This window comes from Pectobacterium polaris (assembly GCF_002307355.1).
GTDB lineage: Bacteria > Pseudomonadota > Gammaproteobacteria > Enterobacterales > Enterobacteriaceae > Pectobacterium > Pectobacterium polare.
This window is the reverse complement of sequence record NZ_CP017481.1, coordinates 1,324,407-1,785,779: the sequence shown is the minus strand read 5'-3', so window position 1 is coordinate 1,785,779 and position 461,373 is coordinate 1,324,407. Positions and strand designations below refer to the sequence as shown.

The 461,373-nt window shown below is 52.7% G+C and carries 409 protein-coding genes, 9 tRNA genes, 6 rRNA genes, 2 other RNA genes, 6 pseudogenes and 2 riboswitches (2 of these 434 running past the window's edge); of the genes and pseudogenes, 208 read left to right on the top strand and 224 right to left on the bottom strand.

From position 1 onward, the window contains the following. Positions 1-1,134, bottom strand: the 5' portion of a protein-coding gene (locus tag BJJ97_RS08135; RefSeq protein ID WP_095993600.1) for a tagaturonate reductase. Its footprint begins 333 nt before the window's first position; the window shows 1,134 of its 1,467 coding nt (coding positions 1-1,134); it begins with the start codon at positions 1,132-1,134; its stop codon lies off the left edge, out of view. A gap of 202 nt (positions 1,135-1,336) precedes the next feature. Then, positions 1,337-2,746, bottom strand: a complete 1,410-nt coding sequence (gene uxaC, locus BJJ97_RS08130; protein ID WP_095993599.1) for a glucuronate isomerase — start codon at positions 2,744-2,746, stop codon at positions 1,337-1,339. A gap of 415 nt (positions 2,747-3,161) precedes the next feature. Here uxaC and BJJ97_RS08125 point away from each other — a divergent pair, with 415 nt between their 5' ends. The 10 genes from BJJ97_RS08125 (at position 3,162) to BJJ97_RS08080 (ending at position 10,349) form a co-directional block, all read left to right on the top strand. Beyond that, positions 3,162-4,463, top strand: a complete 1,302-nt coding sequence (locus BJJ97_RS08125; RefSeq protein ID WP_095701525.1) for an MFS transporter — start codon at positions 3,162-3,164, stop codon at positions 4,461-4,463. A gap of 209 nt (positions 4,464-4,672) precedes the next feature. Then, entirely contained in the window at positions 4,673-5,449 is a 777-nt protein-coding gene (exuR, locus tag BJJ97_RS08120) for a transcriptional regulator ExuR (protein WP_039303063.1), read from the top strand. A 458-nt stretch (positions 5,450-5,907) separates the two neighbouring features. Next, on the top strand, positions 5,908-6,591 hold the full coding sequence (locus BJJ97_RS08115; protein WP_095701524.1) for a DedA family protein: 684 nt from the start codon (positions 5,908-5,910) through the stop codon (positions 6,589-6,591). A 2-nt stretch (positions 6,592-6,593) separates the two neighbouring features. Beyond that, a complete protein-coding gene (mzrA, locus tag BJJ97_RS08110; protein WP_095701523.1) occupies positions 6,594-6,989 on the top strand; it encodes an EnvZ/OmpR regulon moderator MzrA in 396 nt (131 codons plus the stop codon). 5 nt (positions 6,990-6,994) lie between these two features. After that, the gene (locus BJJ97_RS08105) at positions 6,995-7,399 is read left to right on the top strand and encodes a DUF1090 domain-containing protein (RefSeq protein WP_095993598.1); all 405 of its coding nucleotides are present in this window, start codon (positions 6,995-6,997) and stop codon (positions 7,397-7,399) included. Positions 7,400-7,574: 175 nt separating this feature from the next. Further along, positions 7,575-7,880: a DUF883 family protein gene (locus BJJ97_RS08100; protein WP_005971326.1), complete on the top strand. Its 306-nt coding sequence runs from the start codon at positions 7,575-7,577 to the stop codon at positions 7,878-7,880. A gap of 13 nt (positions 7,881-7,893) precedes the next feature. Beyond that, on the top strand, positions 7,894-8,289 hold the full coding sequence (locus BJJ97_RS08095; protein ID WP_010298856.1) for a phage holin family protein: 396 nt from the start codon (positions 7,894-7,896) through the stop codon (positions 8,287-8,289). Continuing rightward, on the top strand, positions 8,286-8,576 hold the full coding sequence (locus BJJ97_RS08090) for a YqjK-like family protein (RefSeq protein WP_095701521.1): 291 nt from the start codon (positions 8,286-8,288) through the stop codon (positions 8,574-8,576). Before BJJ97_RS08095 ends, BJJ97_RS08090 begins: the two co-directional genes overlap by 4 nt. 273 nt (positions 8,577-8,849) lie before the next feature. Next, positions 8,850-9,245 (top strand): DoxX family protein, encoded by a 396-nt coding sequence (locus BJJ97_RS08085; RefSeq protein WP_010282928.1) that lies wholly within the window; start codon positions 8,850-8,852, stop codon positions 9,243-9,245. Between the two features lie 108 nt (positions 9,246-9,353). After that, the gene (locus tag BJJ97_RS08080) at positions 9,354-10,349 is read left to right on the top strand and encodes a glutathione S-transferase family protein (RefSeq protein WP_095993597.1); all 996 of its coding nucleotides are present in this window, start codon (positions 9,354-9,356) and stop codon (positions 10,347-10,349) included. Between the two features lie 88 nt (positions 10,350-10,437). Here BJJ97_RS08080 and BJJ97_RS08075 read toward each other — a convergent pair whose 3' ends face one another. Further along, on the bottom strand, positions 10,438-11,334 hold the full coding sequence (locus BJJ97_RS08075; protein WP_039481961.1) for a LysR family transcriptional regulator: 897 nt from the start codon (positions 11,332-11,334) through the stop codon (positions 10,438-10,440). Between the two features lie 112 nt (positions 11,335-11,446). Here BJJ97_RS08075 and BJJ97_RS08070 point away from each other — a divergent pair, with 112 nt between their 5' ends. After that, the gene (locus BJJ97_RS08070; RefSeq protein WP_095993596.1) at positions 11,447-12,145 is read left to right on the top strand and encodes a pirin family protein; all 699 of its coding nucleotides are present in this window, start codon (positions 11,447-11,449) and stop codon (positions 12,143-12,145) included. Positions 12,146-12,267: 122 nt separating this feature from the next. Continuing rightward, the gene (gene zur / locus BJJ97_RS08065) at positions 12,268-12,777 is read left to right on the top strand and encodes a zinc uptake transcriptional repressor Zur (RefSeq protein ID WP_010298842.1); all 510 of its coding nucleotides are present in this window, start codon (positions 12,268-12,270) and stop codon (positions 12,775-12,777) included. Between the two features lie 55 nt (positions 12,778-12,832). On the opposite strand, the gene BJJ97_RS08060 is transcribed toward zur, so the two are convergent. From BJJ97_RS08060 to BJJ97_RS08050, 3 genes are all read right to left on the bottom strand, one after another. Further along, complete coding sequence (locus BJJ97_RS08060) at positions 12,833-13,042, bottom strand: CsbD family protein (RefSeq protein ID WP_039289892.1); 210 nt, start codon at positions 13,040-13,042, stop codon at positions 12,833-12,835. Between the two features lie 446 nt (positions 13,043-13,488). Further along, complete coding sequence (lexA, locus tag BJJ97_RS08055) at positions 13,489-14,097, bottom strand: transcriptional repressor LexA (protein WP_005971310.1); 609 nt, start codon at positions 14,095-14,097, stop codon at positions 13,489-13,491. Between the two features lie 110 nt (positions 14,098-14,207). Then, positions 14,208-14,573, bottom strand: coding sequence for a diacylglycerol kinase (locus BJJ97_RS08050; protein ID WP_095993595.1), 366 nt, complete (start codon positions 14,571-14,573; stop codon positions 14,208-14,210). A gap of 127 nt (positions 14,574-14,700) precedes the next feature. Between BJJ97_RS08050 and plsB the strand changes: the two genes are divergently transcribed. After that, positions 14,701-17,286 carry a glycerol-3-phosphate 1-O-acyltransferase PlsB gene (gene plsB, locus BJJ97_RS08045; RefSeq protein WP_376765224.1) on the top strand — a complete coding sequence of 862 codons (2,586 nt, stop codon included), beginning with the start codon at positions 14,701-14,703 and terminating at the stop codon, positions 17,284-17,286. 139 nt (positions 17,287-17,425) lie between these two features. Here plsB and ubiA read toward each other — a convergent pair whose 3' ends face one another. The 5 genes from ubiA to BJJ97_RS08020 all read right to left on the bottom strand — a co-directional run bounded on the left by ubiA (position 17,426) and on the right by BJJ97_RS08020 (position 21,819). Continuing rightward, positions 17,426-18,289, bottom strand: a complete 864-nt coding sequence (gene ubiA, locus BJJ97_RS08040; protein WP_095993594.1) for a 4-hydroxybenzoate octaprenyltransferase — start codon at positions 18,287-18,289, stop codon at positions 17,426-17,428. Positions 18,290-18,323: 34 nt separating this feature from the next. Continuing rightward, the gene (ubiC, locus tag BJJ97_RS08035) at positions 18,324-18,833 is read right to left on the bottom strand and encodes a chorismate lyase (RefSeq protein WP_039282400.1); all 510 of its coding nucleotides are present in this window, start codon (positions 18,831-18,833) and stop codon (positions 18,324-18,326) included. Positions 18,834-19,097: 264 nt separating this feature from the next. Continuing rightward, complete coding sequence (groL, locus tag BJJ97_RS08030; RefSeq protein ID WP_095701514.1) at positions 19,098-20,744, bottom strand: chaperonin GroEL; 1,647 nt, start codon at positions 20,742-20,744, stop codon at positions 19,098-19,100. 45 nt (positions 20,745-20,789) lie between these two features. Further along, positions 20,790-21,083 carry a co-chaperone GroES gene (locus BJJ97_RS08025; protein WP_005971295.1) on the bottom strand — a complete coding sequence of 98 codons (294 nt, stop codon included), beginning with the start codon at positions 21,081-21,083 and terminating at the stop codon, positions 20,790-20,792. A gap of 253 nt (positions 21,084-21,336) precedes the next feature. Next, positions 21,337-21,819, bottom strand: coding sequence for an FxsA family protein (locus BJJ97_RS08020; RefSeq protein ID WP_095993593.1), 483 nt, complete (start codon positions 21,817-21,819; stop codon positions 21,337-21,339). A 506-nt stretch (positions 21,820-22,325) separates the two neighbouring features. Between BJJ97_RS08020 and aspA (BJJ97_RS08015) the strand changes: the two genes are divergently transcribed. The 5 genes from aspA (BJJ97_RS08015) to BJJ97_RS07995 all read left to right on the top strand — a co-directional run bounded on the left by aspA (BJJ97_RS08015) (position 22,326) and on the right by BJJ97_RS07995 (position 28,093). Next, positions 22,326-23,765, top strand: a complete 1,440-nt coding sequence (aspA, locus tag BJJ97_RS08015) for an aspartate ammonia-lyase (protein WP_095993592.1) — start codon at positions 22,326-22,328, stop codon at positions 23,763-23,765. 246 nt (positions 23,766-24,011) lie between these two features. Continuing rightward, positions 24,012-25,313: an anaerobic C4-dicarboxylate transporter gene (locus BJJ97_RS08010; RefSeq protein ID WP_095701512.1), complete on the top strand. Its 1,302-nt coding sequence runs from the start codon at positions 24,012-24,014 to the stop codon at positions 25,311-25,313. Between the two features lie 131 nt (positions 25,314-25,444). Beyond that, positions 25,445-25,777: a divalent cation tolerance protein CutA gene (gene cutA / locus BJJ97_RS08005; protein WP_014914061.1), complete on the top strand. Its 333-nt coding sequence runs from the start codon at positions 25,445-25,447 to the stop codon at positions 25,775-25,777. Then, positions 25,753-27,483, top strand: coding sequence for a protein-disulfide reductase DsbD (locus tag BJJ97_RS08000; RefSeq protein WP_095993591.1), 1,731 nt, complete (start codon positions 25,753-25,755; stop codon positions 27,481-27,483). The genes cutA and BJJ97_RS08000 overlap by 25 nt, the downstream gene beginning before the upstream one ends. 34 nt (positions 27,484-27,517) lie before the next feature. Next, positions 27,518-28,093 carry a transcriptional regulator gene (locus BJJ97_RS07995; RefSeq protein WP_014914059.1) on the top strand — a complete coding sequence of 192 codons (576 nt, stop codon included), beginning with the start codon at positions 27,518-27,520 and terminating at the stop codon, positions 28,091-28,093. Here BJJ97_RS07995 and BJJ97_RS07990 read toward each other — a convergent pair. Together BJJ97_RS07990 and BJJ97_RS07985 are read right to left on the bottom strand one after the other, a co-directional pair. Continuing rightward, positions 28,090-28,680 (bottom strand): LysE family translocator, encoded by a 591-nt coding sequence (locus tag BJJ97_RS07990; RefSeq protein WP_095701510.1) that lies wholly within the window; start codon positions 28,678-28,680, stop codon positions 28,090-28,092. The two genes, BJJ97_RS07995 and BJJ97_RS07990, sit on opposite strands and share 4 nt — an antisense overlap. A gap of 35 nt (positions 28,681-28,715) precedes the next feature. Beyond that, a complete protein-coding gene (locus BJJ97_RS07985) occupies positions 28,716-29,561 on the bottom strand; it encodes an AraC family transcriptional regulator (RefSeq protein ID WP_095993590.1) in 846 nt (281 codons plus the stop codon). Positions 29,562-29,733: 172 nt separating this feature from the next. Between BJJ97_RS07985 and BJJ97_RS07980 the strand changes: the two genes are divergently transcribed. Continuing rightward, positions 29,734-29,809: transfer RNA gene (locus BJJ97_RS07980), tRNA-Phe, on the top strand. A 247-nt stretch (positions 29,810-30,056) separates the two neighbouring features. Here BJJ97_RS07980 and BJJ97_RS07970 read toward each other — a convergent pair. Further along, positions 30,057-30,182, bottom strand: a pseudogene (locus BJJ97_RS07970) (helix-turn-helix domain-containing protein); the annotation flags it as partial. Positions 30,183-30,331: 149 nt separating this feature from the next. Between BJJ97_RS07970 and BJJ97_RS07965 the strand changes: the two are divergent. Next, positions 30,332-31,114 (top strand): type IV toxin-antitoxin system AbiEi family antitoxin domain-containing protein, encoded by a 783-nt coding sequence (locus BJJ97_RS07965; RefSeq protein ID WP_095993589.1) that lies wholly within the window; start codon positions 30,332-30,334, stop codon positions 31,112-31,114. Next, a complete protein-coding gene (locus tag BJJ97_RS07960) occupies positions 31,101-32,030 on the top strand; it encodes a nucleotidyl transferase AbiEii/AbiGii toxin family protein (protein ID WP_095993588.1) in 930 nt (309 codons plus the stop codon). Before BJJ97_RS07965 ends, BJJ97_RS07960 begins: the two co-directional genes overlap by 14 nt. A gap of 293 nt (positions 32,031-32,323) precedes the next feature. On the opposite strand, the gene BJJ97_RS07955 is transcribed toward BJJ97_RS07960, so the two are convergent. Next, positions 32,324-33,226: a LysR family transcriptional regulator gene (locus BJJ97_RS07955; protein WP_095993587.1), complete on the bottom strand. Its 903-nt coding sequence runs from the start codon at positions 33,224-33,226 to the stop codon at positions 32,324-32,326. Positions 33,227-33,354: 128 nt separating this feature from the next. On the opposite strand from BJJ97_RS07955, the gene BJJ97_RS07950 reads away from it, so the two are divergent. After that, the gene (locus tag BJJ97_RS07950) at positions 33,355-33,618 is read left to right on the top strand and encodes a DUF2798 domain-containing protein (RefSeq protein WP_039355139.1); all 264 of its coding nucleotides are present in this window, start codon (positions 33,355-33,357) and stop codon (positions 33,616-33,618) included. A 38-nt stretch (positions 33,619-33,656) separates the two neighbouring features. Here BJJ97_RS07950 and phnP read toward each other — a convergent pair whose 3' ends face one another. From phnP to aepX, 12 genes are all read right to left on the bottom strand, one after another. Beyond that, entirely contained in the window at positions 33,657-34,442 is a 786-nt protein-coding gene (gene phnP, locus BJJ97_RS07945) for a phosphonate metabolism protein PhnP (RefSeq protein ID WP_193438352.1), read from the bottom strand. 38 nt (positions 34,443-34,480) lie between these two features. Further along, entirely contained in the window at positions 34,481-35,050 is a 570-nt protein-coding gene (gene phnN / locus BJJ97_RS07940) for a ribose 1,5-bisphosphokinase (RefSeq protein WP_095993586.1), read from the bottom strand. A gap of 2 nt (positions 35,051-35,052) precedes the next feature. Beyond that, positions 35,053-36,189: an alpha-D-ribose 1-methylphosphonate 5-triphosphate diphosphatase gene (gene phnM / locus BJJ97_RS07935; RefSeq protein WP_095993585.1), complete on the bottom strand. Its 1,137-nt coding sequence runs from the start codon at positions 36,187-36,189 to the stop codon at positions 35,053-35,055. Continuing rightward, positions 36,179-36,925: a phosphonate C-P lyase system protein PhnL gene (phnL, locus tag BJJ97_RS07930; protein WP_095993584.1), complete on the bottom strand. Its 747-nt coding sequence runs from the start codon at positions 36,923-36,925 to the stop codon at positions 36,179-36,181. The genes phnM and phnL overlap by 11 nt, the downstream gene beginning before the upstream one ends. Positions 36,926-36,946: 21 nt before the next feature. Continuing rightward, on the bottom strand, positions 36,947-37,735 hold the full coding sequence (phnK, locus tag BJJ97_RS07925; protein WP_095993583.1) for a phosphonate C-P lyase system protein PhnK: 789 nt from the start codon (positions 37,733-37,735) through the stop codon (positions 36,947-36,949). Next, complete coding sequence (locus tag BJJ97_RS07920; protein WP_233966824.1) at positions 37,732-38,529, bottom strand: alpha-D-ribose 1-methylphosphonate 5-phosphate C-P-lyase PhnJ; 798 nt, start codon at positions 38,527-38,529, stop codon at positions 37,732-37,734. Before BJJ97_RS07920 ends, phnK begins: the two co-directional genes overlap by 4 nt. Before the next feature lie 107 nt (positions 38,530-38,636). Further along, on the bottom strand, positions 38,637-39,740 hold the full coding sequence (locus BJJ97_RS07915; protein ID WP_095701502.1) for a carbon-phosphorus lyase complex subunit PhnI: 1,104 nt from the start codon (positions 39,738-39,740) through the stop codon (positions 38,637-38,639). Then, entirely contained in the window at positions 39,740-40,321 is a 582-nt protein-coding gene (gene phnH / locus BJJ97_RS07910; RefSeq protein WP_095993581.1) for a phosphonate C-P lyase system protein PhnH, read from the bottom strand. The genes BJJ97_RS07915 and phnH overlap by 1 nt, the downstream gene beginning before the upstream one ends. 6 nt (positions 40,322-40,327) lie before the next feature. Beyond that, positions 40,328-40,771 (bottom strand): phosphonate C-P lyase system protein PhnG, encoded by a 444-nt coding sequence (gene phnG / locus BJJ97_RS07905; RefSeq protein ID WP_095993580.1) that lies wholly within the window; start codon positions 40,769-40,771, stop codon positions 40,328-40,330. After that, entirely contained in the window at positions 40,772-41,665 is an 894-nt protein-coding gene (locus tag BJJ97_RS07900) for an NAD(P)-dependent oxidoreductase (RefSeq protein WP_095993579.1), read from the bottom strand. 53 nt (positions 41,666-41,718) lie between these two features. After that, positions 41,719-42,873 (bottom strand): phosphonopyruvate decarboxylase, encoded by a 1,155-nt coding sequence (gene aepY / locus BJJ97_RS07895; RefSeq protein WP_095993578.1) that lies wholly within the window; start codon positions 42,871-42,873, stop codon positions 41,719-41,721. Positions 42,874-43,053: 180 nt separating this feature from the next. Further along, entirely contained in the window at positions 43,054-43,986 is a 933-nt protein-coding gene (gene aepX / locus BJJ97_RS07890) for a phosphoenolpyruvate mutase (RefSeq protein WP_095993577.1), read from the bottom strand. Between the two features lie 789 nt (positions 43,987-44,775). Here aepX and BJJ97_RS07885 point away from each other — a divergent pair. After that, complete coding sequence (locus tag BJJ97_RS07885) at positions 44,776-46,857, top strand: DUF4034 domain-containing protein (RefSeq protein WP_095993576.1); 2,082 nt, start codon at positions 44,776-44,778, stop codon at positions 46,855-46,857. 395 nt (positions 46,858-47,252) lie between these two features. On the opposite strand, the gene BJJ97_RS07875 is transcribed toward BJJ97_RS07885, so the two are convergent. Genes BJJ97_RS07875 through BJJ97_RS07845 form a run of 7 tightly spaced genes read right to left on the bottom strand, consistent with a single transcriptional unit; the run spans position 47,253 to position 63,387 of the window. Then, positions 47,253-49,367, bottom strand: coding sequence for an amino acid adenylation domain-containing protein (locus BJJ97_RS07875; protein ID WP_095993574.1), 2,115 nt, complete (start codon positions 49,365-49,367; stop codon positions 47,253-47,255). Next, entirely contained in the window at positions 49,364-55,726 is a 6,363-nt protein-coding gene (locus BJJ97_RS07870) for a non-ribosomal peptide synthetase (protein WP_095993573.1), read from the bottom strand. Before BJJ97_RS07870 ends, BJJ97_RS07875 begins: the two co-directional genes overlap by 4 nt. 22 nt (positions 55,727-55,748) lie before the next feature. Next, positions 55,749-56,519: a 2,3-dihydro-2,3-dihydroxybenzoate dehydrogenase gene (gene dhbA / locus BJJ97_RS07865; protein ID WP_095993572.1), complete on the bottom strand. Its 771-nt coding sequence runs from the start codon at positions 56,517-56,519 to the stop codon at positions 55,749-55,751. Between the two features lie 5 nt (positions 56,520-56,524). Further along, on the bottom strand, positions 56,525-59,668 hold the full coding sequence (locus BJJ97_RS07860) for a non-ribosomal peptide synthetase (RefSeq protein ID WP_095993571.1): 3,144 nt from the start codon (positions 59,666-59,668) through the stop codon (positions 56,525-56,527). Beyond that, positions 59,665-60,540, bottom strand: a complete 876-nt coding sequence (locus BJJ97_RS07855; protein WP_095993570.1) for an isochorismatase — start codon at positions 60,538-60,540, stop codon at positions 59,665-59,667. The genes BJJ97_RS07860 and BJJ97_RS07855 overlap by 4 nt, the downstream gene beginning before the upstream one ends. A 10-nt stretch (positions 60,541-60,550) precedes the next feature. Beyond that, positions 60,551-62,194, bottom strand: a complete 1,644-nt coding sequence (locus BJJ97_RS07850) for a (2,3-dihydroxybenzoyl)adenylate synthase (RefSeq protein WP_095993569.1) — start codon at positions 62,192-62,194, stop codon at positions 60,551-60,553. Beyond that, positions 62,191-63,387, bottom strand: a complete 1,197-nt coding sequence (locus tag BJJ97_RS07845) for an isochorismate synthase (RefSeq protein WP_014914032.1) — start codon at positions 63,385-63,387, stop codon at positions 62,191-62,193. Before BJJ97_RS07845 ends, BJJ97_RS07850 begins: the two co-directional genes overlap by 4 nt. A 343-nt stretch (positions 63,388-63,730) precedes the next feature. Between BJJ97_RS07845 and BJJ97_RS07840 the strand changes: the two genes are divergently transcribed. Together BJJ97_RS07840 and BJJ97_RS07835 are read left to right on the top strand one after the other, a co-directional pair. Beyond that, positions 63,731-64,978, top strand: a complete 1,248-nt coding sequence (locus BJJ97_RS07840) for an MFS transporter (RefSeq protein ID WP_095993568.1) — start codon at positions 63,731-63,733, stop codon at positions 64,976-64,978. A gap of 223 nt (positions 64,979-65,201) precedes the next feature. Continuing rightward, a complete protein-coding gene (locus BJJ97_RS07835; RefSeq protein WP_095993567.1) occupies positions 65,202-67,163 on the top strand; it encodes a TonB-dependent receptor domain-containing protein in 1,962 nt (653 codons plus the stop codon). Positions 67,164-67,195: 32 nt separating this feature from the next. On the opposite strand, the gene BJJ97_RS07830 is transcribed toward BJJ97_RS07835, so the two are convergent. The 7 genes from BJJ97_RS07830 to prfC all read right to left on the bottom strand — a co-directional run bounded on the left by BJJ97_RS07830 (position 67,196) and on the right by prfC (position 73,951). Then, complete coding sequence (locus tag BJJ97_RS07830) at positions 67,196-67,912, bottom strand: 4'-phosphopantetheinyl transferase family protein (protein ID WP_095993566.1); 717 nt, start codon at positions 67,910-67,912, stop codon at positions 67,196-67,198. Between the two features lie 150 nt (positions 67,913-68,062). Next, complete coding sequence (locus BJJ97_RS07825; protein ID WP_095701486.1) at positions 68,063-69,340, bottom strand: NupC/NupG family nucleoside CNT transporter; 1,278 nt, start codon at positions 69,338-69,340, stop codon at positions 68,063-68,065. A gap of 316 nt (positions 69,341-69,656) precedes the next feature. Next, positions 69,657-70,454 (bottom strand): TatD family hydrolase, encoded by a 798-nt coding sequence (locus tag BJJ97_RS07820; protein WP_095993565.1) that lies wholly within the window; start codon positions 70,452-70,454, stop codon positions 69,657-69,659. Positions 70,455-70,568: 114 nt separating this feature from the next. Beyond that, entirely contained in the window at positions 70,569-70,757 is a 189-nt protein-coding gene (locus BJJ97_RS07815; RefSeq protein WP_010284712.1) for a CsbD family protein, read from the bottom strand. 154 nt (positions 70,758-70,911) lie between these two features. Next, a complete protein-coding gene (locus BJJ97_RS07810; protein WP_003019081.1) occupies positions 70,912-71,073 on the bottom strand; it encodes a DUF1328 domain-containing protein in 162 nt (53 codons plus the stop codon). A 155-nt stretch (positions 71,074-71,228) separates the two neighbouring features. Beyond that, entirely contained in the window at positions 71,229-71,837 is a 609-nt protein-coding gene (osmY, locus tag BJJ97_RS07805; protein ID WP_039481770.1) for a molecular chaperone OsmY, read from the bottom strand. 524 nt (positions 71,838-72,361) lie between these two features. Beyond that, positions 72,362-73,951 (bottom strand): peptide chain release factor 3, encoded by a 1,590-nt coding sequence (gene prfC, locus BJJ97_RS07800; RefSeq protein ID WP_039481772.1) that lies wholly within the window; start codon positions 73,949-73,951, stop codon positions 72,362-72,364. A 291-nt stretch (positions 73,952-74,242) separates the two neighbouring features. On the opposite strand from prfC, the gene BJJ97_RS07795 reads away from it, so the two are divergent. Beyond that, positions 74,243-75,163 carry a hypothetical protein gene (locus tag BJJ97_RS07795; protein WP_095993564.1) on the top strand — a complete coding sequence of 307 codons (921 nt, stop codon included), beginning with the start codon at positions 74,243-74,245 and terminating at the stop codon, positions 75,161-75,163. A gap of 54 nt (positions 75,164-75,217) precedes the next feature. Here the strand turns inward: BJJ97_RS07795 and BJJ97_RS07790 are convergent, their stop codons facing one another. Beyond that, positions 75,218-75,916 (bottom strand): YtjB family periplasmic protein, encoded by a 699-nt coding sequence (locus BJJ97_RS07790; RefSeq protein ID WP_095993563.1) that lies wholly within the window; start codon positions 75,914-75,916, stop codon positions 75,218-75,220. A gap of 156 nt (positions 75,917-76,072) precedes the next feature. Here BJJ97_RS07790 and serB point away from each other — a divergent pair, with 156 nt between their 5' ends. The 3 genes and pseudogenes from serB (at position 76,073) to nadR (ending at position 79,822) form a co-directional block, all read left to right on the top strand. Next, positions 76,073-77,050 (top strand): phosphoserine phosphatase, encoded by a 978-nt coding sequence (serB, locus tag BJJ97_RS07785; protein ID WP_095701482.1) that lies wholly within the window; start codon positions 76,073-76,075, stop codon positions 77,048-77,050. Between the two features lie 17 nt (positions 77,051-77,067). Beyond that, positions 77,068-78,449, top strand: a pseudogene (gene radA, locus BJJ97_RS07780) (DNA repair protein RadA). A 119-nt stretch (positions 78,450-78,568) separates the two neighbouring features. Further along, the gene (gene nadR / locus BJJ97_RS07775; protein ID WP_095993562.1) at positions 78,569-79,822 is read left to right on the top strand and encodes a multifunctional transcriptional regulator/nicotinamide-nucleotide adenylyltransferase/ribosylnicotinamide kinase NadR; all 1,254 of its coding nucleotides are present in this window, start codon (positions 78,569-78,571) and stop codon (positions 79,820-79,822) included. Here nadR and BJJ97_RS07770 read toward each other — a convergent pair. The 3 genes from BJJ97_RS07770 to zapA form a co-directional block, all read right to left on the bottom strand. Beyond that, positions 79,819-80,466 carry a 5-formyltetrahydrofolate cyclo-ligase gene (locus BJJ97_RS07770; RefSeq protein ID WP_095993561.1) on the bottom strand — a complete coding sequence of 216 codons (648 nt, stop codon included), beginning with the start codon at positions 80,464-80,466 and terminating at the stop codon, positions 79,819-79,821. The two genes, nadR and BJJ97_RS07770, sit on opposite strands and share 4 nt — an antisense overlap. 39 nt (positions 80,467-80,505) lie before the next feature. Continuing rightward, positions 80,506-80,689, bottom strand: a non-coding RNA gene (ssrS, locus tag BJJ97_RS07765) — 6S RNA. Positions 80,690-80,763: 74 nt separating this feature from the next. Continuing rightward, positions 80,764-81,093, bottom strand: a complete 330-nt coding sequence (gene zapA, locus BJJ97_RS07760; RefSeq protein ID WP_010284667.1) for a cell division protein ZapA — start codon at positions 81,091-81,093, stop codon at positions 80,764-80,766. A 192-nt stretch (positions 81,094-81,285) separates the two neighbouring features. Between zapA and BJJ97_RS07755 the strand changes: the two genes are divergently transcribed. From BJJ97_RS07755 to BJJ97_RS22255, 9 genes and pseudogenes are all read left to right on the top strand, one after another. Further along, positions 81,286-81,873, top strand: coding sequence for a YecA/YgfB family protein (locus BJJ97_RS07755; RefSeq protein ID WP_095701479.1), 588 nt, complete (start codon positions 81,286-81,288; stop codon positions 81,871-81,873). A 57-nt stretch (positions 81,874-81,930) separates the two neighbouring features. Next, complete coding sequence (gene pepP, locus BJJ97_RS07750) at positions 81,931-83,256, top strand: Xaa-Pro aminopeptidase (protein WP_095993560.1); 1,326 nt, start codon at positions 81,931-81,933, stop codon at positions 83,254-83,256. 45 nt (positions 83,257-83,301) lie between these two features. Beyond that, a complete protein-coding gene (gene ubiH / locus BJJ97_RS07745; RefSeq protein ID WP_095701477.1) occupies positions 83,302-84,480 on the top strand; it encodes a 2-octaprenyl-6-methoxyphenyl hydroxylase in 1,179 nt (392 codons plus the stop codon). A gap of 28 nt (positions 84,481-84,508) precedes the next feature. Further along, on the top strand, positions 84,509-85,720 hold the full coding sequence (gene ubiI / locus BJJ97_RS07740) for an FAD-dependent 2-octaprenylphenol hydroxylase (protein WP_095993559.1): 1,212 nt from the start codon (positions 84,509-84,511) through the stop codon (positions 85,718-85,720). 348 nt (positions 85,721-86,068) lie between these two features. Beyond that, complete coding sequence (locus BJJ97_RS07735; protein ID WP_095701475.1) at positions 86,069-86,548, top strand: Hcp family type VI secretion system effector; 480 nt, start codon at positions 86,069-86,071, stop codon at positions 86,546-86,548. A gap of 51 nt (positions 86,549-86,599) precedes the next feature. Further along, a complete protein-coding gene (locus BJJ97_RS07730; protein ID WP_095993558.1) occupies positions 86,600-87,286 on the top strand; it encodes a hypothetical protein in 687 nt (228 codons plus the stop codon). Between the two features lie 142 nt (positions 87,287-87,428). Next, entirely contained in the window at positions 87,429-87,692 is a 264-nt protein-coding gene (locus BJJ97_RS07725) for a hypothetical protein (RefSeq protein ID WP_095993557.1), read from the top strand. A gap of 53 nt (positions 87,693-87,745) precedes the next feature. Then, a complete protein-coding gene (locus BJJ97_RS07720; protein ID WP_319424412.1) occupies positions 87,746-88,030 on the top strand; it encodes a DUF2645 family protein in 285 nt (94 codons plus the stop codon). Positions 88,031-88,235: 205 nt separating this feature from the next. Further along, a pseudogene (locus BJJ97_RS22255) lies at positions 88,236-88,370 on the top strand (hypothetical protein); the annotation flags it as partial. Positions 88,371-88,420: 50 nt separating this feature from the next. Here the strand turns inward: BJJ97_RS22255 and BJJ97_RS07710 are convergent. Next, the gene (locus tag BJJ97_RS07710; protein ID WP_095993556.1) at positions 88,421-89,458 is read right to left on the bottom strand and encodes an NADP-dependent oxidoreductase; all 1,038 of its coding nucleotides are present in this window, start codon (positions 89,456-89,458) and stop codon (positions 88,421-88,423) included. Positions 89,459-89,552: 94 nt separating this feature from the next. After that, on the bottom strand, positions 89,553-90,059 hold the full coding sequence (locus BJJ97_RS07705) for a TIGR00645 family protein (protein ID WP_012822286.1): 507 nt from the start codon (positions 90,057-90,059) through the stop codon (positions 89,553-89,555). 324 nt (positions 90,060-90,383) lie between these two features. Here BJJ97_RS07705 and rhaT point away from each other — a divergent pair, with 324 nt between their 5' ends. The 4 genes from rhaT to BJJ97_RS07685 all read left to right on the top strand — a co-directional run bounded on the left by rhaT (position 90,384) and on the right by BJJ97_RS07685 (position 92,983). Next, the gene (gene rhaT, locus BJJ97_RS07700) at positions 90,384-91,418 is read left to right on the top strand and encodes an L-rhamnose/proton symporter RhaT (RefSeq protein ID WP_095993555.1); all 1,035 of its coding nucleotides are present in this window, start codon (positions 90,384-90,386) and stop codon (positions 91,416-91,418) included. 201 nt (positions 91,419-91,619) lie between these two features. After that, positions 91,620-92,135: a hypothetical protein gene (locus tag BJJ97_RS07695; RefSeq protein WP_095993554.1), complete on the top strand. Its 516-nt coding sequence runs from the start codon at positions 91,620-91,622 to the stop codon at positions 92,133-92,135. A gap of 16 nt (positions 92,136-92,151) precedes the next feature. Beyond that, the gene (locus BJJ97_RS07690; RefSeq protein ID WP_227003573.1) at positions 92,152-92,538 is read left to right on the top strand and encodes a DUF2750 domain-containing protein; all 387 of its coding nucleotides are present in this window, start codon (positions 92,152-92,154) and stop codon (positions 92,536-92,538) included. A gap of 118 nt (positions 92,539-92,656) precedes the next feature. Continuing rightward, on the top strand, positions 92,657-92,983 hold the full coding sequence (locus BJJ97_RS07685) for a hypothetical protein (RefSeq protein WP_095993553.1): 327 nt from the start codon (positions 92,657-92,659) through the stop codon (positions 92,981-92,983). Between the two features lie 114 nt (positions 92,984-93,097). On the opposite strand, the gene BJJ97_RS07680 is transcribed toward BJJ97_RS07685, so the two are convergent. Both BJJ97_RS07680 and BJJ97_RS07675 read right to left on the bottom strand, forming a co-directional pair. Beyond that, positions 93,098-93,526, bottom strand: a complete 429-nt coding sequence (locus tag BJJ97_RS07680; protein ID WP_095993552.1) for an SMI1/KNR4 family protein — start codon at positions 93,524-93,526, stop codon at positions 93,098-93,100. Positions 93,527-93,568: 42 nt separating this feature from the next. Next, complete coding sequence (locus BJJ97_RS07675; protein WP_095995339.1) at positions 93,569-94,165, bottom strand: hypothetical protein; 597 nt, start codon at positions 94,163-94,165, stop codon at positions 93,569-93,571. A gap of 397 nt (positions 94,166-94,562) precedes the next feature. On the opposite strand from BJJ97_RS07675, the gene BJJ97_RS07670 reads away from it, so the two are divergent. The 3 genes from BJJ97_RS07670 to BJJ97_RS07660 all read left to right on the top strand — a co-directional run bounded on the left by BJJ97_RS07670 (position 94,563) and on the right by BJJ97_RS07660 (position 95,955). After that, a complete protein-coding gene (locus BJJ97_RS07670; RefSeq protein WP_095993551.1) occupies positions 94,563-94,949 on the top strand; it encodes an Imm10 family immunity protein in 387 nt (128 codons plus the stop codon). 154 nt (positions 94,950-95,103) lie between these two features. After that, on the top strand, positions 95,104-95,526 hold the full coding sequence (locus BJJ97_RS07665) for a DUF4265 domain-containing protein (RefSeq protein ID WP_227003572.1): 423 nt from the start codon (positions 95,104-95,106) through the stop codon (positions 95,524-95,526). 81 nt (positions 95,527-95,607) lie between these two features. Further along, the gene (locus BJJ97_RS07660; protein ID WP_095993549.1) at positions 95,608-95,955 is read left to right on the top strand and encodes an immunity protein Imm33 domain-containing protein; all 348 of its coding nucleotides are present in this window, start codon (positions 95,608-95,610) and stop codon (positions 95,953-95,955) included. 192 nt (positions 95,956-96,147) lie between these two features. On the opposite strand, the gene BJJ97_RS07655 is transcribed toward BJJ97_RS07660, so the two are convergent. From BJJ97_RS07655 to BJJ97_RS07645, 3 genes are all read right to left on the bottom strand, one after another. Next, complete coding sequence (locus BJJ97_RS07655; RefSeq protein WP_095701459.1) at positions 96,148-96,762, bottom strand: YagU family protein; 615 nt, start codon at positions 96,760-96,762, stop codon at positions 96,148-96,150. A 448-nt stretch (positions 96,763-97,210) separates the two neighbouring features. Next, on the bottom strand, positions 97,211-97,675 hold the full coding sequence (locus tag BJJ97_RS07650) for an MEKHLA domain-containing protein (protein WP_095993548.1): 465 nt from the start codon (positions 97,673-97,675) through the stop codon (positions 97,211-97,213). Between the two features lie 9 nt (positions 97,676-97,684). Next, a complete protein-coding gene (locus BJJ97_RS07645) occupies positions 97,685-99,412 on the bottom strand; it encodes a thiamine pyrophosphate-dependent enzyme (RefSeq protein ID WP_095993547.1) in 1,728 nt (575 codons plus the stop codon). 257 nt (positions 99,413-99,669) lie between these two features. On the opposite strand from BJJ97_RS07645, the gene BJJ97_RS07640 reads away from it, so the two are divergent. Genes BJJ97_RS07640 through BJJ97_RS07625 form a run of 4 tightly spaced genes read left to right on the top strand, consistent with a single transcriptional unit; the run spans position 99,670 to position 104,785 of the window. Then, on the top strand, positions 99,670-101,283 hold the full coding sequence (locus tag BJJ97_RS07640) for an ABC transporter substrate-binding protein (RefSeq protein ID WP_095701456.1): 1,614 nt from the start codon (positions 99,670-99,672) through the stop codon (positions 101,281-101,283). Beyond that, positions 101,261-102,220 carry an ABC transporter permease gene (locus tag BJJ97_RS07635; protein ID WP_095993546.1) on the top strand — a complete coding sequence of 320 codons (960 nt, stop codon included), beginning with the start codon at positions 101,261-101,263 and terminating at the stop codon, positions 102,218-102,220. Before BJJ97_RS07640 ends, BJJ97_RS07635 begins: the two co-directional genes overlap by 23 nt. Next, positions 102,213-103,079 carry an ABC transporter permease gene (locus BJJ97_RS07630; RefSeq protein ID WP_039482013.1) on the top strand — a complete coding sequence of 289 codons (867 nt, stop codon included), beginning with the start codon at positions 102,213-102,215 and terminating at the stop codon, positions 103,077-103,079. The genes BJJ97_RS07635 and BJJ97_RS07630 overlap by 8 nt, the downstream gene beginning before the upstream one ends. Continuing rightward, a complete protein-coding gene (locus tag BJJ97_RS07625; RefSeq protein ID WP_095993545.1) occupies positions 103,076-104,785 on the top strand; it encodes a dipeptide ABC transporter ATP-binding protein in 1,710 nt (569 codons plus the stop codon). The genes BJJ97_RS07630 and BJJ97_RS07625 overlap by 4 nt, the downstream gene beginning before the upstream one ends. A 59-nt stretch (positions 104,786-104,844) precedes the next feature. Here BJJ97_RS07625 and BJJ97_RS07620 read toward each other — a convergent pair whose 3' ends face one another. The 4 genes from BJJ97_RS07620 to rhaS all read right to left on the bottom strand — a co-directional run bounded on the left by BJJ97_RS07620 (position 104,845) and on the right by rhaS (position 107,208). Beyond that, the gene (locus tag BJJ97_RS07620; protein WP_012822278.1) at positions 104,845-105,150 is read right to left on the bottom strand and encodes a type II toxin-antitoxin system RelE/ParE family toxin; all 306 of its coding nucleotides are present in this window, start codon (positions 105,148-105,150) and stop codon (positions 104,845-104,847) included. Further along, complete coding sequence (locus tag BJJ97_RS07615) at positions 105,138-105,428, bottom strand: CopG family ribbon-helix-helix protein (RefSeq protein ID WP_095993544.1); 291 nt, start codon at positions 105,426-105,428, stop codon at positions 105,138-105,140. Before BJJ97_RS07615 ends, BJJ97_RS07620 begins: the two co-directional genes overlap by 13 nt. 61 nt (positions 105,429-105,489) lie before the next feature. Then, positions 105,490-106,344, bottom strand: coding sequence for a helix-turn-helix domain-containing protein (locus tag BJJ97_RS07610; RefSeq protein WP_095701452.1), 855 nt, complete (start codon positions 106,342-106,344; stop codon positions 105,490-105,492). A gap of 24 nt (positions 106,345-106,368) precedes the next feature. Continuing rightward, on the bottom strand, positions 106,369-107,208 hold the full coding sequence (gene rhaS, locus BJJ97_RS07605; RefSeq protein ID WP_095993543.1) for an HTH-type transcriptional activator RhaS: 840 nt from the start codon (positions 107,206-107,208) through the stop codon (positions 106,369-106,371). A 336-nt stretch (positions 107,209-107,544) separates the two neighbouring features. On the opposite strand from rhaS, the gene rhaB reads away from it, so the two are divergent. The 9 genes and pseudogenes from rhaB to BJJ97_RS07555 all read left to right on the top strand — a co-directional run bounded on the left by rhaB (position 107,545) and on the right by BJJ97_RS07555 (position 121,910). Further along, a complete protein-coding gene (gene rhaB / locus BJJ97_RS07600; protein ID WP_095993542.1) occupies positions 107,545-109,035 on the top strand; it encodes a rhamnulokinase in 1,491 nt (496 codons plus the stop codon). Next, positions 109,032-110,293, top strand: a pseudogene (locus BJJ97_RS07595) (L-rhamnose isomerase). Before rhaB ends, BJJ97_RS07595 begins: the two are co-directional and overlap by 4 nt. A gap of 4 nt (positions 110,294-110,297) precedes the next feature. After that, on the top strand, positions 110,298-111,122 hold the full coding sequence (rhaD, locus tag BJJ97_RS07590) for a rhamnulose-1-phosphate aldolase (protein WP_010285281.1): 825 nt from the start codon (positions 110,298-110,300) through the stop codon (positions 111,120-111,122). 68 nt (positions 111,123-111,190) lie between these two features. After that, complete coding sequence (gene rhaM, locus BJJ97_RS07585) at positions 111,191-111,505, top strand: L-rhamnose mutarotase (protein ID WP_039482034.1); 315 nt, start codon at positions 111,191-111,193, stop codon at positions 111,503-111,505. A 430-nt stretch (positions 111,506-111,935) separates the two neighbouring features. Next, on the top strand, positions 111,936-113,513 hold the full coding sequence (locus BJJ97_RS07580) for a methyl-accepting chemotaxis protein (RefSeq protein ID WP_095993541.1): 1,578 nt from the start codon (positions 111,936-111,938) through the stop codon (positions 113,511-113,513). Positions 113,514-114,017: 504 nt separating this feature from the next. After that, on the top strand, positions 114,018-116,729 hold the full coding sequence (gene mgtA, locus BJJ97_RS07575) for a magnesium-translocating P-type ATPase (RefSeq protein ID WP_095993540.1): 2,712 nt from the start codon (positions 114,018-114,020) through the stop codon (positions 116,727-116,729). A gap of 438 nt (positions 116,730-117,167) precedes the next feature. Continuing rightward, on the top strand, positions 117,168-119,117 hold the full coding sequence (locus tag BJJ97_RS07570; RefSeq protein WP_095993539.1) for a methyl-accepting chemotaxis protein: 1,950 nt from the start codon (positions 117,168-117,170) through the stop codon (positions 119,115-119,117). A gap of 691 nt (positions 119,118-119,808) precedes the next feature. Further along, on the top strand, positions 119,809-120,444 hold the full coding sequence (locus tag BJJ97_RS07560; protein WP_010285276.1) for a carbonic anhydrase: 636 nt from the start codon (positions 119,809-119,811) through the stop codon (positions 120,442-120,444). Continuing rightward, a complete protein-coding gene (locus tag BJJ97_RS07555) occupies positions 120,441-121,910 on the top strand; it encodes a SulP family inorganic anion transporter (RefSeq protein ID WP_095993537.1) in 1,470 nt (489 codons plus the stop codon). Before BJJ97_RS07560 ends, BJJ97_RS07555 begins: the two co-directional genes overlap by 4 nt. Positions 121,911-121,959: 49 nt before the next feature. Here BJJ97_RS07555 and BJJ97_RS07550 read toward each other — a convergent pair whose 3' ends face one another. Continuing rightward, entirely contained in the window at positions 121,960-123,057 is a 1,098-nt protein-coding gene (locus tag BJJ97_RS07550) for a DUF1615 domain-containing protein (protein WP_095993536.1), read from the bottom strand. Between the two features lie 152 nt (positions 123,058-123,209). Here BJJ97_RS07550 and BJJ97_RS07545 point away from each other — a divergent pair, with 152 nt between their 5' ends. After that, positions 123,210-124,001, top strand: a complete 792-nt coding sequence (locus tag BJJ97_RS07545) for an HNH endonuclease (RefSeq protein ID WP_095993535.1) — start codon at positions 123,210-123,212, stop codon at positions 123,999-124,001. An 11-nt stretch (positions 124,002-124,012) separates the two neighbouring features. Here the strand turns inward: BJJ97_RS07545 and BJJ97_RS07540 are convergent, their stop codons facing one another. From BJJ97_RS07540 to BJJ97_RS07530, 3 genes are read right to left on the bottom strand one after another with little or no spacing between them, the layout of a single operon-like run. Then, complete coding sequence (locus tag BJJ97_RS07540) at positions 124,013-125,356, bottom strand: HEAT repeat domain-containing protein (protein ID WP_095993534.1); 1,344 nt, start codon at positions 125,354-125,356, stop codon at positions 124,013-124,015. 38 nt (positions 125,357-125,394) lie between these two features. After that, the gene (locus tag BJJ97_RS07535; RefSeq protein ID WP_095993533.1) at positions 125,395-126,186 is read right to left on the bottom strand and encodes a nucleotidyltransferase domain-containing protein; all 792 of its coding nucleotides are present in this window, start codon (positions 126,184-126,186) and stop codon (positions 125,395-125,397) included. Between the two features lie 4 nt (positions 126,187-126,190). Continuing rightward, the gene (locus tag BJJ97_RS07530; protein WP_095993532.1) at positions 126,191-127,426 is read right to left on the bottom strand and encodes an RtcB family protein; all 1,236 of its coding nucleotides are present in this window, start codon (positions 127,424-127,426) and stop codon (positions 126,191-126,193) included. Positions 127,427-127,617: 191 nt separating this feature from the next. Here BJJ97_RS07530 and rtcR point away from each other — a divergent pair, with 191 nt between their 5' ends. The 9 genes from rtcR (at position 127,618) to BJJ97_RS07480 (ending at position 139,018) form a co-directional block, all read left to right on the top strand. Beyond that, positions 127,618-129,204 (top strand): RNA repair transcriptional activator RtcR, encoded by a 1,587-nt coding sequence (rtcR, locus tag BJJ97_RS07525; protein ID WP_095993531.1) that lies wholly within the window; start codon positions 127,618-127,620, stop codon positions 129,202-129,204. A gap of 160 nt (positions 129,205-129,364) precedes the next feature. Further along, a complete protein-coding gene (locus BJJ97_RS07520) occupies positions 129,365-129,634 on the top strand; it encodes a hypothetical protein (RefSeq protein ID WP_039462890.1) in 270 nt (89 codons plus the stop codon). An 838-nt stretch (positions 129,635-130,472) separates the two neighbouring features. Then, a complete protein-coding gene (locus tag BJJ97_RS07510; protein WP_095993530.1) occupies positions 130,473-130,787 on the top strand; it encodes a hypothetical protein in 315 nt (104 codons plus the stop codon). A gap of 329 nt (positions 130,788-131,116) precedes the next feature. Continuing rightward, entirely contained in the window at positions 131,117-132,112 is a 996-nt protein-coding gene (locus BJJ97_RS07505; RefSeq protein ID WP_039470483.1) for a LysR family transcriptional regulator, read from the top strand. 374 nt (positions 132,113-132,486) lie between these two features. Then, on the top strand, positions 132,487-133,926 hold the full coding sequence (gene aspA, locus BJJ97_RS07500; RefSeq protein ID WP_010298348.1) for an aspartate ammonia-lyase: 1,440 nt from the start codon (positions 132,487-132,489) through the stop codon (positions 133,924-133,926). A 373-nt stretch (positions 133,927-134,299) separates the two neighbouring features. After that, positions 134,300-135,721: a TolC family protein gene (locus BJJ97_RS07495; RefSeq protein ID WP_095993529.1), complete on the top strand. Its 1,422-nt coding sequence runs from the start codon at positions 134,300-134,302 to the stop codon at positions 135,719-135,721. After that, a complete protein-coding gene (locus BJJ97_RS07490; RefSeq protein ID WP_095993528.1) occupies positions 135,718-136,716 on the top strand; it encodes an HlyD family secretion protein in 999 nt (332 codons plus the stop codon). Before BJJ97_RS07495 ends, BJJ97_RS07490 begins: the two co-directional genes overlap by 4 nt. Next, complete coding sequence (locus tag BJJ97_RS07485; RefSeq protein WP_095993527.1) at positions 136,716-137,831, top strand: ABC transporter permease; 1,116 nt, start codon at positions 136,716-136,718, stop codon at positions 137,829-137,831. Before BJJ97_RS07490 ends, BJJ97_RS07485 begins: the two co-directional genes overlap by 1 nt. Continuing rightward, positions 137,825-139,018 (top strand): ABC transporter permease, encoded by a 1,194-nt coding sequence (locus BJJ97_RS07480; RefSeq protein WP_095993526.1) that lies wholly within the window; start codon positions 137,825-137,827, stop codon positions 139,016-139,018. The genes BJJ97_RS07485 and BJJ97_RS07480 overlap by 7 nt, the downstream gene beginning before the upstream one ends. Positions 139,019-139,094: 76 nt before the next feature. Here BJJ97_RS07480 and BJJ97_RS07475 read toward each other — a convergent pair whose 3' ends face one another. The 6 genes from BJJ97_RS07475 to lptF all read right to left on the bottom strand — a co-directional run bounded on the left by BJJ97_RS07475 (position 139,095) and on the right by lptF (position 144,869). Beyond that, complete coding sequence (locus BJJ97_RS07475) at positions 139,095-140,255, bottom strand: lipase family protein (protein WP_095993525.1); 1,161 nt, start codon at positions 140,253-140,255, stop codon at positions 139,095-139,097. 174 nt (positions 140,256-140,429) lie between these two features. Beyond that, positions 140,430-141,551 carry a ribosomal protein uL16 3-hydroxylase gene (locus tag BJJ97_RS07470; protein WP_095993524.1) on the bottom strand — a complete coding sequence of 374 codons (1,122 nt, stop codon included), beginning with the start codon at positions 141,549-141,551 and terminating at the stop codon, positions 140,430-140,432. Between the two features lie 90 nt (positions 141,552-141,641). Next, the gene (locus BJJ97_RS07465) at positions 141,642-142,070 is read right to left on the bottom strand and encodes a GNAT family N-acetyltransferase (protein ID WP_095993523.1); all 429 of its coding nucleotides are present in this window, start codon (positions 142,068-142,070) and stop codon (positions 141,642-141,644) included. A 304-nt stretch (positions 142,071-142,374) separates the two neighbouring features. Further along, a tRNA-Leu gene (locus BJJ97_RS07460) sits at positions 142,375-142,459 on the bottom strand. A gap of 218 nt (positions 142,460-142,677) precedes the next feature. Further along, on the bottom strand, positions 142,678-143,754 hold the full coding sequence (lptG, locus tag BJJ97_RS07455; RefSeq protein WP_095701394.1) for an LPS export ABC transporter permease LptG: 1,077 nt from the start codon (positions 143,752-143,754) through the stop codon (positions 142,678-142,680). Further along, on the bottom strand, positions 143,754-144,869 hold the full coding sequence (gene lptF / locus BJJ97_RS07450) for an LPS export ABC transporter permease LptF (RefSeq protein ID WP_095701393.1): 1,116 nt from the start codon (positions 144,867-144,869) through the stop codon (positions 143,754-143,756). The genes lptG and lptF overlap by 1 nt, the downstream gene beginning before the upstream one ends. A gap of 281 nt (positions 144,870-145,150) precedes the next feature. On the opposite strand from lptF, the gene pepA reads away from it, so the two are divergent. From pepA to BJJ97_RS07430, 4 genes are all read left to right on the top strand, one after another. Continuing rightward, positions 145,151-146,662, top strand: coding sequence for a leucyl aminopeptidase (gene pepA / locus BJJ97_RS07445; RefSeq protein ID WP_010284628.1), 1,512 nt, complete (start codon positions 145,151-145,153; stop codon positions 146,660-146,662). Positions 146,663-146,766: 104 nt separating this feature from the next. Continuing rightward, on the top strand, positions 146,767-147,216 hold the full coding sequence (locus BJJ97_RS07440; protein WP_010284626.1) for a DNA polymerase III subunit chi: 450 nt from the start codon (positions 146,767-146,769) through the stop codon (positions 147,214-147,216). Between the two features lie 12 nt (positions 147,217-147,228). Continuing rightward, positions 147,229-150,084: a valine--tRNA ligase gene (locus BJJ97_RS07435; RefSeq protein ID WP_095993522.1), complete on the top strand. Its 2,856-nt coding sequence runs from the start codon at positions 147,229-147,231 to the stop codon at positions 150,082-150,084. 120 nt (positions 150,085-150,204) lie between these two features. Next, the gene (locus tag BJJ97_RS07430; protein ID WP_095993521.1) at positions 150,205-150,765 is read left to right on the top strand and encodes an RNA 2'-phosphotransferase; all 561 of its coding nucleotides are present in this window, start codon (positions 150,205-150,207) and stop codon (positions 150,763-150,765) included. Positions 150,766-150,841: 76 nt separating this feature from the next. Here the strand turns inward: BJJ97_RS07430 and BJJ97_RS07425 are convergent, their stop codons facing one another. The 4 genes from BJJ97_RS07425 to BJJ97_RS07410 all read right to left on the bottom strand — a co-directional run bounded on the left by BJJ97_RS07425 (position 150,842) and on the right by BJJ97_RS07410 (position 156,327). Then, positions 150,842-152,461, bottom strand: coding sequence for a methyl-accepting chemotaxis protein (locus BJJ97_RS07425; RefSeq protein WP_095993520.1), 1,620 nt, complete (start codon positions 152,459-152,461; stop codon positions 150,842-150,844). A gap of 211 nt (positions 152,462-152,672) precedes the next feature. Next, on the bottom strand, positions 152,673-153,752 hold the full coding sequence (locus BJJ97_RS07420; RefSeq protein ID WP_095995337.1) for an alpha/beta fold hydrolase: 1,080 nt from the start codon (positions 153,750-153,752) through the stop codon (positions 152,673-152,675). 349 nt (positions 153,753-154,101) lie between these two features. Beyond that, on the bottom strand, positions 154,102-155,139 hold the full coding sequence (locus tag BJJ97_RS07415; RefSeq protein WP_095993519.1) for a M48 family metallopeptidase: 1,038 nt from the start codon (positions 155,137-155,139) through the stop codon (positions 154,102-154,104). A gap of 9 nt (positions 155,140-155,148) precedes the next feature. Further along, positions 155,149-156,327 carry a YjgN family protein gene (locus tag BJJ97_RS07410; RefSeq protein ID WP_095993518.1) on the bottom strand — a complete coding sequence of 393 codons (1,179 nt, stop codon included), beginning with the start codon at positions 156,325-156,327 and terminating at the stop codon, positions 155,149-155,151. A gap of 296 nt (positions 156,328-156,623) precedes the next feature. On the opposite strand from BJJ97_RS07410, the gene BJJ97_RS07405 reads away from it, so the two are divergent. Next, a complete protein-coding gene (locus BJJ97_RS07405) occupies positions 156,624-157,127 on the top strand; it encodes a GNAT family N-acetyltransferase (protein WP_095993517.1) in 504 nt (167 codons plus the stop codon). A 102-nt stretch (positions 157,128-157,229) separates the two neighbouring features. Here BJJ97_RS07405 and rraB read toward each other — a convergent pair whose 3' ends face one another. Next, complete coding sequence (gene rraB / locus BJJ97_RS07400; protein ID WP_095701383.1) at positions 157,230-157,655, bottom strand: ribonuclease E inhibitor RraB; 426 nt, start codon at positions 157,653-157,655, stop codon at positions 157,230-157,232. 91 nt (positions 157,656-157,746) lie between these two features. Here rraB and argL point away from each other — a divergent pair. Both argL and argF read left to right on the top strand, forming a co-directional pair. Then, positions 157,747-157,794, top strand: a pseudogene (gene argL / locus BJJ97_RS22455) (putative translational regulatory protein ArgL); the annotation flags it as partial. Between the two features lie 22 nt (positions 157,795-157,816). After that, entirely contained in the window at positions 157,817-158,824 is a 1,008-nt protein-coding gene (gene argF, locus BJJ97_RS07395; RefSeq protein WP_095993516.1) for an ornithine carbamoyltransferase, read from the top strand. Between the two features lie 47 nt (positions 158,825-158,871). Here the strand turns inward: argF and BJJ97_RS07390 are convergent, their stop codons facing one another. After that, on the bottom strand, positions 158,872-159,339 hold the full coding sequence (locus tag BJJ97_RS07390; protein WP_095993515.1) for a YhcH/YjgK/YiaL family protein: 468 nt from the start codon (positions 159,337-159,339) through the stop codon (positions 158,872-158,874). A 252-nt stretch (positions 159,340-159,591) separates the two neighbouring features. Between BJJ97_RS07390 and BJJ97_RS22130 the strand changes: the two genes are divergently transcribed. The 6 genes from BJJ97_RS22130 to nrdG all read left to right on the top strand — a co-directional run bounded on the left by BJJ97_RS22130 (position 159,592) and on the right by nrdG (position 164,773). Then, positions 159,592-159,828 carry a hypothetical protein gene (locus tag BJJ97_RS22130; protein WP_167385193.1) on the top strand — a complete coding sequence of 79 codons (237 nt, stop codon included), beginning with the start codon at positions 159,592-159,594 and terminating at the stop codon, positions 159,826-159,828. After that, entirely contained in the window at positions 159,788-160,723 is a 936-nt protein-coding gene (gene pyrB, locus BJJ97_RS07385; RefSeq protein ID WP_095993514.1) for an aspartate carbamoyltransferase, read from the top strand. Before BJJ97_RS22130 ends, pyrB begins: the two co-directional genes overlap by 41 nt. A gap of 15 nt (positions 160,724-160,738) precedes the next feature. Next, complete coding sequence (gene pyrI / locus BJJ97_RS07380; RefSeq protein WP_039482089.1) at positions 160,739-161,203, top strand: aspartate carbamoyltransferase regulatory subunit; 465 nt, start codon at positions 160,739-160,741, stop codon at positions 161,201-161,203. A gap of 98 nt (positions 161,204-161,301) precedes the next feature. Beyond that, complete coding sequence (gene ridA / locus BJJ97_RS07375) at positions 161,302-161,688, top strand: 2-iminobutanoate/2-iminopropanoate deaminase (RefSeq protein WP_039354809.1); 387 nt, start codon at positions 161,302-161,304, stop codon at positions 161,686-161,688. 400 nt (positions 161,689-162,088) lie between these two features. After that, positions 162,089-164,227 (top strand): anaerobic ribonucleoside-triphosphate reductase, encoded by a 2,139-nt coding sequence (gene nrdD / locus BJJ97_RS07370; protein ID WP_095993513.1) that lies wholly within the window; start codon positions 162,089-162,091, stop codon positions 164,225-164,227. 81 nt (positions 164,228-164,308) lie between these two features. Further along, positions 164,309-164,773 carry an anaerobic ribonucleoside-triphosphate reductase-activating protein gene (nrdG, locus tag BJJ97_RS07365; RefSeq protein ID WP_039470412.1) on the top strand — a complete coding sequence of 155 codons (465 nt, stop codon included), beginning with the start codon at positions 164,309-164,311 and terminating at the stop codon, positions 164,771-164,773. A gap of 11 nt (positions 164,774-164,784) precedes the next feature. Here the strand turns inward: nrdG and BJJ97_RS07360 are convergent, their stop codons facing one another. The 3 genes from BJJ97_RS07360 to BJJ97_RS07350 all read right to left on the bottom strand — a co-directional run bounded on the left by BJJ97_RS07360 (position 164,785) and on the right by BJJ97_RS07350 (position 166,478). Further along, positions 164,785-165,438: a Rossmann-fold NAD(P)-binding domain-containing protein gene (locus BJJ97_RS07360; RefSeq protein WP_095993512.1), complete on the bottom strand. Its 654-nt coding sequence runs from the start codon at positions 165,436-165,438 to the stop codon at positions 164,785-164,787. A gap of 137 nt (positions 165,439-165,575) precedes the next feature. Continuing rightward, entirely contained in the window at positions 165,576-166,022 is a 447-nt protein-coding gene (locus BJJ97_RS07355) for a YhbP family protein (RefSeq protein ID WP_095993511.1), read from the bottom strand. A 9-nt stretch (positions 166,023-166,031) separates the two neighbouring features. Beyond that, positions 166,032-166,478 (bottom strand): winged helix-turn-helix transcriptional regulator, encoded by a 447-nt coding sequence (locus BJJ97_RS07350; protein ID WP_095701372.1) that lies wholly within the window; start codon positions 166,476-166,478, stop codon positions 166,032-166,034. Between the two features lie 153 nt (positions 166,479-166,631). Between BJJ97_RS07350 and BJJ97_RS07345 the strand changes: the two genes are divergently transcribed. Both BJJ97_RS07345 and BJJ97_RS07340 read left to right on the top strand, forming a co-directional pair. Next, positions 166,632-167,900 carry an MFS transporter gene (locus BJJ97_RS07345; protein WP_095993510.1) on the top strand — a complete coding sequence of 423 codons (1,269 nt, stop codon included), beginning with the start codon at positions 166,632-166,634 and terminating at the stop codon, positions 167,898-167,900. A 54-nt stretch (positions 167,901-167,954) separates the two neighbouring features. Continuing rightward, positions 167,955-169,307: a pyridoxal phosphate-dependent decarboxylase family protein gene (locus tag BJJ97_RS07340; protein ID WP_095993509.1), complete on the top strand. Its 1,353-nt coding sequence runs from the start codon at positions 167,955-167,957 to the stop codon at positions 169,305-169,307. A gap of 92 nt (positions 169,308-169,399) precedes the next feature. Here BJJ97_RS07340 and BJJ97_RS07335 read toward each other — a convergent pair whose 3' ends face one another. The 4 genes from BJJ97_RS07335 to BJJ97_RS07320 all read right to left on the bottom strand — a co-directional run bounded on the left by BJJ97_RS07335 (position 169,400) and on the right by BJJ97_RS07320 (position 171,500). Beyond that, complete coding sequence (locus tag BJJ97_RS07335; protein ID WP_095993508.1) at positions 169,400-169,858, bottom strand: hypothetical protein; 459 nt, start codon at positions 169,856-169,858, stop codon at positions 169,400-169,402. A gap of 207 nt (positions 169,859-170,065) precedes the next feature. After that, the gene (locus BJJ97_RS07330) at positions 170,066-170,482 is read right to left on the bottom strand and encodes a helix-turn-helix domain-containing protein (protein WP_095993507.1); all 417 of its coding nucleotides are present in this window, start codon (positions 170,480-170,482) and stop codon (positions 170,066-170,068) included. Further along, positions 170,479-170,790: a type II toxin-antitoxin system HigB family toxin gene (locus BJJ97_RS07325; RefSeq protein WP_095993506.1), complete on the bottom strand. Its 312-nt coding sequence runs from the start codon at positions 170,788-170,790 to the stop codon at positions 170,479-170,481. The genes BJJ97_RS07330 and BJJ97_RS07325 overlap by 4 nt, the downstream gene beginning before the upstream one ends. Before the next feature lie 158 nt (positions 170,791-170,948). Beyond that, positions 170,949-171,500: a bactofilin family protein gene (locus BJJ97_RS07320; RefSeq protein ID WP_095993505.1), complete on the bottom strand. Its 552-nt coding sequence runs from the start codon at positions 171,498-171,500 to the stop codon at positions 170,949-170,951. Positions 171,501-172,106: 606 nt separating this feature from the next. Between BJJ97_RS07320 and BJJ97_RS07315 the strand changes: the two genes are divergently transcribed. The 5 genes from BJJ97_RS07315 (at position 172,107) to BJJ97_RS07295 (ending at position 178,675) form a co-directional block, all read left to right on the top strand. Next, positions 172,107-173,030 carry an aminoimidazole riboside kinase gene (locus tag BJJ97_RS07315; protein WP_095993504.1) on the top strand — a complete coding sequence of 308 codons (924 nt, stop codon included), beginning with the start codon at positions 172,107-172,109 and terminating at the stop codon, positions 173,028-173,030. Positions 173,031-173,229: 199 nt separating this feature from the next. Beyond that, positions 173,230-174,765 carry a carbohydrate porin gene (locus BJJ97_RS07310; RefSeq protein ID WP_095993503.1) on the top strand — a complete coding sequence of 512 codons (1,536 nt, stop codon included), beginning with the start codon at positions 173,230-173,232 and terminating at the stop codon, positions 174,763-174,765. Between the two features lie 80 nt (positions 174,766-174,845). Next, complete coding sequence (locus BJJ97_RS07305) at positions 174,846-176,216, top strand: sucrose-specific PTS transporter subunit IIBC (RefSeq protein ID WP_095993502.1); 1,371 nt, start codon at positions 174,846-174,848, stop codon at positions 176,214-176,216. Beyond that, positions 176,216-177,625, top strand: coding sequence for a glycoside hydrolase family 32 protein (locus tag BJJ97_RS07300; protein WP_095993501.1), 1,410 nt, complete (start codon positions 176,216-176,218; stop codon positions 177,623-177,625). Before BJJ97_RS07305 ends, BJJ97_RS07300 begins: the two co-directional genes overlap by 1 nt. A 30-nt stretch (positions 177,626-177,655) precedes the next feature. Then, entirely contained in the window at positions 177,656-178,675 is a 1,020-nt protein-coding gene (locus tag BJJ97_RS07295; RefSeq protein ID WP_095701355.1) for a substrate-binding domain-containing protein, read from the top strand. Between the two features lie 110 nt (positions 178,676-178,785). Here BJJ97_RS07295 and exbD read toward each other — a convergent pair whose 3' ends face one another. Together exbD and exbB are read right to left on the bottom strand one after the other, a co-directional pair. Further along, positions 178,786-179,211 (bottom strand): TonB system transport protein ExbD, encoded by a 426-nt coding sequence (gene exbD, locus BJJ97_RS07290; RefSeq protein WP_095701354.1) that lies wholly within the window; start codon positions 179,209-179,211, stop codon positions 178,786-178,788. A gap of 3 nt (positions 179,212-179,214) precedes the next feature. Beyond that, on the bottom strand, positions 179,215-180,225 hold the full coding sequence (gene exbB, locus BJJ97_RS07285; protein WP_095701353.1) for a tol-pal system-associated acyl-CoA thioesterase: 1,011 nt from the start codon (positions 180,223-180,225) through the stop codon (positions 179,215-179,217). A 704-nt stretch (positions 180,226-180,929) separates the two neighbouring features. On the opposite strand from exbB, the gene BJJ97_RS07280 reads away from it, so the two are divergent. From BJJ97_RS07280 to BJJ97_RS07260, 5 genes are all read left to right on the top strand, one after another. After that, on the top strand, positions 180,930-181,907 hold the full coding sequence (locus BJJ97_RS07280; RefSeq protein WP_039482146.1) for a TRAP transporter substrate-binding protein: 978 nt from the start codon (positions 180,930-180,932) through the stop codon (positions 181,905-181,907). A gap of 114 nt (positions 181,908-182,021) precedes the next feature. Beyond that, entirely contained in the window at positions 182,022-182,528 is a 507-nt protein-coding gene (locus BJJ97_RS07275; protein ID WP_039482148.1) for a TRAP transporter small permease, read from the top strand. 15 nt (positions 182,529-182,543) lie between these two features. Further along, positions 182,544-183,836 carry a TRAP transporter large permease gene (locus BJJ97_RS07270; RefSeq protein WP_039482152.1) on the top strand — a complete coding sequence of 431 codons (1,293 nt, stop codon included), beginning with the start codon at positions 182,544-182,546 and terminating at the stop codon, positions 183,834-183,836. A 339-nt stretch (positions 183,837-184,175) separates the two neighbouring features. Beyond that, positions 184,176-185,366, top strand: a complete 1,191-nt coding sequence (gene metC / locus BJJ97_RS07265; protein ID WP_095993500.1) for a cystathionine beta-lyase — start codon at positions 184,176-184,178, stop codon at positions 185,364-185,366. Between the two features lie 339 nt (positions 185,367-185,705). After that, on the top strand, positions 185,706-186,365 hold the full coding sequence (locus BJJ97_RS07260; protein ID WP_039482158.1) for a DedA family protein: 660 nt from the start codon (positions 185,706-185,708) through the stop codon (positions 186,363-186,365). A gap of 29 nt (positions 186,366-186,394) precedes the next feature. On the opposite strand, the gene BJJ97_RS07255 is transcribed toward BJJ97_RS07260, so the two are convergent. Continuing rightward, complete coding sequence (locus tag BJJ97_RS07255) at positions 186,395-187,384, bottom strand: AraC family transcriptional regulator (protein ID WP_095993499.1); 990 nt, start codon at positions 187,382-187,384, stop codon at positions 186,395-186,397. 232 nt (positions 187,385-187,616) lie between these two features. Between BJJ97_RS07255 and BJJ97_RS07250 the strand changes: the two genes are divergently transcribed. The 3 genes from BJJ97_RS07250 (at position 187,617) to dkgA (ending at position 190,634) form a co-directional block, all read left to right on the top strand. Then, positions 187,617-188,357, top strand: a complete 741-nt coding sequence (locus BJJ97_RS07250) for an NADPH-dependent oxidoreductase (RefSeq protein ID WP_095993498.1) — start codon at positions 187,617-187,619, stop codon at positions 188,355-188,357. 3 nt (positions 188,358-188,360) lie between these two features. Continuing rightward, positions 188,361-189,524, top strand: coding sequence for an alcohol dehydrogenase (yqhD, locus tag BJJ97_RS07245; RefSeq protein WP_095993497.1), 1,164 nt, complete (start codon positions 188,361-188,363; stop codon positions 189,522-189,524). A gap of 282 nt (positions 189,525-189,806) precedes the next feature. Then, complete coding sequence (dkgA, locus tag BJJ97_RS07240) at positions 189,807-190,634, top strand: 2,5-didehydrogluconate reductase DkgA (RefSeq protein ID WP_039279210.1); 828 nt, start codon at positions 189,807-189,809, stop codon at positions 190,632-190,634. A 54-nt stretch (positions 190,635-190,688) separates the two neighbouring features. Here the strand turns inward: dkgA and BJJ97_RS07235 are convergent, their stop codons facing one another. The 4 genes from BJJ97_RS07235 to parC form a co-directional block, all read right to left on the bottom strand. Continuing rightward, on the bottom strand, positions 190,689-191,426 hold the full coding sequence (locus BJJ97_RS07235; RefSeq protein WP_095993496.1) for a GntR family transcriptional regulator: 738 nt from the start codon (positions 191,424-191,426) through the stop codon (positions 190,689-190,691). Positions 191,427-191,812: 386 nt separating this feature from the next. Beyond that, positions 191,813-193,228, bottom strand: coding sequence for a cell division protein FtsP (gene ftsP / locus BJJ97_RS07230; RefSeq protein ID WP_095993495.1), 1,416 nt, complete (start codon positions 193,226-193,228; stop codon positions 191,813-191,815). Between the two features lie 102 nt (positions 193,229-193,330). Next, positions 193,331-194,068 carry a 1-acylglycerol-3-phosphate O-acyltransferase gene (locus BJJ97_RS07225; RefSeq protein WP_039482176.1) on the bottom strand — a complete coding sequence of 246 codons (738 nt, stop codon included), beginning with the start codon at positions 194,066-194,068 and terminating at the stop codon, positions 193,331-193,333. A gap of 150 nt (positions 194,069-194,218) precedes the next feature. After that, entirely contained in the window at positions 194,219-196,489 is a 2,271-nt protein-coding gene (gene parC, locus BJJ97_RS07220) for a DNA topoisomerase IV subunit A (protein WP_095993494.1), read from the bottom strand. On the opposite strand from parC, the gene BJJ97_RS21975 reads away from it, so the two are divergent. Next, the gene (locus BJJ97_RS21975; RefSeq protein ID WP_125460900.1) at positions 196,472-196,705 is read left to right on the top strand and encodes a hypothetical protein; all 234 of its coding nucleotides are present in this window, start codon (positions 196,472-196,474) and stop codon (positions 196,703-196,705) included. The genes parC and BJJ97_RS21975 overlap by 18 nt on opposite strands. Positions 196,706-196,767: 62 nt before the next feature. Here the strand turns inward: BJJ97_RS21975 and BJJ97_RS07215 are convergent, their stop codons facing one another. Then, on the bottom strand, positions 196,768-197,205 hold the full coding sequence (locus BJJ97_RS07215) for an SUKH-3 domain-containing protein (RefSeq protein WP_167385192.1): 438 nt from the start codon (positions 197,203-197,205) through the stop codon (positions 196,768-196,770). Positions 197,206-197,241: 36 nt separating this feature from the next. Continuing rightward, positions 197,242-197,892, bottom strand: coding sequence for a hypothetical protein (locus tag BJJ97_RS07210; protein ID WP_095993493.1), 651 nt, complete (start codon positions 197,890-197,892; stop codon positions 197,242-197,244). A 420-nt stretch (positions 197,893-198,312) separates the two neighbouring features. Here BJJ97_RS07210 and BJJ97_RS07205 point away from each other — a divergent pair, with 420 nt between their 5' ends. The 9 genes from BJJ97_RS07205 to BJJ97_RS07165 all read left to right on the top strand — a co-directional run bounded on the left by BJJ97_RS07205 (position 198,313) and on the right by BJJ97_RS07165 (position 206,906). Beyond that, positions 198,313-200,124: an S-type pyocin domain-containing protein gene (locus BJJ97_RS07205; RefSeq protein WP_095993492.1), complete on the top strand. Its 1,812-nt coding sequence runs from the start codon at positions 198,313-198,315 to the stop codon at positions 200,122-200,124. Further along, the gene (locus tag BJJ97_RS07200) at positions 200,121-200,387 is read left to right on the top strand and encodes a bacteriocin immunity protein (protein ID WP_095993491.1); all 267 of its coding nucleotides are present in this window, start codon (positions 200,121-200,123) and stop codon (positions 200,385-200,387) included. The genes BJJ97_RS07205 and BJJ97_RS07200 overlap by 4 nt, the downstream gene beginning before the upstream one ends. 396 nt (positions 200,388-200,783) lie before the next feature. Further along, positions 200,784-202,334, top strand: a complete 1,551-nt coding sequence (locus BJJ97_RS07195; RefSeq protein WP_095993490.1) for a BglG family transcription antiterminator — start codon at positions 200,784-200,786, stop codon at positions 202,332-202,334. Between the two features lie 48 nt (positions 202,335-202,382). Continuing rightward, the gene (locus tag BJJ97_RS07190) at positions 202,383-202,862 is read left to right on the top strand and encodes a PTS sugar transporter subunit IIA (protein WP_010280230.1); all 480 of its coding nucleotides are present in this window, start codon (positions 202,383-202,385) and stop codon (positions 202,860-202,862) included. A 13-nt stretch (positions 202,863-202,875) separates the two neighbouring features. Then, on the top strand, positions 202,876-203,190 hold the full coding sequence (locus BJJ97_RS07185; RefSeq protein ID WP_010280229.1) for a PTS fructose transporter subunit IIB: 315 nt from the start codon (positions 202,876-202,878) through the stop codon (positions 203,188-203,190). 26 nt (positions 203,191-203,216) lie between these two features. Next, positions 203,217-204,308 (top strand): PTS fructose transporter subunit IIC, encoded by a 1,092-nt coding sequence (locus BJJ97_RS07180; RefSeq protein ID WP_010280227.1) that lies wholly within the window; start codon positions 203,217-203,219, stop codon positions 204,306-204,308. An 11-nt stretch (positions 204,309-204,319) separates the two neighbouring features. Next, complete coding sequence (locus BJJ97_RS07175; RefSeq protein ID WP_095993489.1) at positions 204,320-205,171, top strand: class II fructose-bisphosphate aldolase; 852 nt, start codon at positions 204,320-204,322, stop codon at positions 205,169-205,171. Between the two features lie 89 nt (positions 205,172-205,260). Next, positions 205,261-206,121 carry a ketose-bisphosphate aldolase gene (locus BJJ97_RS07170; protein WP_095993488.1) on the top strand — a complete coding sequence of 287 codons (861 nt, stop codon included), beginning with the start codon at positions 205,261-205,263 and terminating at the stop codon, positions 206,119-206,121. 203 nt (positions 206,122-206,324) lie between these two features. Continuing rightward, on the top strand, positions 206,325-206,906 hold the full coding sequence (locus tag BJJ97_RS07165; protein ID WP_095993487.1) for an NAD(P)H-dependent oxidoreductase: 582 nt from the start codon (positions 206,325-206,327) through the stop codon (positions 206,904-206,906). A 40-nt stretch (positions 206,907-206,946) separates the two neighbouring features. On the opposite strand, the gene BJJ97_RS07160 is transcribed toward BJJ97_RS07165, so the two are convergent. Both BJJ97_RS07160 and BJJ97_RS07155 read right to left on the bottom strand, forming a co-directional pair. Further along, positions 206,947-207,843: a LysR family transcriptional regulator gene (locus tag BJJ97_RS07160; protein ID WP_095993486.1), complete on the bottom strand. Its 897-nt coding sequence runs from the start codon at positions 207,841-207,843 to the stop codon at positions 206,947-206,949. Between the two features lie 155 nt (positions 207,844-207,998). After that, positions 207,999-208,739, bottom strand: coding sequence for a 3-oxoacyl-ACP reductase family protein (locus tag BJJ97_RS07155; protein ID WP_095993485.1), 741 nt, complete (start codon positions 208,737-208,739; stop codon positions 207,999-208,001). 82 nt (positions 208,740-208,821) lie between these two features. Between BJJ97_RS07155 and BJJ97_RS07150 the strand changes: the two genes are divergently transcribed. Further along, positions 208,822-209,475: a TetR/AcrR family transcriptional regulator gene (locus BJJ97_RS07150; protein ID WP_095993484.1), complete on the top strand. Its 654-nt coding sequence runs from the start codon at positions 208,822-208,824 to the stop codon at positions 209,473-209,475. Positions 209,476-209,549: 74 nt separating this feature from the next. Here BJJ97_RS07150 and BJJ97_RS07145 read toward each other — a convergent pair whose 3' ends face one another. From BJJ97_RS07145 to BJJ97_RS22050, 5 genes are all read right to left on the bottom strand, one after another. Continuing rightward, entirely contained in the window at positions 209,550-210,521 is a 972-nt protein-coding gene (locus BJJ97_RS07145; RefSeq protein ID WP_095993483.1) for a quinone oxidoreductase family protein, read from the bottom strand. 65 nt (positions 210,522-210,586) lie between these two features. Beyond that, positions 210,587-211,711 (bottom strand): MBL fold metallo-hydrolase, encoded by a 1,125-nt coding sequence (locus BJJ97_RS07140; RefSeq protein ID WP_227003571.1) that lies wholly within the window; start codon positions 211,709-211,711, stop codon positions 210,587-210,589. Between the two features lie 114 nt (positions 211,712-211,825). Further along, entirely contained in the window at positions 211,826-212,548 is a 723-nt protein-coding gene (locus tag BJJ97_RS07135; RefSeq protein ID WP_227003570.1) for a dihydrofolate reductase family protein, read from the bottom strand. A 31-nt stretch (positions 212,549-212,579) separates the two neighbouring features. After that, entirely contained in the window at positions 212,580-213,800 is a 1,221-nt protein-coding gene (locus BJJ97_RS07130; RefSeq protein ID WP_095993482.1) for an MFS transporter, read from the bottom strand. A 375-nt stretch (positions 213,801-214,175) separates the two neighbouring features. Next, complete coding sequence (locus tag BJJ97_RS22050) at positions 214,176-214,427, bottom strand: YdgH/BhsA/McbA-like domain containing protein (protein WP_157910743.1); 252 nt, start codon at positions 214,425-214,427, stop codon at positions 214,176-214,178. 668 nt (positions 214,428-215,095) lie between these two features. Here BJJ97_RS22050 and BJJ97_RS07120 point away from each other — a divergent pair. Both BJJ97_RS07120 and BJJ97_RS07115 read left to right on the top strand, forming a co-directional pair. Continuing rightward, the gene (locus BJJ97_RS07120) at positions 215,096-215,995 is read left to right on the top strand and encodes an AraC family transcriptional regulator (RefSeq protein WP_095993480.1); all 900 of its coding nucleotides are present in this window, start codon (positions 215,096-215,098) and stop codon (positions 215,993-215,995) included. A gap of 142 nt (positions 215,996-216,137) precedes the next feature. Then, positions 216,138-217,022 (top strand): LysR family transcriptional regulator, encoded by an 885-nt coding sequence (locus tag BJJ97_RS07115; protein WP_095993479.1) that lies wholly within the window; start codon positions 216,138-216,140, stop codon positions 217,020-217,022. 84 nt (positions 217,023-217,106) lie between these two features. Here BJJ97_RS07115 and BJJ97_RS07110 read toward each other — a convergent pair whose 3' ends face one another. The 4 genes from BJJ97_RS07110 to BJJ97_RS07100 all read right to left on the bottom strand — a co-directional run bounded on the left by BJJ97_RS07110 (position 217,107) and on the right by BJJ97_RS07100 (position 220,726). Further along, complete coding sequence (locus tag BJJ97_RS07110; protein ID WP_264372066.1) at positions 217,107-217,658, bottom strand: NADPH-dependent F420 reductase; 552 nt, start codon at positions 217,656-217,658, stop codon at positions 217,107-217,109. A 17-nt stretch (positions 217,659-217,675) separates the two neighbouring features. Continuing rightward, complete coding sequence (locus BJJ97_RS22250; protein WP_227003568.1) at positions 217,676-217,825, bottom strand: hypothetical protein; 150 nt, start codon at positions 217,823-217,825, stop codon at positions 217,676-217,678. 69 nt (positions 217,826-217,894) lie between these two features. Beyond that, positions 217,895-219,241, bottom strand: coding sequence for an NTP/NDP exchange transporter (locus BJJ97_RS07105; protein ID WP_095993478.1), 1,347 nt, complete (start codon positions 219,239-219,241; stop codon positions 217,895-217,897). Between the two features lie 351 nt (positions 219,242-219,592). Further along, positions 219,593-220,726: an alpha/beta hydrolase gene (locus BJJ97_RS07100; RefSeq protein ID WP_095993477.1), complete on the bottom strand. Its 1,134-nt coding sequence runs from the start codon at positions 220,724-220,726 to the stop codon at positions 219,593-219,595. Between the two features lie 631 nt (positions 220,727-221,357). On the opposite strand from BJJ97_RS07100, the gene BJJ97_RS07095 reads away from it, so the two are divergent. Both BJJ97_RS07095 and BJJ97_RS07090 read left to right on the top strand, forming a co-directional pair. Then, on the top strand, positions 221,358-221,873 hold the full coding sequence (locus tag BJJ97_RS07095; protein ID WP_095995334.1) for a YbhB/YbcL family Raf kinase inhibitor-like protein: 516 nt from the start codon (positions 221,358-221,360) through the stop codon (positions 221,871-221,873). Between the two features lie 539 nt (positions 221,874-222,412). After that, positions 222,413-223,423 carry an alpha/beta hydrolase gene (locus tag BJJ97_RS07090; RefSeq protein ID WP_095993476.1) on the top strand — a complete coding sequence of 337 codons (1,011 nt, stop codon included), beginning with the start codon at positions 222,413-222,415 and terminating at the stop codon, positions 223,421-223,423. 210 nt (positions 223,424-223,633) lie between these two features. Here the strand turns inward: BJJ97_RS07090 and parE are convergent, their stop codons facing one another. The 5 genes from parE to nudF form a co-directional block, all read right to left on the bottom strand. Next, positions 223,634-225,529: a DNA topoisomerase IV subunit B gene (gene parE / locus BJJ97_RS07085; protein ID WP_095993475.1), complete on the bottom strand. Its 1,896-nt coding sequence runs from the start codon at positions 225,527-225,529 to the stop codon at positions 223,634-223,636. 86 nt (positions 225,530-225,615) lie between these two features. Then, entirely contained in the window at positions 225,616-226,197 is a 582-nt protein-coding gene (gene yqiA, locus BJJ97_RS07080) for an esterase YqiA (RefSeq protein ID WP_039482239.1), read from the bottom strand. Further along, positions 226,197-227,024: a 3',5'-cyclic-AMP phosphodiesterase gene (gene cpdA / locus BJJ97_RS07075; RefSeq protein WP_095701323.1), complete on the bottom strand. Its 828-nt coding sequence runs from the start codon at positions 227,022-227,024 to the stop codon at positions 226,197-226,199. Before cpdA ends, yqiA begins: the two co-directional genes overlap by 1 nt. A gap of 107 nt (positions 227,025-227,131) precedes the next feature. Beyond that, entirely contained in the window at positions 227,132-227,563 is a 432-nt protein-coding gene (locus BJJ97_RS07070) for a DUF1249 family protein (RefSeq protein WP_039482244.1), read from the bottom strand. A 4-nt stretch (positions 227,564-227,567) separates the two neighbouring features. Further along, positions 227,568-228,200 carry an ADP-ribose diphosphatase gene (gene nudF / locus BJJ97_RS07065; protein WP_039493025.1) on the bottom strand — a complete coding sequence of 211 codons (633 nt, stop codon included), beginning with the start codon at positions 228,198-228,200 and terminating at the stop codon, positions 227,568-227,570. Between the two features lie 337 nt (positions 228,201-228,537). Here nudF and tolC point away from each other — a divergent pair, with 337 nt between their 5' ends. The 3 genes from tolC (at position 228,538) to BJJ97_RS07050 (ending at position 232,050) form a co-directional block, all read left to right on the top strand. Further along, on the top strand, positions 228,538-229,932 hold the full coding sequence (gene tolC / locus BJJ97_RS07060; protein ID WP_095993474.1) for an outer membrane channel protein TolC: 1,395 nt from the start codon (positions 228,538-228,540) through the stop codon (positions 229,930-229,932). A 271-nt stretch (positions 229,933-230,203) separates the two neighbouring features. Next, positions 230,204-230,878 carry a DUF1190 family protein gene (locus BJJ97_RS07055; protein ID WP_095701321.1) on the top strand — a complete coding sequence of 225 codons (675 nt, stop codon included), beginning with the start codon at positions 230,204-230,206 and terminating at the stop codon, positions 230,876-230,878. An 11-nt stretch (positions 230,879-230,889) separates the two neighbouring features. Next, the gene (locus tag BJJ97_RS07050) at positions 230,890-232,050 is read left to right on the top strand and encodes a glutathionylspermidine synthase family protein (protein ID WP_095701320.1); all 1,161 of its coding nucleotides are present in this window, start codon (positions 230,890-230,892) and stop codon (positions 232,048-232,050) included. 185 nt (positions 232,051-232,235) lie between these two features. Here BJJ97_RS07050 and ygiD read toward each other — a convergent pair whose 3' ends face one another. The 5 genes from ygiD to rsmI all read right to left on the bottom strand — a co-directional run bounded on the left by ygiD (position 232,236) and on the right by rsmI (position 235,292). After that, on the bottom strand, positions 232,236-233,021 hold the full coding sequence (gene ygiD / locus BJJ97_RS07045; RefSeq protein WP_095993473.1) for a 4,5-DOPA-extradiol-dioxygenase: 786 nt from the start codon (positions 233,019-233,021) through the stop codon (positions 232,236-232,238). Between the two features lie 176 nt (positions 233,022-233,197). Beyond that, positions 233,198-233,485, bottom strand: a complete 288-nt coding sequence (locus BJJ97_RS07040; RefSeq protein WP_039493031.1) for a type II toxin-antitoxin system RelE family toxin — start codon at positions 233,483-233,485, stop codon at positions 233,198-233,200. Then, positions 233,475-233,729 (bottom strand): type II toxin-antitoxin system Phd/YefM family antitoxin, encoded by a 255-nt coding sequence (locus tag BJJ97_RS07035; RefSeq protein WP_095993472.1) that lies wholly within the window; start codon positions 233,727-233,729, stop codon positions 233,475-233,477. The genes BJJ97_RS07040 and BJJ97_RS07035 overlap by 11 nt, the downstream gene beginning before the upstream one ends. Before the next feature lie 271 nt (positions 233,730-234,000). Beyond that, positions 234,001-234,379: RNase P RNA component class A (gene rnpB / locus BJJ97_RS07030), an RNA gene on the bottom strand. 25 nt (positions 234,380-234,404) lie between these two features. Further along, on the bottom strand, positions 234,405-235,292 hold the full coding sequence (gene rsmI / locus BJJ97_RS07025) for a 16S rRNA (cytidine(1402)-2'-O)-methyltransferase (RefSeq protein ID WP_095993471.1): 888 nt from the start codon (positions 235,290-235,292) through the stop codon (positions 234,405-234,407). Between the two features lie 61 nt (positions 235,293-235,353). On the opposite strand from rsmI, the gene BJJ97_RS07020 reads away from it, so the two are divergent. From BJJ97_RS07020 to dolP, 4 genes are all read left to right on the top strand, one after another. Continuing rightward, the gene (locus BJJ97_RS07020) at positions 235,354-237,372 is read left to right on the top strand and encodes a penicillin-binding protein activator (protein WP_095993470.1); all 2,019 of its coding nucleotides are present in this window, start codon (positions 235,354-235,356) and stop codon (positions 237,370-237,372) included. After that, positions 237,369-237,725: a YraN family protein gene (locus tag BJJ97_RS07015; protein ID WP_039279491.1), complete on the top strand. Its 357-nt coding sequence runs from the start codon at positions 237,369-237,371 to the stop codon at positions 237,723-237,725. Before BJJ97_RS07020 ends, BJJ97_RS07015 begins: the two co-directional genes overlap by 4 nt. A gap of 63 nt (positions 237,726-237,788) precedes the next feature. Next, positions 237,789-238,379: a DnaA initiator-associating protein DiaA gene (gene diaA, locus BJJ97_RS07010; RefSeq protein ID WP_011091952.1), complete on the top strand. Its 591-nt coding sequence runs from the start codon at positions 237,789-237,791 to the stop codon at positions 238,377-238,379. Positions 238,380-238,390: 11 nt separating this feature from the next. Next, positions 238,391-238,963, top strand: a complete 573-nt coding sequence (gene dolP / locus BJJ97_RS07005) for a division/outer membrane stress-associated lipid-binding lipoprotein (protein ID WP_095701315.1) — start codon at positions 238,391-238,393, stop codon at positions 238,961-238,963. 124 nt (positions 238,964-239,087) lie between these two features. Here the strand turns inward: dolP and BJJ97_RS07000 are convergent, their stop codons facing one another. The 5 genes from BJJ97_RS07000 to BJJ97_RS06980 form a co-directional block, all read right to left on the bottom strand. Continuing rightward, complete coding sequence (locus BJJ97_RS07000; RefSeq protein WP_095993469.1) at positions 239,088-240,383, bottom strand: alginate lyase family protein; 1,296 nt, start codon at positions 240,381-240,383, stop codon at positions 239,088-239,090. A gap of 89 nt (positions 240,384-240,472) precedes the next feature. Beyond that, positions 240,473-241,207, bottom strand: a complete 735-nt coding sequence (gene mtgA / locus BJJ97_RS06995) for a monofunctional biosynthetic peptidoglycan transglycosylase (RefSeq protein ID WP_095993468.1) — start codon at positions 241,205-241,207, stop codon at positions 240,473-240,475. Beyond that, the gene (elbB, locus tag BJJ97_RS06990; protein WP_095993467.1) at positions 241,204-241,857 is read right to left on the bottom strand and encodes an isoprenoid biosynthesis glyoxalase ElbB; all 654 of its coding nucleotides are present in this window, start codon (positions 241,855-241,857) and stop codon (positions 241,204-241,206) included. The genes mtgA and elbB overlap by 4 nt, the downstream gene beginning before the upstream one ends. A 504-nt stretch (positions 241,858-242,361) precedes the next feature. After that, on the bottom strand, positions 242,362-244,731 hold the full coding sequence (arcB, locus tag BJJ97_RS06985; protein ID WP_095993466.1) for an aerobic respiration two-component sensor histidine kinase ArcB: 2,370 nt from the start codon (positions 244,729-244,731) through the stop codon (positions 242,362-242,364). 119 nt (positions 244,732-244,850) lie between these two features. Next, entirely contained in the window at positions 244,851-245,780 is a 930-nt protein-coding gene (locus BJJ97_RS06980; RefSeq protein ID WP_095993465.1) for a TIGR01212 family radical SAM protein, read from the bottom strand. Positions 245,781-246,431: 651 nt separating this feature from the next. On the opposite strand from BJJ97_RS06980, the gene gltB reads away from it, so the two are divergent. Continuing rightward, positions 246,432-250,892 (top strand): glutamate synthase large subunit, encoded by a 4,461-nt coding sequence (gene gltB / locus BJJ97_RS06975; RefSeq protein ID WP_039482282.1) that lies wholly within the window; start codon positions 246,432-246,434, stop codon positions 250,890-250,892. 9 nt (positions 250,893-250,901) lie between these two features. Then, positions 250,902-252,320 carry a glutamate synthase small subunit gene (locus BJJ97_RS06970; RefSeq protein WP_039482283.1) on the top strand — a complete coding sequence of 473 codons (1,419 nt, stop codon included), beginning with the start codon at positions 250,902-250,904 and terminating at the stop codon, positions 252,318-252,320. A gap of 82 nt (positions 252,321-252,402) precedes the next feature. Here BJJ97_RS06970 and BJJ97_RS06965 read toward each other — a convergent pair whose 3' ends face one another. Continuing rightward, on the bottom strand, positions 252,403-252,816 hold the full coding sequence (locus BJJ97_RS06965) for a GFA family protein (protein WP_095993464.1): 414 nt from the start codon (positions 252,814-252,816) through the stop codon (positions 252,403-252,405). Positions 252,817-253,192: 376 nt separating this feature from the next. Here BJJ97_RS06965 and BJJ97_RS06960 point away from each other — a divergent pair, with 376 nt between their 5' ends. Beyond that, positions 253,193-253,966, top strand: coding sequence for a (S)-acetoin forming diacetyl reductase (locus tag BJJ97_RS06960; RefSeq protein WP_095993463.1), 774 nt, complete (start codon positions 253,193-253,195; stop codon positions 253,964-253,966). A 58-nt stretch (positions 253,967-254,024) separates the two neighbouring features. Here the strand turns inward: BJJ97_RS06960 and sspB are convergent, their stop codons facing one another. The 4 genes from sspB to BJJ97_RS06940 form a co-directional block, all read right to left on the bottom strand. Continuing rightward, positions 254,025-254,528: a ClpXP protease specificity-enhancing factor gene (gene sspB, locus BJJ97_RS06955; protein ID WP_010296690.1), complete on the bottom strand. Its 504-nt coding sequence runs from the start codon at positions 254,526-254,528 to the stop codon at positions 254,025-254,027. 5 nt (positions 254,529-254,533) lie between these two features. Beyond that, positions 254,534-255,175 carry a stringent starvation protein SspA gene (gene sspA, locus BJJ97_RS06950; protein ID WP_005975503.1) on the bottom strand — a complete coding sequence of 214 codons (642 nt, stop codon included), beginning with the start codon at positions 255,173-255,175 and terminating at the stop codon, positions 254,534-254,536. Between the two features lie 418 nt (positions 255,176-255,593). Further along, a complete protein-coding gene (locus BJJ97_RS06945) occupies positions 255,594-256,838 on the bottom strand; it encodes an enolase C-terminal domain-like protein (RefSeq protein ID WP_095993462.1) in 1,245 nt (414 codons plus the stop codon). 356 nt (positions 256,839-257,194) lie between these two features. Next, the gene (locus BJJ97_RS06940; RefSeq protein ID WP_039482295.1) at positions 257,195-257,899 is read right to left on the bottom strand and encodes a FadR/GntR family transcriptional regulator; all 705 of its coding nucleotides are present in this window, start codon (positions 257,897-257,899) and stop codon (positions 257,195-257,197) included. A 180-nt stretch (positions 257,900-258,079) separates the two neighbouring features. On the opposite strand from BJJ97_RS06940, the gene BJJ97_RS06935 reads away from it, so the two are divergent. The 3 genes from BJJ97_RS06935 (at position 258,080) to BJJ97_RS06925 (ending at position 261,551) form a co-directional block, all read left to right on the top strand. Next, entirely contained in the window at positions 258,080-258,853 is a 774-nt protein-coding gene (locus BJJ97_RS06935) for an SDR family oxidoreductase (RefSeq protein ID WP_095993461.1), read from the top strand. A gap of 109 nt (positions 258,854-258,962) precedes the next feature. After that, entirely contained in the window at positions 258,963-260,009 is a 1,047-nt protein-coding gene (gene idnD / locus BJJ97_RS06930; protein WP_095993460.1) for an L-idonate 5-dehydrogenase, read from the top strand. Positions 260,010-260,222: 213 nt separating this feature from the next. Continuing rightward, on the top strand, positions 260,223-261,551 hold the full coding sequence (locus BJJ97_RS06925; RefSeq protein WP_095993459.1) for an MFS transporter: 1,329 nt from the start codon (positions 260,223-260,225) through the stop codon (positions 261,549-261,551). Between the two features lie 163 nt (positions 261,552-261,714). On the opposite strand, the gene rpsI is transcribed toward BJJ97_RS06925, so the two are convergent. From rpsI to zapE, 3 genes are all read right to left on the bottom strand, one after another. Then, the gene (gene rpsI / locus BJJ97_RS06920) at positions 261,715-262,107 is read right to left on the bottom strand and encodes a 30S ribosomal protein S9 (RefSeq protein WP_010280182.1); all 393 of its coding nucleotides are present in this window, start codon (positions 262,105-262,107) and stop codon (positions 261,715-261,717) included. 15 nt (positions 262,108-262,122) lie between these two features. Further along, entirely contained in the window at positions 262,123-262,551 is a 429-nt protein-coding gene (rplM, locus tag BJJ97_RS06915) for a 50S ribosomal protein L13 (protein WP_005975488.1), read from the bottom strand. Between the two features lie 236 nt (positions 262,552-262,787). Beyond that, entirely contained in the window at positions 262,788-263,939 is a 1,152-nt protein-coding gene (zapE, locus tag BJJ97_RS06910) for a cell division protein ZapE (protein ID WP_095995333.1), read from the bottom strand. Between the two features lie 221 nt (positions 263,940-264,160). Here zapE and zapG point away from each other — a divergent pair, with 221 nt between their 5' ends. From zapG to degS, 3 genes are all read left to right on the top strand, one after another. After that, positions 264,161-264,565, top strand: coding sequence for a Z-ring associated protein ZapG (zapG, locus tag BJJ97_RS06905; protein ID WP_010296674.1), 405 nt, complete (start codon positions 264,161-264,163; stop codon positions 264,563-264,565). Positions 264,566-264,823: 258 nt separating this feature from the next. Continuing rightward, positions 264,824-266,194 (top strand): serine endoprotease DegQ, encoded by a 1,371-nt coding sequence (degQ, locus tag BJJ97_RS06900; protein WP_095701302.1) that lies wholly within the window; start codon positions 264,824-264,826, stop codon positions 266,192-266,194. Between the two features lie 137 nt (positions 266,195-266,331). Further along, positions 266,332-267,429, top strand: a complete 1,098-nt coding sequence (gene degS / locus BJJ97_RS06895) for an outer membrane-stress sensor serine endopeptidase DegS (RefSeq protein WP_095993458.1) — start codon at positions 266,332-266,334, stop codon at positions 267,427-267,429. 108 nt (positions 267,430-267,537) lie between these two features. Here degS and murA read toward each other — a convergent pair whose 3' ends face one another. From murA to mlaF, 7 genes are all read right to left on the bottom strand, one after another. Beyond that, positions 267,538-268,800, bottom strand: a complete 1,263-nt coding sequence (gene murA / locus BJJ97_RS06890) for a UDP-N-acetylglucosamine 1-carboxyvinyltransferase (RefSeq protein WP_095993457.1) — start codon at positions 268,798-268,800, stop codon at positions 267,538-267,540. An 83-nt stretch (positions 268,801-268,883) separates the two neighbouring features. Next, the gene (gene ibaG, locus BJJ97_RS06885; RefSeq protein ID WP_039304057.1) at positions 268,884-269,138 is read right to left on the bottom strand and encodes a BolA family iron metabolism protein IbaG; all 255 of its coding nucleotides are present in this window, start codon (positions 269,136-269,138) and stop codon (positions 268,884-268,886) included. Between the two features lie 134 nt (positions 269,139-269,272). Next, on the bottom strand, positions 269,273-269,563 hold the full coding sequence (gene mlaB / locus BJJ97_RS06880; RefSeq protein WP_095995332.1) for a lipid asymmetry maintenance protein MlaB: 291 nt from the start codon (positions 269,561-269,563) through the stop codon (positions 269,273-269,275). Between the two features lie 13 nt (positions 269,564-269,576). Then, positions 269,577-270,206 carry a phospholipid-binding protein MlaC gene (mlaC, locus tag BJJ97_RS06875; RefSeq protein WP_095993456.1) on the bottom strand — a complete coding sequence of 210 codons (630 nt, stop codon included), beginning with the start codon at positions 270,204-270,206 and terminating at the stop codon, positions 269,577-269,579. A 12-nt stretch (positions 270,207-270,218) separates the two neighbouring features. After that, positions 270,219-270,785, bottom strand: coding sequence for an outer membrane lipid asymmetry maintenance protein MlaD (gene mlaD / locus BJJ97_RS06870; protein ID WP_095993455.1), 567 nt, complete (start codon positions 270,783-270,785; stop codon positions 270,219-270,221). A 4-nt stretch (positions 270,786-270,789) separates the two neighbouring features. Continuing rightward, complete coding sequence (mlaE, locus tag BJJ97_RS06865; protein WP_010296655.1) at positions 270,790-271,572, bottom strand: lipid asymmetry maintenance ABC transporter permease subunit MlaE; 783 nt, start codon at positions 271,570-271,572, stop codon at positions 270,790-270,792. Between the two features lie 7 nt (positions 271,573-271,579). After that, positions 271,580-272,392, bottom strand: coding sequence for a phospholipid ABC transporter ATP-binding protein MlaF (gene mlaF, locus BJJ97_RS06860; RefSeq protein WP_095701297.1), 813 nt, complete (start codon positions 272,390-272,392; stop codon positions 271,580-271,582). 414 nt (positions 272,393-272,806) lie between these two features. On the opposite strand from mlaF, the gene BJJ97_RS06855 reads away from it, so the two are divergent. The 12 genes from BJJ97_RS06855 to rnk all read left to right on the top strand — a co-directional run bounded on the left by BJJ97_RS06855 (position 272,807) and on the right by rnk (position 281,712). Further along, the gene (locus BJJ97_RS06855; RefSeq protein WP_095993454.1) at positions 272,807-273,772 is read left to right on the top strand and encodes a calcium/sodium antiporter; all 966 of its coding nucleotides are present in this window, start codon (positions 272,807-272,809) and stop codon (positions 273,770-273,772) included. 55 nt (positions 273,773-273,827) lie between these two features. Beyond that, entirely contained in the window at positions 273,828-274,901 is a 1,074-nt protein-coding gene (gene kdsD, locus BJJ97_RS06850) for an arabinose-5-phosphate isomerase KdsD (protein WP_095993453.1), read from the top strand. Between the two features lie 19 nt (positions 274,902-274,920). Then, positions 274,921-275,487, top strand: a complete 567-nt coding sequence (gene kdsC, locus BJJ97_RS06845; protein ID WP_010296644.1) for a 3-deoxy-manno-octulosonate-8-phosphatase KdsC — start codon at positions 274,921-274,923, stop codon at positions 275,485-275,487. Then, positions 275,484-276,050, top strand: a complete 567-nt coding sequence (lptC, locus tag BJJ97_RS06840; RefSeq protein ID WP_039482324.1) for an LPS export ABC transporter periplasmic protein LptC — start codon at positions 275,484-275,486, stop codon at positions 276,048-276,050. The genes kdsC and lptC overlap by 4 nt, the downstream gene beginning before the upstream one ends. After that, positions 276,031-276,603 (top strand): lipopolysaccharide ABC transporter substrate-binding protein LptA, encoded by a 573-nt coding sequence (lptA, locus tag BJJ97_RS06835; protein WP_039517816.1) that lies wholly within the window; start codon positions 276,031-276,033, stop codon positions 276,601-276,603. Before lptC ends, lptA begins: the two co-directional genes overlap by 20 nt. Before the next feature lie 3 nt (positions 276,604-276,606). After that, positions 276,607-277,332, top strand: a complete 726-nt coding sequence (gene lptB, locus BJJ97_RS06830) for an LPS export ABC transporter ATP-binding protein (RefSeq protein WP_010296638.1) — start codon at positions 276,607-276,609, stop codon at positions 277,330-277,332. Positions 277,333-277,381: 49 nt separating this feature from the next. Further along, positions 277,382-278,815, top strand: coding sequence for an RNA polymerase factor sigma-54 (gene rpoN / locus BJJ97_RS06825; RefSeq protein ID WP_095701293.1), 1,434 nt, complete (start codon positions 277,382-277,384; stop codon positions 278,813-278,815). A 23-nt stretch (positions 278,816-278,838) separates the two neighbouring features. Next, entirely contained in the window at positions 278,839-279,126 is a 288-nt protein-coding gene (hpf, locus tag BJJ97_RS06820) for a ribosome hibernation promoting factor (protein WP_005975449.1), read from the top strand. A 95-nt stretch (positions 279,127-279,221) separates the two neighbouring features. After that, a complete protein-coding gene (gene ptsN, locus BJJ97_RS06815; RefSeq protein WP_029367653.1) occupies positions 279,222-279,695 on the top strand; it encodes a PTS IIA-like nitrogen regulatory protein PtsN in 474 nt (157 codons plus the stop codon). A 160-nt stretch (positions 279,696-279,855) separates the two neighbouring features. Further along, on the top strand, positions 279,856-280,713 hold the full coding sequence (rapZ, locus tag BJJ97_RS06810) for an RNase adapter RapZ (RefSeq protein ID WP_010296630.1): 858 nt from the start codon (positions 279,856-279,858) through the stop codon (positions 280,711-280,713). A 22-nt stretch (positions 280,714-280,735) separates the two neighbouring features. Beyond that, positions 280,736-281,008, top strand: coding sequence for a PTS phosphocarrier protein NPr (gene npr, locus BJJ97_RS06805; RefSeq protein WP_010296626.1), 273 nt, complete (start codon positions 280,736-280,738; stop codon positions 281,006-281,008). Between the two features lie 293 nt (positions 281,009-281,301). Continuing rightward, a complete protein-coding gene (gene rnk / locus BJJ97_RS06800) occupies positions 281,302-281,712 on the top strand; it encodes a nucleoside diphosphate kinase regulator (protein ID WP_095701292.1) in 411 nt (136 codons plus the stop codon). 101 nt (positions 281,713-281,813) lie between these two features. On the opposite strand, the gene pmbA is transcribed toward rnk, so the two are convergent. Continuing rightward, positions 281,814-283,154, bottom strand: a complete 1,341-nt coding sequence (gene pmbA, locus BJJ97_RS06795; RefSeq protein ID WP_095701291.1) for a metalloprotease PmbA — start codon at positions 283,152-283,154, stop codon at positions 281,814-281,816. 296 nt (positions 283,155-283,450) lie between these two features. On the opposite strand from pmbA, the gene yjgA reads away from it, so the two are divergent. Further along, positions 283,451-284,002 (top strand): ribosome biogenesis factor YjgA, encoded by a 552-nt coding sequence (gene yjgA / locus BJJ97_RS06790; RefSeq protein ID WP_095993452.1) that lies wholly within the window; start codon positions 283,451-283,453, stop codon positions 284,000-284,002. Between the two features lie 125 nt (positions 284,003-284,127). Here the strand turns inward: yjgA and BJJ97_RS06785 are convergent, their stop codons facing one another. From BJJ97_RS06785 to aaeX, 4 genes are all read right to left on the bottom strand, one after another. Next, on the bottom strand, positions 284,128-285,582 hold the full coding sequence (locus tag BJJ97_RS06785; protein ID WP_095993451.1) for an NAD-dependent succinate-semialdehyde dehydrogenase: 1,455 nt from the start codon (positions 285,580-285,582) through the stop codon (positions 284,128-284,130). Between the two features lie 139 nt (positions 285,583-285,721). Beyond that, on the bottom strand, positions 285,722-287,683 hold the full coding sequence (aaeB, locus tag BJJ97_RS06780; RefSeq protein WP_455906632.1) for a p-hydroxybenzoic acid efflux pump subunit AaeB: 1,962 nt from the start codon (positions 287,681-287,683) through the stop codon (positions 285,722-285,724). Positions 287,684-287,721: 38 nt separating this feature from the next. Further along, a complete protein-coding gene (gene aaeA, locus BJJ97_RS06775) occupies positions 287,722-288,687 on the bottom strand; it encodes a p-hydroxybenzoic acid efflux pump subunit AaeA (RefSeq protein WP_095995331.1) in 966 nt (321 codons plus the stop codon). Positions 288,688-288,694: 7 nt separating this feature from the next. Continuing rightward, the gene (aaeX, locus tag BJJ97_RS06770) at positions 288,695-288,898 is read right to left on the bottom strand and encodes a p-hydroxybenzoic acid efflux pump operon protein AaeX (protein WP_005975424.1); all 204 of its coding nucleotides are present in this window, start codon (positions 288,896-288,898) and stop codon (positions 288,695-288,697) included. A gap of 332 nt (positions 288,899-289,230) precedes the next feature. On the opposite strand from aaeX, the gene aaeR reads away from it, so the two are divergent. From aaeR to BJJ97_RS06755, 3 genes are all read left to right on the top strand, one after another. Further along, positions 289,231-290,166 carry an HTH-type transcriptional activator AaeR gene (gene aaeR, locus BJJ97_RS06765; RefSeq protein WP_039482347.1) on the top strand — a complete coding sequence of 312 codons (936 nt, stop codon included), beginning with the start codon at positions 289,231-289,233 and terminating at the stop codon, positions 290,164-290,166. Between the two features lie 150 nt (positions 290,167-290,316). Then, positions 290,317-290,613 carry a hypothetical protein gene (locus BJJ97_RS06760; protein ID WP_095993449.1) on the top strand — a complete coding sequence of 99 codons (297 nt, stop codon included), beginning with the start codon at positions 290,317-290,319 and terminating at the stop codon, positions 290,611-290,613. Positions 290,614-290,622: 9 nt separating this feature from the next. Next, positions 290,623-291,216, top strand: a complete 594-nt coding sequence (locus BJJ97_RS06755) for a hypothetical protein (RefSeq protein WP_095993448.1) — start codon at positions 290,623-290,625, stop codon at positions 291,214-291,216. A gap of 75 nt (positions 291,217-291,291) precedes the next feature. Here BJJ97_RS06755 and tldD read toward each other — a convergent pair whose 3' ends face one another. The 9 genes from tldD to csrD all read right to left on the bottom strand — a co-directional run bounded on the left by tldD (position 291,292) and on the right by csrD (position 303,666). Further along, positions 291,292-292,737: a metalloprotease TldD gene (gene tldD, locus BJJ97_RS06750; RefSeq protein WP_095993447.1), complete on the bottom strand. Its 1,446-nt coding sequence runs from the start codon at positions 292,735-292,737 to the stop codon at positions 291,292-291,294. Positions 292,738-292,793: 56 nt separating this feature from the next. Continuing rightward, a complete protein-coding gene (gene yhdP / locus BJJ97_RS06745; protein WP_095993446.1) occupies positions 292,794-296,624 on the bottom strand; it encodes an AsmA2 domain-containing protein YhdP in 3,831 nt (1,276 codons plus the stop codon). Positions 296,625-296,665: 41 nt separating this feature from the next. Beyond that, positions 296,666-298,135, bottom strand: coding sequence for a ribonuclease G (rng, locus tag BJJ97_RS06740; protein ID WP_095701285.1), 1,470 nt, complete (start codon positions 298,133-298,135; stop codon positions 296,666-296,668). Beyond that, the gene (locus BJJ97_RS06735; RefSeq protein WP_095993445.1) at positions 298,125-298,718 is read right to left on the bottom strand and encodes a Maf family protein; all 594 of its coding nucleotides are present in this window, start codon (positions 298,716-298,718) and stop codon (positions 298,125-298,127) included. The genes rng and BJJ97_RS06735 overlap by 11 nt, the downstream gene beginning before the upstream one ends. 8 nt (positions 298,719-298,726) lie before the next feature. After that, positions 298,727-299,215, bottom strand: coding sequence for a rod shape-determining protein MreD (gene mreD / locus BJJ97_RS06730; protein ID WP_039482366.1), 489 nt, complete (start codon positions 299,213-299,215; stop codon positions 298,727-298,729). Further along, positions 299,212-300,195: a rod shape-determining protein MreC gene (gene mreC, locus BJJ97_RS06725; RefSeq protein ID WP_039482369.1), complete on the bottom strand. Its 984-nt coding sequence runs from the start codon at positions 300,193-300,195 to the stop codon at positions 299,212-299,214. The genes mreD and mreC overlap by 4 nt, the downstream gene beginning before the upstream one ends. A gap of 173 nt (positions 300,196-300,368) precedes the next feature. Continuing rightward, complete coding sequence (gene mreB, locus BJJ97_RS06720) at positions 300,369-301,412, bottom strand: rod shape-determining protein MreB (protein WP_010300322.1); 1,044 nt, start codon at positions 301,410-301,412, stop codon at positions 300,369-300,371. Then, on the bottom strand, positions 301,405-301,563 hold the full coding sequence (locus BJJ97_RS22045; protein WP_156890158.1) for a hypothetical protein: 159 nt from the start codon (positions 301,561-301,563) through the stop codon (positions 301,405-301,407). The genes mreB and BJJ97_RS22045 overlap by 8 nt, the downstream gene beginning before the upstream one ends. 165 nt (positions 301,564-301,728) lie before the next feature. Beyond that, positions 301,729-303,666, bottom strand: a complete 1,938-nt coding sequence (gene csrD / locus BJJ97_RS06715) for an RNase E specificity factor CsrD (RefSeq protein ID WP_095993444.1) — start codon at positions 303,664-303,666, stop codon at positions 301,729-301,731. Between the two features lie 177 nt (positions 303,667-303,843). Here csrD and acuI point away from each other — a divergent pair, with 177 nt between their 5' ends. The 7 genes from acuI (at position 303,844) to BJJ97_RS06680 (ending at position 310,113) form a co-directional block, all read left to right on the top strand. Beyond that, positions 303,844-304,821 (top strand): acrylyl-CoA reductase (NADPH), encoded by a 978-nt coding sequence (gene acuI / locus BJJ97_RS06710; protein ID WP_095993443.1) that lies wholly within the window; start codon positions 303,844-303,846, stop codon positions 304,819-304,821. Between the two features lie 170 nt (positions 304,822-304,991). Continuing rightward, complete coding sequence (msrP, locus tag BJJ97_RS06705) at positions 304,992-305,993, top strand: protein-methionine-sulfoxide reductase catalytic subunit MsrP (RefSeq protein ID WP_095993442.1); 1,002 nt, start codon at positions 304,992-304,994, stop codon at positions 305,991-305,993. Between the two features lie 47 nt (positions 305,994-306,040). After that, positions 306,041-306,640 (top strand): protein-methionine-sulfoxide reductase heme-binding subunit MsrQ, encoded by a 600-nt coding sequence (msrQ, locus tag BJJ97_RS06700; RefSeq protein ID WP_095993441.1) that lies wholly within the window; start codon positions 306,041-306,043, stop codon positions 306,638-306,640. A 254-nt stretch (positions 306,641-306,894) separates the two neighbouring features. Next, positions 306,895-307,347, top strand: coding sequence for a type II 3-dehydroquinate dehydratase (gene aroQ, locus BJJ97_RS06695; RefSeq protein ID WP_039482384.1), 453 nt, complete (start codon positions 306,895-306,897; stop codon positions 307,345-307,347). A gap of 24 nt (positions 307,348-307,371) precedes the next feature. Next, positions 307,372-307,839, top strand: coding sequence for an acetyl-CoA carboxylase biotin carboxyl carrier protein (gene accB, locus BJJ97_RS06690; protein WP_039482387.1), 468 nt, complete (start codon positions 307,372-307,374; stop codon positions 307,837-307,839). 11 nt (positions 307,840-307,850) lie between these two features. Then, a complete protein-coding gene (gene accC / locus BJJ97_RS06685; protein WP_095701277.1) occupies positions 307,851-309,194 on the top strand; it encodes an acetyl-CoA carboxylase biotin carboxylase subunit in 1,344 nt (447 codons plus the stop codon). A 157-nt stretch (positions 309,195-309,351) separates the two neighbouring features. After that, positions 309,352-310,113, top strand: coding sequence for an AraC family transcriptional regulator (locus BJJ97_RS06680; RefSeq protein ID WP_095993440.1), 762 nt, complete (start codon positions 309,352-309,354; stop codon positions 310,111-310,113). Here the strand turns inward: BJJ97_RS06680 and leuA are convergent. Then, entirely contained in the window at positions 310,103-311,773 is a 1,671-nt protein-coding gene (gene leuA, locus BJJ97_RS06675) for a 2-isopropylmalate synthase (RefSeq protein ID WP_095993439.1), read from the bottom strand. The two genes, BJJ97_RS06680 and leuA, sit on opposite strands and share 11 nt — an antisense overlap. 472 nt (positions 311,774-312,245) lie before the next feature. Beyond that, positions 312,246-312,674 carry a TOBE domain-containing protein gene (locus BJJ97_RS06670; protein ID WP_095993438.1) on the bottom strand — a complete coding sequence of 143 codons (429 nt, stop codon included), beginning with the start codon at positions 312,672-312,674 and terminating at the stop codon, positions 312,246-312,248. 651 nt (positions 312,675-313,325) lie between these two features. Between BJJ97_RS06670 and BJJ97_RS06665 the strand changes: the two genes are divergently transcribed. The 6 genes from BJJ97_RS06665 (at position 313,326) to fis (ending at position 318,468) form a co-directional block, all read left to right on the top strand. Next, positions 313,326-313,568: a YhdT family protein gene (locus BJJ97_RS06665; protein ID WP_039482401.1), complete on the top strand. Its 243-nt coding sequence runs from the start codon at positions 313,326-313,328 to the stop codon at positions 313,566-313,568. Next, entirely contained in the window at positions 313,558-315,009 is a 1,452-nt protein-coding gene (gene panF, locus BJJ97_RS06660) for a sodium/pantothenate symporter (RefSeq protein ID WP_095993437.1), read from the top strand. The genes BJJ97_RS06665 and panF overlap by 11 nt, the downstream gene beginning before the upstream one ends. Before the next feature lie 17 nt (positions 315,010-315,026). Further along, positions 315,027-315,911, top strand: a complete 885-nt coding sequence (gene prmA, locus BJJ97_RS06655) for a 50S ribosomal protein L11 methyltransferase (RefSeq protein ID WP_095993436.1) — start codon at positions 315,027-315,029, stop codon at positions 315,909-315,911. Positions 315,912-316,089: 178 nt separating this feature from the next. Beyond that, positions 316,090-316,824: a carbonic anhydrase gene (locus BJJ97_RS06650; RefSeq protein WP_095993435.1), complete on the top strand. Its 735-nt coding sequence runs from the start codon at positions 316,090-316,092 to the stop codon at positions 316,822-316,824. Between the two features lie 358 nt (positions 316,825-317,182). Continuing rightward, positions 317,183-318,148 (top strand): tRNA dihydrouridine synthase DusB, encoded by a 966-nt coding sequence (gene dusB, locus BJJ97_RS06645; protein WP_039482411.1) that lies wholly within the window; start codon positions 317,183-317,185, stop codon positions 318,146-318,148. A gap of 23 nt (positions 318,149-318,171) precedes the next feature. Continuing rightward, complete coding sequence (gene fis, locus BJJ97_RS06640; protein WP_005975342.1) at positions 318,172-318,468, top strand: DNA-binding transcriptional regulator Fis; 297 nt, start codon at positions 318,172-318,174, stop codon at positions 318,466-318,468. 133 nt (positions 318,469-318,601) lie between these two features. On the opposite strand, the gene BJJ97_RS06635 is transcribed toward fis, so the two are convergent. Both BJJ97_RS06635 and BJJ97_RS06630 read right to left on the bottom strand, forming a co-directional pair. Continuing rightward, a complete protein-coding gene (locus BJJ97_RS06635) occupies positions 318,602-318,793 on the bottom strand; it encodes a hypothetical protein (RefSeq protein ID WP_095993434.1) in 192 nt (63 codons plus the stop codon). Continuing rightward, complete coding sequence (locus BJJ97_RS06630) at positions 318,786-318,974, bottom strand: host cell division inhibitor Icd-like protein (protein ID WP_095993433.1); 189 nt, start codon at positions 318,972-318,974, stop codon at positions 318,786-318,788. The genes BJJ97_RS06635 and BJJ97_RS06630 overlap by 8 nt, the downstream gene beginning before the upstream one ends. 186 nt (positions 318,975-319,160) lie before the next feature. Between BJJ97_RS06630 and BJJ97_RS22040 the strand changes: the two genes are divergently transcribed. The 3 genes from BJJ97_RS22040 (at position 319,161) to BJJ97_RS06615 (ending at position 321,170) form a co-directional block, all read left to right on the top strand. Continuing rightward, positions 319,161-319,346: a YlcI/YnfO family protein gene (locus BJJ97_RS22040; protein WP_157910772.1), complete on the top strand. Its 186-nt coding sequence runs from the start codon at positions 319,161-319,163 to the stop codon at positions 319,344-319,346. A 461-nt stretch (positions 319,347-319,807) separates the two neighbouring features. Beyond that, positions 319,808-320,746, top strand: coding sequence for an endonuclease/exonuclease/phosphatase family protein (locus BJJ97_RS06620; RefSeq protein WP_095993431.1), 939 nt, complete (start codon positions 319,808-319,810; stop codon positions 320,744-320,746). Further along, on the top strand, positions 320,727-321,170 hold the full coding sequence (locus tag BJJ97_RS06615) for a hypothetical protein (protein WP_095993430.1): 444 nt from the start codon (positions 320,727-320,729) through the stop codon (positions 321,168-321,170). Before BJJ97_RS06620 ends, BJJ97_RS06615 begins: the two co-directional genes overlap by 20 nt. Positions 321,171-321,478: 308 nt before the next feature. On the opposite strand, the gene BJJ97_RS06610 is transcribed toward BJJ97_RS06615, so the two are convergent. From BJJ97_RS06610 to BJJ97_RS06595, 5 genes are all read right to left on the bottom strand, one after another. Then, positions 321,479-321,883 carry an ASCH domain-containing protein gene (locus BJJ97_RS06610; RefSeq protein WP_095993429.1) on the bottom strand — a complete coding sequence of 135 codons (405 nt, stop codon included), beginning with the start codon at positions 321,881-321,883 and terminating at the stop codon, positions 321,479-321,481. A gap of 69 nt (positions 321,884-321,952) precedes the next feature. After that, entirely contained in the window at positions 321,953-323,098 is a 1,146-nt protein-coding gene (locus BJJ97_RS06605; protein WP_095993428.1) for an endonuclease/exonuclease/phosphatase family protein, read from the bottom strand. Positions 323,099-323,357: 259 nt separating this feature from the next. Next, positions 323,358-323,543, bottom strand: coding sequence for a hypothetical protein (locus tag BJJ97_RS22360; protein WP_264372088.1), 186 nt, complete (start codon positions 323,541-323,543; stop codon positions 323,358-323,360). Positions 323,544-323,572: 29 nt separating this feature from the next. Further along, entirely contained in the window at positions 323,573-324,547 is a 975-nt protein-coding gene (locus tag BJJ97_RS06600) for an aldo/keto reductase (protein ID WP_264372065.1), read from the bottom strand. Between the two features lie 84 nt (positions 324,548-324,631). After that, the gene (locus BJJ97_RS06595) at positions 324,632-325,144 is read right to left on the bottom strand and encodes a nuclear transport factor 2 family protein (RefSeq protein WP_181374396.1); all 513 of its coding nucleotides are present in this window, start codon (positions 325,142-325,144) and stop codon (positions 324,632-324,634) included. Between the two features lie 136 nt (positions 325,145-325,280). Here BJJ97_RS06595 and BJJ97_RS06590 point away from each other — a divergent pair. The 7 genes and pseudogenes from BJJ97_RS06590 (at position 325,281) to BJJ97_RS06560 (ending at position 331,877) form a co-directional block, all read left to right on the top strand. Beyond that, positions 325,281-325,678 (top strand): annotated as a pseudogene (locus BJJ97_RS06590) (winged helix-turn-helix transcriptional regulator). Between the two features lie 156 nt (positions 325,679-325,834). Further along, positions 325,835-326,602 (top strand): amino acid ABC transporter substrate-binding protein, encoded by a 768-nt coding sequence (locus BJJ97_RS06585; RefSeq protein WP_095701262.1) that lies wholly within the window; start codon positions 325,835-325,837, stop codon positions 326,600-326,602. Positions 326,603-326,691: 89 nt separating this feature from the next. Continuing rightward, on the top strand, positions 326,692-327,357 hold the full coding sequence (locus tag BJJ97_RS06580) for an amino acid ABC transporter permease (RefSeq protein WP_095993427.1): 666 nt from the start codon (positions 326,692-326,694) through the stop codon (positions 327,355-327,357). Positions 327,358-327,732: 375 nt separating this feature from the next. Further along, positions 327,733-328,758: an amino acid ABC transporter substrate-binding protein gene (locus tag BJJ97_RS06575; RefSeq protein WP_095701260.1), complete on the top strand. Its 1,026-nt coding sequence runs from the start codon at positions 327,733-327,735 to the stop codon at positions 328,756-328,758. A 66-nt stretch (positions 328,759-328,824) separates the two neighbouring features. Further along, positions 328,825-330,003: an amino acid ABC transporter permease gene (locus BJJ97_RS06570; protein ID WP_095993426.1), complete on the top strand. Its 1,179-nt coding sequence runs from the start codon at positions 328,825-328,827 to the stop codon at positions 330,001-330,003. 9 nt (positions 330,004-330,012) lie between these two features. Next, complete coding sequence (locus BJJ97_RS06565) at positions 330,013-331,107, top strand: amino acid ABC transporter permease (protein WP_095993425.1); 1,095 nt, start codon at positions 330,013-330,015, stop codon at positions 331,105-331,107. Positions 331,108-331,115: 8 nt separating this feature from the next. Then, positions 331,116-331,877 (top strand): amino acid ABC transporter ATP-binding protein, encoded by a 762-nt coding sequence (locus tag BJJ97_RS06560; RefSeq protein ID WP_095993424.1) that lies wholly within the window; start codon positions 331,116-331,118, stop codon positions 331,875-331,877. A gap of 280 nt (positions 331,878-332,157) precedes the next feature. Here the strand turns inward: BJJ97_RS06560 and rrf (BJJ97_RS06555) are convergent. The 4 genes from rrf (BJJ97_RS06555) to BJJ97_RS06540 all read right to left on the bottom strand — a co-directional run bounded on the left by rrf (BJJ97_RS06555) (position 332,158) and on the right by BJJ97_RS06540 (position 337,292). Further along, positions 332,158-332,273, bottom strand: a 5S ribosomal RNA gene (gene rrf / locus BJJ97_RS06555). Between the two features lie 120 nt (positions 332,274-332,393). Continuing rightward, positions 332,394-335,302: ribosomal RNA gene (locus BJJ97_RS06550) — 23S ribosomal RNA — on the bottom strand. Positions 335,303-335,534: 232 nt separating this feature from the next. Beyond that, a tRNA-Glu gene (locus tag BJJ97_RS06545) sits at positions 335,535-335,610 on the bottom strand. A gap of 140 nt (positions 335,611-335,750) precedes the next feature. Beyond that, positions 335,751-337,292 (bottom strand): 16S ribosomal RNA (locus BJJ97_RS06540). The 16S, 23S and 5S rRNA genes sit together here with 1 tRNA gene alongside, the layout of an rRNA operon. A 604-nt stretch (positions 337,293-337,896) precedes the next feature. Here BJJ97_RS06540 and purH point away from each other — a divergent pair. Continuing rightward, the gene (gene purH / locus BJJ97_RS06530; protein WP_095995329.1) at positions 337,897-339,486 is read left to right on the top strand and encodes a bifunctional phosphoribosylaminoimidazolecarboxamide formyltransferase/IMP cyclohydrolase; all 1,590 of its coding nucleotides are present in this window, start codon (positions 337,897-337,899) and stop codon (positions 339,484-339,486) included. A gap of 17 nt (positions 339,487-339,503) precedes the next feature. Continuing rightward, positions 339,504-340,790, top strand: coding sequence for a phosphoribosylamine--glycine ligase (purD, locus tag BJJ97_RS06525; RefSeq protein WP_095993423.1), 1,287 nt, complete (start codon positions 339,504-339,506; stop codon positions 340,788-340,790). Between the two features lie 71 nt (positions 340,791-340,861). On the opposite strand, the gene BJJ97_RS06520 is transcribed toward purD, so the two are convergent. The 6 genes from BJJ97_RS06520 to nudC form a co-directional block, all read right to left on the bottom strand. Beyond that, the gene (locus BJJ97_RS06520) at positions 340,862-341,548 is read right to left on the bottom strand and encodes a DUF1481 domain-containing protein (protein WP_095993422.1); all 687 of its coding nucleotides are present in this window, start codon (positions 341,546-341,548) and stop codon (positions 340,862-340,864) included. 4 nt (positions 341,549-341,552) lie between these two features. Continuing rightward, on the bottom strand, positions 341,553-341,825 hold the full coding sequence (hupA, locus tag BJJ97_RS06515; protein ID WP_005970302.1) for a nucleoid-associated protein HU-alpha: 273 nt from the start codon (positions 341,823-341,825) through the stop codon (positions 341,553-341,555). A gap of 204 nt (positions 341,826-342,029) precedes the next feature. Beyond that, the gene (locus BJJ97_RS06510; RefSeq protein ID WP_039487688.1) at positions 342,030-342,620 is read right to left on the bottom strand and encodes a YjaG family protein; all 591 of its coding nucleotides are present in this window, start codon (positions 342,618-342,620) and stop codon (positions 342,030-342,032) included. Between the two features lie 77 nt (positions 342,621-342,697). Then, a complete protein-coding gene (gene nfi / locus BJJ97_RS06505; RefSeq protein WP_095993421.1) occupies positions 342,698-343,387 on the bottom strand; it encodes a deoxyribonuclease V in 690 nt (229 codons plus the stop codon). A gap of 15 nt (positions 343,388-343,402) precedes the next feature. Continuing rightward, complete coding sequence (gene hemE, locus BJJ97_RS06500; protein WP_095993420.1) at positions 343,403-344,467, bottom strand: uroporphyrinogen decarboxylase; 1,065 nt, start codon at positions 344,465-344,467, stop codon at positions 343,403-343,405. A 148-nt stretch (positions 344,468-344,615) separates the two neighbouring features. Continuing rightward, a complete protein-coding gene (nudC, locus tag BJJ97_RS06495; protein ID WP_095993419.1) occupies positions 344,616-345,398 on the bottom strand; it encodes an NAD(+) diphosphatase in 783 nt (260 codons plus the stop codon). 108 nt (positions 345,399-345,506) lie between these two features. Here nudC and rsd point away from each other — a divergent pair, with 108 nt between their 5' ends. The 7 genes from rsd (at position 345,507) to thiH (ending at position 351,889) form a co-directional block, all read left to right on the top strand. Then, positions 345,507-345,968: a sigma D regulator gene (gene rsd, locus BJJ97_RS06490; RefSeq protein WP_095701251.1), complete on the top strand. Its 462-nt coding sequence runs from the start codon at positions 345,507-345,509 to the stop codon at positions 345,966-345,968. Between the two features lie 122 nt (positions 345,969-346,090). Next, positions 346,091-346,245, top strand: a riboswitch (TPP riboswitch). A gap of 158 nt (positions 346,246-346,403) precedes the next feature. Continuing rightward, on the top strand, positions 346,404-348,368 hold the full coding sequence (thiC, locus tag BJJ97_RS06485; protein ID WP_095995328.1) for a phosphomethylpyrimidine synthase ThiC: 1,965 nt from the start codon (positions 346,404-346,406) through the stop codon (positions 348,366-348,368). After that, positions 348,365-349,006: a thiamine phosphate synthase gene (thiE, locus tag BJJ97_RS06480; RefSeq protein ID WP_095993418.1), complete on the top strand. Its 642-nt coding sequence runs from the start codon at positions 348,365-348,367 to the stop codon at positions 349,004-349,006. Before thiC ends, thiE begins: the two co-directional genes overlap by 4 nt. 1 nt (position 349,007) lies before the next feature. After that, entirely contained in the window at positions 349,008-349,787 is a 780-nt protein-coding gene (locus tag BJJ97_RS06475) for a HesA/MoeB/ThiF family protein (RefSeq protein WP_095993417.1), read from the top strand. Next, positions 349,784-349,984, top strand: a complete 201-nt coding sequence (gene thiS / locus BJJ97_RS06470; protein WP_095993416.1) for a sulfur carrier protein ThiS — start codon at positions 349,784-349,786, stop codon at positions 349,982-349,984. The genes BJJ97_RS06475 and thiS overlap by 4 nt, the downstream gene beginning before the upstream one ends. 1 nt (position 349,985) lies before the next feature. Then, positions 349,986-350,771 (top strand): thiazole synthase, encoded by a 786-nt coding sequence (locus tag BJJ97_RS06465; RefSeq protein WP_095993415.1) that lies wholly within the window; start codon positions 349,986-349,988, stop codon positions 350,769-350,771. Then, complete coding sequence (thiH, locus tag BJJ97_RS06460) at positions 350,768-351,889, top strand: 2-iminoacetate synthase ThiH (RefSeq protein ID WP_095993414.1); 1,122 nt, start codon at positions 350,768-350,770, stop codon at positions 351,887-351,889. The genes BJJ97_RS06465 and thiH overlap by 4 nt, the downstream gene beginning before the upstream one ends. A gap of 269 nt (positions 351,890-352,158) precedes the next feature. Here thiH and BJJ97_RS06455 read toward each other — a convergent pair whose 3' ends face one another. Beyond that, on the bottom strand, positions 352,159-353,595 hold the full coding sequence (locus BJJ97_RS06455) for an aminotransferase-like domain-containing protein (protein WP_039514148.1): 1,437 nt from the start codon (positions 353,593-353,595) through the stop codon (positions 352,159-352,161). 173 nt (positions 353,596-353,768) lie between these two features. Between BJJ97_RS06455 and BJJ97_RS06450 the strand changes: the two genes are divergently transcribed. Further along, entirely contained in the window at positions 353,769-353,960 is a 192-nt protein-coding gene (locus tag BJJ97_RS06450; protein WP_095701244.1) for a DUF1127 domain-containing protein, read from the top strand. Positions 353,961-354,058: 98 nt separating this feature from the next. On the opposite strand, the gene shiA is transcribed toward BJJ97_RS06450, so the two are convergent. The 14 genes from shiA to BJJ97_RS06380 all read right to left on the bottom strand — a co-directional run bounded on the left by shiA (position 354,059) and on the right by BJJ97_RS06380 (position 369,931). Next, positions 354,059-355,456, bottom strand: coding sequence for a shikimate transporter (gene shiA, locus BJJ97_RS06445; RefSeq protein WP_095993413.1), 1,398 nt, complete (start codon positions 355,454-355,456; stop codon positions 354,059-354,061). A 318-nt stretch (positions 355,457-355,774) separates the two neighbouring features. Continuing rightward, entirely contained in the window at positions 355,775-359,998 is a 4,224-nt protein-coding gene (rpoC, locus tag BJJ97_RS06440) for a DNA-directed RNA polymerase subunit beta' (RefSeq protein WP_095701242.1), read from the bottom strand. Positions 359,999-360,104: 106 nt separating this feature from the next. After that, positions 360,105-364,133 carry a DNA-directed RNA polymerase subunit beta gene (gene rpoB / locus BJJ97_RS06435; protein WP_095701241.1) on the bottom strand — a complete coding sequence of 1,343 codons (4,029 nt, stop codon included), beginning with the start codon at positions 364,131-364,133 and terminating at the stop codon, positions 360,105-360,107. 327 nt (positions 364,134-364,460) lie between these two features. Continuing rightward, positions 364,461-364,826 carry a 50S ribosomal protein L7/L12 gene (rplL, locus tag BJJ97_RS06430; protein WP_005970331.1) on the bottom strand — a complete coding sequence of 122 codons (366 nt, stop codon included), beginning with the start codon at positions 364,824-364,826 and terminating at the stop codon, positions 364,461-364,463. Between the two features lie 66 nt (positions 364,827-364,892). Next, a complete protein-coding gene (gene rplJ, locus BJJ97_RS06425) occupies positions 364,893-365,390 on the bottom strand; it encodes a 50S ribosomal protein L10 (protein ID WP_012772934.1) in 498 nt (165 codons plus the stop codon). 317 nt (positions 365,391-365,707) lie between these two features. Continuing rightward, positions 365,708-366,412, bottom strand: a complete 705-nt coding sequence (gene rplA, locus BJJ97_RS06420) for a 50S ribosomal protein L1 (RefSeq protein ID WP_095701240.1) — start codon at positions 366,410-366,412, stop codon at positions 365,708-365,710. Positions 366,413-366,415: 3 nt separating this feature from the next. Continuing rightward, positions 366,416-366,844, bottom strand: coding sequence for a 50S ribosomal protein L11 (gene rplK / locus BJJ97_RS06415; RefSeq protein ID WP_005970337.1), 429 nt, complete (start codon positions 366,842-366,844; stop codon positions 366,416-366,418). Positions 366,845-367,006: 162 nt separating this feature from the next. Further along, positions 367,007-367,552, bottom strand: coding sequence for a transcription termination/antitermination protein NusG (nusG, locus tag BJJ97_RS06410; RefSeq protein ID WP_005970339.1), 546 nt, complete (start codon positions 367,550-367,552; stop codon positions 367,007-367,009). A 3-nt stretch (positions 367,553-367,555) separates the two neighbouring features. After that, positions 367,556-367,939, bottom strand: coding sequence for a preprotein translocase subunit SecE (gene secE, locus BJJ97_RS06405; RefSeq protein ID WP_095701239.1), 384 nt, complete (start codon positions 367,937-367,939; stop codon positions 367,556-367,558). 237 nt (positions 367,940-368,176) lie between these two features. Further along, positions 368,177-369,361, bottom strand: coding sequence for an elongation factor Tu (gene tuf / locus BJJ97_RS06400; protein ID WP_095700750.1), 1,185 nt, complete (start codon positions 369,359-369,361; stop codon positions 368,177-368,179). A gap of 107 nt (positions 369,362-369,468) precedes the next feature. After that, a tRNA-Thr gene (locus tag BJJ97_RS06395) sits at positions 369,469-369,544 on the bottom strand. 6 nt (positions 369,545-369,550) lie between these two features. Beyond that, a tRNA-Gly gene (locus tag BJJ97_RS06390) sits at positions 369,551-369,625 on the bottom strand. A 130-nt stretch (positions 369,626-369,755) separates the two neighbouring features. Beyond that, a tRNA-Tyr gene (locus BJJ97_RS06385) sits at positions 369,756-369,840 on the bottom strand. Between the two features lie 15 nt (positions 369,841-369,855). Continuing rightward, a tRNA-Thr gene (locus tag BJJ97_RS06380) sits at positions 369,856-369,931 on the bottom strand. A 331-nt stretch (positions 369,932-370,262) separates the two neighbouring features. Here BJJ97_RS06380 and BJJ97_RS06375 point away from each other — a divergent pair. Further along, positions 370,263-370,811 carry a GNAT family N-acetyltransferase gene (locus BJJ97_RS06375; RefSeq protein WP_095993412.1) on the top strand — a complete coding sequence of 183 codons (549 nt, stop codon included), beginning with the start codon at positions 370,263-370,265 and terminating at the stop codon, positions 370,809-370,811. 211 nt (positions 370,812-371,022) lie between these two features. Then, positions 371,023-371,973 carry a type I pantothenate kinase gene (gene coaA / locus BJJ97_RS06370; RefSeq protein WP_012772929.1) on the top strand — a complete coding sequence of 317 codons (951 nt, stop codon included), beginning with the start codon at positions 371,023-371,025 and terminating at the stop codon, positions 371,971-371,973. 30 nt (positions 371,974-372,003) lie between these two features. Here the strand turns inward: coaA and birA are convergent, their stop codons facing one another. The 9 genes from birA to btuB all read right to left on the bottom strand — a co-directional run bounded on the left by birA (position 372,004) and on the right by btuB (position 382,395). Then, positions 372,004-372,963: a bifunctional biotin--[acetyl-CoA-carboxylase] ligase/biotin operon repressor BirA gene (gene birA / locus BJJ97_RS06365; RefSeq protein ID WP_095993411.1), complete on the bottom strand. Its 960-nt coding sequence runs from the start codon at positions 372,961-372,963 to the stop codon at positions 372,004-372,006. Beyond that, positions 372,960-373,997 (bottom strand): UDP-N-acetylmuramate dehydrogenase, encoded by a 1,038-nt coding sequence (gene murB / locus BJJ97_RS06360; RefSeq protein WP_095993410.1) that lies wholly within the window; start codon positions 373,995-373,997, stop codon positions 372,960-372,962. Before murB ends, birA begins: the two co-directional genes overlap by 4 nt. Before the next feature lie 158 nt (positions 373,998-374,155). Further along, positions 374,156-374,271, bottom strand: a 5S ribosomal RNA gene (rrf, locus tag BJJ97_RS06355). A 120-nt stretch (positions 374,272-374,391) separates the two neighbouring features. After that, positions 374,392-377,301: ribosomal RNA gene (locus tag BJJ97_RS06350) — 23S ribosomal RNA — on the bottom strand. A gap of 220 nt (positions 377,302-377,521) precedes the next feature. Further along, positions 377,522-377,597, bottom strand: a tRNA-Ala gene (locus BJJ97_RS06345). A 42-nt stretch (positions 377,598-377,639) separates the two neighbouring features. After that, a tRNA-Ile gene (locus tag BJJ97_RS06340) sits at positions 377,640-377,716 on the bottom strand. 74 nt (positions 377,717-377,790) lie between these two features. Then, a 16S ribosomal RNA gene (locus BJJ97_RS06335) occupies positions 377,791-379,332 on the bottom strand. Positions 379,333-379,712: 380 nt separating this feature from the next. Continuing rightward, entirely contained in the window at positions 379,713-380,573 is an 861-nt protein-coding gene (murI, locus tag BJJ97_RS06330) for a glutamate racemase (protein WP_095700901.1), read from the bottom strand. After that, positions 380,518-382,395, bottom strand: a complete 1,878-nt coding sequence (gene btuB, locus BJJ97_RS06325) for a TonB-dependent vitamin B12 receptor BtuB (protein ID WP_095993409.1) — start codon at positions 382,393-382,395, stop codon at positions 380,518-380,520. The genes murI and btuB overlap by 56 nt, the downstream gene beginning before the upstream one ends. 66 nt (positions 382,396-382,461) lie before the next feature. Beyond that, positions 382,462-382,686, bottom strand: a riboswitch (cobalamin riboswitch). A 133-nt stretch (positions 382,687-382,819) separates the two neighbouring features. Here btuB and trmA point away from each other — a divergent pair. Beyond that, the gene (gene trmA / locus BJJ97_RS06320) at positions 382,820-383,923 is read left to right on the top strand and encodes a tRNA (uridine(54)-C5)-methyltransferase TrmA (RefSeq protein WP_095993408.1); all 1,104 of its coding nucleotides are present in this window, start codon (positions 382,820-382,822) and stop codon (positions 383,921-383,923) included. Positions 383,924-383,963: 40 nt separating this feature from the next. On the opposite strand, the gene BJJ97_RS06315 is transcribed toward trmA, so the two are convergent. Then, positions 383,964-384,350: a YijD family membrane protein gene (locus BJJ97_RS06315; protein WP_095993407.1), complete on the bottom strand. Its 387-nt coding sequence runs from the start codon at positions 384,348-384,350 to the stop codon at positions 383,964-383,966. A gap of 32 nt (positions 384,351-384,382) precedes the next feature. After that, positions 384,383-385,012 (bottom strand): HTH-type transcriptional repressor FabR, encoded by a 630-nt coding sequence (gene fabR / locus BJJ97_RS06310; protein WP_039486831.1) that lies wholly within the window; start codon positions 385,010-385,012, stop codon positions 384,383-384,385. A 211-nt stretch (positions 385,013-385,223) separates the two neighbouring features. Between fabR and sthA the strand changes: the two genes are divergently transcribed. Continuing rightward, entirely contained in the window at positions 385,224-386,630 is a 1,407-nt protein-coding gene (sthA, locus tag BJJ97_RS06305; RefSeq protein WP_014916982.1) for a Si-specific NAD(P)(+) transhydrogenase, read from the top strand. On the opposite strand, the gene oxyR is transcribed toward sthA, so the two are convergent. The 10 genes from oxyR to metB all read right to left on the bottom strand — a co-directional run bounded on the left by oxyR (position 386,622) and on the right by metB (position 399,293). Continuing rightward, the gene (gene oxyR / locus BJJ97_RS06300) at positions 386,622-387,530 is read right to left on the bottom strand and encodes a DNA-binding transcriptional regulator OxyR (RefSeq protein WP_010308165.1); all 909 of its coding nucleotides are present in this window, start codon (positions 387,528-387,530) and stop codon (positions 386,622-386,624) included. The genes sthA and oxyR overlap by 9 nt on opposite strands. 634 nt (positions 387,531-388,164) lie before the next feature. Continuing rightward, positions 388,165-389,061, bottom strand: a complete 897-nt coding sequence (gene metF / locus BJJ97_RS06295; RefSeq protein WP_095993406.1) for a methylenetetrahydrofolate reductase — start codon at positions 389,059-389,061, stop codon at positions 388,165-388,167. A 577-nt stretch (positions 389,062-389,638) separates the two neighbouring features. Then, positions 389,639-390,496 carry a phosphodiesterase gene (locus BJJ97_RS06290; RefSeq protein ID WP_227003567.1) on the bottom strand — a complete coding sequence of 286 codons (858 nt, stop codon included), beginning with the start codon at positions 390,494-390,496 and terminating at the stop codon, positions 389,639-389,641. Further along, positions 390,448-391,452 carry a LacI family DNA-binding transcriptional regulator gene (locus BJJ97_RS06285; protein WP_095993404.1) on the bottom strand — a complete coding sequence of 335 codons (1,005 nt, stop codon included), beginning with the start codon at positions 391,450-391,452 and terminating at the stop codon, positions 390,448-390,450. The genes BJJ97_RS06290 and BJJ97_RS06285 overlap by 49 nt, the downstream gene beginning before the upstream one ends. Further along, positions 391,449-392,255, bottom strand: coding sequence for an ABC transporter permease (locus BJJ97_RS06280; protein ID WP_095700908.1), 807 nt, complete (start codon positions 392,253-392,255; stop codon positions 391,449-391,451). The genes BJJ97_RS06285 and BJJ97_RS06280 overlap by 4 nt, the downstream gene beginning before the upstream one ends. Continuing rightward, positions 392,252-393,091: an ABC transporter permease gene (locus BJJ97_RS06275; RefSeq protein ID WP_039486819.1), complete on the bottom strand. Its 840-nt coding sequence runs from the start codon at positions 393,089-393,091 to the stop codon at positions 392,252-392,254. Before BJJ97_RS06275 ends, BJJ97_RS06280 begins: the two co-directional genes overlap by 4 nt. Positions 393,092-393,153: 62 nt before the next feature. Beyond that, entirely contained in the window at positions 393,154-394,287 is a 1,134-nt protein-coding gene (locus BJJ97_RS06270; RefSeq protein WP_095993403.1) for an extracellular solute-binding protein, read from the bottom strand. 22 nt (positions 394,288-394,309) lie between these two features. Beyond that, entirely contained in the window at positions 394,310-395,476 is a 1,167-nt protein-coding gene (locus BJJ97_RS06265; RefSeq protein WP_095993402.1) for an ABC transporter ATP-binding protein, read from the bottom strand. A gap of 218 nt (positions 395,477-395,694) precedes the next feature. Then, entirely contained in the window at positions 395,695-398,130 is a 2,436-nt protein-coding gene (locus BJJ97_RS06260) for a bifunctional aspartate kinase/homoserine dehydrogenase II (protein WP_095993401.1), read from the bottom strand. A gap of 2 nt (positions 398,131-398,132) precedes the next feature. Beyond that, a complete protein-coding gene (gene metB, locus BJJ97_RS06255) occupies positions 398,133-399,293 on the bottom strand; it encodes a cystathionine gamma-synthase (protein ID WP_039281157.1) in 1,161 nt (386 codons plus the stop codon). Positions 399,294-399,480: 187 nt separating this feature from the next. Between metB and metJ the strand changes: the two genes are divergently transcribed. From metJ to BJJ97_RS06225, 6 genes are all read left to right on the top strand, one after another. Further along, complete coding sequence (gene metJ, locus BJJ97_RS06250; protein WP_005973355.1) at positions 399,481-399,798, top strand: met regulon transcriptional regulator MetJ; 318 nt, start codon at positions 399,481-399,483, stop codon at positions 399,796-399,798. A gap of 234 nt (positions 399,799-400,032) precedes the next feature. Continuing rightward, a complete protein-coding gene (locus BJJ97_RS06245; protein ID WP_095993400.1) occupies positions 400,033-400,830 on the top strand; it encodes an ABC transporter ATP-binding protein in 798 nt (265 codons plus the stop codon). Positions 400,831-400,839: 9 nt separating this feature from the next. Beyond that, positions 400,840-401,802, top strand: a complete 963-nt coding sequence (locus BJJ97_RS06240) for an ABC transporter substrate-binding protein (protein ID WP_095993399.1) — start codon at positions 400,840-400,842, stop codon at positions 401,800-401,802. Then, positions 401,799-402,809: a FecCD family ABC transporter permease gene (locus BJJ97_RS06235; protein WP_095993398.1), complete on the top strand. Its 1,011-nt coding sequence runs from the start codon at positions 401,799-401,801 to the stop codon at positions 402,807-402,809. Before BJJ97_RS06240 ends, BJJ97_RS06235 begins: the two co-directional genes overlap by 4 nt. A 98-nt stretch (positions 402,810-402,907) precedes the next feature. Continuing rightward, a complete protein-coding gene (locus BJJ97_RS06230; RefSeq protein WP_095700916.1) occupies positions 402,908-403,087 on the top strand; it encodes a type II toxin-antitoxin system HicA family toxin in 180 nt (59 codons plus the stop codon). A 27-nt stretch (positions 403,088-403,114) separates the two neighbouring features. Further along, entirely contained in the window at positions 403,115-403,525 is a 411-nt protein-coding gene (locus BJJ97_RS06225) for a type II toxin-antitoxin system HicB family antitoxin (protein WP_095700917.1), read from the top strand. Positions 403,526-403,606: 81 nt separating this feature from the next. Here the strand turns inward: BJJ97_RS06225 and rpmE are convergent, their stop codons facing one another. Continuing rightward, on the bottom strand, positions 403,607-403,822 hold the full coding sequence (gene rpmE / locus BJJ97_RS06220) for a 50S ribosomal protein L31 (protein WP_010281510.1): 216 nt from the start codon (positions 403,820-403,822) through the stop codon (positions 403,607-403,609). Between the two features lie 293 nt (positions 403,823-404,115). Here rpmE and priA point away from each other — a divergent pair, with 293 nt between their 5' ends. From priA to rraA, 7 genes are all read left to right on the top strand, one after another. Then, on the top strand, positions 404,116-406,314 hold the full coding sequence (priA, locus tag BJJ97_RS06215) for a primosomal protein N' (RefSeq protein ID WP_095993397.1): 2,199 nt from the start codon (positions 404,116-404,118) through the stop codon (positions 406,312-406,314). Between the two features lie 294 nt (positions 406,315-406,608). After that, on the top strand, positions 406,609-407,652 hold the full coding sequence (cytR, locus tag BJJ97_RS06210; RefSeq protein WP_095700919.1) for a DNA-binding transcriptional regulator CytR: 1,044 nt from the start codon (positions 406,609-406,611) through the stop codon (positions 407,650-407,652). A gap of 88 nt (positions 407,653-407,740) precedes the next feature. Further along, positions 407,741-408,616 carry a cell division protein FtsN gene (gene ftsN, locus BJJ97_RS06205; protein WP_095993396.1) on the top strand — a complete coding sequence of 292 codons (876 nt, stop codon included), beginning with the start codon at positions 407,741-407,743 and terminating at the stop codon, positions 408,614-408,616. An 83-nt stretch (positions 408,617-408,699) separates the two neighbouring features. Further along, positions 408,700-409,230, top strand: coding sequence for an ATP-dependent protease subunit HslV (hslV, locus tag BJJ97_RS06200; protein WP_039486803.1), 531 nt, complete (start codon positions 408,700-408,702; stop codon positions 409,228-409,230). Between the two features lie 9 nt (positions 409,231-409,239). Further along, a complete protein-coding gene (hslU, locus tag BJJ97_RS06195; RefSeq protein WP_039486802.1) occupies positions 409,240-410,571 on the top strand; it encodes an HslU--HslV peptidase ATPase subunit in 1,332 nt (443 codons plus the stop codon). Positions 410,572-410,715: 144 nt separating this feature from the next. Beyond that, positions 410,716-411,633, top strand: a complete 918-nt coding sequence (locus BJJ97_RS06190) for a 1,4-dihydroxy-2-naphthoate polyprenyltransferase (protein ID WP_095700921.1) — start codon at positions 410,716-410,718, stop codon at positions 411,631-411,633. A gap of 134 nt (positions 411,634-411,767) precedes the next feature. Beyond that, positions 411,768-412,253, top strand: a complete 486-nt coding sequence (rraA, locus tag BJJ97_RS06185) for a ribonuclease E activity regulator RraA (protein WP_039486799.1) — start codon at positions 411,768-411,770, stop codon at positions 412,251-412,253. A gap of 183 nt (positions 412,254-412,436) precedes the next feature. Here the strand turns inward: rraA and zapB are convergent, their stop codons facing one another. Continuing rightward, entirely contained in the window at positions 412,437-412,676 is a 240-nt protein-coding gene (gene zapB, locus BJJ97_RS06180) for a septal ring assembly protein ZapB (protein ID WP_010281529.1), read from the bottom strand. Positions 412,677-413,204: 528 nt separating this feature from the next. Between zapB and BJJ97_RS06175 the strand changes: the two genes are divergently transcribed. The 4 genes from BJJ97_RS06175 (at position 413,205) to fpr (ending at position 417,622) form a co-directional block, all read left to right on the top strand. Continuing rightward, on the top strand, positions 413,205-414,044 hold the full coding sequence (locus BJJ97_RS06175; RefSeq protein ID WP_095700922.1) for an MIP/aquaporin family protein: 840 nt from the start codon (positions 413,205-413,207) through the stop codon (positions 414,042-414,044). 53 nt (positions 414,045-414,097) lie between these two features. Further along, positions 414,098-415,609 (top strand): glycerol kinase GlpK, encoded by a 1,512-nt coding sequence (gene glpK / locus BJJ97_RS06170; protein ID WP_039486795.1) that lies wholly within the window; start codon positions 414,098-414,100, stop codon positions 415,607-415,609. A 138-nt stretch (positions 415,610-415,747) separates the two neighbouring features. Then, complete coding sequence (glpX, locus tag BJJ97_RS06165; protein WP_095993395.1) at positions 415,748-416,758, top strand: class II fructose-bisphosphatase; 1,011 nt, start codon at positions 415,748-415,750, stop codon at positions 416,756-416,758. 117 nt (positions 416,759-416,875) lie between these two features. Next, complete coding sequence (fpr, locus tag BJJ97_RS06160; protein ID WP_010281538.1) at positions 416,876-417,622, top strand: ferredoxin--NADP(+) reductase; 747 nt, start codon at positions 416,876-416,878, stop codon at positions 417,620-417,622. 17 nt (positions 417,623-417,639) lie between these two features. Here the strand turns inward: fpr and BJJ97_RS06155 are convergent, their stop codons facing one another. Further along, on the bottom strand, positions 417,640-418,062 hold the full coding sequence (locus BJJ97_RS06155) for a DUF805 domain-containing protein (RefSeq protein ID WP_095993394.1): 423 nt from the start codon (positions 418,060-418,062) through the stop codon (positions 417,640-417,642). Positions 418,063-418,299: 237 nt separating this feature from the next. Between BJJ97_RS06155 and BJJ97_RS06150 the strand changes: the two genes are divergently transcribed. Beyond that, positions 418,300-418,899, top strand: coding sequence for a YiiQ family protein (locus tag BJJ97_RS06150; protein ID WP_095993393.1), 600 nt, complete (start codon positions 418,300-418,302; stop codon positions 418,897-418,899). A 157-nt stretch (positions 418,900-419,056) separates the two neighbouring features. Continuing rightward, positions 419,057-419,824, top strand: coding sequence for a triose-phosphate isomerase (tpiA, locus tag BJJ97_RS06145; protein WP_012822001.1), 768 nt, complete (start codon positions 419,057-419,059; stop codon positions 419,822-419,824). A 135-nt stretch (positions 419,825-419,959) separates the two neighbouring features. On the opposite strand, the gene aguA is transcribed toward tpiA, so the two are convergent. From aguA to BJJ97_RS06110, 7 genes are all read right to left on the bottom strand, one after another. Next, positions 419,960-421,063 (bottom strand): agmatine deiminase, encoded by a 1,104-nt coding sequence (gene aguA, locus BJJ97_RS06140; protein WP_095993392.1) that lies wholly within the window; start codon positions 421,061-421,063, stop codon positions 419,960-419,962. Between the two features lie 3 nt (positions 421,064-421,066). Then, a complete protein-coding gene (gene aguB / locus BJJ97_RS06135; protein ID WP_095993391.1) occupies positions 421,067-421,951 on the bottom strand; it encodes an N-carbamoylputrescine amidase in 885 nt (294 codons plus the stop codon). Positions 421,952-422,276: 325 nt separating this feature from the next. After that, positions 422,277-423,035, bottom strand: coding sequence for an ABC transporter ATP-binding protein (locus tag BJJ97_RS06130; protein ID WP_095993390.1), 759 nt, complete (start codon positions 423,033-423,035; stop codon positions 422,277-422,279). A 17-nt stretch (positions 423,036-423,052) separates the two neighbouring features. After that, positions 423,053-424,660, bottom strand: a complete 1,608-nt coding sequence (locus BJJ97_RS06125) for an ABC transporter permease (RefSeq protein WP_095993389.1) — start codon at positions 424,658-424,660, stop codon at positions 423,053-423,055. Between the two features lie 21 nt (positions 424,661-424,681). Continuing rightward, positions 424,682-425,083 (bottom strand): ExbD/TolR family protein, encoded by a 402-nt coding sequence (locus tag BJJ97_RS06120; RefSeq protein ID WP_094370192.1) that lies wholly within the window; start codon positions 425,081-425,083, stop codon positions 424,682-424,684. Position 425,084: 1 nt separating this feature from the next. Next, the gene (locus BJJ97_RS06115; RefSeq protein WP_095993388.1) at positions 425,085-425,801 is read right to left on the bottom strand and encodes a MotA/TolQ/ExbB proton channel family protein; all 717 of its coding nucleotides are present in this window, start codon (positions 425,799-425,801) and stop codon (positions 425,085-425,087) included. A gap of 10 nt (positions 425,802-425,811) precedes the next feature. After that, entirely contained in the window at positions 425,812-426,690 is an 879-nt protein-coding gene (locus tag BJJ97_RS06110) for an energy transducer TonB (RefSeq protein WP_095993387.1), read from the bottom strand. 445 nt (positions 426,691-427,135) lie between these two features. Between BJJ97_RS06110 and BJJ97_RS06105 the strand changes: the two genes are divergently transcribed. The 4 genes from BJJ97_RS06105 (at position 427,136) to BJJ97_RS06090 (ending at position 434,064) form a co-directional block, all read left to right on the top strand. Then, positions 427,136-428,143, top strand: coding sequence for an ABC transporter substrate-binding protein (locus BJJ97_RS06105; protein WP_095993386.1), 1,008 nt, complete (start codon positions 427,136-427,138; stop codon positions 428,141-428,143). A 173-nt stretch (positions 428,144-428,316) separates the two neighbouring features. Next, positions 428,317-430,536: a TonB-dependent receptor gene (locus tag BJJ97_RS06100; protein ID WP_095995327.1), complete on the top strand. Its 2,220-nt coding sequence runs from the start codon at positions 428,317-428,319 to the stop codon at positions 430,534-430,536. A 4-nt stretch (positions 430,537-430,540) separates the two neighbouring features. Continuing rightward, positions 430,541-433,336, top strand: a complete 2,796-nt coding sequence (locus BJJ97_RS06095) for an exo-rhamnogalacturonan lyase family protein (RefSeq protein WP_095993385.1) — start codon at positions 430,541-430,543, stop codon at positions 433,334-433,336. After that, entirely contained in the window at positions 433,336-434,064 is a 729-nt protein-coding gene (locus BJJ97_RS06090) for a DUF6250 domain-containing protein (RefSeq protein WP_095993384.1), read from the top strand. The genes BJJ97_RS06095 and BJJ97_RS06090 overlap by 1 nt, the downstream gene beginning before the upstream one ends. Here the strand turns inward: BJJ97_RS06090 and BJJ97_RS06085 are convergent. The 11 genes from BJJ97_RS06085 to cpxP form a co-directional block, all read right to left on the bottom strand. Next, positions 434,051-434,980, bottom strand: a complete 930-nt coding sequence (locus tag BJJ97_RS06085) for a LysR family transcriptional regulator (RefSeq protein ID WP_095993383.1) — start codon at positions 434,978-434,980, stop codon at positions 434,051-434,053. The two genes, BJJ97_RS06090 and BJJ97_RS06085, sit on opposite strands and share 14 nt — an antisense overlap. A gap of 202 nt (positions 434,981-435,182) precedes the next feature. After that, complete coding sequence (pfkA, locus tag BJJ97_RS06080; RefSeq protein WP_039486786.1) at positions 435,183-436,145, bottom strand: 6-phosphofructokinase; 963 nt, start codon at positions 436,143-436,145, stop codon at positions 435,183-435,185. A gap of 207 nt (positions 436,146-436,352) precedes the next feature. Continuing rightward, complete coding sequence (fieF, locus tag BJJ97_RS06075; RefSeq protein WP_095700936.1) at positions 436,353-437,255, bottom strand: CDF family cation-efflux transporter FieF; 903 nt, start codon at positions 437,253-437,255, stop codon at positions 436,353-436,355. Between the two features lie 82 nt (positions 437,256-437,337). Continuing rightward, on the bottom strand, positions 437,338-438,525 hold the full coding sequence (locus tag BJJ97_RS06070; protein ID WP_039514095.1) for a sugar transporter: 1,188 nt from the start codon (positions 438,523-438,525) through the stop codon (positions 437,338-437,340). 291 nt (positions 438,526-438,816) lie between these two features. Next, complete coding sequence (locus tag BJJ97_RS06065) at positions 438,817-440,889, bottom strand: SWIM zinc finger family protein (RefSeq protein ID WP_095993382.1); 2,073 nt, start codon at positions 440,887-440,889, stop codon at positions 438,817-438,819. Further along, on the bottom strand, positions 440,886-442,037 hold the full coding sequence (locus BJJ97_RS06060) for a VWA domain-containing protein (protein WP_039486783.1): 1,152 nt from the start codon (positions 442,035-442,037) through the stop codon (positions 440,886-440,888). Before BJJ97_RS06060 ends, BJJ97_RS06065 begins: the two co-directional genes overlap by 4 nt. Then, positions 442,034-444,595 carry a DUF5682 family protein gene (locus tag BJJ97_RS06055; protein WP_095993381.1) on the bottom strand — a complete coding sequence of 854 codons (2,562 nt, stop codon included), beginning with the start codon at positions 444,593-444,595 and terminating at the stop codon, positions 442,034-442,036. The genes BJJ97_RS06060 and BJJ97_RS06055 overlap by 4 nt, the downstream gene beginning before the upstream one ends. Positions 444,596-444,654: 59 nt before the next feature. Next, on the bottom strand, positions 444,655-445,764 hold the full coding sequence (locus tag BJJ97_RS06050) for an AAA family ATPase (protein WP_095993380.1): 1,110 nt from the start codon (positions 445,762-445,764) through the stop codon (positions 444,655-444,657). Positions 445,765-445,833: 69 nt separating this feature from the next. Next, entirely contained in the window at positions 445,834-449,583 is a 3,750-nt protein-coding gene (locus BJJ97_RS06045) for a DUF4132 domain-containing protein (RefSeq protein WP_095993379.1), read from the bottom strand. Positions 449,584-449,851: 268 nt separating this feature from the next. Then, positions 449,852-450,220, bottom strand: coding sequence for a helix-turn-helix domain-containing protein (locus BJJ97_RS06040; RefSeq protein ID WP_095993378.1), 369 nt, complete (start codon positions 450,218-450,220; stop codon positions 449,852-449,854). A 418-nt stretch (positions 450,221-450,638) separates the two neighbouring features. After that, positions 450,639-451,163: a cell-envelope stress modulator CpxP gene (gene cpxP, locus BJJ97_RS06035; protein ID WP_095993377.1), complete on the bottom strand. Its 525-nt coding sequence runs from the start codon at positions 451,161-451,163 to the stop codon at positions 450,639-450,641. A gap of 153 nt (positions 451,164-451,316) precedes the next feature. On the opposite strand from cpxP, the gene cpxR reads away from it, so the two are divergent. The 4 genes from cpxR to BJJ97_RS06015 all read left to right on the top strand — a co-directional run bounded on the left by cpxR (position 451,317) and on the right by BJJ97_RS06015 (position 456,520). Further along, positions 451,317-452,015, top strand: coding sequence for an envelope stress response regulator transcription factor CpxR (gene cpxR, locus BJJ97_RS06030; protein ID WP_010308725.1), 699 nt, complete (start codon positions 451,317-451,319; stop codon positions 452,013-452,015). Next, positions 452,012-453,382, top strand: coding sequence for an envelope stress sensor histidine kinase CpxA (cpxA, locus tag BJJ97_RS06025; protein ID WP_039363412.1), 1,371 nt, complete (start codon positions 452,012-452,014; stop codon positions 453,380-453,382). The genes cpxR and cpxA overlap by 4 nt, the downstream gene beginning before the upstream one ends. A gap of 193 nt (positions 453,383-453,575) precedes the next feature. Further along, complete coding sequence (locus BJJ97_RS06020) at positions 453,576-455,750, top strand: PgaA family protein (protein ID WP_095993376.1); 2,175 nt, start codon at positions 453,576-453,578, stop codon at positions 455,748-455,750. Next, positions 455,720-456,520 (top strand): DUF3142 domain-containing protein, encoded by an 801-nt coding sequence (locus BJJ97_RS06015; RefSeq protein ID WP_095993375.1) that lies wholly within the window; start codon positions 455,720-455,722, stop codon positions 456,518-456,520. The genes BJJ97_RS06020 and BJJ97_RS06015 overlap by 31 nt, the downstream gene beginning before the upstream one ends. A 10-nt stretch (positions 456,521-456,530) precedes the next feature. Here the strand turns inward: BJJ97_RS06015 and BJJ97_RS06010 are convergent, their stop codons facing one another. Next, entirely contained in the window at positions 456,531-456,995 is a 465-nt protein-coding gene (locus BJJ97_RS06010) for a tRNA (cytidine(34)-2'-O)-methyltransferase (protein ID WP_010308737.1), read from the bottom strand. Between the two features lie 194 nt (positions 456,996-457,189). Between BJJ97_RS06010 and BJJ97_RS06005 the strand changes: the two genes are divergently transcribed. Next, positions 457,190-457,486, top strand: a complete 297-nt coding sequence (locus BJJ97_RS06005; protein ID WP_095993374.1) for a hypothetical protein — start codon at positions 457,190-457,192, stop codon at positions 457,484-457,486. A 13-nt stretch (positions 457,487-457,499) separates the two neighbouring features. Here BJJ97_RS06005 and BJJ97_RS06000 read toward each other — a convergent pair whose 3' ends face one another. From BJJ97_RS06000 to ugpE, 4 genes are all read right to left on the bottom strand, one after another. Further along, positions 457,500-458,456, bottom strand: coding sequence for an AEC family transporter (locus tag BJJ97_RS06000; RefSeq protein ID WP_095993373.1), 957 nt, complete (start codon positions 458,454-458,456; stop codon positions 457,500-457,502). 193 nt (positions 458,457-458,649) lie between these two features. Beyond that, complete coding sequence (ugpQ, locus tag BJJ97_RS05995) at positions 458,650-459,399, bottom strand: glycerophosphodiester phosphodiesterase (RefSeq protein WP_095993372.1); 750 nt, start codon at positions 459,397-459,399, stop codon at positions 458,650-458,652. Next, positions 459,399-460,472, bottom strand: a complete 1,074-nt coding sequence (locus BJJ97_RS05990; RefSeq protein WP_095993371.1) for a sn-glycerol-3-phosphate import ATP-binding protein UgpC — start codon at positions 460,470-460,472, stop codon at positions 459,399-459,401. The genes ugpQ and BJJ97_RS05990 overlap by 1 nt, the downstream gene beginning before the upstream one ends. Positions 460,473-460,670: 198 nt before the next feature. Further along, on the bottom strand, positions 460,671-461,373 hold the 3' portion of the coding sequence (gene ugpE, locus BJJ97_RS05985) for a sn-glycerol-3-phosphate ABC transporter permease UgpE (protein WP_095995326.1). 143 nt of this gene lie beyond the right edge of the window; the window shows 703 of its 846 coding nt (coding positions 144-846); its start codon lies beyond the right edge, outside the window; the stop codon is at positions 460,671-460,673.

Below are 461,373 nucleotides of genomic sequence, written 5' to 3'. Positions count from 1 at the left end.
GTAGGTCAGCAACTGCGGCAGAATACGGGTGCGGAATTTGGTCATGCCATTCAGCGAGATAGATAACAGCTGATGCTGAATGAACGGGTTACGGAAGCGGCTTAGCACAGCCTGAGCAAACGACGTCAGTTCGTCATGCGGCAAATCCAATACCGGCACAATCTCTTCGGCAATGGTCTTTTCCACGAATTTGCCAATCAGCGCATCATTCATTGATTCGCCAACGGTATCCAGACCTGCCAGGAATGCGACCGGCACCAGCGCAGTATGAGCACCGTTGAGAATCGCGACTTTACGTTCTTTGTACGGCTTGATGTCATCAACGATACGAACGTTCAGATCCAGCTTGTTCAGACGCAATTCTTCCGCCAGCCACTGTGGCCCCTGAATGACGAACAGGTAGAAGTGTTCCGCCGTATCCCAAAACGTATCCTGATAGCCCATTTCCTGCTGTAGTTCTTCCACTTCGGCACGCGGGTAACCTGTCACAATGCGGTCTACCAGCGTCGAGCAGAAGGTGTTGTGATCGTTCAGCCAGGCGGTAAACGTTGGCGTCAGTTTCCACTGTGCGGCATAGCGCAACACCAGTTCTTTCAGCGCCACGCCGTTATAATCAATCAGCTCGCACGGCAGCAGTACCCAGCCTTTATCCGCCGCGCCGTCAAAATGACAGAAGCGCTCATACAGCAGACGGGTTAATTTCGCAGGGAAGCTGACAGGCGGCGCATCGTTCAGACGGTCATCTGCGTGATAACTGATACCGGCTTCCGTGGTATTGGAGAACACGAAGCGGATATTCGGATCGTGCGCCAGCGCCAGATATTCATCGAACTGACGGTACACGTTAATTTCACGGTTGACCGAACGGATCAGGCGGGGTTCGCGAACCGCCTCGCCCTGCTCGTTCAGACCACGAATAATAGTGGTGTACAACCCATCCTGCGTGTCCAGCGCGGGCGGGAAATCGGAATCGATCGGGCGAACCACGACAATACCCGCATCCAGATCGGTGTGCTCATTCAGCAAATCCAACTGCCAGTCGATGAAAGCGCGCAGGAAGTTGCCTTCACCAAACTGGATAACACGATCTGGGTGCTGACGACCGGGGAAGTTACGACGATTTAACGTTTGCATTAACAGGCTACCTTAGGACGAATCTCACATTCAGGGCACGACCGATCAATCACCGTCATCCTTGCCCTATATTCATATTCACCCGCACCACATAACTACGCGTGCCGATGACAAAAGACCGAGACACCGAGAGCCGCGGCGTAAGCCCCTTTAGGAATCTTACTGCCGCGTCCCTCGCGCAACTCACACCTACGCGGTGGAATTACAGCTCGATGGCAAAATAGTTTTTAGCGTTATCGAAACTGATGTTTTTCACCATTTCGCCCAGCAACGGCAGGTCGGCTGGCGCTTCTCCATCTTCCACCCAGCGGCCAATCATCTGGCACAGGATGCGGCGGAAATATTCATGGCGGGTGTAAGACAGGAAGCTGCGGCTATCGGTCAGCATGCCGACGAAGCGGCTCAGCAGACCAAGCTGTGCTAACTGGGTCATCTGACGTTGCATGCCGTCCTTCTGATCGTTGAACCACCAGCCGGAACCGAACTGCATCTTGCCCGGCATCCCTTCGCCCTGGAAGTTACCGATCATGGTGCCAAGCACTTCGTTATCACGCGGATTCAGGCAGTAAAGGATGGTTTTCGGCAGCAGGTTTTCTTCATTCTGCTTGCTGAGCAGGCGAGACAGTTCCTGAGCCAGCGGACGGTCATTGATGGAATCGAAGCCCACATCCGGCCCCAACAGCTTGAACTGACGCAGGTTGTTGTTGCGCAGTGCGCCAATGTGGTACTGCTGAACCCAGCCGCGACGGGCATATTCCGCACCCAGCCAGACCAGAACGCCAGTCTTGAACTGTGCCACTTCATGTTCACTTAGCGTTTCGCCAGCAAGGCGACGCGCCAGAATTTTATCCAGCGCGGCGTCATCGGCTTCGGCAAACATCACCACATCCAGCGCATGGTCAGACACTTTACAGCCGTGTGCGGCGAAGTGATCCAGACGCTTGGTGAGCGCCGTTTGCAGATCGCTGAAACGACGAATATCGGTGTCAGAGACTTCACCCAGTTTCGCCATGTAGTCGTTGAAGGTTGCCAGCTCAATGTTGAACGCTTTATCCGGGCGCCAGCTCGGCAACACTTTGATAGAGAAGCTTGAATCCTGAGCAACGGTCTTATGGTGGCGCAGATCGTCAATCGGATCGTCTGTCGTACCAACCATTTTCACGTTCATCTGCTGCATGATGCCGCGCGCGGTAAAGTCATCGCGCTCCAGCATGGTATTACAGCGATCCCAAATGTCTTTTGCCGTGCTTGGCGACAGCAGCGTGCCGGTGATGCCGAACGGACGACGCAGTTCCAGATGTGTCCAGTGGTAAAGCGGGTTGCCGATGGTGTGCGGCACGGTAGCGGCCCAGGCTTCAAATTTTTCCCAATCGCTGGCATCACCCGTACACAAACGCTCAGGCACGCCATTGGTGCGCATCGCACGCCACTTGTAGTGATCGCCTTTCAGCCAGATGTCATACAAATTTTTGAAGCGATAGTTTTCCGCGATCTGCTCAGGCGGCAAATGGCAGTGATAGTCAAATATCGGTTGGTCGACGGCATACTCATGATAAAGACGACGGGCAAATTCACTGTCTAACAGAAAATCTTCACTCATAAACTGGGGCATGTTCTCTTCCTTACCGTGCTTCTTGTGCACCAAATTAGTTAACCGTTAAAAGATATCACACCAATTATGCGCGATATCTCACAGTATTTGTGAGGTCATGATCGCAAAAATGTAACAAATAGTACAATAACCCAGCATTTATTGCCGTAAACGGCCTGTCTCTCTCGGTTTAAACGAGGAATTCGCTATTCCATATAAAAATAATGGTTTTGTGATGTCACTCAACTTTTAAAGTTGTATGACAAATTATTGTAGCGCTGCCTTAAGCAGGGATTCAATCGCTATCTCACAAAGAGAAGGGTTTTCCTGTTCAGCACAACAACAAAACGTGTCGCACGACATCACAAGACACATCACACCCTGAGGCCACTCAAGAGCCATTACGGTGTTTTTTATTGACTCGGAGAGAAAGTAAATGCGTAAAATCAAAGGATTACGCTGGTATATGATCGGCCTGGTGACCATTGGCACCGTGCTGGGATATCTGACGCGTAATGCAATGTCTGTTGCCGCACCGACGCTACAAGATCAGTTGCACATCACGACACAGCAGTATTCTTACATCGTTGCTGCCTACTCAGCTTGTTATACCATTATGCAGCCCATCGCTGGCTATGTACTGGATTTGCTTGGCACAAAAATCGGCTATGCCATGTTCGCCATTCTGTGGGCCATCTGCTGTATGGGTACCGCGCTGGCAAACAGCTGGGGGGGTTTAGCGATCGCCCGTGGCGCTGTCGGTATGGCAGAAGCGGCCATGATCCCTGCTGGCCTGAAAGCCAGTAGCGAATGGTTTCCGGCAAAAGAGCGCTCTGTTGCAGTGGGTTACTTCAACGTGGGGTCATCCATCGGCGCCATGATCGCGCCACCGCTGGTCGTGTGGGCGATTGTGGCGCACAGCTGGGAAATGGCCTTTATCATTACCGGTGTGCTGAGCCTGATCTGGGCTCTCTGCTGGCTCGTTTTCTATAAGCACCCAAAAGATCAGAAAAAACTCAGCGACGAAGAGCGCGACTACATTCTTAGCGGGCAGGAAGCACAGCACCAAACCAATAACGCGAAAAAAATGTCCGCCTTGCAGATCCTGCGTAACCGTCAATTCTGGGGTATCGCACTGCCGCGTTTTCTGGCTGAACCCGCCTGGGGAACGTTCAACGCGTGGATCCCGCTGTTCATGTTCAAAGCCTACGGCTTTAACCTGAAAGAAATCGCCATGTTCGCCTGGATGCCGATGCTGTTCGCCGATATCGGCTGCATTCTGGGCGGTTACTTGCCAATGCTGTTCCAAAAACACTTCAAAGTGAACCTGATCGTTTCTCGCAAAATGGTCGTCACGATGGGCGCGGTACTGATGATTGCACCGGGTATGATCGGGCTGTTCTCCAGTCCTTATGTCGCCATCGCTCTGCTGTGCGTCGGTGGTTTTGCGCACCAGTCGCTGTCCGGCGCGCTGATTACGCTGTCGTCTGACGTATTTGGCCGTAATGAAGTGGCCACAGCGAACGGTTTAACCGGGATGGCAGCCTGGATGGCAAGCACCATGTTTGCTCTGGTTGTGGGCGCACTGGCCGACACGATGGGCTTCAGCCCGCTGTTCGCGGCACTGGCCGTCTTTGACCTGTTGGGTGCTATCGTCATCTGGACCGTGTTGAAAAACCAACCGGCATCAGAAGTCGCCGCCGCAGCTGAAACATTGAAAGAAGCCAACCAACACTGATAATCCCTGCATTATCCTGGCTCATCCGGTATGATCTGCGACTGGGTGAGCCACCTCCCTCCGATAACACACCGCGCTAACTGTGACCACAACATTGGTTGCTGCTATGATTAAGTGGTATAACAAATCATCCCTGAAAGATTAACGAGATAGACACTCAGGCCCTGACGTGGCACATGGACCGTCATCTATCGAGAGTAGACATCATCATGGCACTCACTGAACCCCGACGGCTATACCAGCAGTTAGCCGCAGAATTAAAACAGCGCATTGAAAGCGGTATGTATCAGGTCGGCGAAAAATTACCGGCAGAGCGCTATATTTCTGAAGAAATGAACGTCAGCCGCACTGTGGTGCGCGAAGCCATCATTATGCTGGAAGTCGAAGGGTACGTTGAAGTACGCAAGGGTTCAGGCATTCACGTTATTTCCAACCAGCAGAAGAATCCGTTCATTAATAGCGGCGATATTGAATTCGTTGCAGCGGGTCCATTTGAGCTGCTTCAGGCTCGCCAACTCATTGAAAGCAACATTGCTGAATTTGCGGCCACGCAGGTGACCCGTCAGGACATCATCCAACTGATGGAGATTCAGGAATACGCGCGACAAGAAGATCGCTTCCGTGATTCTCAGTGGGACCTCAAATTCCACGTTCAGGTCGCGCTGGCAACACAGAACTCCGCTATGGCGACCATCGTCGAGAAAATGTGGAGCCAACGGATTCATAATCCTTACTGGCGCAAACTGCATGAGCACATTGACGACAAGTCGATTGAAAGCTGGTGCGAGGAACACGACCGCATCCTTAAGGCACTGATTCGCAAAGATCCTTATGCAGCCAAACTGGCAATGTGGCAACATCTGGAAAACACCAAACAGATGCTATTTCGCGCCACAACGGATGATTTCGAGTTTAACGTCGACCGTTATATGTTCGCCGAGAATCCGGTCGTCCACCTCGACCAGATACACACGGGCAAGTCCTAAATGTGCATCCTCCCCTTCGTTTTACGCGAAGGGGAAAAATTTTGAACCAGGGGGAAAAAGTCAGAAAACGTTGATTTCTGTCAGCGAGTGTAAAATATCGCAGAAATCCCCACTCTTCTTCGAAAAATCCCCCTAAACCGCCCCAGTTGTCGTAATATTTTTCTGTCTCAGGAACACCTATTTTGTTACAGTTAACGCGTCTTTCTTACGCTTAATCCGCCGGTTTGGATGCAAAGTCTGCCAAGACCAAACAATCCCCAAGCTGCCTGTTTATCGGGCTCGCAGCGAAAAGCGAGCATCAAGTCAGACGCCAGCTCCACTATCAGGCAGAAAAAACAGAGATCATCAAAAAATCATAATCCTGTGCCCTGATAACACTGTATTCACTCTTATCATGTCCAGAAGCGTGCGTGATTGTCGCCAAGGCTAAAATGCAACAGCAGTATTAGGAATACCGGATGGAATTAATCAAAGAACTGTTAAACGCACTCTGGCATCAGGATTTCGATATTTTAGCCGACCCAAAGTTGGTATGGACCATCTACATATTACTGTTTCTGATTATCTTTCTGGAAAATGGCCTGCTCCCAGCGGCTTTCCTGCCCGGCGATAGCCTGCTCATTTTGGTCGGCGTCCTCGTCGCCAAGGGCACAATGAATTACCCTTTTACGATATTTCTCCTGACGACGGCGGCCAGCCTCGGCTGTTGGGCCAGCTATATTCAGGGGAAATGGCTTGGCAATACGGGAGTGGTTCAGGGCTGGCTATCACATTTGCCCGCGCACTATCACCAACGCGCCCACCAGCTCTTCCATCGTCATGGTCTGTCCGCGCTTTTAGTGGGCCGTTTTCTGGCTTTTGTCAGAACGTTACTCCCAACCATCGCAGGCTTGTCTGGCCTGAATAACGCACGCTTTCAGTTCTTTAACTGGATGAGCGGGTTCCTGTGGGTATTTATTCTGGTTACGCTGGGCTATGCCTTAGGGAAAACAACCGTCTTCCTGAAATATGAAGACGAGCTGATGCTCTGCCTGATGATACTGCCGCTGGCCCTGCTGTTTATCGGCCTGTTTGGATCGCTTTTTGTCTTGTGGCGTAAAAAACGTGACGATAAAACAAATAATGCAGAAAAGGGGAGCTAACCGTGTCAATTCGCGGGTTATTCTCTAGGCTCTTCTCCAGAAAAGCAGGTCGCATACTGCTACTGCTTGCTCTACCGATGATTGCATTGACGCAGTCCCAGTCACTACGCCGTTCCCAGGACGATGCTATGCTACACATCAAGCCTTATGACGGTGCCGCGTTGCCCGATGGCTTTTACGTGTATCAGCGTCTCAACGAAAAAGGGATTGCGATCAAAAGCATTACGCCAGAGCAAGATAGCCTGATCGTCCGTCTTGCCTCGCCAGAACAGAGTATCGCTGCCAGAGATGTCCTGCGTTTGTCTCTACCCAAAGTCACGATTACCGCGCAGCAAGTGACAACCCCGACACCGTTCTGGCAGCAGAAACTGACACAGAAACAATCCAAACTGGGGTGACGACTATGAAATTATTTCCATCGAAACTATCTCCATCCATTATTGCATTATCTGTCCTGCTTTCCGGTCATGCACTGGCGAATACCGCCAATCAGGTAGAGACCTGTCAGCAGAAAGCACAAGATATTCAGCGCCAAATCGATGAAGCGCGTAAGCATGGCAATCAGAACCGTATCAACGGGTTAGAGAAGGCGTTGGACGGCGTGAAAACCCACTGTACGGATGCTGGACTGGCAGAGAAACGTCAAGAAGCGATTGCGGAAAAACGCAAAGACGTTGCTGAACGGCAGCAGGAACTGAATGAAAGCCGCCAGAAAGGGGATGACGCCGAGAAAATCCTCAAGCGCGAAAGAAAGCTGGCTGAAGCCGAGCAGGAATTGCATGCAGCGGAACGTGGCACGTCGCAATAACCCATCGCCACATTGTCCCTACAAAACACACGTCAACTGTTCATTTTATATTCAAAAACCAAATCACTAAAATTTACAGCGAGTTATCAGAATTGTCCGTACCCGTTTGGGGCGGCATAAATCTCAGCTTCAGCTATAGTTAACGTTCAGGTTTATAACATGAAGGGTTATTAATATGGCTAAAGATCAAAATTCTGAGTACCTACGCGCCGAATTGAAATCACTGGCGGACACGCTGGAAGAAGTATTAAGCACCTCCAGCGATAAATCTAAAGCGGAACTCGACAAGCTGCGTAATAAGGCAGAAAGCGCGCTGAAAGAAACTCGCAGTCGCCTGAGCGATACGGGTGAGCGCATCGCTTCCCAAACCAAAGAAGCGGTTGAATCGGCGGACGATTATGTACGCCAGAATCCGTGGACCGGTGTCGGCATTGGCGCAGCAGTCGGTGTCGTGCTTGGCGTCCTGCTGTCTCGTCGCTAATTAGCGGATTGCTATGACGGATAAATCACAACAAGGCCCCGCAAGCGGGGTCATGGCTTCTGCTCAGCGCATCATCTCTATTATTGTCAGCATGGTGGAAAGCCGCGTTCGACTGGCCGTTATTGAATTAGAGGAAGAGAAAGCCAATCTGATTCAATTGCTGATTATGGTCGGCCTGACGCTGCTTTTTGCCGCTTTTGGCATTATGAGCCTGATTGCGCTGATCATCTGGGGTATCGATCCACAATATCGTCTCTTTGCGCTGGGGTGTATTACCGCCACATTGCTCGGACTGGCGCTGATAGGCGGCATATGGACACTCGTGAAGGTACGTCGTTCCACCTTGCTCAAAGCGACGCGTAAGGAGCTGGCGACCGACAGATCGCTGCTGGAGGAAGATCCCAAGTGAACCAGCGTCAGCAGCGAGACAGAGAAAAAGCCCAGCTACTGCGCCAGATACAGCAGCAGCGGCTGGACTTATCGGCAGGTAAGAAGCATTGGTTGGATACCACCGTCCGTTATGATCGCGGCTGGCAAAGCCTGATGCAGTGGCGTAAATACTGGATCGTGGGCTCCAGCCTCGTAGCACTCTATGGCGTGCGCCATCCCAGCCGCATGATTCGTTGGGGACGCCGCCTTGTCGGGCTGTGGGGCACAGTCAGACTCGTCCGCAAAACGTTTGAGCCACGTCCGTAATCCTTACTATCGCTTCGACTATCTGTCTTATCTATACACTACTTTTCATCTGACTTTTACCTAACGCGCTCATGTTATTACAGCGCGTTCTTGCACAGTTCACTGAACATCAATTTTTCTGAAATACAGCAACAATTATACTCGCTGGCAGAGCAAATCATCTCTCTATACTATCTGCCCATAACCTGATGGCGGGCCAGGTTTTCAGACCACACCTGCTACAACAAACAAAACAGGGCAATATAGCCCACAACAAAATTAATTGGAGAGATGATGAAAAATTTAGAAAGCACTGCACTGCTGGTTGCACGTATCTTAATGCCAATTCTGTTTATCGTTGCAGGTTACGGTAAGCTGGGTGATGCCTATGCAGGCACACAACAATACATGCAGGCGATGGGCGTTCCGTCCTTCCTGCTGCCGCTGACCATTCTGCTGGAACTGGGTGGTGGTCTGGCGGTTCTGTTCGGTCTGCTGACGCGTACCGTCGCGCTGTTCACTGCCGGCTTTACGCTGCTGACTGCACTGATTTTCCACTCTAACTTTGCGGAAGGCATGAACCAACTGATGTTCATGAAAAACCTGACCATCGCTGGCGGCTACCTCCTGCTGGCTGTCACTGGCCCAGGCGCATTCAGTATCGACCGCCTGCTGGGCAAAAAGTGGTAAGACGAGCCTCTTCCGGCCTGTACTACACTTAATAGTCGAATAACGAATGAGACGGCAAGCAGATAAGGCTTGCCGTTGTTTTATCATCACTCACTAACGGGAGGATTTATGGGACAACTGGTTGACGGCGTATGGCACGATACCTGGTATGAAACCAAATCTACCGGCGGCCATTTTAAGCGTTCAGAATCCGCATTCCGCAACTGGGTAACGCCCGATGGCGCACCCGGCCTCACCGGCAAAGGTGGCTTTCCTGCCCAGTCCGGCCGTTATCATCTCTATGTTTCTCTCGCCTGCCCGTGGGCACACCGCACGCTGCTCATGCGGCAGTTGAAAGGGTTAACAGATCACATCGCGGTTTCGGTGGTTCATCCACTCATGCTCGATCACGGCTGGACGTTCGATACCGATTTTGAAGCCGCGACAGGTGACTCACTCTATCAGCACGAATTCCTCTACCAGCTCTACCTGCACGCTATGCCAGACTACAGCGGCCGGGTGACCGTGCCTGTCCTGTGGGATACCGAGCAGCACACCATCGTCAGTAACGAATCCGCCGATATCATCCGCATGCTGAACAGTGCTTTTGATGGCGTGGGAGCAACGGCGGGCGATTATTACCCAGAAGCGCTACGCGCGCAGATTGACGAATTGAACGGCTGGATTTACGACAAGGTCAACAACGGTGTGTACAAAGCTGGTTTTGCGACAAGCCAGTCAGCCTATGATGAATCCGCCACAACCGTTTTTGCCGCGCTCTCCGATCTGGAAAGCATTCTGGCAAAACAACGCTATCTGACAGGTAAGCAGTTAACCGAAGCCGACCTGCGGTTGTGGACGACGTTGATCCGTTTCGATCCGGTCTATCACACGCATTTTAAATGCGATAAATATCGCCTGAGCGATTATCCCAATCTGTTCGGTTTTCTGCGTGATATTTATCAGATGCCCGGCATCGCCGATACCGTCGATATGGCGCATATTCGTCACCACTACTATCGTAGCCATGGCACGATTAATCCGCATGGCGTGATTTCGCTGGGTCCAGAGCAAGATCTGAATCAGCCTCATCAGCGTGATAAGACGTTTGTCGATTTATACTAGGTTTTTGTCGATTTTCGCTACGCAGTAGTGAACTAGTGAATAGTGCGGCAAGGTGTGGAGCCACACCTTGCCGCAAAAAGCGCGGGATTTAAGGCTGGTTCAATAGTTTCGGAATCTCACGCAGGAACCAGGATTTCGCCTCGCCCATGCTGTCTCGCCGCCACGCCATAATTATCTGACTTTCCATCTGATGCTCCGGCCCAATCACCAGCAAACGCCCTTCGGCAATATCTTGCGCAACCATCGGATAAGGCATGGTCGCGACGCCTAATCCCGCCAGCAGCGCACGCCGTTTATCATCCAGCGAACTCACCGTCAGACGTTGCTGTTTATCCAACAGCTGCACGGTCAGTACCGGGCGTTCGCGCGCGGTGTCTGCCATCGCAATCCCACGGTATTTCACCCGGATCGCATCCGACAGCGGTTCAGGTTCCTGATGAATCGGATGTTCTGGGCTGGCGACATAAACGTTATTCATCGTGTACAGCTTGCGGGTATTCATTTCAGAAGACGCGCGAAAATGCATGTCTGGCGCAATCACGATATCGGCGCGCCCTTGCTCAAGACGCTCCCACGCCCCGGCCAGCACTTCCGTCAGAATCGATACCTGCGTATTGGCTTTGAGCGCCAGTTTATCGATTAATGGGAAAATTCGCTGAGTCGGAATTAGTGCTTCCGTCACAATCGTCAGGTGCGTTTCCCAACCGCGTGCCAGTGCTTCTGCGTCCGTCGTGAGCTTATCCGCGGCCTCCAACAGGATGCGTCCGCGTTCCAGCAGCATCCGCCCGACATTCGTGAATTTAGTACGATGCCCGGAACGATCGAACAGCACCACATCTAACTCTTCTTCCAATTTCTGCATGGTATAGCTCAGCGCCGAAGGCACCCTACCCAGCTCGTCTGCCGCAGCGGCAAAGCTGCCACGACGATCGATCGCATCCATCACCCTCAAGGCTTCCAGCGTCAGTGCTCGTTCTCTCGCCATCTTCGTACTCATTCAGGAATTTTGAATATACCCACCAGATTAACTAGCTAACAATCCAACGTCCACACAATTACTATCAGTTCAATAAATAATTCTCTGGGGGATAAAAATTATGATCACACGAAGAGCAGCAGGGCAATGCGGCCAGGCCGACTATGGCTGGTTACAGGCGCGCTATACCTTTTCTTTTGGTCACTATTTTGACCCACAGTTGCTGGGCTACGCATCTCTGCGCGTGCTCAATCAGGAAGTATTGGCACCGGGGGCATCATTCCAGCCGCGAACCTACCCACGGGTTGATATTCTGAACATTATTCTTCAGGGCGAAGCGGAATATCGCGACAGCAACGGCGGCCACATTCAGGCCAAAGCCGGAGATGTGCTGCTGCTCTCCACGCAGCCAAACGTCAGCTATAGCGAACATAATACCAGCGCTAACAAGCCACTGACGCGGCTGCAATTATGGCTGAATGCTTGCCAAACGCGAGAGAACAGCCCGTTGCAGCGCATGGGGCTGAGTTCAGTAAACCATACGCTGCTTGCCTCACCGGAAGGTGAACATAATAGCCTGCAACTGCGCCAGCAGGTTTGGGTTCATCATGTCGACCTCCAGCAGAATGAGCAAAGCACCATCGCACTACAGGGAAATCAGGCGTACCTCCAATTGATCCACGGCTCGATGGCGGTAAAAGGCAATCAGAACAGTGAAACACTACACTGCGGCGACGGAGCCTTCATTAAGGAAGAAACGGCGTTGACGCTACAGGCAGAGTCGCCTTTGCGGGCGCTGCTCATCGATCTGGTCGTGTAGCGCGTCTGTCCGTTGCTTTTGTAGGGAGTTGTTTTTGCAGGAAAACGCCGCCAGTTCGGCGTTTTTATTCAGTCGTGGTAAGATATCCGTCTTGTTCCTCAACGCGTCAGGGTGATATGACAATGGATTCAACCAAACAGGACAAACTTCTTGCCCAGGCTGAACAGATTTGTCAGCAGCGCGCTGTGCGTCTCACGCCACAGCGGTTAGAGGTTTTACGCCTTATGGCACAGCAGTCCGGTGCTATCAGCGCTTATGACCTGCTGGACCTGCTGCGCGTTTCAGAACCTCAAGCGAAACCGCCAACCGTCTATCGCGCGCTGGATTTTCTGCTGGAACAAGGCTTCATTCATCGCGTCGAATCAAACAACAGCTACGTGCTGTGTCACCATATTGAAGACCACAGCCACACGTCCGCCCTTTTCATCTGCGATCGCTGCGGGCAAGTCACCGAACGTCAAACCGAAGGTGTGGAAGAAACGCTGCGTAGTCTGGCACAGCAGTCAGGGTTTACGCTGCGTCACAGCGTGGTGGAAGCACACGGGTTGTGCGGAGGCTGTCAGGAAGTTGCATCATGCAAACAGCCGGATCATTGCGATCACGATCATACTGTTCCCATTAAAAAACGATAGCCCAAGGGCTATCGTTTTTTCTGTGGAGAGACATAACTGTTGTGACCAGTGATAGCTACCAGTGATATTTGTGGTGATCTTCCCAGTGTTTCACTTCTTTCTCTGCCGCTTCTTTTTCGTACCCGTAACGTTCCTGGATTCTACCCACCAGTTGGTCACGTTTACCTTCGATGACCGTCAGATCGTCATCCGTTAATTTGCCCCATTGCTCTTTCGCTTTACCTTTAAACTGTTTCCAGTTACCGCTGGCTTGGTCTTTATTCATAAGAATCTCCGTACCTTAGGTGAATTGCGCATAAAAAATCGTGACTACCGACTTATGCGTCAGTTTCAGATAAATAGATTTATTCAGTAAGCAGCATCATAACTCTGTGAACCATGACGGTGCTCTTCGCCACTGTCTCCCTTGATTACCGGGCTATCTAAATGTGATGGCTAATGATCAATCGGCAAACGATCAATCAAGATAAAAATGCTTACCTTGATAAAAATTATAGTCGAATATTTCACTTAATATGGAAAACCAGGAATCTGTGACTGGAATGAACGTTGAGAAAGGGAAAATCACCGCAAAAATCAGTGAAAAAACAGAAGGATAATGGGGATCGTAGAAACGCGCGCGAAATGTAACTAAATATATATGGTTAGCAGATTAACAGACGAACATGATGCACTGACCCAGACAGACGAGCAGTGCATCTCTGCGAATGGTTAGCTCCAGTCGCTGTTACGAATCACGCCAACCGCTAAGCCTTCTATCGAAAAGCTTTGCTGACGCAGATCGACAACAATCGGGGCAAACTCTTCATTTTCAGCGAGGAGGTGTACCGTATTACCCTGCTTTTTCAAGCGCTTCACCGTCACTTCATCGTCAATACGTGCGACGACAATCTGACCGTTGCGCACATCTTCTGTTTTATGCACGGCCAGTAAATCGCCATCCATAATACCGATATTTTTCATCGACATGCCGCTCACCCGCAGCAAGAAATCAGCGCTGGGTTTGAACATCGCAGGGTCAACCTGATAGCGACACTCGATATGTTCCTGTGCCAGCAGAGGTTCACCTGCGGCCACACGACCAACCAGAGGAATACCCGTCTCTTCTTCCATCAGCAGACGAATACCACGAGACGCGCCCGATACAATTTCAATCACACCTTTACGCGCCAGCGCTTTCAGATGTTCTTCAGCCGCATTAGGAGAGCGAAACCCCAGTTGTTGAGCAATTTCCGCACGCGTTGGCGGCATTCCGGTTTGCGCAATATGATCGCGGATCAGGTCATAAACCTGCTGCTGCCTTGCTGTTAATACTTTCATTCCGCCCCCTGGTTGTTTATACAGTCTTGCTGTGAGTATATACAGGTAAGCCACAATTGGGAATGACGATATCGGCAAAGCCCCTGACTTTTACTCATTTATGCGTGCCGTCAGGCAAAATGTTGCCAGAGGATGCTGCCCCAGACGACAGCGGCTAACAGGATGGCAACAAAGACAGCGGCCGACCCAATATCTTTCGCCCGACCGGATAATTCGTGGTGCTCAAGTCCAATGCGATCGACTACCGCTTCAATGGCGCTATTGGCCAGCTCAAACAGCATAATCAGTACCACAGACCCAATCAGCAGCAGTTTTTCGACCAGCGTAACTGGCAGTAAACACGCGATAACCACGCCGACAAGGGTCAGTATCGTTTCCTGACGAAACGCTGCTTCATGCTGCCACGCCTGCTTCAGCCCCCTAAAGGAATAACCGGTCGCCTTAATAATCCGGGTCATCCCCGTTGCTTTATTCATTTATCCTCCATTATTTACGCAAAATAGTTGGCATTTTAACGCGCTTACGTTGTCTCATCACCACAGATCTCCGGCGCAGTTTCTGGTATCCTTGCGGCGCATTGCTAACAAGAGGCTCCATGTTGTTATGTCAGGTTGGCGTAAAATTTACTATAAATTATTGAATCTCCCACTGAAACTGCTGGTGAAGAGCAAAGTTATTCCCGCAGATCCGGTGGTCGAGCTGGGGTTAGATCCCTCACGTCCTATACTCTATGTTCTGCCTTATAACTCTCAGGCAGATCTCTTGACGCTACGCGCGAAATGCCTGGCATTGGGGCTACCCGATCCCTCGCAGTCGTTCGAATTCAATGGCGTCGAACTTCCTAGCCACGTCTTTATTAATGATGGGCCGCGCGTCTTCCGCTATTACGTTCCCAAGCAGAAATCCGTCAAACTGTTCCACGACTATCTGGATTTGCATCGTGCCAATCCAGATTTAGACGTACAGATGGTGCCGGTTTCCGTGATGTTTGGGCGTTCTCCAGGTCGGGAAGGCCACTCTCAGGCCGCACCACACCTGCGCCTGCTCAACGGTATCGAGAAATTCTTTGCCGTCCTGTGGCTAGGCCGCGACAGCTTTGTCCGCTTCTCCAGCCCGGTGTCGCTACGTTATATGGCAACCGAGCATGGTACTGACAAAACCATAGCCCACAAACTGGCGCGCGTCGCGCGTATGCACTTCTCCCGCCAGCGTTTGGCGGCAGTTGGGCCGCGCTTGCCGGTGCGTCAGGAGCTATTTAACAAGCTGTTGGATTCCAAAGCGATCAAGAAAGCCGTAGACGATGAAGCGCGCAGTAAGAAGATTTCTACTGAGAAAGCGCAGCAGAACGCTATTGCTCTGATGGAAGAAATCGCCGCTGACTTCTCCTACGAAGCCGTGCGTCTGTCGGATCGCGTATTAAGCTGGACGTGGAACCGCCTTTATCAGGGGATTAACGTCCACAACGCCGAACGCGTTCGCCAACTGGCGCAGGATGGCCACGGCATTGTCTATGTGCCCTGCCACCGCAGCCACATGGATTATCTGCTGCTGTCCTACGTCCTGTACCATCAAGGCTTAGTACCGCCGCACATCGCCGCTGGCATCAACCTTAATTTCTGGCCTGCGGGACCGATCTTCCGCCGTCTTGGCGCGTTCTTTATTCGCCGTACCTTCAAAGGCAACAAGCTGTATTCCACGATTTTCCGTGAATATCTGGGTGAGCTGTTTGCCCGCGGTTATTCGGTTGAATACTTCATGGAAGGCGGACGTTCACGCACGGGCCGGCTGTTAGAGCCAAAAACCGGTACGCTAGCGATGACCATTCAGGCCATGCTGAGAGGCGGTACGCGCCCTATCACGCTGGTGCCGATTTATGTCGGCTACGAGCATGTGATGGAAGTCGGCACCTATGCGAAAGAGCTGCGCGGTGCGGTGAAGGAAAAAGAAGGCTTTATGCAGATGGTGCGCGGTTTGCGCAAACTGCGTAATTTGGGTCAGGGTTATGTGAACTTCGGCGAACCACTCCCGCTGACAACCTACCTGAACCAGCATGTACCGCAATGGCGTGATGCGATCGATCCCATCGAGGCACAGCGTCCAAGCTGGCTCACGCCGACGGTGCAGGATATCTCTATGGATATCATGGTGCGCATCAACAATTCTGCGGCAGCAAACGCAATGAACCTGTGCTCTACGGCTTTATTAGCCTCACGCCAGCGCTCGCTGACGCGCGAACAAATGCACGAACAGCTGGATTGCTACCTCCAGCTGCTGCGCCAGGTTCCTTATCATAAAGATATTACGGCACCGAAGAAGACAGCAGATGAACTGCTGGAACACGCGCTGGGCATGAACAAGTTTGAAGTCGAGAAGGATAGTATTGGCGATATCATCATTCTGCCGCGCGAGCAGGCGGTACTGATGACGTACTACCGCAATAATATCCAGCATCTGTTGGTCTTGCCGTCGCTGATCGCCAGCATCGTCATCCATCACCGCCGGATTTCGCTTGCCGAAGTCGTGCGACAGATCGCGCTGATCTATCCGCTGCTGCAAGCTGAACTGTTCTTGCATTATTCCAAAGAGCAGTTGCCGAGCGTGCTGGAAACGTTGGCTAATGAACTGATTCGACAAGAGCTACTGTGCAGCCGTGATGGTCAATTAGCTATCAACCCGCCACGTATCCGTACGCTGCAACTGCTGTCAGCTGGCGTGCGTGAAACCCTGCAACGCTATGCGATTACGCTGTCCTTGCTGTGTGCGAACCCAGAAATAAACCGTGGAACGTTGGAGAAAGAAAGCCGGAATATGGCACAACGCCTGTCCGTCCTGCACGGCATCAACGCGCCGGAATTCTTTGATAAAGCAGTGTTCTCAACGCTGGTCGCAACCTTACGCACAGAAGGGTATATCACCGACAGTGCGGAAGCGGCACAAGGCGATATCCTGGAAATCTACAACATCCTCGGCGATCTGATCACCCCGGAAGTTCGGTTGACTATCGAAAGCGCCAGCTCATCCGCTGAAATGGAAGCCAATAGTCAGATGGGAACCGCCAGTCAGGTAGAAACCAATAGTCAGATAGAAACCGCCAGTCAGGTAGAAACCAATAGTCAGATAGAAACCGCCAGTCAGGTAGAAACCAATAGTCAGGCAGTAGAAAAAGTAGAAGAGACAAAGCAGACGTAGCCGGACAGTAACGGGAAAATGGCGGATAACACCCCGCCATCAAGCCGTGGAGGCGTTTGGCATAACAAACACGTCTGAGCATTCCGCCATAAAAAAAGCAGCGAGAAATCGCTGCTTTTTTTGTTTATGTCGGTTCAAGCTATAGACCAAACAGCACACCAATAAATATCGCCATACCCGCGTATTTATTATTGTGAAAGGCTTTGAAACAGGCATCACGTTCGCGCTCAGCGGTCAGGATTTGCTGATAAACAAACATCCCCGCAGCCACCAGCAGCGAAATATAGTATGGAGTTCCTAATCCGGTGGCGATTCCCAAAGCCAGCAGCAACGCCAGCATACTGAGCTGCAGCAACCCAATGATGATATTGTCAAAACGGCCAAATAGGATCGCGGTGGATTTCACGCCGATCTTCAGGTCGTCATCACGATCCACCATTGCATATTGCGTATCGTAGGCAACCGTCCAACAAATGTACGCCAAAAACATCATCCAGCAGCTTGCTGGCAGGCTTTCACTCACCGCCGCATAAGCCATCGGGATTGACCAGCCAAACGCCGCGCCCAACACAAACTGAGGAAGATGGCTGACCCGCTTCATGAACGGGTAGACCCACGCCAGAACCAGCCCCGCAACGGACAGCCAGATCGTCATCTTATTCAGTGTCAGCACCAGACCAAACGCCAGCAAGACCAACACGACAAACAGCACTTTGGCAGCTCGCTCGCTCACTTCGCCGCTAGGCAATGGGCGAGAAGCGGTACGTTTTACGTGGCCGTCAAAATGGCGGTCGGCATAATCATTGATGACGCAGCCTGCTGCACGCATCAAGAAAACGCCAGCGACAAAAACAAACAGCGTCCACGGTGCAGGTGTTCCCCCTCCCGCTAGCCACAGCGCCCATAGCGTTGGCCACAGCAGCAACAGAGAACCTATCGGTTTATCAATTCGCATCAAGCGACAATAAGCCAGCCATTTCCCTGCTGTAACACTTCTTTCCAAGGATTTATCTCCTCAAATTACCTGCCAACCTTCATCACCGGCTGAAATAAATCGGTGATTCCGGTAAGAAAAGCTCAGTCAACAGTAACGGATAACCAGAGACACACAGGCGGGAACGCCGCGCCCATAAGCCTTCACTGCATCCGGTATGGATATAGTCACGCGTCAGCGCCTTTTGTCCAAACAGGTAGCGGCCTAGCGGCTGATTGCCTATTTTCGTCAGGGCTGAATCCGTGCCGTCGAGCGTCTGTTGCGGAACAATGGTACGGCCAAAAAGCCAGGGACGATCGTCACCATACAGCACCACTTCACGCAGCCAGTAACGCTCACTGTAAGGTAGCTGTTCGCGCTCTTCGCCCAGCGCCTGTGGCGTAATGAATTTCTCACTGCACAGGATGGTCTTCAGTTGGGCACAATATTTTTCAAGTCGCCGCGTCATGGAGCCGGTTTCCATCAGCCAGTCACCAATGTGCTCAGGTAATACCGAAGGGGGCTCAGTAAACCAGGAAATAGAGCGCAGAAGCGTAGACGCATCGTCAGACATTGTCCCTACTCCGAACAGGGTTGTTTTGAATAAAAAGGTATTCGTAAATAAAGTAACGCCGCCATTGTAGCGCAGAATGCTTCCCCGATAACAGGCTATAAACGCATTCATCAACGATACGGCAACATTTCAGCAATGCCGCGCATAAAAAAAGCACCACCCAGTCTCGCGACCAGATAGTGCTCTTTAAAGGACAGAAAGACGTGCTTCTGTAACCTGACTCCTTGTCACCAGAAAATGGCTTCCGGCGACAATGGCGTCATATTACATCATGCCGCCCATACCACCCATGCCGCCCATACCACCAGCGCCACCTAAGTCAGGTGCATCGCCTTTCGGCAGGTCGGTAACCATACATTCGGTAGTGATCATCAGACCAGCAACAGAAGCCGCGAACTGCAGAGCAGAACGTGTGACTTTGGTTGGGTCCAGAATACCGAAGTCGATCATGTTGCCGTATTCTTCAGTTGCTGCGTTGTAACCGTAGTTACCGTCACCAGCTTTAACGTTGTTCGCAACCACAGATGGCTCTTCGCCAGCGTTGGAAACGATCTGACGCAGTGGAGCTTCCATCGCGCGCAGCGCAACTTTGATACCCACGTTCTGGTCTTCGTTTTGAGCAGTCAGAGAAGCCAGTTTGGCTGCAACGCGAACCAGCGCAACACCACCACCAGCAACCACACCTTCTTCTACCGCAGCGCGAGTTGCAGCCAGGGCATCTTCAACGCGTGCTTTCTTCTCTTTCATTTCAACTTCAGTTGCTGCGCCAACTTTGATAACGGCTACGCCGCCAGCCAGTTTAGCCACACGCTCTTGCAGTTTTTCTTTGTCGTAATCAGACGTTGCTTCTTCAACCTGCTGACGGATCTGAGCAACACGGCCCTGAATCGCAGCTTCTTCACCCGTACCATCGATGATGGTAGTGGTGTCTTTGTTGATCACAACGCGTTTCGCCTGACCCAGATCTTCCAGCGTCGCTTTTTCCAGCTCCAGACCGATCTCTTCAGAGATAACGGTACCGCCAGTCAGCGTCGCGATATCTTGCAGCATCGCTTTACGACGGTCGCCGAAGCCCGGTGCTTTCACCGCAGCAACTTTCACGATTCCACGCATGGTGTTAACCACCAGCGTTGCCAGCGCTTCGCCTTCAACATCTTCAGCAACGATAACCAGCGGTTTGCCGGCTTTCGCTACTGCTTCCAGTACTGGCAGCATTTCGCGGATGTTGGAGATTTTTTTGTCAGCCAGCAGGATGAACGGGCTTTCCAGTTCTACAGCACCGGTTTCCGGCTTGTTGATGAAGTACGGAGACAGGTAGCCACGGTCGAATTGCATACCTTCAACCACGTCCAGCTCGTCTTGCAGACCGGTACCTTCTTCAACGGTGATAACACCTTCTTTACCGACTTTGTCCATTGCTTCGGCAATCATTTTGCCTACGGTTTCGTCGGAGTTAGCAGAGATGGTACCAACCTGAGCGATAGCTTTAGAGTCAGAGCACGGTACAGACAGTGCTTTCAGCTCTTCAACAGCGGCGATAACGGCTTTATCGATACCGCGCTTCAGATCCATCGGGTTCATGCCCGCTGCAACAGCTTTCAGGCCTTCAGTGATGATAGCCTGCGCCAATACGGTTGCGGTCGTGGTGCCGTCGCCTGCTGCGTCATTCGCTTTAGAGGCAACTTCTTTCACCATCTGTGCGCCCATGTTCTCGAACTTGTCTTCCAGCTCGATTTCACGCGCAACAGATACGCCGTCTTTAGTAATGGTCGGTGCACCGAAGGATTTATCCAACACGACATTACGGCCTTTCGGGCCCAGGGTAACCTTCACTGCATCAGCCAGTACATTTACGCCGCGCAGCATTTTTACGCGAGCGTCATTACCGAATTTTACGTCTTTAGCTGCCATGGTCTATTTCCCTCAAATTCTTTCAGTTCAGATGATTACGCGCAATTACGCTTCAACAATTGCCAGAATGTCGCTTTCAGACATGATCAACACTTCTTCGTTATCAATCTTCTCTGCTTTCACGCCATAGCCATCATTGAAAATAACGATGTCGCCAACTTTCACATCCAGCGGCTTCACTTCGCCATTTTCCAGGATACGTCCGTGACCTACGGCCAGAACTTCACCGCGGGTAGATTTACCAGCAGCGGAACCAGTCAGTACGATACCGCCAGCAGATTTTGACTCAACTTCTTTGCGCTTGACGATCACGCGGTCATGCAATGGACGAATATTCATTGATAGCTCTCCTTTGAGAAAGTCCATATCGGTTTAGGATAAACGCCGACTATGTCTTCATAACAACTATGTTTCATAACGATTATGCTTTTCATAATCGGCCTTGTGGTGTTCTAAGTGGGGGCGTTTCACCGCCCTTCAAGGGAAAAAATTCATTTTTTTTGCGTTAGGCGTCTGCCTATCGCTGACATCTGATAAAAAATAAGGATTATCAATATGATAATCCTTATCTGCTTTTCAATTCGTCTTGACGTTAACGGTTGTCACTATCGTCACGGTGTTCAATATTTCCGCGCCCGCCATCCTTGCGCTGGTATTCACCTTCAAAGGTGTTACCGCCGGGAGACGATGCACCTGGGCCTGCTTCAGGGCCAGAACGCCAGACGTGCAGGTGAGGCATCAGTTTGAGCGTCAGTCTTTTCTGCACTGGCGGCAGCAGTAACAGCAGCCCCAGAAAGTCAGTCAGGAAGCCCGGAATCAGGAGCAGGAAGCCCGCCAGCACCAGTGACACGCTTTTTACCATCTCGGCCGCCGGGCTTTCACCTGCCGCCATTTTCTGCTGCATCTGCACCAGCGTTTTCATCCCCTGATTACGCACCAGCGAGACGCCCACGCAGGACGTGAAGACAACCAGCAGCAGAGTCATGGCGACGCCAAGCACCTCAGCCACCTGAATAAACAGCGATATCTCGATGTAAGCCAAAAGAAAAATAAGTAATAACGGTAACCAGCGCACCCGGTACTCCTGTGTGTTTTACGCGTACTGTTCTAATAAAACGTCTGTTAATAAGAACGTGTTAAGCCATCGCTATTGAAAATCCAGTACGCCTTACTACCCATCGGATTTACTACCAATGGATTAGGTAAAGTGCGCGCCTGTTCTGCGATCCGGCACATCATGATTTACTAAAATGGGTACGGCTTTGCGCATTTTCAAGCCGCCGCCCTACGATTATTGTTCTAAAATAGTGACTCGTGACTACAGTCACAGTTCATTTACCGTCGTGGTAGAGAACGCCAGTATAGTGATCTAAACACCTGTTTTTCGCTGTCGTAACGACATATCCTCACGGCAATGGATACCTGGTTGGTCAAACATCCCGAGACTATTGCCGAGATAAGACGGTTTATTCGAGACCACATTGTTTTTAAAGATAATGACTTTTCGAGATAACGCCGCCCGACACACCAGCCCACAACGTCTAGTTGCATCACTAGTCGCACAACAGGATAAGCACTCTCATGTCAGAAAACATCCGTATTGAAGAAGACCTGTTAGGCACCCGAGAAGTTCCCGCAGACGCGTATTATGGCGTTCACACGCTGCGCGCTGTCGAAAACTTCTATATCAGTAACAATAAAATCAGTGACATACCCGAGTTCGTGCGCGGCATGGTGATGGTGAAGAAAGCCGCGGCGCTGGCGAACAGAGAGCTGCAAACTATCCCGAAAAAAATCGCTGACGTCATCATCCGCGCCTGCGATGAAGTGCTGAATAACGGCAAATGCATGGATCAGTTCCCAGTTGATGTCTATCAAGGGGGGGCTGGCACGTCGGTCAATATGAATACCAACGAAGTATTAGCCAATATAGGTCTGGAGTTAATGGGCCACCAGAAAGGCGAATACCAGTATCTGAACCCCAACGATCACCTGAACAAATGCCAGTCCACCAATGACGCCTACCCCACCGGATTTCGTATTGCGGTCTACGCGGCCGTCCTGAAACTGACGGAGGCGATAGCGAAGTTGAGCGATGGCTTCGAACGCAAAGCCAAAGAATTTGAAGACGTGCTGAAAATGGGTCGCACCCAGTTGCAGGACGCCGTGCCGATGACACTCGGTCAGGAATTTCATGCATTTAACGTGCTGTTGCAGGAAGAAATCAAAAACCTGCTGCGCACGTCGGAACTGCTGCTTGAGGTCAATCTGGGCGCGACCGCAATCGGTACGCGCCTGAATACGCCGGACGGCTATCAGCAACTGGCGGTGCAGCGTCTGGCAGAAGTCAGCGGCCTGCCGTGTGTGCCAGCAGAAGATTTGATCGAAGCCACGTCAGACTGCGGTGCCTATGTGATGGTACACAGTTCGCTGAAGCGTCTGGCCGTGAAGCTGTCGAAGATCTGTAATGACCTGCGCCTGCTCTCTTCCGGCCCTCGCGCTGGCCTGAATGAAATCAACCTGCCGGAACTGCAAGCAGGTTCCTCGATCATGCCCGCCAAGGTGAATCCGGTCGTGCCGGAAGTCGTCAATCAGGTGTGCTTCAAGGTCATCGGTAACGACACTTGCGTCACGATGGCGTCAGAGGCCGGGCAATTACAGTTAAACGTGATGGAGCCAGTTATCGGTCAGGCGATGTTTGAATCGACCCACATTCTGACCAACGCCTGCTACAACCTGCTGGAGAAATGCGTCAACGGCATCACCGCCAATAAGGCCGTCTGCGAAGCTTATGTCTTCAATTCCATCGGGATTGTGACGTACCTGAACCCGTTCATCGGCCACCACAACGGCGATATCGTCGGCAGAATCTGCGCGGAAACGGGGAAAAGCGTGCGTGAAGTTGTCCTGGAACGCGGCCTACTGACGGAAGCTGAGTTAGATGACATTTTCTCTATCCAGAACCTGATGCATCCGGCGTACAAAGCCAAACGCTACACTGACGAAAACGAGCTTCCCTAACACCAACACCTAATCCCCACAGGCACGTCCGTTCACGAAGAACAGCGTGCCTTTATTTTTTGCCGTCTACGGCCATAAGAATAAGTTATGTACTCTAAATAATTCGAGTTGCGTGAAGGCGGCAACCGCACGAATCCCCAGGAGCTTACACAAGTAAGTGACTGGGGTGAGTAAGGGCAGCCAACGCACAAGCAGCTTGAAGTATGACGAGTAGATTGAATTTTTTATTAATTAAGGAGCATAGTCATGCTTGGTCTTGAGTTACTGATCGTTCTGCTCGCCATCTATTTGGGGGCGCGGCTAGGAGGCATCGGCATTGGTTTCGCCGGTGGCCTGGGGGTGCTTGTTCTTACGCTGGGGTTTCAGATAAAGCCCGGCGTAATCCCCTTTGATGTCATTGAAATTATCATGGCCGTTATCGCCGCCATCGCCGCGATGCAGGTGGCGGGCGGAATGGATTATCTGGTCAGTCTGGCGGAGAAACTGCTGCGTAAGCATCCGAAATACGTCACCTTTCTCGCGCCACTGGTCACCTATTTCATGACGATTCTGGCTGGAACCGGACACACCGCGTTTTCCACCCTGCCGGTTATCGCCGAAGTCGCCAAAGAGCAGGGTATTCGCCCTTCTCGCCCGCTATCTATCGCCGTCGTTGCCTCACAAATCGCCATTACTGCTTCGCCAATCTCGGCGGCGGTGGTATTTGTTGCCGGTATTCTTGAGCCGCACGGGGTCAGCTATCTGCTGCTGTTAGGCATCTGTATTCCTACCACACTTGCCGCGATCATGTTGACGGCAATTGTGACCAACTTCCTGGGTAAGGAGCTGAAAGACGACCCGATTTATCAGGAACGTCTGAAGAAAGGCGAAACCACGCTGCGCGGTAATAGCCAGCATGAGATCAAACCGGGTGCCAAACTTTCCGTGATGTTGTTTCTGATCGGCATCGTCGCTGTCGTGCTGTATGCCACGGCGATCAGCGGCACGGTGGGGCTGATTCAGAATCCGGTTCTGCCACGCAACGAAGCGATTGTGGTCTTTATGCTGACGATCGCCACGCTGATTTGCATCACCTGCAAAATCGACACCTCGCGCATCCTCTCTGCCAGCACGTTTAAGTCCGGCATGAGCGCCTGTATCTGCGTGATGGGCGTGGCCTGGCTGGGCGATACCTTTGTTAAAGCACACATTTCCGATATTCAGGATACCGCTGGCGCGCTGCTGCAAAGCTACCCGTGGATGCTGGCCGTCGTGCTGTTCTTCGCTGCCACGCTGCTTTACTCGCAGGCGGCAACGGCAAAAGCGCTGATGCCTGCTGCGCTGCTGTTGGGCGTGTCTCCGGTCACGGCCGTGGCATCTTTCGCTGCCGTTTCCGCTCTGTTCGTTCTGCCGACTTATCCGACTCTGTTGGCCGCCGTGGAGATGGATGACACCGGCTCAACGCGCATCGGCAAGTTTGTGTTTAACCACTCCTTCCTGATTCCGGGCGTGATGGCGATTACGCTGTCGGTGATATTTGGCTTTATCCTCGGCAGCATCCTGATCTAAACATTGCCTGTCAGACAGTCCCTCGCGGATCGGCGTAACTCGTCGATCCGCCTCATTCCCTTCAAACAATAAAGCAAGGTATAGTGTGGCTCTGGTTGTCTGGGATTTGTTCATCTGACACGGAGGATGTGATGTCTGACCGCCCGCTCTGCGATGCTGTCGTCATATTATGTACCGCACCTGACGACGCCTGTGCGCAACGGCTTGCTAACTCGCTACTGGAAACGCGGCTTGCTGCCTGCGTCACCCTGCTACCCGGCGCACGTTCGCTCTATTACTGGGAAGGCAAGCTCGAACAGCAATCAGAAGTACAAATGCTGATAAAAAGCGATACCTCACATCAGCAAGCGCTGCTGACTCACCTGAAACAACAACACCCTTACGATACGCCGGAGCTGTTAGTCCTGCCGGTATCCGGGGGCGATAGCGATTATCTGACATGGCTCAACGCATCTTTACGCTGATTTTCCTGTTATGGACGGCTTTCGGCACACCCAGTGTGGCCGCTTCTTCTTTCGGTCAGAAACTGTTTGGCAACAGCACGACGTCACGCTTTCTGCCGGTCGACGGCGCTTTCGCCTTTGAGTTTCAGCAGCAGGATAACCAGCTCAACCTGCGCTGGGATATCCATCCTGATTACTACCTGTACCGCGCACAAATCAAGATCGAAGGAAACGGTGCCACGCTTGGCAAGGTGGATCTGCCACAGGGCGAAAGCCATAACGACGAGTTCTTCGGTCAGGTCTTTATCTTGCGGGATCGGCTGGCGCTAGCGGTTCCGATTCAACAGGCCGACAACGGCGCGACGGTTAAAGTCACCTATCAAGGCTGCGCCGATGCGGGTTTCTGCTATCCGCCGGAAACGCGAGTTGTTCCTCTCAGTCAGGTGATTGCTAACACAGGCACGGATACCTCGAATACTGCATCAGCCCAGACGGCACCGCCGCAGACCACGCCGATGCCGTTCTCGCCGTGGTGGGCCCTGTTGATTGGTATCGGCGTCGCCTTCACACCTTGCGTCCTGCCGATGTACCCGCTGATTGCCAGCCTGGTGCTGGGCAGAAAAGAACAGCTGACGCCGCGCCGCACGCTGCTGCTGTCGATGACCTACGTTCAGGGCATGGCGCTGACCTACACGCTGCTCGGGCTGGTTGTCGCCGCCGCCGGATTACGCTTTCAGGCCGCGCTCCAGCATCCTTATATTCTGATTGGCCTGTCGGTGATGTTTGCCGTTCTGGCGTTATCCATGTTTGGCCTGTATACGCTCCAGCTCCCGTCATCGGTACAAACCCGACTGACAGAGTGGAGCAACCGTCAGCAGGGCGGCTCCGTCACTGGTGTATTCTGCATGGGCGCGCTGGCTGGACTAATTTGTTCCCCCTGCACCACCGCCCCGCTCAGCGCCATCCTGCTTTACATCGCCCAGAGCGGCAACATGCTGGCAGGCGGCGGCACGCTTTATCTCTACGCGCTCGGCATGGGCTTACCGCTCATTCTGCTCACGCTGTTCGGCAACAAACTGCTGCCGCGCAGCGGCCCGTGGATGCAGTACGTTAAGGAAGCATTTGGCTTCATCATTCTGGCACTGCCCGTCTTCCTGCTGGAACGCATTCTGGGTGAAACGTGGGGAATGCGCCTGTGGAGCGCGCTCGGCATCGCCTTCTTCGGCTGGGCGCTCATGCTGACGCTGCGCAGCAGCAAAGGCTGGATGCGTGGCGTACAACTGCTGCTGTTGGCAGGCGTGGTGATCAGCGCCAAACCGCTGCAAGACTGGGTATTTCCTCCGGCTGGCGTGGCACAGGCTCATACCTCAGCACTGAACTTCGCCCCTGTCGCCAATATTGCCGATCTCAACAGTTCGCTGGCAAAGAGCGCTCAGCCTGTTATGCTCGATCTTTACGCTGACTGGTGCGTTGCCTGCAAAGAGTTCGAGAAATACACGTTCAGCGACCCAGCGGTGCAAAACCATCTGTCGCGCATCACGCTGCTACAGGCGGACGTCACCGCTAACCGCGAAGAACAAAACGCGCTGCTGAAAAAGCTGCAGGTTTTAGGGCTGCCGACCATCGTATTTTTTGACGCTCAGGGGAAAGAGATCCCCGGCTCACGCGTCACCGGCTTTATGAATGCTGAACAATTTAAGGCGCATTTACAGAAGTTCAGCCCATAAACAACACGAGATATGTGCTTCTGGAGGAGACCTAATGCAACGGGAAGATGTTCTTGAACATGCGCTTACTCTGCTGGAGCAGCACGGCTTTGCCATGACAACGCTGGATATGCTGGCGGAGAGACTGGGGGTTCCGGTAGAGGAACTGACGCCATTCTGGCCGGATCGGGAGGCGCTGCTGTACGACGGCCTGCGTCACCATAGCCAGCAGGTCGATACCTGGCGGCGTCAGCTTCTCTTGGACGACGAGAAAAGCATCGAGCAGAAGCTGCTGGCACGCTATCAGGTGCTGCATGAGTCTGTGAACAAACAGCGCTATCCGGGCTGCTTGTTTATTGCGGCGTGCAGCTTCTTCCCTGATATCAATCACCCTATCCACCAGATTGCGGAACAGCAGAAGCTGGCGTCTTACCAGTACACCCGCGATTTGCTGGAAGAGCTGGAAACCGACGATCCTGAGATGGTGGCACAGCAGATGGAATTGATTCTGGAAGGCTGCCTGAGCAACCTGCTGGTCAAGCATCAGGCCGCCAGCATCGCTACTGCACAGCGGCTGGCAGAAGATGTCTTACGCTTTGCGCTGTGCCGCAAAAATGGCGCGTTGACCTAAGCGAGCATGCCTGCCCAGGCGGAAACGAACAGACACAGCGCCATCAGGCGCTGAAAGCGCACCATTGCAACGGTGGTGCGAAACACCCTGTTCACGGCCTTCCCCAGCCCTGCCCAGCACACCAGACAGGCCATCGAGATAATCAAAAACCACAGCGCCATTATCGATACCTCCCGCAACGCATGCTCCCCCGCAGGGGCGAACAAGCTGACGACGGCCAATGCCATCATCCACGTTTTCGGGTTAATCACCTGTAACAACGCCGCAGCGCGAGCCGTAAAACGGTTGTGCGATTCGCCAGAGAGAGTAGCCGCAGGTGCCCTGAATAATTGCCAGCTCATCCAGCTTAGCCACAGCACGCCCGCCCAGCTCATCACCTGACGAACCACCGGATACTGACGCAGCATCTCTCCCGCACCGGCACCGGAAATAAGGACGATAGCGCTTGCCGCCACACAGGCACCGACCACTGCGGGTAGCGTGTTTCTCACGCCATGACGCTGGCTGTTGGTTAAAATCAGGATATTCGTTGGCCCCGGCGTTATCGAGGCGACAAATGCAAACAGTAGAAACGGCATCAAACTCACAGGTCACTCCTTTTTTAAGAGCCCTGACTGTGCCGCTATTTTCTGGAAACGTCTGGAAGGTTTGTGCACAACCGACGGTAATGGGAAGGCGAGATCCGATACGCCCGCTGAAACCAACGGCCAAGATGGCTTTGATCGGCGAAACCTAGGGTCGCAGCCACGTCGGCAGGCTGATCGCCGCATGCCAGTAGCTGCCGTGCTTTCGCCAAACGAAGCTGGATAAGCCAAGCGTGCGGAGCAAGATGAAATTCACGTTTAAAGCAACGTGTCAGCGTGAAGCGATCGGTGCCCGTCTCCCGCGCGAGGTCAGACAGACCGATATTTTCGCCCAGATGCGCATAAAGATAGTCGCGGGCGCGATGGGCCACCGCCGTGCTTTGCAGCTGCGAGGGTAACCTTTTTCGCCAGTGACAATGTGCGGTAATCTGCGAGAGCAGGTTATCCATGGCGCTCTGCTGCACAATTTTCATTTCATCGTTGTGAAGCGTGGCGAACGTGTCGCCAATCGAACGAACCAGCAGTGGATCACGCGTGAGTGTTTGCGCAAAATGAAGCGAGTAACTTCCTGGCGTGGAAGCATATAAGCCGTGCAGCGCACTAGTTAGCCACTGCTCATCGAGGTAAAACGTCAGATAGGTAAACCCGCCATCGACCGGCGCGTCACCGTCGTGGATTTCACCCGGCTCCAGCAAAAAGGCATCACCAGGACGACTATGATGCCGTTCACGGCGGCAATGAAACTGCTGCGTACCGGAAAGCGTCACGCCCACGAGGTAGCTGTCGTGCCAGTGTGGATCGTAGGCGTGCCCTTCAAAATGCGCCTTGATCGTTTCAATCCCCGTATCTGCATGCTGACGTAGCTCAAGCCAGTCGTTCGCCATCTCGCTCCCCTCTTTTCGCTATCAGCATTACCCGTTCATAGGCATCAATTCTGGAAGATTTGTGCAAAATCGACGCCTACCCGATCAGATTGCCGTAAAGTTAAGCAGTTGAACAGCTTTTCCCTAAATAGGGTTGACGATAATACGGGATTAAGGTTTAATGCGCCCCGTTGCCCGGATAGCTCAGTCGGTAGAGCAGAGGATTGAAAATCCTCGTGTCCTTGGTTCGATTCCGAGTCCGGGCACCACTAATTCTTAACCCTCGCCTTTGGCGGGGGTTTTTCGTTTCTGGCGTGTGGACTCTCCATCGAACTCCATTCGATTATTCGCCGCAAGCGGCTCACCCTTTCAGGGCCAGCGCGACAAGCGCGCTGTTCAACGCCTCCGGCGTTTGTCCGAGTCCGGGCACCACTAATTTAAAGAAACCAGCCTAACGGCTGGTTTTTTGCTTTTGGGGATTGGGTTCTGAACTGGGTTCGGTTCTCTACGAGCGTGCTATCCCGTCTCCCCTTCCCCATGATTCGGGTTCATACCTTGATAGCGTGACGGCCAGATCTCTTCCGGCTGTTTTCCCAATGCACCAGCAATTAATCTCTCACCTTTCGGCCAATGTCTTGTTAAAAATTAATTACCCCGAGGTTTATATTTTTCAAGATATGTCGATTTAAAATCGACATATTGTTAAATAATTAAACTCAACCTTGTTATGCAGAACGGATGAACCTAAGATGGTTTAATAATTTTCAAAATTGTCTATTCAGAGGCGACATTTGACAAATTATCTAAACTGGCTGATGCAAAACACCCTGCCCGGTCAGGTATTGCTCCAATCATGGCTTACCCGCAACGGCATAGATCGTAAGCTTTCTTACGTCTATGTCCAAAACGGTTGGCTCAGGCGGATCGCTCACGGCGTTTACTGCCGAGCGGGTCGTGAACCGGACTGGGTGGATGCAGTTTACTGCCTGCAAACCCAATGGGAAAAGCCTGTGCGGGTGGCAGGGCTGACCAGCCTTGCGCTACAGGGCTATTCCCATTATACCGAACTGAGCAAGCCTCAAATTTGGCTCACGCTCCCGGCTTACATAAAGCTGCCGGGATGGTTCGCCGCCTTTGAGCCATCCGCCACCTTTGTCGTGCTCTATACATCAGGCCTGTCGGTTGATGTGATGCCATTCATGACAGAACTGAGAATCGGCGATCGGCGACTGACTGGCAGTGTTCCAGAACTTGCCGCATATGAAATCGCCAGCGGTGTTCCCACACAAATATCATTTGAGCATGCCGATGCATTGTTTCAGGGTCTACACCTTCTCAGCCCGCGTAAATTACAGGCACTGCTCTGCGCCAGTCATTCAGTAAAAACCAACCGGGTGATGCTCTACCTTGCCCAGCGTAATGGGCATCCTTATTTTCAGTATCTAGATAAAAGTGGTATAGAAACAGGCGCTGGAAAGCGGCAAATTGTCCCAGGCGGCTGGCTGGAACCGGATTACCAGATCACTGTTCCCAGGGAGTTTAAATCGGAAGGAGTCGAAGATGGATCAGCGTGATATTTATGCCCGACAGGTCAAGCTGTTAATGACCGCCTTGCCGTATGTGGCGAAAGAACCCTGTTTCGCACTGAAAGGCGGCACAGCAATTAATTTATTTGTGCAGGATTTTCCTCGTCTATCGGTAGATATCGATCTGGTTTATCAAACCTTCATAGATCGTGATACCGATCTGGCGGCCATCAATAACGCCTTGATGCGTATTACGGAATCGCTGAACGGCAGGCCGGGGATCACAGCGATCCGGCAGGAGAATAAAGCCGATGAAAAACGCATCATCGTTAACACCGTTGATGCGCAGATAAAGATTGAAGTCAGCCCGGTTTGGCGTGGATTGCTGTTACCTCCAGCAGAAATGCCGGTATGCGAGCAGGTGGAAATGGAATTCGGCTTTACCACCATGAACGTCGTTTCACTGGCAGATCTTTACGGCGGTAAAATCTGCGCCGCGCTCGATCGCCAGCATCCACGCGATCTGTTTGACGTGCTAAATATGCTGGAGAAACCGGGTCTCACACGCGAGATCTTTGATGGCTTTCTTTGTTATCTGGCTGGTCATCCCCGCCCCATCGCTGAACTACTGGCACCAAACTGGGACATTGCACGGATCGCTACACTGTACCAACAGGAATTTTCGGGTATGACGCAGCATGAAACGTCTCTGGAATCACTTTTGTCAGTAACGACTTTACTGCCGCAAGCATTGAAATCCCATTTTACCGCTCAGGATAAACAGTTTTTACTGAGCTATAAGCACAACACCCCTGACTGGTCGCTATATCGCTATCCTGACATTCAACATCTTCCCGCTATTCGTTGGAAACAGCATAATTTATCGGCCTTACATGCTAAAAATCCGGCCAAATTTAGTGCGGCGGTAGGCAAGCTTGAGAAGGTTCTGGAACAGCGCTTTTAGTTCGGGCCCAGAGGAACTAGATTTAGCCGTGATGTTTAATTATCTCAACTGACGTCTGGACGATATCTCAAAAAACAATAAAAAACGTCAGTTAAATCAATGTATTCATCACAATCATTTCAATCCATTATCTCGAAAAACCTATTCCAAAATGTGGATTTTTAGCCCTGTTATGTGTGGAACTACTCCACACATAACGACACTACAGGCCACTAATTCAAAAAAACCAGCCTAGCACTGAGCCTACCTTTAACTGTATTTACGCAGAAAAGCGCTGCGTCTGCGTCTTCGTCTTAAATCTCAGCTTCTAAAAACGCAATAAATGCCCTTACCTTTGAATTCAGTGCCGAACGTTCATTGACACAGGCATAAATATTCATCGGTAAAGACTCTACGCGGTTACCGTTACTGTGGTCTGAACAGAACAAAGGCGTGAGTTGGCCACTGTCTATCAACGGCTGGGCAACAAAGCTTGCCAGACGCGTAACGCCGCCTCCGTTTTCTGCTATTTTTGCAATGATATCAATATCATCACTGATGAATTTGGGGTTGAGCTTCACGTTAACAGGTTGTCCATTAACCATAAATGTCCAGGGAAGAAAACGTCCATCTGTGGGATAGCGGAAAACCAGGCAGGCGTGCTGGCTGAGTTCTTCGGGAGTCTGAGGGGTGCCCGCCCGATCCAGATAAGCCTGAGCCGCACAGAAGATAAATGGCATTGATGCGATTTTTCTGGCAATCAGTTGATCGTTCAGCTGTGCCTCGATGCGGATACTGACGTCAACGCCTTCCAACCGATGGTTGACGTTGCGATCGGTACTAATCAGTTCGATATCAATATCGGGGAAAGACGCTTTGAAAGCAGGCATTAGTGGAGCGATAACGTACCGACCAAACGCGGCAGTCGTCGCGATGCAAAGCGGACCTTGCAGTTTGGTTTCACTCGCAGCAGCCTGCGAGGCGAGCTCGATATCATGTGGAATATGACGTACTTTCTCGAAATAACGTTTACCGTTTTCGGTTAATGTCATGCTACGGGTGGTGCGCGATATCAGGCGCACGCCCAAATGTGTCTCAAGCCGGGAAAGGCTCTGGCTTACCGCCGCCGGACTCATACCTTTAGCTCGTGCCGCCGCGGCGATACTGCCGTTCTCCACCACGCGGATAAAATTGCTAATCAGCCCTAACACATCCATATTATCCCCAACGCTTGATTCGTCACTTTTATTTAATAATGATTAAAGCATAGCTGCTCTACTACCATCCTAGTTAGCTTGATAGGTTAGCAACCGTTTCACTAACCATTGTTAGCCAGGATAACTTGATGACTAATGCTGTTACTAAAAATACCCCGAAATTCCGCTTCCCTAAGCACACTTCACCCTACGTATTTGCTCTTTATATGGCGACCATCATGGCATTTCTGATGTGTCTGGTCATCATTCTGGCCGAATTTGGAATGGGGCCACATTACATGGAGAATGTGATGAATGCCTATCAGGTTGCCATGCCCGCCGCTTTTGTTTGCATACTGATTGTCCGTCCTATTGTTACCCGGTTGGTAGGACTGACTGTTCACGGTCACTGAGTCATTCAATACGTTATTTCGCCGCTCGCCGACGATCCCTACAGCCCCAACACCAGCCCGTCATACGCCGCATGGACGTTCTCAGGTAGCAGCGTTTGCGTTTGGAGCCAGCGATCCAGTTCGTGGCCGATGTGGGTCAGGTACAGTTGTTTGGGGTTCAGTTGGGTGAAGATTTCCAGCGCACGGGTGATGTCATTGTGGTTGCGCGGTGGCGTCGTCTGGGGAGGGTGGCTGCAATCGACCACCGCATAGTCCAGCGTGTACGCGGAGAGAAACTGGGCGGTTTCAGGCGGTAAGCCGATGGTGTCGGTCAGGTAGGCCAGCGTATGCGTCGGCGTCTGGATGAGGTAACCGTAGGTTAATTTGGAGTGGATTAAGGGAACCGGCGTGATGCTTATGCCATCCAGTTCGAAGGGCTGGAAAGGCACCAGAGGCGGCTGAAAATGCAGAATCCCTGGGTGCTTAAAGAGATCGTCGCAGCCCGCTTCATCCGGCGGCCCAAAGACCGGAATGGGATCGCCGTAACCCCAGCGCAGGGGAAATAATCCCTGAACGTGATCCATATGATAGTGGGTCAGCAGAATATGCCGAGTCGGATAGGGAAGCAGATACGGCGCTAGCTCAGGTAATCCGGCATCAATCAGGATGATCCGATCTTGTGTTGTGATTGCCGCACAGCAGGCACGACGCCGTTTTTTTTCATCGCGCTGTGCCTGCTGGCAAACCTCACATTCACAGCCAAAGGCGGGAACCTGCTGTGCGCCGCCGGTTCCCAGAAAGTGAAAAACGCTCCCGTCACTATTTGCTGCCATATTTGCTGCCATCGGTTTTCCCCTGCTCTCCGGTGCGTTTGCCACTCGGCCTATTGTTCGCTGTGTGTCGCACAGGCGCTATCGAACGGCAGCAGCGACCGAAAGGTAGATAAGGTACGTTGCAGATCGCCGTCGTTATTCAGTAAAACACAGTCGTTTGCCAAGCGGCTTTGCTCTTCTTCGGCACGCTGCAAACGCGTGGCAATTTGCTGTTCGCTCTCCCGCCCTCTGGCGCGTAGCCGCTCTCGCAGTGCCGATGCAGAGACGGTCAGGCATATCGGAAACAGCGTGTTGCCATAACGTTCACGCGCCTGAGTCAGGTAAGCCCGCGAGCCATTCACGATGACGTCATTCCCCCGCTGTAGCCAGTCATCAATCTCTATCCCGATGCCATAATGGCACTGATGCGCCTGCCAATGGAGCGCGAAGAGGCCAAGCTGCTGGCGGTTCGTGAACTCCTCCGGGGTCAGCGCAATGTGGTTCTCTCCTTGTATTTCAGCGGGACGAGTAATGTACCGGTGCGCCACCAGCAGGCGTGGCAGCGACAGCTGACGAATCGCCCGCAGCAGGCTGTCTTTGCCTGCGCCGGAAGGGCCCATGAGGTAGATGAGTTTCGTCATGATCAGAATACCCGGACGCCCTGACGCCACACGCGCAGCAGCTTCATTTGCGGAGCGTGCCGTTTGACGAGCAGCAGGTCGGCTCGTCGTCCTTCTTCAATGCAGCCACGATCGTCAAATTGCAGCGCCTGAGCGGGGTTGCGGCTAACCAGCGCCATCGCGCGCGGCAAGTCGTAATCATTGCGCGCATCCTCTGCGATCATGAACGCCGCCTCCAGCAGGCTGGCCGGATAATAGTCCGAAGATAAAATGTGAAGCACGCCAAGCGTCGCCAGATTATGTGCCGATACATTGCCGGAATGCGAACCGCCGCAGATGACATTCGGTGCGCCCATGAGCACGTTCATGCCAACGCCATTTGCCTGCTGCGCTGCGATCTCAGTAGTTGGGAATTCGGCAATAGCGACACGATGCTGATGGGCTTCGCTGATATGTTCCGGCGTCGCATCGTCATGGCTGGCCAGCGTGATTCCTCTGTCGTGACAAAGACGGACAATCGCCTCGCGGTTAGGCTGCGACCAGCGGCGTGAACCCGCCAGTTGCTCCTCCTCAAACGCGGCCATCTGTTCATCATTCAGGTGATACTTGCCTTTGTAATACTGATGATATTTCTCCTGAGAGGAAAATTGCCGCTGCCCCGGAGAGTGATCCATCAATGACGCGAGCGCGACCAGCGAAATATCCGCCAGTTGCTCAAAAAGGGGGAACGTATCCTGATGTGGCAGTTCGCAGCGCAGGTGCAAATGGTGATCCGCCCGATTGGTGCCGTGCTGCTGGCTGTGCAATACCGCATCCGTCATGCGCCGCAGGTTCTCAAGCCGATGCCCGCCATCGCGAACATCTCCCACCGCGACGGCATCCAGCACGGTGGTGATCCCGCTGGCGATAATCAACGCATCGTGATTGCGCATCGCCGCTTCAGCAGGCCAGTTAACGCCGGGGCGCGGCGTGAAACACTTATCGAGGTTATCCGTATGTAGCTCGACAAGCCCCGGCAGGAGCCAGGCCTGTTCGCCATCCAGCGCACCGGGATGACGGCTGGGCCTGTCGCTGATGTGGTGAATCACGCCGTTGCGCACTTCCAGTGAGCCATGAATGATTTCCCGTGAGAGCACCATATTGACGTTATTAATGATCATTTGCGGTCTCCTGAGCGTTGGAAGCGATCGGCAGCGTGTTCATCGACATGGCGTTCACTGACATCGTGTAAAGGCGATCGGCCACCTCCTGACGCACTTCGTCATCGTGAAAGATGCCGACGATGGCACACCCTTTGTCTTTCGCATTGTTAATGAGCTGTGTGACAGCCAGTCGGTTTTTAGCATCCAGCGAGGCTGTCGGTTCGTCTAACAGCAGGATCGGGTAATCGCCAATAAACCCGCGAGCAATGTTGATGCGCTGCTGTTCACCACCGGAAAAGGTGGCGGGCGCGAGCGACCAAAGCCGTTCAGGGACGTTCAGATGCGTCAGCAGCTCACCGGCGCGAATCTCGCTTTCCTGACGAGACATGCCGCGTTCCAGCAACGGCTGGATGACCACGTTCAGCGTGCTAATGCGCGGGATAACGCGCAGAAACTGGCTGACCCAGCCCACGGTTTCACGGCGGATTTCCAGCACATGGCGGGCGTCCGCGTTGACGATATCGACCCAACGTTCGCGATGACGTACCCAAATGTGGCCGCCGTCAGGCTGATAGTTGCCGTACAGGGAACGCAGCAGCGTGGATTTTCCACTTCCTGAATGCCCGTGCAGCGCCACACACTCACCGCCTTTTACGGACAGGCTAACGTCTTGGAAAACCGGCAATTTTGTACCCTGCTGGTTATATAACACGAACGTTTTATCAACGTTCTCGATGCGTAATTGCGTATCCATCAAGCGTCCTTTTGTCTGGATTTACAGAATGGAAGAAACGAGCAACTGGGTGTAAGGGTGGCTCGGATCGTCCAGCACCCTGTCCGTCAGTCCCTGCTCGACAACTCGCCCACGCTGCATCACCAGCAGACGGTGCGACAACAGGCGGGCGACGCCGAGATCGTGCGTCACGATGACGACAGAAAGCTGCATCTCTACAACCAGCGTTCTGAGCAGATCGAGCAGCCGCGCCTGCACCGATACATCTAACCCGCCAGTGGGTTCATCCATAAAGATCAGCCGCGGTGCCGTCACCAAATTGCGTGCGATCTGGAGGCGTTGCTGCATCCCGCCGGAAAACGTGGTCGGCAAATCGTCCAGACGGTTTTCGGGCAGCTCGACGTTTTCCATCCACTGCGCCGCCTTGCTGCGGATGTCGCCATAGTGCCGATTGCCGATAGCCATGAGCCGCTCGCCGATATTGCCGCCCGCAGACACCGTGGGGCGTAATCCCGCCAGCGGATGCTGCCAGACAATCCCCCACTCGGTACGCACCAGCGCGCGCCGCTGCCGTTCGCTGATGTCATAGATCGAGAGCGCCTGCTGCTCGGCGTTGCGGTAGATAACTTCACCTTCCTGCGGTGCCAACCGTGCAGAGATCGCGTTCAACAGCGTGGTCTTCCCTGAACCCGATTCGCCGACAATCCCCAAAACTTCCCCCGGCCACAGCTGAAACGACACGTCGCGGAAGCCTTTTTCCGGCGCATACAGGTGCGTGAGGTGTCGCACATCGAGCAGTGGGCTGTCGGATGCGTGATGTTCTGTCGTCATGACGGTTCTCCTCCCTGGCTTTGGCGCTGCTGGCAATAGTCGGTATCGGAGCAGACGAACATACGTGTGCCGTCATCGTCCATCACCACTTCATCAAGGAAGCTGTCTCGCGCGCCACACAGCTCACACGGCTTGTCCCACTGTTGTATTGTGAAAGGGTGATCGTCGAAATCGAGGCTTTCTACCGAGGTATAGGGCGGAACGGCATAGACCCGCTTCTCACGCCCGGCACCAAAGAGTTGCAGCGCAGGCATCATGTCCATCTTCGGGTTGTCGAATTTCGGGATGGGGGACGGATCCATCACGTAGCGATGATTCACCTTCACCGGATAGGCGTAAGTCGTGGCGATGTGCCCAAAACGCGCGATATCCTCATAGAGCTTCACCTGCATCACGCCGTATTCTTCCAGCGCATGCATTTTGCACGTCTCGGTTTCGCGCGGTTCAATAAAGCGCAGCGGCTCAGGGATCGGCACCTGAAAGATCAGGATCTGATCCTCTTTAAGCGGCGTTTCAGGAATGCGGTGTCGCGTTTGGATCAGCGTCGCTTCACTGGTTTTTTCCGTGGTTGATACCTGTGCCACCTTGCGGAAAAAGGCGCGGATCGACACTGCATTGGTCGTATCGTCGGATCCCTGATCGATCACTTTGAGCGTATCATCCGGCCCAATAATGCTGGCGGTAATTTGAATGCCGCCGGTGCCCCAGCCGTAAGGCATGGGCATTTCCCGGCTGCCAAACGGCACCTGATGCCCAGGGATGGCGATCGCTTTCAGGATCGCACGTCGTATCATGCCCTTCGTGCTTTCATCCAGATAGGCATAGTTGTATTCCGTATCTGAACCGCTACATTCCGTTTCTGGCTGGCTGTCTTTCTGGCGGAAGATCGTTGTCTGGCCCATTACGCGTTACTCCTTGGCACAGACGCGAGGTATTCCTCACGTAGTCGTTTTAATAGCTCCAGCTCTGACTGGAAATCGACGTAATGCGGCAATTTGAGATGCGAGACAAACCCCGCCGCCTCCACATTGTCAGCATGAGAAAGAACAAATTCCTCATCCTGAGCCGGGCCGCGAATTTCCTCTTGATAATCGGCGGCCTGAAGGGCGCGATCGGCTAACGCCACCGTGATAGCCTTGCGCTCCGAGCGGCCAAATGCCAGCCCATAGCCACGGGTAAAGTGCGGCGCGTCATTATCGGGTTTCACAAAGCCGTTCACGGTTTCGCATTCGGTCAGCAAGATCTCACCAATATCGATGGCAAAGCCGACCTCTTCGGCGACGATGCTCACCGTGATATAGCCCGTGCGGATCTCTCCGACAAACGGATGGTTGCGGCCATAGCCGCGCTGGGTTGAATACCCAAGCGAGAGAAGAAACCCCTCGTCACCGCGAAACAGCTGCTGGAGACGCGATGCCCGCGTGCCGGGGTAGCTCGGTGGATCCATCGTGATATCTGGCGGATCGCGATCGTCACTCCTGTCTCGTTCAGGCGCGAAGCCCTGCTGCGAAAGGAACTGAAACGCGTGAGGAATGTGTTCACGCATCGCGTCATCCTCATCAACGGCGTCAGGCTGCGGTGCGACAGGATCCTCACCGTTGGCCAGCAGAGAGAAATCCAGCAGGCGATGGGTATAGTCATAGGTCGGGCCGAGTAGCTGCCCGCCCGGTAAATCTTTGAAAATGGCCGACACACGGCGTTCAAGACGCATATCCGGCGTATTAAGCGGCTGACTAATTCCCCAGCGTGGCAGCGTGGAACGGTAGGCTCGTAAGAGAAAGATACTCTCCACCAGATCGCCGCTGGCCTGTTTAATGGCGAGCGCAGCGAGTTGGCGGTCGTAAATATTGCCTTCGGTCATGACGCGATCGACGGCTAAATTAAGCTGCTGTTCTATTTGTGAACAGTCTAATTCTGGTACATCCGTGCACCCGCGGCGGCGGCAGGCTTGTAGCTGGTGGGCGGCCTCAATGGCCTTTTCCCCACCTTTGACGGCAACGTACATTAGCATTCCTCCACGTGGGTACTTCTGGGGATCGCAAAGAGCTTTTTCCCAGACGTAAAGAGAAAATCCAGTCCTGTCGGGAAGGCATGGGGGCGGTTGCACAGGTAGTCCCTGACGCTAACGGGCAGACGGGGGGAGATAATGCGATGTGTCTTGATACCCGGCCCGGTCAGTTTCAGGCAAGGCCCGTCATGCATCCCTTCCACTTCGACAATAACGGTGGTGGATTTTTCTGGTTCGACTTCGCTGCCGCAGGAGAGCGCCATCAGGTCATAAGAAAAACGGTTTCCGCTCAGCAGCACAAAGTCAGCATCGTCGAGCGTCGTGGCGATCGGCACGTTCGTATGCAGGCAAAGCGTGCGCAGCAGCAGCGGGTTACCGATTTTGGGATCGATAAACAGCGGCGTGGTGTGGCTGGTCAGCGTAAGCAGCGTGGCCGCCGTGGCGGACGACATCGATTCCAGACCGGAAACATTCGGAACCGTGACCAGAGAACCCGGCTCGCTCATGGCCTTCACGATTTTGCGAAAGCAGAGCTGTGTGCCAAATACGGGGTGGGCGAAGCCCGTCATCGTTGTCATGACAAATCATTCCCCCCTGACCAAAGTAAAGAAATTCACTCGGCTGGCCGCGACGTCATGCTGTTGCTGTTCACGACGCGCACGCTGCTGGTCTGCTAACGGTGTGATGATGCGCTCCCATATTTCATGGAAATAGGATCGGGTTTGCAGGAGTGCATCGATCCAGGCGCACAGCTCGGCATGCGGCTTGTTTCTGCCCGCTATATAGCTGTAGCCGCACGTTCCATCTTCCAGTTGCACCGCCGCGCGCGTCACCGTCATGTCACCCACAATAAAGCGCGGCCCATCGACCTCCATTCTCCCTTGCAGCTGGATCAAACCGATCTGCGTCGGGCGTAAGAGCTGGTAGTCCGTTGGAAAATGCAGCGTGTCCCAGTGCGCTTCCAGCGCGGCAGGATCGCTGTGAGCGAGAATCGACATCCAGCGTTGTCGCTGTGTTAGCTCTGACATCTAGTCCCTCCCCGCTGGCAACGTCCGTGAGAGGTAAGAAAAGCAGGCCGTTTGATCCTGAGGCTCGGCCGAGAGATCCGCCGTGTTTTGATAGCACTGCCGCGCCGTATCGAAGAATTCGCTTTGAATCGTCGAGCGCTGGAAAAGCGTCTGTGCCAGATCGAGATCTTTCAGGCGAATGGATAACGGGACAGACACGGCTTCACGCGGGTTCAGATAGCGATCCAGCATCACTTCCATGTAGGTCGAGCGTCCGCGCCCCAACGTCAACGCGTTTGCCAGCACCTCCGGGGCGATGTCGTGGGCTTCCGCCAGCAATAGTGCTTCCGCCGCCACCAGCAGATGCACCGCCTCACAATAGTTATTAATCACCTTCATGGTCTGTGCGCAGTGGTTACTCGCCATCAGCACGTAGTGATCCGACAGGCTGGTGATGACGTCGTTAACCGCGCTGGCAACGTCATCCTCACAAGGCCCGACCCAGGCAGCAAGCTTGCCCTGCCGCGCGCCCTCTGGCCCGCCCGACACCGGACATTCCACATAATGCGCGCCGTGCTGGTGAAAAAAGGCCTCCATACAGCGGCTCTCTTCCGGCCCTATCGTGCTGATATTGAGTAACACAGGACGATAGCGGGTCAGCTTCTGTATGACCTCTTCAGACTGAAAAACGTCACGTATCGCCTCCGCATCCTTCAGGCAGATGAGCACAATTTGTTTTTCCTGCGTGAACAGCTGGTGCAGTTCGGGGACAGCTTGAGCACCTTCGGCAGCAATCTCGTTCGCTTTGCGGTGAGTCCGGTTGAACACGCTAAGCGAAAAATGCCGCTGTAATAGTCTGAGCGAGATCGCTTTTCCTAATACACCAACACCAACTAAAGAAACAGAATGAGTCATATCGGCAATCCTTGTCGCTAAGGGGTGGGCAATACTCAGGGTATTGCCACTCATCAAGAGGTCTGAGGGAGCGTATTAAGAAACTGCATAAATGCATCGCGGTTTTGCGCGGGCGAGGTCGCTGGCCGCCCCAGATCGCTGCGATGACCCACGCGGCATTGCACCTCAATGAATTGACTATGTTGCGCCTGCAACGCCTGTTGCAGCGCAGCCTGTAAGGCCTCTTCTGTCTCGGCGTAGTACGTTGCGCCATAGCCGCTGGCGGCAGCGATAGGTGCCAGCGGTAAGCGAGACGCCGCCGTGGGCTGTCCTCCTACGGAGTCATGGGCACCGTTGTTGATAACGATATGTATCAGGTTGCTTGCCTGGGCGGTGTTCGTCAGCCCGCCCATGTGCATCAGCAATGCCCCATCGCCATCCAGACACACGACTTTCCGCTGCGGCTGCGCATCACACAGGCCCAGTGCGATCTGGCTGGCAAGGCCCATTCCACCGACGGTCAAAAAATCTCGCTGATGTCCTTCCCCGCGCTGTTCGCGCAGTTCATAGAGTTCACGGGACAACATGCCCGTGGTGCTGACGATAGGGAGATGAGATGGCAGTACGTTCAGGCAGGCCGCGACGATGGCTTCTCGCCGCATCAGCGTCGTCTCAGCCGTTGGGTTGACGGGGGCTTCTGGCGAGGAAAAGGTATTTTTTCTCACCACCAGCGCCACAGGCCGGTGTTCGTCATGCGCACGCTGGAGCAACGCCTGAATATCATCCCACGGCGGCCTGTTATGGCTATCCAGCACGATATACGGAATATCCAGCACATTGAGCTGAGGCAATGTGACTCGCCCCTGCATGACATGCTGCGGCTCATCGTGCAGTTGCTTACCGCTCTCATCGACTTCGCCACGCCAGCCAATAATGAGTAACAGCGGAATGCCATAAACATCCGGCGTAGCTAGAGAGCAGAGGGGATTGATCGCATTGCCCAATCCCGAGTTTTGCATATAGACCACGGGCAGCGTTCGCGTCGACAGATAATGCCCCATCGCCATGCCCACCGCGCAACCTTCATTACTCGCGATACGGTGTGCAAGCCCGCTATTATTACTTCCAATCGCCAGACAAAATGCTTTTAATAATGAATCAGGGACGCCACTGAAGAAATGCACGCCACGTTGAACAAGAAATTCGATAAGCTTATTCGGGTCAATCACAATAAACCTCCCCTTCGCATCACGCTGTATTTAATAGCGATGATAACGCCTTGGATTTTTCATTATGTGGTGCGGATAATTAGGGGCAATATAATGGCTTTCTCTTAAAAACAGAAATAAGCCTACAGCGCTAAATAATAGCGTTATAAAATAATTATACTGACACCCTAATATAGCGCGTTATCGCGTACCGGGTATAAGATCCAGAATGTCTTTTATCGACATGCATTTATCCTCAACTTCCAACGTTCGACCATGCTTGAGGATTTCTGGCAGAATGGATTTCATGGCAGGATAAGCCGCACGTAACATATGGTTGGCGTAAATAACGATATTGAATCCACCATCAATCAGCTGATCGAAAGTAATATCGTTAAAACTGGTTGGAACACAAACTAACGGTAAATGGGGGTAGCTATCGCGGAATTGTCTGGCGAACGTTAAAATTTCAGAAGGGTTCTTATGCCGACTGTGGATCATAATGCCATCAGCACCGGCATCAGCATAATGCAAGGCACGGTTTAGCGCATCCTCCATACCGACGTCCAGAATCAGGCTCTCAATACGCGCGATCAGCATAAACTCAGGTGTCAGCTGTGCCTTTTTGGCCGTCGTAATTTTTTCGCAAAAATCCTCTATAGAAGCCTGCGTTTGCTTTACATCGTTACCAAATAAAGAGTTCTTCTTCAGGCCCGTTTTATCTTCGATAATCATGGCGGAAATACCCAGATTTTCGGCAGCCCGGATGCGGTGGGCCAAATGCTCCGTTTGTCCGCCAGTATCGCCGTCAAAAATTAATGGCCGAGTGGTGACATCAAATATTTCCGTAATGGCATGGAAACGATGGCTGATATCCACCAGTTCGGTATCGGGTTTCCCCCGCAGAGTCGAATCCGTGAGTGAACTCGACCAAAACGCATCAAATTGATAATGAATATCGCCATCTTCATAAGCGGCTTGTTCTATTAATAAAGCAGAAAGCGGACTGTGAGCCTCCATCACACGAATGCCTTTTTGCTGCTGTAATAATTCACGGAGCGCACTGCGGCGTGAACCCGGCGTGCACCCCTTATAGGAATCCGTTGGGGTATGATTAGATAAAATGATAGACATGGTTATCTCCTATGTACCATAGAGTTGGGGGTATACTTTCCCTAGTAAACCAAGTGCAACAATCAAAAGACCACACGCTATATTTATTTCAATTAAATAGACCAACAGCTCGATTCTATTCGTTGAAGACAACTCTTCAATAGGGGTGAAAATTTTTTGTTTATTTTTTAATTTCGCCTACCTTATTGAAATAGCATCAATTTTAAACGAGAAGAAAACATTAGAAACAGGACGTTAATTACAATACACATCGTTATTCATGTTAAAAAACTAAAAAAATAGTTATTTTTGGTTATTTAATTCGATAAATATCTACTACGCAATGAGGAAGTACAGAGAGGAAATACGATTGGGATGGATATTCACTACTGAGAGTATAATTAGAAGATAAATTATTAGCATAGAAATTCGATAATATTGATAGACTATCATGGTTTTATGACAATTTTATTTATGCCTCATCAATGTGGAAGTATTGAATACCAAAGTATGGCGTTAGCGCGGCAGTTTAAAAATTTTGCCATTTGTCCACCCAGAGTCGACTTTCAGGCAACGATCTAAACCAGCAACGTCCTGCCGTCTCCGCTTCCCCCGCCCTCATTCACACATTTTTAAACGGTTATTTACATTTATGTAAATATCGATGTCTGAAAACCGGTTTGTTGGTATAACTGTAATCATTATCAAGTAGATACAACACAGTCACCCCCGAAATCCTGCCTGCACATGTTGCTGATGAAGCACCGTGTGCTGGCATTATGACTCAACAACAGGCTAAGAATTTACGCTATGACATTAATTTCTGAATCACTCACCGCATTGGTGAAGCGCCGCGCGCAGCTGCGCGAGATGTTCGCGACGCATCAATTCGATGCACTTGATACCCTGCTGGAACAAGAACATCAGGTTTGGCTGGACGGCCCGAACCTGCCTTATACCTATCTCTGGCACATCAATTCGCTCTTTGACCCAGCGGTATCTGATGCCGATACCCTGCCGCACTTGCAGGCATGGGTTGCCGCACGCCCTGAGAGCTATCACGCCACTTATCTGACAGGGCAATATTGGGAGAACGCCGCTGCGCGGATTCGTACCTCAAGTGGCGGAGAATATGTCGAAAACGATCGCTGGATGGGAGCGGAACTGGCTCGCGATCTGGGCGTCGCGGCATACCTGCGCGCCAGTGCTTTACATCAGCGGCCTGCTCTGACCTTTTCACGCCTGTTTCGTTTGACCTGCTATTTAGGGGAACCACAGTGGCTCGGCGTCTTACTACAAGGTGGTGAGCCACTGACCTACGCACAGCGTCAGGCGCAGATTGAGCCCGAGCTGTGGGAAGCGGGTCTACAGCACCTGCGTAATGAAGGTGCACAAGAACTTGTTGAGCTTCCTGTTGCTCTGCCCGCTTCACTGCCGGCAAGAGAGGAACACGAATGGGAAGAGCCTATGCACTACTGGCTGCGTGCCACCTTAGCCGTTCGTCCACAGGACGTAGAAGTGCGCAAAGAGTGCGTTTACTTCCTGTACCCACGCTGGGGCGGCAGCCATGAGGTCATGACACAATTTATTGATGGGCCACTGTGTGAAGCACTGACAGAGCAGGAACGTAACAGCCTGCGTGTGACGCAGTGTTGGGACTACCTTGGCTATGCTGGACTTATTCCAGACATGGGCGATACCGAAAGCATCACGTACTGTCGGGAAACATTCGACTGGCTGCTTAGTCTGGAACTCTTTCCAGAAACCCGCGCGCGTGTTTTACGCCAGTACGCCTGGTTCCTCAGCCACTATGCACGCATTGAGGATGAAAACGGCATTCGCTGGAATATCGCGGATATGCAACGGGCCTACGATCTGATGGTGGAAGCGTGGCAGGTTGATCCGCCAGAATCCGATCCCGAAAGCGATGCCTTCAGCACGTTAATCAGCTGTCTGGATTTTGCCCACATCGAAGATACTTTTGGCCTAATGCCGAAATGGCTGGAGCGCAGCCAATACTGGGGCGATACACACTATGAAACCACCATTGCGGCGCTCGCCAGTAAATTTGGTTTCTACGGTATCTCAAAAGGCCAATTTGATAGCGATGCGCTGCTTGCCCGTTGCCGCGTAATGAAATCAGATACGAACTTTGGTCAAGCGGCCACAAACCTGTTCGAGTTCGTTTCTGAAGAAGCGGGCGTATTCCTGCTGCACGAAGCCGCCAACTGGGGCGAAGCTTCCTCAATGGCCGCGCTGTCGGATCTCTATTCCGGTCATCTTTCCCGCCGTAACGGCCGCGATCCTTCACCTTACGAAGATCAGGAAAAATCAAGCTACTGGCAGGAACGGGCAGCGGATGCAGGCAACGAGATTTGCCAGTACAACATTGCCTATTGCCTGACCAGAGATAATGAAACGCTGTCGCCAGAGCAATACCAGCGCGTGCGCGAACTGATGTTCAGCGTACTGCGTCACCCGAATGTGGGGAAAACGGTGTGGACGCGAGCAGCCAGAGAACTCAGCACGCTGCTGCTGTTTAGCAACATTGCGGAAGATCAGACTGTCTGTGTGGATGTCGTCCTGCCCGAATTATGGAACGACGATGATGATGATAACCGCGACTATGCGGCAGGTTATTACTCGTATGCTTTCCGTAACGGCGCGGGCGTCGCCCAGAATAGCTATCTGGCCAAAGTGTGGATCGACCGCGCGTTGGAAATCAGCCCTGATAGCCAGTACAACCACGATCGTGCGAACGAAATCTATCAACGCAGCGGCATGCTGGGCGGCGTTCGCGCCAAAATGGGCTTTAGCCGCGATAAAGCGCAAATGGATGCGCGTGGACGTGCGATCACGTTTGGCGATGACGCCGATCAGGATCACCAGTAAGCTTCACCCCGCTCATCGTGCTGTCTCCTAGTCACATTTATGTGAACGCGGAGACAGTTTCGTGCGCAACAATACCGTCATTTTCATGCTACCTCGTAGCACGCGCCCGACACAGGGCGGCTCAGCGCCGTCGCCCTGTGAACCCTGGCTTTTGGCTAAATTATGTCGCTGCGCGATGCCTTCGTCGGTATCAGGCTTAACGGACCGCTTGCGACACGTTCCCGACGTGGCGCAAGCTTTCGCCGCATCCATGCGGCTCATCCTAAGCCTGCTATCTCCTCTGCATAATTTCTTACGCCGGATAACGACCAACCCCAATTTCGCTCCCTATATTATTTGTATATAAGGAAACCGCTCATCGCAGTGAAATAGCAGCACCGCTGCCCCACTGACTATCAGACGTCCGTCAAACGCTTGCGATCGACCTTACCGCTGCCGGTTTTGGGCAGCTTGTCGAGCACCACAATGCGTCCAGGCACCATGTAAGCTGGTAAGAACTGATGCAGCTGTTTGCGCAGCGCCAGCTTGGTCATCTCCGAGCCGGGTTTATATTCCACGTAACCGACCAGCACCGCCTCATCTCCTTCCCCCTGAAGTTTGACAGCCGCATCCTGCACCTGTTCGATCCGCTTCAATTGCGCCTCGATCTCCCCTAACTCGATGCGAAATCCTCGTAATTTAACCTGATCGTCGAAACGCCCCAGATACTGATAGCGATCGTCCGCCAACAGCCGGACTTTATCGCCGGTGCGGTACATTCGCTGCCCGGATTCCTCCTGCTGAATAAAACGATCCTGCGTCAGATCGTCACGCTGCCAGTATCCGCTGCTCAGCGCGTCACCGAGAATGCACAGTTCGCCGACCATCCCTTCCGCCAGCGGATGACGATCGTCATCGATCACCAGATGCTGATAACCCGCCAGCGTGTTGCCCAGCGCGACCGTGTGCTGGTTCTCCAACGCCGCGCCATCAATCTGCGCCATCTGCGACCAAATTGTCGCTTCGGTTGGCCCATAGCAATTCCACAGCGTCCTGCAACGGCTGACCAGACGCTGTGCCAAGCGCAGATCCAGTGCTTCACCACCGCATAGCGCCACCAAGTCGGGTTTACCCTGCCAGCCCGCCTTGAACATCATGCGCCAAAACGCAGGCGTGGCCTGCAAGATGTTGATCTCCGGCCGAGTCTGCAAATACGCTGCGACCGCCTGCGGATCTTTGTACTCCTCATGCGTGGTCAGGTGCTGCACACCGCCGACCCACAGCGGCGCAAACACTTCCAGCATGGAGATATCAAACGCCAGCGTGGTAATCAGCAGCCAGTTGGCTTTATCCGTTAAAGCCAGCCGATCGACGCTGGCATGAATAAAGGTTTGCAGCGCCCGCTGACCAATCACCACGCCTTTTGGTTTCCCCGTCGAGCCGGAGGTAAACATCATGTAGGCCGCGGTTTCCGGCCCACCAGTCCGCGCCAGCTGTACGCTCGCCGTGGAATCACTGGCGGCGTACGGTAAATCGCAGAGGTTCAGTATCGGACAGTCAAACGCCAGCGAGCCGCCGGTATAACCGTCCTGCAAGACCGCTGCCAACGCCGCTTCCTGCTGAATCGCCTGTAGACGCTCCCCCGGAAAATCCGGCTCCAGCGGCACAAACGTCACCTGAGAAAACAGACAGGCCAACAGCGCCGCAACGGTGTCAGGCTGGCGGCTAAGGTGCAGCCCCACGCGCTGACCAGCCGTCACGCCCTGTGCAACCAGCGCCTGTTGAATCAGCGCCACGCGTTGCAACAGCTCCCGATAGGGTATTTCGCGCTCCTGAAAGACGATCGCCACGCGATCCTGACGCGCTTCCTGAGCAAGGCGTGCCAGCAATTCATCATGTAGCGCGTGCGTCGTCGTCCCGTCTGGTAGCGGCACCACCTGTGGGCTGAGGCGAATCTGTTCCAGCCGTTCCCAGCGCGGTGCCAGCAGGCCATCAAGTAGCTGCGTCAGATCGCGGGCAATACGCTGTAGCTGCCGATTGTCGAACTGCCCGTCAGGTGCCGTCAGAATTAACCGATCGTTCTGAACCTGTACGATCAGCGCCACGTTTTGCGCCGCTTTTTGTACTACCACAGGTAACGATGCACTCTCCCCCACGATCAGCAGGCTGCTAAACAGCGCATGCTGGGTATCTGCGGCCAGCATCTCTGGTGCAGACTGCGGATCGCACGACGATCCCACAGCGGCGATCCACTCGCTGACGAGACGATCGCGCTGGTGAAAATGCACGATCAGCGGCCTTACGTTGTCAGGAAGATCGGCCGTGACGAACGCGGCGCACACCTGCTCTTCACCGCTATATTTGTACAGCAGCCAGCTCCATGCTGCGCTCACCAGCGAAGCAGGATAGTGCTGAATCAGCTCACTGCTGTGCCGCTGTTCACCGTGCGCGGCACCCACCCGCTGCCCGAAGGCCGTGGGCTGTTGGATATCCGCCAGCGGGTTCCCTACGGCTTCATCGTTCCCTGTCATGACAGCGTTTCCTCATTGGCGGTAACCCTCGATTGTGCCAGATACCCGCTCAGCGCCTGCGGTGAAGGGTAGCGTTGTAATAACGCCACGCTCACCGGCTGCGCTAACGCCCGGCTCAATGCCTGTGCCAGTGCAATACGCTGGAGCGAATCGACACCGCTTTCACACAGCGTCTGCGACCAGAGGCCGGATTCACTGACGATAGATTCACTGAGATGTAGCGCCTGCGCCCACACGCGCAACAGCGACTGGGCAGACGGCGAATCAGGCAAGCCAGCGTGATTCGCCAGCGCAGTTTCCTGCGTTGTGTCGCATGCCGCCACGGCGGTGGCCGTCTTATGATGTCCAATAATCTCGGCTGGCTGCTGCGGTGAACTATTCACCAGCGCCACCACTTCGTCATGCCAGCGCATCAGCACCCGACGCGCCTGCGCACTGTCCAGCACATCGGCATCAAACTCGAAGCGCAACAGCATGCAGCCCGCTTGCTCACGCACCACCAGATTTAGCGGCATCTCGACTTTTTCATAAGCAGCTGAAAATTCGGGAGATAACCGATGCGGCTCATCAGCGCGTTGGCTCTGTTCTGCTTTCGCTCCTGGATAATTTTCATAAATAAACAGGCTGTTGAACAGACGCGAGCGTCCGGCCGTCAGCGCAATCAGCGACTGCGTAGCATGCTGATTCATCGCCATCAGCTCATTCTGCAACTGCACCAGATGCTGTTGCAGCGATACCGGCTGCTGCCAGCTCAGCGCCAGCGGCAGGCTGTTGATGTACAGACCCACGCTGCTCGCCACGCCCTCCACCGGACTTTCCCTGCCCGACAGCACGTTCCCGACAATGCTGACCGCATCGCCAGTCGACCGCGCCAGCAGCCGGTGCCAGGCGTATTGCGCGATAATGCTGTGCGTGACGCCCACCTCGCGGGCAAAGGCAATGAGTGCCGCCTGATCCTGCTCATTCAGGCTCACGCCGGTGACCTGCGGTTCAACCTGCGTCAGATGCTGGCTGAGATCGGCGCGTTTCCCCGCCGCCGCAAACAGCATCGCCACATCGTTCGTCTGCGCCAGCAGCGGCTGCCGCTGCTGCCAGAAAGCATCGACAGCGGGCTGCTGCGCCACCGCGTGCTGTGCATGATCCACATAGGCACGATCCACCTGAATTGCGGGTGTTTCACCATTCATCAGCATTTGGCTGTTCATCAACAGAAGATAATCACGATGTACCGCGCCCAGCAGCTGTGGGCCACTCCAGCCATCAATCACGCTGTGGTGACAGCTCAGGAGCACCCGATAATCCTGCTCACCCAAACGGAAACAGGCAATGCGCAACAGCGGCGGCTGCGACAAGTTAAATCCGGTGCGTAAATCCTGCTGGCGATAGCGCTCGATGACCACGTGCGGCTCGGCCTCCTGCGCCACATCCTGATAGTAGAAAGGCAGGTCTGTCTGCGTCACAATCACCTGCACGCTGGCACACTCGCTTTCCAGCGCGGCACGCAGCGCCGGGAAACGCTGAATTTGACGCTGCCATGCCTGACGATAACCTTCCACATCCAGCGCCTGCGCATAGCGAACCGGCGTTTGCAGATGGTAAGCATCGTCCTGCGGACAGCGCAGGCGGTGATACAACATCGACTGCTGGAGCGATGACAGCGGCAGCAGCGTGTCGATGTCATAACGCTGCGACAGGCTGTCGAGCTGCGTCTGGCTCAGCGTCACCGCTGGGAAGTCGCTAGGGGTAAAGGCGGTTCCGTGATTCATCTGTGCCAGACAGGCTGCCGTCAGCGCACGCAGATTTTCCGTCAGTCGCGCCATCAGGCGTTCGCTGTCACGCGGGTTGAGGCAACCGACCTGACGCAGCGTCAGCTGTCCGCCCGCAATACCGCCGTGAAGGCTGATAACCTCTGCCGGTTTATTCTCCGGCGCGACGCAGCCTCCCGGTGCGACATCCACCGGACGCCACACGCCAGCCGCCTGAACCGACAGCCCGAGATAGTTGAACACAATCGGTGACAGCGTTAGCGAGCTACCCTGCGGGTGATGGTAGCGCAGCGGATTAAACCCGACGCCTTTATCCGGCACCTGACGCAGCTGTTCCTTGCTGGATTGAATCAGGGAAGCCCAGTCGGGCCGATCTTGCAGACACACCGGATAGGTGCTGGTAAACCACCCCACCGTGCGGCTGACATCCAGCATCGGATCAATCGCTTCTCGGCCGTGCCCTTCCAGCATGATGCGTGCTTTGTCGCCCCAGCCGAGATCGTTTAGCGTACGGGTCAGCGCTGCCAGCAACAGATCGCTGACTTCGGTATTAAAGGCACGGTTGGCCTCGCTCACCAGCTGGCCTGTGGTTTCCGCATCCAGCGTCAGAATCGCCGCACTGGCCTGGCCCTGCGGATCTTTCGCCGCCAGCAGCGCTGTCTGATCCACGCCGTCTTCCTGCGCCTGCCAGTACGCCAACTGTTCCGCATGCTGTGTAGCATAGTTACTCAGCGCCGTGCCCCACTGGCGATAGCTCGATGTTTTCGGCAACAGCGGTTCACCGAGGTACAGCCGTTCCAGATCGTCGACCAGAATGCGCCAGGACACGGCATCGATCACCAGATGGTGGAAAGCGAGGAACACCGCCGTGTCCGCCTGCGGATGGTGGCGTACCAGTGCGGCAGCCATCGTTCTTCCCTGAGCGGGATCGAATTCACTCTGCAATGCGGTAAACGCCTGTTGCAGGCCGTCGTCACCGAGCTGGCGATAATCCAGCGTCGATACAGTAGGGCAAGGCACATCCGTCAGATAGCGTTGTCCGTCGGCATCACAAGCCAGACGCAGCGCGTCATGCTGCGCCATCAGCGCCTGCAACATCGTCGTCAGCCGTTCCGTATCCACGTCCGGCAATTGGATCATCGCCGCCTGATTCCAGTGTTCAGGACGTGCCAGCGGCTGTTCCATAAACCAGCGCTGAATCGGCAGCAGCGCGAATTCGCCTTCCAGCGTGCCCTGCTCCGCCACAATCCCTGTGTCACGGTTATTCTGCGCCAGCACGCGGCACAGACGCCGCACGCTTTTTGCTTCGAAAACGTCTTTCACCGTGCAGACATAGCCCGCGCTGCGCAGACGGGTGGTCAGTTGAATACTAAGGATGGAATCGCCGCCTAAGCGGAAGAAATCATCCTCAACGCCCAGCGGCGTATTCAGCACGCTGCGCCAAATCGCCAGTACGTCCGCTTCCAGCGGATTATCGGCTTCACCGTCGCCCTCGCTGGCTTCCAGCACCGGCGGCAGCTGTTTCGTATCGAGTTTGCCGTTCGGCGTCAGCGGCATGTCTTCCAGCAGAATCAGTCGGAAAGGCACCATGTATTCCGGCAGGTGCTTCGCGACATCAATCAGCACAGCGGCAGGCTCTGGGCTGTTGCTACCGGCTTTCACTGTGCCATAGGCGACCAGCGCCGGACGGTTCCCGATCTGTGCCACAATGACTTTAACCTGCTTCAGCGACGGACAGACCGCCGCCAGCTGTGCCTCGATTTCACCTGGTTCGATGCGGTAGCCGCGCAGCTTGATCTGCTCATCGATTCGGCCACAGTATTCATAGTCGCCGTTGTTTAGCAGCCTGGCCTTATCACCCGTGCGATAAATGCGCAACGTCGCCGTGCCGTGTTCGACATTATTCACATCATGCAGCGTGATGTGTTCAAAGCGGCTGGCCGTCATCTGTGGCTGATTGAGGTAGCCACGCGCCAGCCCAAGCCCGGCAAGACACAGTTCGCCCGGTACGCCCGCCGGACACAGTTGCCCAGCCGTATCCAGAATCAGCGCCTGAATATGCGTGATGGGTTTACCGATGGTGACAGGCTGACCTTTACGCAGGCGGGTGCTCAACGCGGTGACGGTACACTCCGTCGGCCCGTACATGTTGTACAGCGCGACCTTATCGGCCCAGCTTTCCACCACGGCGTTCGGGCAGGCTTCACCGCCCATGCCAATTGCCTGAATGCCATTAACGTGCTGTGGATCGAGAATCGACATTAGCGCCGTCGGCAGGATCAGATGCGTCGCGCCCGCCTGTTCGGCCTGCACAATCGCCCGATCGTTAGGCTCGCCAAACGCCAGCGTGCCACCGCTGCTCAGCGGCAGCAGCGTCGTCATGTTACCGGCGTCAAACGAGAGCGACATGCAGTTGAACATGGTGCTTTGCGGCGTGAAATCGATACGATCGCGATGATCGTCCAGCAGATTGATCAGCGAACCGTGTTCGATCATGACGCCTTTCGGCAGACCGGTCGATCCCGAGGTGTAGATCACCTGCGCCAGCTGTTGTGCATGGCGCGGAATGGCAGGCGGTTCATCGCCCGGCAGATCGTGCCACTGTGCGACAACATTAGGATCGGTCAGATCGATGCACTGTTCGGCAGACCACTGCGCCAGCTGTTGCCCATCACCGCCGAGAATGACGGCAAGATTGGCATCGGTAATGATGTGGCGCAGCCGCTCAGGCGGATAGTCGGGATCCAGCGGAACATAGGCGGCACCCGCTTTCCAGACGGCCAGCAGCGCAATGACAAAGTAGCGATCGCGTTTCGCCAGCACGCCAACCAGCGACTGTTCACCCAGCCCCTGACGGTGCAGCCAGTGCGCCAGTTGATTCGCCTGCCTGTTCAGCTCAGCGTACGTCAGCGTGTCGGTGCGCTGTTCGCCATCAAAGGCTATCGCCAGCTGCTGGGGATCGCGCTGGGCGATGGCTTCAATCACGTCGGTTACCGTCAGCTGCGGCTGCGGATAGCTACGCGGCAGTTGCTGACTTTCCCCCAGCACGGCAGCAAATCGCTCCGCTTCCATCAGCGGCAGATGCCAGACATCGGTTTCCGGTGCCTCAACCACGGCCTCAATCAGCCGGATAAAGCGGTCAGCGTAATACTGAATCGTCTGGCGCTCAAACAGCGCGGTGGCAAATAGCCAGTCCAATCGCACCTCGCCCATCAGCTCCGTCACCTTGACCGAAATATCGGTCTTGGCAGGCAACACGGGCGACGTTTCTTCCGCCGCATCACAGCCGGGGATCAGATCGTTGAAATCCACTTTGGCCTGATACACCAGCATCACCTGGAAGATCGGGTTGATCGCGGTGGTGCGATCGGAGCCGATCGCCTCGCTCAGCGCTTCAAAACGGTAAAGTTGATGATCGAAAGCCGACAAATCCTGCTCGCGACAATATTGCAGGTAATCGACGAAGCTCTGGCTGTCCTGCAACTGGGTGCGCAGCACGATAGTGTTAACGAAAAAGCCGACGACGTCTTCGATATCCGGCCGCTCGCGGTAGGCCAGCGGCGAACCAATGACGATATCTTTCTCGCCGCTGATGCGCGCCAGCATCAGGGAGAACACCGCATGCAGGCCAATGAAGTTAGACGTATTGTAGCGCTGACACAGGCGTTTGAATTTATCCCACAGATCGTTGTTGATCGCGGAGAAGATCACCTCACCGCCGCTGTTCTGGTGCGCCGGACGCGGTTTATCCAGCGGCAGGCTGTGCACCTCGGGGATCCCCGTCAGTCGCTCAACCCAGAACGGCTTGAACTCGTTGTGATAATCCAGAAACGAGGCGGAATTGAACCAGTGTGCGTAGTCGATATAGTTAAGCTGAGTCGGTTCGACGGGATGAGGTTGACGGTTTTGACAGGCCAGAAAAGCCGGTTTGAAGTCCGCAAACATATTCTTCACCGACCAGCCATCGGAAATAATATGGTGCTGGGTGATCATCAACACATGCACCCGTTCACTCATCTTCACCAGCCGCACGCGGGTGAGATCGCCTGCCGTGAGCTCGAACGGGCGGCTGATTTCCGCTTTTACCTGCTGTTGCAAGCGCACTTCCCGTTCAGCTTCCGGCAGCAGCGAGAAGTCATCATGCTGTATCACAAACGGTTGATAGGCATCGATACGCTGTTCACCCTTGCCCTGTTCATTGACCACAAAGCGGGTACGCAGGCTGGCATGGCGCTGCGCCAGCGCGTCAAAGGCAAACTCCAGCGCGCCCACATCCAGCGTGCCGGTCAGGCGAAAATAGACCGGCATATTGTAGAGGTGTGACTGCTCTTCGTACTGTTCAATAAACCACAGTCCGCTTTGCGATGATGACAGCGGGCCAGACGTCGCATTCTGCGGCGTGATGGGGCGCTCAAACGCCTGCTGCGCCGTCAGGCAGCGCACAATGGCGTCTTTGTTTTCCTTAATCGTGCGCCCAATGTCTGCCGTGATCGCGTCTTTGTTGGACTGCGAAATCAGCTGTCCCTGTGCATTCAACGCCAGACGAACGCCCTGCCGTTCCAGCTGCTTTAACAGCGTTACGATATCCTTCATGACTTGTCACTCTCTCAGCAAATCAGGCCGTCAGCGTTGCCCCGCCATCCACCACCACGTCCTGCATGGTGATGTGGCTGGCCAGATCGGAAGCCAGAAAAACCACGGTATTGGCAATCTCTTCCGGCTGAGCAATCTTGCCCAGCGGGATTCCCAGTTTGTACTGGTCAGGAAAGCCCGCGATAGTGCGCTGTTCGGCATCGGCGCTGTGCCACATGCCGCGCTGCATCGGCGTATCCGTCGATCCCGGCGACACCAGATTGCAGCGCACGCCGTAAGGCGCTAACTCAAGACCCGCGCAGTGAGACAGGCTGGTAAGCGCCGCTTTCGAAGCGCAGTACGCCGCCATCTGTAGACGTGGCACATGCGCGGCATTGGAGCCGACGCAGACAATCGTGCCACGGCGCTGCTGCTTGAAATGCGGAACCAGTGCGTTTAGCAGGTAAAACGCACCGGAGGCATTGACGTTAATACACTGATGCCAGTCATCGACGCTCAACGCGTCGATATCACCCAGACGCAGAATCCCGGCCGCGTTGACCAGAACGTCGAGTCCCGTTTCCGCCAGCTGCTGGCGACAGACCGCCGTCACGCTGTCCGGCTCGCTGATATCCAGCGTCACACAGGTAAACGGATGATCCTGATGTCGGAATGCGCGGTCGAAGCCGATCACGTTCGCGCCCAGCGCGACAAACTGGCGGGCAATGCTTTCGCCAATGCCGCTCGCCGCACCCGTAACCCAGACGGTCTGGCCGCTGAAATCAAACTGAAGAGGTTGTGCCTTGTTCATCATTTTCCCTACCACACCATTTCCACGCTGTTTTCATCCTGTGACAGCCTGTCGTCCAGATAGCGGCAGAAGTCGCTGAGCTGAGGATGATCGAACACATCAGACACCTTGATGCTGACGGAAAATTCGGCAGCCAGACGGTTGACGATCTGGATGGTCTGCAACGACTGTCCACCCAGTTCGAAGAAGTTATCCCGCGATTGGATCCCCGACACGCCGAGGATCTGCTGCCAGATGGCACTGACCCGGTTCTCGGTTTCGTTGGCTAATGCCTGCGCCGGTGCTTCGTCGCGGTATTCCGCTAATAGACGCTTGCGATCGACCTTGTTGGAACCGGTTTTCGGCAACTGGCGGAAGGCGCGATAATCGGTCGGGATCATTGCTGGCGGCAGAACGCTGCCCAGACGCTGCTTCAGCGCACGCGCATCAATCTCGCCTGCTTTCGTGGCAACAAACGCCACCAGACGCCGCACGCCGTTGGGGTAAACAATGCCCTGTACGCAGGCTTCATCGACGTCCGGCTGCGCCAGCAGATGGGCTTCAACTTCGCCTGGCTGGATCCGGTAGCCGCTGATTTTAAACTCGTTGTCCATGCGCCCGAGGTACAGCAACTGTCCTTTCTCCAGCCGTACTCTGTCACCGGTGCGGTAAGCAGGAAGCGCCTGATCGCCCACCGCTATTTGCGTAAACGCCGTGTGTTCTGTACCGATATAACCCGCTGCCAGCGTTGGCCCCAGCAGCACCAGCTCGCCTTCCGCCGCAGGGCGGTCACCTGCCGCCAGAATCAGCGCGTTGACACCCGCCAGCGGCAGACCGATAGGAAGCTGTGCCACTTCGGCAGACTGTGTTTGCAGATCGCAGCTGGTCGCTACCACCGTGGTTTCGGTTGGGCCATAGGTGTTGATTAAGCGCAGCGTGTTCGGCGCATGGCGTTGCCACTGCGCCAGCTGTTCGGGGTACACCGCCTCACCGCCGATGATGATGGCGCGCAGTGCGGAAGGCATGGTCAACGTGCCGGTTTTCAGCCCTACCACCCATTCGTTCCAAAATGCGGTCGGCAGATCGAGCAGCGTAATCGCCTGTTCTTCTACCTGTTCGACAAAGGTCGGAATCGATTCCAGCATCTCGTCGGTACGCAGCACCAGCGTTGCACCGCTGGTCAGCGTGGCGAAAATTTCTTCAATGCTGGCATCGAAATTGAACGGGGCAAATTGCAGCACGCGATCCGTTGCACGCAGGCCGTAGCGCTGGCGTGCCGCTGCCGTGAAGTGATCCAGCGCGCTGGCGCCGATCTCCACACCCTTCGGCAATCCAGTCGATCCCGAGGTGAACATGACATAGGCAATCTGCCCGTCTCTCGCTTCCACAGGCGGCAGCGCGGCAGCCTGTGCGCTGGATGACAGAAGATGCCCCGCCAGAACGATCTCGCCGGAAAAGACCGACGCCAGCCGATGCTGGTAATCCGCCTGCGTCACAATCGTGCGTAGCCCGGCAATCTGGATGATGTGCTGCTGACGTTCGTGCGGCTGTTCAGGATCGAGCGGCACATATACCGCGCCGCACTGCATCACGGACAGCAGGCAAATAATGGTTTCCGGGCTGCGGTTCAGCATAATGCCGATGCGCTCACCGGGCTGAACGCCGCGCTCATGCAGCGCCGCAGCGGCCTGACCGCTCAGATCCAGCAACTGCTGGTAGCTGTACTGCCGGTCACGCTGCGTCAGCGCTGGATGATGCGGGTTTTTACGCGCCTGCTTGGCAATCGCCGTCAGAACCGGTTCGACAAACGGTTCAGGCTCGCGGCTGGTGATCAGCGCCAGTTCACGTTCTTCACGCAGCCAGCGTCCCAGCAGCTCGCCGCTGGTTTGCTGCGGCTGTGCCAGCCAGCGTTGAAGCAGCGTAAACAGTGTTTCTTGCAGGCTGGCGAGCGCTTCCGCGCTGTAACAAGCCGGGTTGGCATCAAAATCCAATACCGGTGTGCCATCGGGTTTGAAATGGATCTCGATCGTCAGATCTTCTACCGGTCCGGCGCTGAGATTCAGCGTGCTGGACGACAGCGATCCGTAGTTGAGCGGATGATCGAACGGCATGATATTGATCAGCGGGCCGAAAAGTCGCTGCTCGCCGCCGACACGGTTCAGATCGCGCCGTAAATGCTCATAGCGATAATGCTGATGACGACGCAGCGTGCGTTTGGTGCGGGCAACCTGCTGCGCCAATGTGACAAAGTCCGCCTGTTCATCCACCTGAATGCACAGCGGCACGATATTCATCTGCATGCTCGGCACCGTCAGCGAGGCGGAGCCGATACGGTTCATCACCATCATGCCGAACGTCAATCTGTCGCTGCCGGACACCAGCTTGAGGTGCGTCGCCAGCATCGCCAGAAACAGATCCGGCCAGCTGATTTTGTTACCTTCACACAGCGCCGTCAGCGGCTGCCAAATATCCGTCGGCAACACGCTGCTCTGGCGCAAAAAACGCGCCGCAATCGGTGCTTTCTTCTCGCTGAAACTGGCCGGTTCCGGCATCGCATTCAGCGTTTCCAGCCAGAAATCACGCGCCTGCGCCGTCTGCCCGCTGGCATCACGCTGCTGTTCTTCTTCCAGCACCTCGCTGAACGGGCCGAACTCCGCCACCGCCACGGGTTGCCCCGCCGTCAGCGCGGTATAGATCTGGGCGATACGTTGAAACAGCATCGTCGTGCCAAAGCCGTCCAGCGCAATGTGGTGAACGCAACTGTAGAGAAAATCACGTTTTTCACCACACAGCAGCGCAAAGCGGCAGGGTAAGCCGTTCAGCAAATCCAGCGGCCGAGCAATTTCCTCACGCGCCCACTGGCGTATCGTCTGCTCTTCATCCTTCATCGGCGCAGGCAACAGTTCAATAATCGGCAGCACGCCAATCGGCACTGGCAGTTGTGAAGCTACAAAGCCGATTTCCGGCTGGTCGGCATGTTCACCGGCAACCTCAACAAACTGGCAGTACAGGCACTCACACTCCATGACCGCCTGACGGATCGCGCTCAGCATGGCTTCAATATCGACCTTGCCATCAAACGCGATGCACTCTGCCGTGTTGAACGTCGCCTTATCATCGTTCAGGGCATGACCTAACCACAGTCCGCGCTGCGCAACGCTCAAAGGCTTCATGATGCGGCTCCCTGCTGTTTTTCGATCAGCGCCCACCAGGCATTCAGGCTAGGGTTACGCGCCAGATCGACAAAGCTCAGCGTGACGCCCTGATTACGCCATTCAGTCAGCAGTGACATCATGCGCACCGAATCCAAACCGTAGTCGATCAGATTTTCATCTTCATCGAACTGATCCTCTTCTTCGTCGATCAAGGTCAGCAGGTGCGCTCTCAGTCCTTGTTTCGTCAGTGCCTGTGCCATTTTTGCTCCTGTGAGTTCTGCCGTGCTAACCACCCGTCCGACGCGCGTCGCCACATATTTCAGCGCCATCTGGTGTTCCTGAAGTGAGAAATCCGCCACTGCATCGCCGACCATGAACGGCTTGATGTCGCGCATAAAGGCATCCGTCGCGGTAATCATGCAGCCGATATGCCCGTAAACGCCGCAGATAATCAGCTGATCTTTGCCCATCTCTTTCATCATCGGTTCCAGCGGTGAACGGTGGAATGCGCTGTAGCGCCACTTCACCAGCACCGTGTCGTGCTCATCCGGTGTCAGCGCGTTCACGACGCGCTGTTTTTCAGGATGATTGTTCAGCCCTGCGCCCCACATGTCGTTCAGCAGCGCACGGTCGGCCGCACTTTGCTCGTTCGGCTGCGCGGTATACACCACCGGAATCCCCTGTGCTTTGCAGTAGGTTCGCAACGCCACAATGTTCTCAATCAACTGCTGCGCCAGCGGGCTGTCCGCACCATAGAAATTCACGAAATAGTCCTGCATGTCGTGAATCAGCAGCACCGCGCGCTCGGGTTCAAACGCCCAGGAAACTTTATTCTCAGGGAAATCCTGTGCGCGCGGCAGGGGATAAGAAGCAATAGAAGGGATTGCCATCACAAAATCCTTATTGGTTTTGAATACTACGTTCGGCTTGAGTGCTAAGTTGGGTCTGGATGCGCTGACGGAGTGATTTCTTATCAATCTTGCCGACCGGCGTAACGGGTAAGGTGTCGATCATCTCGAAGCGGTCCGGCAGTTTGAATTCAGCAATACCCTGATTGCGAAGATATTTTCTTAACGTGATGGCTTTCAGCGAGGAATCGCTGACCACCAGAAAAGCGCAGCTCTTTTCGCCCATAATCGGATCGGGCATGGACACCAGCGCGGCATGGAGAATGCCGTCATGCTTGAGCAGCAGATTTTCGATCTCTTCCGCGGCAATCTTTTCACCGCCTCGGTTAATCTGATCTTTCTCCCGTCCGACCACGCATAAATAGCCATCTTCGGTCATCTGCACCACATCGCCCGAATGGTAGAAACCTTCACTGTCGAAGGCGCGGGCATTGTGTTCCGGGCTGCGGTAATAGCCGCGGAAAGTATACGGGCCGCGCGTCGCCAGCAGACCCGCTTCGCCTCTCGGCACCGGATTACCGTCGATGTCCAACACTTTCACTTCATCGTCCGGGCTCATCGGATAGCCTTGCGTCGTGAAGGTGTGCTCATCGCTGTCGTCCAGTCGGGTGTAGTTCACCAGCCCTTCCGCCATACCGAGCACCTGCTGTAGCTGGCAGCCCAACACCGCTGGAATACGGCGTGCGACGGTTTCACTCAGCTTCGCACCGCCCACCTGCAAGATTTTCAGGCTACGCAGCGCGCCACCAAACTGTTCGGCCGCTTGGATCCACAGCGCAGCAGCGGGCGGCACCAGCGAGGTAATATCGATCTGATGGCGTTCGATCAGCGGGAAGCAGGTCATCGCCCCCGGATCTGGCGCCAGTACGACGCGTCCACCGGCGTAAAACACGCCGAGCGAACCGGGCGAACTTAACGGGAAGTTATGCGGCGCGGGCAAGGCACACAGGTAGCGGGTTTGCGGCGTAAGCTCGCAAATTTCCACGCTGCGGCGCACGCTGTAGTAATAGTCGTCATGGGTGCGGGGAATCAGCTTCGGCGTGCCGGTACTGCCGCCAGAAAGCTGGAAGAAAGCCACCTGCCCCGGCGCAGAAGGCTGATACTGGCTGGTTGACGCGCGCGGCTGCAACCAGTCTGACAGACTGTGCCCCAGCGGGCTGTCGCCGAGCATCACCACCGTTTGCAGACGGGGAACCTGCGTCTGTAGCCGATCCAGAAATTCACCGTTGCCAAACAGTGAATGTTCAGCCGAGGCGATCAACAAGCGCGGTTCGATCTGCGTGGCGTACGACAGCAGCTCCAGCTTGTTATGGCTGAACAGTGCGTTAACTGGCGCGACGCCCATTTTCAGCAACGCAAAAAAGGTCAGGTAGAACTCGGCCACGTTCGGCAACTGTACCAGCGCGGTGTCGCCACAGCGCAGGCCGCTTTCCGTCAGGCGCGATGCCAGTGCGGAAGACTGTCGATCCAGTTCCCGATAGCTCCACTGCCGCTCGCCGCACACCACCGCAATGGCGTCGGGCTGCGTCGCCAGATGGCGCTCCCAGGCATCCGTCAACGGCAGGCCGGTCCAGTATCCCTTGTCGCGATAACGCTGTGCCAGTTCCTCTGGCCAGGGCGTAAATTCAATGCTCATAGTCCATCCACACCTGAGTTAAGCCCAAACGCATTCAGCATCGTGTTTAATTTGGCGGCGGTTTCAGCCCATTCATCCTCGGGGACGGATGCCTCAACAATGCCCGCGCCAGCAAACAGACGGACTTTGTTGTGTTTAATGGTGCCGCAGCGAATCGCTATCGCCCATTCACCATCGCCGTTGGCATCACACCAGCCGACGATGCCGCTGAATACGCCACGATCGTGCGGTTCCAGCTCGGCGATCAGTTGACGTGCTTCCTGCGTTGGGAAGCCGCACAGTGCGGGGGTCGGATGGAGCTGGCAGGCGACCTGAAGCGCCGTCATCTCTGGGTTCGCCAGTTCACCGCGAATAGCGGTAGACAGGTGCCACATGGAGGCGGTGTGCATCAGCGAAGGGACCGATGGAATCGTTAACGACGCGCACAGCGGCATCAAGCGTTGGCGAATGTCGTCCACCACCAGCTTATGTTCGTGCTTGTCTTTGCCCGATTTCAGCAGGCGCTGACTGTTGAGGTAATCCAGATGTTCATCGTTCATTCGTCGCGCCGATCCCGCCAGCGGATTAGAAACAATGACGTTCCCCTGCTTACGCAGCAGCAGTTCCGGGCTCGCCCCCAGCAAGACCGAACCATCCGGCAGCGGCAGTGAGAAGTGATAGCCACCCGCGTTCTGCACCATCAGGTTATTGAGGATCGTTTGCGCCTTAACGGGGCTCGCCAGCTCAATGTCCAGAATACGTGACAGCACCGCTTTGCTAAGTTCACCACGGCGGAAGCGCTCAACGGCCTCTGCCACGATGGACTTGAACTGACATTCGTCCGGGACGCTGTTTAACGTTAACGCGGTAGGACCCGCAGCCGTGTGCTTACGGGCACGGCTGACGAGTTCAGACTTCGTCGTAACGGTATAACTATCAGGGATATAGAGACAAGACGGTTGCGTGGTATCAAAGGGAATCGCCCCCACAACAATAGGCAGCGACTGCCCTGCCTGACGCGCTCGCTGGAATGCCTGCGCGATTGCAGGGCTAAGCCTGTCATCGTGCGAGCCCGGAACACAAACAGGGGAAGAAATACGTTCAAATAAGCCAGAAGTAGAAAGGCTTCGGTGTTCCGATGCATATAAAAAAGCGGTTTGTTCCGAATAGGTTAGCCCGCTAGATGCTTCAGTTTCTGTAATCAGTGTATCCACAAGACAGCTCCTGCGCTCGCAAATTAAATACCAATGATTATTAAAATCATTATCATTTATATTAAGCGCAGTTAAATTACACTGAAGTAACGTGTTCGGTCAATCCTTCCACAGAATGGTAATTCACGCCCAGTAATTAGGGGTTAAATTGATGTTAATCAATTTTTTTGTGTATGTTTCAGAATGGATAATGATTAGCAAATGGAATGTATTGATTATAAAACCCACATCACAGATGATAATGAAAATACTTATCATTCATTGTCAGGAAAATTAAGCTGCGCTAGACTGCGCAAATATTTTACTAACTGTGTCTAAATGTGAGCCTGTCATGGATGAAAGCATGTACCGCCCGCACACCCGATCTGTTGTGCATCTGGCGCTGCTAATTAACATGCTTTCCCTCGGTAGCCTGATGATGGTGATGCCGTTAGGCCCCGACTTCATCAGCGCACTGTCCATGGATGCCAAGAACATCGGCTACATTAGCGGTGGCGCAACGTTTGCCTCTGCCATTGTCGGCTTCCTCGCCGCTCCCTATCTGGACAGATTTAACCGTAAACATGCTCTGATTGTGCTGCTAACACTACGCTTCGGCCTAACGGCCGCCTGCATGTTTGCCACCAGTCAAACCCATCTTTTACTGCTGTTTATTCTGGCAGGCTGCGTGGCCGGGCCGGCATCTGGCGTCCTGATGGCGGCGGTTGTCGACATTGTGCCTGCCAACGAGCGCGGAAAGCAGTTGGCGTATGTCGGCATGAGTTTTTCGCTCGCGGCGATTGTCATCATGCCGCTGTCGCTGGAACTGGCGCACCGTATTAACTGGCAGGCGCCATTTTATACTTTCGGCCTTGGCGGCCTGTTGCTGGTGTTGTTGGTGCTGTGGCGCTTTCCGTCAATGCCGCCGACGCACCGCGCTCAGCAAGGGTCTTCGACCACGACAGCACCCGCTTCGGTATTACATGAACTGCTAGCATCCCCGCTTTTCCTGTTGGGGCTGACAATCATGTCGCTGCAAATGTTCGGTCATTTCCTGCTGATCCCCCACTTTTCCAACTACTTTCAGTTCAATCTGGCTTTCCCGCGAGATGATATTTCCCTGCTCTATCTCTGCGGCGGACTGGCAAGCATGGTGACCATGCAGCTGTGCGGCAATCTGTTAGATCGAGGATATGCCAGCCGGACGATTGTCGTCACGACGCTGCTGCTGGCCGTTGTGATTCTCTGCGGTTTCGTTTTGCCGTTTTCACTTTCCCTGTATCTGGTGTTCACCCTGTTCATGGCGCTCAGCGCAGCCCGCTCCAGCAGCACGCTGGCGATTACTGCGGGTATTCCGCTACCGCATCAGCGCGCCGCATTTATGTCCTATCAGGGAACCGCGGCCAACGTGGCGTCGGGGCTTGCCAGCGTCGCGTCTGCCGCTTATCTGAGCACCTCCGTTGAGGGGAAAATTGACGGCTTCTCACAGCTCGCTATCGCCAGCGCCGTATTTGCGCTGGCCGCCATGCTGCTGACCATGCGCCTGATTCCGCAGTTGGCTGAACGCAGCCGAAAGATGGCCGCACGACAGCCTGCGCAGACAATACCCTAAATAATTCGAGTTTCAGGAAGGCGGCAAGAGAAGGAATCCCGATGAGCTTACTCAGGTAAGTGATTCGGGTGAGTGAACGTAGCCAACGCACATGCAACTTGAAGTATGACGGGTATACAGGGCAATAAACCGATCGATTCACGTACGAGTGGGTCGGCAATATACGCAATACAACACGCTATTTACGGGGATATTTTTTCCACTCTTTGATGGGGTCTTTGACATGCAGCTAAAACCGGAAAGTCGTTTTTCATATCATCATTTTCCACACAGCAAGGTGTATCGCGCCCTGCTGGTGACTGGGTTACTGGCACTGCCTGCACTCGCACAGGCAGAAAACGCGGCAGATGAAAAAATCGTCGTGACAGCAACACAGACGAAACATACCACGCTAAGCGCCCCCGCTAGCGTTTCTGTCATCACCCGCGCCGAGCTGGAAAAGATGTCGGTGAACAACGTTACCGACGCGGTGAAAAAGCTGCCGGGCATTAACATCAATCCGTCATCTACCTATGGCCGTAACGAAATCAAGATCCGTGGCATGAAAGCGGACTACACCTTACTGCTGATCAACGGTCGTCGGGTTAACTCACGCGAAGCATTGATCAGCGACTACGCTAACGATTTTGATCTTGCTTCCCTCCCCGTTTCCGCCATCGATCGCGTTGAAGTCATCCGTGGCCCCATGTCTTCTTTGTACGGAGCCGATGCGCTGGGTGGTGTGGTAAACGTGATTCTGCGTCAGCCGGGAGAGAAAGCAACGGGTGAGATCGGCTATAACTTTGAAGCACCGACCGAAGGTTCCGGTGGCGACCACAACCGCCTAAGCGGCTACGTCAGCGGCCCATTGATAGAGAATACGCTGTTGGGTAGCTTGATTATTGATGGCGGAAAGCGTGATGCCTGGCGTACCGAACTATCGAAAAATCCGAATACTGACGCACTTGAAGAGCGTGACAACCTCAACCTGTTAGGGAATCTAAGTTGGTTGATTGATGATCGACAAAGCCTGGACTTTGATGTCACCTATACCAAAGATGACCGAGATGTAGACTGGAACAACTACGGTGTAGCAAAACGTAATATCCAAAAAATGGATCGTCTTGGCCTAGGGTTAACACACAACGGTAGTTGGGAGAATATCGACACGCGACTGCGCTACTACTATGAAAACGTCAAGCTAATGGATAACTCAGAGCTCAAAGGCGGCAGAGCAGATACGACACAGGATAACCATACTATCGATGGCCAAATTTCTGGCTATCTGGGCGATCACCTGCTGACTGGGGGTGGCGAGTATCGTCTCACGTCGCTAAAACACACGATGAACCTACCCGGCGGAGGCGTTGATGTCAGCCAAGGGGCTATTTTCCTACAAGACGAATTTAAACTTGGCGATTTGGCATTAACTTTTGCAGGCCGCGTCGACCAACATGAGGTCTATGGAACTGAGTTAAGTCCACGCGCTTACGCAACCTACAGCCTGACGGACAACTGGGTAATAAAAGGGGGGGTCAGCAAAGCCTACAAAGCACCAACGCTGGCCCAATCAACAAAAGGTTACTCAATAGTTGACTGCCGTGGTGGTTGCCAGAAAGTCGGAAATCCCGATCTTAAACCAGAGACTGCGGTAAGTTATGAACTTGGTACCGCCTATGAAGCAGAGCGCTTCGGGGCAGGCGTTACTCTGTTTAACAACGACATAAAAGATATGATCCAGACAGAAACACGACTGCCTGGAATGACAAGAATAAGCTACATCAATGTGAATAAGGCGAGAATTCAGGGGATTGAAACTTCGTTCTGGGTCGATGTGACAGATGATTTAAATTGGACCACCAACTGGACCATCGTCGATGCCGAAGACCGCACAACCAAAATGCGCTTGAAGCAAACACCGAAAAATACGGTTAACACGCAGTTGAACTGGCAAGCACTGGATAACTTATCAACCTATATTTCTTACCAGTACACGGGTAACCAGTATCTGTTTGATAAAGAAGGCAGCAAGACACGCGGCTTCAATACCGTGGATATCGGTGCTACCTATACGCCGGTTAAAAATGTGGACCTGAAACTGGGCCTCACAAACCTGACCAACGAAAAACGGGATTACGTCGCTACCAACAACGACTACTTCCTGTCTGGACGTACGGTGTACGGCGGCGTGAGCTATAAGTTCTGATGAATGACTCTAGCCCGCTAACGCGGGCTTTTTTAGCAGCAGAGAAACGTGGTGACGTCGTACTCTCTTAACAGATACGCGCCTTTAAAACGGCGTCCGGCGTAAAACGTCGGTGTCAGATCCGTCAGCAGTTCTAGCTCGAACTCGCGTTTGGTGATATCCAGCGCCACCAGCCGAGCATCCAGAAAATCAAAATAGTGCCGCACCTGTGGGTAAAGCGCCTTGAACAGGCTCTCCTTCGCCGAGAAGCTGATCGTTAGCAAACAGCTAAATGCCTCATCCCGCTCATGAAACCATTGGAATTCCTCGTCGCCAATGATGCCGGGCCACAGCGACTGCGCACGCTCGTCGGACATAAACCCTTCGATATCAACGCCCACGCACGATAGCGCATCGCTCCGTAAATGGGCGGCGCAGAGTACGCTGTCTTTGTTATGGCTCAGCGAACCGGCAATATTGCCCGGCCACTGCGGCGAGCGGTCTTCCCCGCTATGCAGAACAAAACCAGGGTGTTCAAGCTTGTTCAACACGTGTTTGGCCACACAGCGTCCAGCCAGAAATTCGGCACGTCGTTTCGGTACGGCGCGCTCTAGCGCGTCGGAGAAAGGAATGTTCGCCTCGGCAAAAAGCGCGTCGTCGTAGGCGGACAAATGGAAATGGCAGCGAGCAGTAATACCTGGGTAGGCGGCACCGTCCGTTGCCCGTGGAAAAGTAATCCATTCAACATCATCAATAAAAGCAGAAAGCATGTTGCTCCACTCAGGCAAGCATATCGCACCCGCATTCGGTAAATGCTGCATAGGCCACGTTTAAACCCTGAAAAAAATAGGGGGATTAAACGAACAATGGGCGACTTTCGCCGCCCATCATCTCGCTACTGCAAGAATGCCTGGTTACATTTACAGGGCCAGGAAGAACCCTGCGATGCAGGCGCTCATCAGGTTAGAAAGCGTACCTGCCGCAACCGCTTTCAAACCAAAGCGGGCAATATCCTGGCGCCGAGTCGGTGCCATACTGCCCAAACCTCCAATAAGGATAGCAATAGACGAAAGGTTAGCAAAGCCGCACAGCGCGAACGAAATCACAGCTTTGGTATGATCCGACAGAACCTGCAAACCTGCGGCCTGTACCACGTCATCCGCTTTCAGATATTCACTGAAATTCATGTAAGCGACGAACTCATTGACGATCAGTTTCTGCCCAATGAACGAGCCCGCAACGCTTGCTTCACTCCACGGAATACCAATCAGGAACGCAACAGGCGCAAAGCACCAGCCCAGAATCAGTTCCAGTGACAGCTGCGGATAGTCAAACCAGCCACCGATGCCGCCCAGAATGCCGTTCAACACGGCGATCAACGCGATAAACGCCAGCAGCATCGCGCCCACATTCAGCGCCAACTGCATACCGGAAGCCGCACCGCTTGCCGCGGCATCAATGACGTTAGCTGGGCGATCGTCTTCATCGACAAAGCCAACCATCTCATCGTGGTCGTGCGTTTTTTCCGTTTCCGGCACCATCAGTTTCGCGAACAGTAACCCGCCCGGTGCAGCCATGAAGGAGGCCGCAATCAGATATTCCAACGGCACGCCCATCTGGGCATAGCCCGCCATCACCGCACCTGCAATCGAGGCCAACCCGCCACACATCACCGCAAACAGCTCTGACTGCGTCATGTTGGCAATATACGGACGGACCACCAGCGGTGCTTCCGTTTGGCCGACAAAGATATTGGCCGTCGCAGAAAGGGATTCGGTACGGGAGGTTCCCAACAGTTTCTGCAATCCGCCACCGAGTATCTTGATGACTATCTGCATAATGCCCATGTAGTACAACACGGCGATAAGGGAAGAGAAAAAGACAATAATCGGCAATACGCGGAGTGCGAAAACAAATCCGCCACCGCCAAATACTTCGAACATTTTGTCGGATACCAGACCGCCAAACATGAACGAAACGCCTTGATTTCCGTAGGCGATAACGTTTGCTACACCGCCCGTCAAACCTTCCAGAATCTTGCGGCCTACTGGTACATACAGCACCAGCGCACCAATACCGATCTGAAGAATGAAAGCACCGGCTACGGTGCGCAATCTGATAGCTTTACGGTTATTGGACAGCATAACCGCGCACAGTATCAGAACAATCATGCCGACGAGACTCATAACGAGTTGCATGTGCAGTTCCCTATAACGCGTGAAAAAAGTGAGAGCATAATAAAAATCGTTTCGCCAGAACGGTAAGCACGCGCTGGCGAGCCGATTATAAAGACAGGCCCGTAAAGGTCGCTAATTTATGTCACAAATACACACAACATCGAACAGTCCAAAACACTGAAAAGTGATATTCATCACAATTTTATGGTTGGTATATGAAATCGAAATGGCTGTTCTGTTCGTTATTGCACAGAAATAAGAGAAAAGCGGAAGCAAAGATTCTTCCACTTGGGGGACTGGCTGTGGTGTAACGGGTAGCGTCGTAACACTCTCAGCGTTATGACGGGGTAAGCCGTCCAAACAGCCTGAACGAATTCTGCAACAGCGCCTCGGCAATTTCTTCAGGCGATTCTGTACGTAACTCACACAGCGTTTGAAACGCGCACGAAATACGCTCGGGTCGGTTTGGCTGCCCCTGATAACCACTCATCGGCATATCAGGTGCATCAGTTTCCAACAGCAGCCGATCTAACGGCAGCTGTGCGATCGCCTGACGCGTTTTATTCGCTCTGTCATAGGTAATGGTTCCCCCTACGCCGATGTAATAGCCCAGCCGGATAAAGGCCTGCGCCTGCGCTAGGCTGCCTGCAAACCCGTGAACCACGCCAGTACGTGGCACGTCGATACGGCGGAGTAATTGCGCCAGCCTGTCGTGACTGCGGCGTGAGTGCAGGATCGTCGGGAGATCGTATTTTTTCGCCAGCCGAAGCTGAGCCTCAAGGAAGGTAAGCTGCCGCTCAAACTGCGGTTCCGGCATATAGAGATCCAACCCAATCTCCCCCACCGCCACCAGCTTTACAGGTAGCTGGCGCAGTTCCTCTTCCAGACGGAGCAGGTCGCTTTCCTGATGTTCAGCGATATAAAGCGGGTGAAGGCCCAATGCGGCATAAAGCGGAGAGTAGGTGCGAGAGAGCGTCAACACGCGCTCAAAATGCTGAGAAGCCACAGCCGGAATAATGATGCGCTCAACGCCAGCGTCTTGCGCCAGCCGCAAGCTTTCCGGTGCATCATCATAGAATAGGGGGAAATCAAAATGACAGTGGGTATCGATAAAGCGGTGTTGTTCAGAAAGCACGTTGCTTCTCTCCGTCAAAATTAGGCCCGTCAAGACGAGGCGACCTAATCTACGCCCAAGAACTATCCTGCCAAAGCCTCATGGCAGAATCGGACTTGTCGTTACGGTGAGGCCTCAGTGTAACGTGGTTTTTTCTGAGGATACCTCTTCGTGCGCTTTTCCGTAACCCTCTTGCAAGACGCCGGACAGGTAATCGTTACTCCCTTCCAGCCAGGCGCAGTCGCTGTCAAACCAGTCGGCCCACAGCGCCAGGAAATTCCCTTTCCACTGTTTCCATTTGCCAACAACGATATCGCTATTCATCATAACCCTCCTGATAAACTGTCGAAATGCAGCAAATACGCGGGTAGTGTCAGTAGAAGATAGTGTGCCGGTAAAATGTGACAGCCGCGTGGCGCGGCTGTGTGCTCTGTATGACATTTCTTTCTATGGAGAAAGAATGAAGGAATGTGCTGTGCTACGGCCGTTTTCGACCCGTAAACAAGCTAACCAGAAACAGAATAATACCGACCACAAAGACGATTTTCGCCGCGCCAGCTGCTGTACCGGCCAATCCGCCGAAACCCAGTGCTGCCGCGATCAGTGCGATGACTAAAAATATAATGCCCCAACGAAACATACGCTCTCCTTACCAGACAAAAATGAAAAATAATCATGGTGGTCATCCTGACGCGCTTCTTGCGTCCTGACTGCGTATCCACAAGTGGTGTTTTATTGTGCGGATTAGGTAGGGTTATCCGCGACTACGGATAACCCTGTACGGTATGGCGATGGTTATTTCACTGCCAGGTCGTTCTTAACGCTTTTCACGCCGTCAACGGCCTTCGCAATACTTTCAGCCCGGTCGGACTGCGCTTTGCTGTCCACCTCGCCGCTCAGCTGCACGACGCCAGCCTGCGTTTCGACTTTCACTTTACGAGACGGAACAATGTCATCTGCCAACAGTTTGGCTTTAATCGTGCTGGTAATCACTGCATCATCGGCATAAGCACCAACCGATTGTGATTGGGAATCTTTCACCTGCAATTTGTCGCTGACAGACTGCACATCCTCAACCTGCGTAGCGATTTGCACCGCACGGGTGCTCAATTCCTGACTACCGACAAAGCCGCTCAGCGTAACGACGCCATTTGATGTTTCAACGGAAATGTCGCTGCTGGTAATCGATTTGTCTTCCAACAACGCACTCTTCACTTTTGCTGTGATAGCGCTGTCACTGACGTAGCCAGATGCTTTATTAGCGGAGCTATCGATTTTTGCACCAGTTGTGTCCGCGATACGTTCTACTTTCTGCCCTAACGTTTCCTCAGCCATGGCACCGCCGGCCAGAATCGAACCCAGAGCAACTACGATCAGCGATTGTGTCAATTTGGTCTTTTTCATCGATGTCTTCCTTCTTATGCTCTTCTATAAACCCGAAATAACCGATTTGGGTCACGTTAACGCCTGCACCGTCATCAGCAAATCAAGGTGATAATGACGTTATCAACACTCAGATGATTTCCTCTACTTGCATAAAAAAATCAGAGTATTGAATTGCAAAGGCGAAACAAATCAAAATAATGAACCAACTTAAATTGCACTAACAGTTGAACAAGCTAAATCAGTTAACACGCTGTTAACTATAGCCCACAGAATGGAAAATCACAGGGGAACAAAGGAATATGCACAGCAATTCAGATTTGTCTGTTGCACCGAGACGAGAAATTACAGCAGGGGAAAAATCAGACTAATGCATTGTTTTTTAATACATTTTAAAATAAAAACACCCGGCATTTTTGGCCTAAAGCCAAGCATAACCGGGTGATGATTATTTTAACAACATGGTCACGATTTAAACGCTACAGTCACGATGATTTTCATGAAACCGTAGCGCAACCAATCCATGTCATTATAAAAATAAAAAATTAATGCTCGCGCGTTTGGTGGAACTTCACTTCTGGATAGCGTTCCCGCGTCAGGTTCAGGTTCACCATCGTCGGTGCGATATAGGCCAGATTATCGCCGCCATCCAGCGCCAGATGCTGTTCGTTCTTACGCTTAAACTCTTCGAATTTCTTCACATCGCTGCATTCAACCCAGCGCGCGGTAGAAACGTTCACCGACTCGTAAATCGCCTCAACGTTGTATTCCGTTTTCAGACGAGCAACCACCACATCAAACTGCAGCACACCGACCGCACCCACGATAAGGTCGTTATTGGTCAATGGACGGAAGACCTGCACTGCGCCTTCTTCAGACAGCTGTACCAGCCCTTTAAGCAGCTGTTTCTGCTTGAGCGGGTCACGCAGGCGGATACGACGGAACAGTTCCGGCGCAAAGTTGGGGATACCGGTGAATTTCATGTCTTCACCCTGCGTAAACGTATCACCAATCTGGATAGTGCCGTGGTTGTGTAACCCGATGATATCGCCGGGGTAGGCTTCTTCAATGTGGGAACGGTCGCCCGCCATAAAGGTCAGCGCGTCTGAAATCACCACGTCTTTGCCCGTACGCACCTGACGCAGCTTCATGCTTTTTTCATATCTCCCGGACACGACGCGCATAAACGCCACGCGGTCACGGTGTTTCGGATCCATATTGGCCTGAATCTTGAACACAAAGCCGGTGAATTTCTCTTCCGCCGCCGTCACTTCACGGGTATCCGTTTTACGCGGCATCGGCGCAGGAGCCCAGGCGATGAGCCCATCCAACATATGGTCAACGCCGAAGTTCCCCAGCGCCGTACCAAAGAAGACCGGCGTCAGTTCACCTGCCAGAAACGCGTCCAGCTCAAATTCGTGCGATGCCCCTTGCACCAGCTCCAGCTCTTCACGCAGCTGCGCAGCCAGCTCTTCGCCAACGGCGGTATCCAGTTCCGGGTTATCCAGCCCTTTAACGATGCGCACTTCCTGAATCGTATGGCCTTTACCGGTCTGATACAGGTAGGTTTCGTCTTTATAAAGGTGGTACACGCCTTTGAACAATTTGCCGCAGCCAATCGGCCAGGTAATCGGCGCGCAGGCAATCTTAAGCTCGCTCTCGACTTCATCCAGCACTTCCATCGGATCGCGGATGTCACGGTCAAGTTTGTTCATGAACGTCAGAATCGGGGTGTCACGCAGACGAGTGACTTCCATCAGCTTACGCGTACGATCTTCGACCCCTTTTGCGGCGTCGATCACCATCAGGCAGCAGTCCACCGCCGTCAGCGTACGATAGGTATCTTCGGAGAAGTCTTCGTGCCCTGGGGTATCCAGCAGGTTAACCAGACATTCGCGGTAGGGAAACTGCATCACGGACGTGGTGATGGAGATACCACGCTGCTTTTCCATCTCCATCCAGTCGGATTTCGCATGCTGGTTCGAACCACGCCCTTTTACCGTACCGGCAGTCTGGATCGCCTGTCCGAACAGCAGGACCTTTTCGGTAATTGTGGTTTTACCGGCATCGGGGTGAGAAATGATAGCGAACGTTCTTCTTTTGGAGACTTCGCGGGCGTATTCACTTGGAGACATGATTTTCAGGTTTCTTTTGTTAGCCACCCGGCGTCAGCATCAAGTCAACAACACACCGATGTCAGATCGTCAGGCAAAGCGGAAATAAACTGTAGCCGAGTATTTTCCCTGATTTAACGTGCAGACACAATCGGTGATGGCATAAACAGCGCGGAGACATCATGCCCGCCGTCACTGTTCTGATACCGCCGTCAACAATTACGCCATAAATCATTTATAAAGTTATCATTTATCTTTGCCGATAACATTTTGGCCAATATTTAACCACGTGATCGCACTTAAGGAGAGAGTATGAGCTTGTCTGTAAATAATACGGGTTATGGCAATTCTCAGGCCCAAAGCAACGCGACATCATCGAACACCGCACGATCCACGACAACAGAGCCCACCACGGCCAGCAGCGACATCACACGCATCATCGATCCGATTACCGGGAAAACGGCGCTCACCTTTCCCAGCAATATAAAAATCTCTGCGGAAGCGATGGCGCGATTGAAAGAAAATGTCGACAAGCCCTTGCATCCAGGTGTGACCAAGATAGATGAAAATGCGCAGCGGACGGAGGCCCAAGCCCAAGATCTCGCGCGACAAAGAAACGCCACGGGACCCACCTTGGGCATCAATCTATCTGTTAATGATGTCGAGACCAATAAAATGGCGCTCGAAGACTGGTCAAATCACCTCAAAGCAGACAGCGATATCAGCAAGGAAGAGTTTGTCGGCTTGGTTAATCAGGCACTGTCGAGACCGTCCAGCGTGACATTATGGAACTACACCACCGATAGCATGGAAATCACCATAAAAGCGGCAAAGCTGGAAGAACTCAAAAACCGCTATGTGGATAGCAGCGCGCACCAGCAAGCCGATAAGGATATTCAGGACTTCATCCAGTACCAGTCTGATGCGCTGAGTAATGTGGAAAAACATATTCTGCAAGATGAGTATCAGCGCAGCGTCGACGCGGGAGACACCGATAAGGCGAACGCGACTTTCCAGGAACTACAGAAAAACGCGGAAGGCACATCAGCCACGCAGGCTCAACGCCAGCAAATCTTTTCTCTGGCTGCATCAAGCGACAACGACGCCATGTTCAGCAGTTTTCGTAACTATATTTCCGCTACGGCATCCGATCGCTACACCAAAAGCGAATACACCTCGATACTCAATCAATTCCATAGCCACTGGCTGGAGTTTCAACTCGCGTTGAAATAACTCGCTGCACCCTCCGTACAAACAGACCGTTTGTACGGGGTGGCCGTCCGCGTGTCAGAGGCTTTTCTCTTCTCCGTCTTTTTTCACTACCGTGTCGCCGTCCAGCCGCGTGTCGCTTTCAGCCTCATCCCCTTCTTCTTTCACTGGCGTACTCGCAGTGAGAAGATAAGGCGACTGCTGCCAGCGGGTACGGCGATTCTGCAAGAGCGTGCGGGTCAGGATGATGCCGATAGCCAGCGAAAGCAAAATCATCAGACGTAGAATATTGGTAGTGTTATCGACCTGCCTAGCTTCGGTCGCCAGCACATGGGTATCTAAGGTAATCCGCAGGAAGCCAATCGGCCCTTCTTTTCCCTCAATCGGCTGAACCAGTTGATGGTTAAAGTAGCTACCGACCCGATTGCCATCCAGCGCCAGCCTGTCTCTCAGTTGCACTTGCTCACCGATATGCGCCACCAGCGAGCCGTCCTGCTGATATACGCCGGCATCCAGAATGCGGCTGTGATCGGTAAGCTGTTTGAGGATGGTATTAATTTTTTGACTATTATCATCCACGCTGCCCATCAACGGAGAAAGGCTGTAAGCCACCTGTCTGGAGAGCGTACGTGCCAGATCTTCAACCTGTTCAGATCGTGCCATCTGGTGGCTCAAACTGAAATAGGACGCACCTTGCATTAATACCACTAGCAGAGCGAGGCAAATCAGCACAATTGCCGTGCGGTGTAGACGAAATTTCACCCGGGCGCGAACCATGATAATCCTTACACGATTTGGATACTTTCATGTTGCCAGAAGCGCCGACGATAGGATAGCTTGTTGCCCAGTTTTTGGAGGGATATGTTTGGTCGACGCCGCATCCCTCTTTATCGCACGACTTTATCGCACTACTGCCAGCAGAGGATTTACCCCATGTCGAATAGTCTGACCTATCGTGATCTCCCTGATGAGATCAACTGTTGGCCGGGACTGCCACTATCACTGAGCGGTGACGAAGTGATGCCGCTTGACTACCGCGCTGGCGACACTGGCTGGCTGATTTACAGCGACGTCCTCGATAAGAACCTGATTTCCCGCTACCAGCGTAAGCTGGGGAGCGCGATGGTGATCGTGAGCGCCTGGAACGTGGGCGATTATCAGGTCGTACGTTTAGCGGGCACGTTGACGCCACGCGCAACCAAGCTGGCCCACGAACTGGGCATCGATGTCGCGGCTATGCGTAACGCGCCAACGCTGCGTTCGCCGGGTTTACTGGTGATGGATATGGATTCCACCGCGATTCAGATCGAATGTATTGATGAAATCGCCAAACTGGCGGGTACAGGCGAACTGGTCGCTGAAGTTACCGAACGCGCGATGCGCGGCGAGCTGGATTTCGCTGACAGCCTGCGCCAGCGCGTAGGGACATTAAAAGGTGCCGACGCCAATATTTTACAGACGGTGCGTAAAACGCTGCCGCTGATGCCGGGCCTGCGTAATATGGTTAGCCAGCTTCAGGAAGCAGGCTGGCACGTCGCGATTGCATCGGGCGGGTTTACCTACTTTGCCGATTATTTGCGTGATGAGTTAGGTCTGGTCGCCGCCGTTGCCAACGAATTAGGCATGCAAGACGGCAAGCTGACCGGCGACGTCATCGGCACGATTGTCGATGCAAAATATAAAGCGACCACGCTGCAACAGCTGGCGGAAAAGCTGGAAATTCCAATGCATCAGACCGTTGCGATTGGCGACGGCGCGAACGATCTGCCGATGATCAAGGTAGCCAGCTTAGGTATTGCCTATCACGCCAAGCCAAAGGTCAATGAGCAGTCTGCGGTGACCATCCGTCATGCCGATCTGACTGGCGTGCTGTGCATCCTTAGCGGCAGTATGAGACACGAAAAGCGTTAATCAGTTGGAGGTGATACGTGGCAAAAGCTGTCAAACGGGCGTTTGTATGTAATGAATGCGGGGCTGACTACCCGCGCTGGCAAGGGCAGTGCAGTGCCTGCCATGCCTGGAACACCATTACCGAAGTCCGCCTGGCCTCGGCGTCAGTATCACGTTCCGACCGTCTCACCGGCTATGCGGGCGAAAGCGCTGGCGTCAGCCGGGTACAGAAGCTCTCGGAAATCAGTCTTGAAGCCCTGCCGCGCTTTTCTACCGGCTTTCAGGAGTTTGACCGCGTTCTGGGCGGCGGCGTCGTTCCCGGCAGCGCCATTCTGATCGGCGGTAGCCCCGGCGCGGGTAAAAGTACCCTGCTGTTGCAAACGCTCTGCAAGCTGTCAGAGAACATGAAAACCCTGTACGTCACCGGTGAAGAATCACTACAGCAGGTGGCAATGCGGGCGCATCGTCTCAACCTGCCGACCCAGAATCTCAACATGCTGTCGGAAACCAGCATCGAACAGATTTGCCTGATCGCCGAACAGGAACAGCCGAAGCTGATGGTGATCGACTCCATTCAGGTCATGCATCTCGCCGATATTCAATCATCTCCCGGCAGCGTGGCGCAGGTGCGTGAAACCGCCGCCTACCTGACCCGCTTCGCCAAAACGCGCGGCGTTGCTATCGTGATGGTCGGCCACGTCACCAAAGACGGTTCCCTCGCTGGGCCAAAAGTATTGGAACACTGCATCGACTGCTCCGTGCTGCTGGATGGCGATGCCGATTCTCGCTTCCGTACCCTGCGCAGCCATAAAAACCGTTTCGGTGCCGTTAACGAACTGGGCGTGTTCGCAATGACGGAACAGGGTCTACGCGAGATCAGCAATCCGTCAGCAATTTTCCTCAGCCGCGGGACGAAATCACGTCCGGCAGTTCGGTCATGGTGGTGTGGGAAGGTACGCGTCCGCTGCTGGTCGAGATTCAAGCGCTAGTGGATCAGTCGATGATGGCCAACCCGCGTCGCGTCGCCGTCGGGCTGGAGCAAAACCGCTTGGCGATCCTGCTGGCAGTGCTGCATCGCCACGGCGGCTTGCAGATGTCGGATCAGGATGTATTCGTGAATGTCGTCGGCGGCGTTAAAGTCACCGAAACCAGTGCCGACCTGGCGCTGCTGCTATCGCTGGTTTCCAGCTTCCGCGACCGCCCGTTGCCGCAGGATCTTGTCATTTTCGGTGAAGTCGGTCTGGCGGGCGAAATCCGCCCGGTTCCAAGCGGACAAGAGCGGATTACCGAAGCCGCCAAGCACGGCTTCAAACGCGCCATCGTTCCCCATGCCAATATGCCGAAGAAAGCCCCTGCCAGCATGCAGGTGTTCGGCGTGAAAAAGCTAGCCGACGCGCTGGCGATCCTCGACGATCTCTAAACAGACCACAGAAAGCCATCCGCCCCTTCCATCCTGAGCTAAACAGGGGATGAAAGCGTAGCGGATGTTGTCCTGTTCTGTGGTACTTTGTTTAGTAAGCTAAACAAGAGTGCTGCACCATGTCATCATTTGATTACCTGAAATCCGCCATCCGGCAGAAGGGTTGCACCCTACAGCAGGTTGCCGACGCGACCGATATGACCAAGGGCTATCTCAGTCAATTACTTAATGCCAAAATCAAAAGCCCTAGCGCACAGAAGCTGGAAGCGCTGCATCGCTTTCTTGAACTGGAATTCCCACGCTACGAAAAGAACATTGGCGTCGTCTTCGGCAAGTTCTATCCGCTACACACTGGCCACATTTATCTGATTCAGCGTGCCTGCAGCCAGATCGATGAACTGCATATCATTTTAGGTTACGACGAACCGCGCGACCGTCTGCTGTTTGAGAACAGCTCGATGTCACAGCAGCCTACCGTCAGCGACCGACTGCGCTGGCTGCTACAGACCTTTAAGTATCAGAAAAATATTCATATTCACGCCTTCAATGAGCAAGGAATGGAGCCTTACCCGCACGGCTGGGATGTGTGGAGCAAAGGGATTCAGGCGTTTATGCAGGAAAAAAGCATCACGCCGAATTTCGTCTACACCAGCGAAGAGCAGGATGCCGCACAATACCGCGAGCACCTGGGCATTGAGGCTGTCCTGATCGACCCGCAGCGCTCCTTTATGAACATCAGCGGTTCGCAGATTCGCCACGATCCCTTCCGTTACTGGGACTATATCCCGACCGAAGTGAAGCCATTCTTTGTGCGTACCGTTGCCATTCTTGGCGGAGAATCCAGCGGTAAATCCACGCTGGTGAATAAGCTGGCGAATATCTTCAACACCACCAGCGCCTGGGAATATGGTCGCGATTACGTGTTCTCCCATCTGGGTGGCGACGAGATGGCGTTGCAGTATTCCGACTACGACAAAATTGCGCTGGGTCAGGCGCAGTACATTGATTTTGCAGTGAAATATGCCAATAAAGTGGCTTTCATCGACACCGACTTCGTCACCACACAGGCGTTCTGCAAGAAATACGAGGGTCGTGAGCACCCGTTCGTTCAGGCGCTGATCGATGAATACCGCTTCGATCTGGTGATTTTGCTGGAAAACAACACGCCGTGGGTCGCCGATGGGTTGCGTAGCTTAGGCAGCACCACCGCTCGTTCGGAGTTCCAGGATCTGCTGAAAACGATGCTGGCTAACAATAATATCCCGTACGTTTACATCAAAGAGTCGGACTACGATTCGCGCTTCCTGCACTGCGTGGAATTGGTACAGCAGATGTTGGGCCACGATCGTTCGCCTGAGCAGATTAAAAGCTAGCGCGAGTTCCACTGCCAATGGCGGGAGGGGGTAATAATTTCCGGCAGCGGAATGTCCCAGCTTTCCACTGGCAGTGCGTCAACCTGCTGACAATCGTGAGCCAGACCGATCGGGTAAGGCCCACGTGACATCTGGTTGCGATACTGCAACGTACGGTCGTAAAACCCGCCTCCCATACCAAGCCGCTGTCCCAGATGATCAAACGCCACCAGCGGCGTCAGCAGGACGTCCAACTGCGGTAACGGCAGCACCTGACGCACATCCAGACGCGGCTCCATAATCTTCAGACGATTGCGTACCAGCTCAGTGTCCGGCGCATAGCGCAGGAACAACAGATGCCCGGCGCGAAACGGATGCAGAACCGGCAAGTAAACACGTTTCTCCTGCTGCCACAGCTGTTGAATCAGCGGGGTCGTATCCAGCTCGCCATCAAATGACAGAAATACCGCCACACTCTCTGCCTGTATGATTTTCGGGTGCGCCATGACGCGCTCACACGCCTGTTGCGCAAAACGCGACTGCTGATCTGGCGTCAGTAAACGCCGACTTTGCCGCACAGCCTGACGAATCTGCTGACGCGATGCTGCCGTAGAGGAGAGTGACGTATCGGGAAGTGCCAAGGAAGATGGATCAGAAGATGACATGGGCTGCATTCGCCACGGGTCAAGAATAATAAAAGAAAGGGAATCTCCGAGATGCCGCCGCAGGCTGTAACCCTTGAACCCTTGGTTCAAGGTGAACATAACGTCGCAGTCTTAAGGCTTCTCGGACGAACCGAGCGTGCTCACCAACCGCAGAGCATTACATTCTGTTGGTATGAAATATCGGCTCAGGGGACTGGCCCGCTGACAAACATCTCAGAGAAATTTTATTCGTTACTTGCGATAAACCTTAGCACGTCTTATCGCGTAAAAACACCGTACTTTTGTCAAAATACGACGTTATTCAAATTGTGCACCCTGACGTTCGGTGATCTTGCCCTGCTCCAGCAACGCCTGTTCGATGGTCTGCTGCAACATACGAATACGCTGTTCCATATTCGACGCATAATCACGAGTCTTACCCCGTTCCTGCGCCAGCTCATGGCACACGTTCAGTGCGGCAATAAACACCAGTTGCTCAGTGTTTGTGACTCTAGTGCGAACTTTAAGATCTTGCAACCGCTGGTTAAGATCTTCCGCTGCCTGATTCAACGCATCTTGTTGTTCTGGCGGGCAATTCACTCTTAACGAACGGCCAAAAATTTGAATATCTACTGGTTGTGCAGACATACCACCTTCCTGCCTTTTGTCGTTCTTGCGCCCGCGTGCCGCATAGCATGAGCATTACCCGTTACATCGGGCTCGTTAAAGCGGGCGCAACTATATATAGCCGAGATCTAAGATACAAGCGCTTTCTGGTATCGAAAGGGAGCTTGGTGGTAGCATAGCACGAACCAATCCAGCCAACGATGACGAATCCGCATGTCTATAGAGAATACGTTTCCCGCCTATGAAGGCCTTGACCAACTGCTTCACCAACAGCAAGTCGCGCTGACCGCAGCAGAAATGCACGGTTTGATCAGCGGGATGCTGTGTGGTGGAAACCATGATGACAGTTGGAGAACGCTGGTTTTTGAACTGACTAACGAAGGCATGGCGTTTACCCAGACGCTGTCGCAGCCGCTTCAGGACCTGTATCAGGCCACGCGTGAAGCGCTAGAAGATGATGGTTTTCTGTTCCAGCTTTTCCTGCCGGACGACTCGCTGGATGACGTAAGCGTATTCGATCGCGCCGACGCGTTGGCAGGCTGGGTCAATCACTTCCTGCTCGGGCTGGGCGTGGCTCAACCGCAATTGAACAAAGCCAAAGGCGAGCTGAAAGAAGCCATCGAAGATTTACGCAACATCGCACAGCTTGGCTACGACGAAGATGAAGATCAGGAAGAGCTGGAGCAATCACTGGAAGAAGTGATTGAGTATGTTCGCGTTTCTGCCATTTTGTGTCATACCGAATTTACCAACCAGCGCGTTGTGACTGCGCCCGAGCAGCAAAAGCCGACGCTGCATTGATTTTTATGCAAGGCGGAAGGGAAAGGTAACCGCACGGACTATTTTCAGGAGCAGGTGATGAATCCACAAGAATTTCTTCGTCGTCGTCAGGGTCTGTTAGAAAAAATGGCACCGGGCAGCGCGGCGATTATTTTTTCTGCGCCGGAAGCGCAGCGCAATGCCGACAGTGACTATCCTTATCGTCAAAATAGCGATTTCTGGTATTTCACCGGCTTCAACGAACCGGAAGCCGTGCTGCTGCTGGTAAAAAGCGATGTAAAACATCATCACAGCGTAATCTTCAACCGCGTACGCGATCTGACAGCCGAAATCTGGTTTGGTCGTCGTCTCGGTCAGGAAGCGGCACCAGCCAAACTCGGCGTTGACCGCGCACTGCCGTTTGGCGAAATCGGCGCACAGCTGCATCTCTTATTGAATGGGCTGGACGTGGTATACCACGCGCAAGGGCAGTACGATTATGCCGACAAGCTGGTCTTCGCCGCGCTGGACACCTTGCGCAACGGTACGCGTCAGGGCTTTGCTGCCCCTGCTACGCTGACCGACTGGCGCCCTTGGGTGCATGAAATGCGCCTGTTCAAATCGCCTGCTGAAATCAGCATGATGCGCCGTGCCTGTGAAATTACCGCACTGGCCCACACCCGCGCGATGCAGAAATGCCGCCCCGGCATGTATGAATATCAGTTGGAAGGCGAAATTCACCACGAATTTACCCGTCACGGCGCGCGCTATCCTTCTTATAACACCATCGTCGGCAGCGGTGAGAACGCCTGTATCCTGCATTACACCGAAAATGAAACGCAAATGCGCGACGGCGATCTGGTGCTGATTGACGCAGGTTGTGAATACAAAAGCTATGCTGGCGACATTACCCGCACTTTCCCCGTCAACGGTAAATTTACCGCACCGCAGCGTGCCATTTACGACATCGTGCTGCGTTCACAACTGCGCGCGCTGGAACTGTTTGGTCCGGGTCGCAGCATCCGTGAAGTGAACGAAGAAGTAGTGCGCATCATGGTCAGCGGGCTTATCAAGCTCGGCGTGCTGAAAGGTGAAGTGGAAGAGTTAATTGCCGAGCAGGCACATCGCCAGTTCTTCATGCACGGACTTAGCCACTGGCTGGGTCTGGACGTGCATGATGTAGGCAATTACGGCACCACCGACCGGGGCCGCCCACTTGAGCCGGGTATGGTACTGACCATCGAGCCGGGTCTTTACATTGCGCCCGATGCCAAAGTGCCGCAGCAGTACCGGGGAATCGGCGTCCGTATCGAAGATAACATCGTGATCACCGAAAACGGCAACGAAAACCTGACGGCTGGCGTGATCAAAGACGCAGATGCCATCGAAGCGCTCATGGCGCAACAGCATGACAAGCAACACTAAGCAGCCCTTTCACAGGGCAATGGCATAATTGCAAAGGACAACAGCATGGCGGTCATGATTGTCGGTGGCGGGATGGCGGGCGCAACGCTGGCGCTGGCAATATCGCGGCTTTCGCAGGGCGCAATCCCGGTTGACCTGATCGAGGCACACTCGCCACTCGACAAGGAACACCCAGGTTTTGACGCACGCGCCCTCGCGCTGTCTGATGGCACACGTCAGCAGCTAGCAGCGTTGGGCATCTGGCAAGCGCTGTCGGGTAATGCAACGGCGATAACCGACATTCACGTCAGCGAACGCGGGCACGCCAGCGTGGTGAATCTGAAGGCCTCGGACTATCACGTTCAGGCATTAGGCCATGTGGTTGAACTGCACGACGTCGGACAACGCCTGTTTTCCCTGCTGCAACAGGCTCCGGGCGTGCGCCTGCACTGCCCGGCCAAAGTGGTTGCCGTCACGCGGACGCAGGATAATGCGACGCTAACGCTGGACGATGGCACCGAGCTAACGGGTCAACTGCTGGTCGCTGCCGATGGCTCGCGCTCCATGCTGTCGCAGTCCTGCGGGATTCAATGGCAGCAGCATGATTATGACCAGATCGCGACCATCGCCAATGTAACAACCGCAGAACCCCATCGCGGCCGCGCGTTCGAGCGATTTACCCCGCACGGCCCGCTGGCGCTCTTGCCGATGAGCAACGGTCGCTGTTCGCTCGTCTGGTGCCATGATAAGCACCGTCAACATGCGGTCGATGGATGGAGCGAAGCCGAATTTCGCCAGCAATTACAGCAGGCTTTTGGCTGGCGTCTGGGCCAATTCACCCACATCGGCGAACGCCACAGCTATCCACTGCGCTTACTCACGGCTAGCCAGCATATTAGCCATCGGCTGGCGCTGGTGGGTAATGCGGCGCAAACGTTGCACCCGATTGCCGGACAGGGCTTTAATCTGGGGATTCGCGATGTGATGTCGCTAGCGGAAACCCTCGTCGACGCAGCAAAAAATCAACAGGATATCGGCCAGTACACGGTACTCAACCGCTATCAACAACGGCGCACGCCCGATCAACACACCACGGTGGCGATCACCGATGGACTGGTCAGGCTGTTCGCTAACCGCTATGCCGCACTGGCCGTCAGCCGTAATCTGGGCCTGATCGCCATGAATAACCTGCCGCTGATGCGCGACGCCTTTGCTCGTCGCACGCTGGGCTGGGTAGAACGTTAATTAAGCTCGCCAACAGGAAAAGACGGAAATGCAATCATTCGACGTGGTTATTGCCGGTGGCGGTATGGTCGGTCTGGCGCTAGCCTGCGGCTTACAGGGCAGCGGCCTGCGTATCGCCGTGCTGGAGAAACAGGCAGCCGAACCTCAGCCGCTCGGGAAAGACCATGCCCTGCGCGTCTCCGCCATCAATGCCGCCAGCGAATGCCTCCTGCGCCATATCGGCGTCTGGGAAAGTCTCGTGGCGCAACGCGTCAGCCCTTACAACGATATGCAGGTTTGGGACAAAGACAGCTTCGGCAAAATCAGTTTTAGCGGCGAAGAATTCGGCTTTTCCCACCTTGGACATATCATTGAAAATCCGGTGATTCAGCAGGTGCTGTGGCAACGCGCCTCTCAGTTAAGCGACATCACCCTGCTCTCCCCCGCATCATTAAAACAGGTCGCCTGGGGCGAGAACGAAGCCTTCATTACGTTGCAGGACGACAGCATGCTGACTGCCAGGCTGGTAGTCGGTGCAGACGGCGCCCATTCGTGGCTGCGTCAGCATGCGGATATTCCACTGACCTTTTGGGACTACGGCCACCACGCGCTGGTCGCCAATATTCGTACAGAACACCCTCATCAGTCCGTTGCGCGTCAGACGTTTCACGGCGACGGTATTCTGGCGTTCTTGCCGCTGGACGAGCCTCACCTTTGTTCAATTGTCTGGTCGCTTTCGCCGGAACAGGCTCAGGCGATGCAAAGCCTGTCAGCAGAAGAGTTCAATCGTCAGGTCGCTATGGCCTTTGATATGCGCCTGGGGCTGTGTGAACTGGAAAGCGAACGTCAGACTTTCCCACTGACCGGACGCTACGCTCGCAGCTTTGCGGCACACCGGCTGGTGCTGGTCGGCGACGCGGCGCACACCATTCATCCGCTGGCGGGGCAAGGCGTCAACCTGGGCTTCATGGATGTCGCCGAACTGATTGCGGAAGTGAAGCGCTTACAGGCGCAGGGCAAAGACATCGGCCAACACCTTTATCTGCGACGCTATGAACGCCGCCGCAAACACAGCGCCGCGGTGATGCTCGCCAGTATGCAGGGATTCCGAGAACTGTTTGACGGCGATAACCCGGCGAAAAAGCTGCTGCGCGATGTCGGTCTGGTGCTGGCGGATAAACTGCCCGGCATTAAACCCACGCTGGTACGTCAGGCAATGGGATTACACGATCTGCCAGACTGGCTTAGCGTCGGGAAATAATAAAACCAGAATAGATCATAAAGCTCGCCGCTTAAGCGGCGAGTTATCAATAACGCTTCCTTCTTAATTAAAACACTAATTTCCTCAGCCATCCCCCTTGTTATTTAAGCGACTAATCTGTTTTTATTTATATAACAAATTCACCATAAAAACATAATTAGCAGAGTAATAAAAAACCTACCATTCACAGTTAATTACCATTAAAAACAATCAATTATAGAATTTTGGAAAGGACATCTTTCTGATAGGAATCATATTTCTTATTAAATAGTCGAGTTCTTCTTTTGTTCAATCAAGATTTACGTTATAACTTTCCCAACAAGGATTGTTTAACAGGGAGTTACACGAATGGCTAATTCTATTTTCATGAAGATCACCGGAAAAATTCAGGGACTGATCTCTGAAGGGTGTTTAAGTATCGATTCTGTAGGAAATAAACATATTTCTGGTCACGAGGATGAAATTTTTGTTTATGCAACGAATTACGAATTATCAAGAGATCGACACGTCAATCATCATCCCTTTTCCGTAACCAAAGTCGTTGATAAATCCACACCACTCTTGCTAACCAGCATCGCCAACAATGAGCTAATGGAAGTTGAATTGAGGTATTACCGTACCTCCGCCAGCGGGACGCAAGAGAACTACATGACAATCACATTAAGGGATGCCTCTATTGTCAATCTCTCTAATCAGAATCCCAATTCATTGACACATAGCGATATGCAGCCATTTGAAATCCTAAGCCTGCGCTATGAAAGCATTACCTGCCAACACAATATTGCAGGTACATCGGGATACAGCATATTAACTGAAAATATGTACTGAATTGTCACAAAAAACTACCTAGTTAACTTTACAGTAAATTATAGGTTTTTTATGAGCAAAAGAAGTGATATAGAAAAAGGAACATTAGTGTACACTGAGGTACTAGGATGGGTAGACTTAGCTCATGCCAAAGGAAATGATGCTAGGGCATTAATGGCTGCAATAAATTCAGGTGAAGAGAGAATAGAAGACCATTTTGTTGTCATATACTCACAGTACATGGGAAAAGGATTCAAATACGGAACATCAAAAACCACAAGATGGAAAATAAGGAAAGGGCTATCTTCACATGATAAAAAAAGAGTTGCTCTCACTATTATTATGTATACAAGCCATCTATTCGAATCCTATCAAGGTTCGCCGCTATTCAGTTGGTACAGTGATAGTGGATATAGTGGTGAAGATTTAGTATCTAATCTACTCGGATTTTATCGGGCAGTAGATAACATCAATTATTTACTTCAACTCAGGGTTGCTAGTCAAGCCGACACATTTACAAGATGGGATTACTATGGCCCTATAGGACAATATAAAAACAAAGAGTTTAGACCCTTACTTTTCCCACACCCAGAGAAATATCCAAATAATGCCAGACCTTATTACTCTGTTCTTCCTGAATTTATGAAATCTGTATCACCTATAAATAATATTGAAAAGAGTGATATGTTAACACATCTTAACGATAAGACCGGGTATAATATCGGAGTAGAAAGCCGTGTCACTATTCAAATCGAATAATATTATTAAAATCATTGTATTTTTCATTACTTGCATAGGGTTTACTCTACTGCTGCCGTACTTGTTCGTTAATGCAAGTTATTCTTATACAAAAAGTGACTATATAAAGTATCATTTACTCACTTTTAAAGAAGTAAAGGAAATGCCTTTTATTTCAAAAAACTACTCGATTGAATATGATTCCCCAGATGGTACATCTGGGTTAACTAACAGTGTTTTTTTTTCAAATGTTAACCTTGAAAAAAAATCAGAACTAATCGATTACCTCAATAAACTGGGATTTAAAAAACATGAAGATATGTTTTGGATTAAGGACGGGGAAATTTGGAAAAAAGGAGATGAGATAGTTAATTTAATACAAGATAATGAAAGGAAAATCATTATCATTTCATTTGAGAAAAAATAATTATACTTTCCTAATAGCCATTATAAGAGATATAAAATCAGGCAATTAAAAAAATGTTAAGAAAAAATAGCTATATCTACAACATCTATTTTTATGCCTATTCCGCCTTATGCTTTTTTCTAATCAACGCTTTTTCTACCATCGAATATGAATGGATGATAGATGGCGACTCAGTTGCAAACTTCTGTGAAGTGCCAAAATCCGATGCAGATGGTTTCTTAAGTATTATTATCTTTCCTTTATCTATACCTTTTCTTCTGGTTAGAAGAACTCCGCTTAGAATCGTCACCTATCTTGCTATCCTGATGTCACTCATACCGTTTCTATACACGCATTAGTGTTTGTTCAATAGTTGACTAAACAAGATCTAACAAAATGCTGAAAAAAAACTATACCTATAACGTCTATTTTTACGCTTATTCGATCTTGTGTTTTTTCTTAATTAATATCTTTTCATCAATCGAGTCTGAGTGACTATTTGGTGACAGCTCACTTAACAATTTTTGTGAAAACCCGAGAAGCTATGCTGATAGTTTTTCAAATTTTATTATCATCCCTTTGTCTATCCCTTTTCTTTTGGTTAAACGAACACCGCCAAGAATAATTACTTACCTTGTTATTCTCATGTATTACTCAGGCAGTTTCTATACACGTGTGACTATCTGCCCGTACTGGTAACATACTCTGTCGAGTGCAAAACTCGCAGACGCAGCGGCGAGTCTGGTGTATCAGGCGTCGGGTCCGACTCTGACCACTAATTTACCGAAGTTGCGACCGTGCAGCAGGCCGATAAAGGCTTCAGGAGCGTTTTCCAGCCCGTCGACGATCTCTTCCCGATATTTGATCTTACCTTCCGCCACCCACGGCGAAACGTCCTTCCAGAACTCATCGAAGCGATGACCATAATCATCAAAGATAATGAATCCCTGCATCCGAATACGTTTCTTCAGGATCGTCCCCATCAGCAGCGGTAAACGATCCGGCCCATCCGGCAGCCCTGTCGCATTGTAGCCGGAGACTAATCCGCACACCGGAATACGCGCCGAGGTATTCAGCAGCGGCAGCACGGCGTCAAAGACTTTCCCGCCGACGTTTTCAAAGTAGATATCGATTCCCTGTGGGCAGGCTTGTTTCAGCTGTTCTGCAAAATCATCCGCCCGGTGGTCGAGGCAAGCATCAAATCCCAGCACTTCAACCGCATAGCGACATTTCTCTGCGCCCCCCGCCACGCCAACAACCCGACAGCCTTTCAATTTACCGAGCTGCCCAACCGTCGCGCCGACCGGGCCGGTCGCGGCAGCCACCACCAGCGTTTCACCCGCTTTAGGCTGGCCGATATCCGTTAGCCCCATATACGCGGTAAAGCCCGGCATACCCAGCACGCCCAGCGCGTAGGAAGGATTCGTCGGCGACTGACCCAGATTCGTTAAGCCTTTCCCGTCGGAAATCGCATAATCCTGCCAGCCGCTGAAGGACAGCACCCAATCACCGGTCTGATAATCCGGGTGTTTTGACGCCACCACGCGGCTGATTGTCCCGCCGACCATCACGTCATTCAGTTCGACGGCTTTAGCATAAGAAGGGGCGTCGCTCATGCGGCCACGCATATAAGGGTCAAGGGAGAGGAAAACCGTACGTAGCAGGATATGTCCTGAATCGACCTGTGGGACAGGCTGCTGTTCCAGACGGAAGGTCTCTTGTGTTGGCGCGCCGTGCGGGCGCTGAGCCAGAACCACACGGCGGTTAATTTGATCGGTTTGCAGCATAATATCCTCCGTTAAACAAAGCGTATTGATAAAATCACTTCGTTAACAATAGGATCTGTTCTTTCATCTGGCTACGCAAACCGTGCGGCGTTCGTTATGCCGTTTTGCTTTTTTCGTAACGCGACATGCGATCCAGATACCCCATGACAAGTGCAGACAGCACAAACGTCAAATGGATAATCACGTACCACATCAGCTTGTTATCCGGGATATTACGGGCATCCATGAACACGCGCAGCAGGTGGATCGACGAGATAGCGACAATCGAGGCGGCAACTTTATTTTTCAGCGAGCCGGAGTCCATCTTACCAAGCCAGCTCAGTTTTTCTCTGCCTTCGGTGATATCCAATGCCGAAACAAAGTTTTCGTAACCGGACAGCATCACCATCACCAGCAATCCACCGACCAGCGTCATATCGATCAGTGACAGCAGCACCAGCACCAAATCAGCTTCAGCGATATCCAGGATATTGGGCAGGACGTGGAACACTTCCTGGAAAAATTTGATCGCCAGCGCCAGTAATCCCAGCGATAGCCCAAGGTAAACAGGGGCAAGCAGCCAGCGTGATGAGTACATCAGATTCTCAATAAAACGTTCCATAACTCACTATATGCAGGTGGAAAAGAGGGAAATAATAGCGAAAAGTCCTGCTGTGGTGTTAATCAATTCTTGAGCAGAACGCACCATTTACAGAAGCTCTGCCCTGTCTTGCTCTCAGCGAGGATTTCCGTGTTTTGTGATCGGACCGGCCCTCACCTTCAAACCGATGCCGTCCTCCCGCTGCTCGTGGCACGCATCTGAAGGCTCACCCTTTTTCACCTTCCTACACTGTCTAGCGCCAGCAGGTCTGGCAACAATCATACACTGCACTCTACATTCAGAGCCGAATACAGGCTTACCACAAAATAAAACAAGGGGTTACGCATGAGCAATCCTATTTTGCTTGGTATTTTCTGGCACTTCATCGGTGCGGCCAGCGCGGCCTGCTTCTATGCGCCGTTTAAGCAGGTCAAAAACTGGTCGTGGGAAACCATGTGGTCACTGGGCGGATTTTTCTCGTGGATTATCCTGCCCTGGAGCATCAGTTGGTGGCTACTTCCTGATTTCTGGCGTTATTACGCTTCGTTCGATATGGCGACCCTACTCCCCGTCTTTCTCTTCGGCGCGATGTGGGGGATCGGCAATATCAACTACGGCCTGACGATGCGTTATCTTGGCATGTCGATGGGCATTGGTATCGCCATCGGCGTGACGCTGATTATCGGCACGCTGATGACGCCCGTCCTGCAAGGCAAGTTCTCCATTCTATTTGGCTCGGCGGGCGGCCAAATGACGCTACTGGGCGTGCTGGTCGCAGTCATTGGCGTCGCCATTGTCAGCTATGCCGGTTTACTGAAAGAGCGTGCGCTCGGTATTCGTGCCGAGGAATTCAACCTGAAAAAAGGGCTGATTCTGGCCGTGATGTGCGGCATCTTCTCCGCAGGCATGTCCTTTGCGATGGATGCCGCGAAACCCATGCACACCGCAGCACAAACACTGGGGATCAATGCACTGTATGTAGCACTTCCCAGCTACGTGGTGATTATGGGCGGCGGTGCCATCGTCAATCTGGGCTTCTGTTTCATCCGTCTGGCGACCTGCAAGGGGATTTCATTAAAAGCCGATCTGGCACAGGCCAAACCGTTACTGATTGCCAACGCACTCTTCGCCATTCTGGGCGGCGTCATGTGGTATTTGCAGTTCTTCTTTTATGCCTGGGGACACGCCAATATTCCGGCGGATTACACCTATATCAGTTGGATGTTGCACATGAGTTTCTACGTACTGTGTGGCGGCATCGTCGGCCTACTGTTTAAGGAGTGGAAAGCTGTTGGCCAGAAACCGGTGCGTATGCTGATTCTCGGCTGCGTGGTCATTATTCTGGCGGCGAACATTGTCGGATTAGGAATGGCCGCGTAAGCGTCTTATCATCGCGTTCGGTGCCATCAAAGCGAGTACCGAACGCGGTGACAATAGCGTCAATCAGCTAGCGGAAAAAATACGTTGAGTCGTTGATATTACTGTATTCCTCCCTATATCCTGCCCTTGTAAAGACGCCATTATTAATCATGGTGTGAATCCAATTTCATCGGTTAAACACCCAAAAAATAAGGATTAGTAATGGGAAATGCAGAAAAAGGCGCTTTCTTCGTACGATTAAAAGCGTTTGACAGATTGGCCGATGTCCTTCAATCGATGGACATGACTTTACCGAAAGAAGTTGTTGTACTTACGGACGATCTCTGGGGCTACCTTGCCTCAGAGACGCAAGACATAAACATCACCCCAGCGCTTGAGGCTATCGATGCTACCGTGGTGGATGAACAGGGTGCGAATAGCGAAGAGATTTTAAAAAATCTGTATCTGTACGCCTTTTCTGATTTCCTGATGTTTTTCTCCGAGGGAAAGGCAAGCTTAGAGGCAGCAGAGTCATCAATTATTGACGCTTATGACTACATAGCGGCTCAACAATTTTTACTCAACGAGAAAGAAGGGAAAGCGGTCATGTTGAGTGATGATGACGAAGAAAAGATAAAAAATGATCCACTTTATGTGAACGAACTGACCGCTCTGAGAACAGACAGGATTTTCGCTGAAAACATCGTTCTGTGGGACAACGTAGTGGCATTCCGATGAGGATATTATTTAAAGAATGATGAGAGCACACCCTAAAAAAATTGAAAATATTTATCGTTTAGACTCGCAAGAAAGGTGTGATTACTTTATCCGTAAGATTACTGATTTTGAAATTGTCTGGGGATTATTTAATGAGGGGTGGGCAACGGCGACATCCGGTCAAAAAGTAGCTATTCCCTTCTGGCCTGAGGAAAACTTCGCCACACTGTGCGCTCATGGTGAATGGGCAGGATTCACAGCAAAAGCGATTGAGCTAAACGCATTTCTATCACATTGGCTCCTTGGAATGCAGAACGACGGTAAAATATGTCAAATTTTCCTCACGCCAAGTGAACACGGTTTTTTCATTCCCCCCACAGCCTTACTGCACGCCATTAAAGAAGAGCTTGAACAATATGAATGACCGAACGTTAGCGAGGAATGGCCATTGATGTTAATCGGGCGGATTTTCGATACTCGAAAAATATTGAGATGTGGTTCGAGTGAAGCAGTTGAAAATTAGTGAACAGGTCAATTAGAACATGAGCTATGAGTACAAATTAGTCTTTGATGATGCCTCGATTGCCCAACAGGTCATCAGCACGATTAAACTCAGTGAGGCCTGCATTCGTGCCGAAAACGGTGATGTCTATTTGAAAGACAAATCCCTAGCCAATAGCGCTGAGTACGACATCCGTCTGATCGATGAATACGATGGCTCACTGTGGCTACAGGTTAACGTTAAATCTGTCGATTTGTACGCACTCATGCGAGAAACACTCAGCGGGAAACCTTTCAAATGCTTTGAAGATGGGGATACCGAAGACGAAGTAGAACTGAGCGAGGCTTTTCGTTTAAAACACAGTTAACCTGTTTACTATTTTATACGGTTTTCTCCCCACTCCGAGATATCACTTTTGATTCACACCCTGAATGTAAAAAAAGGCGAGAACCTAACTATAAAAGGATTTCGCCTCAACACATTACCCAATCCGCTCTGACATCGTCAGAAACGCGCCAAAATTATCTGCCTGCTGGGTTGCTTCTCCCGTTTCATGTGACCATAAAACAATAATCGGCTCTCGTGCTTTCCCTAATACAGCGTAATCAAAACAGTAATAATCTCCCGTACCACACTCCGCAAAAGGCAGAAGGGTCGAAAAATCCTGCGTTGTATCGGAAAAATTGCTCAGCCACGCCTGCCAGCCCTCTTTAAAATGACGAACGATTGATTCCCATGTTTTTCTCGGGTCGCGAGAATCAAATACCGGGAATATCGTTAATGCTCCAAGCGCTCTTCCATTATTCACCAGAAGCCAGTCCGAAAAAGAGAGAGGTAACTTACGGCCTAGATCACGTTCTGCGGCTTGAATCGCCTCTATCGATGTGCCAATGACACGTATTCTGCCCATCGTTCCTCGCTTATTAAAACGTCTCGTATTTTGGTCAGGGCGTTAGCCAAGTTGTAGAAAAAATCTGCCACACACATTTGCTGTTTTATCCCAGAAACGCTCATCTAAAAAGAGATAGCCCATGCCATCTGAAAGTATTCCTTTATAACAGGGTAGCGCTACATCTAAATCTCCCCCATAAATGGAGATTCTTCTCCGCCCTGTATTTGGTGTGATAGGCCCTTGTAACCAGGCATCAACGCCGTCCAATTTGGAGGCTAAATTTTCTTCATCATCTGAATCAGCACCTCTTGATATATGGATGCTTCCGCGATCGATAATTGGATTAGAAGCTTCGTTTCGCTCTTCTTCAGATCGAATATAGCCCAATACAATCGCCTCAGAATTACCATCAATCACACGAAGCTTGCGGTAATGAAAAACTTCCCCCGGCAAGTAGGGGATAAATACAGATATCCAATAGTGCTTCGGGACGAATGACGGTGAAAACCACGCTCCGGGAAAAGATGCCAGATGGGTGAGGGAGACTCCATCAGCAGAGAATGGCCAGGATATATCACTGGGCAAATAAGCCCCGCCGCCGACATAGGCATCATGAGGCGCATGGGATTCATGGGTAAAAATCAATTCATCGTACATCAGCATTTCTCGTCTTCATTATCGATAGCAACAGCCCATTTAAAATGGCTTACTTTTTCCGCCAAACGGATGAATCACCTGACGTTATCTCGGCAAGCTGCCCGCCATTATCGTAGTGACATAAAAGTGAGTATGATAAGTCGGCCATGGAAGAAGCCCCCTTAGATGTCTGGTTCGACGTTCTTAAAAAATATCCAGGTTATGGAAAGTGGGTGGCACATAATAAAACGGTGCCGTTGGAGATCCTCGAGACTTTATGCTCGTTTGATGAAATAACACGGGCATGTGTTGCGAGTAAAAGAAAATTGTCGCCAGCCTTGTTCGAACGTCTTTCGCGTGATGAAAGTCGTACGGTACGAGTAGCGAGATTTCACGGACAAAACAGTAGGAGAAAATCATGAGCGTTAAATTTCCAGCAACCTATTACCATTCATCCTTTGAAGAGGACGTTTTGACAGTTGGATTTGCCGATAGTGAAGATGACCCGCAGAGCTTTCTTATTCTGCAACGGGCTGAAGATCCTGACGAGCAAGATGAAGAACTGGGTCAGGATACCTACTATGTTGAGATAGGCGATCCAGGCATGGCCGGATATGGTGGGATTGATGATGTTTCGATTACGGAAGAAAAAATAATCTTTACCTATTCCGACACCACGAACTGGTGCAAAAAGATAAAAACGCTTGAGATAGACATATCGCCTCAGTTGGCAGCCATTGACGACATTGAAGCATCACTTCGAGAAATATTTACCGGCACGCCAACAAACCTCTCCCGGTCATAGCAGCAGCCTGCGGTACGTAAAAAACCACGGAAAACAAGATACGCCAGCGTATTTTGGGCTAACATCGGGACATCGTTTTACTTCACTGACTCAAATATTGGTAATTACCCAGCCTATGTTAGTTAATGTCTATGTCGCACATGGCAATAAGCCCGTGTTTGAAGAGTTGCCTGTCCGAGAAATCGAGAAGGACACTTACGAATTGCTGTCTTCTCCCGGCCTTGCATTAAACCTGGCGCGTGGAGATATCTTCCGAATTAAAGATAAGCATGCACACCCGGAAGTCTTAAAAAGAGGCGGCAATTTTTGCATTCATATTTATGCCGATGAGCTTCCCTCTGAAGACATCGCCAGTTTAGAAAACGACGTAGCCAAGCAGCTGAATGGAACGTTAGACGGCGTATTTAAGGGAAATTTGACATTGGCCGTTCCAGCCAGGAATGGGATGGATAAAATTGCTGACGTTTTCGACGCCTTTCGCGAAAAAACAGGCGTTCAATGGTACTTCGCGAACATTTATAAGAATATCGATGACGATGAAGACGAAACGCTTTTAAATTGGTGGCTGGATAGCTAGGTGCCCACGGCTAGCCCCCTCAGCTGAAATAACGTATCTCGAGCATCCCGACATGCACGAAAAGCGACAGCGGACTTAACCATGCAAAACGCAGCTCGAACCCTACCCAATGCGCGACAGAAACAGACCTGCGATAAGTACCAATTACCACAGCATCCGCCAGAAGACATGGTCGCAATTGCTTTAGATACCTTACAAAGCTCGCCCATTTACGGAACCCGGATCGCATTGCCAGAAAACGGCACGATAAGCTGGTTTATACACTGTGGCGAACATTCATCCGAGAGCGGATTTTATCAGGCCCTTCACACCAGTCACTTAGAGGACACGTTGCCTGAAGTCGTACCATATCTCTTTTTACCCGAAGGGACGAAATTCATTATCGATCGAGCAGGATATGAGGACGTTTGGACGGACGAAACAGAATAGATGACACTTTATGTTTCTACCTATGCCTCTGCCTGAATCCATCGTTTCCCCGTCGAATATACCTTTCTCGTCGTCATACACTGTGAGAGGCGATTGTTCGTGGGTAAGAGCGGAGGCGTTGATTTATTAATAGTGCGATACTTAAATAATAAGCATCGCACTCTTTCACATTATCTAAAATAAAATCACAGCCTATCGTGAAGCACTCAAAGGAATCTCTGGATCAGGTTCATGAGTCATTCGATTACGTAAATCACGACGAATAATCTCAATAGACCAGAACCAAATGAGGTGGCCTACGATTTCTGATACATGCTCATACCAAGGGAGAACAAACAGAGATGGCGTAAGCCCCATCAATGGGAAGGAAATCATATGAACAAACAGCTGAGCCAGAGCACCAGCAAACAGACCCTGCCATAATTTTATTTTAGGAAATACTTCTGCAACAACGCAGTAACCTAAAGCAAAAACAATAGAGAAAATAATATGCGTTACACCAACCCAATTGAATACGTGGCCGGCAAAGGTATAAACCGCCGCATTAGGGTCAACAACCCCAAGCCAATCGCGTAAAAAGATGTAGGGAGGGTTAAGAAAATTACGAGAGCAATCAATTTGCTCGGCAGCTCTGATCAGTGATTCAGGTGCACAAGCACCGGTAAACATATCAGTAGGGCTACGTGGAGGAAGCGGATTTTCTGCGCCCCACTTAACGAAAGATGAAACAATACCTGCGATCAAACCAATAAAAGCAGCCAATCCATAGCGTCTCCGAGATGGAGGTGTTTGTTCAAAAAAGTTCATTTTTTTACCAATCTAACCATTAAAGGTTATAGTCTTACATAGACATCATGTACTTATAAAGAGGTTAATTGATATATCGAACAATCTCTCTAGTATATTTTGTTATTAGGAACGCAGTTTTAAATTTTATAAAAATAAAAAGAAGAAATTATTCGTTTATTTTTTGTGAAACTTTTATCCAATAATTGAAAAACCAGATTCTCTAATATGTCAGAAATGTATATCCCAAATGATGAGAAAGAATAATAATTCACCAATAATATTATCAATAAGAAATAGCCTGGTTATTTTTTTGTGAAACGATCACAGTTTAGTCACTCATATTCTCCCTTTGCATCACGCACGAATCCGATCCCGCGTTTTCACTTACTTCACTGAGCGCTGATATTCAGTTGCAATAGATCGACGGGATAAGGCGTTCCATAAAGCCTCATTCCATGCTTATTTCTTAATCAGGTTTGAACCAATCTGGCCGCTGATGCTCCTCGCGCCAGAATAGCGAGGCCATTCCCCATGACGTCCCATCCGGATGGCGTAACTGCCAGACCACGCCGCCATAAATCGGAAATGTCTGCCCGTTTTTCTTGACCCGGATTCCTTCGTAGTTATTGGCGATCCCTTGCTGAGACACGCTTTCCAGAAACTGCTGCCGTGCTGACCGTAAAGAGGTCTCGACACACAGTCGAGAAGGCAATGCCAGCATTTCTGCTTCGCTATACCCGAAGCAGTCGAGTGCAAAGCGATTGGCATAAATAAAGTGAGGATCGTCCCCCACTCCTTGCGCCAACACGCTATAAGGTGCCTGTTCATGCAGCCATCTGTTGCGTTCAGCCACGCCAGCAGGCGAAGGCAATACAGCACCGCTCAATGCCAGATAGCACGCATCAATCTTCTCAAGCAACACGAGTGACATGGAGCCTCCTTAAAGATTCCGTATACGTGGATTGCTCCCCAGCCGTTGATGCGCATCAACAGGCACTTCAATCAGTAGAGAAGGACGCCCAATTTCGCCCGCCCTGACCAGCACATCCTCTAAATTGGCGAGGTCGGGCTGAAGCTGCTTCACATCCCAGCCACAGGCCTTAGCAATGGCGCAATAGTCGAGAGCACACACGCCAGCGTGATAGTGTTCTGGCGCGACCTCCGGCAGGATCTTGGGCAACCCTTGCGCCACGATAGCCAGGCTCTCATTATTTAACAGGAAGATGACAATACCGAGTTCCCGAACTTCTCCTAACGCGCCAGAAAACTGGCGAAAGCAGCCATCACCGGTGAATAAAAAGACCGCGTGTTCCGGCCGAGCCAGCTTCGCACCCACAGCTGCGCCAAATGCGCCGCCCATCGCCGAACCCCGGTAAAACGAATAGAAACGAATATGGGGATGCGGCCGCTGCGTCACGTACTGGCGATCTTTATACGCAAGGCAAATATCATCAAACCCAATCGAGTCCGCAGGCCACCAGCTATCCAGACGCTGATATAGCGTCGCCATGTTGACGTAACCCTGACGCGGAGAAGCGAAGGCATGATGATTTAGGTTGTGCGGTGCAGGTTCGGCTCCCGTGTTAGCAAAGGGGCACGCTTTCGCAGCCGCAATCAACCTGAGCAGCGATTGATCGAGCGGCCCATGAAGATGGTGATAGTACCCCGAAGCCCGGTGCTGAAAGCCGCCCTCAATCTGGCCGTAGGCCTGTGTAATATTGCTTAGGTAGAACGTTTCGCCAGCGGTAAAAGGCTGTAAATTTACCGAATATTCATCAGGGCTCGCCCCCAGAACCAGCAGAACATCATCGCCATTCAGTAAGGCATAAAGCACCGTCGCACAGTCGTTTCCACCAAATCCGATATAGCCGTAACCATACGGATTATCTCGGCTGACGGCATTCGCACCGTTGATCGTCCACACCGTTGCGGCATGCAGTTGCATAGCGAGCTGGGTCGTCAACGCTGGCGCATTGGGATACCGCGCCATCTCCTCGCCAACCAACATCACCACGCGCTTCCCCTGCACCGCCTGACGAAAGCGATCGACAACGCCGCCGAGATCGTCACAGGCAGAAGCGGGTCGTGAATCTGGAGGAAGAGCATTCTCACTGGTGGCTTCAGCCAGCGCATGGTGCATCAACACAAGTACCACTGGCTTCGCGTTTCCCAACTGCGCCCTTGCCAATGCCAATGTTTCATTCAGCGCCTGCGGGTTGTCGAGCACAAAAACCGAATCAGGCAGCTCGGCCCGCAGTTGTTGCACAATATTGCTACCGTGCTCCCACGTATCCTGTAACGGTAAGAGGCCTTCCGTATGCTTCCCCGATAGCGCGACCAGATAAACCGCAGGAATATCATGCAGCTTGGCATCGCTAAGCCCACAGCCTAACAGCTTCGTAGCCGCTCCCGTGGTAGCCACCGCCGCCGCGTATTTTCCACTGGCGAGATAGTAGCCCAGCGGAACAAAGCCCGCGCTGTACTCACACAGCGTTAAAAACCCGGTTTTATCCTGAATCGACCAGTCAACGGGATGAATGTCTTTAACAAAATGAATCACCCCGCCACCTGTCACACCCGTGTAGAGCGTCACGCCAACCTCAGAGAGAAAATCAAACAAACGCGCATATCCATTTGATTTAACGTCACAAACCTCTGGTGTCTCCATGCAGCCCTCCGTCTGGAGCCGTAGGCCATGAAATAAGCGTAGTTGCCGTTATGGAGGGAATACATCGCGAACGAATAAAAAGAGGCCTGAATCATAAGGTTGCTGAGACACCTGAATCGTGGCAGCCAGCGTTCGTATATATATTTTTATGGAATTGAAAATCCATTTTTATTATTTTACATGCATAAGCACGCCCTCTAGAGTAGCGAAAAACACCGCCGTGTATGGCCTCATGTCATTTGTAAGGGACACAGGGAATGGAAAAAAATCATCCGCAAGTTACGACTCTCGCCGCAGGGTTACTCTCGTTACTTTTCGCATTCAATCCCGGTGCGTATGCTGCGGAAACCGGTGAAAAACCGGTGTCTGGCGGCATTCTGAATGTCGGATTGGGCAGCGATACGCCGATTATCGACCCGCACATTACGGCCTATGGCGTCACAGCGCTGATTGCGCGTAACGTGGTGGATTCACTGGTCGGACAGGCGGAAGATAACCGCTTTACGCCCTGGCTGGCGGAAAGCTGGAAAATTAACGACAACAACACCGAGTACACCTTCCACCTGCGCAAGGACGTGACGTTCAGCGACGGCACCAAGCTGGATGCGGAAGCGGTGAAATACAACATCGAGCGTATTCTCGATCCGAAAACCACCTCCAGCTACGCGAAATCGCTGTTAGGTCCTATCGACAAGATCTCAACGCCGGATGACTATACGATTGTGCTCCATTACAGCTCACCATTTGCGGCGCTGTTACAAGGGCTGAGCCTGCCGTATCTGGGCATTCAATCACCGACGTACCTGAAGAAAACACCAAATACCAGCACCACCGTGGTGGGTTCCGGTCCGTTTATTCTCGATTCCTTTGTGAAAGGCAGCGGCAGCAAGCTGACAAAACGCCCTGATTACAACTGGGGACCGGGTTATGCCAAACACACGGGCCCAGCCTATCTGGACGGTCTGGTGTTCAAATACCTGCCGGAAGCGTCGGTTCGCCTTGGCGCACTGAGCAGCGGCCAGATTCAGGCGATTGACGCCGTGCCGCCTGCCAATTTCCCGACGGTGAAACGCAATCCGAAGCTGGAAGTGATCACCTATGAGAACCCAGGCGTTAACCGCGTACTCTATCTCAACACCACCAAAGGCCCTTTCCAGGATGTCGCGGTGCGTAAGGCATTCCAGAGCGCGGTAGATACCAACGCGGCAGTGAAAGTCGCCTTCTTCGGTACGTTGAAAGCCGCCGATAACGTTCTCGGCCCGGCCACGCTGTACTACGATCCGAGCGTCGCGTCCCGCTGGGGCTTTGATGCGAAAAAAGCCAACGAACTGTTGGATAACGCAGGCTGGAAACAGAAAGACGGCGAAGGCTTCCGAACCAAAGATGGCCAACGCCTGAGCGTCAGCTTCGTCTATGCTTCGACTAACGTTGAAGCTGCGGATGTCGCGCTGTTCCAGGCGGTGCAATATCAGGTGAAGCAGGCAGGCTTCGAAGTCAAACTGACGCCAGTTGATGCGGGTGAATTCACCACACGCACCAATGCCAACGAGTACGATATCGCCTCTAACTTCTTCGTGCGCGCAGAGCCAGATATTCTGCGTACCGTGTTCGATTCGGCCTATGCGCCACCGAACGGTAACGGCTTTACTCGCATCAGCGCGCTGGACGGTAAACTGAGAAAAGCCATCGGTGCCGGCGAAGCGGAACGTAAACAGCTCTATAGCGAGATACAGCGTGAGGTCATCGATCAGGCGTATGTTGTTCCACTGTACATTCCCGCCTATCAACTCGGCCTGTCCAAACAGGTACAGGGCATAAGCTGGGCCACCAACGCAAAACCGAACTTCTATGATGTCTGGATTAAACGTTAATCTGTACGCGATAGGTAAACGTCTTTTCACCATTCTGGCTGTGCTCTGGGGCGCAGCCACATTGACGTTTATTGCCGTCAAACTGATCCCCGGCGATCCGGTCGCCATTCTTAGCGGCGGCGATAACGTGGTGGATGAAGCCTATCGCGCCGTACTCATCAAACAATTTGGGCTCGACCAGCCGCTGTGGGTGCAATATCTGCGTTACTGCGGGCAGGCGCTACAGGGCGATTTTGGCGTCAGCTATCTCTACCGTCTGCCTGTCGGCAGCGTGATTAGCGATGCGATGCATGAAACCTTACCGCTGGCGCTCGGCGGCCTGATTCTGGCGTTGCTCCTTGCCATCACCAGCGCACTGCTGACCGCAGGCCGCTATGGCGCGCTGCGTACCGCCGTTTCCTGGCTGGAGCTCACGCTGCTTAGCACGCCGGTCTACTGGATTGGTATCGTCCTGTTAAGCCTGTTCAGTTTTCGTCTGCAATGGTTTCCGGTCACCGGCAACGACGGCGTCATGTCGCTAGTGCTGCCAGTTATCACGCTAGGCCTGCCGATTGCCGCCATTCTGAGTCAGGTGCTGCGCGACGGTCTGGAAGATGCGCTCTCTCAGCCGTTCTCGCTCACCGTGCGTACGCGCGGCGTCAGTGAAATCCGACTGCGTTTCCGCCACGGTTTACGCCACGCGGCGCTGGCCGCCTCAACGCTGACCGGCACACTGCTGGCAAGCGTACTCGGCGGCTCCGTGCTGACCGAAACCGTCTTTGGCCGCGCGGGGATTGGACAGGTCACGCTGAGCGCGATTGAAAACCGCGACATGCCGCTGGTGCTGGGCGTCGTCATGCTGTCCGCGTTCCTGTTCGTCGTTATCAACCTGCTGGTGGATGCGCTGTACCTCATTATCGATCCCCGCTTACGCAAGAAGGCGAGCGCCCATGAGTAGTGAACCTATGCCCTTTGCGCAAACGCCCTCAAGAAAAACCTATCGTAGCCCGTGGCTGAGCACGGCGACGTTGCTGCCTGCCGCTATCGTTTTCCTGCTGGCGCTGGCGGTCTTTTTCCCCTCGCTGTTTACCAGCCGTACCGCCGATGAAATGGATATGGGCGCGGTATTTCAGTCGCCAAATTCCACCTATTGGTTCGGCACCGATCAACTGGGACGCGACATTTTTTCCCGTATCGTTCACGGCACTTCGCTGTCGCTGGGGATTGGCGTCGGCGCGATGCTGATCGCCTGCGTCGGCGGTGTGCTGTTTGGCACGCTGTCGGTGCTCGCGCCGCTGCGCATCCGTCAGGTTCTGGTACGTCTGCTGGACATCATGCTGGCGTTTCCCGATCTGCTGCTGGCGCTACTGGTCATCGCCGTCCTGGGGCGCGGCCCGGAAAATACCATGCTGGCCGTCGGTCTGGCGGGGATTGCTGGCTATGCACGTTTAATTCGCTCTCAGGTGCTGCAAGTCAGGCTATCCGGCTACGTTGAGCATGCGATTGCGCTGGGTGAACACCCGCTGTATATCGTCTTCCGCCATATCATTCCCAATACGCTGCGCCCGCTGCTGATTGTCGCCACTATCGGCGTCGGCCACGCGGTGCTGTCCGCCTCGGCGCTGAGCTTTCTGGGGCTAGGCGTCGTCCCACCGACCGCCGAATGGGGCGCGCTACTGGCCGACGGACGCAACTTCCTTGATATCGCACCGTGGGTCAGCCTGCTGCCCGCCAGCGTCGTCGCGCTGTCGGTGATTTCCATCACGCTGCTGGGACGTCGTTTACAGGCCATTTTGGCAAAAGGAGAGGCACGATGAGCCTGAACACACATTCTCACCCCTCTCATTCATCTTCAGAAACGTCCGCAAAGACGCCGCTGCTGCGCGTAGACGGCCTGAGCGTGACTTTTCCCAGCCCTTTCGGCCCCGTTCGTTCGGTTAAAAACCTTTCATTTCAGGTGAATGCCGGAGAAATTCTGGCGCTGGTCGGCGAATCGGGTTCAGGGAAATCCGTCACCGCTCGCACGCTGGTGGGTCTGGCTGGTGAAAATGTTGACGTACAGGCAAACGCGATTGAGCTCACGCGCCATGACGGCAGCCTGTGTGATTTACGCTATCTGACCGACCGGGACTGGCGGGCGATTCGCGGCCGTGAAATCGGCTTTGTTTTGCAGGATGCGCTAGTGTCTCTCGACCCGCTGCGTAAGATCGGGCAGGAAGTCGCCGAGCCGATTCTGACCCATCGCCTATTGCCTCGCCAACAGGTTCCCGCACGCGTTGCCGAACTCCTGGCAAAGGCGGGCATTCCCGATCCAGAGAATCGCGCGGCGCAGTATCCGCATGAACTGTCCGGCGGGCTGCGTCAGCGTGCGCTTATCGCTTCCGCGTTGGCTGCGGGCCCACAGCTGCTGATTGCCGATGAACCCACCACCGCGCTGGATGCCACGGTGCAAAAGCAGGTGTTGAAAGTCTTCACGGCATTGGCGCAGGCAGGGCACGGCGTTTTACTGATCACTCACGATCTTGCTGTCGTCGCAGAGGTGGCCGATCGCGTTATCGTGATGCAGCAAGGATCGCTGGTAGAAGGCGGTGAGGCGCGGCAGATCCTATCAGCGCCAACACATCCCTATACCCGCAAGCTGCTGGCGGCGATCCCGACCGCATCTACACGTGGAAAATGGCTGGCTGGTGCCGACCCGTTACAGAACGGCATTGCACCGTCACCCGCTTCTTTGGCAGCCGATCACACCAACACCGACGACGCCATTGCACTCACGGCGGATCGCATTGCCGTGTCGTTCAAGCGCCCGGACGGCAGCCGAATGCAGGCCGTCAATCAGGTTTCTCTCCAGATCAAACGCGGCGAAACGCTGGGCATCGTCGGGGAATCCGGTTCGGGGAAAACCACGCTGGGCAAAGTCATTCTGGCGCTGCAAAAGCCGGACAGCGGCGAAGTCCGACTCGCGGACAATGCCTGGAGCACATTAACGGAACGCGAGCGCCGACCGCTACGCGCGCGTATTCAGACGATCACACAGGATCCGCTTAGCTCGTTCGATCCGCAATTTACCGTCGCCCAGATTCTGAATCAGCCGCTGCGCTTGCGCCGCGATTTGAGCGACGATGAGAAACAGCGGCGCATTCTGACGCTGCTCGAGTATGTCGGCTTGACGCCCGACCTACTGAGCCGCCGCCCAACGGCGCTGTCCGGCGGGCAACGTCAGCGCGTCTCCATCGCACAGGCGCTGGCTTCAGAACCCGAGATTCTGATCTGCGACGAACCGGTATCGGCACTGGACGTCACCACACAGGCACAGGTGTTGGATTTGCTGGTGGCGTTACAGCGCCAACTGGGGCTGACGATGCTGTTCATCTCCCACGATCTAGGCGTGGTACAGCATATGAGCCACCGCATCGCGGTCATGAAAGACGGGGATATCGTAGAAACAGGGCCGGTCGAGCAGATCTTCAATCAGCCGCAGCACCCTTACACGCGCCTGCTGCTCTCGACCGTAGCGGAATAGCGCTATTGACGTGTAGTGGCCCGCTGAATTTGGCGAATGGGTAATCTCAGAGGACAGTATTAAGGGTTTTGGTAACCCGCTTCTTTTTGATGCTTGACGGTTAGTATCACCACTCTGTCTGTCAGTTCATCATGGCGGTAAAGCATCACGTACCCGCTGCTGCCGAATTCGATCACCAGTTCCTGATATTCAAGAGGGAGATGTTCAACTGGTCGCCCGATATTCGGCAGCGCTTCTAACTGACGAATGCCCCGAATCAAAACTTCAGCGGCCTTTTTCGCAGCCAGCGCATTTTTGTTTTTTAGAAAATCCTGCAGACGCTGCAAATCACGCCTCGCGCGTTCTGAAACAATCACTTGTGGCATGCAGGCGCATCCTGTTCATGCCCAGAACCCCAGGATTCTAACCAGGTGACAGTCTCATCTGCGGTGATGTGTTCGCCAGTGTTCTGGTATTCCTCCCACGCGGCCAGCGCCTCTTTACGGTACTGACTGCGTTTTTCTTCGCGCTCCACGTATTCGGCAATGGCTTCCAGCATCAGCGCATGGGCTGAGCTATGGAGGTCATCGGCCAACGTTTTCAGTCGTTCTTTAATGTCCTGATCGATGCGCAGCGTCGTGGTTTGGCGTGGCGTGTCAGCCATGATGTGCTCCGGTTAATATCATTGGTGTCACCAATGATATTAACTCTGAACGATGCGGGTGTCACTCCACATTCAGGAAGCGCTGGCGGTAGGCGCTGGGTGAGACGCCGAACGCCTGATGGAACACCACGGAGAAGTAGTTGCTGTCTTCAAAACCGCACAGCGCGGCGACGTCGCCAATGGTTTGCAGGTCATAACGCAGCAGTTCCATCGCCTTGCATAGCCGTAGCTGGCGCAGGTAGTGCGGCACGCTCATGCCAGTTTGTTCTTTAAAGCGCGAACGTAAACTGCGGGCGCTAAAGTGGTGCTGTTCGCAGAAGGCTTCAAAGCGGAACGGGGCCGCGATGCTGGCACGTAGGGCATTCATCAACATATCCAACTGATGCGCATCGGCCAGTTGCGGACTATCCGGCGTGTGACGATAGCGCGCCGCCAGCAGAGCAATCTGTAACAGCAGCGCCTCACTCAGTTGCAGCGACAGCGCATCTGACTTCATACACTCCTGCGTCAGCGCATCCACCTTCTCGCGGATGGTATCCATGCCTTCCGAGCCTAAACACCAGTGGCGCTGGCTTTGTGGAAGCTCCCCGCCCGGCAGCAACGCTTGCCAATCGGCAGATAGCGTCAGACGATTGCGGATATAGAGAATGTTGTCCAGTTCGAGCCCGTGGACGGATTCATAGCTGTGGCGATCGTTCGCGGAGACATAGAACATATCGCCGCGAGTAATGCGGTAAGGCACATCGTTCCAGAGGTGCAGGCCATTGCCACGCCAGACAATCACCAGCTCGTCGAAATCATGATGATGTAGCGGAAACACGGGCTGCGGATGCCGTTCGGCAACCATCACGGCATTCTTGTCGGTGAGGAAATAGTCTTCAGTCTGTAATTTCAAACCCCGTATTACTGTCGTCATTCCCTCACCCGCAGTTGCCGTTACCTACTCTTCACGAGAAAACGCCTGATGGCGCAGTGACTTAGGTGCCTGCGAGAATGCCTTGCGGAATTGCGTCGAGAAGTGATTGCTGTCGCTAAATCCACAGGCGTGCGCAATAGTGGTGATAGAATCATCACTCTGCTGCAACCGCCGACGAGCCTCCAGTAATCTTAACCGATTCAGATAGCGTTGTGGCGTCATACCGGTGTGTTGTTTGAGCTGACGGTGCAGCGTACGCAGCGGCAGCGAGAACTGATCGGCCAGATTGCCCCAGTTCACCTCTTCGCTGTAGTTATTTTGCAGCCAGCCCAACAGCGCCTGTACCCCCTGACGCTCGGGGCCGTTGGCCTGCGTCTGGAAACAGTGCTGGCGCAACTGCACCAGAATGTGCAGAAACAGGCTCTCGCTGGCGGCAATCGCTTCCGGTGCATCACTCTGCGCCAGTTCCGCCAGACTGTTCATCGACTGCTTCAGTTGCTGCATCCCCGCCGCATTCACCTGCCACTGCCCTTGCCACTCGCCGTTCGGGCCATAAGGCAAAAAGGCGGCGATATCGGAAAGGAAGCGGAATCCGCGCGGCGAGCGGTACAGCATGTTGGTCAGGCACAGCCCTTCCACGTCTTCAAACAGATGCCGATCGTTATCGCGAACGAAGAATACCGAGCCGCTGCACAGGGCATAGGGCTGATCGTTAAATACATGGACGCCAGCGCCCTGCTCCACCAGCACAATTTCCCAGAAATCGTGATAATGCTCAGGAAACGCCGCTTGTGGGGTGCGCGGCTCCACCGCAACTGTTACGGCACGCGAAGTAAAAAAATCATCACCACGAAGTAACGTCATTTCAGTTCTCCATTCAGCCTCTGGCAAAAGTGCAGCCTTTGAAAAAGGGTAGCCAGAAGCCACAAGACCGGCCTTCAAATACCGTCGCCCACGCGCCATCTGGCTGCTCTTTTTTTAAGATCGCACCGCCTAATTGATTGAAGTGTGGTAAGGATCACACCGCCTTTTCCCTGATTTTTTCATGGTTATTCCCTAAATAATTTCCCAGATTGTGAGCCCTTTCACGGTCAGCTTTGTCATTTTGCCAACCGCCTGTTGTAGATGGCACTCATCGGAAGGTGGCTTCTGTTACCGCTCCTTACACTGCAACACATCTAACAATTAAGGAGTGCGGCTATGGCGGTGAAGAATATCGTGGCGGTGGATTTAGGTGCATCCAGTGGTCGGGTCATGCTGGCAACCTTGCACACCGCAACGCAGCATCTGACGCTGAAAGAAATTCACCGTTTCAGCAATACGCTGGTGTTTCAGGACAACCATCACCAGTGGGATCTGGCCGCGCTGGAAGGCGACATCCTCACCGGATTACACCAAATCGATGCCATGGGTATCACCCCCGATAGCATCGGGATCGACAGCTGGGGCGTGGACTATGTGCTGCTGGATAAGGACGGGCAGCGTGTTGGCCTGCCGTATTCCTATCGCGACCACCGCACCGACGGCGTGATGGCGACCGTTACTGCCGAACTGGGGCGTGAAGCGATCTATCAGCGTACCGGCATTCAGTTCCTGCCATTTAATACGCTGTACCAGCTTAAAGCGCTGTGTGACACATCATCTGACGATCTGAATCAGGTGGCACACCTGCTGCTGATTCCCGACTATTTTCACTATCGCCTTACGGGGAATCGGGTCTGCGAATACACCAATGCCAGCACGACCCAACTGCTTAATCTGGAAAAGAAAACCTGGGACAGCGAACTGCTGGACTATCTGGGCATCCCGCACCGTTGGTTGAGCGATCTGGTGCAGCCGGGGCACGCGGTAGGGAACTGGACAGCGCCGAGCGGACGGCAAATTCCCGTCACCGCCGTCGCCACGCACGACACCGCCAGCGCGGTGGTCGGCGCGCCGTTGCAGAGCCGCGAAAGCGCCTACCTTAGCTCCGGTACCTGGTCACTAATGGGCATCGAGAGCGACACGCCGTTTAACAGCCCGCAGGCGCTGGCCGCCAATATCACCAACGAAGGTGGCGTGGATGGCACCTATCGGGTACTGAAAAACATCATGGGCCTGTGGCTGCTACAGCGCGTTTGTCAGGAGCGTGACATCAAGGACTTAGGCGCGCTGATTCAGTCCGCCGCCGCCCTGCCCGCTTTCGTCAGTCTGATTAACCCGAATGACGATCGCTTTATCAATCCGCCGTCCATGCATCAGGCGATCCGTGACTATTGCCGTGAGCACGGCCAGCCCGTGCCCCAAAGCGATGCCGAACTGGCACGCTGCATCTTCGACAGCCTCGCACTGCTCTACCGACAGGTGGTACTGGAACTGGGCGAACTGCGCCACGCGCCAATCCGCCAACTGCATATTGTCGGCGGCGGCAGCCAGAACGCCTTCCTGAACCAACTGTGCGCCGATGTGTGCCAGATTCCGGTTCTGGCCGGGCCGGTCGAAGCCTCGACGCTTGGCAATATCGGCTGCCAACTGATGGCGCTGGACGCCGTCGCCGACCTTGCCGCATTCCGGCACATACTGACTCATAACTTCCCTCTGCATCGCTATACCCCGCGTGCGGAGAGTGATTTTGCCGGGCACTGGCGTCGTTTTCAGGCGCTCAGCCAGCCAGAAACCGCCCCACAGGGCAAAAAGGAGACTACGCAATGAGCACACCAATTGAAGCTGCCTGGCAGTTGGCAAAAGCACGTTATGCCAGCCTAAATGTTGACGTAGAGGCCGTGCTGGAACAGCTCGACCAGATTCCGGTGTCAATGCACTGCTGGCAGGGCGATGATGTAGCCGGATTCGAGAACACTGGCGGGCCATTAACCGGCGGTATTCAGGCCACTGGCAATTACCCCGGTAAGGCGAGCACGCCGAATGAACTGCGTGCCGATCTGGAACAGGCCTTTGCGCTGATCCCAGGTCCTAAACGGCTGAACCTGCACGCCATCTATCTGGAATCTGCACAGCCCGTCGCCCGTAACGAGATTGCCCCGAGCATTTCAGCACCTGGGTTGCATGGGCCAAACGCCACCAGCTCGGACTGGATTTTAACCCGACCTGCTTTTCTCATCCGCTGAGCGCGGACGGCTTTACCCTGTCGCATCCAGACGAAAAAGTACGCCGTTTCTGGATTGAACACTGTCAGGCTAGCCGCCGGATTTCCGCCTACTTCGGGCGCGAACTCGGCACGCCGTCCGTAATGAATATCTGGGTGCCGGACGGCATGAAAGACTTGACCATCGATCGTCTGGCATTCCGCCAGCGGCTGCTGAGCGCGCTGGATGAAGTCATCGCCGAACCGCTCGATCAGGCACATCATATCGACGCGGTGGAAAGTAAGCTGTTCGGGATCGGCGCGGAAAGTTTTACCGTCGGCTCCAGCGAATTCTGCCTTGGCTACGCAGCCAGCCGCGGCACCGCGCTCTGTCTGGATGCCGGACACTTCCACCCAACCGAAGTGATTTCCGACAAGATTTCCAGCGCGATTCTGTACGTCCCGCGCCTGCTGCTGCACGTTAGCCGCCCGGTACGCTGGGACAGCGACCATGTGGTGTTGCTGGACGACGAAACGCAGGCCATCGCACACGAAATCGTGCGCCATAAGCTGCTTAACCGCGTGCATATCGGGCTCGATTTCTTTGATGCCTCGATCAACCGTATCGCCGCCTGGGTCATCGGCACCCGCAATATGAAGAAAGCCCTGCTGCGCGCGCTGCTGGAACCTACGGAAACGCTGCGCACACTGGAACAAAACGGCGATTACACCGCGCGTCTGGCTCTGCTGGAAGAGCAAAAATCACTGCCGTGGCAGGCCGTGTGGGAACACTACTGCCAGCGTCATGACGTCATCCCGGGCAGCGAATGGCTGCAACAGGTGCGTCAGTATGAAGAAACCATCCTCACTCAACGTCAAGGGTAAGACTATGCAAGCAATTCTCTCTTCCTGGTTTGTACAGGGAATGATTAAAGCCACCAGCGACATGTGGCTCAAAGGCTGGGACGAACGTAACGGCGGTAACGTCAGCCTGCGCCTGACGGCTGAGGATGTGACGCCTTATGAAAGCGATTTCTATCCACAGCCGCGCCATGAAGCACTTTCACAACCAATGCCTGCGCTGGCAGACTGCTGGTTTATCGTCACCGGCTCCGGCAAATTTTTTCGCAACGTGCAGTTGGATCCAGCTGATTCACTGGTGGTGTTGCAGGTCGATAGCGACGGTAAAGGCTATCGCATTTTCTGGGGGCTCACCAACGGCGGCCTGCCGACTTCTGAACTGGCTTCGCATTTCCAGTCGCACATTGTCCGTATGGGCGTCACTCACGGGCGCGACCGCGTCATCATGCACTGCCACGCGACCAACCTGATCGCCTTGAGCTATGTGCTGGAGCTGGATACCGCTAAATTCACCCGTGAACTGTGGGAAGGCAGCACGGAGTGTCTGGTCGTCTTCCCGGACGGCGTGGGGATTGTGCCGTGGATGGTGCCGGGCACCGATGCCATTGGCGATGCCACCTCCGAACAAATGAAGCGCCATTCGCTGGTACTATGGCCATTCCACGGCATCTTCGGCACCGGCCCGACGCTGGATGAAGCCTTCGGCCTGATCGATACCGCAGAGAAATCCGCCGAAGTGATGGTGAAAGTGATATCAATGGGCGGTAAGAAACAAACGATCTCGACCGAAGAGCTGATCGCATTGGGTAAACGTTTCGGCGTCACGCCAATGGAAGCCGCGCTGCGCGTGTAGTGCACGCCTCAAATAGCCACGGCCTCACCGCCGTGGCGTTCTGCCAACGACTACGGGGGATTTCATCCATGTTGCGTAAGGCTTTTGTGATGTCAGTTTTTCCTGGCAGTCACGATGAATATCAGCGTCGCCACAATCCTATCTGGCCGGAACTGGCCGAGGTACTCAAGAACCACGGGGCGCACCACTACAGCATTTTTCTGGATAAGCAGCGCAATCTGCTGTTCGGCTATGTCGAGGTCGAATCCGAAGCACGCTGGGAAGCGATTGCACAAACGGATGTCTGTCAGCGCTGGTGGAAACACATGAGCGACGTCATGCCCGCCAATCCAGATAACAGCCCGGTTAGCGATGCACTGGAACCGGTGTTCTATCTGGACTAAGGCATCCTCTGAGCCAAGCATCATCGCGTAGCGGTAATAACATTACCGCTGCGTCATTATTTTGAAGAGATAAAAAAGAAATATCTTGTCATTTAATTAATGAATCCTGTTACATACAAGTATTGTTAACCATATAAATAATTATCGATTATTGATGGCTATCACATTTTATTTTCCCTATTTGTGAAATATAGTTTTCTCACATTAAAAATAAAAACATTTATTAAAACAATATTTAACAACCCGCTTTCACTTAAAACAATCCATTACCAGTTTAAAAATAAACAGAATTTAGTCTCGCCATGACGAGTCTGATTATTATTAAATGCCGTTTATTCACCAACCTCTCTTTATCGAATTACGTATTATAAAGATCTTATTTTATTTGCCGTTATCACTACTACCTTCTCTATAATCAATAAGAATAACGATGAAATTTTCTCAGCTCACAGTGTTCTCCAAATTATTGCTCGGTTTTTCGGTCCTGATAGCGATGATGTTGTTATTAGGTGTGGTTTCACTACTCCAACTTAGCGTTAATAATAGTCGCATTGATGAATTAAGCAGCAGCAGCCTACCCGGCGTGCGATATAGCCTGGAAATGCGCGGCTCGTTGTCTGAAACGCGTTTGCAGCAAATACAATATATCGATTCCAAAACCCCAGAAGAGCGCGAAGGCCATCGCAAAGAATTACTGCAAAACGCCGATGCCTTCCTTACCGCGTTTAAGAACTACCAAGCCATTGCTAACAGCGAGGATAAAAAAGCGCTGATTAAGGTGATTGGCGAAAACTTCTCCGGCTTTAACTCAGTCAATTCCACGCTGGTTGATACCGTCAATCGGGGCGATCTGGCAGAAGCGAGTAAAATCAGCGGCGCAAGCTCTTCCAAGTATCGTAGTCAGCTGATGAAAGATCTGGCTAAGCTGGTGGATATGGAATTGGCGACGGCAAAAAATATCGTCGTCAGTGCCGATTCAACTTACCGGACCTCCCAGTACTATGTTTGGGGATTGCTGCTGCTCGCCCTGCTGGCAACCGCAATTATCGCGACCGTTATCTCACGTAATATTTCACGCCAGCTCGGCGGCGACCCACATTACGCCCAAGAAATCATGACTGAGATTGCCTCCGGTAATCTGACGGCGCAAATCCAGCTGCGCCAAGGGGACAACAGCAGCCTGCTGGCCTCAATCCACTACATGAACCAGCAGTTGATGAGCATCGTGCACACCATCATGAGCGGCAGTGAATCCATCTCGCTGGCGTCCAACGAGATTGCTCAGGGCAACAGCGACCTGTCGCAGCGTACTGAAGAGCAGGCGGCTTCGCTGATTCAGGCATCGGCTAATATGCAGCAGTTGACTCACACCGTGCGCCAGAATGCAGATAACGCCAAGGAAGCGAGCCAGTTGGCGCAGCAAACCTCGGAAACGGCCTCTCAGGGCGGGCTTATCGTAGACGACATGCTCAAGCGTATGCATGAGATCTCCGACAGTTCACAGAAGATCGTCGATATTATCGCCGTGATCGAAGGCATTGCCTTCCAGACCAATATCCTTGCACTGAACGCGGCGGTAGAAGCTGCCAGAGCAGGCAGCGAAGGGAAAGGCTTTGCCGTTGTAGCAGGCGAAGTCCGGACGCTGGCACAGAAGAGCGCCAACGCCGCCAAAGAGATCAAAACGCTGATCGAAGGCACCGTCGAGAAGATTACCGACGGCTCCGCGCGGGCAGACAAAGCCAGCCAGGCGATGTCGGAAATTGTGCAGTCGGTGAAAAAAGTCACGGATATCGTGGCGGAGATTTCTCAGGCCTCCAACGAGCAGCATATCGGTATCAAAGAAATCAGCCTGGCGGTAGAACAAATGGATCGGGTCACTCAGCAAAACGCCGCGCTGGTTGAAGAATCCGCCACGGCGGCACACGCCATGACGGAACAGGGTGCGCAGTTGCGTGATGCGGTTCGTTTCTTCAAAGTTAATCAGGACCACACGCTGAGAATTCATTAATGCTCCTCTGCCCCGCCAGCGACTCGGCGGGGCAGTCCCCTATTTCTGAGCACTGTTTTTTCTGATAACTATTGCTTCTGATAACGGCCCTTCCAAGCCTCACCGCTATAACGACACAATACGCGCAGCGACGCCTGCTGGCTCGCCCTGTTTGATTCATGAAAAAACGTTGACGTCCGGTTTAGGCAAACGGGGTTATCGTTGCACCACTACACTACGTGCTGTGTTTTTACGTACCCGTTTTCTACGCAATCTGCTTCGTCAGCTGACGACTATTTTTACATCTCGCCGCACGGCGATAAGGAGACAACATGGACGAGCACCCTCGATGGCCCGGTAAACCGCATCCGTTAGAATAAGGACCGTCTTCTTCCTCGACCTCTCTGTTCTCTCCGTCTGCGCCGTTTACCTCCCTTAATACCTTCATTTTTTTCCGCTTTACGTCCCTTTATCCGGGATGCGCGCCCGTGCGCGGCGGACAGGCAACATTAAGAGAGCAGCATCATGACCGATATGATCACGCAAACGGGGTATCGCCGCGCCCGTAAGACACCCACGGCCACCTTTGCGATTGCCCGCGAGGCACAAAACAGCCTCGATCAAACACTGGCTAACCTGAATACCCATCTGCACGGCTTAAGCCATGATGACGTCATTGAGCGCCAGCAAACCTATGGCGAAAACCGCGTCGCCCATGAGAAAGCGCCGCACGCGCTGGTGCAATTGGCCGCCGCGTTTAATAACCCGTTTATTTACGTACTGATGGCGCTGGCCGCTATCAGTTTTTTCACCGACTACTGGCTACCGCTGCGCCATAACGAAGAGACATCGCTCACTGGCGTGCTCATCATTCTGGTGATGGTGAGCCTGAGCGGCCTGCTGCGCTTCTGGCAGGAGTTTCGGACCAATAAAGCCGCCGAAGCACTGAAATCGATGGTGCGGACAACGGCCACCGTGCTGCGCCGCCCTCACACCAGCGCCACCGCCGTCATGCAGGAAATTCCGCTTCAGCAGTTGGTTCCCGGCGATATTCTGACGCTCTCCGCTGGCGATATGGTGCCAGCGGATGTTCGACTGGTGGAATCTCGCGATCTGTTCGTCAGTCAAGCCGTCCTGACCGGTGAGTCGCTGCCGATCGAAAAATATGACGTATTCAGCGATATCAGCGCCAAAGGCTGTCAGCCCGCAAGCTGCGGCGGCGAAAGCGATCTACTGGCACTCTCCAACATTTGCCTGATGGGAACCAACATTTCCAGCGGCACGGCAACGGCCATCGTCGTGGCGACGGGTAGCCACACCTACTTTGGAGCGCTGGCAAAATCGATTGTCGGCACCCGTTCCCAAACCGCCTTCGATCGCGGCGTGAACAGCGTAAGCTGGCTGCTGATCCGCTTTATGATTGTAATGGTGCCTGTCGTACTGCTGATTAACGGCTTCACCAAAGGCGACTGGATGGAGGCTAGCCTGTTTGCACTGGCGGTCGCCGTCGGCCTGACGCCGGAAATGCTGCCGATGATTGTCTCTTCCAATCTGGCAAAAGGCGCGATTGCCATGGCGCGGCGTAAAGTGGTGGTCAAACGCCTGAACGCGATTCAGAACTTTGGAGCGATGGACGTCCTGTGCACCGACAAAACTGGCACGCTAACGCAGGATCGCATCATCCTTGAACATCACCTGAATACGCAGGGTCAGGTCGATGCGAACGTACTCCAGCTCGCCTGGCTCAACAGCGCGCACCAGAGCGGCATGAAAAACCTGATGGATCAGGCCATCATGCATTTTGGTCGTCATAATCCTGCCATCGCCGCACTGGGTCGCTATCGCAAAATCGATGAGCTGCCGTTTGATTTTATTCGCCGTCGTCTATCCATCATCGTTGCCGATGAACACAACCAGCAACGCCTGATTTGCAAAGGCGCGGTAGAAGAAATGCTGGCGGTCGCCACGCACGTGAGTGAAAACGGGCAGCGGTATGAACTGGGCGACGAGCGCCGCAGCACGCTAAAAGCGCTGGCGGAAAGCTACAACCAGCAAGGGTTCCGCGTGCTGATGATCGGCACCCGTGAACTGAGTCCGGTGGGCAGCACGCTGCCGCTGAGCGCCGCGGATGAACGTGACCTGACAATTTGCGGTCTGCTGACGTTCCTCGATCCACCAAAGGAAAGTGCTTCTGCTGCCATTCGCGCCCTGCATGAAAATGGCGTGACGGTTAAAGTCCTGACGGGCGATAACGCGATTATTACCAGCAAGATCTGCCGCGATGTCGGGCTGGAACCGGGCGAGGTGCTGGAAGGCAACGCTATCGATGCGCTCAGCGATGAACAACTCGGCGTTCTGGTAGAACAGCGCACCATTTTTGCCCGACTGACGCCGCTACAAAAATCCCGCGTGCTGAAAGCGCTGCAAGGCAATAGTCATACGGTCGGTTTTTTGGGCGACGGTATCAACGATGCCCCCGCCCTGCGCGATGCCGATATCGGGATTTCTGTCGATACGGGTACAGATATTGCCAAAGAATCAGCCGATATCATTCTGCTGGAAAAGAACCTGATGGTGCTGGAAGAAGGGATCATCAAAGGGCGCGAGACGTTCGGTAATATCATCAAATACCTGAACATGACCGCCAGTTCCAACTTCGGTAACGTGTTTTCCGTGCTGGTCGCCAGCGCCTTTATTCCGTTCCTGCCGATGCTGGCGATCCACCTGCTGATTCAGAACCTGATGTACGACATCTCTCAGCTGTCGTTGCCGTGGGACAAAATGGATAAGGAGTTCCTGCGTAAACCGCGTAAATGGGATGCCAAAAATATCGGTCGCTTCATGCTGTGTATCGGGCCGACGTCATCGATTTTTGACATCACCACCTACGCACTGATGTGGTTTGTGTTTGCCGCCAACAGCGTAGAGCATCAGGCCCTGTTTCAGTCAGGCTGGTTCGTTGAGGGGTTGCTGTCACAAACGCTGGTAGTGCACATGCTGCGTACCCAGAAGATCCCGTTCATTCAGAGTACAGCGGCACTGCCGGTGATGCTGATGACCGGTCTGGTGATGGCGCTGGGTATCTATCTGCCGTTCTCCCCGCTGGGGCCGCTGGTCGGTTTGCAGCCGCTGCCGTGGGAATATTTCCCGTGGCTGGCCGCCACGCTGATTGGCTACTGCACCGTCGCTCAACTGGTCAAACGCGCCTATATTCGCCGCTTCGGCCAATGGTTCTGATCCCTTCTTTATCCCTTCACGGCGGGTGCGCTGTTGCCCGCCAAATCAGGAGCCTCTATGAAACCTTCTCGCCATGCATTCAGGATCGTTGTCTTCTTTCTTACCCTGATTTCACTGATTAACGTCACGATGCTGCTTACCGTAATTTAGACTGTAAAAATACCGATACAGTGGCAAAAATACATACCACTTTGGATGTATTACAAGTTAACAATATCATTGTAAAAAAAAGAGAAAAAATAACATAATCAATTAAATAATAAGGATTATATTTCATACCACGTAGTGGTAATAAAAATAGACATAGCTTTTTTAAGGGAATGAGGGGATCAACGCTAAACCATTCCCTTATTAGGCCGAAACTAAAATAAACCCCTGTCTACTTTTGCAAACTGCACATGTCAGGAACGGACTACTTGCAGGCTATGGAGCACACCTATGAAATCCCTTCATCACATCTCGATCCGTAGTAAGTTCATTCTTGCCCTTCTCCCGCCTATCCTCGCACTCCTCTGGTTCAGTTTTTCCGGCGTGATGGAACGCCGCAATACAGAAAATGAAATGATCCGTATGGAGAAACTCATCACGCTGGCGCGCGATGCAGGCGAGTACGCTCACCAGTTACAGCGTGAGCGCGGCTTGAGCGCGGGCTATTTTGGCAGTCAGGGGAAAAATTTTGGCCCAGAGCTCACCACGCAGCGGCAAGCCACCGATCGGGCACAGCAGGTGCTTGAGCAAACCGCCGCAAACCTGAGTCGCGCCGAACTTGGGGATGCCGTCAGCGAAGAACTCGGTCGCATCACGCAGAAAACACAACAGCTTGGGGAACATCGCCGCAGTGTCGATAGCATATCGATACCCGTCGCCCAAGCCATTGGCTACTATTCCGACTCGGTCAGCAATCTGCTGAATATCGTCGGGGATATGGCCCATCTGGTCAGCGATGGCGGTATCGCCCAGCGGCTGGCGGCCTATTACAACCTGCTGAACGTCAAAGAGCAGGCTGGGCTTGAACGCGCCGTGCTCTCCAACGCGTTCTCTGCCAACAGCTTTGCTACTGGTATGTTCGAACGTCTGAACCAGATGGTTGGCCGGGGAGATGCCTACACCACGGCCTATAACATGTTCGCCAATCCCGAGCTGCGCAGGGCTTTTGAACAGGCCCTCAGCAATCCTTCTGCACAGAGCGCACTTCAGATGCGTAATAAGGCCATTACCTCTCCTGGCGGCAATTTTGATATCGATGCTACCCAGTGGTTTAACCAACAAACGGCAAAAATCGATGAGTTGAAAAAGGTTGAACAGCTCGCCACCAACGACCTGACGGCACAGGTGAATACCTTAGCCGCCAAGGCACGCCAGTCATGGATTAGCTATCTGGCCGGTGCGCTGGTTTCTCTGCTCATGGCGCTCGGCCTTGCTTCCATGGTCATGCGCAGCATCAACGAACAGCTTCAACAAACACTGACGACCATTCGCGAGATGGGCGGGGATCTTACCCGTCGCCTGCGCGTGCCGGGAACCGACGAACTGTCGCAACTGAATCAGGCGTATAACGCCTCACTGGAAAATATCGCCGATATGGTGGTGAGTATTAAGCGCAGCTCGCAGACGATCGGACAAGCCAGCAGCGAGATCGCCAACGGCAATCAGGATCTGGCGCAGCGTACCGAAGAGCAATCCGCTTCGCTGGTGCAAACCGCCAGCAGCATGGAGGAGATTACCGTTACGGTAAAACAAACCGCTGACTTTGCCGGACAGGCACGCCAGTTGACGACAGAGGTAGACGATCAGGCTCACCGTGTCGGCACCATTACCGAATCGGCCAGCGGTGCGATGGAAAGAATTCAGGACGCCAGCCAGCGCGTGAACGCCGTAGTGTCCGCCATTGATGCCATTGCCTTTCAGACCAACCTGCTGGCGCTGAACGCGGCAGTTGAAGCCGCACGAGCAGGACAGCATGGCCGCGGGTTCTCTGTCGTCGCAGCAGAAGTGCGTCAGCTGTCGCAGCGCAGTGCAGACGAAGCGGGCAAAATCCGCGCGCTCATCGCCGACAGCATTGCCAGCGTCAGCGAAGGGACGAAGCTGGTGAACCAATCGAACCGGGGAATTAACGATATCGTCACTGGCACTCGTAAAGTGCGCGATTTGGTAAATGAAATCGCGGTCGCCGCCGATGAGCAATCGCTGGGCATCGCACAAATTAACGAAGCGCTCAGCCAGTTAGAAATGGTCACGCAGCAGAATGCGACGCTGGTTTCTCAGGCTTCCGTTGCCAGCCAGTTACTGGATGAACAGGCGATTGAAATGGAATCGCTGGTCAGCCGCTTCAAGGTTGAGGACAACGCACCGCAGCAGACTTTGCGGCAAGCGCTGTTAGCAAGGTAAAGCATAGACCGGCAGTAACGCTTTCTGCTCTCTTAGCCGGGCGATAGCCCGGCTCCATCTCATTATTTAGACGATACCCGTCATACTTCGAGTTGCATGTGCGTTGGCTGCGTTCACTCACCCGAATCACTTACCTGAGTAAGCTCATCGGGATTCACTCTCTTGCCGTCTTCCTGAAACTCGAATTATTTAGGGTATATATATTCCGTATTATCCTCATCGCTCCCTCTATTTATTTCCACACTTTATATTGGGTTAATTTGGATAAAATATATTTTATATTTCCAAACGTAATTATAATTGGTACCCTCGTCACTTTAATTAACTAATTAAACTGGATATCGGTAATGCATTACTTTATACAAACAGGCCTGACGACAAGGATATAAATTGCAATATCAATGCAACATTAAATACCTAACCTCAAAGAAGGTTAAGTAAAATAGCTTTTTCTTATCATAAGGATATCAATCATAAATTATTGTTTTAAAAGGAATTAAAAATAGCTTATTTATATAAATAACAAATGAAAATATAAGAAAAGTCTCAATAAGCATCACGATTTAGAAAACACCAGAACTAAATTTAATTATGCCTAACTTAATTAAGTGAAGGCTAATAATTAATGATCCCGTTTCCCTTCCCAACTGGGCGGGAAATACCCCTGTGTTTTCTAAAGAGAGTGTTTAATTTGACGACATTAAAACCCCTATTAGCCAAAAACCGCAGTTGGGCTACGTTGCGTCGCCAACGCCATCCCCACTATTTCAGAAAGCACACGCAGGGCCAGACGCCCCACTCACTCTGGATCGGCTGTTCAGACAGTCGTGTCCCTGCCGAAGTGCTGACGGGTTCCGCTCCCGGCGAGCTTTTTGTTCACCGCAACATCGCGAATATGGTGGTGGCAGACGACGATAATTTCATGAGCGTGCTGCAATATGCCCTCGAATACCTGCATGTTTCCCGCATCGTACTCTGCGGCCACTATGGCTGTGGCGGTGTTCAGGCGGCGGTGAACCTGCCCGAAATGGGACTCGCTCAGGAAGATTCCGCCCTTTCCCGCCGCATCACGGATCTTCGTCAGGCGCTTTCGCCGCATATTGCCGCCTCGCAAGATAGCGATGCCGATGAAAGCACGCGACAGAATCAACTGGTGGAAGCCAACGTGCTGGCACAGTTCGCCCACCTGATCGCCTGTGAACCGGTGCAAAAAGCCTGGCGAAATGGCGTCGAGCTTGATGTTTTCGGCTGTGTCTACGACCTGCATAGCGGTCACCTGAAAGAACTCATCCACCGTCACGCCCAGAAACAGGAGGCATCCCCATGAATCTGAGCACACTCCGACATGATATCCCCGCGGGGCTCGTCGTCTTCCTTGTTGCCCTGCCACTGAGCCTCGGTATCGCGCAGGCCAGTGGTCTTCCTCCTTTTGTCGGTCTGCTGACCGGCGTCGTCGGCGGTATCGTCGTCACCCTGTTCAGTCCATCTCGCTACGCCGTCAGCGGCCCTGCCGCTGGTCTGGTTACTATCGTCTCCGGCTCTATCGCCAGCCTGGGATCGTTTTCGGCATTGCTATTGGCGATCATGCTCGCAGGCGTGCTGCAATGCATTATGGGCCTGCTGCGCGCTGGGCGTTTTATTACGCTTATCCCCGGCACCGTGATTAAAGGCATGCTGTCTGCTATCGGCATCCTGCTGATTATTCAGCAAATCCCGCTCGCCTTCGGCTCGAACGGTGAGGACGACCTGAAATCGCTCTTCGACGCCTCCGAACCTGGATTCTCCGCCAGCGCGCTGACTGTCTGTCTGGTCGGGCTGGCGATTCTTTGGCTCTGGACCACCAAGCCCGTGCAGAAAATCAGCGCCTTTAGCTGGCTTCCCGGCCCGCTGGTCGCCGTGCTCTTTGGTGGACTCTTTACCGTCTACGGCGAGCGCCTGTCTACCGAGATGGTCGACAACCTGCCGCGTATTGTCCTGCCGGAATTTGGCAGTCTGGAACAACTGATGGGGGAGATGACACGTCCTGACTGGCAGGCGTGGAAGAACCCAGCGGTTTATGTCGTCGCGGTGACCTTAGCGCTGGTGGCTAGCCTGGAAACGTTGTTAAGTCAGGAAGCGCTGAAGAAAATTCGCCCGCAGCACCCTGCGCCTTCGCCGGATAAAGAGATGCGTGCGCAAGGTATCGGGAACATGCTCAGCGGTTTTCTGGGCGGATTGCCAATCACTGCCGTGATCGTGCGCAGCTCCGTGAACGTCAACGCTGGCGCGCGGACCAAATTTTCCATCCTGCTGCACGGCGTGCTGCTGCTCCTGTGCGGCCTGTTCATGACCGACTTGCTCAACGTCATCCCGCTTGCCAGTCTGGCAGCCGTGTTGCTGTATACCGGCTATAAGCTGGCTTCTCCGCAACAGTTCCTGCTGCTGTGGCGTCAGGGTTTACAACAGTTCGTACCTTTCGCCGCGACCGTTGTCGGGATCATCGTGTTTGGGATGCTGGCAGGCATCGGGATTGGCATCGTGACCCAGTTGGCCTTCAGCATTTACAAAAGCCACCGCAACGCAATGCAGCTCACACGCTACGGCGATCACTTTGTCCTGAGCTTTCAGCAGAACCTGACGTTTGTGCACAACCCGCGCCTGCAAGGCTTGCTCAACAAGATCCCCGCCAACAGCGTCGTGATTGTCGAACACGACAATGCCGACTACATCGACCCTGATGTCCGCACGATGCTGGAAGATTTCCGCGAGAATGCGCAAGAACGCGGCATCAAACTCAGCCAGTGGCCGGTTTGACACACTAATCGCCGCACATGACAGCAACGCCCTCGGTCGAGGGCGTTGCCTATTTAGCCCTTGCCAAACACCGCTGCCGACGCTCGTCGACCCGATTGGCAAACCACGCCGTGGTGAGTTTACGGGTGATTTTCGGACTTTCCAGCGTGATGCCCGGCAGGATGGCGCGTGGCGCCTTCGTACCCGATTTATCCGCCAGCGCAAAGACACGCTCATACAGGTTGGTGTCTTCAAAATCGAGGCTATTGCCTTTCTCCAACGCACGACGAATGGCGCTGTCACTCATCTCCAACCGTTTCCCCAATGCGCGAACAGCCTGTTCCGTAGCGCTGGCTTTATCCGAACCGTAGTTGATTAAATCACCGTCCAGCGCCAGCTTGATCCCTGTCAGACGGCTCACGGCACGCTGGAACGCTGCATTTCGGCTGGCATACCACCCTGCATTAAAATCCGCGAATCGGTATATAGACTGCGGATAATTCGCCGGATAGCCCAGCAGGTGTTTGATGCCAAAGTACATCCCACCACGACGGCTAAACACCGCCTGACGAATCGTGCCGTCCACGGTATACGGATAGCCCTTCGCGTTAGCTTCCGCAAACGCGATGCTCACCTGCATCGGCCCGCCGGTATGCACCGGATTCAGCCGACCGAACAGCGTCTGCCCCATCGGCACCATGTCGATAAAATCATCAAAGATCGCGCTAAGCTCTTTTTCTGTGCGTACCTTATCAAGCCGCTCGCTGTAGCTTTTTCCGTTAGGGGATTTGATGAGCAGTGCGGTACGCACCAGAAATGCCGGAACATGAACCTGCTCCGCGCGGCGGTCGATCTCCTGCCAGGCGATTTTCGACAAATTCGGCACCTGCGGATCGGCATTAAACGTCGATTCCTGCTCGGTGACGGCCAGTACCGAACACAGGTTTTCATGACTGGGATCGAGTCCCTGCGTGGTGAACGCTGTGGCGATATCGGTCGCCCAGCCCTGACGATCTTTCACGTTGTCTGGTAACAGCTTGAGTAGCTGAGCACGAACATCCGCAGGCCGCGATTCCGGCGTCGTCGCAGTCTTGCTGGCACAGCCCGCGAGCACCAGCAGAGCCAAGGCGCACAGGGGACGAAACAAGGGAATGGAAGAACGGGACATAGTCTCTCGCATCATGATAGGAAGGCTGTCAGAACGTTAGCGCAGCCCGCACCAATTATCCAGCCGGAGGCAAGCACATGCATTTTATCAACTGACCTGGCATAGTTAGCGCTATCACTAACCGAATGCGCTAACGAACGGACGACACACGCATGGCTGCCACCAACCATTGGACGCGAGATCAGCTACTGATCGCCTTCACCCTGTACAGTCAGCTACCGTTTGGCAGGCTACATTCGCGTAACCCCGACATCATTCGCTACGCCGAGTTAATTAATCGCACACCTTCTGCACTGGCGATGAAGCTAGTCAACCTGGCTAGCCTCGATCCATTTATTATCGATTCCGGTCGTACTGGCTTGCGTGGCGCATCCAACGCTGACCGCGCGCTATGGCAGGAGATGGACAGCAACCCCGAGTTATTTGAACAGCAGTGCCAACAAGCGATGGTATCGCTCGAAGCAGGAGTGGTGGAAGCGACAACAGTCCCCTCTCCGTTCCAAGCCAACGACAGCGAAATCCCTGATTATCACGGCGGCGAGCGCCTTACACAGGTAAAAACGCGCATCGGTCAGCAGCTGTTCCGCAAACGCGTGCTCAGCAACTACGGCGAACGCTGCTGCGTTACCGGATTGGAAGAACCCGCGCTACTGGTCGCCAGCCATATTCAACCGTGGAAAACGGCAGCAGAATATCGCCTCGATCCCAGCAACGGCCTCTGCCTGTCCAACCTGCACGACAAAGCCTTTGATATGGGACTCATCAGCTTCAATGATTCGCTGGAAATGCTGCTTTCTCCACGCATCAAAAAGCTGAAAAGCGCCATCATCGACGTCAATTTCGCCCAGTACGAAGGCAAACAAATCCACGTGCCAGACACCTACCCGCCAAACCTGTCGCAGATGGCATACCATCGTGAGCATATTTTTTTGGGACGGGGGTAAAAAGCGACAAATCAACTATACAAAAACAGGGCGATATACGGGCTATCGCGCGAGATGACGTGTGGGTTTTCATCAAGCAGCGTCCGTAAACGTGCCTGCTGCCGGGTATTCGGTAATATGCCAGAACGGTTGAACCGCTGTACCCAGCTCGCCACGCTAGCCTGCGTTGGTGCCGTATTCTCTGGTTTAGCGTTATCCAGCAGGAAAATCAGCCAATCCCATTTATTCAGCTTGTGCGCTAGAAAGTAGTACACCTCAGCGTGTTCTCTGGAAGACGCACTGTCCACACAACATTGAAGCTCAGACAGCGACAGATAAATTTTCTGCTGGTAAAACAGCTTCCGCGCAACCTTCGCAATAGCCAGCGAGGGGTGACGCAGAGAGGCCAACAGCCGCTCACGCGCGTCATCACCGGTACGCAGAATGAGAATGCGTAACGCACTGTAGTAAAGGCTGGGATAGCACTCGTCCAGATTGCGCTCCGCCAGCGCCACAATGCCGTCATAGCGATGTTCATCCAGCCCCCAGAGCGTGATTTTGCGCACTGTAACGGTACTCGCCCGATCCAGTGCCGCAAGATAATGCGCAACCGGATCGTCGTTTCGTTCGCGCAGCAGCGCTGAGGCACGTTGACGCACCAATGCGTTCTTATCAAACAGTAAGGCAATCAGTTGAGGTTCAGGCACGGGGAACGCATTGTCTATCACATACTGCAACGCCACCTGCTTGATGGGGGCGAACGTGTCTTTCAACAGAATGGTCAACACGTCGTGACCGACATCCTTGTCCGCACTGAGCAGATACCGCGCCGCGTTCGCTTTGACTAACGGATCGCGATGCAACATCGCCTGACCAAAGATCTGCTTCAACGGGAATCGCTCACGCTCAGCCAGAATATCCAGTGATAATCGGGCGACGGTTTTGTCTTCCGAACACAACCCCGCGAATAGCGACGGCGCGTGCGCCTCCTCGGCCAGAAAGTTCACGATCTCCTCCACCAACAGCTGATGATCTTCCCGCTGACACTGCAACAGCCAGAAAATAGCAGGCAAATTGGCGACAAAAAACGCAGTGTTATTCGGCGTTAACAGCAGTCGCACACTCTGTTTAGCCGCGCGGCGTACCGGTTCAGCCCAATCATTCACCCGTTCAATCAGCGCTGGCAATGCCGAGAGCTCGTCCATGAAGCCCAGACACAGCACCGCACGCTGCCGAATATGCCCGTTATAGTGGCGTGTTAGCGTTATCAGGTGTGACGCTGAACCCAGTGCATCAGCCTGCGCGGGCCGATAATAGTTATCTGGTGAGGCCACCAGCTTTTCCAACTGTTGCAGGAGCAAATTGTACGATGCCATATCCCTCACCTTCTCTTTTTTCGCTTCCATATCAATGCTTACGCCATCACCGTCCGATACAGCAGTGCATCCAGCATCGTATCGTCAACAGACTGACTGTCTGGTAAAACAGCAGGGTTATCAGCATCATTCAGCATTTGCGTGATGAACGCGTGGATCGCCTCCCGCCGCGGGCCGTATTCCGCCTCACCCGAACGCTGTTTGATCTCCAGCAACTGATGGATTTCAGCCAGCAGATATGGGTCGTCTACCGTTCCTGCAAGCAACTGCGAAAAACGCATGGGCGGCATACCCTTGCCTGCCTCTATCCAGCGTACCGCCAGCAGCGGACGCAGGACGTAAAAATACTTTTTGAGGCGCACCATTTCGTCTTGCAGATAACCACGAAAGTTCTTGCGCGCCATCGACAGATAGTGCCAGCGCGCCTTGGACGGAGAGAACCACGTCGGCACCGCTTCCCGTAGAGCGGACGTCGTTTCTCGATCCTCCTGATAGACAACGGGCGAATCTAGCCACTCGATCAGCGTCGGGTTAGCCCGCTTGAGCAGGCCAAGCGCTTTACGCCATTCCCAACCGCAAACGTCCAGTTCATCGTCGATGGGCAGCTCTATCACATCGCGCTGCGGCTCAACGCGCAGATACCACTCTGGCCGATGCACGTAGAGAAAACGCACATCATAATCGCTATCTGGGGACGAAAATCCCCAGCCACGACTACCGGATTCACAGGCATACAGCACCTTCACCTGATAGCGCTCTTCTACATCCTGCAAGACTAATTTGATCCGCGTCCGCATGGCTGCATCGACGCGATAATCGTGTTCCATCATGATCTTATCCTTTCACACACACCACCTGACGCAGCGTATGCACAATTTCCACCAGCGATGACTGTGCCGCCATCACCTTATCGATATCTTTGTACGCCATCGGAATTTCATCGATAACGTCGCTGTCTTTTCTGCATTCGACGTGTGCAGTCGCGCGAATCTGATCTTCCACCGTGAAGCGTTTTTTCGCGGCGGTACGGCTCATGGTTCTCCCCGCGCCGTGGCTACAGGAACAGAAGCTCTCTTCGTTCCCCAATCCACGCACGATAAAGCTCTTCGCGCCCATCGACCCCGGAATAATCCCCATCTGGCCTTTCTGCGCCGATACCGCCCCTTTACGGGTGATCAGCACCGATTCACCAAAGTGCGTTTCACGCTGCACGTAGTTATGGTGGCAGTTCACGCCTTCCTGCTGGGTGGTAAACGGCTTCGTCACAATACGGGACAGCGCCGCCAGCGTATGCGACATCATCACTTCACGGTTATGACGGGCAAAATCCTGCGCCCAGTCAACTGCTTCTATGTAATCGTCAAAGTGCAGGCTTCCTTCCTCGAAATACGCCAGATTACGGTCCGGCAGATTCGCAATGTGCTGCTGCATATCTTCCTGCGCCAGCTTGATGAACAGCGACCCAATCGCGTTCCCTACACCACGCGACCCGCTATGCAACATCACCCACACGCGATCCACTTCATCCAGACAGATTTCGATAAAGTGGTTACCCGTCCCTAACGTTCCCAGATGCTGATAGTTATTGGTTTTCAGCAACTGCGGATATTTATCCGTCAAACGTTTAAAACGCGGTTCCAGCAGTGACCAGTGCGCATCCACCGTCTGCGGCGGATTCTGCCAGGAACCAACATCACGTTTGGAACGCGTTACGCTACGTCCGTGCGGCACCGCCTGTTCAATCGCGCTACGCAGCCCCATCAGGTTATCCGGCAGGTCGCTGGCAACCAGTGACGTACGCACCGCGATCATCCCACAGCCGATATCCACGCCTACCGCGGCGGGGATAATCGCGCCACGTGTTGGGATCACGCTACCAATCGTCGACCCTTTTCCCAGATGCACATCCGGCATCACCGCCAGATGTTTAAAAATGAACGGCATTTTGGCCGTATTCAACAGTTGGTCACGGGCTTCCGGCTCCACAGGCACACCCTGCGTCCACATTTTTACCGGCGCACTATTCGCTGGTGACATCATGTCGTAAGCCTGCGTTTTCATTTCTTCCATTTTTCATTCTCTTTGTTTGTCATTGTTCACCTGAGATATAGCGAAAGACGTGCCAGCTTTCTGAAAACAACAAAATAAAAATATAATTAATTGATAATTAACAAATAAAAAACCCACCGCGTGAACTAGCAATGAAATAAAAGAACAGATAAATTTATCCCATAGGATAATAATTTATATAAAGGTATCGCATGAAGCGTCGCGTCGTCATTGGTGTGTTGGGCACCACGCTGGACAAACGGGGTAAGCGGGAAAATCGCTGGACGAAATGGCGACCCACCGTCGGCCTGTGCCAGCAGCCAGATTTTCCGGTCGACCGTCTGGAACTGCTGCACCAGTCTCGCAACGAGGGGATGGCACAGCAGGTGGCAGAGGATATCGCCGTGGTGTCACCCGCCACGCGGGTCACGCTTCAGGCCGTTGAACTGCGCGACCCGTGGAATCTGGAAGAGGTCTACAGCGCCTTTCTGGACTTTGCGAGCCGCTACCCGTTCGATACCGAAAACGAAGAGTATTTCGTTCACATCACCACCGGCACCCATGTCGTACAGATTTGCTGGTTCCTGCTGACCGAAGCCCGCTACCTGCCCGCCAAGCTGCTGCAAACCGCACCGGGGGAGAAGGCGGATCGACCGGCACCGCAGGGCATCTACTCCGTAATCGATCTGGATCTCAGCCGCTATGCTACCCTCACCAGCCGCTTCCAACATGAGCAGGAGCGCTCGGTCTCGTTCCTGAAATCAGGCATCGAGACGCGTAATACCACGTTCAATGCGCTGATCGACCAGATTGAACGCGTCGCGCTGCGTTCCACCGCACCGATGCTCTTAACCGGCCCAACCGGTGCGGGGAAATCCTTTCTGGCACAGCGTATCTATCAGCTACGCCAGTCCCGCCATCTGGTCAGCGGTCGATTTGTCGCGGTTAACTGCGCCACGCTGCGCGGCGACAACGCGATGTCGACACTGTTCGGCCACGTAAAAGGCGCGTTTACCGGCGCGTTGCAGGCCAGAACCGGACTCTTACGTGAAGCAGACGGCGGGATGTTATTTCTGGATGAAATTGCCGAACTCGGGCTGGATGAACAGGCCATGCTGCTCAAGGCCATCGAAGAAAAACGCTTTTTACCCTTTGGCTCAGATAAAGAAGTCAGCAGCGATTTCCAGCTGATCGCTGGCACACACCGCAACCTGCACGAATGGATCGCACAGGGCAAATTTCGTGAAGATCTCTACGCCCGTATCAACATGTGGACTTTCCCTCTACCGGGGCTGGCGGAACGTCGGGAAGATATCGAACCGAACATTGAGTATGAACTCCAGCGCTTCACACGAGATCACCAAACACAGATCCGCTTCGATAAAGACGCCCGACAGCACTACCTCGCCTTTGCTAGCTCGTCACAGGCAGCATGGCGCGGAAACTTCCGCGAACTCGGTTCCTCCATTGCCCGCATGGCGACACTGGCGGAACAAGGGCGCATCACCGTGGCACTAGCAGAGGAAGAAATCACTCGCCTGCGGGCCAGTTGGCAGAGCGATGCCCCGACAACCGCGCTATCCGAGCTGCCGCCTGAACTCGCCGACATCGACCTCTTCGAACAGCGCCAGCTTGAAACCGTGCTTGATGTCTGCCGCACCGCCAATTCGCTCTCCGAAGCTGGCCGCCGCCTGTTCGCCGTCTCACGCCAGCAAAAACAGAAGCCCAACGACGCCGATCGGCTGCGTAAATATCTGGCACGTTTTGGGCTGAGCTGGGAGGGGTTGAAGCGGGTATAAATTTATCATAAATTTACACTTTAACACGTAGGCTACGATATCATTACTCTGTTACCCTCGGGCAATAGCAAGATGGAAGTGCTCGCTATACCACATGGCAGGGGTCTATCGCCTATAGCTAAATTCACAATAAGATATTGTTTTAATTAAGGTATGTGATATGAAGACCACAATGTCTCAGAAGTCGGCCCGTGAAGGCCTTGGCAACCCTGAACTGTTTCAGGGGGGCGTTTATGTAACGAAAAACGGCTCCGCAGAACTCTTCGTGCAAACAGCGGCGGAACGGGAAGCAGAACTGCTGGAGAGAGAAAGAGAAAGACAATCTAACGCACTCTTGAAGCTGGTGATGACGGCCAAGAAAGAAATTAAAAACGGTCAGGGAATGTCCGCAGAGGAAGCCCTACAAAAATTACGTGAAGCGAGAACGTAAAGCAAGGAGTCAATTTGGCCAGTTCGTACACCATTAAAGTCGCTCCCGCGGCTGTCTGGTCTTTGCAGGATGCTGAGTCTTATAAATCTCACTATATTGGCATTGAACAAGCTGCTCGTGGTCGGAATCCCTGTTCTTATCATCCATACAGGCCATTTCTCAAGATCCTGCCCGCTACAGACACAACGCAATATTATCTGATAAGGGAATCGCACTACGTGAACGCCTCTCGATAGAAGATGATTTTCGCTGTTTATATGATGTTGATGAAGAGCATCGCGTCATCGAGATCCTGCTTTTTGTCAGCATGAAACAGGACCTTGAGAAAATGCTTTATCGCTATCATGTGTTGAGCTGATGGGTTCCATAAAATACCGCTCAATAAACAGAACACGTTTCCGCCCCCACAGGCAGCATAGTCGTCTCATTTTAGGGGAAACACAGGGGGAGGTTCCCGCAGGGATGCCTCACCCCTGTGTTTCCCCGTGTATCGCGGTTTGCCAGCGACAAGCCTTTCAGCCATTTCTGCGAACACCATTCCAAAACGCACTGTAATTCCACTGTAAATCCATCCACCCTATTTCACGTTTTTCGTCGTTGGAATAGAGTCTCTGTGCTGCGGAAACATCCGCAACCGGGCTTGGAACCCCGACTATCTAGAACTGAAAACGCTTTGTTTTTTCAGGGGCTACGTGCACACTCTAATCAGTGGCTCAGGCAGGGCAACCGCAAGGTTGGCCGGTCGCTAGGTCCGGGTTCCAACCCTGTCTGGGTCACACCTTTAGTTTGGAACCTGAAGGCGTGATGAAATAACTATCTAGCAATGGAAGATTCAATCATGACGGACACTCACGCCACACCCGCTGACAGCACCATCACTATTTTCCGCGACCTGATCGCTAGCCTGCCTTTCGCGCAGCTAGATGACGTTCAGCTCTGCGATCTCGGCGCAATTGCCGCCGAATCAGTTGAAGGCCTGTGCCACGGCCTGCACTACCTCGGCGACACACTGCAAAATGACGTTGAACTGCCACAAGAAAGCCTCAGCCAGCTCGGCGTGTGCCTCAACGCCACCGCGCACCTGATTCCCGCACTGCTGGAAATGTGTGAACAGGCAGAACGCCACGTTCGAACAGTAACACCAGTAGCGTGACTTGCCTCACTACGCAGTAAAAACAATACGTTAAGACATTTAGGGTTATAGTTTTTTACCCTACTTCAGCCCTCCCCTACACAAGGGGAGGAAATAGCATCAGCAAAGCAGAATCACTCTGGCAGGCAGTGTTCAGCCTCTCTTCACGCGTCATCTTCAGATCCGCTAAAGCTAGAAATAAGAAAAAATTAATCAGTGACGCGACCTGTATTTTTTCTGAAGTTAGCCGACTATTCTGACATCAGTTAGCGAGGTCGTAGTCAGCGAGATGAGATAGACTAACGCTTCATATTTCGACGACATTCACCTTGCAGCGTAGGCAAACTCACATGGTTAAACGCACAGTGTCCGCCAATAAATCGATCGATATGTACGCCGTCTATGTTTTTGTGACGATGGCGGAAGCAGGAAGCATGACGGCAGCCGCCACGCGGCTAGGTCTGACGCCTTCAGCGATTTCGCAAACGATCCGGTTATTGGAAGAAGATTTCGGCGTCAAATTGGTTAACCGGGCTCGTCGCCCTTTTGTCCTGACGCCCTACGGCATTGCGTTGAAAAACCGGGGAGAAATCCTGACGGAAGAGATCGCGAACCTCAAGGCACAGGTGCTAGAAGCAGGAAAAGGGATTAAGCCCGACCTGCGTATCGGCCTGGTGGATTCGTTTGCCATCACCTGCGGTTCGGTGTTTACCAAGAGTTTGATGAAGAGTTCGTCGCAATTGCTGATTCGTACTGGGCTTAGCCCGCAGCAGGGTGAAGCGTTAATGCGGCGCGAGCTGGATTTGATCGTCACCAGCGACCCGTTGATCGACAGCGATAGCGTGGTGCGTCATCAGCTGTTTTCCGAAGGCTATTTCATTATCACGCCGCCGGATTATCGTAAACGCATCAAAACGGTCGAGGACATCCGCGAGCTTTCCTCAGCACTGCCGCTGGTGCGCTTTAACCGGAACTCGCAGATTGGCATGCAGATTGAGCGCTACCTGCGCCGCATCGATGTCCGCGTGCCGAACATGCTCGAATTTGATAATGCGGATACCTTAACGTCGATGGTGGCGGCTGGTATCGGTTGGGCGGTAACCACTCCGCTTAGTTTCCTGCAATCCGTTGCGCACTCCAGAGAAGTGCTAACGCATATGCCAGAACAGCTAAATATCAAGCGCTCGCTTTATATTGTCGGGCACCGTGATGAATACAGCGCGTTTTTTGAAGAAGCGTGTGATGTCACACATGACATTATTAAAACCGTATTTATTCCAAAATTGAAAACGCTGAACCGCGGAATAGAAAAGCTGGTTGAGATCAACCCAGATAATACGGAATAAACTATTAGGGATATACCCTAAATAATTCGAGTTGCAGGAAGGCGGCAAGAGAGAGAATCCCGATGAGCTTACTCAGGTAAGTGATTCGGGTGAATGAACGTAGCCAACGCACATGCGGCTTGAAGTATGACGGGTATAACTATTAACGATTGGGAGACAGAATAATGGAGGAACATATCCACCACTAGCCATTTAACGATGCTAATTCAATGTTCGTCTCCCCGAGAACGCTTTTTAGTCATGATTTTATACAAATCGTGATGGGTTCGTGTTACCTGAAAATCAAAAAGCAGGAAAGACAAACCCTAAAAGATCATAGTCTTAATATTGAAAACGATGCTATGTACATCGAACAAGAAAAAGGAAGAAGAACCATGTCAACGAATATCCGTATTGAAGAAGACCTGTTAGGTACCCGTGAAGTCCCTGCCGATGCCTATTATGGTATCCATACGCTGCGTGCGATTGAGAATTTTTATATCAGCAATAGCACCATCAGCGATATTCCAGAATTTGTCCGCGCCATGGTAATGGTAAAAAAAGCAGCTGCGCTGGCGAATAAAGAACTGCAAACCATCCCACGTAAAATTGCCGATACCATTCTGCAAGCCTGTGATGAAGTACTGAATAACGGTAAGTGCCTGGACCAATTCCCTGTCGATGTCTATCAGGGTGGCGCGGGCACGTCAGTCAACATGAACACCAACGAAGTGCTGGCGAATATCGGTCTGGAACTGATGGGTCACCAGAAAGGTGAATACCAATACCTGAACCCGAACGACCACCTGAACAAATGCCAGTCCACCAACGATGCCTACCCGACTGGCTTCCGTATCGCGGTGTACACCTCCATCCTGAAACTGGTCGAAGCGATTACCCAGTTGAGCGATGGCTTTGAGCGCAAAGCGAAAGAGTTCGAAAACATCCTGAAAATGGGCCGTACCCAGCTGCAGGACGCCGTGCCGATGACGCTCGGTCAGGAATTCCACGCATTCAACGTACTGCTGAAAGAAGAAAACCGTAACCTGCTGCGCACCGCAGAATTGCTGCTGGAAGTGAACCTTGGCGCAACTGCCATCGGTACGCGCCTGAACACGCCGGATGAGTACCAAAAGCTGGCCGTTCAACATCTGGCAAAAGTCAGCGGCCTGCCTTGCGTACCAGCTGAAGACCTGATCGAAGCGACCTCCGACTGCGGTGCTTACGTGATGATGCACAGCGCCCTGAAACGCGTTGCGGTTAAAATGTCGAAGATCTGTAACGACCTGCGCCTGCTGTCTTCCGGTCCGCGCACTGGCCTGAACGAAATCAACCTGCCGGAACTGCAGGCAGGCTCGTCCATCATGCCAGCCAAAGTTAACCCGGTCGTACCGGAAGTGGTCAATCAGGTGTGCTTCAAAGTCATCGGCAACGATACCTGCGTCACCATGGCGGCAGAAGCCGGTCAGCTACAGCTGAACGTGATGGAACCGGTTATCGGACAAGCGATGTTCGAATCCATCCAGATTCTGTCTAACGCCTGCTACAACCTGCTGGAAAAATGTGTCGACGGCATTACCGCCAACAAAGAAGTGTGTGAAGCCTACGTCTTCAACTCTATCGGTATCGTGACTTACCTGAACCCGTTCATCGGCCACCACAACGGCGATATCGTTGGGAAAATCTGTGCCGAAACCGGTAAGAGCGTGCGTGAAGTGGTGCTGGAGCGCGGCCTGCTGACCGAAGAACAGCTGGACGACATTTTCTCCATCCAGAACCTGATGCACCCGGCCTACAAAGCCAAACGCTACACCGACGAAAACGAAGCCGTTTAATTTTCGTTTTCCGTCACGCTTTTCGCTTGTTTTTACGCTGGCCCGAAGGAACCGTCGGGCCTTTTCTTTGCTTATTATTTACAGTATGACGATATTATTTTCGCGCTTACATACTGGCATCACAGATATACCGTGACTTATTTCCCGCTGCACCGCTCCCCTAAAAATAAATTTCCAATTCAATCTCTTATATTATTTGAATAATTGGGAATTTAGACCAAAACTAAATCATCTCCGAAAATAATAGGGAATAACGCGGTTTGTTTGCCTCAGCGTTAGTCTTGTTTCTTTATCCTACACAGGCCTCGCCTTTGCAGCAGGCTGATTCCTATCAATTTGGCAGTATTTGGGTAAAAGGATGATTTCACCTGGCATGCCTCAAATAACACATGGAAAAATCCGGCTTCTGACTTATTTCCCCGTCGCACTGCTGCTGTTGCAGTGCTGGTCGTCCACGGCATTTGGGCAAACCATCTCGTTTAATCAGGCCTGGGCTCGCCTGCTGCAAAGTGATGACGGTATTGCCGCCGAACACGCTGGGGTCGATCGTGCGCAGTTCCTGAAAGAAGCCGCCAAAGGACTCTACTGGCCGCAGGTCAACGTGGGCGCAAGCTATACGCGCCTCGATAAACCTGTCGAGCTGGACGCGCGCGACTTAAATCCGCTGTCGAACCACCGAGACATCTTTGCCGCGCTAAATCAGTTGATTAATACCAGCGGCAATCCCTTCGTCACCCGCTTCACAGAACAAAATGTGGTAACCAGTTCCGTTCAGGTCGTCTGGCCGCTATTTACCGGAGGCCGGATTGATGCGGCACAATCGATTCGTTCTGCGCAGGTCAATGAAGCGGAACAGATGCTGATCGTCCGCACGCTGGCGCAGTTTGAGGCACTGGCACAGACTTACTACGGCGTGGTGATGGCACATCAGGTGATGAAGACGCGTCAGGGTATAGAGAAAGGCATGGCACAGCACTATGACCACGCCCGCAAGCTGGAGGCGCAAGGCCAAATCGCCCGAGTCGAGGTGCTGTCCGCCCAGTCCGCTTATGACATGGCGCGTATCGAAACCCAAAAGGCGCGGCGCAGTATGGAGACCACCGAAATGGTCTTCGCAAAGCTGATCAAGACAGAAGACGCAACCCCTTCGTCTTCACTGTTCGTCAATAAAACTCTCCCCGAACTGCCTGCGCTGGTGAAACAAACGCTCAACACGCATCCCGGCCTAAAGGTGCTCTCTGCCAAGCGCGATCAGGCTAAGGATCTCATCCGTATTGAACGCGCCAAATACGCTCCTGACGTCTTTCTGTTCGGCAATTATCAACTCTATGAGCAGGATACGCTGGCGGCCAGAACCACGCCGGACTGGATGGTCGGCGTCGGCGTTTCCGTCCCGCTTATCAGCCGAGAAGGTCGTTCCGACACTATCGCCGCCGCGAAAAGCGCAGAAATGCAGGTTAACTATCTGGAAGCCGATATGCGGCAGAACCTTGAAATAGTGGTCGAGAGTACGTGGCGAGAAGCCCGGCTGGCTCTGGAAGAGTTCAATTCCCTGTCTTCAACGGAGAAACTGGCCGAAGAGAACGTCCAGCTACGCAACAAGGCATTTATGCAAGGCATGTCTACCTCGCTGGACGTCGTGGATGCGCTAAACCAACTGGCCGGAGCCAAAACGCAGCGAGCCTCCGCGGCCTATCGTTACATAGTTTCTATCGCCAGATTGATGGCTATTTCCGGCCAGGTAAACCGTTTCTCTGACTACCAGACCCAACACGCCATACAGGTGACGCCATGACACAACCGCAGCCCTCTTCACGTTCAAAACGAAAATGGCTCCTTCAGGCCGCTCTGCTGATTGTGGTTGTCTGGATAGCCTATCGCTTCTGGCTCGCCTATCAGCCCGAACCGGTTCGGCTACAGGGACAAATCGAAGCACAGCAGTATTCAGTCTCGTCAAAAGTAGCTGGCCGTATTGCAGAGGTGCAGGTACAAAAAGGCCAGCAGCTTGACGTCGGCGATCTCGTCTTTACGCTCCTGACACCAGAGCTGGACGCGAAGCTGAAACAGGCAAAAGCGGGGGAAGCTGCGGCAGGCGCCGTGGCGCTGGAGGCCAAAAAAGGGGCTCGTGAGCAGCAAATCGCCGCCGCCAAAGATCAGTGGCAAAAAGCCAAAGCGGGTTCGGAGCTAAGCCATAAGACCTATCTGCGCGTGCAGAATCTCTATCAGGAAGGTGTGCTACCGCTGCAAAAGCGGGACGAAGCCAAAGCCTCATGGGATGCCGCACGCTATACCGAGGGGATGGCGTGGCAGGAATATCAAATGGCGCAGGAAGGCACGCGGAAAGAAACACAGGCAGCCGCAGAGGAAAAAGTCCGCATGGCAGCTGGCTCCGTCGCTGAAGTGGAAGCCTATCTGGCAGAGGCGCGTGTCGTCAGCCCGCACACAGGAGAAGTCAGCAATGTGTTACTGCACAGCGGCGAAATTGCGCCACAGGGCTTTCCTGTGGTCACGTTGCTGGACATGAGCGACATCTGGATTCAGTTGGCGGTGCGCGAGGATCTCCTTGAACGCTTTGCGATGGGCACCGAATTTGAGGCAAGAATTCCGGCGCTGAACAACCAGACATTTCGGTTTAAGGTGTCTTACGTTTCCGTCATGGGCGACTTCGCCACGTGGCGCGCAACGGATACCCGACAAGGATTCGATATGCGGACGTTCGAAGTGGAGGCGCGTCCGATTCAACCCATTAGCGGACTGCGTGTTGGCATGAGCGCACTGGTAGAAATGTGATGATGCACGAATGGAGGGCGCTGTGGCGTGACCGCTGGGGGATGGCTTTAGCACTCTGGTTGCCGCTAATCACCATGCTGATTGCCTGGTGGACGTTATCCGGCGCGATTGTGCGCGAGCTCCCCATCGGCCTGATCGATCTGGATAACAGCACGATGTCGCGCCAATTTGCCAGAGAGCTGCATGCTTCGCCGTCTTTCAACCTGAACCATCAATTCTCGACAGTAGCAGAAGGCGCAACGTCATTGCGCGGCGGCGAGATCTACGCGCTGGTGGTGATTCCACGCCACTTTGAGCGTGATATTCGCCTGAGAACCTCACCCACCATCACCGCATGGAATAACGGGCAGTTCGTCCTGATTGCAAAGGTCATCAACAGTTCGCTGGCACTGGTGGCAGGGACGTTCAACGGGCAGATCGCCGTAGTGCAGGCGCTGGCTCAGGGCGCAGCCGTTCCCGAAGCCAAAGGACTGGCAGTACCGATTGGCGGACAGATTACCGCGCTGTTTAATCAAAATGCTAACTACGCCCAATTTTTGCTGAACGCGATTATTCCCTCGATCTGGTCGATTTTACTCGCGCTATATGGCCTAAATACGCTGGCTCGGGAGGATCGGTTCGGGGCACATTGGCTGCCAGAGAACCGCGCTGCTATCGGTGCTAAATTCCTGACGCACTGGCTGATCGGCTGGGCATGGGGTGGCGTCTGGAGCTATGCGCTGTATAGCCTGCTTAATTACCCGCTCAACGGTTCAGCGCTGCTGCTATTCGCCTCGCTCGGCGTGACGGCGGGTGCCTGCGTTGCGCTGGGCATGGCCTTCTATGCGCTGATCCGCGACCCAGCACGTGCCGTTTCGATTGTCGGGGCGTTAATGGCCCCCGGATTGGCGTTCATGGGTATCACCTTTCCGGCCGCAGCAATGGAGACATTCGCCACGTTCTGGCGGCAGTTGCTGCCCGTCGCCCACTACGGCGATATCGCGATTGCCATCACCAGCTACGGTGCCGGACTCATTCAGATCGCACCCGCGCTGGCAGCGCTCGCTCTATTCTGGCTGCTGCTACCGCTCACGCTGTGGCGCTATCGGTCAGGTGACAAGGAGGCAGCATGCTGACCTTCGCCAAACTCATTCGGTTTGAGCTGCGCAGTTTACTGCGCGATCCGACGATCTTGCTCACCCTGTTCGGCGGTATTCTGCTCTATTCTTTTCTCTATCCGCGCCCTTACCTCGCCCAAACGCCACGTGAACTGCCGGTGGTGCTGGTTGATGAAGATGGCACCCAGCTCTCGCGTCGTCTGGCGTTTATGGCCGATTCCACGCCGGAAGTAAGGCTGGTAGCGCAGCGCAATACGCTGGATGACGCAAAAACGTTGCTTCTGGATGGCGAAGCAAAAGGGATCCTCTACATTCCGCGCCACTTCTACCGCGATATCATGCAAGGGAAAAGCGTCACGGTCAGCTACTCGGCAGATGCCAGCTACTTCCTGATCTACGGCGCGATCGCGCAGTCTCTGGCGACCGTCGGCGGCACTGCGGGCGCACAGGTTAAAGTCGCCCGGCTGCTGGCTCAAGGGGAAAGCATACCCGCCGCCAGCTCACAGTGGCAGGCCACCTCTCTGAATGCCGTGCCGGTATTTAACCCGACCATGGGCTATGTCGATTACGTGGTTCCCGGTGTTTTCATGTTGATACTGCACCAGATTTTGCTGATGGGATGCGGCCTGCTCGGTGCCGGACAAAATCAGCGCACGCAGTCTGGTGAGGTTCGCTACTGGCAATATGCAGCACCGTGGCGTTTGCTGCTGGCCCGTACGCTGGTCGTTGGCGGTGCCTACCTGCTCTCATTGCTCTACATGCTCGGCTTTTGTCTCGATGCGTACGGCATTGCACGCGAAGCCAGCATGAGCCAACTGCTGCTGTTTGCGCTGCCCTTTTTGCTCTCAACGCTGTGGCTTGGCGTGGTACTGGGAGCCGCTTTTACGCGCAAAGATCTCCCCAGTCAGGCGGTGCTGCTGTCTTCCATCCCCATCGTGTTTCTTTCTGGCTTTATCTGGCCCGTGGAAATGATCCCCGCGCCTCTGAACTGGCTCGCACAGTGGATACCTGCTGTCTTTACGATTCAGGGAATATTGCGTCTTAATCAGATGGGCGCTGACTTTGCCCAAATCGGCGCATTTTGGTGGCATTTGTGGATGCTGGCCGCGCTGTACGGCCTGCTAGCGTGGATCACGTTAGCGTATCGGCAGCGGCAATACCGTCGAGAAAGCCAAGCCGCACGCCGATGGCTGGAACATTATTGATGATGAGAAGAATCACCGATAACGGGAAGAATGACGTCCCAGCAGTCATGCCGGGACGTTAGTGTGAAAGCGTCGCTTAATGTTTTTTCGCGTCAGCGTGCAAATTTTTCAGTACGAAAGGAACCGAGTCACGCAGTGAAACATTAACGGTTTCACTATGGTTCATTCCTTTATATTCATGCACATCAACCGACGTTCCTGCTTTAGCCACATCACGCGCGAATGCGCGCTGCATGATGGCGGGTACGTCAATATCCTGCGTCCCAGTACCAATAAATACCGGATGGGCGATTTTCAGGGTGTTATAGCGCAAACTGGCCGTCTGACTTTCCAGTAATTCCTGTGCTGCAGGCTTCAAGCTATTGCCCGCATTCAGGCCATCATCCATCACTTTTTTCGTTAACGCATCGATACACATTTCACGCGCGGCGGACACATCAGCAGCCGCTTTCGGCGTGAAATAATCATCGATATTCAGCCCTTTTTCCGTATCAGTTGCTGACAGATAGATGTACATCGCATAGGGAATTTTGGGATCGCCGCCCTCTTTCTCCCCACCGCCCCCGGCGAAAAGTGCCGCCGCAGAGGTCTTGTCATCAAAATAAGGTGTGCCGGTCAAGACGGTTGAGACAACATGCAGATCCGGCGCATAGTCAGGCTGGTAGCCCGCGCTCGCAAAAGCCGCATGTGCCCCTTGCGACTGCCCTACAATGGTTAACTGATTGCGTAGCGGAAATGCGCCAAGTGCGGCTTTCACACCGTCCAACACGCTCCACGCTTCTCCGCGTGCATTGAGGTAGTGATGCAATCCGGAAGATCCGAGCCCCGCATAGTCGGGGGCCACAATGGCAAACCCCAGAGACAGCCATGTATTCAGGTACTGCGCATCACGCGCTGAGCGCGGGTTAAGAGAAGGCGCGCAGGTTGTCTGCACGCCAACTGTCCCATGCGCCCATACCACGACGGGCCAGCCCCCTTTTGGCGTTTCACCTTTCGGGATGAACACGGCGCCAGTGTCTTCCCGCGGGCTTTTTCCATCCACGCCGCTCAACGAACGGTATCGAATCAGATACTGTTCTGCTGCTTCCTGTAAGCCATTTTTCGCATCCAGCGTCGTTTTTTCTATCAACGTGCCGGGCGTTGTCACCTCTGCTGAAGAAAGCAAAGGCATCATACCGACCGATATGGCAAAAAATAACGTTAAGAACCTTCGCAGTAGCTGAGATAAAGGGAACATGGCATCTCTCCGGGTGATTGATTTCACATCACCCTAAAAGATAGCTCACTTACCCATTGCCAATTAATTCAATCAATAACTAATTGCTAGCCATAGCGGACCATTCGTAGGCTAAGACGCGGCTTTGAGCCAAACCATGCCATGTGTTCTCATAAGCCACCAGCGAGAAGCCTGTTATTCGTCGAAGAACCAGTAGCCCTGATTAACCAGCGCGGTTAATTCAGCCACAAAGGCCGGATTCTCCAGCGCCGCACCCAGTTCTTTTTTACCGAGAACGGTATAACGACACAGCGCATCCGCCGCTTTCGGATCGACCGTGTCCAGCGGTTCGCTGTTGATGAAGTAGCTACCGCCGACTTCCAGAACGCGCAACCCGCTTAAACGGGTCAACACACTGCCGTCCATCAGCGCACCCACAATTTCATCCTGCTCGTAAGGTGGCTCTGCCGGAGCGATATCCAGCTCGTGGCGCGGCGTCGTCACAAAGCGACCGAACCATGCTTTCAGCGCTTCTGGCTGATTAATCACGTCGATCATCATCTCGCGCAGACGGTCAAACTCATACGCCTCAACCCGCCCCGTATGCTCCCGACAGGTCAAATCCGGGTCGCTATAGTGCTCACCGCCGAGATCGTTCTCCAGTACATAGTCAGCAAAGCTGCTGATTAAATCTCTACCGTTCGGCCCACGGAACCCCACGGAGTAGTTGAGCGCGGTTTCATGCGTGAAGCCATCGTGCGGGAAGCCTGGCGGAATATAGAGAATGTCGCCCGGTTCAAGATCCTCATCAATGATCGGCGGGAAAGGGTCGACATGCAGCAACGCAGGATGCGAGCAAAACTGACGCATCGGCAGCTTGTCGCCCACTCGCCAACGGCGGCTGCCCATTCCCTGAATGATGAAGACATCATACTGATCGATATGCGGGCCCACGCCACCGCCCGGTACGGAAAAGGAGATCATCAGGTCATCTAAACGCCAGTCCGGCAACACGCGGAACGGGCTCACAAGTTCAGCAGACGGCGCATGCCAGTGGTTCACCGCCTGCGCCAGCAGCGACCAACCGGTTTCACCCAGATTATCAAAATGCTCAAACGGCCCGTTGCTGGCCTGCCACTGACCATTCTTATGGCTGACTAAACGACTATCGACCTCCGCCTCCATCGCCAGACCCGCCAGCTCATCCGGCGTAATCGGATCAACGAAATTCGGGAAAGCGTTCTTCAATACAACAGGTTGTTTTTGCCAGTATTTTTCTAAGAATTCAGGCCAGTTAAGATTAAGTTGGTAAGCCATGCGTCCACACCAGTGAGAAGAGAAACGGGCCTGATTATAAAGAAGGTGGTGCCAGCACGACTTTGTCATTGGTCAATGGGCGGGTAACTATCATGCAGCCTGCATATTTTTCTTTATTAGATAGTGCCTTAACATGCCTTCCTCAGGAAAATCAGGTAAAGACATTTGCAGCTGATAACCTTGCTTTTCATAGAAGGGAAGTGCCTGAAAACTAAACGTATCCACAAGCGCATGACGACATCCAAGACGCATAGCCTCCTGTTCCGCTTCTTTCACCAACGCGCTACCGAGCTTCGGGCCTCTGGATTCCTCATCAACCCACAAATAATCAATACACAGCCATAGTCCTTTACGGGTTGCGATCAGCCCGCCAAGCATAGTCCCGGCACTATTTCGGTGAAAAATACCGATTTGCCCAAAGGAGGCAGGATTAATAAACCGATGGTTGTAGCTTCTCAGACCCGCAAAAAGCTCTTCCCGATCGCTATCGGTAATGTCGTACGTCACGATTAATTCCACTCGTTCCCCCAGCTACCATTTATTAAAAATCATGAGGTTGCATGAATAACGCGCCGCTGAAAATGTGTTTTCAGGGATTCCTGTACTTCTGCACGTAACCCAACGCAGGTAATACGTTTCAGCATAAGCACAATCCGCCTTTCGGCATATGATTCTTTTTCATGGCGATTGTGGCTATCTGTGTGGTTAAGGGAAGATTGGATGATTTGAGAAGGTTGAGGGAAAAAATATTAAGGAAAAGGTATAACCATCTGAATTTCAGACATAAAAAAAGCCACCCTAAGGTGACTTGATTTTCATACTATGGTGCCGAAGGCCGGACTCGAACCGGCACATCTTTCGATGGTTGATTTTGAATCAACTGCGTCTACCGATTTCGCCACTTCGGCACAGAAGTAGTATGCGGAAAACGGGTGCATTATACCGTTTGACGGCCCACACGCAACGTTAATCCACTCCGTGTTCGGTTAAGTGCTGAAAAAATCATCTCTAGCAACGTGTTATGACTTTTTTACCTTCACGATGGTGTGGCAATGAACGTTATTGAGAGCAATAAAAAAGCGCCGAGGGGTTAACCCACTCGGCGCTTTTTCGGGATTGCTGGGTTCTATCGGCGTTTTAGCAGCAGCGCTACGCTGATGAACAGAAACACCGAGCTCGGCAAGATAGCGCCCAGGATTGGCGGAATGCCATAGACCAGACTAAGTGGGCGGAAAATCTCATTCAGCAGGTAAAAGAGGAAACCGAAGCTGATGCCTATCACGATGCGTGAACCCGCCGACACGCTGCGCAGCGGGCCGAAGATGAAAGAGACCGCCATGAGCATCATCACCGCCACCGAGACCGGTGCAAAGATTTTGCTCCACATGTTCAGTTGGTAGCGATTCGACTCTTGCCCACTTTGTTTCAGGTATTTGGAGTAATTATGTAGCCCACGGATCGACAGCGCGTCCGGCTCCAGCGCCACAACGCCGAGCTTATCCGGCGTCAGGTTGGTTTTCCATTCTCCGCTGAACGTCTGGCTGCCGCCAATCTGCTTACCGTCGCTCAAATCAGACTCATCAACCTGCGAGAGCTTCCAGACATTCCTGTCCTCTTCAAACTCGGCGGAGGCCGCATAGCGCACAGATAGCAGCTTGTTCTTATCATCGAAGTGATAGATGTTGACGCCAGACAGCTCTTTATCGCCCGTCACTCGTTCGATATAGATAAAGTCATTGCCGTCTTTTGCCCACAGTCCGCCCTGCGTAGAGATCATCGACCCACCGGAGATCATCTGAGAGCGGTAGTTGCGCGCCATCTGTTCCCCTTGCGGAGACACCCATTCGCCAATCGCCATCGTCAGCAGCACCAGCGGGATTGCCGTTTTCATCACGGCCGTCGCAATCTGCAAGCGGGTAAAGCCAGAGGCCTGCATCACCACCAGTTCGCTGCGGGTCGCAAGCTGGCCCAACCCGAGCAATGCGCCGAGTAGCGCCGCCATCGGGAAGAAGATCTCAATATCTTTGGGTACGCTGAGCAGCGTGTACAGCCCTGCGCCCAGCGCAGAATACTCGCCCTGCCCAACTTTACGCAGTTGGTCGACAAACTTGATGATGCCGGAGAGCGACACCAGCATGAACAGCGTCGTCATGATGGTGGTAAAAATCGTTTTGCCGATATAGCGGTCTAATACACCAAACATCAGGCCGCTCCTTGTGTTCTAAGAGTACGAGGCTTAAAGCGGGCGCGCATCTTGCGCATCGGCACGGTATCCCAAAGGTTAAGCATCACTGCGATACCGAAGTACATCAGGTTGGTCAGCCAAACCCATACCATCGGATCGATTTTTCCTTTACTGGCATTAGAACGCAGCGAGCTTTGCAGCAGGAAGAAAATCAGGTACAGCAGCATCGCAGGCAGCATGCTCAACACCCTACCCTGACGCGGATTCACCACACTCAGCGGCACCACCATCAGCGCCATGATCAGCACCGAAACAATCAACGTCAGCCGCCAGTGGAACTCGGCACGCGCATCGTGCGCATCCGAATGCCAGAGGGTCTGCATACCCATTTGCTGCACGTCGCTATTATTTAGCGTCACGCTCTGGTGACCAATCACAGCCTGATAGTTGGTGAAATCCGTGATTCGAAAATCACGCAGCAGCGCCGTGCCTTCGTAACGCGAACCGTTATCCAACGTCACGACCTGCGCACCGTCTTCGTTTTGCTTGATATGACCGCGATCGGCGACGACGACAGAAGGCCGTGCGTTACCGCTGGGGCGCAGCTGTGCCAGAAAGACGTGCTCAAACTCCGACCCTTTGACATTGCCGACAAACAGCACCGCGTTGCCGCCCTGTGCGGACTGGAACTGCCCTTCTACCAGCGTTGCCATGCCGGGGTTCGCCTTCGCTTCCGCCAGCACTTCTTCCTGATGCCGCGACGACCACGGGCTAAGCCACATGACGTTAATGGTAGCGACGATGGCAGTGAACACCGCCAGGACCAGCGCGGCTTTCAGCAACACGCGTTTACCCAGCCCGCAGGCGTGCATGACGGTGATCTCGCTTTCCGCATAGAGGCGGCCAAACGTCATCAATACGCCAAGAAATAGACTTAATGGCAGGATGAGCTGCACCATTTCTGGCACGCCCAATCCCAACAGGGAGATAACCAAATTTGTCGGGATTTCACCATCAACAGCGGCGCCCAGTATCCGCACTAATTTCTGGCAAAAGAAAATCAGTAACAGAATGAAAAGGATGGCCAGTTGACTCTTAAAGGTTTCCCGTACCAGATATCGAATGATGATCACGCTTAATTACGCCTGTGAAAACTTGTCTTTTTGCAGGAAAATCGATAGTTTCTTCGCTAACGCGCCATTTATACTCATTTTTGGCTGCCCTCTTAGCTAAAACTGTATTACAACACACTGCGTTTGAGCTGTTGTATCAGAACCTGCTTATTAGTCACTAAAACAGGTTCGTTACGTCGTTAAGATTAACACAGGTTATGTTAACGCAACGCCGGGAAGTATTACGGAGTGTCACATTCTAGCCGTTGCCCCGCCGTTGTCTTTAAGATTCAGGAGAGTACATGGAGTTCAGCGTAAAAAGCGGTAGCCCGGAAAAACAACGCAGTGCCTGCATTGTCGTCGGCGTGTTTGAACCGCGTCGTCTGTCCCCTATTGCCGAACAACTCGATAAAATCAGCGACGGCTACATCAGCGCGTTGCTTCGCCGTGGTGAATTAGAAGGCAAAGTGGGGCAATCACTGCTTTTGCACCATGTACCTAACATTCTTTCTGAGCGCATTCTGCTGATTGGTTGCGGTAAAGAGCGCGAACTTGATGAACGCCAGTACAAACAGGTGATTCAGAAAACGATCAACGCGCTGAACGAAACCGGTTCGATGGAAGCGGTCTGCTTCCTGACCGAGCTGCACGTGAAAGGCCGTAACACGTACTGGAAAGTGCGTCAGGCCGTCGAGACCGCAAAAGAGACGCTGTACACCTTCGATCAGCTTAAGAGCAATAAGGTCGAACTGCGCCGTCCGCTGCGCAAAATGGTATTCAATGTACCAACGCGCCGTGAGCTGACCAGCGGCGAGCGCGCCATTCAGCACGGTCTGGCGATTGCTGCGGGCATCAAAGCTGCGAAAGATCTCGGCAACATGCCGCCGAATATCTGTAATGCCGCATATCTGGCTTCGCAGGCGCGTCAACTGGCCGATACCTACAGCCAGAACATCATCACGCGCGTGATTGGTGAGCAGCAAATGAAAGAGCTGGGCATGAATGCCTATCTGGCCGTGGGTCAGGGCTCGCAGAATGAATCGCTGATGTCCGTGATCGAATATAAAGGCGATCCGAACCCGGAAACTCGCCCGATTGTGCTGGTCGGTAAAGGGCTGACGTTCGATTCCGGCGGCATCTCCATCAAACCTGCCGACAGCATGGACGAAATGAAGTACGACATGTGCGGCGCGGCCACGGTCTACGGCGTGATGCGCATGGCTGCCGAACTAGCGCTACCGTTGAATATCATCGGCGTGCTGGCGGGTTGTGAAAACATGGTCGATGGGCGCGCCTACCGTCCGGGCGACGTGCTGACCACGATGTCCGGCCAAACGGTAGAAGTACTGAACACCGATGCGGAAGGCCGTCTGGTCTTGTGTGATACGCTGACCTACGTTGAGCGTTATGAGCCGGACGTGGTGATTGACGTCGCGACGCTGACCGGCGCGTGCGTGATTGCGCTGGGGCACCACATTACAGGGCTAATGGCGAACCACAATCCGCTGGCGCACGAGCTGTTGAGCGCGTCCGAGCAGTCTGGCGACCGCGCATGGCGTCTGCCGCTGACCGACGAATTCCAGGAACAGCTGGAATCCAATTTTGCCGATATGGCGAATATTGGCGGTCGTCCGGGCGGCGCCATTACCGCAGGCTGCTTCCTGTCGCGCTTTACGCGTAAGTACAGCTGGGCGCATCTGGATATCGCAGGCACGGCCTGGCGTTCTGGTAAAGCCAAAGGCGCAACGGGTCGCCCGGTCGCGCTGTTATCACAGTTCCTGCTTAACCGCGCCGGACAGAACGACGTAGAATAAGACTTTCACGTCAACGGCGATGACCAAAGCCAGCGATTGCCTTATCCTTATAAGGTAATTGTCTATCGGGCCGGATATTCCGGCCCTTATCAATAGTGTAAACAATGAAAAACGCAACGTTCTATCTTCTCGAACACGACAGCAAAAGCGGTGAGCTCAGCGCCCATGAGGCACTGGCATGCGATCTGGCGGCAGAACGTTGGCGAGCAGGAAAGCGCGTGCTGATTGCCTGTGAGGACGAACAGCAGGCCATCAGACTGGACGAGGCACTGTGGCAGCGCGATCCCAACGCCTTCGTGCCGCACAATCTGGCAGGCGAAGGGCCGCGCCACGGTGCGCCGGTCGAACTGGCCTGGCCGCAGCGGCGTGGCAACGCGCCACGGGATCTACTGATCAGCCTATTGCCGCAGTTCGCAGATTTTGCCACCGCTTTCCATGAAGTGATAGACTTTGTCCCTTACGAAGACTCCTTGAAACAGTTGGCGCGCGACCGCTATAAAACTTATCGCAGCGTCGGCTTCCAATTGACCACGGCTACGCCGCCAACTCACTGAATTTTGAGCATAATGGAAACGAAATATAACCCGCAAGATATCGAGCAGCCGCTCTACGAACACTGGGAAAAGCAAGGCTACTTCAAGCCGCACGGCGACACGAGTAAAGAAAGCTTCAGCATTATGATCCCGCCGCCCAACGTCACCGGCAGCTTGCATATGGGTCACGCTTTCCAGCAAACCATTATGGATACGTTGATCCGCTATCAGCGTATGCAGGGTAAAAATACCCTGTGGCAGGCAGGTACTGACCACGCAGGTATCGCCACGCAAATGGTCGTTGAGCGCAAGATCGCCGCAGAAGAAGGCAAAACTCGCCACGATTACGGCCGCGAAGCATTCATCGACAAAATCTGGCAGTGGAAAGGCGAATCCGGTGGCAACATCACCAATCAGATGCGCCGTCTGGGCAACTCCGTTGACTGGGAACGTGAGCGCTTCACCATGGATGAAGGCCTGTCCAACGCGGTGAAAGAAGTTTTCGTCCGTCTGTATAAAGAAGACCTGATTTACCGCGGCAAGCGTCTGGTGAACTGGGATCCAAAACTGCGCACCGCGATTTCCGATCTGGAAGTCGAAAACCGCGAAGTGAAAGGGTCAATGTGGCACCTGCGCTATCCGCTGGCCGATGGCGTGAAAACCGCTGAAGGGAAAGACTATCTGGTCGTCGCGACCACTCGCCCTGAAACCATGCTGGGTGATACCGGCGTCGCCGTTAACCCGGAAGATCCGCGTTATAAGGATCTGATCGGCAAAGAAGTGATCCTGCCACTGATTGGCCGTCGTATTCCGATCGTGGGCGACGAACATGCCGATATGGAAAAAGGCACTGGCTGCGTGAAGATCACGCCAGCGCACGACTTCAACGACTACGAAGTCGGTAAACGCCACCAGTTGCCGATGGTCAATATCCTGACGTTCGACGGTGATATCCGCCAGAGCGCTGAAATTTTTGATACCAATGGCGAAGCCAGCACCGCTTGCAGCAGCGACATTCCCGAAGCCTTCCAGGGTCTGGAGCGTTTTGCCGCGCGTAAAGCCCTCGTTGCCGCATTCGATGAGCTTGGCCTGCTGGAAGAGATCAAAGCGCACGATCTGACCGTTCCGTACGGTGACCGTGGCGGCGTTGTCATTGAGCCGATGCTGACCGACCAGTGGTACGTGCGGGCTGCCGTGCTGGCTAAACCAGCAGTGGAAGCGGTGGAAGATGGCCGCATCCAGTTCGTACCAAAACAGTACGAAAACATGTACTTCAGCTGGATGCGCGACATTCAGGACTGGTGTATCTCTCGCCAATTGTGGTGGGGCCACCGCATTCCGGCCTGGTACGATGCCAATGGCAACGTCTATGTCGGTCGCACCGAAGCAGAAGTACGCAGTGAAAACAACCTCGCTGACGATGTCGTTCTGAATCAGGACGAAGACGTACTGGATACCTGGTTCTCATCCGGGCTGTGGACGTTCTCTACGCTGGGTTGGCCAGAACAAACGCCCGATCTGAAAGCCTTCCACCCAAGCAGCGTGATGGTCAGCGGCTTCGACATCATCTTCTTCTGGATTGCCCGCATGATCATGCTGACCATGCACTTCATCAAAGATGAAGACGGCAAACCACAGGTGCCATTCCATACCGTCTACATGACCGGCCTGATCCGTGATGATGAAGGCCAGAAGATGTCCAAATCCAAAGGGAACGTGATCGACCCGCTGGATATGGTCGACGGCATCTCGCTGGAAGCACTGCTGGAAAAACGTACTGGCAACATGATGCAGCCGCAGCTGGCGGAAAAAATCCGCAAACGCACGGAGAAACAGTTCCCGAACGGCATCGAGCCACACGGTACGGACGCTCTGCGCTTCACGCTGGCGGCGTTGGCCTCTACTGGCCGCGACATCAACTGGGACATGAAGCGTCTGGAAGGTTACCGCAACTTCTGTAACAAGCTGTGGAACGCCAGCCGTTTTGTGCTGATGAACACCGAAGATCAGGATTGTGGCTTTGGCGCAGGCGAGAAAGTGCTGTCACTGGCTGACCGCTGGATTCTGGCGGAATTCAACCGCACGGTGAAAGCCTACCGCGAGGCGCTGGACGGCTATCGCTTTGATATTGCGGCCAACATTCTGTACGAATTCACCTGGAACCAGTTCTGCGACTGGTATCTGGAGCTGACGAAGCCTGTGATGAATGGCGGTTCAGAAGCGGAACTGCGCGGTACGCGTCATACGCTGGTTACCGTACTGGAAGCGTTGCTGCGTCTGGCGCATCCGATTATTCCGTTCATTACCGAAACCATCTGGCTACGCGTTAAAGCGCTGAAAGGCATTAGCGCCGACACGATCATGTTGCAGCCTTTCCCTGAGTTCGATGCCGCGCAGGAAGATACGCTGGCGCTGAACGATCTGGAGTGGATCAAGCAGGCGATTATCGCTGTGCGTAACATTCGTGCAGAAATGAACATCGCGCCGGGCAAGCCGCTGGAAGTCTTACTGCGTGATGTCACTGCTGAAGCACAGCGTCGCGTGGAAGAGAACCGCAGCTTTATCCAAACGCTGGCGCGTCTGGAAAGCATTACACTACTGCCTGCGGGCGATAAAGGTCCGGTTTCCGTCACTAAACTCATCGAGGGTGCCGAACTGTTAATTCCGATGGCAGGCCTGATCGATAAAGCGGCAGAGCTGGATCGTCTGACGAAAGAAGTGGCGAAAATCGAAGCCGAGATTGAGCGCATCGAAAGCAAGCTGTCCAACGAAGGCTTTGTGGCACGTGCACCGGAAGCGGTCGTAGCCAAAGAGCGTGAGAAGCTGGATGGTTACGCCGTAGCGAAAGCCAAACTGCTGGAGCAACACGCGGTCATCGCTGCGCTGTAACGCTCACCGATTTTCTAGCGGTAGAACGGCAAGTACGAAAGCCTCGTTGCAAAACGAGGCTTTTTATTTTATTCGCTTCACACTTATTCACCTCACAAAATGCATAAATGGAGTAACACAATGAGCGACACGAATCATGCTGAGGTCAGCAAGTTTCTTAGCTACGTTTTACGACACAAGCCCGAAGCCATTGGGCTAACGCTGAGCAGCGAAGGCTGGGCAAACATAGCGGAACTGATTAGCGGTGCGGCAAAAAATGGACGCCTTCTTACCAGAGAAGTGATTCAGTCTGTCGTCGACAGCAGCGACAAAAAGCGTTTTTCTATTTCGGCGAATGGGTTATCGATCCGCGCAGCGCAGGGGCACTCGTCATCGCAGGTCGATATGCGTTACGAGCCTAAAGTGCCGCCCGAGTTGCTTTACCACGGCACCGCAACCCGATTTGTCGACTCGATAAATCAGCAGGGTTTGCTTCCTGGTTCACGTCAGTATGTGCACTTGTCTGCCGACGAAGCCACAGCGATAAATGTCGGCCAACGGCACGGCAAGCCCGTGGTATTAACAATAAAGACGCGGGAAATGCATCAGCAGGGGTTTGTTTTTTATCAGGCGGATAACGGCGTCTGGTTAACGCTGACGGTTCCTGTGCCGTTTATCGCTTCCACACCATTTATTGATTGATGAATGCGCGCATGAGTCACCTGTCTTCGCTACCCACATAACAGTAGCGAAAACAGGTGATAAGCTCATTTAACGATTAGCGAGCATCGGCCAGCGCAATGTTCCGGCGCAAACCGGGCAGCACGTTGTCCATTTCCATGTTTTCTCTTGCGATCTGGAAACGGGAAACGGACTGTTGCAGATTAATAACTTGCTCCTGAAGTGAATTCGCCGAGGTCGCCACTTCTGATACCAAGGACGCATTCTGCTGAGTCACACCATCCATCTGATTGATGGCGATATTGATCTGCGAAATACCGCGGCTCTGCTCGCTGGAAGCCAGCGTGATCTCATCCATGATGTCGACCACTTTTTTCACATCCATCAGCACTTCGTCCATGGTGTTACCCGCAACTTCAACCAGCCCCGCGCCCTTCTCAATGCGGCTGAGAGAATCGTCGATCATAGTGCCGATCTCTTTCGCGGCCGTCGCACTGCGCGCAGCCAGCATCCGCACTTCGGAAGCCACCACCGCAAAGCCTTTACCGTATTGACCCGCACGCGCAGATTCCACCGCAGCGTTCAACGCCAGCAGGTTGGTCTGGAAGGCAATACCGTCGATTACACCCACAATATCGGAGATCTTGGCAGAACTCTGCTTGATGGAACGCATGGTATCCACCACTTCGGAGACAACATTCCCGCCGCGAGATGCGGAATTAGAGGCTTTCAGCGCCAGATCGTTGGCTTTACGCGTGTTGTCTTCGTTGTTTTTCACCGTCGACATGATCTCTTCCATGCTTGAAGCGGTTTCATCCAACGAGGCTGCCTGCTGTTCGGTACGGCTTGAGAGATCGATGTTGCCGGATGCGATTTCCTCGACACCCACGCTGATCGCATCGGTTCCGTTACGCACTACACGCACCATGTTTTCCAGCCCGTCACGCATACGTTGAACCGCGGCAAACAGCTGTGCGATTTCATTTTTTCCGCTGCTATCAATCTGCGCCCGCAGGTCGCCTTCGGCGATCCGGTCAAAGACGGAAATCGCCTGATTCAGCGGTTTCACGATCATGTTAGTCATCACGGACCAGGCCAGCGCCGCCAGCAGCAGAGCACAGGCGATCGCACCGTACAGGATGGTTTCCATCTGCGCCACACGCCCATTCGAATCCGCGTAGGCTTCATCAATGCTCTTCAGCTTGAAGGCAACCAAGGCTTTAGAGGATTTATCAAACGCGGCATACAGCACCGTCGATTTCCCGGCACGCTGGCGATATTCATCCAGATTCCCTGCATTAAGCGCAGCAAATGCCGGATCGATAAACTCCTGCATCAGCGTATTGCGTTTCTCGGCCATGTCTGAAGAAATGACTTTTTCCGCTTCGGACTGCGGATATTTCAGGTATTCCTGCCACTTTTCACTGGCACCGTCGACCTTGCCTCTGGCGCGCCCTAGCGCGACTTTAGCGGCTTCGACATCCCCTTTCCCCATTAATGATTCGTACAGACGCAAATCCAACCGACCACGCAACAGCAGTTCTGAGCTGTCATTCAGCGCAACCAGCCCTGGCAGCACTTCCATATCGACACGAGCAAATGATTTATTCCCTGACTGAACGGCAACCAACCCTAACACGCCGACGAAAAGCAGTAACGCCGCTAACGAAAACACCATCATGCTGAGTGCAGTACGGATCTTTATCTTACGAAACATAAATTATCCCTGTGGCCTAAAAATAAGAAAGGATGAGCGCCAGCTCTAAAGCAGAGCCGTTCCGTTATTTACGTAATAGTCGTTATTCAATTTCCAGACGTGTGAATTTCCACGAACTGAAATAAATTCGTTATAAAACCGTAATAAAATAAAGAAACGTATAAAGAAAACGATGACCGACAGAAAGAGATTTTCTGTCGGTCATGCATTTTTATTTTTTATTATTTTTCTGATCCTGATTTTTTTCTAAGAAACGCTGTAGCTCATCTTTATAAAACTTCGCCGACATCATGGTGCCATGTCCGCTGGTATCTTTACTGGCGGGAATAAGGAACAACGTCGCCTGCTTAATTTTCTTAAGCTCATTCTCCAGGATGCCTGTTTCAATAGGATTACGCTCATCATCCGCAGAGTTAATCACCAGAACAGGTGCCTTAATTTTATTCAGTTCCGGTGCCGCATTATAATTTGCAGACGAGCCCCAGATATAAATAAAGTCATTCGCATCGCTGGTCGACGGTGCCGCAAGGCGATCTTCTACCAGTTTGTCCGCCTGTGCGCGCGTCGGCGCTTTGCTCTGATACGCGAGCGTGCCGCCAGTGGTGGCAATGCTGAACATAATGCTGGCCGTTTTCAGCGTTGGCGGCTGCTGCGTGTAGTCGCCGTTATTCCACGTTGGATCGTTCTTGATGGATTCAATCAAGATGCGGCGCATCATCCAGTTACGACCAGACAGCTCATTTGGCAGCGATGCCATTGGCACCAGCGCATCCATCATGTCTGGGTATTTTTCACCCCAGAGCCAGGTTTGCATGCCGCCCATGGAATATCCCATCACCAGGCTCAGGTGGTTAATGCCCAGCCCTTCTTTGATTAAGCGATATTGTGCCTGCACCATATCGTTATAATCGTACTGCGGGAATTTCATCCGTAAGCCGTCTGACGGTTTGGACGATTTTCCAGAACCGATGCTCTCCGGCATGATAATAAAGTATTTGCTGCTATCCAGCGCCTGACCTGGCCCGAAAAGCTCTCCGCCAAAGCCATTTGCTAGCAGTGATTTAATCGGCTGGTTCGTTCCATGTAGCAGTAAGACAGCGGGTTTGGTTTTATCACCGATCGTGTAGTAGTGAATACGCAGATCTTTTAATTTTTCGCCGCTGTTGAAGGTAAATTCTGGCGCAATCCAGTCGCCTTCTTTGGGCTCTGGGAAATTGGCCTGTGCATGCGTTAATGGTGACAGCATTAACAGAAATGCGCCCACCACCCCTGATAGAATTCGATTAATCATAAATAACTCTTCGGTAATCATGAAGTCGCGAAGCCGCGATTTTAATGTCTATTAGGAAAAATCCCAATAAACATAAGCGAACTAATAATAAAAAGAGATTATTGTCTGGTTTTTTTATTTATCGCGAGAGATTCTACAGATAGTTTTTAATAGGATGATATTTAACGCATTCCTGTTAATCGTCCGGCTACGTAGCTCATGTTTTTCACTCGACATTCGCGTTTATAAAAACAGCAAAGCGCGCTTTTTTTGTTCAAATATCTAACAGGAAGGGGATCGTGTGCGGTGACACCACACACGATCGACATAAGGCAGGGTTAGGTCGGAGTTGAGAATCGAGCGCTGAGGATTAGCGCTTATTCATCTCGCTTTCAATGGCTCTCAGCCGCTCATCCATATCCGGGTGCGTACTCAGCCAGTCCGGTAAATCCAGCGAATCAATTTCATCCTGACTGCGGTCGTTAGCGATCAAGGCTCGGTACATTGCCTGCATCGACTGAAGCGAACGCCCTTGCTGCTGCATTTCTGCTATTGCCCATGCGTCGGCTTCCCGTTCCATATCGCGGGAAAACTGCATCTCATTGATAAAAGCGGCAGACTGCAACAAGGTATCCCCGACTCCGCTGACATCTCCCGTCATCCACATGAAGGTCAGCGATACCAGCGATGAACGCACCACCATGCGCATTGGGTGGCGATAAGCGTGATGTCCCATTTCATGCAGCATCACCGCGGCCAGCTCGTTGTCATCTTTCGCCAGCTTCACCAGGTCGTCACTGATAATCAGCGTACCATCTGCCAGCATAAAAGCATTCGGCCCGATAGGCGCAGACATGATCTCCAGGCGCAGTGGCGTTTTGTCTTCCCGCATGTCAGCGGGCATAACCTGTTGAAACAGCGCTTGCATCGCTTGCTGGCGTTCAACAGGCAATTTAGAAGGCTTAAAATCACTGTGCCGTAACAGCTTTAGCGTATTTTGCCCAAGCTGCTGTTCGATAGCGGTTGGCATCCGTAGTGCCAGCGCAGAACTTGCCCACGGCAGTACCACGTAAACATAGTTTATGACGAGCAAGATTGTGGCGAGTAGCGTGAGAATGACGCCACGCTTATGGCGTTCTAAACGATGGACAAGCCCCGGGCGACGTCGTGCGGAATACCACCCGCGAAAAGTGGGATCGTCGGCAGGAACAAAGCGACCGCCGTCAGGAAATGTGAGCGTTAGAGGAATCGAGCCCAGCGCATCGGAAACCGTGACCTGCTCCAACGCAAATGTCGTATTCGATGATCCGGTGTTCAGCACCATCATCGAACCGTTGTCCGATAAATGAAGAGAAGCGGCCACGCGGGCCGCCAATCCGGGGTATTGATAATGCCCCTTAATATTCATATTCCTGCCTTAGAGACCGACACCCAAATCGAGCGCCTGCACGGCTTCTTCGGCCAGTGCGCTGTTTGCTGTGTCCTGATGAGCCTGAACATGCAGCAGTTCCAGATCGCCTTCAACCGCTGTCGCATTCGCGATATAGCGTGCGTGACGAATCTCTGCCACCGGTGCAGCCCAACCCAAAGAGAAAATAGTGATCAGGCTATTGGTTATCAGCAGCCCCATGTAAGACAGCGTTTGCATGGAAGAGTGCAATTTCACACCACCATTCAGCGACGTCTGGTTAAACAGATAATTACGCTGTGCGACAACCAGATAACTGCTGGAAACCAGCACACCCAGCAGCGCCACAACGAACATCATGACCATATTGAAGACGTTGCTCAGCATCATCATGGCAATGGTTTCAGAATCTGCGCCCATCATAATAATCTGATACAGCGTGAACAAGAACGACCCCATGAATGACAGCGCGGCGATCAAGAAAGGAACAAAAATCAGCAGGCTAATCAGGGCGAATTTAATAAACGCCGCTTTCGTCAACTCCGCTTTAAACGCCGTTTTACCGAAGAACAGGTTATTAACATAGAGATCAAGCTGCATCATTTTCATGATGCCATTGACCGCTGCAAACCCTGGAACCACCAGCGCCAGCACGATGAGTGTAATGATAATCGGGCTATCGCTCTGCATACCAATGAACATCGCAACCGCTAAAACAGCATAAAAAGCCAGCAGCAGCAGAATAGGGCAAAGCAGCAACACCCAATACGCGCGACCAGTCTGGCAATGATAATTAAAGCGAATACCACGATAGCTGGACATAATAGCGTCATAACGCCAGTTGCGGATCACGATAATCGGAATCAATGCCGCAAATGCCAATGCGAGAATAGTTCCCAACGTCGGTGACATCGCCAATACGACATAAAACAGAATCAGACCAGCGATAACCAGCAAACGTCCTTTGAGAATCTGAATCGGATCCGCATGGTAATCAAAACGATCACCGTTAATTTCCGTGTTGCCGTAAAAATAACGGCGGCGGCGCACTGTCGCCCAAGCAGAATAAATACCCAAAGTGACGATCGTTAATAATGCATTCACCAGCCAAATTGCAAAATATTCCCCAGCCTTACCATGAAACTGCACGCGATGCTGCGTGCTATTTTTTGAAGTATTGATAGTCATAGACCTTTCATCCTAAAAGAAATAAGCCTTATAAACGCTTCATTCGATACGTTATTGGCATACAAAAAGCGGCTTATTTAAGCATGTCCTGTTAATGACAACAATAAAAGTTAACAGCAATTAAACAAGTTCATATACTTATGAATTACAAGGAATAGAGAAACTCATAGAGAAATCGCCCCCAGACAACGTGAAGTATGGTGGGTATAGACGTTGCATCAATGTGGTCTGAAATGGTATTACAATCGGCTAGGATCATTCCCCCCTCGTAAACCGTAAGAACAAGAGTACGTATTATGACAACCGCGACCTCCGCCAATCTTCAGGTACGCCCAATTACCGCGCAAGACGATGCCGCTATCGCTCAGGTCATCCGTCAGGTTTCTGCTGAGTTTGGTTTGACAGCCGATAAAGGCTATACCGTTTCCGATCCGAATTTGGATGCGCTATTTGCCCTGTATAACCAGCCGAAAAGCGCCTACTGGGTGGTTGAATATGACGGCCGCGTGGTTGGCGGTGGCGGCATTGCCCCGCTGGTCGCAGGCGAAGAAGATGTGTGTGAATTACAGAAAATGTATTTCTTACCCATCGTGCGGGGCAAAGGGCTAGCACGTCAGTTGGCAATACAAGCACTTGATTTTGCTCGTCAGCACGGCTTTCGCCGCTGCTATCTGGAAACAACCGGACACCTGACCAGCGCGATCCGACTGTATGAATCGCTGGGCTTCGAGTCGATTCCCCACGCAATGGGCAACACGGGCCACACCGACTGTGAAGTGACGATGTTGAAGGCACTGTAATCGGCTTACGGTGCAGTCACCGCGCGCGGTCATACAGAGTAAAAAAACGCCGCAGGGTGTTCCTGCGGCATTCAGTGAGGCGTGTTCTTCGAGATTAATGACTTAGTGGCGCTTGCCGTCATCATCTTCGTCAAAAAAATCTTCATCATCCCCGTCTTCTTCACCTTCACCATCTGGATCTTCGAAGTAGGTACCCCAACCGTCGTAATTCACGCCGTGGCGTTCTGCCAGCGCCAGCAGCTGTTCTACCTGCGTGTCGATCAGTTCCGCCTTCAGCGCAACTTCACTGATAGCATCGCAGCACATCAGCAGCACGCCATCTTCCACTTCCAGTTCTTCCGCATCCGTCACTTCATAACCCAGCTTGAAGGCTTCTACAGCGACTTTTTCCAACACTTCAAACTTCTCAGCAGAGAAATGGTGTTCAATGGTATAGAGCGCGTCAGGATCGCTGCCATCATCCAGCAGTTCTTCAATGATCAGGCGTGTCTCTTCCCGTTGCTCTTCCAGTAATTCGCGGTTTGCCATGCCTCAGTCCTCATTAAACGACGTAATATTACTTATTGTCCCACAGCCCTGCGGCTTGCTCCACCACAAAGTTTGATATCACCACTTGAATTTGAATAATTACACATATAAAGTGAATTTTAATTCAACCAATGGTGTTGAGCCACATGGAGAGGTACATCATGCAACCGTTCTATAAGCGTCACTTTTTAAGGTTAATGGATTTTACACCCGCAGAAATTGCCAAGCTTTTAGCCCTGTCAACGAAACTGAAAGCCGACAAAAAAAACGGGACAGAAGCCCGCCGTCTGCAAGGCAAAAACATCGCACTCATCTTCGAAAAAGATTCGACTCGTACTCGCTGCTCTTTCGAAGTTGCTGCATACGATCAGGGCGCGCAAGTGACCTATCTCGGCCCAAGCGGTAGCCAAATCGGCCATAAAGAATCCATTAAGGATACTGCACGCGTGCTGGGAAGAATGTACGACGGCATTCAATATCGCGGCTACGGTCAGCAAATTGTCGAAACGCTGGCGCAATACGCGGGCGTCCCGGTCTGGAACGGACTGACGAACGAATTCCACCCTACGCAGCTGCTGGCGGATCTGCTGACGATGCAGGAACATTTGCCGGGTAAATCGCTGTCAGAAATGACGCTCGTCTATGTCGGTGATGCGCGCAACAACATGGGTAACACCATGCTGGAAGCGGCGGCATTGACCGGGCTGGATTTACGTCTTGTTGCGCCAAAAGCCTGCTGGCCGGATGCCGGTCTGGTGGCTGAATGTCAGGCGGCGGCAGAACAAACCGGCGGCAGCATCACACTGACGGAAGATATCGCCGCAGGCGTCGCGGGCGCAGATTTCATTTATACCGACGTCTGGGTTTCCATGGGGGAACCGAAAGAGACCTGGAAAGAGCGTATCGCGCTGCTGAAACCGTATCAGGTGAACATGGCGATGATCGCCGCGACGGGTAATCCGCAGGTGAAGTTCCTGCATTGCCTGCCCGCGTTCCACGACGATCAGACGACAATGGGCCAACAAATGGCGGAGCAGTATGGTCTGCACGGTGGAATGGAAGTCACGGATGAGGTCTTTGAATCCGCGCACAGCATCGTGTTCGATCAGGCGGAAAATCGCATGCATACCATCAAAGCGGTGATGGTTGCCACGCTGGTACAGGATTAAGATTGACGTCCCTCCCCAGAGCGGGGAGGGATAGGCTTTCCGGCGGTTTACACCACCAGTGACGCGTCGATTTTCACCACGGCTTTACGCACGTGCGCAGGTTCACCAACGGCACACAGCGGTTTGTGTACTTCACCTGGGAAGAAGACGACAAAATCCCCTTCCTGCATCACAAACTGTTTTTCCTGCTCGCCCGCAGGCAGGAAAGCAATGTCTTTATCCGCCAGCCAATCGGTATCCGGCGTGCCCGCAGGCAGGTTACTGAACGTCATCCCTTCCACACCGGACAGCACAATCTGAATGTCCAGATATTTGGCGTGATACTCAGCGCGGCGCTTTTCCAGCAGATCGGTGCTGTCGTTGGAGATCAACACAAACACGCTGTTGCCTTCGATATCATGCTTGCCCAACGGCGTGTCTGCCGTAATGTTTTGCTTCACGTATTCAATCGCTTCGCGCAGTTTGGCAGGCAGATAAGGAACCAGTTCAAGGTGGTGGACGTTGCCAGTAATCATAAAAACCCTCGTTGATATAAAAATGAAACCCTGTTTTACAATCCTTATACTCTCCAAATGTGACGCCCGCCAGCGTGTTAATACGAAAAAGTGAACTGCCCACCACTCTTCTCTATCGGCCTTCTCCCGCTCACGAACGTTATGCATACAGCACGCGACCCGCAACCGATTGCGATGCGTAAAAAACCACGTTTTCTGCTTGAAATAGCCTAGTCGGCGCGTATAATTCCCGACAGTTTTCCGGGAGGGGTCATGCACCGTTACACCAAAAAATCCGCTGCTTATGTTGGTTCTCAACCACAACTGCCATCCGGCAGCCAGCTAGCGTTTTCCTTTCCGTTGCTCAATGATTCAATGAAGAAGCCCCTCAATGAGGGGCTTTTTTTTGGCCCACAATCCGGGCAACCAGATACGACATTTCCTGTGTACACGTTAGGAGAAAGACAACATGGTCAATCCGCTCTATCAAAAACATATTATTTCGATTAACGACCTCAGTCGGGAAGATTTGGAACTGACGCTGCGTGTCGCTGCCAGCCTGAAAGCCAATCCTCAGCCTGAGTTGTTGAAACATAAAGTGATTGCCAGTTGCTTCTTCGAAGCCTCCACCCGGACGCGTTTATCCTTTGAAACCGCGATGCATCGCCTCGGCGCCTCCGTCGTCGGTTTCGCTGACAGCAACAACACATCGCTGGGGAAAAAGGGCGAAACGCTGGCCGACACCATTTCCGTCATCAGCCAATACGTGGATGCCATCGTGATGCGTCACCCGCAGGAAGGCGCTTCACGCCTGGCGACCGAGTTCTCCGGCGGTATTCCGATTCTGAACGCTGGCGACGGTGCGAACCAACACCCGACGCAGACGCTGCTCGATTTGTTCACCATTCAGGAAACGCAGGGCCGACTGAATAACATCAATATCGCGATGGTTGGTGATTTGAAATATGGCCGCACCGTGCATTCACTCACGCAGGCGCTGGCTAAGTTTGAAGGCAACCGCTTCTACTTCATCGCACCGGACGCGCTGGCGATGCCGGACTACATTCTGAGCATGCTGAAAGAGAAGAATATTGCTTACAGCCTGCACAACAGCATTGATGAGGTCGTCGGCGAGCTGGATATTCTGTACATGACGCGCGTGCAGAAAGAGCGTCTGGATCCGTCCGAATACATCAACATCAAATCCCAGTTTGTCCTGCGCGCCGCCGACCTGCACAGCGCCCGCCCGAATTTGAAAGTGCTGCACCCGCTGCCGCGCGTTGATGAGATCACCATTGATGTGGATGCCACGCCTTACGCCTATTATTTCCAGCAGGCGGGCAACGGTATTTACGCCCGTCAGGCGCTGCTGGCGCTGGTCCTGAATCGCGAACTGGTTCTGTAAGAGGAAGAAGCCATCATGACACACGATAATAAATTACAGGTTGAAGCGATCAAACGTGGCACGGTGATCGACCACATTCCCGCACAGGTGGGTTTTAAGCTGCTGACGCTATTTAAACTGACCGCGACAGACCAGCGCATCACCATCGGCCTGAATTTGCCGTCCAACCACCTTGGGCGCAAAGATCTGATCAAGATCGAGAACATCTTCCTGACCGAGCAGCAGGCGAATCAGCTGGCGATCTACGCACCGCAGGCGACCGTCAATCAGATCGATGATTATGACGTGGTGCGCAAGCTGGTGCCGACGCTGCCAGACCACATTACCGGCGTGCTCACTTGCCCAAACAGCAACTGCATCAGCCGCAGCGAACCGGTTTCGTCGTCATTCAGCGTGAAGCAGCGTGACGGCGACGTGCACCTGAAGTGTAAGTACTGCGAGAAAGAGTTTGAGCGTCAGGCAGTGCTGCAAGATCGCTAGTTTTCTGCATTGCCCCGCAATGGACATTGCCTGTCGCGGGGCTTTTTTGAATAATGGCGGCGTCCGCGTTCCTTTTACGCCCCCATCAAGGAGATACCATGTCACGAATTATCAGCACTGAGCACGCCCCAGCCGCCATCGGCCCTTATGTTCAGGGCGTCGACCTTGGCAGCATGATCTTCACATCCGGCCAGATCCCCGTGAACCCGAAAAGCGGTCTGGTGGCAGATAACATCACCGCTCAGACGCGTCAGTCACTGGAAAATGTTCAGGCGATTGTGGAAGCTGCTGGCCTGAAAGTTTCCGATATCGTGAAAATGACCGTATTCGTGAAAGACCTGCACGATTTCGCTCTGGTCAACACCGCGTATGAAGCCTTCTTCAACGAACATAGCGCACCGTTCCCGGCTCGCTCTTGCGTTGAAGTCGCACGCCTGCCAAAAGACGTGAAGATCGAGATCGAAGCGATCGCCGTTCGTCGCTAAATATCACCGCAATATCCCTAAAAAGCGCACGGTAACCGTTGCGCTTTTTTTCTGTTCTTTCTTTCACCACAACAACATTATTGACATTCCCAGCACACATCACGGTCAAAAAACAAACAAAATTCCGCCAAGCCGCGCGTAGCAAGCCTTCCCACTCTCATCGCCTTTTTTGACTATTTTTTGTTCAGGCTCAAATACCCCGCGACATGAGGATTTCTTTGCTCTACATCAATTTTACAGCGATAAAAGCGCAAACACCCCTACGCAATTTCAATATATAGTGCCTATCCTGTAAACATGAACTACATATAGTGTTTATCCACAGTGTCATCCACAGCCCCCTGTAACCCTTGTCAGTTACGGTTTTCGCCTGTGGATAACCTTTCCAGAGGAAGAAAACGTGAAACCAGTAGTGATTAAACGGGACGGTTGCCAGGTGCCTTTTGATGAAGTGCGAATCAAAGAGGCGGTCGAACGCGCGGCACATGCAGCCGGTGTCAATGATGCAGACTACTGCGCAACTGTGGCCTGTGCGGTCGCTCAACAAATGCAGGATAAATCGCGCGTAGATATCCGCGATATTCAGGATGCAGTCGAAAACCTGCTGATGTCCGGCAATTACAAAAAACTGGCGCGTACCTACATCGAATACCGCCATGACCGCGATATCGCGCGTGAACGCCACGGTCGTCTGAATCAGGAAATTCGCGGTCTGGTTGAACAGAGCAACATGGCGCTGTTGAACGAGAACGCCAACAAAGACAGTAAAGTGATTCCCACCCAGCGCGATCTGCTGGCTGGTATTGTCGCCAAGCATTACGCCAAACAGTACATCCTGCCGCGTGATGTGGTGCTGGCGCACGAGCGCGGTGAGATTCACTATCACGACCTCGACTACTCGCCCTTTTTCCCCATGTTTAACTGCATGCTGATCGATCTGGATGGCATGCTGACCAACGGCTTCAAAATGGGGAATGCGGAGATTGAGCCACCGAAGTCGATCTCAACCGCTACCGCCGTCACCGCGCAGATTATCGCGCAGGTCGCCAGCCACATTTATGGCGGCACCACGATTAACCGTATTGATGAGATTCTGGCGCCGTTCGTCACCGCCAGCCATGCGAAACATAAATCCGTGGCAGAAGAGTGGCAGATTCCCGATGCGGAAAACTATGCCTTAACCCGCACGCAAAAAGAGTGCTACGACGCCTTCCAGTCACTGGAATACGAAGTCAACACGCTGCACACCGCTAACGGCCAGACCCCGTTCGTGACCTTTGGCTTTGGGCTCGGCATCAGCTGGGAATCGCGTCTGATTCAGGAATCGATTCTGCGCAACCGCATTGCCGGGCTGGGTAAAAACCACAAAACGGCGGTTTTCCCGAAACTGGTTTTTGCGATTCGCGACGGTCTGAACCACAAAGCAGGCGATCCGAATTACGATATCAAACAGCTCGCGCTGGAGTGCGCCAGCAAGCGCATGTACCCAGATATTCTGAACTACGATCAGGTCGTGAACGTCACCGGTTCGTTCAAAACGCCAATGGGCTGCCGCAGCTTCCTCGGCGTTTATGAAGAGAACGGCCAGCAGATTCACGACGGCCGCAATAATTTGGGCGTAATCAGCCTGAACCTGCCACGCATCGCGCTGGAAGCCGAAGGCAATGAAGACCGCTTCTGGACGCTGCTGGATCAACGTCTGACGCTGGCGAAGAAAGCGCTGATGACGCGCATTGCGCGGCTGGAAAGCGTGAAAGCTCGTGTCGCGCCCATCCTGTATATGGAAGGGGCTTGCGGCGTGCGCTTAAAAGCGGACGACAGCATCGCGGATATCTTCAAGAACGGACGCGCCTCGATTTCGCTGGGTTACATCGGCCTGCATGAAACGATTAACGCTCTCTTCGGTAGCCAAACGCACGTGTTTGATGACGAAGCGCTGCGTGCCAAAGCCGTGGCCGTTATCACTCGCCTGAAAGCCGCCACCGAGCAGTGGAAAGACGAAACGGGTTACGGCTTCAGCCTGTACAGCACGCCGAGCGAAAACCTGTGTGACCGCTTCTGCCGTCTGGATACCGCCGAGTTTGGCGTCGTGCAGGGCGTGACGGACAAAGGGTATTACACCAACAGCTTCCACCTCGATGTGGAGAAGAAGGTGAACCCTTACCAGAAAATCGACTTCGAGCTGCCCTATCCACCGCTGGCTAACGGTGGGTTCATTTGCTACGGCGAATACCCGAATCTGCAACACAACCTCAAAGCGCTGGAAGACGTGTGGGATTACAGCTACAGCCGCGTGCCTTACTACGGCACCAACACGCCGATCGACGAATGCTACGAGTGCGGTTTCACTGGTGAATTCGAGTGCACCAGCAAAGGCTTCACCTGTCCGAAATGCGGTAACCACGATTCGGCCCGCGTTTCCGTCACGCGCCGCGTGTGCGGCTACCTCGGCAGCCCGGATGCACGCCCGTTCAACGCCGGTAAGCAGGAAGAAGTGAAGCGTCGAATCAAGCACTTAGGCAACGGTCAACTGGGGTAATCCCTTCAGGGCCGCAGCAATGCGGCCCACCTTTCGCGGCACCGTCAACACGCGCCCGCTTCATAACATGGGCTCTACAGCATGAATTACCACCAGTATTATCCCGTTGATGTCGTCAACGGCCCCGGCACCCGCTGCACGCTGTTTGTCGCGGGCTGCGTGCATGAGTGTGTGGGGTGCTACAACAAAAGCACCTGGCGACTCAACTCTGGTCAACCGTTTACGCAGGAACAGGAAGATCGGATCATCGCCGATCTCCAGGATACAGCGATCCCCCGGCAGGGAATTTCGCTGTCTGGCGGCGATCCGCTTCACCCACAGAACGTGCCTGACATCCTGCGGCTAGTCGAACGGATACGCGCGGAATGCCCAGGCAAAGATATCTGGGTCTGGACGGGCTACGTGCTGGCGGAACTGACGCCGGAGCAACAGCGGGTGGTCGATCTCATCAACGTGTTAGTCGATGGAAAATTTGTGCAAGATCTGAAAGATCCCGCACTGATCTGGCGCGGCAGCAGCAATCAGGTTGTCCACCGCCTGCGCTGATCGACAAGCGGCTACTGAAGCGCCTGCTGCTTACCCAGTGAACGTAATTGATCGGATTCCAGCACGGTGACCCGCGCTTTGGGCTCGGGTGAGAACGCCTGATTCAGCAACGCCTGCGCGACCGTTTTCCCTTCAATGGCTCGCCATTTTGCCGGGAACAGACGAAACAGCGGCGCGGCCAGACTTTCTAGCGGACGGCTGTCTTCTCTTTCCCCCAGCAGCATCGACGGCTGTGCCAGTGTCAGATGCTGCCAGCCTTGCTGACGCAGCGATTTTTCCGCTTCTCCCTTCACTCGCGAATAGAAGAAAGGCGACGTCGCACTCGCGCTCAGCGAACTGACAACCAATAGGTGCGTCGCGCCTAGCGCCAGCGCCACCTTTGATCCTTCCACTACCAGCGTGTAATCCACATAGCGGAACGCCTGCTTACTGCCTGCCGTCTTGAGCGTCGATCCCAGACAGCAAAACGCGATATCGACAGGATCGGTCAATTGCGCCAGCGCGGCAGAAAGATCGGGATCGTACGGATTGACCACTTTCTCCGACGGTGCCAGCGGCTTACGCGTCGGCGCATAGATCGTTTCTACCCGATTATTGGCTTTCAACAGCTCTAACAACTCGTGCCCCACTAACCCCGTTGCACCTAATAACAGTACTCGGCTCATCGGTTTTCCCCCTTGCTCAGCGTCTTTCACTATCCCAATTTTTTTATGTTTCTGTTGTTAGTTATGACAAATGTTAGTTATGACAAATGTTAGTTATGACAAATGATCTCTGTAACGACGGTTATCTCTGAAGAACGTTAGCGCTGCCAGTGGCGTTTCTTACCAAAGCCCAGCGTATTGTCTGTCATTTTGATTTCTGTCAGATCGAGCCGCCAGATCGGCGCTTGCGATGCCCGGGCAATAGGGAAACGCGCGTTGTACCGTGCTCTGGCCTGCTGCGCGTCATCGCCTTCCAACTGCACCGCCTGCGCCCGAAACTGCACGCCCTTAATCAGCATGACGCTCTTCGGCTGGCCGCTCACCGTACCGGCCACCTGCGGCAGCCTTGCCATTATTTCACCGTGACGCGTCTGCAACTCCGTCATTAGATAGAAGGCTATCTGTTGATCGTCATAAGTATAGAAGCAACTCGCACACCATAATTCCGAATTTTCACCCACGCATAACGTCAGTACGTGCAACTTCTTCAAATAGCGGGAGATTGCCTCAAGATCGCTGTCTGTTTTTCTCAGTTTTTTCTGCATTACGCTGCCTCAATCCACTTTCTGAACGAACGTATCCTGCCCGACCAACAGCTGGCCTTGCGCAGAGTGCGGCAGCATGGTTTGCAGAGGCTGGCCGGTGTGTTTATCCAATAACAGGGAGTGAGGTTCCCCCTCTGCAAACAGCTGCTGTTCCCCCCACTGGCGTAGCGCCACAACGAGCGGGAATAGCTGTTCACCTTTTGGAGTCAGGATATATTCCTGATAGGCCGAGCTTTCGGAAACGGGCTGAACGGACAAAATGCCTTCCTCAACCAAGGTGCGCAGACGGTCGGTAAGGATATTTTTGGCAACACCCAAACTGCGCTGAAAATCGCCGAAACGGCGGCGATTGTCGAAGGCATCGCGGATAATCAGCAACGCCCAGCGATCGCCAACCACATCCAGCGCGCGCGCGACGGGACACGCATCCTCTTTCAAACTTTTGCGCTTCACCATGAATACTTCCTCCCCTTTTTCCTGTTCATCCTGCCTGCTTTACCCACAGGCTGAAAACTGATCGCACGATTTTTGGTTGCAGAATAAAACCAGAGTATTTATGCTTCAAGTGGTTTTATTTTGAAACCAAATTGAGCAATGAAAGCCAATACCATGAAAACAAGCCCTATTCATACCACGCCATCCGTTACCGAAGGCGATCTTTACTGCACTCCTTGCAGCACGCAGACGGCATTACCGCGCGCGTTAGTTTTGCTGTTTGCCTGTGCCAGCGCCCTTAGCGTCGCCAATGTGTATTATGCACAGCCGCTGTTGGATGCATTATCGGTAGATTTTCACATCAGTATCGCAGCCGTTGGCGGCGTGATGACCGCAACACAGCTTGGCTGTGCGCTGGCGTTAATTCTGCTGGTGCCGCTGGGCGATATCCTCAATCGGCGGTATTTGATGCTTGCCCAGTTGGGTGCGCTCATCGTAGCGCTGATCGCCGTTGGGCTATCCACTACACCTCTGTCTTTATTGATCGGCATGCTGGCCGTGGGCATGCTCGGCACAGCAATGACGCAGGGGCTGATTGCTTATGCCGCGACCGCTGCCGCACCGCAGGAACGCGGGCGCGTTGTGGGTGCGGCACAGGGCGGCGTGGTGATTGGGCTGTTGCTGGCGCGCGTGCTGTCCGGTTTCATCGCCGATCTAGCAGGCTGGCGCAGCGTATACTTTTTCTCTGCGCTGCTGATGCTCCTGCTTGCCGTGCTTTTATGGCGCACACTGCCGCATCAGCCGCCTGCCCGGCAGCGTCCGCGCTATTCCGCGTTGCTGCTTTCTATGCTGACCCTGTTGCGTAAAGAGCGGGTGTTGCAAATACGCGGCATCATCGCTTTACTGATGTTTGCTGCCCTGAGCATTTTCTGGAGCGCACTGGTTCTGCCGCTGAGCCGTGAGCCTTATTTCTTCTCTCATACCGTGATCGGTGCATTTGGTTTGGTCGGTATTCTCGGCGCGCTGGCGGCGGTGAAAGCGGGCTCGCTGGCCGATAAAGGACGCGAACAGTGGGTCAGCGGCATCGCCCTGTTACTGTTGCTGGCATCGTGGCTGCCGCTGTGGTTAGCGCCCTATTCTCTCTTCGCGTTGGTGGTCGGCATCATCGTTCTCGATCTGGGCGGGCAAGCCATTCACGTCACCAACCAAAGCATGATTTTCAAGACGCATCCTGATGCGCACAGCCGTCTGGTTGGCTGTTATATGCTGTTTTATAGCATCGGCAGTGGGCTTGGCGCGATGGCAACGACAGCGGCGTATGATGCTGCGGGCTGGTCAGGCGTGTGCATTCTTGGCGCAGCCGTCAGCCTGCTGGCGCTGCTTTTCTGGAAAGTGACGCTGCACGCTTCAACGCCGTCACCAGCCGCCGCCACGCCATCATGATAGCGGAACAGCGCCTCTTGATAACAACACAATCCGATTGATAAGGGAAAAAGCATGAGCGAACTGAGGTTACTGGCTGATGCCGACGAGCGCGGCCGACGTTATCTGGCTGAGACGGCACAGCGTCGGGTTTTCCCCGATGCCGATGCCCTCGCAGCGCTGGCACGTTTTGATGAAGCGCTGCCGCAACAGGGCTTCTCGCCCGAAAGCACGCTGACGCTGCTGGATGAGGTCGGCTCACCGGCTACCACCGCCTCCAATGGTCCAAACTATTTCGGCTTTGTTATCGGCGCCTCATTGCCGGTCGCCGCTGCCTCCGAGCGATTAATGATCGCCTGGGATCAGTGCGCGTCCACCTTTGATAACTCGCCGGTATCCGCCACGCTGGAACGCCTCGCCAGCCGCTGGGTGCTCGATGCTCTGAACTTACCCAAAGACAGCGCCGTGGGTTTCGGCACCAGCGCCACCGCCTGCACGCTTTCCTGTCTGGCCGCCGCGCGTCGTGCTCTGCTGGCAAAACAGGGCTGGGATTTTGACAACGATGGATTGAACGGCGCGCCTGAAATTAAGGTCGTGATTTCGGAACTGACGCACATCACCGTGAAGAAAGCGCTGCGCGTACTCGGCTTTGGGCTACGCCATTTACTTATCGCGCCCGTGAATGCGTTTGGGCAGATCGACGTGGCGCAGCTTCCTCCGCTGGACGATCATACGATTCTTTGTTTGCAGGCAGGCGAGGTCAACACGGGCGAGTTCGATGACTTTGCGCAGATCATTCCCATCGCGAAAGCAGCAGGTGCCTGGGTTCACGTTGATGGCGCATTCGGGCTGTGGGCCAGAGCCTCATCCCACGCGGCGCTCACCGACGGCATCGATCTGGCCGATAACTGGACAACCGACGCGCATAAATGGCTGAACACACCCTACGACTGTGCGATGGCGATTTGCCGCGATGCGGACGTGCTGGCGGAAGCGATGAACGCGGATGCCGTCTATTCTAGTGCGGCACGAGATGCGCAGAAGAACCTGACGCTCGAGTTCTCCCGTCGCCCGCGCGGCATTCCGGTGTGGGCAGCACTGCGTACGCTGGGGCGCGACGGCGTGGCAGAGATGGTCGAACGACACTGCCGACAGGCAACCTTCATCGCCGACGGCCTGCGCCATGCAGGATTTGAGATACTGAATCGGGTTGTGCTTAATCAGGTTCTGCTGCGGGGGGAAACCGACGGCCAAACGACAGCAATACGAGAAGCGTTGCAGGCGTCGGGCAAAGCATGGTTTGGCGGCACCGTCTGGCAGGGGCGTCCGGCATTACGCATCAGCGTGTCATCCTGGCGCACGCAGGACGACAACGTACAGGCGCTAATCACGCTGCTGACGGAAATCAAAGCTCAGGCCCAACGCTGAGCGAAGCCTAAACAATGAGCGCGATATAAAACGACTATCCCGCAAATGCGGGGATAGAGAGACGTCATCAGACTACAGCGAGTCGGAATATGCTAGACGTAAACGCTAATGCTGGAAACCTGCCCCTGAAAGCGGTTCAGCGCCTCTGCGGCACGTTGCAGGCTTTCGGTATTCTGCACTTCGCTACGGGATGATGCACCCGCGACACCTTGCTGAATGGTGTCGAAAACATTAATCGGCTGGAACACATTGGAAGGCGGGATGCTTCCCCCTTCGGCTCTCGGCGACGAGACAAAACCCAACAGCGCGGAACCTTCTTCACGCCCCAACCGCCCACTGCTCACAAGGCCTTCAACCGTTTCATACAGCTCGGCTGGGCTAATGCGGGTGAAATCATACCGCGTCGTCTCACCGGCAGGAACAGCACCACTGCCCACCTGATAAGACTGAAGCTGTTCGGACAGCGCCGCTTTCTCGGCATGCTCTGTGGAACGCTTCGCCATCACCTGCTGGCTGGCAAAGACGGACGACTCTGCGGCTTCAACTTTCATATCACCTCCTTACGGTAACGTATGGAAGACAAGAATCATTGGCATAGCGCCTCACCGTAACGGTGGGTGCAAAAATGGCGTGCTTTAATACTGACACGCAATCCCCCATCGCGCCAGCCAGAAGCGGGATTTGAACCCGCTGATGTGGGAACACATTATAGCGCGGTGCATTATGCTGCTCTTAGCAAGAATCGCTGAACAGTCGTGTCAATCAACAAAAGCACTCACGGGAATATCGAATCGTTTAGCAAGCGCTCTCATGTGATCAAGCGTTAGAGTGCGCTCACCGTTTAGAATGCGGGATACCAGAGACTTTTTACCAATCTCAGCTTCAAAATCACTCTGCGTTAGCTGATGCTGATCCATAAGGACGCGCAGTAAAGCGATACCGGCCGGGAGTGCTTTAACACGTTCGTTGAAGGCTGCAAACTCCGGTGCATCATTCTCGTATTTGTCAATTTTGGCAGTCAGCATATCGATTAGCGGACTATCAGGCTCACTCTCGATCAGGTATTCAGTGAGTTTCAGCGCATCCTCATAATCCTTACGAGAGGTGCTGCCTCCGAGGAATGGTACGATACTCGTCAGGTTGTTAGCTGCCTTGATAGCGTCTGCGTACATCATTCTTTATTCCTCCGGTAATACTCTGTCAGCCTGTCATACTCTGCATGGGATGTAATGTGCTTGATGAAGATTTTCCCCCGCTCAAAATCAGCAAAAAACATCACTCGAAGATGCCCGCCACCAATATCAATAACCCACCATTTTTCCCGGTATTTCATCCTATCTAGGCTAGGGAAACGTTTTTTCATATCGTCCGGTGTTGCATACATTTCGCGTTTGATAACCCGATATAGGTCAGCAAGTGCTGTAGCCTGATTCGGAAACTGAGTGGTTGCAGTGTCGAAAGGTGCCCGCGAAATAACATGCATCTGGATTCACTCCCTAATGTTTCCAGATTGGAAACAATATGCCGTAAATGGAACGAGTTGACAATAAGGAAACCGTTATAATCTACATCCCTGCTGTTCGGTTTATCCCCGCAGGTGCGGGGAACACTAAGCTTACATCCAGAGAGTAAGGGAGAACCTCACGCCGTTGGCGCATTGCTCGCTAGCGCGACGACGTTCTCTTGTTCTGCGGGGGCTTTGCCGGGTTTCTCTTTTTTCTTTTCCACGTAGGTCAGTTTTTCTTGGTTCTGCGCTGGCGGGGTCAGCGGGTGGGATTGTCCGGTGAAAACGCCGCCTTTTTCGATGGAGAGTTCATCGGTGAAAATGTCGCCGAATACTTTTCCCTGCGCCAGAATAGCTACGACGCTGGCGGCTATGCGTCCTTCTACGCGACCGTTGATGACGATCTGTTGCGATTTCATTTCGCCGTTGATCTGACCGGTGTGCTCCACTTTAATCGTGTTATCACACTGCACATCACCCTCTACCCGGCCTTCCACGGTAATGTTGCCATCCACTGCCAGAGAGCCCGTCATACGCGCCCCCTGAGAAATGAAGGTGTCTTTTTTCACACGCACAGGGTTCACTGAATTAATCAACTCGTTCGATGGGCTGATAGCGGGAGAGCTGTTTATTTCACTGCGCTCTTGCGGTTCTTTGGCGTCTTTTTTGTTTTTATCGAATGAAAACATCGTGTTATTCCTTTTAACAGTATAGAAAAATGCGATCGTGGCACTTGTGGCGAGTACAGCAGCCACTCCCTGACCATAATATCGAAGGGGAAATTCGCTATAAATATCAACAAGCCAGACGATAACCAGTAAAGCCCATATCGCCCATATTCCCCAAAGCAGGTTGTAATTACGCACCGGGACAAACCCGGAAAGAGGTGGGGTAATGCATATCCTTCTCCATTCGTCCTTTTTTGCGGCTTAAGAACCCATCCCAGTAGGCGTTATTGGTGCAGCCAGTTTGGACACGGACAGCGCGCAGAAACCGGAGCGTACACGTAGTACGTGAGGATTTCGAGCACTGCCTAGGTTCAAAATGGCAAATAAAATAGCCTAATGGGATAGGTTCTAATTCAGCCACGCCCCATAGATATCGGATAACAGGCCCGTTTATTTAGTCCGATGACCGTGGCAACGTGATGACTATCGCATAAATTTTCGCCAACGCGATGTGGAAATATGCGTTTTATTGATGTGGGAGTGCCTCTGCGATGAAGAGTATTGCTTAGCTAAACCGATTCTTCTATTTTAGCAAACAGTCTAATAATCATGGATAAGAGTAACGTTATGGCAAACAGAATTTGGGTCATGGGCGACGCGGTTGTCGATCTCATCCCGGAAGATACGGAACGCTATCTGAAATGCCCTGGCGGCGCGCCCGCCAATGTTGCGGTCGGCATTGCCAGACTCGGGGGAAACAGCGCCTTTGTTGGCCGCGTCGGCGACGATGTTTTTGGCCATTTTCTAAAAACGGTGCTGGAACAGGAAAGCGTTGATACTCGCTACATGGCACACGACAGGCTCCATCGGACCTCAACCGTGGTCGTGAGCCTCGATGAAACAGGGGAACGCACCTTCACGTTCATGGTTCGCCCGAGTGCCGATCTGTTTTTACAGCCGGAAGACCTGCCGCTGTTCAGCCAGAGAGAATGGCTGCACCTCTGCTCTATCGCACTTTCGCAGGAGCCCTCGCGCAGTACCGCGTTTGCGGCGATGCGGCAGGTGAAAGCCGCACAGGGCTGGGTCAGTTTCGACCCGAATATCCGTGACGACCTCTGGCAAAGCGAGCAGGAACTGCGCGACTGTCTGACACAAGCACTGATGCTGGCCGACGTGGTGAAGTTATCGCGTGAAGAGCTGGCCTTTCTCTGTTCAACACCGGATGTTGAAGCGGGGATTAAGCAGTTTATGCAGCGCTACCCTACCCAACTCTTGCTGGTGACGCTGGGCGGCGAAGGCGTCTGGCTGCACGATCGCCACCAGCTACAGCATTTTGCCGCGCCATCGGTGACACCCGTCGATACCACTGGCGCGGGCGATGCCTTCGTCGCCGGTTTACTTCAAGGTCTGGCGCAGTATGACGACCTGTCACAGCCGCTGAGCTGGGACCCCATTATCGAGCAGGCGCAGCGGTGCGGTGCACTGGCGACCACGGCAAAAGGCGCGATGACCGCACTCCCCTACGCGCAGCAGTTACACGCACGCCCTTAGCCAAGCGCTAATCCCCTCGTTTGATACGGTTACCGCCCGGTTTTGTAGTCAGGATCACAGTTACAGAATCGGGCGAGTGAAATTTCTTGCTAACCCTTCTTTTGGCTTTTATTTTCCTCACGAAAAATCGGTTTAGCAATTTAGCTAAACACGAGAAATCCAAAAAACAATAAATCTCCTTCACGACGAGAACGAAAAAATGAAGCCAAGCCACCTTGCTGTGACGATAGGATTATTACTTTCCTCCCCGTTTTATGTTTCCGCTGCCAACACCGACAGTATTGAAGCCCGTCTGAACGCCATGGAACAGCGTCTGCAACAGGCAGAAGCACGTGCTCAGGCCGCCGAAGCCAGAGCTAATGCCGCTGAAAAGCAAACCCAGCAGTTAGCGACCCGCACGACCCAAACCGAACAGAAAACCCAGCAGGTGGAACAGCGTACAACGGCACTGGCCAAGCAGAAGTCGTTCGCCGATGGATTTGAATTCCACGGCTACGCGCGTTCTGGCCTGTCGATCAATGATTCTGCTACCAGCGCCAAAACCGATATCGGGCCGGGCATGTCCCCTGCCGGTCAAACTGGCGGACATATTGGCCGTTTAGGCAATGAAGACGACACCTACGTCGAGATCAAACTGGAGCACAAACAGAAACTGGATAACGGCGCGACCACCCGCTTCAAGGTGATGATGGCGGACGGTCAGCGCAGCTATAACGATTGGACGGCGGCCACCAGCGACCTCAACATCCGTGAAGCCTTCGTCGAACTGGGTTCACTGCCAACCTTCACCGGTGCCTTTAAGGACACCACGCTGTGGGCGGGTAAACGTTTCGATCGCGATAACTTCGATATTCACTGGCTGGACAGCGACGTGGTCTTCCTCGCGGGCACCGGCGGCGGGATCTATGACGTGAAATGGGCGGATAGCGCCAAGAGTAACTTCTCGCTGTATGGCCGCAGCCTCGGCGAAATTACCTCGCTGGATAACGACATCAAAAACTACGTCTTCACCGCTAATAACTACGCCGGGCCATTCCAGTTCATGCTGAGCGGATTAACCGCGAAGAACAACGATGTAAAAGAAAACACGGGTACCAGCCGCGATAGCACTGTCGTCACCAATACCAATGCGGGCGACAAAGGCTATCACGCGATGGTGGCTTACCACGGCGACAGCTTCTACGGCTTGCGCGACGGGACATCGAAAACCGCGATCCTTTACGGTCACGGACTGGGCGGCGAAGTGAAGAACATCGGCGCCGATGGCAACCTGACCAACGATGCCAACACCTGGCGCTTTGCAACCTACGGCACAACGGCGCTGAACAAGACCTGGAGCTTCGCACCGTCCATTCTGGCGCAAACCAGCAAAGACCGTTACGTCAGCGGCGACAGCTACGAATGGGTGACGTTTAATGCGCGCCTGATTCAGGAAATCACCGAAAACTTTGCACTGGCCTATGAAGGCAGCTATCAATACATGGACCTCGATCCGCGCGGTTATCGGAGCCTGAATCAGGTTAGCGGCGGCTTCTACAAGCTGACCTTTGCACCAACGTTCAAGGTCGGCGATATCGGTAACTTCTTTAGCCGCCCTGAGCTGCGCGTGTTTGCCAGCTACATGGACTGGGATAAACGACTGGATAACTACTCCAGTGAAGATACGTTTGGCTCCACCGGCTTTAAAGCAGGCGGCGAATGGAACTTCGGTATCCAGATGGAAACCTGGTTCTGATAATTGTCTGACCTTGGCGTCGATTACGCGCTAATCGACGCCGAAAAAACAGCATATCCTATTGAAAGAAGAGGAATAACATGGATATCAACGCTACTGCCGCCGCGCTCATCCCCCTTCTCGGCGGGAAAGAGAACATCGCCAGTGCTGCCCACTGTGCAACTCGCCTGCGTCTGGTGCTGAATGATGACAGTCTGGCTGACAAGAAAGCGATTGAGAACGTCGATGGCGTTAAAGGCTGCTTCCAGAACGCCGGACAAATGCAGATCATTTTCGGCACAGGATTGGTTAACAAGGTGTATGCCGAATTCATCAAAGCGGCAGGCATCAGTGAATCGAGTAAATCCGAAGCGGCCTCTATTGCCGCGAGAAAGCTGAACCCGCTGCAACGTCTCGCGCGTCTGTTATCGAACATCTTCGTCCCTATCATGCCGGCGATTATCGCGTCCGGTCTGCTGATGGGGCTGCTCGGCATGATCAAGACCTACGGCTGGGTCGATTCCAGTAGCGCGATCTTCGTGATGCTGGATATGTTCAGCTCCGCCGCATTTATTATCCTGCCTGTTCTGATCGGCTTTACCGCCGCGCGGGAATTCGGCGGCAACCCTTATCTGGGCGCGACGCTAGGCGGTATCCTGACTCATCCAGCGTTGACCAACGCCTGGGGCGTTGCTGGTGGTTTCCAGACCATGCATTTCTTCGGTATGGACATCGCCATGATCGGCTATCAGGGCACCGTGTTTCCGGTCCTGCTGGCCGTCTGGTTCATGAGCATCGTGGAAAAACGCCTGCGTAAGGTCGTACCAGACGCACTGGACATCATCGTCACGCCGTTCCTGACCGTCATCATTTCCGGCTTTGTCGCCATGCTGCTCATCGGCCCGGCTGGACGTGCGCTGGGCGATGGTATTTCTCTGGTTCTCAGCACATTGATTGCTCACGCAGGATGGATTGCTGGTTTGCTGTTCGGCGGCCTCTACTCCGTTATCGTGATCACTGGCGTCCATCACAGCTTCCATGCCATTGAAGCTGGACTACTTGGCAACCCGAACATCGGCGTCAACTTCCTGCTGCCGATTTGGGCGATGGCGAACGTGGCGCAGGGCGGCGCGTGTCTGGCGGTATACTTCAAAACGCGTGATGCCAAAACCCGAGCGATTGCCGTTCCTGCCGGGCTTTCCTGTCTGTTAGGCATCACAGAGGCAGCGATATTTGGTATCAACCTGCGCTTCATTAAACCGTTCCTGGCGGCGCTGGCAGGCGGTGCACTCGGTGGCGCATGGGTGGTCTTCAATCACGTCAATATGACGGCCGTCGGGCTGACCGGTTTTCCGGGACTGGCGATTGTGCAAGGGGGCTCGATGCTTAACTACCTGATTGGGATGTTAATTGCGTTCGGTGCCGCCTTTACCATTTCCTTACTGCTGAAATATAAAACGGATAGCGAATAATGAAGGAAGTCCACTTACTAAAGCGCATGGCGCACGCCCTGATGTCAGGCCATTCACGGAAACAGGAAGATCCGTATCGCCCGGAATGGCATCTGTCTCCGAACGTTGGTCTGCTCAACGATCCGAACGGATTTATTCATCACAACGGGCGTTACCATCTGTTTTATCAGTGGAATCCTTTAGCCTGTGCCCACGGAGCGAAATTCTGGGGGCACTGGAGTTCCGCCGATCTGGTAAATTGGACGCATGAACCCGTCGCGCTAGTACCGAGCGAAAGCTATGAAAGCCACGGCTGCTACTCCGGTTCTGCCGTGGTGGATCATGGCGCGATCACGCTGATTTACACCGGTAACGTGAAATACGATGACGGCTCACGCACCGCGTTTCAGTGCCTCGCCCGTGAGAACCCTAACGGTGAATATGACAAGCTGGGAGCGGTTCTGACGCTCCCCGACGGCTACACCGGCCACGTTCGCGATCCCAAAGTGTGGCGTCATGACGACCACTGGTACATGGTGCTCGGCGCACAGGATCTCGACCTGCAAGGTAAAGTACTGCTCTACCGTTCTGCCGATCTGCTGGCGTGGGAAAAGATCGGTGAGATCGCCGGTTCCCGTTTGGGCGGGCTCGGTGATTTTGGCTATATGTGGGAGTGCCCGGACCTGTTCCCATTGGATGGCAAAGACGTACTGATTTGCTGCCCACAGGGCGTTCCCGCCGAAGAAGAACGCTATCTGAATACCTTTCAGGCTGGCTATTTTATTGGCTCACTCCATTACGAAAACGGTGCTTACCCGCATCAGGATTTCCACGAACTGGATCTCGGCTTCGAGTTTTACGCTCCACAAACCACGCTGAGTGAAGACGGGCGACGCCTGCTGTTCGGCTGGATGTCGATTCCTGACGACAATGAATTTTTTGAACCGACGATCGAACACGGCTGGATCCATACCATGACCTGCCCGCGTGAACTCACGCTGCATGACGATCGCGTTTATCAACGTCCTGCGCGCGAGTTGCAGCAGTTGCGCAGACAGCATTACACCTGGCAGGGTGCCGCAGACTACGCCTCTCCGCTTGACGCTAGCAGCGCGGAAATCCTCATCACCGTGCAGGGGGAATTCCAGCTCAACCTCGCTTCCCAGTTGGTTCTCTGTTGGGACGGTGAACGCGTCACGCTGAGTCGCCGTAACCGTCGCACCGGCGAGCCAGAACATCGCTACTGGTGCGGCGATCTGAGCCAATTGCAGATCCTGTGCGATCGCTCCAGCGTTGAAATTTTTATCAACGACGGCGAAGCCGTGATGTCTGCACGCTATTTCCCGGCAAGCGAGGCGGTCATCACGTTCAGCGGCTCTGGGCAATTAACGCTACAGCACTGGCTGTTAGCGCCATGCGTGATAGAATAACTTCCCTTTTTTCTGATAGCAGACCTCGCGGTGAAACCGACTAAACGCATAACAATCAGTGACATCGCCGCGCTGGCCGGTGTATCAAAATCTACCGCCAGTCTGGTGCTTAACGGGCGCAGCAAAGAGTTTCGCGTTTCTGATGAAACCCGCGATCGCATTTTAGCCGTCGCACACGAGCAACGTTATCAGCCCAGCATTCACGCACGTTCGCTGCGTTCCTCACGCAGCAATACGCTGGGGCTGGTGGTGCCGGAAATGACCAACTACGGTTTTGCCGTGATTTCCCGCGAGCTGGAAATGTTGTGCCGTGAAGCAGGGCTACAGTTGCTGATTGCCTGCACCGACGAAAATGCCAGTCAGGAGATGATGGCGGTCAACAGTCTGGTACAGCGTCAGGTCGATGGCCTGATTGTCGCTTCCAGCCTGTTAAGCGATGTCGAATATCAGAAAATTAATCAGCAGTTGCCCGTCGTGCAGTTTGACCGGGTGATTGGTGATTCCACGCTGCCCATGGTGATTTCCGAAGCGGTAGAATCCACGGCGGAAATGGTCGAACGTATCGCTCGCCAGCATCGTGATGAATTCTATTTCCTTGGCGGTCAGCCACGAATCTCCCCGACTCGCCACCGTCTGGAAGGCTTCCAGCTTGGACTGACGCGCGCAGGTATCGACTGCCAGCCAGAGTGGATTATTCACGGCAGCTATCACCCCAGCGCGGGTTATGAAATGTTTGCTCAGTTGTGTGCAACGCTGGGTCGTCCGCCAAAAGCGCTGTTTGTTGCCGCCTGTGGCCTGATGGAAGGCGTGCTGCGCTATATGAACCAGCATAACCTGATGGAAAGCGGCATTCGACTGTGCTGCTTTGACGATCACTATCTGTTTGATTGCTTACCGCTGAAGATCGATACTGTGGCGCAGGATTGTGAAAATCTGGCGCGCAGCAGCTTTGAGATGGTGACCAGCCTGATTGCACAAAAGCCGCTTGAAGAAGATCGGCGCTATATCCCGACGCGTATTCACTGGCGTCATCCTGATTCGCGGGCGTAGGCTTAACGCCCAACCACTCGGCCATATAACCCAGATGTAAACCTACAGGCGTAAAAAAAGGAACGCGGTTTGAATATCCGCATTCCTTCTTACAACACAACCCTCTGCCGTTATTTAGCGGCAGCGGTTTCCGCACCGACCAGGCCGACCTTGAGGTAACCCGCTTTACGCAGTGAATCCATCACGCTCATGATGGTTTCATAATCGACGCTTTTATCAGCCTGAAAGAAGATGGTCGTTTCTTTATTGGCACTGGTTTTTGCATCCAGCACCTGCGCTAGCGACTGCTCGCTAACCACCTCTTCCCCCAGGAACATTTGCTTATCCGCTTTTACCGTCAGATAGAGCGGTTTTTCCGGTCGCGGCTGAGGTACTGCCGATGAAGCCGGCAGATCGACACGAATGTCTACCGTTGCCAGCGGGGCCGCCACCATGAAGATAATCAGCAGAACCAGCATGACGTCAATGAACGGCGTGACGTTAATGTCATGCATTTCACCGTCATCACTCACGTCCTCCTTCAAATGCATCGCCATGACTTAACCCACCCGCAGTTTATGCGCTGCTGAAGATGCCCGGTTATCGTTGCTGGCAGCCACATCGAGATCGCGACTTTGCAGCAACAGCACTTGTGCAGCCACATCGCCGACCATCGCTTTGTAGCCAGCAATCGAACGAGCAAAGACGTTATAGATGACGACCGCAGGAATCGCAGCAACCAGACCAATCGCCGTTGCCAGCAGGGCTTCTGCGATCCCCGGCGCAACGACGGCCAGATTGGTGGTTTGCGTCTGCGCGATACCGATGAAGCTGTTCATGATGCCCCATACCGTACCGAACAGTCCCACGAACGGAGCAACCGCGCCGACCGTCGCCAGATAGCCGTTACCACGCCCCATGTGACGCCCGGTAGCCGCCACGCGACGTTCCAGACGAAACGCGGTGCGTTCTTTAATTCCGTTGTTGTCATCAGAACGTGCGGAAAGCTCCAGTTCGTTCTGCGCATCGACCAGCAGTTGCTGTGCAACGCTGCCGGCTTTGAACGCCTCTGCGGTTTCCAGCGCGTCGTCCAGCGTTTTCGCCTCTTCCAACGCCAGATATTCACGGCGCAGGCGGCGTTTCGCACCAGACATCTCGACGCTTTTACTGAAGAAGATCGCCCAGGTAATGACGGAGGCCAGCAGCAAACCGATCATCACCGTTTTCACCACGGCATCGGCGTGCTGGTACATACCCCAGACGGACAAATCGGTTTTCATCAGGTTATTGGTACCCGGTGCCGCACTAGCAGGCAGCGCGAGTGCTGATGCCGGAGCCTGTGCATCGGTCGTCACAGGAGCGGAAGGCGACGCAGCAGCAGGCTGAGCGGCTGGTGCTGCATTCTCTGTCGATAACGGTGCCGTTGCTGGAGCCGCAAACGCATTTCCACTTAGTCCCGCCGTACACAGCAGGATAACCAGCACGCTACGGGAAAATGCGCTGAACGCGCCACGTTTTTTTTGCCAGGTTGATAACACCTGTTGAGTTGTATTACTGACAGCCGTCTTCACGCTGTGCCTCCACCATTCGTTCTGTACAATCATCTGTTCTGTACAATCATCTGTTCTGTACAATATCCGCACATATTCGCAGGTATAATGCCGCAATAACGCAGCCTGAAATAATACCAAACCCTGAACGAATTGATAGTCGTTCTCATTATTATTTACATCAGATAACGCACTTTCCTTGCGTTTTGACAGGATTTCAGAGGGTATTGCTCGCACATCGGCAGGAAAAGCATAAGAACGACAAGAAAAGTAGCATTCAGGAATATATCAGGCAGGGGATCCCCACTAAAAAACGGTGCGATACCCAAGATTTTTATGATCGGCTTTTGTGATCAACATTAAGTTATCACACCATTTCATGATGGCTGGCGATAAGTTTACCGAAATAAATAGATACATATGCACATAATAAGATAAATAAAAACACCAAGTTACGTATATTCCTATAAGTCAAATAGGAATAAAGTCCATATAAAACAGCATTTCATATTAGCTTTTTCTTTTGTGACACGAGTCATTCTACGAAGTTGTATAATAGGTTAGCTTAACTCGCAGAGAATACTGACACACGCCACAATAATACGTAATAGGCGGTCGTCTTCTCATCATTAAACCCACTCGTCATTACGCTATTTTTCATGGGTTTATATTTTTAAATCACCATTTGATTATCGATAATGTCACCCACCTCTGGAGATAATTCAATGAAGCTGTCGAAAACATTGATCGGCGTTTGTCTGGGTTCTACTGCACTCCTGATGAGCCAAGCGATTCAGGCACAACAAATTAAAGCCTCTGATGTTCACCCTGAAGGATATCCTAATGTCGTCGCCGTTCAGAAAATGGGAGAAAAATTAAAAGCCGCCACAAATGGCAGGCTGGAAATTAAAACCTTCCCCGGCGGGGTGTTGGGTGATGAAAAACAAATGATTGAGCAGGCACAGCTCGGCGCGATTGATATTATCCGTGTATCAATGACGCCCGTTGCCGCTATTTTACCAGAAATAGAAGTCTTCACGCTGCCCTATATTTTCCGTGATGAAGATCATCTGCATAAAGTGCTGGATGGCAAAATCGGTCAGGAAATTGGTGACAAGATTACGCATAGCAGTAAATCAAAATTGATTTTTCTGGGCTGGATGGACGCGGGAACGCGTAACTTAATCACCAAACAACCGGTAGTGAAACCAGAAGACCTGAAGGGCATGAAAATTCGCGTACAGGGTAGCCCGGTCGCACTGGCAACGCTAAAAGCGATGGGTGCCAACTCGATTGCCATGGGCGTCAGCGAAGTCTTCAGCGGTATGCAAACCGGCGTGATTGACGGCACCGAAAATAACCCACCAACGTTTGTCGCACACAACTACCTGCCTGTCGTGAAAAACTATACCTGGAGCCGCCACTTCATTATTCCTGAGCTGTTCCTGTATTCCAAAACCAAATGGGACAAACTTTCTAAAGAGGATCAGGATCTTATCCTGAAGCTGGCGAAAGAAGCGCAGCAAGAACAGCGCGTGCTGTGGAATGAATATACTCAGCAATCTCTGGATAAAATGAAAGCCGGTGGCGTTCAATTCCATGAAATTGATACCGAGTACTATTTCAAAGCCACCCAGCCCGTCCGCGATCAGTTTGGTGCCAAATATCAGGATCTGATTAAAGCCGTCGCTGACGTCCAATAATCAGTACCTCATCTCAGCGGATAAATAGCCTGCTATTTATCCGCCACCATTAATAGCCTGATATCAACAATGATCCTTTGCTTATCACCCAGCGAAGTGAGTATAGGTGGACAAATGGCACAGTCTTATCTTTCCAGCATGGATGTACTCTATCGTATTGCCATGTGGGTTTCTGGTCTGGCGTTATTAATTATGACGCTTGTTATTCCTGTCGGCATATTCGCACGCTATGTTTTAAATGCCGCATTATCCTGGCCAGAACCCATTTCAATTATCTGTATGGTGACGTTTACTTTTGTCGGCGCCGCAGTCAGTTACCGTTCCAACTCACATATTGCCGTCAGTATGTTGACCGACAGATTGCCAGAAGCCGGTAAGAAGGTTTGCGTTCATCTGGCAAATCTCCTGATGCTGTTAATCAGCCTGTTTATTCTCTATTACAGCACCGTGCTCTGCATGGAATTATGGGAACAGCCCGTCGCGGAGTTTCCATTATTAACCGCAGGTGAAAGTTATTTGCCGCTGCCTATTGGCTCATTAATCACCGTGCTGTTCATCATCGAAAAAATGTTCTTCGGCCCGCAGGATAAACGCCCTGTGGTAATGCTTGGCAGTGCTTAATTCGGAGCCAATACCATGGATGCATTTATTCTTATTGCCACACTGGCCGTGCTGCTGGCGGTCGGCGTTCCCGTCGCCTACGCGGTAGGGCTGAGCGCGATTGCTGGCGCGTTCTGGATCGATCTGCCGCTTGAGGCCGTCATGATTCAGATTACCAACGGCGTGAACAAATTTTCGCTGCTCGCCATTCCCTTCTTTATTCTGGCTGGAGCCATTATGGCCGAAGGCGGCATCGCTCGTCGGCTGGTCAGCTTCGCGTATATTTTTGTCGGCTTTATCCGCGGCGGCTTATCGCTGGTTAACATCGTCGCCTCGACATTTTTTGGTGCGATATCCGGCTCTTCCGTGGCAGACACCGCCTCTATCGGTTCGGTGATGATCCCAGAAATGGAGAAGAAAGGTTATCCGCGCGACTTCTCCGCCGCCGTCACCGCCAGCGGCTCCGTGCAGGCGATTTTGACACCGCCGAGCCACAACTCCGTGATCTACTCGCTGGCAACCGGCGGTACGGTTTCCATTGCTTCGCTGTTCATTGCGGGGATCCTGCCTGGCCTGCTGCTCAGCCTGACCCTGATGGTCATGTGCGTCGGCTTCGCACATCGTCGGGGTTATCCAAAAGGCGAACGCGTACCGTTCCGTCAGGCGCTGAAAATATTTGTCGATACCCTGTGGGGATTGATGACCGTGGTCATCATCATGGGCGGGATCCTGTCCGGCATTTTCACCGCAACCGAATCTGCGGCCATCGCCTGCCTGTGGTCCTTCTTCGTGACCATGTTTATCTACAAAGACTATAAGTGGTCAGAGCTGCCCAAGCTGATGTATCGCACGGTAAAAACCGTCACGATCGTGATGATCCTGATCGGCTTCGCCGCCGCGTTCGGTGCCATCATGACCTACATGCAGCTGCCGAGCCGCATTACCGAGTTCTTCACCTCCATTTCGGATAACAAGTACGTCATCCTGATGTGGATTAACATCATGCTGCTGCTACTTGGCACGCTGATGGACATGGCACCGCTGATCCTGATCCTGACTCCCGTTTTGCTGCCCGTCGCCCTTTCGCTCGGCATCGATCCGGTACATTTCGGTATGATCATGCTGGTGAATCTTGGGATCGGCCTGATTACACCGCCGGTGGGGTCGGTGCTTTTCGTCGCCAGTGCGGTGAGTAAGCAGAAGATAGAGCAGGTCGTTAAAGCGATGCTGCCCTTCTACTGCGCGCTCTTCTTTGTGCTGATGCTAGTCACCTATATTCCGGCCATCTCGCTCTGGCTGCCCAAATTCTTTGGCGTCCATACGGGTTAACGCACACCCAATTGCGCCATGTTGTTCGCAGCAATGCAGAACAACATGGCGCTTTCCCTACATTTTCTGACCTGAAATATTTTCACCTACTTTCGGTCTTCTCACCGCAAAACGGCAGAAAGCCCGTTCTCCACGGGAATGCCAGCGGTGCGGAGCATTTTTTCCTCGGTGACAAAACCCGCCCACACGCCGCCCAAGCCGTGATAACGTAGACCTCATCAATCGAACGCTTATAAATCCAATCATGCCCCGCCCCACCATTCCCTCCGCGTTCGCCGTGGGGAATCGTCGGCGTAGTGAGTCATCCGGCAGAACTGAACAGAAAAGGTGATAGTGGTTATGACAAGCAAAAAAACGGCAACAGCATTAGTCGCCGCAGGACGCAGCAAGAAATTCACCCACGGCTCCGTCAACCCCGTTATTCAGCGCGCTTCCTCTCTGGTATTCAATACCGTGCAGGACAAAGAAAACGCCACAATTAACCGAGCAAAGGGGGCGCTGTTCTATGGCCGCCGCGGTACGCTGACCCACTTTTCGTTTCAGGAAGCGATGGTTGAACTGGAAGGCGGCGCGGGCTGTGTGTTGTACCCGTGCGGTGCAGCAGCTATCTCTAACGCCATTCTTTCTTTCGTCTCAGCAGGCGATCATGTGCTGGTGACCGGTTCGGCCTATGAACCCACGCAGGGTTTCTGTAATAAAGTCCTCAGCAAGATGAACGTCAGCACCACCTACTTTAACCCACTGATCGGTGCCAATATTGCCGAACTGATCCAGCCTAATACCAAAGTGGTCTTTCTCGAATCGCCCGGCTCCATCACGATGGAAGTACACGATGTACCAGCCATCGTACAAGCCGTGCGCCGCATCAATCCCGACATTATTATCATGATTGATAATACCTGGGCGGCAGGCATTTTATTCAGAGCGTTCGACTTTGATATTGATATCTCCATTCAGTCTGCCACCAAATATATCGTTGGCCATTCCGATGCCATGATAGGCACAGCGGTCGCTAATGAACGCTGCTGGGCACAGCTGCGTGAACACTCTTACCTGATGGGACAAATGGTTGATGCCGATACCGCTTATCTCGCCAGCCGTGGCCTGCGCACACTGGGCATTAGACTCAAGCAGCATCAGGAAAGCAGCATCCGCATTGCAAAATGGCTATCGGAGCAACCCGAAGTCGCGGTGGTTAACCACCCTGCCTTACCAGAGTGCAAAGGGCATGAATTCTATGTCCGCGACTTTAAGGGCTGCAACGGCTTGTTCTCCTTTGTGTTGAAAGAGAAATTGAGCAAAGAAGCGTTGGCGCACTATCTGGACAACTTTGAGCACTTCAGCATGGCGTACTCCTGGGGCGGCTTTGAATCGCTAATTTTGGCGAATCAGCCGGAAGATTTGGTCGCCATCCGCCCTGCTGGCGGCGTGGATTTTACCGGCACTCTTATTCGGTTACATATTGGACTTGAAGACAGTGACGATCTGATTGACGATCTGGCCGCGGGTTTCAGCAGACTGAGCGCTTAGTCTGGCAAGGTCTCAGCGAGTTCAGCTTCGCCAAACGACAGGAAACAAATACAGGTAGGAAACAAAATAGAGAAAGTGTGACGGCCATAAAACCGCCGCGTCTTGATTTCCCCTGCGGCGCGGTGGGTAATGCGTTATGATAATAATGAGTCAACGCTTACCAAAAACCGCGTTACCTTAACCAAAAATTAAGCATTAAGCCTTATCGTATTCTCATCATGCGGCAAGGCGTTTTGCCCATACCGATTTTAGGGCTTGATAAGCAGTAGATTTCAGGTAGCCCAGCGTTCCACGCCGCAGCCTGAGAGATAGTGAATATCGTCACTGGCGGGAAGTAATATGAGTGTGGTTCACGACATTATTCAGGCGCTCTGGCAGCAGGATTTTAGTGCACTGGCCGATCCCCACGTTGTTTGGGTGGTTTACGGCATTCTGTTCACGACACTGTTTCTGGAGAACGGTCTGCTCCCTGCCTCTTTTCTGCCCGGCGATAGCCTGTTGCTGCTCACGGGTGCCATGATTGCCAAAGGCGTGATGAGCTTTTTCCCTACCATGATTCTGCTCACCATAGCCGCCAGCCTCGGCTGCTGGCTCAGCTACCTTCAAGGGCGCTGGCTGAGTGATACGCGCTTGGTAAAAGGCTGGCTGTTGCAGCTTCCCGCCCATTACCACCAGCGTGCTCATAACTTGTTCCACCGCCACGGCCTGATGGCGCTGCTGGTTGGCCGCTTTTTAGCGTTTATCCGCACGCTGCTGCCAACGATGGCGGGCATTTCCGGGTTAAACAATACACGTTTTCAGATTTTCAACTGGCTCAGCGGGCTGCTGTGGGTCGGCGGGATTGTCACGCTCGGCTATGCGCTCAGCCACATTCCGCTGGTCAAACGCTATGAAGATCAGGTGATGACCGCGCTGATCCTGCTCCCGATTATTTTACTGGTTAGCGGCCTGATCGGCATGGCTGTCATGGTGTGGCGTAAAAAGCGTGCGGTCGCCTAATCGGGCAACGGCACGCTTTCTTCACGTCTTCAGCTTTCCTCAACCGCCAGGTTACTGGCCTTTACTCTCGTGACTTCATCGCTCGGCGTCGCGCCGAAATAGCGCTTAAACTCCCGGCTAAACTGCGACACGCTCTCATACCCGACGCGAGCCGCCGCAACGCCTGCTCTCAGCCCCTCACTGATCATCAGCACACGCGCTTTATGCAAGCGATAGGATTTCAGGTACTGCAACGGTGATGTGTTGGTGACGGCTTTGAAGTTATGATGAAACGCCGAGACGCTCATGTTCACTTCAGCCGCCAGCTGTTCCACATTCAGGCTATCGGCGTAGTGGTTTTCGATACGTCGCAGAGATCTGGCAATCTGGCTGAAGTGCGTATGCCGATTCACCAGCGCCTGTAACGCCGCACCACGTTCACCGCAGAGCATATGATAGATAATCTCGCGCACAATCGCCGGGCCCAGCACGCGGGCATCACGCGGGTTATCCATCGCATCCAGCAGCCGTTCAACGGCGCACAGAATCTCATTGGTTAACGGCACGCTGTTCACTCCACACGTGCAGGAACAGGGGCGGATCGCGCTGTCGTCATCACCGATGTCGATCAGCAAATCCTGAAGCATCTGGATATCAATACGGATCGCCATCCCCACCAGCGGGTGTTCAACGCTGGCTATCGTTTCACATTCGAACGGCAGCGGCACGGTCATCAACAGGTAGTTTTCCGGGTCATACTGGAACGTTTTCCCGCCCAGATAACCAATCTTTTGGCCCTGAAAAATGATGACGATCGTCGGCTCATACATCACCGGCACACGCGGATGGTGCTGTTCCGTATAAAGAATTCTGACCTGCGGCACGAGTGAAGGCGTGGCCCAGCTTTTGGCTGAGCAGCGTATTGCCTGCTGCACGATGCGCTGCCGCACCGTCTGTTCTGCTGGTTGCTGTGCTGTTGGTTCCTGAAGAAGCCGCTCGCTTTGGCTTTCCGTCGACATGCTTTGGCTGTCCGTCAACATGCATTGGGTTTGCGTCAAAATGGTGTTCTCTCGCTACGGGTTCGCGTTTCCTGTCCGAAGCCTCTCTCCTGACAGAAGAAACAAAATGACATACCTGCGAACTATTATCACCCTTTTCTCCTATATTTTGTAGAAATAGGCAACAACCAAACAGAAATGTGCATTGAACGTCTTACGTAGGTTGATGACAATATTGAGCATACCGCCATCCCCTCATCCCACGGGAAAAGACATGAATAAAACGATTGAGCTGTTCACCTCACACCGCAGTGAACGTAGCTATCTTGATAAAGCGATTCCCGATGACGTGCTGGATGCCATTATTCAGTCTGCACATCTGGCACCGACCTCCGTGAACTCTCAGCAGGTCTCGCTCATCGTCACCCGCGACCCGGAACGCAAAGCACGCATTGCCGAATTGGCTGGCGGTCAGCCGTGGATTGCTCAGGCACCGGTCTTCATTACCGTGGTGCTGGATATGCATAAAACGCAGGTTGGGATTGCCATGAGCGACAAGCAACAGCACGCGCATGAAAGCCTCGAAAGCCTGATTTCCGGTACAACAGATGTCGGCATCGCGCTCGGCACGCTGATGGCCGCCGCACGCTCGTTTGGGCTGGGCATCGTCCCAATTGGCGGTATTCGTCGCGACCCACAGGCGATGATCGACTTTCTGGAACTGCCTGAACTGACGTTCCCCGTTGCAGGCGTCGCGATCGGCTACGTGGATACCCCGGCGCATCAGAAACCGCGCCTGCCGCTGAATTCCTTCCGCCATGATGAAACCTATCATCAGGACGTTCTGCCTGCGGCGATTGAGCAATATAACCAAACGCTGGTGGCACACTGGCAGCAAACCAGCCGCACAGACGGCGAGAACTGGGGTGATAACACCGCCAGCTACTATCAGCACATTTACTTCCCGAAAGTCTTGCCCGCGATCCTCCAACAGGGCTTTAAACTGGACAAATAACCTATGCTAAATTTCACACTCCATACCCCTACCAAGATTTTGTTTGGCGAAGGCCAGATTGCTGAATTAGGCAAAGAAATTCCTGCCGATGCTCGTATCCTCATCACCTACGGCGGCGGCAGCGTGAAGCACAATGGCGTGCTGGATCAGGTCTATCGTGCCTTAGAAGGTCGCAATGTCCGTGAGTTTTCCGGCATTGAGCCGAACCCGACTTACGAAACGCTGATGAAAGCCGTCGAGGTCGTCCGAGCGGAGAAGATTGACTTCCTGCTGGCAGTTGGCGGTGGCTCTGTGGTTGATGGCACGAAATTTATCGCTGCTGCTGCGGACTATCAGGCTGCACAAGACCCGTGGCATATTCTGCAAACGGGTGGCGCGGAAATCGATCGCGGCGTCGCGATGGCGGCGGTGCTCACCCTGCCAGCGACCGGTTCGGAATCCAACAACGGCGCGGTTATCACGCGTAAATCGACCAACGATAAGCTCGCTTTCCGTTCACGCCATACGCAGCCGCTTTTCGCCGTGCTCGATCCGGTCGTAACCTACACCCTGCCCGCTCGCCAGATCGCAAACGGCGTGGTCGATGCCTTCGTTCACACCGTTGAGCAGTACCTGACGTATTCCGTCGATGCCAAAGTACAGGACCGTTTTGCGGAAGGTTTACTGCTGACGCTGGTTGAAGAAGGCCCGCGCGCACTGGCTGAACCGGAGAACTACAAGGTCAGAGCCAATGTGATGTGGAGCGCCACCATGGCGTTGAACGGCCTGATTGGCGCCGGTGTGCCACAGGACTGGTCAACCCACATGCTGGGACACGAATTAACGGCGCTGCACGGTCTTGACCATGCCCAGACGCTGGCTATCGTTCTGCCTGCCATGCTGACGGCAAGAAAAGCCCAGAAGCGCGACAAGCTGCTGCAATACGCCGAGCGCGTCTGGAACCTGCGTGACGGTAGCGAAGATCAACGCATCGACGGCGCGATTGCCGCTACGCGTCACTTCTTCGAGACAATGGGCGTGCCGACCCGCCTGTCTGACTATCAGTTGGATGGCAGTTCCATTCCGACGCTGGTTGCCAAACTCAGCGAGCACGGCCTGACTGCGCTGGGCGAGCATCGCGACATCACGCTGGAAGAAAGCCAGAAGATTTACGAGGCGGCGCGTTAAGCGCCTCTGACCCAAATCATTCGAGTGACAGGAGAAAACGCTATCGTTTAAACCACGCCTATATCAGATGATATACCCTCAATGCTGTGTCTGTTAAAGGGAGCCAATCGGCTCCCTTTATCATCATGCAATGTATAGCCGACGAATTTTTCTACTAGAATGAAATCATATGCCTGTTCCTGCGAGGGATCACGTGGCCCTATGCCCGTGATATGAACAGGTCGCCCATCCAGTTAACCCTATGATACTTTTATGGATTAACGGATATAAAAGGAGAATGAGATGACGCAACCGAAAGTTAAGCTGGCGGACGGCAATATCATGCCCCAGTTGGGCCTTGGTGTCTGGCGAGCAAGCAGTGAGGACACGGTGATCGCCGTGACTGAAGCATTGTCCATCGGTTATCGGGCGATCGATACCGCCGCGATTTATAAGAACGAGGAGGCCGTTGGTCAGGCACTGAGTTCCGCGAACCTGCCGCGTGAAGAGGTGTTCATCACCACTAAGCTCTGGAATGGCGATCACACCGATCCCCAAAAAGCGCTGGAAGAAAGCCTGAGAAAACTTCGGTTAGATTATATCGATCTCTACCTGATTCACTGGCCGCTCCCGCAACAGAACACCTTCGTGGATGCCTGGCGCGGACTCATCAAACTCCAGGAACAGGGTCTGGCGAAAAGTATCGGCGTCAGTAATTTCCATATTCACCATTTACAGCGGCTAAAAGAAGAAACGGGCGTACTGCCGGTCATCGATCAGGTCGAGCTACACCCTCTTCTTCAGCAAAGACAGCTCCACGCCTGGAATGCTACTCACCATATCCAAACAGAATCCTGGAGCCCGCTGGCGCAGGGTGGCGAAGGCGTCTTCGACCATCCGATTATCCGTAAACTGGCGACAAAATACGGCAAAACGCCGGCACAGATCGTGATCCGCTGGCATCTGGACAGTGGGCTGGTGGTGATTCCTAAATCGGTCACGCCGTCGCGTATCAAGGAAAACTTCGAGGTGTTTGATTTCCGTCTGGATAAAGACGAGCTCAGTGAAATTGCCAAGCTGGACTGCGGGAAACGTCTGGGATCAGACCCTGACGAACCGAGAAACGACTAAGAGCTACTCCACCTTCGATGCCAGCCTTCACCGGGCTGGCATTTTTCTTCTCATCTAATCAGCGAACTGAATCTCATACACATCGCTACGGCAATGTGCTTCGCTGTATTCAAGCAGTTCACCCCGTTCGTTATAAACATGCAGTTCGCAATACAACGCTGGAGCCTCCGCCGCAATACCAAGAAGCGCAGCGATTTCTGCCGTACAGGCAATCGCTTTGAAACGATAGCGTTTCTTGTCCGGTGTGATGCCACGCGTCATCCAATACTGATAGAGAGACTGCTCAAGCGCTTCGGGATCAGGTAGGAATTCTTGCGGTATCCAGGTGGTTTCCAGCGAAACGGGCTCGCTATTGCTGAGCCGGACGCGTCGCAGATAGGTGACGGCCTCGCCTTCCGGCAGAGACATTTTCGCGGCGATGGCAGCAGGGGGAACTTGTATTGCTTTTTCTAACCAGAGGCTGCCAGCGACGCCGCCTTGTTTCAATATCAGCGCGGTGAACCCTTCATCCTCAGCGCTCAACGCGTAGTTAAGTCGTTGAGCTACGCGGGTTCCCACCCCTTGCTGGCGCACAATCAGCCCTTTTTCTTCCAGCAGTGACAGGGAACGGGAAACCGTTACGCGTGATAATCCCAACTGCTGTGCAATCAGTCTTTCGGCGGGTAAGAACTGGCCGGATAATGTCTTACGACGGCTGATTTCTGATTCAAGCAACGACGCGAGCTGCATGTAGCGAGGCGCCGACGGCGCTCCAGCCAGCTGATCTCTGACCCAAAGCAGTAATTCCCGCATAGTGCAGCCCTTTTAGTGACGCAGCGTTCTGGCTACGTACAGGTTAAAACAGAAAGTGAACCTGATTTCATAGCGAAACGAAACGCTCGGACGCTGACATTGTTGTAATAAAAAATGTTCTTTTAGCACGAATCAGACCCGAAGCAGCACGCAACGCAAAACGCAATTCACCCTTAATTAATAGCAACATCAATATATAAGGTATCGTCCGCACGGCTTCGCATCTTTAATTTTGGTTTGTCTGAATAGAGGTGGATCACATTAAGAAACAGATAAGTCTCGGAAGCGTTGCCGTCTGACGAGCGAGCGGCGCATCAGACGGGGCAGCCGTCACCTTTGTCACGGCGGAGAGGTCACGCGGAGAAGCAGGCAGGCTATAGGTTGGTTTACATCGCAGACTGTACGATGAGCTGTCCCGTCGAGCCGCGATCGGCCAGTTCCAACGTTTGGCTGTAATACAGGAAAGGGAACGCCAGTGAGGAAGGCTGCGTGAAATAAACCAGCAGCTCGACATCGTTATCCACCCACACCGTATCTTTCCAGCCGCTGTCTTCCACCGCCGGTGGTCTACCATTCGCGCTGCGCACCAGGAACTTGACGCCCTGAATGTGGAAAGCCTGCGCCGTGTCGGCGTGGATAATCCAGCGCTCACAGCGGCCAAGCTGGGTTTGTACATCGGCACGCGTCATGTCCCACATCGCACCGTTGATGCCGGGCAGGCTGTCACCCAGTCGGAATTCGCGCGTGCGGCTGATGCTGCCTTCAATGATGTTGTCGGCCAGCAAACGCATCGGCAGGTTATCCGTGACTAATGGCAACAGCCCTGTCGGCTTCAACGTAAGTATTTGAGTCGAAATCAGGATGCTGGAAGGCTCAAACAACCCGCGCAGGCGATCCATAATCCCAGCCGACTCACCTGCCGTCAGCGTGACTTCTTCGCCTTGCGACATGTCGACCAGAATTTCGCGCCGTTCGCCGGGCGCGAGAGAAAGTTGGTTCACCGCCATCGGTGCCGGTAGCAACCCTTGATCGCTGGCGATCACATGCATCGCTCGCCCATCGCTCAACCGCATCACGTAACGCCGGGAGTTCGAGGCGTTCAATAATCTCAGGCGAACCCAACCACGGGACACTTCAACAAAGGGATTCTGCACGCCGTTGACCAGCAGCGAGTCACCCACGAACCCACCGTTAGAAGGCGGGTTATAGAGAGGGACACCAAAGTTATCCAGTCGTTTATCCTGAATAATCAACGGGAAATCATCGACACCGTAGTGATTGGGCAGCGGCAGGGATTTACTGGTGCTGTCTTCCACCAGCCATAGCCCAGCCAGCCCGTTATAGATATGCGGGGCCATGCGGTTCGGCGTATTCGCATGATACCAGCAGGTCGACGCGGGCTGACGAACGGGCAACACTGGTGACCAGTCGTTTCCTGGAGAAATGATACGAGCCGCGCCACCCATCAGCGGCCCCGGCACCTGCAACCCGCCGATCGTCATCGCGACAGGCTCATTCAGGCGGTTACTGTAAATCAGCTTAACGTCGTCGCCGTCATACACTCGCACCGTCGGCCCTAAATAGCGGCCATTGATTCCCCAAATGGAGGTCTTACGGTCACCGGAAAATGCCCAATGGGCACGCTGCATGGTCAGAAAAAGAGGCTGGCCTCGGCGCGACTCCAGTAATGGCGGTATCGGCAATGCGCCGGGATTCCCACTGGCTTTGGCTGCCAGTGGCGTCATACCCGCACATAACGCAATGCCCGATGCCTGAATAAACTGACGTCGGCTGAGTGACATAATGACTCCGTAAATCCAATAAACCGTAAGCAAAGTTTATCTTCCGATTCGTGCTTGAATAGACAATCGGAAGAAATAATCGAGTAACTCGATGGGATAATTTTATTTTTTGTCTGCTGCTTCGCGCGCCGCGACTTCCGCATCCAGTTCCGCAATCTTGGCAGCCATCACATCATGGCAATGTGCAGCCAGCTCGCGAACCTGCTCTTTGGTATATGCGCGGGTATCGATGGGTGGCAACATTTCTACGATAACGAGTCCGTTATTCCAGCGGTTCAACTTCACCTTATTGCTGGTCGTAGAAACGCAAATCGGCACAACTGGCACGTCTGCGCTAATCGCAGCATGAAAGGCACCGGTTTTGAAGGGCATCAGGCCGCGTCCACGGCTGCGCGTACCTTCGGGGAACATCCAGATAGACGTGTTGCGTTCTTTAATATGCTTCACAACCTGGGCAATGGTGCCATGCGCTTTAGCGCGGTTTTCACGGTCAATCAGCAAGTTACCCGTCAGCCAATACAGTGGCCCGAAGAACGGGATCCACAGCAGGCTTTTCTTGCCTACGGTAACGGTACGAGGCTGAACCGCGCTAGATACCGTGACCATATCGTAGTTGTTCTGATGATTCGCGATATAGATGCAGTTGCCGTAATGCGCAGCTTCTTCCGGTATCCGCATTTCTACTTTCAGGCCAAACACCACGGACAAGCGACCAAAAAGATGGCCGAAGGTCGCGACATGGCGGGGATTTCGAGGGCTGAACAGGCAGTAAAACAAGCCAAAAATACAGATCAAAATCGAAAATATAATGACAATAAAAAAACGCAAAATGGATAACATAGCAACCTCATTAGCCGACAGCCGCCGCTAGTATAGCGATTCCGCGCTAAAACACACGGTGATTCAATTTGCGGCGGGATGGCAACTGGAAACTAAAGAAAGGCGGTATGACACCGCCTTTCTCAACATGCACAAGACAATACGGAGGCGTTATTCTTCGCTGCTGCCGGTGCTAATTTGCTGCGGTGCATCCACCTCAATCCGGTCGATACGCTGTAGCCCACGCAGCAACGTGCCTTTCCGTCCACGCTCGCCCTGATACTTCTGAAGCTCGTTTGGACGCAGCACCAGCTTACGCTTACCGAAGTACAGCGTGACTGACGCCTGTGGTGGCAGCAGATACAGCCAGGTCAGACGGTCTTTGCCTTCCGCAAAATCAGCCGAGGAGATAGATACGATCTTGTTGCCCTTGCCTTTCGACAGCTGTGGCAGATCGGAGACAGGGAACAGTAGCATTCTGCCTGCGGCGGTGATCGCCATCAGCAGGTTATCGTCGCCGTTGATCTCGATCGGTGCCAGCGCCTTCGCGTTATCCGGCAGCGTAATAATCGCTTTACCCGCGCGGTTACGCGCGACCAGATCGTTGAAGGTACACACGAAGCCGTAGCCCGCATCGGATGCCATCAGCAGCGGCTGATCGTCTGCGGCCATCAGCACCTGTTCAATCGTCGCGCCCGGCGGCGGCGTGAGTTTACCCGTCAGCGGCTCACCCTGACCGCGTGCAGAAGGCAGCGTGATCGGATCCAGCGCATAGCTGCGGCCGGTGGAGTCAATGAACACCACAGGCTGATTGCTCTTGCCTTTCGCGGCGGCACGGAAGCTATCGCCCGCTTTATAACTCAGTCCGGCAGGATCGATGTCATGCCCTTTCGCGCTGCGTACCCAGCCCATTTCCGACAGCACAATGGTAACGGGTTCGGACGGCACAAAGTCGTGCTCGCTCATCGCTTTCGCTTCGCCACGCTCACGCAGCGGTGAACGACGATCGTCACCATAGGCTTGCGCATCGGACTGAATTTCTTTCTTAATCAGGTTGCTGAGCTTACGGTCTGACGCCAACAGTGCTTGAAGCTGATCGCGCTCTTTTGCCAAATCGCCCTGCTCACCGCGGATTTTCACCTCTTCCAGCTTGGCCAAATGACGTAATTTCAGCTCCAGGATCGCTTCAGCCTGTGTTTCACTCAGGCTGAACTGGCGCATCAGAACGGGCTTCGGCTCATCTTCCGTGCGGATGATATGAATGACTTCATCAATATTCAGGAACGCGACCAGCAAACCTTCAAGGATATGCAGGCGCTTGAGCACTTTTTCCAGACGGTAGTTCAGGCGGCGACACACGGTGTCACGACGGAAGACCAGCCATTCGCTCAGGATCTCGACCAGCCCTTTCACGCTAGGACGACCATCCAGACCGATCATGTTCATGTTAACGCGATAGCTTTTTTCCAGATCGGTCGTGGCGAACAGGTGGTTCATCACCTGATCCATATCGATCCGGTTTGAACGTGGCACCAGCACCAAACGGGTTGGATTCTCGTGATCGGATTCATCACGCAAGTCTTCCACCATCGGCAGCTTCTTCGCACGCATCTGGCTGGCAATCTGCTCCAGCACTTTGGCACCGGAAACCTGATGTGGCAGCGCGGTAATCACAACATCACCGTCTTCTTTCTTCCACACCGCGCGCATACGCACGGAACCACGGCCATTCTGGTAGAGTTTGCGCACTTCATCGCGTGGCGTGATGATTTCGGCTTCCGTCGGGAAATCCGGCCCTTGAACATGCTGCAATAACTCTTCCAGCGAGGCCTTCGGGTTTTCCAGCAGCATCACGGCGGCGGCGGCGACTTCACGCACGTTGTGCGGCGGTATGTCCGTGGCCATGCCGACGGCGATCCCGGTGGTGCCATTCAGCAGAATATTCGGCAGACGCGCAGGCAGCATCTTCGGCTCTTGCATCGTGCCGTCAAAGTTCGGGGTGTAATCGACCGTGCCCTGCCCGAGTTCGGACAGCAGCAGTTCCGCATATTTAGACAGCCGCGATTCGGTATAACGCATGGCGGCGAAGGATTTCGGATCGTCCGGCGCGCCCCAGTTCCCCTGACCATCCACCAGCGGATAGCGATAAGAGAACGGCTGTGCCATCAGCACCATCGCTTCATAGCAGGCGCTGTCGCCGTGCGGGTGGTATTTACCCAGCACGTCACCCACGGTACGGGCAGATTTTTTAAACTTGGCGCTGGCATTCAATCCCAGCTCGGACATCGCATACACGATACGACGCTGCACAGGCTTCAGGCCATCGCCAATGAACGGCAATGCCCTGTCCATGATGACGTACATGGAATAATTTAGGTATGCATTTTCGGTAAACGTGCGCAGCGCAAGGCTTTCTGCGCCGTCATGAGTCATCTCACTCATTTATCTCACTTCCCTCACATCGCGGCGCGATGGTTACGCTTTCCGGCACGCCATAGCGGCGGTATGTTTGGCGGGAATAGTACCTTATCTGATGAGGTGATGTCACAGGGAACCATTCGCAGCCAATCACGCTACAGGGAACGCTGTCGTCTCAGAAAATCATCACACCGGACGATGATCGGTGTGAATCCGACGGCTGCCGGAGAAAGTCGTTAGCGGTAGCGATGAACGCTCGGATGATCGGCGGTAATCGTTTCACCATAGATGGAAATTGACGGCTAGTCTGGCCGCCGCATCTCTTTCCCCCTGCGGCCAAGCAGAATACGTTCAACGGCGACACCGAAAGACGCACCTTCAAACCAGAATGAATCATCTACAAAGCTCATGCCGTAGCAGACTCCCACGTTATCCATCAGCAGAGCACCGTGCGCATGATGGGTTTCGCCGACAAGAATCAACGTTGTTTCCAGAATACGTTGCCATTCCAGCAGCGTTTCATCCTGCTGCAAACCTTCCTTGCCGCCAAAAACGATATCGCTGGTGGCACACTCTTCTCCTGCATCGCACTCCCCAACCGTCAGCCCGCTGAACGCGAGCAGGATGGCAGAGGCCGGATGATGCTCAGGCACAAACGGCGGAACTGATTGCGCTTCAGTACGCGGCCAGCCTGCCGCGTGAAACAATGGAAGTACGGATTTGGGGATTTCAATCGACATCGTTCGTCATCTCGTCATTGTGGCAAAAGAATAAAGTCAGCGTTGATTTTTCAGCCGCTGACGAATAGCGCGTATTGTACTCGTCCTTATCGTTTCATACGGTGAAACCAGATCGCGATGGTTTGACAACCGTTCCAGAGACGATGAATCGCCAACGCCACGGAGCGCACAGAATATCAAGAAGGTCTGGTGTTCCGACGTTGCCAGCGGTAGCAGCCGCGTCAGGAAAGCACGCACTGCCGCGGCCTGCTCATCCGTCGCCACAACGCTGCCTTTGATGCTCAGGAGTAAGTTAAAGGTAGAAGTAAGACGCCATGCCGTTTCGGGCGCTAACTCAGGTGCCTGCATGACGCCAGCAAAGAAAGCCATCAATGCATTCACCGCCGCGTGTGATCGAAGCTCTTCAAGCAGGCCAATCACATACGCGGCATTGTCAGGCTCAGCCGCCAAGACGCCGAGAGCGTCAGTTCCTTCTTCTGCATAAGCGCCTGCAATTTCAGCCCATTTCGCTAACGGAACAACATGTGTGCCGTCGGGCAAATAGGGTGAGTGAGACCAGCCAAATTCATCGGACAGCCGATTAAGTTCATCGCGTAACCCTGGCACACGCGCTTTCGCTGCGGCAAGAATATGCTCAACCTCAAGCGTGTTACGCCGAGCCTTCGACCTAAGTGCAGAGATTTTCATCTATATAAATACCCTATCAACCCTCAGAGCAGTCAGTTTCGTAAGTCGGTAATTTCATGACGCCTCATTGATTCATATAGATTGCATCAAAAGTTTTATATACCACCGACTTTGTTGAATAAATCATTTCTGATACACAGTAAATAAAACCGCTAACATGCCTCTCAAACAAAGCGAACACAAAACAATACCCAGCAGCACCATAGTGTTAATCACGCAGAGACAGCCATTCAGACTGTGTTCAAAAGGGACTTTCGAACCTTACTGCATGTGATAAAAAACAATGTTTTATCCTAAATAAAAATACCATCCAGAATACCTGTATCAGCGTCTGATAGCTGTTCCAGTATTGAATCATCGTCAAAAGGCGCACAAAATTTATTCATCACGAGGAGCCACTTTAGTCAAAGGAAAATGACGATGCCAGGTGCGGCCCGTATTAATGATATCGGAAGTGGTCACGACTGCTTCCCTGAAACGCCGATAACCGAAGGCAGTACTAACGTGATCATTAATGGTCAGCCTGCTGCCCGTAAAGGCGATGCAGTTCTGCTTCACGATTGCCCCTGCCCCAATGTGCCACATGGTCCCCATTCCCGAAAAATAACCGAAGGCTCATCCACCGTGATTATTAACGGCAAGCCTGCTGCGCGTATTGGGGATAGCATCAGTTGTGGTGGTGTGATTATTTCCGGCAGTGGCAACGTTATTATTGGTGATACGCCGTATAAATCTCCGATTCAGGAATGCGCCAGACAGGCAGCGTTGAATCGTGCGCCGTTGCTGGCATTAACACCAATGCTGACCGTTCCCCCTGTTTACGCCAAATCTTGTTTACAGGATAAAAGTTATATTCGTGCAAAGACGGAAAAAGAGTCGGTCAAAAATTTCGGGGACATGGTGCTGTTTGCCCAACCAGAACAAGATGATTGCTGTGGTTATGGCCATCATACTGCGGATAATCCGCATGAAGTCGTTCAATATGCACAGGCTGCGAAGAAGAAAACCACGGTATCAGAAACGGCGATATCTTCACCTAAATATTCCTCTCCTAAACGTCCTCAGCTAGAGCCTTGGTATAAAACGCTGTTTGACTTGTTGACTGCGACGGATGACAAACCACTCTCTCAGGCACCTGTTGCCAAATCGCTTACTGGCCCCGTAGTTGCAGAGAAACAGAAAGAGCCTGTCGCCAGTGCCGATGTTGGTTTACTGGCTACGACAGGGGTTATGACACAGGTCTGGGGAGAATGGTCTCTTGGTGGTGTGCTGAGTGCGGCCAGAGGTGTGCCGTATATTGGTGCGTTAGCCTCCGCGCTCTATATTCCTTCGGCTGGGGAAGGCAGTGATAAAGTTCCGGGACAAAACGAACACTGGCTGGAAGATGAGTTACGACGAAAAGGCTGGGCAGGTGAAACAGCAACGACGCGCGTCCGCTTTTTCTGGCGTCCTGATATTCATGGCAACATGCAGGTATATGGTGTTCATACGGGTGAGGGAACACCCTATGAAGGCGTACGCGTTGCCAATATGGTATGGGACCCCAATATTCAGGGTTATAGTTTCACGCCATCACCCGGAGTGGATGCTCCAACAATCACATGGACACCAGAAAAGCCAGAAGGGGCGGAACCCATATCCCATACCGGAAGTCCGGTAAAACCCATCGATCAACCAACCATCCTGATCTATCCTATCCCTGAAGATGAAACGGAAACCACCACACCACCGTTTCCTGTGCCGGATGCGCACGATTTTAATGACTGGATCCTGGTGTTCCCTGATGGCTCAGAGATAAAACCGATCTATGTTTACCTGCAATCGGTGCGCGATAAACCCGGCACAGTGACAGGAAAAGGTGAGGTATTGAGTGGTGAAGGTAAATGGCTGGAAGCTGCCAGTTCAGGATTAGGTGCGCCAGTGCCTGTTCAGATTGCAGATAAACTGAGAGGGCAGAAATTTGAGCGTTTTGATGATTTCAGGGAAGCGTTTTGGTTAGCCGTGGCAGAGTGCCCTGAATTAATGGAGCCGTTTTCGCCTGCTAATAAGGCTCTCATTAAAAAAGGTCGCTCACCTTACGCTGTGCCGAAAGAGCAGTCTGGAGGGAGGGTTGTCTTTGAAATTCATCATAAAATACGTATAGTCGATGGTGGTGGAGTTTACGATATTGACAATATGTCAATTGCAACACCTAGAAGGCATATTGTGATCCATTCCAAGGGGGCTTCATGACAGTAATAAACCAAAATTTGAATGATTACACGGAGGCAGATTTTCTTCAATTTGTTAGAGATATTGTTGAAGTGAATTCCTCTTCTGAAGAAGAGCATCATACATGGGTTAGTCATTTTGAAAAAATAGTAGAGCACCCAGAGGGTAATGGCGTTATTTATTATCCAGAAGATGATAATGATGGGACACCAGAAGGGATCGTTAAATTTGTAAAAAACTGGCGAAAATCTCAAGATCTTCCATTGTTTAAAGATTCAAAATAGTTTGTTCTTTAACTCAATCAGCCATCCTGTGTGACACGGCCTTGTTGAATAAATCATTCTTTAAGCTCAGCAACGCTTTTCCCTTATTTTTCAAGTAATGCGTAAGCTGAGCAACAGCGTCGCGTTTCTGCCACTGAACCTGTTTTTTCACATATCCTTCTCCCAGTACGCCATCGTGTGATCGCGATCTCAATTACTATTCACTCAGCGCCATGTTTTAATTTTGTCCTATTCAGCGGACAGCATTTAGTATTGTCCCTATCGGCTATCGCGACTAGATTCATTACTACAGCATCCTATTTAAATAAACCAAAAGAAAAAATAAAACAGGAAATTATTTAGAAAAAATTATCAATTCGATAAGCATCAGAAAATCTAAAGACAAATGAGGGTAATATGATGCAGCCACTCACCTCCCGCCAGAACCGTTTATTGAAATATCTGTTACAACACCAGGGATATGTAACGGTTAGAGATATTGCACATTACCTGGATGTGTCGGAAAAAACGGTCTATCGTGATATGCAATTTGTTGAAGCCTTCCTTTCTGTCTGGAATATTTATCCAGACAAAAAGGTCGGTGCGGGAATCATGTTAACAACGGATGACGACCGACACCTCGCGTTGCTGGAACAGCAAATTGTCGTGGACGACGGGGACACCGATGCCCTGATCAACAATGCTCGCCGCGTCAAAATTGCCTCGCAGCTGTTAAGTGATACGCCTCATGAAACATCCATCAGCAAGCTGTCTGAGCGCTATTTTATCAGCAGCGCCTCTATCGTTAACGATCTGAAAATCATCGAAAGCTGGCTACATCCGCTGGGGCTGGCGCTGGTGCGCAGCCAGAGCGGTACACACATTGAAGGTAGTGAAAGTCAGGTGCGTCAGGCGATGGCCTCGCTCATTAATGACGTGATGCACCATAAAGAACCCGGCCCGCTTAGCCATTCTCGTCTCGACCCCGGTAGCTATAAAGCGCTGATTCATTATTTCGGTGAAGAAGACGTGTCCTTCGTCGAATCGCTGTTAAAGAGCATGGAGCGGCAGCTTTCTTATCCGCTCGGCGAGCCTTATTACATCAACATTTTCACCCATACTTTAATTATGATGCACCGGATTGCGCAGGGAAAAGCGTTAATGATGGCGGAAGAATCGGTGCATCAGCAGGTTGATAATCGCATCTTCTCCATCGCTCAAAACATGGTGAGCCAAATAGAGCTGCGGGTTGAGAGCACTCTGCCTTCTGATGAAGTCTGGTTCATTTACCAATATATTATTTCTTCGGGCATTGTGATGGAGGAGCGGGAAAATAACCAACTGCTGCGTTATCAATTCTCTAACGGTGAATCACGCAGAATCACACGCGCCTTGACGCAGATATTTTCTGATTTAATCAATATCGACCTGCGCACGGATAAGTTATTACATGAAGGATTACTTATTCACATCAAGCCATTGCTGAACCGTTTAAAATACCAAATACATATTCGCAACCCGTTATTAGACGATATAAAAAGCGAGTTTGTCGATATTTATGAAATGACGCAGCAAGCCATGAGTGAAGTCTGTCAGCGGTTCCAATTAAAACCGGTCGCTGAGGATGAAGTCGGCTATTTGACTATTCATTTTCAAGCCGCGCTGGAACGCCAAATTGCGCATAAACGTATTCTGGTGGTGTGCTCCAGCGGTGTCGGAACGTCCCATCTGTTAAAAAACCGTATTCTGCGCGCGTTTCCTGACTGGATTATTGTTGGCGTGATCTCTGCCAGTAATATGCAAACGTTTTGCCAACAGGAAGAGATTGAGCTGATTATTTCCACGATTCATCTGGAAGAGCAACACATTCCCGTCGTCTATGTTTCCGCCTTTTTTAATGACGATGACATTAAGCGCGTTACCGAAAAAGTTATCGCTAATCAATTGCATCAGGCCGTCCCTCACTGATTATCGGCCTAACGTTAATTTTTTAATTTTATAGATGAGGTGTGATCAATGGATATCAATAAAATACTGAATGCTAATCGTGTGAAGTTAAACATGTCCGCAACCAATAAAGACGAAGCCATTAATGAATTAACCGATCTGTTATATGCCGATGGGGCCATTACCAATAAGCAGGATTTTATTCACGACGTCTGGTTACGCGAAGCGGAAGGATCGACCGGTTTTGAAAATCATATTGCGATCCCTCATGGGAAATCCTCCGCCGTCAAACAGACCACGCTCGCGATTGGCCGCACCCGTCAGGATATTCCCTGGGAGACGCTGGACGGCAGCCAGGTTCGCTGCATTATTCTTTTTGCCGTGCGTCTGGAAGATCAGAACACGACACATATTCGCCTGCTGTCTCAGGTTGCCAGTGCACTGGCCGATGATGAGGTGATTGCTCAACTGCTCGACGAATCCGATCCCCATAAAATTATTCGGCTGTTTAGTCAGTATGCAGAAACAGCCCCTGTCACTCCGACATAAGACGAGGCTCAAAATGAATATTGTTTGTGTTGCCGCCTGCACGGCCGGTATTGCGCATACCTATATCGCACGCGAGAAACTCATTAAGGGTGCGAACGCCTTAAATTACGCCATTAAAGTGGAAACCCAAGGCACCATTGGCACTGAAAATGAATTAACGCCCGAGGAGATAGCCGCAGCCGATGTCGTTATTCTGGCCATCGATATCAAAATAACAGGCGAAGAACGATTTAAGGGTAAACCCGTCGTTCGAGTAAAAACGGAGGTCGTTATTAAATCTCCCATTAAATTTCTGGAAAAAGTCGCTAGTTCTTTAGCGGGTGCCTGAATAGCTCATTTTTCGGGGTAATCATAATGAACACCAGAAAAATCACTGTTGGACAGGAAATAAAACGGCATCTCCTTACCGGTATTTCCTGGATGATTCCGCTGATTGTCGCCGCCGGGATCTGTATTGCACTCGGTCAGGTTATCGGCGGCCCGGATGTCGGTAAGCAAACCGGCAGCATTGCGTGGATGCTCAACCAGATCGGCGGCTGGGGCATGGGGCTGATTGTGCCGCTCATCAGCGCCGCCATCGCTTACTCCATTGCCGACCGCCCCGGCTTCGCTCCCGGCCTGATCGTGGGCTTTATCTGCGGCCAGATTCAAACCGGCTTTATCGGCGGTATTCTCGGCGGCTTCTTAGTCGGCTACACCGTGCTGCTGCTGCGTCGCTACATCAAACTGCCCACCTCGATGCAGGGGCTGATGCCCGTCATGATCCTGCCGCTGCTCAGCACCATTATCGCCGGGCTGCTGATGATGACGTTTATCGGCCAGCCCATCGTCTGGCTGCAAAAAGCGCTGATTCATCTGCTGGAATCCATGCAGGGTGGTTCGAAATTCCTGATGGGCGCGATTTTGGGAGCGATGGCGACCTTCGATTTCGGCGGACCGGTGAACAAAACGATGTCGCTCTTCGCGGATGGCATGCTGGTTGACGGCATCTACGGGCCGGAAGCCGTCAAATTTGTCGGCTCAATGATTCCGCCTTTCGGCATCACGCTGTCCTTCCTGCTAACCCGCTACAAATACACCCGCGCTGAAAAAGAGGCGCTGAAAGCCGCCTTCCCGATGGGGATCTGCATGATTACCGAAGGGGTGATCCCAATTGCCGCACGCGACCTGTTCAGAGTCGTCGCCAGTTGCGTCGTCGCCTCGGCCATTGCGGGCGGGCTCATCATGGTCTGGGGCGTGGAGGCTCCCGTGCCACACGGCGGCATGTTTGTGGTTCCGCTGTTTACCAAACCGCTGATGTTCTGTCTGGCGCTCGGTATTGGCACGGTCATCTGCGGCGTGATGCTGTCGCTGATTAAGAAACGCGTCACACAGGCAGATGAAGAGTTCGACGACGTTGACGACAGCAGCGTGCGTGACGAAGACATTAAATTCACTCTCGAATAACAGGAGCCGCCATGTATGCCGCAATGAAAGCCCTCATTGATGACGCGTATCAACAGCAGTATGCCGTGCTCGCCATCAACTGTTTCAATCTAGAGACCGCCCGTGCGGCCATTGCCGCCGCCGAGCAACAGCGTGCGCCGCTGATTCTTAATGTGTATCAGGGTCACTGCGCACACTTTCCTCCGCATCTCGCGGTGCCGCTGGTCAACGCGCTGGCCGAGCAGGCCACCGTTCCGGTGGCGCTCAGTCTGGATCACGGCACAGCTTTCAGCCTGATTGGGCAGGCGTTCCGCGCAGGTTTTACCGGGCTGATGATCGATGCCTCCAGCCACCCGCTGGCAGAAAACATCCTGCGCACCCAGCAGGTGGTGACCATCGCGGCGACCGTAGGCGTCTGTGTGGAAGGCGAGCTTGGGCATATCGCCGACGCCCCCGTCTACGACCAAGAGGATGCCGCGGTGAAAATGACGCAGGTGGAAGACGTCGCTCCCTTTATCCACCAAACCGGTATCGACCTGCTTGCCGTGTCGGTCGGCACCGCTCACGGCATTTATCCACCGGGGGTGACGCCACAGATTGATTTTGAGCGTCTCGAAGCCCTGCATCAGGCATCGACCGTACCGCTGGCGCTGCACGGCGGTAGCGGAACCAAGGCCGACGACATTCGCCGCGTGAGCCGACACGGTGTCGCAAAAATCAACGTCGGCGCGGCCGTTTTTGAGGCTGGCAAAACCGCGTTGCAGCAGGCGCTACATCAGCACCCAACGACAGAGCTGTCCGACCTGCTGGCAACGATGGAATCCGCCTGCCGCGATGTGGTCGCCGATTATCTCAGTTGGTCAGGTTCCGCCAACCAAGTCTGACCGTTCGCCCTTTACCGACTTTCGCCATCAGTGGTTTTCCACTGGTACAGGAACGTTTTGCCCTTTATCCGACACAGGAGAGACATAACATGTTGATTTCAATGACCGACATCCTTAAACCCACGCGTGAGCATCGTTTCGCTATCGGCGCCTTTAACGTGGCCGACAGCTGTTTTATCCGCGCCGTGGTGGAAGAAGCCGAAGCAACGCATACCCCGGCCATTATCTCTATCCACCCGAGCGAGCTGGAATTCGTGACCGATGAATTCTTCGCCTATGTGCGAGAAAGAACGCTGCGCAGCCCGGTGCCGTTTGTCATTCACCTCGATCATGGCGCATCGATCGCACACGTTCTGCGCGCTATTCAGTGCGGGTTTACCTCCGTGATGATCGACGGTTCGCTGCTGCCTTATGAAGAAAACGTGGCGCTCACGACCGAAGTGGTGAAGCTGGCGCATGCCGTTGGCGTTTCCGTGGAGGGGGAATTAGGTACGATTGGCGATACCGGCACCACGATAGAAGGCGGCGTCAGCAAAGTAATCTATACCGATCCCGAGCAGGCGGAAGATTTCGTCAACCGAACCGGCGTTGATACGTTAGCCGTCGCTATCGGCACCGCGCACGGCATCTATCCCAAAGACCTGAAGCCAGAGCTGCAAATGCATATCCTGCGGGATATCTCGCAGCGGGTTTCTATTCCGCTCGTCCTGCACGGCGGTTCCGCCAACCCAGACGCCGAAATTGCCGAAGCGGTGACGCTTGGCGTGGGCAAAATCAATATCTCCAGCGACATGAAATTCGCCTATTTCCAGAAAGCGCGGGAAATCCTCAGTCGTGAAACCTGGTGGGATCCTAATGCCATCTACCCGGAACCGATTAACGCGGCAAAAGAGGTGATTCGCTACAAAATGGCGCTCTTCGGCTCAATAGGAAAAGCCGATTTATATTGATTCGCTAAACGCATTGAACAAGGCAAGGGAAGGATTCTCTTGCCTTTTTACTTCACCCACATTATTTCAATATGACGTCCACCGACTTCTGATTGTTGATATTCAGTCAACAGTGTTATGCGCTAGCGCACATTTTTCTGCACTGCTCTCTCCTCTAGACTACGCCCAACATCTTCGCTGATAACCGATTCGAGAACAGACCTATGCAGAACATTTTGCTGATTAACGCAGGCAAATCATTCGCCCACTCCAAAGGTGAGTTGAACCAAACCCTTACCGATGTCGCCGCCAATTTTCTGCGCGATAAAGGCCACGACGTCCGCGTGACGATCGTGGACAACGGCTATGATATTGAACAGGAAATTCAGAACTACCTGTGGGCGGACACCATCATTTACCAGATGCCCGGATGGTGGATGGATACACCGTGGATCCTGAAGAAATACATCGATGAGGTGTTTACTGCTGGTCACGGTTCGCTTTATGCCAGCGATGGTCGTAGCCGTTCAGATGCCAGTAAGAAATACGGTTCTGGTGGATTGTTGCAGGGTCGGAAATACATGCTGTCTCTGACGTGGAATGCGCCGCTGGAAGCCTTCAACGATCCAGAACAGTTTTTCCACGGTGTGGGCGTGGACGGCGTGTATCTGCCGTTCCATAAAGCGAACCAGTTCATCGGGTTATCCCTACTGCCGACCTTCATCTGCAATGATGTGATGAAAGAACCGGACGTCCCGACTTATCTTGCAAATTACCGCCAGCATCTGGACGAACACGTTGCCTGATCGGTGTTTTAGGTCCCTTTCTACCGCTGTGGGTCACGCCTCACAGCGGATTTTCCGCGAGCGTCTCGCTCATGAAATCGAGAAAGCAGGTAATGCGCGCCGCTAGCTGACTATTGCGATAATACACTGCGTAGACCGGCAGACTGGCGTCCACCGTCTCTTCGGTGAGGATCGGCACCAGTCGCCCCGCCGCTAAATCTTCCCGAATCAGGAAGTTGGACATGCGCACAATCCCTTCGCCCCGTAGCGCCAGCTGACGCAATATCTCACCGTTTGATGCCGACAGAGTGGGCGTGATGGGATAGAAATCCTGAAGCTCGTGCCGCAGCGGCCAGTGATTCAGTGACTCCGACTGAGTAAACCCCAGACAACAATGATTGGCCAATGACTCAACCGTCACAGGTGTACCATGCTGTTCCAGGTAGTCAGGGCTGGCGACGATTCGCAGCTTGCTTGCGCCGAGCGGTCGGGCATGAATAGTGGAGTCTTTGAGCGTGCCAATGCGAATGGCGATATCGGTATGCTGTTCAAGCAAATCAATAATGAAATCATCGGTATTGAGTTCAAGAACGATCTTGGGATAGCGGCGGCGAAATTCCGGCACCAGCGGCACAATCACATGCTGCATAAATGCCGAACCTGAGTTAATCCGCAGTCGTCCGCTCGGTTGCTCGTGGCGCAGCAGCACCTGTTCTTCAGCATGTTCCACGGCGTGAATCACGCCACGGGCGTGCTCAAGAAACATCATGCCCTCTTCAGACAGCGAGAGGCGTCGCGTAGTACGATGCAGCAACGTCGTCCCCAGCTTGTCCTCCAGACGCCGCAGCGCCCGGCTGATACCCGACGTGGTTTGCCCAAGCTGCTCCGCTGCCGCCGTGATCGAACCGGTGTCGATCACCACCACAAAAGCCTGAAGTTCCTCAAGCGTGACTTTCATAAGCGCGTACACCTGCCGTCGATTCGGTATTCACCAAACGTTATCGTGTACTCGCATCATACCGCAGCCACCTGTAAATGACCGCCACCGTCTGAACATCATCCTGCCGACGCGGCTTATCCACCTCGGCAAGATGAAACAGGATAAAGCTCGCGTTAAGCGTTAGATCCGCCATCCACCGTGATCCCGGTTCCCGTAATCTGCCGGGCTGCCGGGCTCGCCAGAAACGCGACGGCTGCCGCAATGTCTTCAGGCTTGCCATAATGACCCAGTGCGATCGACGAACGCTGCGCCTCGGAATACTCACCGTCAGCCGGGTTCATATCGGTATCGGTTGACCCCGGATGCACCAGATTCACGGTGATACCATTCGGCCCCAGCTCACGCGCCAGCCCGCGGGTGAAAGACAGTAGCGCCGATTTAGACATCGCGTAGACCGACATTCCCGGCATCGGAACACGCTCGGCGACACTCGATCCTATCGAGATAATACGACCTCCCTGACCTAAATGCGGGATGGCCGCTTGCGATGCCAGCAACACGGCACGCACATTCACGTTCAGCGTGTCGTCAATATCCGCCAGGCTCAGTTGCGACAGCATGCCGCCGCGGGCAATCCCGGCGTTATTGACGAGAATATCCAGACCGCCCAGCGCGTCTGCTGCCTCATTCACCGAACGCACAACGGCTTCGGCGTCCGCGCTGTCGGCCTTTATCGCGAAGGCGCGACGGCCTTTTGCTTCAATCGCCCGCACTACCTCCAATGCCCGTGCCTCAGAGTTCTGGTAGGTGATCGCCACATCTGCGCCTTTCTCCGCCAGTTCAAGCGCAATGGCCGCACCAATGCCGCGAGATGCGCCAGTCACCAGCGCTTTTTTACCTGCAAGTTCGGTCATCGTTTATCCTATTTTGTAGTGATTGATATATAATGTTATAAACGCCCTCTGGGTAACCGTCAATCCATTTATGTAACGAACGATGCAGAATTCATTTACTCCTAAAAACGTAGCAACGGAACGTCCTGCCAAAGGGCGACCACGGGCGTTCGATCGCGAAAAAGCGCTGGAAAAAGCGACACACCTTTTCTGGCACAAGGGCTTTTCTGCCACCTCCATGTCCGATCTCACTGCCGCAATGGGGATCGGATCGCCCAGCCTGTATGCCGCGTTTGGGTCGAAAGAGGAGCTGTACGCCGAAGCAGTTCGCTATTACGCCGAACACTACGGTCCGCGCGTTTGGGCGGGTTTCGATAGCGCCCAGACGGCCCGTGATGCCGTTCAGGCCTACCTGATGGATTCCGCTGCAGCGCTTACCGGGGCAAACGGTTCAGACGACCCTCCCGGCTGTATGTTGGTGCTGTCCGCCGTCGGCGAAGAGGGAAATTCTACCCTTGGCGCTATCGTGCGGGACGCGCGCGCACAGGCGCTGAAAAAGCTAGAAACACGCTTTAAGCAAGCGGTGTCCGAGGGAGAATTGGACGCCGCGCTGAATGTTAACGGGCTGGCGCGCTATGTTCTCGCGATACAGGGCGGAATGGTGCTGCAATCACGCGATGGCACCAGCCGCTCGGAGCTTGAGAATATCGTTCAATACGCCCTGTCAGGATGGGATGCGCAGACCACGAAAGGTTGAAAAACTGAACAGTGGCGGTTGAAAATGTCACGCCTTAGCCTGTTTCAGGCTAAGGACGATGACCCATCAATGCATTACGGAATGAGTACCATGGTTCGTGTGGCAGAACGAGATTCAAGCTGGCGGTGCGCTTCTTCTGCGCTTTCCAGTGGCAGTTCCAACGGGGGCTCGATTTTAACGCCGCCGGATGCCATTACCTCAAACAGCGCGCGGCTCATGGTAATCACATCCTCACGCTCATGTAGGTACTGAGTTAGCCCCGGCCATGTGGCATAAAGTGACCCTTTTTCAGCCAGAATGCGGATATCAAAAGGGGGAATCGCGCCAGATGCCATTCCGTAGCTAACGAAGTATCCAAACGGGCGCAGGCAGTCAAGAGAACCGGGGAAGGTTGCCTGGCCTACGCCGTCGTAGACGACATCACAACCTTTACCGCCGGTAATATCCTTCACTCTCTCGACAAAATTCTCTTCGTTATAATTGATAACGTGGTCGCATCCGTTACGTCGGGCGATAGCGGCTTTTTCAGCCGTGCCCACCGTGCCGATGACGGTAGCGCCGAGCTGTTTAACCCACTGGCTCAGTATGGAGCCCACGCCACCCGCTACAGCATGAATCATAACGGTCTGCCCCGGTTTCACCTTGAACGCTCTGTGGCTCAAAAAGTGGGCGGTCAGCCCTTTGAGCATCGACGCCGCCGCCGTGACATAACTCACTGAATCAGGCAGATGAACGACAAAATGCTCAGGAACGATGCTCATCTCTGCGTAGGCACCGAGAGTTTCTACATAGGCAATGCGGTCGCCGGGTTTAAAGCCGGTCACGCCAGCACCGACGTCAACGATTTCACCTGCTGCCTCTTTTCCTGGTACAAAAGGGAATGAGGCTGGCGGGAATACGCCGCTTCGGGAATAAATATCCGTAAAATTGACCCCCACCGCCCTATTTCTGACGAGAATTTCGCCAGCCCCCAGTTTACCCAAACTCATATTCTCTGGAGTAAGAACGTCGGGGCCGCCAGTTTGATGTATGCATATCGCTTTCATTAATTCCTCCTTTTCTCTTTTAGCAAAAGTAATAGGAGCGTGAAACATGCCCCTTGGTTAGCGAATTAATTAATCCCTTCCCACCAGGCACCGAATTTCTGCTGTGTATTATCAAGCTCAATCGGCTCACCAATTTTTGGCGTCAGAAGCTGATAATTTTTTCCTTTGCTGACCGCAGTAATACGCTTGAAGGGATCGTCCCAAGGGTGACTTGCAAGCGCAAAGCGCCCGACGTGAGCAGGAAGCAGAGATTTCGCATTTAATTCGAGGGCAACACGCGAGGCTTCTTCTGGGGTCATATGAATATACGGCCACAGTGGATCATATTGCCCCATATCGAGAGCAACCAGATCAAAGTGTTTAAAGCGAGCCGCGATGTCCTGATAGTGAGGACCGTATCCGCTATCGCCACTTAACAGAATGCGCTTGCTGCCGGATTCAATCACATACCCTGTCCAAAGCGTTTTATTGGCTGTCAGCGCTCGACCAGAATAGTGACGAGCCGGGATTGAATAAAATGTCAGTTCAGATTGAGTGTTGAACGCATCATTCCAGTCCAACTCATAAATTTTTGCCTCTGAATATCCCCAACGAACAAAATCCTGGCCGACGCCCAGTCCAGTAATCACGCGGTCTACCTTGCTTTTAAGCTGGCTGATCGTTGGGTAATCGAGGTGATCATAGTGGTCATGCGTAATGAGCAGATAATCAATATCCGGCATATCCTCGACACTGTAGAGCGTCGTTCCTGTGAATGCCGTACCACCCAATGCAACCGGAGAGGCCCGCTCACTGAAGACCGGATCCACCAACATACGCTTGCCGTCTAACTGAATGAAATAAGACGAATGCCCCAACCAGATGACCGTGTCCGTATTTCTATTGAGATTTTTCAGATCCGTTTTCACAACGGGCAACGGTGTTTCTGGAACAAGCCGAGATGTTTTGGCAAACAGATAGCTAATATTAACGGTAAGGAAATTATTTCCTTCTGAAAACATCGGCGTATTGATCTGATTTCTAAACTCACCATTAACATAATTAGCTGATTTTTCAATTCGCTCAAGGCGAGTACCTTCGGGTTGCTCACCAAAAACCGGCGTTCTGAGGAAGAAGAACACCGATGTCGTAATGATCAGAAGTAACAGAATAATTACGGAAATTAACTTTCTTTTTTTAATAACCATCATATTTACAGCCTACAGAGATAAAGGAAAGGCAATAATAAAATGCCTGACTCGGTAAACAGGCCCACCGATTAACTCACGGTGAGCCTTCGGAAAATCATGAAAAATGGATCGGTTTTATTCCCTTTCGAATGCATAACGAAGCCATACGATGCCCTCATCCAGTATTTCACTGGACAGTAGACGTAAAGAAACGCCTTTTGCTGGCTTTTCACCTTCTTCACCAAGGTAGTGAAAAATACTTGGTGCACTCGCCAATCCATCAATCCCCGGATAAATAAGCAGACTCAGTTCATCAATCAGTCCTGCTTTAAGGAAAGTACCATTGGTTATTCCACCGCCTTCAAGCAGGAGGGTCTCAATGCCGAAATCTTTATTCAGCGTTTCCATTGCCTGATGGAGATCCGCCCCATCATCTCCAGCAAAAAGATAGGAAACACCTTCTTCACGTAGCTCAGATAGATAAGAATCAGAGACATTATTGCCGAGCACTGCGACGAAATGCTCATCACCACGATGTGATTTACCGTAATGCAGCTTGCCGTGTGGGTCGATGGCAACGGCGATACTGCGGCCATTGCGGTGACCAATGAACGTATGGCGCATATCCGTTGCAGCCGGGTAAGCTATTCCGCGTTTCCCTTTTGCCATCGGCTCCATACTCTTGCGGCCAACCACCCATCCTTGCGCCTCCAAACGAGAGGCGACAGTTTCATAGGTTGAGCTGACAATATTACGATCTGTCCCTTTTGCGGGTGCTGTCCATCGCTCGACCTGTAATCGGCCATCGACTGAACTGATCATATGGCAAATAATTTTAGGTCTCATACGGGTGTGCATATCTTTAAACTCCTGACGCTAAATCCAGACATTATTTATATTCAACGACTGATATATTCATTTTCACGCTGTTATTTTTCGTCAGCCACGCAAAATAAGCCGAGCCAAGCAATAAAATCAGGCCGAATGCGAAAGGGCTCCACCACCCTACCGAATCGAAAAGCACACCTCCCAGACCGGCACCTAATGTGATGGCAGCCTGAATCACGGCCACCATCAGGCCACCGCCAGCCTCGGCATCATGAGGGAGTGCCTTACTCAACCACAGCCCCCAGACGACAGGCATCGGTGTGGCAATCAATCCCCACAGCGCAAGGAGGATGCCGACAGCCATAAATGAGGTTCCCATTTCGATCAGCAGCCCAGCAATAACGGCCATGAACAACGGGATGGCAATCAGATACGCAAAGAGTCGACGTTGCAGTAAATGCCCAATAAACCAGGTGCCAATCAGCCCAAATCCACCAAGTGCCAATAACAGCAACGATAACTGTGTGACAGAAATCTGCGTAATCTCCTCCAGAAACGGTCGAAGATAGGTGAACACCGCAAACTGCCCCATAAAGAAGAACATAATGCCCGTCATGCCCAGCGACACCTGTGGAATACGCAGAAGGCGAAAGGGGTTAACCGATACGTTCTTATCTTTATTACCCGGCATAGAGGGAATACTGCGCCACTGCCAGATAAACGCGATTACGGCCAGAGGAACGACAATGAAAAACGACCCACGCCAGCCAATGTACTGACCGAGGAAACTTCCGAGCGGTGCCGCTATCGTCGCAGCCAAGGCATTTCCGCCGTTAATCAACGCGAGCCCCTTTGCCACAGCATGCGTGGGAACAAGGCGCATTACCGTCGCCGTGGACATCGACCAGAATCCCCCAATTGCCACGCCCAGCAACGCTCGTCCCGACATAAACATCACGCCATTCGACGCAAACGTGACAATCAAACCTGAGAGGGTAAGAAGGAAGGTAAAGCCGATCAGCACTTTTTTACGATCCAGATGACCGGTCAACGGGGTATTCAGCAGGCTCGTGATAACGGCAAAGAATCCGGAAACGGAAATAGCCTGACCCGCCTGTCCTTGGCTAATCGCCAGATCCTGAGCGATCGGCGTGAGGAGGCTGACGGGCATAAATTCAGAGGCGATAAGTACAACCACGCCCAGTGCCATTGAAAACACCGCCCCCCATACTGGGTGATGAGTTGGCTCTCCTGATGCTGTTGTCTTATTTAATGCATTCATTACGTCGTTCCATTTTCAAACTATGTGCAAATACTAATTGACCAAGCGAGTGTTGATTAGATAAGGCAATTGCCATGTGCTTGTGAAAAAAATTCAGCAATACAAAAAAGCCAGATATCGCGCGAGTAATCGCATCACGCACCTGCTGCCAGAACCCATGTTTCCCTCTCTATGGATAACGGATTGCTGCTCGTTGGGGGTGGGATAATTGAGGGGAGAAGAAAATGCAATTCGGATGATTTCTACGCGTAAAAGATAAAAAGTCAGTCCGGTTTTTATTGCCGGACGACTTTTTAAAATTACGACATCAGTAATGTCATGCATATATTTTTTTCCTTGCCAGGAAAATGGGGCGTATACGTTATATTGCGGCTTTTATTTATAAATCTTTGCAGTACCGGTGAGAAAGTCATTACCGCTGATAGAGACGACTTTAAATGACTTCGCTCCCAGTCTTTCCGCTTTTTCCTGTAGTAATTGCGTTACATCATCAACCGATGATCCACCCGCCACGCGGATAAGCGTATGATTTTCATTATGGTTCACAGTAGACACTTCCTGTGCAGCCAGAACGCTGCCAGAGAAAGGCAGGATGAAAAGTGCAGTCAGAATCATTTTCTTAAACATAAAAATTACCTCATAAAGTAGGGAAGGGAATGAACTATATTGCGAGAGGTAATTTATCAAGCACGCTTTCTCTGATAAATAGGGTTTTAATAAATGGGCTTTTGAGAAAATTTCATTAATCGTTATGCCAGAAAACTGAACAGCACCATCTTGAATCCTATGGACGTAAATTAGGCTTATTTTTGTCAGCATTCCACAATAATGATTAATGAATTGTCAGGTATATAAAGTTATGTAAAGCACCACGATAGATAAAAACCTGAATGATGTAAAGCACGCTGTGATGTAAAAATAGAACCACGCCTAACGTCTTATAATAAAAATCATGCATAAAAAAAGGCCGCATAAGCGGCCAAAGAGACACAGTTGTGGGTATGAATAAGAGGGAAAACGCTTACCATGATGATTGCTCTTGCAAAGCGTGGGCCTTATGAGAAACCCACCGCTTTATTTCAGGCCAGCATGCACAGTAACGGGCACAGTAAAATCATTTCGATCCCCTACAGATACGTACAAGCCACATTGACTATAATCTAGCGATCAAAGATTTTCAGATAACACATTGCTCTGAAATTCTTGCCTGATTGTATGAATTGTTGATGGGTAGAATAGGCGGGTCAATTTGGGCGGAGTATTATGATGGCTGATTAGAGGGAGGAAAATAGGTTATGTCAGAGAAACCCGAAATAATGCGATGCGATGATCTTGCAGAGATCATCAGTAGATATCTGGCCGACGAAGGCGATATCGACACTGGCATCGCGGAACTGTCCTTGTTTCGCCGTAATATCCCTGAACAGCCGTCATTCTGTATGGTAGAACCGAGCATCATACTTGTCGTGCAGGGGACGAAGCAGATTATTGCGGGCGGCGATACCTACCGGTATGACCCTTCGCGCTTCCTTCTGACATCGCTGGATCTTCCCGCCACCTCACAGGCAATAACGGCGAGCCCAGACGTCCCTTGTCTTGGCCTGATGCTCAAACTGGATATGCAGATGATTTCTGAAATTATCCGGATTAATGGCGATCTCATCACCAAAAGAAGTCAGACGCCTAAAGGGATCGAAACGGGCCTGGTAACGCCTCCCCTCCTTGATTCATTCCGCCGCCTGCTTGCGCTGCTTGACGAACCAGAGGCGATTCCTGTTCTCGCCCCTTTGCTGAAAAAGGAAATTCATTACCGGCTGATTAAAAGCGATCAGGCGCAAAGGCTGTGTGAAATAGCGTCTATTGAATCGCATGGGTATCGCATCGCTAAAGCCATTGACTGGATGAAACTGAATTATACCAGCGCAATAAAAATCGATGAGCTTGCCGCCAAAGCCCAGATGAGCCGACCCAGCTTTCACCACCACTTTAAGCAACTGACCTCGATGAGCCCCATTCAGTACCAGAAATGGCTCAGGCTTAATGAAGCGAAGCGTTTGATGTTAAATGAGCGCCTTGATGCGGCCACCACATCCTACCGTGTCGGTTACGAAAGTCCGTCTCAGTTCAGCCGTGAGTACAATCGGTTATTTGGCTCACCCCCCAAAAAGGACATTAATAGCCTCAAGGGTAAATAAGTTAGGGTGAAATACATCCGTCGGCCCTGATATTTTCTCTTTAGCAATGGGCTCAAACATGCTGGCCAACTAAGGGATTTTTATCACTTTAGGTAAGGCTTGTTTATTTGTGAAAAATATTCGGTGATGAGGTTTCATAAGCATGAATGACATCCTGGCCTTCCTTGCAGTCGCAAAAGAACAAAGTTTTACCCGTGCTGCTACCCGGCTCGGCGTCAGCCCTTCAGCACTCAGCCATACCATCCGTAATCTGGAAGAGAGGCTTGGGGTACGTTTACTGACCCGCACCACCCGTAATGTGGCCCCGACTGAAGCAGGGGAACGGCTAATGACATCCGTAGGGCCGCTCTTTGACCAAATCGGGGCGGAAATAGAGAAAATTGGCGAACTGAGAGATAAGCCAGCAGGAACGATTAAAATCACCTGTTCTGATGATGCTGCCGAACAAATTCTACGTGCGGCGCTGCCCGCTTTTTTTGAAGAATATCCTGATATCAATGTGGAAATCAGCATTGATTATGGCTTCACAAATATTGTCGAGCAGCGTTTTGATGCGGGGATTCGAATGGGGGAATCCGTCAGCAGGGATATGATTGCAGTAAGGCTGGGCCCAGACTGGCGACTGTCCGTTATCGGTTCACCCGCCTATTTCAAAAAGAACCCTGTCCCCATTCACCCTCACGATTTAACCACGCACAAATGCATCAATATACGCCATTCGTTTGGCGGCAGTCTTTATGCCTGGGAGTTTGAAAAAGAGGGGCGAAGTATGGCCGTCCGGGTAAACGGGCAACTGACCGCTAACAGCAATATTCATATCCTGAACGGTGCGCTTGATGGGATCGGCCTTGCCTATATTCCCGATTTTATGGCTCAGCCTTACATTGAAGATGGCCGCCTCATTGAAGTCCTGACAGACTGGTGCCCTTATTTTTCTGGATTCCATCTCTACTATCCCAATCGGCGCAATGCTTCCCCTGCATTCTCAGCCTTTGTGGCTGCGATAAGATACAAGGGAAAGAAATAAACCATGGTATGTGGCCGATACCGTCAGTCAAACGGAACGGTCGGCCATTTCCTCTTTGGCGCCCTGGCACCGAGAGATAGCGAATTAGCGTGCAGGTAAATTCAACATCTTGCGCAGCGTCGCTTCATCCGTGTCTGCCTCATCGATAGGCGTGCCATCTTCAAAGACGCGTGAAGATGCCAGATTACCCGTGATGACCGGAGCACTTCCCGCATCGCGTACCAGTTGTGCGGCAACATCCAGTGCTTCGGTATCATCACTCGCAATCGGGATCGCGAGCGTCGTGCGGCGACCGTTTGCCGAAGCATCAATTGCCGTCGCATTCACCGCACTGAAAGCACGAACTAAACGTACACCGGGAAGCAGCCGTGCAGAAGTCGCCCCCACCCCATCCCGACTCGCCGCCCTCATCAAATCCCCATCGCGGAACGCCGTTGGGTTACTCGCATCGAGCACAATTTTACCGCGGAGCTCTTCCTGCAAATCCCGACCAATACCCGGCAGCGCCGAGTAAGGCAGAGCAACCAGGATGACGTCTCCGAAGCTTGCAGCCTCTTTTGGCGTACCGACTGAAGCCCGTGGACCAAGGGCTTCCGCCATGGAGCGCAACTCTTCTGGATGGCGACTGGCGAACATCACTTCATGTCCAGACTTCACCCATGCACGGCCGACAGCGCCCCCAAGCTTCCTGAGCCGATTACGCCGATACGAATTTTTTGCGTTTCTGCAAAAGCGCTAATCGTCGTCAATGATGCGACGACCATCACCGCGGTGCACAACAGGGCGCGTATAGAAAATTTCATCGTTTTTTCCTTCTAGAAAAGTATTTCGATTAACTGACGTGTGCCATTCATACCGTCATCGGATTACTGCTACGTATTCACCGGAGGCGAACTTTCTGTCATTGAGACGCCTGTGGCAGAGCGTTCCTGCGCTTTTTCCTGTTGAACATGCGCCCGGCCTAGCCAAATGCTGATTGCTAACCAGATGATCGACAGCGGTACCCCCACTAAAGCGATCTGGCTGATGCCCAGACCAAGCGCCATCAGGCCCGCGTAACTCCAACTCGCGACCTGATCGCCGCCGCGATAGATCACCGTGTCGATGAAGTTCTTAGCCTTATAGCGATCTTCACGCTTACTCGATGTGAACAAGACCTCTCGCGCAGGACGAGCAAGAGCGAAGTTAGCAACCCGACGCGCCACCTGTGCCACGACAAACACAATCACGGTTGGATAGGCGGTGAGGCCAGCAAACCCGATAACGCTCACAAGGGGCAAAACGCATAGCGTCAGCAGAACGCCGAATCCAGCCATCAGTCGGCCTGTCAAAAATATTTGAACAAACAGCGTGATGGCGTTTACCCAGAAATCGATGTTGGCAAAGAATGCCGTCCGCGCTTCACGGGTTGGAAAATTGACCTCAGCGATACTCGCCTGCTGAAAATAGAGAAAGGTGGACGTGATGGAATAGATGAGCACAAAGCACGCAATACCCAGTAAATAGGGAGAGCGAAATGTATGTATCATTCCTGTAAAAATACCGCCGCCGACTGGCTTACTTGCCTCATCTTGCGGTGTAGCAATCCGCAATGAACCGCTTGCACGTGACAATTTAGCCGACGCCAATACCGCGACCTCTAACAGGATGATAGAGATAGCAATAAGCCAGGTTCGCCCGATATGCTCAATCAGGCCGCTTGTGATGGCTGAACCTAATAGCCCGCCAAAGGTTGCCCCAGCAGATAAAATGCCAAACAGGCGTTTGCCTTGTCCGCTATTAAAAATATCCTCTATGAACGACCAGAAGACGGAAACCACAAATAAATTGAAAACCGACACCCAAATAAAAAATGCCCGGCCAACCCAAACCTGATGCGCCTCTGAACTACTCGTCATAAGGACGATAAAAATAACTAAATTTGCGGCAAAAAATCGATACGCGATCGCAATGAAGCGTTCTCTCGAATAGCGCCGTACGATATATCCATAAATAGGGCTAACGAGCAGCATAACAATCAAGGTACCAGTGAACAGCCAGGGTAGATTACTGACTCCACCGGTCACCCCCAATTCATCTCGAATAGGCCGCAAGACATAGTAAGCGAGAAATAAAGCAATGATATAAATAAGCGACCAGCCTACTAAAGATGCTTCTTCAGGCCTTATGCCCGTTAGCCGTTGCAAAGGGCCTGGAATAACTTGCCTCTCTTTATACATTTTCTCTTAAACCCTCGTAAATCTTGCGCCTAACTATCGATGGATAATCGTCATGAAAGCCGCAGAAGTACGGCCTGGTGTTTTTATATTGATGGATGAATTGATCTATAACTAGTGGGTGAATTTTTAATGAGTTTGTGAGAAAAACTCAGCAATCTCTCATACAGAAAAAAGGGGCATCCGCGATTAAAAAATTATCCCTTGGTTTGTCTGAAAACTATGCGCGATAAATTTTTAAGGCACTCTGATATACCAAAAAAAATATGATGAATGACGACGTAACATGGGTGGAAAAAAGAAAAGGTCATCTGGCAGATTGCAGAATGTGCATCCAGATGACCTTTATTGGCCTTATTTCAGATTCTTGCCAAAGAAGTCAGTGATCTTATCAAACGGGATCTTGTCCATGCGGTCGTAAAGATCGACATGGTTAGCATCCTTGATAATCACAAGCTCTTTCGGCTCAGCTGCGGCCTTATAAGCGTCTTCAGTGAAATAGCGAGAGTGTGCTTTATCACCAACAATAAACAGAATTGGACGCGGCGAAATTTCTTTGATGTACGTGAGCAGCGGCATATTCATGAACGCCATCGGGCTGGTGCCGGTGAATGCGCCCGAAGAGGCCACTGAGTTCTTATGGAAGCCACGCGGCGTGCGGTAGTATTCGAAGAATTCTTCGGTGACCGGATTCGGGTTTGCCGGCAACGTCTCTGGAAGGATTCGTTTGGCGATCTCGACATTGCCGTTCGCATCAACGTAGAAGTCGTGAGCGCCTGGAGCTGGCGTGCCACGCTCGGCGTCCGTCCAGCGCTGCTCGCTCAGGCGGGTCAGGATCTTAGTCCGGTTCTCCAGCGACAGACTATCTTCGAAACCCTTACCCATCAGGCGCGACATGTCGTACATGGTGGCGGTGACGACAGCTTTAACACGCTTGTCGACGGCCACGGCATTGAGGGCCATACCACCGAAGCCGCAGATACCAATGACGCCGATGCGGTTGCGATCAACCGCAGGGTGCAGGCCAAGGTAGTCCACTGCGGCCATGAAGTCCTCGGTATTGATCTCAGGGGACGCCACGTTGCGAGGTTCACCACTGCTCTCACCTGTATAGGACGGATCAAATGCGAGGGTAACAAAGCCACGCTCAGCCATAGTTTGTGCGTACAGACCAGAAGATTGTTCTTTAACCGCGCCAAAAGGGCCGCTCACGGCAATCGCAGCAAATTTTTTGTTACCACGATTTTTCGGGAGATACAGATCGGCGGCCAGAGTAATGCCGTAGCGATTCTTGAAAGTGACTTTCTGATGGTCGACCTTCGTGCTCTGCGGGAAGGTTTTATCCCATTCTTGGGTCAGTTGTATGGTTTGTCCCTTGCCATTAGCAGGATTACTTTCTGCCAAAGCGGGATGTGCACTGACAAACATCGCAGTACAGGCCATGATGGCACCGCGAATAAATTGTTTGCGAGAAAGCAGATGGCTCATTGAATCTACTCCTTAATTTATATGTTAAACATCGAGCAACGACAGTACGTTTTTCAGCATCAATCTCCCTGCTTCCTGAGGGAAAATATCGCGATGCCAAGAAACGCCTATTGCTTGGTATATTCACAACAGGTATTGACCGAGCGACAATGCTTCGTCTTGGTCGGATTAAAGAAAGTAAAACGTTTCATGCCACGTGCCTTCGTCATTAAATACAAATCACGTAACAGCTATTTCCCTAACGCCCCTTCTTGTAAGAAATCACTGAGGGTATAGAGAAAGTGATTACGGGTAAGATGGAAAAACCCAAATGGATTTGCCTTACCCATCGACATTCTTCCCCATCTGTCCTCCGCATCGATATACAAATTATCTCGATTTATTGCCTTATAATCTGAGAGTGTAGATTTTTGGAAGAAAAAATAGCGCGCTTCAGATTTAGACAATCAGGCAAGTATTCAAGGGAATTGTGTTATTCCATCGTCGAGTGATGGCCTGATGATAGGCAAGGTTACCTGTGCCTATCTGCCACCTGTAAGCAGTCACCGTCTTGCTCGGGGGAGAAGAAATCATTCAACTTTTTAGGGGAGTAAATATAGTGATAAAGCGTTCTCTACTTTTATCATTGCTTATGGCTTCAACCGTCGTACATGCTCAGGAATTTCAGGTTAAGAGTAATGATATAAAACAAGGAGAGGAGATAGGGAATACTTTTATTCAAAACGGATCCGGCTGCTTTGGAAAAGATATATCACCTCAACTCTCCTGGTCAGGAGAGCCCGCAGAGACGAAAAGCTTTGCGATTACGGTGTATGATCCTGACGCCCCAACGGGGAGTGGATGGTGGCATTGGACGATGGTGAACATCCCTAAAAATGTCCACAGCCTGGAAAGAGATGCAGGAAACAGAAATGGAAAAAATATTCCTGCCGGTGCCGTTCAGGGGCGTACCGATTTTGGTAGTCCTGGCTATGGTGGTCCTTGCCCTCCAGCAGGAGACAAAACACACCGCTACCACTTCAAAGTCTGGGCGCTTAACGTCGATAAACTGCCAATTGATGAACAATCCAGTGGTGCATTGGTTGGTTATATGTTGAATACGAACAAGCTAGCCGAAGCAGAATTAGTCGCTCATTCAACGCGATAAGAGAACGGATGACTATGCGCAGCGGATGACATCTACCATACGCTGCGCGTACCGTTATTCAGCGAGTAGCATCAACATCACGTTAAATTCCCTCTCATAAAATATTTATAAATCAAATACATTACCAACCTAGCGATGATTTAATTTTTCACTCTCTGAAAAATGATTACTGAATTTAATTCAGTGGCCTTTCAAATGAGGGCCCATTTATCACCATATTATTTTCAGGTAGCATTTCTCTCATAGCATGACTTATCTAAAAGATAGGTAGAGAACCAGAAATATTATTTCCCCCACAAGGAACGTTTTCAATAAATAACCCAATGGCGCAGAGACGCTGACCGGAAAACCGATTGAGATAATCTATCGGGAAACAACAACGGGTAATAAAAACATCGAAAGTAATTCAATAAGCTTTGGGATTTATTGAAAAAATAGATCAATCCACGTCTGTAGAATAATCTGGATTAGAGCTTCAGGTTATAGGGATTCCTGACATATTTGCGCAAACTCAACCTTTAAACGAAGCAGGTGAAATTATGCAATTAACGCAAGAATGGGATAAAACCTTTCCTAAAAGTGATAACGTTGACCATGAAAAAGTCACGTTCAGAAACCGCTATGGGATTACCCTTGCCGCGGACCTTTATCAGCCAAAAGATCGCAACAAAGCGAAGCTTCCCGCCATTGTATTCAGCGGGCCTTTCGGTGCGGTTAAAGAACAAGCCTCTGGTTTGTATGCGCAGACGCTTGCCGAACGTGGATTCGTTACGCTGGCGTTTGACCCTTCTTTCACGGGCGAAAGCGGTGGCAATGTAAGAGATACGGCATCACCGGAGATTTTTACAGAAGATTTCAGTGCCGCTGTCGATTTCATTGGCCTTCTGCCTTCCGTTGACCGTAACCGCATCGGTGCTATGGCAATCTGTGGTCTCAGTGGTATGGCGATTACCGCAGCATCCAGCGACTCTCGCATCAAGGCCGTCGCCACGGCGTCCATGTACGATATGTCACGCAGCATGAGCCGTAGCTATCGTGACAGTTACACACCTGAGCAACGTAATAAGGTCATTGACTACATTAGCCAGCAGCGTTGGGTTGATGCGGAAAATGGCACCTTTTCCCGTGGTTACCACGAGGTTCCCTTCGATGCTAATGGCGATATTATTACGAGCGAGCACCTTTTTCCCGAGAGCCTTCCACAGGATGCTAACCCGATTGTCGTCAGTTTTTACGACTACTACTGTAAGCCGCGCGGTTTTCACTCTCGCTCAATTAACTCTACTACTGCGTGGACCGCGACCACACCGATGCCTTTCTTTAGCTTCCCGCTGATGGGAAATATTGACAGGGTAGCCCCCCGACCTATGATGCTGGTCGCTGGCGAAAACGCGCACTCGCTGTATTACTCAGAGGATGTTTATCAGGCAGCCAGTCATCCCAAGGAATTGGTTATTGTGCCAAATGCAGATCATGTTGATTTGTATGACAATACAGACAAAATTCCTTTCGACCGTCTTGAGACGTTTTTCAAAGATAACTTGAAGTAGCACGATGGCAGGCCTCAGACAAGCTCCGGTCAGAGGTCTGCATCTCATAAGTACCAACCGTCGTAGCCAGATGAACGACGACGATACTTCGTCATCTTCCCGTAGATAGCAGAATGTAGGCACAGGCATGGATTTGAGGCGGGGCGGAAATTGTTTTCCCACCACTGAATTCATGGTGGGAAAACGAGAGTTTTTGCTATTAAGCGGCAGTTAGACCTCGATCTCTGCCTTATCGCCCTTCTCTTGCAGCCAGTTGCGGCGATCTTCAGAACGCTTCTTCGCTAGCAGCATATCCATCATCGCCATCGTCTGATCCATATCTTCTTCACTGATGGTCAACTGCACCAGACGGCGAGTGTTAGGATCCAGCGTGGTTTCACGCAGCTGTAGCGGGTTCATTTCACCCAGACCTTTAAAGCGCTGCACGTTCGGCTTGCCTCTCTTGCGCTTAAGCTGCTCCAGCACGCCCGCTTTTTCCTCTTCGTCCAGCGCGTAGTAAACCTCTTTGCCCAGATCGATGCGGTACAGCGGCGGCATGGCGACATAAACGTGCCCGCCCTGAACCAGCGCCCGGAAATGACGGACAAATAGCGCACACAGCAGCGTCGCAATGTGCAAACCATCAGAATCCGCATCCGCCAGGATACAGATCTTACCGTAACGCAGCTGGCTGAGATCGGTGCTGTCAGGATCGATACCGATCGCGACTGAAATATCGTGTACTTCCTGCGACGCCAAGACCTCATCGGAGGAGACTTCCCAGGTATTCAGGATCTTACCTTTCAGCGGCATGATCGCCTGAAATTCACGCTCGCGCGCCTGCTTCGCCGATCCGCCCGCCGAATCCCCTTCCACCAGGAACAGTTCCGTCCGGTTGAGATCCTGCGAGGTACAATCCGCCAGTTTGCCGGGCAGCGCCGGCCCGCTGGTCAGCTTTTTACGCACCACTTTTTTGGCGGCACGCATACGGCGCTGCGCGCTGGAAATCGCCAGCTCGGCCAGCTGTTCCGCTGCCTGCACGTTCTGGTTCAGCCACAGGCTGAAGGCATCTTTCACGACACCAGACACAAATGCGGCGCACTGACGAGAAGAGAGGCGTTCTTTAGTCTGCCCAGCAAACTGCGGTTCCTGCATTTTGACCGACAGCACGTAAGCACAGCGTTCCCAGATGTCATCTGCACTCAGCTTCACGCCGCGCGGCAGAATATTGCGGAATTCGCAGAATTCACGCATCGCATCCAGCAACCCCTGACGCAGGCCGTTAACGTGCGTCCCGCCCATTGGCGTCGGGATGAGGTTAACGTAGCTTTCCGTCAGCAGCTCGCCGCCTTCCGGCAGCCAGAGCAGTGCCCAATCCACGGCTTCAGTATCGCCAGTAATCGCCCCCAGAAACGGTTTTTCCGGCAGCGTGATCAGGCCATTTATTGCCTCGCAGAGGTAGTCATTCAGGCCATCCTGATAGCACCAGCGCTGCTCGGTGTTGTTAACTTTATCTTTGAAGATGATTTCCACACCGGGACATAAGACCGCTTTGGCCTTCAGCAGGTGCGTCAAACGAGATACGGAAAAACGAGGGCTGTCGAAGAACTTCTCATCCGGCCAGAAATGCACGCGCGTTCCGGTGTTGCGGCGTCCACAGGTGCCGGTTACCGTCAGTTCCTGCACTTTGTCGCCGTTTTCAAACGCGATGTCATGCACCTGACCATCGCGCTTAACGGTGACTTCAACACGGGTAGACAGGGCGTTCACCACGGAAATCCCGACGCCGTGCAAGCCGCCCGAGAACTGGTAGTTTTTACCAGAAAATTTGCCGCCTGCGTGCAGACGACACAGGATCAGCTCAACGGCGGGTACGCCTTCTTCCGGGTGGATATCCACCGGCATCCCACGACCGTCATCAATCACTTCCAGCGACTGATCGGCGTGTAGAATCACATCAATTCGGCGTGCATGGCCCGCCAGCGCTTCATCAACGCTGTTATCTATGACCTCTTGTCCCAGATGGTTAGGACGCGTGGTATCGGTGTACATTCCCGGACGACGGCGCACCGGTTCCAGTCCGCTGAGTACTTCAATCGCATCAGCGTTATAACTTGATTGAGCCATAGTTTGCGTTAATTCTTTGAGTTCAGTGAATGGTGTTTAACGAACCGCTTTCGGCGATTCGTTTTTCAATGCCTATGTGTGGCGATTCAGTCTGTCGTGAGCCCTAAAAAATTCACAATCGGTGTGAAAAAGCGCTCAAATCCGACAAAGGCATGATTGCCCTCTGACTCCACAGTTTGACGGCAGGCCGTGTAATACGCGACTGCCTGACGATAGTCCAGAACCTCATCCCCTGTCTGCAACAGCAGCCAGAGCAAATCCGGCGATTCCAGTCGGTCAACCTGCATGACCTTCAGATCGTAAACGTGCCGAGACTCTAGCACATATTGTTCACCGGTGTAGGGGTTCTGATATTCGCCGAGATGGTCCAGCAACAGTTCAAACGGCTTCACCGCTGGGTTCACCACCACGGCAGGCAGCATAAAACACTGGGATAGCCAGGTGGCATAATAACCACCGAGGGAAGAGCCAACAATGCCCACCGGGCGACCGGCCCGCTCCATAATCAGCGATTCCATCATCTCGGCCGCCTCCGACGGATACGGTGGAATTTGTGGAATCACCATGTCAATTTCAGGATGCCGCTCTGCCAGCCACGTTTGCAGGGCCGTCGCTTTCGCCGACTGTGGCGTACTGTTGAAGCCGTGCAGATAAAGAAGCGTTGGCATTAGTAACCGTCCGAATCCATGTCAGGCAGGAATTCGCTGCCTGAGAGACGATAGACCTCGGTTTCCAGACGGCCATCCGGCAGCAGGTCCAGATAGCGCCAGCCCGGTGCCACGTCATCAATAGTGAAGTTAGTGCAGTGCGGTTTGAACTGTACGCAGGTCGACGGCGTAGCCAGCAAACGGCGGCCATGCCAGTCAAAATCCATCTCCTGATGAATATGACCACACAGCACGGTGTTCACCTGCGGATAGCGCTCCAGTACCGTAGACAGATTATGCGCGTTACGCAGGCTGTGCTGATCGAGCCAGGTACAGCCGGAAGGATGCGGGTGATGGTGCAGCAGCAGCAGCGTAAAACGTTCGGGCTGACTTTTCAGGCTACGCTCCAGCCATTCAAGCTGGTATTCGCTCAGTTCACCGTGTGGGACGCCAAATACCTGACTGTCCAATAAAATGATCTGCCACTTGTCGCCCAGCAGCACATGCTTGGACGGCGCAATACCGGCGTCAGCCAGCGCATCAACCATCGCCGGTTGGAAATCGTGGTTACCCGGAAGCCATACGCAAGGTGCTGGGATCTGCGCAATTCCGCGCGAGAAATGATGATAGGCTTGCAGCGTGTGATCCTGTGCCAAATCGCCCGTCGCGACGATCAAATCAAACGCATCCTGCCGAGCCTTGATGGCATTCAGCACAGCGTGATAGCTACGATAGGTGTTGATACCCAGCAAGGTTTCATGCTCGCCCGCAAAAAGATGGGTATCTGTTATTTGTAAAATCCTGACTCTGGCGCCACTCGCCACAGGCAGTGTCAACAGGCTTTCCAAATGGTGTCCTTGGTTACGTAAATCTGTCTCTACCCGTCATCTTTCAAATTGCAGAATACGCTGCTTTCCCTTGTTGGCTCGACTGCCGCCGCCCTGCGTCTTGAAATCTATTGGGTATCAAAAACCGGTATCGACATCGAACCATACGCCAAACAATACTTTAGCCAATCAGCAAGAAACTGATTAATTTGATGCTTTTCGTCACGTTGATGTAACTTCTTATTAGGATAATCATAACGTGCTTTGAAGCGAAAGATCTGCTGGCTGGCACACACTTCCGCAACCAACGCATCATGATACAACCTAACGCTCATCATTGGCAGGCTCCAGTAGCTGACAGTGGGCGCTGTCTGCTTAATTTCCACCAATGAGGTATAGCGAGTAGATTCAAGAATCGTCAGTTGATAGACCGCATTATTGACGTGATAAACCGCGATTTCGCCGACTTCATCATTTTTTGGCAGCAAACGCCGCAATTGCATGAAGTTGGTTTCACATAGCCTCATCATGGCTGGGAAATCCGGAGTATAACGTTTCATAAATTCAATCCACCCACTCACGTTTCAGTTCTTCATGGTGCAATGCCAACCATTGCAAGGCAATGACAGATGCGGCGTTATCAACAATCCCTTCTTCAACCCATTGATAACTTTGTTTACGGCTCACCACATGTACACGGATATCTTCATTCTCTTCCGCCAAGCCGTGAATACCTTTCGCTGTACGCGTATCCACTTCGCCCACCATCACCGCCAGACGCTCACTGGTGCCGCCGGGGCTCGCAAGATAGTTGATTATCGGTCGGCAACGGCCAACCCTTAATCCGGCTTCTTCCTCTGCTTCGCGCCGCGCCACCTCTTCGTGGCTTTCTCCTGGCTCAATCATGCCAGCCACCAGCTCAAACAGCCAGGGTGATGCGCTGGTGTCGTAGGCAGCGATACGAATCTGTTCGATTAATACCACTTCATCACGCACCGGATCGTAAGGCAGCAACACTACGGCATGGCCACGCTCTAAAATCTCGCGACTAACTTCGCCGCTCATACCGCCATTAAACAGGCGATGACGGAAACGGTAACGCTCCAGCGAAAAAAAACCGTCGTACAGCGTTTCGCGTGCAATAATTTCTACATCATCTTTGGTGAAAGTAACCGGACCGGATACGGAAGACGCCATGGCTGTACTCCTGTAACAAGTATTAATGGAATCCGGTATTGTATGGCGGAATCCGCTGTCATTATACTCATCATTGTTTTTGAACGTTTATTAGGCGTGACGTCGGCCAAGTGAGGGGGATTCTCACCCATCGCATCACTTTTCGGTGCCTTACTGAACAGAAAAACGCCGCACTGAATCATCCAACAGGTCAATTTACCTGACCCTGTGGGCATATTCCGCTGAAAGATGGCACGTTCAGCTACCTTATCCTATTGGCAGATTCTGATAGAATCGACAATTATTCGTCTACAGACAGCGCTACCATAGCGAGATTGCTGCACAACAAGGAATGCAAATGAAGAAATTGCTCCCTCTTCTTATTGGTCTGAGCCTGGGCGGTTTTAGCGCCATGAGTCAGGCGGAAAACCTGTTACAAGTCTACCAGCAGGCAAAAAGCACCAACCCTGATTTACGCAGCTCTGCGGCAACCCGCGACGCCGCGTTTGAAAAAATTAATCAAGCGCGTAGCCCATTACTGCCTCAGCTCGGTTTAGGCGCTGACTATACCTATAACAAAGGCTACCGTGACAACAAAGACGTCAACAGCAACGTCAAGAGTGCCTCACTGCAATTGACTCAGACCTTGTTCGACATGTCCAAATGGCGTGCGCTGACGTTGCAGGAAAAACAAGCGGGCATTGAAGACGTCACCTATCAGACGGCTCAGCAAAACCTGATGCTGAACACGGCAACCGCCTATTTCAACGTCCTGCGTGCTATTGATTCGCTGTCTTATATCAATGCGCAGAAACAGGCGATTTATCGCCAGTTAGATCAGACGACACAGCGCTTCAACGTGGGTCTGGTCGCGATTACCGACGTCCAGAACGCCCGTTCACAGTACGACAGCGTGCTGGCAAATGAAGTTCTGGCTCGTAATACGCTGGATAACGCGCTGGAATCACTGCGTCAGATTACCGGCAACTTCTACCCACAGCTGGCCGGTCTGAACATCGAACGCTTCTCTACCCAGAAACCTGAAGCGGTTAACAACCTGCTGAAAGAAGCCGAAAACCGCAACCTGAACCTGTTGTCCGCACGTTTGAGCCAGGATTTGGCACGTGAGCAGATTCGCTCCGCCGAAACAGGCTATATGCCGACGTTGGATCTCACCGCATCGACGGGCGTGACTGATACCCGCTATTCCGGCTCACGGACGAATAACAGCAACTCGTTTAACGATTCAGACGCCGGGCAACACCGAGTGGGAATCAACTTCACTCTGCCGCTTTACAGCGGTGGTGCCACCAACTCTCAGGTGAAGCAGGCACAGCACAGCTATGTCAGCTCCAGTGAACTGCTGGAAAGTGCACACCGTTCCGTTATCCAGATAGTACGTTCATCGTTTAACAATATTTCTGCATCCATCAGCAGCATCAACGCTTACAAACAGGCAGAAGTGTCTGCACAAAGCTCTCTGGATGCAATGGAAGCCGGTTATCAGGTAGGAACACGCACCATCGTTGACGTGCTGAATGCCACCACCACGCTGTATAACGCCAAACAGCAGCTCTCCAGCGCTCGTTATGATTACCTGATCAATCAGTTAAACATTAAGTCCGCGCAGGGCACGTTGAGCGAAACCGACCTGCAAGCGCTGAATGCGTCACTGGGTCAACCGGTTTCAACCACGCCAGCCGTAACCGACAACACCGCTCCGCAGGCCACTACCGCCTCGGCGCAGCGTTAATCGGTAGCCGCGTTTACAAGCATTAATATAGAGGGGAACCACGGTTCCCCTTTTTTATACCCGTTCTTTCCCCACAAAATAACGCGATAGCACCTGAACACAGGAACCGTCTTCTTTCGCCATAAAGCGAAACGTTGCACAACAGAATGTATAGCAACGTAAAGACATCTTTCGTTACACCTATTGCCGCTTTAAATTCAAGCAGTGTTCCCCTATCCTTAGGCACACTTATTTGTTATTGGCCGTGATGCTTTACTCTGGGATAAACACGATGAAACGTACAAAAAATATTAATCAGGAAACGTTCCGCAAGGAATGGCGGACGCACCGTCTGGCACCTGTTGCTTTGGCCGTCAGCGCCGTATTTTTCCTCGCGGGCTGCGAACAAACGGATGAAACCGTCTCCCTCTACCAGAATGCAGATGATTGTTCGTCAGCTAACCCGTCAATGGCTGCCCAATGCACCACTGCATACAATAATGCGTTAAAAGAAGCAGAAAAAACGGCACCAAAATACGCAACGAAAGAAGACTGCGTAGCAGAATTTGGCGAAGCGCAGTGTACTCAAACGCCTGCACCGGCACAGGCCGGTATGGCAGCAGAATCGCAACAGGGCGGCGGGATGTCCTGGATGCCGCTGATGGCCGGTTACATGATGGGCAGAATGATGAGTGGTGGAGCCGGTTTCACACAGCAGCCGCTGTTCAGTTCAAAATCACCGGCCAGCCCGGCTAACGGCAAATTCGTTGATGCCACCGGCAAAAACTACGGTAACGCGACAACAGGCCGCACGATGACCGTACCTAAAACCGCATTGGCGCCGAAGCCTGCCACAACCTCGACCATCACGCGTGGTGGCTTTGGTGAAACCGTCGCGAAGCAAAACAGCATGCAGCGCAGCAGCGCCAGTTCAAGTTCCAGCTCTTCCCGTAGCATGGGCGGCTGAGGACGTATCGAATGAAGCGGATAGATATTACAGCGCGTCCTGACTGGCAGGAAAAAGCCACCGAGTTTGGTTTTCGTTTCCACACGATGTACGGCGAACCCTACTGGAGCGAAGAGGCTTACTACCAGTTCACGCTTGCCCAGATCGAAGAGCTGGAAGAAGCCACAGCAGAGCTGCACCAGATGTGTCTGCAGGTGGTGGAAAAAGTCGTCAACAGCGACGCGCTGCTCGCTAAGTTCCGTATTCCCAAACACACCTGGGAATTCGTCAGACATTCATGGCGCACCAATCAGCCTTCGCTGTATTCACGCCTCGATCTGGCGTATGACGGCAAATCCCCAGCAAAACTGCTGGAGAACAATGCGGATACGCCGACGTCACTGTACGAAGCGGCCTTTTTCCAATGGCTCTGGCTGGAAGATCAAATCAACGCCGGAAATCTGCCGCAGAATTCAGACCAGTACAACAGCATTCAGGAAAAGCTGATCGAACGCTTTGAAGAGCTGAAGCTCAATCACGGCTTCGGTTTGCTGCACTTCGCCTGCTGTCAGGATACGGAAGAAGATCGCGGTACGGTGCAATACCTTCAGGATTGCGCGCTGGAAGCCGGTCTGCCGAGCGAATTTCTGTACATTGAGGAAATTGGCCTCGGTGAGAAGGGCCAGTTTACCGACCCTGAAAATCAGGTAATTAGTAATCTGTTCAAGCTGTATCCGTGGGAGTTCATGCTGCGCGAGATGTTTTCCACCAAGCTGGAAGATGCGGGTGTGCGCTGGTTAGAACCGGCCTGGAAAAGCATTATTTCCAATAAAGCGCTGCTGCCGATGCTGTGGGAAATGTTCCCAAATCACCCTAACCTGCTTCCTGCCTATTTCGCAGAAGATGAACATCCTGAGCTGGACAGCTACGTCATTAAGCCGCTGTTTTCACGCGAAGGGGCGAACATCCAGATCGTCGAAAATGGCAAAGAGATTGCGTCAGCCGACGGCCCTTACGGCGAAGAAGGCATGATCGTTCAGCAGTACCATCAACTGCCAAAATTCGGCGACAGCTATACGCTGATTGGTAGCTGGCTGGTGAACGATCAACCTTGTGGTATCGGCGTACGTGAAGATCGCGCCCTGATCACTCAGGATCTCTCGCGCTTCTATCCGCATACCATTCTGGATTAAGCAGTAAAATATACTCTAAATAATTCGAGTTACATGGCGGCGGCAAGCAAAGGCATCCCGATGAGCTTACTCAGGTAAGTGATTTGGGTGACGAAGCGCAGCCAACATACATGTAGCTTGAAGTATGACGAGTATATAAGGCACGGTGAAAACCGTGCCTCATCATTTCTTCTGCAAAAAACGGATTATCCCACCTGTACCGACAGCATACTCAGCGATCCCATTTCAAGCCCATCGACCGGAATACTGATTGCCTCTTTGCCGTCCCAGCTTCCCAGCACATAGAGCAGCGGGAAATAGTGATCGGGCGTCGGGTTGGATAATGCGGCACCGTCATGCTGCATAAAATTAACCAGCGGATGGTCGTCGCCCTGATAAGTCAGGTTATCACGCACAAATTGATTGAATGAAACAGCCCACGTATACGGCTCTGCGTCGCCGTCCCATTTCACCATCCGCAGGTTATGCACAACGTTACCACTGGCCACAATCATGAAACCTTCATCACGCAGGGTTGCCAGTTTACGCCCTAATTCGTAGTGATACGCGGCAGGCTGCGTACCGTCCACGCTCAGTTGCACAACGGGAATATCCGCATCGGGATACATCTTGATCAGCACACCCCAGGAGCCGTGATCCAAACCCCATTGGCTTTGATCGGCAGTAACCGGGTACGGCGCCAGCACCTGCTGGATTCTCGCCGCCAATTCAGGCGAACCGGGTGCCGGATACTGGGTATCAAACAGCGCCTGCGGAAAGCCGCCAAAATCATGGATGGTGCGCGGGTTTTCCATCGCCGTCACGGCCGTTCCACGGGTATACCAGTGGGCAGAAACCGCGATAATCGCCTTCGGACGCGGCAGCGTCTCACCCAGCGTTTGCCATGCTTGCGTATACACATTGTTTTCCAACACGTTCATCGGGCTACCGTGGCCGAGGAACAGTGCAGGCATCCGGGAAGTGTTGCTCATAGTCATATCCTCTGAAAGATGTCAGCGAGCGTGCAGCCGCACGCGATGGCCTTACTTTACGCGCTTTATGACACAGAAAAAGTCAGAGTTATGTGATGGAGAACATCAATTAATTTGAAAGGTATTACGCTATAAGAAAAACGACCGACAAGGGATAGGACTCGCAAAAGACCAGATTAAGCAGAGCGACCTTTAGTATCAGAATAAATCTGGCTACCTTCGCGCTTTCCCACCCCCATAACCATCACAGTAATGGTCTCATCCTGGACCAAATACACCAGCCTGTAGCCAGCGGACTTCAGTTTAATTTTATACTGGTCTTTACGGCCATGAAGCTGTGCTGAAGGAACACGAGGATTTTCCAAGCGCTCAACCAGTTTTTTCTTGAATTGCTCCCGGACAGGATGCCCTAACTTTTTCCATTCCTTCAGCGCAGAAGGCACAAATTTTAACTTATAGGTCATCGAGCGAAATCTCTTCCGCGTCAGCTAACTCTGACATCCGATCATCAACGGTACGCCCCAGTTCTGCATCTTCGGCCAGTTCCATTAAATATGCGAATACGGCAGGAGGCACACAGTAGAACACCGGTTCATTCCGGTTCAGTATAGCGATAGTTTCACCTTCAGCAGCCCGTACCGTCCCCATAGGGTCACGTTTCAACTCAGTAATACTGGCCGCAGTGTTAGTTAGGATGTTGAAAGCCATAATTTCATTCACTCAATTCGGTTAGTCAAAGGCGACTTAAACACACTAATAATAGCACTTTTAAAAGCACTCATTATAGTATTTCCTAAGCATCGATTTACATGACAGTTAAACTGCTTTCTTCCATAAAAAGCAAAACCCCGCCGAAGCGAGGTTTCATAATGAAGGGCGTTGACCGTTAAGCCGCTTTCTTTCATAAAAAGCGTCGTGGACAGTTATTCACTTGCCTGCCCCCATAAAGCAAAACCCCGCCGAAGCGGGGTTTTATGATGAAGGGAGTTGACCGTTAAGCCGGGTTCTGTCGTGGACAGTCATTCATCTAGGCCAGCAATCACTCACTGGCTCAAGCAGCCTACCCGGGTTCAGTACGGGCCGTACCATGTGAACCCCTATTTGGCCTTGCTCCGGGTGGAGTTTACCGTGCCACGAACTGTTGCCAGTCGCGCGGTGCGCTCTTACCGCACCCTTTCACCCTTACCTGATCCCACTTGCGTGGGCCATCGGCGGTTTGCTCTCTGTTGCACTAGTCGTAGGCTTGCGCCTCCCAGGCGTTACCTGGCACCCTGCCCTGTGGAGCCCGGACTTTCCTCCCCTCCACCTGTCTCCCCCGAAAGGGACGGCAGTGAAGCGGCGACTGTCTGGTCAACTCCGGCGCGGATGATAGGGCAAATCGCCCTACTTGTCATCCTCCGATTCACCGCTATCACCTTCTTGCTCCAGCCCATAGCGGTAAAGCGCGTTTTTCTTCACGCCGTGAATCTCTGCTGCCAGCGCCGCCGCTTTCTTCAACGGTAGCTCGGCACGTAATAGCGTCAGCGTGCGCAGCGCTTCTGCCGATAGCGCGCTCTCATCAACCTGATGCCCTTCCACAATCAGCACCATTTCCCCTTTGCGCCGATTCTCATCTTCTTTCACCCAAGCCAGCAGTTCGCCCACGGGCGCGCCGTGAATCGACTCCCAAGTTTTGGTGATTTCACGTGCTAACACCACGTAGCGCTCAGCACCCAGCACCTCACTGATATCCTGCAGGCTGTCCAAAAGACGATGTGTGGATTCGTAGAAAATTAGCGTGCGGGTTTCTTCCCCTAGCTCACGCAGCTTATCTTTGCGCCCTTTGGTTTTGGCAGGCAGAAAACCTTCATAGCAAAAACGGTCAGACGGCAGACCAGACGCGGAGAGCGCCGCTATCGCCGCGCAAGCGCCCGGCAGCGGCACCACACGAACGCCGGCTTCACGGCAGCGTCGAACCAAATGGTAACCGGGATCGTTAATCAGCGGCGTGCCCGCATCTGAAACTAGCGCGATGCTTTGTCCTGACTGCAATTTAGCCAGCAACACATCCGCTTTTTGTTGTTCGTTGTGATCGTGTAATGCGAACAGTCGCGCATTAATCGCAAAATGTTGTAACAGCAGACCGGTATGGCGGGTATCCTCTGCGGCGATCAGATCAACGCTCGCCAATACCGCCAGCGCACGCTGCGTGATGTCGCCCAGATTGCCGATTGGCGTGGGGACAATGTAGAGGGTAGATGCAGAAATGTCTGCTTGTTGGTCTTGATTCATTGTTTCATCCGGGTTGCCGATTTAATATTGAGCATCTTTAAAAAAAATCACTGGATACAGTATGCTTCCCTTTCATTTCGTCCGTACCCAGGCAGGGCGTGTTATCCCTGTTTTGTTAGCGGCACTGTTTCTCGCAGGCTGTCCAAGTCATGCACCGCAGAGCCCACCACCCGAGGTTCAGGGCAAAGCTGACGCATCATCCGATTATTATCTGCAACAGATGCAGCAAAGTAGCGATAATAACAAGGCTGACTGGCAATTACTTGCTATTCGTTCCCTGTTACAGGAAGGGAAAGCCCCTCAGGCAAGCCAGCAGTTCAATGCGCTGCCAGAAAAATTGAGCGCCGCACAAAAGCAAGAACAGCAGTTACTCAGTGCGGAACTGTCCGTCGCCCAAAACAATATGGATGCGGCTAAAGCAGCGCTGAGCCAGCTTGATGTGGGCGCGCTTTCCGATCAGCAAAAGCAGCGTTACTACCAGACGCAAATCAAAACAGCACAAGGTCGTCCTTCCATTGAGCTGCTGCGTGCCTATATCGCTCAAGAGCCGCTGCTGAAAGGTGACGAACATCAGATGAATCTCGATCAGACCTGGCTGGCGTTGACGCAAATGTCACCGCAGGAGTCGAACTCGCTGCTGATTAATGCGAATGAAAATGTGCTGCAAGGCTGGGTCGATCTGCTGAATAACTATCAGGATAACCGGACTTCTCCCGATCAGTTAAAGAGCGCAATTCAGGATTGGCAAACTCGCTATCCGCACCATCCTGCTGCAAAAACGCTGCCTACGCAGTTGAATCAGGTCATTAACTACCAGCAGTCATCGGTGAACAGCATCGCATTGCTGTTGCCACTCAATGGTCAGGCGCAGGTTTTCGCCAATGCCATCCAGCAAGGCTTTAACGCGGCAAAGAACGGTCAGATAGCCACCGCAGCCGTATCTGCCCCTGCTGCACCGTCAGCGGACGCCACGCAAGCCGAACCGGTCAACCCATCGGCAGAGGGCCAGAATGCCCAATCGCCCGCGCCATATAGCGATCAGGCAGTAGCCTCCCCAACGCCTGCACCGGAAGCACAGGCGACAAGCGCTGGGCTGTCCAGCTCACTCCCGGTCAAAGTGTATGATACGTCTTCACAACCGCTGGCGAATATTCTCACACAAGCACAGCAAGATGGCGCCTCGCTGGTCATCGGTCCGCTGCTGAAAAATGAAGTGGATCAGTTGGCGAACAGCCAGTCACCACTGAATATTTTGGCGTTGAACCAGCCGGAACACGTCGAAAATAGCCCTAACATCTGCTATTTCGCCCTCTCTCCAGAAGATGAAGCCCGAGACGCGGCAAAATTTATCCATCAGCAGGGTAAACAGCAGCCGCTGGTCTTAGCCCCTCGTGGTGCACTGGGCGACCGCATCATTAACGCATTCGCTCAGGCCTGGAACCAGCAAAGCGGCACCAGCGCTCTGCAACAGCGCTTTGGCAACACGGCAGAGTTAAAACAGGCCATCAATAGCGGCGCGGGCTTAAGCCTGAGCGGTCAGCCTGTTAACGTGTCGCAGCAGCAGGCACAGTCTGGCACCACCATCGGCGGTTTAACCATTCCTTCTCAGGTTCAACCTACGTCCAGCTCGTCCGTCAGCGGTAATATCGATGCGGTCTATATCATCGCAACGCCAGACGAGCTGGCGCTGATTAAGCCGATGATTGATATGCGCACCACCTCACGCGCACGCCCGGCGCTCTACGCCAGCTCACGTAGCTTCCAGGCCGGATTGGGCCCTGACTTCCGCCTCGAAATGGAAGGGTTGCAGTTCAGCGATATCCCACTGTTAGCCGGTGCGAACCCAGCGCTGATGCAACAAGTCAGCAGCCAGTTTAAAAACGATTACTCGTTAGTCCGCCTGTATGCGATGGGGATGGATGCCTGGACGCTCGCCAGCCACTTTGGTGAAATGCGCCAGATTCCGGGCCACCAGATCCCTGGGGCGACAGGCATGCTGAGTTCAGGACCAGATTGCACCATCAACCGGCAGCTAACCTGGCAGCAATATCGTCAGGGCCAACTGGTACCCGTTCTCTGAATCAGCGAGCGGCTGGCGCAGTTTACGAACAACAGGCCCGGCGTTATCTTGAACGTGCGGGCCTGACCTTCACCGCGGCGAATGTTACGCTACGCGGCGGTGAACTGGATTTGATCATGCGCGATCGCCATATTTGGGTATTTGTCGAAGTGCGCTATCGGCGCAACGCCCATTTTGGTGATGCCGCAGCCAGCGTCACCCGACGCAAACAGCAGCGGTTGTTGCATGCCGCCGCCGTGTGGTTGGCGCAGCGAGGTGCCAGCTTTGACACGGTGGATTGCCGTTTTGACGTGCTGGCAATTACAGGCGAACAGTTCGACTGGCTCCCTAACGCCTTTGCAGCACAGGGCTAACATTTTTACCATTCAGAGATATCTTATCCTTAATGGACTTCAATTTACGTAGGTTAATTCAACGTGCTGGATAGAATAAAAGTTTGTTTTACCGAGAGTATTCAAACGCAGATTGCAGCGGCAGAAGCCTTGCCAGACGCCATTTCGCGCGGCGCGATTGCGATGGTGCAGTCTCTGCTAAACGGCAACAAAATTCTGTGCTGCGGTAACGGAACATCAGCAGCCAATTCGCAGCATTTTGCCGCCAGCATGATTAACCGCTTTGAAGCAGAGCGCCCCAGCTTACCGGCTATCGCACTTAATGCGGATAATGTGGTCTTAACTGCGATAGCCAATGACCGCTTGCATGAAGAGATCTATGCCAAACAAGTCAGAGCGTTAGGTCAGGCTGGCGACGTACTACTGGCAATTTCAACCCGTGGCAACAGCCGCGATATTGTTAAAGCCGTAGAGTCTGCCGTTACCCGCGACATGACGATTGTCGCCCTGACTGGCTACGATGGCGGAGAACTGGCCGGGTTGCTCGGGCCTCAGGATGTGGAAATTCGCATCCCGTCACACCGCAGCGCCCGTATTCAGGAAATGCACATGCTGACAGTCAATTGCCTGTGCGATTTAATTGATAACACACTTTTTCCACACCAGAACGATTGAAGGAGCACTACATGAGGATAAGTTCTGCATTTGCCGTGCTGTCTATCGCCCTGCTGCTACAAGGCTGTGTCGGGGTTGTTGCTGTTGGCAGTGCCGTGGCAACCAAAACGGCCACTGACCCGCGTACTGTAGGCACGCAGGTTGACGATGGCACACTGGAAGTCCGGGTGACGAATGCAATCAGCAAAGACGAGCAGTTGAAAAAGGATGCCCGTATCGTTGCAACGGCTTATCAGGGGAAAGTATTGTTAACAGGGCAAGCACCGAGCACAGAAATGGCAAGCCGGGCTAAGCAAATCGCCCTCGGCGTGGACGGGGCAGCCGAAGTCTACAACGAGATACGCCAAGGCACGCCGGTTTCAATAGGAACCGCCTCCATGGATACCTGGATCACCACCAAAGTGCGCTCACAGATTCTGGCAAGCGACACGGTTAAATCCTCTAACGTCAAAGTCACAACAGAAAACGGTGAAGTCTTCCTGTTAGGTCTGGTGACACAGCGTGAAGGCACCTCTGCCGCAGAGATCGCCAGTAAAGTTGGCGGCGTGAAACACGTCACGACGGCCTTCACCTACCTGCAATAACACGCCTTTTTCTTTAAAAAACAAAAACCGCTGATGAAGACATCAGCGGTTTTTTTATCTCTGCGCTTTTTATCCCAGTTCAGGGACGCGTACCTTTGCCCGATGAGATCGGGGCACAAGAAAATTATGGCGTAACAGGGTTAAGCAGCCAGAGCGCACGGCGGGTTTCAACGCTGATGTGGCTCGGTTCTTTATCACGCGCGCCAGCCTCGCCAGTGAGCAATTCCGCAAAGCCTGCCTGCCTGATTTGCGTCTGGTAACGCGGCGTTTTCAAACCACGATCTGCCTGCAATAACAGCGGGATAAGACGGCTGCTTTGCCTGTCCATCGTCTTACGTGGCCACGCCTTATTCTCATCCAGATACGGTGCCATAAAATCCAGCGCCTTTATCACACTGCTTCCCTTCGGCGTGTGGTACTGCCAAATATTCTCCCCGACGCGAGAAGCCAGCATCGCCATATCCGTTATCGCCTGAAGGTTGAAGTAGCTGTAATGGAAAGAACGGGTACGCGCCAACTCTTCAGGCTGAGCACCATCCGGTTGCAGTTGATGATCTAATTTTTCCCGCTGTAATTGCGCCATGGATTTCACCACATCGATTTTCCCCAGATACCAGGCGATCCCCGCAACCTGTACGGTATACCAGCTACCGTGGTTGTTCTGGGCCGTTGCCTCTTTTTTCCCCAGCTTGCTGGTTTGTAGCCAGTGCAGATAATCGCTCATCCATGCCTGCATCTGCTGTTCATCCTGTGTCGTCCAGCCCGGAGCGTGGCGCAGCATAATCAGCGAATCGACGATGCGGGTGGAAAAATAGCGCCCGTCCAGCACGCCCGAGCCTCTGCCCGGCGCGATGCCCGGCACGCCCTGAGCAAAGTCGAGGTTAGGGTTCATGCGCGTAGCGGGGTCGATAAACCAGGTACGGATCATCGACATCGCTTTATCGGCATAAGCCTGTTTGCCAGAGAAGTACCACGCCAGCGTCAACGCCTGCGTTTGAGCGGTGAATTTTGCCAGCCTCACCCCATCGGTCTCCTCATCCTTGCTGGCAGGGTTTACCTGCCCATCACGACGAATCCAAGGCAAACCATCAGCTTTGTCGGGATCGGGCCACCAGTAGGCGCTGAGGCTCAAATAATCATGCTTTGAACCACTGGGTGTCGTGGATTTCTTTTCCGTCACGCTGAGATTATTTATTTTCAGCGCGCGGTCGGCTTCCGAAATAAGCTGCTCGTACGCCATTCGCGTCTGCGGCTTTTCCGTTTTCTGCTGTAGCTGCTGTTTTACCGAGGATAGCTGAGGCTGCTGCAAGAAGGCGTAGGGATTATCGGGGGATGACGCTTTAGGCTCCCCGTCCGCACGGGCAACGGAAGCCACACAACACAACGCAACCAGTAAACCTGACCAATAACGTAACCGCATACTTTCTCCTGATGTCGAAAACACGACCGTTAACGAGAAAATTTCTCGGTATAGTAAACGAACAAGGCGACTTAATTCAGATTGTTACCTCACAACAGATCGTTATCTCGCAAAAACGCGTCGCCGCCCATCTGCCGCATCTGGCGCAAAATCCACTGCTGACGTTGAATAACATAGCCGGAGGGCGCATTCGCACGAAAGCGAATGGGGTTTGGCAGCACCGCCGCCAGTAAGGCAGATTCACTTGCCGTCAGCCTGCTGGCAGGCTTGTTAAAATAACGTCTGGCGGCCGCTTCCACGCCAAAAATCCCGGGGCCAAATTCGGCGATATTCAGATACACGGTCAGAATCCGCCGTTTCGTCCAGACCAGCTCAACCCCGGTGGTAATACCCGCCTCAAGCCCCTTGCGCACCCAGCTACGTCCATCCCACAGAAACAGGTTCTTCACCATCTGCTGCGACAGCGTAGAGGCACCGCGAATCCGCTGCGTGTTGCGCTCGTTGTGCTTCAGTGCCTGACCAATCGCATCAAGATCGAAACCCCAATGCTGAGGGAATTTTTGATCTTCTGCTGCCATCACCGCCAGCGCCATTTCCGGTGCAATCGCCTCCATTGCCACCCAGTCAGAATGGGCAACGTAGGAGAACTCGCCTTTCAGCCATGCGCTGATCTGCCTGTCGACCATCACCGCAGAAAACGGCACGGGCAGGAAGGAAAACAGCAGGATGCCAGCCAACCACGCACCGATGACAACCAACACACTCCGAACAATCAGGCGCTTCAGCCACGTGAATAAGCCTCCACGCCCTCGATTCCACCTCATTCGGTGAGATCCAATACGCGAGCAACGAGCTTATCAATGCCTTGTGCCGCTTCGCTGATGGAATTAGCCAGCATATAAGCAGGTGTCGTCACGATTTTATGCTCCTCATCAACCACGATATCATCGACCGGACAAACCACATGGAGACCGCCCATTTCTTCGACGGCCTCAGCGGTATCAATATCGTTACCAATGGTTACGCGAACAGGTACACCCAAAATCGTCGGCAGCAGCGCCGGTGAGATGCAAATAAAACCAATTGGTTTATTTTGCTTATAAATTTCCTGTGTGAGCAATTGCAGCGTTTCATCAATCTGACACGCCGTTCCCTGCGTAGCGAAGTCACTTAAATTTTTCGCAGCGCCAAAACCACCCGGCACAATCAGCGCATCTAAATCTTGTGCACTTGCTGCAGAAAGCGGTTGGATTTTTCCTCTGGCGATCCGTGCTGATTCTGCTAAAACGTTGCGATTCTCACCAGTTACGTCACCCGTCAGGTGATTAACCACCTGTAATTGTGGTTTATCTGGCGCAAAGCAAACGGCTTGCGCGCCTGCGCGATCCAGCGCAAGTAACGTCAACACGGCTTCATGAATCTCGGAACCGTCATAAACACCACAGCCACTAAGGACAATGCCGACTCGTTTCATCATCTTTTCCTTCATTTCATTACATCAACTAATTGATTTTTTAATTGACAAACACTAATCTACATCACACATTTTAATGATTCTTGTAACAAAGATTTCTACATTTGCTATTTTGTTGCTTGATGAAGATGTACAGTAGCTAGGTTTTAGTCGCTGTTGTAAGTTGTAGTCGTTAAGAACATTTACCGTTATGGTAGAGCAGTTCTAGTAGGAACATAGTTAAGACACGAATATCCGCACTTGCGAGTTTACAAACCCTGAGATCTAAATGCAGGTGCATGTTTTCCCTGGTGTTGGCGCATAATTCGCGCACCCCGGCTTCGGCCGGGGTCATTTTTTTCTACCGTATGAAAACGTGCAAAGCCCTCGTATCCCCCAACTCTCTTCAATCGTAACCCCCTCTCAATCTGACGCCGTTTTGCATTTTTTGCATGATATGCGTGAGAAGAGAAAAATTTTCTAACCGTTTTGCTCGCCACGTCCTTGTGGCCGCAACAGACCGTATCAGGATTCTTTTTCTGCTTTTGCTACCCAATCACGCAGTACCTGAACGTCATGACGCCAGTCGTGCTTAAGCTCATCAACCCATTCCTGCACGTTATCCCACCATGCCGGTAGCGATGAGGTCTGAATCTGCTGGGCAACTTGCTGCAAATGTCGCAGCCCGACGGAACCCGCCGCCCCTTTGATTTTGTGCCCTTCTTCCGTAATACCTTTCTCATCGCGCGCCGTCATGTTGGAATCCAGAATCGCCAGATAGCCCGGCATCATCTGTTCAAACATCTCCAGACTCTGGTGAATCAATTTCGGTCCCACCAAATCCAGATACTGTTCCAGCATCGGGATATCCAGCAGATCTTCTTCTGCGTTTGCCATTTCATCCTCCGCCTCAACCACCGGTTCTTCCGTCCACACCGAGTGCGTATCCCAGAATTGTTTGATGACAGCCGTCAGCGCAGGCACCGATAGCGGTTTGCTCAGCACGTCATCCATACCCGCATCCAGGTATTCGCGTTTATCTTTCAGCACGTTCGCCGTCAGCGCCACCAGCGGCGGCATGCTACGTTTTCCATAGCGTGAACGCAGCTGACGCGCCACATCCAGCCCGGTCATATCCGGCAGTTGGATATCGAGCAGTACCAGATCGAACTCATCGGGATCAAACATATCCAACGCTTCCTGCCCGGTCATGGCGACATCCACGCTGTTCCCTAGTTTTTCCAGTACCGAGCGCGCGACCACCACGTTGAGTTCGATATCTTCCACCAGCAGAACATGCAGCGCCGGTAGCGGCAAATCATCGTCGTCTTCCAGACCGCTTCCCACTTCATCGACGCTCGGTGCCGTCACCGTCAGGGTGAAGCAGGAACCCTTGCCTTGCGTGCTGGAAACCTGGATATCGCCACCCATGTTCTGTGCCAGACGCTTCGACACCGCCAGACCGATTCCCGTGCCCGTTGCGGGCTTCCCGCCGTGCTGGTCTTTGACCTGATAATACATGGCGAAGATTTTTTCCAGTTCATCCGCCGGAATGCCCATCCCGGAATCTTCCACCTCAAAGCGCAGGCGATCGCCTTTTTCATGCCAGACGCGCACCACAATTTCGCCTTTTTTGCCGTTTTCACCCTTCGGCGTGAATTTCACCGCGTTGCTGAGCAGGTTCCACAAAATCTGCCGCAGGCGCGTTCCGTCAGTAATGACTTTCTGCGGCAGAGGCTGATGTTGGTCCATAATCAGCTTCAGGCCTTTCGGTTCTGCCAGCAGGCCACCGAGATTTTCCAGATCCACCAGAAAACCGGTGAAATCGATCGGCTGGTTATCCAGTTGCACCTTGCGGCGCTCCTGTTTGTCCATCTCAATCACGTCGTTAAAGATATTGCCCAGCGTAATCGCGCTGACGTGGATGGTTTTGAGGTATTTTTGCTGTTCAGGGTCAAGTTGCGTATCCAGCAGGATGCGACTTAACCCGACAATGCCATTAAGCGGCGTACGAAGCTCGTGGCTGATTGTTGAGATAAACGTGGTCTTCTCCCTACTGGCGTTCTCTAACGCGTCCTGGTAACGCTTACGCTCCGTTATATCGCGTCCAAATCCCATCAGCCCGTGACGTTTGCCCATCCGGTCATAAAACGGCACCTTGCGCAGCTCAAAACAGGCTTTACGGCCGTCGGGATAAACCAGCCACTGTTCATAGGTCAGAGAAACGTTGTGGCGGAACACTTTTTCGTCCGTCTCCATCACTTTCTCAGCAATATCGGGGGCGTAAACATCCTGTGGCGTCAGGCCGATAAGCTGCTTCTGGCTTTTGCCCACCAGCAGCTCCATCGCACGGTTGCAGCCGGAGAATTCTTTATCTTCGTTACGGTAGTAAACCAAATCCGGCGAGGCATCGAGGAACGAACGCAGCAGCGCAGATTGCTGCTCCAGCTCAATCTGCGCCTGTTCGCGGCGGGACATCTCTTCTTTGAGTCGGCTCATCACCAGCACGCGCGCATCTTCCGCTTTGATACGGTCAGCGATTTCCTGATTGAGCTGTGCAATATTCTCCTGAAGCTGCGCATTCAGCTCCAGATCCCGGTGGCGCATTTCTTCTAGCTTCGCCACCAGCTTCGCCAGCCGCTGGCGCGACTCTTCAAGCTGTTCCACCACCACGGAGAGAAAATAAACGGCCCAGGGCGTAATCAACAGCCCGAAGAAAATGGAGCGGACGACGTCGATATTTTCGACTTCCCCACTGAGCAATAGGGTGACCGCCATTTGCACCACCATCGCCAGCAGCACCAATACCGAAGCCAGCAGCAGTGAAAAACGGACAAGCCCCAGTTTTACCATTAAATCAACATAGTACTGCGCCAACAGACGAATTTGCTTCATAGCGATTTCCCTTAGTCACCCACCCGCGCATCATAACGTAAAATGGCGACGTATACGGTGCCGCCACGCAGATTCACGGCACGAAATATCGGCGTCTACCGCCCGTGTCTTCTGACACATCAAGCCCCATCGTAACGGTAAGGCGTACCCAGCGCAGAACCCTGTACGCCATGCGTTTGCAGATAGCGATCCAGCTCTACCATGCCCGTCCAACGGTTTTCACACCAGAGCGGTGCCAGCAGGGTCGGGCGGCGAGCGCTGGCGGAAATGCGGTGATAAATCACATCCGGCGGTGTATGGCGAATCATCTCTCCCGCCGTCTCCACGTAGCGATCCAGCGCCAGTTCGGGCAGCCTTCCCGCTCGCCAGGCTTTCGCCATCGTGCTGCCTTCCACGATATGGAGAGGATGCAGCTTAATGCCCTCTACACCGGTTTCAACCACCTGCTCCAGCGTCGATAAGCAGCGCTGTGCGTCTTCTCCCGGTAAACCGACAATCAGATGACTACACACTTTCAGACCGCGCTCACGCGCTCGGCGAGTGGTTTCCTGATAGCAGGCGAAGTCATGGCCGCGATTAATCCGATGCAGCGTTTTGTCGCATGCGCTTTGCAGCCCCAGTTCCAGCCAAACCTCGTAACCCTGTTCATGATAGCGGGACAGCAAATCCAGCACCGCATCGGGCACACAGTCGGGGCGAGTGCCCACGCAAATCCCCACCATTTCAGCCTGCTTCAACGCTTCCTGATACATGCTTTCCAGCACCTGAACCTCGGCATAGGTGCTGGTATACGCCTGAAAATATGCCAGATAGCGTTTGGCTCGGTTCACCTTTCCCGCCTGCGCTTCCAACTGCTGTGCGATGCTGCTTTGCTGCATCTGCTCATCGGCAAACGAGGCCACATTACAGAACGTGCAACCGCCGCGCCCCAGCGTGCCATCACGGTTTGGGCAGTTAAACCCACCGTGCAGCGTCAGCTTGTGGATCTTCTCGCCATAGCGACGTTGAAGATTTCCGCCAAACATATTGATTAATTTTTGCAATTGCATATTCTAGCCTGCTCCCTTGAGGAACAGCAGACTACCTTTCTCTCGCTCCCTTCGCGATGACCGCGATCAATCACACACATCCCAATGAAATGAATTTTTATTCGCTTTTAGTGAAAATAAACTCACGTCGGTGCTAATTAATTTTTCTTATCCCGCCTGCTCGCTTAATGAAAAGATGAAGCAATACTTAAAAATAGTTTCATAAAATCTAAAAGTAGCCATATACAGCATAATATGCTGCGACGTAGAAAGAACATAGCACGGAGAAGGGTTCTCACGCTTTTGTATAGTGATACAGCTCACACTTCAATTAAACCCCATATTCATTTACCGAGATAGTTTTTCTAAAAAAATCATTATCTTTCATAGGTATAATTAAAAATTATCGCTTATCAGCACATTTTACACTGGTATTTGACCTGAACAGGCTTTCTCGCTAATTTGGGGATCCGCTGGAAGCTTTCCTGACGGGCACACGACTCGTCATATTTATGCAGTAAATGAAGACTCCCTCTAAAAACAAGTCATTTACCACTTGTGAGACCGTCACGAGAGGCCGAAGAAGAGAGCGTAATACTAGCCGCTCAACGCCACGGTACTTTCTCGCAGTAGGTTGTGAGAGTCACACAGAGCCTGGGGAGGTTCACTAACATGTTGTACGATGCATCCCAAGAGAGAGATAACTGTGGTTTCGGATTAATCGCCCATATAGAAGGTGAGCCGAGCCATAAAGTAGTGCGTACTGCTATTCACGCACTCGCACGCATGCAGCACCGTGGCGCAATCCTTGCTGACGGCAAGACTGGCGACGGCTGCGGTTTATTACTTCAGAAGCCCGATCGTTTCTTTCGTCTGGTGGCGGAAGAGCACGGCTGGCGTTTAGCCAAAAACTACGCCGTTGGCATGATGTTTCTCAATCAGGACGAAGAGCTGGCTCGCGCCACACGTCGGATTGTAGAAGAAGAGTTGCAGAACGAAACGCTGTCCGTACTGGGCTGGCGTGAAGTTCCGACCAATCCGGATGTACTGGGGGAAATTGCCCTGTCGTCCATGCCGCGTATTGAGCAAATTTTCGTTAACGCCCCAGCTGGCTGGCGTCAACGTGATATGGAACGTCGCCTGTTCATGGCGCGTCGTCGTATCGAAAAGCGCATTGAAGATAAAGAGTTCTACGTTTGTAGCTTCTCCAATCTGGTCACGATCTATAAAGGTCTGTGCATGCCAGCGGATCTGCCACGCTTCTACCTCGATCTGGCCGATCTGCGTTTGGAATCGGCAATTTGCCTGTTCCACCAACGCTTCTCAACCAACACCGTTCCACGCTGGCCGCTGGCTCAGCCGTTCCGCTATCTGGCGCACAACGGCGAGATCAACACCATCGCGGGTAACCGCCAGTGGGCACGCGCGCGTGCTTACAAGTTCAAAACGCCGCTGATCCCAGATTTGCAGGATGCCGCACCGTTCGTCAACGAAACCGGCTCTGATTCCAGCTCGCTGGATAACATGCTGGAACTGTTCCTGAGCGGCGGGATGGATATCATCCGTGCCATGCGTTTGCTCGTTCCGCCAGCCTGGCAGAACAACCCGGATATGGATCCTGAGCTGCGCGCCTTCTTCGACTTTAACTCCATGCACATGGAGCCGTGGGATGGCCCGGCCGGTATCGTGATGTCCGACGGGCGCTATGCCGCCTGTAACCTGGATCGTAACGGCCTGCGCCCTGCGCGCTACGTCATCACCAAAGACAAGCTGATCACCTGCGCCTCTGAAGTCGGTATCTGGGATTATCAGCCGGACGAAGTGGTTGAAAAAGGCCGCGTCGGTCCGGGCGAGCTGATGGTGATCGACACCCGCAGCGGCCGCATCCTGCACTCTGCCGAAACCGATGACGACTTGAAAAGCCGCCACCCTTACAAAGAGTGGATGGAGAAAAACGTTAAGCGTCTGGTGCCGTTTGAAGAGTTGCCAGACGAGCAGGTCGGCAGTCGTGAATTCGACGATGAGCTGTTGGAGACCTTCCAGAAACAGTACGGTTACAGCAGCGAAGAGCTGGATCAGGTCATCCGTGTACTGGGCGAGAACGGTCAGGAAGCGACTGGTTCAATGGGCGACGATACGCCGTTTGCCGTGTTGTCCAGCCGTCCACGCATCATTTATGACTACTTCCGTCAGCAGTTCGCGCAGGTGACCAACCCGCCGATCGATCCGCTGCGTGAAGCCCATGTGATGTCGCTGGCGACCAGCATTGGCCGCGAGATGAACGTCTTCTGTGAAGCAGAAGGTCAGGCTCACCGCCTGAGCTTTAAATCGCCGATTCTGCTTTACTCCGACTTCACCCAGCTGACGTCACAGGATGAGCTGCACTATCGCGCCGACACGCTGGATCTGACGTTTGATCCGTCGCAGCAAACGCTGCAACAGACAATCGAGAAACTGTGTGACGAAGCAGAAAGCAAAGTCAGAGACGGTGCCGTTCTACTGGTGCTCTCCGACCGTGGCATTAGCGAATCACGCTTGCCTGTCCCTGCGCCGATGGCCGTGGGTGCCGTTCAGCGCCGTCTGGTCGAAAAGAGCCTGCGCTGTGATGCCAACATCATTGTCGAAACCGCCAGTGCGCGCGATCCACACCACTTTGCCGTGCTGTTAGGCTTTGGTGCGACGGCTATCTATCCTTACCTCGCCTACGAAACGTTGGCGCGGATGGTCGATAACCACACCATCGACAAACCTTATCGTGCCGTGATGCTGAACTATCGTAACGGCATCAATAAAGGCCTGTACAAGATTATGTCCAAAATGGGCATCTCGACGATTGCGTCTTATCGCTGTTCCAAGCTGTTTGAAGCCGTGGGCCTGCATAAAGATGTGTCGACGCAATGCTTCCTGGGCGTCGTCAGCCGCATCGGCGGTGCAAACTACAGCGACTTTGAACAGGATCTGTTGAACCTGTCCAAGCGTGCCTGGCTGAAGCGTAAAACGTTGGAACAGGGCGGCCTGCTGAAGTTTGTTCACGGCGGCGAATACCATGCCTACAACCCAGATGTGGTCACCACGCTGCAAACCGCGGTGAAAACTGGGGAGTACAGCGATTACGAGCAATACGCCAAACTGGTTAACGAGCGCCCAGCTGCGACCTTACGCGACCTGCTGGCACTGAAACCACAAGAAGGCGCGGCCATCGCGATCGACAGCGTTGAACCCGCTTCTGAAATGTTCAAACGCTTCGATACCGCAGCCATGTCCATCGGTGCACTCAGCCCCGAAGCCCATGAATCGCTGGCTGAGGCGATGAACGGACTGGGCGGTTTCTCCAACTCCGGTGAAGGCGGCGAAGACCCGGCGCGTTACGGCACCAATAAAGTGTCCCGTATCAAGCAGGTTGCTTCTGGTCGCTTTGGTGTGACACCAGCCTATCTGGTTAACGCCGATGTGATTCAGATTAAAGTGGCGCAGGGCGCGAAGCCAGGCGAAGGCGGTCAGTTACCGGGTGATAAAGTCACGCCGTACATTGCTCGTTTGCGTTATTCCGTGCCGGGCGTGACGCTGATTTCACCACCACCGCACCACGATATTTACTCTATCGAAGATCTGGCACAGCTGATTTTCGATCTGAAACAAGTCAACCCGAAAGCGATGATTTCGGTAAAACTGGTGTCCGAACCGGGCGTTGGTACTATCGCTACGGGCGTTGCCAAGGCGTACGCCGATTTGATCACCATCGCCGGTTACGACGGTGGTACTGGTGCCAGCCCGCTGTCCTCCGTGAAATACGCAGGTTGCCCGTGGGAACTGGGTCTGGTTGAAACGCAACAGGCTCTGGTATCCAACGGCCTGCGCCACAAAATCCGCCTTCAGGTGGACGGTGGCTTGAAAACCGGTCTGGATATCGTCAAAGCGGCGATTCTGGGCGCCGAAAGCTTCGGCTTCGGCACCGGACCGATGGTGGCGCTGGGCTGTAAATACCTGCGTATCTGTCACCTGAATAACTGTGCAACAGGCGTTGCAACGCAGGATGAGAAGCTGCGCCGCGATCACTACCACGGCCTGCCTGAACGTGTAACCAACTACTTCCACTTCATCGCGCATGAAACTCGCGTGCTGATGGCAGAACTGGGCGTCAGCCGTCTGGTAGATCTGATTGGTCGTACCGACTTGCTGGTCGAGCTGGACGGTTTCACTGCGAAACAGAACAAGCTGGATCTGTCGCCGCTGCTGCACGCTGCACAGCCTCAGCCGGGCAAAGCGCTGTACTGCACTGAAAGCAATCTATCGTTCGATAAAGGCTTGTTGAACAAAGAGCTGCTGGCACAGGCACAGCCGCACCTTGATGCGAAACAGGGCAAAGCGCTCTACTTCGATATCCGCAACACCGATCGCTCCGTCGGCGCGACGCTGTCTGGCGCAATTGCTGAGAAACATGGCGATCAAGGGCTGGCTGGCGATCCGATTAGAGCTTACTTCTCCGGTACCGCAGGACAGAGCTTTGGCGTCTGGAACGCAGGCGGCCTGGAACTGAAATTAACCGGCGATGCCAACGACTACGTGGGCAAAGGCATGGCAGGCGGCAGCATCTCCGTGCGTCCTCCTGTAGGTTCAGCCTTCCGCAGCCACGAAGCCAGCATCATCGGTAACACCTGCCTCTACGGCGCTACCGGCGGTAAGCTGTTTGCCGCAGGCCGTGCAGGTGAGCGTTTCGCCGTACGTAACTCCGGCTGTATCACCGTGGTAGAAGGCATCGGCGATAACGGCTGTGAATACATGACAGGCGGTATCGTCTGCGTGCTGGGCCGTACTGGCGTGAACTTTGGCGCAGGTATGACTGGTGGATTCGCCTACGTGCTGGATGAAGACGGTGAATTCCGCAAACGCGTTAACCCGGAACTGGTGGAAGTACTGGATGTCGAAGAACTGGCTATTCATGAAGAACATCTTCGTGGCCTGATCACCGAGCACGTGCAGAATACCGGTTCACACCGCGGAGAAGAGATCCTCGCTAACTGGCCGACCTGGGCACCGAAATTTGCTCTGGTGAAACCGAAGTCAAGTGATGTGAAGGCATTGTTGGGTCACCGTAGTCGTTCCGCAGCCGAGCTGCGGGTTCAGGCGCAGTAAGAGGTCATCATGAGTCAGAATGTTTACCAGTTTATCGACTTACAGCGCGTTGATCCGCCCAAGAAGCCGCTGAAGATTCGTAAAATTGAATTTGTTGAGATCTACGAGCCGTTCTCAGAAAGCCAGTCCAAAGCCCAGGCAGACCGCTGCCTGGCGTGCGGCAACCCTTACTGTGAATGGAAGTGTCCGGTACATAACTACATCCCGAACTGGCTGAAACTCGCGAACGAAGGCCGCATTATCGAAGCGGCTGAGTTATCGCACCAGACCAACAGCCTGCCGGAAGTCTGCGGTCGCGTATGCCCGCAGGACCGTCTGTGTGAAGGGTCTTGTACGCTGAATGATGAATTCGGCGCGGTCACCATCGGCAACATCGAACGCTATATCAATGATAAAGCGATAGAGATGGGCTGGAAGCCAAGCGTTGCCAACGTGAAACCGACCGGCAAACGCGTCGCCATCATTGGCGCGGGTCCGGCAGGGCTGGCGTGTGCCGACGTGCTGGCACGCAGTGGCGTACAGGCTGTCGTGTTCGATCGTCACCCTGAGATCGGTGGCCTGCTGACCTTCGGTATCCCTTCTTTCAAGCTGGAAAAAGAGGTGATGGTGAAACGTCGTGAGATCTTCACCGAGATGGGCATCGAATTCCGTCTGAATACCGAAGTCGGCAAAGACGTGCAGATGAAAGCGCTGCTGGACGAGTACGACGCGGTATTCCTCGGCGTCGGCACCTATCAGTCTATGCGTGGCGGATTGGATAATGAAGACGCTCAGGGTGTCTACGATGCGCTGCCGTTCCTGATCGCCAACACCAAACAGCTGATGGGCTTTGAAGCCGCAGTAGACGAGCCTTACATCAGCATGCAAGGTAAACGCGTTGTGGTGCTGGGCGGTGGTGACACCGCGATGGACTGCGTGCGTACCTCGATTCGTCAGGGCGCAACGCACGTTACCTGTGCCTATCGTCGTGATGAAGAGAACATGCCGGGTTCTAAACGCGAAGTGAAAAACGCGCGTGAAGAAGGCGTCGAGTTCAAATTCAACCTGCAACCGCTAAGCGTCGAGATCAATGGCGCGGGCAAAGTGTGTGGCGTGAAAATGGCGCGTACCGCACTGGGCGTACCGGATGCCAACGGGCGTCGTCGTCCTGAAATCGTAGAGGGTTCCGAGCACGTTCTGGAAGCCGATGCGGTCATCATGGCGTTTGGCTTCCGTCCGCACAAAATGGCGTGGCTGGCAGAACATGACGTCAAGCTGGACGATCAAGGTCGCATTGTCGCACCAGAAAGTTGCGATAACGCGTTCCAGACCAGTAACCCGAAAATTTTTGCGGGTGGCGATGCAGTACGCGGTTCCGATCTGGTGGTTACGGCCATCGCAGAAGGTCGTAAAGCCGCTGACGGTATCATGAACTATCTGGAAGTGTAGAAACACATCTCGTCTCTTGAGGGCAGCGCTAGCTGCCCTTTTCTTTTTCAGCCTTCACCCGATTCAGTCTTTATTTGAATACTCAATCTTTACCTGAATACAGGTCAATCACATCCTGTTCCGTCAGCATCGGCGTTTTCTCAGCAAGCGAGTAGTAGCTCGGTTTCTTATCAATATAAATCTGCGATACCAACGTTTTATTGGTCTCGTCAGCAAAAAGACCCGCCGGAATATGATAAGTACCACCGCTACGCAGCCGATAGAACAGGTGCGTTCCACATACGCGGCAAAAACCACGTTCGGCCCATTCCGATGACTGCCAGACCGTAATATTTTCCTCACCCTCGATGGCAATCGCCGGATCCGTACATTCAATAGCCATGAGCGGACCACCGCCCCACGTCTGGCACATTCCACAGTGGCAGGCATCGACCTTACTCACCGAATACGCCGTGGAAATCGTCACGCCACCACATAAACAACGACCTTGATGCATTGCTCCCTCTCCTGAGTTTTCGTTCTGGAATCGCAATACCCCATAAAAAGGGTATCACCGCCAGTTTCGGTTATAGCATAGGTTATATACGCGCTTTTTCTTATTCTCAGGAAGTTGGACAATGTTCAACTTTCAATCGATATTCCCCTAAGGCCGCAGCAAGAAAAGGAAATAAGTCGCACCGTAGCAATCGATGGCAACGTACCCCACTTCTTTCCTCGGAATATCACACCAGACAGGCTAATAAAAACTTCATCTTTCCACTGGGTTCTAAAGAACCTTTCGTAATAAATCCTGCAATATCACGCTAAAGACCTACACTTACCTCCGGCATTAATTTGTCTTTATTGAGATTGGATTTCATTAAGGAGGAAATATGACAGTCGAAGTGGCTCTTGTAACAGGAGCCGGTCAAGGTATTGGCCGCGCTATTGCTCTCAGACTGGCGGCAGACGGTTTTGCCGTCGCCATCGTGGACTATAACCAAGAAACCGCACACAGCGTCGCGCAGGAAATCGAAAAATCCGGCGGACAGGCCATCGCACTACAGGCGGACGTCGCGGATCGTGAGGCGGTTTTCGCTGCGGTCGCAGAAACCAAAAAGCGCTTTGGTGACTTTAACGTCATCGTCAATAACGCCGGTGTAGCCCCTTCAACCCTGATTGAAGACATCACGCCAGACGTTGTCGATCGCGTTTATAACATCAACGTCAAAGGCGTTATCTGGGGGATTCAGGCTGCGCTCGATGCCTTCAAATCTCTGGGCCACGGCGGCAAAATCATTAATGCCTGTTCGCAGGCTGGGCATGTAGGCAACCCTGAACTCGCCGTCTACAGCTCAAGTAAATTCGCGGTTCGTGGCTTAACGCAAACTGCCGCCCGCGATTTAGCCCCGCTGGGCATCACGGTCAATGGTTACTGTCCGGGTATCGTAAAAACGCCAATGTGGGATGAAATCGATCGGAAGATCTCCGAATCCGCAGGGAAACCGCGTGGCTATGCGACGGAAGAGTTCGCCAAACGCATCACGCTGGGCCGCCTTTCCGAGCCGGAAGATGTCGCTGCCTGCGTGTCCTATCTGGCTAGCCACGATTCCGACTATATGACGGGACAATCGCTATTGATTGATGGCGGAATGGTGTTCAATTAACCGTATAGTCAGCGAATAACGGGAATAAGAAAGGGCACCACAAGGGTGCCCTTAAACATTACTTCACGACCCGTAGCGACGGTCGGCCACCTTTAGGTGGCTGTGGTGGTTCATCATCAGAACCCGAGCCATCGTCAGGCGCTTCAGAATCAGGTGAACTATCGACAATCGACATGACCGTCCCTGAAGCGGGTGCGCCTTCCTGAAAGTCTTCATATTCACCTGCAGATTCGTAAGCAGGTTCGGACTCAAACATCGTTCCAGCCCCGTTCTCACGTGCATAAATCGCCATGACGGCCGCCATCGGCACATAAACCTGACGTGGTACGCCGCCAAAACGGGCATTGAAACGAACGCTGTCATCAGCTAACTCAAGGCCGCCAACAGCGCGCGGTGCGATATTCAGCACGATCTGGCCGTCACGGGCGAACTCCATCGGCACCATAACATCCGGCAGAGTGACATCTACCACCAGATGAGGCGTTAATTGGTTATCCAGCAACCAATCATAAAAAGCCCGTAATAAATACGGACGACGCGGAGACAGTTGAGACAACGCCATACGGTTTAACCTCGGGTTTGCAAACGCATTTCACGTTCCACTTCCGTCAGGGAAGCCAGGAACGCATCACGCTCAAAGACGCGAGTCATGTAGCCTTTCAGCTCTTTCGCGCCCGAACCACTCAGTTCAATGCCTAACTGCGGCAGACGCCACAGCAGCGGAGCCAGATAGCAATCCACTAGGCTGAACTCTTCGCTCATGAAGTAAGGCGCTTCATTGAACACAGGGGCAATGGCCAACAGTTCTTCACGCAATTGCTTACGTGCTGCGTCCGCTTCCTGAGCGCTACCGTGCGTAATTTTCTTCAGCAAAGAATACCAGTCGCTCTCAATGCGGTGCATCATCAGGCGGCTGTTACCGCGCGCAACCGGATAGACAGGCATTAACGGCGGATGAGGAAAACGTTCATCCAGATACTCCATGATAATACGGGATTCATAGAGCGTCAGTTCGCGATCGACCAGCGTTGGCACGGAACCGTAAGGATTGAGGTCAATAAGATCCTGAGGCAGATTATCCATGTCTACCTGCTCAATCTCGACACTCACACCCTTTTCCGCCAATACGATGCGGACCTGATGGCTAAAAATGTCGGATGGACCAGAAAACAGCGTCATTACCGAACGTTTGTTGGCAGCGACAGCCATGAAAACCTCCAAGTTTATCGAGAAAATATGGCGAATAACCGCGCAGTCAGTAACCTGCAAACCGCTATTCGAAATGCTGCTTGCCAATGTGTGTAAACGTCACCGGACAAAATCCGGCTGTTTTAAACCGCTACACGATAGCTTACACACAGGCATAAAATCGGCGGATAGCTTATCAGATTTTGTTCGTTTTGTGGGGATATAAGCGGATAATCTTATTTAACAAAATGATAAGTAAGAGTTTTTTTATTAAATACAAATTTTTCATCTGCAATAGCGAAGGCCAAACAACACTGCCAGAGAATAATCTATCCCCTGTATTGGTCTGCGTTGAATCGTCAGGCGCATAGAAGCCGGCGAGGGCCGTCGGCTTCTAAGTAATCGAAATTAAAGCAAATTGATGCCGTTAAACCGATGATTAAGGTCGTGCCGCAGTGCCATCTGGCAAGCGTGCATTCGTCCATGACGGCAATCCGCCTTCAACAGGGAATTGCTTCGCTTTTTGCTCATCGATATCAATTCCTAATCCTGGCTTATCGTTCAGGTACGCGTATCCGCCTTCAATATCCGGGCAGCCAGGGAAAACGTCCCGCAGAGCCTCATTCATCGGCGTATATTCTTGAATACCCAGATTAGTAATACTCATATCAATGTGCATATTCGCGACTACGCCAATAGGGGAGATATCACCCGGGCCATGCCAGGCGGTTCTCACGCCATGAAACTCGGCGAGTGTCGCCAGTTTTTTGGCTGGTGTAATCCCACCGATCATACTGATATGGCAGCGAATAAAATCAATCAGATGATTGGTTATCAGGTGTTTGTATTCGGCAACATGAACAAACAGTTCTCCCATCGCGATTGGGGTGGATGTTTGTTGGCGCATCACGCTAAGGAAATCAACATTCTCTGGCGCGACGGGGTCTTCAAGATAAAAGAGCTTGTAATCTTCCAGAGACTTCGCCATTTGCAACGCGGTAACCGGCGATACGCGCTCATGAACATCATGAATAAATTCAACATCAAACCCAATCTTATTGCGCAGATGATCGAAAAAGGCCGGAATGCTTCTGGCATAAGCATCAGGGTCGAAATAAATACCGGGCGTCTTCGTTCTTGGCGAGCGCTTCGGCGTGATATTGGCTTTATCCAACTGAGTGGCAATCAGTTTGAGGTCTTCCGTCCCGGCCCCACCGTACATGCCCATCTGACAACGAACGTACTGGTAGCCTTCTTCCATTGCCGCACGGATGTTATCTTCCGCCGCAACCGCATCCGCACCATCGCAATGACGATAAAGCGGAATACCGTCACGGCATTTGCCGCCCAGCAATTCATAGACCGGCAGGTTAGCGACTTTACCCTTGATATCCCACAGCGCCATATCGATAGCCGAGATCGCATTGTTCATCACCGGCCCATTGCGCCAATAGCCGCTCACAACAGCAGACTGCCAGATATCTTCAATACGAGAAGGATCTTTCCCGATCAGGAAAGGCTTCATGTACTCATTAATCGCCGCTTCAACCGCGAAAATACGTTGGGTAAAGGTCGCACATCCCAAACCGTATAAGCCGTCCTGATTGGTTTCGACCTTGACGACCACCAGATCAATGCCACCCGGTGCCGTTAGAATCGTCTTTACGTTTGTTACCTTTATCATTCAAAAACTCCTGTGATAGCCACAATCAGATTATGTAGAATCTCATTTGTTGTATGACATCATACTTCTTGAGGTATTACTATCAAAAGAAAAAAATAAAAGCAACTTATATCGAAGAGAAAACAGGGAAGTACAGCGGGCTGAAAGAGGATGTCGCTAAAGGTAATAATTCTAATAAATTAGATAAATAGTGGATCACTACGGGCACATTTCAGATACAAAAATACCGCGAAGTAATATCAATTTCCGATGCCGAAAAAATTGCCGATGCTGCAAAGCAAGCACCAGCAGGCCGTTACTGACATACGAATAAAAGAAGCGGTAAGCGGCCTGAGAAATAGGGCGATATTTACGCGTTAGTTATTATCAAGGTTGTTGATCATAACAATGTTACATTCCATTGCCTGATCCAGACATAGCTTAGCGGTTTCAATATCACGGTTTTTGATCGCCATAAAAATTTTGATATGCGCGTCAATACTATCTAGCGTTATACCTAACACTCGATTTAACTCTTCCAGATAGAAATAGTACATACCTTTCACATACTTAATGGCATGTGAAAATACTTTATTGTGCGCCGCATTGATAATCGCCATGTGGAAATCCAGGTCGGCCTGAGAGTATTTTTTATAGTCGTTTTTGTTGACCAGCATTCGGTTAAGTGCATCTTCTATAAGAGCAATATCCTCATCCGTTGCATTTTTTGCCGCCAGCTCGATGCACTTAAATTCCACCGTTTGCCGAAACACCATCATGTCCATGAATTCACCTTTCGTCAGGTGAAGAATCGGCTTGTCATTCGCCTGCATACGGAAGCTTTCAAGTTCATTTGAAACAAAAGAACCTCGACCATGTTTGGTATAGATGATTCCCAGGTTCCTCAATTTTTGAACCGCACTGCGAATACTCGTTCTACTTACTTCAAAAGCTTCACTTAATTCAAACTCAGACGGTAATTTCTCACCCTGTTTCCACTCGCCGCTGAGTATTTTTTTCTGCATCTTCTGATAGACGGCTTCAGCAATATTATTTCTTGGTATTGATTCTATATTGTCCATAACGCCTCAAATCAATTATTGGAATCATGATCACAAAAAAACGCTTTGACTGTTGATTGAAGTATAACAAAGCGACACCATCACTTCCACTCGTTAGTTGTATGACAACATGATGTATGACAATACTACCTCTTAAAAAATAACCTATTCACCGCTCAATAATCAGTTAAGGAGTTGATAATGGATGCCGCAAAACTATTTGATCTATCAGGGAAAACTGCACTCATTACCGGTTCTGCAAGAGGCCTCGGCTTTTCCTATGCAGAAGGACTCGCATCAGCGGGTGCCGCCATTGTACTCAGCGACATCAGAGAAGAAACGCTGAACGAGGCGGTAGAAAAGCTAACGGCAAAGGGCTATAACGCCAAAGGTTACGTGATTGATGTCTCAAAAGAAGACCAGATCGTCAATGCATTCAACCTGATGGATGCCGCTGGTATAGAAATCGACATTGTGATTAATAACGCAGGGATCCAGCATCGTCAACCGTTAGTCGACCTCGCGCTACAGGACTGGCAGCGCGTCATGGACATTCACCTGACAGGGACATTCCTCGTCTCGCGCGAGGCTGCAATCCGCATGATAAAACGCGGCCGCGGCGGCAAATTTATCAATATCTGTTCACTGACCAGTGAACAAGCACGTCCTACCGTCGCACCTTATACCGCGGCTAAAGGCGGAATCAAAATGTTGACGCGCTCCATGTCGGCGGAATGGGCAGAATATAACATTCAAGCGAACGCAATCGGTCCCGGCTACATACTAACCGACATGAATGAAGCCTTGATTAAAGATGTCGAATTCGACAAGTGGGTCAAAAGTAGCAACCCAACTAAACGCTGGGGAAAAACCGAAGAACTTATCGGTACGGCTATTTTCCTGTCTGCTGAAGCATCGAATTATATCAATGGTCAGGTCATCTATGTCGATGGCGGATGGTTAGCAGTACTCTGATTCTCAGAAATCGATATTCGTCAGAGATGATTGATAAGTCAACGTGTGGTTTTAATTCCCTACACCGCGATAAAGGAAAACCACACTATATTATTTTAGAGGTATCAATATGAAACAAGATACACTTACCTTTGATGCATGTATTGTTCATGGAAAAAAAGACGTAAAAATAGAAAGTCGTGAACTGAATTATACCGAAAACGATATTGTCGTTAACGTTGAGTGCGGCGGTATTTGTGGTTCAGACATTCATTATTATCATGAAGGCCATGCCGGTTTATCTGTAATAAAACATCCCATGATCATTGGTCACGAGTTCGTTGGAAGAATTCATCAGGCACCAGCTAATAGCCAATTAAAAGTCGGCCAAAAAGTGGCGATCAATCCTTCCCAGCCTTGCAACAAATGTGAGTATTGTCTGGAAGGCAAGCAGAACGAATGCCCTAGTATGCGATTCATGGGAAGCGCCCAATTTAATCCGCACGTACACGGCGGTTTTGCTCAATATGTCACGGTTTCCGCACAGCAGTGCTATCCCTATGACGAAAATGTCCCTTCGCAAATTATGGCACTTGCGGAACCAACGGCGGTTGTTATTCATGCCATCAACGTCGCCGGCAGCCTGGTCGGTAAAAAAGTTCTGGTCATCGGTGCGGGTCCTATTGGTGCTTTGACGATTGCCGCAGCGAAAGCCTCAGGCGCCGTAGAGATTGTCGCGTCCGACATCAGTGAACGGTGCAGAAACATCGCGCTGGAAATGGGAGCCGATGCCTCCGTCAATCCGCTTGATGAAAGTGCAATGGAAATCTATAACCAAAATAAAGGCTACTTTGATGTGACATTCGAGGCCAGCGGTGCGCCTGCGGCAATCGCCTCATCGGTCTTTGCGACACGCCCTAATGGTTTGATTGTACAAATTGGTATGGGGCCAAACCCTGTTCAATATCCCGTTGCACAAATGCTAGTAAAAGAACTCACCTGGAAAGGATCATTCCGATTCATTAATGAATTTGCTACTGCGGTTAAATGGTTGGAGAAAGGTATTATAAATCCACAACCCATTATCTCCGCTGAATATTCTTATCATGATGTTGAAGATGCATTAATTGCTGCGAGTGATAAAAATATTTCCTCAAAAGTACTCGTTAAATTTTAATAAAGACATCACCTTTAATTTTAAATCGGAAGAATACGGCAAAGGAATGCTGACAATACGCTGTTGACCAAAAATCAAGATGTGGTGTTTTTCTTATTCTTCTATCGATTAATTATTTCCACACCTTGTCTGGAAATGATTTTTCGTGTGTGCCACCAGGTATTTATACCTCACCACATATTGAATTAAATCTAATAATCATATGGTGACACTATGAACTCATCTCCAGTTAAGGTTAAAAGAAGCACCTCCGATCTTGCCAGGGCATCCGTTTCTGGCTGGCTCGGTACCACACTAGAATTCATGGATTTCCAGCTCTATTCTCTTGGTGCCGCACTGGTCTTCCATGAAATTTTCTTCCCTGAACAATCGGCTGCTATGGCATTAATTCTCGCGATGGGAACCTACGGTGCAGGATACATTGCCCGTATTGTCGGTGCCGTCTTCTTCGGGAAAATGGGAGATAGAGTAGGCAGGAAAAAGGTTCTGTTTATTACTATTGCATTAATGGGGGTTTGTACCACATTAATAGGCGCACTCCCGACTTACCAGCAGGTTGGTATTCTGGCACCGATTCTATTGGTATTGCTCAGAGTGATTCAGGGACTGGGTGCCGGTGCAGAGATCTCTGGTGCCAGTACCATGCTGGCAGAATATGCACCTAAGGGTAAAAAAGGCATTATTGCCTCGCTGGTTGCAATGGGAACCAACTGCGGAACATTGAGCGCAACGGCCATTTGGGCTGCGATGTTTTACCTCTTTAGCAATGAAGAGATCATTGATTGGGCATGGCGTCTTCCCTTCCTTGCGAGTTTCGTGGTGATGGGGTTTGCTATCTGGTTACGTCTGAATCTGAAAGAAAGCCCGGTATTTGAAGGGGTACAGGAAACAGAAGAAGTCGCCCACCAGCCCACTCCTTTTTGGTCTTTGCTAAAAGGGAAAGCGTTTTGGATTGCAACAGGTCTTCGCTTCGGACAGGCGGGGAACTCGGGCATTATCCAGACTTTCCTAGCTGGCTACATGGTACAAACGCTACTCTTTAACAAGGCCGTTCCAACCGATGCCATCATGATTAGTTCAGTCATCGGCTTTCTGACAATCCCATTGATGGGGTGGCTATCAGATAGAATCGGACGCCGCATTCCTTATATTATCCTGACGCTGGGCTCTATTCTTCTCGCTTATCCGATGATTTCAATCATCGTGAATAAAGAGCAGGCAGTTGCCACGATAACGGTATGCTTAATCCTCATTCATAACATCGCGGTGTTGGGGCAAGCAGCAATCGAAGGGATCACGATGGCAGAGATGTTCGGTTCAAAAAACCGCTTCTCCCAAATGGCAATCTCCAAAGAGATCGGCGGGTTATTCGCTACGGGGCTCGGTCCTTTGTTAGCGGGTATTTTTTGCCAAATAACGGGGTCCTGGTATCCCATCGCTGTGATGTTAATTTGCTACTCCTGCATTGGCTTGCTATCCGCCCTTTTGATGCCAGAAGTCAAAGATCGTGACCTGCATGATGTAAAAAACGCAACGGAATAGCAGACATCCTCGCAGTAAAGGTAAACGCTACATTCTAAATGCAAAAGACCACCTCTTGAGGTGGTCTTTTGCATTGGTAGCCTACAGCGCGGCTGAGACATAAAAAAACCCAGTGACCAGCACCGGGTTTTTTGCATTGATTTCGCTGCAAAGCAGCCAGAAATTAACGCTTGGAGAACTGAGGACGACGACGTGCTTTACGCAGGCCGACTTTCTTACGTTCAACCTGACGAGCATCACGAGTAACGAAACCAGCTTTACGCAGTTCGCTACGCAGAGACTCATCATACTCCATCAGAGCGCGGGTGATACCGTGACGGATCGCACCAGCCTGACCAGAGATACCACCACCTTTAACGGTGATGTACAGATCAAATTTACCAACCATGTCGACCAGTTCAAGCGGCTGACGAACTACCATGCGGGCAGTTTCGCGACCGAAGTACTGTTCCAGACTACGCTGGTTGATAACGATGTTACCGTTGCCCGGTTTGATGAACACGCGAGCGGCGGAGCTTTTGCGGCGACCAGTGCCGTAGTATTGATTTTCAGCCATTGCCTATAATCCCGATTAAATGTCCAGAACTTGCGGTTGCTGTGCCGCGTGATTGTGCTCGGTGCCCGCGTAAACTTTCAGTTTACGGAACATAGCACGACCCAACGGGCCCTTCGGCAGCATGCCTTTAACCGCGATTTCAATCACACGCTCAGGACGGCGGGCAATCATCTCTTCAAAGGTCGCTTGTTTAATACCACCGATGTGACCGGTGTGATGATAATAAATCTTGTCAGTACGCTTGTTGCCAGTTACAGCAACTTTGTCAGCGTTCAGAACGATGATGTAATCACCCGTATCAACGTGCGGGGTATATTCCGCTTTATGCTTGCCGCGCAGACGACGAGCCAGTTCAGTAGCGAGACGGCCTAAAGTTTTACCGTTCGCATCAACAACGTACCAGTCACGTTTTACGGTCTCTGGTTTAGCTGTAAAAGTTTTCATTAAAAGCTTACCCAATAATTAGTTACACGTTGGTGAACACCCGAACGCTCGAAAACAGTTGAGGCTCACACGACCATCAAGTCCAGCAAACCTACCCCTTCGAATAGCCATTGCCGGCACTATAAAGTTTTTGGGAAAAAAACTTTGTTGTAACGTGGGGTCGCAAGATTATAGAGAAGTCATTCTTAAAAATCGACCCTTTTTCGCTCGAAAATGACGAAAAGCCATCGTCTGCGTTACGCCAAATGGGGTTGGCGCAAGTACTCTTCGCTTTGCATTTCCTGCAAACGGGATAAACAGCGCTGATATTCAAATTTCAGGTGTTCTCCCTGATAGATATCAAACATCGATGCCTGCGCAGAAATAATCAATTTGATACGGCGATCGTAGCACTCGTCCACCAGCGCCAGAAAACGGCGGGCGGTATTCTCTTCCTTCGTTTCCATCACCGTCACATTGTGCAACAGCATTGTGTGGTAGAGACGTGAAAGTGCGATGTAATCATTCTGGCTACGTGCTTCGGTACACAGCGTGTGGAAATCGACCGCCAATACGCCGTCACTCACGCCAAGTGTCGATAAGGGACGATGATTGATCTCCAGCACCGGCCCCGGCGTCTGCCACGGTTTCCCGGTCAGGCGGGTAAACATCTGCTGCATCGCAGCATCTGTCTCTTCATTCAGCGGCGAGAGATAAAGGTGTGCCTGCGTCAGCGTACGCAGACGGTAATCGATACCCGCATCGACATTACGCACTTCACAATACTGCTTAATCAGCTCAATCGCAGGCAGAAAACGCGCGCGTTGCAGCCCATTACGGTAGAGATCGTCTGGCGGAATATTCGACGTCGCCACCAATGAAATGCCACGGGCAAACAGCGCACGCAGCAGTTCAGCCAACAGCATCGCATCGGTAATGTCAGAGACGAAAAATTCATCGAAGCACAGCACATCCGTTTCGGCTTTAAAACCGTCGGCCACTTTCTCCAGCGGATTTTCCTGCCCCTGAAACTGGTTCAGTTCTTCATGCACACGCAGCATAAAACGATGAAAATGCAGACGCATTTTTCGCTCAGCAGGCAAGCTGTGGAAAAACATATCCATCAGCCAGGTTTTACCGCGCCCGACGCCGCCCCACATGTACAGCCCTTGAACCGGCGCAGATTCACGTTTATTACGCCGCCCCAGCCAGCTACGCCATTTCCCCACGCGCTCGGATGTCCCCGTATCGCCATCAGCAGCACGTTCACATAACGCCTGATGTATCGCCTCCAGGCGCACAACGGTTTGCCGTTGCACCTCGTCCGGCTGATATTCACCAGCGGAAAGCGCCTGCTGATAAAGCGCCAAGGGTGTTGTTTGCTGCTGTGTTGTCTGTGGAATAACCATAGCCATCGCAATCCCTGAGAAAAAAGTTAGTCGTGTTTTGCTGTGTGTTGTCGTCGATTTAAGCCGTAATCGTCGCAGTTAACAACCTTGATGTCTGCGGTAGGTCAACATTCCTTTCTGTCATCGAGTATCAGGATTCCACTCAGGCAAGGTTAACGGTTATAGTGACTATTATTAAGTGAAAAACCCTACGGGACAACGACGTCAAAATAGGAGCTATTATGACTTGGGAGTATGCGCTGATAGGTTTAGTTGTCGGTATCATTATTGGTGCTGTCGCCATGCGCTTTGGTAACCGTAAGCTGCGGCAACAGCAGGTATTGCAGAATGAGCTGGAGAAAAGCAAAACCGAACTGGAAGATTATCGTCAGGAATTGGTGGGTCACTTCGCCCGCAGTGCGGAGCTGTTGGATAACATGGCGGATGATTATCGTCAGCTTTATCAGCACATGGCGAAAAGCTCCAATAACCTGTTACCTCACGTTCCCGGTCAGGATAATCCGTTTAAATATCGTCTGACCGAATCAGAAGCGGATAACGATCAGGCTCCGGTGAACATGCCGCCGCGCGATTATTCCGACGGAGCATCAGGCCTGCTGCGTGGCGAACGCCCAATTCGCAAGTAATTCAGTTTCCCCCTAAGCGTGAGGCTTTCTGTCTCACGCTTTCCCCTCTCTTGTTCTACGCTTAAAACGCTTGTACGTTTAAGACGCGTACCGCAGGCTGTCATCGCCCGATCACGCATTAAAAAAGCGATAGTTACAATCTGCTGACGAAACAGCAGTGAACTTTACACATTGATCGCCAGTCTGACTCTTCACCGTGTCTTTAAGTTTATATATCATCGTTTTATTCATCCGCAGGCCGTGAGAGAGTTAATAACAATGAAAAAAACATCATTACTATTTAGTGCACTGGCAATGAGTATAGGTTTGACCCTGTCCACGCTTCCCGTAGCGAATGCTGCGCTGCCTGCCGTGGTTCAAGGGCAACAGACGCCAAGTCTGGCCCCGATGCTGGAGAAAGTTTTGCCAGCCGTCGTCAGCGTGCATGTTGAAGGTACACAAGTACAGCGTCAGCGCGTACCGGAAGAATTCAAATTCTTCTTTGGCCCTAACTTCCCGACGGACAAACAAAATTCTCGCCCGTTTGAAGGATTGGGCTCTGGCGTCATTATTGATGCTGCAAAAGGTTACGTGCTCACCAACAATCACGTGATCAATAACGCCGACAAGATCCGCGTCCAGCTTAATGACGGACGTGAGTATGAGGCGAAACTGATCGGTCGTGATGAGCAGACCGATATCGCCCTGCTACAGCTGAATGACGCCAAGAATCTGGTCTCTGTAAAAATGGCCGATTCCGATCAACTGCGCGTCGGTGATTTCGCCGTTGCCGTTGGTAACCCGTTCGGCCTTGGTCAGACCGCGACGTCCGGTATTATCTCTGCGCTGGGACGTAGCGGCCTGAATCTTGAAGGGCTAGAAAACTTCATCCAGACCGATGCGTCCATCAACCGCGGTAACTCCGGCGGTGCGCTGGTTAACCTCAACGGCGAGCTGATCGGTATCAACACCGCGATCCTGGCACCGGGCGGCGGAAACATCGGTATCGGTTTCGCTATCCCTAGCAACATGGCCCAGAATCTGGCGCAGCAGCTGGTTGAATTTGGCGAAGTGAAACGCGGACTGCTGGGTATTAAAGGCAGCGAGATGACGTCTGAGATGGCGAAAGCCTTCAACGTCGACGCGCAGCGCGGCGCCTTCGTCAGCGAAGTCTTACCGAAATCTGCCGCATCCAAAGCCGGTATCAAGGCAGGCGACGTATTGACGACGCTGGATGGTAAACCAATCAGCAGCTTTGCAGAACTGCGGGCCAAAGTCGGCACCACCGCGCCGGGCAAGACCGTGAAAATCGGCCTGCTGCGTGATGGTAAACCGCAGGAAGTTTCCGTCGTGTTGGATAACAGCTCATCGGCATCAACCAGCGCTGAAACACTTTCACCGTCATTGCAGGGAGCTTCTCTGACTAATGGCCAATTGAAAGACGGCAGCAAAGGCGTACAGATCGATAACGTTGCTAAGGACACACCAGCAGCACAGGTCGGTCTGCAAAAAGGCGATGTCATCATCGGCGTGAACCGCGAGCGTATTGAAAACATCACGCAACTGCGCAAACTGCTGGAAGCGAAGCCTTCCGTTCTGGCCTTGAATATCGTCCGGGGCGAAGAAACGATTTATCTGCTGCTACGTTAATCACTTGCCGTCTTTTTCGGCAACTTAACTGGCAAGAACATCGCTAATGTTAAAAAATCGGACACCGAGCCATGCGGTGTCCGAACTTCTCGTGATATCCTCCCTTTATCTCCCTTTTTCCACAGTAAATCACGGCCATGCTTGCTAAGTTATTACGTTCAGCGCTCTTTGGTGCCCTCGTCGCCGGTATTATTCTGGCCGTACTGCCCTTTGTCGGGTCTGGCTCGTCATTTCTGAAAGGCAATGACAGAAATACTGATGGTTCGCCTATAAGCTACCATCAGGGCGTCAGCCATGCGGCGCCTGCCGTGGTGAACGTTTATAACCGGGTTGCCAAGCCGGATAACCCCAGCGAAGTCACCATTCATCCTCTCGGATCCGGCGTCATCATGAATGAGAAAGGGTATATTTTAACCAATAAGCATGTGATTAATAACGTGCAGCAAATCCAGATAGAGCTGTCAGACGGCAGACTGTACGAAGCCCGCGTGATCGGTTCCGATAGCCTGACAGACCTGGCGGTGTTGCAAATTGATGGCGTCAATTTACCCGTTATTTCGATAAATCCAGACCGCATACCGCACGTCGGCGATGTCGTGATGGCGATCGGCAATCCTTACAATCTGGGGCAAACCGTCACGCAGGGCGTCATCAGCGCCACTGGTCGCGTCAGCCTTAGTACGTACGGTCAGCAAAAAAGTCAGGTAGGACGACAAAATTTGCTACAAACCGATGCATCCATCAACCACGGGAATTCCGGTGGTGCGCTGGTCAATACGCTTGGTGAGCTGGTCGGGATTAATACCCTCTCGTTTGATAAAAGCAGCAACGGCGAAACGCCGGAAGGGATTAGCTTCGCCATTCCTGTCGCGCTGGCGACCAAAGTGATGGGCAAGCTCATCCGCGATGGTCGTGTAGTGCGTGGCTATCTTGGCGTCAACGGCGTACAGCTCGAAAACTTTGAGAACAGCACGTCAACCAACAACCGTAATGCACAGGGGCGATTAACCGGTATTCTTGTTCAGACTATCGACTCAGGTGGGCCAGCGGATAAAGCGGGGATTCGTATCGAAGACGTCATCGTGAGCGTAAACAATAAGCCTGCACGTTCGATTATTGAAACCATGGAGCAGGTTTCAGAAATACGCCCCGGCACCGTCATTCCCGTCACCATTGAGCGCGATAATAAGCAAATCACACTACAAATGACGATTCAGGAATTCCCTACCCAATAACGGCATACAAGGTCGTTGATAAAGTCACATCAGTAGGTAAACAAGAAACCGGGTGGGGAACCCACCCGGCTGACAAACCTAATTGTGAAGATAAAGCAGCTGAAACGCTTACTCGTGCTCTTTAACGCGCTCGATATTTGCACCTAACGCACGCAGCTTATCTTCGATGCGGTCATAGCCACGATCGATGTGATAAATACGATCGACTATCGTCACACCTTCCGCGATACAACCGGCTAATACCAGACTGGCTGACGCACGTAAGTCGGTCGCCATCACCTGCGCACCAGACAGCTTATCAACGCCGTGGCAAATTACCGTATTGCTCTCAATTTCCGCCTGTGCGCCCATACGAATAAGCTCAGGCACGTGCATGAAGCGGTTTTCGAAGATGGTTTCGGTAATCACGCCCGTCCCTTCCGCAACCAGATTCAGCAGGCTGAACTGTGCCTGCATATCAGTCGGGAACCCCGGATGCGGCGACGTGCGAACGGTAACGGCTTTTGGACGCTTACCGTGCATATCCAGACTGATCCAGTCTTCGCCAATTTCGATCTCCGCGCCCGCTTCGCGCAGCTTTGCCAACACCGCATCCAGCGTATCAGGACGGGTATTACGACAGATAATCTGACCACGAGATACCGCAGCCGCGACCAGGAATGTCCCGGTTTCAATACGGTCAGGCACCACGCGGTAGACACCGCCGCCCAGACGCGCAACACCTTCAATGGTGATCTTATCCGTACCTGCACCGCTAATTTTCGCACCCAGCGTATTCAGGAAGTTTGCCGTATCGACAATCTCTGGTTCACGCGCGGCGTTCTCAATAATCGTGGTGCCTTCCGCCAGCGTCGCCGCACTCATGATGGTAACCGTGGCACCCACGCTCACTTTGTCCATCATGATATGCGCACCTTTCAGGCGGCCATCAACCGTTGCTTTGACATAGCCTTCTTCCAGTACGATCTGCGCACCGAGCTGCTCAAGGCCGTAAATGTGCAAATCTACCGGGCGCGCGCCAATCGCACAGCCGCCGGGCAGCGAGACCTGACCTTGACCAAAACGCGCCACCAGCGGCCCTAAAGCCCAAATAGAGGCGCGCATGGTTTTCACCAGATCGTACGGCGCACAAAACACGTTTACATCGCTGGCATCCACATGGACGGAACCGTTACGCTCAACGCGCGCACCCAGCTGACCAAGCAGCTTCATGGTGGTATCAATATCGCGCAGTTTCGGTACGTTCTGAATTTCTACCGGCTCTTCTGCGAGCAACGCAGCGAACAGGATAGGCAACGCAGCATTCTTGGCGCCGGAAATGGTCACTTCCCCCGCTAAACGGGTTGGGCCCTGAACACGAAATTTATCCATAGTCTTTGTATCTCGATGTCTTAATTCAATATGTCGTCACACTGATACCGGCCGTTTATTCCCACTCGCAGTGGGAATAATACTTAGAAGCCGTTCAGTTTACGGTCGCGTTGCCACTCTTCCGGCGTATAAGCCTTGATCGACAGCGCATGAATACGGTTATCCGCAATGTACTCCATCAGCGGCGCATAAACAGCCTGCTGTTTTTTTACTCGGCTCATTCCAGCAAAAAGTCCGCCCACTGCGATGACCTGAAAATGGCTGCCATCACCAGAAACATGGGCTTCTTCCAGTGCTAATGCGTTCATCAGCACGTCTTTAATTTCGTTATTTTCCATCGCTCTCGATTTCTATGTCAGGGGGAGATGATTTACAGGGAGGTATCTTAGATGAATATGACGCTATCTTAAACAAAGAATGCGCCCCTTCAGACGATGCCTAAAGGGGCGAATCCGGTAACCCACGTTACCGTTTAAGACACAGGAATGATTTCATTCAGGTTATAGAGCGCAATGAGCGTTTTTAGCCGATCGCTGGCACCGACAATCGTTATCTCTACGCCTGAAGACGGCTGCTGATAAACGTGCATCAACAATGCTAACCCGGCAGAATCAACGCGGTTTAATCCAGACACATCCAGCGTGGTTTTACCCGCCAGCAACGATTCACGCTGCTGCCAGAACGGTAACAGCGTTTCACGATCCAGATCGCCCGTTAACGCCAGCGTTGATTCCTGTGCCTGCCAGTTCAATGCGTTCGCCATGTTCGTACCCAAATTACTTTTTCTGATCCAACGTGATGGTCTGCTTCGCCGAGGATTCCAGCTGCTTAGTCAGACCATCCACGCCGTTCTGACGCAATATTGCCGCCCACTCGTTCTGCTTGGTGGTGATCATACTGACACCTTCAGCAATCATGTCGTATGCCTGCCAGTTACCGGTTTTACTGTTCTTACGCCATTGGAAATCCAGACGTATCGGAGGACGGCCGCCGTTATCAGTGATGGTGACGCGAATGGAAACGATATCGGCATTGCCCAGCGGCTGTTCAGGAGCGATCTGATAAGACTGCCTGTTATACATCGCCAACGCCTGTCCGTAAGCCTGCTCCAGATAAGCTTCAAACGCTTTGAAATAGGCATCACGCTGCGCCGGTGTCGAATCTTTGTAGTAACGGCCCAGAACCAGCGCACCGGCGTATCTCACCTGAACATACGGCAGCAGCTCTTCACGTACGACCGTACGCAAATAATCAGGGTTTTGTTTGATCTTTGGCTGTTCATTCTTTAAACGATCAAAAGTTTTTTCCGCCGCTTCATTCATTAAACGATAGGGATTCGTTTGATCCGCCGCGTTGGCTAATGGCGCGACCACCAGTAAAGCCACCATCAGTAAACGTTTAAACATGCAGATATCCTCTTATGGATGTGAAGGAACAGGTTCGTTGTTGTGTTCAGGGGTTGCCGCAGAATTGGCACCCGGTTCCGTACCCGATTGACCGGTATTATCTTCGCTATTGCTACCGCTCTTATATAGGAATTGGCCGATGAGGTCTTCAAGCACCATCGCGGACTTGGTGTCCTGAATCACACCGCCGTCTTTCAGGATCGCGGTGCCCATTTCCTCATCTTCAAACCCAATGTTCAGTGCCAGATACTGCTCGCCCAGCAAGCCAGAGGTACGAATGGCCAGAGAGCTGGTATCAGGAATATGATCGTAGCGCTGCTGAATATCCATTGCCACGCGAGGCAGATACGTTTTCTCGTCCAGCGAAATATCCGCTACGCGGCCAACAACCACGCCGCCAATTCTGATCGGAGAACGCGCCTTCAGCCCGCCAATGTTGTCAAACGTCGCATACAGGCGGTACGTCGGCTCGCTACCAATCGATTTGAGATCGGCGACTTTCAGACATAAAAAGAGGATGGCAGCCAGCGCGATCAACATAAACACACCAACCCAGACTTCAGTTTTCTTTGTTTGCATCGACTCAGTTCCCAAACATCAGTGCTGTCAGCACAAAATCCAATCCCAGTACCGCTAACGACGAGTGCACGACGGTTCGGGTCGTTGCACGGCTGATCCCCTCAGACGTCGGGATCGCGTCATAGCCGTTAAACAGTGCAATCCAGGTTACGGTAATCGCAAATACGATACTTTTAATCACGCAGTTCAAGACATCCTGACGCCAGTCAACCGCGCCCTGCATGGCAGACCAGAAGAACCCGCTGTCGATGCCTTTCCAGTCCACACCGACCAGCGCGCCGCCCCAAATGCCCACGGCGACAAAAATCACCGCCAGCAGCGGCATGCTGATTAACCCCGCCCAGAAACGCGGCGCGACCACGCGGCGCAGCGGATCGACCGCCATCATCTCCATGCTGGAGAGCTGTTCCGTTGCCTTCATCAGACCAATTTCCGCCGTCAGCGCGGAACCCGCACGTCCGGCGAACAGCAATGCCGTCACCACCGGACCAAGTTCACGCAGCAGCGACAGTGCCACCATCATGCCCAGGCTGGCCTCGGCGCTGTAGGTCGTCAGGATGAGATAGCCCTGTAACCCCAGCACCATGCCGATAAACAGGCCGGAAACCATGATGATAAGCAGCGACTGCACGCCAACGCTGTAAAGCTGTTTTACCAACAGCGGCCACTGTTTTCTGAATTCGGGTTTACCCACCAGAGCATTAAACAGCATCAGCCCGGCGCGCCCAAACGAGGCACTGGTGGAGATTCCCTGACGCCCCAACGACGCCAACGTCCGTAATAACATGACTGCGTTAACCCCCTGAACCTAGCAGTGACGTTTTATAGTCACTGGCCGGAAAACGGAAAGGCACTGGCCCGTCGGCGATACCATCCAGGAACTGACGAACCTGCGGGTCATTGTTCGCCCTCAGTTGATCCGCGGTCCCCTCTCCCACCACCCGCTTGTCGGCCACGATATACGCGTAATCAGCGATGCTCATCACCTCCGGCACATCGTGAGAAACCACAATGCAGGTCACGCCCAATGCATGATTCAACTCGTCGATGAGTTTCACCAGTATTCCCAGCGTGATCGGGTCTTGCCCGACAAAAGGCTCATCAAACATAATCAGTTCGGGGTCAAGTGCAATCGCTCTCGCCAGCGCAGCACGCCGCGCCATGCCGCCGGAAAGCTCCGCAGGCATCAGTTCCGCCGCACCGCGTAGCCCTACCGCTTCCAGCTTCATCATGACGATGCTACGCAACAGCGATTCCGGCAGTTGAGTATGTTCACGCAGCGGCCAGGCAACATTATCAAACACGTTCAAATCGGTGAATAACGCCCCGGACTGAAACAACATGCTCATTTTCTTGCGCGCGTTGTACAGCTCGCTGCGCGACAGTGTCGGGATATTCTCGCCATCAAACCAAATTTCGCCGCTGTCTGGCGGTAGCTGTCCGCCAATCAGGCGCAGCAGCGTAGTTTTACCGATACCGGAAGGCCCCATGATCGCGGTGACCTTGCCTTTAGGCACATTCAGCGTGATGTCTGTAAAAATCTCTCGTTCTCCGCGCCGAAAGCTAAGACCACGGATCTCGACCAGATTAGTTGCCTCATGGTTCATTATTTCCATTCCTTACCCATCAGTACGCTCATAAAGAGGTCTTTCACTCCAGCCTAACGGCTGGCTTTCATCAAGGTGCGAGTTTTACAAAAACTTACCGTAAGTTCTTGTCCAAAATGGCGGCACAAACCGTTACTGGGTTTTACTTATCGCGACAGGTTTTACTTTTTCGCCAAGCACCGTCAGAATTAGCACTCATCACAGAAAATGCTTTTTGTGCGAAAATCGTCCAGAAATACTGACTTATTCGACAACAGGCCGGTGATTATACACTAAATAATTCGAGTTGCAGGAAGGCGGCGACGCAGCGAATCCCCGGGAGCTTACATCAGTAAGTGACTGGGGTGAGAGAGAAAAGCCAACGCACATGCAGCTTGAAGTATGATGGGTATATATCCTATTAAAGGACGCTGCATGCTTTTTGCAACACTACTCTTGTTCGTTGGTTTGCTATTACTGGTTTACGGTGCCGATCGTCTTGTCTATGGTGCCGCCGTGCTTGCGCGTTCTCTTGGCTTACCTCCTTTCGTCATTGGCATCACTATTGTCGGCTTCGGCACCTCGCTACCCGAGCTCATCGTTTCGGTTACTGCTGCCTTAAACGATCAACGCGACATGGCCGTTGGTAATGTTCTGGGCTCCAATATCACCAATATTTTACTCATTCTCGGCAGCGCAGCGCTCATTCGCCCGCTAACGGTACATTCGGCCATCCTGCGCCGGGAATTGCCGCTCATGTTGTCCGTCACTTTATTGTGTGGCGTTTTACTGCATGATAGCTACCTGAGCCGTGCCGACGGCATAATGCTGCTCTTGGCCGCCATTCTGTGTCTGGTGTTGATACTTCGCATGGCACAACAGGCGCAGCGGGAAGGCGGCGATAGCCTGACGCGCGAACAGCTGGCGGAGCTCCCACAGGATGACAGCAGCCAGATGGTCGCCGTGCTGTGGTTGATTCTCGGTATGATTATTTTACCTATGGCCGCCCGTATGGTGGTGGATAACGCCACCGTCATTGCACGCTACTTCGATGTCAGCGAGTTAACCATCGGGCTGACCATATTGGCGATTGGCACCAGCCTGCCTGAGCTTGCTACCGCCATCGTCGGGACGTTGAAGAAAGAAGATGACATTGCGCTGGGCAACCTGATTGGCTCGAACATTTTTAATATTGCGATTGTTCTGGGCGTGCCTGCTCTGCTCTCGCCGGGCGCACTGAACCCTCAGGCTTTTCAGCGCGACTATTGGGTCATGCTGGCGGCAAGCGTGCTGTTAACCGCACTGTGCCTCAGCAAAAAACGCCGTATAGGACAGGGCGCAGGCGCATTATTATGCTGCGCGTTTGTCGCCTATCTGACGGCCCTATTTTGCTTTTCATAAGCAGTTTTGTTTTTCATAAGACGCTCTGTTTTTCATCATAATCAGGACTATTGGTATGTCACAGTTTGAACAAGATGCTCATCTAAAACAGCAGTCTGACCGTGCACTATCCGATCATGCACCACAAGCCGATCACACGCGACAAAAGGCTCATGAACTACCAGCAGATTTCGATTTCCAGCAGGCGGGCAAGCAGGTACTGAGTATCGAGCGCGATGGGCTTGCGCAATTAGACCAGTACATTGACGACAACTTTACCCTTGCCTGCAAGAAGATATTCGATTGTCAGGGCAAGGTAGTGGTGATGGGAATGGGCAAATCCGGCCACATCGGCTGTAAGATTGCCGCGACCTTCGCCAGCACCGGTACGCCTGCTTTTTTTGTTCATCCAGGCGAAGCCAGCCACGGCGATCTCGGCATGGTAACCCCGCACGATATCGTGATCGCCATTTCCAACTCTGGCGAATCCCATGAAATTCTGTCGCTGATTCCCGTGCTGAAACGCCAGAAAGTGTTCCTGATCTGCATGACCAGCGCACCAGAAAGTACGATGGGTAAGGCGGCGGATATTCACCTGTGCGTCCATGTCCCGCAGGAAGCCTGCCCGCTCGGTCTGGCGCCCACCACCAGCACGACTGCAACGCTGGTCATGGGCGACGCGTTGGCTGTGGCGCTGTTACAGGCGCGCGGCTTTACTGCCGAAGATTTCGCCCTTTCTCACCCCGGTGGCGCACTCGGCCGCAAACTTTTACTGCGCGTCAGCGATATCATGCATTCGGGTGATGAGATTCCCCATGTCCCACACGATGCTTCGCTGCGTGATGCGCTGGTGGAAATTACGCGCAAAAATCTGGGTATGACGGTAATCTGCGAGGCGGATATGAAAATTCAGGGCATCTTTACCGATGGTGACCTGCGCCGCATCTTCGACATGAATATTGACTTGAACAGCGCGCGCATTGCTGATGTGATGACCGCGGGCGGCATCCGGGTCGCACCGCAAACGCTGGCGGTGGATGCACTTAACCTGATGCAGTCGCGCCACATCACCTCAGTGCTGGTGGCAGAAAACGATCGTCTGGTCGGGATCGTCCATATGCACGATATGCTGCGGGCTGGCGTGGTTTAAAAAGAAAGGATAATAGTGAATGAGTGAAGTCAGGGCGCAAACCGATACCTGCTATGGGCCTGTCGATCAACAGGTACTGGATAAAGCCCGTGAGGTTCGCCTGTTAATCTGCGACGTTGACGGCGTGATGTCCGATGGTCTGATTTATATGGGCAATCACGGCGAAGAGCTGAAAGCCTTTAACGTCCGCGACGGCTATGGTATTCGCTGCTTGCTGACGTCCGATATTGAGGTTGCCATCATTACCGGGCGTTCAGCAAAACTGCTGGAAGATCGGTGTAAGACGCTGGGCATTAACCATCTTTATCAGGGGCAATCGGATAAGGTTTTGGCCTTCAACGATCTGTTGGATAAACTGTCAGTAACGGCAAATCAGGTGGCGTATATCGGCGACGATATGATCGACTGGCCAGTGATGGCGCAAGTCGGGCTGAGCGTTGCCGTGGCAGACGCCCATCCGCTGCTGTTACCACGCGCAGATTATGTCACCCGCATTGCAGGAGGCCGTGGCGCAGTACGTGAGCTGTGTGATTTGATTCTGTTCTCGCAGGACAAGCTGGAGCATGCCAAAGGGTTGTCAATATGAGTAAAACCAAGCGTTGGCTCACCGCTTTTCTGGCCCTGTTGGTGCTTATCCTCATCGGCTGGAATATTGCGGATGACGACACGGTAGCGGCACCGGATGCAAACGACCCCGCAGTGCCGGTTTATACGAGCGAAAAGACTAACACGCAGGTATACAGCCCTGCGGGTAAGCTGAGCTACAGACTGATTTCGGAAAAAGCGGAATATTTCAACGACGAGCAGTTGAGCTGGTTTACCAAGCCTGTGGCCACGCTGTTCAATGAACAAGGCACGGCAACCTGGTCAGTACGCGCCGATCGCGCCAAGCTGACAAAAGACAAGATGCTCTATCTGTACGGCAACGTCGAGGTGAATAGCCTGACGAAAGACGCACAGCTTCAGCGCATCACAACGAATAATGCCCAGGTGAATCTGGTAACGCAGGACGTTTCTTCCGATGATGAAGTGACCCTGTACGGCACCAGCTTTACCTCAAGCGGAATGAAAATGCGCGGGAATCTGCGTAACAAAACGGCCGAGTTGATCGAAAAGGTAAAAACCTCTTATGAAATCCAAAACCAATAATCTGATGCGTAACACCCTGATCGCCAGCTCGCTGTTCGCCGTCAGCGTTTCCGCCTTTGCCGTCACCGGCGATAGCAATCAACCTATTCACATTGATTCAGCACAGCAATCTCTGGACATGCAGGGCAACACGGTGACGTTCACTGGCAATGTTGTCGTGAAGCAAGGGACAATTGAAGTGAAAGCCGACAAGGTCGTCGTGACGCGTCCACAGGGCACGCAAGGCAGTGAAGTGGTGGAAGGTTACGGCAATCCCGTGACGTTCTACCAGATGCAGGACAACGGCAAACCGGTAAAAGGTCACGCACAGAAAATCCGCTACGAGCTGGCCACCGACTTTCTGGTGCTGACAGGCAATGCCTATCTGGAACAGCAGGACAGCAATGTCAAAGGCGATCGCATCACTTATCTGGTGAAACAGCAGCAGATGGAAGCGACCAGCGACAAAGGAAAACGCGTGACGACGGTGTTGGTCCCTTCTCAGCTTCAGGAGAAAGAGAACAAAAGCCAGCCTTCTCGTTCTCAGCAACCGCAACCACGGGTCACTGAATAAGTTATGGCAACATTAACCGCAGAAAATCTAGCCAAGGCGTACAAAGGCCGTAAGGTCGTGGAAAACGTCAGCCTCACCGTGAATTCCGGTGAAATCGTCGGCCTGCTCGGGCCGAACGGTGCCGGCAAAACGACAACGTTCTACATGGTCGTCGGCATCGTTCCGCGTGATGAAGGACGCATCGTCATTGACGACGATGACATCAGCCTGTTGCCTTTGCACGAACGTGCGCTGCGCGGCATCGGCTATCTGCCGCAAGAAGCCTCGATCTTCCGTCGCTTAAGCGTGTATGACAACCTGATGGCGGTGTTACAGATCCGTAAAGATCTGACGACCGAGCAGCAGGAAGATCGTGCCAATGAGCTAATGGAAGAATTCCATATTATTCATTTGCGCGATAGTCTGGGACAATCGCTGTCTGGTGGAGAAAGACGCCGCGTAGAGATTGCGCGTGCGCTGGCAGCGAATCCGAAGTTCATCCTGCTGGATGAACCGTTTGCGGGCGTAGACCCGATCTCCGTACTGGATATTAAAAAAATCATTGAGCATCTGCGTGACAGCGGGCTTGGCGTGTTGATTACCGATCATAACGTCCGCGAAACGCTTGATGTATGTGAACGAGCCTACATCGTGAGTCAGGGTAACCTGATCGCCCACGGTTCACCGACCGATATTCTGGCCGATGAACAGGTGAAACGCGTCTATCTGGGCGAAGGCTTCCGACTCTGATAGGGTAATATTTTCTCTTTGCAGTACTTATGGGACGTTAGCGCGATTTATGAAGCAAGGTTTGCAACTCAGGCTTAGCCAGCAACTGGCCATGACTCCACAGCTCCAACAGGCGATCCGCCTGTTGCAACTGTCCACGCTTGAATTGCAACAGGAAATTCAACTGGCGCTGGAAAGCAATCCGTTGCTCGAACAAACGGATCAGCACGACGAAATCGAGTCATTCGAAAAGGCAGACAGCGATTCACTGGATACCGGTGAAGCGCTTGAACAAAGAGACATGCCGGAAGAATTGCCGCTCGATGCCACCTGGGATGAAATCTACTCCGCAGGCACGCCGTCGGGCACCGGCACCGACTATCGCGATGAAGAACTGCCAATTTATCAAGGCGAAACCACGCAAACGCTTCAGGATTACCTGATGTGGCAGGTTGAGCTAACGCCGTTTTCCGACACCGACGCAGCTATCGCCACCTCTATCGTCGATGCGGTGGACAACACCGGCTACCTGACCGTACCGCTACAGGACATTCTTGAGAGCATCGGTGACGACGACGTAACGCTGGAAGAGGTTGAAGCCGTACTCAAACGCGTGCAGCGCTTCGATCCCGTTGGCGTGGCCGCTCGCGATCTGCGTGATTGTCTGCTGGTGCAGCTTTCCCAGTTTGCCGACGACACACCACGCCTGATCGAAGCGCGTCTGATCGTCAGCGATCATCTCGATCTGTTAGCCAACCATGATTTCCGCAGCCTGATTCGTGTAACGCGTCTGAAAGAAGACGTGCTGAAAGAAGCACTGGCGCTGATCCAATCGCTCGATCCCCGTCCAGGCCAGTCGATCAACACCGGCGAATCCGAATACGTGATTCCTGACGTGCTGATACGTAAAGTTCAGGGAGTCTGGGTCGTCGAACTGAACACCGACAGCGTTCCCCGTTTGCAGATTAACCAGCAGTATGCCGCGCTGGGTAACAGCGTACGCAACGACAGCGACGGACAATTTATCCGCAGCAATCTGCAAGAAGCGCGTTGGCTCATTAAAAGCCTGGAAAGTCGCAACGACACGCTGCTGAAAGTGACCCGCAGCATCGTCGAGCAGCAACAGGATTTCTTCGAGCAGGGCGAAGAATTCATGAAGCCCATGGTACTGGCAGACATCGCTCAAGCGGTGGATATGCATGAATCCACCATCTCACGCGTGACGACACAGAAGTTCCTGCACAGCCCGCGCGGCATTTTTGAGCTAAAATATTTCTTCTCCAGCCACGTTAATACCGATAGTGGCGGGGAAGCGTCATCAACGGCAATCCGCGCGTTGGTGAAGAAGCTTATTGCGGCGGAAAACCCCGTGAAGCCACTGAGCGATAGCAAGCTTACGGCACTGCTTTCCGATCAGGGCATCATCGTGGCGCGTCGAACCGTTGCAAAATACCGAGAGTCTTTATCTATCCCACCATCGAATCAGCGTAAACAACTGATTTGATCTCAACAGAGAAGGAAGACACTATGCAGCTCAACATTACCGGACACCACATCGAGATCACTGAACCGCTGCGTGATTTTGTTAATGGCAAGTTTGCCAAATTAGAGCAGTATTTTGACCGGATTAATCAGGTCAATGTGGTATTGAGAGTGGAAAAAGTTCAGCAAATTGCCGAGGCCACGCTCCACGTTAATGGCGGCGAGCTGCATGCAACCTCAGAGGCGGCAGATATGTACGCCGCGATAGATTTATTGATTGATAAGCTGGCGAGACAGCTCAATAAGCATAAAGATAAACTCAAGCAGCACTAATTTTCTCCTTTGCCGTTTGGCAAAGGACAAACTCGGCCCATCCATCGGGTGGGTCGGGATCACCAGCAGTGAAAGCGTCGTTAAGTGAAAATAAAATGAACCACGATCCCGTATTGCAGCTCAGCACCGTATTACGTCCTGAGTGCACCCGAAGCACCGTCCACTGCCAGAGTAAGAAACGGGCATTGGAAATTATCAGTGAGCTCGCAGCCAAGCAGCTTAACATTCCTTCGCAGATTATCTTTGATGCCATCCTGACCCGGGAGCGGATGGGCAGCACGGGAATCGGCGGCGGCATTGCCATTCCTCACGGCAAGCTGGAAGACGATAATGCGCTGGGCGCCATCGGTGTTTTCATCCAGTTAGAGCAACCGATCGCTTTCGATGCCATTGATAATCAGGCTGTTGATCTGCTTTTTGCCTTGCTGGTTCCAGCGGAACAATGTAAAACCCATTTGCATACCCTGTCGCTTGTTGCCAAGCGGCTGGCGGATAAAACGGTTTGCCGACGCCTGCGTGCGGCGCAAAGCGATGAAGAGCTGTACCAGATTATGACGGAAGCTGGTTAAGCCGGATGGTTGTCATGTTCACGATGACGGGCGATTCGCGGTGGATTCAGAGAATGCTTGCAATCCATGCGCTAAGCCGTCATTTTTTTAGCTATACATCACTTTATAAAAACAGTGGCAATGAAAATTCGCCATCACATTGCCAGAGGGGAGTCGTCAGATGGTGCTGATGATTGTCAGTGGTCGCTCAGGTTCAGGGAAATCTGTCGCCCTGCGCGCACTGGAAGATATGGGGTTCTACTGCGTAGATAACCTGCCAGTGGTTCTACTGCCAGAACTGGCTAATACGCTTGCGGCACGTAACATTTCCGCAGCAGTCAGCATTGACGTGCGCAATATGCCGGAATCACCAGAGATCTTCGAGCATGCCATGGAGCAACTGCCACCCAGCTTCTCGCCTCAATTGCTGTTTCTGGATGCCGATCGCAATACGCTGATTCGTCGTTACAGCGACACCCGTCGCCTTCACCCGCTTTCCAGCAAGAATCTGTCACTGGAAAGCGCCATTGATGAAGAAAGCGACCTGCTGGAGCCGTTGCGTTCACGTGCCGACCTGATTATCGACACCTCAGAGATGTCGGTACATGAACTGGCCGAAATGTTGCGTACCCGACTGCTCGGCAAGCGGGAACGCGAACTCACGATGGTGTTCGAATCGTTCGGCTTTAAGCACGGTATCCCTATCGATGCGGATTACGTCTTTGACGTGCGCTTCCTGCCGAACCCGCACTGGGATCCGAAACTGCGCCCGATGACCGGTCTGGATAAGCCTGTTGCGTCTTTCCTCGACAGGCATACCGAAGTTCACAATTTCATCTACCAGACTCGCAGCTATCTGGAACTGTGGCTGCCGATGCTGGAAACCAATAACCGCAGCTACTTGACCGTCGCCATTGGCTGTACCGGCGGTAAACACCGTTCCGTCTACGTCGCCGAACAGTTGGCAGACTACTTCCGCTCACGCGGTAAGAACGTGCAGTCGCGCCACCGTACGCTGGAAAAACGTAAACCCTCATAATAGTCGGTAAACCAGGTAACCTATGACAGTCCGGCAAACGGTTGAAATCAAAAACAAGCTGGGCATGCACGCTCGCCCAGCCATGAAGCTGTTCGAGCTGGTGCAGAGCTTTGATGCAGAAGTGATCCTGCGTAATGACAGCGGTACCGAAGCCGAAGCCAGCAGCGTGATTGCCATGCTAATGTTGGACTCGGCCAAAGGGCGACTCATTGAGGTAGAAGCGACAGGCCCAGATGAAGAGCAGGCGCTTGCCGCCGTCATCGGGCTGTTTGAAGCGGGGTTCGACGAGGACTAGCATTTCCTTAGCAGGCTATACCCTAAATAATTCGAGTTGCGTGAAGGCGGCAATCGCGCGAATCCCCAGGAGCTTACACAAGTAAGTGACTGGGGTGAGTAAGGGAAGCCAACGCACAAGCAGCTTGAAGTATGACGGGTATCTGCCAGCCTTCGTGACAAGGAGCGCTTCACTTTCCCTCCCGAACCCCCTACTATCTACCTCTATAAATCATAATATTTTCTTATACCCCCTGCTCCTTTGGGCGCGGGGGTTATTTTTATATCATCTGAAAATACCAACTGGAGAGGAGTATGACGAAACCTAACCTGACAATCAGTGAATTGGATGCAGAACGTCTGGATATGTTATTGGAGCAGCCCGCCTTTGCGGACAGCGATATCGCACAGGCGTTGAATGAGGAGCTGGATCGGGCGGAAATTCTGCCTTCGGCATCGATTCCCTCACATGTCGTCACCATGAATAGTCGGGTGCGTTTCCGCGATCTGAATACCAACGAAGAGCACATCCGCACGCTGGTTTATCCGGCCGCGGTGAAGGACAGTCAAGAACCGCTGTCGGTGATGGCTCCGCTGGGCGCGGCACTATTGGGAATGCATGTGGGAAATTCTATCGCCTGGCAGTTGCCAAACGGTGAAGAAACGCGAATTGAAGTACTAGAACTACTCTATCAGCCAGAAGCCGCAGGCGAGTACCACCGCTAAACCAGCAAGGTACAATTCTGATACAAGGTACGTGCTAATAAGGCATGGAGTAACAGCCGTCGGACACTGCCGACGGCGACGGTTACTCACAAAGAGCAGGCTTATTCCCCTGCGATCTTCATCTCTGGCAGCAGAACGGAACCACATTGGATATTGCTTCGGGTTTCGATATCATTCCCCACCGTCACGATATTACGCAGCATGTCTTTCAGGTTACCCGCGATGGTAATCTCGCTGACCGGATACTGAATTTCGCCGTTTTCGACCCAGAAGCCGGATGCGCCACGGGAATAATCCCCCGTCACACCGCTCACACCTTGCCCCATCAGTTCGGTCACCAGCAGGCCTTTGCCCATCTGTTTCAACATACCGTTGAAATCCAGCCCCTGTCCGGCAATCCGCCAGTTATGAATGCCACCTGCATGGCCGGTACTCTGCATGCCCAGCTTACGCGCGGAGTAGCTTGTCATGAGCCAGGTCTGCAATACGCCCGCCTTCACAATTTCACGCGCCTGCGTCCGCACGCCTTCGCTGTCGAACGGCGTAGAAGCCAGCCCTCTTAGCAGATGAGGTTGTTCCTCAATCGTCAGCCATTCCGGCAGAATCTGCTGACCCAGCTTATCCAGCAGGAAAGTGGATTTACGATAAACGCTGCCGCCGCTGATGGCGCCAACCAAATGGCCAAACAGGCCCGTCGCCACTTCCGCAGAAAACATCACCGGTGCCTGCATGGTAGGCAGTTTACGCGGTGACAGGCGGGATAACGTGCGACGTGCACACTCTTCGCCCACCCATTCCGGGCTGAGTAAGTCATCCAGCGCACGGCCAACGGTGTAGGCATAGTCCCGCTCCATATCGCCATTCACTTCGGCAATCACACAGCTGGACATGGAGTGACGGCTAGAACAGTAACTTTTCAGCAGGCCGTGGCTATTGCCGAACACCTTAACGCCGTAGTGGCTGTTAAAACTGCCGCCTTCGGTGTTGGTGATGCGCTTGTCAGCCTGCAATGCGGCCTGCTCTGCGCGAGCGGCTAATTCAATGCCGCGATCCGCATCCAGCTCGGTCGGATGGAACAGATCCAGATCCGGCGCATCGAACGCCAGAAGATCTCGATCCGCCGGACCAGCAAAAGGATCGACAGAAGTATAACGAGCAATATCCAGCGCGGCCTGTACGGTACGGGCTATCGCATCCGGGCTGAGATCGGTAGACGAGGCGCTGCCTTTACGCTGTTGGTGATAAACCGTAATGCCCAACGCACCATCGCTGTTGAATTCAACATTTTCAACATCACCATAACGGGTACTGACGCTAATGCCCGTCGTTTTTGACACCGCGACTTCTGCCGCATCAGAACCGGCACGCGCCAGTTCCAGCGCCTGAGCAACCGCGAGCTCCAGCGCTTTACGCTGCTCTGCAACCTGAGTAGTTATCGTCATTGTTCTGCCATAATGAGTGGAAGAAAGCTCACCATCATCATCCCCGCAACGAGCACAAAAGGGGCGTATACTCTCTATACTTCGCGCAGCCAACGCACAGGTAACGTGAAGTATGAGGAGCATAAAATGGTGTAGCATAATGCTTTCTAGTCTAACAGGATCTACGGACAATTTCGCACAAAGCCCAAACCTGTTAGTATCAGCCTCTTTTTTGCTGGTGGGCACGCTGTTCACCATCCCGGAGCCGCTACGCGTAGCGTTACGAATTGCTCCTGGACACTTTTTAGGAGCCAACCATGAAGCAAAAGTACGAAGACTGGCTGAATGACGTCCCAGAGAACCAAGAAGACGACGAAGATGATGAAATTATCTGGGTCAGCAAAAGTGAAATAAAGCGCGATGCCGAAGCGCTGAAAGATCTCGGTGCGGAACTGGTCGAGCTGGGCAAAAACGCTCTGGAAAAGATCCCGTTGGACGACGATCTTCGTGCAGCGGTGGAACTGGCGCAGCGGATCAAGAAAGAAGGCCGCCGCCGTCAGCTACAGCTGATTGGTAAAATGCTGCGCGCCCGCGATCCAGAGCCGATCCAAACCGCACTGGATAAACTGAACAACCGTCATAATCAGCAGGTGGCGTTATTCCACAAACTGGAACAGCTGCGTGACCGTCTGATTGAAGAAGGTGACGATGTGGTTCCTGATATTCTGGCGCTGTATCCTCACGCTGACCGTCAGCAATTGCGCTCTCTGGTACGTAATGCGCAGAAAGAGAAAGCGACGAATAAGCCGCCGAAATCCGCCCGCCAGATCTTCCAGTATCTGCGCGAACTGGCTGAAACCACAGAGTAACGGCAATCGTGGGATGAGGAGTCTGACTCACTCATCCCATGTATTACCTGTATTGTATTGCCTATATTGTCTTACCGGTATTCAATCGGATTCACGATCAATTCCGAGCGCAACATCCATTCAGATCACAACCCGCCCAAATGCCAGGTTTTCACTTCCAGAAACTCGTCCAGCCCCAAAACAGAACCTTCGCGGCCTAATCCTGACTCTTTCACACCGCCGAAGGGAGCTAATTCGGTTGAAACCGCGCACTCATTAATGCCAATCATGCCGCTCTCCAACGCTTCTGCCACGCGGAACACACGCTGCAAATTCTGGCTGTAGAAATAAGCCGCCAGACCAAACGGCGTATTGTTGGCGCGCTGAATCACTTCTTCTTCCGTTTTGAAACGGAAACAGGGAGCAACCGGGCCAAACGTTTCTTCCTGCGCCAGCAGCATCGCTTCGTTGGCATCAATAATCACCGTCGGTTCAAAGAAGCTGTGGCCCAGCTTATGCCGTTTACCACCCACGAGCGCCTTGCCTCCCTTTTCCACCGCGTCATTGACGTGCTTTTCTACCTTCTCAACCGCAGCATCGTCAATCAGCGGGCCGAGCACAACGCCGTCATCCATACCATTACCGACTTTCAGCTTCTTCACTTCTTCCGCGAGCAGAGAGACAAACTCATCGTAGACGCCGTCCTGAATATAAAATCGGTTGGCACTGACACAAACCTGACCCGCATTACGGAAACGGTTAGCTATCGCGCCTTTTACTGCGGCCTGAATATCTGCGTCATCAAACACGATATAAGGCGCGTTCCCGCCCAGCTCCATCGACACTTTCTTCATGGTCTCTGCGGCGTTGCGCACCAGCGTTTTCCCTACTTCCGTCGAACCCGTGAAGGAAATTTTGCGCACTTTATCGCTCGCCATGACGGTATCGCTGATCGCCTGCGTATCACCCGCCACACCGTTGAGTACACCATCCGGCACACCCGCCTGCCGTGCCAGCGCCAACAGTGCAAACGCAGACAGCGGCGTGTTATTAGCAGGTTTGATAACACCGGTACATCCTGCGGCCAGCGCCGGCCCCAGCTTCCGCGTCAGCATCGCCAGCGGGAAATTCCACGGTGTAATGGCGACAACGACGCCAACGGGTTCACGCGTGGCGTAAATCTTCGATCCGGGCTTAGCCGGCGGAATAATCTCACCGTTCGCCCGCTTGCCCTGCTCAGCAAACCACTGAATGAAATTCGCCGCGTAAACAACTTCGCCTTCGGCTTCCTGCACAGGTTTGCCCTGCTCGGCGGTCATCAACTCCGCCAGATAGCGTTTATTTTCCAGAATCAGTTCGTACCAGCGATACAGGATTTCAGAACGTTCCTTCGCGGTTTTACGCTTCCAGGCAGGAAAGGCGGCATAGGCGGCGTCAATCGCCGCCTGCGCCTCTTTCTTTCCCGCTTTCGCCACGCAGGCAATCGACTCGCCCGTCGCCGGATTCACGACCTTGAAGGTCGCGCCGCTCTGCTGCCATTTCCCCGCAGCAAAGTAGCCCGTGTTAAACAGTTCATGATCCTGCAAATTTTGTCCTGACATCGTATTACCTCCTGAAAAGGGTCATATTCCATGACGTTATGAGGGAAGCTACAGATAATTCAGTATAGAGGTGATGGGCGAGGGCTGCGGTACTCTCGGATTAATCGTCAGAGTTACCGCTTCACCTCGCCCACTGAGATTAGTTGCTCAGCGCATGCTGATAATCACGCAGGATCCCGGTCAATCGCCCGACAGGCACTGTTACGCTCGGCGGTAGCTGCTGTTCTGTCAGCATCTGCTGATAACGCTCAAGCTCGTCCAACAGCTGCGTGAAATAGCGGCTGCGCGTGCTATCGCGTCGGGCTGAAATCACCTGCTCCGCCGTTGCACGAATCTGGCGATGGAAGGCAGACAGCGCCGCGTTTTGTGGAATATCCAGCGTCCTCAGACGCTGGTGCATGATGATTAGCCACAGTGCGAGGCGATACTTGGCAATATCGTCAGGGAAGCGGCTCAGCAGCAGGAACAGTTGTTGATACAGCGCTGGCAGGTGATTTTCCTTGCGACGCGCCGTGTTGGTCGTCAGCGCCGAGACCGCACCATACACAAAGCGGTTCAGCAGCGTTCTCCCCGTGTGTGCTTTAGTGTTATCCCGGATCAACAGGATCACCATCAACGCCAGAAAACAGCCGATGATCTGGCCGATCGCGCTGTCCAGAAACTGACTGACGTTGAACGTCATCGGGTTATCCAACACCAGAATATTGATCGTACTGGCCAATGCACCCAGTGAGCCAAGTCGACGTTTTTGTACTTCAAGGCCGAGAAAGAAAGCCATTGCTCCCAGACTCAGGCACAGCAACAGCATACTTTGCTGCGTTGACGGCATGATAAACATGAACATCACCGCACCCAGCGGCAGCGCGTAGATCGTCCCGAAAAGAAAATCCTTCGCCATCATCTGCGGGTTCGGCAACCGCATGGCAAGCGACGTCACCACCGCAATCATCACCATACACACGCTGCCAGAGGTCCAGCCAGTACTCAGCCAGAACAGACAGCCCAGCGCCGTCGCCACGCCAGTGCGTAAGCCATTAATCATGGCGTGATGCGTTTCAGCCGATGGTGCTTTAATTTCCACCTCGCTGTTCAGCACGTCAGCTTCAATCGTATTGATACGCCCGTTGGTCTGCACGCCCTTCGCCAGCAGCAGGTAGCGCGTCGCCGCTCCGACCCAACCGATCAGCATCGGCGGCACGTCACGACTGTCCGCCGCAATCAGCTGGCGCAATGCTTTCACACGGCAATGCACATCGCGAAACGACTCAACAGGCTGATCCAACACTTGTTTCAGGCTGCTTTTTACGGGAGTCGGGGCGTCCTGCAAAATCAGGTAGGTTTCACACGCCTGTGTAATCATCGTGAGTGATTGTGTATGCAGCGACGTTAAGCGGCGATTGCTGTTCTGCCAACGCGAGGACTCCAACATCAGGCTGCTGTGCATGCCGTTTAGCGCAGTTGTTTTGCGCACCAGCGCGTGCCATGCCTTGTCTATTGCGTCTTTCTCCGCCCCGCTCATGCAGAGTTGCAGTAACCGATACTGATCCACTAATAGTTCACCGATACTGCGGTCGACATCCTGCTTGATCGAGCGCGGTGAGAACAGTAAATCCGCCAGAATCGCACAGACGATGCCCAACACAATCTCACTACAGCGTTCCACGGCAAACTGCGGCGTCAGCAGCGGTGTTCCTTGCGTCGATACAATGATAATCAGCGCGGTATAACCCGCCAGCCCGAACACATAGGCGTTTTCGACTTTAACCAGCGAGGAAACCCAGGTGCAGAAGCCCGCCCAAATACAGCACAGCATCAACATCACAACCGGCGCGCGAACGGTAGCGATAATGATGACAAGTGCACCGATACAACCGATAAAGGTGCCGACAACACGTAGCATGCCACGATGGCGAATGGCGCCAGAAAATGGCTCACCACCCGCCGCGAATGCCGGACCCGCAGCGACAATCGCCGCCGTCAGCACCGACCAGCGTGGCGTTTCCAGCTGGAGATGGAAGCCCAGAAACAGGGACAGCACAATCGCGAAGCTCAGTTTGAAAGCGAAGCGAAGGCGCGCAAATTTTGGCGTCGTAAAGAACATAGCGCCTGTTAGCGACGGAGTTTTCATCATCGCCTCACTTAGCCGAACTCACGCAGGCGATAAAGGAGACGGATGAGCGGTGAAGGCTCTTTATCATTGTTGACCTGCTCACCGGTGATCACTACGGTGGCCGTGGTGCCAGCCGGGTAGAGGTCGCCCATTTGACGATCGAGGCGAATTTTTACCGGCACACGCTGCGCCAGACGCACCCATTCCAGATTGGAATCCACGTTAGCCAAACCTTTACTGTTCGCGCTGTTACTGTTGTTATTCACCCCAGCCGCCACGCTATCGACCGTGCCATAAAATATCTTTTCGCTACCCAGCGGCGTAATCTCCACACGGTAGCCACGACGCACGCCTTCAAGCTTGGTCTCTTCCATGTATGCCAACAGATAGAACGAGTCCTTCTTCACCAGCGCCACCGCCGTGTTACCTCGCTCGATGAACTCACCGCTTTGCACATGCAGGTTGGTCACCCAGCCGTCGGCAGGAGCACGTACCACCGTGCGTTCCAGCTCCAGTTGCGCCAGTGACAATACCGCCTGCGCTTTAGCAAGCTGATGCGTGGCGGTTTCCAATGCATTACTGGACTGATCGATATTTTCCTGTGACATCGCACTGATGCCCAGTCGCGCCCGGCGTCCTGATTCCCGACGTTTTTCCGTCACCAGCGCCTGATAGTAGGCAACATCGGCTTCCGCCTGCGCCACGGCCTGATGGTAGCGCGGCTGATCGATGACAAACAGCACGTCACCTTTGTTCACCAATTGATTGTCCGTAACGCGAACATCGCTCAATAACCCGCTGACGTCCGGCGCAATCGCCACGACATCCGCCGTAAATTTGGCATCGCGCGTCCAGGGCGATTCGGTATAGAACGCCCAGACCCGGAAAATCGCCACAATCGCACACAGCACAATCACCAGCGTGATAACCACGCGGCTCAGTTTTTTGATCAGCACGGCCTGCTGTCTAAACAAGGGTAAAAAGAAAGCTTTCACAGACACCTCACAGACCGTAACGGAACAATAAATAAAACAGACAGCAGAACAGCGCGCTGTTAAACAGCGCAGGATGCCAGACGAAGTCATAGATCCCCGTCGGTTGCAGCAGGCGATTCACGACAAAAAACAGGGTCAGCGATACCAGCAAGACAAAAAATACGGGGGGAAATGACAGCCCGAACAGCACCATAACCGGGAGTGAACTCATCCTCTTTTCCTTTTTCTATTAGAGAGCGGTAACGAGCAGGTGCGCTACCGGGTGGTAAATTATATCGTCTGGCGGCCTTTCAGCACCGACAACAGAGCCTCATCCCGCGGGCGGGTAGCCAACGGATGGGATAGCGTTAAACTGATGAATAGCGATGTCAGCAGGGGCTGACTAACGATGGGAAATCAGCGTATTACTCTAATTGGGTAAATAAACACAATCATTGAATGGCTCTGTTCTGCCCAGAACCACCGGATAGGCTATATTATGGATGCTTATTATCACCTTATCTACATAGCGTGATCTAAATCACTTTTAAGCCAGAGTGAATAATGGAAAGACTAAAGAGTATGTCGGTGTTTGCCCGCGTGGTGGAATTTGGTTCTTTTACCGCCGCGGCCCGTCAGTTACAGATGAGCGTATCCGCCGTCAGCCAGACCGTTACCAAGCTTGAAGATGAGCTACAGATTAAGCTGCTTAATCGCAGTACGCGCAGCATTGGTTTGACGGAAGCGGGAAAAATTTACTACCACGGCTGTCGCCGCATGCTGCATGAAGCGCATGAGGTCCATGAGCAGCTTTACGCCTTCAACAACACGCCGATCGGCACGCTGCGCATCGGCAGTTCTTCCACGATGGCGCAGAATGTGTTGTCCACCATGACTGCCGCGATGCTGAAGGAATATCCCGGTTTATCCGTCAATCTGGTCACCGGGATTCCCGCTCCCGATCTGATTGCAGACGGGCTGGATATCGTTATCCGCGTCGGTGCACTACAGGATTCCAGCCTGTTCTCGAAACGATTAGGCTCGATGCCGATGGTCGTCTGTGCTGCAAAAAGCTATCTGGCACAGCACGGCACGCCGGATAAACCGGCAGATATGGTGAATTTTTCCTGGCTTGAATACAGCGTACGTCCTGACAGCGAATTCGAGCTGATCGCCCCAGAAGGCATTTCGACCCGCGTCACACCACAAGGGCGCTTTGTCACTAACGACCCACAAACGCTGGTGCGCTGGCTCAAGACTGGCGCGGGCATCGCGTACATTCCGCTTATGTGGGTTGTGGATGAAATCAATCGCGGCGAAATCGAGATTCTGTTCAACCGCTACCACTCCGACCCGCGCCCGGTCTACGCGCTCTACACCCGCAAAGACAACCTGCCGCTGAAAGTACAAGTCTGCATTAACTACATGACGGAATACTTCAAAAACGTCGCTTTGACGTATCAGGGTTATCGGCAGAATCATAGCGAGGAAAAAAAGTAGGTTTTGCAAAGAGGAAAACGCGAAGCGCTTCCCTCTTTCATACAAAACACATCCCGATCCCACCATCCTTGCGCTATATCTCTTCTTTCGTTCAGGAAAGTAAAATCACATGGATAACGTACGAATAAATTCGTACAATATAGGTGAAAGATGGGATTCAAGGATGCCAAAAAGCAGCTTATTGTCTGTTTGCAGTCAGGTAATGTGCTGCATGAAGCCAGAGGGAATATCAGCACGAAGAATTTGCTGGTAACCGGACAAACATCAATAACAGAACTCAGTGATATTATTTATCAATCTGCCGGGCCATCCTACTCCTCTTCACCCCATCATTTTGCAGCGCATATTGATGTTCATATCATCCGTTGCAGCCATCGGGGAATACCGTGGTATATCAAATGGTATTTTACCGAGCCGGATTGTGTCTTTATTAGCGTCCACCATTGAGGCGATGACATGAAAATTTTCAAAGTCGGCGATACACAGGCCGCTCTCTGTAACACATGCCAGTCACTTGAAACCGCGACGTTTCAGCTTAAAGACGTCCCGTTCAGCGATAAGAGCGGTGTGGTGAGACAAGCTTTGGTTGGCGTTTGCGAACGCTGCGGAAATGTTGCCATCATCCCTCATCAGTCTACGCCCATGATTAAGAAAGCACTGGATGTGCAGCGTAAAGCGCTGGAAAGTCGAGTGCCCGCACACATGATAGATATCCTGAATCTGGCAAGTTGTGAATTAGGTGGGGAACCCGATTTTATTCCCACGCTGATGAAATATTATCTGCACACACTGGCGGCTGACCACGCAGCGGCAAAAGATATCCCGCGTTTTCTACAAAGTGATTTGGCAAAAGGAAAATCCGAGAAACGTCTTTCGCTTAAAGGTCGGCATGTCGCGACAGATATTGATGTACTAAAAACCACGACAAACATCTCCAGCACAACAGACCTGTTAAAAGGCATTGTTCTCAAGATTAAAGAAGACGTTTTGGTTCAGCGGGATGAAATACACATCAAGCAGCTCAAATCGATTATTGCCGCTGTGTCCTGATTGTGTGCTCCGCTACATAAAAAAACCGCGCTCATAAAGCGCGGTCTTAAAGGGAACTCAGGGTATCAGCACGAATTACGCGGTGCCGCCGACGGTTAGGCTTTCCAGCTTCAGCGTAGGCTGACCCACGCCGACAGGCAGACTTTGCCCTTCTTTGCCGCACACGCCGACGCCGTTATCCAGCGCCAGATCGTTGCCGACCATAGAGATCTGCTGCATCGCCTCAATGCCGGAGCCAATCAGCGTGGCGCCTTTGACTGGCGTAGTGATACGGCCTTTTTCGATCAGGTATGCTTCGGATGTCGAGAAGACAAACTTGCCAGAAGTGATATCGACCTGACCGCCGCCAAAGTTTGGCGCATACAGGCCGTATTCAACGCTGGAGATAATCTCTTCCGGCGTGGATTTCCCAGCCAGCATGTAGGTGTTCGTCATGCGCGGCATCGGCAGATGCGCATAAGATTCGCGGCGACCGTTGCCCGTTGGCGCAACGCCCATCAGACGAGCATTCATCTTGTCCTGCATGTAGCCTTTCAGAATACCGTTTTCGATCAGGACATTGTATTGCCCCGGAACGCCCTCATCATCCATCGAGAGCGAACCACGACGCCCGGTCAGCGTGCCGTCATCCACCACCGTACACAACTCTGACGCAACGAGTTTCCCCATCTGCCCGCTGAATACTGACGTACCGCGACGGTTAAAATCGCCTTCCAGACCATGACCAACCGCTTCATGCAGCAGTACACCCGGCCAGCCAGCCCCCAATACCACAGGCATCGGCCCGGCAGGGGCGGCCACCGCCGACAGGTTAACCAGCGCCATCCGCACGGCTTCTTTCGCCCAGGCGTCGACGCGTGCTTCGCCGTCAGCGACTTCCCAGAAATAGTCATAGCCGCCACGCATACCGCCGCCGCTGGAACCACGTTCACGTTTGCCCTCAGATTCGACCAGCACGCTGATCGACAGACGAACCAGCGGGCGCACATCCGCCGCCAGCGTGCCATCTGTTGCCGCCACCAGCACCAGCTCATACACGCCGGTCAGACTGGCAGACACTTCCTGTACGCGCGCATCTGCGGCACGTGCGACCGTGTCGGCACGCTGCAACAACGCAATTTTATCCTCACGCGTCAGGCTATCCAGCGGGTTCAACGTTGGATAAAGTGCATGATGCGATACCGCTCCCAGCGTGTGCGCAGTCCCTGTGCCCTGTTCCCGCACAATGCTGCGTGCAGCCTGCGCGCTCTGATGCAATGCGTTCAGCGTGATCTGATCGGCATAAGCAAACCCGGTCTTTTCACCGTCAATCGCACGGATACCCACGCCCTGATCGATATTGTAAGAACCGTCTTTAATGATGCGATCTTCCAGCACCCAAGACTCATGGTAGCTGGACTGGAAATAGAGATCGGCATAGTCCAGTCGACGCTCATTAAGCGACCCCAGCACAGCGGCAAGGTCGTCAAGATTCAATTTGTTGGCGGTGAGTAACTGCTCACTGACAAAAGAAAGGTTCATAGTTTTTCACTCTTTATCAGATAATCGGCTGAGTACACTGCGCTGCCCTAACGGCATTATTCGCCTTTCTTCTTGTTCGGCTCACGCAGCACTTCCTGAATCTTCGGCTGATCGAGGCTACCGGAAATCTGGTAGCGAATCAGCGAAATCTTGTTCCATAGCGGTGCCAGCACTTTACTGGCAGCAAACACCGCGGCCCCGACAACCGGGTTAACGGCAAATGCAGTCGCCACCCCCACAGTCGCGGAAAGTTCCGGGGCGATAACCGCTTCCATATTGACCTGTCGCTTAGCGAGGTCGAGATCGCCTTTTATCGCGATATCGGCCTCCAGACCGTCGACCAACATATCATCAGTATGCAACACGCCGTCTTTAATCCATGCCGTGTTGCGAATCGAGTCGAAGTAAAATCCACGGCCAAACGTATCACTAAAATCGAACCGCAGCTTACGCATCAGCGCATCAAAGCTCAATAAACGCAGCAATTGACCAGCCTGACCCGCGCCCACTTCGGCAATTTCACCTTTACCAATGCGCGTGTGCAATATTCCGCTCAGGCTGGCAATATCCGGCGCCCAAGGCGTACCACGCCAGTACAGATCGTAGTCCACATCGAAAGAACCAGCTTTAAGCGGTGAATCAACGCCAAACCAGTTAGCGTTCTGCTCCAGGCTATCACCTGTCAGACGGCCTTTTAGCGCCGTCCGCACGCCTTCCGCGTTTTCCTGCCAGGAACCGTTTACCGTCAGACGGGCTTTACCCGTATCAATCATACCGTCTGCCAGCGTTAATTTTTCCTTTTCTGGCAGCAGCGTCCCCTGAATACGTCCCATATTCTGCCCGACAATCCAGCACTGGCGACAGTTAACCGCCAGAGACGGCCAGTCTTCAAAGCTGATGCTCGGGTCATTCAACGGTGATTTTTTCTCTGCTAATGCCACCGGGTTGGTCGCTTCATTCCCTTTCCACTGAGGATTGTAGTAGAGATAATTGATGTCGCTGCGCCACATGCCGCGATTGGGTATCTCAACCGTTCCGTCAATTTCGCGCCCTTTTGCCTGCACTTCACTGCCAGCAAGCGTATTTTTACGCGTGATTTCTAGATCGTGCCACTGCTGCCCCAGCAGCTGTAGTTCAGGCGTCCGCAGCGTCACAGCTTCTGGAAAACGAAGCGTACTGTGCGCCTTTTTCCCTTCCACCGGTGCCGAAGCACGCAGCGCAGGCAGAAGCCCCAGCCAGCTTTCAGCATCCAGTGGCGGAAGATCGAGCACCAGCGAGGAGTCTTCTGGCAATGCAGGCGCCACCGTTGCCCCGTTTTGCCAGCTTGCCCGCGCCAGTGTCACCGTGTCGCCTTTCAGCAGCCATTGGCTATTGAAGTGGTTATCTTTGCCCAACAGTCCCTGCATCGCGAAACCATTCAGGTCGCCGCTGGCTTTTACCTCCAGCGGCAGGCTCTCGCCAGCAGGTTTACTTAGCGGGTTAGGTAAGTGACTACTTAGTTTATTTAAATCAGCCTGTACATCAACATCATACGTTGTTTTACCATAATGCGGCAGGTTGACGGCCACGGTACTCTTCCAGCCAGCCGTGCCGGACAGGGCTTTGCTGGCCGACGCCGGTAAACCGGGCAAGAGCGCAGGCTGCCAGTCGCCCTGCAAGCCAACATTCACCAGAAAAGCCTTCGCTTGCTCTTCCGTCGTGAAATTGACGGCTATCGGCTGATTCATCCAGTTCGCCTGAAGCGTGTCACTGCGTAAGTTGCCGTTTTCATAGCGGAACTTACCGGTCAGATTCTTAATCGTGGTATCCAGCGGCTTGATATAGAGGCTGTTATTGTTCAGCGCGATATCACCACTGGCGCGGACGTCGTCGCCGGCAAGCGGAATATCCAGATGCAGTGTGCCTTTCACCGGCCCGCCAATTTTCAGCTCATCCAGCGCCGTACCCAGCGAGGATTTCAGCGGCGTCTGATGAAAATAGTTCCCCACTTCAGGCCCCGGACCGTCCAGTTCGCCATCGACCAGCAGCATCTCTTTTTCATAATCGGGAATGACCGCGCTAATGTTTTTGCCTTCCACCTTGCCCAGCCAGACTTGCGGCGCAAACATCCACAGGCCGTTGTTGGCAAAATCCAGATTGATATCCAGCGGCGTCAGCGCAGGCCAGCCCGGCTGAAATTCGAAGGTGGCCTCTTTAACCGGCACCCAGACTTCAAACTGGCCTTCGTTATGCGTATACGGGAAATGCTGCGGATTGCCAGCAAAGATCAGTGTGGCGTTATCGACACGGCCGCCTTTCAGCGCGCCGCTCAGATAGTCCACCAGCTCAGTGCCCATAAACAGTTCAGGATAATAGCGCCAGGCATCCGCCGCATCGGTCAGCCGAATGCCTGCCAGAATATCCAGTTTCGGCTCCTGCTTAGCGGGCTGTTCATAGCGGAAATCGCCGTTAGCCCATAGCGATTTGGCCTGCACGTCCAGCCCGTGGCTCCAGAGCGCCAGACCTGTGGCATCATTACGCCAGTCAATCGTGCCGCTGGCCTGCTTGATTTCCAGCGGCGCGCGAAACATATCAACATAGGGCAACGTGCTCTGCTTTAACGCGATGCTGACCTGACCACGCTCTACGCTGCCGCGGGCAGAACCAGAGAAATGATCGACGCCCGGCAGTAATTTCCACTGCTTCCAGCTCACATCCTGCCAGTTGGCCTGAAAGCGGCTTCGCTCAGGCTGTTGCAGAGGGATATCGACGGCAACGGTATTCAGCGTACCCGTCGGTTGCAGTTCATCCCAGCGCGCTTTCAATTCTGGCGTCGTGCCGGACAGCAGCGGAAGCAGCGTGCTTACCCGCGCCAATGCCACGTTGCTGGCTCGAACGCGTAGCTCTTCCTGCCGATCGGGCCCTAACATGTGTTCATTCTTTGGCAGCCAGAGCGCGGAGAGCCGACCTTTCGGCCAGGCGACGCCATCCGTTGCCAGATTCAACTCAGGCACATCCACCTGCCAGCCATTTTCCTGACGGCTGACGTGCAGCGTCATGTCATCCACATTCAGGCGATGCGCATCGCTGCCTTCACCCCAGCCTGCCGTTCCGTGATTGAGGAACACATCACCGCTGTGGATGTCGCCGTCACGGACGTTCAACCAGGCTGCCAGACTAAAATCGGCACTTTCCAGCCCGGTCGTGTTTTTCATCCAGCGGCTGAGCCAGGGCTTCATATCGATATTGTCAGCCTGCAAGTAGAACGTGCCGTTGCTAAGCAGCCCCTGATCGTCGTGCAAGTCCATACGCATCTGCACGACGCCGTGCTGACCATTAAAACTCGACAGACTGATTAAGCCTTCCGCCCGGTGACGCTTCTCGGAATTCAGCCAGGTCAGTTGAGGAATGCTCAGTTCCGCGCGGGAACCGGAAGGGGTAAGAAAGGTAATCTGGCTATCACGCAGGTCAAAGTGGTCAAACTGGCGCAGGAAAAGATCGCTGACCTTCCCTGACTCCATCAGTTTGCTATCCTGCTGCTGCCCGGTGAATTGGCTATTAATATCCAGTTTTAACTGGTGAAACGTGAGATCGCGAAACTGCCAGCGCCCGTGCAGCAGCGACTGCCATACATCCAGCGCCAGCGTAATGCGTTCAACCTGCCAGTCCGATTCCGGCAGGGACGTGCGAAGCTTTTCAATTTCCAGCGTGGGGCCAAAGGACTCCCAGCGTCCCGTCATCGAGCCGATTTCTAACGGAACACCGGCAGCAGACTGCGCCCAGGCCACCAGCTGTGGCCGGAAGTGATCGAGCTGTGGCAGCACCAGTCTTAAGCCGCTGACTAACAGCGCTACCATCACGACAAGAGTGGCACCCGTGATGATGAGTATTCCGGGCAGTCGCCTCACTAATTTCTCCTTCTTTCGTCGCCGACGACGAGCGCACGAATTTACATCATGACGACGTCAAACTGCTCCTGGCTATACAGGGGTTCGATTTGTACTTTGACCTGTTTGCCGACGAAAATTTCGACCTCAGCTAACGCGTGCGATTCTTCACTTCTCAGCGCTTCCCCGACTGCCGGTGAGGCATAGACCAGGAAACGATCGGTGTCATAAGCGTGGTGGACACGCACGATTTCACGCATGATTTCATAGCAGACGCTTTCTACCGTCTTCACCGTGCCACGACCATTACACGTCGGGCATTCATGACACAGCACGTGTTCGATACTCTCACGCGTGCGTTTGCGCGTCATCTCCACTAATCCTAGTTGAGAGAAGCCGCTAATACTGGTTTTAACCCGATCTTTACTCAGCGCCTGCTCCAAAGAATGCAGCACACGCCGACGGTGATCTTCATTATTCATATCGATGAAATCGATAATGATGATGCCGCCGAGGTTACGCAAACGCAGCTGTCGTGCAATCGCCTGCGTCGCTTCTGTGTTGGTATTGAAAATGGTTTCATCCAGGTTGCGGTGGCCAACGAATGCCCCCGTGTTGATATCAACGGTCGTCATCGCTTCTGTCTGATCGATGATCAAATAGCCGCCGGATTTCAGTTCAACCTTTCTGTCCAGCGAACGCTGGATTTCATTTTCCACGTCAAACAGGTCAAAAATCGGCTGTTTACCCGCGTAGTGTTCGAGTTTACGGGTCATCTCTGGAATGTATTCGGCGGTAAATTCCAGCAGCGCTTCATACGTCAGTCGGGAATCAATCCGAATGCGATCCAGCGCAGCGCCAGCAAAATCACGCAAAATCCGCCGAGCAAGCGCCACTTCACCGTAGAGCTTACATTTGGTCTGGTTGCGCTTTTTACGCTCCATCACCTTGACCCACAGACGCTTCAGGAACGCCGCATCCTGCGAGAGCTCTTCTTCACCGACGCCTTCCGCAGCGGTACGAATGATGAAACCACCGTCATCATCACAATACTCGGCGACCGTTTTCTTTAAGCGCTCGCGCTCCGCTTCGCTCTCAATCCGCTGTGACACGCCGACGTGCGATGCGCCGGGCATAAACACCAGATAGCGCGATGGCAGCGTGATATCGGTCGTCAGACGTGCGCCTTTGGTTCCCAGTGGATCTTTGACCACCTGCACCATGAGATCCTGACCCTGACGTACCAGTTCGGCGATATCGCGGACGTGAAAATTCTTCTGTTCGTCACCGGCAACGCATTCGGTGTGCGGCATAATATCGGACGCGTGCAGGAATGCCGCTTTATCCAGACCGATATCCACAAACGCCGCCTGCATGCCCGGCAGGACGCGACTCACGCGGCCTTTATAAATGTTGCCGACAATGCCGCGCTTCGCATCACGCTCAATATGAATTTCTTGCAGAATGCCGCCGTCGATATAGGCAACGCGCGTTTCTGACGGTGTAACGTTTACCAGTAACTCAGCAGTCATGTTTTCCTCTTGCACTCCGCAACGCAGCAAAATTACTGAATAGCTCATGGGTTTCTACCAGCGGCAGCCCAACCACCGCGTAATAGCTCCCGTTAAGCGACCGGACAAAGCATCCACCTTTGCCCTGAATACCGTAAGCCCCGGCTTTATCCATCGGTTCGCCGCTGGCGATATACCGTTCGATATCCTGCTGCGAAAGCGGGCGGAAGACGACATCGGTTGTCACCAGACAGCTCAAGACATCATCTTTATCTGCCAGCGCAACGGCCGTCATTACCTGATGTGGTTTTCCGGACAGTTGACTCAGCATCGCTGCCGCATGAGCTTCATTCTGTGGTTTTTCCAATACCTGACCGTTCAGTACCACAATGGTGTCTGCACCCAGAACCGGTAAATCAGACGGTGCCGCTACGACACCCGCAGCCGCTTTCTCATGCGCCAGACGTCGGACATAAACTTCCGCCGCTTCTTCCGGTAACCGCTGTTCTTCCACCGCGATATTCAGTACAGAAAAAGGAATATCGAGCTGCGTGAGCAGTTCGCGACGGCGGGGAGAAGCGGAAGCCAGATAAAGCTGAGTCATGAATCACCTTATTGCACAGTAAACTGACGACGAATTTTACGCATCAGCAGGAACAGCCACGGCCAGAGTACGCCATCAACGACACTATTCCAGAGTGTTTCCGGTCGGAAAGAGACATTAATAACTAAAAATTCTGCCCAGAATACCGTGAGGTCCATCACCAGCGACAATAGCATGACAATTAATGCCTGCTGCCATAACGCCATATTTCGGAATAGCTGGAATTTAAAGGCGACCAGATAAGCAACAATGCTCAGCGCGAGCGCCCGTACTCCCAGTGTAGACCCAAGAATCAGGTCCATAATCAGACCTAATATAAATCCGGTGCCGACATTCACCCGATGTGGCAATGCCATCACCCAATAAATGAGAAACAGCGTCAGCCAGGAAGGTCGAAACATGTAGATTTCATCCGGCCACGGCATAATCTGCAAAACCATAGCGATCAGAAAAGAAAGCCAGATAATCCAGTTGCCATGCCTGCGATAACGGTTCATTGGCGGCCTCTCTGCGGCTCGGCGGTGGGCACAGCGGTATCAGGAGGAAGTGGCGGTCCCATATCGTCAGGCGACGGTAAAACCTGCGGCATCATCTGCATCAGACGCTCATTGGCAACCCGATGTACTTCCGCTGGCGGCAGCGCCGTATTGGAGTTGTTTTCCACACCCCACAGTAAGAGCAGATAGCGCAGGCGCTGTAGCCCGGCGGTCGGACGTGCCTGAATAATCGTATAGGCTCGCTGTGTATCGGCCTTGACCGATGACACGACACCAACGGGATACCCTTCGGGGAAACGACCGCCCAGACCCGATGTGACCAGTACGTCACCCACTCGGATGTCGGTATTGTTAGGCAAGTGTTCGAGTTGCAGATCGTCGGCGCAGCCATTGCCGGCGGCAATCACGCGGATATCATTGCGTAGCACCTGAATCGGCAACGCGTGGGAAACATCACAAATCAACAAAACCCGGCTGGTAAACTGACCAACCGCCACAACCTGACCCACCACGCCTTTATCGCTGATGACCGGTTGCCCTTCATACACGCCGTTCGCCTGACCTTTATCAATCACCACCTGATCGCTGTAAGGGTCGGTTCCGGCGGACATCACCTGCGTCACCATTTTCTGCTCATCCTGACGCAGCGGCGAGCCGAGCAGTTCACGTAAGCGCGCATTTTCCTGCTTGAACTGGCCTAGCAGTAACAGGTCACTGTTTTTCATCAACAGTTCCTGACGCAGCGCAGTATTTTCAAGGCCTAATTGCTCACGGGTTGCCAGTGAGGCAGACATATTGTCCAGAACTTGACGAGGCCCATTCGCCAGAAAATAGAATGGACTGACGGTGGTGTCCATGTACGTTCTGATTTTGACGAACGAACCGAGCCGACTGTCCGCAACGATCACGACAATCGCGGTAACGACAGCAAGAAAAAGTCGTAATTGCAGGGAAGGCCCCCTGCTAAAAAGCGGCTTCATAAAATTTGCGTATTCCTCGACAGCAACCTCAAATCGCACCTGGCGATTTTTAACGTCACAAAGCGGCACCCCATAGGGCGAATTTCATTGCTCAGGCAAATAAAAAAGGGGTAACCACGAGAGATGAAAAACGCAGGCGTTCATCCATCCGGTCCCCCCTTTTCCAGACAGGATTACTCCTCGCTGAACAAATCGCCACCGTGCATGTCGATCATTTCCAGCGCCTTGCCACCACCACGGGCAACACAGGTCAGCGGATCTTCAGCCACCACAACCGGAATACCGGTTTCTTCCATCAGCAAACGATCCAGGTTACGCAGCAGCGCACCGCCGCCGGTTAACACCATACCGCGCTCGGAAATATCGGAAGCCAGTTCAGGTGGACACTGTTCCAACGCCGCCATGACTGCGCTGACGATACCCGTCAACGGCTCTTGCAGCGCTTCCAGAATTTCGTTGGAGTTCAGCGTGAACCCACGCGGTACACCTTCTGCAAGGTTACGGCCGCGCACTTCAATCTCAAGCACTTCGTCGCCCGGATAAGCAGAGCCGATTTCATGCTTGATACGTTCTGCCGTCGCTTCACCAATCAGTGAACCGTAGTTACGACGAACGTAGTTGATGATCGCTTCATCAAAGCGGTCACCACCAATACGTACAGAAGAGGAGTACACCACGCCGTTCAGCGAGATCACCGCAACTTCGGTAGTACCACCACCGATATCCACAACCATGGAACCGGTCGCTTCGGATACTGGCATGCCAGCACCAATCGCAGCCGCCATCGGCTCTTCGATCAGGAACACTTCACGGGCACCTGCACCCAGCGCGGATTCGCGAATGGCACGACGCTCAACCTGCGTTGCACCAACCGGCACACATACCAGCACGCGCGGGCTTGGACGCATAAAGCTGTCGCTATGCACTTGCTTGATGAAGTGCTGTAACATTTTTTCTGTGACCTGGAAATCGGCAATCACACCGTCTTTCATCGGACGAATCGCCACGATATTCCCAGGCGTTCTACCTAGCATCTGCTTAGCGTCATGGCCGACTGCTGCCACGCTCTTTTGAGAACCCGCACGATCCTGACGAATCGCAACCACAGAGGGTTCATTCAGTATGATGCCCTGCCCTTTAACATAAATCAGGGTATTGGCGGTACCCAGGTCGATGGACAAGTCGTTGGAAAACATGCCACGAAATTTCTTAAACATAACTAAAGGATAATCCTGCAAGCTGGGGGCGAAAAATAAATCCGCCTACTTTACCAACCACACGAAGCAGCGACAAGGCACGAAAAGGCTCTGCTTCGGTGAAAAATGAGTCTGCGTTGCGCACGTCGGCGTCAGGAAGAAGGCACAGCATGCTTTCTCCTCAGGCGGCAAGGCATCTTACCACTGTCCACCCGACAGAATTGCGCTAACACAGGACATAAAATCTAACATTTAATCGGATTGCCGCTAACGTAAGCACACACTAACCGATTTAACAACCGCCTCATTCTACGTCAATTTGAACGGGACGTTTATATTAAACACGATGCCGCGGTGAATATTTTTTCAGCTCATCCGTTATAGGGACTGATGCGGCAAAAAAATCGCCTTGCCCACCATAAACGCCCTTACCCAACAGCATCCGCCACTCCTCTTTGGTTCGCACACCAGCGGCAAACACCCGTGTTTGCGTGCCTTTACAGGCCTCGGTCAGGCTTTGTACAAACAGCTGATTTTCCGGGCGGCGCTCAAGACTGCGGACCAAACCGGGATGAAGCTTGATGATCTCCACGGAGAGTGACTTGATATACGTCGTACTGACTAGCGTTAAACCCGCCTGCGTGACCGCCAGGCGACAGCCTAATCCCAGGATCAAATTGAGAACCGGGCGCAGGCGGCCGATATATTGACAGACATCTGCCTCTGCAAGTTCAAATAAAATGCACTGACGCTGCGTTTTCGGACATTGCAGCAATATTTCTCTTAGCCAGCGCAGGAAAGGCTTTTGCAAAAGTGAGTCCACACTTACCGGTAAAGCCAGTGTTTCTCCGGGCCAGTTCGCTGACAAATCAATAATTCGTGCCACAAGCTGCCGATCATAGCTAGCTGCCAGCCCCAGCTGTTGAACCAGCGGCATATACTCCGCCGCAAGCAGTTCCTGTTCTCCGTCATAAATCCGGCTCATCATTTCGCGATGATGTACCACGCCCTCTTTTGTCACCGCAGGCTTCTGATACAGCCGTGGGCCACCGCGTGCCAGCGTCTGTTCCAGCAACGTACGCCATTTCACGCTGCCGCGCCCTTTGTCAGGCACCTGCCTGTCAAACACGCACCAGCTGTTACCGCCCTGCAACACCGCATTGCGCGTCGCGTCCTCCACACTCTCCATCACCTGCTCGGCGCTTTGCCCACCGCGATAAGCACAAATACCCATGTGGAGAACCTCCTCGCGATCGATCAACGGGCAGGCGGGGAGAATATCGATAGACTTCACCAACTGCGTGGCAATTGCAGTGGCTTCCTTTAGCGTGCTGTGGGGGAGTAATACGGTGAAATCGCTGCTGAAATAACGCGCCAGCAGCGCAGAGGGGTAGCGCATGACAAACGTCGACAGCAGGTTGACCAGCGTGAAACGGTATTCCTGAAGCGCATTGGTATAGCCGTGCGTTTCTTGCAAGGTTTCAAAATCAGGTACGCGAATCATCATGACAATGCCGTGCGTCCCCACTTCTTCGCCATCTTCCAGCTGTGTGGTCAATTGATTATCAAAAAACAGACGATTACTCAGCCCGGTTTCAGCATCCTGCGCGGCGAAAGCACGGATTAACGTATCAACCCGCCCACGCTCCTCCCGCGCTTCCACTAAATCAGACAGCAGTTGGTCGAGCGCCCCGCTGGTCTTGACCGGCCATTCACGTACCGAGCCCTGCATAACCGATTCTCGCTCGCCCTTGAGAATACGCTGTGCGCGTTTTTCCAACTCTTCCTGTCCGGCAGCCTGTCGACGCAGCCAGCGAATGGAGAAATACAGCATCAGGAGCATCAGGCCCGCGGCCAGCAATACCGATAACGTCGACACCACGAACCGCGGTAAACCAATCAGCGGGTCGACATATTTTAAGGCGATCGTCATGTTCAAATGATGCATCAGCGGGAATTCGACCTCATGATAGAGGTGCGTGCGTTCCCAACCGGCCTCGGGCAGCTGTATTGAATAGAGGGTCGAATCGTTATCCTGAATATCCAACGCCACAATGCCTGCCGTCTTCATCATTCCCGGCAGCCAATATTGGATATTTTCGGGCGATTGCACTAATAACGCTTGATCGATACTGGCCGTGACCTCGCGTAGCTGCTGCTCAGTTCGCAACTGGCTATAATAACAGAGGCTAAATATGCTACTGAAAAGCATAAGAAAAATAGCGAGAACCGTCAGCAATACTATGAGTATCGAGAACCTGGTCGTAAATCCCATCCCTGCGTCCTATTCCAAATAATTGTCATTTCTGCGAGTTTGTTGTTTTTTATCAGTTCGCATAGGCCAGCTACATAGTACCTTTTTTAACAAACAGTACCTTTTAACAAATAGTACCTGTAATAACTATAGTCGTTAATGACTTCCCCATTTTCATCCTGCTACAGGAGATAGCCCATGCAGGCTTTAGTTCTTGAACAGTCAGACGGACTGACCCACGCTCAGATTCGCGAGATTGACGCGGAGCAGCTTCCCGCCGGGGATGTGACTGTTGATATCAGTTGGTCCGGTATTAATTATAAAGATGCGCTTGCCATTACTGGCAAAGGCAAAATTATTCGTAACTTCCCGATGGTTCCTGGGATCGACTTCGTCGGTACAGTACGCCACAGCGACAGCGATCGGTTTAGCGTCGGCCAACCCGTCATCCTGACCGGTTGGGGCGTGGGTGAAAACCACTGGGGCGGCTTGGCGCAACAGGCACGCGTGAAGAGCGATTGGCTGATTCCGCTACCCGCGTCGCTGGATGCGCGTAAAGCCATGATTCTTGGCACGGCTGGCTTTACTGCGATGCTGTGTGTGATGGCGCTGGAAGACGGTGGCATCACCCCGGAAAGCGGCGACATTATTGTGACAGGTGCCAGCGGCGGCGTCGGCAGCACGGCAGTCGCCCTGCTTGCAGAGCTAGGCTATCAGGTTACTGCCGTCAGCGGCCGTGCTGACAACACCGATTACCTGAAAAAACTGGGCGCCAAACAGGTGTTGGATCGCAGCGAATTCAGCGGAAGTCCTCGTCCGTTAGAAAAACAACGTTGGGCTGGCGCGGTGGATACCGTCGGCGATAACGTGCTGGCGACGCTGCTGGCGCAGATGGATTACAACGCGACGGTCGCCGCATGCGGTCTGGCTGGTGGTGTTGCGCTGCCAACGACCGTGATGCCATTTATTTTACGCAATGTTCGCCTGCAAGGCGTGGATTCCGTAATGGCACCGCTGGCTCGCCGTCAGCAAGCGTGGGAGCGTCTGGCTGCCATTCTGCCTGAATCGTTCTATCAGCAGGTCACGCAGGAAATCGGGTTGGAAGACGTCCCTGCTGTCGCCGCCGCGCTGCTGGAAAACAAAGTCACTGGCCGCACGCTGGTGAAAATCAGCTAACGTCTTTTGTTTACGCGCTCAGCCACCTTCGGGTGGCTGTTACACCCTGCAAAAAAGTATTTCACCTCTCCTATCGCAGTTTCTATCGCAATTCATCTATAACTAAGTGAACGGTAACCACTAAGTACGCCACTTTACGTCAACAATAATAATGACTGGCGGGAGTTCACATGCACAAACATCGCAAGCTCACAGAAGCCGACGTTACCCCGGAATCCCTCTTCTATCAGCGTCGGCGCGTATTAAAAGCGCTGGGTATTTCCGCTGCGGCGCTCGCGCTGCCATTTTCTGCACAGGCTGACCTGCTGGCCTGGTTTAAAGGCGGTGATAAACCCAAAGCGCCGCCGGGTAAACCGCTCACGTTTAGCCAATCCGCCGACTGGAAACTCGATCTGCCGCTCACGCCGGAAGATAAGGTCACGGGCTATAACAACTTCTATGAATTTGGGCTGGATAAAGCCGATCCGGCAGCGAATGCCGGCGGGTTAAAAACCGAAGGCTGGACCGTTAAAATAGACGGTGATGTCGCCAAACCTCTCACGCTGGATATCGACGATTTGCTAAAACGCTTTCCGCTGGAAGAGCGGATCTACCGTTTCCGTTGCGTCGAAGCGTGGTCGATGGTGATTCCGTGGGTCGGGTTTGAGTTAGCCAAGCTGATTAAATACGCCGAACCCACCAGCAACGCGCGCTACGTAGCATTTCAGACGCTTTACGATCCGGAACAGATGCCGGGGCAAAAAGATCGCTTCATGGGCGGTGGTCTCGACTATCCCTATGTCGAAGGATTACGGCTCGATGAAGCCATGAATCCTCTAGCGCTGCTGGCCGTCGGGGTTTACGGCAAGACGTTACCGCCGCAGAACGGTGCCCCCATCCGGTTAGTAACACCGTGGAAATACGGCTTCAAGAACATCAAATCTATCGTGCATATCCGGCTCACCCGCGAGCAGCCCCCGTGCACATGGAATCTGGCGGCCTCGGATGAATATGGTTTCTATGCCAACGTTAACCCGCATGTGGATCACCCGCGCTGGTCGCAGGCGACGGAACGCGTCATCGGTTCAGGCGGGCTACTTAACGTTGAGCGCCAACCCACGCTGTTGTTCAACGGCTATGCCGATCAGGTCGCTTCGCTGTATCGCGGTCTGAATCTGCGCGACAATTTTTAGCTAACTTCTAGCCATCGCCGCCTGTCAGGATAGGAATCCACATCAGCATGAGACTGACGTTACAACACATTACCCGGTTAAAAGTGCTACTCCACCTGGCTGGTTTTCTGCCGCTGCTGTGGCTGATATTGTCAGTTGACCAGGGGTGGTTCAGCGCTGACCCGGCCAAAGATATCCAGCACTTTACCGGCAGAATGGCGCTGAAATTGCTGCTGGCGACGCTGCTGGTTACGCCATTAGCGCGCTACGGCAAACAGCCGCTGCTCATTCGCTGCCGACGCCTTCTCGGGCTGTGGTGCTTTTTCTGGGCGACGTTACATCTGGTGAGCTATGCAATGCTGGAGTTGGGTCTGGATCATCTGGCGCTGCTGGGCAAAGAGCTGATATCCCGACCGTATTTAACGCTGGGGATCGTAAGCTGGCTGATTTTGCTGGCGCTGGCGGTGACGTCGCCACAGATAATGATGCGCAAGTTGGGATCGCAATGGCAAAAACTGCATAATTTCGTCTATTTAGTCGCCATCCTTGCGCCTATCCACTATCTTTGGTCAGTTAAAACGCTCTCCCCGCAGCCTATTTTGTATGCGCTCGCGGCGCTGATACTGCTGCTGTTTCGTTATAATAAATTTCGCCAATGGTGGCGCTAAACGCCGCAGCAACACAGGAAAAGCGGGTGATGGGCGACAGTGAGATTCACGCCTTCTCACGGCTTGGTACAGGAATATCTCCGCTGATAAGACCAGTATTTAGCTGCGAATTGCCACGATATGGTTATAATGCACGACTTTAATTTCTCGGGCCGGACAATTTGCGTCACGAAAGGTGACAAACGAATAGCTTCGCGCTATTTTGTGCGACACTGTTTTTGCAATCTTGGTCAATCGCGGGAGATAGCAGCACAATGGCAGAAAAGTTTCACATTTTGCTCTTGAATGGTCCAAACCTGAATCTGCTAGGAACCCGAGAGCCCGACAAATACGGTAGTACGACGTTAGCAGACATTGTCAGCGAACTGGAAACACAGGCGCAGGCATTGAACGTGAAGTTTTCCCATCTGCAATCCAATGCGGAACATGTTCTGATCGATACCCTCCATCAGGCCAGAGGAAACACAGACTTCATTCTGATTAACCCGGCGGCATTTACCCACACCAGCGTTGCGCTGCGTGATGCCCTGCTGGCGGTCGCGATTCCGTTTATCGAAATTCATCTGTCCAACGTGCACGCACGTGAGCCTTTTCGTCATCATTCCTATCTTTCTGATGTTGCGGTAGGCGTGATATGTGGCCTGGGGGCAGATGGTTATCAGTATGCTTTACAGACGGCGGTAAAACGCCTGTCAACTTCCAATTAAACAAAAGAGTACGGAACCACATCCATGGATATTCGTAAAATCAAAAAACTGATCGAACTGGTTGAAGAGTCCGGCATCGCCGAACTGGAAATTTCTGAAGGTGAAGAATCAGTACGTATCAGTCGTGCCCCAGCAGCGGTTAACTACCCGATGATGCAACAGGCTTACGCTACGCCAATGATGCAGCCACAGCCTGCTCTGGCTGCCGCCGTTGCACCAGCGCCAGTGGAAGCAGTTGCAGCACCGGCTGCCATCAGTGGACACATCGTTCGTTCTCCAATGGTTGGAACCTTCTACCGCACCCCAAGCCCGGATGCTAAAGCCTTCGTGGAAGTGGGTCAGCACGTCAATGTCGGCGATACCCTGTGCATCGTCGAAGCGATGAAAATGATGAACCAGATCGAAGCCGACAAATCAGGCGTGGTGAAAGCCATCCTGGTCGAAAACGGTCAGCCGGTTGAATTTGACGAGCCACTGGTTGTCATCGAATAACGAGGCTTATCATGCTAGATAAAATCGTTATCGCTAACCGCGGAGAGATTGCGCTGCGTATTTTGCGTGCCTGTAAAGAACTGGGCATCAAAACCGTCGCCGTTCACTCCAGTGCGGATCGCGATTTGAAACACGTATTGCTGGCGGACGAAACCGTGTGTATCGGCCCGGCTCCGTCAACAAAAAGCTATCTGAATATCCCAGCGATTATTTCCGCTGCGGAAATCACGGGTGCCGTCGCGATTCACCCTGGCTACGGTTTCCTGTCCGAAAATGCGGATTTTGCCGAGCAAGTTGAACGCTCCGGCTTTATTTTCATCGGCCCGAAAGCCGACACGATTCGCCTGATGGGCGATAAAGTGTCTGCCATCACCGCCATGAAAAAAGCGGGTGTTCCAACCGTACCAGGCTCCGATGGCCCTCTGACCGACGACATGGACGCTAACCGTGTTCATGCAAAACGCATCGGCTATCCGGTCATCATCAAAGCCTCTGGCGGCGGCGGTGGTCGTGGTATGCGCGTCGTGCGCAGCGACAAAGAGCTGGAACAATCCATCAACATGACCCGTGCGGAAGCCAAAGCGGCTTTCAACAACGACATGGTTTACATGGAAAAATATCTGGAAAACCCACGTCACGTGGAAATTCAGATTCTGGCTGATGGTCAGGGCCACGCCGTCTATCTGGCCGAGCGTGACTGTTCCATGCAGCGCCGCCACCAGAAAGTGGTGGAAGAAGCGCCAGCACCGGGCATTACGGACGAACTGCGTCGCAATATCGGCGATCGCTGCGCCAAAGCCTGTATCGATATCAACTATCGCGGTGCGGGTACGTTTGAGTTTCTGTACGAAAACGGTGAGTTCTACTTCATTGAAATGAACACCCGTATTCAGGTGGAACATCCGGTAACCGAAATGATTACCGGCGTGGATCTGATCAAAGAACAGCTGCGTATTGCTGCTGGTCAGCCGCTGTCCATCAAGCAGAAAGACGTTAAGGTTCGCGGCCATGCAGTGGAATGCCGTATCAACGCGGAAGACCCGAACACGTTCCTGCCAAGCCCGGGTAAAATCACGCGTTTCCACGCGCCGGGTGGCTTTGGTGTTCGTTGGGAATCGCATATTTACGCCGGTTATACCGTACCGCCGTATTACGATTCCATGATCGGCAAGCTGATCACTTACGGCGAAACGCGCGAAATCGCGATTTCCCGTATGAAGAACGCGCTGGCTGAACTGATCATCGATGGCATCAAAACCAACATCGAACTTCAGATGAAGATCATGAGCGACGAAAACTTCCAGAGAGGTGGCACGAACATCCACTATCTGGAGAAGAAACTCGGCTTGCAGTAAACATTGCGCAATCGAGTCAAAAGGCCAGCTTATGCTGGCCTTTGTTATTTAGGCCTTCGAGTAGTCATGCCACTCGCAAACACTGACTAGCACAAGCAGCCCGCGAGTAAACGAGGTAGGATATCTCATCTTTTTAGGATGAGAGGGTGGGTGCGGAGTGACAAAACAATCCGATTTTGATTTCTCGTGCAGACCATTAATTCCGTACGCACACAACTATACTCACGGGGATTATGAAAGCTGGCACACTCACCGTTGCGCCCAGTTAATTCATACGCTTAGCGGGGTTATTCGGGTTGAAACCCAACAGGGGTTCTGGGTGGTTCCGCCCTCGCGTGGGGTATGGATACCCGCAGATATTCCACATGCCTTACATATTGTGGGTGAAGTTAAGGCCAGAGTGCTTTTTGTCGAACCGCTGGCCAGAGCAGACCTCCCTGTTATCTGTCAGGTCGTGGGGATAACGCCTTTATTACGCGAACTCATCATCGATGTCCTGAAACTTCCCGCAAAGTATGAACCTGGAAGTCGGACCGAACGTATTTATGAACTTATCCTTGATGAAATACGTTTGATGAATACGCTTCCTTTTTGCCTTCCTGAGCCGATTTCTGAGCGTCTGAAATTATTGTGTCATACAGTCCGTCAGACCCCCTACGAAGCCTGGACTGTTGCCAAGGCTGCCGAGCAAGTCAACGTCAGCGTAAGAACGCTCAGCCGACATTTTTATCAGCAAACTGGCATGCAATTCAGTGAGTGGGTTCGTCGCGCACGTTTGCTGATTGCGCTAACGCGTCTGGCACAGGGCGAACAAGTCACCCGAGTGGCGCTTGATTTAGGCTACGCCAACCCGGGAGCCTTCAGTGCCATGTTTCGCAGAGTCATGGGCGTGACACCCGGCAATTACTTCAACCCCTAATCAAGCGCCCTGCAGCATTCAGCATCGCTTGCAAAGAGGCTCGGGTAACATCGCTGTCAATGCTGACACCCCATGCACATTCACCCGCATGGTTCTGACAGCACACATAAGCCACAGAACGGCTGTCACTACGCTGACCTAACGTGTGTTCCTGATAGCTCACAATATTAAGGTCTGCTTTCACCTCTCGGCAGAGTGCCGTCATTCCCGCAGAGAGAAAACCGTTTCCTGCGCCCTTCAAATTCAGTCGTTTATCCCGGAAAATGATTTCAGCGGAAAGCGTTGTGTTCTGCCCAAGCTGATTATCGCAGGTATATTTAGTTAACCGAATCGGCGGTAATTCGACTAAACCGTAAGCCTCACGAAAGAGTATCCAGACAGCCATCTGCGACATTTCTTTCCCCTCAGATTCAGACGCTTTCTGTACCAGCAGGCTGAAGGTCTTCTGAAGTTGACGAGGCAGGATGAGGCCATGGTTTTGCTCAAGCAACCAGGCAGCACCGCTTTTTCCTGACTGGCTGTTTACGCGGATAACGGCCTCGTAACTGCAACCGATGTCTTCAGGATCGAGCGGAAGATAGGGAATTTCCCATAATGGCGAGGCCGAATGCTGTCGTGCTGCAAACCCCTTTTTAATCGCATCTTGATGCGACCCGGAAAAAGCCGTAAAAGCGAGTTCTCCGGCATAAGGATGGCGTGGCGCGACGGGGAGTTGATTACACTCCTCAACCACTTCCACCACCTTCTTCATGTGGCTGAAATCGAGTTCAGGAGAGATTCCCTGCGTGTAAAGATTAAGCGCCAGAGTCACTAAATCGACATTGCCAGTCCGCTCTCCATTACCAAACAGGCAGCCCTCCACTCTTTCAGCGCCAGCCAGTAACGCAAGTTCAGCGCAGGCAATGCCTGTGCCACGGTCATTATGCGGATGCACACTGATACAGACCTTATCCCTACGGGAAAAATGTCGGCAAAAATACTCTATCTGATCGGCATACACATTGGGCGTGTTGACCTCAACAGTCGCTGGAAGGTTGATGATCATGGGACGGCACGCATCAGGTTCCCAGACATCGGCGACGGCCTCGCAAATCTGAAGCGCGAAATCAGGCTCGGTAAAGCAGAACGTTTCTGGCGAATATTGAAAGGTCCAGTCCGTCTCCTGCGCCTCAGCACATAACCGACGGATCTGCTTCGTCGCATTGACCGCAAGCTGAATAATTTCATCGCGTGTCTGACGGAACACCACATCCCTGAAAATCGGTGCAGTCGCGTTATATAAGTGAAGGGTTGCGCGATGTACGCCACTCAGCGATTCAAAGGTACGCGCAATCAAATCTTCTCGTGCCTGCGTTAAAACCTGAATTGTCACATTCTGTGGAATACGCTTTTCTTCAATCAATAAGCGAACAAAATTAAAATCAGTTTGTGAAGCAGACGGAAAAGCGACTTCAATCTCTCTGAATCCACAGGCAATCAGCAGATCCCAAAATTTCAGTTTACGCATTTCATTCATCGGCTCAGCAAGCGCCTGATTACCGTCCCGTAAATCGGTGGAAAGCCAACGTGGAGGTTGAGTTAATGTATTGTCAGGCCATTGCCGATCTTTTAGGTCAATCGGTGGATGCGCTTTGTATTTCGATGAAGGGTTATTCAACATGATCGGGCTCCTTTTAATGGAACCCCAGTGTTATCCAGAGAGCCATGAGTACGCTCATCTGGAGGTGACAACTGATGACGCAAAAGTGACAATCATTAAACCGTTCGGCTCCTTTGCTACATTTTTCCCTCGAAAAAAAACCGTCACACTCACTCCCTGCTGGCGCTCGTGGTAAAACGTTCTCTCGCCAAATAATGCGTACATCGCAACGGGCCTTCGCTGAGAGACAGAGCGTCTCTCATTTCATCCCGATGAGCTTATTTAAATAAGTCATTATGATGAGTGACGAATCATCCAGATCACATTTCCAGTGATACCTGACGTGGGGCATTTGAACAGCAAAATAAGAGATATTTTACGCGGGGATACATCAGAAGGGAGAAAGCGTTTACGGTAAAAATAAGCCGACAAACCCGTATAGGTCGGTCGTTTATCGGCTGGGAGCGGTATCATTCGCTAAAGAAATCGGCAATTATTTCCGGGTAGCCAGAATAATACTGGATGCTTTAACCAGCGCGATTAATTCGCTGCCCACCTCAATGTTCATCTCTTCCAGACTTTCATTGGTAACGGTTGAGGTCAGCGTCAACCCACCGGCAGTCAGCAGTTGCACCGTCGAGTTGACGGCACCTTTCGTAACGGAACTCACCTTACCGTGAAACTGATTGCGGGCAGAGAAATTCAAACCACATTCGGCTGATGCCAGAATGACCCAAGGGGCTTTCACCAACGCAATGGCCGGTTTGCCAACGGCCAGGTCCATAGACTGACAACTGGCTCGTGTAATCACCGTCGTTAACTTATCCCCACTTTCCAGGGTCAATGCGACTTCATTGTTTACCGCACCCTCAACAATGGAAGACACAACACCCGAAAGCTGATTTCTTGCTGAAACTGACATAACGACTCCTTTGGTTCATTTTTAACATAAAGTAACGACTACATAATTCAGGCAGCAGGAAGTCGCGATACGATAATTACCTGATGCACAACAGAGCCAATATCGTTGGCGCTATTATTACTTTCCTTTCATATCGCAACTATTCCACGCTGGAATAGCAGACGATAAATAATAGCCTCATAGTAAACGTTCTCTTGAGAAAATTATGCGATGTGACGTCCATCATTCGCCAATTACCTCAAGATCAATAAGCCAAGATACTCATTTAGTATTATTTTGTGGCGAGGTAGATTCTATTTCCGTCTTGCTCTGTGACTCACCAGACCGAAATAGACCCGTCGTACTTCCTTTTAACATCTATTATCGCAAAGCAGGCTTTTTCTGCCAGACAATGCGCTCCCGCAGTTGAATGCTGCTCACTTACTTCTGGATTTAGGGGAAACACGGTGATGAGGTTCCCGCAGGGATGCCTCACACCGTGGTAGCCCCGGTATCTCGATTCTTCAACGATTAGCATTACCCCCACGGCTGGCTTTTACGCTGATGGCGTAATTCTTACTAGTCAATTGGCCCACATGCCGTAAAATTCCCGCTTTCGTCATCATGACGTTCATAACAATACCCATTCTCCCATTTACGGTGGAGCAGAACATGGATACACGCTTTCCTCAGGCGCACAAAGAGGCCCGCTGGGCTTTTGGCCTGACGCTGGTTTATTTATTGGCCTGGGTGCTTGCCGCCTATTTGCCAGACAACACACAAGGGATCACCGGCCTTCCACACTGGTTTGAGATGGCCTGCCTGCTGCTACCGCTCGTATTTACGCTGCTGTGCTGGCTGATGGTGCGCGTCATTTTCCGCGATATCTCACTGGAGAGTGACGATGCAAATTGAAATTTTATTGCCGCTGATTGGCTATCTGCTGCTGGTGTTCGGGCTGTCGGTCTACGCGTACCGTCGCCGTCAGGCGGGTAACTTTCTTAACGAGTATTTCCTCGGCGGCCGCTCAATGGGCGGGTTTGTCCTGGCGATGACGCTGATCGGCACTTACGTCAGCGCCAGCTCTTTTATCGGCGGGCCGGGTGCCGCGTATAAATACGGGCTGGGCTGGGTGCTGCTTTCGATGATCCAGCTTCCTACCATGCTGCTATCGCTCGGAATTCTGGGGAAAAAGTTCGCCATTTTGGCGCGACGCTACAACGCCATCACGCTGAACGACATGCTGTACGCCCGCTACAACAGTCCGCTGCTGGTGTGGTTTGCCAGTATCAGCCTGCTGGTCGCGTTTATCGGTGCCATGGCCGTGCAGTTCATCGGCGGCGCACGCCTACTGGAAACCGCGGCGAACATTCCTTACGACATCGGCCTGCTGATTTTCGGTGTCACCATTGCGCTGTACACCACGTTTGGCGGCTTCCGCGCCAGCGTGCTCAATGATGCGATGCAGGGCATCGTGATGCTAATCGGCACCGTCATCCTGCTGGTGGGCGTGATCTATGCCGCCGGCGGCCTGCACAGCGCAGTAGATAAGCTGCAACAGATTGACCCGATGCTGGTGTCGCCGCAGGGCAGCAACGGTATTCTGTCGATGCCGTTTATGGCCTCATTCTGGGTGCTGGTCTGCTTCGGCGTCATCGGCCTGCCAAACACCGCCGTCCGCTGTATCTCTTATCGCGACAGCAAGGCGCTACACCGTGGGATTATCATCGGCACGATCGTCATCGGCATTCTGATGCTGGGCATGCATCTGGCCGGTGCGCTGGGCCGCGCCGTGATGCCAGATCTGACCATTCCCGATCAGGTGTTACCAGCCCTGATGGTCACCGTATTACCGCCGCTGGCCGCTGGGATCTTTCTCGCTGCGCCAATGGCCGCTATCATGTCCAACATTAATGCGCATCTGCTTCAGGCCTCCGCCACGATCGTCAAAGATCTCTATCTCAGCGTACGCCCGCAGCAGATCCATAACGAACGCCGCATCAAGATCCTGTCCAGCATGACCACCCTACTGTTGGGTCTGCTGGTGCTGCTGGCCTCCTTACGGCCACCTGATATGATCATCTGGCTGAACCTGCTGGCGTTTGGCGGGCTGGAAGCGGTGTTCCTGTGGCCGCTGGTGCTGGGTCTGTATTGGGAACGCGCGAATGCCGCGGGCGCGCTTAGCGCCATGTTCACCGGGGCGATTTGCTATACCTTACTGGCTAGTTTCAATCTTCAGCTGGCTGGATATCACCCGATTGTGCCATCGCTGTTACTCAGCCTGATGGCGTTTATTATTGGCAACCGCTTTGGTCATAATCCACCAGCGCCGGTTGCCGCTTCATCTTCACTTTAAATGTAATAGAGACTGCTATGCCGTGGATTCAACTAAAAATAAACACCTCAGGAAAGGTTGCTGAACAACTGGGTGACGTCATGATGGAAAGCGGTGCGGTATCCGTTACGTTTCAGGATACGCACGATACGCCCGTGTTCGAACCGCTGCCGGGCGAGACCCGCCTGTGGGGCGATACCGACGCGATTGCGCTGTACGATGCCGAAACCGATATGAACGCGGTTATCGCGATGCTGGAGCAAGAACCGCTGCTGGGCGTCGGTTTTAAACACAAGATCGAACAGCTGGAAGACAAAGACTGGGAACGCGAGTGGATGGATAACTTCCACCCGATGCAGTTCGGCAAACGTCTGTGGATTTGCCCAAGCTGGCGTGACATTCCTGACCCGACGGCCGTCAACGTGATGCTCGACCCGGGTCTGGCGTTTGGCACCGGCACCCATCCAACGACCGCGCTGTGCCTGCAATGGCTCGACGGGCTGGATCTGGAAGGGAAAACCATCATCGATTTCGGCTGCGGTTCCGGCATTCTGGCGATTGCCGCCCTGAAACTGGGTGCAGCACGCGCTATCGGGATTGATATCGATCCGCAGGCGATTCAGGCCAGCCGCGATAACGCACAGCGCAACGGTGTTTCCGAGCGTCTTGAGCTTTATCTGTCGAAAGACCAGCCTACCGACCTGTCTGCCGATGTCGTCGTTGCCAACATCCTTGCTGGCCCGCTGCGCGAACTGGCACCGCTGATTAGCGATTTGCCAAAAGCAGGCGGTCACCTCGGCCTGTCCGGTGTGCTGGCTACGCAGGCTGAAGGCGTCGCAGAAGCGTACGCAGACAAGTTCACGCTTGACCCAGTGGCTGAACACGAAGAATGGTGCCGCATTACCGGCCAACGCCGCGCATAGTCATAACGTCATCCCGCTAGTCCCGCCCACCGTATGTGCAACGGTGGGCACCTTTCTTCCTGCTATATCTCACGATTGATCCCAATAAACAGGCGTATGATGCAGCTCGGCAAGCGACTGGACGTCACCTGCGCCCGGCGCTCAACGATGCCATATCATTATTTTCAAGGGATGAAAAATGAAAGGTAAACTCTCTATCGTATTGATGCTATCCGTCTGCTCTTCCGCCTTGGCAGCCGATCCGGTGCACTGGGGCTACGAAGGCAACGGCGATCCGGCACACTGGGGAAAGCTGTCTCCAGACTTCTCGCTGTGTGAAACCGGTAAAAACCAATCTCCCATCAATATCCGGCAAGCGCTGGATGCCCAGCACGACCCTCTACAGTTAGCTTTCCAGTCTGGGACACAGCAAATTATCAACAACGGGCATACCGTTCAGGTTAACGTTGGCTCGGGGAATACGCTGGTATTGGATAACGAGACATTCACCTTGCAGCAGTTTCACTTTCACGCACCGAGCGAGAATGAAATTGATGGTAAACAGTTCCCGCTGGAAGGCCATTTTGTCTATAAAGACGCCGCTGGCGCGCTTACCGTTATCGCGTTGATGTTTCAGGAAGGAGAAGCCAATCTGCCGTTAGCCACGACATGGCAGCAGATTCCGGCTCAGGTTAATCAGGCGGAGGACGTGCGCACGCCGATCGCGATTCAGAGCCTATTACCGACATCATTAAACTACTATCGGTTTAGCGGGTCGCTCACCACGCCACCGTGTTCAGAAGGCATTCGCTGGCTCGTGCTGGATCACCCCGTCACTGCCTCTGCCGATCAGATAAACCAGTTCCGCTCGGTCATGCATCACGCCAATAACCGCCCCACACAGCCGCTTAATGGCCGAATCATCATCCATTAAGCCACTCCGCGAGGCTGGTCAGACTGTTCTGTCGGCCAGCCTCAGGTCAATCAGCGCCCTTTTTTGCCATATTAACCAACGCATTTCACTGATAAAGCATTGATAGGCTGCTGTATCTTCACCAAAAATGACCGCGCTTGCAGATAAAATTCTGTAAACAGATGATTATTTCCCAGCACAAAAAATCGACATAAAAATATAACTAATTGTTAAATATGAATAATATTTTTATACGGCTTTATGAAGTGCATTTTCATTGATCGATAGCCGTAAATTGGTCAAAGTTTGGCCTTTCATCTGACGTAAAAAATGCGTAATATACGCGCCCTTGCAGGCACAGTATGGTCAATTTTTGTCTATGCACATTGGACAATTTCAGCTTAGTAATCGCTTGATAGCGGCCCCAATGGCTGGTATTAGCGATCGCCCATTTAGAGCACTCTGTCATGCGATGGGCGCTGGAATGACCGTGTCTGAAATGCTTTCTTCCAATCCGGAAGTGTGGCGTTCAGACAAGTCGCGTTTGCGAATGGTCCATAGCGATGAACCGGGTATCAGGGCCGTGCAGATTGCCGGTTGTGACCCCGATGAGATGGCGGCGGCAGCGAGAATTAATGCTGATTTCGGCGCACAGATCATCGACATCAATATGGGCTGCCCGGCGAAGAAGGTGAACCGCAAGATGGCAGGATCTGCATTGTTGCAGTATCCGGATTTGGTCAAACAAATCCTCTCTACGGTAGTGAAAGCGGTAGACGTACCGGTAACACTGAAGATCCGAACCGGTTGGGCACCAGAGCACCGCAACTGTGTAGAAATTGCCAAATTGGCTGAAGACTGTGGCATTCAGGCGTTAACCATTCACGGACGCACCCGTGCGTGCCTGTTCAATGGTTTCGCCGAATACGACAGCATTCGGGCAGTTAAGCAGGCCGTTTCCATTCCTATTATTGCGAATGGCGACATTACAGACCCGCATAAAGCCAGAGCGGTTCTTGACTACACCGGGGCTGACGCCCTGATGATAGGACGAGCCGCTCAGGGAAGACCCTGGATCTTTCGGGAAATCCAGCATTATCTGGACACAGGGGAGTTGCTGGCACCAATGCCGTTGGCAGAGGTTAAGCGCTTGTTGATCGAGCATATACGGGAATTGCACGACTTTTATGGTCCAGGCAAGGGATTTCGTATCGCTCGTAAGCACGTATCCTGGTATCTCCAGGAACATGCCCCAAACGACCAGTTTAGGCGCACATTCAACGCCATTGAGGATGCCAGCGAGCAGCTGGAGGCGTTGAAGGCATATTTTGAAAATCTTGCGTAAACAGAAAAAGAGCTGACAGAACTATGTTCGAACAACGCGTGAATTCTGACGTACTGACCGTTTCCACTGTAAACTCTCAGGCTCAGGTAACCCAAAAACCCCTGCGCGACTCGGTTAAACAGGCACTGAAGAACTATTTTGCTCAATTGAACGGTCAGGATGTAAGTGACCTGTATGAGCTGGTATTGGCTGAAGTTGAACAGCCACTGTTGGACATGGTGATGCAATACACCCGCGGTAACCAAACCCGCGCTGCCCTGATGATGGGCATCAACCGCGGTACTCTGCGTAAGAAATTGAAAAAATACGGCATGAACTGATACTAATCAGTTAAGCATTTGAAAAAAGGCGCTTTACCTTTCGGGTTAAGCGCCTTTTTCTTTGCCCTATATTTAGGCAGCAGCCTTAGCACAGACAGTATGAGATTGCGTCTGTGAGATGAGAAATCCGTCGTTAATGACTCATCCCTTCTTGTGTATCTGTCTCCACCGCATGAAAGAGTCGATGCAGGTTATCAAGCCGTTCCGCTAACACGAACGTTAAAATCTCTTTCGATTCTGGATTGTCCAATTCGACAATGGCGTAAGCCAACGCACGACACTGATCGAGTGCTTCTTCGGGTTCTAACGGCGTGTTATCAAACATGGCACACCTCCTGAGTTGGCAGTCGACCAGCGAAGACCATCACATAGCCATCAGGAGAATGTTCCCGCGCCTGACGTTCGGTGGTAGCGATAATATGCACGATACATTGGGAAGAGATTCCCAAAGCAAGAAAGCGATACTGAAATTCGGGGCGAGTTTGGGTAGACTGGATATCAGCCATAGTGTTAGCTCCAATAACATTGTGGTTAGAGGCCCGGTTAGTGCTCCAACACTGCCGGGCTTCGCATTTCATAGGTGAATCGCACCTATGGAGCTAACATTACGCCCAAGTGAATCGCACCTCAAGGTATTTTTTAGAATTATTTTTACGTATACTGAATCGCACTTAGCGCATGGAGATCCAGCAATGGCAACGGGTTCAATTAACAACAAGTCACAGCAGTTGAATGCACGGTTCCCGCACGATGTTGTTGCTGAAATGGAAAGTAGCCTTGAAGCTGGCGAGACAAAGGCGCAATTCATCATCACCGCTGTAAAAAGCGAGATCAAACGCCGCCAGTGTAAGCAGCCCAAAGATGAATCCAAAGACTGAGCGTTATTACGGCTAGTGTAGACTGTACGAGCTAGTGCTTAGTCCGACAGGCAGATCAACAGCGGACGTTCATAGACTTGGTCCGATTCACAAATGATGTACCAGCCTACTGTATACACGATGCCCGTTCAGTCCGACTGCTGCCCCCATTTCGATATTTATCGATTTGAGTCTAAACCGAAAAGACACGACAAACGACACTGATAACTGATAACTGATAACTGATAACTGATAACTGATAACTGATAACTGATATAGAGGAGCTAGTCTTGAACTTATGCGCCAGTTAAGGCTAAACTGAGAATACAAGTTTTGGTGACGGGACTCCTCTAAGTCTAAGCTAGTTACCTCGACACATAGTGACGCAAACTCTTGAGTATAATAAAAGCCGCCCGAAAAGGCGGTTTTTATTTTCACGGAAAATGCTGAAATATAAACAAGACGCTAAGAAAAAATAGAGAATGAAAATATCTTTCTGGAATACAGGACTGAAACATAAAGCAGAGAAAAACCCAGATTATCAGTCTCTTATAGTGGAAGCACTGAGCTCTATGATTATCAATCATTCACTAGATATTGTATTCATATGTGAGGTTGACGACGACTTTACTCTTGACACTAGAATAGAAAAATATTTTAGCGATATTTCTGTTAAGCTAATAAGAGGAACGGAGAAGGTAAGTGGTAATATTAAATTTGATATCTGCGCCTTATATAATGAAAAAAAATCATCTGCAACTCTAAAAAACTACATAATTCATAACAACATGGATGATGAAGATCATCGAAAAGGGAATAATACAAAAACAGGGATCCTTTTCGATGTTTCAGTCCGAGGGAGCGATGCAGAATATGATGATTCCATTTCAATAATAGTATCTCACTGGCCGTCAAAATTAACGCCAGGGTATGAATTCAGACATAAAGATGCAGCAGAACAATTAAAACGTGAAAGCGTAGAGAAAATAAAACAAGGGAGGCAAGTTATATTACTTGGTGATTATAATATGTCGCCTTATGAAACAATAAATGAAACAAATCTTTGCTCATATAACAATAAATACTACGCGTTAAAGAATTCAACGCGGTTATATAACTTATCCTTCAACTTCCATAACCAACATACAGATCTATTTGACCTGACACACACAAGCGAACCTATGGGGTTTGGAACATTTTTATCTAACGGTAATCGTCATTCAGAGATCGGTTGTGCGGTTTTTGACCATATACACGTATCTTCATCATTCATAAAGGATGGCCCTTGGATCGTGAACGAAAAAGAAACAAAAATATTTGTAAGCGATGAAATATTCAAGCTAGTATACGACAAGAACGTATTACTTGACCATTTACCAATTGTTATAGAGATAAACAAAAATGAGCGAAAATCCATTTGATAAAATCATAAATGAATCATTGGGAAACATAAATAAATTATCTCAGATAAAATCAGAATTTAGTAGAATACTCGCGCTAGCTAGCGAATCGCTCAACAATGCGCTGCAAGGCCAGCGCAAGTTAGATTTGCGGATAAAACTAGGAAATGAAAACCTAGCATCTGAAATGAGTGCAATAATATTTACATTGCAATTTAACCATGATGATTCTAAAGGGTTCATTTTTTTAACTAACGAATTAAAAGCTGAAGTAACAGGCTCATGGGAGATTGATGAAAAGTCAGAAACAATAAGCATTACATACAATAAAATAAAGAATACAAGTCTAACAACACAAGAAGGTATTACCGAAGCCGTTTCATTCGTCATATCTCAGAAAAGCTTCCTTGAAACAGCAATAAAACTCAAAAAAAATCCATTTTAATTGATAGAGATCTGTTTGGAGTTCAGCAATTATCCCACATTAAGAATCCTGAGCTTAACATGGTATTTCGTTCCATTGAGCGGAATACCTGTCCATAAGCTGTTTAAGGAGCGACCATGTTGTCTGTGTATTGTTCTGATTACTTCCATACACACCTGTACGGAGTATATAACCGCTTGGTTTAGGAAAGAAAAAGGGCTCTACGCCAGCAATCAATTGGCTAAAAAACGACCTTGTCGTGGCCCTTTTTTCCCAAAACGGCACCTTGCTATAAAACACGGTCGGGTTTATCAGCAGCTAATCCAGAATCAAAACACCTCAACCAGCTCAAATTCTTCAAACACCAGCAGCATATCTGGGGCGAAAGAGCCTCCTCGTTCGAAAAACGCCTGATGCGCTTGCTGCCAGAAAGCCAGGCTTTTATCGCCTTCGCCCTCTTTCGCCGCCATCTCAGCAGTCACATCGCAGTAGCGCACCAGCGTTAGCGAGCGCGTCCGAATGACGCAGGAAGGCTGCCCGGCACCGTCCAGAACAATGTTGTAATCGCCGACCTGCGGCGTTTCTTCATTTTTGAACGCGTGATACGAGCTACAGGTTGCCGTTTTATGCCCTTCCCGCACCAGTTGCAGCAGCTCATCTGCCAGCTCGGGGCTGTCACCAAATGACCAGCGCAGCGCGTCTGGGTATTTATCTAATCCTTGTTTATGACTCATTATCTTCCTCGTTTTATACGGCTATGATTGCTCTGTTTTCTTCACGCAATCATAGCCGTAAAGGAGCGATCAGGTAATATCCACGTCCACCCAGAGCGCGGCATGGTCGGACGCAGCCGTATCCCATGAGGTGACTTCCGGTAGCGGCGTAACGGGTTCAGCGCCCTCTTTGGCGGCAATCTTGTCGATATTATAAATCCCCCGACGCTCGACTCCCCACTCCACCACCGCCTGATGCAGCGGTGCAGACAGGAAAATATAGTCCAGCTGATTTAACCGCGCGCCCTTCTTTCCGCCAGCGAAATAATAGGTGTAGCGCTCTTTTTCCGGGCGTTCAGGGTCGATAACCGGGTGCAGATCCGACAAAGAAAACAGCGGAGCCAAACTGTGCCAGGGGTTGGACGAATCTTCGTTCAAGTCGCCAAGAATGACCACGTAGTCCTTCTTGAGATCGTAAGTCTGTTGGACAATCTCTGCGACGCGTTCAGCCTGATCGCGGCGCTTCTCCGCCCCACGCAGCCGCTCTTCTTCTGTTTGACCACTTTGACTTTTGAAATGGTTACACAGAATATAAATCGGCTGTTTGAGGCCAGCATCCAGCGTGACCTCAAGGCAATCGCGGCTAAAGACCGGATCAAAGCGCTTTCCAGCATCAAAAATATGCGTGCGGATCTGGGCAATCCGATAACGCGTCAGGCAGGCAACATCAATGCCGCGTGGATCGTTCGGGCTGTCGATCATCACGAACTGGCTGAATTTATTTTCCCCCAGCACCTGATTGTTGAAATCACGCAGGACATCCATGTTTTCGACTTCAACGGCGCACAGAATGTCGGCGTTAAGCAGGGAGATAATCTTGCCCGTATTCTTACGTTGCTGACTGCTGAACTCCTGCGCCTTAAAGACGATTTCGCCGATCCAATCCCCACGACCGCGGCAGCTTTTATTGATCCTGAATCCGGTGCCAGCGTCCTCTTTTTTCCATCGCCCCAGCGTGCCTGCATCAGTGCGAATATCAATATAAGGCCGCAGTGCGATAGACAGGCGGAACACCTGATCTTTCAGGGCATCATCGTATTGGGGCTGTTCGAGAAGGTGCTGAAGCTGCCTGACCTGTTGCAATAAAGCATCGATCTGCTGGGAATCAGGGAGATTGAGAATCGCGGTACGGTGGAACAGGTTCTCAACGTTATAGCTGGCGATGCGGATTTTCATTGTTGTCTCCTTAACGGATAACGACAGAAGCAATAGTCCTCTTTAAGAGTAGGCTTCTATTGTGACAACCACGCTAGGGTGTTTATCTTTAAACCGTTACATCACAGCATATAACGTAAAAATGCGTGATGATAAAACCCACCATATAGAACGGTGATAATAGGTAATTGCCCTGGTGAAGGCGCATTGCTCAACAGCCCTATTACCACCGTTTGTATTCAACAAACCCGATGCGACGATCTGATGCTTCTTATCAAAATCAGGTGGGTATCGGCGCATCGGCCGTGATTAACTTCTGTTCCCTGAGCTCATCCCAAAAGCCTTTGGGAATACTCACCTTCATCGACTGGATATTGGCTTCGACCTGCCCAGGAACACGAGCACCAGGAATAATGGCCGATACGATAGGTGGCGCAGCAGCAAATTGAAGCGCAGCAGTACGAATGTCAATACCGTGCCGATCCGCGATAGAAGCTAAACGAGCCCGCTTCTCAACGACGCCAGGAGGAAGATCATTGCTGAAGTGGTAACGATTTCTCCCCCCAGAAAACCGTCGTTAAGCGGCGTACCAACCGTCACCGTAATGCCTTTTTTCGCCAAAGCCGGAAACGTTTTTGTCAGTGTTTCCTGATGGTCGATAATACTGTACTGGCAGGCAAGTAAAACAATATCCGGAGTTGGCCCCTTGTCCAACTCCGCCGCCATCACGGCAGCGTCAGCACGATTGATACCGAACCCCCAGGCTTTGATGAGCCCTTCCGAACGCATCCGTTCCAGCTCAGCCATCGCACCGTTACGCGCAATCTCAAATGATGTCGTCCAAGGCGTAGGCAATTCTGTATTATCTGGGCTGAGATCGTGGATGTAGACGATATCAATACTGGACAACCCTAACCGTTGCAGACTGTCCTCAACAGAGCGTCGGGCGCCTGCCGCGGTGTAATCATACTCATAAGAAAAGTTGAGTTTGTCCGCCCATAGTGAATCAGGCAGCGGCGTTCGACTGGGATGAAAAATACGCCCCACTTTTGTAGAAACAAGGTATTGATCGCGCGGCTTGTCACGCAGGAACCTCCCGAGCCGATGTTCAGAAAGGCCGTGACCGTAGAAAGGTGAAGTATCGTAGTAGCGAACACCGCCGTCCCACGCGGCTTGTAGCGTAGAGTGTGCCTGCTCATCACTGATAGGGGCGAAAATATTGCCAATCTGTGTGCCCCCCATACCGAAGCGGAAAGGTGTCCGATAGCGGATATCCTTCGTTGCAGGAGCATTGAGTGGTAATGCCGTACCTGTAACCCTGCCGCGCGTCGGCAACACCGTTCCCTGCACCGTCAGAGGTTGAAAAGCTGAAATAACCCCATTCGCATTATCCGTTTGAGCAAACGCACGCCCTGTTGCCACAAGAGCGGCACTTCCAGCAGCCAGCTTCAGAAAATTTCTGCGTTCCATACTGAATACCTCTTCGTCGATGCCTATTGATGATTGATTGCGCGATACCCACGACAGAAAAACTGCGTAAGACTGCCTTTTCATTCAACGTAAATCAGGGGCTTCTCCCAGTAACGCCGGATCCCAATGCTCTACCGCTTTACCGTCTTTAATACGCCACGTGTCATACCATGTTGTGGTATAGGAACCCCCTGCGGCTTTCGGGTCACGAACGGTGCGCGGATAAAGCACCGTAACCAGATCGCCTTCCGCTACCACGGCAATGATTTTCATATTTAGCCGTTCAGGGAGCGGCTGAGGCTTAACCTTGAGCACCTTGGTAAAGTAATCAACAACCGCGTCACGGCCGCTCTGTGCATTCGGGTTATGTTGTAAGTATTCAGCAGACAGGAGCTCATCGGCTTTCTCCCAATGGCCTGCGTCAAGCAGCTCGCGGAGGATACGGTAAACCACCTGCTTGTTTGCGTTTAGTGCTGGGTCTGGACTGGTAAACAACGCCTCAGGGTTACGGGAAACAGACGTTGGTGTTTGAGCGTATACGGAGCCGATCGTTAGGCTTAATCCCAGTGTTGCCGTCAGGAACAGCGTCTTTATCATAAAAATCACCTTGCTATTTAGTGGTAGGGAATCGGTGGTATCAGGAAATAACATTGGGGATAATTACGGTGTAGTTAACTTTTTTACAAGTACGCACCAAAAAGTTAGTGTTATATGACTGAATCAGGAGAGACACATGACGACAGAATCCTCACCATGTTTTACCTGCGCTGACGTTATGGCGGAAGCGTGCCCATCACGAACCATTCTGCGCGATGTGACGAGCCGCTGGGGGTATTAGTGCTGTTGGCACTGCGTGAGCGAACCTATCGATTCAGTGAACTACGGCGAACAGTGGGCGGCGTTAGCGAAAAGATGCTGGCGCAAACGCTACAAACGCTGGAGCATGACGGTTTTGTTTTGCGCGTATCACATCCCGTTATCCCGCCGCATGTCGATTACTCGTTAACGCCAATGGGCAGAGAAGTGAGCAAACTTGTCGAGGGGCTGGCCCTATGGATAGAGGGCAATCTCCCCTCCATTTTACAGGCCCAAAACACCTCAAATGAAGCGGATAGTCTGTTCACGCAGTAAGGTGAGCAACATCGCCAAAACGACGCAAAGCCACTATATTCACTTCTGATATAAACCATCACACAACGTGATTTATAAACAGATGTTTTGTCGCGTAGATTCTTTATTAACAAAAGTTATAAGCGCATCACTGCACACCACTCACAGGAATTCATAATGAAAAAAATACGTTTTGCTTTACTGACCAGCGCCCTGCTTGCTACCAGCGTATTCGCTCATGCAGATGACCTTAGCGCCATCAAGTCCGCAGGGGTTATCAAGATCGGCACGGAAGGCACCTACGCGCCTTATACCTATCATGATAAATCAGGCCAGCTGGTTGGCTTCGATGTGGATATTGGCCGTGCGGTGGCAGAAAAGCTCGGCGTGAAAGCCGAGTTTATTGAAGGACGTTGGGACGGGTTAATCGCCGGTATTGATGCCAAGCGCTACGATGCGGTCATCAATCAGGTTGGCGTAACCAAAGAGCGTCAGGCCAAGTATGATTTCTCCAAGCCTTATATCGATTCCAAAGCGGTGCTGGTTGTCCGTGGCGATAACACCACCATCAAAGATTTTAGCGATCTGAAAGGCAAAAAATCTGCCCAGAGCCTGACCAGTAATTACTCTAAGCAAGCCACCAGCTACGGTGCGGACATTGTGCCGACGGACGGTTTTAACCAGTCTCTGGATCTGGTGCTCAGCGGCCGTGCCGACGCCACGTTAAACGACAATCTGTCATTCCTGGATTTCAAAAAGCAAAAACCGGATGCCAACGTGAAGATCGCAGCGACCTCAAAAGATGGTGAGCCTTCCGCGATTCTGGTGCGTAAAAATCAGGAACCACTGGTGGAAGCATTGAATAAAGCTCTGGATGAAATTAAAGCAGACGGCACCTATAAAACGATATCTGTGCGATACTTCGGGGAGGATGTTTCTCAATAATCGCACTGTTATCAGAGCGCGTTGTCCTCAATATGATGGTCATCAGCGCGCTCTGTGATTAGCGCATACCGTTATCGGAGCTCGTTTTCATGCCGCCTTGGCTACAACTCATGGCAGACTCCTTCTGGAGTCTGCTGTCTGCGGGACTTAAATTTACCGTCCCTCTGGCTATTCTGTCTTTCATCTTTGGCTTAACTCTCGGCATTATCACCGCGCTGGTTCGCCTTTATGGCCCAAAGCCGCTGAAATGGCTGGGGGATTTCTACGTTTGGGTTATCCGTGGCACACCATTGCTGGTGCAGCTTTTCCTGATTTTTTATGGGCTACCCAGCGCGGGTATCACTCTGGATGCCTTCCCTGCCGCACTCATTGGCTTCACCATCAGCGTGGGTGCCTATAGCTCGGAGATCGTGCGCGGAGCCATCTTGTCTGTCCCGAAAGGCCAATGGAATGCCGCCTATTCTCTCGGTATGAATGGCAAGCAGGCGATTCGCTGGGTGATCTTCCCGCAGTCCGTTTTCGTTTCGCTGCCACCGCTCTCCAATACGTTTATTTCCTTAATCAAGGATACGTCGCTGGCCGCCGTGATCACCGTGCCGGAGATGTTCTTGTCCGCTCAGCGCATCGTTTCCGTTACCTATGAACCCTTGATTCTGTACGTCGAGGCTGCGCTGATTTACCTGATGTTTAGTACCGTGCTAAGCCAGCTACAGGTAAAGCTCGAAAAGTATTATCAGCGCCACATCACGCACTAATGCCTCCCGCATCAGCCCACGCCATCCGCTGGGCTGATGACATTACCGCGTTCCCGACCTCTCCCTATTCAACGGGCAATCCCATCGCTGGCAAACCTGAGATGCCTCACGATCTCCATTTCGACGCACTAAAAGAGGGCGCATCAGCCTCTTTGCATTTGTCACGGTGCGCACATACCCAATTAGAATTACCTACTTAGATCAATAAGCATTCCTTTTCGTCTTCATTATCAAGCAAATAGAAAATTGGCATTTTATTTGCTTTGCTCTGCTCACGTCGGCATACCGACAGACAGGTATGGTGCACCTCATTGTGCACCGCAACACAACTGTGTACTGCAACAACAGCAGATAACTCTAGACGCTAGGATGATTATGAAAAGAATAGTGATTTCTACTCTGGTTGCTGGCGCGTCACTCTTTGCCGCAATCAATCAAGCCCATGCGGGTGCAACGCTGGACGCCATTCAGAAGAAAGGATTTGTGCAATGCGGTATCAGTGATGGCTTGCCCGGCTTTTCCTATGCGGACGCCAGCGGAAAATACTCCGGTATTGATGTCGATGTATGCCGCGGCCTTGCCGCCGCCGTATTCGGCGATGCCAATAAAGTTAAATACACACCGCTGACGGCAAAAGAACGCTTCACTGCGCTGCAATCCGCCGAAGTCGATGTGCTATCACGTAACACCACCTGGACGTCTTCCCGTGACAGCGGCATGGGCATGCTCTTTACCGGCGTGACCTACTACGACGGCATCGGCTTCCTGACGCACAACAAAGCGGGCTTAACCAGCGCAAAAGAGCTGGACGGCGCAACCGTCTGCATTCAGGCGGGTACGGATACCGAACTGAACGTCGCTGACTATTTCAAAACCCATAAAATGCAGTACACCCCCGTCACGTTCGACCGCTCTGATGAAAGCGCCAAAGCGCTGGAGTCTGGCCGCTGCGATACGCTGGCATCAGACCAGTCACAGCTGTACGCACTGCGTATCAAGCTGAGCAAACCTGCTGAATTCATCGTCCTGCCAGAAGTGATTTCCAAAGAGCCGCTGGGCCCAGTGGTGCGCCGTGGTGATGAAGAGTGGTTCGCGATCGTACGCTGGACACTGTTCGCCATGCTGAATGCTGAAGAGATGGGTGTAACCTCGAAAAACGTCGATCAGCTGGCAGCAAAACCTACCACGCCAGATATGTCCCACTTGCTGGGTCACGAAGGCAGCTACGGCAAAGATCTCAAATTACCGAATGATTGGGCATTCAAAATCATCAAACAGGTCGGTAACTACGGCGAAATCTTTGAACGTAATGTCGGTATGGGCAGCGAGTTGAAAATTAAGCGTGGCCTGAACGAACTGTGGAACAAAGGCGGTCTCCAGTACGCGCCAGCGGTACGTTAATTATCAGAAAACCCCGGGCGCAGTGGATTGCTGCGCCCTTCAGTACCCCCGTTTCGAGGTTCAAGCATGCTACAACGCCCAACCGTAAAAGGTGATTTATCACTGACTAATCCAGCGGTGCGCGCCTGGCTGTATCAAATTGTCGTTGTTATCGCTGTATTGGCTGTCGCAACCTACCTGTTGCACAACACCGTGACCAATCTGGCACAGAGGGGCATTACCTCTGGCTTCGATTTTCTAAATAAAAGCGCCGGCTTTGGCATCGTCCAGCACCTGATTGACTATCAACAAGGTGACACCTACGCCCGCGTTTTTCTTGTTGGGTTATTCAACACGCTGCTGGTCTCGGCGTTGTGTATCGTGTTGGCGTCGATTCTCGGCTTCACTGTTGGCCTGGCACGACTGTCTGACAACTGGCTACTGCGAAAAATATCCAACATTTACATTGAGATATTCCGCAATATTCCGCCGTTGTTGCAGATCTTTTTTTGGTATTTTGCCGTACTGCGGAATCTACCGGGGCCACGCCAGTCAATCAGCGCGTTTGATGTCGCCTTCCTCAGCAACCGAGGCTTTTATCTGCCATCCCCTGAAATGGGACCGGGCGCCGCAGCATTTTTTCTTTCTCTGCTGATCGTATCGGTCGTGACATGGCGCGTATTTCGACGTAACCAGCGCTATCACGCCTTAACAGGTCAACCGCGCAAAACCTGGCCGCTGACGTTAGGCTTGTTACTTGTGCTGTGCACACTCAGCCACCTGATTTTCGGCCCCGCCTTTCATTGGAATATGCCGGAATTAAAGGGGTTTAACTTTCGCGGCGGCATGGTGCTGATCCCTGAGCTGGCGGCGTTAACCGTCGCTCTGTCGGTCTACACGTCATCATTTATTGCCGAAATCATTCGTTCAGGCATTCAATCGGTTTCCCACGGTCAACACGAAGCCGCGCGTTCTCTCGGCTTACCGAATCCCGTTACGCTACGCAAAGTGATCCTTCCACAGGCTCTGCGCGTCATCATTCCGCCACTGACCAGCCAATACCTCAATATTGTGAAGAACTCGTCGCTGGCTGCCGCCATTGGCTATCCCGATATGGTGTCGCTGTTCGCAGGAACCGTGCTGAATCAGACCGGTCAGGCGATTGAAACCATCGCCATTACCATGTCGGTTTACCTCATTATCAGCCTGCTGATCTCGCTACTGATGAATCTGTATAACCGCAAAATTGCGTTAGTCGAACGCTAAGGGGACGTCATGACGATGAACCATTATACGCAAGGCCGTCAGTCCCCTCTGTTCAAAGCGATGCAGTGGGCACGGCGTAATCTCTTCTCAAGTATCGGCAATAGCCTGTTAACGCTGTTTTGCCTCTGGCTACTGTGGATTGCCATACCGCCGCTGCTCAACTGGACAATCTTTCAGGCGAACTGGATCGGCACAACCCGCAATGACTGTACGCGTGATGGGGCCTGCTGGGTCTTCATCCATGCCAGATTTGGTCATTTCATGTATGGGTTGTATCCAGCGGCGGAAGTCTGGCGCATCAACTTCGCACTCGCCATCGGGTTACTCAGCATTCTGCCGATGTTCCTGAAAAACATCCCCTATCGCGGACGCTATCTTGCCGTCTGGGCAGTGACTTATCCGCTTATCGCCTGGTGGTTACTTTACGGCGGCTTTGGCGGGCTAAGTAGAGTAGAAACCTATCAATGGGGCGGCCTAACGCTGACGCTGATCATCGCTGCAGTGGGTATCGCGGGTGCACTACCACTTGGTATCTTGCTCGCATTAGGTCGCCGTTCCACGCTGCCAATTGTCCGTATGCTTTCCGTCGTGTTCATCGAGTTCTGGCGTGGTGTACCGTTAATCACCGTACTTTTTATGTCATCCGTGATGCTGCCGCTATTTTTAACGGAAGGCACCACGATCGATAAACTGCTGAGGGCATTAGTCGGCGTTATTTTATTCCAGTCCGCTTATGTCGCCGAGGTGGTTCGCGGTGGCTTGCAGGCACTGCCGAAAGGACAGTATGAAGCCGCTGAATCCCTGGGCTTAGGCTATTGGCGCATGCAAGGGCTGGTCATCCTCCCGCAAGCGCTAAAAATGGTTATCCCAGGTCTGGTGAATACCATTATTTCTCTCTTTAAAGACACCAGTCTGGTGATCATCATCGGCCTTTTCGATCTCTTCAGCAGTATCCAACAGGCAACGGTCGACCCCACCTGGCTGGGCATGTCGACGGAGGGCTATGTCTTTGCCGCAATGGTCTATTGGATTTTCTGTTTCAGCATGTCGCGCTATAGCCAACATCTGGAAAATCGTTTTAACACCGGACACAAGTCACACTGAGGCCATCCATGAATCAGACTGCATCAACTCAATCAACCGATCACATGATTACCTTAGAGAATGTGAATAAGTGGTACGGGCAATTTCATGTGCTTAAAGACATCAATCTGCAGGTCAGGCAAGGGGAACGAATTGTACTGTGCGGCCCTTCCGGGTCGGGGAAGTCAACCACCATACGCTGTATTAATCATCTTGAAGAACATCAGGCAGGGCGGATTGTCGTTGATGGTATCGAAGTGAATAATGATTTACGCAACATCGAAAAAATTCGTACTGAAGTCGGCATGGTTTTTCAGCATTTCAATCTTTTCCCGCACTTAACTGTGTTGCAGAACTGCACACTAGCACCGTCCTGGGTACGCCATACGCCGAAAAAAGAAGCGGAAGAGTTGGCAATGCACTATCTGGAACGCGTGCGTATTGCCGCACATGCGCATAAATTTCCTGGGCAGCTATCTGGAGGCCAGCAACAACGTGTGGCCATCGCCCGTTCACTGTGCATGAAGCCCAAGATTATGCTGTTTGACGAGCCGACGTCTGCACTAGATCCTGAAATGGTAAAAGAGGTGCTAGATACTATGCTTGGGCTGGCTCAGGATGGAATGACGATGCTTTGCGTCACGCATGAAATGGGATTCGCGAGAACCGTCGCTGATCGGGTGATCTTTATGGATCAAGGTGAGATCGTAGAACAAGCCCCACCGGATATCTTCTTCTCCAGCCCTCGTTCAGAGCGTACTCAGGCATTTCTCTCACAAATCCTGCACTAATCTGAAGCATCCTGCCTGCGTGTGTCCTACGCAGGCCTTCCCCAACATCGCCATTATGATGGATCTTACAGCTCGCGTTATCGTATAACTAACGCGAGCTGAATGAGGTAGGGAAGTTTCTGCATCCGAAAACAGCCTCTATGTCCCGTATTTGCTACGGCTATCTACCTGATACATCTAAATAAGTGCACAACGGTGAGCAAATCTATTGCAGCTAACACCAAAATTCCCCATAGCAAAAAGCCCCTGTCTTTCGACAGGGGCTTTCCACTTGTTTGATGCCTGGCAGTTCCCTACTCTCACATGGGGAAGCCCCACACTACCATCGGCGCTACGGCGTTTCACTTCTGAGTTCGGCATGGGGTCAGGTGGGACCACCGCGCTATCGCCGCCAGGCAAATTCTGTTTCATTCCAACCGTTATACGTTGCTTACGCGCTCGCACAACCATCAGAACCAATCTTTGAACAAGCTGAGTATTGTTTTTTGAGTCGTCTCAAAACACCTTCGGTGTTGTAAGGTTAAGCCTCTCGGGTCATTAGTACTGGTTAGCTCAACGTATCGCTACGCTTACACACCCAGCCTATCTACGTCGTCGTCTTCAACGGCCCTTCAGGGGCATCTAGTGCCCAGGGAAGACTCATCTCGAGGCAAGTTTCCCGCTTAGATGCTTTCAGCGGTTATCTCTTCCGCACTTAGCTACCGGGCAATGCAATTGGCATCACAACCCGAACACCAGTGGTGCGTTCACTCCGGTCCTCTCGTACTAGGAGCAACCCCTCTCAATCTTCCAACGCCCACGGCAGATAGGGACCGAACTGTCTCACGACGTTCTAAACCCAGCTCGCGTACCACTTTAAATGGCGAACAGCCATACCCTTGGGACCTACTTCAGCCCCAGGATGTGATGAGCCGACATCGAGGTGCCAAACACCGCCGTCGATATGAACTCTTGGGCGGTATCAGCCTGTTATCCCCGGAGTACCTTTTATCCGTTGAGCGATGGCCCTTCCATTCAGAACCACCGGATCACTAAGACCTGCTTTCGCACCTGCTCGAGCTGTCACTCTCGCAGTCAAGCTAGCTTATGCCTTTGCACTAACCTCCTGATGTCCGACCAGGATTAGCTAACCTTCGTGCTCCTCCGTTACGCTTTGGGAGGAGACCGCCCCAGTCAAACTACCCACCAGACACTGTCCGCAACCCGGATTACGGGCCCACGTTAGAACATCAAACATTAAAGGGTGGTATTTCAAGGTTGGCTCCACAAGAACTGGCGTCCTCGCTTCAAAGCCTCCCACCTATCCTACACATCAAGGCTCAAGGTTCAGTGTCAAGCTATAGTAAAGGTTCACGGGGTCTTTCCGTCTTGCCGCGGGTACACTGCATCTTCACAGCGAGTTCAATTTCACTGAGTCTCGGGTGGAGACAGCCTGGCCATCATTACGCCATTCGTGCAGGTCGGAACTTACCCGACAAGGAATTTCGCTACCTTAGGACCGTTATAGTTACGGCCGCCGTTTACCGGGGCTTCGATCAAGAGCTTCGCCTTGCGGCTGACCCCATCAATTAACCTTCCGGCACCGGGCAGGCGTCACACCGTATACGTCCACTTTCGTGTTTGCACAGTGCTGTGTTTTTATTAAACAGTTGCAGCCAGCTGGTATCTTCGACTGATTTCAGCTCCGTGAGCAAGTCACTTCACCTACCATCAGCGTGCCTTCTCCCGAAGTTACGGCACCATTTTGCCTAGTTCCTTCACCCGAGTTCTCTCAAGCGCCTGAGTATTCTCTACCTGACCACCTGTGTCGGTTTGGGGTACGATTTGATGTTACCTGGAGCTTAGAGGCTTTTCCTGGAAGCGTAGCATTGGTTACTTCATCACCGTAGTGACTCGTCATCACGCCTCAGTGTTAATGACGACCCGGATTTACCAAAGTCATCCACCTTCACGCTTAAACCGGGACAACCGTCGCCCGGATAACCTAGCTTTCTCCGTCCCCCCTTCGCAGTAACACCGAGTACAGGAATATTAACCTGTTTCCCATCGACTACGCTTTTCAGCCTCGCCTTAGGGGTCGACTCACCCTGCCCCGATTAACGTTGGACAGGAACCCTTGGTCTTCCGGCGTGCGGGTTTTTCACCCGCATTATCGTTACTTATGTCAGCATTCGCACTTCTGATACCTCCAGCAGCCCTCACAGGCCACCTTCTACGGCTTACAGAACGCTCCCCTACCCAACAACACCTAAGTGTCGCTGCCGCAGCTTCGGTGCATGGTTTAGCCCCGTTACATCTTCCGCGCAGGCCGACTCGACCAGTGAGCTATTACGCTTTCTTTAAATGATGGCTGCTTCTAAGCCAACATCCTGGCTGTCTGTGCCTTCCCACATCGTTTCCCACTTAACCATGACTTTGGGACCTTAGCTGGCGGTCTGGGTTGTTTCCCTCTTCACGACGAACGTTAGCACCCGCCGTGTGTCTCCCGTGATAACATTCTTCGGTATTCGTAGTTTGCATCGGGTTGGTAAGTCGGGATGACCCCCTAGCCGAAACAGTGCTCTACCCCGAAGATGAGTTCACGAGGCGCTACCTAAATAGCTTTCGGGGAGAACCAGCTATCTCCCGGTTTGATTGGCCTTTCACCCCCAGCCACAAGTCATCCGCTAATTTTTCAACATTAGTCGGTTCGGTCCTCCAGTTAGTGTTACCCAACCTTCAACCTGCCCATGGCTAGATCACCGGGTTTCGGGTCTATACCCTGCAACTTAACGCCCAGTTAAGACTCGGTTTCCCTGCGGCTCCCCTATTCGGTTAACCTTGCTACAGAATATAAGTCGCTGACCCATTATACAAAAGGTACGCAGTCACCCTGATTAATCAAGGCTCCCACTGCTTGTACGTACACGGTTTCAGGTTCTATTTCACTCCCCTCGCCGGGGTTCTTTTCGCCTTTCCCTCACGGTACTGGTTCACTATCGGTCAGTCAGGAGTATTTAGCCTTGGAGGATGGTCCCCCCATATTCAGACAGGATGTCACGTGTCCCGCCCTACTCATCGAACTCACAGCCTGTGCATTTTTGTGTACGGGACTATCACCCTTTACTGTGCGACTTTCCAGACGCTTCCACTAACACACAAACTGATTCAGGTTCTGGGCTCCTCCCCGTTCGCTCGCCGCTACTAGGGGAATCTCGGTTGATTTCTTTTCCTCGGGGTACTGAGATGTTTCAGTTCCCCCGGTTCGCCTCATGATGCTATGTATTCACATCATGATAGTGTGTCGAAACACACTGGGTTTCCCCATTCGGGTATCGTCGGGTATAACGCTTCATATCAGCTTACCGACGCTTATCGCAGATTAGCACGCCCTTCATCGCCTCTGACTGCCTAGGCATCCACCGTGTACGCTTAGTCGCTTAACCTCACAACCCGAAGGTGTCTTTGATAAATCAAAGTCACTGTCGCGCTGCGATTATTTGAGATACTCATTGACACACTGACACGCCCTTCCTACCCGCAGGTATCAAGGTGTGTTCAGCTGTCATGTTTCAATTTTCAGCTTGTTCCAGATTGTTAAAGAGCAATATCGTAAACATGACTCCAGAGAATCATCTTTACGATATTCATGATAATGTCTTTCACTCATTATCGGATTGGCGTCCCCAAGGGGATTCGAACCCCTGTTACAGCCGTGAAAGGGCAGTGTCCTAGGCCTCTAGACGATGGGGACACAAAAATCCGCACCAGGTCATAAACCCGGCACGCTCGCGTCAGCATGAGTCTACACTCATGACATCAACAGGTGCGCTTGCTCAGTATTTTCATCAGACAATCTGTGTGAGCACTTCACGTAACACACATCTTTTTTGGTAAGGAGGTGATCCAACCGCAGGTTCCCCTACGGTTACCTTGTTACGACTTCACCCCAGTCATGAATCACAAAGTGGTAAGCGCCCTCCCGAAGGTTAAGCTACCTACTTCTTTTGCAACCCACTCCCATGGTGTGACGGGCGGTGTGTACAAGGCCCGGGAACGTATTCACCGTAGCATTCTGATCTACGATTACTAGCGATTCCGACTTCATGGAGTCGAGTTGCAGACTCCAATCCGGACTACGACGTACTTTATGAGGTCCGCTTGCTCTCGCGAGGTCGCTTCTCTTTGTATACGCCATTGTAGCACGTGTGTAGCCCTACTCGTAAGGGCCATGATGACTTGACGTCATCCCCACCTTCCTCCGGTTTATCACCGGCAGTCTCCTTTGAGTTCCCGACCGAATCGCTGGCAACAAAGGATAAGGGTTGCGCTCGTTGCGGGACTTAACCCAACATTTCACAACACGAGCTGACGACAGCCATGCAGCACCTGTCTCACAGTTCCCGAAGGCACTAAGGTATCTCTACCGAATTCTGTGGATGTCAAGAGTAGGTAAGGTTCTTCGCGTTGCATCGAATTAAACCACATGCTCCACCGCTTGTGCGGGCCCCCGTCAATTCATTTGAGTTTTAACCTTGCGGCCGTACTCCCCAGGCGGTCGACTTAACGCGTTAGCTCCGGAAGCCACGCCTCAAGGGCACAACCTCCAAGTCGACATCGTTTACAGCGTGGACTACCAGGGTATCTAATCCTGTTTGCTCCCCACGCTTTCGCACCTGAGCGTCAGTCTTTGTCCAGGGGGCCGCCTTCGCCACCGGTATTCCTCCAGATCTCTACGCATTTCACCGCTACACCTGGAATTCTACCCCCCTCTACAAGACTCTAGCCTGTCAGTTTTGAATGCAGTTCCCAGGTTAAGCCCGGGGATTTCACATCCAACTTAACAGACCGCCTGCGTGCGCTTTACGCCCAGTCATTCCGATTAACGCTTGCACCCTCCGTATTACCGCGGCTGCTGGCACGGAGTTAGCCGGTGCTTCTTCTGCGGGTAACGTCAATCGACAAGGTTATTAACCTTGTCGCCTTCCTCCCCGCTGAAAGTGCTTTACAACCCGAAGGCCTTCTTCACACACGCGGCATGGCTGCATCAGGCTTGCGCCCATTGTGCAATATTCCCCACTGCTGCCTCCCGTAGGAGTCTGGACCGTGTCTCAGTTCCAGTGTGGCTGGTCATCCTCTCAGACCAGCTAGGGATCGTCGCCTAGGTGAGCCATTACCTCACCTACCAGCTAATCCCATCTGGGCACATCCGATGGCGAGAGGCCCTAAGGTCCCCCTCTTTGGTCCGAAGACGTTATGCGGTATTAGCTACCGTTTCCAGTAGTTATCCCCCTCCATCAGGCAGTTTCCCAGACATTACTCACCCGTCCGCCGCTCGTCACCCAAAGAGCAAGCTCTTCTGTGCTACCGCCCGACTTGCATGTGTTAGGCCTGCCGCCAGCGTTCAATCTGAGCCATGATCAAACTCTTCAATTTAAGATTTGTTTGATTTGCTGAACTCGTCAGCGATGCTCAAAGAATTAGTAACTGTTTATTCGTAATGAATTTCACTGTTGTTCACTCTTCAAGACTTTTTATATCGTTAAGATACGGTCTTGTGAGTGCCCACACAGATTGTCTGATTATATTGTTAAAGAGCGGTGCCACATCATCGGTGGCGCGGGCTGCATATACTATGCTAATCCGCTTTAAAGTCAAGTCATTACTGACTGCTTCATTGAATCTTTTTACTGACACCCCAACCGCGTGTCGCTGTTGCCGTGTCAGTGGATGCGCATTATAGGGACTTCTCGTCAGGCCGCAATAGGTGTTTTAAAGAAAAATGACTGTTTGCTGCATTCCACAGCAAAACCCCGCTTTATACCTATTTTTGCACAAACTTATCCACAGAAAGCATTCTATTCAAAAATTGACGAGCATCACGCAAACGTTTTCGCTACAATTCACCCCGTTCAAAATCGTCGTATTTCTGCGAACGCTAACTGAATATTTCTCTTTATTCCGCAATTATGGCTCTGACAAAGACGATATTCACATACCGTTCTTTACTGACTACCCAAATCCAGGGGATAACATCATCATGCAACAACGCCGTCCAATTCGCCGCGCTCTGCTCAGCGTTTCTGACAAAGCAGGTATTGTCGAATTTGCTCAAGCTCTGTCCCACCGTGGCGTCGAGCTCCTTTCAACTGGTGGAACCGCACGTTTGCTGGCCGATGCTGGCTTAGCGGTGACTGAAGTCTCTGACTACACCGGTTTCCCAGAAATGATGGATGGGCGTGTGAAGACCCTGCACCCGAAAGTACACGGCGGCATTCTGGGACGTCGCGATCAAGATGATGCGATCATGACGCAACACGACATCAAACCCATTGATATCGTCGTTGTGAATCTGTATCCGTTTGCTCAGACCGTCGCTCGTGAGAACTGCACGTTAGAAGATGCGGTTGAGAATATTGATATCGGTGGCCCGACGATGGTTCGCTCCGCCGCCAAGAACCATAAAGATGTGGCTATCGTGGTCAAGAGCAGCGACTACAGTGCCATCATTAATGAAATCGACACCAACGAAGGTTCACTGACCTACGAAACCCGTTTCGATTTAGCGATCAAAGCCTTCGAGCACACTGCCGCTTACGACAGTATGATTGCCAACTACTTTGGTGCACTGGTTCCGCCTTACCACGGCGATACCGATAAGCCATCGGGCCACTTCCCGCGCACGTTGAACCTGAACTACATCAAAAAGCAGGACATGCGTTACGGCGAAAACAGCCATCAGCAAGCTGCCTTCTATATAGAAGAGAATATTCACGAGGCCTCTGTCGCCACCTCTACACAGTTACAAGGCAAAGCGCTGTCTTATAACAACATCGCCGATACCGATGCGGCGCTGGAATGTGTGAAAGAATTTGCCGAACCGGCCTGCGTTATCGTTAAACACGCGAATCCGTGCGGCGTAGCGATTGGCGACTCAATTCTTGATGCTTACGAGCGTGCCTATAAAACCGACCCAACATCTGCATTCGGCGGCATTATCGCTTTCAACCGCGAGCTGGATGAAGAGACGGCGCAGGCCATCATTAGCCGCCAGTTTGTCGAAGTCATTATTGCCCCATCTGCCAGCGAGGCAGCGTTGAAGGTGACTGCAGCCAAACAGAACGTACGCGTCCTGACTAGTGGTAGCTGGCAACAGCGCGTTCTTGGGCTGGATTTCAAACGTGTCAACGGCGGTTTGCTGGTACAGGATCGCGATCTGGGCATGGTCGATGCGTCTCAACTGCGTGTCGTGACCGAGCGTCAGCCGAGCGAACAGGAATTACGTGATGCCCTTTTCTGTTGGAAAGTGGCTAAGTTCGTTAAATCCAATGCGATTGTGTACGCACGCGACAACATGACCATCGGTATAGGTGCTGGCCAGATGAGCCGCGTTTACTCAGCGAAAATCGCCGGTATCAAAGCAAGCGATGAAGGGCTAGAAGTAAAAGGTTCCGCTATGGCGTCTGATGCGTTCTTCCCATTCCGTGATGGTATTGATGCCGCTGCGGCCGTTGGCATTACCTGCGTGATCCAACCGGGCGGGTCGATTCGTGATGATGAAGTCATTGCTGCCGCCAACGAACACGGCATTGCGATGATCTTTACCGACATGCGCCATTTCCGCCATTAATTCTGGAGCTGACCGAAATGAACATTTTAGTAATTGGTAATGGCGGACGCGAGCACGCGCTAGCCTGGAAAGCCTCACAGTCACCGCTGGCGAAACGTGTTTATGTTGCTCCAGGAAACGCGGGCACCGCGCTTGAGACGGCGCTGACCAACGTCGATATCGCCGCCACTGATATTCCAGCGTTAGTCGCTTTTGCGCAGGAAAATCACATCGATTTGACCATCGTTGGCCCGGAAACACCGTTAGTTATCGGTGTTGTCGATGCATTTCAGAGCGCAGGTCTAAAAATCTTTGGCCCAACGCAGGGCGCTGCACAGTTAGAAGGCTCTAAAGCCTTTACTAAAGATTTTCTGGCACGCCACAATATTCCGTCGGCGGAATACCAGAACTTCACCGAAGTTGAACCCGCGCTGGCCTATGTCCGCAGCAAAGGCGCACCGATCGTCATCAAGGCTGATGGGTTAGCCGCTGGTAAAGGCGTGATTGTCGCCATGACGTTGCAGGAAGCAGAAAACGCCATTCAGGATATGTTGGCGGGGAATGCATTCGGCGATGCCGGACACCGTATCGTGGTGGAAGAGTTCCTTGATGGCGAAGAAGCCAGCTTCATCGTGATGGTGGATGGCAAGAATGTGTTGCCGATGGCAACCAGCCAGGATCATAAACGCGTTGGGGATAAAGATACTGGCCCGAATACCGGTGGTATGGGCGCTTATTCGCCAGCGCCGGTCGTGACCGATGAAATCCACCAGCGCGTGATGGATCAAGTGATTTGGCCGACCGTCAACGGCATGGCCGCAGAGGGAAATACCTACGTCGGTTTCCTGTATGCCGGTCTGATGATTTCTGCCGATGGTCAACCAAAAGTGATCGAATTCAACTGCCGCTTTGGCGATCCAGAAACACAGCCAATTATGCTGCGCCTGCGCTCCGATCTGGTGGAACTGTGTCTGGCGGCCTGTGACGGCACGCTGGATCAGAAAGATTCAGTCTGGGATGAACGTCCGTCTTTGGGCGTGGTATTGGCAGCAGGCGGTTATCCGGCTGACTACAATACAGGCGATGTAATTTCTGGTTTACCGCAGCAGGATGCCGAAGATGGCAAAGTCTTCCATGCTGGCACCAAGTTGAACGGCATTGATGTCGTGACCAACGGCGGCCGTGTACTGTGCGTCACTGCATTAGGCAATACCGTCGCTGAAGCACAACAACGCGCTTATGAAATAGCAGCAGGTATTCAGTGGCAAGGGGTATTCTGTCGAAAAGACATCGGCTACCGTGCTATTGAGCGCGAGCAAGCCTGATAAACAATGCGATAACGATTGTCTGATAAATACTGAAGCCCGGAGAAATCCGGGTTTTTTATAGCTAATGGCTATTTCGGCTGCCACTGGCAGACATCATCTTCCACCACCAGCAATAACTGCGTCCCTTCTGGCGCTTCCAGCCACGCGACGTTTAGCGGGCGCGTTGCATGCGCTTTTTGCTGCGCGATCCATTCACGCGAGTCATTGTCAAAATCAGGGCGAACCACCGTACCGTCACAAGACTGCACCTGCCCTTCCAGCCATTTTCCTTGCTTTAATCTCACCTTGCCTGCACGCAATACATCGCTCAATTCCAGCATGCGCTTAGCATCAAACTGGTAGAGCGCGATTTCATCATCAGAAACCGATTCACGTCTTTCGGCAAGCTGTCGCTGCATAAAGCTGACAGTGCCATCTTCTGCAAAGCGCAAACGCATATCTTCTTGTTGCGCCCCGAGCTGATTACGCTGTATCTCGCGTAGCTTATCCTGCTGGAACGTATAGCGCGTCACCACCAGAGCATTGCCTTGAAGCGGGTTGTATACGGTGGTCAGCGCCGTCGTGTTCTGCGCATCATCCTTGCGCCACAAACGCACAACACCACGATCGGCAACGTAACCGCTGGCGAAAACGTCCGGCGGTGCGGTGCGGCTACTGCAGGCTATCACGGCTATCAGCACGAGGCCTGCGCCACACAAACGTCGTAAAAGCAAAAGGGGCGAAAACGCCCCTCTGCTTAAACTTTTAACCGGCATGGGCTTATTTAACAGCGTCTTTCAGAGCCTTGCCAGAAACAAACGCTGGCACATTGGCAGCAGCAATTTTGATTTCTTTACCGGTTTGTGGGTTGCGGCCAGTGCGCTCATTACGATGGTTCACTTTAAACGTACCAAAACCAACTAATTGTACTGCATCACCTTCTTTCAGAGACTCGGTAATTGCCGCCAAAGTTGATTCCAGAGCTGCTTTAGCCTGTGCTTTTGACAGATCAGCTTTGTCCGCAATTACATCAATCAGTTGAGTCTTATTCATAAGTTATCCTTACAGTGTGTTTATCGCTTGCTAAGCATCGAGTGCGACGGATATGCCCTTTCCCGTTTCAGGGTGTAATAGCACTCTCCTGCATACACGCACCGACAGCCACTTTTTTTACGCCCCCCAAATGTAGACCAGACAGGGTGCGAATGTGAAGCCTTAAGACAGGCCATTTCAGGCCTTAAATCACGTTTTATCGCGTTATTGATGCAAATTTATCCCGATGTTACTACTTCCGGCCTCGCGCACATCGGAACGGAGCCCTTTGATCAACTCAATGTCCCGTTCTTCGCAGGCCGCCAACAGGCGAAAAATCTCCCATTGGATGTCCCATTCTTCTTCAATTGCAGGCAAAACCTTGAGCTCATCGTCGGTCATTTCTTTGCCCGCCTGCGTCATTTCCAGCATGGCAACCGTGCGGATAGACGTTTCGCTAATCGCTATCGCATGTTCCAGCGTTTCACCGCTTAAACGCGAATGAATCAGCTCGCCCAGTGCGATGCAGGCATCAATAGCCGGGTAGACGCCGTAAAGATCGTAATCTTCAGCAGCGGGAACCGCTTCTTCCAGCTTTTCCAACTGGCTATCGAAATTGACCTTCGCATCTTTAACAACCAATGTTTCCCATACCAGATCGAGAATGCGACGGTAAACCATCGCGTCGCCGAATTCTGTTTGACGACAAAACTCGTGGTAATTTGGATACATACGTTCACAAAGACATGCCATGAAAGTGACATGTTGCCAGCTCGTCAGCTTTTCCAGACGTAAATGAATGGGGTTACGTAACATTTTTATGCTCATTAACGGCGACGGACGGCAGTGTACCTGAAATCACAGTGACGCCCTATGCCTGAATTCCTAAAGTTTTACGACAATACGTTAGCGGCTTGCTGCCGTTGCCAACGCACAAACGCGGGACGATTTGATGCGACAGCATCAGCCCAACGAGTCGGCTCCGGTAAACGGTAGCCGCGCATACAAGATTGTACCCAGTACAATGCACTATCCTCACTGACTCGATGCCCCGTCGCCACAAACAGCGGATTACAGCGCGCTTTACTGCGCCATACCCAGCCAATCTGCTCGTCCTTATCCAGTAACGGCTGCTGGCTGCCAACGCCCTCTGCCAACGGCTCAAACCGGCCACAAAGCCGGCTTTTCGCCACGCCAATCGTCGGAACATCAACTAACAGGCCGAAATGGCTAGCAACGCCGAGGCGACGCGGGTGGGAAATCCCATGCCCATCGACAAACAGCAGATCCGGTTTTTGTTCAAGCAACGCCCACGCAGCGAGTAGCCCAGGGCATTCACGAAACGAAAGAAAGCCGGGAATGTAAGGCATTGTCGTGCTGATACGTGCAATCTTGTATTCTATCAGTTCCAACGAAGGATAGCGCATTACCGCAATCGCAGCGCGGGTTACTGAGCCTTCTTGCTCAAAGCCAACATCCGCACCCGCGATAAACGCGGGCTGCTCAAAAGGTAAATCGTCGTGCCGAATCACATCAGAAGCGCGGGCCAACTGTTCAGCCCGCAGCCGTTGTGTATCAATCACATCACCTCCTGTGAATCATGCGTGATAAGGGCGAGATAACCGATGGACGGCCTCAACAAACACGCCCGCATGCTCCGGCGGCACATCCTGATGAATGCCGTGACCCAGATTGAACACATGGCCGTTGCCTTGCCCAAATCCAGCCAGGATCGATGCCACTTCCTGCTCGATCCGTGCCGGATCGGCATACAGCATCGACGGATCCATATTTCCCTGTAGCGCGACTTTGTCGCCTACACGACGGCGTGCGTCAGCAATATCGCTCGTCCAGTCCAGCCCCAGCGCGTCGCAGCCTGTTTCCGCCATCGCTTCCAGCCATTGTCCTCCACCTTTGGTGAAGAGCGTCACGGGCACACGGCGGCCTTCATTCTCGCGCTGTAAACCATCAACAATCTTATGCATGTAATGCAGGGAGAATTCTTTGTAGTCACGCCCGCTCAGCGCGCCGCCCCAGGTATCGAATACCATCACCGCCTGCGCACCCGCACGAATCTGCGCGTTGAGATAAAGAATGACGCTATCAGCCAGCTTATCCAGCAACAGGTGTAGCGTTTTAGGCTCGGCGAACATCATTTTCTTGATGACGGTAAACGCTTTGCTGCTACCGCCTTCAACCATATAGGTTGCCAGCGTCCACGGGCTGCCCGAGAAGCCAATCAGCGGCACTTCCCCAGCGAGACTTTTACGGATCGTCCTCACAGCATTCATCACATAACCGAGTTCCTGCTCTGGATCGGGAACCGGCAGGTTAACCACATCGGCATGAGACGTGATCGGAGAATGAAAGCGTGGGCCTTCCCCTGCTTCAAAATAAAGCCCTAAGCCCATGGCATCAGGTATCGTGAGAATGTCAGAGAACAGGATCGCTGCGTCCAACGCATAGCGCCGTAAAGGTTGTAACGTGACTTCACAAGCCAGCTCTGCGTTTTTACACAGCGACATAAAATCACCAGCCTGCGCGCGCGTTGCCTTATATTCCGGCAGATAACGCCCCGCCTGACGCATCATCCACACCGGGGTGACATCAACGGGTTGGCGTAATAACGCCCGCAAATAGCGATCGTTTTTCAGATCAGTCATGTTCTTTTCCTTTCAACCTCACGGCGGTTCTACACCGGATAGATGTGATGAAACGGATGCGTTATAAGGCAAACGCTTTATGAAGCGAATACGCGATGACGCAGGTGCGCGGTGTACGCGAGCCATTCATGACGCCAATAGTACCATGTCAGCCTTCGTTCTCATGATAAGCACGGCACAGTATCACCGTATCTTCGATAAGCCGACGCGCCACGGTGCCCGGAGGAGGCAACTGCGGGAGTTGGTCATAACGGAACCAGCCCGCGTCACGCAGCTCTTTCGGGTCATGCTTGATTTCGCCACCCGCATAGTCGGCCATAAACGCCATCATCAGTGAATGAGGGAATGGCCAAGGCTGCGAACTCACATAACGCAGGTTTTTTATCTGAATTTGGCTCTCTTCCATCACCTCACGCACGACCGTCTGCTCCAGCGTTTCGCCCACTTCGACAAACCCGGCCAGCACGGTGTACATGTTTCCGCGATGCCGATTGTGCTGCGCTAGCAAAATTTCCTCGCCACGGCGAATCGCGACGATGATGCAAGGCGCGATCTGCGGATAATAGCGCTCTTTGCAGTGGTGACATAAGCACGCCAGCTCCGTTTTGCTCCGCACCATTTCATGGCCGCAATAACCGCAAAAACGATGAGAGCGATAGAATTCGGCCAACTGTACGCCTCGCCCCGCCAGTTGGAATAAGCCCACGTCCTGATCGAGCAACTGGCGAACTGATGCCATATCGGAATCTCGTCCCTGACAGACCAGCCAGACAGGCAGCCCTTGCCATTCGCCGATTTGGCGAGCCGTTTTCCCCTGCAACGCCCACGCCGTAGCCGTTCCACGCGGTAATTCTCCCCGAGGGAGCCAGATTTGTACCGCATCGCTAACCACCCACCAGCCGGTTTCGTCACCTTTTAGCGTCTGTTCCATATCTTTTTATTGCTCCACTGCCACTTCACTGGCATTTTACATTCAGAGTGATTACATAAGTTTTATAACTGGGATTTCAGTTATTTCTTACCGTTCACGGAGTCAACAATGCTAAACCAGCTACAAAGTCTAACTGAATACGTTGGTGGCAATAATGCGTTAATCGACCAATGGCTACAAGCGCGTAAGCGGCTTCTGGTGGCTTACTATCATCTGGTTGGCATCAAGCCGAACAAGGAAACGCTTTCTCTTCTGGATGAAGAGGCATTGGATAATTTTTGCCAGAATCTGGTGGACTATCTTTCTACCGGCCACTTTCATTTATACGAAAAAATGCTGCATGAAGCAGCGACCCACAGCGAACAAGTATTAGCGCTTTCCACCCAGCTCGACCTCGCCCTGCAAAATAACACGCAGCAAATCATGACGTTTTACGATAGCCATCTGGCGGCAGCCATTGACCATGATAACTGCCTCGAATTCCAGCAGGCACTCTCTCACGTCGGCGAAGCATTGGAAGAACGTTTTACGTTAGAAGACAACATGATCCAGCAGGTTTACGACAAATAGTGGTCATTTGACGCTATTTAAGTAAATCATCACACGCTGCACAGGCAAAAGCGGCACGCTTTGACATCCGCGTTTTGCCGACATACAGTGTAGGGGTTTTATTGGCCCGTTTAAGAGACGGGCATATCTTGTCGGAGTGCCTAGCGTGCTCATGTTTTGTTTTACGAAATCAATCGTTATGACGAAACTTATGAGCGCACAGGCTGAGACCGTTAATTCGGGATCCGCGGAACCTGATCGGGTTAATACCTGCGAAGGGAACAAGAGTAATGCACCTCATTGAGCCCAAGGCTGTGTATTCCCACCTACCTGCTCTGACGCTCAATATCATTATTACTCCCTCCGGCTCCAGACAAGCAATCTTCCCTTTACGTCTTACAGGAACTTGCTATGTCTACAGAACCCTTGTCTAAAGAACCGTTATCTGTAAACCCATTGTCTACAGAACCATTATCTGTAAAACCAGAGCTATCCACAGCATCCAAATCGGGTCGCCGTGAACAGCGTGCCGCCGCCCAGCAGTTTATTGAAACCTTACAGGGAACCGCCTTCCCTAATTCCAATCGTATCTACCTTGCGGGCTCGCGTGATGACATCCACGTACCGATGCGGGAGATTCAGCTTAGCCCGACGCTACTCGGTGGCAGTAAAGACAACCCCCAATACGAACCCAATGAGCCAATCCCGGTTTACGATACGTCAGGGCCTTATGGCGATCCCGCTGCGCAACCCGATGTCCGCGTTGGGCTAGCGAAGCTGCGCGCCAGCTGGATTGCAGAACGTCACGATACCGAGGCGCTATCTGGCGTCAGCTCCGATTTCACCCAACAGCGTCTGGCGGATGCCGGTCTGGATCATCTGCGCTTCGAGCACTTTCCACGACCTTTACGTGCCAAAGTGGGCAAACGCGTTACTCAACTTCACTATGCGCGACAGGGCGTGATTACCCCCGAAATGGAATTTATCGCCATTCGCGAAAATATGGGACGCGAGCGTATTCGCACTGACGTGCTGCGCCAGCAGCATCCGGGGCAAAGTTTCGGCGCCCTTCTACCGGAGAACATCACGCCGGAATTCGTTCGTCAGGAAGTGGCCGCCGGCCGTGCCATTATCCCTTCCAACATCAACCACCCAGAATCAGAGCCGATGATTATTGGACGCAATTTTCTGGTGAAGGTTAACGCCAATATCGGCAACTCCGCCGTGACCTCCTCCATCGAAGAAGAGGTGGAAAAGCTGGTCTGGTCTACCCGCTGGGGTGCAGATACGGTGATGGATCTCTCAACTGGTCGCTATATTCACGAAACCCGTGAGTGGATTCTGCGCAACAGCCCCGTGCCAATCGGGACGGTACCGATTTATCAGGCGCTGGAGAAAGTGAACGGCGTGGCGGAAAACCTGAACTGGGAAATGTTCCGCGATACGCTGCTGGAGCAAGCGGAACAGGGGGTGGACTATTTCACCATTCACGCCGGTGTGCTGCTGCGCTACGTCCCGATGACCGCCAAACGCCTGACTGGCATCGTCTCACGCGGCGGTTCCATTATGGCGAAGTGGTGCCTGTCGCATCACAAAGAGAGCTTCCTGTACGAACACTTCCGTGAAATCTGTGAAATTTGTGCCGCTTACGACGTCGCGCTATCACTGGGTGACGGCTTACGCCCAGGCTCCATTCAGGATGCCAACGACGAAGCCCAGTTTGCCGAGCTGCATACGCTGGGCGAGCTGACCAAGATTGCCTGGGAATACGACGTTCAGGTGATGATCGAAGGCCCCGGCCACGTGCCGATGCAGATGATCCACCGCAACATGACCGAAGAACTGGAGCACTGCCATGAAGCGCCGTTCTACACGCTCGGCCCACTAACCACCGATATCGCACCGGGTTACGATCACTTCACCTCTGGCATCGGGGCTGCCATGATCGGCTGGTTCGGCTGCGCGATGCTCTGCTACGTGACACCGAAGGAACATCTTGGCTTGCCGAACAAAGAAGACGTCAAACAGGGGCTGATTACCTACAAGATCGCCGCTCACGCCGCCGATCTGGCAAAAGGCCACCCCGGCGCGCAGATCCGTGATAACGCCATGTCAAAAGCGCGCTTCGAATTCCGCTGGGAAGACCAGTTCAATCTGGCGCTCGATCCCCAAACGGCTCGCGCCTACCACGATGAAACCCTGCCGCAAGAATCCGGTAAAGTCGCCCATTTCTGTTCCATGTGTGGCCCCAAATTCTGCTCGATGAAAATCTCACAGGAAGTACGCGACTACGCGGCGAAACAGGAAGCGGAAGCCAAACCGATTGAAGTCGGTATGGAACAGATGTCGCAAGAATTCCGCTCACGCGGCAGCGAGCTTTATCACAGCGCCACCAGCCTGCAAACCGAGGTAAGCAAATGACGGACTCAACGCCTTTTGCCCCAACGGCGCAGCGGCTGGGGCTGTATCCCGTCGTCGATAGCGTGGAATGGATCGAGCGACTACTCGGCGTCGGGGTGAAAACGATCCAACTGAGAATCAAAGATCGGTCAGATGAACAAGCCGAAAGTGACGTGATCCAGGCGATCGCCTTGGGTCGTCGCTATCAGGCGCAGCTATTCATCAATGACTACTGGAAATTGGCCGTCAAACATCAGGCATACGGCGTACATCTGGGTCAGGATGATCTGGATACCGCCGATCTGGCCGCGATAAAAAAAGCCGGCCTGCGCTTAGGCGTCTCCACGCACGACGATCGTGAACTGGCGCGTGCGGTGGCGATCAACCCGTCCTACATCGCGCTGGGGCATATTTTCCCGACACAAACCAAAGATATGCCATCAGCGCCGCAAGGGTTGGCCGAACTGACGCGCCACATAGCCGATCTGCAAGACCGTTTCCCCACCGTTGCAATTGGCGGCATCAGCATCGACAGAGTGCCTGCGGTGCTGAAAACGGGCGTCGGCAGCATTGCCGTCGTCAGCGCCATTACGCAGGCACCGGACTGGCGGCAGGCAACCGCGACGCTGCTCAGGATGATTGAAGGACGGGAGGAATGACATGGTAACGAATCCCCATCCAACGTCTGCCGGACTGAGCGATAGCGAATTCATGCGCTACAGCCGTCAGCTGATGCTGGAAGATATTGGCCCGGACGGTCAGGAGAAGATCAAAACCGCCCGCGTTCTGCTGGTTGGGCTGGGTGGATTGGGTGCGCCCGCTTCACTCTATCTGGCAGCCGCAGGGGTCGGCACGTTACTGCTTGCCGATGATGACTCGCTGCATATCAGCAATCTGCAACGCCAGATTCTGTATCGCACCTCCGACACCGACAAGCCCAAAGCCATGCTAGCCCAGCGTCAGCTACAGGCGTTAAACCCGCACTCAGAAGCGATTGCGATTACCGAGAGGCTCAGCGGTGAGGCGTTACGCCACGCCGTTAGCCGCGTCGATCTGGTGCTGGATTGCAGCGACAATATGACCACTCGCCATGAGGTTAACGCCGCCTGCTTTAGCGCAGGCAAGCCGCTCATCAGCGGGAGCGCCGTCGGTTTCAGCGGCCAGCTCGCCGTCTTCACGCCGCCTTATCACGCTGGCTGCTACGCCTGCCTGTATCCCGATACGTCCGAACCCCAGCGCAACTGCCGTACCGCAGGTGTGCTGGGGCCGGTGGTCGGCGTGATTGGCACGCTTCAGGCGCTGGAAGCGATCAAGCTGCTGGCAGGTATGCCGTCTGCGTTGGACGGCAAGCTGAGAATGTTCAATGGCAAACAGCAGAGCTGGAATACGCTCCAGTTGACGCGCGCGCCCCATTGCCCGGTATGCGGGGGCTCGGCATGAAAATCACGTTGAATGATGAGCCCTTTGAATGCCCAGAGGCCATCACGGTTGAGGCGCTGCTGAGCCAGATCAATCGGCTCCAGCCTGGCACAGCCTTGGCTATCAACCAAACCATTATCCCGCACGCCAACTGGTCACAGCACCAGGTGCAAAACGGTGATGATATTTTGCTTTTTCAGGCAATAGCGGGAGGATGACATGCTGCACATTGCCGATACGACATTCACTTCACGGCTGCTGACCGGCACCGGGAAATTCGCCACGCCAGAACTGATGCTGGCAGCACTTGAGGCTTCTGGATCGCAGTTAGTCACCATGGCGATGAAACGCGTTGACCTGAACGGCGGCAACGACGCCATTCTCGCCCCGCTACGCCAGCTCGGCGTTAAACTGCTGCCGAATACGTCGGGTGCCAAAACCGCAGACGAGGCCATTTTTGCAGCCCGACTGGCGCGAGAAGCGCTGGGCACCCGCTGGCTGAAGCTGGAGATTCACCCCGATGTGAAATACCTGCTGCCCGACCCTATCGAAACCCTGAAGGCCGCCGAACAGCTGATAAAAGAGGGATTCACGGTGCTGCCCTACTGCGGTGCCGACCCGGTACTGTGCAAACGGCTGGAAGAAGTCGGCTGCGCGGCGGTGATGCCGCTGGGCGCACCGATCGGCTCCAATCAGGGACTGCAAACGCGTGATTTTCTGCGCATCATCATCGAACAGGCTCGCATTCCGGTGATTGTCGATGCGGGCATTGGCGCGCCCAGCCATGCGGCTGATGCACTGGAAATGGGGGCGGATGCCGTTCTGGTCAACACGGCCATCGCCGTTGCCCGCGATCCCGTGGCGATGGCACAGGCATTCCGGCTGGCAGTCGATGCTGGTGGGCTTGCTCGTCAGGCTGGTCTGGGAAGTAAGCAGTTTGTCGCCAGCGCCACCAGCCCGCTCACTGGTTTTCTGCATCAGCAAACGGAAGGGACAGAGCGATGAACGCCGACTTTCAAACCGTCTGGGAACAGCTCGACTGGGATGACCTAACGCTGCGCATCAACGGTAAAACCGCACGCGATGTTGAACGAGCGCTTGCTGCACCACACCTGACGCGCGACGATTTTATGGCGCTCATTTCACCTGCCGCCAGTGCGTATCTGGAACCGCTGGCGCAACGGGCGCAGCAGCTCACCCGACAGCGTTTCGGCAATACGGTAAGCTTTTATGTACCGCTGTATCTGTCCAACCTGTGCTCCAACGACTGCACCTACTGCGGCTTTTCGATGAGTAACCACATCAAGCGAAAAACGTTGGATGAGGCAGAGATCCTGCGTGAATGCGCCGCTATCAAGGAACTGGGGTTTGAACACCTGTTGCTCGTGACCGGCGAACACCAGCGTAAAGTAGGCATGGATTATTTTCGTCGCGTTTTTCCGCTGATCCGACCGCTCTTCAGTTCGCTGATGATTGAAGTTCAACCCTTGTCGCAGGACGAGTACGCCGAATTAAAAGCACTAGGTCTGGATGGCGTGATGGTCTATCAGGAAACCTATCATCCGGCGACCTACCAGCTGCACCATCTCAAAGGACAAAAACAGGATTTCCACTGGCGACTCGCCACACCGGATCGACTCGGTCGTGCGGGGATCGACAAGATCGGGCTAGGTGCCTTAATCGGTCTGTCCAATAGCTGGCGCACCGACTGCTACATGGTGGCGGAACACCTACTGCACTTACAACAGCGCTACTGGCAGAGCCGTTATTCTATCTCGTTCCCTCGTCTGCGCCCCTGTGCGGGCGGCATTGAACCGGCGTCACTCATGGATGAAGCGCAGCTCATGCAGGTGATTTGCGCATTCCGGTTGCTGTCACCGGACATTGAGCTGTCGCTGTCCACGCGCGAATCACCTTTCTTTCGCGATCATGCCATTCCTATCGCGATTAACAACGTCAGCGCATTTTCCAAGACCCAGCCGGGTGGCTACGCCGACGACCATCCTGAACTGGAACAGTTTTCACCGCATGACTCGCGGCGCCCTGAAGAGGTGGCGCAGGCCATCATACGTGCAGGTCTCCAGCCCGTATGGAAAGACTGGGACGGTTATTTGGGTCGGTAGCAAACCGTGGCGATATGCCTAATTTGCGAAGCGGCTCGCAGGCCGGAATGAGAATTACACGGAAGGCAATATTCTCAGGATAGCGCCGCGCAAGATGACATTCAGCCTATCGTCACGGCCTTCGACGAAGAATACAGTAGCGTCGTTGGCAAGCCTGAGCATGATGACAGAGCTTGCTGGCCGGAGCCGTTTGCTACTTATCGACTCTGCACATCAACCCGCCGATACGGGGCTTATCCTTACCCGTATCGGCCCTTCCTTAAAATTAATCAGGTTACGTTCTGGTCAGGAAAAGTGTGCATCATCTTCGCGATTTCACTGCCCACGATGCGCAACCCTTCCCTCATCTCTTCTGTGAAGCGATTGGCATAATTGAGTCGAAGACAATTGCGGTATTTTCCTGAGGCGGAGAAGAGCGAACCCGCGGCGATCTGTATGCCCGCTTTTCTGACCTCACGGCTGAGTTTGAGCGAATCAAAATATTCGGGTAGCTCAATCCACATCAGAAAGCCACCTTGCGGGCGACTCACACAAATATTGGATGGAAAATACTCACGTACCCAGCAGGTAAACGTATCCAGATTCGCTTTGTACTGAGCGCGCATACGGCGTAAATGAGGCTGATAGTGTCCGTTACGAATAAATTCCGCCACGGCTAGCTGGGGCTGTACCACGGTCGATCCCGTGCTGATGTATTTTGTATGGATCACACGTTCCAGATAGCGCCCTGGGGCGATCCAGCCGACGCGCAAACCGGGTGCCAGGTTCTTTGAAAAAGAACTGCACAACAGTACACGCCCATCTTCATCAAATGATTTTATCGCGCGGGGACGCGGATATTCATAGGCCAGCTCGCCATAGGCATCATCTTCAATAATCGCGATATCAAAATGCTGCGCCAACGTCACCAGCGATTTTTTACGGGCGTCAGGCATGATGAAGCCAAGCGGATTGTTACAGCTTGGCACCAGAAGCACCGCTTTGATCGGCCACTGATCCAGCGCCAGTCTTAACGCTTCAAGGCTGATCCCCGTCACCGAGTCAGTCGGGATCTCGATCGCTTTGATATCCATCCCACGGAGGATCTGCATCGTGCCCGGAAAAGCCGGTGACTCAACGGCCACGATGTCGCCGGGCTGACAAACGGCGCGGACGGCAACAAATAAGGCTTCCTGACATCCGGTAGTGATCACAATATCATCCTGAGTCAGCTGGCAGCCGCAGTCGACGGTAAGGCGGGCAATCTGTTCACGCAACGCAGGCACGCCATATACGCTGTCATATTGTAAGACCCGAGGATCCTGATATTGGCAGAGGCGACTCATCTCTTTCCACAGTGGTTTGATGGTCGGCTGGCTCACATCCGGCATTCCACTGCCAAATTTCAGCACGTTGGTTTCCAGACGCACATTCACCAACTCCAGCACTGATTCCCACTGCGTGATCTCAACCGGACGTTGAGCAGGACGCGTCAGCGCGGGGACGGGTGGCGTTGCCTTACGCGGCGCGACAAAATATCCCGAACGCGGCTGCGGCATAATCAACTGTCGGGTTTCCAGCAGATGATAGGCTTGCTGTACGGTACTGATGCTCACACCATGTTCTGTACTCAACGCCCGCACAGAAGGCAGACGTTCTCCGCTTTGGTACAAACCTTGTTCGATCCGTTGCTCTAACAGCCCAGCCAGGTGTTGATAACGCGTCATCAGTATCATTCCCTATCAAGATTCACAGCGGTAACCAGTACAGATTCAACTAAAAATCACCATTCAGATGCAATATCACACAATCTGTATGCTAAAAAAATGGATTTTTTGCATCTGTATTGAAAATACCTTTCGCCTCATCATAGCGATCATTCACTGGCGAGGGGGAAAATATGGAATTTCATGAGAATCGATCACAAAAACCGTTCCGCGAGTCACCGTTTTGGCTCATGCTGATTTTGCCGTACCGCTTGTGGAAAGCCTGGCGGGCAAGAGCGCAAACGTTGAAGATACTAAAAAATATGAGCGATGACGGACTCAAGGATATCGGACTGAAAAGAAGCGATCTCGATCGGTTCAGATAGCGCCACAACACAAAACAGTAGACTAAAAAAACAGTAAAGATGTGCCGATACAGACTTTGCATCGGTATCGGCACGCAAGATAGGTGAAGTGTAAGAGGTTAGTCAGGCAAGGCGTCCGACGATGTTGCCTTCATCCGCATCCCGACAATCGCCGAGAGTAAGCAGCCAATGGCAAGATAAGCTGCCACCGCATGCCATGAACCATCCATAAACTGTACCAGCAGAACGGCGATAAAAGGCGTAAACCCACCGCCAACCACGCTGGCGACCTGATAACCCACACCCGCCCCGCTATAGCGGTACGCCGTACCAAATAGCTCGGTAAACATCGGCTGCTGTACGCTAACAATCATGTCGTGAGCAATATTCGCCAGCATGATGGCAAAGAACAGAATCATCAGCGTGTTATGGCTTTCCAGCGCCATAAAGAATGGCACCGCACTCACGGCCCCAATAAGCGCACCGGTAACATAGATACGGCGGCGGCCAAAGCTATCCGCCAGATAGGCAAAGAAAGGAATAGACACGCAGCTGATCGCACCCACCAGCAGCCCGATATTCAGGAAAATATCTCGCGATAGACCAAGATGGGTCGTGGAATAGTTGAGGGCAAACGCGGTGACGATATACATCGTTAGCAACTCGCCAAGCCGTAGCGCAATGATCAGCAGGAATGCCTTCGGGTGCTGGCGAAGTGCTTCCATGATAGGGAACGAACGCAATTTGTTTGCTCTTTCACCCAGCGTTTTATTAGCCTCAAATTCCTGAGACTCATCCATCCCGTTACGTACCCACCAGGCGATAGCCACCAGAATCAGGCTGAATAAGAACGGCAGACGCCAGCCCCAGGTAGTAAATTCTTCATTGGTCGTCAAATTGCTCACCACCGAGACCGACCCAGTGGCTAGCAACAACCCGACCCCAAAGCCAACCTGTACACCGCTGCTGTAAAAAGCTTTCTTCTTCTTCGGCGCGTTTTCTACCGCCAACAGCGCAGCCCCGCCCCATTCGCCACCAACCGCAAATCCCTGAATTGCACGCAGCGTCACCAGCAACACGGGTGCCCACCAGCCAATCGAATCAAACGACGGCAACAGGCCAATCAACGCAGTAGAAATGCCCATCATCCAGACTGTGATCATCAACATTCGTTTACGGCCCAGCTTATCGCCGAAGTGACCAAACACCATGCCGCCTAGCGGTCGGAACAGGAAACCAACGCCGAAGGTACCAAATGCCGCCAGCGTCCCCATCGTCGGGCTAATTTGTGGGAAAAATTCGGTATTAAATACAAGAGCGGCAACAATTCCGTACAGCAAGAAATCGTACCAGTCAACAACAGCTCCCACAAAACTGCCCCATGCTGCGCGTTTTGCTCGATGTGGAGAATGGCTTACTGACTGTGTTTGTAGGGTTTTATCAGAAGAAAGTGAGTCATCTTGCTGAGGTAATGAGCCGCCAGGCTGTGAGAGTGTTGGCGTAGTTGAGGTGTCCATGTCGGTTCCGTTCTATTTACTTTACACTACTGTACAACAAAAAATTTCAGGAAGAAATTTTTAACGTCGCTTGCGACGGCCTTTAGGTAGTGCACAGGGATGTGCGCTATAAAAAATTTCAGGAAGAAATAAAACGCAGGGAGCGTTTTATAACAACGCACAGCGTTGGCCCGCTAGGGTGGAAGGCAAGGACGCCTTCCATAAATTTTTAACATCGCTTGCGACAGGTCGTCCGCAGGGAAGCAGCCATAAAAAAACCCCGACCATAATAGTCGGGGTTTCTGTTATTTACCGCATGATAGCGCAGCGCAAAAAGACTTATTCGTCGTCGCTGCTACCAAAGCCTGCGTTCAACAGTTCAGCCAGGTTAGCAGACGCTTCATCGGCACTCACCTGAGGCACGACTGGCGCTTCACCCGCCTGACGGCGGCGCATACGATCCTGGTGGTACGCATAACCCGTACCCGCTGGGATCAGACGACCTACGATAACGTTCTCTTTCAGGCCACGCAGTTCATCACGCTTACCAGCAACAGCGGCTTCGGTCAGTACGCGAGTGGTTTCCTGGAACGATGCCGCAGAAATGAAGGACTCAGTCGCCAGAGATGCTTTGGTGATACCCAGCAGATCACGGCTGAACGTTGCCGTAATCTTGCCATCCGCTTCCAACTGGCGGTTAGCAATCTTGATGCGAGAGAATTCTGCCTGTTCGCCTTCCAGGAACTCCGTGCCACCTGCGCTAACGATGGTGCCTTTACGCAACATCTGACGAACGATAACTTCGATGTGTTTATCGTTAATCTTAACGCCTTGCAGACGGTAAACTTCCTGAACTTCGTTGGTGATATAACGTGTTACTGCATGTACACCACGCAGACGCAGGATATCGTGCGGAGACTCTGGGCCGTCGGAAACAACGTCACCACGTTCCACAACTTCACCTTCGAACACGTTGAGCTGACGCCATTTCGGAATCATCTCTTCGTAAGCATCGCTGCCATCCAACGGAGAAATTACCAGACGGCGCTTACCTTTGGTTTCTTTACCGAAGGAAATGATACCGCTGATCTCTGCCAGAATTGCCGGCTCTTTCGGACGACGGGCTTCGAACAGGTCGGCTACGCGTGGCAGACCACCGGTAATGTCCTTGGTACCACTGGATTCCTGAGGGAGACGCGCCAATGTATCACCGGCACCAATCTGAACCCCATCTTCCAGCTGAACAATTGTTTTACCCGGCAGGAAGTATTGAGCTGGCATATCAGTACCAGGGATCAGTACATCTTCACCTTTGCCATCAACGATTTTCAGTGCTGGACGTAGGTCTTTACCGCTACCGGTACGCTCTGCGCTATCCAGAACCACGATAGAGGACAAACCAGTCAGTTCGTCGGTCTGGCGCGTAATGGTCTGACCGTCAATCATATCAGCAAAGCGGATGAAACCGCTTACCTCGGTCACCACTGGCATGGTATGCGGGTCCCAGTTGGCGACGGTTTCGCCACCGACAACTTCTGAGCCGTCCCCCTTCGCCATCACTGCACCGTAAGGCACTTTATAGCTTTCTTTCGTGCGTCCGAATTCGTCGATCAGTTTCAGTTCGGTATTACGTGAAGTAATAACCAATTTACCGTTGCTGTTCATAACGAACTTCACGTTGCTCAGTTTCAGGCTACCTTTGTTTTTCACCTGAATGCTGGACTCAGCAGCCGCACGCGATGCCGCACCACCGATGTGGAACGTACGCATGGTTAACTGTGTACCTGGCTCACCGATGGACTGTGCCGCGATAACCCCGATAGCCTCACCTTTGTTGATGATATGACCACGAGCCAGATCGCGACCGTAGCAATTGGCGCACACGCCAAAGTCGGTTTCGCAGCTTACTACTGAACGTACTTTAACGGCGTCAACGGAGTTCTCTTCCAACATGTCACACCACTGCTCGTTCAGCAGCGTGTTACGTGGAACCAGAATGTCCGCGGTGCCCGGTTTGATCACGTCTTCAGCCGTTACACGACCCAGTACGCGCTCACGCAGTGGTTCTTTAACATCACCACCCTCGATAACCGGCGTCATCATGATACCTTCATGGGTACCACAATCGTCTTCGGTCACAACCAGATCCTGCGCAACGTCAACCAGACGACGAGTCAGATAACCGGAGTTCGCTGTTTTCAGTGCGGTATCCGCCAGACCTTTACGCGCACCGTGCGTCGAGATGAAGTACTGGAGTACGTTCAGACCTTCACGGAAGTTTGCGGTAATTGGTGTCTCGATGATCGAACCATCTGGTTTCGCCATCAGACCACGCATACCCGCCAACTGACGAATCTGTGCTGCTGAACCACGCGCACCGGAGTCGGCCATCATAAAGATGCTGTTGAAAGAAACCTGCTGCTCAACCACGCCATCACGGTTAACCACATCCTCAACGGACAGGTTTTCCATCATCGCTTTCGCAACACGTTCGTTCGCCGCTGCCCAGATATCGATCACTTTGTTATAGCGTTCGCCCGCGGTAACCAGACCAGACTGGAACTGCTCCTGAATCTCGGCAACTTCGGTTTCTGCTTCTTCGATAATCTCGGCTTTTTTCTCCGGGATAACCATGTCATCGATACCTACGGAAGCACCAGAGCGCGCCGCGTAAGCAAAACCGGTGTACATAGTCTGGTCAGCGAAGATAACTGTCGGTTTCAGACCCAAAATGCGGTAACAGGTGTTCAGCATTTTGGAGATCGCTTTCTTGCCCAGAGGCTGGTTAACGATCGAGTACGGCAGACCTTTCGGTACGATCATCCACAGGATGGCGCGGCCGATAGTCGTATCAATAATCGAGGTCTGATGCGTGATCTCGCCTTCGATGCTCTTGATCTCTTCTGTGATACGCACTTTAACGCGCGCATGCAAAGAGGCCAGACCGGCGCGATAAACGCGTTCAGCTTCTTTCGGACCCGTGAGCACCATGCCTTCGCCTTTGGCGTTAACACAGTCACGCGTCATGTAATACAGACCCAATACCACGTCCTGAGAAGGAACGATGATTGGCTCACCATTCGCAGGGGACAGGATGTTGTTGGTCGACATCATCAACGCACGCGCTTCCAGCTGGGCTTCCAGCGTCAGCGGTACGTGTACAGCCATTTGGTCACCGTCGAAGTCGGCGTTATAGGCCGCACAAACCAGTGGGTGCAACTGGATCGCTTTACCTTCGATCAATACCGGTTCAAACGCCTGAATACCCAAACGGTGCAGTGTTGGTGCACGGTTCAGCAGTACCGGGTGTTCGCGGATGACTTCGTCCAGGATATCCCATACGACGGCTTCTTCACGCTCAACCATTTTCTTGGCGGCTTTAATGGTGGTAGCAAGACCACGCAGTTCCAGCTTACCGTAGATGAACGGTTTGAACAGCTCCAGTGCCATTTTCTTCGGCAGGCCACACTGGTGCAGACGCAGGTATGGACCAACGGTGATTACAGAACGACCGGAGTAGTCAACACGCTTACCGAGCAGGTTCTGACGGAAACGACCCTGCTTACCTTTGATCATATCGGCCAAAGATTTCAGAGGACGTTTGTTAGAACCGGTGATCGCACGACCGCGACGGCCGTTATCCAGCAGGGCATCAACCGCTTCCTGCAACATACGTTTTTCGTTACGTACGATGATGTCCGGCGCAGCCAGATCCAGCAGACGTTTCAAACGGTTGTTACGGTTGATCACGCGACGATACAGATCGTTCAGGTCGGAAGTCGCGAAACGACCGCCATCCAGCGGAACCAACGGACGCAGATCTGGCGGCAGTACCGGCAGAACGGTCAGGATCATCCACTCTGGCTTGTTACCAGACTGTACGAACGCTTCCAGCAGTTTAATACGCTTCGTCAGCTTTTTACGTTTGGTTTCGGAGTTGGTTTCGGTCAGCTCTTCACGCAGCTGCTCGCATTCCTGCTCCAGATCCATATTCTTCAGCAGAGCCTGGATCGCTTCGGCGCCCATTTTCGCGTCGAATTCATCACCAAACTCTTCCAGCGCATCCAGATACTGCTCTTCAGTCAGGATCTGACGGCGCTCAAGGTTGGTCATGCCGCCTTCAACCACGACATAAGATTCAAAATAAAGCACACGCTCAATATCACGCAGCGGCATATCCAACAGCAAACCGATACGGGAAGGCAGTGACTTCAGGAACCAAATGTGCGCAGTCGGAGAAGCCAGCTCGATGTGGCCCATACGCTCACGGCGCACTTTAGTCTGGGTCACTTCAACGCCGCACTTCTCACAAATAACACCGCGGTGTTTCAGGCGCTTATACTTACCGCACAAGCACTCATAATCTTTTACTGGCCCAAAGATACGGGCGCAGAAAAGGCCGTCACGTTCAGGTTTGAACGTACGGTAGTTGATGGTTTCTGGCTTTTTAACTTCACCAAAAGACCACGAACGGATCATGTCTGGCGAGGCCAGAGCAATTTTGATCGCATCAAACTCTTCGGTCTTAGTTTGCGCTTTCAGAAACTTTAATAAGTCTTTCACGGATTGGCTCCTGTCGGAGTTAGACCTGATAGACACCTGAACTATGTTGTTAAAAACAACGTTCAGGTGTCCCTATGACGAATGCCAGCAATACAACGGGCTGGAATTACTTTTCTTCCAGCTCGATGTTGATACCCAGCGAGCGGATTTCTTTCAACAATACGTTGAAGGATTCCGGCATGCCTGGTTCCATCTGATGATTGCCATCCACGATGTTTTTATACATCTTGGTACGGCCGTTCACGTCATCAGACTTAACGGTCAACATTTCTTGCAGGGTATAAGCTGCACCATAAGCTTCCAGCGCCCACACTTCCATCTCACCGAAGCGTTGACCACCGAACTGCGCCTTACCACCCAGCGGCTGCTGAGTAACCAGGCTATAAGAACCGGTGGAACGGGCATGCATCTTATCGTCAACCAAGTGGTTCAGTTTCAGCATGTACATGTAGCCCACTGTAACCTGACGCTCAAATTGCTCACCGGTACGTCCATCGTACAGGGTAATCTGACCGGAGGTAGGGATACCGCCCATCTGCAACAGTTCCTTGATTTCTTTCTCTTTTGCACCGTCAAATACTGGCGTTGCAATTGGCATACCTTTCTTCAGGTTTTCAGCCAGACGCATAACTTCTTCGTCTGAGAAAGTGCTCAGGTCGACTTTCTGACGCACATCGTCGCCCAGGTCATAGGCTTTCTGGATGAACTCACGCAGTTTGGTCACTTCTTCGTGCTGTTTGAGCATGGCGTTGATTTTCTCGCCGATACCTTTCGCAGCCATACCCAAGTGGGTTTCCAGAATCTGACCGATGTTCATACGTGAAGGTACGCCCAGCGGGTTCAGTACGATATCGACCGGCGTACCGTTCTCATCGTAAGGCATATCTTCGATCGGGTTGATCTTGGAGATAACACCTTTGTTCCCGTGACGACCTGCCATCTTGTCACCCGGTTGGATCTGACGTTTAACGGCCAGATAAACCTTAACGATTTTCAGCACGCCCGGTGCCAGATCATCGCCTTGAGTGATTTTACGGCGCTTAGCTTCAAGTTTTTTCTCAAACTCGTGCTTCAGCTCATCATACTGTTCTGCCAGCTGTTCCAACTGATTCTGTTTATCTTCATCAGTCAGACCCAGTTCCAACCAGCGCTCGCGCGGCAGTTTGTCCAGTTTGTCAGCTTCTACGCCGCCGGAAACCAGCACAGCGTGGATACGTGCAAACAGGCCCGCTTCCAGAATCTGCAATTCTTCAGTCAGGTCTTTCTTCGCCTGCTTCAGCTGCATTTCTTCGATTTCCAGCGCACGTTTGTCTTTTTCCACGCCATCGCGGGTAAAGACCTGTACGTCGATAATCGTACCGGAAACACCGTTTGGTACACGCAGAGAAGAGTCTTTAACGTCAGACGCTTTCTCACCGAAGATCGCACGCAGCAGTTTCTCTTCTGGCGTCAGCTGGGTTTCACCTTTCGGCGTTACCTTACCAACCAGAATGTCACCGCCGGTCACTTCAGCACCGATGTAAACGATGCCAGACTCATCCAGTTTGGAAAGTGCTGCTTCACCCACGTTCGGGATGTCCGCAGTAATTTCTTCAGGCCCTAACTTGGTGTCACGAGACACACAGGCCAGTTCCTGAATGTGAATGGTCGTAAAGCGATCTTCCTGAACCACACGCTCGGAAACGAGGATGGAGTCTTCGAAGTTGTAACCATTCCATGGCATGAATGCCACGCGCATGTTCTGACCCAGCGCCAGTTCACCCAGATCGGTGGACGGGCCATCTGCCAGAACGTCACCACGTTCTACCGGCTCACCCAGTGACACACACGGCATCTGGCTGATGCAGGTATTCTGGTTAGAACGGGTATATTTGGTCAGGTTATAGATGTCGATCCCGGCTTCGCCCGGATACATTTCATCGTCATTAACGCGGATTACAATACGAGAAGCATCGACGTACTGTACTGTACCACCACGTTTGGCTACGGCAGTTACACCGGAGTCAACCGCAACAGCGCGTTCCATACCGGTACCAACCAGCGGCTTATCAGCGCGCAGGGTCGGAACGGCCTGACGTTGCATGTTCGCACCCATCAGGGCACGGTTGGCGTCATCGTGTTCCAGGAACGGAATCAGGGATGCACCGACGGAAACCACCTGCTGTGTGGAAACGTCCATGTATTCAACCTGATCGCGGCTGAACAAGCTGGACTCGCCTTTGTTACGGCAGGTAACCAGTTCGTCGATGAAGCGGCCTTCTTCGTCCAAATTGGTGTTCGCCTGTGCGATAACGAAGTTACCTTCTTCAATCGCAGACAGGTAATGGATCTCATCCGTCACCACATTTTCACGCACACGACGATACGGGGTTTCAAGGAAACCGTATTCGTTCGTTTGCGCATAAACGGACAGGGAGTTGATCAGACCGATGTTCGGACCTTCCGGCGTTTCGATAGGACAAACGCGACCGTAGTGAGTCGGGTGTACGTCACGAACTTCAAAGCCAGCACGCTCACGCGTCAGACCGCCTGGGCCCAGTGCAGAGATACGACGTTTGTGCGTAATCTCGGACAGCGGGTTGTTCTGGTCCATAAACTGTGACAGCTGACTTGAACCGAAGAACTCTTTCACGGCAGCCGAAATCGGCTTGGCGTTGATCATGTCCTGTGGCATCAGCGTATCGAGGTCGCCCAAAGACAGACGCTCTTTTACAGCACGCTCTACACGCACCAGACCAACGCGGAATTGGTTTTCTGCCATTTCGCCGACGGAACGGATACGACGGTTGCCGAGGTGGTCGATATCATCCACTTCGCCTTTACCGTTACGGATATCAATGAGCTTCTTCATCACTTCGATGATGTCATCTTTGCTCAGGATACCGGAACCTTCGATCTCATCACGTAACAGAGAACGGTTGAACTTCATACGACCAACCGCAGACAGATCGTAGCGGTCTTCAGAGAAGAACAGGTTCTCAAACAGCGTTTCTGCTGCTTCACGCGTTGGTGGTTCACCAGGACGCATCATGCGATAGATTTCAACCAGCGCACTCAGACGATCGTTTGACGGATCGACGCGCACGGTTTCAGACATGTATGCACCATGATCAAGATCGTTGGTGAACAGTGTCTCAATACGTTTGTGACCAGACTGGCTCAGTTTAGCCAGCAGATCCAGCGACAGCTCCATGTTGGCTGCGCCGATCAGTTCACCGGTGCTCTCGTCGATATAATCTTTGGACAGTACTTTACCAGCGATATATTCAACAGGCACTTCAATGCGCTCAATACCGTCTTTCTCTAACTGACGGATATGACGCGCAGTAATGCGGCGACCTTTTTCGATATAAACTTTACCGTTCGCTTCAATATCAAACGATGCGGTTTCACCACGCAGACGCTCAGGAACCAGATCCATCTGCAATTTATTGCCATTGATTTCATAGACAATTTTATCGAAGAAAAGATCGAGAATCTGTTCGGTGGAATAACCCAGCGCGCGCAGGATAATGGTCGCAGGCAATTTGCGACGACGGTCGATACGGACAAACAGGTTATCCTTCGGATCAAACTCGAAATCCAGCCAGGAACCACGGTAAGGAATAATACGTGCGTTATACAGCACCTTACCTGAAGAGTGGGTTTTACCTTTGTCGCTATCGAAGAACACACCTGGACTACGGTGCAACTGAGACACGATTACGCGCTCAGTACCGTTGATCACGAAGGTACCGTTATCGGTCATGAGCGGAATCTCGCCCATGTAAACTTCTTGTTCTTTGATGTCTTTAACGGTGCCTTCAGGCGCTTCGCGCTCGTAGATCACCAGGCGCAGTTTTACGCGTAGCGGCGCAGAGAACGTCACACCACGGATCTGACATTCTTTAACGTCAAATACTGGCTCGCCCAAGCGATAGCTAACGTATTGCAGCTCTGAATTACCGCTATAGCTTTTTATAGGGAAAACAGAACGGAATGCAGCTTCCAAACCGTACTGACCTTCCGGGTCTTGCTCGATAAACTTCTGGAACGAGTCAAGTTGGATAGAAAGGAGATAAGGTATGTCCAAAACCTGTGGACGTTTACCAAAATCCTTACGAATGCGTTTTTTCTCGGTATAGGAGTAAACCATAGGGTTCCTCAGCTAGCTGACAAGTCGAACCACTCTGTCTGCCCTAACAAGGACAGTTCATGCAACACTATTTATGTTGGTCGGAAAATAGAGAACTTTCCGTAATACGTCTTTCTATTACTCTTAAACCATTTCGTTACTCTTGCTTAGGCATGGTGCCCATGCAGGAAAGCAGTATATTAAGTCGTCAATAGAAAAAAATATTGGGGGAAATCAATGGCTAAACAATGTGAAACCCCATTGATGCCCTACAGCGCAAAAAGGCTGGTGACTAAAAAGTCACCAGCCATCAGCCTAATAAATCAGGCTGCAACCTGAAAGGTTGGCTTATTTAACTTCAACTTCTGCGCCAGCTTCTTCCAGTGATTTTTTCAGTGCTTCAGCGTCATCTTTGCTCACGCCTTCTTTCATCACTGCTGGTGCAGACTCAACCAGATCTTTGGCTTCTTTCAGGCCCAGACCAGTTGCGCCGCGAACAGCTTTGATTACAGCAACTTTGTTAGCGCCGATAGCTTTCAGCACAACGTCGAACTCAGTTTTTTCTTCAGCAACTTCAGCTGGGCCAGCAGCAACAGCTACAGCAGCAGCAGCAGAAACACCGAATTTTTCTTCCATAGCAGAAACCAGCTCAACAACATCCATTACAGACATAGCTGCTACTGCTTCCAGAATTTGATCTTTAGTGATAGACATAACAATTGTTCCTAAGAATCAGAAATAGTTTATACGTTAGCAAGTACGGTAGAAAAAAAAGCGCTATTACGCAGCTTCTTTTGCATCGCGAACAGCAGCCAGAGTGCGGACCAGTTTGCCGGCAGCGGCTTCTTTCATGGTCGACATCAGACGTGCCAGTGCTTCTTCGTAAGTCGGCAGCGTTGCCAGACGGTCAATTTGAGCCGCCGGGATCAGCTCGCCTTCAAAGGCTGCAGCTTTGACCTCAAATTTTGCATTCGCTTTCGCGAACTCTTTGAACAGACGAGCAGCAGCGCCCGGGTGTTCCATAGAATATGCAATCAGGGTCGGACCAACAAACGTGTCTTTCAGGCATTCAAATTGAGTGCCTTCAACGACGCGGCGCAGCAGGGTGTTACGAACAACACGCATGTAAACGCCAGCTTCACGACCTGCTTTACGCAGTTCGGTCATTTTATCAACGGTAACGCCACGAGAATCCGCAACAACCGCAGACAGCGCACCTTTGGCTACTTCGCTGACTTCAGCAACAATCGCTTGTTTGTCTTGAAGATTTAATGCCATTAGCTTTTGCTCCTGGATATAGCCGGAGAAACTCTCCGGAACTCACTTCACTTATCGCCAAAATTAGAGATAAGCGTTGAAACACGGTGAGCAGAATCCAGTAAAAAATTATTCTTTATAAAAAAGAAAAACGTTATTTAGGCTCTGTCACCGTCTACGCAGGAGAATTAAGTTTCTTACGAAACACCTGCGGTCTTGGACGGAGGCCTGGATAGGCCAGGCTCCAACCGAAAAATTCTTGCGTTATTCCACTTGAGGAACAACGGGCGTAAAATTATAGGTAAATCTCACACCCGAGTAAAGCGGAACAAAAGCTATTAGTTCGCAGCAGCGTTCAGACCGCTCTGGTCGATGGCAACGCCAGCACCCATAGTGGTAGACAAGCTAACTTTCTTGATGAACACGCCTTTCGCCTGAGATGGTTTTGCTTTTTTCAGCGCAACCAGCAAAGATTCCAGGTTTTCTTTCAATTTGTTAGAATCGAAATCAACCTTACCGATAGTGGTATGGATGATGCCGTTCTTGTCGTTACGGTAACGAACCTGACCAGCTTTAGCATTATTAACTGCTTCAGCAACGTTAGGAGTCACAGTACCCACTTTCGGGTTTGGCATCAGGCCGCGTGGACCCAGAACCTGGCCCAATTGGCCAACAACGCGCATTGCATCTGGAGATGCAATAACAACGTCAAAGCCCATTTCGCCTTTCTTGATCAGGTCAGCCAGATCTTCCATGCCCACAAACTCAGCACCAGCAGCTTTAGCCGCTTCAGCGTTTGCGCCTTGGGTGAAGACTGCTACGCGAACAGAACGACCGGTACCATGAGGCAGAACGGTTGCGCCGCGAACGTTTTGGTCAGATTTACGTGCATCGATGCCGAGGTTAACAGCTACGTCTACACTTTCTACGAATTTAGCAGTGGCCAGCTCTTTGAGCAGAGCAACAGCTTCGTTGATGTCATACTGTTTAGTTACATCAACTTTGTCACGGATCACGCGCATGCGCTTGGTCAGCTTAGCCATTTATTAATCCTCCACTACCAGGCCCATGGAACGAGCAGTACCTGCGATAGAGCGCGCCATGGCGTCTACATCAGAACCAGTCATGTCCGCAGCTTTAGTTTCTGCGATTTCACGAACCTGAGCGCTCGTTACTTTACCTACTTTGTCTTTGTTCGGCTTGCCAGAACCAGACTTGATACCAGCCGCTTTCTTCAGCAGAACAGCTGCTGGAGGCGTTTTGGTAACGAAGGTGAAAGAACGGTCAGAATAAACGGTAATAACAACTGGAGTCGGCAGACCCTTCTCAAGGCTTTCAGTTTTAGCATTGAACGCCTTACAGAATTCCATGATGTTAACACCTTGCTGACCCAGAGCCGGACCTACCGGTGGGCTCGGGTTAGCCATACCAGCTGCAACTTGCAGCTTGACGTAGGCTTGTACTTTCTTGGCCATTTAACTTTCCTCGATTGGGTAATAGCGCCTAGTAAAAGGCTCCCCGTGGTTTGTATTACGTTTCAGACGCCGTTAAGGCCACTGAAAAACAAAAGGCGCGAAATTATAGGTTAATTTCGCGCCATAGGCAAGTCGCTATTTTCAGCAAGTCTTGTCAGGCAATTAGCCTTTTTCGACCTGAGCAAAGTCCAATTCAACAGGTGTCGCACGGCCAAATATAGAAACAGACACCTTCAGGCGGCTCTTCTCGTAGTCGACTTCTTCAACAACGCCATTAAAGTCGGCAAATGGACCATCGTTGACGCGAACCATTTCACCCGGTTCAAACAACGTTTTCGGACGAGGCTTGTCACCAACCTGCTGGAGACGATTCATAATCGCATCCACTTCTTTGTCACTGATTGGAGCAGGACGGTCAGATGTGCCGCCAATGAACCCCATAACACGAGGTACACTGCGCACAAGATGCCAACTCGCATCTTCCATAACCATCTGTACTAAAACATAACCAGGGAAAAACTTGCGTTCGCTCTTGCGACGTTGACCACCACGGATCTCAACTACTTCTTCAGTAGGAACCATGACTTCGCCAAAAAGCTCTTCCATATTATGGAGTTTGATGTGCTCGCGCAGAGACTGTGCTACGCGACCTTCAAAACCAGAAAACGCCTGAACGACGTACCAACGTTTTTTTGGAGCTTCAGACATCTTTTAGAACCTCAGGCCAGTGATAAACGATACCAGACGGACCAGAATACCATCCAGTCCCCACAAAATCAGTGACATCACGGCAGTAACCGCGGCAACGATTAACGTGGTGTGTAACGTTTCCTGACGAGTCGGCCAAATTACTTTGCGTACTTCAGTACGCGCTTCGCGAGCAAACGTTACGGTTGCTTTGCCTTTTGTGGTCAGCAGGGCCACACCACCGGCTGCGGCGATCAGGATAACAACAGCCAATGCACGCAGAGGAAGACTAAATTCGCGGTAATAATAATTGCCAACAATCGCAACGACCAGCAAGGCACCTACTACTAGCCACTTAATCACTTCCAGGCCACGCCCACTATCCTGAGCTTCGGTATTCGCACTCATAAACCAACCTGTCACAATGATTCAGACAAATAACTTTGCCCCGTAACCACGGAGCAACCAAACCGAAAGATGTTCTGTAAAACGAATAATTCGGTATTTACGCCGTATCTACAGAGCCTATCTCACCAATGATTATATCTCACAATCGCTGATGAGATAGGTTCTACCATGACAGCGTAGAAAAAGGGCATCAAATGATGCCCTTTTATCGCGTGTCGCGTCAAACGTTATCAGCGATTAAGCGATAACTTTAGCAACAACGCCCGCGCCTACTGTACGGCCGCCTTCACGGATTGCGAAACGCAAACCGTCATCCATCGCGATTGGGTGGATCAGGGTAACAACCATTTTGATGTTGTCGCCCGGCATAACCATCTCTACGCCTTCTGGCAGTTCGATGGTGCCCGTTACGTCAGTTGTACGGAAGTAGAACTGAGGACGGTAGCCTTTGAAGAACGGAGTATGACGGCCGCCTTCATCTTTGCTCAGGATATACACTTCTGATTCGAACTGGGTGTGCGGCTTGATTGAACCCGGCTTAGCCAGTACCTGACCACGCTCGATTTCTTCACGCTTGATACCACGCAGCAGAACACCAACGTTCTCGCCTGCACGACCTTCGTCCAGCAGTTTGCGGAACATTTCTACGCCAGTACAGGTAGATTTCGCAGTATCTTTGATACCAACGATTTCAACTTCTTCACCAACTTTAACGATACCGCGCTCTACACGACCGGTAACAACGGTACCACGACCGGAGATGGAGAATACGTCTTCGATTGGCAGCAGGAACGGCTTGTCAATCGCACGCTCTGGTTCTGGAATATAAGAATCCAGGTAGCCTGCCAGTTCGATGATTTTTGCTTCCCACTCAGCTTCGCCTTCCAGCGCTTTCAGAGCAGAACCACGAACCACTGGGGTGTCGTCGCCTGGGAAGTCGTACTGAGACAGCAGCTCACGTACTTCCATCTCAACCAGTTCCAGCAGCTCTTCGTCATCAACCATGTCACATTTGTTCAGGAACACGATGATGAAAGGAACGCCAACCTGACGACCCAGCAGGATGTGCTCACGGGTCTGAGGCATTGGGCCATCAGTCGCAGCAACAACCAGAATCGCGCCGTCCATCTGAGCAGCACCGGTGATCATGTTTTTCACATAGTCGGCGTGTCCTGGGCAGTCAACGTGCGCGTAGTGGCGAGACGGGGTATCGTATTCAACGTGAGAGGTGTTGATGGTGATACCACGTGCTTTTTCTTCCGGTGCGTTATCGATCTGGTCGAATGCACGCGCGTTACCACCGTAGGTTTTAGCCAGAACGGTAGTGATTGCAGCGGTCAGCGTTGTTTTACCATGGTCAACGTGGCCGATAGTACCGACGTTAACGTGCGGTTTTGTACGTTCAAATTTTTCTTTAGACATCGATTGTCCCTCTAAGACACGGATAAATCGGTGGTATCACCACATCAACCAAGCGATAGCTTGCTGAATTTATTCACAGAAAGAAAATCAGGAGGAGGAAAAGGAAGTGGTGCTGATAGGCAGATTCGAACTGCCGACCTCACCCTTACCAAGGGTGCGCTCTACCAACTGAGCTATATCAGCACATCTTGGAGCGGGCAGTGGGAATCGAACCCACATCATCAGCTTGGAAGGCTGAGGTAATAGCCATTATACGATGCCCGCATCCTGGAACTCGGCTACCTAATTTTTCTGTAGATTTTGAAGTCGGGGAATAAGATTTTATAGACCCCGCCTTCGTCGATCCGGCTTACTCTTGCTACCGTATCGAGTATCCTGTTGCCAGGATTGAATTTGGTGGTGGGGGAAGGATTCGAACCTTCGAAGTCTGTGACGGCAGATTTACAGTCTGCTCCCTTTGGCCGCTCGGGAACCCCACCTGATTGTGTACTTGATGGTGCCGGCTACCGGAATCGAACTGGTGACCTACTGATTACAAGTCAGTTGCTCTACCTACTGAGCTAAGCCGGCATCAAGTGCTGCGCATTCTAGGTAGACAGAACGCTTGATGCAACAAAAAAATTGCGTAAAATGCGCTATCGCTTAGATTTTATCCAAATCCGGCTATAAATCTAGAGTAACAGTAAGAATTAGCGCAAAGAACCACCAATTCCATCCAGTAAAGTAGAAGTTTCTCCATCAAATTTCCGCCTATGCCTCTTGCACCTAAAATACCGTTTTGCTCTTTAGAAGAGCACGCACTGCACTGACCGATGCTATTTTGCTCGCTTTTCTAAGGGCATGAACCTGGAATGCATTTTGCTTGGTTAGAAATAAATTTCTGTCGAAGAGGAAAAATACGATGAAAACCGTTCAACTCAATGCCGCAACCTTACCTGTCTATCGTGAGGAACTGGCTAGCCTACTGATAGATGCTGTAGAAAAAGGTGCTTCTGTTGGATACCACTCGCCACTGTCCCACAAAGAAGCCACAGAATATTTTCATAGTTTGCAAACATCCGTCGCCAGCGGTGAACGCATGTTATGGGTAGCGCGCGATGAGGAGGGTGTTGTCGGAAGCGTACAGCTTGAGTTATGTCAAAAACCAAATGGGAAAAACAGAGCTGAAATTCAAAAATTATTGGTTCACAGTCGCACAAGAAGAACAGGAATAGGCCGACTGCTCATTCAACTATTGGAACAGAGCGCGCTTTCACAACAGAGGGGTTTACTCTACTTAGATACTCAAGCAGGTTCCCCCGCAGAAGCGTTCTACCGTGCATTGGGCTATCGCCATCTGGGAGAATTACCAGACTATGCTTGCACACCCGATGGCTACTATCACCCAACGGCCATTTATTATAAGCGCCTCTTTGCCGTGAATGGTTTAGGTAAAGCCATCGCTAGTTAGCGAGCACCCGATGCGTAAACATAGCAGCATCGGGTACAGCACCGATTTTCTCTTCTTCTTTCTAGCAGCAAAGTGTTAACCTGCCCATTATCAAAAATTTATTACATAAGAGAAGGTGCCGCGATCATCGCGTTGGCTAAACTAATAGCCCGTTTTCTTCGCTGAGCTAAGAGTCCCTTTTCTTACCTGTTAAGCAGGCAGAACACGACTTATGAGCAATAGAGAGCAATCTTTGGCCACGCCATATCTACAATTTAACCGCAGCCAATGGGCCGCCTTGCGCGATTCCGTCCCGTTAACGCTGACAGAGGAAGAAATCGTTAAGCTCAAAGGGATTAACGAAGATCTTTCATTAGACGAAGTCGCGGAAATTTATCTGCCGCTATCTCGCCTGCTCAATTTCTATATCAGCTCTAATTTACGACGTCAGGCAGTGCTTGAGCAGTTCTTAGGAACTGATGGCCAAAAGATACCTTACATAATCGGTATTGCAGGCAGTGTCGCTGTAGGGAAAAGTACTACAGCTCGTGTGCTCCAGGCGTTATTAAGCCGCTGGCCGGAACACCGCAGTGTAGAACTGATTACAACCGATGGGTTTCTTCATCCAAATAAGGTGCTAAAAGAACGCGACTTGATGAAGAAAAAAGGCTTTCCGCAGTCATACGATATGCATAGCCTGGTTAAATTTGTTTCCGATATAAAATCAGGAACACATAAAGTCACCGCCCCAACTTATTCCCACCTGACATATGACATTGTCCCTAATAACAATAAAGTGTTGGAGCAACCTGACATTTTAATATTAGAAGGCTTAAATGTCTTACAAAGCGGAATGGATTATCCACATGATCCACATAGAGTTTTTGTTTCTGATTTTGTGGATTTCTCTATTTATGTGGATGCACCTGAAACACTGTTACAGACATGGTATATAAATAGATTTTTGAAATTCAGGCAGGGTGCATTCTCAAATCCAAATTCATACTTCCATAATTATGCAAAATTGACGGAAGAAGAAGCTGTCGGTATTGCATCTCAATTATGGAAGGAAATTAACGGACTTAATCTAAAAGAAAATATTCTCCCTACCCGAGAGAGAGCTAGTCTCATTATGACTAAAAGCGCTAACCATGCCGTTGAATGTGTTAGATTAAGAAAATGAATATGCAAAAGGGGGATATCTCCCCCTTTTTTATGCACCGCGCAGAGAAATTTCCCCACCAATATACGGTGTTATCAGACCATCGTTTTCTAATAACAATGCACCCTGGTGATCTATTCCTCGATCTATCCCATGTATTTCGCGATTACCGATAATCAAACGGACCGGGCGATTAAAATAGTTATCCAACTTTTCCCATCTGGAAATGAATGGTTCAAGACCTTGTAGTTCAAAGATAACCAAAGCACTTCTTAATTCAGAAATAAGAGTCGAAGCAAGAGTATTACGATTAATCTCTATACCTGCCTCTTGTAAATTTATCCAGCCTTGATTAATCGTATCTGGAGCAGGTTCTCTCATTTGTAAATTAATGCCTGCACCAATTACCAAATTAGCAGCATCTCCCGTTTTTCCGGTAAGTTCGACAAGAATGCCAGCCAACTTTCTATCTTTCAGATACAAATCATTCGGCCACTTGACTCGAACACCATCAGCACCAAGCTTATGTAGCACTTCGGCCATTACGATACCAATAACCAGACTCACCCCAACAGCCGCAGCGGGTCCCTGTTCTAGACGCCAATATAAGGATAAGTACAAATTCGCACCAAAGGGTGAAAACCATTGCCGCCCCCGACGACCACGCCCAGATTGCTGATACTCAGCAAGGCATGCATCACCGGATGACAGCGTATCCAATCGTTCTAAAATGTACTGATTCGTAGAATCAACGACAGGTAAAACCGTCACGCCACCTTCCGGTAGGTGCTTAAGAATGACTTCTTCATCTAATAACTGCATAGGCGCTGGCAAAGAATAGCCCTTACCCGTTACAGTAAAAACATCAATTCCCCAATCACGTATAGTTTGAATATGTTTATTAATCGCAGCTCGGCTCATCCCCATCATTTCGCCAAGTAGCTCACCGGAATAAAACTCACCATCAGAGAGGATTTTAATTAATTTAAGAGGAACCGTAATATCTTTCATGATAATACCTCGATGGCATTGACCTCTCCACACGCAGCAATAAAGCGAACTTCAGGCTCCAGCTGTATGGAGAATTTTTCCGCAACCTGATTGCGGACGTAACGAGCTAATTCAACAATATCTGAGCTTTTTGCATTATTCTTATTAATCAGAACTAATGCCTGTTTCTCGTGAACAGCTGCACCACCAAGCTGGAATCCTTTAAGCTGGCACTGATCAATTAACCACCCAGCGGCCAATTTAACGTTACCATCGGCTTGTAAATACTGAGGAGCATTCGGATACTCTCGTAAAATACGTTCGGCATGCTGTTGTGTAATTATTGGATTTTTGAAGAAGCTACCAGCATTACCTGTCACTACAGGATCTGGGAGTTTACTTCGACGCATATGACAGACAGAATCAAATACCTGCTGTGGCGTCACAGTTTCAGGATTCAGTTTTGCCAAATCGCCGTAGTTAAGTACTGGATGCCACTCTTTCTTTAAAAAAAGCCCTACAGCAGTAATCGCAAACCCAGAGCGGTATTGATGCTTAAATATACTTTCACGGTAACCGAACTGGCATTCCTCAGTGCTAAGACGCATGACCTTACCTTCAGTCAGATCCAGCAATTCCACATAATCACAGACATTTTGTAGTTCAATACCATACGCACCAATATTTTGTATCGGTGCAGACCCTACACATCCAGGAATTAGCGCTAGATTTTCTAACCCGGTAATACCGTATTTAAGCGTATATTCAACTAATTGATGCCAATTCTCACCTGCACCAATATGAAGATACCAGCCATCGCTCTCTTCTCGAACATCTATACCTTTGAGCCGATTTAGCAGAATAGTACCTAAAAAATCTTCCAGAAAAAGGACATTACTTCCTTCTCCTAGTAATAAAATGGGCTCTTGTGATACGCAGGCGACGCGCCATTCTTCGATCAATTTCTCTTGAGTATCCGCTACCGTAATGCGGGACGCAGACACAGATAATGAGAAAGAGTTATGAGACTTCAATGAAATAATGCTCGACACCATGCTGGAAATACCTACTAATTCAGATATCACATAGTCTACCTGATCTACGCAAGATACCGACTGTCTTTTACCACAGGTAAGGTATAAACAACATACACCAAAAATTTCCCATAGCAAAAAGCCCCTGTCTTTCGACAGAGGCTTTCCACTTGTTTGATGCCTGGCAGTTCCCTACTCTCACATGGGGAAGCCCCACACTACCATCGGCGCTACGGCGTTTCACTTCTGAGTTCGGCATGGGGTCAGGTGGGACCACCGCGCTATCGCCGCCAGGCAAATTCTGTTTCATTCCAACCGTTATACGTTGCTTACGCGCTCGCACAACCATCAGAACCAATCTTTGAACAAGCTGAGTATTGTTTTTTGAGTCGTCTCAAAACACCTTCGGTGTTGTAAGGTTAAGCCTCTCGGGTCATTAGTACTGGTTAGCTCAACGTATCGCTACGCTTACACACCCAGCCTATCTACGTCGTCGTCTTCAACGGCCCTTCAGGGGCATCTAGTGCCCAGGGAAGACTCATCTCGAGGCAAGTTTCCCGCTTAGATGCTTTCAGCGGTTATCTCTTCCGCACTTAGCTACCGGGCAATGCAATTGGCATCACAACCCGAACACCAGTGGTGCGTTCACTCCGGTCCTCTCGTACTAGGAGCAACCCCTCTCAATCTTCCAACGCCCACGGCAGATAGGGACCGAACTGTCTCACGACGTTCTAAACCCAGCTCGCGTACCACTTTAAATGGCGAACAGCCATACCCTTGGGACCTACTTCAGCCCCAGGATGTGATGAGCCGACATCGAGGTGCCAAACACCGCCGTCGATATGAACTCTTGGGCGGTATCAGCCTGTTATCCCCGGAGTACCTTTTATCCGTTGAGCGATGGCCCTTCCATTCAGAACCACCGGATCACTAAGACCTGCTTTCGCACCTGCTCGAGCTGTCACTCTCGCAGTCAAGCTAGCTTATGCCTTTGCACTAACCTCCTGATGTCCGACCAGGATTAGCTAACCTTCGTGCTCCTCCGTTACGCTTTGGGAGGAGACCGCCCCAGTCAAACTACCCACCAGACACTGTCCGCAACCCGGATTACGGGCCCACGTTAGAACATCAAACATTAAAGGGTGGTATTTCAAGGTTGGCTCCACGCAGACTGGCGTCCACGCTTCAAAGCCTCCCACCTATCCTACACATCAAGGCTCAAGGTTCAGTGTCAAGCTATAGTAAAGGTTCACGGGGTCTTTCCGTCTTGCCGCGGGTACACTGCATCTTCACAGCGAGTTCAATTTCACTGAGTCTCGGGTGGAGACAGCCTGGCCATCATTACGCCATTCGTGCAGGTCGGAACTTACCCGACAAGGAATTTCGCTACCTTAGGACCGTTATAGTTACGGCCGCCGTTTACCGGGGCTTCGATCAAGAGCTTCGCCTTGCGGCTGACCCCATCAATTAACCTTCCGGCACCGGGCAGGCGTCACACCGTATACGTCCACTTTCGTGTTTGCACAGTGCTGTGTTTTTATTAAACAGTTGCAGCCAGCTGGTATCTTCGACTGATTTCAGCTCCGTGAGCAAGTCACTTCACCTACCATCAGCGTGCCTTCTCCCGAAGTTACGGCACCATTTTGCCTAGTTCCTTCACCCGAGTTCTCTCAAGCGCCTGAGTATTCTCTACCTGACCACCTGTGTCGGTTTGGGGTACGATTTGATGTTACCTGGAGCTTAGAGGCTTTTCCTGGAAGCGTAGCATCGGTTACTTCATCACCGTAGTGACTCGTCATCACGCCTCAGTGTTAATGACGACCCGGATTTACCAAAGTCATCCACCTTCACGCTTAAACCGGGACAACCGTCGCCCGGATAACCTAGCTTTCTCCGTCCCCCCTTCGCAGTAACACCGAGTACAGGAATATTAACCTGTTTCCCATCGACTACGCTTTTCAGCCTCGCCTTAGGGGTCGACTCACCCTGCCCCGATTAACGTTGGACAGGAACCCTTGGTCTTCCGGCGTGCGGGTTTTTCACCCGCATTATCGTTACTTATGTCAGCATTCGCACTTCTGATACCTCCAGCAGCCCTCACAGGCCACCTTCGACGGCTTACAGAACGCTCCCCTACCCAACAACACCTAAGTGTCGCTGCCGCAGCTTCGGTGCATGGTTTAGCCCCGTTACATCTTCCGCGCAGGCCGACTCGACCAGTGAGCTATTACGCTTTCTTTAAATGATGGCTGCTTCTAAGCCAACATCCTGGCTGTCTGTGCCTTCCCACATCGTTTCCCACTTAACCATGACTTTGGGACCTTAGCTGGCGGTCTGGGTTGTTTCCCTCTTCACGACGAACGTTAGCACCCGCCGTGTGTCTCCCGTGATAACATTCTTCGGTATTCGTAGTTTGCATCGGGTTGGTAAGTCGGGATGACCCCCTAGCCGAAACAGTGCTCTACCCCCGAAGATGAATTCACGAGGCGCTACCTAAATAGCTTTCGGGGAGAACCAGCTATCTCCCGGTTTGATTGGCCTTTCACCCCCAGCCACAAGTCATCCGCTAATTTTTCAACATTAGTCGGTTCGGTCCTCCAGTTAGTGTTACCCAACCTTCAACCTGCCCATGGCTAGATCACCGGGTTTCGGGTCTATACCCTGCAACTTAACGCCCAGTTAAGACTCGGTTTCCCTGCGGCTCCCCTATACGGTTAACCTTGCTACAGAATATAAGTCGCTGACCCATTATACAAAAGGTACGCAGTCACCCTGATTAATCAAGGCTCCCACTGCTTGTACGTACACGGTTTCAGGTTCTATTTCACTCCCCTCGCCGGGGTTCTTTTCGCCTTTCCCTCACGGTACTGGTTCACTATCGGTCAGTCAGGAGTATTTAGCCTTGGAGGATGGTCCCCCCATATTCAGACAGGATGTCACGTGTCCCGCCCTACTCATCGAACTCACAATCTGTGCATTTTTGTGTACGGGACTATCACCCTTTACTGTGCGACTTTCCAGACGCTTCCACTAACACACAAACTGATTCAGGTTCTGGGCTCCTCCCCGTTCGCTCGCCGCTACTAGGGGAATCTCGGTTGATTTCTTTTCCTCGGGGTACTGAGATGTTTCAGTTCCCCCGGTTCGCCTCATTACGCTATGTATTCACATAATGATAGTGTGTCGAAACACACTGGGTTTCCCCATTCGGGTATCGTCGGGTATAACGCTTCATATCAGCTTACCGACGCTTATCGCAGATTAGCACGCCCTTCATCGCCTCTGACTGCCTAGGCATCCACCGTGTACGCTTAGTCGCTTAACCTCACAACCCGAAGGTGTCTTTGATAAATCAAAGTCACTGTCGTGCTGCGATTATTTGAGATACTCATTGACACACTGATACACCATTCATACCCGCAGGCATCAATGCATGTTCAGCTGTCATGTTTCAATTTTCAGCTTGTTCCAGATTGTTAAAGAGCAAAACTTCGCAGTGCACCCAAACAGGTACACTCTGAAGTTTTCTATATAGCGAGTAGTGATGGTGGAGCTATGCGGGATCGAACCGCAGACCTCCTGCGTGCAAGGCAGGCGCTCTCCCAGCTGAGCTATAACCCCATCGTTGCTTACAGATACCTTAAATACCACTCATGGAAGAGTTGGTAGGCCTGAGTGGACTTGAACCACCGACCTCACCCTTATCAGGGGTGCGCTCTAACCACCTGAGCTACAAGCCTATTAAGGTATTTCTGCTCGTTATTTTCATCAGACAATCTGTGTGAGCACTTCACTTAACACACATCTTTTTTGGTAAGGAGGTGATCCAACCGCAGGTTCCCCTACGGTTACCTTGTTACGACTTCACCCCAGTCATGAATCACAAAGTGGTAAGCGCCCTCCCGAAGGTTAAGCTACCTACTTCTTTTGCAACCCACTCCCATGGTGTGACGGGCGGTGTGTACAAGGCCCGGGAACGTATTCACCGTAGCATTCTGATCTACGATTACTAGCGATTCCGACTTCATGGAGTCGAGTTGCAGACTCCAATCCGGACTACGACGTACTTTATGAGGTCCGCTTACTCTCGCGAGGTCGCTTCTCTTTGTATACGCCATTGTAGCACGTGTGTAGCCCTACTCGTAAGGGCCATGATGACTTGACGTCATCCCCACCTTCCTCCGGTTTATCACCGGCAGTCTCCTTTGAGTTCCCGACCGAATCGCTGGCAACAAAGGATAAGGGTTGCGCTCGTTGCGGGACTTAACCCAACATTTCACAACACGAGCTGACGACAGCCATGCAGCACCTGTCTCACAGTTCCCGAAGGCACTAAGGTATCTCTACCGAATTCTGTGGATGTCAAGAGTAGGTAAGGTTCTTCGCGTTGCATCGAATTAAACCACATGCTCCACCGCTTGTGCGGGCCCCCGTCAATTCATTTGAGTTTTAACCTTGCGGCCGTACTCCCCAGGCGGTCGACTTAACGCGTTAGCTCCGGAAGCCACGCCTCAAGGGCACAACCTCCAAGTCGACATCGTTTACAGCGTGGACTACCAGGGTATCTAATCCTGTTTGCTCCCCACGCTTTCGCACCTGAGCGTCAGTCTTTGTCCAGGGGGCCGCCTTCGCCACCGGTATTCCTCCAGATCTCTACGCATTTCACCGCTACACCTGGAATTCTACCCCCCTCTACAAGACTCTAGCCTGTCAGTTTTGAATGCAGTTCCCAGGTTAAGCCCGGGGATTTCACATCCAACTTAACAGACCGCCTGCGTGCGCTTTACGCCCAGTCATTCCGATTAACGCTTGCACCCTCCGTATTACCGCGGCTGCTGGCACGGAGTTAGCCGGTGCTTCTTCTGCGGGTAACGTCAATCGACAAGGTTATTAACCTTATCGCCTTCCTCCCCGCTGAAAGTGCTTTACAACCCGAAGGCCTTCTTCACACACGCGGCATGGCTGCATCAGGCTTGCGCCCATTGTGCAATATTCCCCACTGCTGCCTCCCGTAGGAGTCTGGACCGTGTCTCAGTTCCAGTGTGGCTGGTCATCCTCTCAGACCAGCTAGGGATCGTCGCCTAGGTGAGCCATTACCTCACCTACTAGCTAATCCCATCTGGGCACATCTGATGGCGAGAGGCCCGAAGGTCCCCCTCTTTGCTCTTGCGAGGTTATGCGGTATTAGCTACCGTTTCCAGTAGTTATCCCCCTCCATCAGGCAGTTTCCCAGACATTACTCACCCGTCCGCCGCTCGTCACCCAGAGAGCAAGCTCTCCTGTGCTACCGCTCGACTTGCATGTGTTAGGCCTGCCGCCAGCGTTCAATCTGAGCCATGATCAAACTCTTCAATTTAAGATTTGTTTGATTTGCTTCTACTCGAGAAGCGATGCTCAAAGAATTAGTCACTGTTCATTCGTAATGAATTTTACTGTTGTTCACTCTTCAAGACTTTTTATATCGTTTAAGATACGGTCTTGTGAGTGCCCACACAGATTGTCTGATTAAATTGTTAAAGAGCAGTGCCACTTCATCGGTGGCGCGGGCTGCATATACTATGCTTTTCCGCTGTGAAGTCAAGTCATTACTGATTGCCTTCGTTGAATCTTTTTGCTGTCACCACAACCGCGTGTCGCTGTTGCCGTGTCAGTGGATGCGCATTATAGGGACTTCTCGCACGCTGACAAGCGCTAAATGCAAAAAAGTTATCGTTTGTCTACTATTTGCCCACAAAGCTATGAAAGTGGCAGTTTTTCCAGCGAATTGAAGCCATAACGCTGCAATATTGGCCACAGCGTAGCGACTTTAGGTGTAATCGCCAGGCAGTAAACCAGATTCTTATCTGTCGAAAGTGGAGGATTATCCAGATTAGCAATCAGCCATGCTGTTCTTTTAGCTATAGCAGCACCAGAATCCACAAGACGCGTACCATCTGGCAAGGCCATTTTCAGTTCTTCTGCTAATAATGGAAAATGCGTACACCCAAGCACGACCGTATCTGGCGGTTCCGGTAAACGCAGCCAAGGGCGCAGAATTTTTTGCAATTCGGAAATAGAGATCGTCTCCCCCTGCAATTTCGCTTCTGCTAACTCGACCAGCTCTGACGATCCCAATGACAAAATCTGGCAATCCGTAGCAAAACGGGCAATCAGTTCGTGCGTATACGGGCGTTGAACCGTTGCGCGCGTCGCCAATAGCCCAACAACGCCGTTGCGTGTCAGCTTAGCCGCCGGTTTAACCGCTGGGACGACACCCACGACAGGGAAAGTAAAGCGCTCACGCAGAGCAGGAAGGGAAATCGTACTCGCCGTATTGCAGGCAATCACAACTAATGCAAGCTGATGACGTTGTTGAACTGCGTTAACAATCTCAACTACGCGCTCGATAATGAACTGCTGTGATTTCTCACCATAGGGAAACGCTTCATTATCGAATGCGTATATATAGTGAAGATCCGGCAAGAGCTGCCGGATTTCGTCATAAACAGACAGCCCGCCTACGCCTGAATCGAAGACCAGAACCGTAGGACGGGATGGCAGGTTAGAAGGTATAGCTTCCGGTGAGATAGTATTCTCGCCCTGCCGTGCGGTAGCCATATGCCGTCTCATAATCTTTATCAAACAGGTTGGCGATTCTACCACGAACTGTCAGATGAGAGGTGATCGGATATGAGGCAGCGAGATCCCAAGTACTATATCCGCCAAGTTTGACAGGCTGAGAGGGGAAAACATCAAAATTAGTATCAGAACGAGCGCCTTGATAAAGCCACGTCAACGACACATTTACATTATTTTCCAATGTCGTAGAAAGCTCATACTTCGCTTTCTTATGGGCACGACGCGCTAAAGCTTTATCTGCCGTTTTATCCTTAGCATCCAAATATTCCAGAGTCACCTGATGCGACAACCACCATGTATCATAGGCCGCGGTAAACTCAGCCCCGGTCATTACCGCTTTACCGATATTATCGTATGTGCCCGTTGAGAAGTTAATCGCACGGTAGTTAATGAGGTCATTAACCTCATTACGGTAACCAGAAACTCGCCAATTTACTGGACCACTTAAGCCTTCTACGCCAATTTCCCACTGCTTACTTTCTTCGGGTGATAAATTGGGATTCCCCTGCGAGTATGCTGTGTCATATATCTTGTCAAATGTTGGCGCTTTAAATGCCGTACCGTAAGAACCTACAATTCGATAACCATCAACAAATTCCCATGCAGCACCGGTTTGCCACGTACCATGCCGGCCATATTGTTGATTATCATCACCACGTACAGCACCCTCTAAGGTAACAGAACCAAACTGTTGCTGAGTGGTCAGGTATATCCCTGTATTATCGCGGCTTTGGGCGTTCGTATACGCAGACATCCCTCCCGCTTCAGCGCGCTCATTGCGCCAATCCGCCCCCAGACTTAAGCTACCATTTCCAACACTGAAGACATTGCCCCATTGCAGATTACGTTGCTCAATTTGTGTAATGGTTCCGTTATATTTTCCAGTCGCATCGTTAAAATTCAGATCATCATAGGTTTGGTAACTCGCGATTAATTGGCTGGAATATATGCCTTCGTTGAACTTCAGCCCCGCATCATAATTGCGAGTATTCAAGTAGCGCTTATCACTGCTACCGCTAAAAACGGCATCATAATCCGTATTATTGTCATATCCATAAGCACGGAAAAAGCCGGAAGTACTTTCAGAAAAACGCTGTTCCAACGCTCCCCAAAACGATTTACTGCGATAACCATCATTATCTCTGTCAATCGGCAAAGACGAGGAAGGATAAACATTATATCCGTGGGTCGCTTCATAGCTTCCTGCAACGCTTACTACGGTATTGTCACTCACATGACCGCGTACTGAGCCATCATAGTTTTGATAGGCATGCGAGCCGTAACCAGCATTTAGCACTCCACCATCTTGGGCACGTTCAGTAATAATGTTAATAACCCCGCCGATAGCGTCAGAACCATAAACGGCTGAACGAGGACCGCGAATATATTCAATACGCTGCACCAGCGACATTGGTATCTGACTGAAGTCAACACTGCCAGAGACTCCGGCAGAGGCAAGACGAACGCCATCAACCAGCACCAATACATGGCTCGCACTTCCGCCACGGATAAACACTGATCCAAGCTGCCCACGGCCACCATTCTCAGCAATATCTACACCCGGCAAACGACGCATCACATCATTGAGCGACTTCGCCTGCCAGCGATCGATATCAGCTCGAGTTACGATACTGTTTGCCGCCAGCACCGACGAAACTGGCTGTGCGAAACGATTTGCCGTGACTACCATATCGTCGGTATTTTTTTCCGATGACGAATTTGGAGATGAACTGTTTTCCTGCGCCCAGCCAGAAAATGCCGTGACAGAAAGCGCCGTCAGCAGCGAAATTTTTTTAATCATTGTTAAAGCATCCGAGAAATAATAAGGATGCCGCAGGCTCTGTTAATAGCACGCGATATGCAGAACCAATTGCGACGTATTCCGGCAGGTCTTCGGGCTTGGATGCCGTTGTGACCACAAACCGTCAACGACAGTAGGGGGTACAACGAAAGCGATGACTTCCCATCTATAAAAGACAGTGTCTGCATAATAATGCTATCGCCGGGGCTTTCCTTACCGCTGCGCGTCAGCTCCAGATTTACACTGGATTCCCTTTTGACTTGTGATACAAGGCCGGACGCTCATCCTACAATCGCGAATTGTGGAAGTCTAGACTTCTATATCACTACAGGATAATAACGTAACAAAACTGGACTTCCTGGGTAGATTCCCTACAATTCCCGGCCAATAACACCCTTTTAGACGCTGTTCAGACGAGAAAACCATGACGCCAGAAATCCTGCCCATCGAACAATACGACGACCAGCTTGCAGAGAAAACCGAGCGTCTACGTGGAATGATGGCACCTTTCAATGCACCGGAGCCTGTCGTCTTCCGTTCTCCCGTCAGCCACTATCGGATGCGCGCCGAATTCCGTATCTGGCACGATGGCGACGAGCTTTACCACATCATGTTTGACCAGCAAACCAAACAGCGTATTCGGGTCGATCGCTTTCCGGCAGCCAGTGAACTGATCAACCGCCTGATGCCGGAACTGCTTGCCGCCATTCAGCCTGATCCCGTTCTACGCCGTAAGCTGTTCCAGATAGATTATCTGTCCACCCTGAGCGGCGAAGCGATCGTTTCTCTGCTGTATCACCGCGCACTGGATGAGGAGTGGCAGGAACATGCCCGTGCGCTGCGCAATAGCCTGACAGCGCAGGGGTTCCGTCTACAGTTGATTGGCCGCGCGACAAAAACCAAAATCTGCCTCGATCGCGATTATGTCGATGAATGCCTGCCGGTTGCAGGTCGGGATATGATTTACCGACAGGTAGAAAACAGCTTCACGCAGCCGAATGCGGCAATCAATATTCAGATGCTGGAATGGGCGCTGGATGCAACGGCGGGGTCAACAGGGGATTTGTTGGAACTGTATTGCGGCAACGGCAATTTTTCACTCGCGCTGGCAAGAAATTTCGAACGCGTGCTGGCGACTGAAATCGCCAAACCATCCGTCGCGGCAGCACAATATAATATCGCGGCGAATCAGATAGAGAACGTGCAGATTATCCGTATGGCGGCAGAAGAATTTACGCAGGCCATGCAGGGCGTGCGTCAGTTTAACCGCTTACAGGGTATCGATCTGACAAGCTACCAGTGCGAGACCATTTTTGTTGACCCACCGCGCAGCGGACTGGATGACGAAACGGTGAAACTGGTACAGGCGTATCCGCGCATTCTTTATATTTCCTGCAACCCAGAAACGCTGAGCAATAACCTGCAAACGCTATCGGAAACCCACGACATTCGCCGTCTGGCGCTGTTCGATCAATTCCCTTACACCCATCACATGGAGTGTGGCGTGTTGTTGGAAAAACGTCAGTAACGCACACAATCTGGCGGGTCACCCCGCCAGCATCTACCCGCTACAGCGTCTCGCTTTCTTCTGCGGATACGGAATCCGTCTCTTTTCTGCGGCGTAGCTTCAGGCCAATCCAGAAAACCAACACCACGCACAGGATTGAAGGAATAAAGTTCGATCCAATAGCGGGATATTCAACGCGCACAATGGCGCTATAAATCAGTAATCCCAGCAGAAAACTGGCCGCCGCCAGCATCGGAATACCTTCGGGCATACTGTGGTACAAATAACGTTGATGCAGGCAGTAAATGGATAATATCAGCGCAATCAGGGGAAAAATCGAGAACGGTACAATGCTGCTGAACAGGGCGGCGAATGCGCCGTTCACGGATAAGCCCGCAATCAACGCCAGCACCAGCGTACCTTTTTCTTGATGAGGTTTTTCTGTCATGGTTTCTCCCTTCTCATGTTGGTATAGAGGATTTATGGCACGGTAAAGCTACTATCGTGTTCTTTTCTGTACCAGTAATAAGCACCTTTGGCGATCATCCGCAGTTGCAGTACCAGCCGTTCTTCCAGCTGTTTACGCTGCTCCAGGGAAACATCCAGGGCTTCCGCCCCTGCGCTGAAAACAATGGTCACCATCGCTTCCGACTGCGCTTCCGCGAAACTGCGGGGAATATGATTTTCCACCTCAAGATAATCCGCCAGTTCAGCGATAAAATGCTGAATCTCCCGCGCGACCGCCGCACGGAACGCTGCCGACGTCCCTGAGCGCTCACGCAGCAAGAGCCGGAACGCATTAGGATTATTGCCGATAAATTCCATGAAGGTGGAAACTGACGTCCTGATTATGCTACCGGTTTTGGCGATACGCTGCCGAGCCTGTCGCATTAACTGGCGCAACATCAGCCCGCTTTCGTCAACCATTGTCAGCCCCAGCTCATCCACGTCACGAAAATGACGATAGAAAGACGTCGGCGCGATACCCGCTTCGCGAGCAACTTCACGCAGGCTCAGGCTGGCAAAACTTCGCTCAGCGCTTAACTGGCTAAATGCAGCTTCAATAAGGGAACGACGAGTCCGTTCTTTTTGTTGTGCTCTGACACCCATTATGCTGCCCAAATGATCTACTCCCCTTTCCAGAGGGGCACTATAGCAAACTTTATTGTCCGCAGAATGAGACAAAGTTTGCCATATTAAGAATGTGAGAATCTGTGTCCATAGTAAAGGCAGGGATGATTGGGTTCTGCCGCAGTCGATGTTACAATGCGCAATGTTACAGTCGCGTTATTAATTTGTATAAAAACAGGTTTAACCTACCATGACTCTACAACATCAATTCGATTACGATGCCATCGTTATTGGCTCCGGTCCCGGCGGTGAAGGTGCAGCAATGGGATTGGCCAAGCACGGCGCCAAAATTGCGGTGATTGAACGTCACTACAATGTCGGCGGCGGCTGTACCCACTGGGGTACGATTCCTTCTAAAGCCCTCCGCCACGCCGTCAGCCGTATTATCGAGTTCAATCAAAACCCCCTCTACAGTGACAATTCCCGCATTATTCGCTCCTCATTTTCCGACATCCTGCGCCACGCCGACAGCGTCATTGGTCAGCAAACCCGTATGCGACAAGGATTCTATGAGCGTAATCAGTGCGAGTTGTTTTCTGGTGAAGCCAGCTTCATCGATGCACACACGATTGCCGTTCATTACCCTGACAATACCCATGAAACGCTGACCGCCGCGAATATCATTATCGCGACCGGTTCACGTCCGTATCATCCGGCAGAAGTCGACTTCAACCACCCACGCATTTATGACAGCGACTCGATTCTGCAACTCGACCACGAGCCTCAGCACGTCATCATTTATGGTGCGGGCGTTATCGGCTGCGAGTATGCCTCTATTTTTCGCGGCCTGAGCGTGAAGGTCGATTTAATCAATACCCGCGATAGGCTGCTGGCTTTTCTCGATCAGGAAATGTCGGATGCCCTGTCCTACCATTTCTGGAACAACGGCGTGGTGATTCGCCACAACGAAGAGTTCGAGAGTATTGAAGGGCTGTCTGACGGCGTTATCGTTAATCTGAAGTCAGGCAAAAAGATGAAGGCAGACTGCCTGCTTTATGCCAACGGACGCACGGGGAACACGGAAACGCTGGGACTGGAGAATATCGGCCTGAGCACCGACAGTCGCGGCCAGCTCAAGGTCAATAGCATGTACCAGACGGCGCTGGCGCATATTTATGCCATCGGCGATGTCATTGGCTATCCGAGCCTGGCATCAGCAGCGTACGATCAGGGGCGGCTTGCCGCACAGGCGATTATCAAAGGCGATGCCAGCGCGCATCTGATCGAAGATATCCCAACCGGCATTTATACCATCCCGGAAATCAGCTCCGTGGGGAAAACCGAGCAAGAGCTCACCGCGATGAAAGTGCCTTATGAAGTCGGGCGGGCACAGTTCAAACATCTGGCTAGGGCGCAGATTGTTGGGATGAATGTGGGGAGCTTGAAGATTCTGTTTCACCGTGAAACGAAACAGATTCTGGGTATTCACTGCTTTGGTGAGCGCGCCGCTGAGATTATCCACATCGGGCAGGCGATCATGGAACAGAAAGGTGAAGGTAATACTATCGAATATTTCGTTAATACCACCTTCAACTATCCAACCATGGCAGAAGCGTACCGTGTAGCGGCGCTGAACGGGCTTAACCGCTTATTTTGACAGGGTTTCCATATAGCCCTGCATATGCTCGCGGATGGTATCAGCAAGTTGCTCATAACGTCCGCGCAGCGGTGAACCGGGGCGATACACCAGTGCGATAGTGCGCTTGGGCTCCGGCTTATAGCACGGTAAATAACAGACGCCGTCGCGTTCACGCTCACGTGGTACCGACAATGCTGGCAGCAGCGTAATACCGCTTCCGGCTGCGACCATGTTGCGCAGCGTCTCCAGACTGGTCGCCCGGAAATGCGTATCTTCATCCGCACCCGCCTGAAAACAGAAGCCCATCGCCTGATCGCGCAGGCAGTGGCCGTCTTCCAGCATCAGCAGTTTTTCACCCGCCAGATCGGACATCGCCACGCGTTCGCGGTTCGCCCAAGGGTGATCCTGATAAATCGCCAGCTTCATCGGCTCGTCGAAGAGGGGAACTTCGATAAAGGCTTCAGACTCTTTCACCATCGCCAGAATGGCGCAGTCCAGTTTGCCGCTGTCCAACTGGGCCAGCAGCTGATGGGTTTGCGCTTCGTGCAGGTACATTTCGAGTTTGGGAAACGTGCGATGCAGCATCGGAATGATTTGCGGTAGCAGATAAGGCCCCACGGTGGGGATCAGGCCAATGTGCAGCGGTCCGGACATGGTTTCACCCTGCTGGCTCGCCATCTCTTTTAATACTTTGACCTCGCGTAATACCGTTCTTGCTTGCTCGACCAGCAGCAGCCCAGCCTGCGTAAACAAGACCTTACGACTGGTTCGTTCCAGCAGCATCACGCCGAGTTCATCTTCCAGTTTACGAATCTGTCCACTGAGTGTTGGCTGACTCACATGGCAGGAATCTGCCGCACGCCGAAAGTGACGATGTTCTGCCAGCGCGACAAGATACTCTAAATCCCGAATATTCATTATTATTCTCCTTATCATGATAGCTAACAGCGATAGATAGGATATCAATGAACGATAATCCCTATCAACATCCAAAATGAATAATATATCCCACCAAAGCGTATCTATTTATTTCTACAGGAATAAAACAATATTTTTACGATTTCGGTACCACTTGGGCATACCTACACACCTTCCACCACGCTATAACAAGCAGACTGACATCTTCAAGCGATTTGGCAGCGACAGCATTTTGTGTGTATCAGCCAACGATACTCCCGCGATCGACACCGGGAAATCTGACCAGCAGGCAAAACCATTAACGGTATAGAAATAGGCGGAGAGAAATATAGGACTCGAATAGTCAGGGGATGATTCATAACGCCGCCGAGCGGTCATCATACTGTTATGAATAATAGAAACGATTATTTATAGGAACGACTAGCGATAAAAACGGGATAAGAGATAAAAACAGGCGCTGGCGATAATCATTGAATCGGTCAGTCGCGGTCGGTCGAATTGCATGAATAGGAATCTCATCCCTGAGACTCCTCCTTTTCAGAGCCGCCGTAAGTGACGTTGGAAGGTATTCCAATACCGTTACTCTTCGTCACCGCGTTGCGGCCTCTTTCTTCCTGAAATCTTGCGTGTCACTTCAGCGTGCAACATCAGGGCGGACACCCAGCGTATGGCAAATCGCATAGCTCAGCTCCGCGCGGTTCAGCGTATAGAAATGGAAATCTTTTACGCCTTCGCGGCTGAGAATTTTCACCATATCCATGGCGATAGACGCCCCCACCATTTTGCGGGTTTCTGGATCGTTATCCAGGCCGTCAAACATGGTCGTCATCCAGTTCGGCACACGGACGTTGGTCATCGTGGCAAATTTTTGCAACTGCTTGAAGTTCGATACCGGCAGAATGCCCGGCACAATTTCTACATCAATGCCCGTCGCCACGCAGCGGTCACGGAACCGCAGATAGCTTTCTACGTCGAAAAAGAACTGTGTGATCGCGCGATTCGCGCCAGCATCAATCTTGTGTTTCAGGTTAATCAGGTCAGCCTGCGCGCTTTTCGCTTCAGGGTGTACTTCAGGATAGGCAGCAACGGAAATATCGAAATCGCCGACCTCTTTCAGCAGGGAAACCAGATCCGCCGCGTACATGTCCGGTTTGCCACCTTCTGGAGGCAAGTCGCCGCGCAGCGCGACAATATGGCGGATACCACTCTCCCAGTAATCCTGAGCGATTTCACGCAGCTGTTCGCGTGAAGCATCGATGCAGGTCAGATGAGGTGCCGCTTCCAGCCCGGTACGCTCTTTAATCGTTTTGATAATGCTGTGAGTACGGTCACGCTCGCCAGAATTCGCCCCGTAAGTCACGGAAACAAACTTGGGTTTCAGGCTGCTCAGTCGATCAATAGAACTCCACAGGGTGTCTTCCATATCGCTGGTACGCGGCGGGAAAAATTCGAATGACACATTAATGCGCCCCTGTAATTCCGCCAGACTTTGATTCAGCGCTTCCCGCTGGTTTGCGTGAAAAAAGCTCATACCTGCTACCCCATTGACCGTGACTGTTATTATCATTCGCTACACGTCTATACGTTTAGACGTCTATATAGAAAATGACGTAATCCGCTTAAAGAGTCAACGTTTTTCAGCACGACAAGCCGTGATGATTGCTCACACTAAATGAAGAAAGTTCATGATGGTTCAGGCGTGGTAACTTTTATGCGCAAACCCAAAGATGTCGTGGGTTTTGCCGTTATCCGGCGTAAAAAATTATGCTGAGGAGATAGCAGGCTTAGGATGAGCCGCAGGGACGCGGCGAAAGCTTGCGCCACGTCGGACAAAAACGTCAGAGACGTTTTTGAACAGCACTTGTGCTGGCCCGAAGGGCGAGCCCCGTTTATGGGGTGAGTAAACGTGTCGCAAGCGGTCCTCTAAGCCTGATACCGACGAAGGCACCGCGCAGCGGCATAATTCACGCCGGAAAGCCAGGGGGCACGGGGCGAGCGGCGCTGAGCCGCCCCGTGTCGGGCGTGTGCTACGAGGTAGCATGAAAATGGCGGGATTGTGGCGCACGAAACCGTCTCTCAGGCTACATAAACGAAAGGGGGATACGCCGTCAGGCGCAGGGGAAATCGTGAAAATGTACGGTATGCCCTTCTTCCGTCGTCAGAAAAATGGCGTACTGCGGAGCCTCCAGGCTGACCTCAAATCCCGGAGCGAAACGCAGCGCGGACTGGTGATTGGTGCCGCGTATCGTGCTGAACGATATGCCTCGCCAGTTGCCGCTAGCAGGTCGATGCACATGCCCCGCAGAAATATGACGCACATTGCCGAAACGGTGACACACCTGATACAGCGCATCTGCCGCTTCGGGAGCCAATCGAACGTTATCCAGCGCCGGAAGCCCGATCGACATCGGAGGGTGATGCAGGAACAGGAACACGTTCTTACCTTCCGCGGTCTGAAGCTGTTGCTCCAGCCATGCCAGCCTCGCTGAACACAGCGTTCCGCCCACCTCACCAGCCTGCAACGAGTCCAGCAGAATGACGCAATCATCCCCCACTGCCGTCACGTTCTGTACAAATCCGTTTTCATCCGCCAGCGTCGGGAACTGGGCTAAAAACGTCTCTCTGTCGTCGTGATTCCCCATCGTCACACGCCAGGGAAGCTGGAGTTCAGCCAGCGCCGAGGCCAGAAACGCATAGGATGCCGCACTGCCGTCATCGGACAAATCACCGGAGATGACTACCAGATCGGCATCGCGATGGTGTGCGTTAATATCGGCAATCGCCGCTGTCAGTTGCTGTTCTGGGTCACGGCCATGCAAGTTGCCGCCTTGTGCGGTCAAATGGAGGTCGGAAAGTTGAATCAGTTTCATATTTATCCTCGGTTTCACTATCCACACGCTATCGCCTGCCAGTACCGTTACGCCGACTGGCGGCGGATTAGCGGGGCAGCCACTTTCGCTCGACACGCGGGCTCTTGTACCTGAGACTGGCGTCGATCGAGCAACGCCAACGCCTGTGCCGCCATCGTTGCGGGATCCTGACGAAATGTCGTCAACGCATAGGCATCCCACCCTGCGGCAGGAATATCATCAAATCCGATCACCATGAGATCCTGCGGAACGGCGAGTCCGCACTGCTTTGCGCGGTCGATCACGCCGAATGCCACTAAGTCGTTAACGCAGAACACCGCATCCGGTCTGATAGCTTCGGGAAGCGAAAAGAGCATCTGCCCCACCGCCAGCCCGTCGTCATAATCGGTATCATCACCGCGTACCACGGCTACGGGCAGCCCTAACGTCCGCGCTTCATCACAAAACGCCTGTTCACGTTCAATGATATTAGGCGTTGCCGAAGCCGCTCCGGCCAGAGCCAGACGCGTTCTGCCCGATGAGGCAAACAGCCGCGCCGCCATACGCGCGGCGGTGTCATTATCAATGTGTACGCTGTCACACGCGGGTTCGTGCCGCCCGATGACAATCAGCGGCTGGCCGTTTAACTGCGCCAGCTCGACAAATTCTTTTGGTGGCGAGCCGGAAAGCACAATCGTCGCTTCCGCACGGTGACCAAACAGAATCGAACGCGCGGCCGCCATCGCTTCCCGCACATGACCAGTATTGATGAGCACAGGAATCGAGCCGCGTTGGATTAACGCCTGCGACAGCTCTGCGACCAAATTGGCGCGAAACCCAACCTCGGGGTGTGTCACCACCAGCCCAACCAGACGGCTGCTGTTCGCCAGCAGGCCGCGTGCCAGATCGTTAACCTGATAGCCTAGCTCCTGCGCCGCCGTCATCACTTTGGCGTAGGTGGCAGCCGACACGCTTGCGCCGGGGGTAAAACTGCGGGACACCGCCGAGCGCGATACGCCAGCCCGACGAGCAACATCCTGTGCACTAACGTAGCCCTGTTTACCTGCCGTCATTTCCCTATCCTTGCCATTACGTCGGCTTTCAAAAAACGCTCCACCACCAGCATGAACAGCACAGAAGGAATCAGCAGCACCAGCGCGGTAATGGAAGCGATCTGATAGTTACCGCCCGCCCCCGCGGTATAGAGCAGCAGTGGCATCATCTGCACATCCGGTGCCCCAACGAAGTAGCTGCCGGTAAACTCATCCAGCGATTCGAGGAAGACGAAGATGGCCGATGCCATCAGCCCCGGCATAGCCAGCGGCAGAGTGATATCGACAAAAGCACGCCACGGCCCAGCACCAATTGAACGCGCCGCCTGCTCCATTTCACGCCCCACCGCCGAGAACGCCGCCGAGGCGATCCAGACCGCAAAGACCAGCCCGTGAACCGTGTGAACCAGCACAACACCCAGCAGCGTACCGTTCAGCCCCCACTGATAAAACAGGCGGGCGATGTTGACGTACACCGTCAGATTCGGAAACGCCTGCGGTATCAGGAAGACCAGCAGTATCAAGCCACGGGCAGGCAGCGGCAGACGCGCCAGCGCATACCCCGCCGGAATCGCTAGCAACAGCGAGGCCAGCACCGTGAACACCGCTACCATCACGCTATTCCCCAGCGCTTCCCAGGCCACGCCGCGCGGTGAAAACACCCGTTCCCAGAAGGCGAAGCCCCACTCATTGGGCAGCAGGTGAGGATAGAACCATTTTTCCGCCACCGACCACAGCAGGAGGTTAGCCAAGGGCCCAAAAATCAAGAAGATCAGTGTCCCCAGAATCAGCATCCTCGGGATCCACCACAGTACGTTCTTCATGCCTTCTCCCTCATATTCAGGCGGAGATAAATCACGGCAAACAAACCGGTCATCAGCAGGGAAATCACCCCCAACGCATTCGCCACGCCATAATCGCCGTAGGCGTTAATGCGGAAGGCAATGTTGGCAGTTAGCATCGTCGGCGACTGGGCATTGATCATCATCGGTACAGACAGCACCGACATCATGGTGACGAAAGAGAGAATGAGTCCGGTGAGCAGCGTTTGCCCAACCTGAGGCACCACAATTTCACACAGAATGCGCAAGCGCGATGCGCCTAAGTTACGGGCGGACTCGATCATCGTGCGATCCAGCGATGCCATCGCACCGGCGACCAGCAGCGCCACGAACGGCGTCTGTTTCCAGACGAAGGCAAACACGATACCGCGCCAGTCCAACCAGTTGCTGGCACTGGCCATATCGACAATGCCGAGCGTATCCAGCGCGCCATTCAACCAGCCGTTCTTGGCCAGAAACGTGCGTAAAATTTGCCCGGTCACGATAAACGGGATAAACAGCGGCCAGCGATAGACCCAGCGCAGCAGTGCTACCATGCGCGGACTTTCCCCCAGCGTCAGGTAGCCGCCGATCATGACGGATAGCAGGCCAATCAGCAGCGTCGCGAGGCTCACAATCAGTAAGGTAAACAGAATATCGGGCAGATAGAGCGTTAATGCCGTGACAAAGTTATCAATGCCCACGCCATTTTGACTAACAAAAGCGCCCCCAACCGACAGCCCCAGCGGCGTGATAAAACAGACAGCCACCACCGCCAGCGCGGGTAGCACAAGCGCGATACCCGCCAGTCGGGAAGAGAATTGGGATACTTGCAACATGAATGTCTCCGCGCTCTGGCGTCATCCCGCCAGAGCGCATGTGGTACTAGGTGTATAAGTTATTACTTCGCCATCGCCTGCTCATAGGCATTCAGAATCGCAGTGTGGTAAGGCGCGATAGGGAACGTCTTGCCTTTGCTCGCCAGTTCATCAGGCGTCACGTCCGTGAACAGACGCTGCCAGACAGCGGGCTTCAACTCTGCCTCAACGTACTTGGCATCGATCCCCGGATACCAGTTAAAGCGTTCCACAATCCCTTCGGCCTGTACTTTGGCGCTGGTTGCCAGTTCGACAAACTGTTTAGCCAGCTCGCGGTTCGGTGCCTGCGCAGGGATAACATAGTGCATCGGCTGCCCTGGCATACCGGGCGCAGGAAGCAGCAATTTGAAATTGTCCGGCAGCTGTCCGCTTGCTTTCCAGGAATAGAACATGTCGACCCACACGGGTCCCATCGCGATTTCGCCACGGCTCAGCATGTCGAGCGTGCCAGCGTTGCCCGGCGTCAGCGTCACGTTCTTGTTAAAGGCTTTCAGGCGCTCAAACGCCGGCTGCCATTTCTGCGCTTCCGCTTCGTCAAACGGCCCGTTCATCAGCTTCTGGGCATCGCCGCCGTAAGCATAAATCCAGCCCATGACGAAGCTGACGCCCGATGCGCCGCCCTTAATGCCGTTGTAGCCGAACATCTTCGGATTCGCAGCGGCCCACTGTTGGATTTCGTCATAGCTTTTAGGCGGATTCGCGACCATGCTGGGGTTATAGGCCAGCGCCGTCTGGCTGCTGAACATCGGCATAACGTAGCCTTTCACGTCCGTGCCCATAGCTTTATCCGCTGCGGCCATGCTGACCAGCTTGCCGCTGGCGATATCATCGCGATATTTCAGCAGGTCGCCCTTTTGCACCATCGGACCGACAAATTTCTCGTGCACAACCGCCACATCGGTGTCCCAGACTTTGGCACCGGCGGCCTGCTGTGCATTGAAGCGCTCAAGAATCTTCTGCGACCCCGCATCACCCGGTCCGGTGCCGACGGCACGAACTTTTACGCCGGGATGCTGTTTCTCAAACAGCGGCCCCAGATATTCATTGACATAGTCGACCATGTTTTGGTCACCCGCCGTCAACACCGTTAATTCCTGTGCCTGTACTGCCGCCAGCGGCGTACTCATCATCAGCGTTGCAGCAAAAATGCGTTTCATATCATTGGTCTCCAATTCAGGATCAGGCCGTCAGGCCAGGAAGCGGGGAATAAAGTGAAGTGGTATCCGGTACCGCCGTCGAAGATGTCGCCTCTTCTGCCAGCGGGAAAAGAAACAGCGCCTCGGCAGGGATCTGCACCGCAACCCGCTGCCCGATGGCAAAGGGATGCGACGCATGGACCTGTATCCGCCAGGTGCCGCTGGAAATCGTATGCAGCCAGTATCCGCCGGGGTAGCTTTGTGCTTGTACCGTGCCGTAGCGCATCAACATGCCGGGCTGGATGAGCGGGACGTCTGCCGGATCGTAAAGACAAGCGGCTTCCGCACGAAAACGCGCTTCTATCGCGCCGGGCGGTAGCGACGTATTCGCTGGCACCAGCGAATGACTCTCGGCATCACCGGGAATCATCAGCGTATCGCCGTCATAGCGCGCTTCCAGCACCAGCCGATTTTCTGCACCCATAAATGCGGCGACAAACGAACTGGCTGGATGGTGATACACCTCTTGTGGGCTGCCCGCCTGCATGATGCGACCCTGATTCAAAATCACGATGCGGTCCGCCATCACCATCGCTTCTTCGCGGTCGTGCGTCACGTGGATCGCGGTCAATCCCAGCCGCTGTTGCAGCGCACGGATCTCATCACGCAGTTGCAGGCGGATGCGGGCATCCAGATTGGAGAGCGGTTCATCCAGCAGCAGAATATCGGGCCGTACCGCCAGTGCACGGCCCAAGGCGACGCGCTGACGCTGCCCACCGGACAGTTCCGCAGGCTTACGAGCGCTCAGGCCCGTCAAACCGAGCATGGTTTCCAGTTCCGCCACACGGCTGGCAATCTCCGCACGCGGGACGCGGCGCAAACGCAGTCCGTAGGCAATATGCTGTGCCACCGTCATATGCGGCCACAGCGCGTAGCTCTGAAATACCAACGCCATTCCACGTTTCTCTGGCGGCGCTTTCGTCATATCCTGCCCGTTAACGCGAATCGCCCCCGCACGCGGTGACGAGAACCCAGCAACCGTACGCAGTAGTGTCGTCTTTCCACACCCTGACGAACCGAGCAACGCCACGAATTCGCTCTGCGCAATCTCCAGATGGATATCGTTCAATACGGCGGTCGTGCCGTATCCAACATGTAGATGGTCGATGACAATGTGCGGGGCTGCCGCAGAGGAAGTTGTTTTTTGCACAGCTGTGCATTCCACGATAATCAAACAATGCGCTGATTGTGCGGTGACATCGTGTCAGTGGCGTGTTGTCACTGTGACATTTCAATGACACGACTTATGGGGAAGATAGTGGTGGAAATTTTTTAGCGAGAAGGGAAACGAGGGAATGGGTATCTTGAGTATTGGCCATCTCCCCATACGCGGAGACGGCCAACGGTAGGTTGCGCTTACAGCAGGTTCTACAGTAACTGCGCCAGACGGTTTAGGTCAGATTGAAGGGCACCAGCAGTGACATCGCGCCCCGCGCCCGGCCCACGGATAACCAGCGGGTTATCCCGATACCAGCGGCTTTCAATCGCAAACACGTTATCACCCGGCAGCAACGAGGCCAGAGGATGATCGGGGCGAACCGCTTCAACGCCCACGCGCGCTTTACCATTGCTGTCAAAGCGTGCGACGTGACGCAGAACCAAGCCCATTTCCTGTGCCGCTTCCAGACGACGCAGCATTTGCTCGTTCAGCGAATCGCCGTTCTCGAAGAAGTAATCGACAGAACCCTGCTCACAGCCCGGCGGCACCAGCGACTCAACCCGAACCTGACTCGGTTCGATGTCATAGCCCGCTTCACGCGCCAGAATCACCAGCTTACGCATGACGTCCTGACCAGAGAGGTCAACGCGTGGATCCGGCTCGGTCAGCCCTTGTTGGCAAGCCTGATCGACCAGTTCGGTGAACGGTACAGTGCCGTCAAACTGCAAGAACAGCCAGGAAAGCGTGCCGGAGAAAATCCCACTAATCGCCAGAATGCTGTCACCGCTTTCACGCAGATCGCGTACCGCAAAGTTGACCGGCAACCCTGCGCCGACGGTCGAGTTATACAGCCAGTGACGATCCGTTTTCGCGAACGCGTCGCGGATCTGGCGATAGTTATTGCCGCCGGATGCACCCGCCAGTTTGTTAGCGCTGATGACGTGGAAACCATAGCTGGCGAAATCCAGATACAGATCGGCGACCGATTCACTGGCGGTGACGTCCAACACCACCAAATCATCGAAGGGATGTGCACGCATCCACAGGAACAGATCTTCACCATCCCGCTCTTGCGCTTCATTTTCGAAGAAAGCCAACGCACGGCTGGCATCCAGTCCATCATAGTTCAACAGGCTGCGTGTACTGTCCACCACACCGGCCAATACAAACTCAAAACCGGTACGTGCAGACAGATTGCTCTGCTCACGTGCAAATAGCTCCAGCCAGCGTGAACCAATATTCCCTTTGCCAAACAGCACCAGACCGATACGTTTTTCTGCCCGGAACAGCGAATGGTGCAGCCCACGGATCAAATGCTCCGTCGGGCCAACACGCAGCACAGCAACCAGACTGATGCCATCATCGGCCTGGCGGACAAATTCAATAGGCTGATCTTTCAACTGCTGATAGAAACGGTGGCTGTGCAGCGGGTTTTTACCCACGCCTGCACCGACCATCGCGACCATCGCCAGCCCGTCGCGCTGATTGAGTTCAACGGGTAACGCAGCCTGTGCCAGCAGTTGCAGCGCGCTATCCACCACTTCGGAGGTGTAGCACAGTTGCAGCAGGTTACGATCCTGATGAACGCCGATCGCCAGCGGTTTCAACTGCGCACGGTTCAGAAGCTGTTCGACTTCTTTTTGCAGCAGCGCGAAATCGTGTTCAGAAGGCACCTGAACTTCAATCAGGCAGACATCATCGTGACTGGTGACAATTTTTGCCCCCGTCCCCGAGGCCAGCACGCGTTCGATACGCGTCGACCCTTGTTCAGGCTGATAACTGCAACGCAGTTGCAGATCAATATCGCTGCCGGAAACAGGCTGTAAGGTACGCGTATGCAACACCGGTGCCGCCAGACGTGCCAATTCACTGGCTTCATCCAGACGCAGCAGCGGCAACAGGCAGGCATCTTTCACTTTGCGTGGATCGGCGCTATATACCCCAGCGACGTCGCTCCAGATGGTTACACGCTCAACGCCTGCCAGCGCACCAATTTGTGTGGCGGAATAGTCACTGCCGTTGCGCCCCAGCAGCACCGTTTCACCTGCATCATTGCGGCTGATAAAACCGGTTACCACTAAACGTTGCCCTGCGTGTTGCGTCAGATATTGCTGCAACAGCGGCCAGGAACGGCCTTCATCCACCTGCGGCTGCGCAGCACGTTCCGCACAGAGAAAATCGCGCGCATCCAACCAGGCGGCATTCATATCCCGATGATTCAGCACCGCGGACATCAGGCGAGCCGACCAGATTTCACCGTGCCCGACCACTTCGGCGTAGACGGCATCCGTCATCTTGCCATCCAGCAGCGCAGCCAAACGCTCCAGATCGCGGATAAACTGAGCGGTCAGCGCTTCTGCCTCTTGTGCAGGCAGCAGCCCGGCAATCAGTTCACTGTGGTAGCGGCGTAATGCTTGCTGAACCTGATGCGCCGACAGACGGTCGCTCTGGCTCAGTTTCAACCAGCTAATCAGCTGGTTTGTGGTACTGCCTGCGGCAGATACCACCATCAAATCACCGGGGTGGCTATACTCCGCCATAATACCGGCTACGCGCAGGTAACACTTCACATCGGCCAGACTGCTACCACCAAACTTATGCAGCTGTCGGCCCGTTACCGATGGCGCTACTCCTAATGCACTCATTCTTACCTCTTGGCTGCGGCTTGAAACGCACGATCCAGATCGGCAACCAGATCATCGCCGTCTTCAATGCCGGTGGAAATACGCAGTAATGTTTCAGAGATACCCGCCGCGGCACGCGCTTCTGGCGCCATGCCGGCATGCGTCATCGTTGCCGCATGAGAGATGAGGCTTTCCACTCCGCCCAGCGATTCCGCCAGTGTGAACAGCTCCAGCGATGCCAGAAAACGGCGCAGCGTGTCTTCATCTCCATCCAACTCAAAACTTAGCATAGCGCCAAAGCCAGATTGTTGACGGCGGGCAATATCATGGCCGGGATTGTTCGGCAGTGAAGGATGGTAAAGCGCCTTCACCAACGGCTGCGTCTGTAAGAATTCAACCACTTGTTGCGCATTGCGCTGCGCAGCCGCCATACGTGGCGATAGGGTACGCAGGCCACGTAGCAACAGATAGCTATCAAACGCCGCGCCTGTGACGCCGATATTGTTCGCCCACCAGGCCAGTTCAGTAATGGTATCAGCATCTTTGGCGATCACTGCACCCGCCACCACGTCAGAGTGACCATTCAGGTACTTGGTACATGAATGCACCACCAGATCGGCGCCCAGCTCCAGCGGCTTCTGCAACGCCGGGCTCAGGAAGGTGTTATCCACCACGCTGACCGCACCCGCTTCACGCGCGGCCTGACAAATCGCGGCAATATCCACGACGCGCAGCAACGGATTGCTCGGGCTTTCCACCAGCACCAGCTTCGGCTTTTCTGCCAATGCTGCGTTGAGTGCATCGGTGTCACTTTGATCGACAAATTTGACGCGAAATGCGCCGCGCTTGCTCAGGCTGTCAAACAGACGATAGCTGCCGCCGTAGCAATCATGCGGTGCCACCAGCAGATCGCCGGGACGCAGGAACACCGTGCAAACCAGCATAATCGCCGACATCCCGCTGCTCGTCATTACCGCACCCGCACCGCCTTCCAGTTCGGCAAGCGCACGCTGCACAACATCACGCGTGGGGTTACCGCGACGCGAATAGTCATGTGCGCGTGGCTGGTTGAATCCGGTAAAGTTATACGTGCTGGAAAGGTGAATGGGTGGGACGACGCAGCCATACTGCTCATCATCATTTAACCCGCTGCGGACTGCGATCGTTGCCTGTTTACGCGTCATCGGCTCATTTCCTGGCTGGAGGCTGAAAAGATAGGAACTTAAGAGTAAACGCAGTTTTAATAGACGTCAACACATCTAGACATCTAAACTTCTTTGCGTATAGATTGAGCATAAGCATAATAACCGCTAGAATTGTGGCATTTCATGACAGATGCTGTCTTCATTAGATTAATTTTTAAGGTATCCCATGGCTGAGTGGAACGGCGAGTATGTCAGCCCTTACGCTGAACACGGTAAAAAAAGCGAGCAAGTCAAGAAGATAACAGTATCTATTCCATTGAAAGTATTAAAGATACTAACTGACGAACGCACGCGTCGTCAGGTGAACAACCTGCGCCATGCCACCAACAGCGAGCTGCTGTGCGAGGCGTTCCTGCACGCGTTCACAGGTCAACCGTTACCGAATGACGAAGACCTGCGTAAAGAACGCAGCGATGAAATTCCTGAAGCCGCGAAAATCATCATGCGTGAAATGGGTATCGACCCGGATACGTGGGAATACTGATCGCGCTTACGCTGTCAATTTTCTAGCTAACCCCGCCTTCTCCGGCGGGGTTTTGCTATGCAGTGCATCCCGCTCAACACATCACTCTTCGTTAACCTCTACAACCTCAAACCTCCACCGCTCGCGCTTCTTTCGAACGCTTCGTCTTCCACTCACGTTGTGAATCGGGATTGCATTTAATTTGTTATGTTATAACATACCACCTTTAGCCTATGACGGTGATATGCCCGCATCATGACAGAGCTTCTCTCCAGTAAACCCGTGCTGCTACAGCTTCACCATGTTTCCGTTGCCGACGCCAATCGCGCGCCGAGGCTCAGTGATATTTCGCTGTCCATGCAGGCTGGAGAGCGTTTGGCGCTGGTTGGGCCCAACGGCAGCGGTAAATCTACGCTGCTACGCGTGTTAACCAGCGAACTTGTCGCGACGACGGGGTACATCCATCTGAATGGACAACCGCTGAATACACTCAGCCGCCATGAGCGAGCAAAGCGCATCGCGATTTTGGCGCAGAACGATGCACCAGATCTGCGTCTGCGGGTCGCGGAGTACGTCGCCTTAGGGCGGATTCCCCACCACGGATTCAGCACGCCTGCATACGATCGCCAGCTCATCGAAGAAGCGATGGACGATACCGGATTATTACCATTGCGCCACCGCCTGCTGGGCACGCTCTCCGGTGGAGAACGTCAACGCGCATCGCTGGCACGTGCGTTCGCACAAACGCCGCAGCTCCTGTTGCTGGATGAACCGACGAACCATCTCGATCCATTGGCGCGTGCACAGCTGCTATCTCTCGTACGGAAACGCGGTATTTCAACGCTGGCGGTGCTGCACGATCTGCCGCTGATCACCCCCTTTGCCGACCGTGTCGCTGTTTTGCAGCAGGGATCGCTACTCCGCTGGGGAACGCCTGCACACGCGCTGAGCGCCGACTGCGTGAAATCCGTATTTGGGATGGAGAGCTTTACGGTGCCGCATCCGATAAACGGTTCACCCATTCGCATCTTTGAAGCCCCTGAACTGCACTAAGGAACCCTGATGAAAATAACGCTTCTGTCTGGACTGCTGGCATTGACGTCATGCTGGGTACACGCCTCGGGTTTCCCCGTCACGGTCGACAGCTGTGGGCAACCGCTGACCTTCACCCAGCCGCCGCAGCGAGCCGTTATTCATGACCTGAACATGACGGAGATGGCGTTTGCACTTGGGCTGCAAAAAAGTATTGTCGGGCTGACGGGGATCACCGGCTGGTATAAAGCGCCCCCAGACTTTATCAAGCAGCAGGGCACGATCCCTGAACTGGCAGCAAAATATCCGACGTTGGAAAACCTGCTGGCCGTACGCCCAGATTTCTTCTTTGCAGGGTGGAACTACGGTATGAAAGTCGGCGGCGAAGTCACGCCGCAATCGCTGCAAAAATACGGCATTCAGACACTGGTACTCAGCGAAAGCTGCGTTTTCACCGAACAGCAGAAACAGCGGCCGCGAGCCAGCATGGAGCTGCTTTACGGCGATATGTTGAAACTGGGGAAAATCTTCGGTAAGCAGGAACAGGCTCAGGAACAGATTGACGACTGGAAGCAGCACATTGCCGAACTGCAAACCCGTATTGGCAATCAGCCAAAGCAGACGGTTTTTCTGTATGACTCTGGCGACGATAAGCCCTTTACCAGCGGGAAATTCGCCATGCCAACCGCCATCATTGAGGCGGCGGGCGGCAAGAACGTGATGGATGATATGGAAACGAGTTGGGCTTCGACATCGTGGGAAAGCGTGGCGGCACGCGAGCCTGACTTCATCATTTTGCTGGATTACCAGACTGGCAACGGTGCAGATGCGTTAAGACGTTTTCTGGAATCACATCCGCTGATGAAATTTACCCCAGCCGTACAACAGCATCGCTATCTAAAGCTGCAATATGCAGAGCTCACGCCGGGACCAGCGAATATCGCTGCCGTCGATAAACTGGCACACGCACTCTACCCGGATGCCTTTAAATGAGCCCAACGTCTTCACGTTATGCCGCGACCTTCGTTATCGCACTGCTGATACTGGCTGGGCTGATGCTGTTAAATATTGCGACAGGCAGCACGACGATTCCCCTCACGCAGGTCGCCAGCGTGTTGGGGCTATCGTCGGCAGACGTGTCACCGATGACGTCACGCATCATTCTTGAACTGCGTATTCCTCGCAGCCTGCTGGCAGCGCTGTGCGGCGCGGGGCTAGCAATGGTCGGTGCTTTTTTGCAAACGGCAACCCGCAACGATCTGGCAGACCCGTTTCTGTTCGGCCTGTCTGCCGGTGCCTCAGCGGGTGCAGTCGCCGTCATCACCCGCTTTGGTGAGCAACTCGGTGATTGGGCGCTGCCAATGGCGGCCTTCTGTGGTGGGATCTTATCGGCCGTCGCCGTGACCGTGCTGTTTCTACTGCAACAGGCGCGGGGCGCAGAGCGCCTGATTATCTGCGGATTGGCAATCTCGTTTCTGTTCGGCGCGCTGACAAATTATTTGGTGTTTTCCGGCGATCAGCGGGCCGCCAGCTCGATTCTTTTCTGGTCGCTGGGCGGGCTGGGCCTTGCCCGTTGGGACACGTTACCTTTTGCGGTGTTCAGCGTTCTGCTGCTATTCGGCCTTACCGCCCTACGCTGGCGCGCGCTCGACGCCCTGCTCGCTGGCGGGCAAACAGCCGCCTCAATGGGGGTGAATCTGTCTCGCGTACGGGTGGAAATTTTTATCTGCTGCGCGTTCGCCACGTCGCTGTTAGTCGCGCTGACCGGCGTGATTGGTTTTATCGGCCTGATGATTCCCCATCTGGCTCGCCCGTTGAGCGGCGTGCTGCACAGAAAGCTTCTGCCGCTGACCGCCGTGCTGGGTGCGATACTGCTGTGCGGCGGCGATTGGCTCAGCCGACAGCTACTGGCACCCCAGGAATTGCCCATCGGGATTATTACCGCGGGATTGGGCGGCATCTTCGTTCTGGGGATGCTGGTAAAACGTCAGCAGGGATGAAAGATATAGACTTAAAATAACTCTAATAACCCCCAAATATTGCCAAATGGAGTTATTGGGGTTATTTTTATCTTATTAAAGGGCAGTGGGGTGCAGGGATGGATAGCAGGACGTTAATAGCAGAAATCAAGGCCGATGGGTGGGAATTGATAAGAGTGAACGGAAGCCACCACCATTTTATGCACCCGAGCAAATCGGGACTAGTCACAATCCCCCACCCGAAGAAGGATTTACCGATAGGTACGGTAAAAAGCATCAGGAAACAAGCAGGAATATGATCATCGCTGACTCGAAGAGGCTGAATTATGTTTTATCCCATTGCAATTGAAGCAGGCGACGATACCCACGCATATGGTGTAACCGTGCCAGATCTACCGGGCTGTTTTTCTGCAGGCGATACGCTAGACGATGCTATCGCGAATGCTAAAGAGGCGATTACCGGACATATCGAACTGCTGATCGAGATGGGTCAGGATATTCCCGCCGTGTCGTCAGTAGGCCAATTGGCAAAAAACGCAGAATACGCTGGGTACACATGGGCGGTTGTTGATATCGACGTGACACGTTTAATGGGTGGTTCAGAAAAAATTAACGTCACACTGCCTAAGTCGCTGATTGACCGCATCGATCGTTGCGTAGCGAGTAATCCAGAATTTAAAAGTCGCTCAGGTTTTCTCGCACAGGCGGCATTAGAACGAATATCGTCTGCTCGGTAAGCAGCACTGAACCACCAGAAACAACAAAGGCACCGAGAGGTGCCTTTGCAGAAAGTTACTGTACCAATTGGCCAGTAGAACTTATTTTTTAGCGCCTGGAACGGAGAAACGCTTGTTGAAGCGGTCAACACGGCCACCAGTTGCAACATCACGTTGTTTGCCGGTGTAGAACGGGTGGCATTCGCCACAAACGTCCAGGTTCAGGTCACGACCCACAGTAGAATGGGTTTTGATCACGTTACCGCAAGAGCAAGTTACAGTAACTGCAGAATAATTCGGGTGAATACCTTTTTTCATGGGGAAACCTCTGTTAAGGCCGTGTCGCTATCCAGCCCTGTTCCGCCAGACACCACACGAAAGTTGTATAAGTAAGTTTCATTATGCAAACGGCGCAATGATTTTCGCGAACAGCATAATGGCGGCGAATCATACAGAATCCGCTACCCTGATGCAATCGCATCCACACATTATCCCTCGCAGCATGTACACTAGCGCCTTGCGTTATTTTCACCCCGCGTCGCGCATGATACAGACCGCTCGGTTATGTCATTGATCGCCACGCAAATCACGTCGACTATCACGGAGAAGCTATGTCTGTCGCTCAGGTCGCTTTGCCCGTGCCGCTGGCACGTACATTCGATTATTTGCTACCCGCAGGAGGTATCGCTCCGCAGGTCGGCGCACGCGTCAGCGTCTCCTTTGGTCACCGTAAAGCGATCGGCATTATTACCGCGCTGAGCAACACCAGCGAACTCCCGCTTGAGCAATTAAAACCCGTGCATGACGTGCTGGACGAACAGCCGCTGTTCCCACCCAGCCTGTGGCGCATTTTGCTGTGGGCCGTCGAGTACTATCATTATCCGATTGGCGAAGTCCTGTTCCACGCGTTGCCGATACTACTGCGTCAGGGGAAACCGGCACACCGCGCACCGCTCTGGCAGTGGTTTGCCACCGAACAAGGTCGGGCGACGCCACTCAGCACGCTCAAACGCGCCGCGAAACAACAACAGGCGCTGGCGGCCTTACTTCAGTCGCCGCTTTATCGCCATCAGGTGAGCGAAATCGGGCTGACAGAAACGGCATTGCAGGCGCTGCGCAGCAAAGGGCTGTGCGAATTACAGGCCGCAGAGCAAACGCTTCACGACTGGCGTCAGAGCTTTAGTCTGGCAACCGATCGACTGCGTTTGAATACCGAACAGGCTACTGCCGTCGGTGCGATCCGCAGCGAAGATAACCACTTTGCCGCCTGGCTGCTCGCGGGCATCACCGGGTCGGGCAAAACCGAAGTCTATCTCAGCGTGCTGGAAAACGTACTGGCGCAGGGCAAACAGGCGCTGGTGTTAGTGCCGGAAATTGGCCTGACGCCGCAAACCATCGCCCGCTTTCGCGAACGGTTTAACGCCCCGGTGGATGTGCTGCACTCGGCACTCAACGACAGCGAACGTCTTGCCGTCTGGCTACGCGCCCGTAGCGGTGAAGCCGCCATCGTCATCGGAACGCGGTCGGCGTTATTTACTCCGTTTGCCCGTTTGGGGCTGATTGTGATCGATGAAGAACACGACAGCTCCTACAAACAGCAGGAAGGCTGGCGCTATCACGCCCGTGATTTGGCGGTCTTCCGCGCCAGAGAAGAAGACATTCCCATCGTCATGGGGACAGCGACGCCCGCGCTGGAAACGCTGCATAACGTCCAGATCGGCAAGTATCGACGCTTGAATCTGACCAAAAGAGCGGGTAATGCCGCGCTAGCCAAACAGCACGTCATCGATCTGAAAGGACTGCCGCTGACGGCCGGGTTATCCCAACCGCTGATCACCCGTATCCGCCATCATCTGACGAACGATAATCAGGTTATCTTGTTCCTTAATCGGCGCGGGTTCGCGCCCGTGGTGATGTGCCACGAGTGCGGCTGGATTGCCGAGTGTCAGCGCTGCGATCACTATTATACCTACCATCAGCATCAGAAGATGCTGCGCTGCCACCACTGCGACAGCCAACGTCCGGTGCCACAACAGTGCCCCGGCTGCGGCTCGACCAATATGGTGCCCGTCGGTCTGGGTACTGAGCAGTTGGAGCAAAGCCTTGCGCCGATCTTTCCCGATGTCCCGATCACCCGCATCGACCGTGACACCACCAGCCGTAAAGGGGCGCTTGAGCAGCAGCTCTCGCAGGTCAGGCAAGGCGGCGCACGTCTTCTCATCGGCACACAGATGTTGGCGAAAGGACATCACTTTCCTGACGTGACGCTGGTGGCCTTGCTGGACGTGGACGGATCGCTGTTCTCTGCCGACTTCCGCGCAGCCGAACGTTTTGCGCAGCTCTACACTCAGGTGGCGGGTCGCGCGGGACGTGCGGGCAAAGCAGGCGAAGTGGCGCTACAAACTCACCACCCGGAACATCCACTATTACAAACGCTGCTGCAACAGGGCTACGATGCCTTTGCCAGCCAGGCGCTTACCGAACGGAAAAGCGTTTTTCTGCCGCCGTTTACCAGCCATATTCTCTTCCGCGCTGACGATCACGATAACCAGCAGGCCGCGTTATTCCTTCAGCAGCTGCGTAATTTGCTGGAAGCGAGCCCGCTGCGGGATGAATCACTCTGGCTGCTGGGCCCAGTTCCCGCTTTACAGCCCAAACGCGCGGGACGCTTCCGCTGGCAGCTCTTGCTACAGCACCCCTCCAGAGCGCTATTGCAGAAACTGGTCAGAACGTCGCTGACGCTGATCGGCACGCTACCGCAGGCGCGTAAAGTGAAATGGATGCTGGATGTCGACCCCACGGACGGTTAGCGTTTCCTGTTAGATCATTTCGGTTTCTTGCCACTCATTTTTTGCGATCGGCGTCGAGAACACGACATTCATCACACTTTCTGTGCAAATTAAGCAACAAAACCTGCGTTCAATCTGTTATCACTGTCTGCGCAGGTCATATGCTGAGGCCTAGCCATGTCGTGCACTCAGATAGAGTGCCATTCAGTTGGCTGACTGCGCAGAAAAGCGGTACCCATAATCATAGAAAGTCAGCAGACAGGGGCGTTCTACTGACAGTCAGCGCCAGTTAACGCTGACGCAAGGAGAAAAGCGTTGAAGCAGAAGAAAGGCGTCACCACGGCGACGATGAAAGACGTGGCGGATGAAGCGGGTGTTTCCACCGCGACCGTATCCCGAACGTTAATGAACCCAGAGAAAGTCTCTGCGACCACCCGTAGGAAGGTCGAGCAGGCTGTCATCGCCGTTGGCTATTCGCCTCACGCACTCAACAGGAATCTCAAGCGTAACGAATCGCGCACGATCCTGACGATCGTCCCGGATATCTGCGATCCTTATTTCTCCGAAATATTTCGCGGGATCGAAGAAGCAGCGGCCGAACACGGCTATCTGGTGTTGATTGGTGATTGCGCTCACCAGCATCAGAAAGAAAAAACCTTCGTCGACCTGATTATTACCAAGCAGATCGACGGCATGGTGTTACTCGGTTCCAATCTGCCGTTTGACGCAGGCCAGGAAGAGCAGCGTAATCTGCCGCCGATGGTGATGGCGAATGAGTTCTCACCGGATCTGGCGCTGCCCACCGTGCATATCGATAACCTGACTGCCGCCTTTGAAGCCGTACATTACCTGTATCAGGCGGGTCATCAGCGCATCGCCTGCATTGCCGGCCCAGAGCACATGCATCTGAGCCAATATCGCCTCCAGGGATACATTCAGGCCCTGCGCCGCAACGGGATGCTTATCGATAACCAGTATATCTTTCGGGGCGACTTCACCTATGAAACCGGAATTAACGGCCTGATTGCGCTGATGCAACATCCTCAGCCGCCCAGTGCGGTCTTCTGTCATAGCGACCTCATGGCGCTGGGCGTGCTGGCGCAGGCCAGAAAGATGGGGTTGGATATCCCGCGCGATCTCTCCGTTATCGGTTTCGACGATATCGAACAGGCGCAGTACAGCTGGCCGCCTCTGACTTCTGTCGCCCAGCCTCGTTATCAGATCGGACGCGAGGCAATGCTGCTACTCTTAGAGCAGTTGCAAGGTAACACGGTACAAAGCGGTTCCCGTCTGTTGTCCAGTGAGCTGGTCATACGCGACAGCGTCGCCGCACCGAATTACGCCCGTAACAGGCTTTAAGACTTCAGGTGCTGGTCAAATATTTGAGGGTTCAGTAACATGACCCCCTAATTATATTATTTACCTATCAATTCACAGCGAAACGACAGTGGCACAAAAAGACTACGTGAGCCGGGGACGTTCATCAGGAACACGTCGGAAAACGACAAATAGCCGGAAAAAAAGCAACGCTTCAGGCGCGTCCAAAACAATGGTCGCACTCGCTGTTGCCGTTTTGGTCACCTTCGCAGGCGGTCTGTATTTTATCGCCCATAATAAACCCGACGATTCACCCGTCCTGCCGCATCAGAATGTGGGCAAAGGTAACGGACTGCCACCCAAGCCGGAAGAACGCTGGCGCTACATTAAAGAACTGGAAAACCGTCAGTTGGGCGTCACGACTCCAACAGAGCCTTCCGCGGGTGGCGAGATTCAGTCTCCAGTGCAGTTGACGGACGAACAGCGCCAGTTGTTGGAGCAGATGCAATCTGATATGCGCCGTCAGCCAACGCAGCTTTCCGAAGTACCGTATAACGACCAGACGCAGGTTCCGCGCTCGCAGGTGACGATTAAGCCACCGACCCAATCGATGCAGCAGCCGCCAGTCGTGACGACGCAGCCCACCACGCGAGCGCCTGTAGTCACGCAAGCGGCGCCTGTTGTTCCAAGACAAGACATTCCAAGACAGGAAGCACCAAAACAGGAAGCGCCGAAGCAACAGCCGGTTAAACAGCCTGAAGCGCCAAAAGTCGAGAAAGTCCAACGCTGGGCGATTCAGTGTGGCTCCTTCAAAACCATGGACCCTGCCGAATCAGTGAGAGCACAGTTGGCGTTTGCGGGTATCGAAAGCCGTATCACCTCTAACGGCGGCTGGAACCGTATTATGCTCGGGCCTTATAACAATCGGGCTGCCGCAGACAGCATGATCCAACGTCTTAAAGGTGCGGGTGCATCAAACTGTATTCCTCTTGCCAGCGGGGGTTGAAAAACCCCACGCTTTCCCCCATCTATAAAATCAATGTGCCCCGAATCATGCGGGGATCTTTTTCTTCAAACGGGGACTGACTCGTGACAACAATTGTAAGCGTACGCCGCAACGGCCGGGTGGTCATTGGCGGTGATGGACAAGCCACTCTGGGCAACACCGTGATGAAAGGCAACGTGCGTAAAGTGCGTCGCCTCTACCATGACCGCGTCATCGCCGGTTTCGCAGGCGGTACGGCGGATGCCTTCACCCTTTTTGAGCTTTTTGAGCGCAAGCTGGAATTACATCAGGGTCATCTGGTGAAAGCTGCCGTCGAGCTGGCGAAAGACTGGCGTACCGACCGTATGCTACGCAAGCTGGAAGCCCTGTTAGCCGTTGCGGACGAAAATGCCTCGCTGATCATTACCGGTAATGGTGATGTCGTGCAGCCTGAAAACGATCTGATCGCGATTGGTTCCGGCGGTCCTTATGCACAGGCTGCCGCGCGTGCTTTACTGGAAAACACTGAGCTGGGTGCGCGTGATATCGTCGAGAAATCTCTGGGGATTGCTGGCGACATCTGTATCTACACCAATCAGTTCCACACGATAGAAGAATTAGCCTCCAAGGCGTAAGGATCAACTATGTCTGAAATGACCCCGCGCGAGATAGTCAGCGAGCTCGACAGCTATATCATCGGCCAGCATAAAGCGAAACGTGCTGTTTCCATCGCGCTGCGTAACCGCTGGCGCCGCATGCAGTTGGACGAAGCACTTCGTCATGAAGTGACGCCTAAAAATATTCTCATGATCGGCCCGACCGGCGTCGGTAAAACCGAAATCGCTCGTCGTCTGGCTAAGCTCGCCAATGCGCCGTTCATCAAAGTGGAAGCAACCAAATTCACCGAAGTCGGCTACGTGGGTAAGGAAGTTGACTCCATCATCCGCGATCTGACAGATTCCGCGATCAAAATGGTGCGCCATCAGTCGATTGAAAAAAATCGCTTCCGTGCGGAAGAGATGGCGGAAGACCGTATTCTGGACGTGTTGATTCCTCCCGCGAAAAACAACTGGGGACAAGCCGAAAGCACGCAGGAACCATCAGCAACGCGTCAGGCATTCCGCAAGAAACTGCGTGAAGGCCAGTTGGACGACAAAGAGATCGAGATCGATCTGGCTGCCTCCCCCGTCGGCGTAGAGATCATGGCTCCGCCGGGCATGGAAGAAATGACCAACCAGCTCCAGTCCATGTTCCAGAATCTGGCAGGACAGAAGCAGAAAGCCCGTAAGGTCAAAATCAAAGACGCCTTCAAGCTATTGATAGAAGAAGAAGCCGCCAAGCTGGTGAATCCGGAAGAGTTGAAACAGCAGGCGATTGAAGCTGTTGAACAGCACGGTATCGTGTTCATTGATGAGATCGACAAAATCTGTAAGCGTGGCGAAAGCTCCGGCCCGGATGTTTCCCGTGAAGGCGTTCAGCGCGACCTGCTGCCGCTGGTCGAAGGCTGCACCGTATCCACCAAGCACGGTATGGTCAAAACCGACCACATTCTGTTTATCGCGTCCGGTGCGTTCCAGGTTGCCAGCCCGTCCGATCTGATTCCAGAATTGCAGGGGCGTCTGCCGATTCGCGTAGAGTTGCAGGCGCTGACGACGGAAGATTTCGAGCGCATCCTGACGGAACCGAGCGCCTCGCTGACCGAGCAGTACAAAGCGCTGATGGCGACGGAAGGCGTGAATATTTCGTTCACTGCTGATGGTATCCGCCGTATTGCCGAAGCCGCCTGGCAGGTCAACGAAAGCACCGAGAATATCGGTGCGCGTCGTCTGCATACCGTGATGGAGCGTTTAATCGAAGATGTGTCTTACGACGCCAGCGAAATGAACGGTCAAAGCGTTACCATTGACGCAGATTACGTACGTAATCATCTGGATGAATTAGTAGCAGATGAAGATCTGAGTCGATTTATCTTATAATCCGTTTTCGCGGATCGCACGATTAACGATAAAGTGGGAGGCGTTGGCCTCCCACTTTTGTTTCTGACGCCGCCATCACTGACTTTTCTTGTTTATAAACGGATGATTCACACCAGTGAATCGTCAATAAAATTGAAGCACACCATGACCTTATCGACCCATAGCAGCAAAACCAAAGCCTGGCTGGATAGCCTGCGTCCAAAAACGTTGCCATTAGCTTTTGCGTCCATTGTCACTGGCTCGGCGATCGCGAGCTGGCATAGCAGCTTTAAACCGGGCGTAGCATTACTGGCGTTGTTAACCGCCGGACTGCTGCAAATCCTTTCCAATCTGGCGAACGACTATGGGGATGCGATAAAAGGCAGCGATACTGAGGAACGCATCGGGCCATTGCGCGGCATCCAGACCGGGGCGATTACGCTGACGCAGCTGCGCAATGCGCTGATGGTAACCGTAGCGCTCACCATCATTTCCGGCGTGAGTCTGGTGATTCTGGCGTGTGAAAAGCCAGCGGATATCTTTGGTTTCCTGATTCTGGGGCTGCTGGCGATTTTCGCCGCCATCACCTATACCGTTGGCAACAAGCCCTACGGTTATATCGGACTTGGCGATATTTCGGTGCTGATATTTTTCGGCTGGCTCAGCGTCGCGGGGTCGTATTACCTGCAAACTGGGCATTTCGACAGCATCGTGATGCTGCCAGCGACGGCCTGCGGTCTGTTGGCGACGGCGGTACTGAACATCAACAACCTGCGCGATATCGACAACGATCGCATTAGCGGAAAGAACACGTTGGCGGTGCGTCTTGGGGCGGAAAAAGCGCGCTTCTACCACACGATGCTGCTGTTGCTGGCACCGGTTTGTCTCGGTCTGTTTGCCACGTTTTATCTGCACAGCCTGGCGGGCTGGCTCTTTATTCTGGCGCTTCCGTTACTGATTCAGCAGGCACGCTATGTACTGCGTGAAACCAGCGCATTCAGTATGCGTCCAATGCTGGAAAAAACGGTGAAAGGCGCGCTGCTGACCAACATTCTGTTCGCCGTTGGCGTGATATTGAGTTAGTGCGGGTAAAGTGAGCGCGGGCGAAAAGCGGTGCGTATTTACTGATACGCATCAAGTTAACATTTGATGATTTTGCCAACAGCCGCCAGAAAGGGATATACTCATGATTCCGGCGGCAAACAGACGTTAATCCTATGAAATACGATACTTCCGAACTGTGCGATATCTACCACGAAGAGGTGAATGTTGTTGAGCCTCTGTTCTCTAATTTTGGCGGGCGTACTTCATTTGGTGGCAAAATCACCACGGTGAAATGTTTTGAGGATAATGGCCTGCTGTTCGATCTTCTTGAAGAGAACGGCCTTGGGCGCGTGCTTCTGATTGATGGCGGCGGCTCAGTACGTCGCGCGTTGATCAACGCGGAAATCGCCCGGTTGGCGACGCAAAACGAGTGGGAAGGCATTGTCGTTTATGGCGCAGTGCGTCAGGTTGACGATTTGGCTGAGCTGGATATCGGCATTCAGGCGATGGCGGCAATTCCGGTCGGCGCGGGTAGCGAAGGCATCGGCGAGAGCGATATTCGCGTCAACTTCGGTGGCGTCACCTTCTTCTCCGGTGACCATCTGTATGCCGATAATACCGGTATTATCTTGGCGGAAGACCCGCTGGATATTGAATAATATCGTTGAATTGTCGGGGATTAATGGCGTCGAGCGATGATAATGGGTAGATCGTAAAGACGCGGTAAATACATCCCTGTACGCTCGAGCCGCGCCATCCCTGGCGCGGACGCTTTACTCTTCTATCCCATTATCACCGTTCTACTTCAGTGAAACGGGCTTCTCAGGCTGTCAAAAGTCCTATTAGACTTCTTCCATTTTGCCTAACAGCGCGCGCAGGCGCTCTTGCCATACCACTTGCTCTTCTTTCAACTGCTCGTTCTCGCGCACCAGCGCTTCACGTGAACCAGCTGCCGCCTGAACATCCTGCGACAGCGCGTTGTTCTGCTCTTTCAGCTCTTCAATTTCCATTTGCAACAGCGTGATGGTATCAATCGCCTGCTGAACTTTCGCTTCCAGCTTTTCAAACACTTCAAATGACATTCTTCAAACCCCTTTTAATCGCAACAAGGCAAAGATCGGTTAACGCTGGCTTTCGGACTCTGTAACCAACACCCTACGGTGTCGCCATCCGCCCGTAAGCATAATCCTGACCGCGGGACGGCTGGCAAGACAGACCATAGCGAAATTGTATGTAGCCAACCGCCACCTGTCTAGCGCACATCCCCCACTACGCGAGTGTGGCAGCTTTTCTTACGTAACACTATCAGTACAAACTGAAAAACAGGCAGTGCAAACTGAAAACTACTCCTGTTCGCTTCCCCATTACTCCTATTGTGTTAATAAATTTAACCTGAGCGTTACTATCAACCGTGGGCAAAAAACCACTGCGAGTCATTTTATAAGCGAATACGCTCATTTTCTTGACGCACAACACACATTTCAATTTCGATATTTCTCGTTTTCGAGCATTAACGATAAATTCACATCATAAATACATTTAAAACAGAGGATGCCCCCGACGGTATCCTTAGACCTACCACTCTGTACGTTACCCAGCAGGAAAAAAATATGAGCCAAGCAGAACGTTCAACGCTAAAAGGCCAGTGCATCGCCGAGTTTCTCGGCACTGGCCTGCTGATTTTCTTCGGTGTCGGCTGTGTCGCCGCCTTGAAACTGGCGGGAGCCAGCTTCGGACAGTGGGAGATCAGCATCATTTGGGGTTTGGGGGTTGCGATGGCAATCTACCTGACCGCCGCCATTTCTGGCGCTCACCTCAATCCGGCCGTCACTATCGCCCTGTGGCTGTTTGCCTGCTTCGATGGACGTAAGGTCGTGCCTTACATTCTGGCGCAGATTGCAGGGGCCTTTTGTGCCGCCGCACTGGTCTACGGTCTGTATCACAGTCTGTTCGTGGATTTTGAACAAGCCAACAATATGGTGCGCGGCAGCACGGAAAGCCTGAGTTTAGCTGGCATTTTCTCAACCTATCCGAACCCACACATTTCTGTCATGCAGGCCCTGCTGGTTGAAACCGTCATCACCGCTATCCTGATGTGCCTGATTCTGGCGCTGACCGATGATGGTAACGGAATCCCACGCGGGCCACTCGCTCCCCTGCTGATCGGTATTTTGATTGCCGTTATCGGTGCGTCCATGGGGCCGCTAACCGGCTTCGCCCTTAACCCGGCGCGTGACTTTGGTCCTAAGCTGTTCGCGTTCCTGGCGGGCTGGGGCAACGTGGCCTTCACCGGCGCACGCGACATTCCTTACTTCCTGGTTCCCATCTTCGGCCCGATTATCGGTGCCTGTCTGGGTGCCTTCGGTTATCGCGCACTGATTGGCCGCAATCTGCCATGTGATGTCTGCGAACCCGAGGCAGAAACTACCACGCGTCGTGAAAGCCGTTAAACTTAACGCCACGACCATCCTATTTCACGGTTAATCATTACAGGATTGGATTTATGAACCCGGAAAAAAAATACATTGTCGCGCTCGACCAAGGCACAACCAGCTCCCGCGCCGTCGTACTGGATCACGATGCCAATATCATCAGCGTTTCACAGCGTGAATTCACCCAGATCTATCCAAAAGCAGGCTGGGTAGAGCACGACCCGATGGAGATTTGGGCATCACAAAGCTCAACGCTGAACGAAGTGTTGGCTAAGGCCGACATCAGCGCGGATGAAGTCGCGGGCATTGGTATCACCAACCAGCGTGAAACCACCGTCGTATGGGAAAAAGAGAGCGGCAAGCCGATTTATAACGCCATCGTCTGGCAGTGTCGTCGTACCGCTGAAATTTGCGAAAAGCTGAAGAAAGACGGTCTGGAAGAGTACGTTCGCAACACCACCGGTCTGGTGGTCGATCCCTACTTCTCCGGTACCAAAGTGAAATGGATTCTGGATCACGTTGAAGGCTCTCGCGAGCGCGCCAAACGCGGCGAACTGCTGTTTGGTACCATCGATACCTGGCTGATTTGGAAAATGACGCAAGGGCGTGTTCACGTCACGGATTACACCAACGCCTCCCGTACCATGCTGTTTAACATTCATACGCTGGAATGGGATACCCGCATGCTGGAAGCGCTGGATATCCCGCGCGAAATACTGCCGGAAGTACGTGCTTCTTCAGAAATCTACGGCCAGACCAACATTGGCGGTAAAGGCGGCACGCGTATTCCTATCGCCGGTATCGCGGGTGACCAGCAGGCGGCGCTGTACGGCCAGCTTTGCGTCAATCCGGGCATGGCGAAAAACACCTACGGCACGGGCTGCTTCCTGCTGATGAACACGGGTAAAGAAGCGGTGCTGTCCAAACACGGCCTGCTGACCACCATCGCCTGCGGCCCACGCGGTGAAGTCAACTACGCGCTGGAAGGCTCCGTGTTCGTTGGCGGCGCATCCATCCAATGGCTGCGTGACGAGCTGAAGCTGATCGGAGACTCAATGGACTCCGAATACTTCGCGACGAAAGTGAAGGACTCTAACGGCGTCTATGTCGTCCCTGCCTTCACCGGTTTGGGCGCCCCTTACTGGGACCCGTATGCCCGTGGCGCGATCTTCGGTCTGACCCGTGGCGTGAATGCTAACCACATCATCCGTGCAACGCTGGAATCGATTGCCTTCCAGACCCGCGACGTACTGGATGCCATGCAGGCGGACGCCAATACGCGCCTGAAAGCGCTGCGTGTCGACGGCGGTGCGGTCGCCAACAACTTCCTGATGCAGTTCCAGTCCGATATTCTCGGCACGCGCGTGGAACGTCCAGAAGTGCGTGAGTCCACTGCGCTGGGTGCGGCGTTCCTGGCGGGCTTAGCGACGGGCTTCTGGAACGATCTGGATGAAGTGAAGAGCAAAGCCACGATCGAGCGTGAATTCCGTCCTAGCATCGAAACCGTGGAGCGTAACGTGCGCTACAGCGGCTGGCAGAAAGCTGTGGCTCGTGCCCGTAACTGGGAAGACCACGACGCGTAATCCGCCAACGCATCTATCCACATCGGGCGCGCCTGTCGCGCCCGTTTTTTCCCTATCGCTCAACCGCCACTCTCCCCCTGTTGTGATAAAATCCTGCCCACATCTCTTCTTTTCTCGATCGACAATAGACAGGTATTTATGAAACGTGAATTAGCCATTGAGTTCTCGCGCGTCACCGAAGCAGCCGCGCTGGCAGGCTATAAGTGGTTAGGCCGTGGCGACAAGAATGCCGCCGACAATGCTGCCGTACAGGCGATGCGCATCATGCTGAATCAGGTCAATATCAACGGTCAGATTGTCATCGGCGAAGGGGAAATCGACGAAGCGCCTATGTTGTTCATCGGCGAGCAGGTTGGTACGGGTCAGGGTGATGCCGTAGACATTGCTGTCGATCCGATTGAAGGCACGCGGATGACGGCAATGGGTCAGGCGAACGCGCTGGCCGTGTTGGCCGTTGGCGAAAAAGGCACGTTTTTGCACGCGCCAGATATGTACATGGAAAAGCTGATTGTCGGCCCCGAGGCGAAAGGCGCGATTGACCTCAACCTGCCGCTGGCGGACAACCTGCGTAATGTCGCACTGAAGCTGGGTAAACCGCTCAGCCAGTTAACGGTGACTATACTCGCTAAACCACGCCACGATGCCTGCATCGCGGACATGCAGCAGTTGGGTGTGAAAGTGTTCGCGATTCCAGACGGCGACGTAGCGGCATCCATCCTCACCTGTATGCCAGACAGCGAAGTTGACGTGCTGTACGGCATCGGCGGCGCGCCAGAAGGTGTGATCTCAGCAGCCGTTATCCGCGCGCTTGATGGCGACATGCAGGGGCGTTTGCTGGCACGTCATCAGGTCAAAGGCGATAGCGCCGAAAACCGTCGCATCGGTGAAGATGAGCTGGCACGCTGCCGCCAAATGGGCATCGAAGCGGGTGGCGTCCTCAAGCTTGATGACATGGCGCGCAACGACAACGTGATTTTCTCTGCAACTGGCATCACCAAAGGTGATTTGCTGGACGGGATCGCGCGTAAAGGCAACATAGCAACGACCGAAACGCTGTTGATCCGCGGTAAATCCCGCACGATCCGCCGGATTAAATCGACGCACTATCTGGATCGTAAGGATCGTACGCTGCACGAGTTCCTGCTGTAACAGGCTACTGCCCGACTGACTGATTGTTTCACAGTTGTTAATAAATGGCGTATCGTAGATGCACGACTTACATGCAAAAATAGCAGCGTCTAATGCAAGCAACAGGAGCAGAAAAATATGGCGGAATGGGTGACAGGCAAAGTGGTTCAGGTAGAAAACTGGACAGAAAGTCTGTTTAGCATTCGGGTTCACGCGCCCACCGATGCATTCACTGCCGGGCAGTATGGCAAACTGGCGCTGGAGATTGATGGTGAGAAAGTGCAGCGCGCTTATTCCTACGTGAATGCGCCCAGCGATCCCACGCTTGAGTTCTATCTGGTGACGGTGCCAGAAGGCAAGCTTAGCCCGCATCTGCATGCGCTGCAGCCCGGTTCAGACGTCCTGATTGTCAAAGAAGCTGCCGGCTTTTTCGTGCTGGAAGAAGTGCCTGATTGTGAAACGCTGTGGATGCTGGCAACAGGGACGGGCATTGGCCCTTATCTGTCGATTCTTCAGGAAGGTAAAGGTCTGGAGCGCTTTAAGAATATCGTGCTGGTTCACGCCGCCCGCTTCTCACGCGATCTGAGCTATTTGCCGCTGATGCAGCAATTACAGCAGCGCTATCACGGTCAACTGCGTATCCAAACGGTCGTCAGCCGAGAAGAAGAAACGGGCTCGCTGACGGGCCGCATTCCCCAGCTTATCAGCAGCGGTACGCTGGAAGCCGCTGTGGGCCTGCCGATGGATGCGGCAACAAGCCACGTCATGCTATGCGGCAACCCGCAGATGGTGCGCGACACGCAGCTGTTGCTGAAAGAAGAGCGCCAAATGACCAAGCACCTGCGCCGCAGACCCGGTCATATGACTGCCGAAAACTATTGGTAACGGCAGTTCGTTGTTAATTAGCGGCGGAAACGAAACGGCTCCGCCGCTGCGCCAAAGCGATTTTCCCCTTTTGTCCCCAGAAAAACGCCGCAGTCGAGCAGCGTCATCACGACAATCAGGATCGGCAAGAAGCGGCCAATGCCCCACTGCCAGATGGACGAGAACATCGTCCAATTCCCCGAGACCAACATCCACGCCACCACGAGCAGCAGCGCCCACCAGCCGCTCTTATTACGGTCATGCAGCCGTTTCACCATGATCGCCGCCGTCGGCCACAGCAATACCACCAAACCAAACGCCGTCGATTGCGTATCCAGCCAGTTTTGACCGGATAGCGTAAACAGCACCGCCATCAGCGCGACCCAAATAGCCATCCAAAGCCAGAAATCACGACGACCAACTCGGCCTTTAAACGAGAAGCACCACTGCTGTAATGTCATTAACGATAACGCCCTGAATTGTCGGCCTGTCTGGCCGAATTAATCTGTATTTTACGCTGGCTGATTTTACCTCAACCGAGACAGTTGCCCGCAATCTTTACGCGATTTTTGTCAGCCACGTGCGATTTCTCACAACGACGTACTATTTTTGACAACGACGTACAAATGCCGCTTTAATCAAACGTATTCTGCCGTTATCGGCCTGGACATCTTCTGAAGTGGCTGACCCGAATCCCTATGACACGAAAACGCATCGCTTCACTTTTGGTTTTATCATCGCTGGTGCTGTACCAGACTCATGCGGGTGCCGATCCGACGTTCCCGCCTAAACCCTCAGCCAATGCGCCGTATCTGTTGGCTGGTGCCCCTACTTTCGATCAAACCATCACGCAGTTCCGTTCTCGCTATAACCTGAGCAATCCGGCACTGCCGATCGGTGAATTTCGGGTTGTCGACACCGGTAATATCACCAGCATGTTGACTCGCGCCGCCAGCCGGATCAATGACCATCTCTATGCCTCAACCGCGCTGGAGAAAGGCACCGGGAAAATCAAAACGCTGCAAATTACCTGGCTGCCGCAGCCGCAAAGCGAACAAGAAACCGCAGCGCGCCGTAAGCAGGCTATCGACTATATGGCTGCACTGGCGCGAACATTCGCACCGTCACTGACGGAAGAACAGAGTGTGAAAAAAGTCACCGAACTGCTGGGAAAAGGCAAAGGACAGCGCTTTTACCAGCAGACGGAAGGGGCCTTGCGCTATGTCGTTGCAGATGACGGCGAAAAAGGGCTAACTTTTGCTGTTGAACCGATTAAGCTAACGCTATCTGAACCGTGATCAACACGGTAATTAATGACGAAAAACAGAGCCACGGTCACATTTCGTCTCTATACTGTGGGCAGGTTATATTGCCTGACGGCAGTACTGTTTATTCATTAATGCATTGATTCATTAACATATTGATTCATTCGCGATTCCGGCTGGAGGAAAAAAGATGCGACATCCATTAGTTATGGGTAACTGGAAGCTGAACGGCAGCACTCACATGGTCAACGAACTGATTGCGGGCCTGCGTAAAGAGCTCAGCACCGTTGACGGCTGTGGCGTAGCGATTGCACCACCTGCTATCTATCTCGATCAGGCTAATCACCAACTGGCTGGCAGCCGTATTGCTCTGGGCGCGCAGAACGTTGACGTGAATCTTTCTGGCGCTTTCACCGGTGAAACCTCTGCCGAAATGCTGAAAGATATCGGCGCGAAATACATCATCATCGGCCACTCTGAGCGCCGCACCTACCACAAAGAAAGCGATGAATTCATTGCGAAGAAATTTGGCGTGCTGAAAGACGCGGGCCTGATTCCAGTACTGTGCATTGGCGAAACTGAAGCAGAAAACGAAGCAGGCCAGACGGAAGCCGTCTGTGCGCGTCAACTGGACGCCGTGCTGAACACGCTGGGCGCGAAAGCGTTTGAAAACACCGTTGTTGCCTACGAACCTGTATGGGCTATCGGTACCGGCAAATCTGCAACCCCAGCACAGGCTCAGGCTGTTCACAAATTCATCCGTGACCATATCGCCAAGCAAGATGCTGCCGTTGCTGAACAAGTGATCATCCAGTACGGCGGTTCGGTGAATGCCGCGAATGCGGCCGAGCTGTTCACCCAGCCGGACATCGATGGCGCGCTGGTTGGCGGTGCATCACTGAAAGCTGACGCCTTTGCTGTCATCGTGAAAGCAGCAGCCGACGCTAAACGCGGCTAAGCTTTATCGAAAACAGACGGACGAAGGTTCGTCCAATCAAAAAGCCGGTTCACGCTATCGCGCCAACCGGCTTTTTTTATAGCGAGCAGGACACCCGCCACCCTTCTTTTAAACCGTCAGTTAACGGCTCAACCGTTACTTCACCGAAGGGATTTGCTGCGTAATGCAGTGAATATTTCCCCCGCCCAGCAGGATTTCCCGCGCAGGCACGCCGCTAATCAAGTAGCCAGAGAACATCTGTTGCAGCAGATCGCGTGCAACGTCATCCGTCTTCTCATCCAGCAGCGGGAAAATGATCTGCTGATTGCTGATCAGGAAATTCACGTAAGAACCCGCCAGACGCGAGCCGGCAAGGCGTTCAACCGCATCGCCGCTGTCCACGCCCTGCGCTTCCTCTTTGGTCGCATGCAGCGGGCCGGGTGCAGGCAGTTTCCAGATTTTCAGCTCACGCCCTTGTGCATCGCGCGCAGCAGACAGCACCTCATAGGCCGCGACGGAACGTGCATACTGCGGATCGTTTTCATCATCCGTCCAGTGCAGCGCGACTTCACCGGGACGCACGAAACAGCACATGTTATCGATATGCCCGTCGGTTTCGTCGTTGTACACGCCCTCTTCCAGCCAGATAATCGTCGAGATGCTGAGGTAATCACGCATCAGCTGTTCGATTTCTGCCTTGCTCAGGTGCGGGTTACGGTTCGGGTTGAGCAAGCATTCTGCCGTGGTCAGCAACGTACCTTCACCATCGACATGGATCGAGCCACCTTCCAGAATCAGCGGCGCGGCATAACGTGCAGCCTGATGATAGTCCAGCACCTGTGCCGCGACTTTCTCATCCTGACGCCAGTCTTCATACAGACCGCCCAACTCGCCGCCCCAGGCGTTGAACTGCCAGTCGATACCCCGACGCTCACCGGCCTGATTCAGCACGATGGTTGGACCGGTGTCGCGCATCCAGGCGTCGTCGCTTTCCATTTCCACCAGCGTGACATTCACTGGCATCACGTTTTGCGCATCCGCCATGTAGCGTGCGGGCACGCCCATGATCACCGGCGTGTTCTGGGCGATAGCTTCCGCCACGCGCGCGAACGTTTTCTGCGCCGGAACGCCCTGTTCGCGCCAGTTGTCGGTACGATACGGCCAAATCATCCACACGGCATCATGCGGTGCCCATTCGGCAGGCATTGCAAAACCATCCTGATGCGGCGTGGTGAGATGAGGAGTAGCTAGCTGTGACATCACTTATCTCCGGGTCTTGCCGTCAGAGGTGCCAATCGTGCCGTACATTTCCGGGCGACGGTCGCGGAACAAGCCCCATGACGCACGCTGCGCAGCAATGGCTTCTAAATCAAATTCATGCACCAGAATCGCTTCATCTGTCTTGTTGGCCTGAGCCAGCAGCGCACCGGTTTGGTCGGCAATAAAGGACGAACCGTAGAACGTCATTTCCAGACCGTCGATGTATTTGCTGGCTTCCGTACCAATACGGTTGGAGGCGATCACTGGCACCAGATTCGCGGCGGCGTGACCTTGCTGAACGCGAGTCCAATGCGGCTGGCTGTCGATGTCCGGGTAAGCCGGTTCGGAACCAATCGCGGTTGGATAGAAAATCAGCTCTGCACCCTGCAACGCCAGACTGCGGGCGGTTTCCGGGAACCACTGATCCCAGCAAATGCCCACGCCGATTTTTGCGTAGCGCGTCTGCCAGACTTTAAAACCGGTATCGCCCGGAATGAAGAATTGCTTTTCCTGATACGCCGGACCGTTCGGAATGTGCGTTTTACGATAAACGTCCAGCACCGAGCCGTCCGCGTCAATCATCACCAGCGAGTTGTAATAGGCGTTATTGGCACGCTCAAAGAAGCTCAACGGCAGCACCACGTTCAGCTCCGCCGCCAGTGCGGAAAAATGCTTAATCAGCGGGCTGGTTTCCAGCTCCTGCGCCAGCGCATAGTGCTCTGGGCTTTGATCGATACAGAAATACGGTGCGGCAAACAGTTCCTGAATCAGGATAACCTGCGCGCCTTTTGCATGCGCTTGTCGCACCAGTTTTTCAGCGTTTTCGATATTCTTGGGCAGATCCCAGGAACACGCCATTTGTGTTGCGGCAACGGTAACTTTTTTCATGCGAAAACCTCAATAATAACGATATATACCCGCCCTTTCTCACCGGCAAGTATCGGCAATATGTGTTTCTCTCGGTCACGATTATGCATCGACGCTAACCAGCGCGGCCTTAACGAGTGTAGGCCAACACACCTGCGCATGCCCAATAGGAATATCCTGTTAAGGTATTGACCGAAAATGACATGCGCATTATGCCAGTTAATGGCAGCACGTCACTATGCTGAAAATGCATGGATCTCACGTGACGTGCAGAAAAGAAAAACCGCCTTTTTCACGGCGGTTCCTATCGATGATTAAGATTGAGAGAAAGCGGTAGGCAGCAGCATCAGGCCGCAACGGTATCCGCCTGATGTAGCGCCTGACTGACCGCTTGCCGCTGTTCCAATAGCGTTGGGCTGGTGCGGTCACGAGGATAGGGCAACGTCACGGGCAAAATTGCGCTAATCCGGCCGGGTCGGGGCGACATCACCACCACTCTGTCCGCCAGAAAAACCGCCTCTTCCACATCGTGCGTCACCAGCAGAATCGTCAAATCCGTTTGTTGGCGAATCTCTGCCAAGCGCACCTGCAACTGCTGTTTGGTCAACGCATCCAGCGCACCAAAGGGTTCATCCAGCAAGAGAATACGCGGCGTCGACACCAGCCCACGGGCGATCGCCACGCGCTGCGCCATTCCGCCCGACAGCTGATGCGGCCACGCGTCGGCAAAGCCTTCCAACCCCATCATCTGGAGATAGTGTGCAATACGGCGCGTCACTTCCGCGGGAGAAAGACTGAGGTTGAGCATACCGAGGCGAATATTGTCCGTCACGGTGAGCCACGGAAACAGGCGCGGCTCCTGAAACACCAGACTGACATCATCGGGAATACCGCGCACAGGCCGTTCGCCAATCAGAATGCGCCCACGTTCCGTGGTATCAATCCCAGCTGCCAAACGTAACAGCGTCGATTTACCACAGCCGCTGGCACCGATGACCGCGACCAGTTCACCAGCCTGCAGCGACAGATCGATGTCCTGTAACACCGTCAGCGGCGCGCCGTTGACGGTAAAATGTTTAGTAATGTGCTGAAAATGCAGGGACATAGATTCTCCGTTAACCGTCACGCAAAGCGCCAGCGGGTCAGCCGCCGTTCAGATAAGGTAATCAATCGGGAAAACAGCGCGGCCACCGCCGCAATCAGTACAACGCCCGCCATGATGCGATCGGATTCAAGCAGCTGCTGGGCGCGAATCATCATGCCGCCCAATCCCTCTCCCGACGGCATGAAATACTCTGCGCCAATCGCGCCCGTCCACGCATGCATCAGCGCCAGCCGTAGACCGGAAAACAGCGGCGGCAACACGCTGGGCAGTATCAGCGTGCGAAGCGTCTGCACTGGCGTCAGACGCAGAACCTGCGCCACTTCCAATAGCGCAGGCGGAAGCTGGGCGATCCCCTGACGGGTTGCCAGCATCACAGGAAAGAACGCCGCTACGGCGATAAACACGATTTTGGCGCTCTCCCCTAAACCAAACCAGGCGGTAATCAGCGGCAGCCAGGCAAATAGCGCCACGCAGCGCAGCGCGGACAGCGCCGGATTAAACAGCCTGTCGGCGATGCGCCAACCGCCGAGTAACGCGCCGACCAACACGCCGATCGCACTGCCCAGTACAAAGCCCTGTAGCGCACGCAGCAAGCTGGCATGGAGATCGGCCGACAGCCCGCCCTGAACCAGCCCCGTCCACAGCGCGTCGATCACACTGCTCGGTGCGGGAAGAAAAGCCACGTTCACCCACTCGTGCACGCTGCTCACCTGCCACAGCGAAACCAGTACTAATGGTGCTAACCAAGGCGTCAGCGACAAGCTTGGCAACGCCGTGCTCAGGCTATCGCGCCCCAGCACTGGCGCTGGCCAGTGAATCCAGCGACGCTCCAGCTTCAGCAGCACACGTTCCCCGGCAAACCCCAGTACTCCAATAATCAGAATGCAGACGAACACCAGATCGAGCATGAACAGCTGGCGGCTTTGTACCAGCAAATAGCCCAGCCCTTCGCTGGATGCCAACAGCTCGACCGCGATCAAGGCGACCCATCCGGTAGAAAATGCCAGCCGAATGCCCGTCATCACATACGGCAACATCGCAGGCAGAATCAGGTAACGCAGGAAGGCGGCAGGCGGCAAACGCAGGCTGCGCGCCATTTCATGCAGCTTTTGTGGCGTCTGTTGGATACCGGCGCAGGTATAAAGCGTCACTGGCACCGTTACCGATTTCACCAGCACCACCAGTTTCAGCGCTTCACCGATACCCAGCGACAGCATCAAAAGCGGAATCCAGGCCAACGTCGGGATCTGCGCGATAACGGTGAAGAGCGGCATAAACAGCGCATTCAGTCGGCGATTCAGGCCAAACAGACTGCCCAATACCAGACCCAGCACGATCCCGCCGCTAAAGCCAATCACCAGCCGTATCAGGCTGATGGGCAACTGATGAATCAGCTCTTCGGGGATAAAAGCCCGAGCGCTATCGATAACCGCCAGCGGTGAAGGCAGGATTTGTTCAGACATCCATCCGTGACGGCTGGCAAGCCACCAGCCCGCGAGAACCAGCAGCGGCACGACGAGCGACACGATCAATGAAATGACCAACGCGGAATATCCCGCCGACAGCGTGGCGGTCAGCGAAACGTCAGGGGCGGAGCGTATCCGCGACGGGTATTTGGGCATCATGATCGTCGGTATCCGGCTACGTTATTTCTGCGTTAGCAGGGATAGACGCGTAATCCCCGCCTGCTCGACATCGGCCAGCAGCGCGGCGACAGCGCCGTAATTCACCTCTTTGTCCGCCTGCACCTGCACCACCAAGTCCGCATTACCCGCTTTAGCCTGTTGCAGGCGCGGCACCAGCTGTTCGCGTGCCAGACTTTCTTTATTGATAAAGACGCGCTGCTCACCATCAATGCTAATCACCACCGGATCGGCGCGATCGGCCGGTGCCACCGCCGACGTTTTCGGCAGCTGAATCGGAATGGCATTGGTCAGCATCGGCGCGGTAACAATAAACACCACCAGCAGCACCAGCATGACGTCCACGAGCGGCGTGATATTCATTTCACTCATGACGTCTTCATCGTTACGCGAGGTAAACGCCATATCAGACCACCTCTCTCAGGTTCTTCACGGAGAAAGCAGCGGCCGATGGCTCCGCGCTGGTAGGAAACGTGCTGACGTGAAAATCGTGCGCCTGCATCACGCTGTAAACGTCATGGGCGAAGTCATCCATGTCTGCGACAGCCAGCTTGAGGCGACGTAAAAAGTAGTTGTAGATCAGCACCGCAGGAACCGCGACGGCAATCCCGATTCCGGTCGCAATCAGCGCGTTGCCAATCGGCCCTGCAACGGTGTCGAGGCTGGCAGAACCAGAAAGCCCGATCTCCTGCAACGCCGCCATAATGCCCCAAACGGTGCCAAACAGACCGATAAACGGCGACGTGCTGCCGATACTGGCCAGAACCGCCAGCCCGCTTTCCAGCGAACGGCGTTCACGCTGAATCTGCTGTTGCAGCGCGCGCTCAACCCGATCGGGCAGATGAATATTCAGAGCAAGTTGACCGCTGATCCGTTCCGGCGCTTTAACGGCGGCCAGCGCCAGATTGGCGAGGGAACCGGGCTGTTTTGCGCTGGTTTCTGGCGTCTGGCTGACATCATCCTGCTGCCAGAAGGCGGCACGAAAGCGTCGATCGCGCCGCTGCGCCCGCCCGTATTGGACGAATTTCAGTAGCCCTAGCCCCCAAGTAACGAGAGAAAACAGCAGCAGCAACAGAATCACTGCGCCTTCCGCAGAAAAGAGTTCAATGTGTCCGAGCGTCATAACCAATACCTCATGAATTTAGCGAAAAATCGACGGGAACAACCACCCAGCCGCTAACCGGCTGACTGCCGCGCCGCGCCGGAACAAAAGACCAGCGCCGCACCGTGTCTCTGGCGGAGTCGTCCAGCGAGGGATAGCCGCTTGATTGATGGATCCGAATGGTTTGCACCTTGCCATCAGCACGCACCTGCACGTTCAACAACACGGTGCCTTCATAACCACGGCTAATCGCCACGTCGGGATAAGACGGCGCAGGATTGTGCAGGTAGTCAGCATTCGCGAACGGCGGCGTCAGCGGTGCATCAACGGGCTGCGCGACGGCCTTTTGCGCCACCGGAGCAGGCGTTATCGGGGCGGTTGCCGATACAGCTTCCGCCTGAGATTTAGGCATCGGTGCGGGCAGGTTCTTTTTCACCGCGACCTTTTTCGGCGCGGGTTCAGGCTTTTTCTCAGGCGCTTTTTTCTCGGGCTCTTTTTTCTCAGGAGCTGGCGGCAACAGCGCGTTGTCATCCACCGGCTTGTCCACAGGAGGCGGAGCGAGTTCCGCCGGTGACGTGACGACGTCAGGCTCAATAGGTTCAGGTTCGACAGGTTGGGCTTGCAGCACTGGTTCGGCAACCGCAGCAACCAGCTCGACGCTGACAGGCTGTGGTCGGGCAGGCACCGTAACGGGCGGTGTCGATGCGCTGTTGAATAACGCCAGCACTGCCGCGTGCAATAGCAACGTCGCGATCACCGCCAGCCAGCGTTCCGGTCGGGACGACACCGTCGTATTCAGCGTCGGCAAGCGCGGCTGCACGACGCCGCTCACCCGGCTGGCGTGCGGAGTCGGCTCCGGTGAATAAGACCGGGATCCTGACGCCGCTCCCGCATAGAGTAATTCCGTCATGGTATGTGCTCCTGACCGTGTTTATTTATACCCGTCATACTTCACATTGCAGGCGTCATGGATAGATGACCTGAAATAGCATTGGAATAATTGATTCTTCTCGCGTGCTTAATAAAGTCAACGTATGTATCTGTATATCGATATTTATTTAATTGGAAAGATAATGGCATTCATCGTCTAACGACAAACTAAAGGCAATAAGTCCCGATAGGCTAATGCATAGTTGGAATAGTTTTTTTTCGTTCGCTGCATAGTGATGAAATAAGCGATGAATGCTGATTTAGCTATTTACTAAAAATAATAATGCTTTTTTTGTATTAGTCAGTTTATTGCCAAGCCTTTAAATGTGGTTCTGCAACGAGATGACGCCGTGCTAAACCGGCGCAATAACAACATTGATATTCGCACACTCACATTCAAACACCTCATCACTGGCGGGCAAGACATGACAACATCAGGACGAAAATGGTTAGTGACCGGCTTATTGGCAATGGGTATGGCCTGGTCAGGTATCGCATCGGCTATCACTGAAATTCGTATTGCCGCACCAGATATTGGCGCAGGCACAAAACCCAGCGGCGGCGGCCTGCTCGACGTCATCCATAGCCAGAAGCTGCTGGAGCGCGAGTTCAGCAAAGACGGGATAAACGTCCGCTGGACATTCATCAAAGGCGCCGGCCCCGTCATCAACGAAGCGTTTGGCAACCATCAGGTTGACGTGGCCTATCTGGGCGATTTAGCCAGCATTATCGGCCGTTCTCGTGGCCTGGATACGCGCGTGATCGCCGTGGCATCACGCGGCATTAACCACTATCTGGCGGTCGCGAAAGGCTCCGGCATTGAGAAAATCCCCGACTTGAAAGGCAAACGTATTGGGATCTTTCGCGGAACAGCGGGCGAGCTGTCCTTCGTTAGCGCGCTCGATTCACAGGGCCTGAAGCCTTCTGACGTGAAGCTGATCAATCTCGATTTCGCGGCAGCCAGCGCGGCGTTAGCCGCCGGACAGATTGACGCCACCTGGGGCGGCAGCAATACGCTTTCGCTGCGGGATAAAGGACTGGCGGACATTCCGCTGTCGAGCCGTGATCTGGGCGGCGCAGGCCAGCTCAGCGGCTTCCTGCTGGTGGATGAGAAATTTGCCAAAGGCAACGAGGATATTCTACGGCGCTTAGTTAAAGTGCAGCGCGAAGCAGCAAACTGGGCCAGCGATGCTAAAAATAAAGATGAATTTATTCAACTCTTAGCCACCCAGTCAGGCTATCCGGAAAATATATTACGCGTCGAATGGGATACATTACCGCCATTATCTGAGCGTCTTTCACCCGAATTAGATACCACCTACGTGGAAAAATTAAAACGCGCGGTAAAACTGGCCTATGAATCACGCCTTATTCGACAGCCTTTTGATGTCGAAAAATGGCTGGATGATTCTTATCTGAAAGCAACCCAGTAATTTATTTCCCCCAACAGATTATAGCCCACGTATTGCCGTGAATTTCACGGCAATCGGCAGCCTATTGACGATATTCGGAAGAAACTATGTATTTTAAAAGACACCAGCAGTATTTAAAAAAACATCAACCGTATTTTAAAAAACACCAGCGCAACATAACGTCCGGCATTTTAATGAGCTGCATCTTAACGCTTCCCGCGATAGCGCGGGCAGCCGATCCGCAAGTCACAACGGATAGCCAATCACAGCGGATAATACCCAGCACCGAGGCGGCAACCGCCGCTCCCGTCCAGTTGAAACGCGTGAAAGTTAACGCTCAGCGTGTGCCCGTTCAGCCGCCGACCACGCTGGCATCGGTGATCGATGGCAAAACGCTTGAAGAAGAACGGATATACCGCTTTGAAGAACTGTCACAGCTGGTGACAGGGCTGGATGTCGATACCGTCGATGTGATGGACACCACCGTGACTATTCGCGGGATTGGCGACGGCGGCGAGAGCGGCACCAACATCGGTATGCCGGGCAGCGTGGGCCTGTTTGTCGATGGCGTTTACTTGTCCCGCCCCGGCGTCATCTCTAATGACTTGCTGGATATCGACAGCACCCGCGTGTTGAAAGGCCCGCAGGGCGCGGCTTATGGCTTCAATACCACCGGCGGCGCGATTGATATTCGTACCCGTAAGCCGACCTTCACACCTGAATATTCACTGGAGCAATCGTTCGGACAGCGTGGCTATCTGCAATCCAAACTGATGGCGTCCGGGCCACTCAGCGACCACTGGGCAGGACGCATCAACCTGTCGCGCACGGAGCGTGGCGGAAACGTCACGAATATCGAAAACGGCCATAAGCTGGGAGGCAGCACCAATAACGGCGTGCGTGGTCAGTTGCTGTATCAGCCGAATGACAGCTTTAGCCTCAGAATCACCGGCGACTACAGCGATTCTACCCAGCGCCCCGTCTCGGTGCTGGTGAGTGCAACTGACGATTTCCGCACCCGTGCGCAACAAACTGGCCTCAAGGTCGTCGGCGGTCGTCAGGTCGCGATGGATGACGAGAATATTATTCGCGTTGCACAAGGCGGTGGCTCGGTCGAGGCCAACTGGAAGCTAAGGAGCGGCTATAGCCTCAACTCTCTGTCATCACTGCGTTATTTCCGCGTGCTGCCCAGCACGGCGGATAACTGGAACATCCCGCTCTATCGCGACAGCGGTGCTGACGTACGCGATCGCGTCTGGTCGCAAAGTTTTTGGCTCGATTCGCCCAAAGGCAATACTTTCGATTATTCAGTGGGCGTCGATTACTGGGGTGAGAACCTCGATACCGAGGCAAACAGTCGCTACTACAACGACAACCGCGTGCGGACGTGGGTAGGAAATGGCTATCAGGGCATTAACGTGCAGCGCTTTGGCACGCTGGATGACACCGTCTATTCCGTCTATGGCCGCGGGACCTGGCATGCTGCCGATAAACTGGATGTCATTGTCGGTCTGCGTCAAACCTATGAGAAAAAAGAGGGGACATTCCAGCGTAAAAATCGCGCCACCTTTGACTCCGGCCCACTCTCGCAAACCAATCACCTGCCTTCTGGCTCCATCAGCCTGAACTGGTTCGCGGCACCGAATGTCACGCCTTACGTCACGTTAGGCTACGGGGAAAAATCCGGCGGCCTGAACGTGTCCTCCGGTGCCGCAAGGCAGCTGGGGATTGATTCGCTGTACGTCGATCCCGAAAAAACCCGTTCGGCAGAGCTAGGGGTCAAAACCCACTGGCTACAGCGCAAAGTGGAATGGAATACCGCACTGTTCTGGAGCGTCGTCGAGGATTTCCAGAACAACGCCTATGACGAAGAAACGGATACCAGCTATCTGATTAACGCTGGGAAATTCCGCTCGCGCGGCGGCGAAACGCAGTTAACGCTGCGCCCCCTTGATGGCCTGAGCATCAGTCTGGCCGGTACCGTTCTGGATGCCAGCTACCTGAATTTCCCTAATGCACGCTGCCCGGCAGAAATCTCCGCCGTGTCGTGCGATATGTCTGGGAAGCGCGTCTTTAAATCCCCGACGCTGAGCTACAACACGCGCGTGCGTTATCAATGGGATACGCCAAATAACCTGCAAGCCTCGGTTTCCGGTCAATGGTCATGGCGGAGCTGGGCTTACGGCACGCTCGACGATTCCGAATCCAACCGCATTCCCTCATACGGCGTCCTCAATCTGTCTAGCGGGCTGAGTGGCAAGCAAGGCGACAACCGCTGGAACGTGTCGCTGTGGGTGAAAAACGCGCTGGATAAAAACTACTACCGCTCAGTCAGAGGCTCCAGCGCCACAACGGGCGTGATTGGTGAACCACGCATGGTCGGGATCTCAGTCGGTTACGATTTCAAGGGCTAACGTCATGGACAAGATGACTTACTCACGCCGACGCTTCCTGCGCGACAGCACGCTGCTGGCGCTGTCGGCACCGTTCTGGAGATCTGCGCACGCCGCCACGCCGCCTGCCTCAGCCTACGCTGGCGAAGCGGCACCGCAGGTCAGCCTGCGTTGGCTGGACGGACAGCACCCTCTCGCTTTCACCGGCGTGACCTGGGGTGTCCCCTGGCCGCAAGGGGCAGTGCGCGACGACAGTGGTTTCCAACTGCATGACGCGCAGCAGCGAGCTTATGACCTGCAAAGCTGGCCGCTGGCTCGCTGGCCGGACGGCTCGATTAAATGGTCGGCACATGCGCTCGGCGGCAACACGCCACCGGAAGACGGGCTAACGCTGCGGCCGACAGCCAAAGCAGAGGAGCCATCGGGTTCCGGAATGGTCAGCGAACATGACCACGGCTGGACGGTGGATACCGGCCACATTCGCTGCGTGATTCCACGTTCTGGCCCCCGTCTGATCGAGGAAATCTGGCGGGATAATCGGCTGGCGTTAACCAACGGCAGGCTGGTGTTGCGCATGCAGCGAGGGACAGAAACGGATAGCACGCTGACGCAGGATGCGTATCAGGGGGTGATCGAGACGGTCACGGTGGAGCAAAACGGGCCGCAGCGGACGGTGATTGCGCTACGCGGTGCGCACCACGCGCAGCAGCACGCGCAGCAGCAGGGGGTGACGCACATCCCCTTTATTATCCGGCTGTATAGCTATGCGAACACCGATTCGCTGCGCATCATACACACCCTGATCTATGACAACGATGACGATCTCCTCAGCCTAAAAGGACTTGGGCTGGCGTTCGACGTTCCACTACAGGGAGAGCTGCACGATCGCCACGTACGCTTCGTTTCGGATCAGGGCGGGCTCTTTCGTGAGGCGGTACGCGGCCTGAGCGGACTACGTCGCGATCCCGGCGCGGCCGTTATCGCGGCGCAGCTGGCGGGGCAAGCCACGCCGCCGATAGCAGATTTCTCACCGGAGGTCGGGAAACGACTGGATTACATTCCCGCCTTTGGCAGCTACCGCCTGACGCAGCACCATCCCGACGGCTTCCAGATACACAAACGCACCGCTGCCGGACAGGGCTGGCTCCTTTCCGCCACCGGCGAACGGGCGGCGGGCGTCGGCTATCTGGGCACGCCGAAAGGCGGCGTGGCGTTCGGTCTGCGTCATTTCTGGCAGAGCTATCCGGCCTGTCTGGAAATTGAAAATGCCCATACCGACACCGCGACCGTCACGCTCTGGCTGTGGTCGCCGTGGGCAGAACCGATGGATATGCGTTTTTACCATGACGGGCTGGGTCAGGATACCCACGACAAACAGCGCGAAGGGCTGGCGATCACCTACGAAGATTACGAACCGGGCTTCGGCTCGGCGGTCGGCGTGGCACGCACCAGCGAACTGTTTATCGATGTGCTGCCCGCGACGCCTGACGCAGAAAATCTGGTGAGTCGGGCGCGTCGTATGCAGCAACCGCCGCTGCTGGTAGCAGATGCACAGGATCTGCATCGTGCGCAGGCGTTTGGCCCACTGTGGGCACCGGCTTCCGCCTCTTCTTCCTCTGCCACCACGCCCGGCCGCATCAGGTTGGAGAAACAGCTGGATGCGTATTTCGACATCTATCAACAGGAAGTCGAACAGCGCAAATGGTACGGCTTTTGGGATTTCGGCGACGTGATGCACACCTATGACAGTGACCGTCACGTCTGGCGCTACGACGTGGGTGGCTACGCGTGGGATAACTCGGAACTCAGCACCGATCTGTGGCTCTGGTATTACTTCCTGCACAGCGGACGCGCCGAGGCGTTTCGCATGGCGGAAGCCATGACGCGCCACACGGGCGAAGTGGACGTACACCATCTGGGACGCTTTAGTCCGCTGGGGTCGCGGCACAATGTCCGCCACTGGGGCGACAGCGCTAAGCAGTTGCGTATTTCTACCGTCGCCAACCGCCGCTTTCTCTACTATCTCACCGCCGATGAGCGCATCGGTGAACTGATGGACGAACAGGTCGAGGCGCTGCGTACACTCGGTACCGTGCTGCCCGGCCGCAAAATCGGACAGACATCGCCCGCCGATCCGCATCACGTCAGCCTGAGTTTCGGGACGGACTGGGGCGCGGTAGCCGCCGCCTGGCTAACCGCCTGGGAGCGGCACGGCGATCCGGCAATGCGCGCACGCCTGCTCACCAGTATGCAGACCATTGCCGCCCAGCCGCACGGCTTTTTCACCGGTGGATCGGCCATTGACCCCGATACCGGTCGCGTCGTGCAGGCCCCACCGGATCAGGTTGAGATCTCACATCTGAGTGCGGTTTTTGGTCTGACGGAAATCTGTAGCGAACTGGTTGAGGCATTGCCCGACCCTGCCTTTACGCGCGCGTGGCTCGATTACTGCCGGCTGTATAACGACCCAGTTGCACTAAGCGCAGCCGTGGGTAAGACGGTGAAAAAGCTCAATCTGGCTCAGGGACATGCTCGACTGACCGCCTTTGCCGCCCGACAGTTAAACGATCGCACGCTGGCTCAGCGCGCCTGGGCAGAGTTTACCGCTGGCAGCGGCGGCATCGCCCATCCGACTCTCGAACAGCGGCGCTTAACGCCTCCTATCGTGCTCTATCCCATCAATGAGCCGGTGATCGATTCCACCATTGATAAACATTCCGGCAGCACCGCAGCCGCCAATCTGGCGACCAACGCCGTCGCCCAGTGGGGATTAACGGCTATCGCCCTGCTGGCCTTGCTGGATGACATTCCCTCTTCTTAATGCCGCCACCCGGCGGCACGCTACAGGACATCACCATGACTGACCCAGGCTGTACTGAAAACACGCTCCTCCTGTCGCCGCAGGCAGACGGCACGCGTGAAATTATCGATTCGCCACACCGTTCCACGTTTCTCTGGTCCACGGATTCCGCTGGTCAGCCGCTACGCTGGCAGGTGGAGCAGGAAGATCCTGAGCGCACGGCGATCCAGACAACGCCAGAGCGTCTGACGCTGGAAAGCGCCTCTGGGCTGACGATCTGGCTGGATGCCCCGCTCTCGGGCACCTATCGCATCGCCTTCACACGGGAAGTTCTGGTCGCAGATCGTCCTTACGACCGCGTATCCGACCTGAACCAGTTCTGGGCCGCGCGCGACCTGCACCACCCGAACTTGTTTACCCGGTACGGCAAGCTCAACGAATATGACAGCCTGAACCTGTACTATGTCGGGATGGGCGGTAACTGGAATAGCACCACGCGCTTTCGCTATTACGACGGTCACGGCGAGCGCCTGCTGCTCGGTGAGTACACCGATGCTGCGCATCTGCTGCGTCCTCATCATCGCTATCGCATCGTGATTGAAGTGGATCGGCGGGAAACGCGTTTTTGGGTCGACGATGTGCTCTATTTCCATGCCAGCTATTCGAATACGCCCGCTCCGGGCTATTTCGGCTTTCGGACGGTCTTTTCGCGTCAGGAAATCAGCGAGTTCAGCATCACTCCGCTGTAAGCGCCACAGGTGCGCCGTGCAGGTCGCTGTCGACCTGCACGAAGGTTTCAATCAGCTTGCGCGCCAGCAGAGACAGGCGGGCGTCCGCCAGATAGATAATGCCGTAGTGGGTATAAAATTCATCGGTGTTGTCGTCCAGACCGGCAATCTTCAACATGTGAATACCGTGCCGATCGGGCTCATTGAAATGGTTAGTCGTCCCGATGGCATCCGAATGGCGTACCACGTCCAGCAGACTGTAGCCATTCTCACACTCAATGCTGGTACGAATATCCAGTTTACCGCTCAGTTGCACCAGCGCGCGGTGCAGGTTGGGTGGGCGGATCGTTGCCGCCAGCGGATAGGAAAAGAACTGCTCAACGGTAATCTCTTCCTGCGTCGCCAGCGGGTGTCCGCTACGGCAGCAAAATCCCCAGCGGTGCTGGCTCAGCGGCTGTACGCGATAGCGGGTATCGAATTCAAAGTTGCGCATATCCGCCACGATGAAATCCAGCTCTTCAGCCATCAGTCGATGGCCCAGCGCCTGCCAGTTATCGACGCGAAAAACCATCCGCACCTTTGGATAATGTCGCGAGAAAGCCCCGATCACCTGTGGCATAAGCCAGGCGGCGGGAGCCGGGCCACAGCCAAAATTCACTTCGCCCGCCTCTTTCTCATTGAACTGCTGGATATCATTAAACAGATCGTGCGTCTGATTAATCAGGCGACGCGCGTGTTCCAGCACCACCAAGCCTTTCGGCGTCGGCTCCAGTTGGTTCATGCGATCAATCAGACGCGTGCCAATGGTCTGCTCCAGCGACTGGATACTGCGGCTGAAAGCGGATTGAGAAAGCTTCATCGCCTGTGCCGCCGATGTAAAATTGCGATGCTCAATCAGGGCAATAAAGTGGCGCAGTTGGCGAAGATCGATATTCATAGCGGCAATCAGCGTGTCATCAAGACGGAAGGAATGGGCAGGCTAGCAGGTCTAGGCGTGCAGAAAAAATAATAAAACCGATGTTTATATGCTCACCAGTTATATGCGTAGGCGCTAGCGTGATGGGAGGGTAAAGATTGGGGGAAATACAGAGGATAGCGCCCCCGCCATCTGGCGAGGGCATCAACGTTTGTCAGGTCGATCAGAACAGTTTTTTCGCTGTATCCAACCAGTCGCCTTTGAAAGGACGCTTCATGTTCTCAATGGCATCAACGATGTCGTGGTGCACCATTTTTTCATTCTGGATACCGACACATCGGCCACCGTAGCCCTGCTGTAACAGTTCAATAGAGTAGGCACCCATACGCGAGGCCAGAATACGGTCGTAGGCAACCGGCGAACCGCCGCGCTGAATGTGGCCAAGTACGGTCGCACGGGTTTCGCGTCCCGTTTCTTTCTCAATGTATTTCGCCAGTTCGTCGACATCGCACACCAGTTCGGTAATCGCCACAATCGCGTGCTTTTTGCCTTTTTCGATGCCCGCTTTGATTTCGCAGACCAGATCTTCCGGGCTGAACGGCACTTCTGGCAGAACGATGAATTCACAGCCGCCGGCAATCGCCGCCGCCAGCGTCAGGTCGCCGCAGTGGCGTCCCATGACTTCAACAATGGAAATACGCTGGTGTGAAGAGGAGGTATCGCGCAGGCGGTCAATCGCTTCCAGCACGGTTTCCAGCGCGGTAAAGTAACCGATGGTGTAGTCCGTACCCGCTACATCGTTATCGATCGTGCCGGGCAAGCCGATACAAGGGAAACCCATTTCGGTCAGGCGCTTGGCCCCCATATAGGAACCGTCACCGCCGATGACAACCAGCGCATCTAGACCGCGTTTCTTCATGTTTTCTACGCAGACCTGACGCACCGCTTCATCACGAAATTGCGGGAAACGTGCGGAGCCTAGGAACGTGCCGCCACGGTTAATCACATCCGATACGCTGTAGCGATCCAACTGCTCCATGCGATCTTCGTACAAGCCCTGATAGCCATCATAAATGCCATAAATTTCCAGCCCTTCCGATAGTGCAGCGCGAACCACACCACGAATTGCCGCATTCATACCTGGTGCATCGCCACCGCTCGTCAACACTCCGATTCTTCTAATCATGACAACCTCTGGACTTGTAGATGTAATTTTGCAGGATTCTTCTATCGTAAATTCACCGCCGCCGTGAAACAGGCAGCAACGCCTTATTCTTTTATTAGCATATTATAACAAACACCCGAAGCTGAATTGATTCAGGTCAGGCTAAATTGTGCATAAATTTTCATGGCGTATCACGTTTTTAACATAAAACGCTGAAAACAGGGTCGGTTATGCTGTCAGCCTGCCACGCTGATTTTCCGGCACGGCAGAAACCGGATCCTGATGGATAATAATATCGGCACCCGGAAACTGTTCACGCAATGCCTGCTCCAGCTCGTCTGCGATTTGATGCGCCTGAACCAGCGGCAGCGTGTCATCCATTTCCAGATGCAGTTGAATAAAGCGCGTTGGGCCAGAACGTCGGGTACGCAACGCATGTGCGCCGCGAATGCCCGGCCAGTTCACAATCACCTCAGCAATCGCGCGATGCTCGTCCTCCGGCAGTGCGCGATCCAACAGCGACTGCACAGCGTCATACCCCATGCGTAACGCGCTATATAAAATATAGCCGCCAATACCCAATGCAAACAGGGAGTCGGCGCGCGTAATGCCTTTCCAACTGAGCGCCAACGCCACCAGAATCGCGCCGTTCATCAACAGGTCGGACTGATAATGCAGCATGTCCGCACGTACCGCCTGACTGTGCGTGCGCTTCACCACCCAACGCTGGAACGATACCAGCAGCAGCGTAACCACCAGCGCAATGAGCGTCACCCACATGCCCACTTCCGGCGCGTGCAGCGTCTGCGGCTCCAGCGAGTGTTGCAGCCCCGTTAGGATCAGGAACAGCGCCGAGCCGGAGATAAACATGCTTTGCGCCAGCGCAGCCAGCGATTCCGCCTTACCGTGGCCGAAGGCGTGTTCCGTATCCGCCGGTTGCAACGAGTAGCGCACCACCAGCAGGTTCACCAGCGACGCGGCGATATCCACCAGCGAATCAACCAGCGATGCCAGCAGGCTCACTGAGCCAGTGTGCCACCAGGCAAACACCTTCATTATGAACAGCACCAGCGCCACGGCCGTTGCGCTCACGGCTGCCAGCGTCACCAGACGTGCATAGTGTGGATTCATCATGCCCTCACGTAAAACGGATGCCCTTACAGAAAACGGAGACCTTGACGGAAAAAAGGGTCGCTTGGGTCGTTACCCGTATTCAGTTCGCCAATGACGTTTTTAACACACGTGAATAGCGGACAAACGTAAAAATACAGCACACGGTTGCCAGTATCGCCATCGCCGCGCCAATGAAACCGATGTCGGGCAGGCCCAAATGGACAATCACCTGATTGCCAAGCAGCGCACCGCCACCGATCCCAATGTTATAAATTCCTGAGTAGAGCGCCATCGCCACGTCGGTGGCATCCGACGCCAGCGTCAACACCTTAACCTGCATCCCCAGGCTCAGCGCCATAATGGCGATCCCCCAGACGACACAGAGCGTCGACAGGCTCCAACCGCTGAATGACAAAGGCAGCAATAGCAGTAAACACACCGCCAGAAACGCGAACGAAACAATCAGAAAGCCCGCCGGGTATTTGCTGCTGTAGCGGCTGAACAGCATGCTGCCAATGATGCCGGCGCCGCCAAAAATCAGCAGCAAGATGGTGGTGAAGTTTTCACTCAACAGCGCCACTTTCTGAATAAAAGGCTCGATATAACTGTAGGCGGTAAAGTGCGCGGTTACGATCATCACAGTCAGGCCGTACACACACAGCAGCGCCGGACGTTTAAGCAGGAGAGGCAGGCTCTTCAACGAACCAGAATTGCTGCTCGGCAACACGGGCAGCAGTTTCATCAGACCCAGCATAATCCCCGCAGCGAGCAGGCCAATAATGACAAACGTCACACGCCAGCCCAGATACTGCCCGACCACACGCCCTAGCGGTAACCCCAGCACCAGCGCCAGCGCCGTGCCAGTCGCCAGCAAGCTTAACGCCTGCGCTTTTTTGTCCGCCGGTGCCAGACGCACCACCAGCGATGCCGTAATCGACCAGAATACCGCGTGAGCCAGCGCCACGCCGATACGAGCAATCACCAACACCCAATAGTTCCAGGCCAGACCGGACAACACATTGCTGACGGCGAACAGGATAAAGATTTTGATCAGCAGGCTGCGTCGCTCCATATCGCTGGACATCAGCATGCAGGGCAGCGACATCAGCCCGACCACCCAGGCATAGATCGTAATGATCAGCCCGACCTGCGCGGCGCTCATGGAAAAGCTGGCGGCAATGTCTGACAGGAGCGCAACGGGGGCAAATTCAGCGGTGTTAAAAATGAAGGCCGCCAGAGAAAGGCTGACGACGCGTAACCAGGCGGTCGAACGGGAAGAACGGGTCATGGTATTGATATCAAAAGTTAAAATAAAAGAATGCGCCCCCTGTCGTGGCAGAGGCTAACGCGATGAAGCAATGGTACAGGGAAAGTATGACATCGCCGTGTAATCGGCGAGCGGCCAAGGGTATTTCAGCGTGCTTTTATGAGGATGTCAGCCAAAAGCCTGAAGACAGGTAAGGGAACATTCATGAGCATCATTTTTGGTGCTCACATTCTACGCTTTACCACTCCCTTACGCTGTCTTTTTCGTGCCCTTCTTATTCCGCCTCTAACCTGCTCTCTGTCAGGAAAGGCGCTACGCAGATGACGCTTGGCGTAGCACAATCGGTAACCCGTTTTGAAAACGCTGAAGCCTGTCGCAAAGAAAGACGAGCCGCAGCAGGCTATCCACTTCCGGCTGGGGCTGCGCTAAATAGTGCGACAACGCGTTTTCAACGAGCGTTAAGCCCAGTTCATTGGCCGTTTTCATGCCGTGTTGCAACTGCTCTCTTTGCGTTGAGGTTAAATGTCGACGTCCGGTGCAAGCCTGCGCGTCCAGCACATCAAGAATTGGGCGACAAACCCGCTGTGCCAGCGTGGGCAAGGGACGCTGCACTGTTTTACGCTGCTTTCTCTCCGCAAACATCGTTTGAATATGGCTAATAAAACTGGGCACGGTTTTCTTGGTCTTGATGGTCTGAAAATCCAAACAAAACGCGGTCACCGCGCTGCCATCGCTCACCAGGAGAGAATAAGGATGGAGGTCAATGTCATTCCCACGGCGACGGGGCTGAACCAACACCGCCACAATCGTCCACTTTTGCTGAGTCGCCTGTTTGAGCCTGTCTATGCGCTGATGCTGCGTTTTTTCCCAGTTTAGGCTCAGATACAGCGCATTATCTGCGTCATCAAAGACCGGCCAGACCACGCGCTGCTCCACCTCATTCCAGACGACGGGTTCATAGCGCTGCACATGCAGTAGCAGAGGCTGGGGGTAATCCTGATTCTCTTGCTCAAAATAGTGAAACAGCAGCGACCAGTCGGCAATGCCACACGTCGATTTACACTGCGCATAGGCGGCAGCAGGCCACGGCGTGCCCTCAAGATTCGCGTAACTGTCGCCACCTGCGGCCAATTTCCCGTCGTCAGAAAAACGCGGGTGGTGCAGCGTAAAGGGAGCACGCATGATGTGCTCGCCCAGCTGTTTCCACATAGCCTGCCCCTGCCACACGCCCTGCTGGCTAAACGTCACATCATGGTAATCGGCGCGCGCTTGTGTGCAGTGCAGTAGTTGCTGATTTTCACTATCCCAAAACGAAAAGGTGGCACCACGCGCACCGCCTTCGGTGGCCCACCACTGCGCGCCCAAAGGTACAAGCGATAAGGCTTCAGGCTGTTGTTGATACTGCCGCCGCACCTGCCCGCGCAGGTGTAGCAAGCGCTCAGGCGTCGCCTGCTCAAGCTGGTATAAATAGGCCGACAGGCGGGCAATGAACAGCAGTACATCACGCTCTTCCAGACTGTAATGCCTGTCTGCTAATAGGCTGACCTGCCCGCTCACATTACGCAGATAGCCCGCCAGTCGTGGGAGCCCTTCCGCACGCGCGGACATATTCAGCAAATGAAGCTGTCGCGCACTGCTTTTACTGATATGCGACAGCCCCTGGTTCAGGATATCCTGAATAAACGTGTGAAGCGTAGCAATCAGCGCACGCTCATCGGCATGTAGCGCTCGCACCTGCGTCTCCTGAGCCAGACAATCCTCGGGCCACGGCCAGACGCGTTGGTTGGCTTCAAAGAGGCAGGCAATGGCAGCAAGATGCAAAGCCGGCTGTTTATCCCGTAAGAAATCCGACAACATGCCAGCAAATCCCGCCCCAGCCAGATAGATAACGGGGCTTTCCAGCGTCGGCAGGTGAAGTTTAAGCTGGTTGGGCAATGATTCCGTCCTCACCGATTCTTCCGCCCACATCTGAACAAATCGCGCGGCATGCCGCGTTTGCACTTTGCCGACCTGCTTCATTAACGCCTCAGAATCAAGCTGTAAGATCTCGGCAAGCACGTCTATCGGTGGTGCGGTGGTTTCCTCAGCAAGGGCCGTGGTCTGCTCCGCACCGCCTTCAGCATGGGCTTGTAACCACAACACCGCCGCCAAAATGTGCTTACAGCAGCCCGACGCTGGGCAGTCGCACCGCGCAGTTTGTATCCCCTGCGCATTCAGCACCACCTGCTGACCATCGCTGACAAAATGCCCTTCTTGCCCAGCGTCAGTCACTAATTTCACGTTGTCGCCAGCCAGATCTTTTTTAGCCCGGCGCAATAAACCGACATTCGCAAAAACGCCCAGCGCATCGTCATCATAATTCAGGTAGAGGGATTGCCAGCTCATCGCATCACCTCCGCCAGCCACTGCGCAAAATGCTCCGGCGTTAGCGCGGCAACGTGCATGCCACGATCGGCCAGTTTTTGCCCGATGGCGGTGTCGTATACCGGCTGTGCGGCATCATCAAGCGCGGCAAGCCCTAACAGCGTGATCTGCTGACTGTGCATGCGCTGCACGCAGCTGAGCAGGCGATTCAGCGCGCCGCCTTCTTCAAAATCGCTGATTAACGTCACGATGGTGCGTTTCGGGTTTTGTACTCGCTGTTCGCAGTACTGCATGGCTTTCGCAATATTTGTCCCGCCTCCTAGTTGCACCGTCATCAGCACCTCAACCGGATCGTGGGCAAGATGCGATAAATCAACCACCTGTGTATCAAATACAATCAATGAAACCCGTACCGCCGGCAACGCCGCCAGAATGCTGGCGCAGACCGCCGCGTACATCACCGAGCTGGACATCGAAGCACTTTGGTCGACGCACAAAATGACATCCCACGGCATATGCCGCTGCATGCGTGAATTAAAATGCGGTGTTTCAATGACCAGCCGGTTCTTATCACGATCAAAATGCTTAAGGTTGGCCGCAATCGTGGCACGCCAGTCAAAATTTTGACTGCTGGCGACAGGTGAACGTCGGAATCGATTCCGGCGACCGGTAAGCGCATTCGTAAACGTCGGCCTCAGCGTGCGTAATATCTCATCGACCACCTTGCGAATAATGTCGCGCACCGCTTCACGCGTTTGTTCATTCATCCGCCCACGCAAGCTCAATAACGCCTTAGCCAGCGCGGGCGTGGGTTCCATCGCTTGCAGAGCCTGCGGATCGTTGAATAAATGCGAGATTTCATAGCGTTCAATCGCTTGCGATTGCATTCGCTCAAACGTGCTGCTGGGGAACAATTTACGCGCCTGATTGAGCCAGTTAACCGCCGTCAGCTGAGACTGATCCAAAGAGCCATGCCGCCCTCCTTCCTGCTTAAGCCCACGACGCTGATATTCACGGCGATAGAGATAATCCAGAGTACGCTCAACTTTCAGGTCTTGTGCGTCAAACGTCGCGTTACCTAATGCCTCGTCGGCATAGTGGCCCAGAATCAATCGCCAGCGTTTGCCGTTTTTTTCTTTATCGTCAGACTGCGGATCTTGCGCACTCATCGGGCTGCACCCTTCTCTTTTTCATACCATGACAGTAAATCGTTTTCCGCCAGCTGCTGTTTCAGCTTTTGGTTTAACTGCATCGTTTGTAGCAGTTCCTGTTGCGTGAAATCCGTTTGCCAAAGGTGCATTTCCGGCTCAGAGAAACCGCACTGCTCGGCGATGTAGCTCGCTAACGTCGCATTCTGCTTCGGTGTGAGTTGGCTGAAGGCAAAACGCAAGTCGGGCAACACATGCAGAAAACGGTCATCATCCCACTGCAACATCAGCGCGTTTAACTTATCGACCAAACGCGGCGTTTTGATAATCAGCTCAGGGGCGGCACGCATTAATCCCACAAAATAGCGAACCGCCTGCTCGGAATCGCTACCCTGACTAAAGACGTTCGATAGATTGTCATCAAGCGTGCTCTCATCAATGTCATCACCGAGATAGCGCAGCGCATCAACCGCCCCTTTTAACAACGGCACGTCCTTTAATTCCGGGGCGATCTGCTGTAACTGGTGGTAAAAATCGCGACTGACGGTACTAGAGGGATCGAGCGTGGGAATAAATTCAATCAGCTCACGCAAGGCAAGCAATGCGGTGAAATGTTCTTCCTGCTGTGACTCATCGCCCGCAGCGATGGTCGGTAAACAAAACAGTGCCTGTGGAACCAGCTTAAACAGCAGCTGAGTTAACTCAGGCTGATTGCGTAAGCCAAGAAAATCACGCCCGCGCCAGAGATGAATCAGACTATGCCCGCATTCCACGAGCGAACTTAGCCGAAAATCGTTGTGTATATCGTCATGCAATAAGCGGAATAACCCAGCTAAACGCGACTGTAGGCCCAACAGTGCCGCCTGAATCAGCACCTGCACCGCATTCTTGCTCGACCGATTCTGCCCCTGTTCCTCTAACTGTTTTTCCAGATAGAGTAATTTATCGATGGCAATCGCTTCGAGCTGGCTTCCCTTCTCCGAGAGCGTAATCAGCCGCCCTTCTACTGACGGTGTCCACGCATAGTGCCACTCTTCAAATAGCAGATCGAGATTGTGGCCGCTCAAAAAATCAGGGCCATTGCTGCGCGTTGCAAAGCCCACCTCAAGGAAGCTGAGCAGGTGAAGAAAGCGGCTGCGGGCACGATGCTGCGGGTTGCGATAGATATCCAAACGGCTCAGTTTGACGAGCGTGTCATCAAGTTTAAAGCGATGGTATTTCGCTAATCGATAGGTTTCATCAACCAGCGGAGGCGTCGCGCTGCCTGCCGGAATCTGCCCTAACGCATGGCCGGAGAACGCCTTTTTGATCTCAAGCCACAGATCGCGTTGCGCATCATCGATACTGCCTTTGATAAAACTACTTTGTAGCCCATCCAGCAGATCATAACGACCAGGGCCTTCATGCCCGCGCAATGCCGCTAACCGTACACTCTGCTCGACGGCATTCTTTACCGTGATATAGCTGGGCGGATCGTCAAAAGATTTAGTGCGGAGCAGGCTGGCAACCTCAGACAAAAAACGCATCCCCATGTTATTGCGGTGCTCCTGAGTCGTGAGCGCCTGCCCTCTTTCCGTCAGCCGCTCGCCCCGCTGTGCCATGAGCATCTGCCAGCTTCGCTGATAGTACGCAGGCGCAGGCATGCCGGAGGCATAGCCATTGAGCGCATCTAATCTGTCAAAGCTATAGCGGATGAGCCACGCACTGTCGTTTTCCGCCTGCTTAAGCTGTTTTTGGTACTGCTTCTTCGCGGCATCCGTGAAGGCATTGAACGATTTCCCGTCGTGAGACAGCCCTTCGAGCAGCGCCAGCGAATGAAAACCGCCGGTGACGACCAGAATTTTCCCCGTTGGGTTTTCGGCACGAACCTGCATGATAGCCGCGAGCATATGCGCCTCACGCTGTGCAGAACCCTCAGCTTCCAAAACCTGAGGCTCATAATCCAGTCGCGCCAACGCGCACCAGACCAGCGTATCGCGGAAAAGCTGTTGCCAGTCGGTCAGCGCCTCAATCGAACGTAATTCAAATAAATGCTCCCACAAATCATCGTGATCGCGGCAATAGCATTTTTTTGCGAGTGCCGAGATGAACTGGCTGTGGGCGAGATAGCGTTCCTCTTGCAGGCTCTGGCTGGCATCATTCTGACGTTCCTCAATCGCGATTTGCTCAACCCACGGCAAATCAATAAAGCGCAGTGTCGCGTTGTGACGATGCCCCGCGTGCAGCGCAACCCATTCCGGTGAGTAGTCACAAAAAGGGAAAAAAGCGCTGCGCGTGGTCGCTTGCGGCGTTTCGCCCTCTTGCGGCTCGCGGGATTGAAAGTCAGCCTGTCCCATCACCGCGATAGGCGGTTTCGCATCAGAGTGAAGCAAATCTGGCAGCAGGTGATTAAAACTGACCGGAGCCTCAATCAAAATGTGATCGGGTTGGATATCGTCAATCAATGACAGCAGGCCATAGGCGCAGGCAGGGCTATGGTGGCGAACCGGCGCAAAATAGATCTGCTGCGACTGCAAAAAATCCCATGTTGCCAGCGCCTGTTCCATTCGTGCAGGCAATACGATGTTCGAAAGACTCACCAGCGCGTTTCCTCATGAAAAAGTGTCCGTGAAATCATCAACAACAATTGGCCACGGCCTTACTTCCAAAACTGTCGTGAGGCATCATAAAACGCTTTCCAGTCATCGCTGCTTTTTGCCCGCTCGCGCGCTACGTTATCAACGTAGTAGCGCATACGTTTGGCATCGTCAGGGTTATCTTTTAACACCACGCCGATAATCTGGCGTGCGATGGCGCCCGCATTCAGCGTGCTATCGCCCAGATAATGCGCCTCAAGCGCGGAGGCATAGGCAATGTTGACTGCCTCCGCGCTCGACATCACCGCATCTGGCGTTTTGATGGTGCCGCCATCACGCGTATTGCCCGAGCGCAGTTCCTGGAATGTGGTCACCAGCAGTTCAATGACGCTCGGCGGCACGGTGATCAGCGCGGCCAGATCGCCCAGTTCACGCGTAAGCTGTGTTTGAATAAGCTCAATCTCGAATTCAGGGTCTTGAATCGGCCTCACGGTTTCAAAGTTAAAGCGCCGTTTTAATGCCGCTGACATTTCATGTACGCCACGATCGCGCAGGTTCGCCGTGCCAATCAGGTTAAAACCGGGCTTAGCACTGATCCGCCCTTGCTCACCCATTTCAGGAATCATCAGCTGTTTTTCAGACATCAAAGAAACCAGAACATCTTGTATTTCCGGCGGGCAGCGGGTGATTTCCTCAAAACGGACAATCCTGCCCTGCATCATCCCCTGATAGAGCGGCGAACCGATCAGCGCGCGCTCGGTGGGGCCTTCGGCAAGCAGCAGCGCATAGTTCCATGAATACTTGATGTGGTCTTCCGTCGTTCCCGCCGTGCCTTGAATGGTCAGGCCGGAATCGCCCGATATTGCCGCCGCAAACAGCTCAGACAGCATCGATTTCGCGGTTCCGGGCTCGCCAACCAGCATCAATCCCTGTTTCCCCAGCAGCGTCACAATCGCCCGATCGACCAGCGCGTTATCGCCAAAAAATTTCGCGGAAATATCTAAGGCATCGTCACCCAGAATAAACTGGCGCACCGCACGGGGTGAACGCAGCCAGCCCTGCGGCTTCGGGTTATTTTCGTCCGCTTTGGTCAGGCGGGCTAATTCATCAGCAAAGCGGATTTCAGCATGTTGACGCAGCACATCGTTGGCTGCCGGTGAGTGTTTTTCCATGTTCGTGTCTCTGTTCGCCACAAAATAATGAACGAAGCCAGCACAAGGCGTGCTGGCTCCATAAGCGGATTACCAAGGCGTTTTGCTTTCCCAGTCGGCATCGTATCCCGAGCAGGCTTCAGCGACTTTCAGGTAATCGGCATAGCTTTCTGCCAGTAAAATGGGCGGGACATCTTGTAATGTCAGATTGTTGCGATCCCAATAATTTTGCTGATTTTTCTCAAAGCTCAAATCAAACAAGACCGCCGGAATATTTTCTTCTGGCACGTAGCTACCGCTAAACCCAATATTGACGTACAAATTCAAACTACTGAAATGCTTGTAATAATGGCCAAACGACCCGCCATCTTCCGCTGGCGCACGCTGGTATCCCATCTTGGTCAAGACGCCGCGCAGCGTGAACGTATCGCTCAACCACCCTTTCTTGTCCTCAATTTCAACCAGTTTACGATCGAGTTCAGGCAGCGTATTCACCATCTGCGAGAACAAAAACGTCACTTTATAATCCTTAAAGTGCGCGAGCCAGGCTTCACGCGTGTCGTTATCGACAATGGCGGCATGTGCAAGCTGAATCACCGAACCGTTCGATAATTCAACCTCATCGTCATCAAGATTGATTAAACAACCATCATCCGTTGGCCTGAAGGTATTGATCACCTGCTCATCTTTCACTTCTTGCCACACCAATCGCTCGATTAACGGACGCATCACAGGATGAGCCATGATGTAAGTCTGCCAGTCCTCACTCGACCATTGGCGCTGAGCACACATCGATTCATACAAACGTGCGGTTTGCAGGTCGATCACTTGTTTCAGCTCCTGTTTGCTCGATGAGAACAGCTTTTTCGCTTCTTTTATCTGCTCTTCGTTATCCGTTTTACGCGCCGCAGGCAGGGCTTTAATCTCTTTGCCTTCCGGATTCAGCAGCACCAACTTCTGTTTGTTGTCCATGCGTGCAGTAAAGATCCGCTCGCCGTATTCCAGCACCAGCGTGCCCGTTTCATCCAATCCCGCCGTCGGGATCGTGCGATCGGCCAGCTCATCGGCACTCCAGCCATTGCGATCGGCAATGCCTTTGACCAACTCACGCGCCTTTTCCTGAATCGCTGCGGTACGGTAGCGGCGTGAAAGGGAGAGCAACAATTGGATAATTAGCGGATCGTCGCTAATCGCCATCGCGCTGATCATCGCTTCGATCTGTGAACGACGCTGATAATGGTCACGCGTGTAATTGCGTAATGCGGAGACGGCAACATGGCCTTCGATATAGCTAATCAACGCCAGCATGCCTTTCTCGGTGATGGCAGAACCTAAATAGCGCCGTAAGACTTCATGCTTTATTTCTTCAGTCACCTGCTCTAACGTGTAATGCTCATATTGTTGGTAATAGTCAGGATAAAGCTCAAAATAACGTTGATAGCTTTTTAAACGTCCCGGCGCATCCTTATGCGCTTCCAGCATCGCTTCTTCCAGCGACGGATTTTTTACATCGTGCGTGATAAAGGCATGTAAAACAAAATGACCCAGCTTCTGCTGGCTCTCTTTGGCTAATAAGCCAACATAGCGCTGTAATAACGTATTACCCGCGGGCATTTTTAATTTCACCGCCAGGATGATCCACCATTTAATAATGTCGGCATCGACGGCCTTGCCGTTTTCCCATTTCAATGGCGGTATCGCGTTATAGTCAAACCAGCTCATGCTCGCAGGCGGGCTTGCTTTCAGTCCCTTCAATGCTTCGTCACGCAATACCTTTTCGGATAAATACGGTGAAATATCCTCACCAAACTGCTCTAACGCTGCCAACAGTGCTGCACGGACGGTTTCTCTTTTCTCTTTTTTTAGCAATGCATAAAGCGGCGCGATGCTGTCTTTATTTTTTATCCGCGCTAGCCATTCGACCGTGGTAATACGGATTTCTTGTTTCGCAGAGTGTAGGCTTTCCTGCACATTCACATGCACGTTCGGCAATTTTTCAAGCAACTTCTGCGCACTCACGCGGAACGTTTTATTCTCACCTAAGGCCAGTTCCATAATGCGGGGAATAAACTGCGCGGGGATAGCAGGGAATTTATCAAGCAACTCAAAGGCCTGACTCAATTCAAATCGGCGATAGCTATGGTCGCTCTTATTCGGCAATAGCCCTAACGCTTCGGCGATATAGTCTGGATTTTGAGAGAAAAAAGGCCATAGCTGTTCCGGTTTAGGAAATAGCCTCAACCCATGGTTATAAGACTCTAAACATAGCGAGGCGGTGATCCGTGCAGGTTCTGGGCATGCCAACGCCTGCAAAACACCTTCAATTTGTCGTAATTCCAATCCAGCGATAATATGAGTAGGCGTTTCATGTTCTATTCGAGCAGTGGCTAGACTGAAGTGTGCATACATGTTACCAAAAATAATTCTCATGGCATGATAAAACGTAAACTCAGGAAGACTGCTAATACGTTTTTTATATTGAATAATGCTAGTATCTTCACTAGATAATTGATTATTACCATTAGCATGATTAAGCTTATCAACCAAAGCACCGCAATGCTCAACACTCAATTTTTTTAAGTTAGCATAATTCTCTTGTGCCCATTTGTATTTGTGCGCACTTGATTTATTTTCCTCTATTTCTTTTTCTGCATTTATTCTTGCTTTTTCTACCATCTCGTTCAGGTTTTCGACAAGAATATCTTTTGCACTTTCAGGCAACGGTGTGTCAGCCAACAGCGTGAGTTCAGGTAATTCAGGGAGTGCAATATCCTGTGCTGTATCAACGACATCAAAACGCATAATGGCACTTTCGATATTTTTTATCACAGCCTTACTTTTTTCTAACTGTAACGCCTGCTCTAAAATATCTTTATTTTCGCCCTGACGTGCAAAGAGATCGGCAGCCTGAGATCGCTGTTTTGGCGTTCCGTTAAATAGGATATCACTCAGGTATTTTTTGACATCATTAGCGGGAAGCGTATTCAGCAGCGGTTCAGCTTCATTGCGCACCGTTTTTTTCTGATCCATTGCTAATTTAACAATGACATCTGAGAAAAAAACACGCAACGCTTCACGATCGGACAAGTATTTCAGGAACTGAATCAGGCCGGGTGCAGAAAGTTTGTCCATTAGTGTCGTGCGGACAAACTGTGCATGATTTTCGATATATGTCTGCAAATCAGGGAGTTCAAAGAAAATCTCTAACTCCGAGCTATAGTATTCACCTATTTCTTTCCGATCAAAAATAGCAAATAAAATATTCTCGCCTTTCTCATCATGCTGCTCACTGGCAACCAGTTCAGCGAGAAATTCCATACTCCAGCCAGCACGGTGTTTTAGTTTCAGCTTTTCATTGGATGTGCTTTTCAACGTAGTGGCCAGCGCATCACAGAGCAAATAAATCATCCAATTGGGCACTTCGTCAGTTATTATTGTTATATTTTTATTCTGACATGCCGCAGCTAATACTTTTGCAAAGCGTACCGTTTGCTCGTTTGTTAGCCCTTTACCTACCATGGAATAGAGTTTATAACGCGAATTCCTTGCCTGCCTGATTATTTTACTATACTCACTGGAATTAAAACTATTATTGTGAACATAGAACCAATTAACCGTACCCGGTTTGTCCAGCAGGACGATTGTTTTATCAGAATCTAACTGATTTAAGGTATAAAGAACCTCAGATTCGGTGCCCGTCATGACATAATGAAATATTTTCTTCGGCAACGTTTTATCAAGTTCGGCAAGCGGCAAGAGAGATTCTTGCAGCAACGTTTCCGTCGGCGTTACTTTCTTGTCGCCAAAAATCGGTAACAGATCGAATAATTTTTTTATCATGTCAGCACCTGGTTATGTATAGATAAACAGTACTTTTTTAACATGATTTGTGATTATTCTCAATTTCAAAACTCATCTTTTTTTACAAATTTTAATTTCGCTTATTGTGATTTTCATAGTGAATAAATCCAATTCATTTGGATCTTATCCAAAATTTTAGGTGAAAATAGAATTGATTGAAAATATCGCAATATTAATGAAAACATCAAGAGTTACGTGGTTATTTTCAGATAAAAAAAACCCGCCGAAGCGGGTCACAGAAATACAATCAAAGGATCATTTGTTCTGGGCGGCAGTGATAAATCTCAGACAATTTCTCTCGGGTTTTCTTCTGAGGTCGTGAGTCTTTCGCTTCCCATTGCGAAACCGCTGATTGCGTTGTCCCTAGCTTTTCAGCTACATCATATTGTGATAATCCGCGATGGATACGCCATGCCGCAAGCAAGCTAACATCATCACGGAACATAATTTCTACCACATCATTAGGCACGGTTTCGTTGTCATACGCATCGGCAACATAAGGAATATCCTCATAGCCTGAATTGCTATCAGACAGCAGCTTTTCATACTCGCTGATAGGTAGAACAACAAACTGAGGCTGGCCGTTCATATCATTGATAAATTGTGGCTTTGACATAATTTCATCCGGGTGTCAGTGAGTCGCGGTGTATGTCATCAGGAAACTGGCGGGTTACCCAACCTGATAATTAGTAAGTCGTTGAGGTTCTGCGTTTGACCGCCTGAACCTCACAGATAACCTTTACCATCAGTTTCCTTGATTTCTTAAAGTGCATATCCGCTTAGAATGAACAAACAATAAGACAATTAGCTAATCAAGACAATAAATATCTAATTAAAATCTAATTATTAAATGTATCTATATGCAGTCAAAGCGCGTTACCTACTTTAAAAAAACCAAAAAAAAGCCCTCCATCATGGAGGGCAAAAAGACAGGGATGGTGTCTATGGCAAGGAAAAACAGGGTGTGTACCTACTACACATTACTACTCGGACTGCACTACGCTTACTACAGACTACTTACTACACTAGCGCTACTACTCGGGATTATCTGTCTCGGTCTGGCTTGTCATACCTGGTGCCGGCGCGGCCATCTGGTTAAACATGGATATCTGTTGCTGCATCTCTTTCATGCGTTGCTTATGCTTCAGCTCTAATATCTCTTTCTGCGCTGGCGTCAGCAGGTTATACATTTGGTTGCGCACTCGGGTCATCTGAATCTGACGCTCAAGCTGCACACTCATCATTCGGGTTATCTGCGCTCGCACCGCCGCTTCATCAAACGTTTCTGCCGTCACCAACTGATGCATGGCTTTAACATCTTCGGCATTAAACGCCGGTTTGTCCTGACGACTCTGGTGCATCAAATCACGCATTTGCTGACGCTGTTGCTCCGTCAGCCTCACGCCATCGAACATACCTTGCTGGCCGGGTGCGCCTTTTGTGGAGGAATCATCGATATGCCAGCCGCTCGCCGGAGCGTCTCCACTTTCTGCTGCAAAGGCGGTAAAAGTGCCTAACATAAGCAGTGAAGCAAGAGATAAGGTTGCGAACCGTTGCATCAATAACTCTCCAGTGCGGTACGTCATTTTGTGAATCAATGAACAGGAGTCTACGCATCTTGCTGCAAACATGCGTCAGAGGATGTAAAACTACGTAAAGTCATGGAATAGCGCTAATCTATGTCGTATTTTGCCCTTGGAGGTAGAGAAAACATGAATAAAATTCTGCTGGTTGATGACGATAGAGAGCTAACCGCTTTACTGAAAGAATTGCTCGAAATGGAAGGTTTTAACGTCGTTGTCGCCTACGACGGCGAGCAGGCGTTACAGATATTAGATAACACCATTGACCTGTTATTACTGGATGTGATGATGCCGAAGAAAAACGGTATCGATACATTAAAAGAACTACGACAACAGCATCAAACACCGGTCATTATGCTGACCGCCCGCGGCAGTGAATTAGACCGCGTTCTTGGCTTGGAACTGGGTGCCGATGATTATCTGCCGAAGCCCTTTAACGACCGGGAACTGGTGGCGCGAATTCGCGCGATTCTCCGCCGTTCGAACTGGACCGATCAACAGCAGGCGGGTGATAACAGCGCCCCGACGCTGGAAGTTGATGGCCTGCGTCTGAACCCCGGACGGCAGGAAGCTAGCTTCGACGATATCGTGCTGGATCTGACGGGCACCGAATTCACGCTGCTCTATCTGCTGGCACAGCGGCTGGGACAGGTGGTTTCACGCGAACATTTAAGTCAGGAAGTGCTGGGGAAACGGCTGACACCGTTTGACCGCGCGATCGATATGCATATCTCGAACCTGCGACGTAAATTACCAGAACGCAAGGACGGTCTGCCTTGGTTTAAAACGCTGCGTGGACGAGGCTATCTGATGGTATCGGCTGCATGATCAATAGTTTGACCGCTCGTATTTTTGCCATTTTTTGGTTAACGCTGGCGCTGGTACTCATGCTGGTTCTGATGGTGCCCAAGCTGGACTCGCGCCAGCTTACCGCCTTGCTGGAAAACGAGCAGCGGCAGGGCATCATGCTGGAACAGCACATTGAAGCGGACCTCGCCAACACGCCAGCCAACGATCTGCGCTGGTGGTTACGGCTGTTCTGGGTATTGGAGAAGTGGGCTCCGCCGGGACAGCGCCTTTTTCTGGTCACCAGTGAAGGCCGGATCTTCGGCGTAGAGAAGCATGAAACCCCGATTGTGCGTAATTTTATCGGGCTGTCGGATAACGCCGATCATCCGCAAAAGAAAAATTACGGCCGCATTGAGCTTCTTGGCCCCTTTGCGATCCGCGATGGTGATGACAACTACCAGCTTTACCTGATTCGTCCTGCCAGCAGCCCGCAGTCCGATTTCATTAGTCTGCTGTTTGACCGTCCTTTGCTGCTGCTAATCTTCACCATGCTGATCAGTTCACCGCTGCTGCTCTGGCTTGCCTGGAGTCTGGCGAAACCCGCACGTAAGCTCAAACACGCGGCCGACGAAGTCGCCAAAGGCAATTTACGTCAGCATCCTGAGCTGGAATCTGGCCCGCAGGAGTTTCAGGCGACGGGCGTCAGCTTTAATCAGATGGTCAGCGCGCTGGAGCGGATGGTGACCGCACAGCAACGCCTGCTGTCGGATATCTCTCATGAGCTGCGTACGCCGCTGACACGCTTGCAACTGGCGACAGCGCTGCTGCGTCGGCGTCAGGGTGAAGGCAATGAACTGAACCGCATCGCGACAGAAACCCAGCGGCTCGACAGCATGATTAACGATCTGCTGGTGCTCTCACGCAATCAGCACAAGAACGAACTGACCCGTGAGTTCCTACGTGCCGATGAACTGTGGGGCAATGTGCTAGACGATGCCGCCTTTGAAGCCGAGCAGATGGGGAAAACGCTGGAAGTGCCCTATCCTCCGGGACCGTGGACACTCTTTGGCAACCCGGCCTCGCTCGACAGTGCGCTGGAAAATATCGTGCGCAACGCGCTGCGTTATTCTCACAACCACATCGAAGTGGCCTTCTCGGTGGATAATCAGGGCATCACCATCAAAGTGGATGACGATGGCCCCGGTGTAAGTCCGGAAGATCGCGAACAGATTTTCCGTCCCTTCTACCGTACGGATGAAGCGCGTGACCGCGAATCTGGCGGCAGCGGTTTAGGGCTCGCCATCGTGGAAACTGCCATTACGCAGCACAAAGGCTGGGTAAAAGCGGAAGACAGTCCACTAGGCGGATTGCGTCTGATCATCTGGCTGCCGCTGCACCAACGGTAAATCAGGCTGGCACTTTCCCCACCACCGACGTTTCCTTCTATAACACGCTATCAGGTGCCCGACATGGGCACCTGTCACTTTCTGTTTATCTTCTCAAGGTTATACTGGATTGAGTTTTTTAGGCGATTGCGTAGAGTGATCGCCACTCATGCCGAAAACAGGCAAGACCCGTGTTGAATGAAGGATACAAACCATGAAAGGAGTAACGCTGCTGGCTGGCGTACTGACCGCGTTAATGAGCAGTCAGGCATTCAGTTCCAGCGATGGAGTGTGCGGCTTTTCCGACTCGGAATGTGGCATGTCCGCCCTGCCCTATTTGCAGCCGGGCAACGACACACGTGCTAACCTGATGCTGCTGCAAAGCCGTCTCCACAGCATGTCGCTTCCGTTACCCCATCCTTTACCCGATCAAACACGTTCACGCATCGACCCTTTTACGGCCTACCGGGTTATGGGGATTGCCGCCACGGAAGGGGTTCCGACTCCTGACTCAGGAGAGGATGTCACGGCAGATGCGCCTTACCTTTCAACGCTGAATAAAGCGAAGCAGCTTAACCTTCCTTTAGCCGTTCAGGGCACGATCTCCACGTTTTCGCCTGACGATAACGAAGGACGCCATATTTCCAATGAGCTTTCCACGCTGGAAGCATTTTTCGACGTCCTGCTGGCTGACACACAGCTCACCAATGAACAGCGCACGCTGCTGGCACATCAGCGGGTGAATCTCCTCAACCCGCAGTATACCAAAGAGGCGCTAAACGAAGGTCTTGCAAGTCTGCCGGACGAAGGACATGCCGGTGCGCTCACTCAATATCTGTTCGCGGCGCTGGCGTTTTATCAGGGCCACTTCGATGAGGCGGAAAGCGACTTTCAGGCGTTAACGTCTTCACCGCAGCCGTGGGTCGCGGAAACGTCGCGCTATATGTTGATTCGCGTAGCGATCAATAAAGCGATGGAAAATGCTCTCGATGAATACAACATGTTTGATGCCAGCAAAGCCGATAAAGCGGCTGCACAGCTGGCTATTCAGCATATTGGCGACTATCTGAAACAATATCCAGATGGGCAATACATCGAGTCCGCTAACGGGCTGTACCGCCGCGCTTACTGGATTATGGACGATGTGAATGCCTTAGCGACAACGTACCAACACGAGCTGGACAACACCGCTGACGTCGAAGCACTCCTTGAATTGAGCGACGAGATCGACAATAAGCTACTGGAAAATCGGCAGTTCACCAGCGCGCCGGGCAGCCCGCCATTGACGATGGTGCAAGATCTCAAGCGCTTGCGTTCAGATGACGGCTGGCTGGCATTACCCGCCTTATCCGCTGACGAGCTGGCCGCGCAGAAGCCGCTGTTTGCGCAAGACAACATGCAGGATGCGTTCAGCTACCTTCAGGCCGCGCAGCTGTTTTATGGCCAAAAAGATTACGCCGCCGTGGTTAACAGCGTTCCCGCGACACAGGCGAACGATCTGACCGATACCGTACGTTTCAGCCTGCAAGTCTTACGCGGTCGGGCGCTGGTGCGTCTGGAGCGCTGGGATGAGGCGGAAGCGCATTGGCGTCAGCTGTTAACGCGCAATATGGGGTACACGCAAAATCAGTTCCTGCAACTGGCGCTGGCGGAAACGCTGGTCAAGGCCGGTCATCCAGAGCGGATCTTTGCCGCCGACAGCCCAGTGAAAAACCTGCGTTTCCGTTCCGCCGTGCTGAAAATTAGCGCCAACGCCGATCTGTTGCGTCAGCAAACGGGCCCGCAGCAAACCCATGAAGAACGTGCTATCGCACTGCATACGCTGTTAACCAAGTCGCTGACCCACGGTGATTACGCCAGCTATCTCAAAGATGTTCAGTTGAGGAAAGACATTGCGCCGCTGGTCAGCAGCGAAAATCAAAGCTGGAATCAGGAAGATTTAACAGCATTTGACTGGGATGGCAGCGACACCGAAGAAGACTATCAGTGTCCAGCGCTGAATGACGTGGTCACGACGCTGAATCAACGCCCTAATGACGCCCGTTCGATTAACTGCCTCGGCGAGTTTTTCCTGCGCACCAACAACAGCGTGGGCTTCGACTGGGGAGAAGGCAGCATGTTGAGCGGACTCACCAACGTGCCAACGCAGTTCGTCGGCACCGAATATAACCGTTTGGATGGGTATATGCGGGTGATTGCCGACCCGAAAGCGCCGCCGGAAGACAAAACCTATGCCCTGTATCGCGCGGTTAACTGCTATGCGCCAAGCGGCTATAACGACTGTGGTCCGCAGGACATCAGCAAGGCAACCCGCAAAGCCTGGTTTACCCAACTGAAGACCAAGTACAAAGGCAGCGTGTGGGCAGACAAGCTCGATTATTACTGGTAACGCCGTTAATCGTGCTGGCCGGCCTGCTTTCATTCTGTACGCAGGCCGCTTCCGTTAACGTTGCACCTTCAACCGCCAACGCGGCGCATCCCATCGTCGACGCGACGCGCTATCAGGACTTCTGGCTATGGGCGGCGGTGCGGCCCCAGCCCATCCTGCATCAGGCACAGACGCTGTACCTGCATCAGGGTGAAGTGGCGCGCCGACAAGGTAAAGTCGTATTCCTGCGTCAGGGGATCCCACCCAGCCAGGTGCGCGTTAACCGCGTCTGGCTGGCCTTCCGCATGACCACGCTGGAGCTTTCCGATCGCCATCTGAATCGGATAGTAAAGTTACGGGAAAAATGGCAGCGTCAGGGGAATCAAGTTGCTGGAATTCAGATCGATTTTGACGCGAAAAGCTATCAGTTGGCAGGCTATGTCGCGTTTCTGGCGCAATTACGCGAGCGTTTACCCGAAGATTGTCAGCTCAGTATTACGGGGCTGCTCGATTGGTCGAAAACCGGTGATGTTGCGGCGTTGAACCGCTTACAGGGCAAGCTGGATGAAGTGGTGGTGCAGACTTATCAGGGGCGCAGTACCATTACCAACTACGCCGAGTACCTGCCCGCGCTGATGAAGCTGACCCTGCCTTTCCGGGTCGGGCTGGTACAACACGGTAAGTGGGAACCGCAGTGGCAGCAGCGCCTTGCCACTTCACCGTATTATCGCGGGGAAGTGGTGTTTCTAGTGAATCCGCCACTGAAAAAATCCGCCAACGGCAGGCTGTAGCAAGCAACAGCTACAGGCAACCGCCGAAACCATTTTGCCGCCAGGCTTCATAGCTGATGATCGCCACCGCATTCGACAGATTCAGGCTGCGGTTATTAGACTGCATGGGAATGCGGATACGGAAATCTGACTCAAAGCCGTTGCGAATCTCGTCTGGCAGACCGGACGTTTCCGATCCAAACAGCAGTACATCATCGGGCTGATAGGTCGGCTGATCGTAGGGACGACTGCCTTTGGTGGTACACGCGAAGATACGTTTTCCGGGAACCGCAGCCAGAAAATCCTGATAGTTTTTATGACGGCTGACGTTCGCTAGATCGTGATAATCCAGCCCCGCGCGGCGCAGCTTTTTCTCTTCAAAATCAAACCCTAGCGGTTCAATCAAATGAAGCGTACAGCCGTTGTTGGCCGCCAGTCGGATAATATTGCCGGTGTTCGGTGCAATTTGAGGCTCATAGAGCGCGATATGGAACATGAGATAGCGTCAACCACGAAGAAAAATTACGCCGCAGTATAACGCATTCCCACAGGGCAACCCAAAACCTGTGCACAGGATTGCGGATTACTCTGCACGACGTTTTCATCCACAGCGATTACACTTAAGTGAATACATCAGGATAATGTGCTGATGAAAACACGATGCGGGCATACAGCCTGTGTGGAGGTTTAATGAAACACCTTAAGGCATTATTGGCCTGTGCTGTGCTGCTCGGCCTGCCGCTTCTGGCAAGCGCCAACACGCCGCAAGCGCCCACGCCCCAGCAGCAGTTTGAGAACGGCATCAGCAGCCAGAAACAGTTGCAGCAAAATATGCAGCAGAACCAAAAATTGCAGCAACAGCAGTTGAATCAGCAGCTCCAGCAGCGTAATCAGCAATTGCAGCAACAACGCCAGCAGCAGCTACAGCAGGATCTACAGCGTTCACAGAGAACCACACCGCCGCCACCGATTAAGCAGAATCCCTGAGGCTACTGCGGCCTTATAGCCGCACACCCATCAGCGTTAAAATCAACGGCGTGGTTAATGCCGCCATCGCCGTTGATAACAGCAGACTTGATGCCACCGGGCCGCCCAAGACATCAAACTGGCGCGACATCAGATAGACGTTGACGCCCACCGCCATCGACCCCAGCAGCACGACCGCTCGCGTTTCCATTTCCGGCAGGCCGAGCGCGATAGCAATTCCCCAGATCACCAGCGGCTGTACCAACAGTTTGATCACGCAAATCGCCGTGCTGATCTGCCAGCCGTCACGCACGCGGTATTCCGCCAGCCCCATTCCCAGTGCCACCAGCGACAGCGGCGCGGCAATCTGCCCCAGCATGGCAAGCGGCTGATCGACATACGACGGCAGCGGCAGGCCCGTCAGGCTGAATAAGGTCCCGGACAGAATGCCGATAATCAGCGGATTCCTCAGCACGCCCAGCGCGGTTTTAGTAAAGCCCTGTAGCGACAGCGCCCCGTTACGCGCCCATTCCACCGATACCGTCACCAGCGTCCACAGAATCAGCCCGTTGAATACCACCACCAGCGCGACCGACGGAATCGCCTCTTCGCCCAGCATCAGCGTGGCAATCGGTAGCCCCAGCATCACGTTGTTGGAAAAGATGCCGCTCAGCGCAAACAGCGAACCGGAGACGCCATCAAGATGAAAGATTTTGCGCGCCACGATTCGGCCCAGAACAAACACCAGCAGGCAGCCGCCGAAAAAGGCAATCAGCAGCCGAGCATCCACCACCGGACGTTTGGAAAAATCCGACATCAGGCGGAACAGCATGGCGGGCATAGCGACGGAGAAGACAAAGCGCGTCATGCCGTCGGTCACAGTCGTCGGCCATTTACCGTAGCGAATCAGGCTATAGCCGAGCGCGATAAGAACAAAGAGGGGTAACGACAGAAAAATCTGGTGCCAAAGCGAAACAATAAATGCGGGCATGACGCCACTTCCTTATTACCGGCACCAAGTCAGAAAGGGGATCCGTTATTACGGAGATATACCCTAAATAATTCGAGTTGCGTGAAGGCGGCAACTGCGGGAATCCCCAGGAGCTTACTCAGGTAAGTGACTGGGGCGAGCAAAGGCAGCCAACGCACAAGCAGCTTGAAGTATGACGGGTATAAGGCAAACCTCAGCCGGTCGCGAAGTTAGCCCCAATTAAATCTATCCGGTCAGTACAGATACAGTCAACGCCCCAATCCAGCAAAGTTTGCGCGCGATCAGGTTGGTTGACGGTATAAACCAGAATGCGCAAACCCGCCGCTTTCAGCGCCGCGACGCGTTCTGCCGTCAGCAGTTTGTGATTCAGATGGATGGACACACACCCCAGACGCTGCGTTAATGCCAGCCAGTCCTCTTCCCACTCATCCAGCAGCAGCCCGCGCGGCAGTTCCGGCGCCGCCTGCTGCGCCGATTCCAGGGCTTCGATAGAGAACGATGACAGCAGCGGTGCTGCCGGATGTTCGGCCCACAGCTGACGCGCTGCCAGCGCAATCACCCGTCCGGTTTCTGTTTCATATCCGGTGGTGGGTTTAATTTCGATGTTGGCCGCCATGCCGTACTGCACGCAGCGTTTTGCCACTTCCGATAGCAGAGGCAGGCGTTCGCCGACAAATTTATGGCCGTACCAGCCGCCGACATCCAGCCCGACCAGCTTGTCCCACGGCAGTTCTCCTGCAATGCCCCAGCCGTTGCTGGTGCGTTCAAGCGTATCGTCGTGTAAGAGGAAAATCTGGCCGTCCTGCGACAGCTTGGCGTCAAATTCGATCATCTTGTGACCGAGGCTGGCACCGACATCAATCGCCGCCAGCGTGTTTTCCGGTGCCAGTGAACCGCCGCCGCGATGGGCGACAATGCTCGGGTAAGGCCAGATTGTTTCCATTATTCCATCCGTAATCCGCTTTGCGAATCAAACAGGTGCCATGATGACGTCGGTAAGTGTAGCCAGAGCGTTGAACCGATCGCGGGGCAGTGCTCATAAGAGAGACGCGCGATCACATTCTGCCCGCCCCACTTGCCGTGCGCTAAATTGTCCGCGCCCAGCAGTTCGAGTGTTGAAATCTGCAACGGGATACCGCCAGTTTCACTCGTCGCCAGCTGAATATGCTCTGGTCGAACCCCCAGCGTCAATGCTTTACCGCGCCATTGCGGCTTCGGTTCAGGCAGCGCCAGCGCGATGTCGCCATCGATTTCAAAGCGGCAGCCGTCATCGCTAATGCGACCTGACCACAGGTTCATGGCCGGTGAGCCAATAAAGCTGGCTACAAACAGCGATGCCGGGCGGCGATAAATATCAGCCGGTGCACCGATTTGCTCAGCGATCCCTTTGTTCATGACGATGACGCGCTGCGCCAGCGTCATAGCTTCAACCTGATCGTGCGTGACGTACAGGCTGGTGGTTTTCAGGCGTTGGTGCAACTGTTGTAATTCGAGCCGCATCTGTACGCGCAGTTTGGCATCCAGATTCGACAACGGTTCGTCAAACAGGAATACCGCCGGTTCACGCACAATCGCCCGCCCCATCGCTACGCGCTGACGTTGGCCGCCCGATAGCTCACGCGGTTTGCGTTGCAACAGCGGCATCAGTTCCAGAATTCGCGCTGCATCTTCCACGCGCTCACGGATCTGCGCCTTACCGAAGCCACGGATTTTCAGACCGTAAGCCATGTTGTCGAACACGTTCATGTGGGGATAAAGCGCATAGTTCTGGAACACCATCGCAATACCGCGATCTTTCGGTTCCAGATTGGTAACTCGCTCGTTATCAATATAGATATCACCGCTGGTGGTGCGTTCGAGGCCTGCCACCATACGCAGCAGCGTCGATTTACCACAGCCTGAAGGCCCGACCATCACGACGAACTCACCGTCAGCGACGTCCAGATCGATAGGTTGGATAATCTGTGTTTTGCCATCGTAAGACTTGGTGACGGCCTGAAGTTTTAAACATGCCATAAGCGTTTCCGAAATTCGTCTCGATAAATCGCTGCTAAACCTGACGAGCGGTGCGGTGATAATGGGTAGATCGTAAAGACGCTGTGAATACATCCCTGTACGCTCGGATTGCGCCATCCATGGCGCAAACGCTTTACTCTTCTATCCCATTATCACCGTTCTCATTCTATGAAGAGGTTTACCAACGGTATGACCTATTTATTTTTCGCTGTCGACCAGACCGCGAACGAACCAGCGCTGCATCAGTAACACGACCAGCAGCGGCGGCAGCATGGTCAGCAGCATCGCGGCCATCACCTGATTCCACTGAGTCGCCCCATCGCCGGAGGCAATCATGCTTTTAATCCCAGCAACTGCGGTGCCCAGACTGGCATCGCTGACAATCAGCAGCGGCCACAGATACTGGTTCCAGCCGTAGATGAACGTGATCACGAACAGCGCCGCCAGATTGGTCTTCGACAGCGGTAACACCATGTCGAAGAAGAAACGCATCGGACTGGCACCGTCGATACGCGCCGCTTCCATCAATTCATCCGGCAGCGTCATAAAGAACTGGCGAAACAGGAAAGTGGCGGTCGCCGAGGCCATCAGCGGCAGCGTTAAACCGGTGTAGCTGTCCATAATGTCCAGCCGTGCGATCACTTCCACCGTCGGGAAAATACGTACTTCCACCGGCAACATCAGCGTCAGGAAAATCATCCAGAAGAACAGGTTGCGCAGCGGAAAACGGAAATAGACGATGGCGTAAGCGGACAGGATCGATACGGTAATTTTGCCTATCGTAATCGCCAGCGCCATCACGAAGCTGTTAAGCAGCATCAGTCCGAACGGCGTGGTGTTGTTGCCCGCACCGTGCAGCCAGATATAACGCAGATTTTCCCACAGGTGAGAACCGGGGATA

Excerpts from the sequence above, each read along its gene's own strand:
- metC (WP_095993500.1), top strand. The coding sequence starts at position 184,176 with ATGACAAGCAAAAAAACGGCAACAGCATTAGTCGCCGCAGGACGCAGC.
- BJJ97_RS07950 (WP_039355139.1), top strand. The coding sequence starts at position 33,355 with ATGACTAATGCTGTTACTAAAAATACCCCGAAATTCCGCTTCCCTAAG.
- kdsD (WP_095993453.1), top strand. The coding sequence starts at position 273,828 with ATGTCACAGTTTGAACAAGATGCTCATCTAAAACAGCAGTCTGACCGT.
- BJJ97_RS06050 (WP_095993380.1), bottom strand. The coding sequence starts at position 445,764 with ATGGAAAAACACTCACCGGCAGCCAACGATGTGCTGCGTCAACATGCT.
- BJJ97_RS06040 (WP_095993378.1), bottom strand. The coding sequence starts at position 450,220 with ATGTCAAAGCCACAATTTATCAATGATATGAACGGCCAGCCTCAGTTT.
- BJJ97_RS22050 (WP_157910743.1), bottom strand. The coding sequence starts at position 214,427 with ATGTTTAAGAAAATGATTCTGACTGCACTTTTCATCCTGCCTTTCTCT.
- metF (WP_095993406.1), bottom strand. The coding sequence starts at position 389,061 with ATGAGCTTTTTTCACGCAAACCAGCGGGAAGCGCTGAATCAAAGTCTG.
- rng (WP_095701285.1), bottom strand. The coding sequence starts at position 298,135 with ATGACTGCTGAGTTACTGGTAAACGTTACACCGTCAGAAACGCGCGTT.
- kdsC (WP_010296644.1), top strand. The coding sequence starts at position 274,921 with ATGAGTGAAGTCAGGGCGCAAACCGATACCTGCTATGGGCCTGTCGAT.
- pfkA (WP_039486786.1), bottom strand. The coding sequence starts at position 436,145 with ATGATTAGAAGAATCGGAGTGTTGACGAGCGGTGGCGATGCACCAGGT.
- BJJ97_RS07810 (WP_003019081.1), bottom strand. The coding sequence starts at position 71,073 with ATGTTTCGTTGGGGCATTATATTTTTAGTCATCGCACTGATCGCGGCA.
- BJJ97_RS06935 (WP_095993461.1), top strand. The coding sequence starts at position 258,080 with ATGGATGCCGCAAAACTATTTGATCTATCAGGGAAAACTGCACTCATT.
- mgtA (WP_095993540.1), top strand. The coding sequence starts at position 114,018 with ATGACCGATATGATCACGCAAACGGGGTATCGCCGCGCCCGTAAGACA.
- nadR (WP_095993562.1), top strand. The coding sequence starts at position 78,569 with ATGTCATCATTTGATTACCTGAAATCCGCCATCCGGCAGAAGGGTTGC.
- BJJ97_RS07755 (WP_095701479.1), top strand. The coding sequence starts at position 81,286 with ATGTCTATAGAGAATACGTTTCCCGCCTATGAAGGCCTTGACCAACTG.
- BJJ97_RS06045 (WP_095993379.1), bottom strand. The coding sequence starts at position 449,583 with ATGATAAAAAAATTATTCGATCTGTTACCGATTTTTGGCGACAAGAAA.
- BJJ97_RS06100 (WP_095995327.1), top strand. The coding sequence starts at position 428,317 with ATGAGCTGCATCTTAACGCTTCCCGCGATAGCGCGGGCAGCCGATCCG.
- BJJ97_RS07630 (WP_039482013.1), top strand. The coding sequence starts at position 102,213 with ATGAGTAGTGAACCTATGCCCTTTGCGCAAACGCCCTCAAGAAAAACC.
- btuB (WP_095993409.1), bottom strand. The coding sequence starts at position 382,395 with ATGATTAAAAAAATTTCGCTGCTGACGGCGCTTTCTGTCACGGCATTT.
- BJJ97_RS07470 (WP_095993524.1), bottom strand. The coding sequence starts at position 141,551 with ATGGCTTACCAACTTAATCTTAACTGGCCTGAATTCTTAGAAAAATAC.
- BJJ97_RS07135 (WP_227003570.1), bottom strand. The coding sequence starts at position 212,548 with ATGCACACCCGTATGAGACCTAAAATTATTTGCCATATGATCAGTTCA.
- BJJ97_RS07660 (WP_095993549.1), top strand. The coding sequence starts at position 95,608 with ATGCAAAACGCAGCTCGAACCCTACCCAATGCGCGACAGAAACAGACC.
- BJJ97_RS07480 (WP_095993526.1), top strand. The coding sequence starts at position 137,825 with ATGCTGACCTTCGCCAAACTCATTCGGTTTGAGCTGCGCAGTTTACTG.
- parC (WP_095993494.1), bottom strand. The coding sequence starts at position 196,489 with ATGAGTGAGATGACTCATGACGGCGCAGAAAGCCTTGCGCTGCGCACG.
- BJJ97_RS21975 (WP_125460900.1), top strand. The coding sequence starts at position 196,472 with ATGAGTCATCTCACTCATTTATCTCACTTCCCTCACATCGCGGCGCGA.
- BJJ97_RS06970 (WP_039482283.1), top strand. The coding sequence starts at position 250,902 with ATGAGTCAGAATGTTTACCAGTTTATCGACTTACAGCGCGTTGATCCG.
- rsmI (WP_095993471.1), bottom strand. The coding sequence starts at position 235,292 with ATGAATCAAGACCAACAAGCAGACATTTCTGCATCTACCCTCTACATT.
- leuA (WP_095993439.1), bottom strand. The coding sequence starts at position 311,773 with ATGTTGAATAACCCTTCATCGAAATACAAAGCGCATCCACCGATTGAC.
- BJJ97_RS08100 (WP_005971326.1), top strand. The coding sequence starts at position 7,575 with ATGGCTAAAGATCAAAATTCTGAGTACCTACGCGCCGAATTGAAATCA.
- BJJ97_RS07690 (WP_227003573.1), top strand. The coding sequence starts at position 92,152 with ATGATGAGAGCACACCCTAAAAAAATTGAAAATATTTATCGTTTAGAC.
- rhaB (WP_095993542.1), top strand. The coding sequence starts at position 107,545 with ATGGCGGTGAAGAATATCGTGGCGGTGGATTTAGGTGCATCCAGTGGT.
- BJJ97_RS06610 (WP_095993429.1), bottom strand. The coding sequence starts at position 321,883 with ATGAGTCATAAACAAGGATTAGATAAATACCCAGACGCGCTGCGCTGG.
- BJJ97_RS07035 (WP_095993472.1), bottom strand. The coding sequence starts at position 233,729 with ATGGCTTTCAACATCCTAACTAACACTGCGGCCAGTATTACTGAGTTG.
- BJJ97_RS07100 (WP_095993477.1), bottom strand. The coding sequence starts at position 220,726 with ATGAGCCATCTGCTTTCTCGCAAACAATTTATTCGCGGTGCCATCATG.
- BJJ97_RS07055 (WP_095701321.1), top strand. The coding sequence starts at position 230,204 with ATGAAACGTACAAAAAATATTAATCAGGAAACGTTCCGCAAGGAATGG.
- BJJ97_RS07580 (WP_095993541.1), top strand. The coding sequence starts at position 111,936 with ATGAAATTTTCTCAGCTCACAGTGTTCTCCAAATTATTGCTCGGTTTT.
- BJJ97_RS06575 (WP_095701260.1), top strand. The coding sequence starts at position 327,733 with ATGAAAAGAATAGTGATTTCTACTCTGGTTGCTGGCGCGTCACTCTTT.
- BJJ97_RS06635 (WP_095993434.1), bottom strand. The coding sequence starts at position 318,793 with ATGTTTGATAACACGCCGTTAGAACCCGAAGAAGCACTCGATCAGTGT.
- BJJ97_RS07420 (WP_095995337.1), bottom strand. The coding sequence starts at position 153,752 with ATGATTAATCGAATTCTATCAGGGGTGGTGGGCGCATTTCTGTTAATG.
- BJJ97_RS08125 (WP_095701525.1), top strand. The coding sequence starts at position 3,162 with ATGCGTAAAATCAAAGGATTACGCTGGTATATGATCGGCCTGGTGACC.
- BJJ97_RS07300 (WP_095993501.1), top strand. The coding sequence starts at position 176,216 with ATGAAGGAAGTCCACTTACTAAAGCGCATGGCGCACGCCCTGATGTCA.
- lptB (WP_010296638.1), top strand. The coding sequence starts at position 276,607 with ATGGCAACATTAACCGCAGAAAATCTAGCCAAGGCGTACAAAGGCCGT.
- BJJ97_RS07000 (WP_095993469.1), bottom strand. The coding sequence starts at position 240,383 with ATGCGGTTACGTTATTGGTCAGGTTTACTGGTTGCGTTGTGTTGTGTG.
- BJJ97_RS07120 (WP_095993480.1), top strand. The coding sequence starts at position 215,096 with ATGTCAGAGAAACCCGAAATAATGCGATGCGATGATCTTGCAGAGATC.
- rhaT (WP_095993555.1), top strand. The coding sequence starts at position 90,384 with ATGAGCAATCCTATTTTGCTTGGTATTTTCTGGCACTTCATCGGTGCG.
- BJJ97_RS07860 (WP_095993571.1), bottom strand. The coding sequence starts at position 59,668 with ATGAAGCCTTTGAGCGTTGCGCAGCGCGGACTGTGGTTAGGTCATGCC.
- BJJ97_RS06130 (WP_095993390.1), bottom strand. The coding sequence starts at position 423,035 with ATGTCCCTGCATTTTCAGCACATTACTAAACATTTTACCGTCAACGGC.
- BJJ97_RS08050 (WP_095993595.1), bottom strand. The coding sequence starts at position 14,573 with ATGAATAAAGCAACGGGGATGACCCGGATTATTAAGGCGACCGGTTAT.
- nusG (WP_005970339.1), bottom strand. The coding sequence starts at position 367,552 with ATGTCTGAAGCTCCAAAAAAACGTTGGTACGTCGTTCAGGCGTTTTCT.
- BJJ97_RS07390 (WP_095993515.1), bottom strand. The coding sequence starts at position 159,339 with ATGATTACTGGCAACGTCCACCACCTTGAACTGGTTCCTTATCTGCCT.
- oxyR (WP_010308165.1), bottom strand. The coding sequence starts at position 387,530 with ATGAATATTCGGGATTTAGAGTATCTTGTCGCGCTGGCAGAACATCGT.
- BJJ97_RS06600 (WP_264372065.1), bottom strand. The coding sequence starts at position 324,547 with ATGGAACGCAGAAATTTTCTGAAGCTGGCTGCTGGAAGTGCCGCTCTT.
- BJJ97_RS06520 (WP_095993422.1), bottom strand. The coding sequence starts at position 341,548 with ATGCCGGTTAAAAGTTTAAGCAGAGGGGCGTTTTCGCCCCTTTTGCTT.
- BJJ97_RS07650 (WP_095993548.1), bottom strand. The coding sequence starts at position 97,675 with ATGTCACTCGTGTTGCTTGAGAAGATTGATGCGTGCTATCTGGCATTG.
- fieF (WP_095700936.1), bottom strand. The coding sequence starts at position 437,255 with ATGAATCCACACTATGCACGTCTGGTGACGCTGGCAGCCGTGAGCGCA.
- BJJ97_RS07705 (WP_012822286.1), bottom strand. The coding sequence starts at position 90,059 with ATGGAACGTTTTATTGAGAATCTGATGTACTCATCACGCTGGCTGCTT.
- metB (WP_039281157.1), bottom strand. The coding sequence starts at position 399,293 with ATGACGCGTAAACAGGCAACGATCGCAGTCCGCAGCGGGTTAAATGAT.
- BJJ97_RS07040 (WP_039493031.1), bottom strand. The coding sequence starts at position 233,485 with ATGACCTATAAGTTAAAATTTGTGCCTTCTGCGCTGAAGGAATGGAAA.
- lptA (WP_039517816.1), top strand. The coding sequence starts at position 276,031 with ATGAAATCCAAAACCAATAATCTGATGCGTAACACCCTGATCGCCAGC.
- pyrI (WP_039482089.1), top strand. The coding sequence starts at position 160,739 with ATGACACACGATAATAAATTACAGGTTGAAGCGATCAAACGTGGCACG.
- BJJ97_RS06375 (WP_095993412.1), top strand. The coding sequence starts at position 370,263 with ATGAAAACCGTTCAACTCAATGCCGCAACCTTACCTGTCTATCGTGAG.
- BJJ97_RS06270 (WP_095993403.1), bottom strand. The coding sequence starts at position 394,287 with ATGAAACGCATTTTTGCTGCAACGCTGATGATGAGTACGCCGCTGGCG.
- BJJ97_RS06315 (WP_095993407.1), bottom strand. The coding sequence starts at position 384,350 with ATGACAGAAAAACCTCATCAAGAAAAAGGTACGCTGGTGCTGGCGTTG.
- BJJ97_RS07620 (WP_012822278.1), bottom strand. The coding sequence starts at position 105,150 with ATGCCACAAGTGATTGTTTCAGAACGCGCGAGGCGTGATTTGCAGCGT.
- rpsI (WP_010280182.1), bottom strand. The coding sequence starts at position 262,107 with ATGGCTGAAAATCAATACTACGGCACTGGTCGCCGCAAAAGCTCCGCC.
- rpmE (WP_010281510.1), bottom strand. The coding sequence starts at position 403,822 with ATGAAAAAAGGTATTCACCCGAATTATTCTGCAGTTACTGTAACTTGC.
- phnG (WP_095993580.1), bottom strand. The coding sequence starts at position 40,771 with ATGTCAGAGCTAACACAGCGACAACGCTGGATGTCGATTCTCGCTCAC.
- BJJ97_RS07900 (WP_095993579.1), bottom strand. The coding sequence starts at position 41,665 with ATGACTCATTCTGTTTCTTTAGTTGGTGTTGGTGTATTAGGAAAAGCG.
- rnk (WP_095701292.1), top strand. The coding sequence starts at position 281,302 with ATGACGAAACCTAACCTGACAATCAGTGAATTGGATGCAGAACGTCTG.
- ygiD (WP_095993473.1), bottom strand. The coding sequence starts at position 233,021 with ATGAGCAACACTTCCCGGATGCCTGCACTGTTCCTCGGCCACGGTAGC.
- BJJ97_RS07840 (WP_095993568.1), top strand. The coding sequence starts at position 63,731 with ATGTACCGCCCGCACACCCGATCTGTTGTGCATCTGGCGCTGCTAATT.
- cpxA (WP_039363412.1), top strand. The coding sequence starts at position 452,012 with ATGATCAATAGTTTGACCGCTCGTATTTTTGCCATTTTTTGGTTAACG.
- BJJ97_RS06115 (WP_095993388.1), bottom strand. The coding sequence starts at position 425,801 with ATGACGCTCGGACACATTGAACTCTTTTCTGCGGAAGGCGCAGTGATT.
- nrdG (WP_039470412.1), top strand. The coding sequence starts at position 164,309 with ATGAATTACCACCAGTATTATCCCGTTGATGTCGTCAACGGCCCCGGC.
- BJJ97_RS07960 (WP_095993588.1), top strand. The coding sequence starts at position 31,101 with ATGGATCAGCGTGATATTTATGCCCGACAGGTCAAGCTGTTAATGACC.
- rplJ (WP_012772934.1), bottom strand. The coding sequence starts at position 365,390 with ATGGCATTAAATCTTCAAGACAAACAAGCGATTGTTGCTGAAGTCAGC.
- BJJ97_RS07625 (WP_095993545.1), top strand. The coding sequence starts at position 103,076 with ATGAGCCTGAACACACATTCTCACCCCTCTCATTCATCTTCAGAAACG.
- phnM (WP_095993585.1), bottom strand. The coding sequence starts at position 36,189 with ATGATCATTAATAACGTCAATATGGTGCTCTCACGGGAAATCATTCAT.
- BJJ97_RS06005 (WP_095993374.1), top strand. The coding sequence starts at position 457,190 with ATGAAACACCTTAAGGCATTATTGGCCTGTGCTGTGCTGCTCGGCCTG.
- pyrB (WP_095993514.1), top strand. The coding sequence starts at position 159,788 with ATGGTCAATCCGCTCTATCAAAAACATATTATTTCGATTAACGACCTC.
- phnK (WP_095993583.1), bottom strand. The coding sequence starts at position 37,735 with ATGACGACAGAACATCACGCATCCGACAGCCCACTGCTCGATGTGCGA.
- rplA (WP_095701240.1), bottom strand. The coding sequence starts at position 366,412 with ATGGCTAAGCTGACCAAGCGCATGCGCGTGATCCGTGACAAAGTTGAT.
- cutA (WP_014914061.1), top strand. The coding sequence starts at position 25,445 with ATGTCTGACCGCCCGCTCTGCGATGCTGTCGTCATATTATGTACCGCA.
- BJJ97_RS06110 (WP_095993387.1), bottom strand. The coding sequence starts at position 426,690 with ATGACGGAATTACTCTATGCGGGAGCGGCGTCAGGATCCCGGTCTTAT.
- BJJ97_RS06620 (WP_095993431.1), top strand. The coding sequence starts at position 319,808 with ATGAAAATATCTTTCTGGAATACAGGACTGAAACATAAAGCAGAGAAA.
- BJJ97_RS07615 (WP_095993544.1), bottom strand. The coding sequence starts at position 105,428 with ATGGCTGACACGCCACGCCAAACCACGACGCTGCGCATCGATCAGGAC.
- BJJ97_RS07165 (WP_095993487.1), top strand. The coding sequence starts at position 206,325 with ATGCAGAACATTTTGCTGATTAACGCAGGCAAATCATTCGCCCACTCC.
- ptsN (WP_029367653.1), top strand. The coding sequence starts at position 279,222 with ATGAACCACGATCCCGTATTGCAGCTCAGCACCGTATTACGTCCTGAG.
- ubiH (WP_095701477.1), top strand. The coding sequence starts at position 83,302 with ATGGCGGTCATGATTGTCGGTGGCGGGATGGCGGGCGCAACGCTGGCG.
- BJJ97_RS07205 (WP_095993492.1), top strand. The coding sequence starts at position 198,313 with ATGCCAGGTGCGGCCCGTATTAATGATATCGGAAGTGGTCACGACTGC.
- BJJ97_RS06475 (WP_095993417.1), top strand. The coding sequence starts at position 349,008 with ATGGTAACGAATCCCCATCCAACGTCTGCCGGACTGAGCGATAGCGAA.
- dkgA (WP_039279210.1), top strand. The coding sequence starts at position 189,807 with ATGACGCAACCGAAAGTTAAGCTGGCGGACGGCAATATCATGCCCCAG.
- BJJ97_RS06735 (WP_095993445.1), bottom strand. The coding sequence starts at position 298,718 with ATGACTCAGCTTTATCTGGCTTCCGCTTCTCCCCGCCGTCGCGAACTG.
- BJJ97_RS07270 (WP_039482152.1), top strand. The coding sequence starts at position 182,544 with ATGGATGCATTTATTCTTATTGCCACACTGGCCGTGCTGCTGGCGGTC.
- BJJ97_RS07655 (WP_095701459.1), bottom strand. The coding sequence starts at position 96,762 with ATGAACTTTTTTGAACAAACACCTCCATCTCGGAGACGCTATGGATTG.
- BJJ97_RS06060 (WP_039486783.1), bottom strand. The coding sequence starts at position 442,037 with ATGAGTGCGCAAGATCCGCAGTCTGACGATAAAGAAAAAAACGGCAAA.
- rhaM (WP_039482034.1), top strand. The coding sequence starts at position 111,191 with ATGTTGCGTAAGGCTTTTGTGATGTCAGTTTTTCCTGGCAGTCACGAT.
- BJJ97_RS07545 (WP_095993535.1), top strand. The coding sequence starts at position 123,210 with ATGGCTGCCACCAACCATTGGACGCGAGATCAGCTACTGATCGCCTTC.
- sspA (WP_005975503.1), bottom strand. The coding sequence starts at position 255,175 with ATGGCTGTCGCTGCCAACAAACGTTCGGTAATGACGCTGTTTTCTGGT.
- BJJ97_RS07855 (WP_095993570.1), bottom strand. The coding sequence starts at position 60,540 with ATGGCAATCCCTTCTATTGCTTCTTATCCCCTGCCGCGCGCACAGGAT.
- BJJ97_RS07145 (WP_095993483.1), bottom strand. The coding sequence starts at position 210,521 with ATGAAAGCGATATGCATACATCAAACTGGCGGCCCCGACGTTCTTACT.
- yqhD (WP_095993497.1), top strand. The coding sequence starts at position 188,361 with ATGCTAAATTTCACACTCCATACCCCTACCAAGATTTTGTTTGGCGAA.
- BJJ97_RS07410 (WP_095993518.1), bottom strand. The coding sequence starts at position 156,327 with ATGACTATCAATACTTCAAAAAATAGCACGCAGCATCGCGTGCAGTTT.
- fpr (WP_010281538.1), top strand. The coding sequence starts at position 416,876 with ATGGCGGAATGGGTGACAGGCAAAGTGGTTCAGGTAGAAAACTGGACA.
- BJJ97_RS06155 (WP_095993394.1), bottom strand. The coding sequence starts at position 418,062 with ATGACATTACAGCAGTGGTGCTTCTCGTTTAAAGGCCGAGTTGGTCGT.
- hemE (WP_095993420.1), bottom strand. The coding sequence starts at position 344,467 with ATGACTGATCTGAAAAACGATCGCTATTTGCGGGCGTTATTACGCCAA.
- lexA (WP_005971310.1), bottom strand. The coding sequence starts at position 14,097 with ATGAAAGTATTAACAGCAAGGCAGCAGCAGGTTTATGACCTGATCCGC.
- yqiA (WP_039482239.1), bottom strand. The coding sequence starts at position 226,197 with ATGCCAACGCTTCTTTATCTGCACGGCTTCAACAGTACGCCACAGTCG.
- mreD (WP_039482366.1), bottom strand. The coding sequence starts at position 299,215 with ATGAACCGTTATCGCAGGCATGGCAACTGGATTATCTGGCTTTCTTTT.
- nudC (WP_095993419.1), bottom strand. The coding sequence starts at position 345,398 with ATGGAACAGACGCTAAAAGGTGACGAAACCGGCTGGTGGGTGGTTAGC.
- BJJ97_RS07225 (WP_039482176.1), bottom strand. The coding sequence starts at position 194,068 with ATGTTATCCATTTTGCGTTTTTTTATTGTCATTATATTTTCGATTTTG.
- mlaC (WP_095993456.1), bottom strand. The coding sequence starts at position 270,206 with ATGTTTAAACGTTTACTGATGGTGGCTTTACTGGTGGTCGCGCCATTA.
- BJJ97_RS07330 (WP_095993507.1), bottom strand. The coding sequence starts at position 170,482 with ATGATGTACGCAGACGCTATCAAGGCAGCTAACAACCTGACGAGTATC.
- BJJ97_RS07825 (WP_095701486.1), bottom strand. The coding sequence starts at position 69,340 with ATGCAACTCGTTATGAGTCTCGTCGGCATGATTGTTCTGATACTGTGC.
- BJJ97_RS07550 (WP_095993536.1), bottom strand. The coding sequence starts at position 123,057 with ATGTCCCGTTCTTCCATTCCCTTGTTTCGTCCCCTGTGCGCCTTGGCT.
- BJJ97_RS08000 (WP_095993591.1), top strand. The coding sequence starts at position 25,753 with ATGGCTCAACGCATCTTTACGCTGATTTTCCTGTTATGGACGGCTTTC.
- BJJ97_RS06615 (WP_095993430.1), top strand. The coding sequence starts at position 320,727 with ATGAGCGAAAATCCATTTGATAAAATCATAAATGAATCATTGGGAAAC.
- BJJ97_RS08060 (WP_039289892.1), bottom strand. The coding sequence starts at position 13,042 with ATGAATAAAGACCAAGCCAGCGGTAACTGGAAACAGTTTAAAGGTAAA.
- BJJ97_RS08080 (WP_095993597.1), top strand. The coding sequence starts at position 9,354 with ATGGGACAACTGGTTGACGGCGTATGGCACGATACCTGGTATGAAACC.
- BJJ97_RS07680 (WP_095993552.1), bottom strand. The coding sequence starts at position 93,526 with ATGGGCAGAATACGTGTCATTGGCACATCGATAGAGGCGATTCAAGCC.
- BJJ97_RS06120 (WP_094370192.1), bottom strand. The coding sequence starts at position 425,083 with ATGGCGTTTACCTCGCGTAACGATGAAGACGTCATGAGTGAAATGAAT.
- BJJ97_RS06150 (WP_095993393.1), top strand. The coding sequence starts at position 418,300 with ATGACACGAAAACGCATCGCTTCACTTTTGGTTTTATCATCGCTGGTG.
- BJJ97_RS07360 (WP_095993512.1), bottom strand. The coding sequence starts at position 165,438 with ATGAGCCGAGTACTGTTATTAGGTGCAACGGGGTTAGTGGGGCACGAG.
- BJJ97_RS07155 (WP_095993485.1), bottom strand. The coding sequence starts at position 208,739 with ATGACCGAACTTGCAGGTAAAAAAGCGCTGGTGACTGGCGCATCTCGC.
- msrQ (WP_095993441.1), top strand. The coding sequence starts at position 306,041 with ATGAGACTGACGTTACAACACATTACCCGGTTAAAAGTGCTACTCCAC.
- nudF (WP_039493025.1), bottom strand. The coding sequence starts at position 228,200 with ATGGCGTCTTCCGTATCCGGTCCGGTTACTTTCACCAAAGATGATGTA.
- BJJ97_RS07050 (WP_095701320.1), top strand. The coding sequence starts at position 230,890 with ATGAAGCGGATAGATATTACAGCGCGTCCTGACTGGCAGGAAAAAGCC.
- BJJ97_RS06570 (WP_095993426.1), top strand. The coding sequence starts at position 328,825 with ATGCTACAACGCCCAACCGTAAAAGGTGATTTATCACTGACTAATCCA.
- BJJ97_RS06960 (WP_095993463.1), top strand. The coding sequence starts at position 253,193 with ATGACAGTCGAAGTGGCTCTTGTAACAGGAGCCGGTCAAGGTATTGGC.
- BJJ97_RS07160 (WP_095993486.1), bottom strand. The coding sequence starts at position 207,843 with ATGAAAGTCACGCTTGAGGAACTTCAGGCTTTTGTGGTGGTGATCGAC.
- accB (WP_039482387.1), top strand. The coding sequence starts at position 307,372 with ATGGATATTCGTAAAATCAAAAAACTGATCGAACTGGTTGAAGAGTCC.
- serB (WP_095701482.1), top strand. The coding sequence starts at position 76,073 with ATGTCGAATAGTCTGACCTATCGTGATCTCCCTGATGAGATCAACTGT.
- phnN (WP_095993586.1), bottom strand. The coding sequence starts at position 35,050 with ATGACGAAACTCATCTACCTCATGGGCCCTTCCGGCGCAGGCAAAGAC.
- tolC (WP_095993474.1), top strand. The coding sequence starts at position 228,538 with ATGAAGAAATTGCTCCCTCTTCTTATTGGTCTGAGCCTGGGCGGTTTT.
- BJJ97_RS06000 (WP_095993373.1), bottom strand. The coding sequence starts at position 458,456 with ATGCCCGCATTTATTGTTTCGCTTTGGCACCAGATTTTTCTGTCGTTA.
- BJJ97_RS06565 (WP_095993425.1), top strand. The coding sequence starts at position 330,013 with ATGACGATGAACCATTATACGCAAGGCCGTCAGTCCCCTCTGTTCAAA.
- BJJ97_RS22250 (WP_227003568.1), bottom strand. The coding sequence starts at position 217,825 with ATGAAATTTTCTATACGCGCCCTGTTGTGCACCGCGGTGATGGTCGTC.
- BJJ97_RS06010 (WP_010308737.1), bottom strand. The coding sequence starts at position 456,995 with ATGTTCCATATCGCGCTCTATGAGCCTCAAATTGCACCGAACACCGGC.
- ibaG (WP_039304057.1), bottom strand. The coding sequence starts at position 269,138 with ATGGAAAATAACGAAATTAAAGACGTGCTGATGAACGCATTAGCACTG.
- rplL (WP_005970331.1), bottom strand. The coding sequence starts at position 364,826 with ATGTCTATCACTAAAGATCAAATTCTGGAAGCAGTAGCAGCTATGTCT.
- dhbA (WP_095993572.1), bottom strand. The coding sequence starts at position 56,519 with ATGATGAACAAGGCACAACCTCTTCAGTTTGATTTCAGCGGCCAGACC.
- msrP (WP_095993442.1), top strand. The coding sequence starts at position 304,992 with ATGCACAAACATCGCAAGCTCACAGAAGCCGACGTTACCCCGGAATCC.
- BJJ97_RS06455 (WP_039514148.1), bottom strand. The coding sequence starts at position 353,595 with ATGACGCGTTATCAACACCTGGCTGGGCTGTTAGAGCAACGGATCGAA.
- BJJ97_RS07095 (WP_095995334.1), top strand. The coding sequence starts at position 221,358 with ATGGCTTCAACCGTCGTACATGCTCAGGAATTTCAGGTTAAGAGTAAT.
- BJJ97_RS08070 (WP_095993596.1), top strand. The coding sequence starts at position 11,447 with ATGATCACACGAAGAGCAGCAGGGCAATGCGGCCAGGCCGACTATGGC.
- BJJ97_RS06225 (WP_095700917.1), top strand. The coding sequence starts at position 403,115 with ATGTTTTATCCCATTGCAATTGAAGCAGGCGACGATACCCACGCATAT.
- pepP (WP_095993560.1), top strand. The coding sequence starts at position 81,931 with ATGAATCCACAAGAATTTCTTCGTCGTCGTCAGGGTCTGTTAGAAAAA.
- murA (WP_095993457.1), bottom strand. The coding sequence starts at position 268,800 with ATGGATAAATTTCGTGTTCAGGGCCCAACCCGTTTAGCGGGGGAAGTG.
- BJJ97_RS07325 (WP_095993506.1), bottom strand. The coding sequence starts at position 170,790 with ATGCATGTTATTTCGCGGGCACCTTTCGACACTGCAACCACTCAGTTT.
- rhaD (WP_010285281.1), top strand. The coding sequence starts at position 110,298 with ATGCAAGCAATTCTCTCTTCCTGGTTTGTACAGGGAATGATTAAAGCC.
- BJJ97_RS06070 (WP_039514095.1), bottom strand. The coding sequence starts at position 438,525 with ATGACCCGTTCTTCCCGTTCGACCGCCTGGTTACGCGTCGTCAGCCTT.
- mlaD (WP_095993455.1), bottom strand. The coding sequence starts at position 270,785 with ATGCAAACAAAGAAAACTGAAGTCTGGGTTGGTGTGTTTATGTTGATC.
- BJJ97_RS07645 (WP_095993547.1), bottom strand. The coding sequence starts at position 99,412 with ATGGAGACACCAGAGGTTTGTGACGTTAAATCAAATGGATATGCGCGT.
- BJJ97_RS06085 (WP_095993383.1), bottom strand. The coding sequence starts at position 434,980 with ATGAATATCGATCTTCGCCAACTGCGCCACTTTATTGCCCTGATTGAG.
- BJJ97_RS07815 (WP_010284712.1), bottom strand. The coding sequence starts at position 70,757 with ATGAATAGCGATATCGTTGTTGGCAAATGGAAACAGTGGAAAGGGAAT.
- BJJ97_RS07915 (WP_095701502.1), bottom strand. The coding sequence starts at position 39,740 with ATGTACGTTGCCGTCAAAGGTGGGGAAAAGGCCATTGAGGCCGCCCAC.
- BJJ97_RS07875 (WP_095993574.1), bottom strand. The coding sequence starts at position 49,367 with ATGACAGGGAACGATGAAGCCGTAGGGAACCCGCTGGCGGATATCCAA.
- yjgA (WP_095993452.1), top strand. The coding sequence starts at position 283,451 with ATGAAGCAAAAGTACGAAGACTGGCTGAATGACGTCCCAGAGAACCAA.
- BJJ97_RS07535 (WP_095993533.1), bottom strand. The coding sequence starts at position 126,186 with ATGATGGAACACGATTATCGCGTCGATGCAGCCATGCGGACGCGGATC.
- gltB (WP_039482282.1), top strand. The coding sequence starts at position 246,432 with ATGTTGTACGATGCATCCCAAGAGAGAGATAACTGTGGTTTCGGATTA.
- aroQ (WP_039482384.1), top strand. The coding sequence starts at position 306,895 with ATGGCAGAAAAGTTTCACATTTTGCTCTTGAATGGTCCAAACCTGAAT.
- degS (WP_095993458.1), top strand. The coding sequence starts at position 266,332 with ATGCTTGCTAAGTTATTACGTTCAGCGCTCTTTGGTGCCCTCGTCGCC.
- BJJ97_RS07345 (WP_095993510.1), top strand. The coding sequence starts at position 166,632 with ATGAAAACAAGCCCTATTCATACCACGCCATCCGTTACCGAAGGCGAT.
- BJJ97_RS07020 (WP_095993470.1), top strand. The coding sequence starts at position 235,354 with ATGCTTCCCTTTCATTTCGTCCGTACCCAGGCAGGGCGTGTTATCCCT.
- BJJ97_RS07505 (WP_039470483.1), top strand. The coding sequence starts at position 131,117 with ATGGTTAAACGCACAGTGTCCGCCAATAAATCGATCGATATGTACGCC.
- accC (WP_095701277.1), top strand. The coding sequence starts at position 307,851 with ATGCTAGATAAAATCGTTATCGCTAACCGCGGAGAGATTGCGCTGCGT.
- BJJ97_RS06580 (WP_095993427.1), top strand. The coding sequence starts at position 326,692 with ATGCCGCCTTGGCTACAACTCATGGCAGACTCCTTCTGGAGTCTGCTG.
- BJJ97_RS22040 (WP_157910772.1), top strand. The coding sequence starts at position 319,161 with ATGGCAACGGGTTCAATTAACAACAAGTCACAGCAGTTGAATGCACGG.
- fis (WP_005975342.1), top strand. The coding sequence starts at position 318,172 with ATGTTCGAACAACGCGTGAATTCTGACGTACTGACCGTTTCCACTGTA.
- prmA (WP_095993436.1), top strand. The coding sequence starts at position 315,027 with ATGCCGTGGATTCAACTAAAAATAAACACCTCAGGAAAGGTTGCTGAA.
- panF (WP_095993437.1), top strand. The coding sequence starts at position 313,558 with ATGCAAATTGAAATTTTATTGCCGCTGATTGGCTATCTGCTGCTGGTG.
- birA (WP_095993411.1), bottom strand. The coding sequence starts at position 372,963 with ATGAAAGATATTACGGTTCCTCTTAAATTAATTAAAATCCTCTCTGAT.
- BJJ97_RS07215 (WP_167385192.1), bottom strand. The coding sequence starts at position 197,205 with ATGTCGATTGAAATCCCCAAATCCGTACTTCCATTGTTTCACGCGGCA.
- exbD (WP_095701354.1), bottom strand. The coding sequence starts at position 179,211 with ATGGCGATGCATTTGAAGGAGGACGTGAGTGATGACGGTGAAATGCAT.
- uxaC (WP_095993599.1), bottom strand. The coding sequence starts at position 2,746 with ATGCCCCAGTTTATGAGTGAAGATTTTCTGTTAGACAGTGAATTTGCC.
- thiH (WP_095993414.1), top strand. The coding sequence starts at position 350,768 with ATGAACGCCGACTTTCAAACCGTCTGGGAACAGCTCGACTGGGATGAC.
- BJJ97_RS07140 (WP_227003571.1), bottom strand. The coding sequence starts at position 211,711 with ATGATGGTTATTAAAAAAAGAAAGTTAATTTCCGTAATTATTCTGTTA.
- BJJ97_RS06090 (WP_095993384.1), top strand. The coding sequence starts at position 433,336 with ATGCCGCCACCCGGCGGCACGCTACAGGACATCACCATGACTGACCCA.
- BJJ97_RS07885 (WP_095993576.1), top strand. The coding sequence starts at position 44,776 with ATGACATTAATTTCTGAATCACTCACCGCATTGGTGAAGCGCCGCGCG.
- BJJ97_RS07175 (WP_095993489.1), top strand. The coding sequence starts at position 204,320 with ATGTATGCCGCAATGAAAGCCCTCATTGATGACGCGTATCAACAGCAG.
- BJJ97_RS07730 (WP_095993558.1), top strand. The coding sequence starts at position 86,600 with ATGAGCAAAAGAAGTGATATAGAAAAAGGAACATTAGTGTACACTGAG.
- BJJ97_RS07735 (WP_095701475.1), top strand. The coding sequence starts at position 86,069 with ATGGCTAATTCTATTTTCATGAAGATCACCGGAAAAATTCAGGGACTG.
- tuf (WP_095700750.1), bottom strand. The coding sequence starts at position 369,361 with ATGTCTAAAGAAAAATTTGAACGTACAAAACCGCACGTTAACGTCGGT.
- BJJ97_RS07485 (WP_095993527.1), top strand. The coding sequence starts at position 136,716 with ATGATGCACGAATGGAGGGCGCTGTGGCGTGACCGCTGGGGGATGGCT.
- BJJ97_RS06510 (WP_039487688.1), bottom strand. The coding sequence starts at position 342,620 with ATGTTACGTAACCCCATTCATTTACGTCTGGAAAAGCTGACGAGCTGG.
- BJJ97_RS06245 (WP_095993400.1), top strand. The coding sequence starts at position 400,033 with ATGACAGAGCTTCTCTCCAGTAAACCCGTGCTGCTACAGCTTCACCAT.
- npr (WP_010296626.1), top strand. The coding sequence starts at position 280,736 with ATGACAGTCCGGCAAACGGTTGAAATCAAAAACAAGCTGGGCATGCAC.
- BJJ97_RS06665 (WP_039482401.1), top strand. The coding sequence starts at position 313,326 with ATGGATACACGCTTTCCTCAGGCGCACAAAGAGGCCCGCTGGGCTTTT.
- BJJ97_RS06065 (WP_095993382.1), bottom strand. The coding sequence starts at position 440,889 with ATGAGCTGGCAATCCCTCTACCTGAATTATGATGACGATGCGCTGGGC.
- ubiC (WP_039282400.1), bottom strand. The coding sequence starts at position 18,833 with ATGTCTGACGATGCGTCTACGCTTCTGCGCTCTATTTCCTGGTTTACT.
- rplK (WP_005970337.1), bottom strand. The coding sequence starts at position 366,844 with ATGGCCAAGAAAGTACAAGCCTACGTCAAGCTGCAAGTTGCAGCTGGT.
- BJJ97_RS07110 (WP_264372066.1), bottom strand. The coding sequence starts at position 217,658 with ATGTTCGCCAGTCGCCATCCAGAAGAGTTGCGCTCCATGGCGGAAGCC.
- BJJ97_RS06280 (WP_095700908.1), bottom strand. The coding sequence starts at position 392,255 with ATGAAGAACGTACTGTGGTGGATCCCGAGGATGCTGATTCTGGGGACA.
- BJJ97_RS07310 (WP_095993503.1), top strand. The coding sequence starts at position 173,230 with ATGAAGCCAAGCCACCTTGCTGTGACGATAGGATTATTACTTTCCTCC.
- arcB (WP_095993466.1), bottom strand. The coding sequence starts at position 244,731 with ATGAAGCAAATTCGTCTGTTGGCGCAGTACTATGTTGATTTAATGGTA.
- BJJ97_RS06235 (WP_095993398.1), top strand. The coding sequence starts at position 401,799 with ATGAGCCCAACGTCTTCACGTTATGCCGCGACCTTCGTTATCGCACTG.
- cpxR (WP_010308725.1), top strand. The coding sequence starts at position 451,317 with ATGAATAAAATTCTGCTGGTTGATGACGATAGAGAGCTAACCGCTTTA.
- zapG (WP_010296674.1), top strand. The coding sequence starts at position 264,161 with ATGACTTGGGAGTATGCGCTGATAGGTTTAGTTGTCGGTATCATTATT.
- rpoB (WP_095701241.1), bottom strand. The coding sequence starts at position 364,133 with ATGGTTTACTCCTATACCGAGAAAAAACGCATTCGTAAGGATTTTGGT.
- BJJ97_RS07210 (WP_095993493.1), bottom strand. The coding sequence starts at position 197,892 with ATGAAAATCTCTGCACTTAGGTCGAAGGCTCGGCGTAACACGCTTGAG.
- BJJ97_RS06650 (WP_095993435.1), top strand. The coding sequence starts at position 316,090 with ATGAAAGGTAAACTCTCTATCGTATTGATGCTATCCGTCTGCTCTTCC.
- BJJ97_RS06925 (WP_095993459.1), top strand. The coding sequence starts at position 260,223 with ATGAACTCATCTCCAGTTAAGGTTAAAAGAAGCACCTCCGATCTTGCC.
- csrD (WP_095993444.1), bottom strand. The coding sequence starts at position 303,666 with ATGGGATTTACGACCAGGTTCTCGATACTCATAGTATTGCTGACGGTT.
- BJJ97_RS07255 (WP_095993499.1), bottom strand. The coding sequence starts at position 187,384 with ATGTTGACGGACAGCCAAAGCATGTCGACGGAAAGCCAAAGCGAGCGG.
- cpxP (WP_095993377.1), bottom strand. The coding sequence starts at position 451,163 with ATGCAACGGTTCGCAACCTTATCTCTTGCTTCACTGCTTATGTTAGGC.
- BJJ97_RS07685 (WP_095993553.1), top strand. The coding sequence starts at position 92,657 with ATGAGCTATGAGTACAAATTAGTCTTTGATGATGCCTCGATTGCCCAA.
- BJJ97_RS06940 (WP_039482295.1), bottom strand. The coding sequence starts at position 257,899 with ATGGACAATATAGAATCAATACCAAGAAATAATATTGCTGAAGCCGTC.
- BJJ97_RS07185 (WP_010280229.1), top strand. The coding sequence starts at position 202,876 with ATGAATATTGTTTGTGTTGCCGCCTGCACGGCCGGTATTGCGCATACC.
- plsB (WP_376765224.1), top strand. The coding sequence starts at position 14,701 with ATGTCAGGTTGGCGTAAAATTTACTATAAATTATTGAATCTCCCACTG.
- BJJ97_RS06230 (WP_095700916.1), top strand. The coding sequence starts at position 402,908 with ATGGATAGCAGGACGTTAATAGCAGAAATCAAGGCCGATGGGTGGGAA.
- BJJ97_RS07130 (WP_095993482.1), bottom strand. The coding sequence starts at position 213,800 with ATGAATGCATTAAATAAGACAACAGCATCAGGAGAGCCAACTCATCAC.
- BJJ97_RS07180 (WP_010280227.1), top strand. The coding sequence starts at position 203,217 with ATGAACACCAGAAAAATCACTGTTGGACAGGAAATAAAACGGCATCTC.
- BJJ97_RS06020 (WP_095993376.1), top strand. The coding sequence starts at position 453,576 with ATGAAAGGAGTAACGCTGCTGGCTGGCGTACTGACCGCGTTAATGAGC.
- groL (WP_095701514.1), bottom strand. The coding sequence starts at position 20,744 with ATGGCAGCTAAAGACGTAAAATTCGGTAATGACGCTCGCGTAAAAATG.
- BJJ97_RS07795 (WP_095993564.1), top strand. The coding sequence starts at position 74,243 with ATGAGCTTGTCTGTAAATAATACGGGTTATGGCAATTCTCAGGCCCAA.
- zapE (WP_095995333.1), bottom strand. The coding sequence starts at position 263,939 with ATGGTTATTCCACAGACAACACAGCAGCAAACAACACCCTTGGCGCTT.
- sspB (WP_010296690.1), bottom strand. The coding sequence starts at position 254,528 with ATGGCGTTGTCTCAACTGTCTCCGCGTCGTCCGTATTTATTACGGGCT.
- BJJ97_RS07850 (WP_095993569.1), bottom strand. The coding sequence starts at position 62,194 with ATGAGCATTGAATTTACGCCCTGGCCAGAGGAACTGGCACAGCGTTAT.
- rsd (WP_095701251.1), top strand. The coding sequence starts at position 345,507 with ATGCTAAACCAGCTACAAAGTCTAACTGAATACGTTGGTGGCAATAAT.
- BJJ97_RS06670 (WP_095993438.1), bottom strand. The coding sequence starts at position 312,674 with ATGTCAGTTTCAGCAAGAAATCAGCTTTCGGGTGTTGTGTCTTCCATT.
- BJJ97_RS06125 (WP_095993389.1), bottom strand. The coding sequence starts at position 424,660 with ATGATGCCCAAATACCCGTCGCGGATACGCTCCGCCCCTGACGTTTCG.
- BJJ97_RS08085 (WP_010282928.1), top strand. The coding sequence starts at position 8,850 with ATGAAAAATTTAGAAAGCACTGCACTGCTGGTTGCACGTATCTTAATG.
- phnP (WP_193438352.1), bottom strand. The coding sequence starts at position 34,442 with ATGGCAGCAAATATGGCAGCAAATAGTGACGGGAGCGTTTTTCACTTT.
- aguA (WP_095993392.1), bottom strand. The coding sequence starts at position 421,063 with ATGTCACAGCTAGCTACTCCTCATCTCACCACGCCGCATCAGGATGGT.
- BJJ97_RS07090 (WP_095993476.1), top strand. The coding sequence starts at position 222,413 with ATGCAATTAACGCAAGAATGGGATAAAACCTTTCCTAAAAGTGATAAC.
- murB (WP_095993410.1), bottom strand. The coding sequence starts at position 373,997 with ATGGTGTCGAGCATTATTTCATTGAAGTCTCATAACTCTTTCTCATTA.
- BJJ97_RS06095 (WP_095993385.1), top strand. The coding sequence starts at position 430,541 with ATGGACAAGATGACTTACTCACGCCGACGCTTCCTGCGCGACAGCACG.
- ridA (WP_039354809.1), top strand. The coding sequence starts at position 161,302 with ATGTCACGAATTATCAGCACTGAGCACGCCCCAGCCGCCATCGGCCCT.
- BJJ97_RS06275 (WP_039486819.1), bottom strand. The coding sequence starts at position 393,091 with ATGTTGCAAGTATCCCAATTCTCTTCCCGACTGGCGGGTATCGCGCTT.
- BJJ97_RS07115 (WP_095993479.1), top strand. The coding sequence starts at position 216,138 with ATGAATGACATCCTGGCCTTCCTTGCAGTCGCAAAAGAACAAAGTTTT.
- dusB (WP_039482411.1), top strand. The coding sequence starts at position 317,183 with ATGCACATTGGACAATTTCAGCTTAGTAATCGCTTGATAGCGGCCCCA.
- hpf (WP_005975449.1), top strand. The coding sequence starts at position 278,839 with ATGCAGCTCAACATTACCGGACACCACATCGAGATCACTGAACCGCTG.
- BJJ97_RS08010 (WP_095701512.1), top strand. The coding sequence starts at position 24,012 with ATGCTTGGTCTTGAGTTACTGATCGTTCTGCTCGCCATCTATTTGGGG.
- BJJ97_RS08075 (WP_039481961.1), bottom strand. The coding sequence starts at position 11,334 with ATGGCGAGAGAACGAGCACTGACGCTGGAAGCCTTGAGGGTGATGGAT.
- hslU (WP_039486802.1), top strand. The coding sequence starts at position 409,240 with ATGTCTGAAATGACCCCGCGCGAGATAGTCAGCGAGCTCGACAGCTAT.
- BJJ97_RS07415 (WP_095993519.1), bottom strand. The coding sequence starts at position 155,139 with ATGAATATTAAGGGGCATTATCAATACCCCGGATTGGCGGCCCGCGTG.
- aepX (WP_095993577.1), bottom strand. The coding sequence starts at position 43,986 with ATGTCTATCATTTTATCTAATCATACCCCAACGGATTCCTATAAGGGG.
- exuR (WP_039303063.1), top strand. The coding sequence starts at position 4,673 with ATGGCACTCACTGAACCCCGACGGCTATACCAGCAGTTAGCCGCAGAA.
- BJJ97_RS07235 (WP_095993496.1), bottom strand. The coding sequence starts at position 191,426 with ATGCGGGAATTACTGCTTTGGGTCAGAGATCAGCTGGCTGGAGCGCCG.
- tpiA (WP_012822001.1), top strand. The coding sequence starts at position 419,057 with ATGCGACATCCATTAGTTATGGGTAACTGGAAGCTGAACGGCAGCACT.
- BJJ97_RS06760 (WP_095993449.1), top strand. The coding sequence starts at position 290,317 with ATGGGATTCAAGGATGCCAAAAAGCAGCTTATTGTCTGTTTGCAGTCA.
- aaeR (WP_039482347.1), top strand. The coding sequence starts at position 289,231 with ATGGAAAGACTAAAGAGTATGTCGGTGTTTGCCCGCGTGGTGGAATTT.
- BJJ97_RS07985 (WP_095993590.1), bottom strand. The coding sequence starts at position 29,561 with ATGGCGAACGACTGGCTTGAGCTACGTCAGCATGCAGATACGGGGATT.
- BJJ97_RS06945 (WP_095993462.1), bottom strand. The coding sequence starts at position 256,838 with ATGATAAAGGTAACAAACGTAAAGACGATTCTAACGGCACCGGGTGGC.
- BJJ97_RS22130 (WP_167385193.1), top strand. The coding sequence starts at position 159,592 with ATGCACCGTTACACCAAAAAATCCGCTGCTTATGTTGGTTCTCAACCA.
- mtgA (WP_095993468.1), bottom strand. The coding sequence starts at position 241,207 with ATGAGGTGGAATCGAGGGCGTGGAGGCTTATTCACGTGGCTGAAGCGC.
- rapZ (WP_010296630.1), top strand. The coding sequence starts at position 279,856 with ATGGTGCTGATGATTGTCAGTGGTCGCTCAGGTTCAGGGAAATCTGTC.
- BJJ97_RS07610 (WP_095701452.1), bottom strand. The coding sequence starts at position 106,344 with ATGACGACAGTAATACGGGGTTTGAAATTACAGACTGAAGACTATTTC.
- BJJ97_RS07250 (WP_095993498.1), top strand. The coding sequence starts at position 187,617 with ATGAATAAAACGATTGAGCTGTTCACCTCACACCGCAGTGAACGTAGC.
- rraB (WP_095701383.1), bottom strand. The coding sequence starts at position 157,655 with ATGGCAAACCGCGAATTACTGGAAGAGCAACGGGAAGAGACACGCCTG.
- coaA (WP_012772929.1), top strand. The coding sequence starts at position 371,023 with ATGAGCAATAGAGAGCAATCTTTGGCCACGCCATATCTACAATTTAAC.
- BJJ97_RS07315 (WP_095993504.1), top strand. The coding sequence starts at position 172,107 with ATGGCAAACAGAATTTGGGTCATGGGCGACGCGGTTGTCGATCTCATC.
- aguB (WP_095993391.1), bottom strand. The coding sequence starts at position 421,951 with ATGAAAAAAGTTACCGTTGCCGCAACACAAATGGCGTGTTCCTGGGAT.
- osmY (WP_039481770.1), bottom strand. The coding sequence starts at position 71,837 with ATGAAAAAGACCAAATTGACACAATCGCTGATCGTAGTTGCTCTGGGT.
- BJJ97_RS07835 (WP_095993567.1), top strand. The coding sequence starts at position 65,202 with ATGCAGCTAAAACCGGAAAGTCGTTTTTCATATCATCATTTTCCACAC.
- hupA (WP_005970302.1), bottom strand. The coding sequence starts at position 341,825 with ATGAATAAGACTCAACTGATTGATGTAATTGCGGACAAAGCTGATCTG.
- BJJ97_RS07405 (WP_095993517.1), top strand. The coding sequence starts at position 156,624 with ATGACAACCGCGACCTCCGCCAATCTTCAGGTACGCCCAATTACCGCG.
- zur (WP_010298842.1), top strand. The coding sequence starts at position 12,268 with ATGGATTCAACCAAACAGGACAAACTTCTTGCCCAGGCTGAACAGATT.
- BJJ97_RS07510 (WP_095993530.1), top strand. The coding sequence starts at position 130,473 with ATGACGGACACTCACGCCACACCCGCTGACAGCACCATCACTATTTTC.
- BJJ97_RS07495 (WP_095993529.1), top strand. The coding sequence starts at position 134,300 with ATGCCTCAAATAACACATGGAAAAATCCGGCTTCTGACTTATTTCCCC.
- elbB (WP_095993467.1), bottom strand. The coding sequence starts at position 241,857 with ATGAAACGAGTCGGCATTGTCCTTAGTGGCTGTGGTGTTTATGACGGT.
- BJJ97_RS07430 (WP_095993521.1), top strand. The coding sequence starts at position 150,205 with ATGAGCGACACGAATCATGCTGAGGTCAGCAAGTTTCTTAGCTACGTT.
- BJJ97_RS07635 (WP_095993546.1), top strand. The coding sequence starts at position 101,261 with ATGATGTCTGGATTAAACGTTAATCTGTACGCGATAGGTAAACGTCTT.
- BJJ97_RS07710 (WP_095993556.1), bottom strand. The coding sequence starts at position 89,458 with ATGCTGCAAACCGATCAAATTAACCGCCGTGTGGTTCTGGCTCAGCGC.
- lptG (WP_095701394.1), bottom strand. The coding sequence starts at position 143,754 with ATGTTTGGTGTATTAGACCGCTATATCGGCAAAACGATTTTTACCACC.
- aaeB (WP_455906632.1), bottom strand. The coding sequence starts at position 287,683 with ATGTTCTTTACGACGCCAAAATTTGCGCGCCTTCGCTTCGCTTTCAAA.
- mlaE (WP_010296655.1), bottom strand. The coding sequence starts at position 271,572 with ATGTTATTACGGACGTTGGCGTCGTTGGGGCGTCAGGGAATCTCCACC.
- BJJ97_RS06260 (WP_095993401.1), bottom strand. The coding sequence starts at position 398,130 with ATGAGTGCATTAGGAGTAGCGCCATCGGTAACGGGCCGACAGCTGCAT.
- BJJ97_RS07520 (WP_039462890.1), top strand. The coding sequence starts at position 129,365 with ATGAAGACCACAATGTCTCAGAAGTCGGCCCGTGAAGGCCTTGGCAAC.
- BJJ97_RS07995 (WP_014914059.1), top strand. The coding sequence starts at position 27,518 with ATGCAACGGGAAGATGTTCTTGAACATGCGCTTACTCTGCTGGAGCAG.
- ugpQ (WP_095993372.1), bottom strand. The coding sequence starts at position 459,399 with ATGGAAACAATCTGGCCTTACCCGAGCATTGTCGCCCATCGCGGCGGC.
- BJJ97_RS07350 (WP_095701372.1), bottom strand. The coding sequence starts at position 166,478 with ATGGTGAAGCGCAAAAGTTTGAAAGAGGATGCGTGTCCCGTCGCGCGC.
- rtcR (WP_095993531.1), top strand. The coding sequence starts at position 127,618 with ATGAAGCGTCGCGTCGTCATTGGTGTGTTGGGCACCACGCTGGACAAA.
- trmA (WP_095993408.1), top strand. The coding sequence starts at position 382,820 with ATGACGCCAGAAATCCTGCCCATCGAACAATACGACGACCAGCTTGCA.
- rpoN (WP_095701293.1), top strand. The coding sequence starts at position 277,382 with ATGAAGCAAGGTTTGCAACTCAGGCTTAGCCAGCAACTGGCCATGACT.
- rplM (WP_005975488.1), bottom strand. The coding sequence starts at position 262,551 with ATGAAAACTTTTACAGCTAAACCAGAGACCGTAAAACGTGACTGGTAC.
- BJJ97_RS07490 (WP_095993528.1), top strand. The coding sequence starts at position 135,718 with ATGACACAACCGCAGCCCTCTTCACGTTCAAAACGAAAATGGCTCCTT.
- shiA (WP_095993413.1), bottom strand. The coding sequence starts at position 355,456 with ATGGACACCTCAACTACGCCAACACTCTCACAGCCTGGCGGCTCATTA.
- BJJ97_RS06190 (WP_095700921.1), top strand. The coding sequence starts at position 410,716 with ATGACCTTATCGACCCATAGCAGCAAAACCAAAGCCTGGCTGGATAGC.
- BJJ97_RS07955 (WP_095993587.1), bottom strand. The coding sequence starts at position 33,226 with ATGGATGTGTTAGGGCTGATTAGCAATTTTATCCGCGTGGTGGAGAAC.
- BJJ97_RS06450 (WP_095701244.1), top strand. The coding sequence starts at position 353,769 with ATGGAATTTCATGAGAATCGATCACAAAAACCGTTCCGCGAGTCACCG.
- BJJ97_RS07720 (WP_319424412.1), top strand. The coding sequence starts at position 87,746 with ATGTTAAGAAAAAATAGCTATATCTACAACATCTATTTTTATGCCTAT.
- BJJ97_RS08105 (WP_095993598.1), top strand. The coding sequence starts at position 6,995 with ATGAAATTATTTCCATCGAAACTATCTCCATCCATTATTGCATTATCT.
- mreC (WP_039482369.1), bottom strand. The coding sequence starts at position 300,195 with ATGAAGCCGCTTTTTAGCAGGGGGCCTTCCCTGCAATTACGACTTTTT.
- aspA (WP_095993592.1), top strand. The coding sequence starts at position 22,326 with ATGTCAGAAAACATCCGTATTGAAGAAGACCTGTTAGGCACCCGAGAA.
- BJJ97_RS07555 (WP_095993537.1), top strand. The coding sequence starts at position 120,441 with ATGAATCTGAGCACACTCCGACATGATATCCCCGCGGGGCTCGTCGTC.
- BJJ97_RS08095 (WP_010298856.1), top strand. The coding sequence starts at position 7,894 with ATGACGGATAAATCACAACAAGGCCCCGCAAGCGGGGTCATGGCTTCT.
- BJJ97_RS06285 (WP_095993404.1), bottom strand. The coding sequence starts at position 391,452 with ATGACGGCAGGTAAACAGGGCTACGTTAGTGCACAGGATGTTGCTCGT.
- BJJ97_RS06595 (WP_181374396.1), bottom strand. The coding sequence starts at position 325,144 with ATGATAAAGACGCTGTTCCTGACGGCAACACTGGGATTAAGCCTAACG.
- BJJ97_RS07695 (WP_095993554.1), top strand. The coding sequence starts at position 91,620 with ATGGGAAATGCAGAAAAAGGCGCTTTCTTCGTACGATTAAAAGCGTTT.
- zapA (WP_010284667.1), bottom strand. The coding sequence starts at position 81,093 with ATGTCTGCACAACCAGTAGATATTCAAATTTTTGGCCGTTCGTTAAGA.
- BJJ97_RS07870 (WP_095993573.1), bottom strand. The coding sequence starts at position 55,726 with ATGAAGGATATCGTAACGCTGTTAAAGCAGCTGGAACGGCAGGGCGTT.
- thiS (WP_095993416.1), top strand. The coding sequence starts at position 349,784 with ATGAAAATCACGTTGAATGATGAGCCCTTTGAATGCCCAGAGGCCATC.
- mlaB (WP_095995332.1), bottom strand. The coding sequence starts at position 269,563 with ATGGCGAACGCATTGAACTGGCAGGCACAGGAATCAACGCTGGCGTTA.
- BJJ97_RS07675 (WP_095995339.1), bottom strand. The coding sequence starts at position 94,165 with ATGTACGATGAATTGATTTTTACCCATGAATCCCATGCGCCTCATGAT.
- BJJ97_RS06965 (WP_095993464.1), bottom strand. The coding sequence starts at position 252,816 with ATGCATCAAGGTCGTTGTTTATGTGGTGGCGTGACGATTTCCACGGCG.
- murI (WP_095700901.1), bottom strand. The coding sequence starts at position 380,573 with ATGGCTACCGCACGGCAGGGCGAGAATACTATCTCACCGGAAGCTATA.
- BJJ97_RS07540 (WP_095993534.1), bottom strand. The coding sequence starts at position 125,356 with ATGGCATCGTACAATTTGCTCCTGCAACAGTTGGAAAAGCTGGTGGCC.
- BJJ97_RS06855 (WP_095993454.1), top strand. The coding sequence starts at position 272,807 with ATGCTTTTTGCAACACTACTCTTGTTCGTTGGTTTGCTATTACTGGTT.
- BJJ97_RS07725 (WP_095993557.1), top strand. The coding sequence starts at position 87,429 with ATGCCTTTTATTTCAAAAAACTACTCGATTGAATATGATTCCCCAGAT.
- ftsP (WP_095993495.1), bottom strand. The coding sequence starts at position 193,228 with ATGTCACTCAGCCGACGTCAGTTTATTCAGGCATCGGGCATTGCGTTA.
- purH (WP_095995329.1), top strand. The coding sequence starts at position 337,897 with ATGCAACAACGCCGTCCAATTCGCCGCGCTCTGCTCAGCGTTTCTGAC.
- pmbA (WP_095701291.1), bottom strand. The coding sequence starts at position 283,154 with ATGACGATAACTACTCAGGTTGCAGAGCAGCGTAAAGCGCTGGAGCTC.
- dolP (WP_095701315.1), top strand. The coding sequence starts at position 238,391 with ATGAGGATAAGTTCTGCATTTGCCGTGCTGTCTATCGCCCTGCTGCTA.
- BJJ97_RS07640 (WP_095701456.1), top strand. The coding sequence starts at position 99,670 with ATGGAAAAAAATCATCCGCAAGTTACGACTCTCGCCGCAGGGTTACTC.
- glpX (WP_095993395.1), top strand. The coding sequence starts at position 415,748 with ATGAAACGTGAATTAGCCATTGAGTTCTCGCGCGTCACCGAAGCAGCC.
- mreB (WP_010300322.1), bottom strand. The coding sequence starts at position 301,412 with ATGTTTAAGAAATTTCGTGGCATGTTTTCCAACGACTTGTCCATCGAC.
- BJJ97_RS07355 (WP_095993511.1), bottom strand. The coding sequence starts at position 166,022 with ATGCAGAAAAAACTGAGAAAAACAGACAGCGATCTTGAGGCAATCTCC.
- BJJ97_RS07260 (WP_039482158.1), top strand. The coding sequence starts at position 185,706 with ATGAGTGTGGTTCACGACATTATTCAGGCGCTCTGGCAGCAGGATTTT.
- BJJ97_RS07790 (WP_095993563.1), bottom strand. The coding sequence starts at position 75,916 with ATGGTTCGCGCCCGGGTGAAATTTCGTCTACACCGCACGGCAATTGTG.
- BJJ97_RS05990 (WP_095993371.1), bottom strand. The coding sequence starts at position 460,472 with ATGGCATGTTTAAAACTTCAGGCCGTCACCAAGTCTTACGATGGCAAA.
- aspA (WP_010298348.1), top strand. The coding sequence starts at position 132,487 with ATGTCAACGAATATCCGTATTGAAGAAGACCTGTTAGGTACCCGTGAA.
- lptC (WP_039482324.1), top strand. The coding sequence starts at position 275,484 with ATGAGTAAAACCAAGCGTTGGCTCACCGCTTTTCTGGCCCTGTTGGTG.
- BJJ97_RS07670 (WP_095993551.1), top strand. The coding sequence starts at position 94,563 with ATGAGCGTTAAATTTCCAGCAACCTATTACCATTCATCCTTTGAAGAG.
- rhaS (WP_095993543.1), bottom strand. The coding sequence starts at position 107,208 with ATGACGTTACTTCGTGGTGATGATTTTTTTACTTCGCGTGCCGTAACA.
- BJJ97_RS07830 (WP_095993566.1), bottom strand. The coding sequence starts at position 67,912 with ATGCTTTCTGCTTTTATTGATGATGTTGAATGGATTACTTTTCCACGG.
- argF (WP_095993516.1), top strand. The coding sequence starts at position 157,817 with ATGCAACCGTTCTATAAGCGTCACTTTTTAAGGTTAATGGATTTTACA.
- fabR (WP_039486831.1), bottom strand. The coding sequence starts at position 385,012 with ATGGGTGTCAGAGCACAACAAAAAGAACGGACTCGTCGTTCCCTTATT.
- BJJ97_RS07440 (WP_010284626.1), top strand. The coding sequence starts at position 146,767 with ATGAAAAACGCAACGTTCTATCTTCTCGAACACGACAGCAAAAGCGGT.
- BJJ97_RS06105 (WP_095993386.1), top strand. The coding sequence starts at position 427,136 with ATGACAACATCAGGACGAAAATGGTTAGTGACCGGCTTATTGGCAATG.
- BJJ97_RS07770 (WP_095993561.1), bottom strand. The coding sequence starts at position 80,466 with ATGTCATCTTCTGATCCATCTTCCTTGGCACTTCCCGATACGTCACTC.
- BJJ97_RS08115 (WP_095701524.1), top strand. The coding sequence starts at position 5,908 with ATGGAATTAATCAAAGAACTGTTAAACGCACTCTGGCATCAGGATTTC.
- BJJ97_RS06175 (WP_095700922.1), top strand. The coding sequence starts at position 413,205 with ATGAGCCAAGCAGAACGTTCAACGCTAAAAGGCCAGTGCATCGCCGAG.
- BJJ97_RS06465 (WP_095993415.1), top strand. The coding sequence starts at position 349,986 with ATGCTGCACATTGCCGATACGACATTCACTTCACGGCTGCTGACCGGC.
- zapB (WP_010281529.1), bottom strand. The coding sequence starts at position 412,676 with ATGTCATTTGAAGTGTTTGAAAAGCTGGAAGCGAAAGTTCAGCAGGCG.
- glpK (WP_039486795.1), top strand. The coding sequence starts at position 414,098 with ATGAACCCGGAAAAAAAATACATTGTCGCGCTCGACCAAGGCACAACC.
- priA (WP_095993397.1), top strand. The coding sequence starts at position 404,116 with ATGTCTGTCGCTCAGGTCGCTTTGCCCGTGCCGCTGGCACGTACATTC.
- BJJ97_RS06755 (WP_095993448.1), top strand. The coding sequence starts at position 290,623 with ATGAAAATTTTCAAAGTCGGCGATACACAGGCCGCTCTCTGTAACACA.
- BJJ97_RS07195 (WP_095993490.1), top strand. The coding sequence starts at position 200,784 with ATGATGCAGCCACTCACCTCCCGCCAGAACCGTTTATTGAAATATCTG.
- idnD (WP_095993460.1), top strand. The coding sequence starts at position 258,963 with ATGAAACAAGATACACTTACCTTTGATGCATGTATTGTTCATGGAAAA.
- phnL (WP_095993584.1), bottom strand. The coding sequence starts at position 36,925 with ATGGATACGCAATTACGCATCGAGAACGTTGATAAAACGTTCGTGTTA.
- BJJ97_RS07335 (WP_095993508.1), bottom strand. The coding sequence starts at position 169,858 with ATGAAAGTTGAAGCCGCAGAGTCGTCCGTCTTTGCCAGCCAGCAGGTG.
- secE (WP_095701239.1), bottom strand. The coding sequence starts at position 367,939 with ATGAGTGCGAATACCGAAGCTCAGGATAGTGGGCGTGGCCTGGAAGTG.
- pepA (WP_010284628.1), top strand. The coding sequence starts at position 145,151 with ATGGAGTTCAGCGTAAAAAGCGGTAGCCCGGAAAAACAACGCAGTGCC.
- ubiI (WP_095993559.1), top strand. The coding sequence starts at position 84,509 with ATGCAATCATTCGACGTGGTTATTGCCGGTGGCGGTATGGTCGGTCTG.
- thiE (WP_095993418.1), top strand. The coding sequence starts at position 348,365 with ATGACGGACTCAACGCCTTTTGCCCCAACGGCGCAGCGGCTGGGGCTG.
- BJJ97_RS07150 (WP_095993484.1), top strand. The coding sequence starts at position 208,822 with ATGCAGAATTCATTTACTCCTAAAAACGTAGCAACGGAACGTCCTGCC.
- BJJ97_RS07320 (WP_095993505.1), bottom strand. The coding sequence starts at position 171,500 with ATGTTTTCATTCGATAAAAACAAAAAAGACGCCAAAGAACCGCAAGAG.
- BJJ97_RS07530 (WP_095993532.1), bottom strand. The coding sequence starts at position 127,426 with ATGGAAGAAATGAAAACGCAGGCTTACGACATGATGTCACCAGCGAAT.
- metJ (WP_005973355.1), top strand. The coding sequence starts at position 399,481 with ATGGCTGAGTGGAACGGCGAGTATGTCAGCCCTTACGCTGAACACGGT.
- rraA (WP_039486799.1), top strand. The coding sequence starts at position 411,768 with ATGAAATACGATACTTCCGAACTGTGCGATATCTACCACGAAGAGGTG.
- phnH (WP_095993581.1), bottom strand. The coding sequence starts at position 40,321 with ATGACAACGATGACGGGCTTCGCCCACCCCGTATTTGGCACACAGCTC.
- BJJ97_RS06785 (WP_095993451.1), bottom strand. The coding sequence starts at position 285,582 with ATGTCAGGACAAAATTTGCAGGATCATGAACTGTTTAACACGGGCTAC.
- BJJ97_RS07105 (WP_095993478.1), bottom strand. The coding sequence starts at position 219,241 with ATGTATAAAGAGAGGCAAGTTATTCCAGGCCCTTTGCAACGGCTAACG.
- BJJ97_RS07475 (WP_095993525.1), bottom strand. The coding sequence starts at position 140,255 with ATGTTCCCTTTATCTCAGCTACTGCGAAGGTTCTTAACGTTATTTTTT.
- parE (WP_095993475.1), bottom strand. The coding sequence starts at position 225,529 with ATGGCTCAATCAAGTTATAACGCTGATGCGATTGAAGTACTCAGCGGA.
- BJJ97_RS07170 (WP_095993488.1), top strand. The coding sequence starts at position 205,261 with ATGTTGATTTCAATGACCGACATCCTTAAACCCACGCGTGAGCATCGT.
- mlaF (WP_095701297.1), bottom strand. The coding sequence starts at position 272,392 with ATGAACCATGAGGCAACTAATCTGGTCGAGATCCGTGGTCTTAGCTTT.
- BJJ97_RS07275 (WP_039482148.1), top strand. The coding sequence starts at position 182,022 with ATGGCACAGTCTTATCTTTCCAGCATGGATGTACTCTATCGTATTGCC.
- BJJ97_RS07920 (WP_233966824.1), bottom strand. The coding sequence starts at position 38,529 with ATGATACGACGTGCGATCCTGAAAGCGATCGCCATCCCTGGGCATCAG.
- BJJ97_RS07435 (WP_095993522.1), top strand. The coding sequence starts at position 147,229 with ATGGAAACGAAATATAACCCGCAAGATATCGAGCAGCCGCTCTACGAA.
- BJJ97_RS07425 (WP_095993520.1), bottom strand. The coding sequence starts at position 152,461 with ATGTTTCGTAAGATAAAGATCCGTACTGCACTCAGCATGATGGTGTTT.
- BJJ97_RS07340 (WP_095993509.1), top strand. The coding sequence starts at position 167,955 with ATGAGCGAACTGAGGTTACTGGCTGATGCCGACGAGCGCGGCCGACGT.
- BJJ97_RS07200 (WP_095993491.1), top strand. The coding sequence starts at position 200,121 with ATGACAGTAATAAACCAAAATTTGAATGATTACACGGAGGCAGATTTT.
- purD (WP_095993423.1), top strand. The coding sequence starts at position 339,504 with ATGAACATTTTAGTAATTGGTAATGGCGGACGCGAGCACGCGCTAGCC.
- BJJ97_RS06980 (WP_095993465.1), bottom strand. The coding sequence starts at position 245,780 with ATGCAATTGCAAAAATTAATCAATATGTTTGGCGGAAATCTTCAACGT.
- BJJ97_RS06585 (WP_095701262.1), top strand. The coding sequence starts at position 325,835 with ATGAAAAAAATACGTTTTGCTTTACTGACCAGCGCCCTGCTTGCTACC.
- BJJ97_RS06240 (WP_095993399.1), top strand. The coding sequence starts at position 400,840 with ATGAAAATAACGCTTCTGTCTGGACTGCTGGCATTGACGTCATGCTGG.
- BJJ97_RS06605 (WP_095993428.1), bottom strand. The coding sequence starts at position 323,098 with ATGAAAATCCGCATCGCCAGCTATAACGTTGAGAACCTGTTCCACCGT.
- degQ (WP_095701302.1), top strand. The coding sequence starts at position 264,824 with ATGAAAAAAACATCATTACTATTTAGTGCACTGGCAATGAGTATAGGT.
- acuI (WP_095993443.1), top strand. The coding sequence starts at position 303,844 with ATGCAGGCTTTAGTTCTTGAACAGTCAGACGGACTGACCCACGCTCAG.
- BJJ97_RS22045 (WP_156890158.1), bottom strand. The coding sequence starts at position 301,563 with ATGCTGTGCCTTCTTCCTGACGCCGACGTGCGCAACGCAGACTCATTT.
- BJJ97_RS07570 (WP_095993539.1), top strand. The coding sequence starts at position 117,168 with ATGAAATCCCTTCATCACATCTCGATCCGTAGTAAGTTCATTCTTGCC.
- aaeX (WP_005975424.1), bottom strand. The coding sequence starts at position 288,898 with ATGAGTTCACTCCCGGTTATGGTGCTGTTCGGGCTGTCATTTCCCCCC.
- BJJ97_RS07190 (WP_010280230.1), top strand. The coding sequence starts at position 202,383 with ATGGATATCAATAAAATACTGAATGCTAATCGTGTGAAGTTAAACATG.
- tldD (WP_095993447.1), bottom strand. The coding sequence starts at position 292,737 with ATGAACCTTTCTTTTGTCAGTGAGCAGTTACTCACCGCCAACAAATTG.
- BJJ97_RS07070 (WP_039482244.1), bottom strand. The coding sequence starts at position 227,563 with ATGAAACGTTATACTCCGGATTTCCCAGCCATGATGAGGCTATGTGAA.
- BJJ97_RS07280 (WP_039482146.1), top strand. The coding sequence starts at position 180,930 with ATGAAGCTGTCGAAAACATTGATCGGCGTTTGTCTGGGTTCTACTGCA.
- BJJ97_RS07305 (WP_095993502.1), top strand. The coding sequence starts at position 174,846 with ATGGATATCAACGCTACTGCCGCCGCGCTCATCCCCCTTCTCGGCGGG.
- BJJ97_RS06560 (WP_095993424.1), top strand. The coding sequence starts at position 331,116 with ATGAATCAGACTGCATCAACTCAATCAACCGATCACATGATTACCTTA.
- BJJ97_RS08025 (WP_005971295.1), bottom strand. The coding sequence starts at position 21,083 with ATGAATATTCGTCCATTGCATGACCGCGTGATCGTCAAGCGCAAAGAA.
- BJJ97_RS06630 (WP_095993433.1), bottom strand. The coding sequence starts at position 318,974 with ATGGCTGATATCCAGTCTACCCAAACTCGCCCCGAATTTCAGTATCGC.
- sthA (WP_014916982.1), top strand. The coding sequence starts at position 385,224 with ATGACTCTACAACATCAATTCGATTACGATGCCATCGTTATTGGCTCC.
- prfC (WP_039481772.1), bottom strand. The coding sequence starts at position 73,951 with ATGTCTCCAAGTGAATACGCCCGCGAAGTCTCCAAAAGAAGAACGTTC.